The 451,515-nt window shown below is 63.7% G+C and carries 431 protein-coding genes, 2 tRNA genes and 3 riboswitches (1 of these 436 running past the window's edge); of the genes, 193 read left to right on the top strand and 240 right to left on the bottom strand.

Going from position 1 to position 451,515, the window contains the following annotated elements; translation table 11 throughout:
- Both HRQ64_RS20470 and HRQ64_RS07830 read right to left on the bottom strand, forming a co-directional pair.
- Positions 1-330, bottom strand: the 5' end (the start) of a protein-coding gene (locus HRQ64_RS20470; RefSeq protein WP_172122878.1) for an OmpA family protein. 1,107 nt of this gene lie to the left of the window's left edge; only the first 330 of its 1,437 coding nucleotides appear in the window; its start codon is at positions 328-330; its stop codon lies beyond the left edge, outside the window.
- Positions 331-659: 329 nt separating this feature from the next.
- Positions 660-2,123, bottom strand: coding sequence for a hypothetical protein (locus HRQ64_RS07830; protein WP_172122877.1), 1,464 nt, complete (start codon positions 2,121-2,123; stop codon positions 660-662).
- A gap of 409 nt (positions 2,124-2,532) precedes the next feature.
- On the opposite strand from HRQ64_RS07830, the gene HRQ64_RS07825 reads away from it, so the two are divergent.
- Positions 2,533-3,267, top strand: coding sequence for an SDR family oxidoreductase (locus HRQ64_RS07825; RefSeq protein WP_172122876.1), 735 nt, complete (start codon positions 2,533-2,535; stop codon positions 3,265-3,267).
- Here HRQ64_RS07825 and nagA read toward each other — a convergent pair whose 3' ends face one another.
- Entirely contained in the window at positions 3,268-4,428 is a 1,161-nt protein-coding gene (gene nagA, locus HRQ64_RS07820; protein WP_172122875.1) for an N-acetylglucosamine-6-phosphate deacetylase, read from the bottom strand.
- 302 nt (positions 4,429-4,730) lie between these two features.
- On the opposite strand from nagA, the gene HRQ64_RS07815 reads away from it, so the two are divergent.
- The 3 genes from HRQ64_RS07815 to HRQ64_RS07805 all read left to right on the top strand — a co-directional run bounded on the left by HRQ64_RS07815 (position 4,731) and on the right by HRQ64_RS07805 (position 5,908).
- On the top strand, positions 4,731-5,237 hold the full coding sequence (locus HRQ64_RS07815; protein WP_127752497.1) for a ferritin-like domain-containing protein: 507 nt from the start codon (positions 4,731-4,733) through the stop codon (positions 5,235-5,237).
- A gap of 31 nt (positions 5,238-5,268) precedes the next feature.
- Positions 5,269-5,436: a hypothetical protein gene (locus HRQ64_RS07810; protein WP_164854764.1), complete on the top strand. Its 168-nt coding sequence runs from the start codon at positions 5,269-5,271 to the stop codon at positions 5,434-5,436.
- Positions 5,437-5,497: 61 nt separating this feature from the next.
- The gene (locus HRQ64_RS07805; RefSeq protein WP_172122874.1) at positions 5,498-5,908 is read left to right on the top strand and encodes a VOC family protein; all 411 of its coding nucleotides are present in this window, start codon (positions 5,498-5,500) and stop codon (positions 5,906-5,908) included.
- Between the two features lie 24 nt (positions 5,909-5,932).
- On the opposite strand, the gene HRQ64_RS07800 is transcribed toward HRQ64_RS07805, so the two are convergent.
- Together HRQ64_RS07800 and HRQ64_RS07795 are read right to left on the bottom strand one after the other, a co-directional pair.
- Positions 5,933-6,757 (bottom strand): MBL fold metallo-hydrolase, encoded by an 825-nt coding sequence (locus HRQ64_RS07800; RefSeq protein ID WP_172122873.1) that lies wholly within the window; start codon positions 6,755-6,757, stop codon positions 5,933-5,935.
- A 46-nt stretch (positions 6,758-6,803) separates the two neighbouring features.
- On the bottom strand, positions 6,804-6,998 hold the full coding sequence (locus HRQ64_RS07795) for a hypothetical protein (RefSeq protein WP_172122872.1): 195 nt from the start codon (positions 6,996-6,998) through the stop codon (positions 6,804-6,806).
- Positions 6,999-7,112: 114 nt separating this feature from the next.
- Between HRQ64_RS07795 and HRQ64_RS07790 the strand changes: the two genes are divergently transcribed.
- From HRQ64_RS07790 to HRQ64_RS07775, 4 genes are all read left to right on the top strand, one after another.
- Positions 7,113-7,304 carry a hypothetical protein gene (locus tag HRQ64_RS07790; RefSeq protein WP_127752493.1) on the top strand — a complete coding sequence of 64 codons (192 nt, stop codon included), beginning with the start codon at positions 7,113-7,115 and terminating at the stop codon, positions 7,302-7,304.
- 110 nt (positions 7,305-7,414) lie between these two features.
- Positions 7,415-7,660, top strand: coding sequence for a DUF378 domain-containing protein (locus HRQ64_RS07785; protein WP_127752492.1), 246 nt, complete (start codon positions 7,415-7,417; stop codon positions 7,658-7,660).
- Between the two features lie 66 nt (positions 7,661-7,726).
- Positions 7,727-8,023: a hypothetical protein gene (locus HRQ64_RS07780; RefSeq protein ID WP_127752491.1), complete on the top strand. Its 297-nt coding sequence runs from the start codon at positions 7,727-7,729 to the stop codon at positions 8,021-8,023.
- Between the two features lie 10 nt (positions 8,024-8,033).
- Positions 8,034-8,414, top strand: coding sequence for a hypothetical protein (locus HRQ64_RS07775; RefSeq protein ID WP_172122871.1), 381 nt, complete (start codon positions 8,034-8,036; stop codon positions 8,412-8,414).
- Positions 8,415-8,417: 3 nt separating this feature from the next.
- Here the strand turns inward: HRQ64_RS07775 and HRQ64_RS07770 are convergent, their stop codons facing one another.
- On the bottom strand, positions 8,418-8,699 hold the full coding sequence (locus HRQ64_RS07770) for a hypothetical protein (protein ID WP_206524699.1): 282 nt from the start codon (positions 8,697-8,699) through the stop codon (positions 8,418-8,420).
- 107 nt (positions 8,700-8,806) lie between these two features.
- Between HRQ64_RS07770 and HRQ64_RS07765 the strand changes: the two genes are divergently transcribed.
- The 5 genes from HRQ64_RS07765 (at position 8,807) to HRQ64_RS07745 (ending at position 13,919) form a co-directional block, all read left to right on the top strand.
- On the top strand, positions 8,807-9,397 hold the full coding sequence (locus HRQ64_RS07765; RefSeq protein ID WP_172122870.1) for a cysteine hydrolase: 591 nt from the start codon (positions 8,807-8,809) through the stop codon (positions 9,395-9,397).
- Between the two features lie 3 nt (positions 9,398-9,400).
- Positions 9,401-10,378 carry a TIGR03885 family FMN-dependent LLM class oxidoreductase gene (locus HRQ64_RS07760; RefSeq protein WP_172122869.1) on the top strand — a complete coding sequence of 326 codons (978 nt, stop codon included), beginning with the start codon at positions 9,401-9,403 and terminating at the stop codon, positions 10,376-10,378.
- Between the two features lie 102 nt (positions 10,379-10,480).
- The gene (locus tag HRQ64_RS07755) at positions 10,481-11,659 is read left to right on the top strand and encodes a zinc-dependent alcohol dehydrogenase (RefSeq protein ID WP_172122868.1); all 1,179 of its coding nucleotides are present in this window, start codon (positions 10,481-10,483) and stop codon (positions 11,657-11,659) included.
- A 131-nt stretch (positions 11,660-11,790) separates the two neighbouring features.
- Entirely contained in the window at positions 11,791-13,608 is a 1,818-nt protein-coding gene (locus HRQ64_RS07750) for a YbhB/YbcL family Raf kinase inhibitor-like protein (RefSeq protein ID WP_172122867.1), read from the top strand.
- Between the two features lie 59 nt (positions 13,609-13,667).
- Positions 13,668-13,919 carry a hypothetical protein gene (locus HRQ64_RS07745; protein WP_127752485.1) on the top strand — a complete coding sequence of 84 codons (252 nt, stop codon included), beginning with the start codon at positions 13,668-13,670 and terminating at the stop codon, positions 13,917-13,919.
- Here the strand turns inward: HRQ64_RS07745 and HRQ64_RS07740 are convergent.
- The gene (locus HRQ64_RS07740; protein WP_349236682.1) at positions 13,916-15,001 is read right to left on the bottom strand and encodes an NAD(P)-binding domain-containing protein; all 1,086 of its coding nucleotides are present in this window, start codon (positions 14,999-15,001) and stop codon (positions 13,916-13,918) included. The genes HRQ64_RS07745 and HRQ64_RS07740 overlap by 4 nt on opposite strands.
- A 227-nt stretch (positions 15,002-15,228) precedes the next feature.
- Between HRQ64_RS07740 and HRQ64_RS07735 the strand changes: the two genes are divergently transcribed.
- The 6 genes from HRQ64_RS07735 (at position 15,229) to HRQ64_RS07710 (ending at position 22,670) form a co-directional block, all read left to right on the top strand.
- A complete protein-coding gene (locus HRQ64_RS07735; RefSeq protein WP_172122866.1) occupies positions 15,229-17,520 on the top strand; it encodes an FdhF/YdeP family oxidoreductase in 2,292 nt (763 codons plus the stop codon).
- Complete coding sequence (fdhD, locus tag HRQ64_RS07730) at positions 17,517-18,308, top strand: formate dehydrogenase accessory sulfurtransferase FdhD (RefSeq protein WP_210258523.1); 792 nt, start codon at positions 17,517-17,519, stop codon at positions 18,306-18,308. The genes HRQ64_RS07735 and fdhD overlap by 4 nt, the downstream gene beginning before the upstream one ends.
- 129 nt (positions 18,309-18,437) lie before the next feature.
- Positions 18,438-19,232 (top strand): galactosyl transferase, encoded by a 795-nt coding sequence (locus tag HRQ64_RS07725; protein ID WP_172122864.1) that lies wholly within the window; start codon positions 18,438-18,440, stop codon positions 19,230-19,232.
- Positions 19,219-20,253 (top strand): glycosyltransferase family 2 protein, encoded by a 1,035-nt coding sequence (locus tag HRQ64_RS07720; RefSeq protein ID WP_172122863.1) that lies wholly within the window; start codon positions 19,219-19,221, stop codon positions 20,251-20,253. Before HRQ64_RS07725 ends, HRQ64_RS07720 begins: the two co-directional genes overlap by 14 nt.
- A gap of 48 nt (positions 20,254-20,301) precedes the next feature.
- Positions 20,302-21,777, top strand: coding sequence for a lipopolysaccharide biosynthesis protein (locus tag HRQ64_RS07715; protein WP_172122862.1), 1,476 nt, complete (start codon positions 20,302-20,304; stop codon positions 21,775-21,777).
- A complete protein-coding gene (locus tag HRQ64_RS07710; protein WP_127752479.1) occupies positions 21,774-22,670 on the top strand; it encodes a polysaccharide pyruvyl transferase family protein in 897 nt (298 codons plus the stop codon). Before HRQ64_RS07715 ends, HRQ64_RS07710 begins: the two co-directional genes overlap by 4 nt.
- Before the next feature lie 54 nt (positions 22,671-22,724).
- On the opposite strand, the gene HRQ64_RS07705 is transcribed toward HRQ64_RS07710, so the two are convergent.
- The gene (locus HRQ64_RS07705; protein ID WP_172122861.1) at positions 22,725-24,995 is read right to left on the bottom strand and encodes an NADP-dependent malic enzyme; all 2,271 of its coding nucleotides are present in this window, start codon (positions 24,993-24,995) and stop codon (positions 22,725-22,727) included.
- A gap of 345 nt (positions 24,996-25,340) precedes the next feature.
- Between HRQ64_RS07705 and HRQ64_RS07700 the strand changes: the two genes are divergently transcribed.
- On the top strand, positions 25,341-26,681 hold the full coding sequence (locus HRQ64_RS07700; RefSeq protein WP_172122860.1) for an FAD/NAD(P)-binding protein: 1,341 nt from the start codon (positions 25,341-25,343) through the stop codon (positions 26,679-26,681).
- A gap of 16 nt (positions 26,682-26,697) precedes the next feature.
- Here HRQ64_RS07700 and HRQ64_RS07695 read toward each other — a convergent pair whose 3' ends face one another.
- Both HRQ64_RS07695 and HRQ64_RS07690 read right to left on the bottom strand, forming a co-directional pair.
- Complete coding sequence (locus tag HRQ64_RS07695) at positions 26,698-27,714, bottom strand: ABC transporter permease (RefSeq protein ID WP_127752476.1); 1,017 nt, start codon at positions 27,712-27,714, stop codon at positions 26,698-26,700.
- Positions 27,715-27,726: 12 nt separating this feature from the next.
- Positions 27,727-28,458 (bottom strand): ATP-binding cassette domain-containing protein, encoded by a 732-nt coding sequence (locus HRQ64_RS07690; RefSeq protein WP_172122859.1) that lies wholly within the window; start codon positions 28,456-28,458, stop codon positions 27,727-27,729.
- A 291-nt stretch (positions 28,459-28,749) separates the two neighbouring features.
- Between HRQ64_RS07690 and HRQ64_RS07685 the strand changes: the two genes are divergently transcribed.
- Both HRQ64_RS07685 and HRQ64_RS07680 read left to right on the top strand, forming a co-directional pair.
- Positions 28,750-29,736, top strand: a complete 987-nt coding sequence (locus HRQ64_RS07685; protein WP_172122858.1) for a substrate-binding domain-containing protein — start codon at positions 28,750-28,752, stop codon at positions 29,734-29,736.
- 135 nt (positions 29,737-29,871) lie between these two features.
- Complete coding sequence (locus HRQ64_RS07680; RefSeq protein WP_172122857.1) at positions 29,872-30,903, top strand: hydroxyacid dehydrogenase; 1,032 nt, start codon at positions 29,872-29,874, stop codon at positions 30,901-30,903.
- Positions 30,904-30,907: 4 nt separating this feature from the next.
- Here the strand turns inward: HRQ64_RS07680 and scpA are convergent, their stop codons facing one another.
- From scpA to HRQ64_RS07595, 17 genes are all read right to left on the bottom strand, one after another.
- On the bottom strand, positions 30,908-33,043 hold the full coding sequence (gene scpA, locus HRQ64_RS07675; RefSeq protein ID WP_172122856.1) for a methylmalonyl-CoA mutase: 2,136 nt from the start codon (positions 33,041-33,043) through the stop codon (positions 30,908-30,910).
- Positions 33,044-33,274: 231 nt separating this feature from the next.
- The gene (locus HRQ64_RS07670) at positions 33,275-35,293 is read right to left on the bottom strand and encodes an acetyl/propionyl/methylcrotonyl-CoA carboxylase subunit alpha (RefSeq protein ID WP_172122855.1); all 2,019 of its coding nucleotides are present in this window, start codon (positions 35,291-35,293) and stop codon (positions 33,275-33,277) included.
- Complete coding sequence (locus HRQ64_RS07665; protein WP_172122854.1) at positions 35,290-35,724, bottom strand: DUF559 domain-containing protein; 435 nt, start codon at positions 35,722-35,724, stop codon at positions 35,290-35,292. Before HRQ64_RS07665 ends, HRQ64_RS07670 begins: the two co-directional genes overlap by 4 nt.
- A gap of 59 nt (positions 35,725-35,783) precedes the next feature.
- A complete protein-coding gene (locus HRQ64_RS07660; RefSeq protein ID WP_172122853.1) occupies positions 35,784-37,316 on the bottom strand; it encodes an acyl-CoA carboxylase subunit beta in 1,533 nt (510 codons plus the stop codon).
- A gap of 3 nt (positions 37,317-37,319) precedes the next feature.
- The gene (gene hisD, locus HRQ64_RS07655) at positions 37,320-38,648 is read right to left on the bottom strand and encodes a histidinol dehydrogenase (RefSeq protein WP_172122852.1); all 1,329 of its coding nucleotides are present in this window, start codon (positions 38,646-38,648) and stop codon (positions 37,320-37,322) included.
- A 45-nt stretch (positions 38,649-38,693) separates the two neighbouring features.
- Positions 38,694-39,647 (bottom strand): NAD(P)-dependent oxidoreductase, encoded by a 954-nt coding sequence (locus HRQ64_RS07650; protein WP_172122851.1) that lies wholly within the window; start codon positions 39,645-39,647, stop codon positions 38,694-38,696.
- Between the two features lie 3 nt (positions 39,648-39,650).
- Positions 39,651-40,640: an oxidoreductase gene (locus HRQ64_RS07645; protein ID WP_172122850.1), complete on the bottom strand. Its 990-nt coding sequence runs from the start codon at positions 40,638-40,640 to the stop codon at positions 39,651-39,653.
- A 42-nt stretch (positions 40,641-40,682) separates the two neighbouring features.
- Positions 40,683-42,554, bottom strand: coding sequence for an ABC transporter ATP-binding protein (locus HRQ64_RS07640; protein ID WP_172122849.1), 1,872 nt, complete (start codon positions 42,552-42,554; stop codon positions 40,683-40,685).
- An 8-nt stretch (positions 42,555-42,562) separates the two neighbouring features.
- A complete protein-coding gene (locus tag HRQ64_RS07635; RefSeq protein WP_172122848.1) occupies positions 42,563-43,447 on the bottom strand; it encodes an ABC transporter permease in 885 nt (294 codons plus the stop codon).
- A gap of 1 nt (position 43,448) precedes the next feature.
- Positions 43,449-44,384: an ABC transporter permease gene (locus tag HRQ64_RS07630; RefSeq protein ID WP_172122847.1), complete on the bottom strand. Its 936-nt coding sequence runs from the start codon at positions 44,382-44,384 to the stop codon at positions 43,449-43,451.
- 57 nt (positions 44,385-44,441) lie between these two features.
- Positions 44,442-46,037: an ABC transporter substrate-binding protein gene (locus HRQ64_RS07625; protein WP_172122846.1), complete on the bottom strand. Its 1,596-nt coding sequence runs from the start codon at positions 46,035-46,037 to the stop codon at positions 44,442-44,444.
- 53 nt (positions 46,038-46,090) lie between these two features.
- On the bottom strand, positions 46,091-47,683 hold the full coding sequence (locus HRQ64_RS07620; RefSeq protein ID WP_172122845.1) for an ABC transporter substrate-binding protein: 1,593 nt from the start codon (positions 47,681-47,683) through the stop codon (positions 46,091-46,093).
- 34 nt (positions 47,684-47,717) lie between these two features.
- Entirely contained in the window at positions 47,718-48,833 is a 1,116-nt protein-coding gene (locus tag HRQ64_RS07615) for a mandelate racemase/muconate lactonizing enzyme family protein (RefSeq protein ID WP_172122844.1), read from the bottom strand.
- 11 nt (positions 48,834-48,844) lie between these two features.
- Complete coding sequence (locus HRQ64_RS07610; RefSeq protein ID WP_127752459.1) at positions 48,845-49,282, bottom strand: thioesterase family protein; 438 nt, start codon at positions 49,280-49,282, stop codon at positions 48,845-48,847.
- A gap of 153 nt (positions 49,283-49,435) precedes the next feature.
- A complete protein-coding gene (locus HRQ64_RS07605; RefSeq protein WP_172122843.1) occupies positions 49,436-49,885 on the bottom strand; it encodes a MaoC/PaaZ C-terminal domain-containing protein in 450 nt (149 codons plus the stop codon).
- A complete protein-coding gene (locus HRQ64_RS07600) occupies positions 49,878-50,690 on the bottom strand; it encodes a MaoC family dehydratase (RefSeq protein WP_172122842.1) in 813 nt (270 codons plus the stop codon). The genes HRQ64_RS07605 and HRQ64_RS07600 overlap by 8 nt, the downstream gene beginning before the upstream one ends.
- Positions 50,691-50,693: 3 nt before the next feature.
- Positions 50,694-53,060 carry a CoA transferase gene (locus tag HRQ64_RS07595; protein ID WP_172122841.1) on the bottom strand — a complete coding sequence of 789 codons (2,367 nt, stop codon included), beginning with the start codon at positions 53,058-53,060 and terminating at the stop codon, positions 50,694-50,696.
- A gap of 234 nt (positions 53,061-53,294) precedes the next feature.
- Between HRQ64_RS07595 and HRQ64_RS07590 the strand changes: the two genes are divergently transcribed.
- Positions 53,295-54,365 (top strand): LacI family DNA-binding transcriptional regulator, encoded by a 1,071-nt coding sequence (locus HRQ64_RS07590; protein WP_172122840.1) that lies wholly within the window; start codon positions 53,295-53,297, stop codon positions 54,363-54,365.
- Positions 54,366-54,551: 186 nt separating this feature from the next.
- Complete coding sequence (locus HRQ64_RS07585; protein ID WP_172122839.1) at positions 54,552-55,109, top strand: hypothetical protein; 558 nt, start codon at positions 54,552-54,554, stop codon at positions 55,107-55,109.
- A gap of 67 nt (positions 55,110-55,176) precedes the next feature.
- Here HRQ64_RS07585 and HRQ64_RS07580 read toward each other — a convergent pair whose 3' ends face one another.
- Positions 55,177-56,280, bottom strand: a complete 1,104-nt coding sequence (locus HRQ64_RS07580; protein ID WP_172122838.1) for a M24 family metallopeptidase — start codon at positions 56,278-56,280, stop codon at positions 55,177-55,179.
- A gap of 298 nt (positions 56,281-56,578) precedes the next feature.
- Here HRQ64_RS07580 and HRQ64_RS07575 point away from each other — a divergent pair, with 298 nt between their 5' ends.
- The 4 genes from HRQ64_RS07575 to HRQ64_RS07560 all read left to right on the top strand — a co-directional run bounded on the left by HRQ64_RS07575 (position 56,579) and on the right by HRQ64_RS07560 (position 59,356).
- Complete coding sequence (locus HRQ64_RS07575; protein ID WP_127752452.1) at positions 56,579-56,770, top strand: hypothetical protein; 192 nt, start codon at positions 56,579-56,581, stop codon at positions 56,768-56,770.
- Positions 56,771-56,843: 73 nt separating this feature from the next.
- Positions 56,844-57,578, top strand: coding sequence for a DUF4336 domain-containing protein (locus tag HRQ64_RS07570; RefSeq protein ID WP_172122837.1), 735 nt, complete (start codon positions 56,844-56,846; stop codon positions 57,576-57,578).
- A 213-nt stretch (positions 57,579-57,791) separates the two neighbouring features.
- On the top strand, positions 57,792-58,538 hold the full coding sequence (locus HRQ64_RS07565; protein WP_172122836.1) for an SDR family NAD(P)-dependent oxidoreductase: 747 nt from the start codon (positions 57,792-57,794) through the stop codon (positions 58,536-58,538).
- A gap of 26 nt (positions 58,539-58,564) precedes the next feature.
- On the top strand, positions 58,565-59,356 hold the full coding sequence (locus tag HRQ64_RS07560; protein WP_172122835.1) for a DUF2243 domain-containing protein: 792 nt from the start codon (positions 58,565-58,567) through the stop codon (positions 59,354-59,356).
- A 691-nt stretch (positions 59,357-60,047) separates the two neighbouring features.
- Here the strand turns inward: HRQ64_RS07560 and HRQ64_RS20465 are convergent.
- Positions 60,048-61,493, bottom strand: coding sequence for an FGGY family carbohydrate kinase (locus HRQ64_RS20465; protein ID WP_172122834.1), 1,446 nt, complete (start codon positions 61,491-61,493; stop codon positions 60,048-60,050).
- 112 nt (positions 61,494-61,605) lie between these two features.
- On the opposite strand from HRQ64_RS20465, the gene HRQ64_RS07550 reads away from it, so the two are divergent.
- The 4 genes from HRQ64_RS07550 (at position 61,606) to HRQ64_RS07535 (ending at position 66,134) form a co-directional block, all read left to right on the top strand.
- Complete coding sequence (locus HRQ64_RS07550) at positions 61,606-62,547, top strand: substrate-binding domain-containing protein (protein WP_172122833.1); 942 nt, start codon at positions 61,606-61,608, stop codon at positions 62,545-62,547.
- A 57-nt stretch (positions 62,548-62,604) separates the two neighbouring features.
- Positions 62,605-64,110: a sugar ABC transporter ATP-binding protein gene (locus HRQ64_RS07545; RefSeq protein WP_172122832.1), complete on the top strand. Its 1,506-nt coding sequence runs from the start codon at positions 62,605-62,607 to the stop codon at positions 64,108-64,110.
- Positions 64,111-64,114: 4 nt separating this feature from the next.
- Positions 64,115-65,080: an ABC transporter permease gene (locus HRQ64_RS07540; protein ID WP_172122831.1), complete on the top strand. Its 966-nt coding sequence runs from the start codon at positions 64,115-64,117 to the stop codon at positions 65,078-65,080.
- Between the two features lie 94 nt (positions 65,081-65,174).
- Positions 65,175-66,134 carry a UDP-glucuronic acid decarboxylase family protein gene (locus HRQ64_RS07535; RefSeq protein WP_127752443.1) on the top strand — a complete coding sequence of 320 codons (960 nt, stop codon included), beginning with the start codon at positions 65,175-65,177 and terminating at the stop codon, positions 66,132-66,134.
- 16 nt (positions 66,135-66,150) lie between these two features.
- Here HRQ64_RS07535 and HRQ64_RS07530 read toward each other — a convergent pair whose 3' ends face one another.
- The 3 genes from HRQ64_RS07530 to HRQ64_RS07520 all read right to left on the bottom strand — a co-directional run bounded on the left by HRQ64_RS07530 (position 66,151) and on the right by HRQ64_RS07520 (position 70,155).
- The gene (locus tag HRQ64_RS07530; protein WP_172122830.1) at positions 66,151-67,455 is read right to left on the bottom strand and encodes a UDP-glucose/GDP-mannose dehydrogenase family protein; all 1,305 of its coding nucleotides are present in this window, start codon (positions 67,453-67,455) and stop codon (positions 66,151-66,153) included.
- A 130-nt stretch (positions 67,456-67,585) separates the two neighbouring features.
- The gene (locus tag HRQ64_RS07525) at positions 67,586-67,726 is read right to left on the bottom strand and encodes a hypothetical protein (RefSeq protein ID WP_164854759.1); all 141 of its coding nucleotides are present in this window, start codon (positions 67,724-67,726) and stop codon (positions 67,586-67,588) included.
- Between the two features lie 281 nt (positions 67,727-68,007).
- Complete coding sequence (locus HRQ64_RS07520; protein ID WP_172122829.1) at positions 68,008-70,155, bottom strand: Wzz/FepE/Etk N-terminal domain-containing protein; 2,148 nt, start codon at positions 70,153-70,155, stop codon at positions 68,008-68,010.
- Positions 70,156-70,400: 245 nt separating this feature from the next.
- On the opposite strand from HRQ64_RS07520, the gene rfbA reads away from it, so the two are divergent.
- From rfbA to cysN, 7 genes are all read left to right on the top strand, one after another.
- Entirely contained in the window at positions 70,401-71,273 is an 873-nt protein-coding gene (rfbA, locus tag HRQ64_RS07515) for a glucose-1-phosphate thymidylyltransferase RfbA (protein ID WP_172122828.1), read from the top strand.
- Between the two features lie 11 nt (positions 71,274-71,284).
- A complete protein-coding gene (rfbC, locus tag HRQ64_RS07510) occupies positions 71,285-71,836 on the top strand; it encodes a dTDP-4-dehydrorhamnose 3,5-epimerase (RefSeq protein WP_172122827.1) in 552 nt (183 codons plus the stop codon).
- Positions 71,837-71,865: 29 nt separating this feature from the next.
- The gene (gene rfbB, locus HRQ64_RS07505) at positions 71,866-72,924 is read left to right on the top strand and encodes a dTDP-glucose 4,6-dehydratase (protein ID WP_172122826.1); all 1,059 of its coding nucleotides are present in this window, start codon (positions 71,866-71,868) and stop codon (positions 72,922-72,924) included.
- 3 nt (positions 72,925-72,927) lie between these two features.
- Positions 72,928-73,809: a dTDP-4-dehydrorhamnose reductase gene (rfbD, locus tag HRQ64_RS07500; protein WP_172122825.1), complete on the top strand. Its 882-nt coding sequence runs from the start codon at positions 72,928-72,930 to the stop codon at positions 73,807-73,809.
- A gap of 325 nt (positions 73,810-74,134) precedes the next feature.
- Positions 74,135-74,959, top strand: a complete 825-nt coding sequence (cysQ, locus tag HRQ64_RS07495) for a 3'(2'),5'-bisphosphate nucleotidase CysQ (protein ID WP_172122824.1) — start codon at positions 74,135-74,137, stop codon at positions 74,957-74,959.
- Between the two features lie 85 nt (positions 74,960-75,044).
- Positions 75,045-75,896, top strand: a complete 852-nt coding sequence (cysD, locus tag HRQ64_RS07490) for a sulfate adenylyltransferase subunit CysD (protein WP_248307003.1) — start codon at positions 75,045-75,047, stop codon at positions 75,894-75,896.
- Positions 75,896-77,794, top strand: a complete 1,899-nt coding sequence (gene cysN / locus HRQ64_RS07485; protein ID WP_172122822.1) for a sulfate adenylyltransferase subunit CysN — start codon at positions 75,896-75,898, stop codon at positions 77,792-77,794. The genes cysD and cysN overlap by 1 nt, the downstream gene beginning before the upstream one ends.
- Before the next feature lie 60 nt (positions 77,795-77,854).
- Here cysN and HRQ64_RS07480 read toward each other — a convergent pair whose 3' ends face one another.
- The 7 genes from HRQ64_RS07480 to HRQ64_RS07450 form a co-directional block, all read right to left on the bottom strand.
- Positions 77,855-78,631 carry an SDR family oxidoreductase gene (locus HRQ64_RS07480; protein WP_172122821.1) on the bottom strand — a complete coding sequence of 259 codons (777 nt, stop codon included), beginning with the start codon at positions 78,629-78,631 and terminating at the stop codon, positions 77,855-77,857.
- Positions 78,632-78,633: 2 nt separating this feature from the next.
- The gene (locus HRQ64_RS07475; protein ID WP_172122820.1) at positions 78,634-79,911 is read right to left on the bottom strand and encodes an L-fuconate dehydratase; all 1,278 of its coding nucleotides are present in this window, start codon (positions 79,909-79,911) and stop codon (positions 78,634-78,636) included.
- Between the two features lie 89 nt (positions 79,912-80,000).
- Positions 80,001-80,945, bottom strand: a complete 945-nt coding sequence (locus tag HRQ64_RS07470) for an ABC transporter substrate-binding protein (RefSeq protein WP_172122819.1) — start codon at positions 80,943-80,945, stop codon at positions 80,001-80,003.
- A 96-nt stretch (positions 80,946-81,041) separates the two neighbouring features.
- Positions 81,042-82,046, bottom strand: a complete 1,005-nt coding sequence (locus HRQ64_RS07465) for an ABC transporter permease (protein ID WP_127752437.1) — start codon at positions 82,044-82,046, stop codon at positions 81,042-81,044.
- A complete protein-coding gene (locus tag HRQ64_RS07460; RefSeq protein ID WP_172124893.1) occupies positions 82,043-83,554 on the bottom strand; it encodes a sugar ABC transporter ATP-binding protein in 1,512 nt (503 codons plus the stop codon). The genes HRQ64_RS07465 and HRQ64_RS07460 overlap by 4 nt, the downstream gene beginning before the upstream one ends.
- A gap of 14 nt (positions 83,555-83,568) precedes the next feature.
- Positions 83,569-84,456, bottom strand: a complete 888-nt coding sequence (locus tag HRQ64_RS07455; RefSeq protein ID WP_172122818.1) for an amidohydrolase family protein — start codon at positions 84,454-84,456, stop codon at positions 83,569-83,571.
- A 12-nt stretch (positions 84,457-84,468) separates the two neighbouring features.
- On the bottom strand, positions 84,469-85,218 hold the full coding sequence (locus tag HRQ64_RS07450; protein ID WP_172122817.1) for an SDR family oxidoreductase: 750 nt from the start codon (positions 85,216-85,218) through the stop codon (positions 84,469-84,471).
- Between the two features lie 109 nt (positions 85,219-85,327).
- On the opposite strand from HRQ64_RS07450, the gene HRQ64_RS07445 reads away from it, so the two are divergent.
- Positions 85,328-86,104, top strand: a complete 777-nt coding sequence (locus HRQ64_RS07445; protein WP_172122816.1) for a helix-turn-helix domain-containing protein — start codon at positions 85,328-85,330, stop codon at positions 86,102-86,104.
- A 5-nt stretch (positions 86,105-86,109) separates the two neighbouring features.
- On the opposite strand, the gene HRQ64_RS07440 is transcribed toward HRQ64_RS07445, so the two are convergent.
- Positions 86,110-86,565: an RbsD/FucU domain-containing protein gene (locus HRQ64_RS07440; protein ID WP_172122815.1), complete on the bottom strand. Its 456-nt coding sequence runs from the start codon at positions 86,563-86,565 to the stop codon at positions 86,110-86,112.
- 232 nt (positions 86,566-86,797) lie between these two features.
- Between HRQ64_RS07440 and HRQ64_RS07435 the strand changes: the two genes are divergently transcribed.
- The 3 genes from HRQ64_RS07435 to cydB all read left to right on the top strand — a co-directional run bounded on the left by HRQ64_RS07435 (position 86,798) and on the right by cydB (position 89,932).
- Positions 86,798-87,235 carry a DUF1236 domain-containing protein gene (locus tag HRQ64_RS07435; protein WP_164854758.1) on the top strand — a complete coding sequence of 146 codons (438 nt, stop codon included), beginning with the start codon at positions 86,798-86,800 and terminating at the stop codon, positions 87,233-87,235.
- Between the two features lie 272 nt (positions 87,236-87,507).
- Positions 87,508-88,932 (top strand): cytochrome ubiquinol oxidase subunit I, encoded by a 1,425-nt coding sequence (locus HRQ64_RS07430; RefSeq protein ID WP_172122814.1) that lies wholly within the window; start codon positions 87,508-87,510, stop codon positions 88,930-88,932.
- Positions 88,928-89,932, top strand: a complete 1,005-nt coding sequence (cydB, locus tag HRQ64_RS07425) for a cytochrome d ubiquinol oxidase subunit II (RefSeq protein WP_172124891.1) — start codon at positions 88,928-88,930, stop codon at positions 89,930-89,932. Before HRQ64_RS07430 ends, cydB begins: the two co-directional genes overlap by 5 nt.
- 109 nt (positions 89,933-90,041) lie before the next feature.
- On the opposite strand, the gene HRQ64_RS07420 is transcribed toward cydB, so the two are convergent.
- The 6 genes from HRQ64_RS07420 to HRQ64_RS07395 form a co-directional block, all read right to left on the bottom strand.
- A complete protein-coding gene (locus tag HRQ64_RS07420) occupies positions 90,042-93,041 on the bottom strand; it encodes a DEAD/DEAH box helicase (protein ID WP_172122813.1) in 3,000 nt (999 codons plus the stop codon).
- A 397-nt stretch (positions 93,042-93,438) separates the two neighbouring features.
- Positions 93,439-94,476, bottom strand: a complete 1,038-nt coding sequence (locus tag HRQ64_RS07415; RefSeq protein WP_172122812.1) for a sulfate/molybdate ABC transporter ATP-binding protein — start codon at positions 94,474-94,476, stop codon at positions 93,439-93,441.
- 17 nt (positions 94,477-94,493) lie between these two features.
- Entirely contained in the window at positions 94,494-95,348 is an 855-nt protein-coding gene (cysW, locus tag HRQ64_RS07410) for a sulfate ABC transporter permease subunit CysW (RefSeq protein WP_172122811.1), read from the bottom strand.
- Entirely contained in the window at positions 95,332-96,195 is an 864-nt protein-coding gene (gene cysT / locus HRQ64_RS07405; RefSeq protein WP_172124889.1) for a sulfate ABC transporter permease subunit CysT, read from the bottom strand. The genes cysW and cysT overlap by 17 nt, the downstream gene beginning before the upstream one ends.
- Before the next feature lie 241 nt (positions 96,196-96,436).
- Positions 96,437-96,904 carry a group III truncated hemoglobin gene (locus HRQ64_RS07400; RefSeq protein ID WP_349236681.1) on the bottom strand — a complete coding sequence of 156 codons (468 nt, stop codon included), beginning with the start codon at positions 96,902-96,904 and terminating at the stop codon, positions 96,437-96,439.
- Positions 96,897-97,505 carry a metalloregulator ArsR/SmtB family transcription factor gene (locus tag HRQ64_RS07395; RefSeq protein WP_248305249.1) on the bottom strand — a complete coding sequence of 203 codons (609 nt, stop codon included), beginning with the start codon at positions 97,503-97,505 and terminating at the stop codon, positions 96,897-96,899. Before HRQ64_RS07395 ends, HRQ64_RS07400 begins: the two co-directional genes overlap by 8 nt.
- A gap of 242 nt (positions 97,506-97,747) precedes the next feature.
- Between HRQ64_RS07395 and HRQ64_RS07390 the strand changes: the two genes are divergently transcribed.
- The 8 genes from HRQ64_RS07390 to HRQ64_RS07355 all read left to right on the top strand — a co-directional run bounded on the left by HRQ64_RS07390 (position 97,748) and on the right by HRQ64_RS07355 (position 107,279).
- Positions 97,748-98,287, top strand: a complete 540-nt coding sequence (locus HRQ64_RS07390) for a flavin reductase family protein (RefSeq protein WP_127752426.1) — start codon at positions 97,748-97,750, stop codon at positions 98,285-98,287.
- Positions 98,288-98,361: 74 nt separating this feature from the next.
- Positions 98,362-98,637, top strand: coding sequence for a hypothetical protein (locus HRQ64_RS07385; protein ID WP_127752425.1), 276 nt, complete (start codon positions 98,362-98,364; stop codon positions 98,635-98,637).
- A gap of 87 nt (positions 98,638-98,724) precedes the next feature.
- On the top strand, positions 98,725-99,684 hold the full coding sequence (locus tag HRQ64_RS07380) for a class 1 fructose-bisphosphatase (RefSeq protein ID WP_172122810.1): 960 nt from the start codon (positions 98,725-98,727) through the stop codon (positions 99,682-99,684).
- 159 nt (positions 99,685-99,843) lie between these two features.
- Positions 99,844-101,034 (top strand): AGE family epimerase/isomerase, encoded by a 1,191-nt coding sequence (locus HRQ64_RS07375; RefSeq protein WP_348983129.1) that lies wholly within the window; start codon positions 99,844-99,846, stop codon positions 101,032-101,034.
- Between the two features lie 66 nt (positions 101,035-101,100).
- Positions 101,101-101,889, top strand: coding sequence for an SDR family NAD(P)-dependent oxidoreductase (locus HRQ64_RS07370; RefSeq protein WP_127752422.1), 789 nt, complete (start codon positions 101,101-101,103; stop codon positions 101,887-101,889).
- Between the two features lie 242 nt (positions 101,890-102,131).
- Positions 102,132-102,680 (top strand): PadR family transcriptional regulator, encoded by a 549-nt coding sequence (locus tag HRQ64_RS07365; protein ID WP_127752421.1) that lies wholly within the window; start codon positions 102,132-102,134, stop codon positions 102,678-102,680.
- Positions 102,681-102,693: 13 nt separating this feature from the next.
- Positions 102,694-103,962, top strand: coding sequence for an efflux RND transporter periplasmic adaptor subunit (locus HRQ64_RS07360; protein WP_127752420.1), 1,269 nt, complete (start codon positions 102,694-102,696; stop codon positions 103,960-103,962).
- An 11-nt stretch (positions 103,963-103,973) separates the two neighbouring features.
- A complete protein-coding gene (locus HRQ64_RS07355; RefSeq protein ID WP_172122808.1) occupies positions 103,974-107,279 on the top strand; it encodes an efflux RND transporter permease subunit in 3,306 nt (1,101 codons plus the stop codon).
- Positions 107,280-107,374: 95 nt separating this feature from the next.
- Here HRQ64_RS07355 and HRQ64_RS07350 read toward each other — a convergent pair whose 3' ends face one another.
- The 8 genes from HRQ64_RS07350 to HRQ64_RS07315 all read right to left on the bottom strand — a co-directional run bounded on the left by HRQ64_RS07350 (position 107,375) and on the right by HRQ64_RS07315 (position 117,140).
- Positions 107,375-109,273 (bottom strand): ABC transporter ATP-binding protein/permease, encoded by a 1,899-nt coding sequence (locus HRQ64_RS07350; RefSeq protein ID WP_172122807.1) that lies wholly within the window; start codon positions 109,271-109,273, stop codon positions 107,375-107,377.
- On the bottom strand, positions 109,273-109,596 hold the full coding sequence (locus tag HRQ64_RS07345) for a metalloregulator ArsR/SmtB family transcription factor (protein WP_127752417.1): 324 nt from the start codon (positions 109,594-109,596) through the stop codon (positions 109,273-109,275). The genes HRQ64_RS07350 and HRQ64_RS07345 overlap by 1 nt, the downstream gene beginning before the upstream one ends.
- A gap of 99 nt (positions 109,597-109,695) precedes the next feature.
- Positions 109,696-111,732, bottom strand: coding sequence for a LysM peptidoglycan-binding domain-containing protein (locus HRQ64_RS20130; RefSeq protein WP_210258521.1), 2,037 nt, complete (start codon positions 111,730-111,732; stop codon positions 109,696-109,698).
- 174 nt (positions 111,733-111,906) lie between these two features.
- Positions 111,907-113,523, bottom strand: coding sequence for a citramalate synthase (cimA, locus tag HRQ64_RS07335; protein WP_172122806.1), 1,617 nt, complete (start codon positions 113,521-113,523; stop codon positions 111,907-111,909).
- Positions 113,524-113,529: 6 nt separating this feature from the next.
- The gene (locus HRQ64_RS07330; protein WP_172122805.1) at positions 113,530-114,012 is read right to left on the bottom strand and encodes a GFA family protein; all 483 of its coding nucleotides are present in this window, start codon (positions 114,010-114,012) and stop codon (positions 113,530-113,532) included.
- Positions 114,005-114,496, bottom strand: coding sequence for a GFA family protein (locus HRQ64_RS07325; protein ID WP_172122804.1), 492 nt, complete (start codon positions 114,494-114,496; stop codon positions 114,005-114,007). The genes HRQ64_RS07330 and HRQ64_RS07325 overlap by 8 nt, the downstream gene beginning before the upstream one ends.
- Complete coding sequence (gene cysS / locus HRQ64_RS07320) at positions 114,493-115,932, bottom strand: cysteine--tRNA ligase (protein WP_172122803.1); 1,440 nt, start codon at positions 115,930-115,932, stop codon at positions 114,493-114,495. The genes HRQ64_RS07325 and cysS overlap by 4 nt, the downstream gene beginning before the upstream one ends.
- 194 nt (positions 115,933-116,126) lie before the next feature.
- A complete protein-coding gene (locus HRQ64_RS07315; RefSeq protein ID WP_172122802.1) occupies positions 116,127-117,140 on the bottom strand; it encodes a fumarylacetoacetate hydrolase family protein in 1,014 nt (337 codons plus the stop codon).
- 147 nt (positions 117,141-117,287) lie between these two features.
- Here HRQ64_RS07315 and HRQ64_RS07310 point away from each other — a divergent pair, with 147 nt between their 5' ends.
- Entirely contained in the window at positions 117,288-118,439 is a 1,152-nt protein-coding gene (locus HRQ64_RS07310; RefSeq protein WP_172122801.1) for a DUF2865 domain-containing protein, read from the top strand.
- On the opposite strand, the gene gltX is transcribed toward HRQ64_RS07310, so the two are convergent.
- The 3 genes from gltX to HRQ64_RS07295 all read right to left on the bottom strand — a co-directional run bounded on the left by gltX (position 118,384) and on the right by HRQ64_RS07295 (position 122,534).
- On the bottom strand, positions 118,384-119,715 hold the full coding sequence (gene gltX / locus HRQ64_RS07305) for a glutamate--tRNA ligase (protein WP_172122800.1): 1,332 nt from the start codon (positions 119,713-119,715) through the stop codon (positions 118,384-118,386). The two genes, HRQ64_RS07310 and gltX, sit on opposite strands and share 56 nt — an antisense overlap.
- Positions 119,712-121,379 (bottom strand): NAD+ synthase, encoded by a 1,668-nt coding sequence (locus HRQ64_RS07300; protein WP_172122799.1) that lies wholly within the window; start codon positions 121,377-121,379, stop codon positions 119,712-119,714. Before HRQ64_RS07300 ends, gltX begins: the two co-directional genes overlap by 4 nt.
- A 117-nt stretch (positions 121,380-121,496) precedes the next feature.
- Positions 121,497-122,534, bottom strand: a complete 1,038-nt coding sequence (locus HRQ64_RS07295) for a hypothetical protein (RefSeq protein WP_172122798.1) — start codon at positions 122,532-122,534, stop codon at positions 121,497-121,499.
- Positions 122,535-122,671: 137 nt separating this feature from the next.
- On the opposite strand from HRQ64_RS07295, the gene HRQ64_RS07290 reads away from it, so the two are divergent.
- Positions 122,672-123,166: a response regulator gene (locus HRQ64_RS07290; RefSeq protein WP_349236735.1), complete on the top strand. Its 495-nt coding sequence runs from the start codon at positions 122,672-122,674 to the stop codon at positions 123,164-123,166.
- A 13-nt stretch (positions 123,167-123,179) separates the two neighbouring features.
- Here the strand turns inward: HRQ64_RS07290 and HRQ64_RS07285 are convergent, their stop codons facing one another.
- The 5 genes from HRQ64_RS07285 to rpiA form a co-directional block, all read right to left on the bottom strand.
- Complete coding sequence (locus tag HRQ64_RS07285; protein WP_172122796.1) at positions 123,180-125,081, bottom strand: PAS domain-containing protein; 1,902 nt, start codon at positions 125,079-125,081, stop codon at positions 123,180-123,182.
- 101 nt (positions 125,082-125,182) lie between these two features.
- Complete coding sequence (locus HRQ64_RS07280; protein WP_172122795.1) at positions 125,183-126,559, bottom strand: 3-deoxy-7-phosphoheptulonate synthase class II; 1,377 nt, start codon at positions 126,557-126,559, stop codon at positions 125,183-125,185.
- 76 nt (positions 126,560-126,635) lie between these two features.
- On the bottom strand, positions 126,636-128,009 hold the full coding sequence (gorA, locus tag HRQ64_RS07275; RefSeq protein ID WP_172122794.1) for a glutathione-disulfide reductase: 1,374 nt from the start codon (positions 128,007-128,009) through the stop codon (positions 126,636-126,638).
- A 90-nt stretch (positions 128,010-128,099) separates the two neighbouring features.
- Positions 128,100-128,603, bottom strand: coding sequence for a DUF2059 domain-containing protein (locus HRQ64_RS07270; protein WP_164854754.1), 504 nt, complete (start codon positions 128,601-128,603; stop codon positions 128,100-128,102).
- A 46-nt stretch (positions 128,604-128,649) separates the two neighbouring features.
- Complete coding sequence (gene rpiA / locus HRQ64_RS07265; RefSeq protein WP_172122793.1) at positions 128,650-129,348, bottom strand: ribose-5-phosphate isomerase RpiA; 699 nt, start codon at positions 129,346-129,348, stop codon at positions 128,650-128,652.
- Between the two features lie 155 nt (positions 129,349-129,503).
- Here rpiA and moaA point away from each other — a divergent pair, with 155 nt between their 5' ends.
- Positions 129,504-130,517, top strand: a complete 1,014-nt coding sequence (moaA, locus tag HRQ64_RS07260) for a GTP 3',8-cyclase MoaA (protein WP_172122792.1) — start codon at positions 129,504-129,506, stop codon at positions 130,515-130,517.
- Here moaA and HRQ64_RS07255 read toward each other — a convergent pair.
- From HRQ64_RS07255 to HRQ64_RS07245, 3 genes are all read right to left on the bottom strand, one after another.
- On the bottom strand, positions 130,504-130,908 hold the full coding sequence (locus HRQ64_RS07255; protein WP_172122791.1) for a VOC family protein: 405 nt from the start codon (positions 130,906-130,908) through the stop codon (positions 130,504-130,506). The genes moaA and HRQ64_RS07255 overlap by 14 nt on opposite strands.
- Before the next feature lie 2 nt (positions 130,909-130,910).
- A complete protein-coding gene (locus HRQ64_RS07250) occupies positions 130,911-131,390 on the bottom strand; it encodes an Lrp/AsnC family transcriptional regulator (RefSeq protein WP_127755172.1) in 480 nt (159 codons plus the stop codon).
- Positions 131,391-131,518: 128 nt separating this feature from the next.
- The gene (locus tag HRQ64_RS07245) at positions 131,519-132,040 is read right to left on the bottom strand and encodes a thermonuclease family protein (protein WP_172122790.1); all 522 of its coding nucleotides are present in this window, start codon (positions 132,038-132,040) and stop codon (positions 131,519-131,521) included.
- A gap of 125 nt (positions 132,041-132,165) precedes the next feature.
- Here HRQ64_RS07245 and HRQ64_RS07240 point away from each other — a divergent pair, with 125 nt between their 5' ends.
- Positions 132,166-133,692 carry a HAMP domain-containing sensor histidine kinase gene (locus HRQ64_RS07240; RefSeq protein ID WP_248306941.1) on the top strand — a complete coding sequence of 509 codons (1,527 nt, stop codon included), beginning with the start codon at positions 132,166-132,168 and terminating at the stop codon, positions 133,690-133,692.
- A 22-nt stretch (positions 133,693-133,714) separates the two neighbouring features.
- Here HRQ64_RS07240 and cobT read toward each other — a convergent pair whose 3' ends face one another.
- Positions 133,715-134,731 (bottom strand): nicotinate-nucleotide--dimethylbenzimidazole phosphoribosyltransferase, encoded by a 1,017-nt coding sequence (cobT, locus tag HRQ64_RS07235; RefSeq protein ID WP_172122789.1) that lies wholly within the window; start codon positions 134,729-134,731, stop codon positions 133,715-133,717.
- Positions 134,732-134,790: 59 nt separating this feature from the next.
- Here cobT and HRQ64_RS07230 point away from each other — a divergent pair, with 59 nt between their 5' ends.
- Positions 134,791-135,597 carry an adenosylcobinamide-GDP ribazoletransferase gene (locus tag HRQ64_RS07230; RefSeq protein WP_172122788.1) on the top strand — a complete coding sequence of 269 codons (807 nt, stop codon included), beginning with the start codon at positions 134,791-134,793 and terminating at the stop codon, positions 135,595-135,597.
- 64 nt (positions 135,598-135,661) lie between these two features.
- Positions 135,662-136,348, top strand: coding sequence for a TIGR02281 family clan AA aspartic protease (locus HRQ64_RS07225; RefSeq protein WP_172122787.1), 687 nt, complete (start codon positions 135,662-135,664; stop codon positions 136,346-136,348).
- Here the strand turns inward: HRQ64_RS07225 and dusA are convergent.
- Positions 136,345-137,382 (bottom strand): tRNA dihydrouridine(20/20a) synthase DusA, encoded by a 1,038-nt coding sequence (dusA, locus tag HRQ64_RS07220; RefSeq protein WP_172122786.1) that lies wholly within the window; start codon positions 137,380-137,382, stop codon positions 136,345-136,347. The two genes, HRQ64_RS07225 and dusA, sit on opposite strands and share 4 nt — an antisense overlap.
- A 139-nt stretch (positions 137,383-137,521) precedes the next feature.
- On the opposite strand from dusA, the gene HRQ64_RS07215 reads away from it, so the two are divergent.
- Positions 137,522-138,913 carry an FGGY-family carbohydrate kinase gene (locus HRQ64_RS07215; protein WP_172122785.1) on the top strand — a complete coding sequence of 464 codons (1,392 nt, stop codon included), beginning with the start codon at positions 137,522-137,524 and terminating at the stop codon, positions 138,911-138,913.
- On the opposite strand, the gene HRQ64_RS07210 is transcribed toward HRQ64_RS07215, so the two are convergent.
- The 3 genes from HRQ64_RS07210 to HRQ64_RS07200 all read right to left on the bottom strand — a co-directional run bounded on the left by HRQ64_RS07210 (position 138,897) and on the right by HRQ64_RS07200 (position 144,501).
- Entirely contained in the window at positions 138,897-139,811 is a 915-nt protein-coding gene (locus HRQ64_RS07210; protein ID WP_164854753.1) for a DMT family transporter, read from the bottom strand. The genes HRQ64_RS07215 and HRQ64_RS07210 overlap by 17 nt on opposite strands.
- Positions 139,812-139,949: 138 nt before the next feature.
- Positions 139,950-142,469 carry a glycoside hydrolase family 2 protein gene (locus tag HRQ64_RS07205; RefSeq protein WP_172122784.1) on the bottom strand — a complete coding sequence of 840 codons (2,520 nt, stop codon included), beginning with the start codon at positions 142,467-142,469 and terminating at the stop codon, positions 139,950-139,952.
- Positions 142,470-142,650: 181 nt separating this feature from the next.
- Positions 142,651-144,501 carry an ABC transporter ATP-binding protein gene (locus HRQ64_RS07200; RefSeq protein WP_172122783.1) on the bottom strand — a complete coding sequence of 617 codons (1,851 nt, stop codon included), beginning with the start codon at positions 144,499-144,501 and terminating at the stop codon, positions 142,651-142,653.
- 269 nt (positions 144,502-144,770) lie between these two features.
- On the opposite strand from HRQ64_RS07200, the gene pepN reads away from it, so the two are divergent.
- Complete coding sequence (gene pepN, locus HRQ64_RS07195; protein WP_172122782.1) at positions 144,771-147,407, top strand: aminopeptidase N; 2,637 nt, start codon at positions 144,771-144,773, stop codon at positions 147,405-147,407.
- A 301-nt stretch (positions 147,408-147,708) separates the two neighbouring features.
- Positions 147,709-149,232, top strand: a complete 1,524-nt coding sequence (locus HRQ64_RS07190) for a PAS domain-containing sensor histidine kinase (protein WP_172122781.1) — start codon at positions 147,709-147,711, stop codon at positions 149,230-149,232.
- 4 nt (positions 149,233-149,236) lie between these two features.
- On the opposite strand, the gene HRQ64_RS07185 is transcribed toward HRQ64_RS07190, so the two are convergent.
- The 8 genes from HRQ64_RS07185 to ccmI all read right to left on the bottom strand — a co-directional run bounded on the left by HRQ64_RS07185 (position 149,237) and on the right by ccmI (position 159,965).
- The gene (locus HRQ64_RS07185; protein WP_172122780.1) at positions 149,237-152,119 is read right to left on the bottom strand and encodes a bifunctional [glutamine synthetase] adenylyltransferase/[glutamine synthetase]-adenylyl-L-tyrosine phosphorylase; all 2,883 of its coding nucleotides are present in this window, start codon (positions 152,117-152,119) and stop codon (positions 149,237-149,239) included.
- A 48-nt stretch (positions 152,120-152,167) separates the two neighbouring features.
- The gene (locus tag HRQ64_RS07180) at positions 152,168-153,574 is read right to left on the bottom strand and encodes an ATP-binding protein (RefSeq protein WP_127752388.1); all 1,407 of its coding nucleotides are present in this window, start codon (positions 153,572-153,574) and stop codon (positions 152,168-152,170) included.
- Between the two features lie 3 nt (positions 153,575-153,577).
- Entirely contained in the window at positions 153,578-154,249 is a 672-nt protein-coding gene (locus HRQ64_RS07175) for a response regulator transcription factor (RefSeq protein ID WP_127752387.1), read from the bottom strand.
- Positions 154,250-154,315: 66 nt separating this feature from the next.
- Positions 154,316-155,851, bottom strand: coding sequence for a Do family serine endopeptidase (locus HRQ64_RS07170; RefSeq protein ID WP_172122779.1), 1,536 nt, complete (start codon positions 155,849-155,851; stop codon positions 154,316-154,318).
- 112 nt (positions 155,852-155,963) lie between these two features.
- Positions 155,964-156,434, bottom strand: coding sequence for a cytochrome c-type biogenesis protein (locus HRQ64_RS07165; RefSeq protein ID WP_210258520.1), 471 nt, complete (start codon positions 156,432-156,434; stop codon positions 155,964-155,966).
- The gene (locus HRQ64_RS07160; protein WP_172122778.1) at positions 156,431-158,404 is read right to left on the bottom strand and encodes a heme lyase CcmF/NrfE family subunit; all 1,974 of its coding nucleotides are present in this window, start codon (positions 158,402-158,404) and stop codon (positions 156,431-156,433) included. Before HRQ64_RS07160 ends, HRQ64_RS07165 begins: the two co-directional genes overlap by 4 nt.
- Positions 158,404-158,883 carry a cytochrome c maturation protein CcmE gene (gene ccmE / locus HRQ64_RS07155; RefSeq protein WP_127752383.1) on the bottom strand — a complete coding sequence of 160 codons (480 nt, stop codon included), beginning with the start codon at positions 158,881-158,883 and terminating at the stop codon, positions 158,404-158,406. The genes HRQ64_RS07160 and ccmE overlap by 1 nt, the downstream gene beginning before the upstream one ends.
- Positions 158,880-159,965, bottom strand: coding sequence for a c-type cytochrome biogenesis protein CcmI (gene ccmI, locus HRQ64_RS07150; protein ID WP_172122777.1), 1,086 nt, complete (start codon positions 159,963-159,965; stop codon positions 158,880-158,882). The genes ccmE and ccmI overlap by 4 nt, the downstream gene beginning before the upstream one ends.
- Before the next feature lie 129 nt (positions 159,966-160,094).
- Here ccmI and HRQ64_RS07145 point away from each other — a divergent pair, with 129 nt between their 5' ends.
- Both HRQ64_RS07145 and HRQ64_RS07140 read left to right on the top strand, forming a co-directional pair.
- The gene (locus HRQ64_RS07145) at positions 160,095-161,177 is read left to right on the top strand and encodes a hypothetical protein (protein WP_172122776.1); all 1,083 of its coding nucleotides are present in this window, start codon (positions 160,095-160,097) and stop codon (positions 161,175-161,177) included.
- A complete protein-coding gene (locus HRQ64_RS07140; RefSeq protein ID WP_172122775.1) occupies positions 161,174-163,231 on the top strand; it encodes an FAD-dependent oxidoreductase in 2,058 nt (685 codons plus the stop codon). Before HRQ64_RS07145 ends, HRQ64_RS07140 begins: the two co-directional genes overlap by 4 nt.
- Here HRQ64_RS07140 and HRQ64_RS07135 read toward each other — a convergent pair.
- The 26 genes from HRQ64_RS07135 to HRQ64_RS07015 all read right to left on the bottom strand — a co-directional run bounded on the left by HRQ64_RS07135 (position 163,193) and on the right by HRQ64_RS07015 (position 182,797).
- The gene (locus HRQ64_RS07135) at positions 163,193-164,404 is read right to left on the bottom strand and encodes a hypothetical protein (protein WP_172122774.1); all 1,212 of its coding nucleotides are present in this window, start codon (positions 164,402-164,404) and stop codon (positions 163,193-163,195) included. The two genes, HRQ64_RS07140 and HRQ64_RS07135, sit on opposite strands and share 39 nt — an antisense overlap.
- Positions 164,405-164,481: 77 nt before the next feature.
- The gene (locus HRQ64_RS07130) at positions 164,482-164,961 is read right to left on the bottom strand and encodes a hypothetical protein (protein WP_172122773.1); all 480 of its coding nucleotides are present in this window, start codon (positions 164,959-164,961) and stop codon (positions 164,482-164,484) included.
- 57 nt (positions 164,962-165,018) lie between these two features.
- Entirely contained in the window at positions 165,019-166,410 is a 1,392-nt protein-coding gene (locus tag HRQ64_RS20460) for a HAMP domain-containing sensor histidine kinase (RefSeq protein WP_172122772.1), read from the bottom strand.
- Positions 166,411-166,413: 3 nt separating this feature from the next.
- Positions 166,414-167,073, bottom strand: a complete 660-nt coding sequence (locus tag HRQ64_RS07120; RefSeq protein ID WP_127752377.1) for a response regulator transcription factor — start codon at positions 167,071-167,073, stop codon at positions 166,414-166,416.
- Between the two features lie 21 nt (positions 167,074-167,094).
- A complete protein-coding gene (locus HRQ64_RS07115; RefSeq protein WP_172122771.1) occupies positions 167,095-167,385 on the bottom strand; it encodes a hypothetical protein in 291 nt (96 codons plus the stop codon).
- Positions 167,386-167,539: 154 nt separating this feature from the next.
- Entirely contained in the window at positions 167,540-168,301 is a 762-nt protein-coding gene (locus tag HRQ64_RS07110; protein WP_172122770.1) for a glycoside hydrolase family 108 protein, read from the bottom strand.
- Positions 168,294-172,031 (bottom strand): glycoside hydrolase/phage tail family protein, encoded by a 3,738-nt coding sequence (locus tag HRQ64_RS07105; protein ID WP_172122769.1) that lies wholly within the window; start codon positions 172,029-172,031, stop codon positions 168,294-168,296. The genes HRQ64_RS07110 and HRQ64_RS07105 overlap by 8 nt, the downstream gene beginning before the upstream one ends.
- A gap of 46 nt (positions 172,032-172,077) precedes the next feature.
- Positions 172,078-172,503, bottom strand: coding sequence for an NlpC/P60 family protein (locus HRQ64_RS07100; RefSeq protein WP_172122768.1), 426 nt, complete (start codon positions 172,501-172,503; stop codon positions 172,078-172,080).
- Complete coding sequence (locus HRQ64_RS07095; protein WP_172122767.1) at positions 172,500-173,390, bottom strand: DUF2163 domain-containing protein; 891 nt, start codon at positions 173,388-173,390, stop codon at positions 172,500-172,502. Before HRQ64_RS07095 ends, HRQ64_RS07100 begins: the two co-directional genes overlap by 4 nt.
- Positions 173,387-174,007 (bottom strand): DUF2460 domain-containing protein, encoded by a 621-nt coding sequence (locus tag HRQ64_RS07090; protein ID WP_172122766.1) that lies wholly within the window; start codon positions 174,005-174,007, stop codon positions 173,387-173,389. Before HRQ64_RS07090 ends, HRQ64_RS07095 begins: the two co-directional genes overlap by 4 nt.
- Before the next feature lie 217 nt (positions 174,008-174,224).
- Positions 174,225-174,779 carry a phage tail tape measure protein gene (locus HRQ64_RS07085; protein WP_172122765.1) on the bottom strand — a complete coding sequence of 185 codons (555 nt, stop codon included), beginning with the start codon at positions 174,777-174,779 and terminating at the stop codon, positions 174,225-174,227.
- Complete coding sequence (locus tag HRQ64_RS07080) at positions 174,769-174,960, bottom strand: rcc01693 family protein (protein WP_172122764.1); 192 nt, start codon at positions 174,958-174,960, stop codon at positions 174,769-174,771. Before HRQ64_RS07080 ends, HRQ64_RS07085 begins: the two co-directional genes overlap by 11 nt.
- Entirely contained in the window at positions 174,957-175,271 is a 315-nt protein-coding gene (locus HRQ64_RS07075; protein ID WP_172122763.1) for a gene transfer agent family protein, read from the bottom strand. The genes HRQ64_RS07080 and HRQ64_RS07075 overlap by 4 nt, the downstream gene beginning before the upstream one ends.
- A gap of 16 nt (positions 175,272-175,287) precedes the next feature.
- Positions 175,288-175,701, bottom strand: a complete 414-nt coding sequence (locus HRQ64_RS07070; protein ID WP_172122762.1) for a phage major tail protein, TP901-1 family — start codon at positions 175,699-175,701, stop codon at positions 175,288-175,290.
- 40 nt (positions 175,702-175,741) lie between these two features.
- Positions 175,742-176,149 (bottom strand): DUF3168 domain-containing protein, encoded by a 408-nt coding sequence (locus HRQ64_RS07065; protein WP_172122761.1) that lies wholly within the window; start codon positions 176,147-176,149, stop codon positions 175,742-175,744.
- A gap of 4 nt (positions 176,150-176,153) precedes the next feature.
- A complete protein-coding gene (locus HRQ64_RS07060) occupies positions 176,154-176,495 on the bottom strand; it encodes a phage head closure protein (protein ID WP_172122760.1) in 342 nt (113 codons plus the stop codon).
- On the bottom strand, positions 176,492-177,061 hold the full coding sequence (locus HRQ64_RS07055) for a head-tail connector protein (RefSeq protein ID WP_172122759.1): 570 nt from the start codon (positions 177,059-177,061) through the stop codon (positions 176,492-176,494). Before HRQ64_RS07055 ends, HRQ64_RS07060 begins: the two co-directional genes overlap by 4 nt.
- A gap of 276 nt (positions 177,062-177,337) precedes the next feature.
- Positions 177,338-178,564, bottom strand: a complete 1,227-nt coding sequence (locus HRQ64_RS07050; protein WP_172122758.1) for a phage major capsid protein — start codon at positions 178,562-178,564, stop codon at positions 177,338-177,340.
- A gap of 12 nt (positions 178,565-178,576) precedes the next feature.
- On the bottom strand, positions 178,577-179,062 hold the full coding sequence (locus HRQ64_RS07045) for an HK97 family phage prohead protease (RefSeq protein ID WP_172122757.1): 486 nt from the start codon (positions 179,060-179,062) through the stop codon (positions 178,577-178,579).
- Positions 179,062-179,208, bottom strand: coding sequence for a hypothetical protein (locus HRQ64_RS07040; protein ID WP_172122756.1), 147 nt, complete (start codon positions 179,206-179,208; stop codon positions 179,062-179,064). The genes HRQ64_RS07045 and HRQ64_RS07040 overlap by 1 nt, the downstream gene beginning before the upstream one ends.
- A 3-nt stretch (positions 179,209-179,211) precedes the next feature.
- The gene (locus HRQ64_RS07035; protein WP_172122755.1) at positions 179,212-179,397 is read right to left on the bottom strand and encodes a hypothetical protein; all 186 of its coding nucleotides are present in this window, start codon (positions 179,395-179,397) and stop codon (positions 179,212-179,214) included.
- 52 nt (positions 179,398-179,449) lie between these two features.
- Positions 179,450-180,607: a phage portal protein gene (locus tag HRQ64_RS07030; RefSeq protein ID WP_172122754.1), complete on the bottom strand. Its 1,158-nt coding sequence runs from the start codon at positions 180,605-180,607 to the stop codon at positions 179,450-179,452.
- 72 nt (positions 180,608-180,679) lie between these two features.
- Positions 180,680-180,802, bottom strand: coding sequence for a hypothetical protein (locus HRQ64_RS20360; RefSeq protein WP_282567733.1), 123 nt, complete (start codon positions 180,800-180,802; stop codon positions 180,680-180,682).
- A complete protein-coding gene (locus HRQ64_RS07025) occupies positions 180,799-181,029 on the bottom strand; it encodes a hypothetical protein (RefSeq protein ID WP_172122753.1) in 231 nt (76 codons plus the stop codon). The genes HRQ64_RS20360 and HRQ64_RS07025 overlap by 4 nt, the downstream gene beginning before the upstream one ends.
- A gap of 99 nt (positions 181,030-181,128) precedes the next feature.
- A complete protein-coding gene (locus tag HRQ64_RS07020; RefSeq protein WP_172122752.1) occupies positions 181,129-182,385 on the bottom strand; it encodes a terminase family protein in 1,257 nt (418 codons plus the stop codon).
- The gene (locus HRQ64_RS07015) at positions 182,366-182,797 is read right to left on the bottom strand and encodes a hypothetical protein (RefSeq protein WP_172122751.1); all 432 of its coding nucleotides are present in this window, start codon (positions 182,795-182,797) and stop codon (positions 182,366-182,368) included. The genes HRQ64_RS07020 and HRQ64_RS07015 overlap by 20 nt, the downstream gene beginning before the upstream one ends.
- Before the next feature lie 99 nt (positions 182,798-182,896).
- Here HRQ64_RS07015 and HRQ64_RS07010 point away from each other — a divergent pair, with 99 nt between their 5' ends.
- Positions 182,897-183,139, top strand: coding sequence for a KTSC domain-containing protein (locus HRQ64_RS07010; protein WP_172122750.1), 243 nt, complete (start codon positions 182,897-182,899; stop codon positions 183,137-183,139).
- A gap of 109 nt (positions 183,140-183,248) precedes the next feature.
- On the opposite strand, the gene HRQ64_RS07005 is transcribed toward HRQ64_RS07010, so the two are convergent.
- The 3 genes from HRQ64_RS07005 to HRQ64_RS06995 form a co-directional block, all read right to left on the bottom strand.
- On the bottom strand, positions 183,249-184,514 hold the full coding sequence (locus HRQ64_RS07005; RefSeq protein ID WP_172122749.1) for an Hsp70 family protein: 1,266 nt from the start codon (positions 184,512-184,514) through the stop codon (positions 183,249-183,251).
- Positions 184,515-184,596: 82 nt separating this feature from the next.
- Entirely contained in the window at positions 184,597-185,229 is a 633-nt protein-coding gene (locus HRQ64_RS07000) for a diguanylate cyclase (protein WP_172122748.1), read from the bottom strand.
- An 84-nt stretch (positions 185,230-185,313) separates the two neighbouring features.
- Positions 185,314-185,769 (bottom strand): YcgN family cysteine cluster protein, encoded by a 456-nt coding sequence (locus tag HRQ64_RS06995; RefSeq protein ID WP_172122747.1) that lies wholly within the window; start codon positions 185,767-185,769, stop codon positions 185,314-185,316.
- Between the two features lie 133 nt (positions 185,770-185,902).
- Between HRQ64_RS06995 and HRQ64_RS06990 the strand changes: the two genes are divergently transcribed.
- From HRQ64_RS06990 to HRQ64_RS06980, 3 genes are all read left to right on the top strand, one after another.
- Positions 185,903-188,062: a PBP1A family penicillin-binding protein gene (locus HRQ64_RS06990; protein ID WP_172122746.1), complete on the top strand. Its 2,160-nt coding sequence runs from the start codon at positions 185,903-185,905 to the stop codon at positions 188,060-188,062.
- A 145-nt stretch (positions 188,063-188,207) separates the two neighbouring features.
- Positions 188,208-188,783 (top strand): DUF1214 domain-containing protein, encoded by a 576-nt coding sequence (locus HRQ64_RS06985; RefSeq protein WP_172122745.1) that lies wholly within the window; start codon positions 188,208-188,210, stop codon positions 188,781-188,783.
- Entirely contained in the window at positions 188,780-189,334 is a 555-nt protein-coding gene (locus HRQ64_RS06980; RefSeq protein WP_172122744.1) for a hypothetical protein, read from the top strand. Before HRQ64_RS06985 ends, HRQ64_RS06980 begins: the two co-directional genes overlap by 4 nt.
- Before the next feature lie 6 nt (positions 189,335-189,340).
- On the opposite strand, the gene HRQ64_RS06975 is transcribed toward HRQ64_RS06980, so the two are convergent.
- Positions 189,341-190,165: a hypothetical protein gene (locus HRQ64_RS06975; protein WP_172122743.1), complete on the bottom strand. Its 825-nt coding sequence runs from the start codon at positions 190,163-190,165 to the stop codon at positions 189,341-189,343.
- Positions 190,158-190,328 (bottom strand): hypothetical protein, encoded by a 171-nt coding sequence (locus HRQ64_RS06970; protein WP_172122742.1) that lies wholly within the window; start codon positions 190,326-190,328, stop codon positions 190,158-190,160. The genes HRQ64_RS06975 and HRQ64_RS06970 overlap by 8 nt, the downstream gene beginning before the upstream one ends.
- 192 nt (positions 190,329-190,520) lie before the next feature.
- Here HRQ64_RS06970 and HRQ64_RS06965 point away from each other — a divergent pair, with 192 nt between their 5' ends.
- Positions 190,521-191,651, top strand: a complete 1,131-nt coding sequence (locus HRQ64_RS06965; RefSeq protein WP_172122741.1) for a DUF2336 domain-containing protein — start codon at positions 190,521-190,523, stop codon at positions 191,649-191,651.
- Here HRQ64_RS06965 and HRQ64_RS06960 read toward each other — a convergent pair.
- The 3 genes from HRQ64_RS06960 to HRQ64_RS06950 are packed head-to-tail and all read right to left on the bottom strand — an operon-like array spanning position 191,648 to position 194,919.
- Positions 191,648-191,983 carry a DUF1491 family protein gene (locus tag HRQ64_RS06960; protein ID WP_127752363.1) on the bottom strand — a complete coding sequence of 112 codons (336 nt, stop codon included), beginning with the start codon at positions 191,981-191,983 and terminating at the stop codon, positions 191,648-191,650. The two genes, HRQ64_RS06965 and HRQ64_RS06960, sit on opposite strands and share 4 nt — an antisense overlap.
- A complete protein-coding gene (locus tag HRQ64_RS06955) occupies positions 191,984-193,147 on the bottom strand; it encodes a peptidoglycan-binding domain-containing protein (RefSeq protein WP_172122740.1) in 1,164 nt (387 codons plus the stop codon). It lies immediately after the preceding gene.
- Positions 193,144-194,919, bottom strand: a complete 1,776-nt coding sequence (locus tag HRQ64_RS06950) for a PAS domain-containing sensor histidine kinase (protein WP_172122739.1) — start codon at positions 194,917-194,919, stop codon at positions 193,144-193,146. The genes HRQ64_RS06955 and HRQ64_RS06950 overlap by 4 nt, the downstream gene beginning before the upstream one ends.
- Positions 194,920-195,250: 331 nt before the next feature.
- Here HRQ64_RS06950 and HRQ64_RS06945 point away from each other — a divergent pair, with 331 nt between their 5' ends.
- Complete coding sequence (locus tag HRQ64_RS06945) at positions 195,251-195,550, top strand: hypothetical protein (protein WP_172122738.1); 300 nt, start codon at positions 195,251-195,253, stop codon at positions 195,548-195,550.
- Between the two features lie 46 nt (positions 195,551-195,596).
- On the top strand, positions 195,597-196,028 hold the full coding sequence (locus HRQ64_RS06940) for a SufE family protein (protein ID WP_172122737.1): 432 nt from the start codon (positions 195,597-195,599) through the stop codon (positions 196,026-196,028).
- Here the strand turns inward: HRQ64_RS06940 and HRQ64_RS06935 are convergent.
- The 10 genes from HRQ64_RS06935 to mbhE all read right to left on the bottom strand — a co-directional run bounded on the left by HRQ64_RS06935 (position 196,025) and on the right by mbhE (position 203,492).
- Positions 196,025-196,555, bottom strand: coding sequence for a DUF6456 domain-containing protein (locus HRQ64_RS06935; RefSeq protein ID WP_172122736.1), 531 nt, complete (start codon positions 196,553-196,555; stop codon positions 196,025-196,027). The genes HRQ64_RS06940 and HRQ64_RS06935 overlap by 4 nt on opposite strands.
- The gene (locus tag HRQ64_RS06930; protein ID WP_172122735.1) at positions 196,545-196,898 is read right to left on the bottom strand and encodes a helix-turn-helix domain-containing protein; all 354 of its coding nucleotides are present in this window, start codon (positions 196,896-196,898) and stop codon (positions 196,545-196,547) included. The genes HRQ64_RS06935 and HRQ64_RS06930 overlap by 11 nt, the downstream gene beginning before the upstream one ends.
- A gap of 199 nt (positions 196,899-197,097) precedes the next feature.
- On the bottom strand, positions 197,098-197,523 hold the full coding sequence (locus tag HRQ64_RS06925; protein ID WP_127752356.1) for a MucR family transcriptional regulator: 426 nt from the start codon (positions 197,521-197,523) through the stop codon (positions 197,098-197,100).
- A 153-nt stretch (positions 197,524-197,676) separates the two neighbouring features.
- On the bottom strand, positions 197,677-198,000 hold the full coding sequence (mnhG, locus tag HRQ64_RS06920; RefSeq protein ID WP_127752355.1) for a monovalent cation/H(+) antiporter subunit G: 324 nt from the start codon (positions 197,998-198,000) through the stop codon (positions 197,677-197,679).
- Positions 197,997-198,311: a cation:proton antiporter gene (locus tag HRQ64_RS06915; protein WP_172122734.1), complete on the bottom strand. Its 315-nt coding sequence runs from the start codon at positions 198,309-198,311 to the stop codon at positions 197,997-197,999. Before HRQ64_RS06915 ends, mnhG begins: the two co-directional genes overlap by 4 nt.
- Positions 198,308-198,787, bottom strand: coding sequence for a Na+/H+ antiporter subunit E (locus HRQ64_RS06910; protein WP_172122733.1), 480 nt, complete (start codon positions 198,785-198,787; stop codon positions 198,308-198,310). The genes HRQ64_RS06915 and HRQ64_RS06910 overlap by 4 nt, the downstream gene beginning before the upstream one ends.
- The gene (locus tag HRQ64_RS06905; protein WP_172122732.1) at positions 198,784-200,370 is read right to left on the bottom strand and encodes a proton-conducting transporter membrane subunit; all 1,587 of its coding nucleotides are present in this window, start codon (positions 200,368-200,370) and stop codon (positions 198,784-198,786) included. Before HRQ64_RS06905 ends, HRQ64_RS06910 begins: the two co-directional genes overlap by 4 nt.
- 1 nt (position 200,371) lies before the next feature.
- The gene (locus HRQ64_RS06900; protein ID WP_172122731.1) at positions 200,372-200,749 is read right to left on the bottom strand and encodes a Na+/H+ antiporter subunit C; all 378 of its coding nucleotides are present in this window, start codon (positions 200,747-200,749) and stop codon (positions 200,372-200,374) included.
- The gene (locus tag HRQ64_RS06895) at positions 200,749-201,174 is read right to left on the bottom strand and encodes a Na+/H+ antiporter subunit B (protein WP_127752350.1); all 426 of its coding nucleotides are present in this window, start codon (positions 201,172-201,174) and stop codon (positions 200,749-200,751) included. The genes HRQ64_RS06900 and HRQ64_RS06895 overlap by 1 nt, the downstream gene beginning before the upstream one ends.
- Positions 201,171-203,492: a hydrogen gas-evolving membrane-bound hydrogenase subunit E gene (gene mbhE / locus HRQ64_RS06890; protein WP_172124881.1), complete on the bottom strand. Its 2,322-nt coding sequence runs from the start codon at positions 203,490-203,492 to the stop codon at positions 201,171-201,173. Before mbhE ends, HRQ64_RS06895 begins: the two co-directional genes overlap by 4 nt.
- A 320-nt stretch (positions 203,493-203,812) precedes the next feature.
- Between mbhE and HRQ64_RS06885 the strand changes: the two genes are divergently transcribed.
- The 3 genes from HRQ64_RS06885 (at position 203,813) to HRQ64_RS06875 (ending at position 207,328) form a co-directional block, all read left to right on the top strand.
- Positions 203,813-205,915: a S9 family peptidase gene (locus HRQ64_RS06885; protein WP_172122730.1), complete on the top strand. Its 2,103-nt coding sequence runs from the start codon at positions 203,813-203,815 to the stop codon at positions 205,913-205,915.
- 72 nt (positions 205,916-205,987) lie between these two features.
- Positions 205,988-206,590: a superoxide dismutase gene (locus HRQ64_RS06880; RefSeq protein ID WP_172122729.1), complete on the top strand. Its 603-nt coding sequence runs from the start codon at positions 205,988-205,990 to the stop codon at positions 206,588-206,590.
- A gap of 183 nt (positions 206,591-206,773) precedes the next feature.
- A complete protein-coding gene (locus HRQ64_RS06875; protein ID WP_172122728.1) occupies positions 206,774-207,328 on the top strand; it encodes a response regulator in 555 nt (184 codons plus the stop codon).
- On the opposite strand, the gene HRQ64_RS06870 is transcribed toward HRQ64_RS06875, so the two are convergent.
- From HRQ64_RS06870 to HRQ64_RS06830, 9 genes are all read right to left on the bottom strand, one after another.
- Positions 207,325-207,888 carry a hypothetical protein gene (locus HRQ64_RS06870; RefSeq protein ID WP_172122727.1) on the bottom strand — a complete coding sequence of 188 codons (564 nt, stop codon included), beginning with the start codon at positions 207,886-207,888 and terminating at the stop codon, positions 207,325-207,327. The genes HRQ64_RS06875 and HRQ64_RS06870 overlap by 4 nt on opposite strands.
- Positions 207,888-209,348: a helicase HerA-like domain-containing protein gene (locus tag HRQ64_RS06865; protein ID WP_172122726.1), complete on the bottom strand. Its 1,461-nt coding sequence runs from the start codon at positions 209,346-209,348 to the stop codon at positions 207,888-207,890. Before HRQ64_RS06865 ends, HRQ64_RS06870 begins: the two co-directional genes overlap by 1 nt.
- 69 nt (positions 209,349-209,417) lie before the next feature.
- The gene (locus HRQ64_RS06860) at positions 209,418-210,425 is read right to left on the bottom strand and encodes an asparaginase (protein WP_172122725.1); all 1,008 of its coding nucleotides are present in this window, start codon (positions 210,423-210,425) and stop codon (positions 209,418-209,420) included.
- Between the two features lie 52 nt (positions 210,426-210,477).
- Positions 210,478-210,684, bottom strand: a complete 207-nt coding sequence (locus HRQ64_RS06855) for a hypothetical protein (RefSeq protein WP_127752343.1) — start codon at positions 210,682-210,684, stop codon at positions 210,478-210,480.
- 116 nt (positions 210,685-210,800) lie between these two features.
- Positions 210,801-211,133, bottom strand: a complete 333-nt coding sequence (locus HRQ64_RS06850; protein ID WP_172122724.1) for a TfoX/Sxy family protein — start codon at positions 211,131-211,133, stop codon at positions 210,801-210,803.
- 3 nt (positions 211,134-211,136) lie between these two features.
- The gene (locus tag HRQ64_RS06845; RefSeq protein ID WP_172122723.1) at positions 211,137-211,892 is read right to left on the bottom strand and encodes an ABC transporter permease; all 756 of its coding nucleotides are present in this window, start codon (positions 211,890-211,892) and stop codon (positions 211,137-211,139) included.
- Positions 211,889-212,824: an ABC transporter ATP-binding protein gene (locus tag HRQ64_RS06840; protein WP_172122722.1), complete on the bottom strand. Its 936-nt coding sequence runs from the start codon at positions 212,822-212,824 to the stop codon at positions 211,889-211,891. The genes HRQ64_RS06845 and HRQ64_RS06840 overlap by 4 nt, the downstream gene beginning before the upstream one ends.
- Positions 212,821-214,011 (bottom strand): ABC transporter permease, encoded by a 1,191-nt coding sequence (locus tag HRQ64_RS06835; protein WP_172122721.1) that lies wholly within the window; start codon positions 214,009-214,011, stop codon positions 212,821-212,823. The genes HRQ64_RS06840 and HRQ64_RS06835 overlap by 4 nt, the downstream gene beginning before the upstream one ends.
- A gap of 66 nt (positions 214,012-214,077) precedes the next feature.
- The gene (locus HRQ64_RS06830) at positions 214,078-214,989 is read right to left on the bottom strand and encodes an ABC transporter substrate-binding protein (protein WP_172122720.1); all 912 of its coding nucleotides are present in this window, start codon (positions 214,987-214,989) and stop codon (positions 214,078-214,080) included.
- 313 nt (positions 214,990-215,302) lie between these two features.
- On the opposite strand from HRQ64_RS06830, the gene HRQ64_RS06825 reads away from it, so the two are divergent.
- Complete coding sequence (locus tag HRQ64_RS06825) at positions 215,303-216,574, top strand: DUF3422 domain-containing protein (protein WP_172122719.1); 1,272 nt, start codon at positions 215,303-215,305, stop codon at positions 216,572-216,574.
- A 10-nt stretch (positions 216,575-216,584) separates the two neighbouring features.
- Here the strand turns inward: HRQ64_RS06825 and rhaM are convergent, their stop codons facing one another.
- The 6 genes from rhaM to HRQ64_RS06795 all read right to left on the bottom strand — a co-directional run bounded on the left by rhaM (position 216,585) and on the right by HRQ64_RS06795 (position 222,538).
- Positions 216,585-216,908 carry an L-rhamnose mutarotase gene (gene rhaM / locus HRQ64_RS06820; protein ID WP_172122718.1) on the bottom strand — a complete coding sequence of 108 codons (324 nt, stop codon included), beginning with the start codon at positions 216,906-216,908 and terminating at the stop codon, positions 216,585-216,587.
- Positions 216,905-217,903, bottom strand: coding sequence for an ABC transporter permease (locus tag HRQ64_RS06815; protein ID WP_172122717.1), 999 nt, complete (start codon positions 217,901-217,903; stop codon positions 216,905-216,907). The genes rhaM and HRQ64_RS06815 overlap by 4 nt, the downstream gene beginning before the upstream one ends.
- 103 nt (positions 217,904-218,006) lie before the next feature.
- Entirely contained in the window at positions 218,007-218,981 is a 975-nt protein-coding gene (locus HRQ64_RS06810) for an ABC transporter permease (RefSeq protein ID WP_172122716.1), read from the bottom strand.
- The gene (locus HRQ64_RS06805) at positions 218,978-220,486 is read right to left on the bottom strand and encodes a sugar ABC transporter ATP-binding protein (protein ID WP_172122715.1); all 1,509 of its coding nucleotides are present in this window, start codon (positions 220,484-220,486) and stop codon (positions 218,978-218,980) included. The genes HRQ64_RS06810 and HRQ64_RS06805 overlap by 4 nt, the downstream gene beginning before the upstream one ends.
- Before the next feature lie 212 nt (positions 220,487-220,698).
- Positions 220,699-221,685 (bottom strand): rhamnose ABC transporter substrate-binding protein, encoded by a 987-nt coding sequence (rhaS, locus tag HRQ64_RS06800; protein ID WP_127752332.1) that lies wholly within the window; start codon positions 221,683-221,685, stop codon positions 220,699-220,701.
- A gap of 46 nt (positions 221,686-221,731) precedes the next feature.
- The gene (locus HRQ64_RS06795; RefSeq protein ID WP_172122714.1) at positions 221,732-222,538 is read right to left on the bottom strand and encodes a DeoR/GlpR family DNA-binding transcription regulator; all 807 of its coding nucleotides are present in this window, start codon (positions 222,536-222,538) and stop codon (positions 221,732-221,734) included.
- Positions 222,539-222,713: 175 nt separating this feature from the next.
- On the opposite strand from HRQ64_RS06795, the gene HRQ64_RS06790 reads away from it, so the two are divergent.
- Positions 222,714-224,813 (top strand): bifunctional rhamnulose-1-phosphate aldolase/short-chain dehydrogenase, encoded by a 2,100-nt coding sequence (locus HRQ64_RS06790; RefSeq protein WP_172122713.1) that lies wholly within the window; start codon positions 222,714-222,716, stop codon positions 224,811-224,813.
- Positions 224,814-224,911: 98 nt separating this feature from the next.
- The gene (rhaI, locus tag HRQ64_RS06785; RefSeq protein ID WP_172122712.1) at positions 224,912-226,201 is read left to right on the top strand and encodes an L-rhamnose catabolism isomerase; all 1,290 of its coding nucleotides are present in this window, start codon (positions 224,912-224,914) and stop codon (positions 226,199-226,201) included.
- Here the strand turns inward: rhaI and HRQ64_RS06780 are convergent.
- Complete coding sequence (locus HRQ64_RS06780) at positions 226,198-227,097, bottom strand: LysR substrate-binding domain-containing protein (RefSeq protein WP_172122711.1); 900 nt, start codon at positions 227,095-227,097, stop codon at positions 226,198-226,200. The two genes, rhaI and HRQ64_RS06780, sit on opposite strands and share 4 nt — an antisense overlap.
- Positions 227,098-227,214: 117 nt before the next feature.
- Between HRQ64_RS06780 and HRQ64_RS06775 the strand changes: the two genes are divergently transcribed.
- On the top strand, positions 227,215-227,400 hold the full coding sequence (locus tag HRQ64_RS06775; protein WP_172122710.1) for a hypothetical protein: 186 nt from the start codon (positions 227,215-227,217) through the stop codon (positions 227,398-227,400).
- Between the two features lie 41 nt (positions 227,401-227,441).
- Complete coding sequence (gene ybaK, locus HRQ64_RS06770) at positions 227,442-227,915, top strand: Cys-tRNA(Pro) deacylase (RefSeq protein ID WP_172122709.1); 474 nt, start codon at positions 227,442-227,444, stop codon at positions 227,913-227,915.
- Positions 227,916-227,978: 63 nt separating this feature from the next.
- Here the strand turns inward: ybaK and HRQ64_RS06765 are convergent, their stop codons facing one another.
- Positions 227,979-228,122, bottom strand: coding sequence for a DUF1127 domain-containing protein (locus tag HRQ64_RS06765; protein ID WP_127752325.1), 144 nt, complete (start codon positions 228,120-228,122; stop codon positions 227,979-227,981).
- 210 nt (positions 228,123-228,332) lie between these two features.
- Between HRQ64_RS06765 and HRQ64_RS06760 the strand changes: the two genes are divergently transcribed.
- The 3 genes from HRQ64_RS06760 to HRQ64_RS06750 are packed head-to-tail and all read left to right on the top strand — an operon-like array spanning position 228,333 to position 231,212.
- Positions 228,333-230,606, top strand: a complete 2,274-nt coding sequence (locus HRQ64_RS06760; protein ID WP_172122708.1) for a heavy metal translocating P-type ATPase — start codon at positions 228,333-228,335, stop codon at positions 230,604-230,606.
- Entirely contained in the window at positions 230,603-231,010 is a 408-nt protein-coding gene (gene cueR, locus HRQ64_RS06755; RefSeq protein WP_127752323.1) for a Cu(I)-responsive transcriptional regulator, read from the top strand. Before HRQ64_RS06760 ends, cueR begins: the two co-directional genes overlap by 4 nt.
- A gap of 1 nt (position 231,011) precedes the next feature.
- Entirely contained in the window at positions 231,012-231,212 is a 201-nt protein-coding gene (locus HRQ64_RS06750; protein ID WP_172122707.1) for a heavy-metal-associated domain-containing protein, read from the top strand.
- Between the two features lie 41 nt (positions 231,213-231,253).
- Here the strand turns inward: HRQ64_RS06750 and HRQ64_RS06745 are convergent, their stop codons facing one another.
- Positions 231,254-231,604 (bottom strand): DUF305 domain-containing protein, encoded by a 351-nt coding sequence (locus HRQ64_RS06745; RefSeq protein WP_172122706.1) that lies wholly within the window; start codon positions 231,602-231,604, stop codon positions 231,254-231,256.
- Positions 231,605-231,748: 144 nt separating this feature from the next.
- On the opposite strand from HRQ64_RS06745, the gene cobF reads away from it, so the two are divergent.
- The 10 genes from cobF (at position 231,749) to treY (ending at position 241,844) form a co-directional block, all read left to right on the top strand.
- Positions 231,749-232,486, top strand: coding sequence for a precorrin-6A synthase (deacetylating) (gene cobF, locus HRQ64_RS06740; RefSeq protein ID WP_172122705.1), 738 nt, complete (start codon positions 231,749-231,751; stop codon positions 232,484-232,486).
- A 63-nt stretch (positions 232,487-232,549) separates the two neighbouring features.
- Positions 232,550-233,869: a precorrin-3B synthase gene (cobG, locus tag HRQ64_RS06735; RefSeq protein WP_172122704.1), complete on the top strand. Its 1,320-nt coding sequence runs from the start codon at positions 232,550-232,552 to the stop codon at positions 233,867-233,869.
- A complete protein-coding gene (locus HRQ64_RS06730; RefSeq protein WP_172122703.1) occupies positions 233,866-234,498 on the top strand; it encodes a precorrin-8X methylmutase in 633 nt (210 codons plus the stop codon). The genes cobG and HRQ64_RS06730 overlap by 4 nt, the downstream gene beginning before the upstream one ends.
- Complete coding sequence (locus HRQ64_RS06725; protein ID WP_172122702.1) at positions 234,495-235,220, top strand: precorrin-2 C(20)-methyltransferase; 726 nt, start codon at positions 234,495-234,497, stop codon at positions 235,218-235,220. Before HRQ64_RS06730 ends, HRQ64_RS06725 begins: the two co-directional genes overlap by 4 nt.
- A complete protein-coding gene (locus HRQ64_RS06720; protein ID WP_172122701.1) occupies positions 235,217-235,978 on the top strand; it encodes a precorrin-3B C(17)-methyltransferase in 762 nt (253 codons plus the stop codon). Before HRQ64_RS06725 ends, HRQ64_RS06720 begins: the two co-directional genes overlap by 4 nt.
- Positions 235,975-237,180: a precorrin-6y C5,15-methyltransferase (decarboxylating) subunit CbiE gene (gene cbiE / locus HRQ64_RS06715; RefSeq protein ID WP_172122700.1), complete on the top strand. Its 1,206-nt coding sequence runs from the start codon at positions 235,975-235,977 to the stop codon at positions 237,178-237,180. The genes HRQ64_RS06720 and cbiE overlap by 4 nt, the downstream gene beginning before the upstream one ends.
- Positions 237,177-237,947: a precorrin-4 C(11)-methyltransferase gene (cobM, locus tag HRQ64_RS06710; RefSeq protein WP_172122699.1), complete on the top strand. Its 771-nt coding sequence runs from the start codon at positions 237,177-237,179 to the stop codon at positions 237,945-237,947. The genes cbiE and cobM overlap by 4 nt, the downstream gene beginning before the upstream one ends.
- A 5-nt stretch (positions 237,948-237,952) precedes the next feature.
- Positions 237,953-238,795: a TIGR02587 family membrane protein gene (locus tag HRQ64_RS06705; RefSeq protein ID WP_172122698.1), complete on the top strand. Its 843-nt coding sequence runs from the start codon at positions 237,953-237,955 to the stop codon at positions 238,793-238,795.
- Between the two features lie 12 nt (positions 238,796-238,807).
- Entirely contained in the window at positions 238,808-239,221 is a 414-nt protein-coding gene (locus HRQ64_RS06700; protein ID WP_172122697.1) for a hypothetical protein, read from the top strand.
- A 103-nt stretch (positions 239,222-239,324) separates the two neighbouring features.
- Entirely contained in the window at positions 239,325-241,844 is a 2,520-nt protein-coding gene (treY, locus tag HRQ64_RS06695) for a malto-oligosyltrehalose synthase (protein WP_172122696.1), read from the top strand.
- Here treY and HRQ64_RS06690 read toward each other — a convergent pair.
- The 5 genes from HRQ64_RS06690 to HRQ64_RS06670 all read right to left on the bottom strand — a co-directional run bounded on the left by HRQ64_RS06690 (position 241,841) and on the right by HRQ64_RS06670 (position 247,967).
- Positions 241,841-244,183, bottom strand: a complete 2,343-nt coding sequence (locus HRQ64_RS06690) for an EAL domain-containing protein (protein ID WP_172122695.1) — start codon at positions 244,181-244,183, stop codon at positions 241,841-241,843. The genes treY and HRQ64_RS06690 overlap by 4 nt on opposite strands.
- A gap of 128 nt (positions 244,184-244,311) precedes the next feature.
- On the bottom strand, positions 244,312-244,788 hold the full coding sequence (locus HRQ64_RS06685) for a glycosyltransferase (protein ID WP_172122694.1): 477 nt from the start codon (positions 244,786-244,788) through the stop codon (positions 244,312-244,314).
- Positions 244,785-245,246, bottom strand: a complete 462-nt coding sequence (locus HRQ64_RS06680; protein WP_172122693.1) for a glucuronosyltransferase — start codon at positions 245,244-245,246, stop codon at positions 244,785-244,787. Before HRQ64_RS06680 ends, HRQ64_RS06685 begins: the two co-directional genes overlap by 4 nt.
- Entirely contained in the window at positions 245,243-246,367 is a 1,125-nt protein-coding gene (locus tag HRQ64_RS06675) for a glycosyltransferase family 4 protein (RefSeq protein ID WP_172122692.1), read from the bottom strand. The genes HRQ64_RS06680 and HRQ64_RS06675 overlap by 4 nt, the downstream gene beginning before the upstream one ends.
- A gap of 235 nt (positions 246,368-246,602) precedes the next feature.
- Positions 246,603-247,967: an O-antigen ligase family protein gene (locus HRQ64_RS06670; protein ID WP_172122691.1), complete on the bottom strand. Its 1,365-nt coding sequence runs from the start codon at positions 247,965-247,967 to the stop codon at positions 246,603-246,605.
- Between the two features lie 87 nt (positions 247,968-248,054).
- Here HRQ64_RS06670 and HRQ64_RS06665 point away from each other — a divergent pair, with 87 nt between their 5' ends.
- The gene (locus tag HRQ64_RS06665) at positions 248,055-249,323 is read left to right on the top strand and encodes a hypothetical protein (protein ID WP_172122690.1); all 1,269 of its coding nucleotides are present in this window, start codon (positions 248,055-248,057) and stop codon (positions 249,321-249,323) included.
- An 86-nt stretch (positions 249,324-249,409) separates the two neighbouring features.
- Positions 249,410-250,339 (top strand): glycosyltransferase family 2 protein, encoded by a 930-nt coding sequence (locus HRQ64_RS06660; RefSeq protein WP_172122689.1) that lies wholly within the window; start codon positions 249,410-249,412, stop codon positions 250,337-250,339.
- 23 nt (positions 250,340-250,362) lie between these two features.
- Here the strand turns inward: HRQ64_RS06660 and HRQ64_RS06655 are convergent, their stop codons facing one another.
- A complete protein-coding gene (locus tag HRQ64_RS06655; protein WP_172122688.1) occupies positions 250,363-252,093 on the bottom strand; it encodes a hypothetical protein in 1,731 nt (576 codons plus the stop codon).
- Positions 252,093-252,356, bottom strand: coding sequence for a hypothetical protein (locus HRQ64_RS06650; RefSeq protein WP_172122687.1), 264 nt, complete (start codon positions 252,354-252,356; stop codon positions 252,093-252,095). The genes HRQ64_RS06655 and HRQ64_RS06650 overlap by 1 nt, the downstream gene beginning before the upstream one ends.
- Positions 252,357-252,475: 119 nt before the next feature.
- Between HRQ64_RS06650 and HRQ64_RS06645 the strand changes: the two genes are divergently transcribed.
- From HRQ64_RS06645 to HRQ64_RS06630, 4 genes are all read left to right on the top strand, one after another.
- Positions 252,476-254,383, top strand: a complete 1,908-nt coding sequence (locus HRQ64_RS06645; protein ID WP_172122686.1) for an acyltransferase family protein — start codon at positions 252,476-252,478, stop codon at positions 254,381-254,383.
- 192 nt (positions 254,384-254,575) lie between these two features.
- The gene (locus HRQ64_RS06640) at positions 254,576-255,928 is read left to right on the top strand and encodes a pitrilysin family protein (protein ID WP_172122685.1); all 1,353 of its coding nucleotides are present in this window, start codon (positions 254,576-254,578) and stop codon (positions 255,926-255,928) included.
- On the top strand, positions 255,925-257,298 hold the full coding sequence (locus tag HRQ64_RS06635; protein WP_172122684.1) for a pitrilysin family protein: 1,374 nt from the start codon (positions 255,925-255,927) through the stop codon (positions 257,296-257,298). The genes HRQ64_RS06640 and HRQ64_RS06635 overlap by 4 nt, the downstream gene beginning before the upstream one ends.
- A 76-nt stretch (positions 257,299-257,374) precedes the next feature.
- Positions 257,375-258,043, top strand: coding sequence for a LysE family translocator (locus tag HRQ64_RS06630; RefSeq protein ID WP_172122683.1), 669 nt, complete (start codon positions 257,375-257,377; stop codon positions 258,041-258,043).
- Positions 258,044-258,104: 61 nt separating this feature from the next.
- Here HRQ64_RS06630 and gdhA read toward each other — a convergent pair whose 3' ends face one another.
- From gdhA to coxB (HRQ64_RS20120), 4 genes are all read right to left on the bottom strand, one after another.
- Entirely contained in the window at positions 258,105-259,460 is a 1,356-nt protein-coding gene (gdhA, locus tag HRQ64_RS06625) for an NADP-specific glutamate dehydrogenase (protein WP_172122682.1), read from the bottom strand.
- Between the two features lie 109 nt (positions 259,461-259,569).
- Positions 259,570-259,878 carry a hypothetical protein gene (locus HRQ64_RS06620; protein ID WP_172122681.1) on the bottom strand — a complete coding sequence of 103 codons (309 nt, stop codon included), beginning with the start codon at positions 259,876-259,878 and terminating at the stop codon, positions 259,570-259,572.
- Positions 259,875-262,391, bottom strand: coding sequence for a cytochrome c oxidase subunit I (ctaD, locus tag HRQ64_RS06615; RefSeq protein ID WP_172122680.1), 2,517 nt, complete (start codon positions 262,389-262,391; stop codon positions 259,875-259,877). Before ctaD (HRQ64_RS06615) ends, HRQ64_RS06620 begins: the two co-directional genes overlap by 4 nt.
- Entirely contained in the window at positions 262,388-263,032 is a 645-nt protein-coding gene (gene coxB, locus HRQ64_RS20120; protein WP_349236680.1) for a cytochrome c oxidase subunit II, read from the bottom strand. Before coxB (HRQ64_RS20120) ends, ctaD (HRQ64_RS06615) begins: the two co-directional genes overlap by 4 nt.
- A gap of 33 nt (positions 263,033-263,065) precedes the next feature.
- Here coxB (HRQ64_RS20120) and HRQ64_RS20115 point away from each other — a divergent pair, with 33 nt between their 5' ends.
- Complete coding sequence (locus tag HRQ64_RS20115; protein ID WP_349236679.1) at positions 263,066-263,617, top strand: DUF2231 domain-containing protein; 552 nt, start codon at positions 263,066-263,068, stop codon at positions 263,615-263,617.
- On the opposite strand, the gene HRQ64_RS06605 is transcribed toward HRQ64_RS20115, so the two are convergent.
- The 3 genes from HRQ64_RS06605 to HRQ64_RS06595 all read right to left on the bottom strand — a co-directional run bounded on the left by HRQ64_RS06605 (position 263,598) and on the right by HRQ64_RS06595 (position 267,435).
- Complete coding sequence (locus tag HRQ64_RS06605) at positions 263,598-264,110, bottom strand: CopD family protein (protein ID WP_127752292.1); 513 nt, start codon at positions 264,108-264,110, stop codon at positions 263,598-263,600. The genes HRQ64_RS20115 and HRQ64_RS06605 overlap by 20 nt on opposite strands.
- The gene (locus HRQ64_RS06600; RefSeq protein WP_248308195.1) at positions 264,107-264,862 is read right to left on the bottom strand and encodes a cytochrome c oxidase assembly protein; all 756 of its coding nucleotides are present in this window, start codon (positions 264,860-264,862) and stop codon (positions 264,107-264,109) included. Before HRQ64_RS06600 ends, HRQ64_RS06605 begins: the two co-directional genes overlap by 4 nt.
- Positions 264,863-264,942: 80 nt before the next feature.
- The gene (locus HRQ64_RS06595) at positions 264,943-267,435 is read right to left on the bottom strand and encodes a membrane-bound PQQ-dependent dehydrogenase, glucose/quinate/shikimate family (protein WP_172122678.1); all 2,493 of its coding nucleotides are present in this window, start codon (positions 267,433-267,435) and stop codon (positions 264,943-264,945) included.
- 280 nt (positions 267,436-267,715) lie between these two features.
- Between HRQ64_RS06595 and HRQ64_RS06590 the strand changes: the two genes are divergently transcribed.
- Both HRQ64_RS06590 and HRQ64_RS06585 read left to right on the top strand, forming a co-directional pair.
- Entirely contained in the window at positions 267,716-267,892 is a 177-nt protein-coding gene (locus HRQ64_RS06590; protein ID WP_164854739.1) for a hypothetical protein, read from the top strand.
- Between the two features lie 60 nt (positions 267,893-267,952).
- Positions 267,953-268,183, top strand: coding sequence for a hypothetical protein (locus tag HRQ64_RS06585; protein ID WP_172122677.1), 231 nt, complete (start codon positions 267,953-267,955; stop codon positions 268,181-268,183).
- Position 268,184: 1 nt separating this feature from the next.
- Here the strand turns inward: HRQ64_RS06585 and HRQ64_RS06580 are convergent, their stop codons facing one another.
- The 6 genes from HRQ64_RS06580 to HRQ64_RS06555 form a co-directional block, all read right to left on the bottom strand.
- Complete coding sequence (locus tag HRQ64_RS06580) at positions 268,185-269,471, bottom strand: LLM class flavin-dependent oxidoreductase (protein ID WP_172122676.1); 1,287 nt, start codon at positions 269,469-269,471, stop codon at positions 268,185-268,187.
- Between the two features lie 14 nt (positions 269,472-269,485).
- Positions 269,486-270,493 (bottom strand): ABC transporter substrate-binding protein, encoded by a 1,008-nt coding sequence (locus HRQ64_RS06575; protein ID WP_172122675.1) that lies wholly within the window; start codon positions 270,491-270,493, stop codon positions 269,486-269,488.
- Positions 270,494-270,495: 2 nt separating this feature from the next.
- Positions 270,496-271,245 (bottom strand): ABC transporter ATP-binding protein, encoded by a 750-nt coding sequence (locus HRQ64_RS06570; RefSeq protein WP_172122674.1) that lies wholly within the window; start codon positions 271,243-271,245, stop codon positions 270,496-270,498.
- Positions 271,242-272,039: an ABC transporter permease gene (locus HRQ64_RS06565; RefSeq protein WP_172122673.1), complete on the bottom strand. Its 798-nt coding sequence runs from the start codon at positions 272,037-272,039 to the stop codon at positions 271,242-271,244. The genes HRQ64_RS06570 and HRQ64_RS06565 overlap by 4 nt, the downstream gene beginning before the upstream one ends.
- Positions 272,040-272,053: 14 nt before the next feature.
- On the bottom strand, positions 272,054-272,662 hold the full coding sequence (locus HRQ64_RS06560) for a YkoF family thiamine/hydroxymethylpyrimidine-binding protein (RefSeq protein ID WP_172122672.1): 609 nt from the start codon (positions 272,660-272,662) through the stop codon (positions 272,054-272,056).
- A riboswitch (TPP riboswitch) is annotated at positions 272,653-272,765 on the bottom strand. Its footprint overlaps the gene before it by 10 nt.
- Positions 272,766-272,830: 65 nt before the next feature.
- Positions 272,831-273,787 carry an AraC family transcriptional regulator gene (locus tag HRQ64_RS06555; RefSeq protein ID WP_172122671.1) on the bottom strand — a complete coding sequence of 319 codons (957 nt, stop codon included), beginning with the start codon at positions 273,785-273,787 and terminating at the stop codon, positions 272,831-272,833.
- A gap of 110 nt (positions 273,788-273,897) precedes the next feature.
- Here HRQ64_RS06555 and HRQ64_RS06550 point away from each other — a divergent pair, with 110 nt between their 5' ends.
- The 3 genes from HRQ64_RS06550 (at position 273,898) to HRQ64_RS20455 (ending at position 277,433) form a co-directional block, all read left to right on the top strand.
- On the top strand, positions 273,898-274,770 hold the full coding sequence (locus HRQ64_RS06550) for an NAD(P)H-binding protein (RefSeq protein WP_172122670.1): 873 nt from the start codon (positions 273,898-273,900) through the stop codon (positions 274,768-274,770).
- A gap of 74 nt (positions 274,771-274,844) precedes the next feature.
- Positions 274,845-275,618, top strand: a complete 774-nt coding sequence (locus tag HRQ64_RS06545; RefSeq protein WP_172122669.1) for a TSUP family transporter — start codon at positions 274,845-274,847, stop codon at positions 275,616-275,618.
- A 201-nt stretch (positions 275,619-275,819) separates the two neighbouring features.
- Entirely contained in the window at positions 275,820-277,433 is a 1,614-nt protein-coding gene (locus HRQ64_RS20455; protein WP_210258517.1) for a DUF6022 family protein, read from the top strand.
- Positions 277,434-277,548: 115 nt separating this feature from the next.
- On the opposite strand, the gene HRQ64_RS06535 is transcribed toward HRQ64_RS20455, so the two are convergent.
- Positions 277,549-278,421, bottom strand: coding sequence for a LysR family transcriptional regulator (locus tag HRQ64_RS06535; protein ID WP_172122668.1), 873 nt, complete (start codon positions 278,419-278,421; stop codon positions 277,549-277,551).
- A 108-nt stretch (positions 278,422-278,529) separates the two neighbouring features.
- On the bottom strand, positions 278,530-278,718 hold the full coding sequence (locus HRQ64_RS20105) for a hypothetical protein (protein WP_248305244.1): 189 nt from the start codon (positions 278,716-278,718) through the stop codon (positions 278,530-278,532).
- Positions 278,719-278,739: 21 nt separating this feature from the next.
- On the opposite strand from HRQ64_RS20105, the gene HRQ64_RS06525 reads away from it, so the two are divergent.
- The 3 genes from HRQ64_RS06525 (at position 278,740) to HRQ64_RS06515 (ending at position 281,731) form a co-directional block, all read left to right on the top strand.
- On the top strand, positions 278,740-279,735 hold the full coding sequence (locus HRQ64_RS06525) for an aldo/keto reductase (RefSeq protein WP_172122667.1): 996 nt from the start codon (positions 278,740-278,742) through the stop codon (positions 279,733-279,735).
- Positions 279,736-279,985: 250 nt separating this feature from the next.
- Positions 279,986-281,128, top strand: coding sequence for an MFS transporter (locus HRQ64_RS06520; protein WP_172122666.1), 1,143 nt, complete (start codon positions 279,986-279,988; stop codon positions 281,126-281,128).
- A gap of 87 nt (positions 281,129-281,215) precedes the next feature.
- The gene (locus HRQ64_RS06515) at positions 281,216-281,731 is read left to right on the top strand and encodes a GNAT family N-acetyltransferase (RefSeq protein ID WP_172122665.1); all 516 of its coding nucleotides are present in this window, start codon (positions 281,216-281,218) and stop codon (positions 281,729-281,731) included.
- Positions 281,732-281,967: 236 nt separating this feature from the next.
- Here the strand turns inward: HRQ64_RS06515 and HRQ64_RS06510 are convergent, their stop codons facing one another.
- Both HRQ64_RS06510 and HRQ64_RS06505 read right to left on the bottom strand, forming a co-directional pair.
- Complete coding sequence (locus HRQ64_RS06510) at positions 281,968-282,678, bottom strand: polysaccharide deacetylase family protein (protein ID WP_172122664.1); 711 nt, start codon at positions 282,676-282,678, stop codon at positions 281,968-281,970.
- A gap of 144 nt (positions 282,679-282,822) precedes the next feature.
- A complete protein-coding gene (locus HRQ64_RS06505) occupies positions 282,823-283,770 on the bottom strand; it encodes an AraC family transcriptional regulator (RefSeq protein WP_172122663.1) in 948 nt (315 codons plus the stop codon).
- Positions 283,771-283,867: 97 nt separating this feature from the next.
- Here HRQ64_RS06505 and HRQ64_RS06500 point away from each other — a divergent pair, with 97 nt between their 5' ends.
- A complete protein-coding gene (locus HRQ64_RS06500) occupies positions 283,868-284,626 on the top strand; it encodes an SDR family NAD(P)-dependent oxidoreductase (protein ID WP_172122662.1) in 759 nt (252 codons plus the stop codon).
- Positions 284,627-284,673: 47 nt separating this feature from the next.
- Here HRQ64_RS06500 and HRQ64_RS06495 read toward each other — a convergent pair whose 3' ends face one another.
- A complete protein-coding gene (locus HRQ64_RS06495; protein WP_172122661.1) occupies positions 284,674-285,783 on the bottom strand; it encodes an aldo/keto reductase in 1,110 nt (369 codons plus the stop codon).
- 104 nt (positions 285,784-285,887) lie between these two features.
- Between HRQ64_RS06495 and HRQ64_RS06490 the strand changes: the two genes are divergently transcribed.
- The gene (locus tag HRQ64_RS06490; RefSeq protein WP_172122660.1) at positions 285,888-286,778 is read left to right on the top strand and encodes a LysR family transcriptional regulator; all 891 of its coding nucleotides are present in this window, start codon (positions 285,888-285,890) and stop codon (positions 286,776-286,778) included.
- A gap of 65 nt (positions 286,779-286,843) precedes the next feature.
- Here the strand turns inward: HRQ64_RS06490 and HRQ64_RS06485 are convergent, their stop codons facing one another.
- Complete coding sequence (locus tag HRQ64_RS06485) at positions 286,844-288,430, bottom strand: ABC transporter substrate-binding protein (RefSeq protein ID WP_172122659.1); 1,587 nt, start codon at positions 288,428-288,430, stop codon at positions 286,844-286,846.
- Positions 288,427-289,095 carry a cupin domain-containing protein gene (locus tag HRQ64_RS06480; RefSeq protein ID WP_172122658.1) on the bottom strand — a complete coding sequence of 223 codons (669 nt, stop codon included), beginning with the start codon at positions 289,093-289,095 and terminating at the stop codon, positions 288,427-288,429. The genes HRQ64_RS06485 and HRQ64_RS06480 overlap by 4 nt, the downstream gene beginning before the upstream one ends.
- A 178-nt stretch (positions 289,096-289,273) precedes the next feature.
- On the opposite strand from HRQ64_RS06480, the gene HRQ64_RS06475 reads away from it, so the two are divergent.
- From HRQ64_RS06475 to HRQ64_RS06420, 12 genes are all read left to right on the top strand, one after another.
- Positions 289,274-290,302 (top strand): ABC transporter permease, encoded by a 1,029-nt coding sequence (locus HRQ64_RS06475; RefSeq protein ID WP_172124877.1) that lies wholly within the window; start codon positions 289,274-289,276, stop codon positions 290,300-290,302.
- 175 nt (positions 290,303-290,477) lie between these two features.
- Positions 290,478-291,380 (top strand): ABC transporter permease, encoded by a 903-nt coding sequence (locus tag HRQ64_RS06470; RefSeq protein WP_172122657.1) that lies wholly within the window; start codon positions 290,478-290,480, stop codon positions 291,378-291,380.
- Between the two features lie 166 nt (positions 291,381-291,546).
- The gene (locus tag HRQ64_RS06465; protein WP_172122656.1) at positions 291,547-292,380 is read left to right on the top strand and encodes an ABC transporter ATP-binding protein; all 834 of its coding nucleotides are present in this window, start codon (positions 291,547-291,549) and stop codon (positions 292,378-292,380) included.
- Positions 292,377-293,108, top strand: a complete 732-nt coding sequence (locus HRQ64_RS06460) for an ABC transporter ATP-binding protein (RefSeq protein ID WP_172122655.1) — start codon at positions 292,377-292,379, stop codon at positions 293,106-293,108. Before HRQ64_RS06465 ends, HRQ64_RS06460 begins: the two co-directional genes overlap by 4 nt.
- A gap of 36 nt (positions 293,109-293,144) precedes the next feature.
- Positions 293,145-293,636, top strand: coding sequence for a GAF domain-containing protein (locus tag HRQ64_RS06455; protein ID WP_172122654.1), 492 nt, complete (start codon positions 293,145-293,147; stop codon positions 293,634-293,636).
- 363 nt (positions 293,637-293,999) lie between these two features.
- Positions 294,000-294,692, top strand: a complete 693-nt coding sequence (locus HRQ64_RS06450; protein WP_172122653.1) for a GntR family transcriptional regulator — start codon at positions 294,000-294,002, stop codon at positions 294,690-294,692.
- A 52-nt stretch (positions 294,693-294,744) separates the two neighbouring features.
- A complete protein-coding gene (locus HRQ64_RS06445; RefSeq protein ID WP_172122652.1) occupies positions 294,745-295,692 on the top strand; it encodes a tripartite tricarboxylate transporter substrate binding protein in 948 nt (315 codons plus the stop codon).
- Between the two features lie 2 nt (positions 295,693-295,694).
- Entirely contained in the window at positions 295,695-296,225 is a 531-nt protein-coding gene (locus tag HRQ64_RS06440; protein WP_172122651.1) for a tripartite tricarboxylate transporter TctB family protein, read from the top strand.
- Positions 296,222-297,721, top strand: coding sequence for a tripartite tricarboxylate transporter permease (locus HRQ64_RS06435; RefSeq protein WP_172122650.1), 1,500 nt, complete (start codon positions 296,222-296,224; stop codon positions 297,719-297,721). Before HRQ64_RS06440 ends, HRQ64_RS06435 begins: the two co-directional genes overlap by 4 nt.
- 20 nt (positions 297,722-297,741) lie before the next feature.
- Positions 297,742-298,620, top strand: coding sequence for a dihydrodipicolinate synthase family protein (locus tag HRQ64_RS06430; protein ID WP_172122649.1), 879 nt, complete (start codon positions 297,742-297,744; stop codon positions 298,618-298,620).
- Positions 298,617-299,366, top strand: coding sequence for an aldolase/citrate lyase family protein (locus HRQ64_RS06425; protein ID WP_172122648.1), 750 nt, complete (start codon positions 298,617-298,619; stop codon positions 299,364-299,366). The genes HRQ64_RS06430 and HRQ64_RS06425 overlap by 4 nt, the downstream gene beginning before the upstream one ends.
- 94 nt (positions 299,367-299,460) lie before the next feature.
- Positions 299,461-300,369, top strand: coding sequence for a PfkB family carbohydrate kinase (locus HRQ64_RS06420; RefSeq protein WP_172122647.1), 909 nt, complete (start codon positions 299,461-299,463; stop codon positions 300,367-300,369).
- Between the two features lie 122 nt (positions 300,370-300,491).
- Here HRQ64_RS06420 and HRQ64_RS06415 read toward each other — a convergent pair whose 3' ends face one another.
- Positions 300,492-301,223, bottom strand: coding sequence for an SDR family oxidoreductase (locus tag HRQ64_RS06415; protein WP_172122646.1), 732 nt, complete (start codon positions 301,221-301,223; stop codon positions 300,492-300,494).
- Positions 301,224-301,341: 118 nt separating this feature from the next.
- Between HRQ64_RS06415 and HRQ64_RS06410 the strand changes: the two genes are divergently transcribed.
- The 7 genes from HRQ64_RS06410 (at position 301,342) to HRQ64_RS06380 (ending at position 309,594) form a co-directional block, all read left to right on the top strand.
- Entirely contained in the window at positions 301,342-301,743 is a 402-nt protein-coding gene (locus tag HRQ64_RS06410) for a helix-turn-helix domain-containing protein (RefSeq protein WP_127752257.1), read from the top strand.
- 161 nt (positions 301,744-301,904) lie between these two features.
- Positions 301,905-302,273 (top strand): hypothetical protein, encoded by a 369-nt coding sequence (locus HRQ64_RS06405; RefSeq protein WP_127752256.1) that lies wholly within the window; start codon positions 301,905-301,907, stop codon positions 302,271-302,273.
- Between the two features lie 370 nt (positions 302,274-302,643).
- Complete coding sequence (locus tag HRQ64_RS06400) at positions 302,644-303,693, top strand: HWE histidine kinase domain-containing protein (protein WP_127752255.1); 1,050 nt, start codon at positions 302,644-302,646, stop codon at positions 303,691-303,693.
- A gap of 147 nt (positions 303,694-303,840) precedes the next feature.
- Entirely contained in the window at positions 303,841-304,512 is a 672-nt protein-coding gene (locus HRQ64_RS06395; protein ID WP_127755167.1) for a response regulator transcription factor, read from the top strand.
- A gap of 2 nt (positions 304,513-304,514) precedes the next feature.
- Positions 304,515-305,978, top strand: a complete 1,464-nt coding sequence (locus HRQ64_RS20450; protein ID WP_172122645.1) for a HAMP domain-containing sensor histidine kinase — start codon at positions 304,515-304,517, stop codon at positions 305,976-305,978.
- A 577-nt stretch (positions 305,979-306,555) separates the two neighbouring features.
- On the top strand, positions 306,556-307,944 hold the full coding sequence (locus tag HRQ64_RS06385) for a putative sulfate exporter family transporter (protein WP_172122644.1): 1,389 nt from the start codon (positions 306,556-306,558) through the stop codon (positions 307,942-307,944).
- Positions 307,945-308,613: 669 nt separating this feature from the next.
- Positions 308,614-309,594 (top strand): LLM class flavin-dependent oxidoreductase, encoded by a 981-nt coding sequence (locus tag HRQ64_RS06380; protein WP_172122643.1) that lies wholly within the window; start codon positions 308,614-308,616, stop codon positions 309,592-309,594.
- A gap of 82 nt (positions 309,595-309,676) precedes the next feature.
- Here the strand turns inward: HRQ64_RS06380 and HRQ64_RS06375 are convergent.
- Positions 309,677-309,751, bottom strand: a tRNA-Gln gene (locus HRQ64_RS06375).
- A gap of 171 nt (positions 309,752-309,922) precedes the next feature.
- Here HRQ64_RS06375 and HRQ64_RS06370 point away from each other — a divergent pair.
- A tRNA-Pro gene (locus tag HRQ64_RS06370) sits at positions 309,923-309,999 on the top strand.
- A 411-nt stretch (positions 310,000-310,410) separates the two neighbouring features.
- Complete coding sequence (locus HRQ64_RS06365; protein WP_172122642.1) at positions 310,411-310,737, top strand: hypothetical protein; 327 nt, start codon at positions 310,411-310,413, stop codon at positions 310,735-310,737.
- A gap of 128 nt (positions 310,738-310,865) precedes the next feature.
- Here HRQ64_RS06365 and HRQ64_RS06360 read toward each other — a convergent pair whose 3' ends face one another.
- The 4 genes from HRQ64_RS06360 to HRQ64_RS06345 form a co-directional block, all read right to left on the bottom strand.
- A complete protein-coding gene (locus HRQ64_RS06360; protein ID WP_172122641.1) occupies positions 310,866-312,065 on the bottom strand; it encodes an amidohydrolase/deacetylase family metallohydrolase in 1,200 nt (399 codons plus the stop codon).
- A gap of 85 nt (positions 312,066-312,150) precedes the next feature.
- Positions 312,151-312,981, bottom strand: coding sequence for a carbohydrate ABC transporter permease (locus HRQ64_RS06355; RefSeq protein WP_127752249.1), 831 nt, complete (start codon positions 312,979-312,981; stop codon positions 312,151-312,153).
- Positions 312,978-313,853: a sugar ABC transporter permease gene (locus HRQ64_RS06350; RefSeq protein WP_172122640.1), complete on the bottom strand. Its 876-nt coding sequence runs from the start codon at positions 313,851-313,853 to the stop codon at positions 312,978-312,980. The genes HRQ64_RS06355 and HRQ64_RS06350 overlap by 4 nt, the downstream gene beginning before the upstream one ends.
- Positions 313,854-313,929: 76 nt before the next feature.
- Positions 313,930-315,171, bottom strand: a complete 1,242-nt coding sequence (locus HRQ64_RS06345) for a sugar ABC transporter substrate-binding protein (protein WP_172122639.1) — start codon at positions 315,169-315,171, stop codon at positions 313,930-313,932.
- Between the two features lie 181 nt (positions 315,172-315,352).
- Between HRQ64_RS06345 and ugpC the strand changes: the two genes are divergently transcribed.
- Both ugpC and HRQ64_RS06335 read left to right on the top strand, forming a co-directional pair.
- Positions 315,353-316,438 (top strand): sn-glycerol-3-phosphate ABC transporter ATP-binding protein UgpC, encoded by a 1,086-nt coding sequence (gene ugpC, locus HRQ64_RS06340; RefSeq protein WP_172122638.1) that lies wholly within the window; start codon positions 315,353-315,355, stop codon positions 316,436-316,438.
- A complete protein-coding gene (locus tag HRQ64_RS06335) occupies positions 316,438-317,358 on the top strand; it encodes a MurR/RpiR family transcriptional regulator (protein WP_172122637.1) in 921 nt (306 codons plus the stop codon). Before ugpC ends, HRQ64_RS06335 begins: the two co-directional genes overlap by 1 nt.
- Positions 317,359-317,419: 61 nt before the next feature.
- Here the strand turns inward: HRQ64_RS06335 and HRQ64_RS06330 are convergent, their stop codons facing one another.
- Positions 317,420-318,034 (bottom strand): biotin transporter BioY, encoded by a 615-nt coding sequence (locus HRQ64_RS06330; RefSeq protein WP_127752244.1) that lies wholly within the window; start codon positions 318,032-318,034, stop codon positions 317,420-317,422.
- Between the two features lie 84 nt (positions 318,035-318,118).
- On the opposite strand from HRQ64_RS06330, the gene HRQ64_RS06325 reads away from it, so the two are divergent.
- Complete coding sequence (locus HRQ64_RS06325; RefSeq protein ID WP_172122636.1) at positions 318,119-319,030, top strand: MBL fold metallo-hydrolase; 912 nt, start codon at positions 318,119-318,121, stop codon at positions 319,028-319,030.
- On the opposite strand, the gene HRQ64_RS06320 is transcribed toward HRQ64_RS06325, so the two are convergent.
- Entirely contained in the window at positions 318,986-319,831 is an 846-nt protein-coding gene (locus HRQ64_RS06320; RefSeq protein WP_172122635.1) for a DUF1499 domain-containing protein, read from the bottom strand. The genes HRQ64_RS06325 and HRQ64_RS06320 overlap by 45 nt on opposite strands.
- A 72-nt stretch (positions 319,832-319,903) precedes the next feature.
- Positions 319,904-320,533, bottom strand: coding sequence for a pyridoxamine 5'-phosphate oxidase (gene pdxH / locus HRQ64_RS06315; RefSeq protein WP_127752241.1), 630 nt, complete (start codon positions 320,531-320,533; stop codon positions 319,904-319,906).
- A gap of 128 nt (positions 320,534-320,661) precedes the next feature.
- Between pdxH and HRQ64_RS06310 the strand changes: the two genes are divergently transcribed.
- Entirely contained in the window at positions 320,662-321,603 is a 942-nt protein-coding gene (locus HRQ64_RS06310; RefSeq protein ID WP_172122634.1) for a J domain-containing protein, read from the top strand.
- A gap of 16 nt (positions 321,604-321,619) precedes the next feature.
- On the opposite strand, the gene HRQ64_RS06305 is transcribed toward HRQ64_RS06310, so the two are convergent.
- Positions 321,620-322,570 carry an L-threonylcarbamoyladenylate synthase gene (locus tag HRQ64_RS06305; protein ID WP_248308194.1) on the bottom strand — a complete coding sequence of 317 codons (951 nt, stop codon included), beginning with the start codon at positions 322,568-322,570 and terminating at the stop codon, positions 321,620-321,622.
- Positions 322,571-322,633: 63 nt separating this feature from the next.
- On the opposite strand from HRQ64_RS06305, the gene HRQ64_RS06300 reads away from it, so the two are divergent.
- The 5 genes from HRQ64_RS06300 to HRQ64_RS06280 are packed head-to-tail and all read left to right on the top strand — an operon-like array spanning position 322,634 to position 325,531.
- Positions 322,634-323,581 carry a histone deacetylase family protein gene (locus tag HRQ64_RS06300; RefSeq protein ID WP_172122633.1) on the top strand — a complete coding sequence of 316 codons (948 nt, stop codon included), beginning with the start codon at positions 322,634-322,636 and terminating at the stop codon, positions 323,579-323,581.
- A gap of 8 nt (positions 323,582-323,589) precedes the next feature.
- On the top strand, positions 323,590-323,838 hold the full coding sequence (locus HRQ64_RS06295; RefSeq protein WP_127752237.1) for an exodeoxyribonuclease VII small subunit: 249 nt from the start codon (positions 323,590-323,592) through the stop codon (positions 323,836-323,838).
- 3 nt (positions 323,839-323,841) lie between these two features.
- Positions 323,842-324,444, top strand: a complete 603-nt coding sequence (locus HRQ64_RS06290; RefSeq protein ID WP_172122632.1) for an SCO family protein — start codon at positions 323,842-323,844, stop codon at positions 324,442-324,444.
- Positions 324,441-325,181, top strand: coding sequence for a TlyA family RNA methyltransferase (locus tag HRQ64_RS06285; RefSeq protein ID WP_172122631.1), 741 nt, complete (start codon positions 324,441-324,443; stop codon positions 325,179-325,181). Before HRQ64_RS06290 ends, HRQ64_RS06285 begins: the two co-directional genes overlap by 4 nt.
- Before the next feature lie 38 nt (positions 325,182-325,219).
- On the top strand, positions 325,220-325,531 hold the full coding sequence (locus tag HRQ64_RS06280; RefSeq protein WP_172122630.1) for an alkylphosphonate utilization protein: 312 nt from the start codon (positions 325,220-325,222) through the stop codon (positions 325,529-325,531).
- On the opposite strand, the gene aroC is transcribed toward HRQ64_RS06280, so the two are convergent.
- From aroC to fabI, 3 genes are read right to left on the bottom strand one after another with little or no spacing between them, the layout of a single operon-like run.
- Positions 325,528-326,643, bottom strand: coding sequence for a chorismate synthase (gene aroC / locus HRQ64_RS06275; RefSeq protein WP_172122629.1), 1,116 nt, complete (start codon positions 326,641-326,643; stop codon positions 325,528-325,530). The genes HRQ64_RS06280 and aroC overlap by 4 nt on opposite strands.
- A 42-nt stretch (positions 326,644-326,685) precedes the next feature.
- On the bottom strand, positions 326,686-327,327 hold the full coding sequence (locus HRQ64_RS06270) for a histidine phosphatase family protein (protein ID WP_172122628.1): 642 nt from the start codon (positions 327,325-327,327) through the stop codon (positions 326,686-326,688).
- A 22-nt stretch (positions 327,328-327,349) separates the two neighbouring features.
- Complete coding sequence (gene fabI / locus HRQ64_RS06265) at positions 327,350-328,159, bottom strand: enoyl-ACP reductase FabI (protein WP_172122627.1); 810 nt, start codon at positions 328,157-328,159, stop codon at positions 327,350-327,352.
- 103 nt (positions 328,160-328,262) lie between these two features.
- Between fabI and HRQ64_RS06260 the strand changes: the two genes are divergently transcribed.
- A complete protein-coding gene (locus HRQ64_RS06260; protein WP_172122626.1) occupies positions 328,263-329,675 on the top strand; it encodes an FAD-binding oxidoreductase in 1,413 nt (470 codons plus the stop codon).
- A gap of 81 nt (positions 329,676-329,756) precedes the next feature.
- A complete protein-coding gene (locus HRQ64_RS06255; RefSeq protein WP_172122625.1) occupies positions 329,757-330,317 on the top strand; it encodes a hemerythrin domain-containing protein in 561 nt (186 codons plus the stop codon).
- Here HRQ64_RS06255 and HRQ64_RS06250 read toward each other — a convergent pair.
- Both HRQ64_RS06250 and HRQ64_RS06245 read right to left on the bottom strand, forming a co-directional pair.
- Entirely contained in the window at positions 330,314-330,718 is a 405-nt protein-coding gene (locus tag HRQ64_RS06250) for a GFA family protein (protein ID WP_172122624.1), read from the bottom strand. The genes HRQ64_RS06255 and HRQ64_RS06250 overlap by 4 nt on opposite strands.
- 14 nt (positions 330,719-330,732) lie before the next feature.
- On the bottom strand, positions 330,733-331,473 hold the full coding sequence (locus HRQ64_RS06245) for an SOS response-associated peptidase (RefSeq protein WP_172122623.1): 741 nt from the start codon (positions 331,471-331,473) through the stop codon (positions 330,733-330,735).
- 66 nt (positions 331,474-331,539) lie between these two features.
- Here HRQ64_RS06245 and HRQ64_RS06240 point away from each other — a divergent pair, with 66 nt between their 5' ends.
- From HRQ64_RS06240 to HRQ64_RS06215, 6 genes are all read left to right on the top strand, one after another.
- A complete protein-coding gene (locus HRQ64_RS06240; RefSeq protein WP_172122622.1) occupies positions 331,540-331,935 on the top strand; it encodes an NUDIX domain-containing protein in 396 nt (131 codons plus the stop codon).
- A 37-nt stretch (positions 331,936-331,972) separates the two neighbouring features.
- A complete protein-coding gene (locus tag HRQ64_RS06235; protein ID WP_172122621.1) occupies positions 331,973-332,341 on the top strand; it encodes a TIGR02301 family protein in 369 nt (122 codons plus the stop codon).
- Between the two features lie 98 nt (positions 332,342-332,439).
- A complete protein-coding gene (locus HRQ64_RS06230) occupies positions 332,440-332,718 on the top strand; it encodes a hypothetical protein (RefSeq protein ID WP_210258515.1) in 279 nt (92 codons plus the stop codon).
- Positions 332,719-332,864: 146 nt separating this feature from the next.
- Complete coding sequence (locus HRQ64_RS06225) at positions 332,865-333,704, top strand: folate-binding protein YgfZ (RefSeq protein WP_172122620.1); 840 nt, start codon at positions 332,865-332,867, stop codon at positions 333,702-333,704.
- A 34-nt stretch (positions 333,705-333,738) separates the two neighbouring features.
- A complete protein-coding gene (locus HRQ64_RS06220) occupies positions 333,739-334,347 on the top strand; it encodes an HD family hydrolase (protein ID WP_127752222.1) in 609 nt (202 codons plus the stop codon).
- Positions 334,348-334,456: 109 nt separating this feature from the next.
- The gene (locus tag HRQ64_RS06215; protein ID WP_127752221.1) at positions 334,457-334,963 is read left to right on the top strand and encodes a hypothetical protein; all 507 of its coding nucleotides are present in this window, start codon (positions 334,457-334,459) and stop codon (positions 334,961-334,963) included.
- Between the two features lie 6 nt (positions 334,964-334,969).
- Here the strand turns inward: HRQ64_RS06215 and HRQ64_RS06210 are convergent, their stop codons facing one another.
- The 3 genes from HRQ64_RS06210 to HRQ64_RS06200 form a co-directional block, all read right to left on the bottom strand.
- Positions 334,970-336,028 carry a cell wall hydrolase gene (locus HRQ64_RS06210; RefSeq protein WP_172122619.1) on the bottom strand — a complete coding sequence of 353 codons (1,059 nt, stop codon included), beginning with the start codon at positions 336,026-336,028 and terminating at the stop codon, positions 334,970-334,972.
- Between the two features lie 178 nt (positions 336,029-336,206).
- Positions 336,207-336,758: a hypothetical protein gene (locus HRQ64_RS06205; protein ID WP_172122618.1), complete on the bottom strand. Its 552-nt coding sequence runs from the start codon at positions 336,756-336,758 to the stop codon at positions 336,207-336,209.
- A gap of 66 nt (positions 336,759-336,824) precedes the next feature.
- A complete protein-coding gene (locus tag HRQ64_RS06200) occupies positions 336,825-339,113 on the bottom strand; it encodes a putative PEP-binding protein (protein ID WP_172122617.1) in 2,289 nt (762 codons plus the stop codon).
- A 100-nt stretch (positions 339,114-339,213) separates the two neighbouring features.
- On the opposite strand from HRQ64_RS06200, the gene ispH reads away from it, so the two are divergent.
- Both ispH and rnhA read left to right on the top strand, forming a co-directional pair.
- Positions 339,214-340,185, top strand: a complete 972-nt coding sequence (gene ispH, locus HRQ64_RS06195) for a 4-hydroxy-3-methylbut-2-enyl diphosphate reductase (protein ID WP_172122616.1) — start codon at positions 339,214-339,216, stop codon at positions 340,183-340,185.
- Positions 340,182-340,649, top strand: a complete 468-nt coding sequence (rnhA, locus tag HRQ64_RS06190) for a ribonuclease HI (protein WP_172122615.1) — start codon at positions 340,182-340,184, stop codon at positions 340,647-340,649. Before ispH ends, rnhA begins: the two co-directional genes overlap by 4 nt.
- On the opposite strand, the gene HRQ64_RS06185 is transcribed toward rnhA, so the two are convergent.
- The 6 genes from HRQ64_RS06185 to HRQ64_RS06160 form a co-directional block, all read right to left on the bottom strand.
- The gene (locus HRQ64_RS06185) at positions 340,633-341,628 is read right to left on the bottom strand and encodes a DUF808 domain-containing protein (RefSeq protein WP_172122614.1); all 996 of its coding nucleotides are present in this window, start codon (positions 341,626-341,628) and stop codon (positions 340,633-340,635) included. The genes rnhA and HRQ64_RS06185 overlap by 17 nt on opposite strands.
- 72 nt (positions 341,629-341,700) lie before the next feature.
- Positions 341,701-343,725, bottom strand: a complete 2,025-nt coding sequence (gene glyS / locus HRQ64_RS06180; RefSeq protein ID WP_172122613.1) for a glycine--tRNA ligase subunit beta — start codon at positions 343,723-343,725, stop codon at positions 341,701-341,703.
- 88 nt (positions 343,726-343,813) lie between these two features.
- Positions 343,814-344,734, bottom strand: coding sequence for a glycine--tRNA ligase subunit alpha (locus HRQ64_RS06175; RefSeq protein ID WP_127752213.1), 921 nt, complete (start codon positions 344,732-344,734; stop codon positions 343,814-343,816).
- A 52-nt stretch (positions 344,735-344,786) separates the two neighbouring features.
- Positions 344,787-345,029 (bottom strand): hypothetical protein, encoded by a 243-nt coding sequence (locus HRQ64_RS06170; RefSeq protein WP_172122612.1) that lies wholly within the window; start codon positions 345,027-345,029, stop codon positions 344,787-344,789.
- Positions 345,030-345,032: 3 nt separating this feature from the next.
- Positions 345,033-345,875, bottom strand: coding sequence for a S49 family peptidase (locus HRQ64_RS06165; protein WP_248306934.1), 843 nt, complete (start codon positions 345,873-345,875; stop codon positions 345,033-345,035).
- Positions 345,876-345,923: 48 nt separating this feature from the next.
- Positions 345,924-346,709 carry a methyltransferase gene (locus HRQ64_RS06160; RefSeq protein ID WP_172122611.1) on the bottom strand — a complete coding sequence of 262 codons (786 nt, stop codon included), beginning with the start codon at positions 346,707-346,709 and terminating at the stop codon, positions 345,924-345,926.
- Between the two features lie 94 nt (positions 346,710-346,803).
- On the opposite strand from HRQ64_RS06160, the gene HRQ64_RS06155 reads away from it, so the two are divergent.
- A complete protein-coding gene (locus HRQ64_RS06155; protein WP_349236678.1) occupies positions 346,804-347,817 on the top strand; it encodes a polyprenyl synthetase family protein in 1,014 nt (337 codons plus the stop codon).
- Here HRQ64_RS06155 and HRQ64_RS06150 read toward each other — a convergent pair.
- The 3 genes from HRQ64_RS06150 to HRQ64_RS06140 form a co-directional block, all read right to left on the bottom strand.
- On the bottom strand, positions 347,814-348,689 hold the full coding sequence (locus HRQ64_RS06150) for a 4-(cytidine 5'-diphospho)-2-C-methyl-D-erythritol kinase (protein ID WP_172122610.1): 876 nt from the start codon (positions 348,687-348,689) through the stop codon (positions 347,814-347,816). The genes HRQ64_RS06155 and HRQ64_RS06150 overlap by 4 nt on opposite strands.
- A gap of 8 nt (positions 348,690-348,697) precedes the next feature.
- Positions 348,698-350,410 (bottom strand): tetratricopeptide repeat protein, encoded by a 1,713-nt coding sequence (locus tag HRQ64_RS06145; RefSeq protein WP_248306982.1) that lies wholly within the window; start codon positions 350,408-350,410, stop codon positions 348,698-348,700.
- A 103-nt stretch (positions 350,411-350,513) separates the two neighbouring features.
- Positions 350,514-352,160, bottom strand: a complete 1,647-nt coding sequence (locus HRQ64_RS06140; protein WP_172122608.1) for an electron transfer flavoprotein-ubiquinone oxidoreductase — start codon at positions 352,158-352,160, stop codon at positions 350,514-350,516.
- 67 nt (positions 352,161-352,227) lie between these two features.
- Between HRQ64_RS06140 and HRQ64_RS06135 the strand changes: the two genes are divergently transcribed.
- The 3 genes from HRQ64_RS06135 to moaB all read left to right on the top strand — a co-directional run bounded on the left by HRQ64_RS06135 (position 352,228) and on the right by moaB (position 354,947).
- The gene (locus HRQ64_RS06135) at positions 352,228-353,037 is read left to right on the top strand and encodes a uracil-DNA glycosylase (protein ID WP_127752207.1); all 810 of its coding nucleotides are present in this window, start codon (positions 352,228-352,230) and stop codon (positions 353,035-353,037) included.
- Positions 353,038-353,134: 97 nt separating this feature from the next.
- Complete coding sequence (locus HRQ64_RS06130) at positions 353,135-354,433, top strand: MFS transporter (protein ID WP_172122607.1); 1,299 nt, start codon at positions 353,135-353,137, stop codon at positions 354,431-354,433.
- Positions 354,411-354,947 carry a molybdenum cofactor biosynthesis protein B gene (gene moaB, locus HRQ64_RS06125; RefSeq protein ID WP_172122606.1) on the top strand — a complete coding sequence of 179 codons (537 nt, stop codon included), beginning with the start codon at positions 354,411-354,413 and terminating at the stop codon, positions 354,945-354,947. The genes HRQ64_RS06130 and moaB overlap by 23 nt, the downstream gene beginning before the upstream one ends.
- A 58-nt stretch (positions 354,948-355,005) precedes the next feature.
- On the opposite strand, the gene HRQ64_RS06120 is transcribed toward moaB, so the two are convergent.
- On the bottom strand, positions 355,006-356,490 hold the full coding sequence (locus HRQ64_RS06120; protein ID WP_172122605.1) for an MDR family MFS transporter: 1,485 nt from the start codon (positions 356,488-356,490) through the stop codon (positions 355,006-355,008).
- Positions 356,491-356,816: 326 nt separating this feature from the next.
- On the opposite strand from HRQ64_RS06120, the gene HRQ64_RS06115 reads away from it, so the two are divergent.
- From HRQ64_RS06115 to HRQ64_RS06105, 3 genes are all read left to right on the top strand, one after another.
- Positions 356,817-357,965 (top strand): PA0069 family radical SAM protein, encoded by a 1,149-nt coding sequence (locus HRQ64_RS06115; protein WP_172122604.1) that lies wholly within the window; start codon positions 356,817-356,819, stop codon positions 357,963-357,965.
- Positions 357,966-358,029: 64 nt separating this feature from the next.
- Complete coding sequence (locus HRQ64_RS06110) at positions 358,030-358,701, top strand: ribonuclease HII (RefSeq protein ID WP_172122603.1); 672 nt, start codon at positions 358,030-358,032, stop codon at positions 358,699-358,701.
- A gap of 82 nt (positions 358,702-358,783) precedes the next feature.
- Complete coding sequence (locus HRQ64_RS06105) at positions 358,784-359,917, top strand: site-specific DNA-methyltransferase (protein ID WP_172122602.1); 1,134 nt, start codon at positions 358,784-358,786, stop codon at positions 359,915-359,917.
- A 305-nt stretch (positions 359,918-360,222) separates the two neighbouring features.
- On the opposite strand, the gene HRQ64_RS06100 is transcribed toward HRQ64_RS06105, so the two are convergent.
- On the bottom strand, positions 360,223-360,642 hold the full coding sequence (locus HRQ64_RS06100) for a helix-turn-helix domain-containing protein (RefSeq protein WP_127752200.1): 420 nt from the start codon (positions 360,640-360,642) through the stop codon (positions 360,223-360,225).
- A 56-nt stretch (positions 360,643-360,698) separates the two neighbouring features.
- On the opposite strand from HRQ64_RS06100, the gene HRQ64_RS06095 reads away from it, so the two are divergent.
- Both HRQ64_RS06095 and HRQ64_RS06090 read left to right on the top strand, forming a co-directional pair.
- The gene (locus HRQ64_RS06095) at positions 360,699-361,307 is read left to right on the top strand and encodes an NAD(P)-dependent oxidoreductase (protein ID WP_172122601.1); all 609 of its coding nucleotides are present in this window, start codon (positions 360,699-360,701) and stop codon (positions 361,305-361,307) included.
- Positions 361,308-361,439: 132 nt separating this feature from the next.
- On the top strand, positions 361,440-362,051 hold the full coding sequence (locus HRQ64_RS06090) for a glutathione S-transferase (protein WP_172122600.1): 612 nt from the start codon (positions 361,440-361,442) through the stop codon (positions 362,049-362,051).
- A 42-nt stretch (positions 362,052-362,093) separates the two neighbouring features.
- Here HRQ64_RS06090 and HRQ64_RS06085 read toward each other — a convergent pair whose 3' ends face one another.
- Positions 362,094-363,152 (bottom strand): A/G-specific adenine glycosylase, encoded by a 1,059-nt coding sequence (locus tag HRQ64_RS06085; RefSeq protein ID WP_172122599.1) that lies wholly within the window; start codon positions 363,150-363,152, stop codon positions 362,094-362,096.
- Between the two features lie 115 nt (positions 363,153-363,267).
- Between HRQ64_RS06085 and HRQ64_RS06080 the strand changes: the two genes are divergently transcribed.
- From HRQ64_RS06080 to HRQ64_RS06035, 10 genes are all read left to right on the top strand, one after another.
- Positions 363,268-363,780, top strand: coding sequence for a DciA family protein (locus HRQ64_RS06080; protein ID WP_172122598.1), 513 nt, complete (start codon positions 363,268-363,270; stop codon positions 363,778-363,780).
- Positions 363,781-363,868: 88 nt separating this feature from the next.
- A complete protein-coding gene (locus HRQ64_RS06075) occupies positions 363,869-364,714 on the top strand; it encodes a DsbA family protein (protein ID WP_172122597.1) in 846 nt (281 codons plus the stop codon).
- A 108-nt stretch (positions 364,715-364,822) separates the two neighbouring features.
- Complete coding sequence (locus tag HRQ64_RS06070) at positions 364,823-368,278, top strand: AAA family ATPase (protein ID WP_172122596.1); 3,456 nt, start codon at positions 364,823-364,825, stop codon at positions 368,276-368,278.
- A gap of 73 nt (positions 368,279-368,351) precedes the next feature.
- On the top strand, positions 368,352-369,329 hold the full coding sequence (locus HRQ64_RS06065; protein WP_172122595.1) for a hypothetical protein: 978 nt from the start codon (positions 368,352-368,354) through the stop codon (positions 369,327-369,329).
- Positions 369,330-369,503: 174 nt separating this feature from the next.
- Positions 369,504-370,196, top strand: a complete 693-nt coding sequence (locus tag HRQ64_RS06060) for a hypothetical protein (RefSeq protein ID WP_349236677.1) — start codon at positions 369,504-369,506, stop codon at positions 370,194-370,196.
- 26 nt (positions 370,197-370,222) lie between these two features.
- Positions 370,223-372,169: an ATP-binding protein gene (locus HRQ64_RS06055; RefSeq protein ID WP_172122594.1), complete on the top strand. Its 1,947-nt coding sequence runs from the start codon at positions 370,223-370,225 to the stop codon at positions 372,167-372,169.
- 8 nt (positions 372,170-372,177) lie between these two features.
- Positions 372,178-374,103, top strand: a complete 1,926-nt coding sequence (locus HRQ64_RS06050; protein ID WP_172122593.1) for a hypothetical protein — start codon at positions 372,178-372,180, stop codon at positions 374,101-374,103.
- A gap of 182 nt (positions 374,104-374,285) precedes the next feature.
- Positions 374,286-374,750, top strand: a complete 465-nt coding sequence (locus tag HRQ64_RS06045; RefSeq protein WP_172122592.1) for a hypothetical protein — start codon at positions 374,286-374,288, stop codon at positions 374,748-374,750.
- The gene (locus tag HRQ64_RS06040; RefSeq protein WP_172122591.1) at positions 374,731-375,483 is read left to right on the top strand and encodes a hypothetical protein; all 753 of its coding nucleotides are present in this window, start codon (positions 374,731-374,733) and stop codon (positions 375,481-375,483) included. The genes HRQ64_RS06045 and HRQ64_RS06040 overlap by 20 nt, the downstream gene beginning before the upstream one ends.
- 231 nt (positions 375,484-375,714) lie before the next feature.
- A complete protein-coding gene (locus HRQ64_RS06035; RefSeq protein ID WP_172122590.1) occupies positions 375,715-375,996 on the top strand; it encodes a hypothetical protein in 282 nt (93 codons plus the stop codon).
- On the opposite strand, the gene HRQ64_RS06030 is transcribed toward HRQ64_RS06035, so the two are convergent.
- A complete protein-coding gene (locus HRQ64_RS06030; protein ID WP_172122589.1) occupies positions 375,993-376,475 on the bottom strand; it encodes a hypothetical protein in 483 nt (160 codons plus the stop codon). The two genes, HRQ64_RS06035 and HRQ64_RS06030, sit on opposite strands and share 4 nt — an antisense overlap.
- Positions 376,476-376,624: 149 nt before the next feature.
- Positions 376,625-376,712, top strand: a riboswitch (glycine riboswitch).
- A gap of 157 nt (positions 376,713-376,869) precedes the next feature.
- Here HRQ64_RS06030 and gcvT point away from each other — a divergent pair.
- Genes gcvT through gcvPB form a run of 4 tightly spaced genes read left to right on the top strand, consistent with a single transcriptional unit; the run spans position 376,870 to position 381,315 of the window.
- Complete coding sequence (gene gcvT, locus HRQ64_RS06025; protein WP_172122588.1) at positions 376,870-378,039, top strand: glycine cleavage system aminomethyltransferase GcvT; 1,170 nt, start codon at positions 376,870-376,872, stop codon at positions 378,037-378,039.
- A 13-nt stretch (positions 378,040-378,052) separates the two neighbouring features.
- Positions 378,053-378,418 carry a glycine cleavage system protein GcvH gene (gene gcvH / locus HRQ64_RS06020; RefSeq protein WP_172122587.1) on the top strand — a complete coding sequence of 122 codons (366 nt, stop codon included), beginning with the start codon at positions 378,053-378,055 and terminating at the stop codon, positions 378,416-378,418.
- 12 nt (positions 378,419-378,430) lie between these two features.
- Entirely contained in the window at positions 378,431-379,774 is a 1,344-nt protein-coding gene (gene gcvPA, locus HRQ64_RS06015) for an aminomethyl-transferring glycine dehydrogenase subunit GcvPA (protein ID WP_172122586.1), read from the top strand.
- Positions 379,771-381,315: an aminomethyl-transferring glycine dehydrogenase subunit GcvPB gene (gene gcvPB, locus HRQ64_RS06010; RefSeq protein ID WP_172122585.1), complete on the top strand. Its 1,545-nt coding sequence runs from the start codon at positions 379,771-379,773 to the stop codon at positions 381,313-381,315. The genes gcvPA and gcvPB overlap by 4 nt, the downstream gene beginning before the upstream one ends.
- Before the next feature lie 1,051 nt (positions 381,316-382,366).
- On the opposite strand, the gene HRQ64_RS06005 is transcribed toward gcvPB, so the two are convergent.
- From HRQ64_RS06005 to HRQ64_RS05995, 3 genes are all read right to left on the bottom strand, one after another.
- Positions 382,367-382,972 (bottom strand): hypothetical protein, encoded by a 606-nt coding sequence (locus HRQ64_RS06005; protein WP_127752187.1) that lies wholly within the window; start codon positions 382,970-382,972, stop codon positions 382,367-382,369.
- A 9-nt stretch (positions 382,973-382,981) separates the two neighbouring features.
- Entirely contained in the window at positions 382,982-383,488 is a 507-nt protein-coding gene (locus HRQ64_RS06000) for a peroxiredoxin (RefSeq protein WP_172122584.1), read from the bottom strand.
- 105 nt (positions 383,489-383,593) lie between these two features.
- Positions 383,594-384,412: a protein-disulfide reductase DsbD domain-containing protein gene (locus tag HRQ64_RS05995; protein ID WP_172122583.1), complete on the bottom strand. Its 819-nt coding sequence runs from the start codon at positions 384,410-384,412 to the stop codon at positions 383,594-383,596.
- Between the two features lie 129 nt (positions 384,413-384,541).
- Between HRQ64_RS05995 and HRQ64_RS05990 the strand changes: the two genes are divergently transcribed.
- Entirely contained in the window at positions 384,542-385,117 is a 576-nt protein-coding gene (locus HRQ64_RS05990) for a YqgE/AlgH family protein (RefSeq protein ID WP_172122582.1), read from the top strand.
- A 9-nt stretch (positions 385,118-385,126) separates the two neighbouring features.
- On the opposite strand, the gene HRQ64_RS05985 is transcribed toward HRQ64_RS05990, so the two are convergent.
- The 11 genes from HRQ64_RS05985 to coxB (HRQ64_RS05935) all read right to left on the bottom strand — a co-directional run bounded on the left by HRQ64_RS05985 (position 385,127) and on the right by coxB (HRQ64_RS05935) (position 397,689).
- Positions 385,127-388,009, bottom strand: a complete 2,883-nt coding sequence (locus HRQ64_RS05985; protein WP_127752183.1) for an EAL domain-containing protein — start codon at positions 388,007-388,009, stop codon at positions 385,127-385,129.
- Between the two features lie 160 nt (positions 388,010-388,169).
- Positions 388,170-388,718 (bottom strand): GNAT family protein, encoded by a 549-nt coding sequence (locus tag HRQ64_RS05980; RefSeq protein WP_248305237.1) that lies wholly within the window; start codon positions 388,716-388,718, stop codon positions 388,170-388,172.
- A gap of 66 nt (positions 388,719-388,784) precedes the next feature.
- A complete protein-coding gene (locus HRQ64_RS05975) occupies positions 388,785-390,047 on the bottom strand; it encodes a pitrilysin family protein (protein ID WP_127752181.1) in 1,263 nt (420 codons plus the stop codon).
- A gap of 37 nt (positions 390,048-390,084) precedes the next feature.
- Entirely contained in the window at positions 390,085-391,491 is a 1,407-nt protein-coding gene (thrC, locus tag HRQ64_RS05970) for a threonine synthase (RefSeq protein ID WP_172122581.1), read from the bottom strand.
- Positions 391,492-391,566: 75 nt separating this feature from the next.
- On the bottom strand, positions 391,567-392,337 hold the full coding sequence (locus HRQ64_RS05965; protein WP_172122580.1) for an SURF1 family protein: 771 nt from the start codon (positions 392,335-392,337) through the stop codon (positions 391,567-391,569).
- Between the two features lie 193 nt (positions 392,338-392,530).
- Positions 392,531-393,367, bottom strand: a complete 837-nt coding sequence (locus tag HRQ64_RS05960) for a cytochrome c oxidase subunit 3 (RefSeq protein WP_172122579.1) — start codon at positions 393,365-393,367, stop codon at positions 392,531-392,533.
- 2 nt (positions 393,368-393,369) lie between these two features.
- Positions 393,370-393,933: a cytochrome c oxidase assembly protein gene (locus tag HRQ64_RS05955; RefSeq protein WP_127752177.1), complete on the bottom strand. Its 564-nt coding sequence runs from the start codon at positions 393,931-393,933 to the stop codon at positions 393,370-393,372.
- Positions 393,933-394,115: a hypothetical protein gene (locus tag HRQ64_RS05950; RefSeq protein ID WP_127752176.1), complete on the bottom strand. Its 183-nt coding sequence runs from the start codon at positions 394,113-394,115 to the stop codon at positions 393,933-393,935. The genes HRQ64_RS05955 and HRQ64_RS05950 overlap by 1 nt, the downstream gene beginning before the upstream one ends.
- The gene (locus tag HRQ64_RS05945; RefSeq protein WP_349236676.1) at positions 394,112-395,047 is read right to left on the bottom strand and encodes a heme o synthase; all 936 of its coding nucleotides are present in this window, start codon (positions 395,045-395,047) and stop codon (positions 394,112-394,114) included. The genes HRQ64_RS05950 and HRQ64_RS05945 overlap by 4 nt, the downstream gene beginning before the upstream one ends.
- Before the next feature lie 56 nt (positions 395,048-395,103).
- On the bottom strand, positions 395,104-396,801 hold the full coding sequence (ctaD, locus tag HRQ64_RS05940) for a cytochrome c oxidase subunit I (protein ID WP_127752175.1): 1,698 nt from the start codon (positions 396,799-396,801) through the stop codon (positions 395,104-395,106).
- Positions 396,802-396,828: 27 nt separating this feature from the next.
- Positions 396,829-397,689: a cytochrome c oxidase subunit II gene (gene coxB, locus HRQ64_RS05935; protein ID WP_127752174.1), complete on the bottom strand. Its 861-nt coding sequence runs from the start codon at positions 397,687-397,689 to the stop codon at positions 396,829-396,831.
- A 398-nt stretch (positions 397,690-398,087) separates the two neighbouring features.
- Here coxB (HRQ64_RS05935) and HRQ64_RS05930 point away from each other — a divergent pair, with 398 nt between their 5' ends.
- The gene (locus HRQ64_RS05930) at positions 398,088-398,597 is read left to right on the top strand and encodes an invasion associated locus B family protein (protein ID WP_127752173.1); all 510 of its coding nucleotides are present in this window, start codon (positions 398,088-398,090) and stop codon (positions 398,595-398,597) included.
- Positions 398,598-398,764: 167 nt separating this feature from the next.
- Here the strand turns inward: HRQ64_RS05930 and HRQ64_RS05925 are convergent, their stop codons facing one another.
- Positions 398,765-399,028 (bottom strand): DUF1127 domain-containing protein, encoded by a 264-nt coding sequence (locus tag HRQ64_RS05925; protein ID WP_172122577.1) that lies wholly within the window; start codon positions 399,026-399,028, stop codon positions 398,765-398,767.
- Positions 399,029-399,166: 138 nt separating this feature from the next.
- On the opposite strand from HRQ64_RS05925, the gene HRQ64_RS05920 reads away from it, so the two are divergent.
- From HRQ64_RS05920 to HRQ64_RS05905, 4 genes are read left to right on the top strand one after another with little or no spacing between them, the layout of a single operon-like run.
- Positions 399,167-400,060, top strand: a complete 894-nt coding sequence (locus HRQ64_RS05920) for a LysR family transcriptional regulator (protein WP_172122576.1) — start codon at positions 399,167-399,169, stop codon at positions 400,058-400,060.
- 44 nt (positions 400,061-400,104) lie between these two features.
- Entirely contained in the window at positions 400,105-401,724 is a 1,620-nt protein-coding gene (gene xseA, locus HRQ64_RS05915; protein ID WP_172122575.1) for an exodeoxyribonuclease VII large subunit, read from the top strand.
- 48 nt (positions 401,725-401,772) lie between these two features.
- Complete coding sequence (locus tag HRQ64_RS05910) at positions 401,773-401,994, top strand: DUF2093 domain-containing protein (protein ID WP_127752169.1); 222 nt, start codon at positions 401,773-401,775, stop codon at positions 401,992-401,994.
- A gap of 2 nt (positions 401,995-401,996) precedes the next feature.
- On the top strand, positions 401,997-403,145 hold the full coding sequence (locus HRQ64_RS05905) for a hypothetical protein (protein WP_172122574.1): 1,149 nt from the start codon (positions 401,997-401,999) through the stop codon (positions 403,143-403,145).
- On the opposite strand, the gene HRQ64_RS05900 is transcribed toward HRQ64_RS05905, so the two are convergent.
- A complete protein-coding gene (locus HRQ64_RS05900) occupies positions 403,142-403,384 on the bottom strand; it encodes a DUF4170 domain-containing protein (protein WP_127752167.1) in 243 nt (80 codons plus the stop codon). The two genes, HRQ64_RS05905 and HRQ64_RS05900, sit on opposite strands and share 4 nt — an antisense overlap.
- Before the next feature lie 13 nt (positions 403,385-403,397).
- On the bottom strand, positions 403,398-404,240 hold the full coding sequence (locus HRQ64_RS05895) for a 3'(2'),5'-bisphosphate nucleotidase CysQ (RefSeq protein WP_172122573.1): 843 nt from the start codon (positions 404,238-404,240) through the stop codon (positions 403,398-403,400).
- A gap of 271 nt (positions 404,241-404,511) precedes the next feature.
- Here HRQ64_RS05895 and HRQ64_RS05890 point away from each other — a divergent pair, with 271 nt between their 5' ends.
- The gene (locus HRQ64_RS05890; RefSeq protein ID WP_127752165.1) at positions 404,512-405,027 is read left to right on the top strand and encodes a DUF6101 family protein; all 516 of its coding nucleotides are present in this window, start codon (positions 404,512-404,514) and stop codon (positions 405,025-405,027) included.
- Positions 405,028-405,102: 75 nt separating this feature from the next.
- On the opposite strand, the gene ubiA is transcribed toward HRQ64_RS05890, so the two are convergent.
- Positions 405,103-406,044, bottom strand: a complete 942-nt coding sequence (ubiA, locus tag HRQ64_RS05885) for a 4-hydroxybenzoate octaprenyltransferase (RefSeq protein ID WP_172122572.1) — start codon at positions 406,042-406,044, stop codon at positions 405,103-405,105.
- A gap of 132 nt (positions 406,045-406,176) precedes the next feature.
- Here ubiA and HRQ64_RS05880 point away from each other — a divergent pair, with 132 nt between their 5' ends.
- The 4 genes from HRQ64_RS05880 (at position 406,177) to HRQ64_RS05865 (ending at position 410,732) form a co-directional block, all read left to right on the top strand.
- Entirely contained in the window at positions 406,177-406,926 is a 750-nt protein-coding gene (locus tag HRQ64_RS05880; RefSeq protein ID WP_172122571.1) for a 16S rRNA (uracil(1498)-N(3))-methyltransferase, read from the top strand.
- A gap of 70 nt (positions 406,927-406,996) precedes the next feature.
- Positions 406,997-408,367 (top strand): glutamate--cysteine ligase, encoded by a 1,371-nt coding sequence (locus HRQ64_RS05875; RefSeq protein ID WP_172122570.1) that lies wholly within the window; start codon positions 406,997-406,999, stop codon positions 408,365-408,367.
- 63 nt (positions 408,368-408,430) lie between these two features.
- Positions 408,431-409,705 carry a phosphoribosylamine--glycine ligase gene (gene purD / locus HRQ64_RS05870; protein WP_172122569.1) on the top strand — a complete coding sequence of 425 codons (1,275 nt, stop codon included), beginning with the start codon at positions 408,431-408,433 and terminating at the stop codon, positions 409,703-409,705.
- A 142-nt stretch (positions 409,706-409,847) separates the two neighbouring features.
- Positions 409,848-410,732 (top strand): patatin-like phospholipase family protein, encoded by an 885-nt coding sequence (locus HRQ64_RS05865; protein WP_164854734.1) that lies wholly within the window; start codon positions 409,848-409,850, stop codon positions 410,730-410,732.
- Here HRQ64_RS05865 and HRQ64_RS05860 read toward each other — a convergent pair.
- Together HRQ64_RS05860 and HRQ64_RS05855 are read right to left on the bottom strand one after the other, a co-directional pair.
- Positions 410,729-411,172 (bottom strand): nucleoside deaminase, encoded by a 444-nt coding sequence (locus HRQ64_RS05860; RefSeq protein ID WP_210258514.1) that lies wholly within the window; start codon positions 411,170-411,172, stop codon positions 410,729-410,731. The genes HRQ64_RS05865 and HRQ64_RS05860 overlap by 4 nt on opposite strands.
- Before the next feature lie 40 nt (positions 411,173-411,212).
- On the bottom strand, positions 411,213-411,440 hold the full coding sequence (locus HRQ64_RS05855; protein WP_172122568.1) for a hypothetical protein: 228 nt from the start codon (positions 411,438-411,440) through the stop codon (positions 411,213-411,215).
- A 132-nt stretch (positions 411,441-411,572) separates the two neighbouring features.
- On the opposite strand from HRQ64_RS05855, the gene mutL reads away from it, so the two are divergent.
- Entirely contained in the window at positions 411,573-413,393 is a 1,821-nt protein-coding gene (mutL, locus tag HRQ64_RS05850) for a DNA mismatch repair endonuclease MutL (RefSeq protein WP_172122567.1), read from the top strand.
- Positions 413,394-413,451: 58 nt separating this feature from the next.
- Positions 413,452-414,777, top strand: a complete 1,326-nt coding sequence (locus HRQ64_RS05845) for an erythromycin esterase family protein (protein ID WP_172122566.1) — start codon at positions 413,452-413,454, stop codon at positions 414,775-414,777.
- 6 nt (positions 414,778-414,783) lie between these two features.
- Here the strand turns inward: HRQ64_RS05845 and edd are convergent, their stop codons facing one another.
- The 4 genes from edd to HRQ64_RS05825 are packed head-to-tail and all read right to left on the bottom strand — an operon-like array spanning position 414,784 to position 419,797.
- Positions 414,784-416,598 (bottom strand): phosphogluconate dehydratase, encoded by a 1,815-nt coding sequence (gene edd / locus HRQ64_RS05840; protein WP_172122565.1) that lies wholly within the window; start codon positions 416,596-416,598, stop codon positions 414,784-414,786.
- Between the two features lie 60 nt (positions 416,599-416,658).
- The gene (pgl, locus tag HRQ64_RS05835) at positions 416,659-417,372 is read right to left on the bottom strand and encodes a 6-phosphogluconolactonase (protein WP_210258513.1); all 714 of its coding nucleotides are present in this window, start codon (positions 417,370-417,372) and stop codon (positions 416,659-416,661) included.
- Positions 417,356-418,837: a glucose-6-phosphate dehydrogenase gene (zwf, locus tag HRQ64_RS05830; protein ID WP_127752155.1), complete on the bottom strand. Its 1,482-nt coding sequence runs from the start codon at positions 418,835-418,837 to the stop codon at positions 417,356-417,358. Before zwf ends, pgl begins: the two co-directional genes overlap by 17 nt.
- Before the next feature lie 3 nt (positions 418,838-418,840).
- Positions 418,841-419,797 carry a BadF/BadG/BcrA/BcrD ATPase family protein gene (locus tag HRQ64_RS05825; RefSeq protein WP_172122564.1) on the bottom strand — a complete coding sequence of 319 codons (957 nt, stop codon included), beginning with the start codon at positions 419,795-419,797 and terminating at the stop codon, positions 418,841-418,843.
- 211 nt (positions 419,798-420,008) lie between these two features.
- Here HRQ64_RS05825 and cobU point away from each other — a divergent pair, with 211 nt between their 5' ends.
- Complete coding sequence (gene cobU, locus HRQ64_RS05820; RefSeq protein WP_172124861.1) at positions 420,009-420,536, top strand: bifunctional adenosylcobinamide kinase/adenosylcobinamide-phosphate guanylyltransferase; 528 nt, start codon at positions 420,009-420,011, stop codon at positions 420,534-420,536.
- 7 nt (positions 420,537-420,543) lie between these two features.
- On the opposite strand, the gene cbiB is transcribed toward cobU, so the two are convergent.
- The 3 genes from cbiB to HRQ64_RS05805 are packed head-to-tail and all read right to left on the bottom strand — an operon-like array spanning position 420,544 to position 424,264.
- Positions 420,544-421,512, bottom strand: coding sequence for an adenosylcobinamide-phosphate synthase CbiB (gene cbiB / locus HRQ64_RS05815; RefSeq protein ID WP_172122563.1), 969 nt, complete (start codon positions 421,510-421,512; stop codon positions 420,544-420,546).
- Positions 421,509-422,975 (bottom strand): cobyric acid synthase, encoded by a 1,467-nt coding sequence (locus HRQ64_RS05810; RefSeq protein ID WP_248306932.1) that lies wholly within the window; start codon positions 422,973-422,975, stop codon positions 421,509-421,511. The genes cbiB and HRQ64_RS05810 overlap by 4 nt, the downstream gene beginning before the upstream one ends.
- On the bottom strand, positions 422,972-424,264 hold the full coding sequence (locus HRQ64_RS05805) for a cobyrinate a,c-diamide synthase (protein WP_349236675.1): 1,293 nt from the start codon (positions 424,262-424,264) through the stop codon (positions 422,972-422,974). Before HRQ64_RS05805 ends, HRQ64_RS05810 begins: the two co-directional genes overlap by 4 nt.
- A gap of 77 nt (positions 424,265-424,341) precedes the next feature.
- Between HRQ64_RS05805 and HRQ64_RS05800 the strand changes: the two genes are divergently transcribed.
- Positions 424,342-425,097, top strand: coding sequence for a cobalt-precorrin-6A reductase (locus tag HRQ64_RS05800; protein WP_248305234.1), 756 nt, complete (start codon positions 424,342-424,344; stop codon positions 425,095-425,097).
- Here HRQ64_RS05800 and HRQ64_RS05795 read toward each other — a convergent pair.
- A complete protein-coding gene (locus HRQ64_RS05795; RefSeq protein ID WP_172122562.1) occupies positions 425,037-425,531 on the bottom strand; it encodes a cobalamin biosynthesis protein in 495 nt (164 codons plus the stop codon). The genes HRQ64_RS05800 and HRQ64_RS05795 overlap by 61 nt on opposite strands.
- A gap of 301 nt (positions 425,532-425,832) precedes the next feature.
- Here HRQ64_RS05795 and HRQ64_RS05790 point away from each other — a divergent pair, with 301 nt between their 5' ends.
- The 3 genes from HRQ64_RS05790 (at position 425,833) to HRQ64_RS05780 (ending at position 428,203) form a co-directional block, all read left to right on the top strand.
- Positions 425,833-426,540, top strand: a complete 708-nt coding sequence (locus HRQ64_RS05790; RefSeq protein WP_172122561.1) for a hypothetical protein — start codon at positions 425,833-425,835, stop codon at positions 426,538-426,540.
- A 311-nt stretch (positions 426,541-426,851) separates the two neighbouring features.
- Positions 426,852-427,739: a cation diffusion facilitator family transporter gene (locus tag HRQ64_RS05785; protein ID WP_172122560.1), complete on the top strand. Its 888-nt coding sequence runs from the start codon at positions 426,852-426,854 to the stop codon at positions 427,737-427,739.
- Complete coding sequence (locus HRQ64_RS05780; RefSeq protein ID WP_172122559.1) at positions 427,739-428,203, top strand: hypothetical protein; 465 nt, start codon at positions 427,739-427,741, stop codon at positions 428,201-428,203. Before HRQ64_RS05785 ends, HRQ64_RS05780 begins: the two co-directional genes overlap by 1 nt.
- Before the next feature lie 10 nt (positions 428,204-428,213).
- Here HRQ64_RS05780 and cobO read toward each other — a convergent pair whose 3' ends face one another.
- The 5 genes from cobO to HRQ64_RS05755 form a co-directional block, all read right to left on the bottom strand.
- On the bottom strand, positions 428,214-428,822 hold the full coding sequence (gene cobO / locus HRQ64_RS05775) for a cob(I)yrinic acid a,c-diamide adenosyltransferase (protein ID WP_172124855.1): 609 nt from the start codon (positions 428,820-428,822) through the stop codon (positions 428,214-428,216).
- A 38-nt stretch (positions 428,823-428,860) separates the two neighbouring features.
- Positions 428,861-433,438 (bottom strand): cobaltochelatase subunit CobN, encoded by a 4,578-nt coding sequence (gene cobN, locus HRQ64_RS05770; RefSeq protein ID WP_172122558.1) that lies wholly within the window; start codon positions 433,436-433,438, stop codon positions 428,861-428,863.
- Between the two features lie 199 nt (positions 433,439-433,637).
- Entirely contained in the window at positions 433,638-434,696 is a 1,059-nt protein-coding gene (gene cobW / locus HRQ64_RS05765) for a cobalamin biosynthesis protein CobW (RefSeq protein ID WP_172122557.1), read from the bottom strand.
- Complete coding sequence (locus tag HRQ64_RS05760) at positions 434,693-435,436, bottom strand: CbtA family protein (protein ID WP_172122556.1); 744 nt, start codon at positions 435,434-435,436, stop codon at positions 434,693-434,695. Before HRQ64_RS05760 ends, cobW begins: the two co-directional genes overlap by 4 nt.
- A 25-nt stretch (positions 435,437-435,461) precedes the next feature.
- The gene (locus HRQ64_RS05755) at positions 435,462-435,644 is read right to left on the bottom strand and encodes a CbtB domain-containing protein (RefSeq protein ID WP_172122555.1); all 183 of its coding nucleotides are present in this window, start codon (positions 435,642-435,644) and stop codon (positions 435,462-435,464) included.
- Between the two features lie 36 nt (positions 435,645-435,680).
- Positions 435,681-435,899, bottom strand: a riboswitch (cobalamin riboswitch).
- A gap of 94 nt (positions 435,900-435,993) precedes the next feature.
- Here HRQ64_RS05755 and HRQ64_RS05750 point away from each other — a divergent pair.
- Complete coding sequence (locus HRQ64_RS05750) at positions 435,994-436,248, top strand: DUF2164 domain-containing protein (RefSeq protein ID WP_172122554.1); 255 nt, start codon at positions 435,994-435,996, stop codon at positions 436,246-436,248.
- A 5-nt stretch (positions 436,249-436,253) separates the two neighbouring features.
- Positions 436,254-436,610, top strand: a complete 357-nt coding sequence (locus HRQ64_RS05745; RefSeq protein ID WP_172122553.1) for a DMT family protein — start codon at positions 436,254-436,256, stop codon at positions 436,608-436,610.
- On the opposite strand, the gene znuA is transcribed toward HRQ64_RS05745, so the two are convergent.
- The gene (gene znuA, locus HRQ64_RS05740; RefSeq protein ID WP_172122552.1) at positions 436,611-437,606 is read right to left on the bottom strand and encodes a zinc ABC transporter substrate-binding protein ZnuA; all 996 of its coding nucleotides are present in this window, start codon (positions 437,604-437,606) and stop codon (positions 436,611-436,613) included.
- An 85-nt stretch (positions 437,607-437,691) separates the two neighbouring features.
- Between znuA and HRQ64_RS05735 the strand changes: the two genes are divergently transcribed.
- The 3 genes from HRQ64_RS05735 to HRQ64_RS05725 all read left to right on the top strand — a co-directional run bounded on the left by HRQ64_RS05735 (position 437,692) and on the right by HRQ64_RS05725 (position 439,854).
- Positions 437,692-438,504, top strand: coding sequence for an ATP-binding cassette domain-containing protein (locus HRQ64_RS05735; RefSeq protein WP_172122551.1), 813 nt, complete (start codon positions 437,692-437,694; stop codon positions 438,502-438,504).
- Between the two features lie 134 nt (positions 438,505-438,638).
- Positions 438,639-439,454, top strand: a complete 816-nt coding sequence (locus tag HRQ64_RS05730) for a metal ABC transporter permease (RefSeq protein WP_172122550.1) — start codon at positions 438,639-438,641, stop codon at positions 439,452-439,454.
- Positions 439,444-439,854, top strand: a complete 411-nt coding sequence (locus tag HRQ64_RS05725; RefSeq protein WP_172122549.1) for a Fur family transcriptional regulator — start codon at positions 439,444-439,446, stop codon at positions 439,852-439,854. Before HRQ64_RS05730 ends, HRQ64_RS05725 begins: the two co-directional genes overlap by 11 nt.
- Positions 439,855-440,475: 621 nt before the next feature.
- Here HRQ64_RS05725 and rsmD read toward each other — a convergent pair.
- The 8 genes from rsmD to HRQ64_RS05685 form a co-directional block, all read right to left on the bottom strand.
- Complete coding sequence (gene rsmD / locus HRQ64_RS05720; RefSeq protein ID WP_172122548.1) at positions 440,476-441,051, bottom strand: 16S rRNA (guanine(966)-N(2))-methyltransferase RsmD; 576 nt, start codon at positions 441,049-441,051, stop codon at positions 440,476-440,478.
- Positions 441,052-441,082: 31 nt separating this feature from the next.
- Positions 441,083-443,065 carry a pseudouridine synthase gene (locus tag HRQ64_RS20345; protein ID WP_282567726.1) on the bottom strand — a complete coding sequence of 661 codons (1,983 nt, stop codon included), beginning with the start codon at positions 443,063-443,065 and terminating at the stop codon, positions 441,083-441,085.
- A 96-nt stretch (positions 443,066-443,161) separates the two neighbouring features.
- Complete coding sequence (locus tag HRQ64_RS05710) at positions 443,162-443,863, bottom strand: hypothetical protein (RefSeq protein ID WP_172122546.1); 702 nt, start codon at positions 443,861-443,863, stop codon at positions 443,162-443,164.
- Between the two features lie 75 nt (positions 443,864-443,938).
- A complete protein-coding gene (lspA, locus tag HRQ64_RS05705) occupies positions 443,939-444,508 on the bottom strand; it encodes a signal peptidase II (protein WP_172122545.1) in 570 nt (189 codons plus the stop codon).
- 135 nt (positions 444,509-444,643) lie between these two features.
- The gene (gene ileS / locus HRQ64_RS05700) at positions 444,644-447,610 is read right to left on the bottom strand and encodes an isoleucine--tRNA ligase (protein ID WP_172122544.1); all 2,967 of its coding nucleotides are present in this window, start codon (positions 447,608-447,610) and stop codon (positions 444,644-444,646) included.
- Positions 447,611-448,235: 625 nt separating this feature from the next.
- Complete coding sequence (locus HRQ64_RS05695; protein ID WP_172122543.1) at positions 448,236-449,207, bottom strand: bifunctional riboflavin kinase/FAD synthetase; 972 nt, start codon at positions 449,205-449,207, stop codon at positions 448,236-448,238.
- Between the two features lie 6 nt (positions 449,208-449,213).
- Positions 449,214-450,080: a TIGR01459 family HAD-type hydrolase gene (locus tag HRQ64_RS05690; protein WP_127752130.1), complete on the bottom strand. Its 867-nt coding sequence runs from the start codon at positions 450,078-450,080 to the stop codon at positions 449,214-449,216.
- Between the two features lie 83 nt (positions 450,081-450,163).
- Positions 450,164-451,396 carry an EAL domain-containing protein gene (locus HRQ64_RS05685; protein ID WP_172122542.1) on the bottom strand — a complete coding sequence of 411 codons (1,233 nt, stop codon included), beginning with the start codon at positions 451,394-451,396 and terminating at the stop codon, positions 450,164-450,166.
- Positions 451,397-451,515 lie beyond the last annotated feature (119 nt).

Below are 451,515 nucleotides of genomic sequence, written 5' to 3'. Positions count from 1 at the left end.
CATGATCAGATCATGATCATAGCCGGAGCGGGCCACGCCGCTCAGCGTCACAATGTTCTGGCGGAGCGCGAAGCGCCCCTCCCCTAGCCGCTCCAGCACCTTGATCCCGAATTGCAGGCCCGCGTCATAAAGCTCGGGCGCACCACTGCCAAGCTTGAGCCAGTTCACATCGGCACCGGGCACCTCAGCCAAGCGATCGCGAGTGGCCTCATCGGGGGCATAGCCATCAAAGACCAGCGCTCCACCGGGTTGCCGCGTCGCCGAGATCCAGTAGTCCTCTACCCGCGGCGCGGGGAGGTCGATAATGGATTGCGAGGTTCGCGGGGCCACTTGCGCCTGAGCCAAAACGGCGGAGCTGGCCGCTATCCCGATTGGCAACGAAACAACGGTCACCAGCAGCAACGCCGATTGAAGGACCTGTTGAAGGGGAACGTATCTGCTCACGGCTGGTGCTCGCTTCCTGATAGCTCAATACTTGCCGGTAATTACGGCCTTTTTCTGCAGCAATGGTGGGATTGGCGACTTTGTCGCGCCTGCCGCTGTCCGAATGCTGGGGGCAGCATCGGCGACACGAGTGAAGCCCCGATTAATGCGGCAGGCAAAAAAGAAAGGCCCGGCAATGCCGGGCCTTCCAAACGACTAGCCGAAGCTAGCTCAGCTTATTCGAAGGTCTTCTGTGCACGAACGGTCAGGCGGTAAGCCTCGTTCGAGTAAACTTCAGCCTGAACGCCCGAGGTGAAGTCGGTGCTCGGGGACCAATCGAGACGAGCAGCGCCGTAGTAGACATTGTCGTCTGCGTCTGCGGTCTGAAGCGGCAGCAGGTCTTCGTTGAAGTAGCCACCGATTTCGCCGGTGAGCTTCAGGGTCTCGGTGACCGCGAAGATCAACTGGGCAGCCACCTGGAGCGCGTCGCTCTGGGCAGTGCCGGCGAAGTTAGCCGGAGGAGCCTCGAAGTCAGCCGAGAAGTAACGAGCGCCGAGGTTGATCGACACACCTTCGGTGACGTTGGCACCAACGGAGCCAGCGACGCCGTAGCCATCGTTGACCTCACCAGCGATTTCCGAACGCTGATACTCACCCGTCAGAGCCAGAGTGAACATGTCGAAGGTTGCAGCACCCGACACCAGGCCGTGGAAGCGGTCGATTTCGAAGATGTCGTTGTTGTAGTAACCAGCAGCGGCCGTGATACGGAACGCGTCGAACTTGCCGGTGACGCCAGCATGAGCGCCCCACTCGTCGATTTCGCCGTCCATCACGCCGATACCGAAACCGGTCAGGTGAGCGGTGATGTTTTCGCCAGCATAGCTGACAACACCAACCAACGAACCGATCCGATCGGTGGCGACATTCTGCACGCCCCAAGCGTCACGGCCATCGATGTTTTCGAGACCAACACCGACCTTGACGCCATTGCCAACATCCGAGGTAACCTGGATTACCGAGCCGCCGAGAACGTCGAGTTCGTCGTCGTTGTCGAACATCACGCCGTTGTCGACGCCGCTGTAGCCGAAGGTGCCGAGGAAGTTGAGCGGCTGGCTGTCACCGAAGAAGGCGATCGAAGACTTGCGACCAGCCATGATGGTGGTGGTGTCGCCGATGGAGACATAAGCCTCATCGATATGCAGCGGCTCGTCATCGCCCCATGGGCTGGGAGCTTCGTTGCGGTAGCGAACGGCGTCAACCTGCTTGAGTGTCAGGACAGCCTTGGCAGGGCCAAAATCGCTCGACGAGGTGCCAACGAACTTGAGCCATGCGGTAACCTTGGTCTGCCAGTCATTCGACTCGCCAGGAACGCCGGGTGCAATACCACCAGGCCCGAGGTTCTCGCCGCCAAAATCGGGACCAATGAAGTCAGGGCTACCAACGTTGCCGGGGAGCCAGTATTCGTTGCCAATTGGCGTCAGGGCATCGTCATCAGCAGCGCGGTAATCGCCGAAGCGGAATTCGTAAGCAACGCCGCCCGAGATCTGCAGGCAGTTGGTGTCGGACGAGATCGTCAGGCCGGACAGGCCAAGCGAGTCACAAACGTCGAGCGAAGTGAGAACGCCCAGGTCGGCGGCGAAGCCAGCGGTCGAGAGACCGGCAGCAGCAACAGAACCGAGGATAAGGCTCTTGAGTTTCATTGTTGTTGACCTCCAAAGTCAATTCTTGGTGCCGGTTGCCCAGCGGTGCCGTAACGCGACCACACTATCGTGGTGCAGTGTGTTGCCGTCGCGTCGCGACCGACAAACGATCCCATGCATGGATTCGCAAGACCCACTCTACGCATACGCCCAGAGTACGCAATCACAGACAGGCCGTTTTGCCGCCGCAGCAATATGGTTGCGAAGTGGATGTTGCAGATTCAGCACAGGAACGTGAACTTCCTGTTAATAGTCGTTAACATCGGGTTAATTTGCTTGCCGCGCGAGCCACTTAGCAGGGGATCGGGATAGATTTAACGAGTTGAAGCCGTGGTTTTGACTGCTTGGTGTGGCATCATGCTTTGGCAAAAGATGGCGGCATTGTGCTGGGAACTGGGCGAGGGTGAGCATGAGCAAGGTTGCGGTAGTAACCGGTGGGAGTTCGGGAATCGGCCTTGCGGCCGCCCGGGGTTTGGCAGAAGCAGGCTATCAGGTAGCGATCTGCGGACGAAACGCGGAAGCGCTGGAGAGCGTAGCCAATTCGATTGATGGCCATTGGGCGCGCTGCGATGTCACCGATGACCGGGCGGTCGCGGCCTTCTTTGCCGGCGTAGTGGAGCGTTACGGGCGAATCGACCTCGTCTTCAACAATGCGGGGCGGTTTGCGCCCACCACCAATTTCGGTGACCTGCCCGTGGAAACCTGGCGGGAAATGATCGACACCAATCTCAACGGCGCGTTCTACGTTGCTCGCGAAGCCTTTCGGCAGATGCGCAGCCAAACGCCGCAGGGTGGGCGCATCATCAATAATGGTTCGATCTCGGCCTATACGCCCCGCCCGGGCGCTGCCTCTTATACTGCATCCAAGCACGCGATTACCGGGTTGACCAAGGCGATCTCGCTGGACGGGAGAGCGTTCAACATTGCCTGTGGCCAGCTCGACATCGGCAACGCCGCCACTGACATGACGAGCGGGATGAACGGCGGAGCGCTGCAGGCTAACGGGACGATCGCGCCCGAGCCCACTTTCGATCTAGGATATGTGGTGGAGGGCTTGCTCTATATGGCGAGTTTACCGCTCGAGGCCAATGTGCAGTTCATGACGGTGATGGCGACCACCATGCCGTATATTGGCCGGGGCTAGTTAAGCTCGATATTGCTCGGTGCCGTTGATCCAGGTGGCCATCACTTCTCGCGACGCGGAGAGATGGACAAAGCTGGCAACGGCGCCGGGGCGGAGATGGCCGTGCTCGGCTTCGGCCCCAATAGCTTCGGCTGGATAAAGCGAGGCCATCCGCAATGCTTCCTCCCAAGCCACGCCAATCTCGGAATGCATGAAGCGGACGGCGTCGATCATATCGAGATCGGCGCCAGCGAGGGTGCCGTCAGCCAGGCGCAGCGCGCCATCGGCGCGATAGATGGTGCGGCCATTAAGTGTCAGCGTGCGCAGGTCGGTACCAGTCTGCGACATCGCGTCGGTCACGAGGAAGATGCGCCCCGGACCGGCCTTGCCGCGCAGCGCAACGGAAATGGCGGCGGGATGGACGTGGATCCCGTCGGCGATGAGACCCGCGAACACTGCGCCATGCATGAGCGTGGCACCGACCACTCCCGGCTCCCGATGGCCCAACTGGCTCATGGCATTAAACAGGTGCGTGGCCATGGTAGCTCCCGCGGCAAAGGCGCGCGAAGCGGTGGCATAGTCGGCATCGGAATGGCCGATGCTGACGGTGACGCCAGCCTCGGCCAGCGCCGCAATTTGCTCTGGAGTGACGGTTTCAGCGGCTACCGTGCAAATCAGATACGGGAGAAGTGTTACAGCGGCTTGCAGTCGCGCGAGATCGGCAGAGGTCATCGGACGGATCAGGCTGGGATCGTGCGTGCCCTTGCGCGCCACGGCGAGGTGCGGGCCTTCCAGATGCAGCCCGAAAAAACCAGGCACCCCAGCAGAGGCGGCCTGCGCCCCGGCGGCAATGGCGCGTTCGTTGACCTCGGGAGTGTCCGTGATCAAGGTCGGCAACAGCGCGGTGGTGCCGAACTGGGCATGGGCGGCGCAGATCGTGCGGATGGCCTCAAGGGAGGGATCATTGTTGAAGAGCACGCCACCGCCGCCATTGACCTGGAGATCAACGAACCCAGGCACGACGCTGCCGCCCTCCAGCACGACGCGCTCGGCATTGCCGGGAATCTGATGTGCAACCACGATCGCGGAGACGTGGCCGAACTCCACCAGCAATGCTGCATTCTCATGCCAGCGCTCGCCATCAAAGATCGGAGCGCCGGAAATGGCCAGAAGATCGCTCATGGGCGGAGGTCCGTGTTGTTGAGCCGAGATCCACGGCTGATTGTTCGGGCAGACCGGGCTGCATCGCGGCTCATATAGCAAACAAATGGGCCGGAGCGAGCCTGCTGTAAGCAAAGCAGCGACTGTGGGAGGAGGTGGCGCCGGAGGCCGCTTTCAGCACGCCACGAGTTGTTGTGCCCAGCCTTGATGCACTTTCGCCGGCGGGTCACGAGCGAGGACGACTAGCCAGGGCGCCGATACGGGAACCCTCACCCCAGGCGAGAGTTGGTGTTTCGACCCTGCCATAACCTGAGGACAACATCATGAATGAAGTATCTTCCATCTTCCTGAGCGGCCTTCGGAATGCGCATGCCATGGAGAACCAGGCCCTTTCCATCATGAAGCCGCAGGTGAGCCGCATCGAGAACTATCCCGAGGTGGCACGCCGGCTGGAGCAGCATATCGCCGAGACTGAAGTGCAACTCTCACGCCTTGACCAGTTGCTCGAGGGCATGGGTGGAGACAATTCGACGCTCAAGGACATGGCATTGTCCTTCACTGGCGCGATGGCGGCCCTTGGCCACACGGTCGCGCCCGACGAGATCGTCAAGAACTCGTTTGCCAACTACGCGTTCGAGCATTTCGAAATCGCCGCCTACAAGTCGCTGCTGGCGCTGGCCAACCATATCGGCGACACGCGCGCCGTTGAGTTGCTGACGCAGAACCTGCGCGAAGAGCAGGACATGGCGGCATGGCTCGACCAGCATATCGAGCCAGTTACCCTGCAATATGCAGCGCTGCGCGAAGTGGGCGAAACGGCCAAGAGGTAATCGCGCCGGAATCGCCGGCAAGGAGAAGCAAATGAGCAAAACTCCCGTAAGCCACAGCAAGACCGATGACGTCCCCGCTAAAGGGGCGGACCACAAGCCCAAAAAAGACAAGCCCAGCGAGGGCAAGACTTCAGACCATCACGTGCCGGGGGCCGATGGCCCGATCGGTGCCGAGGCCGAAGACGATAACAATCCCTAACGGCACCCGGGAGGAGCAGGCACCCTGCCCCTCCCTTTTTTCCGCCCAACAAGAGGTTTTCATGCCCATAGCGCAGCGTATTTCGATCAATTTGCTGACCCGCAATATCGCCGACAACATCGCGTTCTACCAAGCCCTTTGTGGCTTTCAGATCGTGCACCAGGAAGCCTGGTATGTAGTGCTGGCCGCCAGCCCCGAGAGCCAGTTCCAACTGGGGCTGATCGACTGGGTGAGTGAATTTGTGCCCCGCGCCGCCCGAGGCGAGCCGCAGGGCGCCTATCTCGAAGTGGTCGTCGAGGACGTGGCGGGGGCCGTCGAGGCCATTCGCCGCTTCGGCACCGAGATCATCGAAGAGCCCACCACATTCGGGCCCATGACCCGCGCGGTGCTGCGCGATCTTGATGGCCATGTGATCGATGTCGTCTCGCCGGGTGCGCGGTACACGATCCCACCGCGGCGCACCGTCGCCTGACCCCTGCGGTTCTTGCCCGCGCAGCTATTTCTGGCTGCGCGGCACCGCAATCTCCCGGAAGTTCTCGGCAAGCTGATGCAAGGCACCCTGCATTTCCGGCCCGCTCATTGCGCGGCCATGGCCGGTGACCACGAGCTCGGGCTCCAGCGCTGCCAGGAGGCGCACCGATTGTTCCGCCGCGATCCAGTCCGGGGTGAAGTAACGCGGCGGCCCGTGCATTTCGGGCTCCTGCACCATGACCTCATAAGCCGATTCTTGGCCCGTGGTGATAATCGCATCGCCCGCCACCAGCGTCCGGTCGGCTTCTCGCCAGAGCGAGATATGGCCCCGGGTGTGCCCCGGGGTGTGCAGCCAACGCCACCCGGGCAGCACCGGCACTGCGCCACTTGGCGGCAAGAGCTGCAGCCATTGAGTGATATCGACCGGGTCGCGCGGAAATAGCGGTGCCAGCTTGGGCATGATGCCGCCATCGGCTGCCGCATCTGGCGGTGGATAGGCCTCTTGCCCGGAAAGGAACGGTGCTTCGAGGGCATGGGCGTATACGGGCACATTCCAGTGCCGGGCCAGATCTTCCAGCACTCCGACATGATCGAAATGGCCGTGGGTCTGGATGATGGCCGAAGGCGGCACGGCGCCAAAGCGCGACTCTGCGGCGTCCAGGATCTTGTTGCGCGAGCCGGGCAGCCCGCTATCCACCAGCACCCAGGGTCCAGTCGGGGCGCCGATGAACACCACATTGACCATGACGATGCGCAGGTAAGCTAGATCGGGCGCCAGTTCGCGCAAATGCTCGTCCTGCTTGGTTTCGTCGGCTCGAGCGTCCTGGCTCAGGGGGATCTGAACAGCCATGGTGGTTCCTTTGTGCTGCGGATGGTCAAGGCAGAGCAGTGGGCGACTAGGCGCCCCGTGTTTTCTGACCGCCCAAGGCAAAGGGCGTTCCCTCAGTCAGTTTCTGACAAGCGCGTTCCACGTCCTCGTCGCTGACATCGACCGGCAAGGAGGTATCGTCAGGAAGGCCTGCGCCGGTCTGGGCAATGGTTTCGTCCTTGGGACGGTCGTTGGCGCCGGTAGTCACTTTACTGCTGCTCATCGCTGTTCTCCCAGTTAACGCACGTTATCGGGACCCGGTGGGGCTGGTTTCCCAATGGAGAGTGGAACTGCCTAGGCCCACGGCGGTTGCAGTAGCAGCAACATGGGAGTTGAAATGGAACAGGACGGGACCCCCAGCGACCAGCCGCAGTCCGAGACTTCGGCGACCGTGACCGACCGCGGACGTGGCCCGGCGGAACGCGCCGTATTGGGCGAGGACCCACGCGGCAGCATTGTCCGCATCGTGGTGGCGGTAATCGTCTTTATCGTTGTTGCGGGGACGATCTTTTACATGTCGATGGGGTGACAACGCCATCGCGCCCGGTATTTAGGGTAATACTAAAGAGCTGCGCGGTTTTACGGAACCCAAAGGGTCCGGGCGTGCTTGTTTGTTCATAACCTGCCCAGGAGGCACTTATGAAGGCTCTGAATCTGATTACTCTACTGTTAATCATCATCGGCGGCATCAACTGGCTGTTGGTTGGCGCCTTCCAGGTCGATCTGGTGGCACAACTGTTTGGCGGCCAGGACGGGGCAATCGCCCGTATCGTTTACGTGCTTGTCGGCCTGTCGGCCATCTACCAGCTGGTGCCGTTCTTCAAGGCCATGTCCACGGACGAAGTGATCGCCGAGCGCGGCACCACCACGACGACGCGCCTGTAGTTTTATGCGCCGGCGGCCGGAGCCACGCTCTGCCGCCGGTTTTTTGTGTCTAGCATGGAGGGGAAATTGAATACGGCCAATCTACAGCTCGAAGGGCTTTACCTGGCGCTTGCCGCGGTGAACCGCGCCCTGATCGATGCCGGCGTTGTCAGCACCGAGCAGCTCGACCTGGCGTTCCGCAAGACCGAAGCCATGGCCATGGGGGCCGAGCGGATGAACAGCCTGTCTCCAGCCGAGCGCGATGCCGTGTGTTTCCCCATCCGTTTGTTGCAGACTGCCCTCGAGTCTCCCGAAACGGCTGACTTCACCGAGCTGGCTCGTACCGTGGGGATGACCAAGCCACGCTACAACGATCAACAATAGGGTGGGCGAGATGGCGGGCGAACAAGGCTCTTATCGGCGGATCGCTGTTGGGGAAGACGCCGGCAATGCGGTAACGATCGGGATCGAAGCGGGTTCGGATGGGCGTCCATTTGCTGCGGTCTGGTGGCCGGCTAGCGGCGATGTGGACGGCGACGAAGCACAATATGATGATGTCGCGAGCGCCTTTGCTGCTGCCGAGGCAGCCCGGCAGTTGCATGGCTTTGCCGAAGTCGTCGTGGTGCTGCAGGACGATCTGCTTTGGAACCCGGCATGGGGCGAGATCGCGGCCGACCGAAATCGGGAACCGATTGGCGATGTTTCCGACACGGACCTTAATTCGCGCGAGGTTTACAACCTCGCGCGCGGGATTGAAGGCGAACGCGACGCCTAAGGCTCAGCCCATGGTGCCAAGCAGCGTAGCGCCGACCACCACGGCCGCACCGATCGCTACAAAGATCGCATAAAGTGCAGTGCCCGGCATCTTGGGTCCCTGGCGGTATTTCGGCCGGCTGGCGGCGTCCAGCTTGCGCTCCGAGGCGGTTGGGGGACTTCCACCTGCTTCAGCATCGGTCCCGAGTGGGGCCGCGGCGGGATCGGGGAAGCCGATTTTCTCGCCGGTCGCTCCGCTGTCGATTTCTTGGCGCAACTGGTCGGTGGTGGGTGCGTCTTTGGCCATTTACCGTCTCCGTTTGCAACGATAATGCCGAGGGTGGAGGTGTGTTCCGTCCGGGAACAATCGCCATGGGGTGGCGTTGACGCGGCACTTACTTGTGCGGATCAACCATGAATTTCACCAATTGTGTGCATCTCTGCGTGGACATGCAACGCATGTTCGCGGAGGAGACCGACTGGCATGTCGAAACGCTTGCCGGCGTGCTGCCCGCGATCGAGGCACTGACCGAGCCTCACGCCGCGCGGACGGTATTCACCCGTTTTGTGCCGCCGGAACGGGCTGAAGACGCGCAGGGGAGCTGGCAGGAATATTACGAGGCTTGGCCCAATATGCTGCGCGAGCGCATGGCGCCTGAGATGGTGGACCTGGTCCCCTCGCTGCAGCGCTTTGTTCCGCCGGCCGCAGTGATCGACAAACCGGTTTATTCACCCTGGTGGTCAGGCGCGCTGCACCAGCAGTTGCAAGCCAAAGGGGTCGACACGCTGGTGATTACCGGCGGCGAAACCGAGGTGTGCGTGTTGTCCACCCTCATGGGCGCGATCGATCTGGGATACCACGTTGTATTGCCCAAGGATGCGGTGTGCAGCTCGGCGGCCGAAACTCACGCCGCAATGCTTTCCATCTATGACAGCCGCTTTGGCATCCAGCTGACGGCCTGCACGACCCAGGACGTGCTCGATCAATGGCGACGCGAGGGATAATCCATGCAGATCGGCTATCATGCTTCCCACGAACAGTTTGCTCCCTCGAGCCTGCTCAAGCTGGTGCAGCAGGCGCAAGAAGCGGGTTTTTCCTGCGCCAAATCATCGGACCATTTCCATCCTTGGAGCGAGCGGCAGGGTCACTCGGGCTTTGCCTGGTCGTGGCTGGGGGCCGCCATGGCAGTGACCGATTTTCCGATCGGCTCCATTTCGGCCCCGGGATATCGCTATCACCCGGCCATCGTCGCGCAGGCCGCGGCAACGCTGGGGGAAATGTTTCCTAACCGGTTCTGGCTGGCTCTCGGCAGCGGGGAAGCGCTCAATGAATCGATCACCGGCACCTATTGGCCCGACAAGGCCGAGCGCAATGCCGTGCTGGCCGAGTGTGCCGCGGTCATCCGGGCGCTGTTTGCCGGCGAAACCGTCACCCATCGCGGCAGGGTCACAGTGGTGGAGGCCAAGCTTTATTCCCGGCCCACCCAGCCGGTGCCGCTGTTTGGCGCCGCCATTACCCCCAAGACCGCAGCGTTTGTTGCCGAATGGGCTGATGGCTTGTTGATCACCGGCGGCGGTGTGGAGGAGATCCGTCCGACCATTGAGGCCTTCCGCGACAATGGCGGTGCGAACAAGCCCGTTCATATCCAGCACGCGCTGTGCTGGGCGACGACCGAGGACGAGGCGTTCGAGCAGGCGCTGGATCAATGGTCGGCCAATGTCATTGGCGGCGAGGTCAACTGGGATCTGCGCCGTCCCAGCGACTTTGATGCGGCCACGCGCTTTGTGCGACGCGAAGACATGGCCAAAGCAGTGTTCGTGTCGGCCGATCTTGGCCGGCATCGCGCCGCTATCGAGGCTTACGGCGAATTGGGGGCGACCGCAGTGCATCTGCACCAGGTTGGGCGCAACCAGGCGGAGTTTATCGAGGCATTTGGCACCAAGGTGTTGCCGGGACTGGATCGGATCACGGCGAGCGCGCGTTAACCACGCAGCAAAGGCCAGCGGGAACGAGCATCGGCTCGGTTCCGAGGCTTATTCCTGCGGAAGGCGCGACTGGCGCTGGCCGCACCAACCCTGGAGAACCCAATGAAAGCGTTGTGCTGGCACGGCAAAGGCGATGTTCGCTACGATACCGTCGATGACCCCAAGATCGTCCATGGCCAGGACGCCATCATCAAGGTGACCTCCTGCGCGATCTGCGGCTCGGATCTGCATCTTTATGATGGGTTCATGCCCACGATGGAGTCAGGGGACGTGCTCGGCCACGAAACCATGGGCGAAGTGGTGGAGGTCGGCAAGGACAACACCAAGCTCAAGGTCGGCGACCGCGTCGTCGTGCCCTTCAACATTGCCTGCGGGCAGTGCTGGTTCTGCCAGAACCAGATGTTCTCACTATGCGACCGCTCCAATCCCAACGCGGCCATCGCGCGCGCGGCCATGGGCTATTCGCCCTCGGGCCTGTTTGGCTATTCACATATGCTGGGCGGCTATGCTGGCGGGCAGGCCGAATATCTGCGCGTGCCCTTTGCCGATGTCGGCCCGATCAAGGTGCCCGATGAACTGACCGACGAGCAGGTTCTGTTCCTAAGCGACATTTTCCCCACCGGCTATATGGCCGCGGAAAATGCCGAGATCGAGCCCGGCGACACCGTAGCCATCTGGGGTTGCGGTCCCGTCGGGCAATTCGCCATCCAGAGCGCGTGGCTGATGGGTGCTGGCCGCGTCGTCGCCATCGACAACGTGCCCGAGCGCCTGAAGATGGCCGAGGTGCATGGCAAGGCCGAGACCATCAATTTCGACGAAGCCAGCCCCTATGAAGTGCTGTTCCAGATGACCAATGGGCGCGGGCCCGACCGGGTCATCGATTGCGTGGGCACCGAGGCCCATGCGAGCGGCGCACCGGATTCAGTGATCGACAACGTCAAGCAGAAGGTGGGTCTCGGCACCGACCGGGCACATGTGCTGCGCGAGGCAATCATGTGTTGCCGGAAGGGCGGCACCATCTCGATGCCCGGCGTTTATATCGGCATGCTCGACAAGGTGCCCATGGGCGCCTTCATGAACAAGGGGCTGACGCTCAAGACCGGACAAACGCACACCCATCGCTATCTGGCGCCGCTGCTGCAGCTGGTGGTGGACGGCAAAATCGATCCGACCTTCGTGATCACCCACCAGGCCGATCTATCGGAAGGGCCCGAGCTTTATCGCAAGTTCCGGGACAAAGAAGATGGCTGCATCAAGGTGGTGATGAAGCCCGGCGCTTAACCCAGGTTGGCGCCCTATCGGGCGCCCGCCTGCCTTCTTTGATGCCTCCGGTAACAGCAAATTCGTGCTGGCGGGGATCGGGAAACGGGCTTGGGGAGTTGGATTAACCAAACCCACAGGAATGAACCCCCATGCGCAGAGCTTCTTCCTCCCTCGCCACCTCCGCAACCGTGCTGCTTGCCATTGCCAGCCCCGCGGCCGCCCAACCGCAGGGCACGGTCGGGCAATATTCCGATGTGACTATCGAGGGGTCGATCCTCGAACCCAATCCGCTCGAGATTGCTGACGATGCCGAGCTTGCGGGCAAGATCCAGGTGCCCGAGGGGTTCACGGTGGAAGTGGTCGGCCGCGATCTCGGCAATACGCGCATGCTGGCCGTGCATGAGGACGGGCATGTCTATGCCACCCGCCGCCAGGAAAGCGATGTCATCCGGCTGATCGACGCCGATCGCGATGGCAAGTTCGAGGATTTCGCCAAGGTCGCCGGCCGCCCGGGCATGCACGGCATCTTTATCGATGGCGACACCGCTTACCTTGCCACCGCCAAGGAGGTGTTCACTGCACCAATCGAGGACGATGGCAGCTTTGGCGAACTGACGCGGATCATCGACGATCTGCCCGATGCCGGCCAGCACCCCAACCGCACCCTGGCGATCGGCCCGGACGGGATGCTCTACATAACCGTGGGCTCGACCTGCAACGCCTGCGACGAGTCCAACCCGGAAAGCGCCACCATTCTGCGCGCCACCCCCGACGGCAAGACCCGCACCATCTTCGCCAGCGGTCTGCGCAATACGATCGGCTTTGGCTGGGAGCCCGGCACGGGCAAGCTTTACGGCGCCGATCACGGCACCGACTGGCTGGGTGACGAGGAGCAGAAGGAAGAGTTCAACCTCGTCGAACAAGGCAAGCAATATGGCTGGCCCTATATCTACGACTTCTCCAACTTCAATCCGCAGGACAATCCGCCCGAGGGCATTACGCTGGAGGAATGGGCCGAGGCGAGCGAGGAACCGCTGCTCGGCTATACCGCCCATGCCGCCCCCATGCAGATGACCTTCTACCAGGGCGAGGCCTTTCCCGAGGAATATCGCGGCGACGCCTTTATCGCCATGCGCGGCTCCTGGAACCGCCGCCCGCCGAGCGGCTATGAAATCACCCGGGTCGATTTCGAGGACGGCGAGCCCAAGGACTGGACCTCCTTTGCCACTGGTTGGCTGATCGAGAACGATGATCAAAGCTATGACTTCCTCGCCCGGCTTGCCGGATTGACCGAGGATATCGATGGCTCGCTGCTGCTGGCCGACGATTTCAACGGCATCCTCTACCGCATCAGCTATGAGGGCGAGGATGGGGCAGGCAGCGATGCGGCTGCCGCGTCCAGCACGCCCAATCTGGTCGAAACACCCGCGCCTTCCGACACCGCGATCAATCTCGTGGAGGCCGATGGCACGCTTGCTGTCAGCAGCTCGAGCTTTGCGGATAATGGTGCGATCCCCATCGCCCATGCCGCCGAAGGGCATAATGCCTCCCCGGCCCTCTCCTGGGACGAGGCGCCCGAAGGCACAAAGTCCTTCGCCGTGATCATGGATGATCCCGATGCCGACGAGCCCAAGCCCTTCGTGCACTGGGTGCTTTTCGACATCCCCGCTGACGTCACGACCCTGCGCGAGGGCATCAACACCGATCCGGTGCTGCAGGACCCCGAAGGGGCCAAGCAGGGCAGCAATAGCCGCGGCCAGACCGGCTATTACGGCCCCCGCCCGCCGCTCGAGGATCCCGCCCACAACTACCATTTCCAGGTCTTTGCGCTCGATCTGGCCGAGTTGCCGGTGGAACTGGGGGCCAAACGCGAGGACGTGCTGGCGGCGATGGAAGGCCATGTGCTGGCCAAGGGCGAAGTGGTGGGCACCTATCAGCGCCCCACCGAAGAAAAACCCAAGAACTAGCTAGCTCGGATCACGCGGGAGCGCGCCCGGGCGCGTTCCACGCCAGCAAGGATCAAGCCATGACCACGCCCGACACCCTGAGCGATGCGGCCCTCGCAGTATTCGCCTTTGCCATTTATCACCAGCTCGAAAGCGGCGATCCCGTCACCAAAGTGATCGCGGATGACGGCAAGGGCCACCACGCCGATCCAAAGGCCGTTGCCGAACTCGAAGAGCTGGGCCTGGCCACGCGCGAAGACAATTCGGTCAGCTTCACGCCCGAGGGCATGGAGATGATTACCCTCTTGATCGGCCGCCTGCGCGGGCGCTAGCCCATGGCTTTGCCGAGGCCAAGCGTCGCGATCAATTCGGCCGCTGCCGCCGCGCCCGCGCGGTTGGCGCCGATGGTGGACGCCGACGGGCCATAGCCGACCAGATGAACCCGCGGATCCCGCAAGACCTGGGTGGCCAGCCGCCCACCCATGCGGATGCCACCGCCCTCTTCGCGTAAGTCGAGCGGGGCAAGATGATCGAGCGACGAGCGAAAGCCGGTGCACCAGAGGATGACATCGGCCCGCTCTTCCCTTCCATCGCTCCAGCGCACGCCGGATTCGGTAATCTCGCTGAACATCGGATGGCGCTGCAACACGCCACGCGCCCGCATCGCTGATATCGCCGGCGTTTCGGGCAGCCCCGTCACCGACACGACCGAAAGTGGCGGCAGGCCGGCCCGCACGCGTTGCTCCACCATAGCGACGGCGGTCCGGCCGGCTTCGATGTCGAAGGGTCCGGTGCGGAACTGCGGCTCACGCCGGGTTACCCAGAGCGTCGTGGTCACCTGCGAGATTTCGTCGAGCAGCTGGATGGCCGAAATGCCGCCGCCAACCACCACCACATGCTTGCCGCGGAAGTGCTCGGCCCCCTGATAGTCGGCGGTGTGCAATTGCTCGCCGCCGAACGTCTCGGCCCCCGGATAATGCGGCACGAAGGGCGCCGTCCAGGTGCCGGTGGCGTTGATGATGCCCCGGGCCGAGAACACGCCCCGGTCCGTTTCGATCCGCAGCCGCTCGCCACGGCTGACCACGCAGCGCGCGCTGACCGGCCGCAGCACCGGCAGCTCGAACCTGCGTTCATATTCAGCGAAATATTGCGGCACCGCCACCCGGGCCTGCACCTGCGGATCATCCAGCGCGATCGCGTCGCCAAAAGCCAGCCCCGGCAGATCATGGACGCGATTGACCGTGCTCAGGGTCAACGAGGGCCAGCGGAACTGCCAGGCGCCTCCTGGGGCCTCGGCACTGTCGAGCACGACAAAGCCGCGGCCCGCGACAATGCCGCGCTGGCGCAGGTGATAGGCGGCAGACAAACCCGCCTGCCCGGCGCCAATCACGACAATATCGGCCTTCCGAGCCACTCGAACGGAGGCGTCACCCAGTTGTGTTTGCTTGTCGGACAGTGGCCAAGCTCCAGAGTTGAATCAATCAACTGCGCCAAGTGACTGCAGTTGTTGGCTTCTATTCTTGATCGGCGCAAGGGAGAAAGCCGATTTTCCGTTGCGGGCAGTCTTTCCGCTCGCGCCGCAACCGGTTAGCGTCGGGGGTGTTTGAACTTAACCAAGCTGTCGATGAAAGCGAGCGTCTCATGGCCAGAAAAATCACCATCGCGCCCTATAGCGGACCGGCTGGCGGCTGGGGTTCAATCAAGTCCGTCAGCAGATATCTGGACAGCGAAGGCATTCTGGCGACGGGCCCCCTGGCGCTGCGCAAGCAAAACAAGCCCGAGGGCTTTGCCTGTGTCAGCTGCGCCTGGGCCAAGCCGGTGCCATCCCATCCCGCCGAGTTCTGCGAAAATGGCGCCAAGGCGACCGCCTGGGAGCTGACGCGCAAGCGGGTGACGCCGAGCTTTTTTGCCGAACACACGGTTAGCGAGCTCAAGACCTGGTCCGACCACGACCTCGAGGCCATTGGCCGGCTAACGACGCCGCTGCGCTACAACGCCCAAACCGACAAATACGAAGCCGTGGACTGGACCGAAGCCTTTGCCAGCATCGGACGCGAGCTGGCCGCCATTCGCGACATCGATCCCAAGCGCACGGTGTTCTATGCATCTGGCCGGGCGTCGCTTGAAACCTCCTATATGTATCAGCTGCTGGCGCGCCTCTATGGCAACAACAACCTGCCCGACAGCTCCAATATGTGCCACGAGTCCACTTCGGTGGGTCTGGCCGAAAGCATCGGGGTGCCGGTGGGCACGGTGGTGCTGGACGATTTCAAATCCGCCGATGCCCTATTCTTTTTCGGCCAGAATGTGGGCTCCAACAGCCCGCGCATGCTGCACCAGTTGCAGGAAGCCAGCGACCGCGGCGCGACAATTGTCAGCTTCAACCCGCTCAAGGAGCGGGGGCTCGAGCGGTTCGTCAATCCGCAGAACCCGGTGCAGATGCTGACGCAGCACGAAACCCGCATCAGCCGGGAATACTACCAGGTGCGCCCGGGCGGCGATATTTCGGTGGTGATCGGCATGTGCAAATGGCTGTTCGAGGCCGACGCCAAGGCGCAAGCCGAAAACCGCCAGCCGGTGCTGGACCACACCTTCATTGCCGAACACACCCATGGCATGGAGGAGTTCCGCGCCTTTGCCGAAGCGCAGGATTGGGCCGATCTCGAGCGCGAAACGGGGCTCACCCGCGCTCAGATCGAGCGCGCTGCCGCCATCTATGCCGCCGCCCCGGCCGCCATGGTGGTTTATGGCATGGGCATCACCCAGCATAAGCTGGGGGTCGAAGCGGTGCAGATGCTGGTCAATCTGGCGCTGCTGCGCGGTAATATCGGCCGGCCCGGCGCCGGCATCTGCCCGGTGCGTGGCCATTCCAATGTGCAGGGCCAGCGCACGGTTGGGATCGCTGAAAAGCCCGAACTCGTGCCGCTCGACCGGCTCGAGGAACTCTACCAGTTCAAGGCGCCGCGCGAAAAAGGCACGACCACGGTGGAAGCCTGCGAGGGCATCATCAATGGCACGATCGACGCCTTTATCGGGCTTGGCGGCAATTTCCTGCGCGCCGTGCCCGATCATGGGCCGATGGAAGAGCACTGGCCCAAGATGCGCCTGACCGTGCAGATCGCCACCAAGCTCAATCGCGGCCAACTGTTTTGCGGCAAGACGGCGTTCCTGCTGCCCTGCCTTGGACGGATCGAATATGACCGGCAGGCCACCGGCAAGCAGGTGGTGACGGTGGAGGATTCCACCGCCGTGATCCACCAGTCACGCGCCATCAACGAGCCCGCCAGCCCCGATCTGCTGTCGGAGCCGCGCATCGTGGCCGAGATCGCCAAGGCCACCCTGCCCCCCAATCCCAATGTCCCCTGGGACCAGTGGGTGGGCGATTATAGCCTCGTGCGCGACGCCATCGAGCGCACCTGGCCCGAAATGTTCAGGGACTTTAACCAGCGCATCAAAAAGCCCGAAGGCTTCCGCCGCCCGATCGCCGCCAGCCACCGCCAATGGAAGACCAAGACGGGCAAAGCCAATTTCAAGGTGCCCTCGGCTCTGGGCGGCAGCTTTGATGATGGCAAGGATCCCGATGTGCTGCGCCTCATCACCTTGCGCAGCAATGACCAGTTCAACACTACCGTTTATGGCTATCACGACCGCTTCCGCGGCGTGGAAGGCACCCGCGACGTGCTGTTCCTCAATGGCGAGGACATGGCGCGCTTCGGCATTGCCGATGGCAGCACTGTCGCCCTCGAAACGGTGGCCGATGATGGAGTGCCGCGTCGTCTCGGCGGGCTGCGCGCCATCAAATACGACATGCCCAAAGGCAGCTGCGGCGGCTATTATCCAGAATGCAATGTGCTGATCCCGGTCTACCAGCACGCCGAGAAAAGCCATGTGCCGGCCGCCAAGTCGGTGCCGGTGCGGATCGTGCCGGCGTGATCCCGACCCATCAGCCCATCGCGCATCAGCGCTGGGCCGGGCAGTTTGACCCGGCCGGGCGTGACATTGCCACCGAAGCGGCCGTGGCCGTGGTGGTCAATGGCTCGACCTATGCCGTGATGATGGCGACGCCGGCCGATCTTGAAGACTTCGCGATCGGCTTCGCGCTGACCGAGAGGATGATTGCCGAGCTCGGCGAAATCGAGCGCTTCGAAATCGTCGAGCACGCCGCCGGCGTGGAAGCACGCCTCTGGGTCGCCGAGGAACGGGCGCGCGCCCTCGCCGCCCGCCGCCGCGCCATGGCCGGCCCTACCGGTTGCGGGTTATGCGGCATCGAAAGCCTCGAACAGGCCCTCCGCTCCACGCCGCGGGTGGAGGCCGGGCTCACCCTGTCGCCCGACCAGATCATGGCCGCGGTGGCGGCGCTCCGGCCCGCCCAGTCGCTCAACGCCCTCACCCACGCCGTGCATGCCGCCGCGCTCTGGCAGCCCGAGGCGGGGCTGCTCGTTCTGCGCGAAGACGTCGGCCGCCACAACGCCCTCGACAAACTCGCCGGCGCCGCCCGCCGCCAGCACCTCCCCGCTGCGGACGCCGCCCTCCTCATCACCAGCCGCATCTCGGTGGAGCTCGTGCAAAAAGCCGCCGTGCTCGGCACCGGCATCCTCCTCGCCATTTCCGCCCCCACCACCCTCGCCATCCAAACCGCCCAAGCCGCCAACATCACCCTCCTCGGCGTGGCGCGAGACGATGGCTTCGAGGTGTTCACGCATGGCTGGCGGGTGGGATAGTTGGAGGGGCAGCCCTCCCGATACATAAGGTGGGCATTGCGTAAGTAGTTGTGCGCTGAGTTGGTGGCAATGCGCCTGCTAAAACCGGGAAACGGTGCGGGCACCCGGCTTTGTAACCCCGGCCAGCATATGCCAGCTCTGAGCTTCGTCATCCCAATTCGCGACCATGCCGGTGTGGCCGACTGGCCTGCAGCCATGCGCAATCTGCAGGCTACCGCAGCCTCGATCGCGGCACAAACCAGCTCGAGCTGGCGATGCATTGTCGTGGCGAGCCGCCATTCTCCCCTGCCGCACTTGCCCGGCAAGATCGAAGTGCATCGCCTCGATCTGCCCACACCGGCGCCGTTGCCGCCCCTGGCCAATAGGGAGCACCGGTTCGAGGCGATCCGGGCAGACAAGGGCCGCCGGGTGCTTGCGGGCATTCTTTCCGTCGCTCCGGACAATTATGTGATGACCGTCGACTACGATGATCTGGTCAGCAATCGCCTCGCCGCCTTCGCCGAAGCTCACCCTGCCCAGCCAGGCTGGTTTGTCGATAGCGGCTATCTCTATGACGGCTCATCGACCCTGATGCGGCTGGGGTCAGGCTTTGACGAGCTGTGCGGCACGTCCCTGATCATCCATGCCGATCGGCTGGTGCTGCCGCCCACGCTGGAAGCCATGCACGAAACTTATCTGCGCCAGTGGTTTGGCAGCCACAAGTTCGCCAAGCGCCTTCTCGCCCAAGCCGGCACTCCCCTCGCCCCACTACCATTCCCCGGAGCCATCTACCGAGTGGGGCATGCCGATGCCGTCAGCGCTTCAGCTGCGATTTGGCGGCAGTTCCGCCCCCGTCGGCGTCGCGTTCTGGCTCAGCTCCGGCTTCTCGCCCAGCTGCGCCTGCTCACCCCCAAACTACGGAGCGAGTACTTTGCCCGGCCATAGCAGCACAAGCGGCGAACAAATCCTCGTCGCCGTCGTCATCCCCTTTTACCAAAAGGAAGCCGGTATCCTCGCGCGGGCACTACGTTCGGTTGCGGCGCAGGAGCTTGCGGGCGCTATCAAGCTTACGGTGATTGTTGTCGATGATGCGTCCCCGATCCGGGCAAGTGATGAACTCGCCCTCGTGCGGTCGGGTTTCCCGCACGAGCTCATCCTGATCGAACAGTCGAATGGTGGCCCCGGCGCCGCTCGCAACACCGGCATCGATCGGGCGGTCGAGTTGGGCGCGGAGTTTATTGCCTTCCTCGATTCCGACGACGAATGGGCGCCACCTCATCTGCAAGAAGCGCTGGAGTGCCTCGGGTCAGAGGCATCGTTTTATTTTTGCGATCACACCCGGCAGGTTTGGGAGCACAGTCTATTTGGCGAACTCAACACCATGGCAGAATGGCAGCGGGGCGCATCGGGTGTCGTTTGGAGCGGAACGAGGGCGCTCGTGGACCGCGAGACCCTCCTCGCCGCTTACTTGCGTGAATATCTCAGCCAGACCTCGACGGTGGTGTACCGCCTGCGGGCCGCCCCCGATATGCGTTTTGACACGAGCTTGCGTGCGGCAGGGGAAGACTACTTGTTCTGGATCAAGCTGGGGCAGTTGGCAGGCGGCGCGAGCTTCTCCTGCTCGGTCAATGTGGTCTGTGGCACCGGCGTCAATATCTATATGTCTGCTTTCGACTGGTCCAAGAAGGAAACTGTGAGCCGCTACGGTTACCTCAAACTTCTCTGGCATCGCGTCCTAAGCGAGGTGGAATTGGACGATGAACAACGCGACATCGCCGGGCGCACCCTCAAGCTCATTGAGCGGGCCTATACCTTTCTTCTGCTCCGCCAACTCATCCGATTGTCGCTGCCCGATCTCGGCATGCTGCGAAAGCTAGCGGCAGCCGATCCATCCTTTCCGTTCCGGTTCCCCGTGACGCTTTGCACCGCCATCGCGACGGTGCGTCGAGACGCTGCCAATTGGTAGGGTACGCGGCTGTGTGGCTCTGCAAGACCACCCGGGAAGTCGTGTCTGATGGCCTATGATGCGCAGGTAGACCTCCATCTCGCCGGCTCCCGCAGCCGCGCGGCCGTTGTCGGGGTGCTCTGGTCGGTCTTCAGCAGCCTTACGCCGGGGCTGGTTAGCGCCGGAGTGTTTCTGGCAACCTCGCGTGCCCTTGGTCCCGATGATTTCGGCATCGTCGCCCTTGCCAGCACGATCATCGCCCTGCTCGGCGCGGTGGCGCCGACCGGTTTCGGACAAGCGCTCATTCAGCGCGCCAACATCACCGCGGCGCATCTTGACGTCGTGTTCTGGCTGGGTGCCGGGCTGGCTGCATTGCTTTATGCGCTGGTGTGCCTGCTCGCCCGACCGCTGGCGGAGACCATGGGTCAGCCTCTGCTTGCAGTGCTGATGCCCGTGCTAGGGCTCAAGATCGTGCTCGACCTCGTCGCCATCGTGCCGAACGCCCTGCTTGTTCGAACCATGTTGTTCCACAAACTCGCCTTGCGCACCGTGGTGGCCTCGCTTGCGGGCGCTGTGGTTTGCCTGGCTGTGTTGTTTGCCGGCTACGGGCTCTGGGCGCTCGCCTTGGCCCAGCTTGTTTCCTCGGCCGCGGCCACCCTAGCCTGCCTGGTCAGCGCCAAATGGCTGCCACGCGTCTCCTTCCGCCGGTCAGCCCTGCAGGAGCTGTCACGCTTTGGTGGCTTTGCCACGGGCGCTAACTTCATCAACAGCATCAACATCGACCAATTGCTGATCGGGAGCCTGCTGGGTCCCTATGCACTAGGCCTGTTCGGCTTCTCGCGGCGCATTTTCCAGTTGTTGAGCGATGTCATGGCCGGACCGCTCAACGCGGTCTCGTTCTCCCTGTTGTCCTCCATGCAGGACGAGTCGGAGTTGCGGCGCAAGGCCTTTCTCATCGCTACGTTCCTGTCCGCTTCGGTGTCGTTTCCCGTGTTCACCGGCGTGGCGCTTATCGCACCGGATTTGGTACCATTCCTTTTCGGTGCGCATTGGCGTGAGGCGGTGCCGGTGGTGCAGGCATTTTGTGCCATTGGACTATTGGCCTGTATCGGGGTGCTGCAAGGCTCGCTGATCAACAGCAATGGCGATGCGGATCTGTGGCTCTATTATTTGGTGGGTCGCCAGCTGGCGACCGGCATCTGCATCGTCCTGCTTTTCCGCTTTGGCGTTGCCGAACTCAGCATTGGCCTGGCCATCCAGACCTATCTGATGTGGCTGCCATCCGTGCATATGGTGGCGCGCATTCTGAACATGCCGATGCTCTGCTATCTCTGGGGCTTCCGGGTACCCGTTCTCGCTACGCTGGCCATGGCCGTTTCGATTCAATTTACGTCGGCGGCCTGGCCACTCACCGACCCGGCGGCGCGGATAATCGCGGCGGTGGCGGTCGGCGCCTTAGTGTATGGCAGCGTTGCCTGGTTGCTGGCGCACCGGCAGCTGTACGCAATCTGGGACATGATCTCAAAGCGGAGAAGCAGCAAGTGAAGCTGGTTTACTACCGCGGCCACACGCCCAATTTCGGCGATGAACTGAACACCTATCTGTGGCCCCACCTGTTGCCCAGCGGATTTTTGGACGAGGATGATAGCGAACTCTTTCTCGGCATCGGCTCGATCATCTGGGATTTCCTGCCCTCCACCTCGCGCAAATTCATTATCGGCTCGGGTTATGGCGGCTATAGCAAGCTGCCCAATCTGCATGATGGCAGCTGGTCGCCCGTCTTCGTGCGCGGACCGCGCACGGCACAGCTGCTCAGACTTCCCCCCGGGCTCGCCATTTGCGACAGCGCCGTTCTGTTACGCAAGATCTACCCCATCGGACGAGCCAGCCGATCCGGCACTGGCTTCATGCCGCATTTTGAAAGCCTTGCGAGAGGCCACTGGCAAGAGGCTTGTGCCCTTGCTGGCGTGAAGTTCATCGACCCCACGGCACCTGTGCAGCAAACGCTCAGCACTATTGCCGGTCTGGAGCGTCTCGTTACCGAAGCCATGCACGGTGCCATCGTCGCCGATGCGCTGCGAACGCCCTGGATTGCGGCCCAGCCTATTCATCCCTTGCATCACACCAAATGGCTCGATTGGTCTGAGGCACTCAGCACGCAGATCCGATGGAAGGAACTCTTTCCCACCAATGCGAAAGAGCTTTATTTCAAGATCACGGGCGGCAAGAAGTATTACGAAGGCCGTGCCAATCTCTTGATACATCACCCGGCCGCCAGAGCACCCAACAAGCTACTGACGCAGCTTGCAGCCAGAAGACTTTCCGCAATTGCGCGAGCCGAGCCGCAACTCAGTCCAGACCGGGTCATTGCCGAGGTGACCGATCGCGCGGACGCGGCGCTGCTCGGCTTTGTGCAAGCGCGCGCGACGGCTTCCTAGCCCCTCCTGCAATGAAAGGCGCAGCCCATCACCGGACTGCGCCCGGGTGTGGCTTTAGCCCACCCCCACTTCGCTGGCGGCGACGGCGGCCATGTTGACGATGCCGCGGCTGGTGACGGAGGGGGCGAGGATGTGGGCGGGCTGGTTGGTGCCCATGAGGATGGGGCCGATCGGGAGGGCGTTGTTGAGTTCCTTGAGCAGCGTCATGGACAGGTTGGCCGCTTCCAGATTGGGGAAGATCAGCAGATTGGCTTCGCCGCGCAGGAGCGAGTTCGGGACATAGCGCTCGCGCAGGTTTTCGTTGATCGCCAGATCCCCCTGCATTTCGCCATCGACCACAAGGTCGGGTGCGACCTGTTGCAGCTTTTCGAACACTTCGCGCATCTTGAGGCTCGTGGCGCCGTCGCGCGAGCCAAAATTGGAATAGCTCAGCAGCGCCGCCCGCGCCTCGATATTGAAGCGCTTGAGGTGGTCGCGCGCCTGCAGCGTGATGGCCACGATCTCGTCGGCGCTGGGATCGATGTTGACATAGGTGTCGGCGAGGAAAAACACGCCCCGGCTCATCACCAGCATGGAAAGCGCCGACAGCTGGCGCGACTGCGGCGCGAGGCCAATGATCGACTGGATATCACGCGCATGCTTGATGAAGCGGCCCTGTAGGCCGCAGATCAGCGCATCGGCTTCGCCGCGCTTGACGGCCAAGGCCCCAATCACCGTGGTGTTGGTGCGCACAATGGTGCGGGCGGTGTCGGGGGTGACGCCCTTGCGGCCCACCAGCGAGTGGAACAGGTCCACATAGTCGCGATAGCGCGGATCGTCTTCGGGGTTGATGACGTCAAAATCGCGCCCGGCCTCCAGCGTCAGGCCAAAGCGGGCGATGCGCTGCTCGATCACCGAAGGGCGGCCGATCAGGATGGCGCGGCCCATCTTGTCTTCCAGCAGCACCTGGGTGGCGCGCAGCACCCGCTCGTCCTCGCCATCGGCAAAGGCGATACGCTTGAGGCTTTCCTGCGCCCGCTCGATCATGGGCTTCATGACGAGGCCCGAGCGATACACAAACCGGTGCAGCGTGTCGCGATAAGCGGCCCAGTCCTCGATCGGGCGCTGGGCGACGCCGGTTTCCATCGCTGCCTTGGCGACAGCGGGGGCGATGCGCAGGATCAGGCGCTGATCAAAGGGGTTGGGGATGAGATAGTCCGGCCCGAAAATCGCGGGCACCCCATGGCTGCTGGCTTCGAGGCCCGGCTCATGGGCGAGCTGGGCGATCGCTTCGGCAGCCGCCGCTTTCATCGCCTCATTGATGACGGTCGCGCCGCAATCGAGCGCGCCGCGGAACAGGAACGGGAAGCAGAGGACATTGTTGACCTGGTTGGGATAGTCCGAGCGCCCGGTGCAGATCATCGCGTCAGGCCGCGCCTCGCGCGCCAGTTCGGGCATGATCTCGGGGATGGGGTTGGACAGCGCCAGGATCAGCGGATTGGGCGCCATGTCGCGCATCATTTCGGGCTTGAGCGCGCCGGCCTTGGACAGCCCGACATAGATATCGGCCCCGGCCATGACTTCGCTGAGCTCGGTCTTGTCGGTGTCCTGCGCGAAGGCACCGCGCCAGCGATCGACGGAGTTGTCGCGCTTGCGGGTCACGAGGCCCTTGCTATCGGCGATCCAGATGTTTTCGCGCTTGGCACCAACGGCGATCAGCATGTTCATGCAGGCAATAGCGGCAGCGCCCGCGCCAGAGGTGACGATCTTGGCCTTGGCGATGTCCTTGCCCACAAGGCGCATGGCGTTGATCACGGCGGCGGCCACGATGATGGCGGTACCGTGCTGGTCGTCATGGAACACCGGGATGTTCATGCGCTCGCGCAGCGCTTCCTCGATCTCGAAGCACTCGGGGGCCTTGATGTCCTCGAGATTGATGCCGCCAAAGCTGGGTTCGAGCGGGGCCACGATCTCGATGAAACGCTTGGGGTCCTGCTCGTTGACCTCCAGATCGATGGAATCGATGCCGGCGAACTTCTTGAACAGCACCGCCTTGCCTTCCATCACCGGCTTGGAGGCCAGCGCGCCGATATTGCCCAGGCCGAGCACGGCGGTGCCGTTGGAAATCACGGCAACCAGATTGCCCTTGGAGGTGTATTTGTAGGCGGCCTGGGGATCGGCGGCAATTTCCTCGCAGGGAATCGCCACGCCGGGCGAATAGGCTAGCGACAGATCACGGGTATTGGCGAGGGGCTTGGTCGCCACGATCTCGAGCTTGCCGGGCTTGGGATATTCGTGGAAATGCAGCGCGGCGTCGCGCAGGCTCGTGGTGTTGTCGTCAGCCATGGGTGGTTTCCTTTTCGGCAGCAGTTCGGGCGAGCCGTTCCGCCGTTAACATGCACGCGCAGCCAGGGCATGGCAAAACACCTCTGGTGTTGCCGCTGCGCAAGCGCAGCTTCTTGAGACCAGTTGCCGCGCGGCGTGAAAAGCTATGCTTTGGTCGTATGGCCCTGAGGTTTAGAGCTCTTGAGGTTAAGGTCAGAAGGCTTCTCGGGAAAAGTGAGGTGGCAACGTCGATGCTTCACTGGACGTTCCCCTCGGAAGCGCGGCATCCCTGCGTGGCTTGTCTGTGCGCGCTTGGGTCGCTAGAGGCTACGGGTCCATAGCCGGGCATAGTTAGGGAGGCTCTCGATGAGCAACAGAGAGCTGGCAGTGACTATCATCGGCGGGGGTGCCAGCGGCGTGTTGCTGGCCGCCCATTTGCTGCGCGACCCGGCCGCCTATATCCGCGTGACCCTTTTGGAGCGCCGGGGACAGGTTGGGCAAGGCGTCGCTTATTCCGCGACCCAGCGCGACCACAAGGTCAATGTGCCGGCGCGCGGCATGAGCGCCTTTGCCGATGATCCCGATCATTTCTGGCGCTGGCTGCAGGCCCGGGACTATCCGGCGCCCACCGGCTCCTGGGTCTTCGTGCCGCGCCGGCTGTATGGGGCTTATCTCGAGGATGTGCTTGCCGAAGCAGCCCAGGCGCGACCGGGGCGGCTCGTCGTGCTTAACGAAGAAGTTGTGCGCCTCACCGAAGGCCGCGACGAGGTGGAAACGCTGCTCGCCAACGGGTCGAACATCACCAGCCGCTTTGCCGTGCTGGCGGTGGGTCACGAAACCCAGCCGGCCCGGGGACGCGGCATTGCCGTGCGCGTCGGTTCGGAGGCCGATACGCCGCTTGATCCAGATGCGCCGGTGATGATCCTGGGCTCGGGTCTTTCCATGGTAGATGCCTGGCTGTCCCTAGCGAAAGCCGAGCATCGCGGCCCAACGCTCGTCGTGTCGCGCAATGGGCTGCTGCCCAAGGGGCACCGCGATATTCCCCCGCTCAGCATCGCGGAGGCCGATGTGCCCTTTGGCGCGTCCCTGCCCGAATTCATGGGCTGGTTCCGGGGCCTTGTGGCGCAGACCGAGGCGAATGGTGGCGACTGGCGCAGCGTCGTTGATGGCCTTCGCCCTTATAACCAGCGCATCTGGCAGAGCTGGTCCGATCACACGCGTCGCCAGGCGCTGCGCCATTTGCGGCCGTGGTGGAACATTCACCGCCACCGGCTGCCACCCGAGCTGCATCAGCGTCTCGAGGAAGCGGTCACCGAGGGTCAGGTGAGCCTCGTCGCGGCCGAGTTTGTCGGCATCGACCGCGCTCCAGAAGGGGTCCGTGCCACCATCCGCCGCCGGGGCACGCAGGAGCGCGAAACGCTCGATATCGCCCGGGTCTATGATTGCGGCGGGGTGAGCGTCGATGTGCTTTCGAGCTCCAGTCCGGTGATCCGCGACCTCGTGGCCAGCGGCGCCGCCCGCCCCGACCCGCTCCATATCGGGCTCGATGTCAGCCCCGACTGCTTTGTGGTCAATGCCGAAGGGCAGCCCTCGCGGCACCTGCTGGCGCTCGGTCCGCTGACGCGCGGGCGGTTCTTCGAGATCGAGGCCGTGCCCGATATCCGGGTGCAAGCCGCCGCGATCGCGCGCAAGATCCTCGAGAGTTAGGGGCTTCCCTGCCCCGCTACTCGCTGGTGTCCTTGTCGCGCAGCTTGTTGAAGGCGACCGCGAGCACGATGGCCGAGCCCACAAAGGTGCCCTGCCAGAACGTGCTGATCCCCAGGAGGATCAAGCTGTTGCGGATCACCTCGATCAGCGCCGCGCCCATCACCGCCCCAAGCGCCGAGCCGCTGCCGCCAGAGAGATTGGCGCCCCCGATCACGGCCGCGGCGATCACCGTCAGCTCCATGCCGGTGCCCAGCCCGGTGCTGACGCCGCCGAGCCAGCCCACTTCGAGAAAGCCCGTGAGGCCCGCGGTGAAGGCGGCGAACATATAGACCGAAACCTTGACGGCGCGGACCGGAATGCCGGTGAGGACAGCGGCATGTTCATTGCCGCCGATGGCCAGTACATGGCGGCCCCATTTGGTCCAGCGAAAGGCAAAGCCGGTGACCAGCGCCAGGGCAATCATCACCAGCAGCGGATTGGGCACGGGGAGCCCAAAGAACACCACCGAGCCGCCGCCAATGGCAAACAGCAGCCCCTGGTCGGGCCCGAATTCGTAGATCAGCTTGTTGTTGGACAGCACCATGCCCAGCGAGCGGGCGATCGACATCATGCCCAGCGTCACCACGAAAGGGGGCATGCCCAGAACCGCGACAAAGACCCCGTTGACGAGGCCGATCAGCAGCGCTGCCCCCAAAGCTGCCGGCATGGCGATACCCAATGGCAGCCCGCTGGCCATCAGCGTGCTGGTGACAATGGCGGCGACCAGCACGGTCGAGCCAACCGAAAGATCGATCCCTCCCGTCATGATCACCGCCGTCATGCCCAGCGCGATGATGCCGACAAACGCAAAATTGCGGGTGACGTTAAAGAGGTTCTGCGCCGTGCCAAAAGTCGAGGTGTAGAGCGACAGGAAGAGGCAGGCCCCGAGGGTAGCGACCACCACCCAGAACACTTGCCGGCTAAGCAGCCAGGGGAGGAAACCGCGATGGGTTTGCTGGTCGATCGCGCTCGAAAGGGATGAATCGGCGGCCATCTCTGTTGCTCCCTAGACCTGTTCAATGGCGCCGGTGATGAGGCCGGTGACCTCCTGGGGCGAGGAGTCGGCGACGCGCTTGTCGCCAACCTTACGCCCCCGCCGCAGCACGATCAGCCGGTCGCAAACTTCGAAAATATCGGGGATGCGGTGGCTGATCAGCACTACGGCCATGCCCTGGTCCTTGAGGCGCCGGATGAGGTTGAGCACTTCGGCCACCTGGCGCACGCTGATGGCCGCCGTCGGCTCGTCCATCAGCACGATCTTGGGGTTGGATAGCCGCGTTCGCGCAATCGCCACGGCCTGGCGCTGCCCGCCCGACATACGCCGCACCACATCGCGCGGCCGGGTTTCGGACTTCAGCTCGGCAAACAGCTCCCCTGCCCGCCTGTACATGCCGCGATAATCGAGAATGCCAAAGCCATTGGTGAGCTCGCGGCCCATGAAGATATTGGCGGCCGCGGTCAGATTGTCGGCCAGCGCCAGGTCCTGGTAGACGATCTCGATTCCCTTGGTGCGCGCGTCCTTAGGGCTATGCAGATCGGTCTTTTGCCCATCGATCCGGATTTCGCCGCTGCTCGGGTGGAAGTTACCGGCGATGATCTTGACCAGCGTCGACTTGCCCGCGCCATTGTCGCCCACCAGCCCCACGCATTCCCCGGCATTGAGCGTGAGGGAAACATCACTCAGGGCCTGGATCGCACCATAGTGCTTGGACACGTGGTCCAGCTCCAACACGCTCATGCCATCGCTCCTCGCCCCGGCGGTTTGCCCGCCTCCTTTGCCGGCAAGCTTAGGTTGGCCCAGTCGGGCACGTCAATGCTCCTGCTCGGCTGAGCCAAGCACAACCGCTCGAACTAGCCAGTTGACTTCGCGCTTTCGGGTACTAAGCATTGTATTGTGAGGAGGCTGGCGGCTTTTCAGCCAGTTGAAGACCCCGACTTTATTGAAGCCGACTGAGGAGCGGGCGTGTTGCCCGTGTCTGCTTATTGTTGCGGGCCAACGAGCCCGAGCTGAGAATATGGGAGTGAGACAATGAACACCAAACTGTGGCTGCTGCTCGCCGGCAGCGCCCTCGTCATGGCCTGCAACCCGGTCATGGCGCAGGACAAGAAAGAACTCGCCATCGTCGTCAAGGGCCTCGACAATCCCTATTTCGAGGAGATGCACCAGGGCTGCGAGTTGTGGAACGAGGAAAACCCGGATTCCGAGTATATCTGCACCTATACCGGCCCCGCCTTGTCATCGGATGAAGCAGGCGAGGTGCAGATTGTGGACGATCTGCTGACCCGCGGCGTTGCCGCCATGGCGATCTCGCCGTCCAACGCCCCGGCCATGGCGAACTTGCTGAAACAGCGTGCCCCCACGATCCCGATCATGACCATCGATGCCGATCTGCTGGAAGCCGATGCCGATCTGCGCAAGGGCTTCATTGGGCACTCCAACTATCTGCTGGGCGAGGAAATCGCCAAGGAGTTGATGGCGCTCAAGCCCGAGGGCGGCACGGTCTGCTTCCAGCTCGGCAATGTGGCGGCGGCCAACATCAATGAGCGCGTCGCCGGCGCGCGCGACACGCTCGCGGGCGCCGAAAACACCGACCGCCTCACCGGCCAGGGTGGCTGGACCGAAGTGGAAGGCTGCCCCGTTTACACCAATGACGACTCGGCGCTGGCCAATACGCAGCTCACCGACGTGCTGACCGCCAATCCCGATATCGACGCCCTCTTCCTCGTTGGCGGCTGGGCCCAGTTCAGCCCGCAGGCCTATACCCAGGTCACCGACCCGATCATGGACAAGCTCCAATCCAAGGAGATCGTGATCGTATCCTCGGACTTGCTCGACACCCAGGTCCAGGCGTTCAAGCAAGGCCGTTCGCACGCCAATGTGGCCCAGCAGCCCTTCGAGATGGGCCACCAGGCCCCCGACCTGATGATCAAGCTGATCGAAGGCGAGCCGGTGGAAGAATTCACCTATCTCGAATTCAACAAGTGCACCCAGGCCGATCCCGGCGCCTGCCAATAGTTCAGCCCAGCGATCGCCGTGGCGGGGCGCTCCCGGAGCGTTCCGCCGCCTGCCTTTCTCCCAACAACCGGCAGAACGGGTGTGACCGTGGCGGCAAGCGCGCCCCGGCACGCCTTTGCCGCGCCATGGTGCCCTATGCCCTCCGACGCCAAACCTCTCATCATCAGCGCGCCCCATCCCCGCAGCACCGATCTCATCTTCACCCCCGAAGCGCGCGCCGCGCTGTTTGCCCGCTATCGGGTGCTCGAGATCGAGCCAACCGAGCTCGATGCCGTCCCCGGAGAAAGTCTCGCCGTAGCGCGTTATATCCTGGGTCAGCCGCCCATCTCCCCGGCGGTTCTCGACCAGTTCACCAATCTGCGCTGCATCTTCAATGTCGAAAGCAATCTCATCAACAACATGCCCTACGACACGTTGTTCGAGCGGGGCATCCATGTGGTCACCACCGGAGCGGTGTTTGCCGAGCCGGTAGCGGAGCTTGGCCTCGGCCTCGCGCTCGATCTGGCGCGCGGGATCAGCGGCAATGATGCGGCCTTCCGCACCGGCACTGAGCTTTGGGGTGGCGACGGCAACCGGAGCGCCCGGCTGCTAAGCGGCTCGGAGATCGGGATTATCGGCTTTGGCGATCTGGGCCGCACGCTCAACCGGCTCCTCGCCGGCTTTCGCGCCCGGGTTCGCGTGTTCGACCCCTGGCTGCCACCATCGCTGCTCCAAGAGCATGGCGTGGTTCCGGCGACGCTCGACGACGTGCTGACGCAAAGCGACTTCGTGTTCGTCGTCGCTGCCGTAACCTCGGAAAACAAGGCGTTCCTTGGCGCCGAGGCGTTCAACAGCATGCGCCCGGGCGCCGCGTTCATCCTCCTCAGCCGCGCTGACGTGGTGGATTTCGACGCGCTGATGGAGGCGGTGCGCCGCGGTCATATCCGCGCGGCGACCGATGTCTTCCCCGAAGAGCCGCTGCCCCTCAATCATCCCGCCCGCAGTCTTGAGGGACTGTTGCGCTCGGCGCATCGGGCGGGGGCCCTCGATATCGCCTTCAAGCGCATGGGCGACATGGTGCTCGAGGATATGGCGCTGCTCGATCGCGGCCTGCCGCCGCTGCGCGGCAAGCGGGCGGAGCGCGAAACGGTGTCCCGCATGCGCTCGAGGCCCGTCGACAAGAACTGACCGGTTAGCGGTTGCTGAGCCGGCCCTCGATCTGGTCCAGGAGGGCAAAGGCAGCGGACAGCACATTGGTGCCGGGGCCAAAAATGGCCGCCACGCCAGCATCCAGCAAGAAGGCGTAATCCCCTTCCGGGATCACGCCACCCACGATCACGGTGGTGTCGCCAAGTGCCCGCTCGCGCAGGGCCGCAATCAATTCAGGCACCAGCGTCAGGTGCCCGGCCGCCAGCGACGATACGCCAACGGCATCGACATCGAGCCTGGCGGCATCATCGGCCACCTCCTGCGCCGTCTGGAACAATTGCCCCAGATGCACCGCGAAGCCCAGATCGGCGAAAGCCGAAGCGATGATCTTGGCGCCGCGATCGTGCCCGTCCTGCCCCATCTTGGCCACCAGCAGCGAGGGCGCCCGGCCCCGGCTCGCCTTGAACGCAGCAACGCGCCCGGCGACGGTGCTGTATTCGGGGTCGCCCTCGTAGCTGGCGGCATAGATGCCCGATATCACCCGGTTCGTGGCCGAATGACGGCCAAACACGTCCTCCAGCGCGGCGCTGATTTCCCCGAGCGTGGCGCGAGCGCGCGCCGCCGCGATGGCGGCCTCGAGCAAATTGCCTTCATCCATGGCCGCCATCTCCCGCAGGGCCGCGAGCATGGATTGGCAGAGGGCCTCGTCGCGGGTGCGGCGCACCTGCTCGAGGGCCGCGACCTGTTCGTCGCGCACCTTGGCATTGTCGATCTGGCGGGTGGCGAGCGGCTCTTCGGCATCGAGCCGGAAGCGGTTGACCCCCACGATGACGTCCTCGCCCCGATCGATGCGGGCCTGGCGCTGCGCTGCCGCGGTTTCAATGGCGAGCTTGGGGCCACCGCTTTGGACGGCCGCCGTCATGCCGTCCATCGCCTCCACTTCCCCGATCCGCGCCTTGGCGCCGGCAACGAGTTCGGCCGTGAGCGCCTCGATATAAAACGAGCCGCCCAGAGGATCGACCACATCGGTGATGCGGGTTTCGTGCTGGAGGATCAGCTGGGTGTTGCGCGCGATCCGGCTCGAAAATTCGGTGGGCAGCGCAATGGCTTCATCAAAGGAATTGGTGTGGAGCGACTGCGTGCCGCCCAGGGTGGCCGCCAGCGCCTCGATCGTCGTGCGGATGATATTGTTGTGCGGGTCCTGCTCGGTCAGCGACACACCCGAAGTCTGGCAATGGGTGCGCAGCATTTTCGAGCGCGGGTCCTTGGCCCCCAGCCCGGTCATGATCTCGCTCCAGAGCTGGCGCGCCGCGCGCAGCTTCGCGATCTCGAGAAAGAAGTTCATGCCGATGCCGAAGAAAAAGCTCAGCCGCCCGGCAAAGGCGTCGATATCGAGCCCGCGCCCCTGCGCCGCCCGCACATATTCGATCCCGTCGGCCAGCGTATAGGCGAGCTCCTGCACCGCCGTCGCCCCGGCTTCGTGCATGTGGTAGCCCGAAATCGAGATCGAGTTGAACCGCGGCATGTGCCGGGCGGTATAGGCGATGATGTCACCCACGATCCGCATGGAGGGCTCGGGCGGGTAGATATAGGTGTTGCGGACCATGAACTCCTTGAGGATGTCGTTCTGGATGGTCCCTTCGAGCTTTTCCTGCGGCACGCCCTGCTCTTCGGCCGCCACGATGAACATGGCCAAAACCGGGATCACCGCGCCATTCATCGTCATCGACACGCTCATCTGATCGAGCGGAATGCCGTTGAAAAGCGTTTTCATGTCCTCGACGCTGTCGATGGCCACCCCCGCCTTGCCGACATCGCCCACCACGCGGGGATGGTCACTGTCATAGCCGCGATGCGTCGCAAGGTCGAAGGCCACCGAAAGCCCCTTCTGCCCCCGCTCCAGCGCCTGGCGGTAAAACTCATTGGACTCCCGGGCGGTGGAAAAGCCCGCATATTGCCGGATGGTCCAGGGCCGGTTGGCATACATGGTCGCCCGAATGCCACGCGTAAACGGCTCGGCGCCCGGCACCTCGTTCATTTGACGCGCATCCTCGGCGAAATACACCGGCTTGACCCGCGTGCCGCCATAATCCCGATTGAGCGCGGACACCGGAGTATCGCGCAGTTCCTTTTGGGCGAGGGTTGCCCAGTGGGTGAAGTTCGCTTTGGCGTCAGACATGATTACCCCCAACGCCTGCCCATTCCGTCTCAACAACATGAAGACGAGGGAGCCGCAGGCGGAGTGCGCGTGATGGACGGATGATGGAGAGGGCCCCCCTCCCCCTTGAGGGGAGGGTCGGGGTGGGGGTCCTTCGGTTCATCACGGAACGACCCCCTCCCTCATTCCCTCCCCTCAAGGGGGAGGGAGGCGACAGCGGCGGCAGCGGTGCAGTCCAGGGCTGCATGTGCATCACACCGCCTCGAATTCCATGATCACCGCATCCACGGCCAGCACCGCGCCGGGGGCGGCGTGGATTTTGCTCACCCGGGCGCGCTTTTCGGCTCGGAGCACGTTCTCCATCTTCATCGCCTCGACAATGGCCAGAGTTTGGCCGTCCTCCACCACCTCGCCCTCGGCCACATCAATCCGGACGACCTGGCCGGGCATGGGGCAGAGGAGATACCGGCTCATATCGGGCGGCGTCTTGACGGGCATGTATTTGAGCAGGGCCGCGACATGGGGCGGCAGCACCAAAAGCTTGAGGTCGGCCCCCCGATAGCGGATGCGCGCCCCCGATGTGGTGGGCTCGACCTTGAGCACTGCCGTTTCGCCGGTCGACCACTCAATGGTCGCAAGACTGTCGCCGGGCTGCCAGGCAAAGCGTGCGGCGGTCAGCGCCGTATCAAAGAGGTTAAGCTCCCAGCTGCCGGCCGGATCGAGGCGGTGCAGCTTGACGGGCACCTGTTCGCCCTCGATCACCACCACCCATTCGCCATAGACTTCCACCGCCCCGCCAATGGGGGAATGGGACACGAGCCCCTTGCGGTCCTCCTCGGTCAGCCGCAGCATGGCCGCCGCTGCCGCCACCTCAATCAGCCGGCCGCGTGGCAATTGCGCGCCAGTAAAACCGTCGGGAAATTCCTCGGCAATATAGCCGGTGGTCAGCCGCCCCTCGCGGAAGCGCTCCTGGTCCATCACCGTTGACAGAAACGGCAGGTTGTTGCCCACCCCTTCGACCTCGAAACTGTCGAGGGCCACCGCCATGGCTTCTACGGCCTGCAGGCGTGTGGGCGCCCAGGTACACAGCTTGGCGATCATGGGATCGTAAAAGGTCGAGATTACCCCGCCTTCGAACACGCCCGTGTCGTTGCGCACCACCAGATCGGGCGCGTGGCTCTGGGCGGGCGGGCGATAGCGTGTCAGCCGCCCGGTCGAGGGCAGGAAATTGCGATAGGGATCCTCCGCGTAAAGGCGCGATTCGATGGCCCAGCCGTTCCGCTGGACCTCGGCCTGCGTCAGGGGCAGCGCTACGCCATCCGCCACGCGCAGCATCAGTTCCACCAGATCGAGGCCGGTGATCAGCTCGGTGACGGGATGTTCCACCTGCAGGCGGGTGTTCATCTCGAGAAAATAGAAATTGCGCTCGGCATCGACGATGAACTCCACCGTGCCGGCGCTGGTATAGCCCACCGCCTTTGCCAGCGCGACCGACTGCTCGCCCATGGCCCGGCGCGTCGCTTCGTCGAGAAAGGGCGATGGCGCCTCCTCGATCACCTTCTGGTTGCGTCGCTGGATCGAGCATTCCCGCTCGTTGAGATAAAGCACATTGCCGTGGCTGTCGCCGATCAGCTGGATCTCGATGTGGCGCGGTTCGGTGACGAATTTCTCGATGAAGATGCGATCATCGCCAAAGGATGAGGCCGCCTCTGACTTGCTCCGCTCAAAGCCTTCACGCGCTTCGGCATCGGTCCAGGCAATACGCATGCCCTTGCCGCCGCCGCCCGCTGAAGCCTTGATCATCACCGGGTAGCCGATGGACTGGCTGATCGAGACCGCCTCCTCGGCATCCTCGATCAGCCCCATATGCCCGGGCACGGTTGACACCCCTGCCTCGGCTGCGAGCTTCTTGGACGTGATCTTGTCACCCATCGCCTCGATCGCGCGGACCGGCGGGCCGACAAAGATGATCCCTGCCGCTTCCAGCGCCTGGGCAAAACGCGGATTTTCCGACAAGAACCCATAGCCGGGATGCACCGCCTGCGCCCCGGTCTGGCGGCAGGCCCCGATGATCTTGTCGATCTGGAGATAAGAGTCCCGCGCCGGCGACGGCCCGATATGCACGGCCTCATCGGCCATCTGCACATGTAGGGCATCACGGTCCGCATCGGAATAAACCGCAACCGTCGCGATCCCCATCCGCTTTGCCGTCCGGATCACCCGACAAGCAATCTCGCCCCGATTGGCAATGAGGAGTTTGGTGATGGTCATTGCTGGTCCTCATCAGAAGTCATGCGTGGGCCGTCCAGTGCACCGGCGGGGCTCCCTCCCCCACGCGGGGAGGGCTGGGGTGGGGGGCTGGATGGCAAGGTTTCGAGAAAAGAACTCAGGACCTGGAACACACCATCGGGATTGCTGGTCACCTCATCGTTGGTAAACCGCAGAACCGTAAAACCCCGGCCCCGTAGATAGTCATCGCGCACCGCGTCCTTTGCCTGCGCCCGGTCGGATCCATGGGTGTCGCCATCGATCTCCACGACCAAACCGGCTTTGAGGCAGGCGAAGTCAACATAGTAGCTGCCCAGCAATTGCTGGCGTCGAAATGGCCAGCCGGCCTGCCGCAGCGACCAGGTCAGTTGCCAAAAATCCTGCTCGGCATAAGTGGCGTTGCGCCGGAGCTTCCTTGCGAGATGCTTGGCCATCCATCCCCCCACCCCGTCCCTCCCCGCGAGGGGGAGGGAGCCGCGCCGGTGTTCCCCCCTCACAGCGGAATATTCCCGTGCTTTTTCTTGGGCGCATGGCTCTGTTTGTGCCTCAATGTCGAAAACGCCCGGATCACGCGCCGCCTGGTGCCGTGGGGCATGATGACGTCGTCGATGAAGCCGCGTTCGGCGGCGACGAAAGGGTTGGCGAAGCGCGCTTCGTAGTCGGCCGTGCGCTGGGCGATCTTCTCCTTGTCCCCCAGCTCCGAGCGATAAAGGATTTCCGTTGCGCCCTTGGCTCCCATCACCGCGATTTCCGCCGAGGGCCAGGCATAGTTCACATCGGCCTTGATGTGCTTGCTCGCCATCACGTCATAGGCCCCGCCATAGGCTTTGCGGGTGATGACGGTGACGAGCGGCACCGTGGCTTCGGCATAGGCGAACAACAGCTTAGCGCCATGCTTGATGATGCCGCCATATTCCTGCGCCACGCCCGGCAAAAAGCCGGGCACATCGACAAAGGTGAGCACGGGGATTTCAAAGCAGTCGCAGAAGCGAATGAACCGGGCGGCCTTCTTGCTGGCTGAAATATCGAGGCACCCCGCGAGCACCAGCGGCTGGTTGGCCACCACCCCCACCGGATGGCCATCGAGCCGGATAAAGCCGCAGAGGATATTGCCGGCGTGATCCTTGCCGATCTCGAGGAAATCGCCCTCATCGGCAACCTTCTCGATCACTTCGCGCATGTCATAGGGCTGGTTGGCGCTGTCTGGAATGATCGTATCGAGCGAAAGATCGTCGCGGTTGAGCGGATCCATGGTCGGGCGGCGCGGCGGCTTCTGCCCGGCCGCCAGCGGCAGGAAGCCGAAGAGGCGACGCACTTCAAGCAGGGTTTCGATGTCGTTCTCGAAGGCCGCATCGGCCACTGAGGAAATTCTGGTGTGGGTGGAAGCGCCACCCAGCTCTTCCTGGGTCACGCTTTCATTGGTGACGGTCTTGACCACGTCGGGGCCGGTCACGAACATATAGCTGGTGTCCTTGACCATATAGATGAAGTCGGTCATCGCCGGGGAATAGACCGCCCCGCCCGCGCAGGGCCCCATGATCACCGAGATCTGGGGAATGGCGCCCGAAGCCTGCACATTGCGCCAGAACACATCGGCATAACCGCCCAGCGAGGCCACGCCTTCCTGGATGCGGGCGCCGCCGCTGTCGTTGAGCCCGATTAGCGGCGCGCCGTTCTGCATGGCCAGATCCATGATCTTGCAGATCTTTTCGGCATGGGTTTCCGACAGGGAGCCGCCAAAGACGGTGAAATCCTGGGAAAACACATAAACGAGGCGCCCCTCGATCGTGCCCCAGCCCGTCACCACGCCATCGCCCGGGATCACGGTTTCCCCGATGCCGAACTCGGTGGCGCGATGGGTGACGAACATGTCGTATTCTTCGAAACTGCCGGGATCGAGCAGCACATCGAGCCGTTCGCGCGCCGTCAGCTTGCCCTTGCCGTGCTGGGTGTCGATGCGCTTTTGCCCGCCTCCCAGTCTGGCTCCAGCCCGCTTGGCTTCAAGTTCGGCAATAACGGCTTTCATGGCTTACTCGGCTGCTTGAGTGCGCGGCGCTGCGGCAGTGCCGTAGGGCAGATTGCGCCCACCATAACGCCTGACGCGCAAATTGGCTTGCTCGGCGTGACCCACAAAACCCTCCAGCATGGAAAGGCGCGAGCCATATTCCCCGATGGCTGCCGAGGCCTCGTCCGTGGTGACCTGCTGCCAGGTGCAGGTCTTGAGGAACTTGCCCACCCATAGGCCCCCGGTATAGCGCGCCGCCTTCATGGTGGGCAGGGTATGGTTGGTGCCGATCACCTTGTCGCCATAGGCAACATTGGTGCGCGGGCCCAGAAACAGGGCGCCGTAATTGCTGATATGATCGCGGAACCACAGGTCCCGATCGGTCATCACCTGAACATGCTCGGAAGCAATGCGGTCAGCTTGGGCGAGCATTTCCTCGTAGCTCTCGCAAACGATCACCTCGCCGAAATCGGTCCAGGATTGGCGCGCGACTTCCCCGGTTGGGAGAATGGCGAGCAGGCGCTCGATTTCCCGCATCGTGTCGCGGGCGAGCTGTTCGGAATTGGTGAGGAGGATCGCGGGCGAGGTCGGGCCATGCTCGGCCTGGCCCAAGAGATCCGTGGCGCAGATTTCGCCATCCACCGTGTCGTCGGCGATGATCAGGGTTTCGGTCGGCCCGGCAAACAGGTCGATGCCGACCCGGCCATAAAGCTGGCGCTTGGCTTCGGCGACAAAGGCATTGCCCGGCCCCACCAGCATGTCGACGGGATCGATGCTTTGCGTGCCGATAGCCATGGCGCCAATGGCCTGGATGCCCCCCAGAACATAGATCTCGTCGGCGCCGGCCATGTGCTGGGCGGCGACAATGGCGGGTGCGGGCTTGCCGTTGAACGGGGGCGCGCAGGTGATGACGCGCTCGCAACCAGCGACCTTGGCCGTTATCACCGACATATGCGCAGAGGCGAGCAGCGGATATTTGCCGCCCGGCACATAACAGCCCACCGCGTTGATGGGCACATGCCGATGCCCCAGCGTCACGCCCGGCAGGGTTTCCACTTCGAGATCTTGCAAGGTCGCGCGCTGCTTTTGGGCGAAGTTGCGCACCTGGGTCTGGGCAAATTCGATGTCGTGCAGGTCTTGCGGCGTCAACTGGGCGAGGCAGGCGTCGATCTCGGCCGGGGCCAGGCGGAAATCGGGCCGATCCCAGTTGTCGAAGCGCGCTGACAGTTCGCGCACGGCCGCATCGCCGCGCCCTTCGATATCGGCCAGAATGGTTTCAACTGTGGCGCGCACCTGCCGATCGGCGGCGGCGCGCTCCTCAACATTTTTTCCGCGCTTGAGCCATTGGGGCATGGTGCATCCTTGTGGAAGGGAGAAAGGGAATAAGCGGGCTGGCGCTCAGTAGCGCTCGGACGGGTCGACCACACCTTCGAGGTCCTGCCCGCGCATGAACCGCTCCAGATTGGCGATGAAGAACGCCGTGGTGCGGCGATTACTCTCGGGCGAACTGCCCGAAATATGCGGAGACAGCCGCACCCGGGGATGGGTGTAGAGCCAGTGGCCCTCGGGCGGCGGCTCGGGATCGGTGACATCGAGCGTGGCGCAGGCCAGCGGGCCATCCAGTGCGGCGCGCAGTGCGTCGGTGTCGATCACCGCGCCCCGGCCGATGTTGATGAGATGGGCGCCGGGCTTGAGCGCGGCAAAGGCGTCTGCATCGAGCATGCCGCGGGTTTGCGGCGTCAGCGGCGCGCAAAGGGCAATATGGTCAGCGCGGCCAAGGAGATCTGGAAGCGAAACAATCTCGACGCCATCCATGCCGCTGGGCCCAGGCGAGCGGCGGGTCGCGAGCACCGTCATGCCAAAAGGCAGCGCCCGCTCGGCGACCGCCCGGCCGATCTCGCCAAAGCCGATGATCCCCAGCGTGCTGCCATGCAACTCGCCGAGCTTGTGGTGCCGCCAGACACTGCGCGCATCGGTCCAGATCTCGGGAATGCGCTTGGCGACGCTCAGCATGGCAGCCAGCACATATTCCGAGATCGGCACAGCCGAAGTGCCCCGGCTCACCGTCACCTTTGGCACGGCAAACACCCAGGCCGGGTATTTGTCGATGCCGGTGGAGCGCAGATGCACCCAGCGCAAATTGAACGGCCAGCCGGCGGGCTCAGGCATGCCGGGATGGAGGCCTACGGCGGCGCTGTCCTGGCTGACTAGCAGCACGTCAGCCTCAGGCGGCACCTGCCAAGCGGTGTGCGGCGTCGGCTCTAGGGCGTCAAAGCGCACGCCTTGGGGCAGTTCGGCGGCCACCGAAGCGGCCAGCCGCTCGCCGTATTGGTGGGCGATAACCAGGGTCATCGATCAGCGGGTCCGCACCAGAACGCGGCCCTTGACCTGGCCGGCAAGGATCCGCCCGGCCGCGTCGGGCAGCCCGTCGAGCCCGATCTCCTCGACCATGGCGCCATAGGCGGTCAGATCAAGGGTCTCGGCGATGCGGGACCAGGCCGCGATGCGCGCCTCATAGGGCTGCATGACGCTGTCGATGCCCAGCAGCGACACGGCACGCAGGATGAAGGGCAGCACATTGGTGTTGAGCTCGATGCCGGCCGCATTGCCGATCGCGGCAACCGCGCCACCATATTTGACCTGCTTGAGCAGCTTGCCGAGAATGGGGCCGCCGACATTGTCGATGGCCGCTGCCCAACGCGCCGATTCCAGCGGTTTGTCGGGCTGGGCGAGGAATTCGTCGCGCGCCAGGATGCTGGCGGCGCCCAGCGCCTTGAGGCTGTCGCCATGCTCGGGCCGGCCCGACAGCGCCACGGCCGTGTAGCCCAACTTACCCAGCAGCGACAGCGCCACGGTCCCCACGCCGCCGGCCGCGCCGGTGACCAGAACTTCGCCGGCGTCCGGCTTTAGCCCCGCCGCTTCCAGCCGGTTGATGGCGAGCATGGCGGTGAGCCCGGCCGTGCCCACGATCATGGCGTCGCGCGTCGTCAGTCCTTTGGGTAGCGGCACCAGCCAATCGGCATTGACGCGGGCGCGCTGGGCATAGCCGCCCCAATGGGCTTCGCCCACGCGCCAGCCGGTCAGCACCACGGGGTCGCCCGCCTTGTAGCGGCTGTCTTCGCTGTCACGCACGGTACCGGCAAAATCGATACCCGCCACATGGGGATAGTTGCGCACCAGCCCCCCTGCCCCGGTCAGGCACAGCCCGTCCTTGTAGTTGAGCCCGGCCCAATCGACATCCACAGTGACATTGCCTTGGGGCAAGCGATTGTCGGTGAGCGTCTGGAGCGCCGAGGAAACCTTCCCATCAGCGCTGCGGTCAGTGACGAGGGCCTGAAAACTCATGAAAACATCCTTGTTGTTCGGTGCCGGGGGACGAAGAAGGCGCTAGACCTTCCAGTCATCGCCCCAGATCTGCACGATATGGCCGGGTGAGATTTCCCGGTATTCCCGCTTGGGTGGCTCGAAATCCACCGGACGCAGCGGGCTTTTGATCTCGTCATTGTTGACGGGGCGCACCTGCAAGCGGCGGGCAGGATCGGGGACGGGCACGGCCGCCATCAGGCGCTTGGTATAGGGGTGCTGCGGATTGCCGAACACGGCCGCGACCGGACCCTTCTCGACGATCTCGCCGAGATACATCACTGCCACCTGGTGGCTGATGCGCTCCACTACGGCCATGTCGTGGGAGATGAAGAGGTAGGACAGCCCGAACTGCTCCTGCAGGTCCATCATCAGATTGACCACCTGCGCCTTGATCGAGACGTCCAGCGCCGAAACGCTTTCATCGGCCACGATCACCTTGGGCTCGAGCGACAGCGCCCGGGCGATGCAGATGCGCTGGCGCTGCCCCCCCGAAAACTGCGCGGGATAGCGGTTGGCCATTTCCGGGGTGAGCCCGACCCGCTTGAGCAGGTCCATGGTTTTGTCGCGCGCCTGGGCCTTGGTGCCCAGCTTGTGGGTCAGGAAGGGCTCGGCAATGGCATCGCCCACGGTGATGCGCGGATTAAGGCTGGCATAGGGATCCTGGAAGATCATCTGGATATGCCGGCGCATGCCGCGCATCCGCTCCTTGTCGAGCGCGCGGATATCGGTGCCGCCGATGCTGATCTCCCCACTTTGCGGCTCGATGAGGCGCATGATTGCCCGGCCGGTGGTGGACTTGCCGCAACCCGATTCCCCTACCAGCGAGAGCGTTTCCCCGCCGCGCAGATCAAAGCTCACCTTTTCGACGGCATGAACGCGGCCCGTTGGCCCACCAAATAGGCCCCCCGGGATATCGAAGCGCTTGACCAGTTCGCGCACCCGCAACACCGGCTCGGCGTCACGGCGCACCGTATCGGGACGCTGCCGACCCGGCACGATCACACCGGTGGCGCGATCGAGAATGGGAAAATGCTGCGGCCCGTGTTCACTGCCCTCGCCCAGCTTGGGCACCGCGGCGATCAGGGCGCGGGTGTAGGGGTTTTGCGCGCGGGCAAAGATGGCTTCGGTGGTGTCCGACTCCACCGCGCGCCCTTCCAGCATCACCACGGTGCGGTCGGCCACTTCGGCCACCACGCCCATGTCATGGGTGATGAACAGCACGCCCATGCCTTCTTCCTTTTGCAGCTGCTTGATCAGCTGCAGGATCTGAGCCTGGATGGTGACGTCGAGCGCGGTCGTGGGCTCGTCGGCGATCAGCAGCTTGGGCTTGCAGGCCAGCGCCATGGCGATCATCACGCGCTGACGCATGCCGCCCGAAAGCGAATGGGGATAATCCTTGAGGCGAGACGCGGCCCCCGGGATGCGCACCCGCTCGAGCAGCCGCAACGCTTCCTGCATCGCCGCCTGTCCCGAATACTGACCATGGATGGTCAGCACTTCGGCGATCTGGTTGCCCACGGTCTGGAGCGGATTGAGGCTGGTCATGGCCTCCTGGAAGATCATGCCCATCTGCCGTCCGCGCACAGTGCGGATCTCCGCTGGCGGCAGTGTCAGGAGTTCACGACCCTCCAACTGCACCGAGCCTTCGACGCGGCTCGCGGCCGGATCAAGCAGGCGCATGATCGTAAGCGCCGTCACCGACTTGCCCGAACCGGATTCCCCGACCACGGCGACCGTTTCCTCGGCCCCGATGTCAAAGGAGAGGCCTTTAACAATCTCCACCCACCCGTTGGAGGTCAGAAAGGATGTGCGCAGATCCCGCACGGACAGCACCGACTCGGCCGCGGGATCGGGCACGACGCGTTCAACAGCAAGAGCACCCGTATTGGCCATGATTTCTCCTATCGGGCGGTCGAGGGGTCGAGCGCATCGCGGATCGCGTCGCCGACCAGGTTGAAGGACAGAACCACGAGCGTAATGGCGACGCCGGCGCCGATGATCGGCCACGGCGAACCAAAGAGGCTATTGAGGCCATCGCGGATGATGTTGCCCCAGCTCGGATTGGGCGCGCGCGTGCCGATGCCCAGAAAGCTCAGCGAGGCCTCGATGCGGATGGCCGAGGCTACCCACAGCGTCATCAGCGCCACGATCGGAGCCATGATATTGGGGATGATGTGGCGGATGATGATCACCGGGGTGCGCACGCCAACAGCGATGGCCGATTCCACAAAGGGCTCCTGCTTGATCGAGAGCGTCTGGGCGCGCGCGACACGGGCAAAGCCGGGAATGAAGGCCACGGTGATCACCGCGATGATGTTCCAGAACCCGCCCCCGAGCACGGCTGCGATCAGGATCGCCAGCAGCAATTCGGGGAAGGCCAGCAAGAGATCGATCACACGCGAAATCAGCCGGTCGGTGATGCCCCCGAAATAGCCGGCCGTCACGCCCAGCAGGGTGCCGAACAAGGCAGCCAGCACCGGCGAGATGAAGCCGAACAGCAGCGAATTGCGCGAACCATAGATGAGGCGGCTGAGCACATCGCGGCCGAACTGGTCGGTGCCGAGCCAATTCTCGGCGCTGGGCAGCCGGTTGATTTTGAGGATCGACTGCGCCAGCGGATCATAGGGCGCGAGCCACGGCGCGAGCAGCGCCACCAGGATGAAAATGCCGATCATGATGGTGGCGAGCGTCGTTTCGATGCGCCCGAACAGCAGCTTGCCCACTTTCTGGAAGGCATTGGGCTGCGCGGGAGCGAGGCGAACGGGATCGTTGGTTACGACAGTCATATCAGCTCACCCGCACACGAGGATCGACGACGACATAAACAAGGTCCATCAGGAGGTTGATGAGGACCACGAAAACCGCAAAGACCAGCACGCCGCCCTGGATCACCGCGTAATCGCGCTGCGCGATGGCATCGATCAAGAGGCGCCCGATACCCGGGCGGTTGAACACCAGCTCCACCGCGACCGAGCCCGAGAGCGTCGAGAGCAGGCTGAGGCCCAGCCCGGTGGTGATAGGCAGCATGGCGTTGCGCAGCCCGTGATTATAGATCACCCGCTTTTCGCGGGCGCCCTTGGCGCGGGCGGTGCGCACATAGTCCTTGCCCAGCACTTCGAGCAGGCTCGTTCGCGTCAGCCGGCCGAGAAACGCGGCCTTGACGAAGGCGAGGGTCAGCGCCGGCAGGAAGATATGGTGCATGCGGCTGGCAAAATCAGTGCCTGCGCCATTGATCGGGAACCAGCCCAGATTGAGCGCAAAGGTGATCAGCAACAGCGCCCCGAGGAAAAAGTCCGGAATGGCGTAGCCGATCAGTGAAAACAGGCGCACGCCAGTGTCGGGGAGCTTGTTGCGATTGGTGGCGGCCAAAACGCCCATAGGAATGCCGGCGACGATGCCCATGGCCATCGCGGCAAGGGTCAGCTCGATCGTATAGGGCAGGTTCTGCGCAATCAGCGTCAGCACGGGCGTGTTGGACAGGAGCGAGCGGCCGAAATCGAGCGTCAGCACGCCGCCGAGGAAATTGAAATATTGCTGCCAGAGCGGGACATTGAGGCCCATGCGCTCCCGGAACTCAGCCAGTTGTTCGGGCAAGGCCGCGTCACCCAACGCGGCGAGCGCGGGATCACCCGGCAGGATGCGCATGGCGATAAAGACCAGGGTCAACACCAGGAACAGGGTTGGGATGGCATCGCCCAATCGAAGAAGCAGATATCTGGCCATGAGTGCACCGCCTTGGAGTGGCCGGGCTCCCGTCGGGAGCCCGGATAGGGGATTGGGTTAGACCGTCTTGGTCGCGCGGTGGAAGCGCCAGCGCGCATAGCCGCTCTCGACCTCATAGCCGAGGTCGACCTTGGCCGAGCGCACCGCCGTAAAGCCCAGCGTCGAGAGCCCGATCAGGGGCAGGTCACGCAGTACCTGCAGCTCGATCTGCTTGCACAGGTCTAGATAGGTCTCGTAATCCGAAGCGGTCAGCGCCTGGTTCAGGAGGTCGTCGATGCCGGGCATGGCCACGCCATAATGGCTGTAATTGCCCCCGCCTGAGCCGTCCGACTTCACTTCCGAAGCCGAGGCCAGCTGCTGGAAATAGATCTGGGTCGGGATCGGCGGATAGCTGGAGGAGTGCATCGCCAGGGTGTTTTTGTCCGAGCGATTATCGGCGTGATAAGCGGTGTGATCGCCGATGATGAGGTTCATGTTGAACCCGGCCGGGCGGATCAGCTCCTGCACGATCAGCATGGTCGAGGAATAATCCTCCCGCTGCGAGCACAGCGAGTCAAAGCTGATGCCATTGGGGAAACCGGCCTCGGCCAGCAATGCCTTGGATTTTTCGGGGTCGTAGGGATATTGCAGCTCTGCCGGCAAATCCTCGGTCTTGAAGCCGGCGGGGAAGAAATCGGGCTGCAGGCCCGCCATGACCCCACCCATCGGCGCCAGTGCCGCGGCAACCGCCGGGCGGTCGATCGCATGCATCAACGCTTGGCGGACCAGCAGATTGTCGAAGGGCTTGCGCGTCAGGTTGATGTGGAGCGTGTTGAACGAGCCCGGGGTCGTCATATCGATCTTGAGCGTGGGGTCACGCTGCAGGATGGAGTCGATCCAGCCAGGCGCTCGGACCGCTTCGATAATGTCCACGTCGCCAGCCAACAGCGCCAGGGTGCGGGCGGTGGTGTCGGCGATATAAACGCATTCCACATTGGCAATTTTGGCCTTGTCGCCCCAATAGCCTTCATGGCGCTTGAGGCGGGTGCCGAATTCAGGGTCGAACTGCACCAACTCGTATGGCCCGGTGCCCACCGCATCGGTGGCAAAAGCCTCGCCCCCAATTTCCTCATAGGCCTTTTTGGAGACGATGGAGGTGTTGTTGTTGAAGATCGAAGTGCCCAGCAGGTTCACATCGGGCTGCTTGAGGGTAATGGCGATCTCATAGGGCCCGGTCGCGACAACGCTCTCGATATTGGAGAGGATGGTGCGGTTGGTGCCTTCCTTGATAGCCCGCTCGAACGAAAAGACGACGTCCTCCGAAGTCATCTCACCGTAGTTGCGGTGGAACTGCACCCCTTCGCGCAGCTTGAACGTCCAGGATTTGGCATCCTCTGATTGCGTCCATTCCGTTGCAAGCGTAGGCAGGTATTCCTCTGGTTTCAGCGCAAACCGCCCATCGTCTGGGCGCACGAGTTGCTCATACATCTGCTCGGTGGCCCAGTTGTCTGAACCTTGCGTGGTCAGGTTCGGGTCCGAGTGGCGGGGGCCATTGGCGGCAATGCCGATCCGCAGGGTATCGGCGTCCTGCGCGTGGCTGGCCTGCACACCAATGGCTGTCAAAGCCGTGGTGGCTGCCGCTAATTCCAGAAAACTCCGTCTGTTCAAAGCCATGGGTTCCTCCTCCCTGGTTGAACGGCGCCGGATGGGTCCGGCGCCGGCATGGATCACGCCTTGGTGGCGCGATGTAGTCGCCACCGTGCGTAGCCGCTCTCCACCTCGTAGCCGAGGTCGAGGCGCGGATTGCGCACCATGGTGTAGGACAATGTCGACAGACCGATCAGGGGCAGGTCGCGCAGCACCTGCAGCTCGATCTCGCGGCACAATTGCAGATAGGTGTCGTAGTCGGTGGCGCTGAGCGCCTGCTCGAGCAGTGCATCAACACCCGGGATGGCCACGCCATAATGGCTGTAATTGCCGCCGCCCGAGCCATCGGCCTTCACCTCAGCCTTGGAATAGAGCTGCTGGATGTAGATCTGGGTCGGAATCGGCGGATAGCTCGAAGCATGCATCGCCAGGGTGTTTTTGTCCGAGCGGTTGTCGGCGTGGTAGGCGGTGTGATCGCCGATAATGAGGTTCATGTTGAACCCGGCCGGTCGGATCAGCTCCTGCACGATCAGCATGGTCGAGGAATAATCCTCGCGCTGGCTACACAGGGCATCAAAGCTCACCCCGTTGGGGAAGCCCGCTTCAGCCAGGAGGGCCTTGGATTTTTCCGGATCATATTCGTAGCGCAGTTCGGGCGGCAGATCCTCGGTCTTGAGCCCGGGCGGGAAGAAGTCGGGCTGCAAGCCGACCAGTACGCCACCCATAGGTGCCAGCGCATCGGCCACGGTCTTGCGATCGATTGCATGCATCAGCGCCTGGCGCACCAGGAGATTGTCAAAGGGCGCGCGGGTGAGATTGACATGAAGGGTGTTGAACGAACCCGGCACCGTCATGTCGATCTTCATGTTGGGGTCGCGCTGCAGGATCGAGTCAATCCAGCCTGGTGCGCGCACCGCCTCGATCATGTCCACCTGCCCTGACACCAGGGCCAGCGTGCGCGCCGTGGTATCGGCAATATACAGGCACTCGATATTGCTGACCTTGGCCGGCTCGCCCCAATAGTCCTCGAAACGCTTGAGATAGGTGCCGCTTTCGGAATCGTACTTGGCCAATTCATAGGGTCCGGTGCCCACGGCGTCGGTGGTGAACTTCTCCACCCCGATTTCCTCATAAGCCCTCTTGGACACGATATTGGCGTTGAGCGAGAAGACCGTCGTGCCCAGGAAGTTGACATCGGGCTGGTGCAGGCTGATCACCACTTCATAGGGGCCATTGGCCACGGCATCGGCGATGTTGGCGAAGATCACCCGGCCAGTGCCGAAATCCTTGGCCTTGAGGAAGGTGAACGCCACGTCGTCGGCGGTCATCTCGCCATAACCGCGGTGGAACTGCACGCCCTCGCGCAGCTTGAAGGTCCAGGTCTTGGCATCCTCGGACATGGTCCATTCGGTGGCCAGCACCGGCTGGTAGTCCTCCGGCGTCAGCGCGAACTTGCCATCTTCGGGACGCACCAGCTGCTCGTACATCTGCTCCACGGCCCAGTTGTCCGGCCCTTGCGTGGTCTGGTTGGGGTCCGAGTGACGCGGATTGTTGGCGGCAATGCCGATGCGGATGGTATCGTCGCCCTGGGCATGGGCGGCCGAAATGCTCAGCGCGGAAAGCGCGGTGCCGGCTGCGGCCAGTTCCAGGAAGTTGCGGCGGTTCAGTGTCATTGGGGTCTCCTCTTGTTCTTGTGGTCGCGCGGCTCTAGCGGACGCGCCGTTGTTCGAGTTCGGCATCGATCAGTTCGAGCCCGAGGCCGGGAGCCGAGGGGATCTGGAACTTGCCATCCACCGGCTTGGGCGGATTGCGGAAGCCGGGATACATGCGGGTGTCGGGATCGGCGAATTCGGCCGGCTTGGTCAGGTGCATGATGGTCGCGAGCACATGCAGATTGGCCATGTGGCCGATCGTAGGCTGAGTCTGGTGCGGCACCAGTTCCACGCCATGGGCGTAAGCAATGGCGGCGCATTGCATGAGCCCGGTGATGCCGCCCATCTTGACGATATCGGGCTGCACCATGCGCACGCCGGCATTGATCATGTCGACAAGGGCCTGGGTCGTATAGGTCTGCTCGGCCGCCGAAACGGTGATGTCGAGGCGCTGGGCCACTTCGCCCATGGCGCGCACATCGTAGTGCTGCACCGGCTCCTCGAACCAGACATAGCCCAGCTCTTCGAGGGCGCGACCGACCCGGATGGCGCCGCCGACCGAATATTGGTTGTTGGCATCAAAGGCGAGCGGGAAGTCTGGTCCCACGAGTTCACGCACGGCCCTGGCCTTGGCGATGTCGCCGGGAATGTCATAGTCCTGCCGGGTACGGTCGCCATCCCAGCGGATCTTGATCGCCGCCGGCTTTTCGGCCAGCCAGCGCTGTTCGACCACCCGCACCGTCTCATCAACGGTACGATTGGCATTGCCGCCGATCGAGGCATAGAACGGCACTTCGGTGCGCCAGGCGCCGCCCAGCAGCTTGTAGATGGGCTGGTTGAACAGCTTGCCCTTGAGGTCCCAAAGCGCAATGTCGAGCGCCGCCAAGGCGCCGGTGACCGCCCCTTCGGGCCCCAGCTTGATATAGCGGTGCAGCAGGCGGTCATAGATCACGCCATGATCAAGCACGTCGGCCCCCACCAGCGAGTCCGCGGCATCGCGCAACACCCAGAGCGAGTGCTCGCCGCCATACATCGGCGAGGCCTCGCCATAGCCCACCAGCCCCTCGGTGGTGGTGACGCGCACAAAGGCGGTGCGGCGGCCCGGCGGATCACCGGGGTTCCAGGCAACCTGGAAGGCATCGACGGATCTGATGGTTGAAGCTGTAGCCACGGTCGGATCTTTCAGGCGGGATGGTGGATGGATTGCAGATGCTGGCGCAGCGGTTCGGGCAAAGGCGCCGGGCGCTTGGTTTGGGTGTCCACGAACACATGGACGAAGTGGCCCTGGGCCACGGCCGTCTCGTTCTCGTTGGTGAAGGCGGCAAGCCCGTAGCGCACGGAGGAGGAGCCGACATGCTCCACCCGCAGGCCCATCTCGAGCCGATCGGTGAAGACAATTTCGCGCACGAAGCGGCAGCCATTTTCAGCCACGACCAGGCTCGCTCCGCCCGTGCCGATGCCGAAATCTTGCTGGTGCAGGAACTGCAACACGGCCGTGTCGAAGAACTCGTAATAGCGCGCATTGTTGACGTGACCGAAGATGTCGATGTCGTTCCAGCGCAGCGAAACAACACAGAACCAGCGGTAGTCGGCGCGGCGGGCGGGTGGCTGACGCTCCATCGCTCAGCCGCGCGCGCGAGCAGGCATGGCCAGCTCCGCTCTAGTCATGGGGCTTCTCCCTTTGCGGCATGGCGACGGCTTGGCGTGCCGTTCTTATCCATGCGTTGCATTCACCTTACATTATATGCATCCGTATGCAAGCGGCCCGAACAGCTAGTTTGCATCCGGATGCAGCCACTTCATGATGTGCTCGGCCACAGCCACGGTTTGCCCGTCCTGATTGCTCGCTTCGAGCGTTGCCACCGAGCGGCGGCGCTCCGCGTCAACACCGGTTACCGTGTAGGTCACGGTGATGGTATCGCCAAAGAACACTGGCCCTACAAAGCGCATCCGGTCATAGCCGAGCGACACCGGCACGGTAGTGTTGCCCCGCCCTTGCGACGCGCGGATCGCCTTGGTGCCGGCGGCCGACATATAGCCCACCAGCAATGCGCCATGGGCGATGCGCCGCCCGAACTGCGAGCCGGCCATGAAGGCCTCATCGGTATGGGCCTCATAGTCGTCCCCGCTCAGCTCGACAAAGCGCGCCACATCCTCGGCGCTGGGGGAAGCGGTGTAGCTGACCGACAATCCCTCAACCGTTTCGATCCAGTTCTCAGCCATAGATCTGCGTTCTCCGGAAGCGCGCCGCGATCTCCCCGTCAGCCAGGAAATATTCCTCGGCCACGAAGTAGTGCTTGCCCTTGCGTTCATAGGTCTGGGCGATCCAGCCAGCGGTGCGGATGGCCTGGACGGGGTAAACCGGGCGGAAATGCTGGGTTTCGGTTTCCACCAGCACCACGGCTGCCGGAAACTTCCAACCGCTATTGGTGTCGCCCATTGCCAGCCGCATCAGCATGCCCGAATGCACGATGCCGCTTTGTGCATAGAGCGGATGGTTTTCGGCAAAGGCGCTTTTGGAGATGGCAACGTCTTCGGGAGTCAGCACGCGATTTCGACTATGCAGCGGCGCGCCCACCGGCAATTCACCGGGATTGACCGCCGGCGCAACCTGGGGCGGCAGGAGCAAGCTCAACTCTCGGCCGGGGGTCGGCTGTTGCGGCACATGCGCGAGGGCAATGGAGCCGGTGGCGACGGTTTCGCCCTCCCCATTCAGCACGGTCACCGCGCTGCGCAGGAACTCGCCATCATCCTCCAGCGCCTCGCCCTTAACGATCAGATCGTCGTGGTTGTAGACCGGCTTGCGGAAGCGCGCCGACATGGCGCCGCGCTCCGCCCAGGCCATGCCCCAGGCCTCGATCGCGAGCCGGCTGATATGGCCATAGACAAAGGCGCCGGGGATCAGCGCGGCCTTGTAGCCGCGCGCCCGCGCCACCGCATCATCATGGATCGAGCCCTTGTAATGCGGGGCATCGTCGAGCAGCACATGCACGCTTAGCTCGCGGGGAAATTCGGCTTTGTCGAGCATGGCTCAAGCCCCCGCCAAAGGTTCGGTGCCCATGGCGTCGCTCGCTTCGATGCGCGCGATTTCCTCGGGGGGCAGGCGCAGAATGGATTGCAGCACATGCCGGTTGTGCCCGCCGAACGTGGGGGCGGACCGGATCTGGGCGCCGGGCGTGGCGCTGAGGTGAATGGGCAGGCTCGGATGCGGGTGCCGGCCGGCATCGGGATGCTCGAGCTCGGTGAAAAAGCCGCGATAACCGAGATAGGGATCCTCGGCCAGATCCTTGGGGTTCTGCACCGGCGCTGCGGCAATCCCGGCGGCTTGCAACTGCTGGGCAAGGGCATGCTTGTCCTTGTCGGTGGTCCAGCCACTGATGATTGCTCGCAGCGCTTCGTCATTGTCTCGCCGCCGATCGAGGTTGGCGAAGCGCGGATCAGTGGCCAGCTCGGGACTGCCCATCTCCATGCACAGCCGCTGCCACTGCCCTTCGTCCATGGCCGCAATGGCGATCCATTGATCATCGCCGAGCGTGGGGAAGGCATCATGCGGGGCCGCGTAGGGCACGCGGTTGCCGTTGAGCGGCGGGTCATCGCCGGTCTCAGCGGCCTTGAGGATTTCCGCACCGATCAGGTGCATGGCCGCTTCCACCTGCGGGATCTCCACATATTGCCCCTCCCCCGTGCGCTGGCGATGCACCAGGGCCGTGAGGATCGCAGCGGCCGAATTGAAGCCCCCGATGGGGTCCAGATAAGAAGGGCCGGTGACTTCGGGCTGCCCGCCGGGATAGCCGATCATCGCCGACATACCGGCCGCCATTTCCATGGTGGGCCCGAGCGCGGCATGGTTGGACATGGGTCCGGTCACGCCAAAGGCGGGCAGTTCGGCCACGATGATATCGGGCTTGATGGCGGCGAGGCTTTGGTAGTCGAGCCCAAGCTTTTTCAGCGTATTGGGCCGGAAATTGCAGATCAGCACATCGGCGACCTCAACCAGGCGCCGCAGGGTCGCCCTGCCCTCCTCGGTCTTGAGGTTGAGGATGCAGCTGAGCTTGTTGACGTTCTGGGAATTGAACAGGAACGAGCGGTCATACCAGCGGGCGCCCGGCTCCCGATCGGGAAAGTTGACCGGATTGGGTTTGTCCTTGTTGAGCCGCCAGGAATTGACTCGGTTGGGCGCTTCGACATGGATGGATTCAGCGCCGAAATAGGCCAGCACCCGGCCGGCCATCGGCCCAGCCCACGCGGTCGTCAACTCGATCACGCGGATATCTTGCAGGGGCTTATCGTGGCGAGGCGGCGCGCTGGGCGCGGGCCGCGCCGATGGGAGGTTTTCGGTCGGGCCCGCACCCAGTGCCGGTGCCAGCGAGCGCAGTTGGCGTGGCGTCGCTGACAAGCGGAAGGGCGCCCCCAGAACGGTCCGGCCGTCCAGGGTCTGCCAATAATTGCGCTCGCGCAGATGGCGGCTGTTGATCAATTCGGATGGGCGATAAGCCTTGGCGGCAATCACCTGCGCTTGTTGCAGCCGTTCCACCAGCGCCTCGGCCTCGAGATCGGCGACCTTAGCCTGGAAGATGGCAAACAGCGTATCCCAATTGGCACGCCGGTCGGCGGGATCGGCAAAGCGCGGATCATGCTCGAGCTCGGGGAGCTCGAGCGCCCCCAGCAGTGCATGCCAGCGGAAGTTATAGATCCAGATGCACACCCAGCCGTCGCGGCAAAGCACCTGCCCCGCCTGCACGGCCTGTTCCGTGCGCTGCCGCACGGAGCCATTATAGATATGCTGCATCACATAGGGGAAACACATGGCGGCGGCGGTTTCGGCGGCATCGATCTGCACGATCTGGCCGGGACCGGTTTCGCCGCGAGCATAAACCGCGGCAAGCGTACCAATAAAGGCGCCGATGCCGCTGGCCATGGCGGCGCGATTGCCGGTGCCAAACAGCGGCTCGCGTCCGGCCGCACCATTATTGTGCATCATGCCTGACAGGGCCTGCAACACGATTTCCGGGCCTTGCCACTGGGCGCGGGGACCATCAGCCCCAAAGCTCGAGGGCTGCACCACGATGCAGGCGGGGTTCTGCCGGCTGATCCGTTGCGCATCGGCACCGGGGGGCAGCACGGCTATGTCGGCGCCGACCAGCAGCATGGCCAGCCGCTCGGCGGCATCGGGTGCATCGGGATCGAGCACCAGTGAGCTTTTGCCCGAATTGAGATGGAAGAACTGCAGGGAATCGCCGTGGCGCGAAAACGGGGCCATGCGGCGGACGGGCGAGCCGTCCGGTCCTTCCACAAGAATAACGGAAGCGCCGTAATCGGCCAGCAGGCGGGCGCAGTATTGCCCGGCCAGAGTATCTGAATAATCGACCACGCGCAGGTGGTCCAAGGCGCCCGTCATGGCCCCTCCCAATGACAAGTCAAGCAAACAGGATTGCAGCGCACTCACCTCCCTGCCGCACCAATGGCGCGGACGGATCGGCGTTGGCCGGACTTTTCTGCGAAGTCCTTTGCCTGCCACACGCGAACGATAACATGCTTGCATACGGATGCAACCGCTTGTTTGCATCCGTATGCAAAGATATGTCCTAAGCTGGAGCGATGCGCTATGCTGCCCAGACAATCGAGACGCTTGATGACCAAGACCGACCCCGAGGCACTGCAACTGCGCCATAAGCCCCGTACGGCGCGTGAACTGGCGCGCCTGATGGGTGTCAGCCAGTCAGCCGTGTCGCGCGCCTTCACGCCGGGCAGTTCGATCTCACCGGAATTACGGCAGCGCATCCTGCGGGCGGCCGAAGAGCTCGACTACCAGCCCAATGCCATCGCCTCCATGCTCTCCACCCGACGCAGCAATATTGCGGGCATTGTCGTGTCGGAGATGCAGAACCCGTTTTATCCCAGCCTGATCGAAAAGCTCTCGCGCGGCTTGCAGCGGGTGGGTTTGCAGAGCCTCATGTTCAACATCACCCGTGGCTCCAATATCGAAGAGCAACTGCTCGCCCTGCGGAAATACAATGTTGATGCGGTGGTGATTATTTCGGCCACCGTGCTGTCCGGCGCTTCCCTGCGCTGGGCCACCGAAGGACGGGCAGCGGTGCTGGTCAACCGCACCATTCCCGATCTCAGCCTGACTTCCGTCAGCTGCAACAACATCGAGGGGGCCCGCGCTATTGCCGACCACTTCTATGCCATCGGCCGGCAGCGCGTCGCCTATGTGGCCGGCCTGCCCCATACCTCGACCAATCTTGAGCGCCAGAATGCCTTTGTCACCCGGGTGGCGGAACTCGGCATGCGCCTAAGCCACTGCATTGCCGGCGGCGAATATAGCTATGAGGCCGGCTATCGCTCGGCTCTCGAGATCGCGCGCGGCGAAGCCACCGATGCGGTGTTTTTCGCCAATGACATCCTCGCTGCAGGCGGCATGGATGCGCTGACGGAAGCGGCCGGCCTGCGCGTGCCCGAGGACATCGCCGTTGCCGGGTTCGACGATGTCGAACTCACGCGCTGGCCCCACTATTCGCTTACGACTTTCAGCCAGCCAGTGGATGCCATGGTCGACAAGGCCGTGGAGCTGATCCTGGGCCAGCTCGCCAATCCCGAGCTGGCGCCCTCCCACAATCCGCTGAGCGGCGAACTCATCGTGCGCCGGTCCACCATTGGCGGCAACACCGAAGCCTTGCCGCTCAAGGCGCCCTCCGTTTAAGGGTGCCGCTTTCTCTTGTTGCGCTCCCGACACAAGCGGCTCCGCGACGGGCACAATTGCCAATTCGGCCTTGGTTTTGACCGAACCATCTGAGATGCTGGGTGAGCCAGGCTTGCAGTAAGGAGTTTTCGTTTGGGACGCGTGATCAGCTTTGCGGTTTGCAGCTTGCTTGTGGGGGCTTTGGCGATGCCGGCTCTTGCCCAGGAAGTGGAGGTTCCCGCTCTCGACAAGAACGGCAATGTGTTCCTGTTCGGTGGCGTTTATTCCAGCGAATCGGTCGGCGAAACTTTCAACTTCATCGCCACCGACTACCAGGACGCGTATATGCTGGGCGCGGGCTATCAGCACTTCTTCCTCGGCCATGAGAACGGTTTCCGGCTCGGGCTCGAGGGCGGCGCGGCCGTGCGCAAGGGCCCCGATTTTGCCGGCGAAGTGTGGGCAGGCGTCGTGGCGCGCTCGGACGGGTTCATCAACACCGACAAGATCAAGATCTCGGCCAGCATCACCGGCGGGCTGTCCCTGATCACCAATCCGCTCGATGTCGAAGTGGTGCGCGAGCTAAAGCGCGATGGCGACAGCACGTTCCTGTTCTACATGGCCCCGGAGCTCAGCATCTCCACCCACGACAATCCGGATATGGAATTTTTCTGGCGCCTGCAGCACCGCTCGGGCGGCTGGAATACGCTTGGGCATATGGGCGAAGGCGCCAATGCCAATACCTTAGGCGTGCGCTGGTCCTTCTAGGCGCGCCGCCAGTGCCGACCAAATGGGGAGAGCGCCCGGCGCCCTCCCCTTTTCTTTGCCCCTTCGCTCAGGCGCCGCCGGCAATCGCCGTGCGCAGCAGATCCGACAAGATCTCCGCCACGCCATTGCGGATGATGACGATCTCTTCGAGCCGCAGGCCGAACCGGCCCTGCAGGTAAATCCCCGGCTCGATCGAAAACACCATGCCCTCTTCCAGCACCGTGTCGGAGGTTGCGGTGATGTAGGGCGTTTCGTGGATGTCGATCCCCAGCCCATGCCCGGTGCGGTGCAGGAAATTGGGGCCGTAGCCAGCCGCGGTGATCACATCGCGGGCCGCCTTGTCGACCTCCCGCGCCAGGACGCCCGGCTTGGCCGCGGCAATCGCCGCCTCCACGGCCCGGTCGAGCACGCCATGGATCTCGTCAAACCCTTCCGGCGCCGTGCCGAGATAGCCCACCCGCGTCATGTCGGAGGGATAGCCGCCGATGCGCGCGCCGGTATCGATCAGCACCGCATCGCCCGCCTTGAGCTGGGTGTCGCCGGTGTGGTGATGGGGAAAGGCGCCATTGGGGCCAAAGCAGATGCTGGTGAATTCGCGCGCCGCGCCATGATCCTTGTAGAACTGCCCGATCACATCGGCCACTTCGCGCTCGGTGATCCCCGGCCGCAGCGCGGCAAAGCCCGCGAGCATGGCGGCGTCATTGAGCACGGCACTGGCTTTGAGCGCGGCATATTCCGCCTCGTCCTTGCGCGAACGCAGATAGCTCACCGTATCGCCGGTGAAGCGGCGCTGGGCGCCCGGCAGCGCATCGAGCACCAGCAGGGCGAAATCGGCGCGCATGGTTTCATCGAGCACGACCGAAGCGCCGCTGCGCGGCACGCCCGTGGCCTCTAGCAACTGTTCGAGCGCCGCATCGGGGCCTTCGGCATCGGCCCAGGGAAAGAACGGCAGATCGGTGTGCTGGCGGGCGCTGTCGACATTGAGCGCCGGCATCAGGAAACCCGCAAAGCTCTGGCTGACCATCAGCAGCACCGGGCGTTCGTCGCCATGGGGCGACAGATCGGCCAGATAGAGCATGTGGCTGGACGGGCCGATCACCACAAGGTCGGTGGAAGTGGCAGCCATCCGCTCGCGCAGCCTGGCCATACGGGTGGAAAGAACGGGATTCATCGAGGGCGATACTCGTTTGCGGGAGAAACCTGGCTCAAAAAAGGAGCGCGATGGGAATGGCTACTACACCCCTGCACGCGTGGCCACCACCCGTCACGTCCTGGCTAGCGGCCGCGCTGGTCACCTCATCGCCACCCAATGTTGTGATTTTCCAATGGCATAGAAAAAACGAGGCTGGGCGGCGGTTCCCGGGTTGTCAACACTCTCACCCGGCAAACTTTCTCGATTTCCCAAGAAACCGGCCGAAACCACCAGCCACCCTCTGCGTTGTCGGGCGCAATGTTCAAGGGTCGGATTCTTGCTGGTTTACTACAAAAGGCACGTCATCGTGGTTCTGGCAGACAAGATCCTCACAGCAGAAGTGACCGAACAGGCCACCCGCGCCTTGCTGCCCACCAAGGTTTCCGCTTCCTATGAAGAAGGGCTCGACCTCGTGGTCGAGCGTGCCAAGGCGCTGGTTGATCTTTACACCTCGCCCGCCCCGCGCTGAGGTGCTTCAGGTAAAGCGGCGCGACCTTTGCGGCGCGGGGGCGTTATCCAACCTCCCCACTCCGGAGGTCCGCATGACGAGCGTTGCTTATCTGCCCATCAACGAGCCCAAGCCCGTCGCCCCAGATCTCTGGATCGTCGATAGTGGCCCCATGCATCTGGCCGGCATGCCCATTCCCCTGCGCATGACGGTGATCCGGCTTGGCAATGGCGAACTGGTGCTCCATTCACCCACTCAGTTCAGCTTCGAGCTGCGCGCGCGGCTGGAGACGATCGGCCGCATCGGGCATCTGGTGGCACCAAACACCGTGCACTGGTCATTCATGAAGGAATGGCAGGAGCATTATCCCGGCGTCGTTTCGTGGGGTGCCCCGACGCTCAAGGAGCGGCCGGCGGTGCAAAAGGCCGATCTAAAGCTCGATCGGGTGCTGGAAGACGGGGCGCCTGGCGAATGGAATGGTGAGGTCGAAGTGGTGGTGGTGCGCGGCGGCGCCATTGCAGAAGCCGCCCTGTTCCACCGCCCCTCGCACAGCCTGGTGCTCACCGATCTGGTGGTCAATGTGGAGCCCGAAAAGCTGCCCCCGTTGATGAAGATCGGCGCCAAGCTGGTGGGGTCGGCCGCGCCCGACGGCAAAGCGCCGGTTTATGCCCGTGCCGCCTTCAAGGCCGGTGGTGCGGCGGCATCGGCGGCCGCGGCGCGGCTGGTCGCGCTGGATCCGGAACGGGTGATCTTTGCCCATGGCCGCTGGTTCGAGCAGAACGGCAAGCAGCAATTGCAGCAATCGTTGCGCTGGCTGCTGCCCGCCTGACGCCTTATCTCTTATCCTAGGGGAAGAGCAAACGACGTCTCTCAACCATTCCATTCACGCCACCCGACAGACGAACGGTTATCCCCTCTACCCCATCCGTCGCCCCTGTCCCGTCGGGTACGCCAGCAGACAGTGGGCGGCCCGTGCCGGGTGTTGACAGCCCGTGCCGCAAAGGGGGAATTGGGAGGGTCAAACAAGCCGGAGGAGCAAGGCATGAACCAGATCGATTTGCGCGAACGCGTAGCCGTAGTGACGGGTGGCGCGCAGGGGTTGGGCTTTGCCATTGCCCAGCGGCTGGTCGCCTCGGGCGCCCGCGTGTGGTTGTGGGACATCAACGGCGAGCTGCTGGAAGCGGCGCGCACCGCCCTTGGCGGCGCTACCTCGACCATCACCCTCAACATCACCGATTACGATGCCGTCGCCGCAGCCGTCGCCCAGGTTGAGGGGGAAGCCGGCAGCCTTGATATCGTCGTGCATTCGGCTGGGATCGCCGGCAAGAACGCTCCGCTCGACGAATATGAGCTCGATGAATGGCGCCGCGTGATCGACATCGATCTTAACGGCGCCTTTCACGTCAATCGCGCGGTGCTGCCGGGCATGAAGGCGCGCAATTATGGGCGCATTGTCAACATCGCCTCCATCGCCGGCAAGGAAGGCAACCCCAATGCGGCCGCCTATGCCGCCGCCAAGGCTGGTGTCATCGGCATGACCAAGGCCGTGGGCAAGGAAGTGGCCAAATACAACATCGCCGTTAATGCGATCACCCCGGCGACGGCCAAAACCCGCATCCTCGATGAACTCAAGCCCGAGTTCATCGATTACATGCTTAGCCGCATTCCGCGCGGCCGGTTCCTCGAGGTCGAGGAAGCCGCCAATATGGTGGCCTGGCTCGTGTCAGCGGAAAACAGTTTCACCACGGCGGCGGTGTTTGATCTGTCTGGTGGCCGGGCAACCTACTGAGCCACCCCCAAATCCGGAGGCAAGGAATGGCACAGGCGATGGCGGCAACCGAAGGCAGGAACTTGGGTGGGCGCCTCGGCTGGGCCGGCTTTGCCATCGGTTTCGGGCTCGGCGGGTTCTTTGACGGGATTCTGCTGCATCAGGTGCTGCAATGGCACCATCTGCTGAGCGGGCTCGAACAGGCCCGCCAGGACCTGCGCGTGTTGGTGATGACCGACGGGCTGTTCCACCTGCTCATGTATATCGTGACCGCCATTGGCCTATGGCTGCTGTGGCGCTCGCGCCAGGCCTTTGCCGAACCCGGCGCCGACCGGCTGCTGCTTGCCATGGCGCTCCTCGGCTTTGGCACCTGGCATATCATCGATGCCGTCCTCTCCCATTGGCTCTTGGGCATTCACCGCATCCGCATGGATGTGGACAATCCCCTGTTCTGGGACCTGCTTTGGCTCGCAATCTTCGGCATTGTGCCCTTTGTCGCCGGCCTGCTCCTGCGCCGCCGCCCCACCGGCGGGCGCCGCCTGATGAGCTCGCCCCTGGCCCTGGTTCTCGCCGTCGTCGTCGCCGCTCCCCTCGCCGCCCTTCCGGCGCCGGGTTTGGACAGCGTCATGGTAATGTTCCGCCCCGGCGTTACTCCCGGAGAGGCGCTCACCGCCATCCAGCAATCAGGCGCCCGGCTCCTTTGGAGCGATCCTAACAACCAGCTCTGGGCCGTCGACCTCTCCCAGGGCGGCAACACCACCGCCCTCTACCAAAACGGCGCCCTCCTCGTCAGCAACTCCATCCTGCCCCTGGGGTGCCTGGACTGGTTCCGGGTTTAGGCGGGCAATTGCACAGATAGAGGTGCTCATGCCGGGGGTGGGGGCCCATCAGTGATCACCAGAAACACCCCCTCCCCAGCCCTCCCCTCAAGGGGGAGGGAGGCTAGACTGCCGACATTGAGACTGAAGAACAAAATAGTTCAGGGCTGCAAACACACACCGGCCCCTTCACAAACGCGAACCGTCCCCTCCCCCTTGAGGGGAGGGCTAGGGTGGGGGTGCAGGCGTCGGGGCGCGAGTGGAGTTTTGTGTGGAGCGCCCCCGATTTCGAGGGCTTAAGCAACCACCCACCTCGTGGACGGGCCTGAACCCCCACCCCATCCCTCCCCTCAAGGGGGAGGGTGTGCATCGGGGCACTCGGTCTGGGTACCACCCCCGCGCTTTAAGGCTGTTCCACAAGAACAATCCTCCTGGCTCATGCCTCCCCTCCCCCTTGAGGGGAGGGGCCGGGGGTGGGGGTCCATCAGTGACCCACCGCACCACCCCCTCCCCAGCCCTCCCCTCAAGGGGGAGGGAGGCCTGACTGCCTCAACGGAGCTGACAACAAGAGAGCTCAAGGCTGCAAACGCCAGCCCCGCCACAAACGCGAACCGTCCCTCCCCCTTGAGGGGAGGGCTAGGGTGGGGTCCATCAGCGACCCACCGCACCACCCCACCACGTCACTGAGACTACGGAACCGGGAACCGCCCCATCAGAACCCGCTATTGAACCCCCGCAGATCCTCATAAAGCCGCCGATACTGCCCCAGGCGCGCGGCATGGTAATCCGCCATCGCCGGATCGGGCTCGAACACCCGGTCGAACCGCACCAGCCGGCGCACCACTTCGGCGAGCGGCGTGCTCGCGTCCTGCGATTGCCCCGCGAGGATCGCCGCGCCCAGCGCTGCTGATTCCGGCGCCACGCAGCGGCGCAGGGGCCTGCCCAAAACATCAGCGCGGATCTGGCACCAGAGGTCCGATTGGGCACCGCCCCCGCCGATATTGATGACCTCGGGCTCGACAGCGCTCGATTGGCGCAGGGCATCAAAGGCCAGCCGCGCGGCATAGGCCACCCCTTCGAGCACGCCGCGCGCCATTTCGGGGGCGCCTGCGCTCGGATCGAGCCGGGCAAAGACGCCGCGCGTCTGCCCATCCCAAAGCGGCGCCCGCTCCCCCTGCAGATGCGGCAAGAACAGCGGCACCGTTCCCTTGGCACTGCCGGCCAGCGCCGCGGTGTCGGCCGGGCTGCGCCCCAGCACTCCGGCAAACCACCCCAGCGCCGCGCCGCCCATTTGCGTGGGCGCGGCATGCATGACGATCCCTTCATAGGGCGGAAACAGGATCACCCCGGGAGTAGGCACCACGGTTGCGCACACGATCCCGGCAATCTCGCTGGTGCCGCTTTGATACATCGCATCGCCATTGCCCACGACCCCGACGCCGAACATCCCGCCCCAGGCATCCATGGCGCCCACGACCACCGGGGTGCCCGCACAGGGCAGCCCGGCCCGCACCCGTCCGGCTACGGTGGTAAAGCTCGCCAGCGGCGGCAGCTTGGCAGCGGCGCCGGGCACGAGATCGAGCAGATCAGCGACATAGCCCTGCTCATTGACCATGCCCACGGCCGAAACGGGATCGCTCACCACGGCTCCAGTCAGCTGCAGCACGCAGAAATCCTTGGGCAGCAGCACATGCGCTGTCCGGGCATAAAGCGCGGGATCGACGCGCCGGACATAGGCCATGCGTGACAGAGCATGGCTGGCATCGATCGGCACCGGGCCGCCAAACCAGGCGAGCTTCTGCTCAGGCGTCACCTGCGCCTCGAGCGCGGCCGCATCGGGGGCCGTGCGCGTATCCTGCCAGGTGATCGCGGGCAGGAGCGGCTCTCCTGCGCCATCGACGAACACATGGGTGTTGACTTGGCTGCAGATGCCGATCGCCTGCAGCCCGCTCAAGTCATGTTCGGCGGCAAAGCGCTCGAGCGCGGCCAACACGCCGGCCATCCAGTCGCGCGGGTCCTGCTCGGCATGGCCCGGCTGCGGGCGGTGGGTGGGGTGAGCCTGCGAAAAGGCGGCCAGCCGCTCGCCCCCTTCCCCAATCAGCACGGCCTTGGTGGCGGTTGTCCCCACATCCACGCCGATAAGTGTGCTTTTCGCCACGCGCCGGTCCTCAAAACTCTAGCCGATCCCTGGGCTCTCCCATATGGTGCCGGCGAGAAAAAGGAAACACGCGCGGGCCCTTGCGGCCCGCCGCATTGGGGGACACCAGCACATGACCATTACCCGGGCCACGACGCGGCGCCTGCTCGCCGGCACTGTTCTGCTTTCCGCCAGCCTTGGCGCGGGCGCTGCCCTCGCCCAATCCAAGATCGCGGTGATCACCCCCTATCTGGCCCAGCCCGGCACGCAGTTCTATGTGGAAGCCTTCGAGGCGGCCGCAGAAGGCAAGGATTGGGACGTCAATGTGATCGACACCGCCGGCGACGTCGCGGCCGTGATCAGCCGCATGGAAGACATGGTCAACCAGAACGTTGATGCCATCGTGCTCAATGTCGATCCGACCCAGGTGACTGCGGGCCTGCGCGCCGCCGAGGATGCCGGCATTCCCGTGATCGGCATGGATGCGGGCTCCGATCCGCTGCTCGTCACCAATGTCACGAGCAATGGCTATGCCATGGCCGCCGAAACCGCCGCCTATGTCGCCGACCGGATCGATGGCGAGGGCAATATCGTGATGTTCGTCTTCGAGGCCTTCCCGCCCGTCCAGGTGCGCGGCGTCGTGGCCGACGCGGTGTTCGGCAACTTCCCCGATATCACCGTGCTCGATCGCGTGACCCCCGATGTGTCCGATGGCGGCATTGCCGATTCGCGCGCCAAGATGGAAGCGATCCTTGCCGCCAATCCCGAGCCGGGCAGCATCAAGGCGGTCTGGGCCGCCTGGGACCAGCCGGCGCTGGGCGCGCTGCAGGCCATCGAGGCGGCTGGCCGCGAAGGCGAAGGCATTGTCGTGACCGGCATCGACGCCAATCCCCAGGCGCGCGACGCCATCCGCGCCGGGGGCAATTTCGAAGCCACCGTGGCCCAGGATTTTGCCGGCATCGGCACCGCCGCCGCTGATGCCGTCGAGCGAGTGCTGGCGGGCGAGGAGATTGTCCAGGGCGTCATCTATGTGCCCTCCAAGCTCATCACCTCGGCCAATGTGGGCGAGGAATAAACGCTGAGCCATCCCCTGCCCGGCGACCCCGCGCCGCCGGTTCCCTCCTCTTCGCCCTTGCTGCGGCTGCGCGGCGTCGCCAAGGCCTATGGCGGCGTGCCTGCCCTGCGCGGTGTCGATCTCGATATCAGCGCCGGGGAAATCCATGCGCTGATGGGCGAGAACGGGGCGGGCAAATCCACCCTGATCAAGATCCTGGCTGGCGTGGTTGCCCCCGACACCGCCGAGATCACCCTCGACGGCGCCCCGATCCGCATCGGCAGCCCGCGCGAAGCCTATCGGCTCGGCTTTCGTTTCATCCACCAGGAATTCAATGTCGTTCCGGCGCTGTCGGTGGCGGAAAACATCTTTCTGGGGCGCCCCTATCCGCGCCGCGCCGGTGCCTTTGTGGATTGGCGACGCCTGAACCAGGCCGCAAGCGAAACCCTCGCGCTCCTCAGTATCACCCATCTCGATCCCGCCACCCCGCTCGGGCGCCTGTCGCTGGGCGACCAGATGCTGGTGCGCATCTCCGCCGCCTTCATCGGCGAGGCCGACGCCCCCGCGCGCCTTTACGTGCTCGACGAGCCCACCGCCGCCCTCAGCCGCGGCGAATCCGAGCGCCTCTTCACCGTGTTGCGTCAGCTGCGTGCCCGAGGCGCTGCCGTGCTCTATGTCTCGCACCGGCTGGACGAGGTCATGGCCATCTGCGACATGGCCACGGTGATCCGCGACGGGCGCAGCATCGATACTGGCCGCATCGCCGACATCACGCATGACGATCTCGTTTCCCTGATGATCGGCCGCCGCGTCGAGGAGGCCTATCCGCCGCGCACCACCGCCCCGGGGGAAGCCGTGGTGCTCGCCGCCGAGGCGCTCACCCCGCGCGGCGCCAAGCCGCTGAGCTTTGCCGTCCATGCCGGGGAAGTGCTGGGGATCGCCGGCATCGCCAATGCCGGCCAGCGCGAATTGTTGCGCACCCTGTTTGGCGATCTTGCCGCGGGTGGCGGCACCATGCGCCTCGATGGCGCCCCTTATCGCCCCCGCAGCCCGGCCGATGCCTGGCGTGCCGGGGTCAGCTATATTCCGCGCGAGCGCCGCTCCGAAGGCCTCGTCCTCACTCGCCCCATTTTCGAGAACACCACCCTGCCCCATCTGGCGGCGCATAGCCGCTGGGGCACGTTCCTCACGCCCCGCCACGAGATGGCGCTGGCCGCCCAACAGGGCGAGCTCGTGCGCCTCAAAGCCGCCGGCCCCCGGCAGCGCGCCGAGGAGCTCAGCGGCGGCAACCAGCAAAAGGTGATCTTTGCCAAGGCGCTGGTGGGCAATCCGCGCCTCCTGCTGCTCGACGAGCCCACAAGGGGCGTCGATGTCGGCGCCAAGTTCGACATCTATGCCATCATCCGCGCCATGACCGCGCGGGGCATGGGCGTGGTGCTGGTCTCCTCCGATCTGCCTGAGCTTTTGGGCATGGCCGACCGCATCGCCGTTATGCGCGAGGGCGCCATCAGCGACATCCTCCCCGCCTCAGCCCTCGACGAGGAAAAGCTGCTCAATCTCTGCTACGGCCGCGCCACAGGATAATTCGATGCTCACCCTCCTTCGCCGCTATGGCACCCTCCTTGGCTTTGCGCTGATCCTCGTCACCTTCTGGGTGCTGCTGCCGGACACCTTCATGACCGCCCGCAACTGGCTCAATATCAGCCAGCAGATGAGCATGCTGATCGTGGTTGCTGCCGGCATGACCATCGTGATGGTGATGGGCGACTTCGATCTCAGCGTTGGCTCCATGGCGAGCCTAGCCGGCATTGTGGTCGCCATTCTGTTCACCTTTGGCGTGCCGATCTGGGCCGCCGTGGGCATTGGCCTCCTCGTCGGCGTCGTGGGTGGGGCGATCAACGGCGCGCTGATCGCCTATGTCGGCATCCTCCCCTTTGTCGCGACCCTTGCCACCCTCACCATGGTGTCGGGCGTCGCTTTCGTCGTCAGCGGCGGCAAGACCATTTCGGGCCGCGCGATCCCTACCGAGTTCGGCGATTTCGCCCGCGGCGGCCTACCGCTGGGTGAATGGGGCGGCGTTGCCATCGCCATCCCGAACCTTACGCTCCTCGCCATTGCCGTGGCCGCGCTCGCCTGGGCCCTCCTCGAGCAGACCACTTTTGGCCGCCGGCTGTACGCCATGGGCGGCAATATGGAGGCGGCCCATCTCAGCGGCGTGGCCGTGCGCAAGCTCAAGCTCATCGCCTTTGCCCTCACTGGGGGCTCGGCGGCCCTCGCCGGCATCATGTATGCCAGCCGCGTCGCTTCCGCCAACCCGACCCAGGGCAGCGGGCTTATGCTCAACGCCATTGCCGCGGTGTTTCTGGGCTCCACCCTTTCGGAGCACGGCGAGCCGCGCCTGCTCTACACCATCGTCGGCGTGCTGATCCTCGGTATCCTAGACAACGGCCTCACCCAGCTCAGCGTCGATAGCTATGTGCGGCAGATCCTTGTCGGTGGCATTATTCTCCTCGCCGTTTCAGCCAGTTCGCTCAGCCGCCGCGTGCGACGCTGAACTCGCGCGCGGCCCGCGACACGCAAAAGTCCTTGCTGGCACCGCCCGGAGGCTTTACGCGCAAGCTACAAACCTTGAATTTGACGGAGTCTGCATGAGCAAGCGCATTTTGGTCACGGGTGGCGCCGGGTTCATCGGCTCGCATCTTTGCGCAAAACTGCTCGACGAAGGCAATGAAGTGCTGTGCGTCGACAATCTCTTTACCGGCCGGCGCCGCAATATCGAAGCCTTGCTCGACAACAAGCGCTTCGAGTTCATGCGCCACGACGTGACCTTCCCCCTTTATGTGGAAGTGGACCAGATCTACAACCTGGCCTGTCCCGCTTCGCCGGTGCACTACCAGTTCGATCCGGTCCAGACCACCAAGACCAGCGTCATGGGCGCCATCAACATGCTCGGGCTCGCCAAGCGCCTGCGCGTGCCGGTGCTGCAAGCCTCGACCTCGGAAGTCTATGGCGATCCGGAGGTGCATCCCCAGCACGAAGGCTATTGGGGTCATGTGAACCCGATCGGCCCGCGCTCCTGCTATGACGAAGGCAAGCGCTGCGCCGAAACCCTGTTCTTTGATTATCACCGCCAGCATGATGTGCAGATCAAGGTGATCCGCATCTTCAACACCTATGGCCCCAACATGCACCCGGCCGATGGTCGCGTCGTGTCCAACTTCATCGTCCAGGCGCTGCAGGGCAAGCCGATCACCGTTTACGGCACCGGCAACCAGACCCGCTCATTCTGCTATGTCAGCGACCTCGTGGACGCCATGCACCGCATGATGAATACTGGACCGGAAGTCACCGGCCCGATCAATACCGGCAATCCGGTGGAGTTCACCATTGGCCAACTGGCCGAGCTTGTGGTGGAGCTGACCAATTCAGGCTCCAAGGTCGTGTACACCGATCTGCCGGTGGATGACCCCAAGCAGCGCAAGCCCGATATCAGCAAGGCACGCGACGTGCTGGGCTGGGAGCCGAATGTGGCGCTGCGCGAGGGTCTGGAAAAGACCATCGCGTTTTTCCGCGACACCATCGAGCAGCAGCCACTGGCCGCCGAATAGGCCCGTGCGGGCGCCCTTAGGGGCGCCCGACACTCGCATAGCGGAAGCCGGCCGCTTCCACTTCCTTGCCGCGATACACATTGCGCAGGTCCACAAGGGTATGGGCGTTCATCGTCCCCTTGAGCCGCTCGAGATCGAGCGAGCGGAACTCGCTCCACTCCGTCACCAGCACCAGGCACTCGGCGCCGTCTGCCGCGTCATAGGCATCCCGCGCATAATGGATGTCGGGCATCATCGCCTTGGCCGCTTCCATGCCCTCGGGGTCATAGGCGCGGATCTTGGCGCCCGCATCGAGCAGTGACTGCACGATGGAGAGCGATGGCGCGTCGCGCATGTCGTCGGTATTGGGCTTGAAGGTCAGGCCCAGCACCGCCACGGTCTTGCCGCGCACTTCCCCACCCATCGCCGCGATCACCTTGCGCCCCATGGCGCGCTTGCGCCCGTCATTGATGGCGATAGTGGTTTCCACCAGCCGCATCGGCGCCTCGTGGTCCTGGCCGGACTTGGCGAGGGCCGACGTGTCCTTGGGAAAGCACGACCCGCCATAGCCCGGGCCGGCATGGAGGAACTTGGTGCCGATGCGGTTGTCGAGCCCCATGCCGCGCGCGACGTCCTGCACATTGGCGCCGACTTTTTCGCAGAGATCGGCCATCTCGTTGATGAAGGTGATCTTCATCGCCAGAAACGCATTGGCGGCATATTTGATCAACTCGGAGGTGCGCCGACCCGTGAACATCAGCGGCCCCTGGTTGAGGTAAAGCGGGCGATACACCTCGGTCATCGGCTCTCGCGCCCGCTCGTCCTCGATGCCGATGACGATGCGGTCGGGCAGCTTGAAATCATGGATCGCCGCCCCTTCACGCAAGAACTCGGGGTTGGACACCACCACGACGTCCGCATTTGGATTGGTCTCGCGGATGATGCGCTCGACCTCGTCGCCCGTACCCACCGGCACGGTGGATTTGGTGACAACGACGGTAAAGCCCGTCACCGCCTCGGCGATGGAAGCGGCGGCGGCATAGACATAGGAGAGGTCGGCATGACCGTCGCCATTGCGCGCCGGCGTTCCCACCGCAATGAACACCACATCCGCATCCCTGACCGCTTCGGCGAGGTCCGTCGTAAACAGCAGGCGCCCGGCGGCGGCATTATCCACCACCAACTGGTCGAGACCGGGTTCGAAAATCGGGATTTCCCCGCGCTTGAGCGCTTCGATCTTGGTTTCGTTCAGATCAACGCAGGTCACCGTATGGCCAAAATCGGCAAAGCACGCGCCGCTGACCAACCCCACATAACCGGTTCCCACAACAGCAATATGCATCAACAATCCCCACGCAACAGTGAGGGATCACTTAGCAGAGCCAGAGTACCGGTAGAAGTGTCGCTGTTTGCGGGCGGGCTATGCCGTAGTTTCGCCGTTTGGGCGGGAACCGAATGGGATCCCAGTCGGGCTAAAAGAACAGCTGCAGCACGGCCCAAAAGCCAATGATGCAAAGCGCCAGCACGATCCAGCTCAGGGCCACAAAGCCAAGCACGATCCAGCCTCGCGCAATGGGCAACCGCTCTCGTTTGCTCAGGGCTTGCGTCGTCATGCCCGGTTCTCCGGCCGTTTCGGACGGCGGCTTGGCTAGGGCATGAGGATCCGGCTTAATCATTAAACTTGCGTTAACCCCCGCTGCGGCTGACTTGGTGCAGGTGCTGAGAACAAAGTGCCAATTGGGCATGGCCTTGGCGTGCGCGCCACCAAAACCCGGCTGAAACGGTTGGCTAAACAGTGCCGGTGCGCGCGGCTTGTTTCGTTACTTAGGTAATTCTATCAAGATACGCGAAGACCCGCAACATTGCCGCCCCGGGCTGACCGGCACGATTGGGCTCAAGCCGGATCGACATAATAGCCGCCATAATGGGCCTCATAGCGCGAGCGCGGCACCTCCTCTCCGTTGAGCACGACCAGTACGGGCGCACCGGGCCGCACCGCTTCATCGAGCGCGGCGAGCCCCTTCTTGGCATCAGTCTGTGGCGTGCTCGCCCAGCGCACCACAAAGATCGCCGCCGTGGCAAAGCGCGCCAGATAAAGCCCGTCCACCACCGGGGCGAGCGGGGGCGAATCGATCACCACGACCTCGAAGGACTCCGCTGCCGCCTCGATTAACCGCCGGAAGCCGCCCCCCGCTACCAGCTGGTCCGTCGGAATATCGCTGCGCCTGGCGCCCATCAGCACGGTTAATTCAGTGTGCGGGTCTTTGCGGATCAGCGAAGCAATGCTGAGGCTTTCGCTCTTGTCAGCCAGGAAGTCGAGCAATCCCTCGGATGGCTCCAAGTCAAGCGCCTTGTGGATACTGGGCTTTCTCAGATCCCCGTCAATCAAGAGGGTCAAGCGCCCCGCCAGCGCATAGGAGCGCGCCAGCGCTAGGGCGGCAATGGTCTTGCCTTCGTCGGGGAGCGTGGAGGTTACCACCACAATCTCGCTGGTGCCGGGTTTGGTGTTGCCGGCGAACTGGTCGATCGAGCCCTGGATGCGGCGCACCGCTTCCGAGAACGCCGACAAGGGCGCATGGACTAGTGCATCGGCCGGCGCCGTGATGCCCCGGCGCCCCGGCTTGTGCATTGGGAGTGCCGCCGCCACGCGGTGGCGCAGCACCGCCTCGGCTTGCTGCTCGGAGGTGAAGCCGCCAAGAAAATTCTCGTAAAGAAAGGCGCAGCCGACGCCGAGCCCCAGCCCCGCAAATGCCGCAAGAAACAAAGTTGTCCCCGGGTTGGGAAAGCTGGGGCGGGTCGGCTCAAGTGCGGGCGACACGATACGGCTATCGGCGACCTGCAGCGACGCCTGTGCATCCAAATCCTGGACGCGCGCCAGCAGCATTTCATATTGGCGTCGTGCCAGTGCCGCCCCTTGCTGGAGTTCATACATGCCCGTGACCACGTCGGCGGGCAATTGGGTGCCCAGCACATTCTGGCGCATCTGCTGGCGCAGCACCTGTTCGCGGCCCTCGGCCCGGGTCATCTGGGTGCGCAGTGTGCCAAGCGCTGCGGTCGCGGTTTGCTGCAGGCGGCCTTCCACCTCATCGAGTTGCGAGCGCATTTGCGGGAAGGCGGGTGACTCCGGCGCCGTCGTGGCGAGCGAGGCGCTGATCTCCACCCTTTCGCGCTCCAGATCGCGCAACGCATCCGAGCCCAGCAGCTCCGCGCTGCCCTGCCAATCGGCCAAAGCTACCTGCCGGGACAGCTGATCCGCCAGGCCCGCTTGCTGGCTCCGCTCCGCCTGCAATTGGTCGATCTGCGCACGCAACTGTGCAATTGTGCTTCCCGCGCCCTCGGCATCGATCCGGATAAGGTTGTCGTCAATGAACTGGTCGAACGCACCCTCACTGGCAAGGATGGCAGCCCGCCCCTGGTTGATGCGCTCCTGCAGCACGTCGCGCGACACAAGCGTGCTGTCGATCTTGCCGCGCACCTGCTGCTCGATATAGGCCTCGGCCACCGCATTGGCGAGTTGCGCCGCGGCGGCGGGATCGCTCGAGCGCGCCTCGACGGCAATGAGATAGGTCAGGCCCCGCCGCTCCGCACTCACCGCCGCGCGCAGCGTGTTGAGCACCTCGCCTTGCACCTCGCGCCCCTCCGGGACGGGCGGCCCTAGGTGCAGAAAGGCCATGATGCTGTCCCGCAGCCCCAGACCCGGCGCAAATTGCGGATCGGCGAGCAGGTTCTCGTCCTCGATCACCTGCAGCAGCACCCGGTCGGAGCGCACCAGTTCCACTTCGCTTTCCACCCGCGCATTGTCGCTGCCGACCGTGGCCGACTGATTTTGCGGGTTCAGCAGATCCTTGCTCGCCGGATCCACCTGTACCAGCGCGCTCGCCGTATAAACCGGCTGCAGCAAGAGGCTCACCAGCACCGCCCCACCCGCAACGAGGGCTGCGATCAGGAGGATCAGCCGCGTTTGCCGCCGCAGCAGCCCCACAATGGCGCGCAGATCGATGGGGGCATCCTCGGCTGGCACCTCCTGGCTGAACATGGTCATGCGCGCTTCCCCCAGCGGCGCGCCTTGCCCACGCGCCCGTGCCGGACGCACGGCTCCAGCACCACCCCATAGTGTCCTACGGGTTTAGACTTACAAGCCTTTTCTGCGCCTCCGGCGCGGCAATCTAAGCAGATTGTTGTAGGGGGGCGCGCGCCTTCGCTCCTCCTGGTTAGCGCGGCTCAATTGACCCCACTCGGTGGCCCGTACAGCCTTGCTGCAGGCGGGGGCGCTGGGGACCAAAGACCATGAAGGGCATCATTCTGGCGGGGGGCAGTGGCACGCGGCTGTTTCCGGTGACCCAGGCCGTTTCCAAGCAGCTGATGCCAGTCTACGACAAGCCGATGATCTATTATCCGCTGGCCACCCTGATGCTGGCGGGGATCCGCGAGATCCTCCTCATCACCACGCCCGATGACCAGGTCAGCTTCCAGCGCCTCCTCGGCGATGGCGCGCAATGGGGTCTCTCGCTGCATTATGCCGTGCAACCCCAGCCCAATGGCCTGGCCGAAGCCTTCGTGATTGGCGCCCCGTTCCTCCAGGGCGGCCCCTCCGCCCTCGTGCTGGGCGACAACGTGTTCTACGGCCACGGCCTGCCCGAATTGCTGCGCTCCGCCGTGTCGCGGCCCGCTGGCGCCACCGTCTTTGCCTATCATGTGGCCGATCCCGAGCGTTACGGCGTGGTGGAATTCGATGGCGCCATGCAGGCCCTTTCCATCGAGGAAAAGCCGCGCGCGCCCAAATCCAACTGGGCCGTGACCGGGCTCTACTTCTACGACAGCCAGGTGGTCGACATCGCCGCCAATCTCTCTCCCTCCCCCCGGGGCGAGCTCGAGATCACCGATGTCAACCGCGCCTATCTCGAGCGCGGCCAGCTCGCCGTCGAGCTGATGGGCCGCGGCTATGCCTGGCTCGATACCGGCACCCCCGATAGCCTCCTCGATGCCTCCCAATTCGTCGGCACGCTGGAAAAGCGCCAGGGCGTCAAGATTTCCTGCCCCGAGGAAGTGGCCTTTCGCATGGGCTATATCGATCGCTGCGGCCTTGAACGGCGCGCCCAAGCGCTGGGGAAAAGCGACTACGGCCGCTACCTGTTCAAGATCCTGGCCGAAGACAGCTGAGGCCGCACCCCATGCAGATCCAGAGCCTCGCCATCCCAGACGTCAAGATCATCACGCCCGTTCGCCATGCCGACGAGCGCGGCTTTTTCTCGGAAGTCTATAACAGCGCCGCGCTCCTCGCCCACGGCATCGATATCCCGTTTGTGCAGGACAACCAGTCCCTCTCAGTCCCCCAGGGCACGGTGCGGGGCCTGCATTTCCAGACCGCCCCCTTTGCCCAGGCCAAGCTCGTCCGGGTGCTGCGCGGCGCCATCTTCGATGTGGCGGTGGATCTGCGGCAGAACTCCCCGACATTTGGCCAGCATGTGAGCGCTGTTCTCACCGCTGCTGAGGGCAACCAGATCCTTGTGCCCATCGGCTTTGCCCATGGCTTTGCCACGCTCGAGCCGAACACCGAAATCCTCTACAAGGTCAGCGCGTCCTATTCGCGCGAGCATGACAAGGGCTTGTTGTGGAACGATGCGGCGCTGGGCATCCCCTGGCCGGTCGCGGCTGATGCGGCGGTGCTGTCGGCCAAGGATCGGGCGCAACCAACCCTGTCGCAAATCGGCAATCCGTTCTAGGGCGCCGCGGGCGCGAAGGAGGCAAGACCATGCGGGTTCTGGTAACGGGAGGAGCGGGCTTTATCGGCTCGGCCGTGGTGCGCCATCTGGTGCTCGAGCGCGGATATGAGGTGCTCAATGTCGACAAGCTCACCTATGCCGGCAATCTGAGCTCCCTGCGCGCCGTCGAAAACCACCCCGGCTATCGCCTCCTGCGCGCTGATATTGCCGACCGCGCCGCCATGGCCGAGGCCTTCACCAGCTTTGCGCCGCAGCGCGTCATGCACCTGGCCGCCGAAACCCATGTGGACCGCTCCATCACCGGGGCCGCCGATTTCATGCACACCAATGTCATGGGCACCTTTGCGCTGCTCGAGGCGGCGCGGGCATACTGGTCAGGCCTTGAGGGCGAAGACAGAGAAAAATTCCGCTTCCTCCATGTCTCGACCGACGAGGTTTATGGCTCGCTTGGGCCTGAGGGCCTGTTCAGCGAAACCACGCCCTATGATCCCTCCTCCCCCTATTCGGCGTCGAAAGCCGCTTCCGATCACCTCGCCCACGCCTGGCATCGCACCTATGGCCTGCCGGTCGTCGTTTCCAACTGCTCCAATAATTACGGCCCCTTCCACTTTCCCGAAAAACTCATTCCCTTGACCATCCTCAAGGCGCTGCGCGGCGAACCCCTCCCGGTCTATGGCAAGGGCGAGAATGTGCGCGATTGGCTTTATGTGGAGGACCATGCCCGCGCCCTCGACCTCATCGCCGAGCATGGCCGCCCCGGCCAGACCTATAATGTCGGCGGGCGCAATGAGCGGCGCAATATCGATGTCGTCACACGCATCTGCGTGGTGCTCGACACGCTGCGCCCCGAAACCGCACCCCATGGCGAGTTGATCGCGTTCGTCGAGGATCGTCCCGGCCACGACCAGCGCTATGCCATTGATGCCACCAAACTCGAAACCGAACTGGGTTGGCGGGCAGAGGAAACCTTCGACACCGGGATCGAAAAAACCGTGCGCTGGTATCTCGACAACAGCTGGTGGTGGCAGCCCCTCGAAAACCGCTATGCCGGCCAACGCCTGGGCGTCATCGCCGGCGGCAAGGCCTGAGCCATGCGCCTGCTTGTTACCGGCAGCAAAGGCCAGCTGGTCACGGCCCTGCTCGAGCGCGGCGCCGCCGCCGGGGTCGAGATTATCCCCGTCGGGCGTCCTCAGCTCGACCTCGCCGACCCCACCACCATCGCGCCCGCGATCGCCGCGGCAAAACCCGATGCCATCATCTCGGCCGCGGCCTATACCGCGGTTGACAAGGCGCAAAGCGAGCGCGAGCTGGCCTTTGCCGTTAATGCCATCGGGCCAGGTGCTGTTGCCGGAGCCGCTGCGCAGCTGAACCTGCCGGTGATCCATATCTCCACCGACTACGTCTTCAACGGCGCCGCACCCCGGCCCTATCGGGAAACCGACCTTACCGCGCCGCTCGGCATTTATGGTGCTTCCAAGCTGGCCGGCGAACACGCCGTGGCCGCCGCCACCCCCAACCACGCCATCTTGCGCACCGCTTGGGTGTATTCCCCTTTTGGCGCCAATTTCCTCAAGACCATGCTTCGCCTTGCCGCCGAGCGCCCCGAAATCAATGTTGTCGCCGATCAGCTGGGCAACCCTACCGCCGCTCTCGATCTGGCTGATGCCATTCTCCAGGTCGCGGGCAACCTCGTCGCCAGCCCTGATGAGGCGCTGCGCGGGATTTTTCATTGCGCCGGCACGGGCGATGCCAGCTGGGCCGATTTCGCGACCGAAATCATGGCTATCTCGGAAGGCCTGGGCGGCCCCGCCGCCACCATCCACCCCATCCCCACCAGCGCCTATCCGACCCCTGCCCCGCGTCCCGCCAATTCGCGTCTCGATTGCAGCAAGCTGCGCGCGACGCACGGCGTTGTCATGCCCCCCTGGCAGCAGTCCACCCAGCACACCGTTGAGCGGCTCCTTCGTGCCTGAACTATGCCCGCTCATCCCGCCATTGTTGCAGCGCGGCGCCACCGCGATCCCAATCCGCGCTCCGCACCAAATGGGGACAAGTTTCTACAGCTGGCGCCGGGGAGAGGCACAACCGGCCTCGGCCGCGCACCCATGGTTCAGGCCCAGTGCGCCGCTCGCCCGGTCGCCGAAATTCCATGCCGCGCCGAAGTGGCAAACCAGGGCTTGGCGCTGCTCCGTCAACTTGACAGCCCCGCGGGGCAGGTCTTGATGCGGTCACGAACCTGCCTTGCGACCACCAGCTGCCGCCCCACTCCTGCCCCCTTGAGGGATCAACGATTGCGCCATGACTGAACTCAGCCTTGATGCCCTGCTCGATCTTGCCCTGGCCGCCGGGCGCGAGATCATGGCCGTTTATGGCGACGGCCCGATTGCGGTTGCCGGCAAGCCCGATGGCACGCCCGTCACCGAAGCCGACAAGCGCGCCGAAGCCGTGATCCTTGCCGGGCTCAAGCGTCTGGCGCCTTCCATCCCCGTAGTCGCGGAGGAAGAAGCCTCTGCCGGTCGCATCCCACCCACGGGCGAAAAGTTCTTTCTGGTCGATCCGCTGGATGGCACCAGGGAGTTCATCGCCCGCAATGGCGAGTTCACCGTCAATATCGCCCTGATCGAACGGGGCATACCCGTCTTGGGCGTGGTGTTCGCACCCGCGCTCGGGCTCATTTACGGCGGCGCCCATGCCGAGGCGATCGCCGGAACGGTGGTTGATTTCACCATCGCCGAGCGCCACCCCATCCGGGTGCGCCCGGCCAGTGGTCCCGCCATTGCCGTGGCCAGTCGCTCGCATGCGACACCCGAAACCGACCGATGGCTCGCCGGCCATGATGTGGCCTCCTATGTCACCCGCGGCTCCTCGCTCAAGTTCTGCATGCTGGCGGCCGGCGAAGCCGATATCTATCCTCGCTTCGGGCGCACCATGGAATGGGACACTGCAGCGGGTGACGCCGTGCTGCGCGCGGCGGGCGGCATCGTCACCCGCCCCGATGGCAGCCCTTTTTTGTACAACAAGCGCAATCAGGCCGATGACGTCGATTTCGCCAATTGCCCTTTCATCGCCTTTGGCGATCCCAAACTTGTTGCCCGATCGGCCCTGGCCCCTCTGGGCCAGTGATCGGCGCCACCCGCCCCGGAGCTTTAACGTGTCCGACCCCAAAGTGACCCATCTCAAGCGGCTCGAAGACGAGTCCATCCACATCATGCGCGAGGTGGCGGCCGAGTTCGCCAACCCGGTGATGCTGTATTCGATCGGCAAGGACTCCTCAGTCATGCTGCATCTGGCGAAGAAGGCCTTCTTTCCGTCCCCGCCCCCCTTCCCGCTCCTTCATGTCGATACGACCTGGAAGTTCCGCGAGATGATCCGCTTCCGCGACGAAGCGGCCGCCCGGGCCGGCATGAAGCTTATCGTCCACACCAATCAGGATGGCCTCGCCCAGGGGATCACCCCGTTCACTCACGGCTCCTCGCAATATACCGGGGTGATGAAGACTGACGCGCTCAAGCAGGCGCTGACGCTGCACAAATTCGACGCGGCCTTTGGCGGCGCCCGCCGCGACGAAGAGAAAAGCCGCGCCAAGGAGCGCATCTTTTCCTTCCGCACCGAAAACCACGGCTGGGATCCCAAGAACCAGCGCCCCGAGCTTTGGAACCTCTTTAATGCCCGCATCAAGCCGGGTGAATCGATCCGGGTATTTCCGCTCTCGAATTGGACCGAGCTCGACATCTGGCAATACATCCTCAAGGAAGCCATCCCCATCGTGCCGCTCTATTTCGCCGCCGAGCGCCCGGTGGTGGAGCGGGGCGGCCAATGGATCATGGTCGATGACGAGCGCCTGCCGCTCGGCGCCGGCGAACAGCCCCAGCTCAAACGCGTCCGCTTTCGCACCCTTGGCTGCTATCCCTTGACCGCCGCTATGGAATCCGACGCCACCACCCTCCCCGAAATCGTCGAGGAAATGCTGGTCGCGCGCACCTCGGAGCGCTCCGGCCGGCTGATCGACCATGACGAATCCGGCTCGATGGAAAAAAAGAAGCGCGAGGGCTATTTCTGATGAACGAGCTTGCAGCCCCCGGGAGCGATTTCGCGCAATACCTCACCCGCCACGAGGAAAAGGACCTGCTGCGCTTTTTGACCTGCGGCAGCGTCGATGACGGCAAGTCGACCCTGATCGGCCGCCTGCTCTACGATACCAAACTCCTGATGGAGGACCAGCTCGCCACTCTAGAGCGCGACTCGCGCAAGCACGGCACCGTGGGCGAGGACATCGACTTCGCCCTCCTCGTCGATGGGCTCGAAGCCGAGCGCGAACAGGGCATCACCATCGATGTGGCCTACCGGTTCTTCGCCACCGACAAGCGCAAGTTCATTGTCGCCGACACCCCCGGCCACGAGCAATATACCCGCAACATGGCGACCGGCGCCTCCACCGCCGATCTGGCCGTCATCCTGATCGATGCGCGCAAGGGCGTTCTCACCCAAACCCGACGCCATTCCTTCATCACCTCGCTGCTGGGCATCCGCAACATCGTCCTGGCCGTCAACAAAATCGATCTGGTGGATTACTCACAGGACGTCTTCGACCGCATCGTCGCCGACTATCAGAGCTTCGCGGCCGGGCTCAACTTTGCCGCCATAACGCCCATTCCCCTGTCCGCCCGCTTTGGCGACAATGTCATGGCCCGCAGCGCCAATCTGGGCTGGTACACCGGTCCGACCCTGGTGCAGCATCTGGAAAGCGTACCGGTGGGTACGGCTGCGGCAGACGCACCTTTCCGTATGCCGGTGCAGTGGGTCAATCGGCCCAGTCTCAACTTCCGCGGTTTCGCCGGCACGATCTGTTCAGGTACCGTTCATCAAAATGGCGAGATTGTGGTTTGCGGCAGTGGCCGCACCTCGCGCATCCGCTCCATCGTCACTGCCGACGGCGAGCTGGCCAGTGCCTCTGCGGGCGCAGCCGTCACCCTCACCCTTGAAGACGAGGTCGATATCTCCCGCGGCGACGTGCTGGCAGATGCCACACAACGCCCTGAAATCTCTGATCAATTTGCCGCCCACGTCATCTGGATGAGTGACGAGCAACTCAATCCCGGCCGCTCCTACTGGATCAAAATCGGCACCCGCACGGTCAGCGCCAGCTTCACCGAGATCAAGCACAAGACAGACGTCAACAATTTCAGTAAGTTAGCCGCCAAAACCCTCGAGCTCAACGAAGTCGGCCTCGTCAATCTCTCCACCCAGGAACCCGTCGCCTTCGAGCCCTACGCCCTCAACAAAACCATGGGCGGCTTCATCGTCATCGACCGGCTATCCAACCTGACGGTCGGCGCGGGGATGATCGAATTCGGCCTGCGCCGCGCCACCAATATCCATTGGCAAGCCCTTGACGTATCAAAGGAACTCCGCGCTTCCGCCAAGGGCCAAAAGCCGGTGGTACTGTGGTTCACCGGCCTCTCGGGCGCCGGCAAATCCACCATCGCCAACCTCGTCGAGAAGCGCCTCGCCTCCCTGGGCAAGCACACCTACCTGCTCGACGGCGACAATGTCCGCCACGGCCTCAACCGCGATCTCGGCTTCACCGAAGCCGACCGGGTGGAAAACATCCGCCGCGTCGCCGAAACCGCCAAACTCATGGTCGACGCCGGCCTCGTCGTCCTCGCCTCCTTCATCTCCCCCTTCCGCGCCGAGCGCAACATGGCCCGCGAAGCGCTCGAGCCGGGGGAGTTCATCGAAATTTATGTCGACACCCCGCTGGAAGTGGCTGAAAAACGTGATCCCAAAGGCCTTTACGGCCGCGCCCGCGCCGGCCTGATCAAGAACTTCACCGGCATCGACAGCCCCTATGAGGCGCCGGAGAACCCCGAACTGGTGCTCGCCGGCGGCACCCGCGAGCCCAGCGACCTCGCCGAAGAGGTGGTTGCCCATTTGCAGGCGCAGGGTTATCTCGACTAAAAAGAATGATGGGGGCGGACCACTCGGACCCGCCCCCTTCGCATTCCAGCTAAGTCCTTGTTACATCAAGGCGCGGTCGAGATGGGTATAGCCGCCATCGACGAACAGCCACTGCCCCGTCGTGTGGCTTGCCCGCGGCGACAAGAGGAACACCACCGTATCGGCGATCTCCTCGGCGGTGGTCATGCGCTTGCCCAGGGGAATGCGCTCGGTGATTTCCTTCAGCCGCGCCTCAGGATCGGCCGCCGACTGGATCCAGTTGGCATACATGGGCGTCATCACCTCGGCGGGGATCACGGCATTGACCCTGATGCCGTCATTGCGCAGGGACGCCGCCCATTCGCGCGTCAGGGAAAGCTGCGCCCCCTTGGCCGCGGTATAACCGCTATTGTTGCCCTGCCCCGTCAGCGCGGTCTTGGAGGAAATGTTGACGATCGCACCCTTGGTCTGGCGCAGCGCATCAAGGCAATGATGGGCCAGCGTATAGTAGTGCGTAAGGTTCTTTTCGAGCGAAGCCCGGAAGGCGTCGGGCCCTGCTTCAAGCCCCACGCCATCATTGAGCCCGGCATTGTTGACCAAGCCGTCGATGCGGCCATAGCTCTTGAGCGTTTCGGCAACGGCGGCCGCGCAGGCCGCATCGTCGCTCAGCTCGAACTTGATCAGCCGCGATCGGGGCGAGAGCGCGAGCAGATGATCGCGAAAGTCCTCAGCAAGCTCGCTGCGCGCGAAGATCACGGGAATGGCCCCTTCGGCGGCAAGGCCGAGGGTGATGGCCCCCCCAATGCCGGCGCCGCCGCCGGTGACGATGAAGACCTTGTCTTTGAGCTGCAGATCCATGCTCAGTTCCTGAACTGATAGGTTTGAAGGGAAGCGGGCTTCATCTCGATGGAAAAACCCGGCGCCGTGGGCGGCATATAGGCGGCATTCTCGATCACACAGGGGTCGAGGAAATGCTCATGCAGATGATCGACATATTCGATCACCCGCCCCTCCTTGGTGCCCGACACGACGAGATAGTCGATCATGGACAGGTGCTGCACATATTCGCACAGGCCGACGCCCCCGGCATGCGGCCACACCGGGAGATCGTATTTGGCCGCCATCAGCAGGACGGCCAGAACCTCATTGAGCCCGCCAATGCGGCAGGCATCGATCTGGACGATGTCGATGGCGCCGTCCTTGATGAACTGCTTGAACATGATGCGGTTCTGGCACATCTCGCCGGTCGCCACCTTGACCGGGAAGACCCCCTCGCGAATCGCCTTGTGCCCTGAAACATCATCGGGGCTCGTGGGCTCCTCAATGAAATAGGGCTTGAAGCGTGAGAGGGCATTGACCCACTCGATGGCTTCGCCGACTTCCCACACCTGGTTGGCATCGATCATCAGGAAGCGGTCAGGTCCCATTATCGAGCGCACGATTTCGAGGCGGCGGATATCGTCGTCACGATCGCGGCCGACCTTCATCTTGATGTGGTTGAAGCCTTGCTCGACCGCTTCGGTCGCGAGGCGCGTCAGCTTTTCGTTGGAATAACCCAGCCAGCCGGCGCTTGTGGTGTAGCACTGGTAGCCCTCGGCCCGCAGGGTCGCCATGCGCTCGGCCTTACCCGCTTCCGCCTTGCGGAAAATCGCGAGGGCCTCTTCGGGCGTGACGGCATCGGTGAGATAGCGGAAGTCGATGATCGAGACGAGCTCTTCGGGGCTCATCTCCCCCACCAAGTGCCAGACCGGCTTGCCGGCCTCCTTGGCGAGCAGGTCCCACACCGCGTTGACCACCGCGCCGGTCGCCAGATGCATGGCGCCCTTGTCGGGGCCGATCCAGCGCAGTTGGCTGTCGCCGGTCACATGGCGCCAGAACCGACCGGGATTTTCGCGGATCCAATCGAGTTCCAGCCCGACAATACGGGAACGCAGGGCCTCGATGGCAGCGCATACAACTTCATTGCCGCGCCCAATGGTGAAGGTCAGCCCATGGCCGGCCAACTCCTGGGCGTCGGTTTCGAGGATCACATAGGCGGCCGAGTAATCGGGATCGGGGTTCATCGCATCCGAGCCATCCAGCTGCTCGGAGGTTGGAAAGCGCAGGTCCAAAACCTGCAAATTGACTATCTTGCTCACGAAAAACTCCGAAGGAAGGCACTTGGCCGAAATCCATGCCGGAGGCAAAGCGCCCCCGGCAGGTAGGTGCAGGCTCTTGCGGCTGGCTCTTAATTGTAGAGCACCGCAGCGATCTCGGGATCGTTCATGTTGCTGGCGTCATAGAAGAAGAAGCCGGTGTCGATCACCTCGGGCAGTTCGCCGCCGTCGAGCGCCGTCACTGCCGCCTTGACGGTTTCATAGCCGATGCCCACCGGGTTCTGCGTGATGGCGCCGGCCATCAGCCCGCTCTCAACCATCCCCTTCTGGGCCGCGCCTGAGTCAAAGCCGATCACCACGACCTGGCTGCCCAATTCCTGCTTGCCATTGGCAACACCGATGGCCGACCCTTCATTGGTGCCGAAAATGCCCTTGAGGTCCGGATTAGCGAGGAGGATCGACTTGGTGATCTCGGTCGACTGCAGCTGGTCGCCGCCGCCATACTGAACCGACACGATCTCGATATCGGGATAGGCTTCGGCGATGCGGTTGACGAAGCCATCGCGCCGATCAATGCCGGTGCGGCTGGTCTGGTCATGGGCGACAACGGCGATCTTGCCGGAACCACCGATCAGCTCGGCCATCTTGTCGGCTGCAAGCGCTGCGGCAGCGACGTTGTCGGTGGTTGCGGTGGTCAGCGGGATGTCGCTGTCGACGCCCGAGTCAAAGGCGATCACCGGGATGCCGGCATCCTTGGCCTGCTGCAGCAGGGGCGTTGCCGCCTGGCTGTCGAGCGCCGCAAAGCCGATCGCAGCGGGATTGCGCGACAGGGCGGCTGCCAGCATGTCGATCTGACGATCGACCTGGGTTTCATTGTCCGGGCCTTCGAAGGTCACGGTCACGCCCAATTCTGCACCGGCCTTGTCGGCGCCGGCCTTCACGGCCTGCCAAAACTGGTGCTGGAACCCCTTCGAAATGAGCGCGATTTCGCGCGTTTCCTGCGCAAAGCTGGCACCGCCTGCAACCAAGAGAGCAAGGGCGCTGATTGCCCCAAGCAGGGTACGTCTGGTCGTCATGTTTTCCTCCCGAAGGGATCTGGTTATTTGCTGTAGCCAGAGGCGTTGCTCGCCTTCTTGGTGTTGGCGCCGGCGGCGCGATCGCTTGCTCGGCGCCTATAATTTACGGCGCCGCAGGATATCGGCGTAAACGGCGAGAATGATGATGAGCCCGGTAACCACGGTCTGCCATTCCTGCGCGACCGAAAGGATGCGCAGCCCATTGGCCAGAACCGAGATGATCAGCGCGCCGATCAGGGTGCCCAGCACGGTGCCACGCCCCCCGCTGAGCGAAGTGCCGCCAATCACCACCGCCGCAATGGCATCGAGCTCATAGCCCTGCCCCAGTGCTGGCTGGGCCGAGTTGAGGCGCGAAGCGATGAGCAGACCGGCGATTCCCACGACGCTGCCGGCAAGGGCATAAACGCCGATCTTCCAGCGATCGACATTGACGCCGGACAGGCGCACCGCTTCCTCGTTGGAACCCAGCGCAAAGGTGTAGCGCCCGAGCGCGGTCTTGCTGAGAACAAAGCTGATGACAATGGCGACAAGGAACAGGATCAGCACCCCATTGGGCACTGGCAGCGCCGGGATCACCGAGCCGATCAGCGAACCCTGCGCGATCTGGGTGAAGCCGGGCGTGTTGTTGAAATAGATCGGCTTGGTGCCCGAGATCACCAGCGACAAACCCTTGAGGATCAGCATCATGCCGAGCGTCGCGATAAAGGGCGGCACTTTGAGCTTGGCAATGATCGTGCCTGAGATCAGCCCGCTCGCCGTGCCCGCCAGGATGGCACCGACCACCCCGATGGGCAGCGGCAGGCCAAGATTGGTGAGAAGCACACCGGCGATCACCGCGCAAAAAGTCATGAGCGTACCCACGGACAGGTCGATGCCGCCGGTGATGATGACGATGGTGGCGGCAATGGCGAGCACGCCATTGACCGAGGTCGCCTGCAGGATCGCCAGCACATTGGCGGTTTGGAGGAAATTGGGTGAGGCAAGGCTGAACACGACGAGAAGCGCGATCAGACCGGAGAAAGCCAGCAGCTTGTGGTAGGCGCCCGATGAGCGGATGCCCGCAAGCAGGGCTGGCCGGTCGGCAGTGCCAATTGTGCTCATGATGCAGCCTTTCGCTCGAGTTCATCTGCACCTACGGCACTGGGCCGCAGCGTTGCCAAACGCATGATATCCTGCTGCGGGGCACCCGGGGGTAGAAAACCGGTTAGGCGCCCCTCGCACATCACCGCAATGCGGTGGCTGAGGCGCAGCACTTCGGGCAGTTCCGAGGAGATGACGATGATCGCACGCCCTTGCGCCGCGAGAGCATTGAGCAACTTGTAGATCTCGGACTTGGCCCCGATGTCGATGCCGCGCGTTGGCTCGTCAAAGATCAGGATGGGGCAATCGCGCAGCAGCCATTTGGCGATAACCACCTTTTGCTGGTTGCCCCCCGACAAGAGCCGCGCTTCCTGGGTATCGGACGGCGTCTTGATGGCGAGCTGCTTGATATAACCCTGCGCCGTCTGGCGCATCGCGCCGTCCCGAAGCACACCCGCAGCGCCCGTGAAGCGCTTCAAGGTCGCCAGCGCGATGTTGTTGCGCACGTCCATTCCCGTAGCGAGGCCGAAATGCTTGCGGTCTTCCGAAAGGTAACCGATGCCGGCGCGCACCGCATCCTGGGGGGAGCGGATACGGACCGGCTTGCCATCGACAAGAATCTCGCCCGCCTCGATCGGGTCGGCGCCGAAAATGGCGCGGGCCACCTCCGTGCGCCCGGCCCCCATCAGCCCGGCAAAGCCGAGGATCTCGCCCTTGCGCACGGAAAAGCTCACATCGCGGATTTCGCGGCCACGGGTAAGATTGCGCACTTCGAGCGCCACCGGCGCTGCCTGCGTATCGGGCACCACCGCCGTTTCGTTGCTGAGAGTACGGCCGACCATCATCTGGATGATGGTTTCGATCGGCGTTTCGGCCGCCGGGACCGTGCCGACATATTCGCCATCACGCATCACGGTGACGCGGTCGGCAATGCGCTTGAGCTCGTCCATCTTGTGGGAGATGTAGACGATCCCCACCCCTTCAGCCTTCAGCCGCCCGATGATGGTGAAAAGCTCGTTGATCTCGGCGTCGTTCAAGGCGGCGGTCGGCTCGTCCATGATGAGAACGCGCGAGCGATAGGACAGCGCCTTGGCGATTTCGACCATCTGCTGCTTGGCGATGGTGAGGCTTTCCACCGGCACGCGCGGATCGAGCGCCAGGTTCATGGAGCGGAAAATGGCCTCGGCCTGCCGGTTGAGCGCGCTTTCATCGAGCAGCAGCCCGCGGCGCGGTTCGCGGCCAATAAAGATGTTCTGCGCCGCTGTGAGATCCCGCATCAGCGCCAGTTCCTGATGGATGATGCTGATGCCCAGCGCCTGTGCTTCCCGCGGATTGCCAATGCTGGCGGCCTGGCCATCGACGAGGATTGTGCCCGCATCGGCGCTGTAAACACCGGAAAGGATTTTCATCAACGTCGACTTGCCGGCGCCGTTTTCCCCCATCAGCGCATGCACTTCCCCCGAGAGGAGCTCGAACTGGGCCCCCTTGAGCGCCCGTACGCCTGGGAACGACTTGTCGATTTCGGTCATGGCCACAAGGACGCTCACGCCGCAGCTCCTTCTGGCAAGCGATAGAACCGGGCGGCGTTGCCGCCGAGAACGGCCGCTTGTTCCGCTTGGGAAAGGTCGCCAAGCAGGCGATCAGTGACCTCGGTCCAGAACGCGAAAGGCGCCGCCAGCGTCAGCACTGGCCAATCTGAGCCCCAGAGCAGCCGGTCAGGGCCGAACCATTCCAGCAGGCGGTCCAGCACTGGTTGGAGCGTTTGCACCGCCATCTCGACTGTGCTGCGTTGCTCGGGAGCCATCTCGGTGAGGAGGCCCGAGAGCTTGCAGCAGATACGCGGGTCCTGCTCGAGTTCAGCCATGCCACTAAGCCACATCACGTGGCGCGGATCGTCTGCAGGGGCGGCGAGCGCGGGCTTGGCGGCATGGTCGATCACCACCGGCAGATCCGGGTAGCGGGCAGTGAATTGCCGCAGTGATGCGAGATTGCGCGGCATGACCAGGGCATCGAAGCTCAAGCCGTGCTCGAGCAGAGCCTCGATGGCGTCCGGACGCGGACGCGTCGCGATCCAGTCGGCCTCGTCGAGATCCTGCAGCATGGGGCGGACCCCCTTGAACAGGGGGAAGGTGGCCAATTGTGCGATGGTTTCGGCAGCATCTTGCGCTGCCAGGTCTACCCAGCCAACAACCCCGCCGCCTCGTGGATCGGCAGCGGCGACGTCCAGCAGGAAGCGGGTTTCAGCGACCGTGGGAGCCGCCTGAACCAGCATACGCCTTTCGATGCCCGCCTCTCGCGCGAGTGGGTCGAGGTCCTGCGGCCCCCAGTCGCGATAAATGGGAGCAAGGGCGGCGTTGTCTGGCTGCAGCCAGCCATAATCGCCCCGCCCCAGTTGCCAGAAGTGACAGTGGGAATCGATGCGCCCGGACATGATCTGAGCGGCCTAGATCGTTACGCCGCCGTCGACGACGACCGCCTGACCGGTAACGAAGCGCGATTCATCGGACAACAGGAACACCACCATGGGGGTGATGTCATCGACAGTGGCCAGGCGCCCCATGGGCTGGCGGGCGATGAAGTCCTTTTCGGCCTGCACCGGGTCGGCAGCGCTGGCGATGCGGCTGCGCAGGGAGGGCGTGTCCACGGTCGCCGGGCACAGCGCATTGCAGCGCAGGTTCTGCTTAACGAAATCGGCGGCAATGCCCTTGGTCAGGCCGATCACTGCAGCCTTGGTGGTGCCGTAAAGGAAGCGGTTCGGAAAACCCTTCACCGACGAGGCCATAGAGGCCATGTTTAGGATGGCGCCCCCGCCGGTCTGCTTGCCGCGCTCCAGCATTCCGGGCAGGAAGGCCTGGATGGTGTGGAACATGCTCTGCACATTCAGCGAGAAGCTGAATTCCCAGTCCTCCTCGGTGCAATCGAGCACGGTGCCGTTATGCACAAAGCCGGCGCAGTTGAAGAGGCCATCAAGCGGCGGCAGCTGGGCGGCCAGTGATTTGATGGCAGCACCATCGCGCATGTCGAGCACATGGGTGGTGATGGCCGCATTCTCGACTTCGAGGCTCGCGAGCCCTTCGGCATTGATGTCAACGGCGATCACTTCAGCGCCCTGCGCCGCGCAGGCCAGCGCACTGGCGCGCCCCATGCCCTGAGCCGCCGCCGAAATGAAGATCCGCTTGCCTTGCAGCCGCATATTGATTGCCCCCTCCAGTTCAATCTCGGACGCCGACGCGTCTCATATACAAATCATGTGTTCACAAATGAACCAAACCTGCAATAGAAAACAAGGGAGGGGGCACGCCATGACCAAATCTGCTGCTGCGCTTGCGGATGAGCGCGAGGACCGTTATCGCGCCCCGGCGCTGGACAAGGGCCTCGATATTCTGGAGCTGCTCTCGGAGCAGGCGGGCGGCTTGACCCGCGGCGAGATCGTCAAGGCGATGGGCCGCAGCCCGGGCGAAATCTATCGCATGCTCGAGCGGCTCGTCGTGCGCGACTATGTCAGCCGCTCGGCTGAGGGCGATCGCTACGCGCTGACGATGAAGCTCTTTGTGCTTGCCCATCGCCATCCCCCCGTGCGCCGGCTGGTGGCTCGGGCCATGCCACTGATGGACGGCTTTGCCCGGGAGATCGGGCAATCCTGCCACCTCGTGGCGCCGGACGCCGATAGCGGGATTGTCGTGGCGCAGGCCAGTTGTCCGGGCAATTGGGAATTTGGCATCCGGGTAGGCACCCATCTCGACCTGCTGTCCACCGGGTCAGGACTGCTGCTGCTGGCGTTTCAGGACCCGCATACGCGCGAGGAACTGCTGGTGCGCTGGGGAGGCACTGACAAGCCGGCGCGGCTACTCGACAGCGAAAAGGTACTCGCGGCGTACAAGGCGCAGGGCTTCCGCGTCGGACAAAGCCAGCAGCTGGTGGGGGTGGAAGACATCAGCGTGCCTGTGCTGTCGCCGGACGGCTTTGCCATTGCCGCCCTCACCTGCCCGTTCCTGCAGCGGCTGGACGGCACAGCACCCAATGCCAGTGCCGCGCTCGCCAGCCTTAAGGCTTTGGGTGAGAAACTATCCCTCAGCTAAGACTTTCAGCTGTTGGGCAAGACTTCGTCAGGGCCAAGCACACCTTTGCGGATGGCAAAATCGGCATAGGGCCGGCGCTCCTGCGTCCAGATCACAGCGTAAGCCTGCTTGGCCCGCTCGTAAAACGCATAGCGTTCGATACCGATCATGCGGAACTCGGTGCCTTCCAGCAACTGCATGACCTCCGCCTGGACCGGCACGGTCTCGTCGGGCGCGCCGACCACTTCCATCCGGGCGACAGCATCGGTGACATAAGTGTCGATCGGCATCACCGAGAGCACGGCCTGGACAGCACGCACAATGCCGCAATCCATGCGGATCGGCCGCCCGAAGACCGTGCTGCGCGCCACCGAATCGGCCGGGAAGTTGGAATCGGCGATGATCAGGTCGTCGCCATGCCCCATCGCTCGTAGTGCCAGTAGCGCCTCGGGGCTCAGCAGTGGATCAATCCCTTTTAGCATCCTTGATGTCCTTGGTGGTTGCAGCGTCGGAGGATGCAGTCTGGCCCGGATCTGGGCGGACAACAATGCCACCCTTCGGAAGAAGGAAGGCATAACCATCCCACGAGGCATCGCGCGGCAACGGAACCGAGTTCAGGCTAGGCCGTTCTGTCTGCCGCGGGGCAAGAGCGCAGTTTTTACGGCGCGAACCAAGGTGCACGAACGGGGCACCGGAACAATTTGGAGTATAACAATGAAGAAGATTCTCTTGGCTTCGGTGGCTGTTATCGCAATGGGCGTTAGCCCGGCATTTGCCCAGATCCTCAAGAACAACACGGATGCTGGCGCAGCTGTTGGAGCGACCTCAGGCGGTGTTGCTGGCGCCGTTGCCGGTGGGCTGATCTTCGGGCCGATCGGAGCGATCATCGGCGGCTTTACGGGCGCCACAATCGGTGCGGAAGCCGGCGTGGAGGCCAGCGACATTGATTATGTCCGCCTCAACCCAACCGAGCCAGTGGTCATCGATGGCGACGTCGACGTTGGTTATGTGGTTCCAGAAACCGTCGTGATCGCTCCGGTCGAGGGCCGCGACAATCTCGGTTACTTCTACACCGAAGATCGCGTCTACTTCGTGGATCTGGGCAACCGCTCCGTGATCTACTCGCCTGGTACGGTGGTTGCGGGCCAGTAAGCCCGTTTCAAGATCGGGAGCGGACCAGTCCGCTCCCCTTCCCGAAAGCCGCCCCCTCCTCCCGGGCGGCTTTCCTGTCTTTGGACCATATTGGAGGTCCACACGCGAACATGCGGGCCGTTTTGCCGCGGCCCCGGCGGATTGTGCTGCTGCGCACTTGGTGCCTACATACCGATCAGGCACCGCGCTCCGGCACCAGCTTCTTTCCCGAAAACGGGGGCGTTGGAGCTGGGCTGAAATAGAGTAGTTCGGCGTCTTGGCGGAGCGTTGTCATGACCTATGGCCTTACAGCAGAGCTCCTGGCGCGCATCCAATTCGCGTTCACGGTATCATTCCACTTCATCTTTCCCGCATTTTCCATCGGGCTGGCCAGCTTTCTTGCCGTCCTCAATGGTCTCTGGCTGTGGAAACGCGACCACGCCTATCTACGCCTGTTTGAATATTGGAAGACCATCTTTGCCGTAACCTTCGGCATGGGCGTGGTTTCAGGCATCGTGATGAGCTACCAGTTCGGCACAAACTGGTCCGTGTTCTCCGACCGCGCAGGCGCGGTTATTGGCCCCTTGATGGGCTATGAAGTGCTGACGGCGTTCTTCCTTGAAGCCGGTTTCCTCGGCATTGCTCTGTTTGGCCGTCAACGCGTGGGCGATACGCTCCACATGGTTGCAGTGTGTGCCGTGGCGTTGGGCACCCTGATCTCCGCTACCTGGATCACCTCAGCCAATAGCTGGATGCATACTCCGGCAGGCTACTCCGTCGCTGAGAACGGCATCTTCCTGCCCGAGGATTGGTGGGCGATCATCTTCAACCCCTCGTTCCCGTATCGTCTCACTCATACCGTGCTCGCCGCCTATCTCACCACTGCATTCACCGTCGGTGCCGTGGGTGCCTGGCATATGTTGCGGGACAGATCGAACCGTCAGGCACAGATCATGTTCTCCATGGCCATGTGGATGGCGGCCGTGGTCACCCCGTTGCAAATATTTGCTGGCGACCTGCAGGGGCTCAATACGCTCGAATATCAGCCAGCGAAGATCGCCGCCATGGAAGGGCATTATGAGACCCATACCGACGGCGCGCCGCTGATCCTGTTCGGGATTCCGGACGACAAGGCTGAAACGACCCATTTCGCAATCGAGATTCCCAAGCTCGGCTCGCTGATCCTGACCCACAAGCTCGATGGTGAGGTCAAAGGCCTTAAGGAGTGGGCACCTGAAGACCGTCCGCCAGCCTTGATCCCGTTCTTCACCTTCCGGATCATGGTCGGCATCGGCTTTCTGATGCTTGGCATCGGGCTGTGGTCACTATGGGCGCGCTGGCGCAAGACCCTTTTCACCAATTCATGGCTGCATCGCGCAGCGCTGGTGATGGGACCGTCCGGCTATGTTGCCGTGCTCGCGGGCTGGTACACCACGGAAGTTGGCCGCCAGCCCTACACTGTTTACGGCGTTATGCGCACCGCCGACAGCTTGTCACCTGTAGCGGCACCGGCAGTGGGCGCCTCTTTGACCGCGTTCATCATCGTTTACTTCGTCGTTTTCGGCGCGGGCGTCTTCTATCTGTTCCGGTTGATGCGCCGGCCGCCGATCCTAGAGGAAGATCACGAGCTCGACAAAGGCCCGCATCGCGCCTCCGGAATCATGCCCGGCCCCGCGCAGGAAGACCCGATCCGATCAGGAGGCGCCGGTGCCAATTGACCTTGATCTGCCAACAATCTGGGCCGGGATCATCGCCTTTGCGGTGCTGGCCTATGTGGTGCTGGACGGCTTTGATCTCGGGATCGGGATCCTGTTTCCCTTCTTCCCCAAGCGGCACGACCGCGATGTGATGACCAATTCCGTCGCCCCGGTATGGGACGGCAATGAAACTTGGCTGGTGCTGGGCGGCGGCGGGCTGATGGCGGTGTTCCCGGTGGCTTATGCCACCGTGCTACCGGCCCTCTACATGCCGATCATTCTGATGCTGCTCGGCCTGATCTTTCGCGGCGTTGCCTTCGAGTTTCGCTGGCGCACCCATCGCGGCTCTGCCTGGTGGGACAAGGGGTTCTGGATCGGCTCCACCTTGGCCGGGTTTACCCAGGGCATTGCGCTGGGTGCACTGGTGCAAGGTATCCGGGTCGAGGGGCGCTCCTATGCTGGAGGCTGGTGGGACTGGCTGTCGCCCTTTTCCGTGCTGTGCGGCGTCGCTGTTGTGGTTGGCTATGCCTTGCTGGGCGCAACCTGGCTCAACCTTAAGACCTCGGGGGAACTGCAGGCCCATGCGCGCAAAGTGGCGATGTGGTCGGGCGCGGGCCTGCTCGTGCTGATCGGCGTGGTCTCGCTGTGGAGCCCCTTCATCAACCAGGTTTACTTCGAGCGGTGGTTTGGCTGGCCCACGATGTTGTTTTCGGGCGTGGTTCCCCTGCTGCTGGCCGCCTGCGCCTTTGCCCTTTGGCAGGGGCTCGTAACCGACAAGCACTTGCAGCCCTTTCTCGCCGCGTTGGGGCTGTTTGTGTTGAGCTTTGCCGGGGTCGGCATCAGCTTTTACCCCTATATCGTGCCGGGCAGCTTTACTATCGAGGAAGCCGCGGCGCCCGATAGCTCCTTGCTTTTCCTGCTGGTTGGCGCTGTTGTTCTGGTGCCAATTATCCTGGCCTACACCGCCTATGCCTATTGGGTGTTTCGCGGCAAGATCGACCCGGAGGAGGGCTACCATTGACCGGCCCCCGTTCAAGGGCCAGCCAATGGTTGTGGTTCGTTGGCCTGTGGATCGCGGGGGTTGCGGCTGTGACCGCTCTTGGCCTCGTGATCCGATTGTTCCTGGCCACCTAGGCGGCCAGGCTTTCCAGCAGTTCACCAATGATGCGCACCCGCTCGGCGGGTGTTTGCGTTTCCTGGCGCGAGATGAGCCGTCCATCGCTCAACTCCAGTACGCCTCCGCTTTTTTTGGCGAGCCTCTGGGCGCTGCGTTCCGGGGCGGTCAGGGCGATCGCCAGGGGACCGGCTTCGATCTTGCTGATGCCCAAGGCAGGCGCCGCGATGGCGATGCGAGCAGCACCCAGCAGGGTGCGGGTCGCCTCAGGCAGTTCGCCGAAACGATCCGCCAATTCATCGGCAAAGGCATCCAAGGCTTCGGTGGTGCGCAGCCGTTGCAGCCGGGCGTATAGATTGATGCGAACCACGGCTTCCGGAACGTAGTCGGGCGGGATTGAGCCGCCGCCACCCAGATTTAGATGAATGGGGCCGCTTTGTTTGCCGCCCTCCCCCTTGGCGGCGGTGACGGCGCGCTCCAGCAGATCCTGGTAAAGCCCCGCCCCGAGCAACTTCATGTGTCCGGCCTGCTCGTCGCCAAGCAAATCGCCGCCACCGCGCAGGTCAAGATCACGGGCACTGATTTCAAATCCCGAGCCCAGGCGGTCAAAGGCCTCAAGCGTCGAGAGACGGGCCCGTGTAGCTTCGGGGATCTCATCGTTGGGATCGGTGAGGAGATAGGCGATCCCCTGGGCCCGGGCCCGACCCACGCGACCGCGCAACTGGTGCAGCTGCGATAGGCCGAAGCGGTCGGCGTGCCAGACCAGCATGGTGTTGGCGCGCGGCACATCGAGACCACTTTCGATAATGGTGGTGGCCAGCAAGATATCCCCCACCCCATTGGCGAATTCCACCAATACCCGGTCAATCTCGGCCGGGGGCAGATCGCCATGGGCGATCGCCACCGTGAATTCCGGGACGATGCGGACCAGTTCCTCGGCGAATGGAGGAATATCTTCGATGCGCGGCACGACAATGAAGCTTTGCCCGCCGCGTCGCCGCTCGCGCAACAAAGCGGTGCGCAACGAGCCCGCATCAAAGGGCGCCAGGAAAGTGCGGACGGGCCGGCGGCGAGCGGGAGGGGTCGCTATAATGCTCACATCCTGCAGGCCCACCAGGGCTGCCTGGAGGGTGCGCGGGATCGGCGTCGCGCTCATCATCAGCACGTGCAGATCGGGTGCGAGCGCGCGCAACTGGGCCTTGAGCTTGGCACCAAACCGCTGCTCCTCATCGATGATCACGAGGACAAGGTCATTGAACGCCACGTCCTTGCCCACCACGGCTTCGGTTGCCACCAGGACCTGGACCTCTCCGCTCGCAAGCTCTTCCCTAACCGCCTTGCTCTGCGCCGGCGTCAGCAAACGCGAGAGCTGGGCAACCTTGATGTCGGTGCCCGCGAAGCGCCGCTCGAAGCTTTGCAGGTGCTGGCGGACCAGCACCGTCGTGGGAGCGACCAGCACCACTTGCCGGCCAGCCAAGGCCGCTGCCGCGGCTGCTCGCAATGCGACTTCAGTTTTGCCAAACCCTACATCGCCACAGACCAGGCGGTTCATCGGCCGGCCGGAAGCTAGGTCCTCCAGCACTGCATGGATCGCGGCCGACTGGTCGGGTGTTTCTGGGTAGGGGAACCGGGCTGCAAGCCGCGCAAAAGCTGCCGCGGGGGGTTGGATCGGCTCGGCCGTGGCCTGTGCCCGGGCCTTGGCAGCTGCCGCCAATCCCTCGGCGGCGGCATCAATCTGAGCGCTGACTTCCGCCCGCCGATACTTCCAGGCATCGGTGTGCAGCCGGTCCAGTGTGACAGCCTCGGCGTCGGCGCCATAGCGCCACAACCGACCGAAGTCCTCCACCGGCACCAGCACGGACGCACCGCCATGGTATTCCAGGCGCACGGTGTCTTGCTCGCTCCCTTCTACCTCGACACGATCAAGGTCACGCAGAATGCCGACGCCATAGTCCTCATGCACTACCACGTCTCCGACCCGCAGCTCGGTTTGACCCAGCAGCACGGCAGCATCCGTTTGTTCCGCGTCGGCAAGGCGGGTGCCCAAGGCGTCAGGGGCGGCGATGAGAACAAGGTTGTTGGCCCGGTCCACAAAGCCAGCGTCGAGGTCGAAGGGCAGTGCCAAAGGCTGGTCCGTTGGCTCCGCGTCTACATCGTGCCAGGTGGCCAGCAGCTTTGGCGAGGGCCCGCGGGAGCGGCGGAGCATTGTTCGCAGCCGCTCCAGTTCGCCGTCGGTGCCTGTCACCACTACTCGTTGCCCACCCTCCAGCTGCTCGCGCGTGAAGCCCGCAAATGCGCGGGATGGATTCCGCTCCAAGGTAAAACGCGGTGCTGGCTCGAGCCCTTCCAGGTCGAGCTCCTGTAATTGGCGGCTGGCGAGGGCTGTGGTCCACTCCTCCGCGGAGAGGTAAAGCGCCTCCGGAGGCAGCGGCCTTGATTCAGCGCCGAAGTCAGTTGCGGCTTGGTGCGCTTCCCTGATTTGCTCGATCAAGGTGGGCGCGCGCTCCGCCGCAATCTCGCTGACCCACAGGGTGGCGTCCGGAAGGTAATCGAAGACCGTTCGCAACCGCTCGTATTGCTGCGGCAGCCGATGCTCGGCGCCGGCGAGCCGCTCGACATCATCGCCGATCAATTCAGAGGCGGCCCCCAAAAGCAGCTTGTCCTGTTCCTCTTCGGTCCGCTGGCTGCGCGGATCATAGGCAAAAATACTCTCGATCCGATCGGCTTCGTCGAGCATCAGGCGGAATGGGGCCTCGCCGTCGGCTGGAAAAATCTCGATAGCGCCGCCCCTGAGCGCAATCTCGCCGGGCTCATCGACCCGGTCGTCAACTTCGTAACCAGCGCGCCCGGCAAACGCTTCGAACGCTTGCCGGTCCAGCGTTTCACCGCGGCGCAGTTCAAGCACACAGCCGCTGACGGCTTCAGATGGCGGAACCCGCTGCAACGCGGCATCCGCCGACGTTACCAGGACGCGGGCCCCGGCCCGTTCACCCAGGCACTGCCGAAGGGCGGACATCCGTTGGCCCATGCTCTCATGGCTGGGGGAAGACCGGTCATAGGGGAGGCAATCCCAGGGAGACAGCAACAGCACCTGGGCCTCGGGGGCAAAACTGCGCAGTGCTCGAGCGGTTTCCTCAGCTCGACGTTCACTCGAGACAATCAGCAGGACTGAGCTGTTCGCACCAAGCCTGGCCGCCAGGCGGAACGCGGTTGCGGCGGCGGGCGGCTGCCGGGAAGCCGCCGATCGATCTTGCTCAATGGATGCTGGATTGCCCCGAGGGGCGAGCCGGCGCGAGGGAATAGCCTCGGCAGCAGGGGTGGTCATGGGAAGGTCACTCGAAACAACTGGACTCCGGCAACGCGGGTGAGGTGCCCGTGTTCCCCCCATGCCAACTCTTGTTTTGATCGCAGCGTCAGGTGGCGGGGAACAGCTGCCAGCGGCGCGGCCGGAAGGTGAGCTGGCTGCGTTCACCAGCCGGATGATCAAAGGGAAGGTCCAGTTCCACCTTCTGGTTGGCCGGACCGAGATCAACTTCAACCCGTCGTGTTCCCCCGACGCGGCGGCTGGTGTGCACCGTGCCAGCGAGCGTCGCATCGCCTTCCACCAGATCCACGTCGTGCGGCCGGAAGAACATGCGCGCCGGACCGGGCTGCACCCCAGGAGCAGGCACGCCGATCGCGCGACCGGCAACCAGCAGTTCCCCTTTGTCCACCGTCACCGGCAGTTCGCTGGATTCCCCGATAAAGCCGAACACGAAGGGCGAGGCGGGGTGATCATAGACCTCATCGGGGGTGCCCACCTGTTCGATGGCCCCCTGGCTCATGACGCAGAGGCGGTCGGACAGCTCGAGCGCTTCCTCCTGGTCGTGCGTCACAAAGACAGTGGTATGACCGGTGCGGTCATGCATTTCCCGCAGCCACCGACGCAGCTCGCGCCGGACCTGTGCGTCGAGCGCGCCAAAAGGTTCATCGAGCAGCAATACGCCGGGCTCAATGGCCAGGGCGCGGGCGAGAGCCACGCGCTGGCGCTGCCCGCCCGAAAGCTGATTGGGGTAGCGCTTTTCGAGGCCGGAAAGCTGGACGAGATCGAGCAGTTCCATGGCGCGACGTCGAATTTCCCCTGCTGGCGGTCGCGTGGCTCGTGGGCGCACCTTGAGGCCAAAGGAGATGTTTTCGAGAATGGTCATGTGCCGGAACAGCGCATAGTGCTGGAACACAAAGCCGATATTGCGCTCCTGCACCGTCTTTTCCGAGGCGTCCATGTCGCCAAAGAAGATCTTGCCTTGGCTCGGCATTTCCAGCCCAGCGATCAAGCGCAACAGCGTGGTCTTGCCGGAGCCGGAGGGCCCCAGCAAGGCGATCAACTCGCCTGAACGGATATCGAGCGACACGTCCTTGAGCGCGGCAAAGCCATCGAACTCCTTGCGCACATTGCTAACGCGAACTTCCATTGAATCTCGATCTCCGATCAGTGGCCGCTGGCGGCGATTTCATCACCAAAGCGCCATTCCAGGGCGGTCTTGAGCACGAGCGTCACGAGGGCCAGCATGGCCAGGAGGGACGCCAGCGCAAAAGCAGCCGTGGCATTGTACTCGTTGTAGAACATTTCGACTTGCAGCGGGATGGTCGTGGTTTGGCCGCGGATCCGGCCAGACACCACCGCAACGGCCCCGAACTCGCCCATCGCACGGGCGTTGCAGAGCAGCACGCCGTAGAGCAGGCCCCATTTTATATTGGGCAAGGTGACGCGCCAGAAGGTCTGCCACCCATCGGCACCGAGCGACAGCGCCGCTTCCTCATCCCCCGTGCCTTGATCCTGCATTAAGGGGATCAATTCCCGGGCGACAAAGGGGAAGGTGACGAAGATGGTGGCGAGGACAATGCCCGGCACGGCAAACAGCACTTCGATGCCGTGGGACTTTAGCCACGGGCCCAGCAGGCTGCCGCCACCGAACAGCAGCACATAAACGAGGCCCGAGATCACGGGCGACACGGAGAATGGCAGGTCGATCAGCGTGATGAGGAAGGCCTTACCCTTGAACTCAAACTTGGCGATAGCCCAGGAGGCGCAGATGCCAAAGACGACATTGAGCGGCACTGCAATCGCCGCAACCAGCAGGGTCAAGCGGATCGCAGCCTGCGCGTCCGGGCTGCTTAGCCCCGCGAGGTAGGGGCCAAACCCGGCCCGGAACGCTTCCGAAAAGACTGCCACCAGCGGCAACAGCAAAAACAGCGCCATGAACAGGACGCTGATGACGATCAGCGCGAGCCGGACCCCGATGCTTTCTGAAATGGGGGAGTGTCGGCTAATTGCCATAGCCATACCTCGCTCGGCTCCAGGCTTGGATCAGGTTGATGGCAAAGAGGAGGGCAAAGGAGATCAGCAGCATCACGGTCGCGATCACGGCGGCGCCGGTATAGTTGAACTCTTCCAGCCGAATGACGATCAGCAGCGGCGCAATTTCCGAAACAAAGGGAATGTTGCCGGCAATGAAGATCACGGAGCCATATTCCCCTACCGCCCGGGCGAATGCCAACGCAAATCCGGTGAGGATGGCTGGCGTCAAGCTCGGCAGCACGACGCGCGTGATGGTCTGAAAGCGATTAGCCCCCAGGGTGGCACTCACCTCTTCTACTTCGCGGCTGACCTCCTCAAGGATGGGCTGGATGGTGCGCACCACGAAAGGCAAGCCGATGAAGATCATCGCAATGATGATGCCCGTCGGCGTATAGGCGACCCGAATGCCCAGCGGCGTGAGCAAGGCGCCAACAAAGCCGTTCGGCGCGTAGATCGCCGTCAGGGCCACCCCAGCCACCGCCGTTGGGAGGGCAAAGGGCAGGTCAACCATTGCGTCGAGGAGCCGCCGACCCGGGAAGCGATAGCGTACCAGGACCCAGGCAATCAGCGTGCCGAAGATCACATTCACTACCGCGGCAAACAGCGCGGTCAAAAAGCTGACCCGCAGTGCTCCCACCACCCGCGGATCAACCGCTGCGGCCCAGAACACGCCGAGCCCCTGCCCGGTGGAGCGCAAAACGAGAAAGACCAGCGGCACGAGGATTATCAAGGAGAAATAGGTCAGCGTGAAACCGAGGGTCAGGCCAAACCCGGGGATTACGCTGGACTGACGGAAGCGCCAGCGGGCGCGCACCGGTGTCGTTGCCGTCAGCGTACTCAACAAGGAGCCCCGCCACTGGTAGCGGGATCACGCTGGCTAACGCCGCTGGCGTTTATCGGAAAATCGATACTCATCTCGCGCCCCCGTGCCGTTGCGCGGAAAACCTAGCGGGTCGGTCGGGATTAACAAGCCTTTACCTGCCGCATTGCAGGAGCGTCTGGAAAAATAATACTCGCGGGGGCCGCCCCGGCAGCACGCGGCGACCTTGACCTCCTCGGGCAGCACGGCCGCATTAAATTTCTTCGCGCTGCAGCGGACCCATAGTGGTGATGTCCTCACCCCGCCGCATGGCGATGTTCATGCGGAAGCTGTTCCCGACCCGCTCGGAGCGTTCGATGAAGACTGCAGCGATCTCAGCGGGGCAGATCCGCACAACCGTTTGCCGAAACAACCGCAGCCAGCGCTGGAAGTGCACGTCGGAAAGCTCGGGAATGGCGATGTGCTTGGGCAGCGGCCGTCCGCCATAGCGCCCCGTGCCCAACAGCATGGACGACCAGAAATCCGCGATGAGTTCGAGGTGCCGCGGCCAGTGGTCCTCGGGGATGAGGCGGTTGAAGACCGGCCCGATCAACGGGTCGGATCGGGCATCGGCATAAAATGCGTTCACCACGCGTCGGATCAGTGCCTCGTCCAGTCCCACCGGCATGTCCCAGCCGATGCGGGACAGCCTGGCGCTTGCGGGAAACCCTGTATCAGACATCGCGTAACGCCGGGCGAATGGAATAGGAGCAGCGCCGGCCGCCCGAGACGATGTGCTCGGTTCGCTCCACTTGAGCACCCTCCCCTAGCACATGGCGGAACACATCGAGCTCGGCCCGGCAAAAACCCTGGCAGGCCGTGGCGGCGGCGCAAATCGGGCAATGGTTTTCCATCAGCAACAGACCGCCGTCCTCCTCCTGGCGCCACTCCGCCATGTAACCTTCATCCGAACGGAGCCGGGCCAAGGTGGCAACTTTCTCGCTGAGGTTTGCCTTGTCAAGCATAGCCTCGTGGTAGGCTGCGGTTGTCGCCATCTCCCGGCCCGAGATCACGGTGTCGAGTGCCGCCTCACCCAACTGGCTGCGGATCAATTCAAGCAATTGCACCGTCAGCGCCGCATGCGTGTCGGGAAACCGTGCCATGGCTTGGGAAGTGAGGCTCCAGTTTTGGCCAGGCCGACCCACACCCTTGGGCTCGCTGGTGGCGCTGACCAGACCCTGGTTTGCCAGCTTGAGCAATTGTTGGCGAGCCGCTTCTGCACTGGTGCCAAGCAGGGCACCCAAAGCTGCGGTGCTCAGCGAGCCATGCATCTTTATAGCCATGAGCAGCCGCTCCCCTGGGCTGCGAGGGGACCACTGGTGGTCTTGCATGTCGTGGCTTGACATCGAGGGCGAGCGGGTTTTCAAAGGAACTACTTGGAAAATACCCGGAACCAGCGCTTAGATCAAGCTCGCTCCGGAATCGGCAGCCCGCCAAAGCGGCTCACGCCGATCCAACAGATGGAACCGGCGCGTGTGCGCGAGGATTGCAGTAGGACGGACGACGGCAAATGGTGGACGGCTGGATGGCTGACTTTGACTATCCCGACGCCTTGCGTCTCCGCGCCCCCCGTCGCCCCACAGTCGGCGATGCCGAGTTCCGCGCCGCCATGGCCGCGATGGCATCCACGGTCCATGTGGTGACAGCACGGCGCGGCGAGGAACGCGTCGGACGCACAGCAACCTCCATGCTGTCACTGTCGGCGGCGCCGCCTTCGATCCTGGTGTCCATCGACATGGTGAGCCGGCTGGCCGATGTGATCGCCAAGACCGGTGGGTTCTCCCTTGCCATGCTGGCCGATGATCAAAGCGAGATCGGCAATGCTTTTGCGGGCCGGATGGACCCGCTGGATCGCTTCGCCTCTGGACAATGGGGAAGCTGGCCTTCTGGCAACCCTATGCTGCTGGGCGCCGTCACTGCCATCGACTGCGAAGTGATCGGCGCCATTGAGACGGGTACCCATGTACTGTTTGCGGGTGCGATCATTGAGGCGGAAACGACCACCACGCGCTCGCCTTTGCTTTGGCAGCGGCATCACTACCATTCGTTAACAAGACACCAATAAGCGTTGCATGCAGGGTATGGCTCGGCAACTGCCAGGCGCCGCCTGCATTTCCCTTTCACCCAGGGAGGTCCCCCTTGCCCCGCTTCTTTTTTCACTACCGCACCGATGACCGGTTGATCCGTGACCTTGATGGCAGCGAACACCCCGATCTTGATGCTGCCGAATTGCGGGCCGGCGAAATCGGCCGCGCCATTGTCGAGCGGCTGGCCGCCGAGGATGAAGACGCCGAGTTGCGCGGCTCGATCGAGATCACCGATGCCGCCGGCGCGGAGTTGCTTTATGTCGTGTTCTGGGCGGGACCGCCCCTTGCCCCCGGCGGCACGCCGTTCTATCCCACCACACTGCATTAACATCTCCGCCTTAGGCGAAAGTCTGCCTTGCCAGCCTCACGGAGGTTGCGACACTTGCTGCAAGCCCTACCAACCGCGAGTGCGCCAATGACCCAGACGCTTAAGCAGTGGCTTGCCACTGCCACCTCCAGCCCGGAACTCGCATGGGTTGTCGATACCGTGGCTGGAGCTTGTGCCGAGATCGCCGCAGTGCTGCGCCTGGCGCCGCTCGCGGGACAAACGGGCCTTGCGGGGGCCACCAATGTCCAGGGCGAGGCGCAAAAGCAGTTGGACGTAATCTCCAACGACATATTTGTCAGGCACTTGCGGGCAAATGCGGCTGTTTCGATTCTGGTGTCCGAAGAGTTGGATGAAGCGCTTCACCTGAACGATGAGGGCGGGTTTATGGTCGCCTGCGATCCACTGGATGGCTCGTCCAATCTGGATGTGAACGTCACCGTGGGCACCATTTTCTCCATCCTGGCCGTTGACCCCAAGGCTCCTGACCTGCTGCAACCCGGAACGCGTCAGCTTGCAGCGGGCTATGCCGCTTATGGTCCGGCGACGAGCCTCGTCTTGAGCTTTGGAGATAAGGTGGCGACCTTCGCCATTGACGCCAGCGGGCAGTTTGCCCTGGTTGAGGACGGGGTGTCCGTACCCTCAGCGTCAGCAGAATACGCCATCAATACGGCCCGTGCCCGCTTCTGGGACCAGGCCACCAGCGCTTATGTTGCCGAGAACGTCGCGGGCGAAACGGGCGTCGCGGGCAAGCGCTACAACATGCGCTGGATCGGCTCCATGGTCGCCGACATCCACCGCATCCTGATGCGCGGCGGCATTTTCCTCTACCCGCTCGATAGTGAAACCGCGAGCAAGGGCGGTCGCCTGCGCCTGCTCTATGAGGCCAACCCCATGGCGTTTCTTATCGAGGCTGCGGGGGGACGCGCCACCACGGGGCCCCAGCGGATCCTTGAGGTCCAGCCCACCTCCATCCATCAGCGCGTACCAGTGATCCTGGGATCGGCCGAGGAAGTGGCGCGCGTCGAGGCGCATTACCAAAGGCTATAGAACTGGGTTTACGAGCGCGGGTGCGGCTCCTTATACATCCCCCAGAGGAGCCGGCCTCTGTGCGTCGGCTGGGGGAGCCAAATGAGCCAGACGCATCCGATTTTGCCACCGAGCAACAGAAGCCTTTGGAGCAACCGCCCATTCCATCGGCAGTGGTTGATGCGGCAGGCCAATGACCTTTTCGACTTCTTTGAAGGTGCCTCGATCAACGCCGCGGGCGGGTTCTTTGAACTGGATGACAATGGTCACCCGCTCAATGCCGACAACCCGGTGCGGGCAATCCACACCACCGCCCGCATGGTGCACTGCTTTGCGCTTGGGAGCTTGCTGGGCCGGCCGGGGTCGGACGAGATCGTTGACCACGGAATGCGCTATCTTTGGGAGCGGCACCGCGACAGCACGCATGGCGGCTATAGCTGGTCGCTCGACAATGACGGGCTCAAGGACAGCAGCAAGCAGGCCTATGGCCACGCCTTTGTGCTGCTGGCCGCATCGAGCGCCAAGCTCGCCGGCCACCCCCTTGCCGACCTCATGCTGGCTGACGTCACCGAAATCATCAACCGCCAATTCTGGGACGCTGAGGTCGGGGCGGTGCGAGATGAGTTCGGCGCCGACTGGTCCGCGATCAGCACCTATCGCGGCCAGAACTCCAACATGCACATGACCGAAGCGCTGATGGCCGCCTTTGAGGCCACTGGCGACCGCGCTTACCTGAACAAAGCCGAACGGATTGCCGAACTCATCATCGGCAAGCATGCCAGCGCACTCGATTACCGGGTGGCAGAGCACTTCACGCAGGACTGGGTGTTAGACAGGGATTACCTCGGCTCGGAGATGTTCCGGCCCTCCGGCACCACGCCCGGACATTGGATGGAGTGGTCGCGGCTGCTGCTCCAGCTTTGGGTGCTAAGCGACAAGCGCAACTCCTGGATGACCGAAGCGGCGCGCAGTCTCTTCCGCCAAGCCATCGAGCTGGGCTGGGACAAGCAGCATGGCGGTTTCTATTACACGCTGGACTGGAACAACCAGCCAGCGATGCGCGAGAAGCTCTGGTGGCCGGTCAGCGAGGCAATCGGTGCGGCGGCGTTCCTCTCTCATTACGATCGGGACCTCTATTTCCAGCACTGGTATCGCCGGTTCTGGGACTTTGCGGCCAATCACATGATCGACCATGAGCGTGGCGGCTGGCATTCGGAACTGACGGAGGACTTGCAGCCCACATCGCGCCTGTTCGTGGGTAAGCCTGATATCTACCATGCCCTGCAAGCCTGCCTTATTCCGCTTTATCCAGCGATCGGTTCGCTCTCGCATGCGATCATCCAGACCGACGATACCGCCGCCTTGACCTAGGTAATCGGGACCTGCCCTGCCACGTTTTGACCGCTTCAAGCGTTAAGGGCAAAACGGAGAAAGCACATGACGCAGGATCTTTCGGGCAAGGTGGCGCTGGTGACTGGTGCCGGTTCAGGTATTGGCAAGGCCGCAGCGCTGACGCTCGCCCAAGCGGGCGCCAGCGTGGTGGTGATGAGCCGCACGGCCAAGGAGGTTGAAAAAACCGCCGAGGAGATCAAGCAGGCCGGCGGCACAGCCACTGCGATGACCGCCGACACCTCTGACGATGTGGCGATGGCAGAGCTGTTCAGCCAGTTGGTGCAGGAACATGGGCGCCTTGACATCGTCGTAGCCAATGCAGGCGTGAACGGGGTTTGGGCCCCCATTGCCGAGCTGAAGCCCGAGGAATGGGACAAGACCATCGCCATCAATCTGCGCGGCACTTACCTGACCATCCATTATGCGGTGCCGCACCTGATCAAGGCGGGCGGCGGATCGATCGTCGTGATCTCCTCGATCAATGGCACGCGCACCTTCACCAATCCTGGCGCCACCGCTTATTCCGTGACTAAGGCAGGGCAAGTCGCCATGGTGCAGCAACTGGCTGTAGAACTCGGGCAGCATCGCATCCGCATCAACGCGATCTGCCCGGGTGCCATAGAATCCGAAATTTCGGACAACACCGAAAAACGCAACAGCGAAGCGGCCGAAGTACCGGCTGAGTTTCCTGAGGGCGACATCCCCCTGACCGGCGGTGAACCCGGCGAAGCAGAGGACGTGGCTAACGCCATTCTGTTCTTTGCATCCGAGCAGTCGCGCCATATCACCGGCACGCCGCTCTGGATTGACGGGGCGCAAAGTCTGATCCGATAATTCGAGCTAAATCATAGTAATTAAAGGGGCGTGATCTTTGATCTTGCCCCTATTACATTGCCACTGGCGCCATAACGCCCTTGCGCACTATAAAGGTGCTGCTTAGCCGGACGGCTAACAGCCATGCGAGGCCTTCTTAACTGGTTTGCGTCCTTCTGTCGCAATCACACTTGCTTTGCTGCTCCTCCCCCCTATATAGCTCCAGCATATATCGGACCTGAATAGGTCTGCTGGAGCCTTCCATGAACGTCAGAACCTTGTGCCTTTCGATCCTCTATGAGGGCGAAGCGACCGGATACGAGATCCGCCGCCGATGTGTGGAGGGTGAATGTTCCTATTTTATCGAGGCCAGCTTCGGCTCGATCTATCCCGCGCTGGCCAAGCTTGAAGAAGAAGGGCTCGTCACCAGCCGCACCGAGCAGCAAGAAGGCAAGCCGGCCAAGAAGGTCTATGCCATCACAATCGAAGGCCGCCATGCATTTGCCAAGGAGTTGGCAGAACCTCTCGGCGAAGATGTGCTGCGCAGCCCTTTTCTGCTGTTTGCCCGCTACGCCCATCTGATGCCGGCAGACCTTGTGGAGCAGCGCGGCTCTGAGTATCTGCAGCGCACCCTGGACTGCCGAAGCGGCATGGAAACTGCTGCTACCGAGCGCGAGATGAGCGCAGCCGATTGCTGGGTGGTCGGCTTTGGCCGGGCCATCATGGAAGCTTCGGAAAAGTATTTGCGTGCGCATATGCACGAGTTGATCGGCTTGGCGAAGACCGAGCGAAACAAAGACGCGGCTGAGTAAGGGGCTAAGTACGATGCGTGCATTCTTTTCCTTTGGGTTGGCCTTCGCCATTCTGCTGCTGGCCGGTGGCTGGCTGGCGACCGGTACTCTGGTGCAGGGCGGGCAAGGCCCGGGCAATGGCGTGCAGCCAATCGTTGCCGTCATCGAGGGCGAAGACCACGGTCCGATCCACACTGCCTTGGCCGAGGCTGGCGTCTTGGCCGAGCATCACGAGGCCGAGGTCGATCCCAAACTCACCATTGCACAACGTACCGAGGCGGTAACTGGCGCCAACGCGCCGGTTCAATCCGTACGTACGCAGACCTTCACGGCACAACCGATGACCATCCAAGTGCCGGTGCGCGGGCGCACGCAGGCCAAGTCCACGGTTGCTGCCGTCGCGGAAACAACCGGCACAGTGGATGTGGTGCATGTAACCAAGGGCGAGCGCGTCGAAGCTGGCGAGCTGCTGTGCACGCTCGATCAGGGCACGCGCGCCGCGGCCGTCGCTCAGGCCGAAGCCAGCTTGGCGCAAGCCGAGGCAGCACTGGCGCAAGCCGAACTCAATTATGCGACCAATGCCGACCTGCGTAAGCGCGGCCTTGCCGCCACAAACACGGCCAATGAAGCCGAAGTGGCCTTGGCCCAGGCTCGTGCGGGAGTGTCCCAGGCTCAGGCGGGCATTGACAATGCCCGCGAAGAACTGGCCCGGACCGAGATCAAGGCCAAGGTTGCCGGCTTGGTCCAGGACCCCGTCGCTGTTGCCGGTTCCATGCTGAGTGCCGGCACGCCTTGCGCAACCATCGTGCAGCTCAACCCTATCGTGTTCAGCGGCTCGGTGGCAGAAGGCGACATTGCCAGGGCCAAGACCGGTCTCGATGCAACGGTGACGACCGTCACCGGTGACACGGTGGAAGGCAAGGTCAGTTATATTTCTTCGGTGGCTGACGACGCCACCCGCTCGTTCCAAGCCGAGATCGAGATCCCCAACGAAGACTTCGCCATTCGCGACGGCATCACCGCACGCGCAATCGTCAACGTCGGAACGGTTCCGGGGCACCTGCTGCCACAATCTGTCCTGACGCTGGATGATGATGGAGTATTGGGCGTGCGCACAGTGGAGGACGGCAAGGTGGCCTTTTATCCCGTCACTGTGGTCAGCGACACCCGCGACGGTGCCTGGGTGAGCGGCCTGCCGGAAACGGCAGAGGTGATCACTGTAGGCCAGGAAAGCGTAACCACCGGCGACCAGGTGCAGGCGACTCCCGCCGACACTGCAAGCGCTGAAGCGACCGCCAGTTAAGGAGCGCATCCATGCTCGACTTCATCGAACGCATTCTGCGGATGCCCCGCGTCGTCCTTACGATCATGGTGCTCGTGCTCGGCGCGGGTTCGGTGGCCTATGTCTCCATGCCCAAGGAAAGCTTCCCGGCTATCGAGATTCCCTATCTGTATGTGTCGATCACGCAGACTGGTGTGTCGCCGGCTGACGCCGAAAATCTTCTGGCCAAGCCGGCCGAAGAAGAACTGGCGACCCTAACGGGACTGGAGAACATCACCACAACCTCGACAACCGGGCACTCCTCAGTGCTGCTCGAGTTCGACATCAACACGGACAAGGACCAGGCCCTTGCCGATACGCGCGCCCGGATGGATGCCGTGCGGGCCAAGCTGCCAAGCGAAGCCGACGATCCGACCGTCACCGAGATCGATTTCATCGGCCCCATCATGTCGGTGGCTATATATGGCAGCGCCCCCGACAAGGAGATGATCCGCCGCGCCGAGGAACTGCAAGACGCGCTCGAGGCCCTTGGCGACGTGCGCGAAGTGACCCTGTCAGGCGCTCGCGACGAGCAGCTCGAAATCCGCATCGACCAGACCCGGCTTGAAGCCTATGGCCTCACCGCTGGCCAATTGCTGGATTCGCTGGCGCGCAACAACATGGTGGTGCCTGGCGGTACCTATAATTCCGGCCAAGGCGCCTTCAACATCGAAGTGCCTGGGCTGATCACCACGGCACAGGACGTTTATGACCTGCCGCTCAAGACCGACGGCAATACCGTGGTCACCTTCGGCGATGTGGCGACCATCACCCGGTCGCTGGCTGACGCCACCGAATATACCCAGGTGAACGGCTCTCCAGCCCTGATCCTGAGTGTCGCCAAAAAGACCGGCACTAACATCATCGACGTATCCAATCAGGTGCGCGAAACAACCAAGAATGTTGCGGCCAACTGGTCGGGCGGTGTTGGCTATAGCTTCTTCCTCGATCAGGCGGAAACCACCACCAACCTATTCCGCTCCCTGGAAGCGGCCGTGCTCACGGCCGTGGCGCTGGTGCTGATCACCTGTATCGCGACGCTGGGCCTGCGCCCTGCCCTCATGATCGGGTTGTCGATACCGCTCTCGTTCATGATGGCGTTCCTCGTGGCCGAAATGCTGGGCATGACCATCAACATGATGGTGATGTTCGGTCTCGTGATCGCGGTGGGCGTGCTGGTGGACGACCCGGTGGTGGTCGTTGAATATGCCGAGCGAAAACTGATGGAGGGCGTTCCGAAGAAGGAAGCCTTCATCATGGCGATGCGCAAGATGTTCGTGCCGGTGGTGGGCGCTACCGCCACGACCCTGGGCGCCTTTATCCCGCTCCTGTTCTGGCCGGGCATCATCGGCAAGTTCATGAGCTACCTGCCCACGATCGTGATCATCGTGATGGTCGCGTCCTTCATCTCGGCGCTGATCTTCATGCCGGTGATTGGCTCGGTGATCGCCTCGACCCATGTGGACGAGAAGGAAAAGGCCAAGGCCGACCTGGTGATGTATCCCGAGAAGTTCGACGCTAAAAAGGTAAGCGGCGTTACGGGCGTTTATGTGCGTCTGATGGAAAAGCTGATGCACTGGCCGATCCCGACCTTGGCTGTCGGGTTCGGCATCATCGTCGGCATCTTTATCCTGTACAGCAACAACCCCACGGGAACTGAGGCTTTCCCTGCCTCCGAGCCTGAGTATGCCACTGTGGCGGTGGTCGGCCAGGGCAACTACAGCCCTGAAGAAGTACGAGACATGCTGGTCGAGGTGCAGGACGAAATCCTGCATGTTCAAGGCATTCAGGACGTCATCATGCAGTTCGGCGATACCGGCGCCGCAGGCACGATGCCGCCCAATACCCTGGGCAACTTCCAGCTGCAGCTGACCGATTGGAGCGAGCGGGTCCCTGCCGAGCAGATCTTCGGCGATATTCGCCAGCGCGTGAGCTCCATAGCCGGGCTCGACGTGCAGGTGCTGCCGCTCGAGAACGGCCCGCCGGCGGGCAAGGACATCAATATGCGGGTGGAAAGCACCAACTATGATGACCTGCTACCCGTGGTCACTGCCATCAGCAACGAGCTGGCCAGCTGGCCCGAAACCGTTGACCTGGAGGACGGTCGGCCCTCGCGCGGTATCGACTGGCAGATCACCATCGACCGCGTGGAAGCGGGTCGTTACGGGATCGGCGTGCGCGAGCTGTCGCCCTATGTTCAGCTGATCACCTCCGGCGTAAAGCTCGGCACCTATCGTGACGCGGAAACCGGCGACGAGCTCGACATCCGCGTTCGCCTGCCCGAGGACGAGCGCACCTTCGATGCCTTGGAAAGCATGCGTATTGCTACAGCCCAAGGCCTGATCCCGGTGTCGAACTTCATCGACCGTCAGCCGGTGCCTAAGGTCGCCAACATCGAGCGGCGCAACCAGGTCTACGTGATGAACGTGGCCGCAGGTCTTAACAACCTTCCCGAAGGCGTTTTTCCGGCTGACAAGGTGGCTGAGCTGCAAGCCTGGATCGGCGAGCAGAACTTCCCCGAAACCGTCAATGTCGCATTTGGCGGGGCTGAAGAGCAGATGGGCGACGCAAACGCCTTCATCGTGCAGGCGATGGGCATGGCCATGGCCATCATCTTCTTCGTGCTGCTGCTCGAGTATAACAGCTTCTACCAGGTGTTGGTGACCCTCTCGACAGTCGCCATGTCGGTCGCGGGTGTGCTTTTGGGCATGCTGGCGACGGGGATGACCTTCTCTGCAATCATGACCGGCCTGGGGATTGTGGCCCTGGCAGGCATTGTGGTGAAGAACGGCATCGTGTTGATCGACACCTATAATGACTACCACCGGCATCAAGGTGTCGAGGCGGTCAGGGCTATGTTGCTGACTGTGGGCCAGCGCGTTCGCCCGGTGCTTCTCACCGCGTTCCTCACAGCCTTGGGCGTGATCCCGATGTGGGCGAATGTGGAGTTCGACTTCATCCGCCGTGAGATCGTGATCGGGGGCCTAGCCGGCTCGTGGTTCATCCACCTTTCGGCGGCACTGGTGTCGGGCCTGTTCTTCTCGACCCTGCTGACCCTGATCATGGTGCCGGTGATGATCACCGCCCCCAGCGTGATCAAGCAGCAGATGGGCTCTATCTTCTCCCGGTTCGGCCGCCGCAAGACCGCCGTGGCGGTGCCAGCAGGGTTCGACGGCATGGCCGTGGAAGTCCCAGAGGAAGCCGATGGCGCCCGCCGCTACATCGTCTCCAAGGACGCTGGCCTCAAGGAAGATGGCGCCAACGGCCCGCGCGTCGACCGACGGGACGCAGCCGAATAGCCTCGGCTCTGAGAAACACAAAAGGCCCGCAGCGATGCGGGCCTTTTCTTTGTTAGGACGAAAAGCTTGGTGCCGAAGCTGGGACGACCCCTGCCCTATTCCGCCGCCGGCGCCACAGTCTTCACAAAACCATCGGGGTCGTTGGCGGTCTGCCGCAGCTTTTCTTCGGCCTCGGTGGCTTCGCGCTGGCGGTTCCACATCTGCGCGTAAAGGCCACCTTGCGCCAGCAGATCGCGATGATTGCCGCGCTCGGCGACGGTGCCACTGCGCAGCACGAGGATTTCGTCCGCATTGATAACGGTGGAAAGCCGGTGGGCGATCACGACCGTGGTGCGATTGGCCGAAACAATGTCCAGTGCCGACTGGATGTCGCGCTCGGTCTTGGTGTCGAGGGCCGAGGTCGCTTCATCGAGGATCAGGATCGGTGGCGCCTTCAGGATGGTGCGGGCGATCGCCACGCGCTGCTTCTCGCCGCCCGACAGCTTGAGGCCACGCTCGCCAACGGGCGTGTCATAGCCCTTGGGCAGCGTTTCGATGAATGGCCCGACCTGGGCCATTGCGGCGGCCTTGCGGACCTCTTCATGGCTGGCGCCGGGGCGGCCATATTCGATGTTGTAGCCAATGGTGTCGTTGAACAGCACCGTATCCTGCGGCACCATGCCAATGGCCGCTCGGAGACTATCCTGCGTGATGTCGCGTAGGTCCTGCCCATCGATGGTAATGGCGCCGCCCGTCACGTCATAGAAGCGATACAGCAGCCGTGAAATGGTCGACTTGCCGGCGCCGGTCGGCCCAACGATGGCGACGGTCTTGCCGGCCGGAACCTCAAAGCTCACATCCTTGAGGATCGGCCGGTCGGGATCATAATGAAAGCTGACGTGATCGAAGCGAATGACCGGGCCCGTCACCACCAGCGGCTTGGCATTGGGCTTGTCGACGATTTCGGCGGGCTGCTCGAGAAGTTTGAACATCTCCTCGATATCGGTCAGGCCCTGCCGCAACTCTCGATACACAAAGCCGATGAAATTGAGCGGCCGATAGATCTGCATCAGGAAAGTGTTGAGCAGGACAAAGTCACCCAAAGTCAGGGTGCCGTTCATCACCCCGTTCACGGCCATGACGCTGATGATGATGAAGCCGGCATAAAAGATCACCGCCTGGCCGAAGTTGAGCACGCCAAGCGAGGTCCAAATCCGGATCGCTGAGCGCTCGTACCCGGCCATGGCGCGGTCGTAGCGTTCGGCCTCCATCTTCTCATTGCCGAAATACTTCACTGTTTCGAAGTTCAGCATGCTGTCGATGGCCTTGGAATTGGCATCGGTGTCGCTGTTGTTCATGTCCCGGCGAATAGCGATACGCCAGTTGGACGCCTTGATGGTGAAGTAGAGATAGCCCCAGATGGTCACCACGAGGATGCCGAGATAGCTGACGCCGAACATGTAGACAAAGATCACCGCGGTGATCACGAACTCCACCAGAGTCGGCACGATATTGAGCATGGTGAAGCGCACGATGGCTTCGATGCCCTTGGTGCCGCGCTCGATGACTCGGCTCAGGCCGCCCGTGCGGCGCGCCAGGTGGAAACGGAGCGAGAGTTGATGCACGTGATTGAAGGTGCGGTAGGCCAGTTTACGCACGGCATTCTGGCCAACGCTGGCGAACAGCACGTCGCGCAATTGCTGGAAGCCAGCATCGATGATGTTGCCGAGACCATAGGCGATCACCAGCACAATTGGGACAGCTAGGCCCATGACCAAGGTGTTGTTCGGCTGGGAGCCGTCGAGGCTGTCGACGATACCTTTATAGGCGAAGGGAATAAGAGTGGTTGCGACCTTGGACAGCAGCAAAGCTGCAATCGCCAGCACCACCCGCAGCCGCAAATCAGGCCGATCCGCTGGCCACATATAGGTCCACAGATTGCGCACTGTGGCGAACACAGAACCCTCGTCCGCGTTTACGGACGATTTTGCCTTCCGGCTTTGATCAACTGACATCAGACTGGTTCCGTTTCCCGGATAGCTGGGACCACGGGCGCAAGACCCTCCAGCATGCTTGCATAAGCACTTCCAAGCGCCTGCAGGCGATCATGCTGCACCACATAGCAGTTCCGGGTGCCACGTGGCTTGCGTTCGATCAGCCCGGCATCAAGCAACACCTTGATGTGCTGGGAGACGGTGGACTGTGCCAGCGGCAAGGATTCTGTGACATCGGCGCAGCAGCATTCCCGCTGCTGCTCCCGTGCCAGGATACGCAATATGCTGAGGCGGACCGGATGGCCGAGCGCCCGCATGATGGTCGCGAAATCGTCGTCTTGCATGAAGGCCACTTCTTTGATCGTCAACAAGCGATAGAAGATGGTGTGCTACGGCGCAAGGGCAATTGCCTGCGGCTTACCGAGCAGAAGCGGCCCTGACCGCTACTGCTCCCTGGCGGGCAGATCAAACACCTGGCCTGGATAGATTCGGTTGGGATCGCGAATCTGACCATTATTGGCCTGGTAGATCGTCGTGTACTTGATGCCGGCACCGTAGACGCGGCGCGCAATGGTCCAAAGGTTATCACCGCGCCGGATGATGGCCTTGCCAGAGGCAAAACGCTGCTCTTCGGCATTGCCCACCTGGACCCCAACCATAGTTGGCACCTCGTCTGGTGCGGCCGGGCCCGGCGCCACCGTCGAAGGCCGGGGAGAGGCAGCGACGGCCGGAGCGGATGCGGGCGTCTCCACCGCTGGGTACGCAGCAGAAGGCTCCGCAAGGTCAGGCGGCGACACCTGGTCAGCCGTTGGCTTTGTCGCCAGAGTGGTATCGGGGCGTACCGCCGCATCGGCGGGACCTGATTCGGCCGCGCTTCTTGCTGAGGCAACGGAGCCAGCGGCGGCCGGAGCCTCAGCCGCCTTCGGTTGAGGGTTTACAGCGACAGCACTTGATGAAGCGGTTGTGGGGGACCGCTCACTGGCAGGAGGGCTGGTGGCCTGCGGGGCCGAGGAGCCTGCTTCTGCTACCGGCCCAGGCTGCTGAGTATTGACCGGTGCCTGTTGTTCTGTTGCGCCCGCTGAAGGTGTTGGCGCTGCGGCCGGGCGTGCTGACGTTGGACGAGGCGCCTGGGCTACTGCCGTCGGCGCGTCGGCGGTGGGGACCTCGAGAACGAAATTCACTTCTGCTCGGGCCGAAACACTCGCATCGGCGGGGTCGATGAGATCAACGCGAATGCGCTGATTGGGATTGGTCAGAACATTACCGCCCTCCACCAGCCAGCGGCCGTCCGAAACTATGGCGTCGGCAATGAAGACGTCATCAACATAAAGCCGCACCGTGCCACCCTCCGGGCCAGCACCGGCGAAAAATGCCCGCTCCCCTTCGACTTCGATGGCATCAATGGTTGGCTGCGTTGGTGCAGAAAGGGATGACGGTTCCTCACCCGGCTGGACAGATGGAACGGAGGGCGTTGCCGCCACAAGTGTCTCTGGTGCAGCGGCCCCAGATGGTGCCGCCGACTCGGGGACGGCGGCGACTTGTGGGTTAGCTGGCGCCTGCCCAGCGAAGGGTACCGCCGTCGGAACCGTTGCTCCCGGCGAACCGGGAACCGTGCTCCCGCTCGGCAATGGCGGGGCTCCAGCAAGTCGGCCTGAGTTTTGCGCCGGAGCCACCACGGACTTGGGCTGAGCCGGCAGCTGGGCGGTGGGTTCTTGTTGTGGAGCGGCAGCGATCTCGACAGGCGGTGCCGTCGTGCTCGCACCAATGGGCAAGGTGCCGGGCGTGGCAGCCGTCGCGGCTTGAGCTTCCGGCTGAGCATCGGCCGGCGCAGCTGGAGCTTCCGCCCGAGATACGGCGGCAGATGGACTGGGTGATGTCGCCGCGGCAGGCGTTTCCGGAGTGGTGGCCGTCGGCTCTGTCACGGACTGGGTTGTAGTCTCGGCGCCCGCAATGGGGCGTTCAAGGCCCTGCAATACTTCGCTAGCTTGACCTGGTGTACTGGCTACGACCAAGGGCTCAGCCGTGCGGGCCTCGTCAATGACAACCACAAAGGACTGGCCCGACTGCCCCTTCTCGCCAACTTCGGCGAGGGTGAGCTCAGTTCCGCCCGGAGGGAGCGGCGATTCAGGCACCAGCACCCAATCGCCGCTTGCCTCAACGTTGGTCCGGCCAATCGACGCGCCATCGGAAAACACTTCAACTTCGCTGCCAGGCTTGCCGCTGCCAGCGATCACCACCGAACCATCGGGCTCCGCGCGAAGCAAACCAAAGTTCGCGGCAACCACGCTGTCGGCCGGGGCCGGGGGCGTTTGGCGAGACGCATTAGGTTCTGCTAACGTCTCTGTTGCTGGAGTGGACTGAGCCGGAGCGAGCGCGACCGCCTCCGTGGCAGACGCGGGGGCGGAAACATCGGTGGCGGCCACGGCTGGGGCAGGCAGAATGCCGGCATCGCTCATCTTGCCGCGAAGACAATGGCCCATTCCATCGCTGCTGTTGAAACAAGCAACCAGCGAGGGCCCCGAAAGGACACCGACAACAACTACGAGCGTGAGCGCAGCGGCGCCAATGGTGAGCGCGAGTGGCTTGTTCGGAACGGGGTCGGCCAGTTTGTCCTCCAGGACGATTGGAGCTGCGCCGCTCTATGGGCAGCCCGGTTAGGCAGTCTTGACGGCCTTGGCTGCTGTGGCCTCAGTTTTCAAGAGCTTATAGGTAATAGATTCATACAACGCTTCAAAAGAAGCATCAATGATGTTGGGCGACACGCCAATAGTGTGCCACCGTTCGCCCGTGCCATCGCGGCTTTCCACCAGCACACGGGTGACCGCGCCCGTGCCCCCGTCCAGAATACGAACCTTGAAATCAACGAGCACCAAGTCCTCGATCCGGCTAGAGAATTTGCCAAGATCCTTTCGCAGGGCAAGGTCGAGCGCATTGACCGGCCCATTGCCCTCGGCGACCGACATCAACAATTCGCCATCGACCCGGATCTTGACCACCGCTTCGGTGACCGTGACCTCTTCGCCCTGAGCATTATGGCGCCGCTCGACACTGGCGCGATAGTTTTCGACAGCAAAGAAGTTGGGCAAGGTGCCCAATACTTCTCGCGCCAGCACGGCAAAGGATGCATCAGCGCCGTCATAGGAATAACCACGCGCCTCGCGTTCCTTGACGGTGGCCAATAGCCGCTCGAGGCGCGGGTCGTCCTTGGCGATGGCGATGCCGTGACGGGCAAGCGCCGTCAGCAGATTGGAGCGGCCCGCCTGCTGGCTCACCATGATCGAGCGCTCATTGCCCACGCTTTCGGGCGGAATGTGCTCGTAGCTGGAAAAATCCTTTGCCAGGGCCGAGGCATGAATGCCCGCCTTGGTTGCAAAGGCGGAGGCGCCGACATAGGGCGCTTGCCGGGCCGGTGCGCGGTTGAGCCGATCATCGAACGCTCGGGAAAGCTGAGTCAGGCGCTCAAGGCGGCCCGCATCGATGCCCGTTGCGAACCGATCCGCGTAATGGGACTTCAGTAAGAGCGTAGGGATGATGGTGACGAGATTGGCGTTGCCACAGCGCTCCCCGATGCCGTTGAGCGTGCCCTGGATTTGGCGAACGCCCGCTTCCACGGCGGCCAGTGTGTTCGCCACGGCCTGGCCGGTATCGTCATGGGCGTGGATGCCGAGCTTGTCGCCTGGGGCCACCCCAAGAACCGCCGTAACGATCTCGCGGATTTCGGCGGGCATGGTGCCGCCATTGGTGTCGCACAGCACCACCCACCGCGCGCCAGCCTCGAGCGCGGTGCGCACGCAAGACAGCGCATAGTCCGGGTTGGACTTAAAGCCATCAAAGAAGTGCTCGCAGTCAACCAGAGCTTCCTTGCCGGCCGCAACAGTTGCCACCACGGTTTCGCTGAGATTGGCGAGGTTTTCCTCCAACGTGATTTCCAGCGCCGTTTCCACCTGCCGGTCCCAGGCCTTGGCGACAAAGCACGCAGCTTCGGCGCGCGACTGCAGCAAACCCTGTACCCCTGGATCGTTGGCAACGGAGCGCCCGGCCCGCTTGGTCATGCCAAAGGCGGTGAACCGGGCCTTGTTGGTGCGCTGTTCGCCAAAGAACTCTGTGTCCACCGGGTTCGCGCCGGGGTAACCGCCCTCGATGTAATCGACGCCAAGCTCCTCCAGTAGGGCCGCAATGGAAATCTTGTCCTCCAGCGAGAACTCGATGCCCGCGGTCTGGGCGCCATCCCGCAGGGTGGTGTCGTAGAGAAAGAGGTGGTCTTTGGACATGGAACTCTAGTGCTGTTCGGGCCAGGTGGCGGTGTCGTGATCGGGGTGCTGGTGATTGCTGGCGGCAATCCTTGCAGCGCCTTCAGCGTCTTCCGCTTCGCTGGCCGGGCAATCAGGCAGGCCGCCCAGCGCAGGCACCCAGCTGATGCGGCTTTCAGTGCCGTGCTGGTCGACGGGCGGGAAGGCTTCGGGATGGTCCAGCGAGCCGATCGACACGGCGATCCGGTCGCCCTCGGTGTAGCGGAAGGTCAGCGGCGTGCCGCAACGGGCACAAAAGCCACGCTCGGCGTGATCGGACGACATGAAGGTGGCGAGCGTTCCTCGCGTCAGCTCCCAGGCCGAGCGGCGGCCGCCCACGAGTGGCGCATAAAAAGCGCCAAAGGCCTTCTGGCACATGCGGCAATGGCAGATATGGGCGTTGCTCGGACGCTCGGTGAACCGATAGCGCACTGCCCCACATTGGCAGCCGCCGCTCCAGCTTTCACTCATGTGAACTCTCCCGTGGGGGCCAATCCGAAGTGTCGTGGTCCGGATGCTGGTTGGAGTGGATGCCGGCAAGGAAGTCGCGCCACTCGTCGCTGTCCTCCGTCCGCACCGGCAAGCTGGTCAGATCATCAAAGAAGGGCAACTTGTCGTGCAGGTTAACCTGCAACGCCGGGGTAGCAACCGTCGGGTCATCGAAAGCACCGATCGCCAGTTCAAGGCCAAACCGGGTTTCATAAGCGAGCGGAGTGCCGCAATCGCCGCAAAAGGCGCGCCGCGCCGCGTTGGAGCTCTGGTACCATTTCGGCTCACCGCGGCTCCAGACCGCATCATGGGCGGTGACCAGGGGCCCGAAAAAACCACCAAAGGCCTTCTGGCACATGCGGCAGTGACAAATGGACGGTCGCCCCAGCAGCTTGACGCGGAACCGCACCGCGCCACACTGGCAGCCGCCGGCATGCGCCTCGATATTGCCTTCCGAGCTGATCATCGCTTGAGCTCCCATTTGGTGCGACGCTCGCCGCTTTGTGGGTCCTTGTAGTCCATCAGCGCAATGCCCTGCTCGGCCAGTTCGCTGCGGATGCGGTCAGCCTCGGCAAAGTCCTTGCTGTTGAGGGCGGCAAGGCGGGCAGCAACGGCGGCCGCGACATGGGCCGGCTCCTCATCGCTGCTGTTGGCGAGCAGCCCGTCGAGGCTGAAGCCGAGGAAGCGCAGCGTTGCCGCCAGGCAATGCCGGGCGTCGCCCTCTCCCCGGTTCGCACGCTTGGCGATGAAGTCGAGCGCCACCGAGGCGCGATGGAAATTGAGGTCCTGGGCCAACTCCCCAACCACACTTGCGTCGGGCGCCGCCCCATCCTCATCTGCGACACCCCCGGTGGCGCGTTGCCAGTCGCGCAACTTGGTTTCTGCTTCTTCCAGGCGCCGAACACTGAAATCGATCGGCTCGCGATAATGGGTCATCAGCATGGCGAGGCGCAGCACCTCGCCGGGCCAGCGCCGGCCACCGAATGTCTCGGTGGCGAGCAGTTCGTTGATGGTGACGAAATTGCCCAGGCTCTTGGACATTTTCTGCCCTTCCACCTGCAGAAAGCCGTTATGCATCCAGACCCGCGCCATTTCGTGGGTGCCGTGCGCGCAGCGCGATTGAGCGATCTCGTTTTCATGGTGGGGAAAGATCAGGTCCAACCCGCCGCCATGAATATCGAAGACTTCGCCGAGATAAGCGGCGCTCATTGCCGAGCATTCGATATGCCAGCCCGGGCGCCCTCGCCCCCAAGGGCTCTCCCAGCCCGGCTCATCGGCGCTCGATTGCTTCCAGAGCACAAAATCGGCCGGGTTCTTCTTGTGGGTGTCGACGGCGACGCGCGCGCCCGCGAGATTGTCTTCCAGATTGCGCCCGGAGAGACGGCCATAATCGGGCATGGAGGTAGTATCGAACAGCACCTCGCCGGCGGCCTCATAGGCATGGCCCTTGGCAATGAGCTTTTCGATCAGGCTGACCATATCCGGCTTGCCATCGGGGCGCGGCAGCACAAAATCGGTGGCGCGGGGCTGGTAGGTGGGGGCGAGCGTGCCCAGCTCCTCAACGTCAGCCGCAAACTGCGCCGCGGTTTTTTCCGTCACCTGCCGAATGGCCTCGTTGAGCGGCAGGTCGGGATAATCGCGTGCCGCCCTCGAATTGATCTTGTCGTCGACATCCGTGATGTTGCGGACATAGGTGACCTGCTCGGCGCCATAGACGTTGCGCAGCAGGCGGAACAGCAAATCAAAGACGATCACTGGCCGCGCATTGCCGATATGGGCGTAGTCGTAAACGGTGGGTCCGCAGACATAGAGCCGCACACTGCCGCTATCGAGAGGCTCGAAAAGCTCTTCTTGGCGCGTCAGCGTGTTGTAGAGCGAAAGCGGCGGCAGTCCCGAGTTCATGTTGACGTCCTGGCCATGCGGATGGGCACTGGCTGCGGGCGCTTCGAGTATCGGGTTTTTTGGATAAAGAAGACCGCGCTGCCAAATCGTGGTTAGCAGGTAATAACGCAGCCGTTAATCGGATTAACGTCGATCTTCATGGCGCCACCTTCGGCCCAAGCCGCCGGCAAATCAAGCCCATCGTGAAAATTCGTTCAAGCCGGCCGATCGAGCAGGGCCACCTGCTGGTTGATTTCGCCAAATGGCGCCCTGCCCGCCCCATCGATTGCCGCGATCCGCAGGCTGTCGCCCGGCTGCAGAAACGGCGTGCGCGCCCGCCCGAACTTAGTCTTTTCGACGGTGCGCAGTTCGGCAAGACAGGCAAAGCCGATGCCATCGCGCTTGGTAGGCAGGGTTTCGTCATGCCGGTTAGACACGGTGCCCGAGCCGACAATGGTGCCGCCGGCAAGGCTGCGCGTGCGAGCGGCCTCCATGATCAGGTCGGCGAAATCGAACTGCACGTCCCGTCCGGCATTGGGCTGTCCGATCAGATTGCCATTGACCTCCACCCGAAGCGGCAGGTGCAGACGGTTGTCCCGCCAGGCGTCGCCCAGGGCGTCGGGTGTCAAGGCGACGGGGCCGAAGCTGGTTGAGGGCTTCGCGTGGAAAAAGCCGAACCCGCCCTGCAGGTCCTCGGCCACCAGCCTGCGCAAGGATACGTCGTTGCAGATAGTGACCAGCCGAATGGCAGCGGCCGCTTGCTCGCGGGATGGCTGCATCGGCACGGGGCCGATGATCACGGCGATCTCCGCCTCAAAGTCGAGCGCCAGATCGTTTTCCGGCACGACGATCGCCGCGGTCGGCGCCAGCAGCGTATCCGAACCCCCCTGATACAGCAGGGGTCGGGTGGATTGCAGTTCGGCGTCCTTGCTGCCTCGCAGTGTGCGGACGCGTTCGAGATGGCTCATATAGCCCGAGCCATCGATCCACTGATAGGCGCGTGGGAGCGGCGCGAGCGCTTGGCTGGCCTCGAACACCTGACCGGCAATCGCACCCGCGTTCAACTCGGACGCGAGTGCCGCCAGCTGAGGAGCCGCGTTGTCCCAGTCATCGAGCGCCGCCTGCATATGGGGCGCAATGCGGCCTGCGGCAACACAGCGCTGCCCATCTGCGGAAACCACCACCAGCTGGCCATCGGGGCGACCATTTCTAAGGGTAGCAAGCTTCATCGTGGCGCAATCTCCCGCTCGAGTGTTGCGCCAGCGCTATCACGCCATCCAGCCGGGGACTATAGTGTTGCCACCAGATCGGCGCTGGCCTATGCGGCTTTTGCAACGCCGCCGCTTCCAGCCGCAAGCAAGGACCACGCATTGACTTTGAGCAGAACAACCCTGCGCCCGTTTCTCCTTTTGCTCGTGGCAGCTGTCTGCCTGCTGCTCGATGTTGGCACGGCGCATGCGCAGGCCGCCGCTTGCGCCCGGCTGGAAGATTCGCTGCGGCAATTCGATCGGAACGCGGACTTTCAGCAACGGCAGGGCAATTCGCGCTCGGCCCGTCGCCTCGCTGATCAGGTGCAGAGCGCGGAAAGCCGTTACATCCGCGAAGGCTGCAATGACGATGCACGAGCCGGCCGCACTCTGTCACCGCGCTGCCAGAGCATTGGACGCGATGTGCTGGACTTACGCGAACAATATGCCCAGGTCTCACAATCGGTGAACAGCGCCGGTGCGGTCGCCCAGCAGCGCGAAGCCATTTTGCAGGAATTGGCCCGCTTTGGTTGCGGCGCCGGGCGCGGCTCGAGCGCCGATTTCTCGCGCGAGCGGCAGTCGATCTTTGATCGCGTGTTCGGCACCACCACCCAGGGCGATTTCACCGATGGCGACCTGGTCGACGATGGCGCTTATTGGGGCAGCCAGGGCTCCAACACTGTGCGAACGCTCTGCGTGCGGTTGAGCGATGGTTACTTCTGGCCCATCAGCTACGCCACTTTGACCGATTACGTCGGCAATGACGCCCAGCAATGCCAGGCGATGTGTCCCAACACACCGGTGGAACTCTATTTCTACGACAATCCGGGTCAGGAAGTTGAGCAGATGCGCAACGTCAGTGGCCAGCCTTATTCCGCCTTGCCCAACGCGTTTAAATATCGCGAGGCGGTGGATATGCAAAGCAGCTGCCGTGCTACCCCGGCTGGCGGGGGCACGATCCGGAACGCCGTATCAGCTGACGGCCAGAACCGGACCATCGCTGAAGTATCAGGCGTGAGCTTCCCCCTGCCCCCGCGCGATCCGCGCCGGCAGATGCCAGCAGCCGTCGCGCCGGTCGAGGCGTCATTGCAAACGGCCACGCTGATCGATGTTCCTCTGCCGCGGCCGCGTCCTGCCGGCCCCGGCGAGACCCCGGTCACCCGGCCTGCGCCGCAAACCGCCGAAGACAAAAGCCTGCGGCTGGTTCAGTTCGGCGACAAGGTGGTCAGGGTAGTCGGTCCAGACACGCCTTACGCCCAAGCAGCGGCAGCAGGCTCTTAAGCTCGGGCCCATCGTGGCGACCGGTCAGTGCAAGGCGGAGGGGCAGGAACAAGCCCTTGCCCTTGCGGCCGGTCTGGGCCTTTACGGCCCCCGTCCACTCGCCCCAGGTCTCGATTGACCAGGGCTCAGCTGGCAGCAACTCGCGCGCGGCCACGAGGAAGTCGCGGTCTTCCTGCGCGATCACCGGCTGCACCGGGCCGCGGATCAGCTTGGCCCATTCCACCACATCACCGAACTTGGCCAAGTTCTCGCGCAGCACCAGCCAGAGCGGCTCGTCATCAAGACCCAACTGCTCGAGGCGTGGCTGCGCTTCGGAATAAGGCATGGCGTGTAGGATACGCGAATTGAGCGTGTCGAGTTCGGCCGGATCGAACCGGGCTGGTCCATGCGAGATTGCCGCAAAGTCGAGCAATTCCGCCACGGCGTCGAGTGACTCATAGGGCTCGACGGGAATGCTCGTGCCGGTCAGCGTCGCCATGATGGCCACCGCCAGGGGCTCATAGCCTTCCTGCCGGAAGTCCGCGATCGACTGGGAGCCAAGCCGCTTGGAAAAGCCCTGCCCTTCGGCATCGGTCAGCAGATTGTGGTGCCCGAACTGCGGCACGGCCCCGCTCAAGGCTTCGAAGATCTCGATCTGCGTGCCCGTATTGGACACATGGTCCTCACCCCGAATCACATGGGTGATGCCCAGGTCGATGTCATCGACGACTGAGGGCAGCGTATAAAGGTAGGAGCCATCTTCGCGCACCAGCACCGGATCGGACATGGAGGCGGTGTTGACGGTCTGCGGCCCCTTGATCAGGTCATCGAACTGAACCGGCTTGCCATCGAGCTTGAAGCGCCAATGCGGGCGCCGTCCTTCGGCCTCGAGCCGCGCGCGATCTTCGGCCGTGAGTTTTAGCGCCGCCCGATCATAGATGGGAGGCTTGCCCATGGCCCGAGCCCGCTTGCGCCGCCGATCCAACTCGTCCTCGGTTTCGTAGCAGGGATACAACCTACCCGCGGCGATCAACTGCTCGCGCGCCGCCTCGTAAAGCGCAGTCCGCTCCGATTGACGCACCAGCAGATCGGGTTTGACGCCGAACCACGCCAAATCCACCTCGATACCGTCCGCGAACTCACGGGTGGAGCGCGCAGCATCGGTGTCGTCCATGCGCAGCACATAGCGGCCGCCGTGCCGGCGGGCGAAGAACCAGTTCAACAGCGCCGGCCGCGCATTGCCCAGGTGAATGCGCCCCGTGGGTGACGGGGCCCAGCGTACAACAGGTGCGCTCATGCGCCGGTCCGATCGCGATAGCCATTGGTGATGGGATAGCGGCGCCCCATGCCAAAGGCACGCCAGGTCAGTTTGGGTCCGGGCGGCGATTGCCGGCGCTTGTATTCGGCGGTGGTGATGAGCCGGTCGATGCGCTGCACCAGCGCCAGGTCATGTCCCTTCGCTGCGACCTCGGCGATCGACAACTCGTCCTCCACCAGCCCCTCGATGATGGCGTCGAGCACCGGATAGGGCGGCAGGCTATCCTGGTCGGTCTGGTCGGGCCGCAACTCGGCACTCGGCGCCTTGTCGATGATATTTTGCGGGATGACCGGACCGGCCGGTCCAAGACAGTCGCCCGGCAGGTGGCTGTTGCGCCAATCCGCAAGCTTATAGACCTGCATCTTGAGCATATCCTTGAGCGGGTTGAAGCCCCCGTTCATGTCGCCATAGATGGTGGCGTAACCCACGGCCATTTCCGACTTGTTGCCCGTGCTCAGGAGCATCGAGCCCAGCTTGTTGGACACCGCCATCAGGATCACGCCGCGCATGCGCGACTGGATATTTTCTTCGGCAAGATCAGCGGGCCGGCCGGCAAAAATCGGTTCGAGTTCCTTGAGCGCCTGATCCACAGGCCCGCCAATGGCGACGACGTCATAGCGCACGCCGAGCAGCTCGGCGCATTGCTTGGCGTCCACAAGGCTTGCCTCGGAGGTGTAGTGATAAGGCAGCATGATGCAGTGGACATTCTCGGCACCAAGCGCATCCACCGCCATTGCCGCCACCACCGCGCTGTCGATGCCGCCGGACAGCCCCAGCACCACCTGCTTGAAGCCGTTCTTGCGGACATAGTCGCGCAGTGCCAGCACGCAGGCACGCCACGGCGTTTCCTCTGGGGAAAGCTGCGGCTTGATCTGACCCTCCACGCAGGTCCAGCGCCCGTCGCGGCGCTCCCAATCGGAGAGGATGAAATCGGGCGCGAAGGTCTCGCCACGGAACACCAGCTTGTCGCCCGGCTCCATGCCAAAGGAGGCGCCATCATAAACCAGTTCGTCCTGCCCGCCGATCTGGTTGAGATAAAGCATGGGCACATCGTCTTCGGAGGTGCGTGCGCGCACCAGGCGGTCCCTGACTTCGTGCTTCTGCGACCAGTAAGGCGACCCGTTGGGGCAAAGCAGCATTTCGGCGCCAGCCTGGATCAGGTGCTGGCACACCCAGGGGTGCCAGATATCCTCGCAAATCGGCAGGCCGATCGAGACCCCCTTGATGCTGACCGGGAGCGGAAGGGGGCCGGAGGTGAAGTAGCGTTCCTCATAGAACACATCGTTGCGCGGCAGTTCGCGCTTGAAGCGGACGGCGGTGATCTCGCCCTTTTCAGCGACAATGAGCGCGTTGTGGAAGCCGGTTTCCGCCTGCCAAATGGTGGGAATGATCAGCGCCACATCGGTGCCGGCCGTGTCGGCTGCCAGATCCTGCGCCGCCTTGATGGCATCGGCCACGAACTGGGGCTTGAACAGAAGATCGTCGGCAATATAGCCGGTCAGAAACAGCTCCGAGAGCAGCAGGATATCGGCTTTGGCGGCCGCGGCTTGCGCCAGCGCGCCACGCGCCAGCACCAGGTTTCCATCCAGGTCGCCCACTTTGGGATTGAGCTGAGCAAGCGCGATACGCAGGTGGTCGGTCACGATATAGGCCTATAGCTGACGCGGATACGCTCCGGCCAAGGCGAACGAAGCGCGCGCAAGCCTTACCCACTCGCCCCCGGCAGAACAAGCCGGTAACGGCTGATCACGGCCGATGGTTCAGAAGCGGCCGGCCAGCTCAAACAGGGCGCCGTAGCGGAAGAATGTAAAGGGATTGTTGGTCGAGATATAGGACTGCCGCGAAAGATTGGGCGCCGTGTATGCCGGGTCCGCCGGCGTGCCATCGGGTTGGAAGGACGGTTGCGGCGGCGTCACCGTTGCAGTGTCGAAGGTCGCGTCGTACTCACCTTGGAGATAGGAAGCCCGGCCGCCGATCCGAACCGTCAGGTTCTCGGTTGGGTGAAAGCCAACCATTAACTTGCCCGCAGCGCCATAGGCGTAGCCACCGACGCTGGCCGCAGAGGCGAGGAAAGTGTTGCCGCCGAAATCTTCGGGCACCAGGTCCAGAGTCCCGAGAGTACCGTCCACCCATGCATAGGGCAATGCTGCAGCTTCTGCAGTGATGTCGAAAGCATCCGCCACTTCGAAGCGGCTAACTAGGCCGATCTTGGCCGCGTGGATGTCGAAGTTGTTGGGCTCGCTGTCGAACCCTATGGACCAGTCTCCAGTGGAACTGGACCAGGCGATGTCGCTGGCTGAACGAGCCGTAGTGAACGAAGCGCGGCCGGTATCGGGCGATTCATTGAAGTATTGGTAGCCGATCACAGCCCCGACGCCAAAGCTCTCATTGCCGAACGGCATCATGCCGAAGTCAGCACCGACATAGCCCAACCGCGCGCCAGGGAGATCGAAGGTCCCCCCGATGCCATCCGTGGAGTAGTCCCCGCTCGTAGCAAAGGCGTAACCGACATTGGCCTCCAAGAAGGAGCGCGTGCTGTCGTCATCGATGCGGACAAAGGCCTCCCCCGAATGGGAGGTGCTTTTGATGTCCTGCTCGTAGCCCTGCAGGGACAAGGATTGCTGGCCGAGCGAATACCAGTAGCGCACGCCCGCTTCGAAACGGAGCGGATTGTCTTCGCCGATCTGCCAGTTGGTGGGATAGGCGGTCCGCATTCCCCCATAGCCGTAGTCAGCCGCAGTTGCCGGCAAGGCAACGCTTCCGGCAAGCAGGGAGGCAATGGTGAGGGTGCGCTTCATCGGAACCTCTGAGACCCGGGCCGTTCAGCCCAACGCCACATTGATGCCTTATTAGGGTTAACAGTCCGCTAAGTGTAGACAGAGACTTTTCGCTAACTATCTTAAGGTGTAATCGGGTATAGGGCTGGCGGCGACCAATCACGGCGCAACCGAAGCCGGTCGAGCGAGTTGCCCTCCAGTACCCGACGAGAGTTTGCGTGATGAGTTGCAGAATACTGGTAGTTGAAGACGAGATCTTCGTTGCCACCGAAATCGAGCATGTCATCGCGGAAATGGGGCACCAGCCGGTGGGCATTGCTGCCGACCAGCGTACGGCCCTTAGCCTCGCGGCAACGACTGACGTTGCCCTCGTGGACCTCAATCTTGAGGATGGTCCTACCGGGGCGGCCATTGGCCGGGCTCTCAGCCAAACTCATGGCGTCACCGTGCTGTTCATGACGGCCAACCCTTCGCAGCTTGGCACCGGCATTCCCGGCACCCTGGGCGTATTGCCCAAGCCGGTCACGGATAAGGAACTACGGGACGCTGTGGGCTATGCCGTGGCTCGGCGCCAGGCGCAGGAAGCTGCCCCGCCCCGTCGTTTGCAGCTGTTTGATTGGCTCGACCCCACGCACGAGCCCACGGAGTGCTGACCAAGCCGTTGCTCTAGCTCTGCAACCGCCCGGAGCGGCGCAGAGCCGTAGCAGGAAGGTCGACCTCCACCCTCAGCCCGTCCGCTTCCCAGATCCGCTCGACCTTGCCACGCATCTGGCCTTCCACGCTCAGGCTCACGAGGCGTGAGCCGAAACCTTCCGGTCGCCTCGCGCCATCAAGAACCGGACCGCCCCGCTCCTTCCAGGAGAGATGGTAGCCATCCTCGCTTACCCGGCCTTCCAGCACCACCTCCCCATCGGCGACGCTCAGCGCGCCGTATTTCGCGGCATTGGTGCCCAGCTCATGGAACAGGAGTGCAAGTGGAGTAGCCGCGCCATCATCGATCGGAGCGTCCTCACCGCGGAAGCTGACCCGCGCGGTACCCTCCCGGTGGTAGGCTTGCAGGAGGCGCTCGATCAAGGCCCAGAGTGAGCCCTGGTGTTCGGTGTCCTGTAAGCGGGCAGAATGGGGCCGGACAAAATCATGCGCCTCGCTCAGAGCGAAGATGCGCTGGCGCAGCTGATCGGCAAAAGGCTTGATCTCCGGCTGGCTGCGCGCCGACAGGCTTATGATGCCGGTTAATACCGCAAAGATGTTCTTGATTCGATGGCTCAGCTCCTGCGCCACCAGATCCCGCTCGGTGGCCGCAAGCTTGGTCTCATGGATATCGGTGAGGGTGCCGAACCAGCGTATGATACGGTCCTGGCTATCACGGATCGGCAGTGCCAAACCCAAGGTCCACCGGTACTCGCCGGTATGATGCCGCAGCCGGTACTCGATCTGGTATGGCTCGCCCGTTTCCAGGGAGTTGCGCCAGATCGCCCAGGCTCGCTGCTGATCATCGGGGTGAAACAGGTTGTTCCAGCCTTCCCCATCGGTGGAACCCTGCGGCACCCCAGTGAACTGGTACCAGCGGTCATTGTAATAGTCGTGAAAGCCGTCAGGAAGGGTCGACCACACCATCTGTGGCATGGCATTGGTCAGGGTGCGGAAGCGCAGCTCGCTTTCCGCCAGCGCGTCCGACGCACGGCGCTGCTCGGTGACATCCACCACGACCCCGGGGAAGCGGATGGCATTGCCATCGTCGCCCAAACGCGGACGCCCCGAGGCGATAACCCACCTTATCGTGCCATCAGGTCCAAGCAGGCGATATTGCGAGCGGAAGGGTGAGCCGTCTGCCAAGGCGGCCCTGATCTCGACGCCCACCCGTTCCACGTCCTCGGGGTGAATTGCCTGCATGAAGCCTTCAAGCGCGATCCCGGTCTTGGCCGTGGCCGCATCGAGATTATACATGGTGGCGAATTTTTCGTCGGCGGTGACGCTGTTGGCCACAATGTCCCAATCCCAGGTTCCCACCAGGGTTGAGCTGTTCAACGCAAGCGACAGTCGCTCCTCACTGCGGGCCACGGCACGCTCGGCCAGCACTCGGGTGGTCGTTTCCTGAACAATGCAAAGCACCGCCAAAGGGGTGCCGTCTTCCGCCAGCACAGGGCTATAATGAAGGTCCAGCCACACCGCTTCAGGCGTGCCGTTGCGATTGAGGAGCAGTTCCTGCTCCTCGAGATGCAGGGTTTCCCCGCGCAGTCCCAAGTCAATCTTGTGGCGGTTGAACTCGGCAATTTCAGGCCAGGCTTGTTCGGCGGGAAGTCCGAAGATGTGTGGGTGCCGTTCGCCGGCGAACACCGCATAGGCGTTGTTGTAGATCAGGATGCCCTGAGAGCCGATCAGCATGGCCATTGGGGTGGAGGTCGCGAGCATGACCCGGACGGCCCCCTTGAGGCTTTCCGGCCAAGCTGGAATTGGACCCAGCGGGTTGGAAGCCCAATCATAATGATTGATCAGTTTGATCGTCGGGTCCAGTTCGAGGCGGGCGCGCACCTCTGGCGATGCCGCAGGGAACAGGGATCTTGGCATGAACGACTTTCAGCAGGGTCAGCGAAGCGCTGGCATAGGACAGCAAGCCCGCCCGTCGATCAACACCCGGTCAGTGTTGATCGCGGCAGATCACGCGGCTGTTACTCGCCCGCCAGCGCGTGCTGCCGTGGCGGCTTTTGCGCATGCACCTCTTCGGCGACTAGGAAGGCCAGTTCCAGCGCCTGACTGGCGTTGAGCCGAGGGTCGCAATAAGTGTGATAGCGATCTGACAGCGAGGCCTCGGTTACTGCCGAAACGCCACCTACGCATTCGGTGACATCATCGCCCGTCATCTCAATATGGACCCCGCCGGCGTAAGTGCCCATTTCCCGATGCACTTCGAAAAAGGAGCGAACTTCCGACAACACGCGATCAAAGGGCCGCGTCTTGTAGCCCGTGGAGGCCTTGATCGTGTTGCCGTGCATTGGGTCACAGCACCAAACCACGGTACGTCCGGCGCGTTGCACGGTTTCGATCAGCCGCGGCAGGTGCTCATGCACCTTCTCCGCGCCAAACCGGCAGATCAGCGTGATGCGGCCCGCTTCATCGGTCGGGTTCAAGCGATCGAGCAGGCGCAGCAAGTCCTCACTGGCCAAGGACGGGCCGCACTTGATGCCGATCGGGTTGTGGATGCCGGCGAAATATTCCACATGGGCGCCATCGGGCTGCCGGGTGCGATCGCCGATCCAGAGCATGTGACCCGACGTGGCGTACCAGTCATTGGTAATGGAATCGCGGCGGGTCAGCGCTTCTTCATAACCGAGGAGCAGCGCTTCATGGCTGGTGAAGAAACTGGTCTGACGCAAGGCCGGGGTATTGTCCGGGTTAAGGCCGAGCGCGGCCATGAAGGTGATGGCGTCGTCGATCTTGCGCGCTACTTCCTCGTAGCGCGGATACCAGTTCGAGCCCTTCATGAACCCGACGGTCCATTCATGGATGCGGGTCAGTTCGGCATAGCCGCCCGAGGCAAAGGCACGCAGCAGGTTCAGCGTTGCCGCCGATTGCCGATAAGCCTGCAGCATGCGATCGGGGTCGGGTAGGCGGGCCCCTTCGGTGAACTCGATGGCGTTGATGATATCGCCGCGATAGGAGGGCAGTTCCACCCCATCGATAACTTCGGTATCGGCAGACCGGGGCTTGGCGAACTGGCCGGCAACGCGTCCGACCTTGACCACGGGTTTGGAGGCGCCATGGGTGAGCACCACGGCCATCTGGAGAAACACGCGGAAGAAATCGCGAATATGGTCGGCGCCGTGCTCGGCAAAGCTTTCGGCACAGTCCCCGCCTTGAAGCAGGAAGGCTTCGCCGCGCGCGACTGCCGCGAGCTTGGTCTTGAGGTCCCGTGCCTCGCCGGCAAATACCAGCGGCGGAAAGGTCGCTAACTGGCGCTCGGCTTCGGCCAGGGCAACCGGATCGGGATAGGCGGGCACCTGCAGGATGGGCTTGTCGCGCCAGCTGCCGGGGGTCCAAGTGGTCATGGGTTGTCTCGCTTTCCCGCTATCCAGATCAGGGGCGGTCTACCAAGGCCGCGCCGGCCTGCCAAGCCTTATCGGCTCAGACCTTGGCGCCGTCCCGGTAAACATAGGTCGGGCCCTTGAAGGTCACCAGTTCCTCGGCCGCGGTGGGATGAACGGCAATGGCCCGGTCGAAATCGGCCTTGCTGGCGCCCATGCTCATCGGGATGGCGACGAGCTGGATCATCTCCCCTGCCCCCGGCCCGAGGATGTGGCAGCCCAGCACCTTGCCGCCATTGGCCTCGGTGATGAGCTTGAGGATCATGCGCTCGGTGCGCGTCGAGAGGCTGTTCATCATCGGACGGAAGCGCGCGATATAAACATCGATGTCGCCATGCGTCGCGGCCTCAGCCTCGGTCAGGCCAATGGCGCCCAGTTCGGGCTCGCTAAAAACCGCGGTCGGGATCAGGGAATGATCCACGGCCAAGGGATTGTTGTTGAACACCGTTTCGGCGAAGTACCAGCCTTCGCGGATCGCAACGGGCGTCAGCGCAGCCCGCCCGGTCACGTCGCCCACTGCATAGATGGATGGGCAGGACGAGCGCGAATATTCGTCCACCGCAATGGCGCCGCCAGCGGTCAGCTCGACATCGGCCGTTTCGAGACCCAGCCCCTCGACATTGGGCCGCCGCCCCACAGCGAACATCACCGCGCCAAAAGGCGCCGTCACCCCGTCGCTGAAGGTCGCGGCGATATCATCGCCCTGCTGCACCAGCGATTTGATCGTGGTCTGGTAAATCAGCCGGATGCCGCGTTCCTGCAGCCCCGCCTCGAGCCCGCGGCGCAAGTCGTCGTCGAAGCCGCGCATCACGCAGTCGCCGCGATAAACGATGCTGGTGTTGACGCCAAGTCCGGCAAAGATGGTGGCAAATTCAACCGCGATATAGCCGCCGCCTGCGATCAGGATCGAATGGGGCAAGCGCGGCAGGTCGAAGACTTCGTTGGAGGTGATCGCCAACTCGGCGCCCGGAATATCGGGAACAATGGGCTGCCCGCCGGTGGCCACAAGGATATGGCGCGCCTGCAGATCGCGATTGGACCTCAGCAGATGCACGCCATTGGGCCCGGTCACCACCGCGCGATCCTTGATCACCTCGACGCCGGGGTTTTCCAGATTGGTGGTGTAGGCGTGCTCGAGGCGGCTGATTTCCTTTTCCTTGGCAGCCACAAGCGTGGGCCAATCAAAGGAAGCATCCACCTGCCAGCCAAAGCTGGAGGCGATGTCGAACAGCTCGTTGAAGCGGCTGGCATAGACATAGAGCTTTTTGGGTACGCAGCCCCGGATCACGCAGGTCCCGCCAACGCGGAATTCTTCGATGATAGCGGTTCGCGCGCCATAGCTGGCGGCCATCCGTGCGGCGCGGACGCCGCCGGAGCCCCCGCCGATCACGACCAGATCATATGCTTCGCTCATTGCAACGCCCCACAAGTACCGCCCCTAAATATGGAGCGGCGCATTGCATACAAAAAGACCCCGCACAAGGCGGGGTCATATGCGTCTGGATCAGATCTCGACGCCATTGGCGCGAAGCTCGCTTCGCACCTTGGCGAAGAACTCACGCTGCACATTGTTGGTGAACACCATCAAGACCCGTTGCAGGTCGGTATTCAGTTCTGAATTGGCTTGCGCCAGCTTCTGGCCGACTGGCGATTCGTAGAAGGCGACGATCTGCTGCAAGTCTTCGTTGGTGAAGCGCACCGCATAAACGCGGGCAAACTGGTCCATCAGTTCGCCCTTGCGGCCCTTGTACTCCTCCAACACCTTCGAAATGGCCTTGTCGGTGGCGTCGACCAGTTCTGGGTTCTGCTGGATGATCTGGCGCATGGTCTGCACGCCAGTTTCGACCAGGGTCACTTCATAGATAGCGGAGCGGTCCGTCAGTTCCACATATTTGCGCGCCAGCGCCAGTTGCTCGGGCGGCACTTCCTGGGCCATGGCGGGAGCGGCCAGAGCAAACAGCCCGGCGCTGAGTGTCACCGCGAGCAGCGCTTTAGCGCGCCCAGTCAAACCCCGTTTCGTCGAAAATGCCATCCTGATCGAACCTCGCTGTTGGTCAGTCCCCGCGCTGCATGGTTCTTACGCCATCCGGCGTCGCCACATAAGCGGTTTTGCACATGTTAAGAAAAAGCCCATGCTGCACCACCCCTGGTATGTCAAGGAGATCGCGCGACAGCGCTTCTGGCGTCGAAATGCGGCCAAAACAAGCATCAACGATCAGGTGACCGCCATCCGTATGGTAGGCCTGACCGTCGGCAGTATGGCGCAGCTTGGCTTGGCCCTCGGCGCCATGGGCAGTCATTACGGCGTCGAGGGCTCGCATGGTGGCGCCAAAACCAAAGGCGTTGACCTCCACCGGAAGTGCAAACCTGCCCAATTGCTCCACGACCTTGGAGCCATCGGCAATCACGATCATTGCATCCGAGGCCGCCGCTACGATCTTTTCGCGCAGCAACGCCCCGCCGGCGCCCTTGATCAAATTGAGGTGGGGGTCGATCTCGTCGGCACCGTCGACGGTGAGGTCAAGGCGATCGAGATGATCAAGGTCGCTGAGCGCGATGCCGAGGCCCATCGCCTGCTCGGCGGTGCGCTCCGAAGTCGGCACGCAGATGCACTCGAAACCCTGGGCCACTTTCTCGCCGAGCAGATCAACAAAGTGCCAAGCGGTCGAACCGGTGCCCAGGCCGAGCCGCATGCCGGGTTGAACCTGCGACAAGGCCATGCGAGCCGCTTCTCGTTTCAGATCATCGCTCACCGGCACATCCCCTGCTTTTGCGGCGGTGATGCCGGGCAATACTGCCCCGTGTCAACCCAGACCAAAGCAGGTCGCCAGAGGGATCAATGCTGCGGCCCAAGCAATTCCGGGCGAGCACGCTTTGAAATGAAGGCGAAGACGATTAGGTTGGCGCCATGACCAGCCCCGTCTCCGTTGCGCGACCGCTTGTTGATCGCTTCGGCCGCCATATTTCCTATTTGCGCATCTCGGTCACGGACCGGTGCGATTTCCGCTGCGTTTATTGCATGGCGGAAAACATGACCTTCCTGCCCAAGCGGGAAGTGCTGAGCTTTGAGGAAATCGAGACCATTGCCGCCGCTTTCGTGCAACGCGGCGTCACCAAGCTGCGCCTGACGGGCGGCGAACCCCTGGTGCGGCGCGACATTCTTGATCTGGTGCGCAGCCTGGCCCGACATCTCGAGCATGGCCTTGAAGAGCTGACCATGACCACCAATGGCAGTCAGCTCAGCCGTTTTGCCGGCGACCTCTTCAAGGCGGGCATGCGGCGGATCAATGTGTCCCTCGATACCCTTGATCCGGACCGCTTTGCGCAAATCACTCGCCGCGGCCGGATGGCCGATGTGATGGCCGGCATTGACGCCGCGCAAGCGGCGGGCCTGCAGATCAAGATCAACATGGTGGCGATGCGCGGCGTCAACGAAGACGAGATCGAGCCCATGATGGAGTGGGCGCATGGCCGGGGCATGGGCCTGACACTGATCGAAGGCATGCCGTTGGGAGAAGTTGGGCTCGACAGGGTCGACAGCTATCTACCCCTGCGTGAGCTACGCGACCGGCTGGCTCGCCGCTGGACCTTGAGCAAGCTCGACCAGCGTACCGGTGGCCCAGCCCGCTATCTGCATGTCGCTGAAACTGGGGGCGTTTTGGGCTTCATCACCCCGATGAGCCACAATTTCTGCGAAAGCTGCAACCGGGTTCGCCTGACGGCGACTGGCCAGCTGTTCCTCTGCCTCGGGCAGGAAGATCAGGTTAATCTCCGCGACGCGCTGCGCGAGGGCGGTGCTGAAGCACTCGATGCGGCGCTGGACCATGCCATGCTGATCAAGCCCAAGGGCCATGACTTCGTGATCGACCGGGCCCGGCCTGCACCGGCACTGGGGCGGCACATGTCGGTTACGGGCGGCTAGCCGCCCGTTCCGCGAGTTCGACGATGATCCCATCGGGATCACGGCAGAACGCCACCCGCTTGAACACGTCTTGGTTATGCGCGAGCCGTGGACGCTCGATGATTTCGAGCCCCTCTTCCTCGAGCCGTTGCACCACCGGGTCGATGTCGGAGAAGGCAAAGGTCATGTGGCGCATACCCGCCGTTTGCGGCGGCACATCTTGGGCTCGGCTCACCGGCTCGGCGGGCGCGAAGATTTCGAGCATGCCGCCGCCAGCATCGAGGAACGCGACTTCGCCCGAGGATGCCGGCTTGCGCAGATGCAAGCGCAATCCCAGCAGATCGCAATAGAACCAGATGGTGCGATCAAGATCGCCCGAAGTCATGCCGATATGTTCGAACCCCTGCAGCATGGCTATTTATCGTCATCGACAACGAGGGCGAAGTCCAGCGGCAAGGCGGTCGTGTACTTGATCTGCTCCATGGCGAAGCTCGAGCTCACATCGGTGAGGGCGATCTTGGTGATGAGCTTTTTGTAGAAGGTGTCGTAGGCGGCGATATCGGGCACCACGATGCGCAGGAGATAATCGATGTCTCCGCTCATGCGATAGAACTCGACCACCTCGGCGAAATCTTCGACAACCGCCGCGAATTTGCGCAGCCAGCCTTCGCTGTGCTCATTGGTCTTGACCGACACGAACACCGTGACCCCGGCATTGACCTTGACGGGATCCAGAACGGCAACGCGCCGCTTGATCACGCCTTCTTCTTCCATTTTCTGAATGCGGCGCCAGCATGGGGTCGTCGACAGCCCCACTTTGCGGCCGATTTCAGCGACCGGCATGGTCGCGTCTTTCTGCAGCAAGGTCAGTATTTTACGATCGATCTTGTCCAGCGCCATCTCGCCCCCGCGAAAACCTATTCCGTCTCCGGCCGGTTTGCCGGCCCAATTTAGGTTATTAACTGCCACATTCCAGCGAGCGCCGCAATAATCTTGCGCAAGCAGCCAGCTAACCTCAACGCCTAGAAGAACGGCAACCAGTCCCAGACCGCCTCGGCACGATCCTGCTGGTCCCGCCATTCGCGTGGCGGCACGAAGGAGCCGCTCCAGATACCCAGCCCGGCGGCCTGGGCGGCCCTTTGCTCGCGATCATAGTCACCCGACGAAAGCGCCCAACCTTCGGCGACCATCCGGCCGCCAAGATCCTGGGATCCGATGCTGCAGCGCGCGAGCAAGCGATCATATTTGTCCCGGCCTTCGGGGCGGCAGTCGAGATCACCCGAGCGCAGCAATTGCGCCATGCGGTCGCGGGCCGCTTGTCCGCAGGGCCAGTTCGCTCCGTCGCGGCGACAGGTCTGGTTGAGTTCGGGAGCGTCGAGGCCGAGCAAACGGACACGTTGCTCGCCCAAGCGCAAACTGTCCCCATCGCTGGCGCGCCCGGCGCCGCCCACCGGCGGGAGATCGGGCTCGAGCCATGCGGCCAACACCGCCACGAGGGCGAGAATCACCATTGCCGCGAGCGAGCCGCGTCGTCCGGCGAACACTCGCCTTTGCCTTAGATATCGATTCAGGACTTCACCGCCCGTTAACTACGCCATCGCTAGTGTTCAGCTGTGAGCGTAGCGAATGCGTTTCTGGTTCGCATCACTTAGTACCGAGTAAGAGTTCAATGCCGTCCTGGGCCACGATCGACGCTGACGTCCGCTCGCTTATGGGGCGTGACACCAAGCGCAACGCACAAAAGACCGTGCTGGATGCGCGCCAACGCCTGACGTCCAGTTCGGGCACTCGCGCGGCATTCGACTTCGAGCTGCTGCATGACTATGCCAGCGCCCGGCTTGCTGCGGCATTGCCAATGGCCGCCATCGTGGTCATCCTGTCCTTTGTCTCCAGTTTCTGGGTTCCGCCGCTCTTTGCCACCCTCTGGGCAGGGACGGTGCTGATCAGTCTTCTCGTGATCGTGCTGGTCGCGCGGCGCTTCAAGGCGAGCGATCCCGCCAAGTTCAATGCCGGTCAGTGGACGGCAAGCTTTGTCGCCTGCGAAACCGTTTATGGTTTGGCCTGGTCGCTGCTCGCCCTGTTCACCCTGGTTGCCAGCCCCGAGAGCCTGACCCCGGTGATGTTTGCCATGGTGCTGGTGAGCGTCGCGGCCAATGCCGTGGCCACCCACACCCTGCCGCCCGCCACCTTGATGAGCACGCTGCCGGTCACGCTCACCGTTTCGATCAACCTCATTGCCCTCGGCGGCACGCTCAACTTCATGCTCGCGGCCGTTGCGGTGTGTGGCGAGGTTTTCTTTGTTTATCTCGCGCGCCAGCTGCACGCGTCCGAACTCGAGACCGTCACCCACCAGGCGGAAAAAGACACGCTGATCGGCGAACTCGAAGAAGCCCGGCACATGTCCGATGAAGCACGGCGCCATGCCGAGCAGGCCAATATCGCCAAGTCGCAGTTTCTTGCCACGATGAGTCACGAGCTGCGCACACCGCTCAACGCCATTATCGGCTTTTCGGAAGTGCTGCAGTCCGAATTGCTGGGCCCCCATCAGGTGCCGCAATACAAGGAATATGCCGGCGACATTCACGCCAGCGGCCAGCACCTGCTCAATCTCATCAACGAGCTGCTCGATCTCAGCCGCATCGAGGCGGGCAAATATGAGCTCAATGAAGAGATCGTCTCGCTGGTCGATATCGCCGCCGATTGCCGCCGCATGATGGAACTGCGCGCCAAGGCTAAGGGCATCGAGCTGGTGTTCAATGTAGGGAACAACCTGCCGCGGCTGTGGGGCGATGAGCGCGCCATCCGCCAGGTGATCCTGAACCTGCTCAGCAATGCCATCAAGTTTACGCCCCAGAACGGCAAGATCACTCTCGTCGTGACTCGCAGCGGCGATGGCGGGCAGCTGATCTCAGTCAAGGACAACGGCCCCGGCATCCCCGAGGACGAGATTGCCACCGTGCTGTCCTCCTTCGGTCAGGGCTCGCTGGCGCAAAAGACCGCCGAACAAGGCGCGGGGCTTGGGCTGCCGATCGTCCAGAAGATCATGGAACTGCACCAGGGGCGCTTTGATCTCTTTTCCAAGGTGCGCTTTGGCACCGAAGTAATCGCGACTTTCCCCCGCGCCCGGGTCATGGATGCCCTGGCGCCAGTGGTGCAGAAAAAAGACCGGCTGCAGATTTATTCCGAAGCGGGCTGACCCGCTTCGGCGCCCTTGGCCCTCAGGCGCGGTCCGTGACCGCCGCGCTCTCGAACGTTGCCATGTTGTTGTGCAGGTGCAGCGCGGTCTTGGCCAGCACTGCGGCCAGGGCGGCGCCACTGCCCTCCCCCAGCCGCATGCCAAGATCGAGCAGCCCCGTCTGCCCCATGGCTTCAAGTGCCCGGCGGTGCCCCGGCTCGGCCGAAACATGGGCAAAGAGGCAATGATCGATCGCATTGGGATGCACGGCATGCGCGATCGCCGCCGCTGACGTTGCCACAAAGCCGTCCACGATCACCGGCACCTTTTGATGGCGCGCGGCAATGATCGCGCCCAGCATCGCCGCGATCTCGCGGCCGCCAAGCCGAGCGAGGATCGCCAGCGGATGATCCAGGTCACCCTTGTGCAAAGCCAGGGCACGGTCCACGGCATCGGCCTTGCGCGCCAGGCCGGCATCGTCCACCCCGGTGCCGCGCCCCACCCAGTCGCGCCCGCTGCCGCCGTAGAGGGCCGCATAGATCGCGGCCGCCACGGTGGTATTGCCGATGCCCATTTCCCCGATGCAGATCAGGTCGGGCTTGCCGGCGATGGCTTCCATGCCATAGGCAATGGTAGCCGCGCACATCTTGTCGTCAAGCGCCGCGGTCTGCGTGATGTCGCCCGTGGGCAGTTCCAGCGCCAGTTCGAACACGCGCAGATTGATCTCGTGCAGGGCGCAGATCTGGGAGATCGCGGCGCCCCCTTCGGTGAAATTGGCCACCATCTGCGCTGTCACTTCGCGCGGAAACGCCGATACGCCCTGGTCGGTCACCCCATGATTGCCGGCAAAGATTGTGACCATCGGGTTGTCGAGCCGCGGCTTGGCCCGCCCCTGCCAGCGCGCCAGGAACTCCACCAGCTCCTCGAGCTTGCCCATCGAGCCCGCGGGCTTGGTCAGGTGTCGCTCGCGCTCGCGCACCGCGCTGACTGCCTGCTCGTCGCCTTCCGGCAGGATCGTCAGCAGTTCGAGCACATCGGCATAGGCTGGGTGTAGGGGCATGGAGAAACCGGACAACGAGTGGTAGGGAAGGCCGGACTTCTGGCGCAGATGGGAGCGAAATGCAATTGAACGGAGCGCGACCGCGCCGCCGGCACGCCGTGCCGGCCGATCTGCTGATGGCCATCCGCTTCTTTTCGCGCCTGCCCACCGGATCTGCACCCCATGAGCTGCCACAGCTCGATCGCATGGCCCCGGTCCTGCCGCTCGCCAGCATCCTGATCGGGCTTGCACCGGCTTTCACGCTCTTTGTCGCCCCGCATTTGGGCATGCCGCCCTTGCTTGCCGCCGCTCTTGCCGTTGCCGTGCTGGTGGTTGCCGGCGGCGCCATGGCCGAGGATGCGCTGGCTGACAGCGCCGACGGGTTGTTCGGCGGCCATACGGTCGAGCGTCGGCTCGAGATCATGAAGGATAGCCGGCACGGCACCTATGGCGTCGCTGCCCTTTGCCTTTTGCTCCTGATGCGGGTCGCGGCGCTGGCGAGCCTTGCCGCTATCGATCCGCTGGGGGCCGCCATCCTCTGGCTGGGGGCGCAAGTGCTGGCCCGTTCGGGAGCATTGTGGCTCGCCGTGGCCCTGCCACCCGCCCGGCGCGACGGTGCCTCGGCCGCGGCCGGGAGTCTCAGCCGGGCCGCTTTTGCCATTGGGCTAGCCTTCGCCCTCATGCTGTTCAGCCTCAGCACTTGGCCCTTGAGCAACTGGCTCGCTCCCCTCCTTGCCCTGCCGCTTGCTGGCGTTGCAACGCTGGCCTGGGCACGGCTTTGCCGGCGCTTGCTCGGCGGTCAAACCGGCGACGTCGTGGGTGGCCTCGTCGCGCTCCTCGAGATAGTGGTGCTCGCGGTTCTCGTGTGCTTTGCCGCCGGGCCTTGAAATCGCCCCCGAGTTTTCCTTTATGCTGTGAGATGATTTGCACAGCTAGAAACAGGGCGCAGGCATGATCTTTATCGGCATCGCCCTTCTGGTTGCTGTTGGCTTGGCCGCTTTGGTGAGCAGCGACGCCGGCGCCCTGTTGGGGCTGACCCAGGCGCAAACCGCACAGCTCCTCCCCCTGCTCATTCTGCTGGTTGTGTTTGCCGGCGGTGCCTTCGGGCGCCGGCGCCGAGCCTCCGAGCTCTTCGGGGCCATGGCTCTATGGGTCGCAATTTTTGGCGTCGCCGCCCTGTCCTATAGCTATCGCGATGAACTCGTGGGCATTGCCGGGCGGGTCGCGGGTGAATTGCGCCCCGGGGTTGCCGTGGTGGATTCCGACCGAGGCACCGCGACCTTCCGCCGTGGCATGGGGGGGCATTTCGAAATCGCCGCCACGGTCAACGGCCACACCACGCCCATGATCTTCGATACGGGTGCGAGCGCGGTCGTGCTGACCCAGGCCGATGCGGAATCGGCGGGGATCGATACCAGCAAGCTGCGCTTCTCCATTCCCGTTTCCACTGCCAATGGCACCGGCCAGGCCGCGCGGGTGCGACTCGATCAAATCGAGGTCGGGGGGATTGTTCGCCAAGGCGTCGTCGCCTTTGTCGCCGAACAGAACGCGCTGGAAACCAGCCTCCTAGGCATGACCTACCTGGAAACGCTCAATCGCTACAGCGTGTCGCAGAACTCGCTGGAGTTGGTGGACTAACCCGCCATTCGCAGCGCCGAGGCGTCCAGAGCTTCCATCGCGCGCAGGATAACACTCTCGTCCGCCCCTGCCCGACAGGCATCCACGCTCAGGATCTGCCGGAACTGACGCGCTCCGGGCAGTCCATTGGCCAGGCCCAGCATATGCCGGGTCACGGCATTGACCCGCATGCCGGTACGGCGCTCGCGGGCGGCATAGTCGGCCATTGCCTGCATCACCTCGGCAAGCCTAGGCGCCGGCTCGCTGGCGCCAAAGAAGCGTTGGTCCACTTCGGCCAACAGCATGGGCGTATGATAGGCGGCCCTCCCCAGCATCACCCCGTCGGTATGGGCGAGATGAGCCTCGGCTTGTTCCAGGGTCTCGATGCCACCGTTGATCATCACCGGCAACGGCGACAATCGCGCCCGCAGCCGATACACCCGATCATAGTCCAGTGGCGGAATGGTGCGGTTTTCCTTGGGTGACAAGCCCTTCAGCCACGCCTTGCGGGCATGCACGTACAGCGCGTCGACGCCGGCTTCCACCATGGCATCGGCAAAGCGATCCAAGCCGGTTTCCGTATCCTGATCGTCGATACCGATGCGGCACTTGACCGTCACTGGCCGATCGGTGGCATCGCGCATGGCCCGCACGCATTGCGCCACCAGTTCCGGCTCGGCCATCAGGCAGGCGCCGAACCGGCCCGATTGCACCCGGTCAGAGGGGCATCCCACATTGAGATTGATCTCGGCGAAACCTGCCGCATCCGCAAGGCGCGTGGCGGCCGCAAGCTCGTGCGGGTCCGACCCACCAAGTTGCACGGCCACCGGCTGCTCAACCGGATCGAGCCGCAAGTGCCGGCTCGCATCACCATGCACCAGCGCCGCGCTCGTCACCATTTCGGTGAACAGCAACGCGCGCTTCGTCAGCAGCCGGTGAAAATAGCGACACCTGGGGTCAGTCCATTCCATCATCGGTGCCACGGAAAAGCGGCGAGCTTCGCGCAGCGAGAAGGGTTCGGTGGGGACTTGTGCTGGCGAAAGGGCAGTGTTCATGGGCCCTATTTACGCGCTTGCCCGCGTTCTTCAACCGCCAAGGGCACACCGGGCCCTCAAAACTGCGGTGCCAATAGCGCCAGCTAGCGCGCTTCTATCTTCTGCAGTACTGCAGGAGGGTCTGCTTGGAACTGCTGCAATGCCCGATCCTCGACTGGTAGCCGTCATCGATATTGGCAAGACCAACGCCAAATTGGTGCTGATCGACACGGTGAACGCTGCACAAGTGGCGAGCCGCAGCACGCCCAACAGCGTGGTCCGCGACGGGCCCTACCCCCATGCCGATCTGGACCGGCTTTGGTCCTTTATCCTCGCGAGCCTTCAAGCATTGCATGCCGAGCACGGCATCGAGGGCATTTCGATCACCACGCATGGCGCGACGGCGGCCCTGCTGTCCGGGAGCGAGCTGGCCCTCCCCGTACTGGATTATGAATATGCCGGGCCCGATGCCCTCTCCACCCAGTACCGGGCTGTACGCCCCGGCTTTGCCGAGACATTGTCGCCCAGTCTGCCCGGTGGACTGAACCTGGGGGCGCAGCTCTTCTGGCAAGCCCGCAACTTCCCCGATGCGTTTGCCGGCGTGAACCATATCCTGCCCTATCCGCAATACTGGGCCTGGCGGCTCACCGGGGTTCTCGCCAGCGAGGTCACCTCGCTCGGCTGCCACACCGATCTGTGGGCGCCGGCGCAGGGCAAGTTCTCATCGCTGGTGACCAGCCAGGGGTGGGAAAAACTTTTCGCACCCATCCGCCCTGCCGCGAGCATTATCGCTACGATCAAGGCAGAGATCAGCGCCCAGACCGGACTGCCGCCGGACACCCCGGTCACCTCAGGCATTCACGACTCCAACGCTTCGCTGCTGCCGCATCTCGGTCGACAGCAGGCGCCGGTCACGATCCTTTCCACCGGCACCTGGACCATCGCCATGACCATCGGCGGCAAGACCCAAGGGCTCGATGAGCGCCGCGACAGCCTCGCCAATGTGGACGCGTTCGGCCGGCCCGTACCCACCGCCCGCTTCATGGGCGGTCGGGAATTTGACGCTCTTGTCGGCACCTATGTCGAACCCACAAGCGCCGAACTCCATGCGGTGATCGGCGGCGACATCCAGGCCCTGCCCAGTTTTGCTCCCGGCGTTGGCCCCTTCCCGGCGGCTACGGGGCGCTGGACAACCGATCCCGACCGCTTGTCGCCGGGCGGACGATCGGCTGCCACCGCGCTCTATCTCGCGCTGGTGACGCAGACCTGCTTCGAACTCTGCGGGCTGGGCGAAGAGATCATCATCGAGGGGCCCTTTGCGCGCAATGGGCTGTTCGCGGCGGCGCTCGCCCAGCTCACCGGCGTGCCCGTCAGCGCTTCGGCCGACAGCACCGGCACCAGTTTTGGAGCCAGCATGTTGTTTGGCGGCCCCAAGCCGGGCTCAAGCCGTCGAAAGCCCATCGCGCCCTTGGCCCTGCCGCAACTGGACACCTATGCCGCCACCTGGCGTGAGCGAGCCATGGCGGCCCGCCCCGTCAGCGTTGCTCGGTGACGGGACCCACGGGCTTGGACAAGGCGCGCTCGCGCAGCCAGATGTAAAAGCCGCTGCCGACAACGATGGGCGCGCCAAGCAAGAACCAGATATCAGGCGGCTGGTTGAAGACGATCCAGCTCAGCGCGGCGATGAAGATGATCTGCACATAAGAGAACGGTGCGAGGGTGGAGGCCGGCGCAAAGCGATGCGCCACCGTCACGAACTGATGGCCGAGAAAACCGATCACCCCGACAGCGGCAAAAACCACCCAGTCGAGCGTTGTCGTTGGCCAGATCCAATCGGCAAAGGCGAAGGGCAACAGCAAGACCACTGCCACGGCGCCGGTATAGAACTGCTGGGTCGCGGCCGAGTCCACCCCCGCCAGGCGCCGGGTCAGCAGCACATAGGCCCCGTAGAACCCCGCCCCGGCGAGCGACAGCAGCGTGGCCGGCTGGAAGGCTTCACTGCCCGGATGGACAATGATCAGGATGCCGATGAACCCCACGCCAATGGCGGTCCAGCGCCGCCAGCCCACCTGCTCGTGCAGGAACACCACCGAGAGCAGGCAGATGATCAGCGGTGTCGTAAAGCCGATGGCACCGGTGACCGTCAGTGGCAGATAGCGCACCGCCGTGAAGTTACACAGGCTCGATCCGAGCAGCGCCAGCGCCCGCACGATCTGGATCCGGAGATTGGCGGTGCGCACCAGATCGCGACCACCCTTGGGCAGGTTGACCGCTGAAACAATTACGAGGTGCACGAAATAGCGGGCAAAGATGATCTGCATCGCCGGCAAGCCAACCAGGCCGAGCCATTTGGCTGAGCCATCCAGGCAGGTAAACAGCAGATTGGCGCACAGCACGAGGCCGATGCCAAACAGGCGGCGCTCCTCGAGGGGAGCAATAGTCGTCGACATGGAGCGGATCCGGAGCGCCGCAGGAGAACGCGGCATCGGCAGGTTGGCCGCACCCACCGCGCCCTGTCAACCATTGATCCGGGCGCGAACAGGGCTGAAGAGTCAGCCCCTTGCCACGAGACAAGGGGCTGGCCGGAGCTAGAAGGTATCTGCCAGCGTGCGGATGCTGAGCGTGGCCGCAAGCTCCTTGGCGCTGAACTTGCCGCCATGGCGCGGCGTAAAGCCCAGCACTGTGGGCCGACCCGGCAGCAGGGTGATGGCGTTGTCGGAGAAATAGCCGGGCTGATCGACCGTCACGGTGGTGAACAGGCCGGGCTTATCGGCCTCAAGGGTCAGCACGGGGCCGGCGGGGCCCTCGGCCCAGCTGGCCGACACCGCTACGGGCGGCAGCTCATAGGCCTTGTAGGGCTTGGGAAAGTAATCATTCTCGCCCAGCACCTTGCCGGCCGCATCGCGCCAGGTGAACAACAGGAACTCGTCGGCGGCGAGTTCGGCAACATCGAGCGTCGCCACGGCCATTGCAGCATCCGGGCCAACGGCGCTGCTACCGGAGAACACCACACGATCGCCCCCGCCGACCTTGACCGCCCGGACCTCGAGGCTGATCGTCACCTCGGCGCCAGTATCATTGACGGCCTTGAGCACAATCTGGGTTGGCGCCGCACCCTCGACCGGCAATCCGCGCGAATTGGTCTTGAGTTCCGCATGCCGGGGTACCGCGACGACGTTCACCGGCAAGAAGAAGCGCTGGGCCATATACTGCAGCAGCTTCCACTGCCCGCCGTAATCAAGGCTCGCCCAGCTCGCGACCGGCCAGATATCGTTGATCTGCCAATAAAGCGTGCCCATGCAGCGCGGCTTGGTGGAGCGCCAGTATTCGATGGCGGTCTTCATCGCGAGGCCCTGCTGGATCTGGGACAGGAACACCATCTGGTCGAAATCGCGCGGGAAGCGGAAGTAGCGCGTCATGGTCTCGAGGATACGCGCATTGCCCCCGTCATTGCGCTGATGGTTCTCCATCACGGGCGAAGAGGGATTCCTGTCTTTCTGTTCAGAGAACGTTTCAATGACGTTCATCGAGGTGAACGACTGGAAGCCGAACTCGGAAGCAAACCGCGGATTGACCGTCCGATAGGCCTCGAAGGCCTTGGCCGAATGCCAGACATCCCAGTAATGCGTGTCGCCCCGCGTATCGGCATGCCAGCCATCAGAGAAATCGAGATAACCCATTGAGGGCGACGAGGGCCAGAACCGCCGCGCCGGATCCTCGTCCTCGACAATGGTGCCGAGCATGTGGTTGAGCCGGTCATAGTTCGCCACGTAACGCTCTGGCGCGGCACGCGTTTCCGGGTACCAGCCCAGCGAGCCGATCACCTCATTGTCCCCGCACCACAAGGCAATACAGGCGTGATGGGACAGCCGGCGCACCTGCTGGGTCACCTCCTCGCGCACGCTGGCAAGGAACGCCCGATCGGACGGATAGCTCATGCAGGCAAACATGAAGTCGTGCCAGATGAGGATTCCAAGCTCATCGCAGAGATCATAGAAGTAATCGGGCTCATACTGCCCACCGCCCCAGATCCGCAGCATATTCATATTCGCGGCCTTGGCGCTGCCCAGCAGATCGCGAATAACCTGGGGCGTTATGCGGCTCGGAATGGCATCTGCCGGGATCCAGTTGGCGCCCATCATGGTGATGTCCCGGCCATTGATGCGGCATTTGAAGGTGTGGTCGATCTCGTCGGGCTCGACCACCCATTCGAGCTGCCGCAAGCCAAGCTTGCGGGTGGTGCGCTCGCCATCGAGTCCGGTTTCCAGCTCATAAAGGGGCTGCTCGCCCTGCCCCGCGGGCCACCACAGGCGCGGGTTCTCAATGCGAACACCATGGATGAGCAGGTTTTCGCCGCGCTGGACGGCCACGGTTTCGCCAATGCTCTGCCCATCGATCGCGTGGCTGATCGTCACCTCTCCAGCCGCAAAGGCGAAGATGCGGGTGCGGATGGTCAGCTCGACTGCCCCATCGCGGTGCAGCTGATCGACCTGCACGCTTTCCTGACGCGCGAGGCGCGAGCGGCGCAGCTGCATCGTGCCATAGACGCCGATCGGCATCAGGCAAATGCCCCAGTCCCAGCCGGCATGGCATTGGGCCTTGCGCACGAAATTGAGGTGAATGCCCTCCAGACCATTGGTCTGGTAGTTCTTGGTAAAAGGCAGCGGGAATGGATGCGCTTCGGCGCGCGCCTTGGCCACATCGCGGGTCACGGCGAACTCGATGCGCAGCGTGTTGCCGCCTTCGCGAACCTTCCCGGTCACATCGATGTCGTGGCGAACAAAGGAATTGTCGGTGCGGGCAATCGCTTCACCGTTGAGGAAAATGGTGGCGATGCAGTCCACCTCGGCCACGGTCAGGGTCAAATAGCCATCAACATCAGCCGCACTTGCTTCAAAGCTGCGCTCGACCGACCATTCGGTCCGATTGACCCACATGACCTCCTTCTCGTTCTCGCCAAAATAGGGATCAGGGATCTCCCCATTCGCCAGCAGGGCGCCATGCACGTCGCCAGGCAAGGTGATGGGAGCCGAGGTGTGATAGGTCGGCGAGGAAAGGCGGAATGTCCCTCCAAGTTCAAGCACTGAATAAGCGGCGGCAGTGGACATCCGGTTCCTCCCAGTAGACGTCGTTCAAAGCAGCGAAAGCACCGCTGCAATCGATTTCAGCCTTCTACAGAGTCTGCCGGATAGCTCCAATGGGTGTGGTCTGGCTGAGCAAGACTTTTTGCGTCGAGGCGCAGAATGATCACAGGCGCGCCCGCACGGGCATGCCGGCACAGAGGCCGCTTTACTGAGCGGCCTCTTCGCTTTGGTCCGCTTCGATGAAGCCGCCGGATTGGCGCTGCCAGAGCTGAGCGTAAAGCCCGCCCTGCGCGAGCAGCTCGGCATGGGTGCCCTGCTCGACCACCCGTCCGTGATCGAGCACCACCAGCCGATCCATCGCAGCGATGGTCGAAAGCCGGTGAGCAATGGCAATCACCGTCTTGCCGCGCATCAGCAGTTTCAGCTGGCTCTGGATAGCCGCTTCCACCTCGCTGTCGAGCGCGGAAGTGGCTTCGTCGAGCACCAGGATTGGCGCGTTCTTTAGCAGCACCCGCGCAATGGCGATGCGCTGTCTTTGGCCGCCGGACAATTTCACCCCGCGCTCGCCAACATGGGCGTCGTAGCCTGTGCGGCCCTGCGCATCGCTCAGGGTTTCGATAAAGTCGGCGGCCTCCGCCAGTTCAGCGGCCTGGCGGATTTCGGCGTCGGTCGCGTCAGGACGGCCATAGGCGATGTTGTCGCGCACTGACCGGTGCAGCAAGGATGTGTCCTGGGTCACAACGCCGATATTGGCGCGTAATGAGTCCTGGGTGACGGCGGCGATATCCTTGCCGTCGATTAGGATGCTGCCGCCCTGCCGATCGTAGAACCTGAGCAGCAGGTTGACGATGGTGGACTTGCCGGCGCCCGAGCGGCCGATCAGACCGATCTTCTCGCCGGGCCGGATGTGCAGGTTTAAACCGTCGATGACACCGCTGTCTTTGCCATAGTGGAAGCTCACATTTTCAAAGCGGATGTCGCCGGTCACCTTGCCGATTGGCTTGGCGCCTTCGGCATCCGATACCACCCGCGGCAGCGAGATCGAAGCAATGCCGTCGCGCACCGTGCCGATATTCTCGAATAGTGCCGACATTTCCCACATCACCCACTGGCTCATGCCCTGGAAACGCATCACCAGCCCGAGTGAGACGGCCAGAGCGCCGGGGGACATCGTCCCCTGCAACCACAGCCAGATGCCGGTAGCGCCGACGAAAAACAGCAGCAGCGCATTGGAGAAGTTCACCGCCACGTTGAGCACGGTGAACATGCGCATTTGCCGATAAACCGTGTCGAGGAAGCCATCCATGGCTTCCCGGGCATAGCGTTCCTCCCGATTGGAATGGGAGAAGAGCTTGACAGTAGCGATATTGGTATAGCTGTCGACGATGCGACCGGTCATGGTCGAGCGGGCATCGGCCTGTTGCTCGGAGATCTTGCCGAGCCGCGGAATGAAGTACCACATCAACAGGATGTAGCAGACCACCCAAGCCAGAAATGGCAGTGCCAGCCGCCAGTCGGTCGACGCGGCCAGCACGACCGCGCCAGTGAAATAAACGCTCACATAGACCAGCATATCGAGCAGCTTCATCACCACTTCGCGCACGGCGAGCGATGTCTGCATCAGCTTGGCGCCAATGCGGCCGGCAAACTCGTCCTGGAAGTAACTCATGGACTGGCGGATGAGATAGCGATGGCTCATCCAGCGGATGCGCTGGGGGAAATTGCCGAGGAGAGTCTGGTGCATGGTAAGCGTGGAAAGCAGCACCAGTCCCGGCAGCACGAGAACGACGATCGCGCCCATGATGGCCAGCTTCCAGCCATCCGTGGCCAGGAAAGTCTGGGGGTCGGCGTCGGCCAGCCAGTTCACCACATCGCCGATAAAGCCGAACAGCAAGATTTCGCCCGCTGCGATGAGCGCTGCGGCTACAGCCATCAGGGCAAGCCACTTCTTGGCGCCGCGGCTGTAATACAGGCAAAAAGCGAGCAAGCCACGGGGTGGTTCACTGGGCTCTTCGGCAGGATACGGGTTCAGACGTTGTTCAAACCAGCGCAACATGCGGTCACCCCTTCAACAAGCAACAGACGTTCAAGAGCGCCTTGTCACGACGCTGACTCCCAGAAATAGATGACGCGGGAACGTCAACCGGGGGAAATCTTGCGCGGGACGCCAGCCACGTAACTGGTTTCCCTCCCCATCGACGTCCAATTTGACGTAGAAGGAGGGAGGCGGCCGCGAGCCGCACTGATCGCATATCTAACCGAAGTCTGCTGTTGCGGCACGGCCACAATCGATTGAAGACTAAGGTTCACACCTGGACCGAAATCATGCGTACTGAAACCGAGCACACCATCTATCTCAAAGATTACGCGCCCAGTCCTTATCGCATCACGGCGGTAGACCTGGATTTTCGCATCCTCGAAGAGGGGACGCGCGTTCGCTCGCTGCTGACGGTCGAGCCACGCCCGAACACGGCTGCAGGCACGCCGCTGGTGCTGGATGGCGACGGTTTGCGGCTGCAATCGGTGGCCCTCGACGGCTTGCCGCTGGTGGAGGCTGCCTATGCAGCCGATGCCAACGGGATGACTCTCGTTGAGCCGCCACTGCGTCGGTTCGTGCTGGAAACCGAGGTCACCCTGCAGCCGGAAAACAACACCAAGTTGATGGGGCTTTATCGCTCTAACGGGACCTGGTGCACGCAGTGTGAGCCCGAGGGCTTTCGGCGCATCACCTATTACCTCGATCGCCCCGACAACCTCGCCACATTCAAGGTGCGCATAACGGCGCCGGAGGCCGTGGCACCGGTGCTGCTCTCCAACGGCAATCTGATGGAGCGCGGTGACGCTGGCGACGGCCTGCATTATGCGGTTTGGGAGGACCCCTTCCCCAAGCCGGCCTACCTCTTTGCTCTCGTTGCCGGCAAGCTCGGCTCGATCAGCGACAGCTTCAACACCATGTCCGGCCGCAAGGTGGAACTGGCGATCTATTGCGAGCCAGGCAAGGAAGACCAGTGCGGCTGGGCCATGGACAGCCTCAAGCGCTCGATGGCCTGGGACGAGAAGCGGTTTGGGCGCGAATACGACCTCGACATCTTCAACATCGTCGCGGTGTCGGATTTCAACTTCGGCGCCATGGAAAATAAAGGCCTCAACATCTTCAACGATCGGCTGGTGTTTGCCCGGCCGGACACGGCCAGCGACGCCAATTACGCTTCGATCGAGCGCGTCATCGCTCACGAATACTTCCACAACTGGACGGGCAATCGCATCACCTGCCGCGACTGGTTCCAGCTTTGCCTCAAGGAAGGGCTGACGGTTTACCGGGACCAGGAGTTTTCCTCGGACGAGCGCAGCCGTCCAGTGCAGCGGATCCATGACGTGCAGAATCTGCGCGTGTCGCAGTTTCCCGAGGATGGTGGACCACTGGCCCATCCGCCGCGGCCTGACCAATATCGCGAGATCAACAACTTCTACACGACCACCGTCTACGAGAAGGGCGCCGAAATCGTGCGGATGCTGGCGACCCTCTTAGGCGAAGCCGGTTTCCGCAAGGGCATGGACCTTTATTTCCAGCGGCACGATGGTGAAGCCACGACCATCGAGGCTTTCCTCGCGGTCTTCTCGGAAGCCAACGATATCGATCTGGAGCAATTCAAGATCTGGTATCTGCAGGCTGGCACGCCTCAGGTCACGGTTTCGGACAGCTATGATCCCATCAGTCGCACCTATCGCCTGACGCTCAAGCAGCACACCGCACCAACTCCGGGGCAACCGGAGAAGTCGCCGCTGGTCATCCCGGTCAAGTTCGGCCTGCTCGGACCCAACGGCAGCGAACTAAGCTGGACGGGCGTATCTGGCGGAACGGTAAGCGACGACCTCATCATCCTCGACACCGAAACAGCCGTGATCGAGTTCAGGGGGGTCGCCAACCAGCCCATTCCTTCCTTGTTCCGTGGTTTTTCCGCGCCGGTGCAGGTCCATGCCGACCGGTCCGCGGCGGACAATCTGTTCTTGGCCCGGCATGACAGCGATCCGTTTAACCGCTGGGAAGCGCTGCAATCGGTCAGCACCGAGCTGATGGTGGCAGCTGCCCAAGGCAAGACTTGGCGCGATGAAGCGATCGCCGCACTGCGCGAAGCCATGATGGAGACGCTGGGTGACCCCGGGCTCGACCACGCCTTCAAGGCGCAGGCACTTGGTCTGCCCGACGAGTCGCTTGTTGCCCGAGCCATCGGCCGGGATGTAGATCCGGATCGCGTCCATCAGGTGCGCCAGGCTTTGATCGGCGCAGTCTTCGGACCGGTTGCTGCAATGCTGCAGGCCGCCTACGAGGGCCTCGCCATCACGGAGACTTATGCCCCCACCACGGCGCAGTCCGGCCAACGCTCCTTGCGCAATCGCCTGCTGTCCATCCTGGTCCAGGCGAGCCCCGATGGGGCCGCGCTCGCAGCCCGGCAGTACCATGAAGCCACCAACATGACCGATCGCCTGGCGGCGCTCGCGGTTAGCGGTTCGCTGTGGACAGCCGATGCCCCTGCCCTTCTCGCTGACTTCCGCCTGCGCTTTGCCGGGGACCCATTGGTCTTCGACAAGTGGCTCAGTGTTTCGGCGAGTGCCACCGATGATGGCGTGATCGAACGCATGCGCGCCATCCTTGCCGATCCCAGCTTCCCCAAGACCAATCCGAATCGCTTGCGCTCGCTTGTGGGGACATTTGCGATGGGCAACCCGACTCAGTTTGCCCGTGCCGACGGCGCGGGTTTCCGCTTCGTGACGGACTTCGTGGCGGAGGTGGATTCGGTCAACCCGCAGGTGGCTGCGCGGGTGCTGACAGGCTTCAGAATCTGGCAGAATCTGGAGCCAAACCGGCGCGAGGCAGCGCACGCGGCGCTCCGGCAGTTGCAGGCCTCGACCGAGCTGAGCCGCAACACGGCTGACATACTTTCCCGCATGTTGGGAAGCTAAATGCACGTTCCTGTGGAAGAATATTTCTCCGCCGCTAAGTGATTCAAGAGACTCGCCTTTTGGCGGGTCTCGCTTTAGCGCTGGCCGGAGAGGTATGGACAAGCTGCCACCGCCTGATTCATTGTTCGTTAAGGGTATCGGTCGGGGCAATTAGCCTCACATTACGGAGTTATTCATGCGGTCGGCGGAGCAATCCGGCGTCGGCGCTGATGGATTCAGCGTGGGCAAAGGTCAGAATTCAGCTCATCGGCCAGAAGGCGAGAACACCCATACAGGGTCCCTTTTCCGCAAGGTTTCGCCCGTGACGAGGACCGTCGCACTCACCGCCATCCTGGCCGCGACGCTTTTCATTATCTATGACACGGCAAGGACCCTTGATGAGGCCCGTCGCGACCTGACCGCCATCGGCGCATTGATGGCAGACGAGATTGCCGCAACCACCGCTCCGTTGCCGCAGCTGCAACAAGCGGTAAGGCTGTCGGGCGGTGTCGTTCATGCGCGGCTACACGCCGATCCTTCCACTGCTCCCCAGAGAACGCTCGTCAGCGAGCAGTTCCCCGTTGGTCAGCACGGTATCTTGTTGCTTGAAGCCAATGAGGACCTGATATGGCCCGGCCTGCTGGTCCGGGCCCTGGCCGCCCTTGCCGTGGCTGCGCTGATGACAGGCCTCTCCTGGCGCCGCAGCCACTTCAACGAAATGCCCGATCGCATGCAGCGTTTTGTCTACCAGACCCTTGCTTCGGCTGTGCCGATGGGGATGGCGTGCTGGACCAAATCGGGCCAGCTGGTGGTCTGCAATCAACAGTACCGCGAGCGCCTGGACCTGGAGGGTACAAGCGTGACCTACCCCCAAATGGTCAAGCGACTGATTGCCGGCGGATACATGAAGCTGGTCAATGACGCGGACAACACCCGCTTGATGGAGCTGCATCGCGAAGACGGCAGCTGCATGCTGATCGAGGAACGTCCCTTGGGCGACGGCAATTTCCTTACGCTCGTGACCGATGTCACCGAGCGCAAAAAAGCCGATTCACTGCTGAACTCCATCCGGGAGGAGCAGCGGCTGCTCGCCCGCCGCTATCATGAGGAAAAGCTCAAGGCCGAGGCCGCCAGCCGCTCCAAGACCAATTTCCTGGCTCATCTCAGCCATGACGTACGCACGCCGCTCAACCACATCATCGGCTTTGCCGAACTGATGCGGCATGAGGCTTATGGCCCGCTCGGCGATCGCCGCTACAAGGATTACGTGCAGTCGATCAAGTCCTCTGGCGAACACCTGCTGGATTCCTTTGCGACCATTCTTGATCTCGCGGAGCTTGAAGGCGGGCAGAAGATGCTGCGCTCCGATCCACTCAGCGTGGACGAGCTCCTCGACGAGGTCGGGCAGCGCTTCCGTGGACAAACTGCGCGAGCCGGGCTGAGCTTTGTGCGCGGCGAAGGTTGCGGCGCGGTTGTGCATGGCGACCGCCTAGGGCTGTTGCGCATGATCGGCAATATCGTCGAGAACGCGATCCGCTTCACGCCGAGCGGGGGCCGAGTCACGCTGGCAGCCTTTGCTGCCCATGATGGCGTTGTTATTGAAATCACCGATACCGGGCTCGGCATGAACGAGGAGCGGCTGGCCAGTCTTTCCCAGCCTTTCGCCCTTGGTGACGCGACCTTCACTCGCGAAGGGGTTGGTCACGGCCTTGGCATTTCGATTTCGCGCGCCATTGCCGAGCTCAGCGGCGGGCACATGGCCATTGACTCCAGCCCTTCCCTGGGCACGACGGTGGCCATCTGCCTGCCGTTGCGCAGCGAAGAAGGCATTCGGGCGGCCGAATAGGCCTCTATAGGGCTGCGGCTCGCTCGTACCAGGCCTGCGCTGCGGCCGAGACCTCGGCGCGCATTTCAGCAAGATCCAGCTCAAGCCGGCTGAAATCGGGGTAGTGGGTCAGTTGCGCTAGCAATTCCCGGAAGGCCCCATTCCAGCCTTCCTCCTTGAACGGGTCGAGCAAGGCAGAGCTCATCACCTGGATCACTTCCGAATAAAGCCCATGGATCTGGGCGAGCCGTGTGCCGCTGGGCAGCAAGCCAAGCTCGTCGAGCCGGGTCAGCACCTCCGCCGTGAGCGCCTGCGGCAAGCCCAGTTGGGAGCCGACCGACAGGAACCCTGACTGGGCGATGAACTCCAGGTCCACCAGTCCGCCCGCCGCGAGCTTAAGGTCAAATGGGTGGCGGGGTGGCCGTTCCTTGGCCAGCAACGCCCGCATCGAACGAACATCCTCAATGACCTTGGCGGTGTCACGCCGCGTTGCCAGCACCCGGGCCACGGCGTCGTTCATCTGTTCGCCGAAGGTGCCGTCGGCAAAGACTATGCGCGCGCGGCTGAGCGCGAGATGCTCCCAAGTCCAGGCATGTTCGAGCTGGTAATCCACAAAGCCGTGCAAGCTGGTGGCGAGCGGGCCGGCATTGCCGGAAGGGCGCAGGCGCATATCGGCCTGGTACAGCACGCCCTCTGCTGTCGGAGCGCTGATGGCGGCCACCAGCCGCTGGGTCAGCCGGGTGTAGTAATGGCTGGCACTGAGGGGTTTGTCGCCGTCCGATTCCACGTCGGGAGCATCATAAAGCATGATGAAATCGAGGTCGGAGGTGGCTGTCATCTCGCGGCTAGCCATTTTGCCGAAGGCTAGCAGCGCCACCCGGCCGTCCCTGATGCGGCCGTGGCGGCGCTCGAACTCGACCTTAACCGTCGCGAAAAGGCGGTTCAGCAGGGTTTCGGCCAAGGCCGTGAACTGCTCACCTGCACCCTTCGCGCTCACTGTGCCCGAGAGCAAGCCCGCGGCAATCAGGAATCGCTGCTCCTGTCCGATGATCCTGGCGCGATCGATGCTCTCCTCATAGGAGCGAGCTTCAGCCATGAAGGCATCGACCTTGGAAATCAGCACGTCGCGATGTGTGACTTCGCTGGCAAATGCGGGGTCGATCAAGGCATCCATGACATGGGTGCGGTGGATCACCGCTTCGGCCATGCGGGGAGCCGAGGCCATCATTTGCACCAGTAAGGTGCGCAAATCGGCATGAGTGCGCAGCAAGGCAAAGAGCTGCACGCCCGTGGGTAGGCGGGACAGGAAGTTGTCGAACCGCGCCAGCGCCAGATCAGCATTGCCGGCAGCGCCAAGCGTCGACAACAGCGCTGGGAGCAGCTCGGTCAAATGGGCGCGGGCAGCCGCTGCGCGCGTCGCAGGGTAGCTGCCGTAATGCCACTTGCGAACAGTTGCGATCGCGAGATGAGGGTCAGTGAAGCCGAGCTGCGACAGGGTTTCCAGCGTGCCCGGGTCATCATCGCTGCCGGTAAACACTAGGTTGCCTTCAGCACTACCCAGGCTCTCCCCTTCGGTGAATAGCTCGCCATAATAGGAAGATACCAGCTCGAGTGCGGCACGATACTCCGCCTGAAACCGCAGCAGGCTGTCCTCTCCCATGAGCCGGGCAATGCTGGCCAGATCGTCAGCATTGGTCGGCATGGTATGGGTTTGTTCATCCCGCAGCATCTGCAGCCGGTTCTCCACGGCGCGCAAGAACCAATAGGTGTGGCTCAACTCTGAAGCGGCCGTGAGCGTGATCCAATTGGCATCGGCCAGCGCCGCGAGTGCGAGGACCGTAGGTTTGGCGCGCAGGCTCTTGTCGCGCCCGCCGGCAATCAGTTGTTGGGTTTGGGTGAAGAACTCGATCTCGCGGATTCCGCCGCGCCCGAGTTTGACGTTGTGACCTTCCACGCGGATCTCGCCAACGTTCTTGGCAATGTTGATCTGGCGTTTCATGGCTTGGATATCGGCAATGGTCGCGAAATCGAGATGCTTGCGCCAGATATAGGGCGCCAGTTCCTTGAGGAAACTGGCGCCAACTTCCCCATCGCCGGCGCAAGTTCGCGCCTTGATCCAGGCGGCCCGCTCCCAGTTCTGCCCGCGGCTTTCATAATAGGCGAGGGCCGCATCAACCGAGATCGCGACCGGGGTCGAACCCGGATCGGGCCGCAGCCGCAGGTCAGTGCGGAACACATAACCATCGGGCGTGCGATCTTCGATCAGTCCCATCAGCCGCTGCACAACGCGTGAATAGAACCTCGTCGCTTCGGCCGGCTCAGCGAGCACGCCTTTCTCCGGATCAAAAAACGCGACAATGTCGATGTCGGAAGAGTAGTTCAGTTCCTGTCCGCCATGCTTGCCCAGCGCGAAAAGGGCGAGGCCCGAATTGGCCGCCGTCGCTTCCTCGACTGGAATGTCCAGCAAGCCCCGGCCCGCAGCCTGGCGCATCAAGAGGTCCAGTGCGGCTTCAAGGGCAGCATCGGCAAGGTCGGACAGGGCAGCAGTGGTCTGTGCGGTGCTTAGAGCTCGCCCGGTTTCGGTGACCGCCGCCCACAAGGCGGTGCGCGCCTTGGCGCGACGCAGTATGGGCGCCAGCGCCGCTTCGTCGGCCGCGGTTCGCCCGGCCTCAGCGACATCATCGAGGATGGCATGAAACACTGAGTTTGGCACTTGCCCCAGCGCCTGACCCAACCATCCCGCATTGGCTTGGGCTAGGCCCAAGAGATATGGCGCTGTTTCCAGCAAAGGGCCGAGGGCACTGGCAGCTGCTGCCAGCGGAACGCGCTCGGCCTCGGGAAGGCTGCCGAGCCATTCATCGAAGCGCGGCGTTGGCGTCGGGGGCAGTTGTTGGAGGGCAGTAGCCATAAACCTATGTGATATATGGGACGTTTCGCCGCGGCAAGCCGGTCCCCGTCACCCTGCAGGCAGGTCGATGATCGCCCGCGCCCCAGGAGCATTGTCCGCGAGCCGGAAGCTGCCGCCATGCAGGCGCGCCACCGCGTCCACCAGCGAAAGCCCAAGCCCTGATCCCGGTTCAGACCGGCTTTTTTCCAATCGCACAAAGCGCTCGACAACGCGCAGCCTATCTTCCTCTGCAATGCCGGGACCATTATCGGCAACCTCGATCAGGACCCGACCGCGTTCTTCGCGCAAACTGATCGTGATGCGCCCCTGCCCGCCCTGCTCGGGCTTGGCATATTTCAAAGCGTTCTCGAGCAGGTTGACCATGGCTTGCCCAATCAGTTCGCGATTACCCTTCAGGCGAACGGATGGGGCAATCGCGGTTTCAACGGCAATTCCCTCGTCCTCGGCCACGGGGCCATAGAGCTCGGCTAGATCGGTTACAACGGCGCTGACATCGACCTCGGCGAATGCGCCCGATGGGGCACCGGCCTCCGCTCTGGCGATCATCAGAAGAGCGTTGAAGGTGCGGATCAGGCGATCGCTTTCTGCAATGGTGGTTTCAAGTGCCTGCTCGCGAGTCATGTCGCTTGCCCCGGGGCGCAGTGCCGCTTCTGCCTGATTGCGCAGGCGAGTCAGCGGGGTCTTGAGGTCGTGCGCGACGTTGTCGGTGACTTCCTTTAGGCCCTGCAGCAACTGCTCGATGCGGTCGAGCATGGCGTTGAGATTGGTGGCCAGCCCATCGAATTCGTCATTGCGCCGGGTGATCGGCACGCGCTCGGAGAGATTGCCCGACATGATCTTGGTCGAGGTATCGCGGATGGAATCGATACGCCGCAGCACTCTTCTGGCGGTGAGGCCCCCCGCCACCATGGAAAAGAAGATGATTCCGGCGACGCCTACGAGGAAACTTCGCACAATGATGGCCGAATAGCCCCGCCGTTCCAGCACGTCACGGCCAACCACCAGCCGCAGCCCGTTGCTGAGTTCAAGCGAACGCACCACAGCAACGCCCCGGCGGGGACCCGCATCGGACTGGCCGTCGTCCCCCAAGGGGCTGGCCCGTTCATAGTCGAAGCTGTAAACGCCCGGCTCCACTAGCACTCCCGCGGGAATTTGCACGACATTGCCCAAGAGGTACTGGCCGGATGCGTCGCCCAGAAAGTATACGCCCGGGCCCGGCTGGCGCGACAGCCGGTCCACGGCTATGGCGAGGCCACGAAGCCCCTGGTTCGCATCGATCCGCTGGAACAAGCGCACTTCGCGATCAATATCATCAGCCTGCTGGCGCTGGATCTGCACGCTGGACTGCCAGGTAATAAAGCCCAGCAGCAGCACGGCAAACAGGATGAAGATCAGGATAAACGCGGCGGTCAGCCGGACCGTGGAGGTGCGCCAGAGTTGGGCCAGACGGTGCACGCGCTACTCGCGGATCATGTAACCGGCGCCCCGCACCGTGTGGAGCAGTGGATTGGCATAGCCTTTGTCGATCTTGGCCCGCAGGCGCGACATATGCACATCGATGACATTGGTCTGGGGGTCGAAATGATAATCCCAGACATTTTCCAGCAGCATGGTGCGGGTCACCACCTTACCGGCATTTCTCATCAGGTATTCCAGAAGTCTGAATTCCCGCGGCTGGAGCAGGATAGATTCGCCATCCCGTTCCACCTTGCGTGACAGGCGGTCCAGCGTCAGGCCGCTAACCTCATAGGTCGTGGCGGCTTCAGAGGGGCTCGAGCGGCGGGCAAGCACCTCAACCCGGGCCAGCAATTCGGTGAAGGCATAAGGCTTGGTCAGGTAGTCGTCGCCGCCCGCGCGCAGCCCGGTGACACGATCATCAACCTCGCCGAGTGCCGACAAGATCAACACGGGCGTATTGTCACCCTTGGCCCTTAGCGACTCGACAATGGAAAGACCGTCCCGGCGAGGCAGCATGCGATCAACGATCAGCACGTCGTATTCCATATCCGACGCCATGGCGTGGCCGGTTTCCCCATCGGTGGCGTGGTGGGTCACGTGACCGGATTCATCAAGCGCCTGGATCAGGTAACTTGCTGCCTCACGATCGTCTTCAATCAGCAAAATCTTCACCGTGACGCTCCCGGCGCAGCGCTGAGAAAAGGGTCCCGGAGCGGCTGCCCCGGGACCGTAGCGGGTTTATTCGCTTAGTGGCAGACCGATGAAGCGGGCTTCACCATCACGACTGGCCTTGACCAGGGCAGTATTGAGCCCGCGATCCTTGACGCCGGCAATGGCGGCTTGGAAATCCTCAACGGTTTCGACAGGCTTGTTGTCGACTTCAAGGATTGCATCGCCAACTGCAAAACCACGTTCCGCCGCAGGGCTTTCGGGATCAACCTCCTGGATCAGCAGACCGCCCGAGCCGTCACCATTGGGCACCAGGGTCAGGCCCTCGCTCGATTGCGCTGGCTGTTGCTCGGGAGTGGTTGGCGCCTGTTCGGTGTCGTTCTGGGCCGTTTCCTCGGTCAAGGTCTCGAGCTGGACGGAAAGCTTGGTTTCAGCGCCATCGCGCCAAATCGTCAGCTCAACCGTGGAGTCCGGAGCCTTGCCCGCAATCGTGCGGCTCAGGTCCAGTGCGTCGTCGATGGGCTCACCATCCACCTGGATGATGATGTCGCCAGAGCGAACGCCTGCGGGGGCGGCTGGTCCATCGGGAGCGGCATCACGCACGATCGCCCCCGCAGCATTAGGCAGGCCCACGCTGTCGGCGATATCCTTGGTCACGTCCTGAATGGACACGCCCAGATAACCGCGGGTCACCGAACCGTCCTCGATCAGTTGGCCGACAATGGTCTTGACCGTGGCTGCGGGAATGGCAAAGGCGATGCCGACATTGCCGCCATTGGGGGAGTAGATGGCGGTGTTGACGCCCACCACTTCGCCCCTGGTGTTAAAGGCAGGGCCGCCCGAGTTGCCGGTGTTGACGGCCGCGTCGATCTGCAGGAAATCGCCATAGCCGGAGCCGCCGATATTGCGGCCCGAACCGGAGATCACGCCAACGGTCACGGTGCCGCCCAGACCAAAGGGATTGCCGACAGCAACCACCCAGTCGCCAACGCGGCTCGGCTCGCCTTCGAAGTTCACGAAGGGCAGGTCCGTACCCTCGATCTTGAGCACGGCAAGGTCGGTGCGCTCATCGGTGCCGACGATCTCGGCCGTTTGCTCGGTGCCGTCATCGAAAACGACGGTCACCTTGGTGGCATTTTCGACCACGTGATTGTTGGTAACGACATAGCCGTCACCCGAGATCACAAAGCCAGAACCCGCCGCCATATAGGGCCGCGGCCGCGGCATGTTTTCGGAGCCCTGCCCTCGACCATCAGACCCAAAGCGGTCGCTGAACTGGTCGAAGAAGTCACGGAATGGATGCCCTTCTGGCAGGTCCGGCATGTTGAAATTGAACTGACCGCCCCGCTGAGCTGCCTGGCCAGCCGCTTCGGCCTCAACCAGAATCGAAACCACCGCTGGCTTGACCGCTTCCACCAGGTCGGCAAAGCCCTGCTGCGGCTGCTCCACGGGTGGTACGATGATTTGTGCACTGTTTTGAACCTGGGCATTAGCTGCCTGGCCGGTCATCACGAAAGCGGTGGATACGCCGCCGACAGCTACCGTCAGTGCCAGGGCCGAGGCCCCGAGCCAACGCCGCGTCCGAGTAAGAATAGTTGAGCGCATTGGGATTCGTCTCCTTGGAAAGGCCGTTTCATAAGCCTGTGCGATACATATGGAATGCACCGCCTTTCGGCGACGTTGCGCTCGGATTAAACTTTCGTAAGGTGAGAGCTCGCTAACGCTCAGCTTTGGACTGCCGCAGCCGCTCCAGTGCTGCCACTTCATCATCAGTAAGATCGCCGCCCTGCCCGGCGCCCCGGTGTCGGCGAGCAGCAAGCCAGACTCCGGCCGTGCCCACCAGCAGCAGCAGCGGCCCGGCTGCCCACAATAGCAGCGTATGGGCGCCAAAGCGCGGGGCCAGTAGCACATATTCACCATAGCGATCGACAACGAACTGCCGCACCGCCTCGTCGCTGTCCCCCGCCACCAGACGCTCACGCACGAGAAGCCGCAAGTCCCGGGCGAGGTCGGCATCGCTGTCGTCAATGGATTGGTTCTGGCATACGAGGCACCGCAGGCCCGCCGAGATGTCGCGGGCCCGGCTCTCCAGCGCCTGGTCGGGTAGAATCTCATCCGGCCCTACCGCAGCTGCGGGCAGTGCCAGCAGCAATCCACACAGCATCATGAGCACGCGCAACCAACTCATTCGGCTGGCTCCGGCACTGCCTTGGCAGTACGGCGTGGAGCCCCGATGCGCTGGCGGCGATCGGACAAGGACAAGACCCCTGCCCCAGCCATCAGCACGGCCCCCAGCCAGATCAGGGTGATGTAAGGCTTGTGCCAGATCCGAACCACATGCGTGTTGTCCAGCGGCTCACCCAGCTGCAGATAGAGCTGGGAGAACCCATAAGTGCCGATCGCCGCTTCCGTGGTGGTCATGCCACTGGCGCTGTAGATGCGCCGTTCGGCCACCAGCGGACGGGTGCCACCATTGGGTGCCGTGATGGTGAAATGCCCCTGCTCGGCGCGGTAGTTTGGACCCGCTAGCTCGGCGAACTCGTCGAACCCGACCTTGTAGCCGGACAGTTCGGCGGTTTCGCCGGGGTCAAGGGTGGTGACGAGTTCCGTCTGCCAAGCGGATGTCGCCACGATGCCCAGCACGGTTACGCCAACCCCGAAATGCGCGATGGCTGTTGACCAGGCCGAACGCGGCAGTCCCACCAGACGCCGTACACTTTCGCGCAGCGGGATGCGTCCGATCCGCCCGCGGTCGACCAGCTCGGCGACGGCCCCGAAAGCCACCCAGAAGCCAAGCAGCAGCCCAAGCGGGGCTAGCGAGATGGAGCGGCCGCTCAGGGAAGCGACCAGGATGGTGACAAAAATCGCTAGCGCCCCGGCGCCCAGCAAGCGCTGTGCGGCGTTCACCACATCGGCCCGTTTCCAGGCCAGCAGCGGCCCGAAAGGCAGGATCAGCAGGAGCGGCGACATCAATGCACCAAAGGTCAGGTTGAAGAAGGGGGCACCCACGGAAATGGTTGTGCCGCCAAGCGCATCAAGCACCAATGGATAAAGCGTGCCGACGAGAATGGCACCCACCGCCGTCGCAAGGAACAGATTGTTGAGGATCAGCGCGCCTTCGCGGCTGATCGGCGCAAACAGCCCACCTTGGCGCAGCGTCGAAGCGCGCAGCGCAAAGAGCGTGAATGCGGCACCGATCACAACAGCCAGCAGCGTCAGGATCACCAGCCCCCGGGTGGGATCGCTGGCAAAGGTATGCACCGATGTCAGAATGCCCGAGCGCACCAGGAAGGTGCCAAGCAGTGACAGGGAAAAGGTGATGATGGACAAAAAGATCGTCCAGATCTTGAGCGCGTTGCGCTTCTCCATCACCAGCGCAGAATGCAGCAGTGCCGTGCCAGCGAGCCAGGGCATGAAGCTGGCATTTTCCACCGGGTCCCAAAACCACCAGCCACCCCAACCCAGCTCGTAATAGGCCCAGTAGGAGCCCATGGCGATGCCCAAGGTCAAAAAGGTCCAGCTGAGCATGGTCCAGGGCCGCACCCAGCGGGCCCAGGCCTGGTCGATGCGGCCCGAAATCAACGCCGCAACCGCAAAGGAAAAGCAGATCGAGAAGCCCACATAGCCGGCGTAGAGCAGCGGCGGATGAATGGCGAGCCCGATATCCTGCAGCACCGGGTTGAGGTCGCGGCCCTGCAGCGGCGCGGGCACCATCCGCGCGAAGGGGTTGGAGGTAAAGAGCGTAAAGCCCCCGAAGGCGGCGGCCAACAGACTTTGCGTAGCCAGCACCAGCGCCAGTAGGTCGGGCGGCAACCCCCGGCCGAAGGCAGCGACGAGAGCGCCAAACAGCACAAGGATCAGGATCCAGAGGACCATGGAGCCTTCATGATTGCCCCATACCCCTGAAATCTTGAACAAGAGCGGCTTGAGCGAATGGGAGTTGTTGACCGCCAGTGCCAGCGAGAAATCGGAGCTGACGAAGGCCTGGATCAGGGCTGCGAAGGCCACTGCCACCAGCACGAACTGCAGCACTGCCCCCTGGCTCAATACCAGCGCCAGCCGCTCTCCGCCCGGACGCAACGCAAAGCCGCCCACCGCCGAAACGGTGGCGATAGCAAAGGCAAGTATTAGCGCGAAATGTCCGAGTTCAATCGCCATCAGTTTGCGACCGCTGGTTCGGGCCGCCACTCGCCCTGTTTTTTGAGCGCTTCGACCACTTCCTTGGGAACATAATTCTCGTCGTGCTTGGCCAGAACATTGCTGGCCTTGAAGGTGCCATCGGGTCCAAGGCTGCCCTCAGCGACCACGCCCTGCCCTTCCCGAAACAGATCGGGCAAGATGCCAGTATAGTTGGCGGCAATCTCGTTCTGGTTATCGGTTACCACAAAGCTATTGTTCTGCCCGTCCCGCACCCAACTGCCTTCCTTGACTAGACCACCCACGCGGATCGCCTGGCCGGGCTGCACCTGCCGGGCAACAATATCGGACGGCGCATAGAAAAACACGATCTGGTCGCGCAATGCGACCAGCACCAAGGTGGTTGCGAGCGCGACCACAACAGCCAGCCCCCCAATCACCGCGAGGCGCTTCTGCTTGCGACTCCAGCCTTTTTTGCGCAGGGTTGCGGACACTGTCATCGCGTGGCTCCCGGTGTTGTCAGCCCGGCATCCAGGGCAATGGTGTCGAGTTCGCCACGATCAAAGGCTTGCGGATAAGCCGCTACGGCCGCGTCATAGGCGCTCTGAGCCGCCTCGCGGTCCTCCAGCACCAGATAGGCGCGCACCAACTGCGTCCACTCTTCGGGCGAACCGCCATCGGCGTTCAGTCGCGCGGCCAGGCCGGAAACCATTTGCCCGATCATCTCCGATTGAGCGGCCTCGGCCGGAGCTTGTCCGCCGTTCAACGCTACTGCCAGCCCCTGCTGGGCCGCCGGCAGCCACCCTTCGCCGCCTTGGGACAATGCAAGCGCTTCGCGCCAAGCCGCGACAGCTTCCTCGTACTTGGCCGTGCGGGTGAGTTCGGCCGCAAGATAAAGGCGCGAAAGCACATGGTTGGGATCGCTCGCCGCGGCCGCTTGCAGCAGTTGCATCGATTCTGCCGACCCCGCGCCGTCAGCCTGCAGGATCAGCACCTCGGCTAGCTTGGTTTGCACATCGGGCGTTGCTCCGCCTAACTCAAGAACGCGCCGATAGGCCCGCTCCGCATCTTCCAACCGGCCAAGATCAACATAGGCGGGCGCAATCACGGTCCAGCCCCGCAGATCGTCGGGCCGCTGGGCGAGTTGTGCTTCAATGCGCGCGACTGCAGCGTTGATATCGACTGGCTCCGCTACCGGCGCAGCGCGCCCAGCCAGTGGCTGGCTCGGCAGGTTGGGGCTCCCTAGAAATCCATAGGTCCCCAGCGAAATTGCAGCGATTGCCCCGAGCCCGAGCAACAAGGGAGTGCGGGTCAGCTCGCCCCTGCCAGCTGCAGGGCGGCGGGCCTCGTTCTCTGCACGCAGCACTTCTCGCGCCAGTTCCGCCCTGGCGCCTGCCGCTTCGGCAGCGCCGAGCAGACCGGAAGCCTCATCGGCCTCGATGCGCGCCAGAACTGTAGCAAAGTGTGAATCGGCTGCGGCGAATTGGGGCCGCGTCGCGTTGACCCTGTGACCTGCCCCTGCGTAAAACAGCGCAGCGCAGGCAATGGCAGTAACGGCAGTGGCGATGAACCAGAAAAGCATGGGCCCTGGATGCTTGGCGCCGGCACGCGGCACGGGAGAGTCATCTATAAGCGCACTGTGGCGAAAAACCACCAAAACACGCAGGCTTGAGGGGGACGGTTTGCCACAGGCCCTGGCTGGTGACCGCCAATGATCGCGACACAATTCGACATTGCCGTCGTGGGCTCGACCCCTTTGGCCATGCTGTTGGCCGGCCTGCTGGCGGGTCAACATCGGCGCCGCGTGATCCAGGTCGGCGAGCGACAGTCCGGCCTGCGCCTGCCGCGGGGCTTTGACCTTTCGGCGGGTGCCCTGACCCGGCCAGAAACATGGGCGCTGCTCGACCAAACCGTGCCCGAAACCCTTCGGACGATCAGCAAGGCAGCCGGGCGCGAAAGCTGGTCGCGCGCCAATCCGCTGTTCATCAGCGAGGAGCCCGAAGGAGTGGCGGCGCTCGACCATATCCGGCACATAGCGCAGGGTTTTGGCCACGAGGTCGAGCCGGTGCCCCTTTCGAGCTTGCGTGGCAGCCAGCAAGGCTGGATCTTGCGCGACGTCGCCCTGCTGCACCGGCCGGCGTTGCAGCCAGGCCTTGCGAGTTGGGGGGCAGCGCAAGGGGTGACTTATCTCGAGGCATCGTTGGCGCATATCTCCGTTGACGGGGATGGTGGAGGCACCCTGTGGAGCGAGGAGTGGCAGGCGCGGGCGAATCATCTTGTCCTTGCCGATGATGAAGCCATTTTGGGCAATGTGCCGCCTGCCGAGCTTGCGACCTTCGCGGCTTTGCGTCCGCGCGCTACCCTGCTGCTCCGGGCGCTGCCGCAACTTGCGGCGCCGCTGGTGCTTCAACTGGATCGAGACATGGTTGTGGTGCAAACAGCCGGTGGGGGCGTTTCGGGAGTAGGCGACGGCGGGGTTGATGAGCTTGCCCCGTCCCTGCGCCAGGTCACCGGCCCACAATCGGGCTGGGTGCAGGTTGGCCAGGCCCGCTACCATGCTGTCGCTGGCCCAGATAGCGCTCCGCTGGTCGGTCGCATCAGCCAAACCGGACCCACCATCCTGGCAGGGCTTGGCACCGCGGGCGCGTTCCTCGCTCCGGCGTTCGCGCGCTGGCTAGCTGGCGTGGCGAGGCCCCAGGAAGCAAGCTGGATCGAGGCCCGCACCCCGGCGCGCTCGACGCAAAGCTCGGTGGTGACGGAGTTTGGTGTTGCTGCATTGGAGGCGACGTCTTGAGCCAACATCCCAACAGGCTCGACCCTGCAGGCGGCCACAGTTTTGCCGGCACCCAGATCGATCGAAGCCGCCCTCTGCAGTTCCAGCTCAACGGATATGAGGTGGAGGGCTTTGAAGGCGACACCGTGCTCAGCGCGGCCCTCGCGAGTGGCATTGAGGGGCTAGGCCGCTTTGGCGGAAGCCCTTTGGGGCTTGGCCCGCGCTTTGCTCCTGCCGTTTCGGTTATCAGTTCCACGGGCTCGCGCGGACCGGCCGTGCCGATGCAGCAGGCGCCGGCGGTCAATGGCGCCGAGATGGTCACCGATCCCGCAGGGCCCTCAGGCACGTCACCGCTCGGCAGGGTGCGTCGCCTGCTCGGCCCTTCCCGCTCGCTGGACCTGCAGCTGGATCGCCTCGACGCCTTGCCCGAAGCCTGGCGCAATCAGGGTCCCACGCCTGCTGCCCCCTCTGATCTCCTTGTGGTGGGCGGTGGGGTCGCGGGGATGACGGCGGCACTGACGGGCCTGGTTCTGGGCCTTGGCGTCACCTTGTTGGAATCATCGCGTTATCTTGGCGGTTCGGCGCGCCTGTTTGGCACGCAAGAGGGCGAGGAAACTCCCGACGAGAGCATTTCCCGGCTTGTCGCGGCCATTCAGCAAACCGGCAAAATCCGCATTGTCACCCGCGCCCAAGCCTTTGCCGCAGCACCGGGCCTTGTACGGGCGCATGTGGTGGAGGAGGATGGGGGGAGTTGGACCAGCCAGGTGCTGGATTTTGCGGCTCCGAACATCGTGCTGGCCACCGGAACGATTGAACGCCTGCCGATCTTTTCGGGCAACCGGCTGCCTGGCGTCATGACGACGCTTGACGCATTTGAACTTGCGTACCGCTACGGGGTTTGGCCGGGCCAGTCGGCCCTGGTGGCGACCGTCAGCAATGCAGCTTATCGCTTGGCCATGCTGGCCAGCGATGCGGGCATAACAGTGCGCCGCACGCTTGACGCGCGCCCGCAGCCGCAATCGCGCTTCATTGAATTCTGCAAGGCCTATGGCATCACCATGGCACCGGGCACCCTGCTCGGGAGCATTGAGCCGGGCGAACGCGAGCGCGGTTTGCGCGCCGTTCCCCAACTCGCACTTGGCAACTTGGGCCGGCAAGAGGCTCCTTTTGCCGTTGACCGCGTCCTGGTCTGTGGCGGCTTCCAGCCAGACCTGGGCCTTTGGCACATGGCGGGCGGGGCCAGCACCTGGGATGGAACCACCGCGCGCCTCGTGCCCAAGGGCACCTTGCCCGGCATCGCGCTTGCAGGTGCGGCAGGCGCATATCTCAGCCGGCAGGCTTGCATGATGAGTGGCGCCGATGCTGTTTATGCGCTGACCGGGCAGCAGCGCCCCAAGGTGGAGGAGCGCCTGATCGACCCCTTGTATGAAACCCCCGATGCGCCAACGCCTATCTCGCTGCAAGCCGCAGCCCTGCCGGACAAGGCTTTTTTGAGCGAAAGTGGGCTGCATGTGGTTGCGCCTGCCGCTGACTCCGCCACTGACAATTTGCGAGGCTGGCTCCTGCATCGTCCCCGCCCTAAGGGGAGCTTGGCCGATGCCCAGTCTCTTGGCGTGGCGGAAGTCGCGGCCGCGGTTCAGCTCGGAACAATTCCAGCCGAAAGCGCCGGCCACGTCGCCCAAGAGCGCGCGGCGGTGATTCCTTTGGGGGACGCCACACCAGCAGTGCCACCTGGTCGGCAGAGCCAGGCTGGACTGGTGCCACCATTCCTTGCCGGGCGCTTTGGCAACGACCCCAAGCTCTGGCTAGTGGCGCCGGGCGAAGCTCGGGCGCTGGATCGGGGCGCCTTGATCCACCTCGCCTCGGACCGGAGCGATCCGCGGAACGCCATCGGCGTTGTCGTGGCTGCACTCGATGGCGGCGCCATCGCCCTGATCGGCAAGCCAGGGGCGCAAGTCGGTGAGTGGGCGAGCCTGCGCGATCACGGCGGGGCCATCCCCATCCGCCTTGTCGCGCCCTATGGCGACGACATGGATCTAGCTGCGGCGCTCGGCCGTGGCACGGGCGCGGCGTAGCGTTTCGGCATAGGCAGGATTGAAACGCACCTGCGCCATGGTGATGGCGCCATCCAGCCGCGCGGCAATGATGGGGTTATGCGGATCTGTCTGCAGCAGTTCAAGATTGTGCTTGCAGTGCAGCTCAAGCGCTTCGCCCGATTGCGCCCAAACCTGATCGAAAAGCGCGTTGACCGCCAGCGACTCCCGACAGGCGCGGATTGCGGCGACGAGATAGATCCCGTTGATCGCCGCCAGCATGCGATCGGCGTCCAGACGATCCGCCCCCGACCGGGCGCGTCGCAGGGCGGAATTCAGGTCCGGCACCACGTCGCGCAGCCGGTCTTCGACCCGCTCGGATGCTAGTTTGATAATGCCGTTCGGCATCCCGCTCCAGCGACTGGCCCGGGCAAATTCGATATTGGCGGTTAAGGCCCGGAGCAAGCGGTGGTAGCGCTCAAGACGCTGACACGCCAGATCCATGTCGGCGAACCCGCTTTGCGGCTGCAGGCCCAGCGCCTGCTGCTGGGCATGGGCGAACGAGGCTTCCACCAGCGGGGCAAACCCCGCCTGGCTGAGACGCGCCTCTCCTGCCCCGCCCGCGGCCTTGATCGCCGCCAACACCATTCGCGCTGGATTGCTGATCCCGGTGAGGATGGCGTGAAACAGCAGCGCCGCAAGCGGCGGATCAGCGAGCGGCAGCGCCCCAAGGGCCCTCCCCATTGCCCCATCATCGCTGATGGCGTTGATCGCCTGACCTAGCGCGTGCGCCTTGCCGAGCAGCGGCCAGCCCCGCAAGCCTGTCAGCACCAGGGGCAGCGCCGCCAAACCAGCCTCGCCGCCCAACTGCGCTCCAAGGCGCCGGGCCGCTTCGGGGTCTCGCGCCGCTGCCCTCATGGCAGCGCGGATGCGGTCAGCTACCACAGCCACTACAGCCTGGAACTCGTCAGCTCCGTAGGGCTGTCCATCACGCGCAGCGAGCGGGATCAGGTCGGGACAAAGGTCGCGAACAACAAAGCGCCATATCGTGCTGGCGTCTTGCCGCGCAATGCAACTTGATGAGGCAAAGGCCAGCCGATGCTCAACCAGTACCGGGTCGAGCAGGCCGCCAAAAACGGGCGCCGGCATGACCGCGTCGCCGCCCAATCGCGATGGCGGGGCCGTGGGGTCGGTGCGCAAAGCAGCTTGGGCCATGAAACGGGCGTGCATTGGAGGAATGACCCTCCAATGCTAACCGCGTTCGGTAAACAATCCCTGCTGCACCGACGCGATCAGGCCGCGCCGCGCTCGACGACCCAGTTACCGTTCTGCTCGCGGCAGGCTGTGCCCTTGCGGGTATAGTCCTGCCCGCCGATCTTGACCGAGTGAGTGAAGTCGCGGCAATCGAGGTTGTTGACCCGCACATAGGGGCCTACGCTCACCGCACCGGTTGCACCCTTGTCGCCCGCCCACTGGCGTGGTGCGCCGGGGCGCCCGAACTGTAGCGCATAGAACTGGGCGCTGTTGGCTTCTGCCGAATCCTTTGAGGACATCAGGGCCAGCGCTGCCGGATCCACAAAGCCATTGGCAATGCTGGTGGTTAGCATCGCCTGCTGGGTAGTCTGCGCCGGGCTTGGCGTCGTTGGCGCGGCGATTACTGGCGCCTGGACAACGGGGGCTGTTTGCACCGCCTGGGTCGTGGTTCCGGTGCTCGAACAAGCGGCAAGGCTCGACAGCAATAACGGCAGTACCAGGAATGCTAAACGGTTCATCTGCGGGCTCTCGCGAAGGGGTAAGTGCTTGTTGGGACGCAATGTGGCGGAAATGCGTCAGCCTTTGGCAGCACTCGAGGAGCGCACCGTCGGCAACCGCAGTTCTGCCAGCAACCCGCCCAGCGCCGAACGCTTGAGCTGCAGGCTGCCGCCATACACATCAACCAGTTCCTTGACGATATCCAGCCCTAGCCCGCTTCCCGGCGTCTTCTCGTCCAATCTGACGCCGCGGCGCAACACTTTCTGAGCATCCTCCTCGGACAGGCCGGGGCCGTTGTCCTCGATGCGGATCAACAGGCTCGTAGCGGTGTCGCCCTGCTCGCTGGCCAGCCGAACCCGCACCTCCCCCTTTGACCACTTGCAGGCATTATCCAGCAGATTGCCCGTGATCTCCTCGAGATCGGCTTCGTCGCCGCGGAACCACGGGACTGCCCCACCGGGCGGATCGTAGCGCACATCGATATTGGGGTGGATCTTGCCCATCACCCGCGTCAACCGCAACAGCACGGCCGCCGGGTCGGCCCGCTTGCCAACCACCGAGGTGCGCGCCGCCAGTCGCGCCCGGTCGAGATAAGTGGCCACGAGGCCGCTCATCTTGTCGGTTTGGGCGAGCACCACATCGGCTAGCGCGCCTTGGCGAGTTTCGGCCTCGTTGCGCAACACGGCAATAGGCGTCTTGAGCCCATGGGCCAGATTGCCGACCTGGTTGCGGGCGCGCTCGATTATCTGCGTATTGGAGCGCAGCAATTCGTTGACCTCTTCGGCCAGCGGCGCGATTTCCACCGGATAGGTGCCGGTCACCGCTCCGCTCTCTCCAGAGCGCACGGCCTCGATCGACTGGCTCAGGCGCGCAATCGGGCGCATGGCAATGCGCGCCACAATGGCGCTCATGATCGCCAGCATTACGCCAACGGCCCCCAGCACCACAAAGGCCTGGCCGCGAAATTCATCCACCAGCTGCAGGATTTCGCTGAGATTGCCGGTCACCACCACCTGGTAAGTGGTCGGGGCAAGCGTAATCGTGCGCTCCACCACCCGCATATTGGTGCCAAAGGCGTCATCCATCACTGCCGTGCGGCGGCCCAGCGCATCGGGCGGGCCCATCATCACGGGCAGATCAATACCCACGACCGAGGTCGAGAGATTGTACAGGGTGCCGTTGGCATCGCGAATTACCCAGTACCAGCCCGAGCGGGGCCGATCAAAGCGGGGATCGGCCAAAGAAATGGCGTTGCTGGTCGGATCACCTGATTCCAGCAAGGCGCCGGCCAAGCTTTCCAGATGGAAATCGAGCGTGTCCGATAGGCTGGTGTCGAGGGCGCGCGAATACAGATCGGACAGCAAAAAGCCCGTCGCGACCAGCGCCACAACCAGCCAGCCGGCCGACAGCCAGAACAAGGACGCCGTTATCGAGCCCTTGCGCTTCAGCGTTGCCGCAGCAGTGCTCACCCACTAGTCCTCGGCGATCTGATAACCCAGTCCTCGCACGGTCTGGATGCAATCCTCCGGCAGCTTCTTGCGCAGCCGCCCCACAAACACTTCGATGGTGTTGCTGTCGCGGTCGAAGTCCTGATCATAGAGGTGCTCGGTCAATTCGGTACGCGAGATAACCTTGCCCTTGTGGTGCATTAGATAGCTTAGCAGCCGCAATTCATGGCTGGTGAGCTTGACCGCCTGCCCATCCACAGTTACCCGCCCTGAACGCACATCGAGCCTCACGGGGCCGGCGGTGATTTCGTTGGAGGCCAGCCCGGCCGCCCGGCGCACCAGCGCTCGCAGCCGTGCCAGCACTTCTTCCATATGGAAGGGCTTTGCCACATAGTCGTCGGCACCCGCATCGATGCCCTGCACCTTGTCGCTCCAGCGATCGCGCGCCGTCAGCAGCAATACCGGCATGGTCTTGCCCCCGCGCCGCCAGCTTTCCAGCACCGAGAGTCCGTCCATCTGTGGCAGGCCGATATCGAGTACCACGGCGTCGTATGGCTCGGTATCGCCGAGATAATGACCTTCCTCACCGTCAAAGGCGACATCCACCGCATAGCCTGCGTCAGTCAGCGCTTCCTTGAGCTGGCGATTGAGACTGGTGTCGTCCTCGACCACTAAAATTCGCATGGATTGCCCCTAATGCTGCCGTTACTGCGCTGATACAACCAGGTTCTGCGCGGCGCCATCGGGACTGAGCACGCCGATGACATAAACCAGCCTGCCGCCCTGGTCGCAAACCTGAACGCTCAGGATTTCGGCATTGCGGTCAACCCCGGCGGAGGCGAGCACGGCATTGAGCGACATGATCTGCCCGCTCGACACCGCCTCCTGGATCTCGCGCTTATCAAGGCACGCCTGGGCGCTGGCCGGACCCACCCAGGCAAGCGCAAGCACAACAGCTAAAGCAAGGGCGGCGGACATGGGTGGTTTGGGACTCATGGTTCTCATAACGCCACCTTAAAAACATATAACTGAATGTCACATGAATAGGTCAGCGGTGCCTTGGTTCAATACCTTGCCGATGTTCTGACCCACCGTCCCAATATTGGCGGCGTGGCTGCCGCTCTCCGGGCCCGCCACGCCGCAACGGGCATTAGGTTGATGCGGCATTGGCCTTGAGGCCGCCGCGACGCAACAACAGCACGGCGATCGCCTCCATCATCAAATGGCCCGCCGAACTGCCTTGCAGCGTCGGAACCTCGAGCCCCAGCGCCTGCGCCAGCCCGGTCAGCAGCATGATTGCCGCCACGATATAGGTCTTGTAGCCACTGAGAAACGTCATACTCGTGCTCCGGTTTTTAGCGGGAATGGGGGCAGCCGGGCTCCAATCGAGCGCCGTCTGCCGGATAGCGGCGACGCGGGCGGTCCAGCCCTTGCCGAACACGGAAAAGGTGGAAAGCTCCGAGAGGAACTGCAGCCGGCGTCCACACAGGGCATCGATCAGTTCGTCCACGCCCTCGCGCGCAACGCGCTGCCCCACCGCCCTTAGGGTGACCGGGCCGACGGCGCCATCCCGCGCCACGCCCAGTTCGGCCTGCAGCGTCTTGACGGCTCGGCTTGGTCCCGAATGAACGGCAAAATCGAACAGCGCCAAGTCTAGCCCCAAGGGCAGCGTGTCAGCGCCGACGGGGGCCCAGTATTGGGCGCGGTAAATCTGCGCCGCTTCGGCCCGGCTCAAATTACGGACAGCCCCGACGGGCAGCGCCGTTGCCGGGCTCACTCCGCGCCAGGCGGCGAGGGTTTGCCGGGTGATGCCCATATTGGTTGCCCCACCGGGATCATCGGGGTGGTCGGCAAAGCCGCCTTCATGGCGCAGCACCTGCGCCAGACACCGCTCGAACTGCTCTTCAGCCACCGAAAACGCCCTCCGCCTTATGGCCTTCGCCCAGCACAGCGCTGAGCTGGCACACCGAAAATTGGAATTGTGCGACCGGACCGCCCCAGTCGCTGAGCTGGTCGGCAAGTGGGTAGCTCCACTGCGCCGCGCCGGTTTCCACGACCCGCCGAACCGCCGTGCCTGCCCGGATCGTGATCCGATAGGCTTCGGGCAGGTGATCAGGCGACGGGGCAAAGCCCTGCCCGCCATTGGCGTCGAGCCGGTGACGCGGCCGCCAGTGCAGCACGATTGCTCCAGTGGCACTATCCCGCTCCGCCGTGAGTTCGGCTGGCGGCAGCGGCAAGGCGGGCGCGCTGGTCACGGCGACATCGAGCTCCGTGCCCGTCAGGTCGCCCGCTCCGGCGTAACAGCGCAGCAGGCGCTCCTGCCCCAGCCATTGCCGCTCAAGCTCCACCCGCCCGACCCGGCCATCCAGCAGCATCGCGGGCGCGCCGGCAGGGGTGTCACCCATCGTGCCAGCGGTGCCCGCCTGTCCGCGCAACAGGCGGTGCAAGCGGAAGTGGCCAGCGCTGAGCAGCTCGGCCTGGGCAAAGCCGATGATCTTCCAGGTTCCTGCCTGGCTTTGCACCGCCAGCTGGTTGGCGCCCGCCAGCACCGCCCCTTCCGCCGCGCTGGCGAGATGGCCGCCATGCAGCCTGAGTTCGACCGTGCTTGTGTCATCCCACAGTCCATCCGCTGCTGCGGGAAGGCTCGCGACCAGTTCGCCCAGAACGGCCGCGCGCGGCAGCTGCGCTACCGGGGCACCGGTGACCTCATCGGCCACAGTGATTACCCCCGGCCAGGGCCGGGCAAAGGCCCCGATCACCAGCCTTGTCGCCAGCGGGTCGGGGCCCAATCCAGGCAGTTGCGCTGCCAGCACCAGTGGCAAGGCGCGGGCCTGCACAGCCTGGCTCGCGGGCGCCCGCTGCTCGCCGACGGTTGTCACCGGCATCGGATGAGGCAGAGTGCGCGCCGTCACCTGCCGCGCCAGCCCATCGCGAATTTCGCTAATCTCGAACGGCCCCTCGGCCAGGCCCGCGATCTGCACGAGATCGCCAGGCTCAAGTGCCAACTGATCGGGCGCGAGGGTGAAGGTTAGGGTTTCGCGCTGGGCAGCCGCTGCTCCCAAGAGGGTTTCGGCAGCCACCCGGGCCCCCGCGCCATCGAGCACCAGCGCCACCGACTGCCCGCTCAGGGGCCCTGCCCCGCTCCGCATCGCCGTCACGGTCCCCGTCAGGTAATCGCGCTCGCGATCCAGATAGGACAGCGCCAGCCGCCCCGGCGCTTCGGCACTATCACCACGCCGGCGCGACAGCACCGGCCCTTCGGCCCGCACCAGCGCATCCGGCTCGATCCTCACCGCCTCCCCGCGCAAGGGGTGGCCGGCATGCAGTCCATCGACGTGGCTGCGCAGGCGCAGGCCGCTCACCTCGAGCACCGGCTCGATCGCCTCACGGCCGGTGCTGGCATCGCCCAGCAGATAGCCCGCCACAAAGGGCAGCGCCGGCTCGGCGGTCAGCGTGACGCCATGCTCGGCCGCGACCGCCGCCAGCAGTTCCTGGCTGCTCGCGCCGCCCAGTCGTCCGGTCAGCCAGTGGCCGGTGCGGTGATTGACGCCGTCGGCCCAAATCTCGTCCAACGCCGGAAAGGCGGGATAAGGCCGGGCATCCCAGGTCCACAGATAAATGCGCCCGACATCCACCATCCCCGCCGGATTGTTGGCCGGGTCGCGCCAGAACCTTTGCTGGGCGCGCAGGAACTGCCGCTGGATCAGCGGATCGGGGGCGCCGCTCGAAAAGAACGGCCGCCCGCTTTCAGCGCTTTTCTCGTCGCCAAAAATATTGGGCTGGTTGGCTCCCTTGTCGACCGCCCCACAGCCCAGTTCGGTGAACCAGATCGGCTTGCTGGCTGGCACCCAGGCCGTGGGCACCCCGTTGCGCACCCCGCCGGGCCGGTCGTGGTGCGGGTTGCTCCACCAAGCCTTGAGGTCCTTGAACCGCCACACCCAGGGCTCGTGATAGGCGCCATCGCTGATGGGCGAGCGGATGCCCGCCTGCCGGTCTGCGTCGCTGGCATAATACCAGTCAAACCCATCCCCACCCGCGATATGACTGGCTAGATAATCGAGATCATACCCACCCGCCGACAGCGCCGCATCGGCATGCCCGGTTCCATCCCGCCAATCGGCGCCCGGCATGTAGTTGTCGATCCCGACCGCATCGATATGGGGCGACGCCCAGAGCGGATCGAGGTGGAAGAACTTCTCGCCCCCGCTGCCGACCCCGCTCCATTCGCTCCAGTCGGCGGCATAGGAGAGCTTGGTTGTGGGCCCCACAATCGCGCGCACCTCGGCCGCCAGCTCAACGAGCTTGGCGACGAAGGGAAAGCTGTTGCCCGGGCCGCGTAGCCCCGTCATCCCCACCAGTTCCGAGCCGATCAGCAGCGCATCGACGCCCCCCACCTCCGCGGCCAGTTCGGCATAGTGGCGCGCCATCTGCGCAAAGCCGGCGTCAAAGAACGCGGCGGCCTGCGCCACAGCTGCGGTGGTGCCAAAGGGCGATCCCGCCTGCCCGGGCGCGGGATCGCAGGTGATCCGGCCGCGCCAGCTATAGGACGGCTGCCCCGTGCCGCCCCAATAAGGATCGGGCAGCGTGTTGCCGACGGGGATGTCCATCATGATGATCGGATAGAGCGTGACCTTGAGGCCCCGCGCTTTGAGGTCGGCAATTGCTGCGAGCACCGCGCTGTCTGCCGGCGTGCCGCCATAAGCGGGCCCGCCATCATGGACCGAGACCACCGGCACATCGTCGCGCTCGAGTCCCATGACGCTCCAGCTCGCCCCCTCGATCACCCGGTCCGCGCTTTCCACCCGCGGACCGACCTTGCAGTGACCCGCCCGCAGATCATCGCCGAACCACGCCACCACCAGCGCCACATGCTCGAGATTGGGGCACAGCGCCGTCAGCTCGTCGAGCGACAGCGTCCAGTTGCTCCGGGTGGTCGACAGATGGGCATTTTCGGCCACTGTCGTGCCCGGCCCCAGCACCCGCACCCGCGGCACCGGGTCATAGCCAAATTCCGTGGCTCCGGGGATCACCGTGATGGCTCGGATATCGCGCTCGAGGTCCCCCACCACCCGGCACAATTCCACTGACAATTGGGGAATGCGGTTGCCGAACCGGCCGAGCGGCAATTGCTCGACCACGAGATAACAAAGCCCCCGATAAGCCGGTGCCGAGCCCTCCCCTTGCGTGGCTTCGATCAGCCCGTCAGGCAGCTGGTCCTCCGTGCCATGGTAAAAGCGCAGCGTCAGCCCTTCGGGGTCCAGCAACTGCCCATCGGCCCAAATCCGCCCGAAATGCTGCACCTCGCCTTCGCAAAAGGCGACGGCAAAACTGGCGGCCACCTCGTCTTCCTCGGCCTGGCGCATGCCCTTGGCGCCCGCCCCTTCACCGGCGAGCAGTTCGAGTTCGCGCGCCCAGATGATGTTGCCCGCGAGCCGTCCCCAGCCATAAAGCCGCGCCACCGCCCCGCCTTCGCTCGAGCCCTGCAGCCGGATATCGGCACCTGCCCCCTTTGGCGCGCGCTCGCCGAACAGCATGCCATCCACCGCGCTGCCGGCGAGCGCGCCTAGCGCCCGGCCCAGCGTCGCGCCAAAGGGCCCGCCCACGAGGCGACCGGCAAATTGGCCAGCCAAAGAAAGCGCCATTGTCGCCATGAGGGCTCCTTGTACTCAAGATCAGATGAAAGCGCGGTCAGTCCGCCGCCGGAAACACGAAGCGTCCGGCCAGGCGCCGCGCCCAGGCTTCGGTCAGATTGGCTTCGACGACGCCCAGGCGTTCCTGAGCATGGATGAAGCGGGTGGGGCTCACCAGAATGCCGCAATGCTTGGCCGGCGCTGCGCCCGCCAATGCGAACAACACAACCTGCCCCGCCTCCAGAGCCGCGGGTGCCGGCAGCAGCCATTGCTCGGCCGCCTGCCGCAACGCCCCCGCATGGCCGGGATCGCGCATGTCGGCCCGATACGGCGGCATCTTGACGGGCTCAGCACCGAGGAGGCTGCGCCACACGCCGCGCAACAGCCCCAGGCAATCGCAGCCCGCGCCCAGGGTCGAGGCCTGGTGCCGATAGGGCGTGCCCAGCCACAGCCGCGCCGCCCCGACCACCAGATCGGGGTTCATCGCACCACCGCCCGGCCATCCAGCGCATCACCCGAGCGGGGATGGCGGAGCACGAAGTCGCTGCCGGGAATATGCGGGAAGCCGCGGAAATTGGCTGAATTGCCGAACTTGTCCCGGCAGCTGGCTAGGCGCCGGTCGCACCCGGCCCAAAGCTCCAGCGCCTCGCCCGGAATTACCCATTCACCGACTGGCGCGGCAAAGCCCAGCACATCCGTGCTGCCCACCCGCGCATGACTAATGACGCGATCGCGCAGGCCAACGCGCCGGCCGCCGCCCCACAGCGCCGTGCCAAAGGCGAACCAGCCCTCGGCAAAGTCTTCGATCCCAGCTACCACCAGCCGGTTGGCATCCTCGATCTTCACCACCGTGGCCTCGGCGCGAAAGGCAGGCGCATCGAGATCGACGCGGCACCTGCCGTCCCCCAGTTCCGCATCGCAGAGCGCGCCATAGATGCGCCCCACCGTCCGGTTGAGCCCGCTTTGGGGTGAGCGCAGTTCGGCGCGAAACACGCCATCCTCGCGCACGATCTCCCCGATCGTGTCGCGCCGCAGCAGCAGTCGCTCCTCGGGTGCGGTCCAGTTCACCCGCCAGGTCTCGACCTCGGCGCCATCAAAGCGCCCGAGCAGAATATCGTCCTCGGTGATGGCATCGGCATGGAGCACACCCAGCACTTCGCTGGTATCCACCCCCGCCCCGAGCCGCGCCGGCGCTTCGCCGCCATCGAGCCCATGGGCGGGCACAAACTGCGTGCCGTCAAACTCGAGGGTCAGATCGTGATCGGTGAAGCCGAGCACCAGCCCATCGCTTCGGGTAATCCGCCAGCAGTGGGCGAGCGTAGTTTCGCCCCCATCAAGATGGGCGGCCAGTCCGGCATCCAGAACTTTCACGGCAAGATCTCCACCAGGGGAATGTCGGGCAGATAGGCGGCATCAAAGCTCGTCAGCTCGACATCGAGCCGATCGGTGTCGAAGCGCACCGGCACATCGAACAGGAACCCCGCCGTGATCGCGGCCCCAGCGGCTGGGGCCACGGCAAATTGCACCACGCCAGTTGCTGCATCGCAGCTCCAGCCGCTGGTGCGCTCCACCCCGCCCACCGACAACCGCACCGTGCCCGCCACCGGCTTGGTGATAGGGCGCAGATAGGGATCGAAATTGGCGCCATAGCGCTTGCACAAGGCGAACTTGGTGCGCACGCCGTCGCCGGTGCCGATGGTCTGGTCGAGCGGCCCTGGCGGGTCGCCGCCCGAGGAATGATCGAGCCCGTCCCGCCACAAGAAGCCATGCAGGCGCCCGCGCCGTTCCTCGAAGAACTGCAGCACGGCCTGCATATCGGCGCGCGATTTGACGCCATAGCCGGCATTGAAGCGCCGCCGTGACTGCGCCCAGCGCCCATTGCGCGCTTCCCCGCCACCGGCGAGCTGCACCACATCGGTCCTGCGCTCCGGCCCACCCCGCGCCCCCAGCGCAATATCGAGCGGAAAGCGAACGGGGTGAATGGCCATGAACGGCTCCTTGCGTTACACCGAGGTCCCCTCTCCGGTCCCTACCAGGACAGGAGCGACGGAGCCTTGCAGACGGAAAAGGACTGGATGACTGAGAGGCCTCCCTCCCCCTTGAGGGGAGGGCCGGGGTGGGGGTCCTGCAGCTTGGTCATCAAAGCCCGAGAGGATCCCTCCCTTAGAAGACCCTTCCAGGCGCCCGGAGACCCAAAACGCCCCCTCAACTCCCCCGGCTGCCCCGCCGCACTGCCCGTAACAGCATGGCGCTCACCTCCGCCTCGCTTTGCACGAAACTGCGTGCATCGCTCGCACTCACATTGAAGGTCACCTGCACCGGCCCACCGCCGGCACCGGCCGCAACCCCCAGCCGCCCGTCGGCGCCCCGCTGCAGGGGCATGATCGCTTCGGGTCCCGCTTCCCCGGCCAGCCCCAGCCCACCGCGCAGGGGGAAAAAGCTAGGGCTCGCGATCACCCCACCCTTGGCAAAAGGGGTGACCCCGCCCAAGGCCGGGTTGGTGGCGGTGAAGAGATTTTCGACAAGGCCCCCCAGCATGTTGCCCAGCGGCTTGATCGCGGCCTTGAGCGCCAAATCGGCAAAGGCGCGGGCGATGTCGCCCAGCACGCTCTTGAACGACTTGCCATCGCTGAGCGCCCCGCGAAACGCCGTGCTGATCGAGCGCGCCACCCCATCGGCCAGCGCGCCGATGCGCTCCAGCTCGAGCGACACACTGCCGAGCTCGTCGCCGAAGCTGTCGGGAAAAAGGTCATCGGCCATCGGGATAGCGCTCCATCAATTGCTCGAGTTCTGGGCGCCCCGGCGCCACCCGCCCCTCGCCAAGCAAGGCGCGGTGAGCAGCTGCCAGTTCGCGCGGCGTCAGAGCCCAGAATTGCGCCGGCGCCAGGCGCAGCACGCCAAAGCCAAACCCCATCGCGGCGTCCCAGGGGAATGGCGTCATGTCGCGTCCCCAAAAGTCGCGCGCAGCAGGCGGGCCGCGATCTCGGCGGCGCCTTTGAGCCCGCCCTCGAATGCCATGCCAGCCAGTTGCTCGTCGCTGACGGCATTGCCGCCACCGCGCAGCCCTGCCCCCAGGATCGCGAGGAGATCGCGTGCCGACACCCGCCCGCCCTCGAAGCGCTCGGCCAAGCCGACGAGGTCCCCGGCCTGCAATCGCGCTTCCAATTCCGCCAACGCCCCCAGCGTCAGGCACAGCACCCGCCGCTCGCCGCCGATCGTGGCGTCGATCTCGCCCCGCTGCTCAATCGCCATTGCTCTCTCCCCCAAGCTAGACCGCGGCAAAACTGAGCTCGCCCGCGCTTTCCAGCGCCAGCTCGAAGGTCACTTCCCCCGCATGATCGCCCGCCCATTCCAGCGCCACGATCTGGAACGGCCCGGTCACGGTGCCGAAGTCGGGGATCAGCAGCTGCCAGTTGCGGATGGTGCCGCCAAAGAACAGCGTTCGGATCTGCGCGTCCGAAGCGCCATCCTTGAAGATGCCCGAGCCCGAAACGGAAGCGCGCTTGATCCCGCCGCCAGCGAGCAATTCGCGCCAGCGTCCGGCGCTTTCGCTGTCAGTGGTGTCCACCGCCGCGGCATTGAGCGCCAACTGGCGGGTGCGTAGTCCCGCCACCGTCAGAAAACTGCCCGATCCGGTTTGGTCGAGCTTCAGCAACATGTTCTTGCCGCTCTGGGCCGCCATGCAAAATCTCCCCGAAAATGGTGAAAGGGCCGCGACCGGCTCAGCCGGTCGGCTCGGTAAAAAAGCGCAGCGTGATCGCTGCCCTTGCCTGGCCGGTCTTGGTGTCGATGGTGCTGTCGGTGCGTTGATGGGCGCGGTGGGTCACCAGCAAGCCGGGGCTCTCCAGCGCTGCCCCCAGCGCCACGGTCACCGTGCGTTCGGCCAGCGCCAGCACCGCACGCCGGCTCGGCTCGCCCCACCAGATATGGAGCCGCAACCGATGCTCGAAGCCGGGCGCGGCATCACCGTCGCGCGCCAACACGTCGTGGCGCAGCACAACGATAAAGGGCGGCGCCCGCCCTTTGGGGGGCGCGTCCACCACCCCGTCAGGTCCCAGTTGCGCCAGCAAAGCGGGATCGGCGAGCCAGGCCGCCACCAGCGCCCCCTGCAAGATCGTGATCGGGTGCATGGTTTCAGCCCGCCCTGGCCAGTTGCGTGCAGGCGCAGCTGAGAAAGGCGCGCTTGCCATTGAGATCACCCGCGCTCACCACTTCGAGCGGCTGGCCACGATAAATGATGCGGTCGCCCGGCCCCAGATCCCGGCGAAAGCGCAATACCACGGTGTGAGAGATGACCACGACGCGGCCATCGGCGCTTTGGCCTTCCCGACCGGCATGGCTGCGCACCCGCGCCCAGGCATTGCCGAGCGGCATGAGGAGGCTCGCATGCCCGCCCCCGCCTTCCTCGACTAGTTCGCGGCGCTTGAGGGTTACCCGGTCCGTCAGCGTGCCGACCGGTGGCACCCGCTCGCTCATAGCAGCACTCGCTTGTATCGCTGCACCAGCCGGTCGAACCCGCTCGGCACCACCGCGCCGGACCCCGCAATGATCACCGCATCGCGGTGCTCGAACCAGTGCGCCACCAGCACCAGCAGCGCCTGGCGGATATCGGCAGGCACATCTTCCGGCTCGGTGCCAAAGCCTGCGACATAGTCGATCTCGAGCCCCTGCTGCTCGCGCAGCCGGGGCATGCCGCTGACGGTGGCAGGCAGGAGCAGCCGGTCGGGCTCGCTCAAAAACTGCGCCAGCGCGATGGGATGCAACCCGCCGGCATCATCGACCGCATTGATGTCGAGCAGGCTGATAAAGGGGGTGACCGGCAGCCGCACGCAGCGGGTTGTCGGCCAGTCGTCGAGCACAATGCGCCAGGTCTGGGCGAGGAGCGCGCGCCCCGTCACCCCTTCCAAATGCACGCGCGCCGCACCGATCAGGGTGGTGATCAGCGCATCTTCGGCGCCATCGTCGACCCGCAGGAAAGCCTTGGCCTCGGCAAGCGAAACCGGCTCCTCCGCGGGCCCCGCGAGAAGATAGGACGTCATCATTGATTGCCTTGTGGTTGGTTTGCCGAATGGCCAGTCGACACCCTCCCCCTTGTGGGGGAGGGATCAAGGGTGGGGTGTGGAGGGCGAGGGTGCTCCGGCAGCGCACCGATCTGCCTCACACTGAATTTGGCTATCCAGGCCCCAACAGTACGGCACCCTAAAGTCCGTCAGCCTGAGTCAGATGGGGTGGAGGCGCGAGCACCGGCGCGCAGCGTACTTGAGTACGTGAGCACCGGAGCGCAGAGCCTCCGCCCTAGCTGGCCAGGCTCACAGACTTTACGCGGTGGCGAATTTCAGGAGCTTGCTCGCGTCAAAATCCGCAATCCCGCCGCCCACGCGTTTGGTGGTGTAAAACAGCACATAGGGCTTGCTCGAGAAGGGATCGCGCAGAACGCTCACCCCCTGGCGATCAACGATCAGATAGCCGCGGCGGAAATCGCCAAAGGCGACCGAGAACGAATTGGCCGCCATGTTGGGCATGTCCTCGGCTTCCACGAGGTCAAAGCCCATGAAGCGCGCCTTGCCTTCGGCCGATGCCGCGGGCTGCCAGAGATAGTTGCCGTCAGCATCCTTGAGCTTGCGCAGCGCGCCCTGCACCTTGCGGTTCATCACCCAGCTGGCGTTCTGGCGGTACCCGGCCTTGAGCGCATAAACCAGGTCAATCAGCACGTCGCTGGCATTGCTGGCCGGCAGCGCCCCGGCGACGCCGGTAGCGAGATAGCCCAGGTTGCCCCAGCTCCAATTGGCTTCCGCCACGGTGGGCGCGGCAAGAAAGCCCTTGGGCTTGTTGACGCCATCGCCGTTGACGAAGGCCGTGGTTTCCTGGGCGGCGAAGGCGGCGTTGACCTCCTCGGCGATCCACTGCCCCACATCCACTGCCGCATCGTCCAGAAACGATGCGGTCGCGGCCGGCATGGCGTAAAGCTCCATCGTGGGGTAGCTCAGCTCCGCCAGCACCGGGCTCGCGGTGGTGGGCCGCGCCCCCGTTTCCCCGACCCAGCCCACAGTCGGCCCGGTCAGCGAAATGGGCCGCTTGTAAACCGCGCTCGATACCTGGCGCACCCCGGCAATGGCGCGAATGGGCGAAACGGCCGTCATCAACCGCCCGATCTCGATCTCGGTCTGGGTCGGCACGATATAGCCGCCATCGGCGCCAACGCCGCTCGAGAGCGCCTTTTCCTCGCCCCGCTTCACATAGGCCGAAAAGGCCTGCTTGTATTCGCCGCCCTCCTCCGTGCCAGCCTGGCCATCAAGGGCCGGCCGCGCCCGCTCGGCCAGGGCCCGGTCCATGGCCTGCTTTTGCCCGTCGAGCACGGCATTGAGCCGGTCGAGCTTGCCCTCGAGCAAGCCATCGGCCGCGCCGCGCTGTTCCAACTCGCCCAGGCGCTGGTCATTGGTGCGCTTGAATTCCTCGAAGGCCGAGGAGAAGTCGGCGAACAGGGCCGCGACATCGCCGCCGGTGCCCGCCTTGGTTTCCATTGCCTGCTGCTCGATACGGTCCATGCCGTGTCCTTTTCAGTTACTGCGAAGGGTTTGCGTCGCCGCCATGATGGCCGCGCCGGTGGTCAGCTCGTGCGAGCGCGCGATCCGCGCCTCCTCGAGCATGGGAAAGGTGACGATCGAGATTTCGAACAGCTCGATCTGCCAGAGCCGGCGGTGTCCGCTCGGTCGGTCGCGGGTGGCTTTGACGGTGCGAAAGCCGATGGACAGGCCATCGAGCGCTCGCGCCTCGATCAGCCGGCGCAGCGCGTCAGCGCGCGGCACCCCGCCCACGAGGCGCCCGGCAACAAACAGGCCGTGGCTGTCCTCGCCAATGGTTTCCCAGATGCCCACCGGCTCGGTGGGGTCGTGCTGGAACAACAGCCGGATGCGCTCGCGCCGCTGCTTGAGGCTGCGCGCAAAGGCCCCGGGCATGACGATGTCGCCCCCGCCATCGAGCCGGCCGAAGAGGCTGGCATAGCCGGAAAAACGCCCATCACCGTCGATCGGAATGGCTGCCATCAGCGCTTGCCGCCGCCCGCATCCTTGCGGGGCGTGGGCTGGGCCGGGCGCTCGCCCGATTTGCCGGTGGCGAGCGTGCCGGCCAGGTTCCAGGCAAATTGCCGGAAGGTGTGCTGTGCTTGCCCGCGGCTTGGTTTGGCGGCCATGGGTCAGTCTCCCTTTTTGAACAGGCGGTTGAGGTTGGCGATTTCGGTGACGAAGTCATTGAACCGGCGATTGGCCGCGGCCAGCTCCTTGAGCGTCCACACCAGCAGCGTGCTGGAACTGGTCGCCCACAGGAACAGCGCTAAATGCGCCAGATCCCCCCGCTCCACGACGGTTTTGGTCAGGTCCATTGCGTTCTCCCGAGGATCGGAAAGGTTGGGTCTGGCGGAGGGCAGTGGCCGCCTAGTCGACGCCCAGCATGGCCCGCTTCTCCGCAGCGCTGAGAAAATCGGCGCCGCCCACCCGCGCCCACAGCGCCGTCCGATCTTCGGAAAGCGCTTCCACCCCGTCGAAATCGGGGGTGATGACCGCTCCGCCAAAGGCCGGCGCCAGCCAATTGCTGAGATCGTCGGCCACCCGCACGACGAGCGGGATCAGCGTTTGCCGCCACAAGGCGCGGTTGGCTTCGGCCATGTTCGCATAGGTGTTGTCGCCCGGAATGCCGAGCAGCATGGGCGGCACACCAAAAGCGAGCGCAATGTCGCGCGCCGCGGCGTGCTTGGCCTCGATGAAGTCCATGTCGCGGGGCGACAGGGCGATGGTTTTCCAGTCGAGCCCGCCTTCGAGCACCATGGGGCGGCCGGCATTGGCGGCCCCCGCGAACCCGGCCTCAAGTTCGGCCTTGAGGCGGTCGAACTGATCGGGGCTCAGATTGCCGGCAGCGCTCGAATACACCAGCGCCCCGGAGGGTCGAGCGGCATTGTCGAGCAGCGCCTTGTTCCACTCCCCCGCGGCATTGTGGATGTCGAGGCTGGTTTGCGCGGCCTCCAGAGGCGCCATCCCATAATGGTCGTCGGCGGGATGAAACAGCGCCATATGCAACACGGCCGGCAGCGGCGCCCCATCCTGGCGCAGCCGCACCGTGCGCCCGCCGGCGGTATAGTCGTAAGCCACCGGCCAGCCATCGCTGCCCGCCACCACTTTCATGCGGTCGGGCCGCAGGCAAAACAGCCCGCGCACCTGCCCCTCCACTACCGCGGCCTGCAGATAGGCATTGCCCGCGGTTTGGAGATACGCATAAACCGCCTCGAGCATCTCCCCGCCCGATTGGCGCCCATTGGGCCGCCCGAGCAATCGCGCCAACGGATGGTCGTCGAGCTTTTGCCCGCCCTCGCTCACCACCAGCGGCACGCGATTGGCCGCTTCGGCGATCAGCCGGATGCAGCGATAGACGACGGGATTGCGGGCAAAACCCTGGTTGACGAGGCTGCCAAAGCCGCGCCCGCTCCAATTGGCGGCCCCAAGCTGGCTGAAACTGAGCATAGTGTGCCCACCGCTTTCCTTGCGTTCAGGAGGCGTGTTTGTGCGCCCGCCGGCGAGGCGGTTGAACCAGTTGGCCATCGGATGTCCTTGAAAACAGAAAACCCCGAAGCGGGGCTCCGGGGTCGGCTTAGATCTGCGGTGGTTGGTGGCTTATTTGGTCGGGCGCGGCTCGTGCATGTCTGCATCGCGGCCATGCAGCCAATAGGCCACGCCGCCCATGCCCGCGACCAGCGCCGGCAAGATCAGGAATGCAAAAACTTCCAGAAATGTCATGGCTTCAACCGTCCCAAAGTTAGCCTCGCCACAATATGTAGTATCGCTGCCGCAGAAAGCCAACTGATCGTGCCCAGAACAAACGCCCAACTGGCCATCGCTGTTCCGGTCGCACCATAAACGATCGCCGCCACCGGCGCAAATACGCCGACCGTCAGGCATGCGGTGGATGCCCGATCCATGGCATTGGCGAGCAGTTTCGTCCGCTCGTTGAAGATCAAACTCAAGGCGATTCCTCCCCTTACCCAGATTGCCCGAACGGGGCGGCGACGCAACACAGCGTCGTGCCTCCCCCGCGGGCTGGCTAATGGTCCGCAACAATCAACCTACAAACCGCGTATCCGCGGCCGCACCCCTTCGGCCAGCAGCAGTTCGGTGAGCGCCCACACCAGCGCATCCACCCGGTCGGGCGAATGGCCGTTGCTGCGCCCATCGGCGCCAAAGGCACACATCTCGTCCTCGAGCGCGTCCAGCCCCTTGGCATGGCTGACCAGCCCCCGGCCATAGAGCGCGGCCACGGGTTCCGCGCGCAGCCACTTGCCCCGGCTCGCGCGCACTTCGCGCACCGGCACCAGCGGGTCGACTTGCGCCAGCACCGAGCGCACGAGATCGCCGCCCTGGTTGACCTCGACCAGGATGGCGTCGGCTCGGCTGGCTTCGTAGGCCGCCACGGCCCGCCGGGCCCAGACCAATGGCGCCGCAGCCTTGACTGTATGGTCAGCCAACACCACCGCCCCCTCGCCCACCTGCCCCGCCACCACAATGCCGCATGCATCGGACCGGGCGGTACCGGTCACCGGCGGATCCACCGCCACGATCAAGCGGCTGGGTGTCCGCCCGTCATAGGGGCGAAACATGCTCCGTTGCCAGAGCGCATCGGGCAGATCCTCGATCATCTCGCCATCCAGTTCCTGGCGCCCCAGCACCGAGCCTTCGTAGCGCCCCACCACCGCGCTCAGGAATTGCGGAGCCAGATGCTTGGCATTTTCGTTCGTGCGCATGCGGGTCACGACACAAAGCGGATCGGCCAGCAGGCGCTTGAGGAGCCGCGTCGGCGCGGGCGTGGTCGTCGCCAATTGGCGCGGCCAGTCGCCCAGGCGTAAGCCGAATTGCAGCATGTCCCAGGCCGCTTCCGCATCGGGCCATTTCGCGATCTCGTCGCACCAGGCCGCCGCCCATTGCGGCCCACGAAACCGATCAGGGTCGGAGGCGGACATCAGATGTGCCTCGCTGCCATTGGGCCAAGTGAGCACCGTGCCCTTGAGGGTTGGCCGCTCGGCCCGGGCATGCACGGCCAAGAGCCCACTTTCCCCCTTCACCATCACCGCCATGGCTTCGGTCATGGTTTCACCCACCAGCGCAATGGGAGACACCCCACTTTGCGCCAGTTGCTTGACCCATTCGGCGCCGGCCCGCGTCTTGCCCGAACCTCGCCCACCCAGCAGCAGCCAGGTCGTCCATTCGCCATCAGGGGGCAATTGCGCCGTCCGCGCCCAGGCCGGCCAGTCCAGCAACAGCTTCCTCGTCGAAACGTCGCCCAGCTTGGCGGCGGCTTTTTGCAGCTCAGCCTTTGGTGAGAGCATCGATGCGCTTGGCCAGCTTGCGTCTGAGGTCCTGCATTTCGCGCGTTTCGGCGTCGTCCACCTTGCCGGCGCGCTCGGCCTTTTGCATGGCGATCAATTCCTTGAGGTTTTTCGCGAGGCCGCCCAGCACATTGACTTCCTTGTCCACGCCGCCACCCATGCTTTGCTCCAGTCCGTCCAGTTGGGCTTCCAGCAGCGCCAGAAGCTTGTTGATCAGGATATTGCGATCGGTCACCTCGCCATCGGGCCGCTCCCAACGCGACTTCCAGGCCCGCTCCAGCAGCTGCGCCATGGGCACGCCATGCTTGCGGCAGATCGCGTTGCGGGTGAGCGCCAGTTCCTCGTAATCGATCCGCACCGCGGGCCAGTCGATCTCGAGGCCCGGCAGGGCTGCCGTGCTTGGTTCATCCATCAATGACTCATTTGTGAATCGATCTTAACTTTTATGCGGAACGGCTTGAATCCTCGCCGGATTCACTCGGGCGGAACACGCAGGCCCCGGGAGGCTCCGATGTCGTCCGCCATTCGCCATATCCATTACAAACCCGAGCTGAGAGAGCTATCGGTGTGGTTCGGCCCCGAGGGACGGCGCTACAAATATGCCGATGTGCCGCTCGAGGTATTCAACGCCTTTGCCGAGGCTCCCTCGCGCGGCAAATTCTTCAACAGCCAGATCCGCGGCCATTACCCCGCCGCCCTCGTGGACCCCAGTGAAAAGCGGATGCGGCGCTGGCAGGCGATCCGCTCGGCCTGAAAGCCTTGCTGCCGCCCCCCGTTTCACCCACTTTTCTGATCATGGCATAACCATACCATCCCAGCGTCACGCGGGGATAAGTTGTTCGGCCGGAGCTATCGAAAAGACTTCAGCAGGCCGGACCGAACCGGCGCGCCGCATCGAGCGCAAGGCCCAGCCCAACGCTGCCCAGTACATTGGTGCGCACGAGTTCGGCCTGCGGAAACAGCGCTTCGAGCCGCCCGGCAATGGCGGGCACCTGGGTGGAGCCGCCGGTCAGGATCAGGCTATCGATGCCCTCGGGCCCCACGCCGGCCTGGCGCAGCACTTCGGCGATCGCCCGCTCCAGCCGCTCGCCCGAGCCGGCGAGAATGTCGAACAGCTCGCCGCTGCCGATATCGGTTTCGATGCTTCCGTCGCGCACGGGAAAGCTGAACCGGGTTTCCGGCTCGCTCGAGAGCGCGATCTTGGCCGCTTCCACCGCCCCCACCAATTGGTGCCCCAGCCGGTCCTCGACCACCCCGATCAGCGCTTCGACCTTTTGGGGCTCGCGCGCTTCGCGGGCGGTGCCGCGCAGGTCGCGCAGGCTTTGGGTGGTGTAAAGCCGGTTGATCCGGTGCCAGGTCGCCAGTTCATGATAGGGCGCCACCGGCAGGAAGCGCTTGCCGTCCTTGGTTTGCGTGCCCAGCCCCAGATGCGGCATCACCTTGGCGACGGCCAGCAAGCGGTCGAAATCGGTGCCGCCGAGATGCACGCCGCCGGTCGCCAGAATATCGTCGCCCCGCTCGGCCCGCCGCGCCCGCTCGGGCCCGACCCGCACCAGCGAAAAGTCCGAGGTACCGCCGCCCAGATCAACGATCAGCGCCAGCTGCTCGCGCACGACGCCCCGCTCGAAATCGAGGGCGGCGGCAATGGGCTCGAACTGGAACGCGATCTCGGCAAAACCCTGCGCCCGCGCGGCCGCTTCCAGCTGGTCCTGCGCTTGGCGGTCCGCCACCGGATCGTCATCGACAAACTGCACCGGCCGGCCTAGCACCACCTGCTCGACCGGTTCGCCCAGCGCCAGTTCGGCACGCCGCTTGAGCTCGGCGATAAAGATCCCAAGGATCTCGTCGAACCCCATGCTGCGCGCCTTGATGCGGGTTTTTTCGGCAAAAAGACTGGTGCCCAGCACGCTCTTGAGCGAACGCATCAGCCGCCCTTCGGCGCCCGAGACATATTGCGCCACTGCCGCCCGCCCGAACTGCACCGGCTCGTCATCGAACGGGAAGAACAGCACGCTGGGGATGGTTTCGTTGGCGCCTTCCAGCGGCAACAGATGCGGCACGCCGTTCGCGTCCACCCGCGCAAAAGTCGAGTTGGACGTGCCAAAATCGAGGCCACAAGCGTGTATCATTGGAAAATAACCGAAGCCGAGCGCGGGGGGAAAAGCGGGGACGGCTTCCTTAAGGGCTTAGCGGGCCGAGGGGAACCCTCCCCTATGCCGCACGCCGGTTGGTCGCACGCAACTCGGCCACCGCAATTCGCGCCAGGCCGCCGCGTTGCGCCTTATGCAAGCCGTTGGCGGCCCTGCGCAGGGCTTCGCCCGCGGGCCGATGCTCGGGCGCCGCGCTGACAACGCCAATGCTGGCGGTCACCACTCCGGCATGGCTGTCCTTGTGGCTATAGCGGCAGCCGCGCACCGTGCCCACCAGGTGGCGCGCCAGCTTGCGGGCCGCGCGCCGCTCGACGCCCGGCAGCAGCACCAGATACTGGCTGGGTCCAAAGCGCAGGAACCCGACTTCCCCCCTTGGCAGCGCCGCGCTGATGGCTTCGCCCACCAGCACCGCGCAATCCTCGGCAACTTTGGGCCCATAGGCGGCGAGATATTCATCCTTGCGATCAAGCGCAATCAGCAGGAGGCTCACCGGCCCGCGCGCCTCCAAGGCCGCGCGCCAGGCCCAGTCGAGCGCCGCCTCCGCCTGCGGATCGACCGCCGGGCGCGACAGCGTTACGAGCTTGCTGCCCTTCTGGGTGGCGAGGCGCGACCATGTGCGCGTCAGGCTCTCGAGCCCCGCGCGCACCCGATCCCAATACAGCCCTGTATCGCCGCCCGAAAGAAGGTCGGTCATGCCCGGCTCCATGCCTTGTTGTCCTGCCGCCTAGTTGCACGAAGCATGGTTAAGGCGGCGTCAGCTTGCATGGTGAACGGAGTGTTAAAGGCTCTCGGGCGGCTCCCATTCGGGCCAATCCACCGCATGTTCTTCCCATTCGTCGGGCGCCACCGAGCGCTCGTCAAAGGTGCGCCCCTTAACCGAGACGCCGACATCCACCACTGTCTGCGGATCGCCCGAGATCAGCGGATGCCACCAGGCCAGTCCCTTGCCCTCGGCCAGCCGCCGATAGGCGCAGGTCGTGGGGATCCACTTGATCTCGGTCACATTGGTCGGGGTCAGCTTAATGCAGTCGGGAACAATGGCCTGCCGGCCGGGATAGTTGGTGCAGGCGCAGCTGTCGCCATCGAGCAGCTGGCAGCGCACATCGGAGGTTATCAACAGCCCGCTGTCTTCATCCTCGAGCTTGATCAAACAGCAACGACCGCACCCGTCGCAGAGCGCTTCCCACTCGGCGTCGTTCATTTCTGCGAGCGTTTTTTCTTCCCAGAAGGCCATGCGATCCTAGTGCTTGGTTGAGCGTGTTGCGGGTTTGCCCTTGCGGGCGCGGCGACGCAATCATATTCCAGCGATTGTGTTGCCTTGCGGTGCAAAGGCGGACAACACTGCGTGAGCCAGTTGGGGTTGCCTCTTGTCCGATCCATTCTACACCAAGCAGAAGCGTCGCACCAAGGGTGGCATGCTCGCCGCCGATGCTTGGCTGGATTCCTCGCTTTATGAATTCTGGCATTGGCTGGGGCGCGGCTATACGCGCTTTCAGGACTTCATGTCCATTTTCCATGTCGCGGGCATCAAGCGCTTCTTTGTCGAGATCCTTTCGGACGCCTTCAGCTTCGGGGCCATCGGCGCCGTCCTGATGACGGCCCTAGCGCTGCCGGCCTTCAATGCCACCGCTTCGGGCGAATACAACAAGGCCGAGGACTACTCGGTGATCTTCCAGGACCGTTTCGGCAACGAAATCGGTCGCCGCGGCATCCGCTCGGACGATTCCGTGGCTCTCGCTGATATGCCGGACTATTTGATCAAGGCGACCCTTGCGACCGAGGACCGGCGCTTCTACGAGCATTTCGGCATCGATATCGTGGGCACGCTGCGCGCCCTGGTCAGCAATGCCGCGGGCGAAAACTCCACCCAGGGCGGCTCGTCCATCACCCAGCAGCTCGCCAAGAACCTGTTCCTGTCCTCCGAGCGCACCCTCGAGCGCAAGATCATCGAGGCCTATCTCGCGCTGTGGCTAGAGTGGCACTACAGCAAGGACGAGATCCTCAAGCTTTATTTCGACCGCGCCTATATGGGCGGCGGCAATTTCGGCGTCACCGCTGCCTCCGAATATTATTTCGGCAAGCGGGTGCAGGATATCACCCTCGCCGAAGCCGCAATGCTTTCGGGCATGTTCAAGGCCCCTACCCGCTATGCCCCGCATGTGGATTTGGCCGCCGCACGCGGTCGCGCCAATCTGGTGCTGACCAATCTCGTGGCCTCCAGCTTCCTGACCGAAGGCCAGGTCACCGCGGCCCGCCGCCATCCGGCTGCGCCGATCGATCGCAGCGAGGACATCAACTCGCCCAATTACTTCCTCGATTGGGCCTTCGAAGAAGCCAAGCGCCTGATCGAAGCGTCCAACCACACCTCCAACAATTTCATCGTCCGCACCACGATCGACACCACCTTGCAGAAATACGCCGAAGAAGCGGTGACCTCGGTGGTGCGCGAAAATGGCGAGCAATATGACGTTGATCAGGCCGCCATGGTCGTTACCGACACCAATGGCGCCATTCGCGCCATGGTGGGCGGCACCGATTACGGCAAGTCACAGTTCAACCGCGCCATTGTCTCCACCCGCCAGCCCGGCTCGGCCTACAAGATCTTTGTTTATGCCGAAGCCTTCGAGCAGTTGGGCCTGACGCCCAAGGACACCATCACCGACCGCCCCGTCTGCATCGGCGACTGGTGCCCGCAAAACTATGGCCGCAACTACAAGGGCAATGTGTCCCTGGAATCGGCCTTTGCCCAGTCGCTCAACACGGTGCCGGTGACGCTTTCGATCAAAACCGGGCGCGAGCCTATTGCCGACCTGTCCCACCGGATGGGCCTGCGTGCCGATTACCCCGTGACCCGTTCGCTGGCCCTGGGCGTGGCCTCGGTTTCCGTGCTCGACATGACCTCCTCTTATGCGGTGCTGGCCAGCGGCGGGCTCAAGACGCCCGCTTATGGCATCACCCGCATGTCGACCCTGACCGGCGAGGTCGTGTTCGAGGCCGATCCCGAAGCGCCGCGCGAACGCATCTTGAGCGAAACCACGGCGGCCAACATGAACCACATGATGCGCACCGTGGTCACTGGCGGCACGGGCCGTCGCGCCGATGTGCCCGGCGTTCCCGCCGTCGGCAAGTCGGGCACTACATCCTCCTATCGCGATGCCTGGTTCTGCGGCTTTACCGGCAATTTCGTTGCCGCTGTCTGGTTCGGCAATGACGACTACCGGCCCACCAATGACCTCACCGGCGGCACGCTGCCCGCCATGGCCTGGCAGAAATTCATGGCCTATGCCCACACCAATATCGAGGTGCTGCCGGTATTTGGCGTCGATTTCACGCCCGAAAACGTGGTGATCGCGGATGCCGACGCCGCGCTCGAAGAGCCGCCCGAGCAGCGCCCCCCAAGCCTCACGCCCGAAGCTGCGCGCAAGCTGATCGACATGGCCGACCGGCTGGGCTCGACCCTGCGGGCCAACCAGCCCGTAACGGACCAGGCAGCCGCGCCAGCGACTGTTCCCACCCAGGCGCTGTAGCGGGCGGATGCCGGCAATCAAATGCCGGGAACGCGACACTATGCGCTTTCGCCGCCCCGGCCTCATTGCTATAGCCATGCAGGTCCTTCGACCCGCACAGGTTCAGCCGTCCATGCCGTCACGTCCCGTTCCGAGCCGCTGACCCGTGCGCTTTGTGTTTCGCTTGCTGCTGTTGTGCGTCATCGCCCTGGGGGTTGGCTTCGGGCTGAGCTATTACGCCTTGACCGATGGACGCATGTTCACCGTCAGCCAGCTCGGTCCCTGGACGGCCTGGCCCGATGTGGGCTCGCCCAACCCCAATCCCTATACCAGAGCCCATTTGACCCGCGAAGCGGCCCTGCAGCTTGGCCAGGCCGAAGGCCTCCACTTCGTCGCCACTGTCGACAGCGCCGGCGAGCCCTTGTGGCGCAACTGCAGCTATCTCATTGAAGGGCGCACGCCGCAGGCGACGTTCTGGACCCTCGTGGCGACCGACCCCGCCGGCATCAATGTTGCCGTGCCCGATGGCCCGCTGGCGCTACGCTCCACCGGTATCGTGCGCGAAAATCATGGCTCGTTCCGCATCCATGTCGGCACCTCCCTGGCGCCTGGCAATTGGCTCGAACTTGCCGGCGAGGGGCCGTTCACCCTGGGGCTGACGCTCTACGACACTGCCGTGTTCACCGGCTTTGGCGCCACCGGCGATACCATGCCCGCGATCCAGCGGGGGGCATGCACATGATCCGCACCCTGATCTGGGCCATTGCCGGCGTGCTACTGGGGGGCATCATCCATATCGTGGTGATCCTGTCGCTGCCACTTGTCGCCGAGGAAACCTTGTGGACGCGGCTCCAGGCGCTGGGCGCCGAAAACCGCATCGTCATCCTGCCCCCGGTCGTTGCCGGCCAGCCCAATCCGCTCGAACTCGATCCCGAGCTGGTTTACGGCATCTGCCGCATCGATCTGGCTGACGGCCCCGCCTATATGAGCGGCCTGCTGCCCGACGCCTTCTGGTCGCTGGCCATTTTCAATTCCGCTGGTGTCGTGACCTATGCCACCACCAATCGCGATGGCATCGGGCAAACGCTCGAATTGGGCGTCTTCAATGCCGCCCAAACACGCCTCCTTGCCCAGCAGCAGCTCGATATCGCCGAAGGGCTGCTGGTGGTGGAAGCCACCTCCGACCAGCTCTTCGTCGTTATTCGCCTCGCCCCACCCCATGGCGTGATGCGGCCGCGCTTTGAAGCCGAGCTCGCCAAGGTGCAGTGCGGCAATCGCGGCACGCCGTCCTAGGCTGGCCTATTTGGGCAGCACCACTTCCCGGTCGATGTGCTGGGTCTGGTAGCGCGAGGGGATCGTGCCTTGGCTGCGACCGACAATCAGCGCTCCGGCGCCCCCGCAGAGATCCCAGCGTTTGGCCCGGCTGACAAAGTCCGCCATCCGGCGCAGCACCGCATCCACTTCCACTGATTGCTCATGGGGTGTTTCCACCAAGAGCTGGTTGAGCGCGAAATTGTAGGATTGGAAGCGGTAATCGAGCGCGCGCACGAACCAGTTGATCCGCGCCGTGTTCTCGGCCTTGCGCGCCGCCACATCGGCCCGCTCCCCCGGTCCGACACTGCTCAAGCTCGCCGCAGCAATGGCGCGCTGGCGATCCACCTCGATCACCGCGCAGATCGCGAGGAATGTGCCGGGCACCGTATCCAGATCGGCCTCGATATGCCGGCCCACCGTGCTGTAACGCACGCGCGATGATTGGTACTCGGTCCGTCGCAGCCAATTGTAGTAGCGATCGATGTCGAACCGGGTATCGAGGTCCACCGCAATGCGCGTGCGCTGCAGCTCGGTGGCATAATCGAAAAACCAGTCCTTGGCGTGGGGCGCCACGAGGAACCGCCAGACGCGGTTATGCATCTCGGTTTCCTGGTCCGTAAGGTTGAAGCTGGAGACCGGCTCGTCGCGTGCATCGGCCAAAACCTTGCCCGCTTCGGGCAGCAGCACGTCATGGGTATAGCTCGGGCGCGCGCGACCGAAATCGCCCGTGGGCCGCGGCGCACAGCCACCCAGCAGCGCGGCAACCAACAGGCAGGACCAACCAAATTTGTCGATGGCGCTGCTAGCCACGACGGCGCTTGGGCCGGGACGGATCGCGCAGGTCCGCCGGCGGACAGGTGGTGCCGCGTTCATAGCGCACGCCGGTAAACAGCAAAATCTGGGCGTTGCCGCAGGGTTTGCCCACCGCCGCCGCTGGTCGTTCGCGCAGTTCGAATTTGACGAGCTTTCCCATGCTAGCCTCCAATGTGTTCGGCTCCCCCGTCCCTAGCGAGGGCAGCATGCACGGCTAAATCTGTGTCGGCGAAACGCCCCTCGCGCCTGGGCCCACTTAGCGAACATCATGGTTAATAGTCCGCTAACGAATTGGGGGCAAAAGTGGAAACACGCCCGATTTGTGCGCAGCAGCAGTTGACGGTCCGCGAACATGCTTGGCTTCCAGCCCTACGAAACCTTTCAGCTCTTGGTCGAAAACGGCGGCATCGAGCGCACCAACACGCTGCTGATTGCCGCCTGCGACGCTTATGCCCGCCGTGGCAAGCCCACCCCGGTGGAACTGGACCAGTTCGAGGCGCTGGCAAGCCGCCTTTTCCCCGCAGCCGGCCCCCAGGCGCGCGCCAAGGGCGCCGCCATCCTGGGCAAGGCCGATCTCCTGTCCCCTGCCCTTGAGCGGCTCGTGACGGCCCATATCGGGGACGACCTGGAGGCCTTTCTCGAAGCGGTGCCGGCGCTGTCCGAAGACACCATTCTCGAGATCATCGCGGACGGGGATGTCGGCGCCGCCGCCATCCTTGCGGGCCGGGACGATCTGTCCAATGCCGCGCTCGCCAAGCTTTTTGGCCTCAATTCGCGCAAGGTCTACCGCGCCCTCGCCGCTAACCCGGCCATCGTGCCGCGTGGCGCTTATCTCAGCGCCCTGGCCCGTTCGGCGCAAATGGACCATGTGGTCGCCCAAACCCTCGCCAAGCGCGAGGATTTCGATGCTGGCCTTTTGGCGCCGGCCTTCTTTGATCTGTCGGACGATGACCGCATCAAGGTCATCCAGTCCTTTGCCAACCGACCCACTCCGCTGGCGCCGATCAAGAAGACCATCGAGCAGATCTCGGTCGCCAACCAGGAACTGACCCGGGCGCTGATGAAGCTGTTTTCCGAAAACCGCCGCCCGGAAGTGACGCGCCTGCTCAGCCAGATCACCGGGCTCGATGAAGTGCGCTGCGGCCAGATTGCCCATGACGTCACGGGCGCCTCGCTGTTCGTGATCCTACGCGCCTTTGGCTGCTCGGCCTATGAGGGTCTCAAAGTGCTCATCCATGCCACCAGCCACGACAGCGATCGCTCGCGCGCCCTGGGTGATTTTGCCACCCTTTTCAGCACCGTGCCGGCCGACGCCATGGCTTATCTGATGAGTGCCTGGCGCGGTGAAGTGAACCTGCTCGAGCTCAACAAGCCACAATACCAGCCGCAATCGCAGCGCCGCTTGCTGTCGACCAGCCAATCGTCAGCAGTCAACGGCGCCGTCGAAAGCGCCGCGCGCCTCGGCATTAAGCGGGCAAGCTAGGGGACGATCTCGATCCCGGGATCATCGCCACGCAGATCAAGGCTCAACACCCACAGATCGGGATCGAACCGAGCTTCCTGGGCGATGCGCTCGCGGATCTTGGCGGGCTCCACGCGGCTGAAGCGGCGCTGAAACACCAGCCCGGCCTCGTCGCCTCTGCTGGCCATGGGCGCGGGGGTAAACAGCGAGCCGGTGCCATCGAGATGATCCACCTCGATGAACACCTGCCCGGCAATTGGGTCGCCCCTGCGCGACACTACGCAGATATGGCCCAGATCATTGTGCCGGCGCACAAAGGCTCCACACCATAGATCGCTGCGCAGCGGTCCCACTTAGATCGAAGCGCCCGCTTCTTGCAGCAGGCCGAGCAGGTCGGGATTGACCTGTCCGGTCACGCGGTAATTGTGGAAATTCTCGAATTCGCGGATGGCCTTGGCCGTTTCGGCGCCAGGGTGCCCGTCGATGGGGGCATGGAAAAACCCAAGGCTCGCGAGCCCGCGCTGGATCTGGCTCACCAGCTGCTTGTTGTTGGCTGGTGGCAGGCTCGTGGCCGCCATCACCTGGTCGGCCGGGTCGCTGCCCGCCAAAGCCGATTGCGCAGGCGGCGCGATCTCTTCGAGCGAAGCGACCTGGATCGGCTCGGGCATGGGCTGGGCGGGCGGGGCCTGCACGGGAGCGGCGGCCGCCACCTGTGCGGGTGCGGCAACAGCGGTGGGCGCAGGCTGGCTGCCGCCATCGGCGGCGGCAACGATGGAATCGATGCTTTGCGCGGCGGCGGTCACCACCGGATCGGCCTTCCGGGTCACCGGCGCAACAGGCGCCAGCGGCGGCAAGCCGGTTTGCGGCTGAGGCTGTGCCGCGGCAACCTGCACGGGGGCCACCGGCGATGGTGCCGGCGCGGGCTGCATCTGCGCCGCCGGCCGCACCTTGGGGGCCACGCCGTTGCTGTCGGATTGGAGAATGGCCTCGATCACCGCGCGGGTCATGGCACCGGTCGGCGTCATGCCGTTGCGTTCTTCAAAGGCGCGAATCGCACGCGCCGTGCGCGGGCCATAGTAGCCGTCGACCATCCCGTCAAAGAGCTTGAGTTCGACCAGCCGCTTTTGCAGCTCGAACACTTCGGCATTGCCCACCGGCTGGTCGGGCACTTGGGGTGCAGCCACCCGCTGGGACACGGTGCCCGTGGTTTGCGGCACCGATTCGGGTATCGCCTGCAGTTGCGGTTCGGGTCGTGCTGCGACTGGTACCGGCACGGGCACCGCCTCGGCCAGCTCGCCGCCCGCTTCGCCAAAGAACGGCGCGGGATGGTGCTTGGTCTGGAAGTAAAGCGCATTGCTGGCCGCCAGCGCCGTCAGGGTGACCAGCGCCAGCAGGCCTGTCGAGGCCAGCGGAGCGCGCATATAGCGAGAAAGTGTCCAGAGCCCCGCGCGACCCAAACTGGTCGCCACGGCGCTGCCCGCCAGGAGAGGCAGGCGCGAGATGGTCGTTGCCGTCATTGCGCTTTTCTTTTTTCGTCTTGCCATGAACTGATTGGGGAAGAGACCGGCTCACGATGGAGGGGCGTTACGGCGGCAGTGTCCTCTACCTTTATTGCCGGACCGTTTACCGGCAGCAAGACCGTAACGGTTGTCCCCGCTCCAATTTCGGAAAGTGCCCGCAGCGTGCCTTCATGCAATTCCACCAAACCCTTGACGATGGAGAGCCCCAGCCCCGTGCCCTCATAGCGTCGGGTCAGCCCTTCATGGGCCTGGAAGAAGGCTTCGCCCAGCCGGCTCAGGGCCTCGGGCGCCATGCCGACCCCGGTGTCGCTGACCGACAAATTGAGGCACTGGCCCTGGCGCTTGAGCGATACGGTAACGGTGCCCCCGTCATGGCTGAACTTGATGGCGTTCGACAGCAGGTTCAGCAGGATCTGCCGGCAGGCGCGCTCATCGCCAACCAGGGCCGGAAGCTTGGGTGCAATATCGGCGACGATCTTGATGCCCCGCTGGCGCGCCGATGCTTCCACCATTTGCATGCAGGGCTCGATGATATCGGCCGCCACGAAGGGCTCGGTCTGCAGCTCGAACTTGCCCGCCTCAAGCTTGCTCATGTCGAGCAGCATGCGCACCACTTCGAGCAGATGCCGCGCGCCCTGGTGGATCAGGCCGGCATATTCGCGATGTGTAGGCGACAATTCGCCGCCGATACCACTGGTCATCATTTCGGAAAAACCAACCACGGCATTGAGCGGCGTGCGCAGCTCATGGCCGATCGTGGCAAGGAAACGCGACTTGGCGGTGGAGGCTTCCTCGGCGATTCGCTGGGCTTCGCGCATGGCCACTTCATTGTCCTTGCGAGCCGTGATGTCGCGGAACAGCGCCACAACTTCATAGCCGCCTTCGCTAGGCAAATCCTCGCGCACCGGCGAAAAGCTGGCTTCCACCCAGATATAGCGGGGCAGCTTGGTGCCACCGACCGGATCGTCCTGGCGCATGCGCACTTCCACGACGCGCGACTTGCCGGCCTTGTTGGCGTCGGAAAATGCCGTGAGGTAGATCGGGCGGTCCAGCACATGAAGCCGTTCGCTCAGCGAAGCGCCGCTCAGTTCATAGCGCCGGCAACCAAACAGCGTTTCCGAGGAGCGCGAAGCGAGCAGCACGTCGCCCTCGCTTGAAAAGCGAATCACCGAATCACGCACATGCTCGATCAGGTGCCGGTAAGCAGTGACCTGGGCCTTGTCGTAAACCTCGAATGCCGCCCCGATGCCGTGGGCGGTATAGGCAACCATCCCGGCGCAAGTGATGAAGGCGAGGCCCGAAACGATCCCCAGCATGGTTTGAGGCACATCGGCGCCACCAAAGCCGGCCACTGAAGCCGCCATCCCGCAAGCCAGCACGCCGGCCAGCAACAGCCAGCTCAGCTTGCGCAGCGAAGTGCGCGCCAGCAGCGAAGCATGGACCGGGGCGATCAAGGCAATGGTGAGCCCCGTATCGACCAGCATCGGGTCGACCAGGGTCAGGATCAGACCAGCGCCCAGAATGCCGAATACCTGGCCGGCAGCGGCCTGCTCATATTGGCGGCTGGCATGGAAGGCCAAGGTTGCCATGCCAATGCCGAGGCCGATCGCGGCCACAACAAAGGGGAGCGCCTGCCCACCGACCAGCCAGAACACGGCGAAGGGCATGGCCAGCACCGAGGCCAGCAGCAGCAGCCGGGCATTGTCGCCAATGGTCTTGCGGCGCAGCATTTCCGGGCGGTGCCCGGATCCGGCAACGGCCAGGCTCATCTCTTTGCTTGCGCCGAAAGAGTAGAGGCTACGCATATACTTACACTCGCACTTAAGGTCCCGGGGAAGGGTACCGGGACACCGCGCCGGGGCAGTTCGCCACTGGCTTGGATACTGACTGCACCCTGCAACCCAAGAGCTAAGAGCGCCTTAAATGACCGGTGTGACGCGGAGCTTTGGCGCCGATCCGGGGCGGCTTTCTCCCGGTAGCGTAAACAAGGTGTGTGCATGGGAAATCTGTTAAGCAGCATTTGCATCAAAGCTTATCGATCACCCCGGCTGTGGTTTAATGACGCGCGGAGGCAGGCCCTTTCGGGCAACCGCGGAAAACATGATGTTCTTGCTGCGCTCAATGTTCTGGCTGTGTCTGGCCTATATGGTGATCAAGCCCGGTGCCGATCTCGCGCGCATGGGCTCGGACCTGTCAGCCACGGCTGTTGCGGCCGGTCGCCAGGCCGCCTCGCACGGCGTCGCACAAATCACCTGCACCAGCCTTGAATGCGCCGGCGGCAAGGCACTGCTGTCGGGAGCCCTCGCGGCTTCTGCACCAGCAACGCCACCCGCGCTGGCCCCTGCCCCGTCGATGGCCGACGCCGTGCCCCTGCCGCGGCCACGTCCGCGCCGCAGCTAGCGCATTGCATCTGGAAAAGGCGCTTGCGGTGCCCTAGTTAAAAGGAATGAGCGAGCCACAAGCCTTCCAGGACATTGCCGAAAACCTTTCCTTCCTTGACGACTGGGAGGATCGGCTGAATTACGTCATCGAGCTTGGCCAAGCCCTGCCCCCCATGCCGGACGCCGACAAGACCCCGGAAAACAAGGTCAAGGGTTGCGCGTCCAATGTGTGGCTGGTGTCGGAGGCCAATCGCGGGGGCGATTCTACCACCATGACCTTCAAGGGCCAGTCCGATGCCATCATCACCAAAGGCTTGGTGGCGATCCTGATCGCGCTTTATTCGGGCCGTCCGGCCGCCGAGGTCGCGCAAACCGATGCGGTCTCCTGGTTCGAAAAGATCGGGCTGAGCGAGCATCTGGGGATGCAGCGCTCCAATGGGCTCGTTGCCATGGTCAACCGCATCCGCTCCGAAGGGCGGGCGCTGAGCGCAAGCTAGCGCCCCGGCGTATCCTCCTCCTCCCCGATCAACGGCAACCTTTCCGCTAGCCATCCCCGCGCCCGACTTTGCTCCGGCCCGCTAGCACTGCCCGACAAGCCCCACAACCGCGCGAGCTGCTCCAGCCCAATCCGCAGCACCAGCTTGGCGCTGCGCCGCGGCCATTGCCGCTCGGTTTCCACCGCTTGCAGCCCCTTGCTGAAGCCGCACACATCGATCACCACGCCCCAGCAATCGCCCGGCATGGCCACGGCGATCTGCCCGAGGCGCTTGCGCGCGTCCGCGGCCGCATCGGACATCTCGAGCGCGGCGTTGCCCCCACCTCTGCCCCCACCCACTCGCGCCGGATCATAGGACATGGTCACGCGCGGGGTGAGCCGCGCCCGGTCCACCAGCCGCATCAGCCGCTCGGCGGCCAGCAGGTGATGAGCCTGGAGAAAGGCTTCGTCATCCTTACCCGCACCCAGCCGCTGCAGGGGATGGTCCGCCGATCGGGGTGCGCTGACCTCGCCTGGCTTAGTGCTCATGAGCGGACGCTCCCACCACCAGGCCGGCGATTCGCTGCTCGAGGTCGCAGACCTCGTCGTCGAAACGCGGATCATCGCGCAGATCTTCGATCAGCGCGCAAGCATACGAGACTGTTGTCCTATCGCGCCCGAACACCGCGCCCACTTGGGTCAAACTGCGCCCCAGGCTTACATGCGCCAGATACATGGCCAGTTGCCGGGCCCGCGACGCAGCGAACCGACAGCGCGAGCGGCTGGTAAGCAGTTCGTCTGGCACGTTTTTCCGCCGCGCCACCAAGGCAATCACCTGCTCGCACGCGGGGTCGGGCCGGCCTTGAGTTCGTTGTGCTGTTTGCCCTGACATCTTGCAACCTCCGCGCATCAAGGAATTTATTCCTAGATACTGCATCGGTAAAGCCCGGGCGGGGATAAGTTGGGGCGCACAAACCCCACAAAGTCAAACGGCCGCTCCAGGAGCGGCCGTTTGAGGGGCAGATCATAGCCGCCGTCCTGAATCGCTCGTGAGCGATGCGAACGCGACCAGTCGTAGCGGTTAGCTGGGCTTAGACAGCCTTGCGGCCGAGCCCGTTATCTTTGGCGAGCTTGGAGCGGGTCGCAGAATAGTTCGGCGCGACCATTGGGTAATCTGCAGGCAAACCCCACTTCTCGCGATATTCTTCGGGAGACATATTGTAGTGGGTACGCAGATGGCGCTTGAGCGACTTGAACTTCTTGCCGTCTTCAAGACAAATAATGTAGTCAGGCGCCACAGACTTGCGGACCGACACAGCAGGCTTAAGTTCTTCGGGCGGGGGCGCGGGTACTTCGTTGCTCTGCAACAAGCGCAGGGCACCATGAACTTCCGAGATCAATTTCGTCAGATCAGTAGGACTCACGGCATTATGACTGACGTAAGCCGATACGATATCTGAACTGAGTTCGATTAGATCCGTCTCGTAGCCGCTCGCCGCCTCAGCGGTATCGTTCATTTGTTAACCTTTCTGTTATTGTTTTTGGGTGAGCCTAACTCACCGCCGTGACTGTTTACTTATGCGTCTTTAGGCGCAGGCGCAATGATACCTACCGCCTAACTGTTGCGACAATTTGGGCGGTCTCAAGGCCTCGGAGCAATTACTACCATACTACTCCGGGGGAGGAGTGACCTGCTGCCCGCTTTCCTCGGCGGGCTGGTAGGTGACGCGCGCCAGCAAATGGGCCGCAACCGGGGTGGTCAGCAACAGGAACAGGATGCCCAGGATGGCCCGCAGCGCCACTGCCGCATCCTGGCTCACCAGCGCCACGGCCAGCAGCAGCAAGCCACCACCAACCGCCCCCGCCTTGGAGGCGGCATGCATGCGGGTCAGCAGATCGGGAAAGCGCAGCACGCCGATCGTGGCGAGGAGGCTGAACACCGCCCCCACCAGCATCAGCAACGCCGCAAGATAAAGCGCCAGCTCAACAATCATGGCTTGCTCTCCACCGCGGCGATGGTGCTGGCCTTGCGGCGGGCCAGCAGATAGCGCGCCAGGGCGATCGTTGCCAGAAAGCCTAGCAGCCCCAGAGCGATAGCGATATCGAGATACAGCATCAGCCCGGTGCGAATGGCGATGATGCTGACAAAGCCCAGCGCCACCACGGTCAAGAGATCAAGCGCCAGCACCCGATCGGCCAGGGTCGGTCCGATGATGATCCGCACCACCGACAACAACAAGGCGGCAGCCTGCAGCACCAGCGCCGCCGTCGTGGCATGGGCCAGGAACTCGGTTGCCGGCATCATTGGAACACCTTGCGGATGCGCGCTTCAAAGCCCGAAGCGATATCGTCGATCACTGCCTGCGGGTCGGATACCGACAGCGCATGCACATAGAGATGGCTGCGGTCGGGCGACAGATCGATGCTCAGCGTGCCCGGCGTCAGGGTGATGAGATTGGCCAGAAGGGTGATCTCGGCATCGCTTTTGACCTTGAGCGGCACCGCAACTACCGCCGGGCGGAGCGCCGACTTCAGGTCAGGCGTCAGCACCAGAATGGCCACGCGGATGGCGCTGAGATTGAGTTCATACACGAACAGGACCGCGAGCGAGACGATCCGCCGCAGGCGCTTGAGCGCGCGGGGCGGCGCCACCGAGTCGCGCAGCAGGAACATGGCGCCCACGGCAATCACGGCGCCAAACACCAGATTGGCGCCACTGAAATTGCCGGTTATGGCCAGCCAGAGCAGCGCCAGGACGATCACCAGCAGTGGCAGCTTCATGGTGCTTCTCCCGCGAGTTCCACCGCCGCGATATAGCGCTGCGGATCAATCATGTCGGCGACCCCGATCCGCGCCGCGTCGAGCAGCGGATTGGGCCAAAGCCCGGCCGCAACCACGAGCACCACCAGGGCGCCAGTGGCTCCAAAGGTCAGCAGGCTCGAGCGACGAGGCACTGTCACAAGCGGCGCATTCTGGTGCTCGGAACCCGCCCCTTCCCAGCCGCCGCGCCAGAACACATGCGCCCAGATCCGGGTGCCCGCAATAAGCGTCAGCACCGCATTGCCCAGCAGGGCAAGCATCAACAGCAGCCGCGCCGGATCAACTCCGCCCTCGAACCCGGCCGTTGCGGCTTGCAGCAGCAGCAATTTGGGCCAGAAACCCAGCAGCGGCGGCACGCCGGCAACCGCCAGCACCAGCAAGAAGAACAGGATCGACATGGGGGTCGAGGCTGCATAAAGCCCACCCATTTGGCGCGTATCGGTTTGCCCGGTACGGCGCTCGATCATGCCCGCCACGAGGTACAGTCCCGTGAGGGTGAAGATGGCGTGGAAGATATAAAGCCCGGCACCGGCAATGCCTTCGGGGGTTGGCATGGCGATGCCGGCCAGCACCGCGCCAATGCCACCAATCAGCATGAAGCCGATGGCGCGGCGCAGATTGGTTTCAGCAATGGCGCCAAGCGGCCCCAGCACCAGGCTCGCGATCGCCGCGGTGGCAAGCAAGGGCTGCAGCAAGCCATAGCTGCCGGGCAGCAGCACGATCATGGTGCGCAACAGGGCAAAAACGCCCACCTTGGTCAACAAGCCGCCCAGCAGCGCCGAAACGGTGGCGGATGGCGCATGATAGGACGCCGGCAGCCAGGCATTGACCGGAAAGGCCGCGCCCTTGATGGCGAAGGCCAGCATCAGCAAGGCCGCCACCGCCGTCATCGCCGCCGGGTTCGCCCCCGGGGCCGAGCCGATGATGTCGGCCATGTTGAGCGTGCCCAAGAGGCCATGCAGCAGGCCGAGCGCGAGCAGGAAAAAGCTCGCCGCCATGATGTTGAGAAAGCCGTATTTCACTGCGGCGTCGAGCTGCAGCGGCTTGCCGCCCAACACCAGCAGCCCGAAGGACGCGATCAGCATCACCTCGAACCACACATAAAGATTGAACAGGTCCCCGGTCAGGAACGAACCGGTCACCCCGCCCAGCAGCAGCAGCACCAGAGCGTGAAAGCCATCGCGAGCGCCTTCGCCGGGATCCCGCTCCGCTTCGGCATAAACCAGCACGATCAGGGCGACGATCGCGGCTGCAAGGGCAAAGCCGGCACCAAGCAGGTCGGCGGTGAAACTGATCCCAAATGGGGGCTGCCAGCCACCCATGGTCATGCTGACCGGCCCTTCGCGCAGGATGCGCGCGATCAAGGTGATCTCGCAAACGATGATGCCGATCACCACCAGCATGGCGGCAATCGCGGGTGCGCCGGGTGCCCGGCGCAGCACAAGCAGGAATGCCGAGCCCATCAGCGCCAGCACCAGGGGCAGCACCACCATCCATTCGCTGGCCGGCGTCATCCCGATCATCAGGGAAAAAGGCTCTGCCATCTCAATAACTCAGTGGCGGCTGGGGCGCCCCGGGCGGTTCGGCCCGGCGCATGGTGTTGGTGTTGTCCGCGTCCAGCGTCTGATAGGCGCGGAAGGCCAGCACGAGAAGAAAGCTGAACATGGCAAAGCTGATGACGATGGCGGTCAGGATCAGCGCCTGGGGCAGCGGATTGGCAATCGGCCCGACCGGCACATCAAGGCCGGGCGGCACGATGGGCGCCACTTCGCGGGTCAGCCGGCCGGCGGTGAAGATCAAGAGGTTAATGCCGTTCCCCAGCACGGTCAGGCCCAGCAGCATGCGGATCACCGATTGGGACAGCAGCAGATAAACGCCGCAACCGATGAAAACGCCAACAAGCACGGCAAGAAAGAAATTCATCAGAGGTCCTCCTCCCGACCGGCTTCCAGCGCCAGGGCGATGGCCGAAACACTGCCAAAAACCACCAGATACACGCCGATATCAAAGAACATCGGGGTGGAAAGAGCCACCGAGGATTCCCCCAGGTTGAGCTCGTACCAGATGCTGGTCATGAAGGGTGAACCGGTAAACAGCGACAGCACGCCCGTGCCCGCGGCAAGCAGAACGCCAGCGCCCGCCAGCGCCAGCGGATCGATCCGCATGGCGCGCCGCACCCGATCCACGCCCGCAGCCATGCCATAAATGGCGATGGCGGACGCCGCGATCAGCCCACCGATAAAGCCGCCACCCGGCTCGTTATGCCCGCGCAGGCAAATAAACACCGAAAACACCAGCATGACGGCAATCACCACCGGGGCGGTGGTGCGAAAGATAACGGTGTTCATGCCTCGCCCTCCAGGCCGTCTTCAACGGGTTTGGCGGCCCGGCGCTTGGCGCCGCTGCCGGCCTTGGCCGTGCCGCGGATCAGCGCCAGAATGGCAATGCCGGTCGCCATCAGCACCGAGATTTCGCCCAGCGTATCAAAGCCGCGATAATCGACCAGGATCACGTTGACGATGTTGTGCCCATGCGCGATCGGCACACTGGTGGCGGTGAAGAAATCGCTGAGCGTGGGGTCGAGCGTGCCGGTCAGCACCAACAGCAGCGTCAGGCTCACGCCAACAGCGCAGGCCAGCGCCACCGCGCCATCGCGCAGCGCCTCCCCGAGCGGGCGGTGATCGCGCTCATCGAGCCGCAGCCGCGTCATCACGAGGGTGAGGATCACGACCGAAAGCACTTCCACCATGAATTGGGTAAAGGCGAGGTCCGGCGCGCCGAACAGCAGATAAAGCAGCGCCACGGCCGTGCCCTGGATGCCCAGCGCCAGGATGGCGACCAGCCGACTGGGGGCGAGCAGCACCGCACCCAGCCCGGTCACCGCCAACGCCAGCACCACCCATTCATGCAGATAGGGCATGGTCGGCCGCAGATTGGCGGGCCAATTCCCCTGCGCCCATGAGCCCAGCACATCGAGCCCACCGAGACCGATCACCGGCACCAGCAATACGAGCGCCAGGGCGGCAAACACGACGAGCAGGTAAACCTCAAGCCGGCCGTGATGCAGGAAGCGGGTGACGTCGGCCGCGAAGCGGATCAGGCCAAACATGGCGTGTTCGAACACATGGTCGGCGGTCCAGCCCATCGCCCGCCCGCCGCGCCGCAGCACGGTGCGGATAGTGGCTGCCTGCCAATACACGGCGACGCCCAGTCCCCAGGTCAGGATGGACAACCACACGATGGGGCTGCGCAGATCGATGGCGAGCCCCAGATGGCTCAGTGCCGGTTCGCCCAGGATAGTGCTCGCCGCGGGTGCGACGATGTCATGGCCCAGCCATTCCACCGCTACTGCGCCCAAAATGGCCACCCCGCCCAGCAGAATGGGGCCAGCCAGCATGGCAATGGGTGCCTCATGGGGCGATTTGGGCGTGGGCAGCAGCGGCCCGAGAAACGGCTTGATCATCACCACCATGGCGACGCCAGCCAGCAGTGCATTGCCCAGGATCAGCACCACCAACACCAGCAGGGAGTCGAGCCGTGGGGCGAACAGGGCCAGATACATTTCTTCCTTGCCGAAAAAGCCCAGCGTCAGCGGCAGGCCGATCATGGAAAGCGCCCCCAGCGCCGCGCCGATAAAGCTCACCGGCATCTGATCGGCAAGGCCACCTAGCGCGGGCAGATTGCGGGTGCCCGTGCCATGGTCCACCGCGCCCGCCACCATGAAGAGGCCCGCCTTGTAGCAGGCATGGGCGAGGAAATAGATCACCATGGCCGAGATCGCCGCCTCGTTGCCGATGCCGATCAACAGCACCAGCAGCCCGAGCGACGCGATGGTGGACTGGGCCAGCATCTGCTTGAGATCGGTTTGCCGCAAGGCGCCAAAAGCGCCCCAAAGCAGGGTCAAGCCGCCAAAAACGATCAGCAGCAAGGTCCAGATCGGGGTGTCGCCCAAGGTCGGGGACAGGCGCGCCAGCAGATAAACGCCGGCCTGGACCATGGTTGCCGAATGCAAAAACGCCGAAACGGGCGTCGGCGCTTCCATGGCATTGGGGAGCCAGAAGTGGAACGGGAACTGCGCGGATTTGGTGAAGGCGGCCAGAAGGATACAGCCCAGGATCGCGCCATAAAGCCCATGCGCGCGAATGTCCGTTCCGGCCAGCGCGCTCAGCTCCCAGCTGCCCGTCGCCTGCCACAGCAGCAGCACGCCGATCAGCAGCGCCAGCCCGCCAATATTGGTGATCACCAGTGCCTGGATGGCCGCCCGCCGCGCCGCCTCGCGCCTATGATCGAACCCGATCAAAAGGAACGAGGTGACCGAGGTCAACTCCCAGAAGGCAAACAGCGCCAGCGTGGAATCCGCCAGCACCACGCCGAGCATCGCCGACATGAAAACAAGGATAAAGGCGAGAAAGCGCCCTTGATGGGGATGCCCGTTCAGATAAGCGCCGGAATACAGCACCACCAGCGTGCCCACCGCCGCAATGGTGAGGCTGAACAACAGGCTCAGCCCATCCAGCGCAAAGGACAGGCGCAGCCCCAGGGTCGGCACCCAGTCAAAGCCTTGGCGCAGTGGCAGACCGGCCGCCACGGCTTCGAGCCCGCCCAACAGCAGCACGAACACGCCGGCAGGCACCAGGGCCAGCAGCCAGCCGGCCGCTCCCCCCATCCAGCGCACGAGCAGCGGCGCCAGGAGTGCGGCCAGGGCGGGCGCCCCAACTGCCAGATACAAGCTTGCCGGTGTCCAGAACTCCAAGTGTCCGCCCCAGTTGAGTGCCGATTCCGGCGGTTTGTTTGGGCGGCGACCTTAGCGGATGGACTTGCTGGGACAAGTTAAAATCACGGGAGCGTGACAATTGGCCCTGCAGAGTTGCTGCAGCTTTGCCGCTGCGCTCTGGAAATCACCGGGCGGGAGCCCTACCTTGCCTTCATCTCCCTGCGAGGGCAGCCGGCACCTTGGCCGATGCTTTCGCCCCATCTGGAATTTTCATGCCCAAGCTTTCCCCACCTGTCGCCGCCCGCAAGCCCTACTTCACCACGCACCACAATGACCGGCGCGAGGACCCCTATCACTGGCTGCGCGCGCCCAATTGGCAGGAGGTGATGCAGCAGCCCGAAACGCTGGATGGGGAAATCCGCGATTATCTCGAAGCCGAAAACAGCTTTTTCGAGGCCGAGTTCGGCGCCCCGACCGCTGATCTGCAGGAAACGATCTATCGCGAGATCCGCGGCCGCATCAAGGAAGACGACAGCGGCATCCCCTCCCCCGATGGCCCCTTCGCCTATAATTCGCGCATGCTCGAGGGCAAGCAATATCCGCAGGTCGTGCGCACCCCGCGCGATGGCGGGCCCGAAACCGTGCTCCTCGACTGCAATATCGAGGCAGGCGACGGCTATTTTGGCTTTGCCGGGGCCGAGCACGACCCCTCCCACCGCTATCTCGCCTGGGCCGCCGACCGCGCCGGCTCGGAATATTACGACATCGTGGTGCGCGATCTCGACACGGGCACGGACAGCCCGGAAGTGATTGCCGAAACCGCGGGTTCCTATGTCTGGAACAACGACAGCACGGCCATCTTTTATACCGAATACGACGACAATCACCGCCCCTTCCGCGTGCGCGAACATCGCATCGGCACGCCCCAGGAGAGCGATCGCATTGTTTTCGAGGAAAGCGATCCCGGCTTTTTCGTCGGGGTCGGGCGCACCTTGTCCGGCAAGTTCATCGTCGTTGATGCCCATGACCACCAGACCTCTGAAGTCTGGCTGCTCGACGCGAACGGCACGGGCGAACTCCGCTGCGTTGCCCCACGCGTGACCGAGCGCGAATATGACGTCGATGAGCGCGAGGGCGTGCTTTACATCCGCACCAATGCCGATGGCGCGGAAGACTTCAAGATCGTCACCGCCCCCGCCGACAATCCGGGGCCGGAGAACTGGACCGATCTCGTGCCCCACCAGCAGGGCGTGCTGATCCTCGACACCACGGTGATCAAGAACCACCTGCTGCGGCTCGAGCGTTTCGAAGGCCTGCGCCGCATCATCGTGCGCGACCTGCGCACCTCCGCCGAGGACAGCGTCGGGTTCGACGAGGAAGCCTATTCGCTGGGCATGTCAGTGGGCTACGAGTTCGATACCTCGACCTTCCGCCTCACCTATTCCTCGCCCACGACCCCCTCGCGCACCTATGACCTCGATCTCGAGACCGGCGAGCGCACGCTGCTCAAGGAGCAGGAAGTGCCCTCCGGCCACAACCCCGCCGATTACGTGACGCGGCGCCTGTTTGCCACCGCCCCCGATGGCGAGCAGGTCCCGGTCACCGTGCTTTATCGCCAGGGCACCCCACTCGATGGCACAGCCCCTGCCCTGCTCTACGGCTATGGCGCCTATGGCATGTCGATGCCCGCGGCCTTCTCCGTATCCGCCCTCTCGCTCGTTGATCGCGGCTTCATCCATGCCACTGCCCATATCCGGGGCGGCATGGAAAAGGGCTATCGCTGGTATGCCCAGGGCCGGCGCGAGCACAAGACCAATACCTTCACCGATTTCATCGCCGCCGCCGAAATGCTGATCGCGCAAGGCTATACCGCCAAGGGCCGGATCGTCGCGCAAGGCGGCTCGGCCGGCGGCATGCTGATGGGTGCCGTCGCCAATATGCGGCCCGATCTGTGGGGCGGGATCCTCGCCCAGGTGCCGTTCGTGGATGTGCTCAACACCATGCTCGACGACACCCTCCCCCTCACCCCGCCCGAATGGCCCGAATGGGGCAATCCCCTCCTTTCGGCCGAGGATTATCGCCGCATCGCTAGCTACGCGCCCTATGAGCAGGTCGCAGCCCAGGATTATCCGCCGATCTTTGCGCTTGCGGGCCTCACCGATCCGCGCGTCACCTATTGGGAGCCCGCCAAATGGGTCGCCAAATTGCGTGCAACCAAAACCGGCGCAGCGCCGCTTTACCTCAAGACCAATATGGGCGCAGGGCATGGCGGCGCTTCGGGACGGTTCGACCGTATCAAGGAGACCGCCATGTGCTATGCCTTTGCGCTCGATTGCGTAGGGCTGGCGCAATCAACTCAATCAGCGCAGGGCTGATTGCAGCAATGCCGGCAAGCTCTTATAGGCTTGGACCCGGCCCGGACTTATCGATTCAACAGGAGGCTACTCATGGCTTTTGAACTGCCCGAACTGCCCTATTCCAAGGACGCGCTTGGCCCCTATATGTCGGCCGAAACGCTTGAGTTTCACCACGACAAGCACCACCAGGCTTATGTGACCAACGGCAACAAGCTGCTGGAAGGCTCGGGGCTGGAAGGCAAGAGCCTCGAAGAAATCGTGCAGGCGAGCTTTGGCACCAATCAGGGCCTCTTCAACAATGCCGGCCAGCACTATAACCACGTGCATTTCTGGCAGTGGATGAAGCCCAATGGCGGCGGCAACAAACTGCCCGGCGCGCTGCAGGCAGCCATCGACTCCGACCTTGGCGGTTTTGACAAGTTCCGTGCCGATTTCATCAATGCCGGCACCACCCAGTTCGGTTCGGGCTGGGCATGGCTGTCGGTCAAGAACGGCAAGCTCGAAGTCACCAAGACCGCCAATGGCGAGTCCCCGCTCGTGCATGGCGGCAAGCCGATCTTGGGCGTCGATGTGTGGGAGCACTCCTATTACATCGACTATCGCAATGCCCGCCCGAAATATCTCGAAGCCTGGTTCGATAACCTCGTGAACTGGGAACATGTCGAGCAGATGTTCACCGAAGCGCGCGGCTGATCGCTTCCGCTTCCAGCCAATGGGCCCGTCGCTTGATTGCGGCGGGCCTCTTGCTTTGGGCCTCGCCCCGCCCCCAAGCCTTCATCTGTGCTTTCCACAAGAAATGCTGTGGGCGCTGCGGCTTTGCTTCGCCCGACTCAATGTCACCTGCTAACCCTTTGTTTACCATTAGGGGTTGTGTGCGTGTCTTCATCAGGCAAACTTGTCGCTGTTTTTGCAGCCAATGACGCGCTGTCATCCCTGCTGGCGATGGTTCTGGCTGGTGACCTGCGGCTGCGCGTGCGCCAGTTCGATTGCGAAGCCGCGCTCTTTGCTTATATGCGCCTTGCCCCCATTGATGTCTTGATCGTCGATTTCGATCGGGAAGGCCGCCCCGCCTATGAAATGGTGGAAGCGATCCGGCTCGACCTCACCATTCTCTGCCGCGAGGTGCCGGTGATCGCGCTCACCCGTGCCATCACCCCGCCCATGCGCCATCAGGCCATCAGCGCCGGAATTGATGAAGTGGTGATCAAGCCAATGTCGCCCCGCCATCTGCTGCAGCGGGTGCAGGCCCGCCTGCGGGCCGCCGCCGGCACCGGTTATAGCCCCGTGCCTGTCTACCGCGGCCCGGAGCGCCGTAAAAACCTGCCCGGCATCTCGCCCCAGCCGCTTTTTAACCGGCGCGCTTCGGACAATGTGGTGCAGCTGTTTCCCAAGCGAGCGCAGCCCAGCGCGCCCCAGCTCTCGCCGAACTAGCGCTCGCCTACCAACCGGCTCGCCCGCGTCCAGACATCCTCGACCGAATCGGAAAACTGCAGCAGGCGATCATGGCCCTGCAGGCTGTGCGACAGCACATCGGCCGCATAACCGCGCACCACATCAAAGGCCTTGTGCCGGTTGAGCATGACCACGGGCCGCACCAGTCCCTTTTCCTTGGCGGCGGACCAGGTGGTGAAAAGGGCCGAAATCGAAGCCAGCGACCCCGGCAGCGCCACGAAGGCATCGGCAAGCGCCCCGACCCGGGCCGCCCGTTCGCTGCGATCGGCAATGATCTCAAGCGGCACGCCGTCAAGCGCTGGCGGCAGCACAATGGTGTCGTCCCCAATGATCTGCACCCGCCCGCCAGCAGCGCGCGCCGCGGTGATCAGCGGCACCGGCAGTACGCCTTGCTCGGCCAGGCACACGATCGCGGCGCCCCTGCGGGCAAACAGGCTTCCCGCCTGGCTCATGATGCTCGAGCGCTCGGGATCGCCCGGCCCCCGGTCAGACGCGAAAACCGCCAATGTCACTGTGGGGGAAACCGAATCCGCCATCATCACCATCCCCGCTTCAGGCTGCCAAGCACGCCGCGCACCAGCGCACTGCCCAGCCGGTTGGCCACGGTGCGGGCCAGTGAATTCATCGCCGCTTCCGCCGGAGTCTGGCGTGAGGAACGCCGGGGGGCCTGCGTCTCCTTGCGCTCTCGCTCGGCGCCCGCCTCATCTTGGCGGCGCTCGGCCTTGCGCGCCAAAACTTCAAACGCTGAATCCCGGTCGATCACCGCATCATAGAGCCCCCCGACTGGCGAATCGGCAATCACGGCCTGCCGCTCGGCCGGGGTCAGCGGACCGATGCGGCCGCTTGGCGGGCGGATCATGGTGCGCCCAACCATTGAAGGAACGCCCTTTTCGCCTAGCGTCGAGACCAGCGCTTCGCCGGTCCCCAGCTGGGTAATGGCTTCCTCGGTGGAAAAAGCCGGGTTGGCCCGGAAAGTTTCGGCTGCTACGCGCACCGCCTTTTGCTCGCGCGGCGTATAGGCGCGTAGCGCGTGCTGCACCCGGTTGCCCAGTTGCGCCAGCACCGCTTCGGGAATATCGGCAGGGTTCTGGGTCACGAAATACACGCCCACGCCCTTGGAGCGAATGAGCTTGACCACCTGCTCGACCTTGTCGATCAGCGCCTTGGGCGCATCGTCGAACAGCAGATGCGCTTCATCGAAAAAGAATACCAGCCGGGGTTTTTCCGGGTCGCCGACCTCGGGCAGTTCCTCGAACAGCTCCGACAACAGCCAGAGCAGGAAGGTTGAATACAGCCGGGGCGAGCGCATCAGCTCGTCGGCGGCCAGCACCGACACAAAACCGCGCCCGTCGCGGTCGGTGCGCATGAGATCGGCGATCTCGAGCGCCCGTTCGCCGAAAAAGCTTTCCGCCCCCTGCTGTTCCAGCACCAGCAGGTCGCGCTGGATCGCGCCAATGCTGGCCGAGCTCACATTGCCATAGCGCAGCGAGATCTCCTTGCTGCGCTGCCCGAGATCAGTCAGCAACGCCCGCAGATCCTTGAGGTCGAGCAGCAACAGGCCTTCATCATCGGCCACCTTGAAGGCAATGTTGAGCACGCCTTCCTGGGTGTCGTTGAGATCGAGCAAGCGGCTCAGCAGCAGCGGCCCGATCTCCGAAATCGTGGTCCGGACGGGATGGCCCTGCTTGCCGAACAGGTCCCAGAAAATCGTGGGCGAGCCCTCGAATGCCAGTCCCCCAGGCAGCCCGATCTTGTCGGCCCGCTCCATCAGCGCCGGCTTGGCCTCGCCCGCAACGGCGAGCCCCGATAGATCGCCCTTGATGTCGGCGCAGAACACCGGCACCCCGGCGCGCGAAAATCCTTCCGCCAGCACCTGCAGGGTCACCGTCTTGCCGGTGCCGGTCGCCCCGGTGATCAGCCCATGCCGATTGGCATAGCGCAGCGCCAGGGTTTCTGGCTGCGTGCTGGCCCCGAGAAAGATTTGATCACTGTCGCGCATCGGCCTCGCCCTGACTAAGGTGGGTCCTTATAGCGGTGTGCCGGCGGCAGGGACAAGCCGCGCCATGGTTTAAGCCAGGGGACCAGCCGGGCGCAGCCACCCCACCTGAGCACCCCGGACGCTGTTGATCGGCCGGTTGGCAATGGATTGCAGCACTGCCAGCTGGTCGGCCTCGGGATCGGAATAGTTCAGCAGCAGGCCTGCCAGCATGGACTGGGAAGCAGCCATGTTGCCGTCATCGCATTTGAGGGCATAGCCCCAGCCCTTGTCGCGGATCGCGCCGCACTGCACCCCTTCGGCGCCGATCTTTTGCATCACCCGCCCACCAAAGACGGCCATGATGCGCGTATCGGCATGCCCCGTTCCCGCCACCAGCAGCGGGTGTTGCGTGGCCGCGTCAAACAGCTGCCGCGCGCCCGCCGCCATGTCGGCCGGCAGACCCCGCCCCGTCGCCATGACGGCAAAGCCGCGGGCAAAGGCGCGCAAGGGCGCCGCAAAAGTGGGGATGGAACAGCCGTCAGTGCCGCAGCGCTCTTCGCTCAGCGGTTCGCCGATCACCATTTCAATGGCGTCGCGCACCGCGCGCTGCACCGCGTGCTCACGCTCCACATAGCCCTTGGTCGGCAGGCCCATGGCCAGCGCCACGCTCAGCATGCCGCCATGCTTGCCCGAGCAATTATTGTGCAGTGCCGTGGGCTTGAGCCCCGCCTGGCGCAGCGCCTCGCGCGCCGCCGGGTTGGTGGGCGGATGGGCGCCGCATTCCAGGTCATCCACCGACAGCCCCAATCGCTCCAGCAGATGGGCGACGCCTTCCACATGCGGCTCCTCGCCATGGTGGGAAGCGCAGGCCAGCGCCAGCTCCTGAGGGGTGTGATGGAACTCGCCAATGGCGTCGCTGCCAAAGATGGCCAGCGCCTGCATGGATTTAATGGCTGAGCGGGGAAAGATGGGAAAGTCGATATCGCCGGCCGAGGCGATCAGCGCGCCATTGGCATCCACCACGGCAAAGGCGCCACGATGGCGGTTCTCGATCCAGTTGCCGCGGGTGGTTTCGGCAAGAACGGGATTGGCATCCATCGCAAAGCACTCCAACTGACCGCTTCTTGCGAATAGCAGCCAGCCGGAAAAGTCAATGCCAGAGGCCGGGAGGCGCCAGCGGCTGCGTCAGGACCTGCAGCGTTGGCGCTCTCGGCAGCGCCACCGGTTCGCCGGCAAAAGAGCTCGCCTGCACCGGCGTGCTGGCCGCATTGGCCGGCTGAATTACAAAGCCTGCCGCTGCGGTCACGACCAAGCCGCACAGCGTCGCGATCAACACCTTTTCCTGTCGCTTGTTCATGGTGGTTCGGCTTTCAACTGGCTGGACATGAGCACTTTAGCGCAGACCATTGAACTCATGATTAAAACCCCGTTCAGCTGGGGTTCATCTTTGTGTCCGCTCGAAGGCAAAAACCCTCAGTTTTTGGAGGGTAGCGCGCCCACGAAAGTGACCGCCGCATCGAGCAGGCGCCGCCGCAATTGCTCGTCGGCACAGGCCCCGATGCCCGCCCGCACCCAGCCCGGCATCGGCTTGCCAGACATCACGACCACAGCAATATCAGGCTCTTGCAGCGCCCAGGCGTCATTGCCCCTGCCCAGCCGCACCATCAGACCTTCGCCGGTGGCCGCACACAACATGTGCCCATCGAGCAGCCAGACCAGCCCGCCAAACATGGCTTTCTCGCTCAACCCCGGCAGCGGTCCGAGATCGTCGAGCACCCGCTGCTCCAATTCGTGATCGCGCGCCATCCTTCACCCCTCCGCCCGGCCCGCCTGCCCCGTCCGCACCATCAGCATCCGCTCGAGCGCCGAAAGCCCATCATAAATCAGCACCGCAAGAACAGCCACGATCAGCCCGCCCTGCAGCACGAAGGCAGTATTACCCGTTAACAGGCCGGCGATGATAACTTCGCCCAGCGTGCGCGCCGCCACGGTCGAGCCGATGGTCGCCGTGGAGAGCGAAATCACCGTCGAGAGCCGAATGCCCGCGAGGATCACCGGCAGCGCCAGCGGCAGCTCGACCTTCATGAGCCGCTGCCATCCCGTCATCCCCATGCCCTTGGCCGCATCGGTCACCGCGGCGGGCAGATTGGTGAGGCCCGTGAGGGTATTTTCGAAGATGGGCAGCAGCGCATACAAAAACAGCGCCAGCAGCGTCGGCGCCGTGCCGAAACTGTTGAGCGCCGGCACCGCCAGCGCCAGCACCGCCACCGGCGGAAAGGTCTGCCCGATATTGGCCAGGGAACGGCAAAGCGGCAGGAACTCGGCCCCGAACGGGCGGGTCACCACGATCGCCAGCCCGGCCGCCGCAATGGTGGCGGCGATGGTGGCCGCCAGCACGATCGCCAAATGGTTGAACGTGATGTCGAGCAGACCGCCCTGGTTGTAGATCGCCGGCTGCCCCGGCTTGGTGAACAGCGCAAAAAACGGGCTGAACAGCTCGGGCTGGATCAAAAACAGCACCAGCACCGCGAGCGCCAGCAGCCGCACCCCATTGCCCACTGTCATTGCGGTCGCGCCGCCAGCCGCGACAGCGCCTCGCGCGTCACCTGCCCCACGATCTGCCCGTCCCGGCGCACCGGCAGCGCCGCCCGCCCCGACCATAGCAATTCGGCCAAAGCATCCCGCAGCGAAGCGCCCGCCTCGATCGGCTCGCCCGTTGCGGTGCCGGGCTCGAGATGATCGCCCACCCGCTCGAGCGACAGCAGGCGGAACGGGCGTTCGCTGGTGCCGATCAGCTCGGCTACAAAGGGGCTCGCGGGACGGGCGATGATCTCGGCGGGCGCGGCGCATTGCAACAGCTGGCCCTTGTCCATCACCGCGATCGTGTCGCCCAGGTGAATGGCTTCTTCCATGTCATGGGTCACGAGCACGATCGTGGTCTTGAACCGCCGCTGGATCGCCAGCAGATCCTCCTGCGCCTTGGCGCGGATCAGGGGATCAAGCGCGCCATAGGGCTCGTCCATCAGCAAGATATTGGGCTCAGCCGCCAGCGCCCGCGCCACCCCGATGCGCTGTTGCTGGCCACCCGACAGTTCATGGGGCAGCCGGTCGCGATATTGGCCGGGATCAAGCTGGAACAGCTCGAGCAGTTCATCGACCCGCGCGTTGCGGCGCGCCTTGTCCCAGCCGAGGAGCTTGGGCACGGTGGCGATGTTCTGCGCCACCGTGCGGTGAGGAAACAGCCCATGCCCCTGGATGGCGTAGCCCATGCGCCGGCGCAGCTGATAGGCCTCGATGCTGCGCGTATCCTCGCCGTCGATGCGGATCGTGCCGGCACTGGGCTCCACCAGCCGGTTGATCATGCGCAGCAGCGTCGTCTTGCCTGAGCCCGACGTGCCCACGATCACGCAGATCGTGCGCGGCGCCACGGTCAGCGTCACCCCATCGACCACCGCGGTGCCATCATAAATCTTGGAAACTTTGTCGATCTCGATCATGCCGGCCGCCCCCGCCCTCCGCTCATCTCGATCAGCGCGTCGAGCACCACTGCCGCGGCAAAGGCCAGCGCCACCGTGGGAATGGCGCCCAGCAGCACCAGGTCCATCGCGGTTTGCCCGATGCCCTGGAACACAAAGACGCCAAAGCCCCCGCCCCCGATCAGCGCGGCGATAGTCGCCAGGCCAATATTTTGCACCAGCACGATGCGAATGCCGGTGAGGATCACCGGAAAGGCCAGCGGAAACTGGATGCCCAACAGTCGTTGCCTTGCCGTCATGCCCATGCCGCGCGCTGCATCCACTGCTGCCGGTGGCACGCCGACCAGCCCCACCACGGTGTTGGAGACAATGGGCAGCAGCGCATAGGCAAAGAGCGCCACCAGCGCCGGCGCCGCACCAATGCCCGAAATCCCCAGCCGCGCCGCCCCCGGCACCGTGGCCGCCACCCAGGCGAGCGGCGCGATCAGGAGGCCAAAAAGGGCAATGGAGGGGACGGTCTGGATGATGTTGAGCACGCCGAGCACACTCGCGCGCAGCGGCTTGACCTTGAAGCACAGGACGCCCAGCGGCACGCCCACGGCAATCGCTGCCGCCACCGACCCAAAGGCCAGCGCCAGATGCGTGCGCCCCTCGTTCCAGAACGCGGCGGCGCGGGTGCTGTATTCCTTGAGCAATGCCAGATCGTTCCAGGCCCCCGACCACAGCCACGCCGCCATCGCCAAGGCCACGCCGGCGAGCACGGCGATGCGCAGCCAGGGCTGGAGCCGCAATCGAGTCAGGCAATCGGCCAGCAGCAGGGCAAAAGCAAACACCAGCAGCCAGAACCCGGCGCCCGGCGACACCCGGGCAAACGTGTTCTCCGGCGGCGTCAGAAACTCCGCCGAGCGCCCGATCATCATCGCCAGTGCCACCAGCGCCAGTGTCGCCGCCCCCAGCTTGATCCGGCGCGGCAGGCGCAGCAATGCCGCGACGATCCCACCCACCAGCACGGCGAGCAGCACCGCGCCCTCGGCGGGCGGCAGGGCCTCGAGAATCCCGCGCGCCTCGCCCGGCACGATGCGATTGGCGCGAAACAGCGCGAACGGCAAAACCGTCCCCGCCGCAGCGATCGCCGCGATGAGAACGCCAAGCTTGTCGAGGCCGAGCCAAATGGGCTGGCGCGCTGGAGCGGCAGTGGCAGTGCTCATGCGGCTCCCTTGCGCCATGGCAGGCCAGAAGTGGGGTGCATGCGCATCCCCACTTCGCGCACGGGCCTAGTTCAGGAACCCGCCCTGCGTCAGGAAGTCGGTGGCTACCGCCGATGCGGCTTCACCGCCCACCTGCACGCGGCCATTGAGCTCCTGCAGCGTTTCGAGCGTCAGCGCTTCAAACACCGGCGTCAGCAGTTCCTCGATCTGCGGATACTCGGTCAGAACTTCCTCGCGGATGATCGGGGCGGGCTGATAAACGGGCTGCACGCCCTTATCGTCTTCCAGCACCACCAGGCCCGAAGGGGCGATCCCCCCATCAGTGCCATAAACCATGGCAGCGTTGACGCCATTGGTCTGCTGGGCTGCCGCCGCGATCGTGGCCGCCGTGTCACCGCCCGAGAGGGTAATCAGCTGGTCAGGCGACAGGGTAAAGCCATAGACTTCCTGGAACTTGGGCAGTGCTGCGGGCGAGTTGACGAATTCGGCCGAAGCGGCGAGCTTGACCTCGCCACTACCAGCCACCCATTCCCCGAACTCGGAGAAGGTCTTGAGGTTATTGGCTTCCGCCAGATCGCCCCGCAGTGCCACCGCCCAGGTATTGTTGGCCGGCGACGGGCTCAGCCAGACGATCTTGTTGGCGTCATAGTCGAGCTTTTTGACCTCGGCATAGGCCTTGGCTGCGTCGTTCCAGAGCGCGGGATCGGTCCCCTCGAAGAAATAGGCGCCATTACCGGTATATTCGGGATAGATGTCGATTTCGCCGGCAATGATGGCTTCGCGCACGATCGGCGTGCCGCCCAGCTGCGTGCGATCTTCCACGGCAATGTCGTTATTCTGCAGCACCTGGAGAATGATGTTCCCCAGCACGCCCCCTTCGGTGTCGATCTTGGAGGACACCACCACCTGCGCCTGGGCGGCGGTGATGGAAACGGCAAGCGCGGCGGCGGCGCTCAGGAGTTTGACGGCAAGACGCATGGCGATTCTCCGTGTGTGCGGGCGCTCGACCCATTCGGGTTAACCTAGCGCGCCTGCGAAAATGAGCTAGGGCGAAATTGGCGGCAAAGGAAACAGCTCGGAAAAACTCGCCCAATATTCCTCGTATCTGGGCAAACCGAGCGCGAGCGAAATCACGGCTCTGCGCCGCGCTTCTAATCCATGATAAGCGCTACCCCCGCCCTCGCGTTCCCGCCTCTTCGACCAAAGTAGCGCGCCCGAACGCCTCATTGCCAAGCGCGGCCGGGTAGCGCCACATGGCCGACCGGCATTCGGGCCGGGCCGGAGCCCTTTTATGGTTCAAACCACCATTGCTGATCACCCCTACCGCGACGCCATCATGGCGGAGGTCCATGCCCGTCCCGTCGAGATCGTGCCCGAGACCTGCCGATTGCGCCGCCTCGTCGTGGTGATGCCGCCCGTGGCCGGCGCCATGCTGGCCGTGTTCGAGCGCTTCGCTGCGTTTTGCGCCGAACAAGACCTCCCGCTGCCCCAGCCCGATACGCGCCAGCACAGCTTTGGCGGCGCCGGACGGCAGGTCACCTGGGAGTTTCACACCGAGTTCGTCACCGTCACCTGGCGCAGCGAGTTGGACGACAACGACAATCGTCCCGATGGGCTTGGCCTTGAGGTTCTGGCCGATGGGCTCCTGATCGGGGCGATGCGGCTCGATGTCATTGCCGAAACCACGATCCCCGACCGCTTGGTGCCCGGGTTCAGTCTGCCCAGCCTGTGCCTCGCCAATGTGGAAGCGGGCAAAGCCCAGATCGCCACCGATTTCGTACCCGATGCGGACCGCTTCACCCGTTTCGAGCTGGCGGCCGGCGGCCTGACGCCGCTGCGCCGCTCCATCATCGTGCGCCGTATTCTCGAGATCGAAACCTATCGAACCATGGCGCTGCTTGGCCTGCCCCTGGCGCGCAGCACCGCGCCCGAATTGCGGCGTATCGAAACCGAACTCACCGCGCTGATGGAAGAGCTTTCCGAGGCGACTACGCCGGCTGCGGTCCAGGCGGCCCTTGATGCCCTCCATGCGCTTTCAGTGCGCTCCAGCCAGATGTCGGAACGCCTCGGCTATCGTTTTGCCGCCGGACACGCCTATGGCGACATTTTGCGCGTGCGGGTGCAGGGCATCCGGGAAACCGGCACCGATCGCGGCTCGACCCTTGGCAGCTATATCGGCAACCGGGTCGATCCGGGTCTCGCCACTTGCGCGGCGATGGAAAAGCGCCTCGCCGTACTGTCGGCCAAGCTCGAACGCGCCATCGGCCTGCTCAATGTGCGCATCGGCGTTGATATGCAGGTGCAAAACGCCGCCGTGCTCGACAACATCGCCCAGACCTCGCGCAGCCAGTTCCTGCTGCAGCGCACCGTGGAAGGGCTCTCGACCATCGCCATCAGCTACTACCTTTTGGGCATCCTGAGCTATCTCCTCGCCGGGCCGCTCGAGGAATTGCACCTGCACAAGACCATGGCGCTCTCGATCGCAGCGCCCTTCGTCGTGCTCGCGGTGTGGCTGATGGCGCGGGCCGTCCGCAAAGCCCACGCGCCCGCGTCCCTCCACTAGGGGCGCGCGGCTACTCCATCCAGAACATGGGCTTGAGGTCGACCGAAACCGGCTCGTTCCGTTCATTGGTGGCCATGACATCGGCCATATGGGCCCACCAGCGCTGCATCACCGGATGGTTGGGCAGCGCGTCCATGGTGTGATCCTTGCGCCGCCACAGCACGCCAAAGAGGATATTGGTTTCCTCATCGAGATGGATGGAATAATCGCGCACCCCCGCTTGCTTGAGCAGTTCAATCAGTTCGGGAAATATCTCGTCATGGCGCTTCTTGTATTCGGCAGCCATGCCGGGATTGAGCTGCATCTTGAAGGCGTGTTTTTCCCAGTCGCTCATTGGCTGCGCGTTCTCCACAGGCGGAACAGGATGGGCAGCGCGATCACCACGATCAGCAGCGTGCCGATAAAGATCGACATGACGATGCCCGGAACATTGAGCAGCCCAAGCCCGAATGTCACCAGCCCCATGATCACGGCGGCCAGTACGACACCAATAATCGAGCCGCCGCCGCCCAGGATATTGACCCCGCCCAGCACCACCATGGTGATGGCCTCGAGCTCGAAGCCTTCGGCAATGGACGGCCGGGTGGAGCCCAGCCGCGCCGTCAGCAGCACGGCGGCAATGCCGCTCATCAGCCCGGTCAGGCAAAACAGCACGAACTTGATGCGATCCACCCGCACGCCGGTAAAGCGCGCCGCCACGGCATTGTTGCCGATGGCATAGATCTGGCGGCCAAACGTGGTGCGGTGCAGCATGAACCAGAAGATCACTGCCGCCACAACAAACAGCACCAGTTCAAACGAGATCACCCACCACACATAGCCCTGCCCGAAAAAGCTGAAGCTGGCCGGGTAACCCTTGAAGCTGCCATCGCCCAGGATGATGAAGGCGATGCCCCGGAACAGGCTCATCGTACCAATGGTAACGACGATCGAGGGCAGCTTGAGCCCGGTCACCAGCGCCCCATTGAAGGCGCCGCACAAAAGCCCCACCCCAACCCCGATCGCGACCAGCCCGGGCGTATCCACGCCCCATTGCAGCGCCAGGCCCATCAGCGTCGAGGCCAGGGCAATGATCGCCGCTACCGACAGATCGATCTCGCCCGAAATGATCAGCAGCGCCATGGCGAGCGCAATCAGCGCCTTTTCGGTGAAGTTGAAGGTCAGGTCCGACAGCGACCATTCATTGAGGAAGTAAGGCGAAGCCAATGAATTGGCGATGAAAATTCCCACCGCCACCAGCACCAGCAGCGATTCCCAGCTCAGCAGTGCCGAGCGCAGGGGATGATCAAGCCGATCCGGCAATTGGCGGGTTGTTACGGTGTCGGTCATCTCATAGCTTCCGATAGTTGCAGATCCAGCGACCCACTGCACCACCCCCCATCCCGACCCTCCCCCAGGGGGGAGGGAGCGCCAGAACCCGGCATGGAAGCCATCACGCCTCCGCCTTTCGCAAGATCACCCGCCCTGCCGAGCGCTCTCCCCGGGCATTGAGCACCACCGCCAACAGGATCGCGGCCCCGGAAATCGCCATCTGCCAGAACGGGGAAATATTGATCACCGGCAGCGCATTGTTGATCACGCCCAAGAACAACGCCCCCAGCAACGTGCCGCCCACGGTGCCGATGCCACCGGCAATCGAGACCCCGCCGATCACGCATGCGGCGATGATGGTCAGCTCATAGCCGCTCGCGACCTCGGTCGAGGCGATCACATAGCGCGACACCCAAAGATAACCGCACAGCCCGGCGATCGCGCCGGCAATGGTGAAGGCGAGGAACTTGGTGCGCCCCACATCGATCCCGGTATAAACCGCCGCGGTCGGATTGACCCCGATGGCATAGATTGCGCGCCCGAGCGGGGTGCGCGTCATCAGCACGTAAAACAGCGCCGCCACCGCAATGGCAATCCAGCTCAGCACCGGCAGTCCCAGCACTACGGCGCGCTGCAGATTGATGAAATCGGGGCTCATCTGGGCAGCATTGACCCAGGCCCCGCCCGAAAGCACGAACACCAGCCCGCGAAAGATCGTCAGCGTCCCCAGGGTCACGACGATGGAGGGGATGTTGAGCTTCCACACCAAAAGCCCGTTCACCCCGCCCAAAACTGCACCCACAAGAAGGCACATCGCCATCACCGCGGGGATCGGCACCCCCGGAAACGCGGCATTGAACATGGCCGCGATCATGCCGGTCAGCGCCAAATTGGCGGCCTGCGACAGGTCGATGGAGCGGGTCAGGATCACCGCCATCTGCCCGAGCGCCAGCATGATCAGGATGGAGGTGTCGTTGAAGATGGTCAGCAGATTGCCCGGCTGGGCAAAGCGAGGAAAGCGCAGCGTCACCAGCACAATCACCAGCACAATCGCTCCGGCCAGCCAGATTTCGCGCTGCTTGGCCAAGGCCTTCATGCCGCCGCCTCCTCTGGCGCGATCCCCGCCGCAAGGCGCACCAGGGTTTCGGGCTGCAGCCCCTTGTTGTCGAGCACGGCCACTACCCGCCCTTCGCGCATCACCACAATGCGGTCGCTCATCCCCAGCACCTCAGGCAGCTCGGACGACACCATGATCACGCTCAGCCCTCCGCTCACCAGCTCGCCCATGAAGCCATGCACCGCCGCCTTGGAGCCGATATCGATGCCTTTGGTGGGCTCGTCGAGAATGATCACCCGCGGCCCGGTCGCGAGCCATTTGGCGATCACCACCTTTTGCTGGTTGCCGCCCGAAAGGGTCGACACATCCTGGCTGAGCGAGGAGGCGCGCAGATCGAGCCGCCCGGTGAACGAGCGCGCCAGCGCAAATTCTTGTGCCAGCTGCAGCACATGGCTCTTGCTCGTGCGGCGCAGCGAGGGCAGTGACACATTCTGGAAAATGGGCAGGTTGGTGATCACCCCCTGCCGCCCGCGTTCCTCGGGCACATAAACAATACCCGCTTCCACCGCATCGGCGGCCGAGCGCGGGTTGATCGGCTTGCCGTCGAGGCTCAGCGTACCGCCCGACAGCGCCGTCATGCCGAACACCGCCTGCATCACCTCGCTGCGCCCCGCCCCCACGAGGCCATAAAAGCCGAGGATTTCGCCGCGGCGCAGGCTGAACGACACATCCTCGAACTCGGTGGGGTGCGACAGCCCCCTCGCCTCGAGCACCACCTCGCCGATCTCGGGCGTGCGGGCGGGAAAGATCTGGTCCACCGCCCGCCCCACCATCATCTGCACGATCTGGTTCTGGCTGGTGTCGCGGATCAGCCCCTTGCCCACCATTTCGCCATCGCGGAACACGGTGAAGCGGTCGGCAATGCGATAGATCTCGTCGAATTTGTGGGAGATGAAGAGGATCGCCTTGCCGTCTTCCTTGAGCAGCTCGATGAGCACATAAAGCTCCTCGATCTCCTTTTGGCTGAGCGCGGCGGTGGGTTCATCCATGATCACCACCTGCGCGTCGATCGACAGCGCGCGTGCCACTGCCACTAGGTGCTTTTTAGCGATCCCCAGTTCCTTGAGCTTGAGATCGGGTTCGATCCCGGCCGCCATGGCATCGAGCGTTGCCTTGGCCTCACTGCGCATGGTGCGCCAGTCGATCAGCCCCAGCCGCGTGCGCGGCGCATGGCCCAGATAAATATTTTCGGCCACGGTCAGCTCGTCGAACAACACCGTTTCCTGGTGGATCGCCGTCACCCCCGCCGCAAAGGCGGCATGGGCCGTCGGCAGCACCACGGGCTTGCCCGCAATGGCAATTTCCCCCGCATCGGGCTGGTAGATCCCGGTCAGGATCTTGACCAAGGTGGATTTGCCGGCCCCGTTCTCGCCGATCAGCGCCGTCACCTCGCCCGGATAAAGCTCCAGCGCCACGCCATTGAGCGCCCGCACGCCGGGGAAGCTCTTGCCGATGCCAGAAAGGGTCAGGATGGGCTGCGTCATCTACGTTCCCGATGGTGGCGCCGGGGGTACCCGCCATGCGCGGAACCACCGGCTTTGTGCTTCCCTCCCCGTTGAGGGGAGGGATCGAGGGAGGGGTTCGGCTGGTGATCACTGAAGAACCCCCACCCCGGCCCTCCCCTCAAGGGGGGACGGAGGGCAGACTGCAGCCACCCTGCCCTTGACGGGGTGCTATCGCCGTGCGCGCACGGAGCTCAATAGATCTTGGAGAACTCTTCGATATTGGTCTTGTCGAACTGGAACGGCACCGCCATCGCCGCCGCGTTGGTGTCGTCGAGCGTGACTTCCCCGACCCGGCCGATGGAGAATGTTTCGCCCGGCGCCGCTTCCTTGCCATCGATCAGCTGGTCGGCCAGCATCACCGCCGAATAGCCCAGATCGATGGGGTTCCACAGCGCCACGGCCTGGGACGCGCCATTGTCGATGAACTGCTTGAATTCGGAGGGCAGCGCGAGGCCCGTCACATTGATCTTGCCGATCAGGTTCTGGTCGGTCACCACCTGGGCCGCCGCGACAACACCCACCGTAGTGGGGGCAATAATGGCCTTGAGGTCGGGATGGGCGGCGATCAGGCCCTTGGCTTCCTCGGTGGATTTGACCGAGTCATCATCGCCGTAAACCGTCGCGACGAGATTGATATTGGGGAATTTCTCGGGCAGTGCCGCCTTGGCCGCCTCGATCCAGGCATTCTGGTTGGTGGCGGTGGATGCGGCCGACAAGATCGCTACATCGCCGCCCTCGGGCAGGTGATCGGCGGCCAGCTTGATGATGGTTTCCCCGATCAGCGCGGTGTCGGACGGGTTGAGGTGGATCTGGCGGCCTTCCTCGGCAACGCCTGAGTCAAAGCTCACCACCTTGATGCCGCGCTGCATGGCGCGCTGCAGTGCCGGCACCAACGCATCTGGGTCATTGGCCGAAATGGCGATGGCATCGACCTGCTGGGCAATCAGCGAATTGACCACTTCGATCTGCGCTTCGGCCGTGGCGGCGGTTGGGCCGGTATAGATCACCTCGACATCGCCCAGTTCGGCGGCCGCTTCCTGCGCGCCCTTGTTGGCGGCATCGAAAAAGCCGTTGCCGAGCGATTTGACCACCAGCGCAATGCGCGTCTGGGCATAGGCTGGTGCGGCGAGCAGCACGGCGACAGCCGTGGATGCGGCCAGGATCTTGATCAGTTTCATGCGGTATTCCCTCCCTGGAATGCTTTGATATCAGCTAATTGTTGGCTCAGGCCCTGCTGGATTGCGCTTGGACCTGAGTAGTTGTTTCGGCCACGATCAACCGCACGCCGGCTGTTTCGAGCATCTGGCGGTCTTCGTCACGGATGCCGCTGTCGGTGATCACCGCGGCGATCTTGTTGAGTTCACACAGGATCAGGCTCGAGCGGCCCGAAAACTTCGATGAATCGGCGAGCACGATCAGCTCCTCGGCCTGCCCGATCAGCGCCAGTTCGGATTGCACGACCATCGGGTCGGCTTCCATCAGCCCGTGCTCGCCAATTCCCTGGCAGCCGATAAACATGCGCTTGGCGTAGAAATGCGAGGCCACCACCCCACCAAAGGGCGACAGGATCACGTTTTGATCGCGATAGATGGTGCCGCCCGGAATTACCACGCTGTTGCGCGAATTGTGGATCAGGTGCTCGGCAATGGCGAAGCTGTTGGTGAACACGGTCAGCCGCTTGCCCGTCAGATGATGCACCATCTGATAGGTCGTGGTGCCTCCATTGATGATGATCGGCTCGCCGTCGCGGCAAAGCTGGGCTGCTGCCCGGGCGATTGCCTGCTTTTGCGCGATATTGAGCGTTTCATTGACAGAGAAGGGTCGCCCTATCAGCGCGCCTTCCTCGGGCGGGTTGACCGCTTCCGCGCCACCCCGCACCCGCCGCAACTGCCCGCTCAGATGGAGCGCCGCAATGTCCCGGCGGATCGTGGCTTCCGAAGCGCCGGTGACGTCGCAGAGTTCAGCCACGCTCACGAAGGAACGCGTCCGCAGCGCAGCCCCGATGACTCTATGGCGCTCTGTTTCATGCACGGCAGCACTCCTCCCGTCAGCATTCCTTGCGCGCTTTTCAATCAGTGTCAATCATTGACCCACCTGAATTACTCATCATTGCGCAGTTCTGCTTGCTGCTGATCGTTTGTGATTGACAGCGCATTTCAATCATGGCCAGTTCGGCAGGAGTTTTGCCCGATCTGAGAGGAACCCCATGTCCGCCCCCGCCCCCAAGCGCCTCCAGAATTTATGGGATGATGCCAAGGCCGCCGCCATGAGCGAGCCCGAGCGGCTGGTTTACCGCTCCAACATTTTGGGCAGCGACAAGCGGGTCACCAATTATGGCGGCGGCAATACCTCCTCCAAGATCATGCAAAAGGATCCCCTCACCGGCGAGGTGGTCGAGGTGCTTTGGGTCAAGGGCTCGGGCGGGGACAGCGCCTCGATCAAGCTCGAAGGCTTTGCCACCCTGTATATGGACAAGCTGCGGGCTCTCAAGAACCTCTACCGCGGGGTCGAGTTCGAGGACGAAATGGTGGGCTATCTCCCCCATGCCACCTTCAACCTCAACCCGCGCGCCGCCTCGATCGACACCCCGCTCCACGCCTATGTGAACCATCCCTTTGTGGATCACATGCACCCCGACGCCATCATCGCCATCGCGGCTTCGAAAAACTCGCGCGAACTCACGCGCCAGATTTTCGGCGACACGATCGGCTGGCTGCCCTGGAAAAAGCCGGGCTTCGAGCTTGGCCTGTGGCTGGGCAAGTTCTGCGAAGAAAACCCCAATGCCAAGGGAGTGATCCTCGAGTCCCACGGCCTCTTCACCTGGGGCGACACCCCTCGGGAATGCTACGAAACCACCATCGCCATCATCAACCAGGCGATCGAGTGGTTCGAAGCGCAAACCGCGGGCAAGACCATCTTTGGTGGCGCGGCCGTCCAGGCTCTGCCGTCCGAACAGCGCCGCGCCATCGCCGCGCGCCTGATGCCGAAAATCCGCGGCTTCATTTCCGAAGACAGCCATAAGCTCGGCCATTTCGACGATTCCCCGGCCGTGCTGGAATTCGTCAACTCCAACAATCTGCGCCCGCTCGCGGCGCTGGGCACCTCCTGCCCCGACCACTTCCTGCGCACCAAAATTCGGCCTCTGGTGATCGATTTCGATCCTACCAACCCCGATATCGACGCCGTTATCGCCGGCCTTGGCGACCAGATCGCCGCCTATCGCGCCGACTACGCCGCTTATTACGAGCGCTGCAAGCACGACAATTCCCCGGCGATGCGCGACCCCAATGCCGTGGTCTATCTGATGCCGGGCGTGGGCATGTTCACCTTCGCCAAGGACAAGGCGACCGCCCGCATTTCGGGCGAGTTTTATGTCAACGCGATCAACGTCATGCGCGGCGCCTCGACCGTCTCTGAATACCAAGGCCTGCCCGAGCAGGAGGCCTTCGACATCGAATATTGGCTCCTCGAAGAAGCCAAGCTTGCGCGCCTGCCCAAGCCCAAGTCCCTGGCTGGCAAGATCGCGCTCGTCACCGGCGGCGCCGGCGGCATCGGCAAGGCCACCGCCGCCCGGCTGCTGCGCGAAGGCGCCTGCGTCGTCCTCGCCGATATCGACCAGGCCGCGCTAGACTCCGCCACCGCCGAACTGTCGGGCGCGTTCGGCACCGACTTTGTACGCCCCGTCAACATCAACGTCACCCGCGAAGACCAGGTGATCGCAGGATTTGCCCATGCCGTGGTGGAATTCGGCGGCCTCGACATCCTCGTCTCCAATGCCGGCCTCGCCTCCTCCGCGCCCATCGAGGACACGACGCTCGAGCTCTGGAACCGCAACATGGACATCCTGTCCACCGGCTATTTCCTCGTCTCGCGCGAGGCCTTCCGCCTGTTCCGCGCCCAAAAGATCGGGGGCAATGTGGTCTTTGTCGCCTCCAAGAACGGCCTAGCCGCTTCCCCCAATGCAGCGGCCTATTGCACCGCGAAAGCCGCCGAAATCCACCTCGCCCGCTGCCTTGCCCTCGAGGGCGCCGAAGCGCAGATCCGCGTCAATGTCGTCAATCCCGACGCCGTGTTGCGCGGCTCGAAAATCTGGGCCGGCGAATGGCTCGAACAGCGCGCCTCAACCTACAAGACCGACAAGGAGGGCCTCGAGGACATGTACCGCCAGCGCTCGCTGCTCAAACGCTCCGTCTTCCCCGAAGACATCGCCGAAGCCATCTATTTCTTTGCCAGCGAAGCCTCGGCTAAATCCACCGGCAACATCCTCAATGTCGACGCCGGCAACGCCCAGTCCTTTACGCGCTGATTCACGCAGAACAAAAACAACAAAACACGCGGCTCCTGCCCTTCCCTCCCCCTTGAGGGGCGGGACCGAGGGAGGGGGTCGCAGGGGAGGCACAACAAATGACCGATCACATCATCGACCCCACCGCGATCGAAGCCGACAACGCCAGACGCGAAGCCGATCTGCGGGCCGACTACGATTCACTCGGCGAGCGGCTCGACCGACGCGGCATCTCGATTGAGGCCGTCAAGCACAAGGTCGCCGCCTTCAACATCGCCGTGCCCTCCTGGGGCGTCGGCACCGGCGGCACCCGCTTTGCCCGCTTCCCCGGCCAGGGCGAGCCGCGCGATATCTTCGACAAGCTCGAAGACTGCGCCGTCATTGCCCAGCTGACCCAGGCCACCCGCACCGTCTCGCTTCACATCCCCTGGGACAAAGCCGATCCCAACCGCCTCAAGCAGGCTGCCAGCCGCTTCGGCCTCGGCTTTGATGCGATGAACTCCAACACCTTCTCGGACGCCCGCGGCCAGCTGCAAAGCTACAAGTTCGGCTCGCTCTCGGCGGCCGACCCGGCCACCCGGCAGCAAGCCATCGAGCACAATCTTGAATGCATCGAGATCGGCCAGACCCTTGGGTCCAAGGCCCTCACCGTCTGGATCGGCGACGGCTCCAACTTCCCCGGCCAGGTCAATTTCGCCACCCAGTTCGAGCATTATCTCGATGCCATGAAGGCGATCTATGCCGCCCTTCCCGCTGACTGGCGCGTCTACACCGAACACAAGATGTATGAGCCAGCTTTTTATTCAACGGTCGTGCAGGATTGGGGCACCAATTACCTCATCGCCACCGAACTGGGCGACAAGGCCTTCTGCCTCGTCGATCTCGGCCACCATGCGCCCAACACCAATATCGAAATGATCGTTTCGCGCCTCGCCCAGTTCGGCAAGCTCGGGGGCTTTCACTTCAACGACAGCAAATATGGCGACGACGACCTCGATGCCGGCTCGATCGATCCCTACCGCCTGTTCCTCGTCTTCAACGAGCTGGTGGATGCCGAAGCGCGCCACCCCGACTTTCGCCCCGCCCACATGCTCGACCAATCCCACAACGTCACCGACCCCATCGAATCGCTGATGCTGTCGGCCGCCGATGTGCAGCGCGCCTATGCCCAGGCACTCCTTGTGGATCGCGCGGCACTCGAACAGGCGCAGCAGGGCAACGACGCGCTGGGCGCCACCCAGGCCCTGCGCCTCGCCTATCGCACCGATGTGGAGCCGATCCTCGCCATGGCCCGCCTCGAAGCGGGCGGCGCCATCGACCTCCTCGGCGCCTACCGGGCCTCTGGCTATCGCGCCAAAGTTGCCGCCATCCGCCCGGCGGTGGAAGGCGGCTCGGGCGGCATCGTCTAGCTCTGCTCGAGCGCCCGCAGCGGCGCGGTTGCCTCGAGGATCCAGTCGCGAAAGGCGCGGATCTTGGGGTTGTTGCGCCGCGCTTCGGGGTAAACGAGATAGTAGTAGTGCCCGTCCCAGCCCACGGTCGAAAAGGGCTGCACCATACGGCCGGCGCGGATTTCCTCGGGGTAGAACTGGGGCGTCAGCATGGCGACGCCCCGCCCGGCCATCACGGCCACCGCTTCCATAGATTGAAAGCCCAGCCGGGCAAAGGGCCGCTCGGGCGCGGGCGGCACCGCCACCCCTGCCCGCTTGAACCAGGCCGCGACCCACGGGTCATCGGGGGTGATCTGGGGCACCCGCAGCAGATCGGCGGGTTCGCGCACCCCATATTCCTCCACCAGCCGCGGATGCAGCATCGGGGCATATTCCACCTTCGTCAGCCCATGCGCCACCAGTCCCGGCGCCATCCGCCCGGTGGCGCGGATCGCCACATCGATCTCGGTGCCGGCAAAATCGATGATCTCGGGCGCGCTTTCGATGCGCACCGCGATATCGGGATGCCCGACCTGGAACAGCCCGAGATTGGCCGCCAGCCACTGGCTGGCAAAAGTGGGCACCGCGCTGATCGCGAGCGTGGCGTCGACCCGTCCGCCCAGTTCGGCAAAAGCCGCCCGCAGCACCGCAAAGCCCTTGGCCACTTCAGGCGCCAGCTGCGCCCCGGTTTGGCTGAGCTCGATCCGGCGTGGCTTGCGCAGGAATAGGGGCGTGCCCACCCGCTCCTCGAGAATGCGGATCTGGTAGCTTACGGCGGCCTGGGTCATGCCCAGTTCCTCGGCTGCGCGGGTAAAGCTCAAATGGCGCGCCACGGCCTCGAAGGCGCGGATCGCCGGCAGGGGTGGCAACGGGGTCATGCATCAAACCTCCTTATGGAAGCCTTGGCAGCTTTAGTTGGAAGCGCGCCCACCCGCCAGCAATAATCGCGGCTATCTCGATCACCCCGGAGGCAGCCGCATAAGGCTGGTTATGCCATGAGTGTTGTTTCAAGCTGCGAAGAAGCGCGCGATCCGGCCCCGCGCCGCCCATGGAATCCGCTGCGCAACTGGTTGATCCGCCGGCGCCGGCGCCGCGTCACCCTCGATCTGCTCAACGCCTCGCCCCATCTGCTGCGCGACATCGGCGCCGAAACCATTCTGAGCGATCATTGTCCGCGCTAGGCCCGCTTGCCAGCCGATATGGGAGCGGTAAACTCGGCTCCATGTCCAAGACCACGCCCGCCACCGCAGCCCTCCTCAAAGCCGGCATCCCTTTCGAGCTCGCGACCTACGCTTACGATCCCGATGCCGAGCGGGTTGGTTTGCAGGCGGCCGAAGCCATGGGCGTCGATCCCGGCAGCGTGTTCAAGACGCTGATGTCGGAGGTGGATGGCAAGCCGGTCTGTGTTGTCGTCCCGTCGGACGAGGAAGTGAACATGAAAAAACTTGCCGCCGCCTTTGGCGGCAAGACCGCGCAGATGATGAAGCCGGCTGTGGCCGAGCGCCTCACCGGCTACAAGGTCGGGGGCATCAGCCCCTTTGGGCAGCGCAAGGCCGTGCCCACTTGCGTTGAGGAACTGGTTGCTCTGCAGGACCGGGTGTATCTCAATGGCGGCCAGCGCGGGCTGCAGATCAATCTGGCGCCGGACGATCTGGTCAGGGCCCTGGGCGGCAAGACCGCCGACCTCATCCGCTAGTTCCTGAAAAGACAAAAGGCGCCCAAGTGGACGCCTTCTTCTTCGACTGCTGCTGGAAAGAGCTTAGAAGCCCTTGCCCTGCGCAATGTTCTTGATGTCGCCCTTGGTAATGCCCAAATCATTGAGCTGGCGAGCGTCAAGCGAGTTCAGCTCGCGCAGGGTGCGCTGGTACTGGACATAGTTGCGGATCGACTGACGGATGTTCATTTTCTTGGGGTCCTCTCTTTTGCTGAGCCTTATGTAGTGGCACCCCCGGCTGATGAGAACCGCGCCTTGCTGCACACCTCTTATGCACTAGGTGCAAACAAAATGAGCACGGGCTTCACAATCCATTCATTCTGATGGCGCGAAAGCGGCAGAAGCCCTTGACCTTCCCACGATGGGAAGCCCTACATGGGGTGGGACGAGGTGAAAATCATGACCGACCAGGCACTCCAAACCCGACCCGTTTCCATCGATATCGAAGGCATGACCTGCGCCTCCTGCGTGGCGCGGGTGGAACGCGCATTGCTCAAGACCCCCGGCGTCAAGGCAGCTTCCGTCAATCTCGCCACCGAGCGCGCCACTGTCGAGCTCACTCCCGATGCGCAACTCGAGCCCGTTCTCGCCGCCATAACCAAGGCCGGCTATTCCGGCCAGCCCGCGCCCGAACAGCGCAGCAGCCATGCCGGCCACCACCATGACGAGGACGCCGCCGTGCTCCGGCGCGACGTGATCCTTGCCGCGGTCCTGACCGCGCCGATGTTCGTGCTCGAAATGGGCAGCCACCTGATCCCCGGCATGCACATGGCGGTGATGCATCTGGTGCCCACCCAGTGGCTCTACATCGCCTATTTTGTCATCACCACCATTGTGCTCTTCGTCCCCGGACGCCGCTTTTTTGCGCATGGCATTCCAGCCCTGTTGCGCGGCGCCCCCGAGATGAATTCACTCGTCGCTCTAGGGGCGGGCGCGGCCTATCTTTATTCCACCGTCGTTACCTTCGCGCCCGGGCTCGTGCCGGCCACCAGCCGCTATGTGTATTTCGAAGCGGCGGCCGTGATCGTGACGCTGATCCTGCTTGGCCGGCTCCTTGAAGCACTAGCCAAGGGCCGCACTGGCGCCGCCATTGCCCGGCTGGTGCAGCAACAGGCCAAGACCGCCCAGGTGCAGCGCAATGGCAGCTTTGTGCAAGTGCCCATCGATCAGGTGGTCGTCGGCGATATCCTTCTGGTACGCCCCGGCGAAAAGATCGCCGTCGATGGCGAGATCGTGGGCGGGCAAAGCCATGTCGATGAATCCATGATCTCGGGCGAGCCCATTCCGGTGAGCAAGGCCGAAGGCGCCAGTGTGGTGGGCGGCACGGTCAATGGCGAAGGCAGCTTCACCTTCCGCGCCACCAAGGTGGGGGCCGATACCATGCTGGCCCAGATCATCCGCATGGTCGAGGACGCCCAGGGCGGCAAGCTCCCCATCCAGGCGCTGGTTGACCGCATCACCTTCTGGTTCGTGCCCGCCGTGATGGCGGCAGCCCTCGCGACCTTTGTGGTCTGGCTGCTTTGGGGTCCCGAGCCCGGCTATCTCTATGGCCTCGTCAATGCCGTGGCCGTTCTCATCATTGCCTGCCCCTGCGCCATGGGTCTGGCCACCCCCACCTCGATCATGGTGGGCACCGGCCGGGCCGCTGAACTGGGTGTCCTGTTCCGCCGCAGCGAAGCGCTGCAAAGCCTGCGCGACGTCGAGATGATCGCCTTTGACAAGACCGGCACCCTGACCGAAGGGCGTCCGGTGCTGACCGATCTCGTGGTCGCCCCGGGCTTTGCCGAGGCCGAAGTGCTGGCCCTGATGGCGGCGGTGGAACATCACTCCGAACACCCCATTGCCCGCGCCATCGTTGCCGCTGCAACCGAGCGCGGCCTGCCCATCGCCGATGCCGAGCAGTTCGCGTCTTCGGCCGGCCATGGCATCAGCGGCGTCGTGGGCGCTCGTAAGGTGCTGGTCGGCAATGCTGGCCAGCTGCCCGATATCGACCAGACGCCCTTTGCCGATCAGCTCGCCGAACTGGCCGGCCAGGGCAAGACGCCCATTCTGGTTGGCGTCGATGGCAAGCTGGCGGCCGTTGCCGCCGTGGCCGATCGGGCCCGCCCCACCAGCAAGGCGGTGATCGCCGAACTGCACCGCATGGGCATCCGCACGGCCATGATCTCGGGCGACAACCAGCGCACGGCCCAGGCCATTGCCGACCAGCTCGGGATCGATGAAGTGCGCGCCCAAATCCTGCCCGCCGGCAAGGTCGATGCCATCAATTCGCTGCGCAGTGGCAATCGCAAGATCGCCTTTGTCGGCGATGGCATCAACGATGCGCCCGCCCTTGCCGCTGCCGATATCGGCATTGCCGTGGGCACCGGCACCGATGTCGCCATCGAAAGCGCCGATGTCGTTTTGCTGGGCGGCGATCTCAAAGGGGTGCTCAATGCCCTCACCATCAGCCGCGCCACCATGCGCAATATCGGCGAAAACCTGTTCTGGGCCTTCGCCTATAACGTGATCCTGATCCCGGTCGCCGCAGGCGTGCTGTATCTGAGCTTTGGTATCCTGCTGTCGCCCATGATCGGGGCTGGTGCCATGGCGCTTTCCAGCGTTTTTGTGGTGGGCAACGCCCAGCGGCTGCGCACCGTGCGCCCCGCGATCCTGCAAGGAGTGAACCCATGAATATCGGGGAAGCCGCCCAGGCCTCAGGCGTTTCGGCCAAGATGATCCGCTACTACGAGTCCATCGGCCTCATCGAGCCGCCCGGGCGCACTGACAGCAATTACCGCGTTTATGACCCCGATCAGGTGCATGTGCTGCGCTTCATCAAGCGGGCCCGCACCCTGGGCTTTTCCGTCGAGGAAACCAGCCGCCTCCTCAGCCTCTGGCAGGACAAGAGCCGCGCCAGTGCCGAGGTCAAGGCGGTCGCCTCGGCCCATATCGCCGACCTCGAAACCAAGATTGCCGAACTGCAGGGCATGGTGGGGACGCTCAAGCATCTCGTTCACTGCTGCGGCGGCGACGACCGGCCCAATTGCCCGATCCTCGATGATCTGGCCGGGCCGCAACCCGTGAAAGGACATTGAAATGAGCCAAACAACCACTCTGCGCGTCGAGGATATGAGCTGCGCCCATTGCGTGGGTACCGTGCGCAAGGCGCTCGAGGAAGCGCTCCCCGGCGCCGAGATCGCCGTTGATCTCGATACCCACCGCGTCAGCTTCACCGGCGACCGCGCCAGGGCGGAAGCCGCCATTCGCGAAGCCGGCTACACCCCCGAGCCCGTATAACCATCAAGGGCCACGCTCCCGGAGCGTGGCCCTTGCTTATGTCAGTGGCCGTGTTTGGCCAGCCATTCCTGCATCTGGGCGATCTCGCCTTCCTGGTCGGCGATGATCTTTTCGGCCAGCGCCTTGATCTCGGGATCGCTGCCATGCTCGAGCACGATCTGCGCCATCTCCACCGCGCTTTGGTGATGTGGGATCATGCCGCGCACGAAATCCACATCGGCGTCGCCGCTATAGTCGAGGTCCATCGCCTCGTGCATGCGCATATTGGCCGCCTTGAAGGCTTCGGTTGCCGGGCTGTCGCCGCCAGCCATGCCATGGCCGGCATGATCCTGCGCCCCCACCGGCAGGCTCAAGGCCGCAGCCACGCACAGGGAAAGAGCCAGACACTTCATTTTCAAACCTCCTGATTGATCGGGGCACGAGCTATGCGGCGTTCCAACATGGGAAGGTCAAGCCCCGTTCCCCAGCCGCGCGGACGCGGTGGCTTGTTCGCCCCGCCCCTTCATGCCATCTCCCCCACAGCCAGGAGAACGCGCGTGAAAACCATTATCCTTGTGGGCATCGGCACCGGCAATCCCGAGCACCTGACCGTGCAGGCGATCAATGCCCTCCAGCGCGCCGGCACCCTCTTCATCCCCGACAAGGGCGAGGACAAGGCCGAACTCGCCCAGGTCAGGCGCGAGATCTGCGAGCGCTATCTCGAGCAGCCCACGCTCGTGCCCTATCGCGTCCCCACCCGCCGCAGCGGCTCCGATTACGGGCAGACCGTCGCGGAATGGCACGCCACGCTCGCCGGCATCTTCGCCGAGCTCATTGCCACCCATGTGCCCGATGGCGGCGCCTGCGCCTTTCTCGTCTGGGGTGATCCGGGGCTTTACGACAGCACCCTGCGCATCATCGCGCAATTGCCCCAGCCCGAAACCTTCCACGTCGAAGTCATCCCCGGCATCACCTCCATCCAGGCGCTGACCTCAGCCCATGCTATTGCCCTTAATCGCATCGGCGAGCCCGTCCAGATCACCACCGGCCGCCGCCTCGCCGAATCGGGCCTTGGGGGCGACAGCGTCGTCATGCTCGACGGGCAAACCGCCTTTATCCATGCCGATCCGGAGCTCGAGATCTTCTGGGGCGCCTATCTCGGCACCCCCGACCAGCTCACCATTGCCGGCCGCCTGGGCGACGTGCGCGACACCATCATCGAGACGCGCCGGGCCGCCCGCGCGCGACATGGCTGGATCATGGATATCTACCTGCTGCGACAACGCGAACCATAGAGCGCTTTGTGCCGCCCGAGGGATCGTATAAGGACAGGGCTTCACGCAACACGAAGCCCGAACTTGCTCCAGCTGCTGCCCATCACTGACCCCCAAGCGCCCGCGCGCCGCGGTGCCTGCCCCAGCCTGCGCCAGCCCATGGCAACCGGCGACGGGCTCCTCGCGCGCCTGCGCCTGCCCGAGCGGCGTGTCAGTCCCGCTCAGCTGGTCCGCATCGCCGAACTCGCCGCCCGGCACGGCAATGGCCAGCTCGAAATCACCGCCCGCGGCAATCTGCAGGTGCGGGGCCTTTCCGAGCATTCCGCGCCCCGCTTTGCCGAGGCCATCGAAGCGTTCCTGCCCATCGAAACCGGCCTCGTCGTGGAAACCCCGCCCCTTGCCGGCCTTGATCCCACCGAACACGCCGATCCGCGCCCCCTCGCAACCGCCATCCGCGTCGCGGCCGCCCCGCTCGCCCCCCGCCTCGGCCCCAAGGTCACCGTCGTGGTGGATGGCGGCGGCGCCATCACTCTGGCGCGCCTCGGCGCCGATCTGCGCCTCACCGCCCTCGATGCCGATCGCTGGCTGCTGGCGCTGGGCAAGACCCCGCTCGGCACCCTCGCGACCACCGCTGCGCTCCCCGCCACCAGCCTGATCCTGCAGCGCCTGGCCGAGCTGGGCCCCGCCGCCCGCGCCCGCGATCTCGATCCCGCCGCGATCCAGGCCGAACTCGCCACCCGGCTCTCCTCACCGGCCCCCCTTCCCGCGCCCCCGCCGCTCGCCGGCCTCATTCCCGTGCGCGATGGCGCGGCCCTCCCCGTCGCCCTGCCCTTTGGCAGCATCGCCGCCCCCGTGCTCGCCGCCCTCGCGCAGCACGCCACATCTGCCGGCATTACCGAACTGCGCCTTGCTCCTGGCCACGCCCTCCTCGCCCTGGGCGCCCCCACCGCGCTCGCCGCCTTCGGGCGCGCCGCCGCAGCGCTGGGCCTCCTCACCAATCCCGCCGATCCGCGCCTTGGTGCCCATGCCTGCATCGGCAATGAGGGTTGCGCCTCGGGCTTTGCCACCAGCCGCGCCTTGGCATCGCAGCTGCTCGACGCGCTCCCGACCCTCTTTGATGGCACCGCGACCCTCCATGTTTCGGGCTGCCCCAAGGGTTGCGCCCATCCGCGGCCAGCCGACATCACGCTCGTCGCCCAGCCCGGCGGCTGGGCGGTGGTGCTATCGGGCCGCGCCAGCGACGCACCCCTGCTCCTCATCCCCCATGCCGATGCCAGCGCGGCTTTTGCCCGCCTTGCCGGCCTTCTCCATGCGCATCGCGCGCCTGGCCAAACCAGCGCCGCGGTTCTGGCCGCGCTTGGCCCGGTGCGCATCGCCGCCGCTCTTGGACCCCACCTGCCATGATCGAATACGACTACATAAAAGCGGGGGACGCCATTTACCGGCAGTCCTTCGCCATCATCCGCGCCGAAGCGGATCTGCGCCGCTTCACCCCCGATGAGGCGGAACTCGCCGTGCGCATGATCCATGCCGCCGGCATGGTGGAAGCCGCCGAGCATTTCGAGTTTGGCCCTGGCTTTGTCGAGGCCGCCCGCGGCGCGCTCGAAGCCGGCGCCCCCATTCTATGCGATGCCGAAATGGTGGTGCGCGGCGTCACTGCGGCCCGCTTGCCCGCCAACAATCCGGTGCTCTGCACCCTGCGCGATCCGCAGACGCCCGTTATCGCCCAGGAGATCGGCAACACCCGCTCGGCCGCCGCGCTCCATCTTTGGGGCGAGCGCCTGGCTGGCGCCGTGGTCGCCATCGGCAATGCCCCGACGGCGCTGTTCCACCTCCTCGAACTGCTGCGCGACGGCGCCCCCCGCCCCGCCGCGATCCTGGGCATGCCCGTCGGCTTTGTGGGCGCCGCCGAATCCAAGGCCGCGCTCGCCGAACACTCCTATGGCGTGCCCTATGCCATCGTGCGCGGCCGCCTCGGGGGCAGCGCCATCACCGCTGCGGCGCTGAACGCGCTGGCAAGGCCCGGTCTATGACCGGCACCCTTTACGGCGTCGGCACCGGCCCCGGCGATCCTGAACTCCTGACCCTCAAGGCCGTGCGCGCCATCCAGGGCGCCGATGTGGTCGCCTATTTCGCCAAGTCGGGCAATCGCAGCAATGCGCGCGCCATCGTGGCCGATCTCCTTGCGCCCACCCAGCACGAGGAAGCCCTGCTTTATCCCGTCACCACCGAGATCGACCGCCACCACGCCGATTATCGCTCCGCCACCGCGCAGTTCTATGCCCAAGCGGCCGAGCGCATCGCCGCCCATCTCGATGCCGGGCGCAAGGTTGCGGTGCTGAGCGAAGGCGATCCGCTGTTTTACGGCTCCTATATGCATCTGCATGTGCGCCTCGCCCATCGCTACCCCACCGAGGTCGTGCCCGGCATCACCGCGATGTCGGGCTGCTGGTCGATGGCCGGCCTGCCGCTGGTGCAGGGCGATGATGTGCTGGCCGTCCTGCCCGGCACGCTCGAGGAAGCCGAACTCGAGCGCCGCCTCGGCGACACGCAGGGCGCCGTCATCATGAAGGTCGGGCGCAACCTGCCCAAGATCCGCCGCGCCATTGCCGCCGCGGGCAAGCTCGAAACCGCGGTTTATGTGGAGCGCGGCACGATGAGCAACGGCCAGTCCATGCGCCTGTGCGACAAGCCGGACGACACCGCCCCCTATTTCGCCCTGGTGCTGGTCCCCGGCTGGAGCGAGCGGCCATGACCGGCAAAATCAGCGTCGTCGGCCTCGGGCCCGGCAATCCCGACCAGATCACTCCCGAAGCGCTCAAGGCCGTGGCCGAAGCCCGGCTGTTCTTTGGCTATGGCCCCTATCTCGATCGTCTGTCGCTACGCCCCGATCAGCAGCGCGTCGCCTCCGATAACCGCGAAGAACTCGACCGCAGTCGTGCCGCCCTTCAGGCCGCCGCCGCGGGAGAAAAGGTCTGCGTCGTTTCAGGTGGCGATCCAGGCGTTTTCGCCATGGCCGCCGCCGTGTGCGAAGCCATCGAGGATGGCCCCGAGCCCTGGCGCCATCTGGAACTCGAAATCGTGCCCGGTGTCACCGCCATGCTCGCCGTCGCCGCTCGCATGGGCGCCCCGCTCGGCCATGATTTCTGCGCCATTTCCCTGTCCGACAATCTCAAGCCCTGGACCCTGATCGAGCAGCGCCTTCGCGCCGTTGCTGGCGCCGGGCTCGTAATCGCGCTTTACAATCCCATCAGCCGCGCCCGCCCCTGGCAGCTGGGCACCGCCTTTGCCATCCTGCGCGAAGTACTGCCCTGGAGCACCCCGGTGATCTTTGGCCGTGCCGCTGGCCGCCCCGACGAGATGCTGCGCCTTGTCACCCTGGCCGATGCCGATGCCAGCACCGCCGATATGGCCACTTGCGTCATCATCGGCTCGCCCGAAACCCGCGTTATCGAACGGCCCGGCCGCACGCCGATCGTTTATTCGCCCCGTTCCGCCGGGGGACCCCGATGAGCTGGCTGACCATTGTCGGCATCGGCGAAGACGGCATCGCGGGCCTCGGCGATGCGGCCAAAGCCGCCATCAGCCAGGCCGAACTGGTGTTTGGCGGCGAACGCCATCTGCGCCTTGCCGCCCCGTTGATCAGGGGCGAACAGCAAGCCTGGCTCAGCCCCTTCTCGCTGTCCGTCGATGCCGTGGTCGCCGCTCGCGGCAAGGCCGTCTGCGTGCTGGCTTCGGGCGACCCGTTTCAGTTCGGCGTCGGGGCCACGCTCGCCCGCCGCATCGACCCCGCCCAAATGCGGGTCCTGCCCCACCCTTCCGCCTTCACCCTAGCCGCGGCTCGCCTCGGCTGGCCCCTGGGCGAGATCACCACCCTGTCGCTGCATGGCCGCTCACAGGATCTGTTGCGCCCGCATCTGCAGCCCGGCGCGCGCATCCTGGCGCTCACGTCCGACGGCGATTCCCCTCTCCAGCTCGCCCAGCTGCTGCACGAGAGCGGCTTTGGCCTGTCCATCCTCACCGTGCTCGAAGCTCTGGGCGGCCCCGAGGAGCGCGTCCGATCCCAGCCCGCCAGCGCCTTCACCCTCGCCGACATCAATCCGCTCAATGTCGTGGCCATCTCGGTCGTCGCCCTGCCCGAAGCGCGCGTCCTGCCGCTGGTGCCCGGGCGCGACGATGCACTGTTCGAGCATGACGGGCAGATCACCAAGCGCGAGATCCGCGCCCTGACCCTCGCGACCCTCGCCCCGCGACAGGGCGAATTGCTTTGGGATATCGGCGCCGGCTCCGGCTCGATCGCCATTGAATGGCTGCTGGCCCATCCCACTCTCCGCGCCATTGCCATCGAAAGCCATCCCGAGCGTTGCGCGCGCATCAAGCACAACGCCGCCCAGTTCGGCGTGCCCGGCTTGCAGCTCGTTGAAGGCGCCGCGCCCGCGGCGCTGGAGGGTCTCGAGCCCCCGCACGCCATCTTCGTCGGCGGCGGCGGCAGCGATCCCGGCGCGCTCGAAACAGCGCGAGCGGCGCTCCGTTCCGGTGGCCGGCTCGTTGCCAACGCTGTCACCCTCGAAATGGAAGCCATTTTGCTCGCCCACCACGCCGCCCATGGCGGCAGCCTCACCCGCATCGAGCTCAGCCGCGCTTCTTCCATCGGCACCATGACCGGCTGGCGCCCGGCCATGCCGCTGCTGCAATGGTGCTGGAGCAAGCCATGACCGTCCACTTTATTGGCGCCGGTCCCGGCGCTGCCGATCTCATCACCGTGCGCGGCCGCGACCTCCTCGCCCGCTGCCCCGTCTGCCTTTATGCCGGCTCCATCGTGCCGCGTGAGATGCTCGATTACTGCACCCCCGGCACCCGGCTGGTCGACACCGCATCCCTTTCCCTCGATGACATCGAGGCCGAATACATCACCGCCCACGCGGCGGGCCTTGATGTGGCGCGGCTCCATTCGGGGGACCTCTCCATCTGGAGCGCCGTGGCCGAGCAGTTGCGTCGGCTCGATCGCCACGCCATCCCCTATATGCTCACCCCCGGCGTGCCCGCCTTTGCCGCGGCAGCCGCGAGCCTTGGGCGTGAGCTGACCATTCCGGCCCAGGCGCAAAGCCTGGTGCTGACCCGCGTTTCCGGCCGCGCCTCCCCCATGCCTGGGGGCGAAACCCTCGCCGCCTTTGGCGCCACGGGCGCGACGTTGGCCATTCACCTTGCCATCCATGCGCTCGAGCGGGTGGTCGCTGAACTCACCCCGCTTTACGGGCCCGACTGCCCCGTCGCCATTGTCGTGCATGCCTCCTGGCCGGGCGAACGCATTCTGCGCGGCACGCTGTCCACCATCGCCGCGCAAGTGGCCGACGATCCCATCGAGCGCACTGCCATCATCTTTGTCGGCCCCTCCCTTGCCAGCAACGATTTTCGCGACAGCGCCCTTTATGATGCCGACTACCAGCGCCGCTTCCGCGGCGGCCTGCCTGACGCGGGGTAAGCAGAATGAGCACAGCAGCGGCCAACAAGGCGGATGAGGGCGGCCAGGAGCTTCGCGATCTCGTCACCGGGCTTGGCCGTGCCTTTGGCGGGGCGCTGGTGTTCTCGCTCCCCATGCTGATGACCATGGAAATGTGGGAGCTCGGCTTTGCCATGGATCGCTGGCGCTTGCTGCTCCTGCTGGCCTCCAGCCTGCCCATGCTGATGTTCCTGTCCCATTATTCCGGCTTTGAGGCCACCTGGGGCTGGAAGGAGGATCTGCGCGATGTCGCCCTTGCCTATGGCATTGGCCTCGTCAGCACCACGATCCTGCTCGCCGTGCTCGGGGTTATCGGGCCGGGCATGAACCCGCCCGAGCTTGTGGGCAAGATCGTCATCCATGCCATTCCCGCCGCTCTCGGCGCCCTGCTCGGCCGCAGCCAGTTCGGGCAAAGCGAGGACGAGGAGGAGGAGCGCGAACAGAGCTATGGCAGCGAATTGGGGATCATGGCCGCCGGCTCGCTCTATCTCGGGCTCAATGTTGCCCCCACCGAGGAAATGATCCTCATCGCCTTTCGCATGACTGATTGGCAGTCGCTGGCGCTGATCGCCCTGTCGCTGCTGCTCATGCACGGCTTTGTTTTTGCATCCGAGTTCAAGGGCAGCGAAGCGACCCCCGACACGCCCTGGTGGAGCGCCTTTTTGCGCTTTACCGCCGTGGGCTATGCCATCGCGCTCGCCATCTCCTGCTATGTGCTCTGGACCTTTGGCCGCTTCGATGGCCTCTCCTTCAGCACCGCACTAGGGGTTCTGGTGGTGCTGGGCTTTCCCGCCGCCATTGGCGCCGCCGCCGCGCGGCTGATTTTGTAAGGGGCTCCCGCCGTGTCCGACCAAGCCAGCAACCAGCCCCCATCCCCCGCCGCCCGCAAAGCGGGCACCATCGAGTGGATCCTGGCCGCCCTGTCGGCCCTCGTTATTCTGGGGCTGGCCAGCTTTCTGCTGGTGGAAGCCCTGACCAAGACCGGCAGCCATCCCGAGCTCACGCTGCGGCTCGATGCCGTTCGGCAAACGTCCGATGGCTTTGTCGCTGATGTCACCGTGCTCAATCTCGGCCACGCCACCGCTGCGGAAGTGGGCATCGAAGGCACTGTGGGTTCGGGGCAAGACGCCGTGAGCGGCAGCGTGACCCTTGATTACGCCCCCGCCCAGTCGCAAAGCCCGGTGGCGCTGGTGTTTGACCGCCCGGTCACCCCCGACAATCTCACGCTCAGAGTGCTAGGTTATCGCGATCCCTGAGCGGGGAACAAAGGTTGGCAAGGGCCGTTGACCGGGGCACTTTCCCCGGCCCCGCGGCCCCTTCACCGACGCGCGCCCTCCGCGCCGCCAGCAGTTGAGCCCCATGAGCGATAGTTCCACCACTCCTCTTTCCACCTATCGGCTGCAGTTGAACAAGGGCTTCACCTTCGCCCACGCCAAGGCTCTCGTGCCCTATCTCGCCGATCTGGGCGTCAGCCACGCTTATCTCTCCCCTATCCTCAAGGCGCAGCCGGGCAGCACCCACGGCTATGACACGGTCGATCACACGCTGATCAATCCCGAGATCGGCACGATCGAGGAGTTCCGCGACCTCGCCCAGACCCTGCGGGCCGCCGGCCTCGGCATCCTCCTTGATTTCGTGCCCAACCATATGGGCGTGGGTGGCGCCGATAACTGGCTTTGGCTCGATGTGCTCCGCCACGGCCCCGGCAGCCAATATGCCGACTGGTTCGACATCAACTGGGCCCCCGCCAACCCGGCGCTCGAGGGCAAGCTGATGGTCCCGTTCCTCGGCACGTCCTACGCCCAGGCGCTTGAAGCGGGCGAGATCGTGCTCAAGGCTGACAGCGATGGCCTCGCCGTCTGGGCGCACGGCACCCACAAGCTCCCCCTCCGCCCCGAGGACGAAGCGCAGCTCCTCGCCCATTACGGCGCCCCCGAAGCTGCCATCGCCGCCCTCAACGGCGAGCCGGGCCATTTCGGCAGCTGGGCCGCCCTCGATAGCCTCATTGCCACCCAGCACTGGCGGCTCGTCCATTATCTCGCCGCCGCCGACGACATCAACTATCGCCGCTTTTTCATCAATTCCGACCTCGGCGCCATCCGCATCGACCGGCCCGACGTGTTCGACCACGCCCACGCCCTGATCTTTGGCCTCGTCGCGGAAGGCCACGTCGACGGCCTGCGGATCGACCATGTCGATGGCCTGCTTGATCCCAAGGGCTATCTCGAAGACCTGCGCGCCGCATCCCCGCGCCCCATCTATCTGCTGATCGAAAAGATCCTCGCCCCGCACGAGGATCTGCGCGCCGATTGGCCCGTCGAGGGCACGACGGGCTACGAGTTCGGTGCCCTCCTTACCCGCGTCCTCACCAATCCCGCCGCCGAAGCACCGCTTTCCGCCACCTACGAGCGCTTCGAGGGCGATGTCGTCGACCCCGTCACCGAAGCCTATGAGTGCAAGCTGCGCGTCATGGACAATGAGCTCGCCGCCGAGCTCTTCAGCCTCGCCCACCGCGTATTCCTTGTCGCCCAGTCCGTGCCGCAAACCCGGGACCTGACGCAGAACGCCATCCGCAAGGGCCTGCGCGAGATCATCGCCTGGCTGCAGGTTTATCGCACATATATCGATGGCCCCCAGGCCGACGAGCGCGATATCCGCGAGATCAACTATGCCGTTGCCAAGGCGCGCCGGTCGCAGCCCTTTTTCGATCCCTCGCTTTTTGACTTTCTCGGCCAGTTCCTCACCGCCGGGCTGCCGCATCAGTATGATCCCTCCGAGACCCTGGGCGCGCTCGGCAAGTTCCAGCAATATACCGGCCCGGTGATAGCCAAGGGCCTCGAAGACACGGCGCTTTATCGCTTCAACCGGCTGGTGTCGCTCAACGAAGTGGGCGCGCATCCGCAAAATTTCTCAGTCGGCATCGATGCCTTCCACGATGCCAATCGGCGCCGGCTCGCCCATCACCCCGCCACCATGCTGACCACCTCGACCCACGACACCAAGCGTGGCGAGGACACCCGTGCCAATATCGGCGCCATCGCCGATCACTCCGAAATCTGGGATGCCGCCGTGTTCGGCTGGCGCGACCAGCTCGCGAACAGCACCGAGCCGGCCATCGACAACAACGACATCTACCTCTTCCTGCAACTGCTGCTGGGCGGCTGGCCCCCCGCCGATAGCAGCGAGTCCCCCTCGCTCGCTACCCTCACCGAGCGCCTGCAGGCCGCCATGCTCAAATCGGTGCGCGAAGCGCGGCTCCACAGCGATTGGAGCGTCAACAACCCAGCCTATGAGCAAGCCATTCAGGACTTTGTCGCGGCAGCGCTGCGCAACGAGGCGTTCCTTGCGAGCTTCCGGCAGGTGCAGCAGCAGCTCGCCGATATCGGCCGGCGCAAAAGCCTGATCCAGGCGGCGCTCAAGCTTTCCGTCCCCGGCGTGCCCGATATCTATCGCGGCGCCGAAGATTGGGAGCAAAGCTTTGTGGACCCCGACAACCGGCGCGATCTCAACTTTGCGGGATTGCGCGAGCGGCTGACGCGGGTTGCCGCTGGCCCGGGCGCCGCGGGCGACGACAAGATCGTGCTGACAAGGGCGCTCCTGCAGTTGCGCAAGGCCCATCCCGAGCTCCTGCTCCGGGGCAACTATGAGCCCCTCGCCACCGGCAGCGAGCAGGTGCTCGGCTTTGCCCGCAGCCATGGGAGCGAGCGCCTTGTCGTGATTGCCGATCTGTCGCCGGGCCATGGCGGCCAGGCTGCAGCAGGGGTGGCCCTGCCGCCCGGTCAATACCGCGACGCCATGACCGGCCAACCCGTAGCTGGCACGGCCGGGGCCGCCGGCTCGCTGGCGAAGCACGGCTTTGCCGTGCTGATCGGCGCCTAGGCGCTGGCGGCCTGCGGCAAAGGCAGGTTTGTTTCCACCAATGCGCGCATGGTCGGCCCGTCAACGGGCCGGCCGAAATAATAGCCCTGCCCGATAGAGCAACCCATTGCCGCAAGCGCGCTGGCCGCGGCTTCGTCCTCGATGCCTTCGGCTACGGTGGTTTTGCCCAGGCTGCGGCCCAGCCCGATAATGCTGGCAACGATCACGTCGCCCGCCGCCCCATCGCCCATGGCGCGCACAAAGCTCTGGTCGATCTTGAGTTTGTCGAAAGGCAGGTCCTTGAGATAGCTCAGCGAACTATAGCCCGTGCCGAAGTCATCCAGCGCCACATCGACCCCGATCCCCTTGAGCGCGGCAAAGGTGCGGATGATCCCGCCGATCCCCGCAACAAGACTGCTTTCCGTGATCTCGATATCAAGCCGTTTCGGCGGCAGGCCCGAAAGGACCAGCGCGCCTGCCACCATCGCCGGCACATCCGACAATTGCAGCTGCACCGGCGAGACATTGACCGACATCCGCCCTTCCCAGGGCCAGGCCATCGCCTGGCTGCACGCTTCCTCGAGGATCCAGCGCCCGAGATCGACGATAAGACCGGTTTCTTCGGCAAGGGGAATGAACTGGGCCGGGGAAATCATCCCCAGTTGCGGATGGCGCCAACGCAGCAGCGCCTCAGCCCCTACAATGGTGCGGGTGCGCAGGCCGATCTGGGGCTGGAACACCACTTCGAGCTGCCCGTCTTCAACGGCATGGCGCAGATCGAGATCGAGCTGGCGCCGCTCCTCGAGCTGCTGCTGGTCGGTCGGGCTATAGCCCACAAAGGGGGCGCGCTCCGCATCGGCTTGCAGCAGCGCCGTTTCGGCTTGGTTCAGCAGGTCGTCCACGCTGAGCGGGCCAGCCGAATAACCGCATCTGACCTCGACATGGATGCGGTGACCGATCGTGTCATAGATCCCGCCGAGCCGGGCCGAAAGGCTGCGGCAGGCCTCGTCCATCACCGCCATGTCTGGGCGCTCCAGCCGGTAGGCCCAGGCAAAACTATCGTCCGCCACATAGCCGACCAGCCCCGGCACTTGGCCGGACAGGCGCTCCCCGATGGCGTGCAGCAGGCTGTCGGTCACTTCGTGCCCAAGCGAAGCGCGCAACAGGTTGAGGCGCTGCACCCGCACCAGGATCACGGCCTTGGGCGCAAAGCCCCATGGCGCGGCCGCCTCGATCAGCCCGGCGCGCGAGAGTGCCCCGGTGGTCTGGTCATGGCGCGCCAGATGGCTCAGCCGGCGCAGGGCGGCGATGCGACCCCGATATTGGATAAAGGCCTCGTCCACGACAGCCAGCACCAGCAACACCACGATGCCGCCATGGAAAAAGCCGGTATCAAAACTCACCGCCATGGTGCGGTAGGTCACGAGCGCCGCCACTTCCCAAACGGCACCGAGCCCGGCCGCAAGGAGCCCGATCTGCCACAACCGCAACCGCGAGCGCAGAAACAGCAGGGCCAGCGCCATCAGGACGAGCGCAATAGCAGAGGGGCCAAGCCGCAAATCGGTGATGATGCGCCCCGATTTGAGTGTCTCGACGGCAACGGCCTGCAACACCGGCCCCGCGACAATGCCGAAACGGGGAATGGAAAACAGGTCGCGCAGTTCAATGGCGCTCGCGCCGATGATCACCTGCTTGCCCTGCAGCAGTGTCGGATCGGCCCGTCCCGCCAGCACATCGGCAAAGGGGATGCGTGGAATGGTGCGCGCATCGATGCTGAAATCGATGTTGACGCTGCGCGGCAGGGCTTGCCCACTCGGAACCAGTTCCACCGGCAGCGCCCGTACCTCACCCTGATCCGTTTCGACGCGCGACAGAAATGACTTGGCCTGCCCCGATGAATCGAGAAATACGTTGACCAGCACTGGGCTTGCTTGCTCCAGCAAGGGCCCCATGGGCATGGACAGGGCGAGTTCCCCCTCTGCCCCACTCAACTGCTGGAACGCCGCAAGATAGGCGTAGCCACCAGCGCGCTCGAGTGCTTGGGCCAGTTGCTGATCCTCGGCCGGCGTGCTGGCGCTGCTGAAATCAATATCGAAGGCCACCTCGGCGGCTCCGACCTCGACCAGCCGATCCAGCGCCTGGGCGTAAAGGCTGCGCGGCCAGGGCCAAACGCCGATCTCGGCCAGGCTTTCGCTGTCGATATCGACCACCACCGTGCTGCCGCTGGCCGGCATGGCGTTGAGCGCCAGCCTTACATCGCGCAAGCCGGCATCGATGGAGCGCAAGCCGCCGCCGGCTGCCAGCGCATAAAGCAGCACCAGGCAGGCCAAAGTGACCCCAAATCGAACCGCTGCGCCCATCAGGGGTCTCCAAGCCGTCCCCAACCATGCCACAGGGTCGCTGATAGCAGGTTAACCGGCGCCGCCCCGGCTTGGCTTAGGGCTAGGCAAAGCGGGGGAGCGGTCCTGCGCCACAAAGGTGCAGCGGGCTAACTCCATCGGCGCAATTGCTGGCGCAGCCCCTCAATCAAGCCTTGCCGGTTGTCTGCGTCGTCCTCGTTGCCCGAGGGCAGCAATGGCTGGCCAAGCAAGTCGGCCAGTTCCGCTGTTTGGCGCGCAACATAGATGCCGGGCCGCCCTTCAAGTTCGGAGCAGGTTGCCAGCTGGTGGTCGTTGCGATGTTCACCCAGCCCGGCGCGCCGGGGCACGAGGATGATCGGCTTGCGCCAGCGCTGTGCCATCAGCACCGTGCCTATCCCGGCATGGGCCACGATCGTGCTCGCGGCAGCAAAGCGGCGGGCGAACTCGTCGGACGCAAGCAAAGGGGCCCATTCCATGTTGCTGGGCAAGTGTGCCGCGCGGCCGACTTGCCCGAACACGGGTACGCCAAGGCTCGGCGCCAGCTCGTCCACGGCCGCGACCAGCCGGTCAAAGGGTAGCTGGGTTCCAACTGTCACGAGGATCACAGCATTCGCCCCAGGAACTTGGTGCGGCCCTCGTCTGCCAGGTGCTCCCATTGGCTGCAATGGAGCTGCACAAAGCGCCGCGCCAGCCAGCCGCTCATGCTCAGACGCTCGGCATTGGCGACACTGTCCACCCACACAGTGGGCACGCCCAGCAGTCGCCCCGCCAGCAGCACCAGGAGGCCTGGCCCCGCTCCGGTGCTGACAATCACCGCTGGCCGCAGCCCCCGCACCAGCAGCAGCGCTTCCCAAAGGGCGGGTAAGGCGAGCCAAGGCTGGGTGCGGTTGACCTCGCGCAGCCTCAGGCTGGTTCCGCCATCGGCCGGCCGGCTCTCGGCCACTGTGCTGGCATAAACCACGTCGAAATCGGCAAACGCCTCTCCAAGCAACAGCAATTGCTGCCAATGGCCTCCGCTCGACGATACGGCCAGCAGCCTTTTGCGGGAGCCGGGCTCGCTCATCTGGTCGCGCCTTCCCAGGCCACGGACGAATGCGCCTGTTGGCCGAGTAAAGGCTGCAACAACTCACGGTAATCCGCCACCATCTGCGCTTCGCTGCGCACCCGTGACGCTAACTGCGCCCGCAGCTGCTGGTGTCGCGCGGGATCGCGCAACAGTTCGGCAATGGCGCGCGCCACATCATCGGCGTCCTGCGGGTCGCAGGTAACACCCGCCAGTTCGCCGATCGGGGTCTTGATCACCTCTCGTTGCACCGCAATGTCACTGACGACAATCGGCGTTCCGGCACGCACCGCATCCAGCAGTGCGAGGCTCTGCCCTTCAAAGAAACTGATCTGCACAAAGGCGTCGCAGGCAAAGGTCAGGTCGACCACGTCGTGATGATCCAGATGCCCCAGCAGATGCACCCGCTCGGCCACACCCAACTGTTGCGCAAGCTGGCGCACCTCCTCGCGCAGGGGGCCATCACCGGCCAGCGCCAGAGCTATGCCCTCAAGTCGCGCCACTGCCTTGACGGCCGTCAGCACATTCTTCTGCCGCGCCAACCGCCCCGCCATGAGCACGACCGACCTATCCGCCGGCAGGCCGAACCGGGCAAAACACTGCGCCCGGCCCATCGCGGGCGGCACCTCTGCCACGCCGTTGGCGATCACCCGCAGCGGCGCGCGACAAGCCTTGGAATGCCCGGCAAAACTATCCGCCACCGCCTGGGACACACAGACGATCTGCCGGTATCCACCCAGCCCCCCGACCATCCGGTCCAGCCAGCGCACGATGCGCCCGTTGTCCCGATACGGGCTGTGGTGGGTCACGATCACCGGCGTGCCGGTGAGCAGGCTTACGAGCCCCGCCGCGACCCCCGCCAGCGGCATCACCGTCACCACCGCAGCGGGGCGCTCGCGCAGCACCAGCCGCAGCAATCGGAACACCGCCCCCGCATAATCCAGCGGCGACATCTGCCGCTTGCACACGAGCACCTGCTCATAAGCTCCCGGCTGCGAGATGAACGCCTGGTAGAGCGCCGCGCTGCGGCAAGTCTGCCCCCCGGCCTCGAGCCCTGCCCGCAACGATCCAATGAAATTTGTGATCCCGCCCTGCGTGTCATGCCCGCTCAGCAGCAACAAGCCTTTTTCAGCACCACCACGACGGACAGCAGTTACGTGGGAGCACGCTCCAGTAGAATTTTTTGAATCCGGCGACCAGCATCTAGATGCTTGTGCAGCGGCACCTGCAATTAACCTGCGATAACTCGAACCAGAACCGCCGGACACACCCAACAACTTATATCCTGCTTGAACTCATCAGCACCGCAGAGTGAGCTTAGCACGAGATTTCAACCAGTGAATAAGAATTACTGGATTAATACTGATGCTGTAGCGGCTGCTCTCGCGGGGCCATCGCACCCGCTGCGACCCCGGCCGGGAAGCCGTTCAGAACCCGTTCATCAACATGGCGGAAACCCGGCAAAGCGGCTGTTTGGCGCTCCCATCGCAGCTGGCACACCAGCGCCACCGCCACAAGGAACAACACCCAGCCGGGATGATCGCGGTTCAGCAAACTCGATTCCGTCAGGTTGTGCCCCAGGGTAAAAACCAGCACCCCCACCACTAACCCCCCGTCCCGCCTCGCAATTCCGCTGGCCCCCAGGATGCGCGAGAGCGGCGCGATGGCAAAGGCCAGCACCGCCAGGGCCAGTCCGGGCCACCCCAGCTGCACCAGAACATCGAGATAACCATTGTGACCCGAGAATATCCCGGCCACCCACCCCTCCACCAACTCCCCCACCGGCCCCCTCGCCCCAACCCCCCAGAACGACCCGAACCCCGCCCCCACCCAAGGATGATCCCCGGCATAGCGCAGCAGCAGCGACCAGACCTGGGTCCGCCCGGTAAGGCCTTCAGGTTGTGCCAAATATCGGTTGAGGGCGGTAAGAATTTCAGCCCAAAACGGTAGAGAAAACACCAGGATAGAACCGGCAGCAGGCAGGATCCAGACCCGTTGCCGGCGTCCCAGGGTCATGTAAACCAGGGCGCTAAGAAGGGCGGCGGGCAGCAGTGCCATTGCGGTTTTGGACTGCGTGCGCCACAAAAAGTATGCTGCGCCCGCGAGGAGCAGCCAGCGCAGGCAGACATTTACCGGGCGCCGATCCAGCAGCAGCACCAGAACCGTCAGTGCACAAACGGGACCGGCAAAATTCTTGTGCATCGTCGCGCCGCGCCAACTGCCGGCCAAGGCAAGATCGCCAGTTTCGCCCGCGTGGTGGACCCCGGCGGGGCTCAGCAGGACGGCCGCGTAGTTGACGGCAAGCACCCCCACCAGCGCCCACCACAGGGCGGCAAAGGAGCGGCGCGCTCCAGCGCAATGCACTGCGGCAAAGACCAGCACGGCAAGCACCGTGGTGATGCCCACCCGCCGCAGGGCAATGCCCGGCTCGATCGCCCACAGCAGGCTGAGCCAGCACCATCCGAACACGAGAAAAAAGCTCCACGGCACAATCGAGAACCAGGTTGAGCGGCGCGTCACCATCATGGTCGCCGCGAAAAGGGCGAGATAGCTACCCTGCCGGATAAGATCGCCTTCCGCGCCCGTCGCATCCCCGCCGCGGGGGAGGGGCTGAAGCCCTATGCAGACCAGCAGCAGCACCGTAAAAAGACACAACGCCGCGTAAAAACTGGTGCGGCCAGCCGGGCACGCAGCGGCAGCGCTAAAGGGTTGAACTGTCAAAGGCCGTAGGTACATGGGCCAAGGCGCTCGGGTTGATCGGGATGGAGTGTGCCATCGCGCGGAGTGTGCAGCAAATTGAATCGTGCCTTGCTTCCACCCCAGACCCGCCAGAATAGCACTCCGTCCCGCGCCCGCTCCTATGGCCTGGCCGCGATGGGCTCGATCGCCTCGGCGGGGGCGCAATTCCTCTTGTCCCTGCAACTGCTTCACGCGGTTGAACCGGCGCAGTTCGGCGGCTTTGCGTTTTTACTGGTGTGCTCACAGCTTAGCCTTGGGATTGCAGTGGCACTGCTTTGTGCGCCCTACCCTGTAGTCTTGCTGCGCCAGGGAGGCGCCACGACCACAGTGGTGGCCTCGATGTTTACCGTTAATCTGGTGCTGGCGATTGCGACTGGGCTGGCGGTGGGCGTCATTGCCGTGTCGCTCGCCTTGGGGACCCTCGAAGCGGCTCTGTTTGCCGCCTTTGGCGCGATCAACGTCCTTCGCTGGTTCGGTCGCGCCCATGCCTATGAGCAGCAGCAAAGTCGGGTGGTGCTTTCGGACATGGCCTATGGGCTGGCCTTGGGCGGCGGGATAGTCCTGATCCAGTTGCTGGATGCAGCAAGCCTGCTTGCCGCCGGTTGGGCCCTCGTGGGCAGCGCCACCATTGGCCTGCTCGCCTTGGCACCCGATTTCCTGCGCAGCCAATTCGCCCAGCTCTCGCTTCGCGCAATGCCTGCTTATCGACAGATCTGGCAGGCCCATTCGCGCTGGTCGCTGCTCGGGGTTGTCACCACTGAGGGCACCGCCAATGCCCACGCCTATATCGTGACGCTTGTGGCAGGGTCGAGCGGCTTTGCACCCCTCGCGGCGAGCGCCCTGCTGATCCGCCCCATGGCCTTGGCGATGAATGCTCTGAGTGATCTGGAGCGACCGCAACTCGCGCGTATCCTGGCTCAAGGCGGCAAGCCTTGGGCGGTGCGCGGCGCCTTGGGTTTCTTCAGGCGGGCATTGCTGCTGATCTGGGTCGTCTGCCTCTGCGCGGGGTTGAGCATTCTTCTTTGGCAGCCTCGCCTCTTGTTTCCACCCGAGTATGGCTTGCCTGTCATCTGGGCGGGAGCCTTGCAATGGCTGGCCATTGCCCTGCTGCGCAGCCTGCGAATGCCCGACAGTGTGTTGCTGCAGGCAGCGGGGCAGTTCCGCCCCCTCGCTGCCGCCAGCGTGGTTTCCTGCGCCATTTCCATTGCAGTGGTCGCCGTCTTTGTGGCTCAGGGTGAACTGGTCTTCAGTCTCGTCGGCATTGCACTGGGGGAAGCGGTGTTCGCCATGGGCATCTGGATGCGGGCACAAGGGCTGCTGCGCCAGCTTCCCGGTTAAGGCTGAAACCACAAGCCTGTTGCCGCGGGGGCAAGCGGCTGGCTAGGCTCAGCGCCAGCGCATCCTTTTGCCAAAATGGAGACAACATGCCGACCGTCAGCGTGGTTGTTCCAACCTTTGGGCGCAGCGAACTGGTGCTGCGGGCCGTTCGGAGCGTCTTGGCTCAAACCATGGCTGATCTGGAACTGCTGGTCCTGATCGACGGGGAGGACGGGGCGACGCTTGCCGCTCTGGAGTCGATAAAGGAGCCGCGGCTGCGCGTTTTCTCCAACCCCGCACAGGTGGGCGCGGCCCGAACCCGGGATCGTGGCGCAGCCCTGAGCACCGGAGACTGGCTGGCCTTTCTCGATGACGACGACGAATGGCTGCCCCAGAAGCTCGAAAAACAACTGGCACTTGCCGCAAATCGTCCGGCAGTGGTGATGACCATGTCCCGGGTCGTCACCCCGCACTCCAGCGTTCTGCTGCCTGAGCGCCCTTATCATGGCGCAGTGCCTTTTGACGAATGGCTGTTTGATCGGCACACCTGGCTGGGACGCGGGGCGGGGTTCCTCCAAACCTCCTCGCTCCTGGTGCCGCGGGCGGTGTTCGAGCATATTGGCTTTGCAGCGCGCCAGCACGAAGAATGGGAACTGGTGCTGCGCGCGACCAAGCAGTTGAACTACCCGTTGCTGACTGTTCCCCAGCCTCTGGTGGTGCATTACCGCGATGAGCCACGCCCTTCGCTCTCGGGCCAATATCGCTGGCAACAGTCCGTGACATGGGCGCAGAGCTTGGGATCGCTGCTGACAAGGCGCGCCCATAGCGGCTTCCTGCTCGGTTACCTTTCCCGCGACGCTCAGGGCAAAGGGGCGTACCGGGCCGCCCTGCCGCTCCTTGCCGCCGCGTTCCGCCATGGCAGTCCGACCCTGCGACAGTTGTTTGCCTACGCTTCGATCTGGAGTGTTCCCCGTGGCTGGCGCCGCCAGATTCGTAGCTGTCTTGACAAAGGGGTGGCAGCTCGGCTGCGGCAATGATCGGCTTGCCGCAGCCTTGTGGTTCAATAAAGGGCGATCGTGCCTCCACCGCTGACGAGCGTTTGGAAGGCTGCGATCGCGCCCATATTGCGCAATCGGAGTCCGGCTCCCTTGTGCGCCTGCAGATCGGCGGTGTTGCCCAGGCTTTGGCAGCCATCCAGCCACATCTGCGCGGTTTCATTGCTGTTCGGCTCCAGCCCGGCGGTAAAGGCCGCGCTCTGCACCCCGCTTTGGCGGCAACTCTCTCCAACACAGCCCAAATTCCAGGAACGGGCATTGTGGATGTCATGGAAGGCGCGGTTCTGCGTGGACAGCGCATGGCTGTTGATGCGCAGGCCGGTGCAGTTGACATGGGCCGAACTGGCATTGCGGGAGGTGTCGAACTGGCTGTTGTTGCCGCACCAGCGGAAGCGGCAATCGAGTTCATGAAAGCGCGCGCCACCCAAACCACCGGTGCCGGTCATGGCTGTGCTTGAAACGCTTTGGCTTTGATCGAGGAGGTAGGTGCCAACGCCACCCGTGCCGCTGCCTTTCCCGATGATCCGGGTACCGGCTGCGACTCCCGCACCCGCGATCACCATGCCGATATCGAGCACCCCTGCGGCTGACCCTGCCATGGCGGAAACTGTTAGGCTGGCGCCGATGATCGCGCCAGTGAATGCCGCGTCGGGGTTGTAGGTGCCGAAGCCGGGCTGATCATAAGCCACCCCATCATTGAGGCAGTAGGCGGCCCGGCAGCGATGCAGGATCACATTGGTGGCGTCATAGGCAAGAAAGCCCATATTGGCGCTGTAAAGTGCGTCGCACTGGTCGAGGACCACACTGGCGCGGCGGTTGCCGCTCCAATCTGGATAGAGATAAAAACCGCCGCCGCCCCAAGCATCGAGACGCGTTGCCCAAAGCGTTGCCAGAGTTCCATGGATGCCCCCGTAATAGATGTTCCAGTCCGCAGGGTTAGCTACGCTGTCATTGGTGCCACGGCCCACGATCATGTTGGCGTCCGGGGCCCGGCCGTCCCGCAGGCGCACATAGAGCTTTTTCCCCGTGGCATCGAGCCAGCAGGCGCCTTCGCCCTCGGCCGCATTCATGGCCTCAAGCCCCGCTACAACCGCCGCTTCATTGGCATAGGCGCCGCTAGGGGGCGGCGCATTGTGGGCGCAAAGCGGATTGCCCCACGCGTCGGCATAAGTCCGATCCCAAACGCAGGAGGTGACGCGTTCGCTGGTGAAAACGGACGCGTAAACGGTGCTGGAGCCGGCAACGGGCAGGAATGGCGGCATCACCTGATCATGGACTGAACGGATCCGGCCCATCATGGATGGCGATCCGAACCCATCGCAGGGTTCAATGATAAGATTGCGCTGGCAGGATTGGCCCGCCCAGATATCGGGAATGCCACTGACGTCCTGTTCGGAAAAGCGATACTCCCCGGCCTGGACCAACAGACGGACGCGCGTCGAAGCGCCGGGACTGCCCAGGCCTGCGGCGCGCACCAGGCCCTGCTTGATGGAGCGAACGCGGCTGGACCAGCTTAGGCCGTCAGCGGTGTTGTCACCGCCCTTGCCGACATAAACGGTATGCGTGGGCGCAGGCTTGCGGGCCTGGGCATCAAAATCGTGAGTATAGGCGCCGAATTGGTCCCGAAAGACCGCGATATCGGGCGTGAAGGACAGGCCCGCTGGTGGCGGAACGGGAACCGGCAACGCAGCACCCGTGCGCTGGTGAATGGCTGCACTGAGGGATATGCCAAGCATCACACGAGCCCCAGGATCTGACTGGCGGTGGTGCCGCTCGCCTTCACCTGAACCACCCGGACGGGCAGCACACTCCCGCCGGACAGATTAACGAAGACGACCTGTGCGCCCGATAACAGCGTCACGCTGAGCGCTCCACCGGCGCCGATATAGATGGCGCGGGTAGCCTCGATCAGCGGCTCGCTGTCGTTGGGAGTGATGGTGAAGGCATGGCTGGCAGGGCTGTCGAGGCCCTTGGCATGGTGTTCGAAGCGGTCGGTCATGTGCATCCTCCAGGAAAGCCGAGAGGAGCGTTATCCACCCGCGTAAACCACCCGGGGATAAGTTCAGCCCGCCTAAGGCGCCGATGATGGACAAGGCCCTGGGCTTATGGACTAGTACAATGGAGCTCAATCCAGCCCATTCCGGTGCGGCCATCCAGTACAAACCCCATATCGACGGACTGCGGGCCCTCGCCATTGTCCCGGTGGTGTTGGGCCATTCCGGCGTGACTGCACTGGGCGGCGGCTTTGTTGGCGTCGACGTATTTTTCGTGATCTCGGGCTATCTGATCACCTCGATTATTGCGGCCGATCTCGAACGCGGCCAGTTTTCTTTTCTGGAGTTTTACCGCCGCCGCTTTCTGCGCATCGGGCCGCTGCTCCTTTTTGTTATCCTGGCGGTGCTGGTCGCCGCGCAACTCGTCTTGTTTCCCTTCGAGTTGCGGGCGCTTGGGGAAACAGCGGTTGCCGCAGCGCTGTTCGTGTCCAACATCTATTTCTATCTCACCACTGACTATTTCGACGCGCCGGCCCGCAGCGTGCCGCTTCTCCACACCTGGTCCCTGGCGGTGGAAGAACAGTTCTACCTCGCCTTTCCGGCGCTGCTATGGGCGCTGCATCGCTGGGCGCGGCGATATCTCGCCGCCATCCTGGTGGCGTTGATGTTTAGCTCCTTTGTGCTGAGCCTGTTTGGTGCCGAACAGGCGCGTTTCTTCACCTTCTACCTGCTGCCTACCCGAGCCTGGGAACTTGGCGCCGGCGCGCTGCTGGCGCTCAAACCCGCGCGATCGATCCCGTCACGTTTCTGGCGTGAAGCGGCTGGCTGGGTTGGGCTCGCTCTTGTGGTCGCGCCCGTGTTGTACCTGAGGGAAACCAGTGTGTTCCCGGGTCTCAACGCCTTGCCCCCGGTGCTCGGCGCTGTCCTCTTGATTGCCTGGAGCGAGGGCACCGCGGTTGGAGCGATGCTCAAGTGGCGGCCACTGGTTTACCTCGGGCTCATCTCCTATGGGCTGTATCTCTGGCATTGGCCGGTGATCGTGTTCGATCGGGCCGTCACCGGGCCCGACATGAACGCCCTCGATCTGGTGCGGGTGGTTGCGATGTCGCTGGCGCTAGCGGCGCTGTCACGTCCCTTGATCGAAATGCCGGCGCGCCGGGGACTGCAGCACATGCCGCCATCTCGCGTGCTGGCGAGCGGGGTTGCGGCACTGCTGGTCATTGCGGGCGCGGGCTTCACCCTGACACGGATGGACTTTGGGGCTCGCGACTATTCCGGCGAAGTCCTGGCACTCGCAGATTATGCCCGCTATCCGCAGACGGCAGAGTATCGAGCGCACTTCCAGGCGGGGCATTGTTTTCTCGACGACCGCGACTTGCCTGGCACGGTGCTGGATAGCGAAGCATGCCTACGGCTTGATCCAACGCGGCCCAATATCCTGCTGCTGGGCGATAGCCATGCCGCCCATCTGTCCGGCGGGCTGCGCGCTGCCTACCCGCACTACAATTTCCTGCAGGCCACCGCGGCAGGCTGCCGACCGCTTGAAGGGGCTTGGCAGGATAAGCGTTGCGCTGATCTGACCGAGTTCGTGCTCAAGCGGTTTCTGCCAAATGCCCGCCTGGACGGCCTCATCATCGCTGGCCGGTGGCGCGAAGGGGACGTCGACGGCATTGTTGCCCTCGCCAACTCTGCCGGCCAGCACAGCCCGGCCGTGATGATCGTCGGGCCCAGCGCCGAATATGGCGGTGCGGTGCCCAATATTCTGGCGCGGGCACAGGTCTGGGGCGGGGCTGCCGGCGTGTTGTCGCGCGCGATGCTGCCGGAGCCCGTGTCAGTCGACCATGCCCTTGCGGCAAGATTGGTGAAGACCGGAATCGCTTACCGCTCACCGCTCAGCATTATTTGCCCGGACGGGAACTGCCGCGAAACTGCTCCGGACGGCATCCCCATGCAGTTCGACTACGCGCACTTGACCCTGGCAGGCGCCAAAGTCGTGGCTGCCGGCCTGCTGGATAACTGGCTCGAGAACTAGGTCACGTCCTCCCGGATTCTTGTTTCCCGTCACCGCCACAGCAGGGAATTTACCGGCAACCAAACCGCCCACCAAGCTGTTGCATCTGTTCGACGCCCCCGGTCCGGCTCCTGCGCTGCAGTGTGAATGTGCGCGGCAGGCAAGCGTACCCCTCACCTCCAAACCCCGCCTTTATCCAAGGGAACCAGCAATATGCATCGATCCGCATTGGGGCTGTTCACAAGCCTAATGCTTGCGGCACCGGCTTTGGCGCAGGAAGAGATTCCGCCGCCGGTGATCAGCGAGTTCACCCTCGACAATGGCATGCAGTTGGTGGTGATGCCTGACACAAGGGCGCCGATCGTGACCCATACCGTCTGGTACCGCGTGGGCGCTGCTGATGAGCCCCCTGGACAATCGGGCGTCGCCCATTTCCTTGAGCACCTGATGTTCCGCGGCACCGAGACTTATCCCGCCGGTGCGCTCGACCGCCTGGTGAGTGAGCTGGGCGGCAACATGAACGCCTTCACCAGTTGGGACGTAACCGCCTATTTCGAGACCATTCCCCCCGATGCACTGGGAGAAATCATGGCGATCGAAGCGGACCGCATGCGCAATGTGGCGCTGCCGCCCGAGATAATCGATGCGGAGCGAGCGGTCGTAATGGAGGAGCGCCGGCAGGTCATCGAGTCCAACCCCGATGGGATCCTCGCGGAAGAACTGGCTGCAACCCAGTTCCAGAACCACCCTTACGGCTCGCCGGTGATCGGCTGGGCCCATGAGATCGAAGAGCTCAGCCGTGACGACGCGCTCAGCTTCTACAACCAGTACTATGCGCCCAACAACGCGCTGGTGGTGGTGGCTGGCGATGTTGAACCGGAAGCCGTGCGCGCCCTCGCCGAGCAGACCTATGGCGCAGTTCCACGCGGCCCCGATCTGCCTGAGCGCGTCCGCCCCCAGGAGCCGCCGCAGGACACGAGCCGCACCGTCACCCTGACCGACCCGCGGGTGGCGCTGCCCAGTTTCACGCGCGGCTGGGTCGTGCCCAGCTATCGCACCGGCGCGGCGGGCGAAGCCGAGGCCCTTGATGTTCTAGCTGGGCTGTTGAGCGACGGCACGAGGAGCATCCTTTACCAAAAGCTTGTGGTGGAGCTGGGCATCGCTGCCCAGGCCAATGCCAGCTATGATGGCGCCGCTTTTGACATGGGCACTTTCACGCTCTCGGGCGCGCCACGGCCGGACGCAACACTTGAAGAATTGATTGCGGCGATCTCCGCCGAGATCGAGGACATCATCACCAATGGCGTCAGTCAGGAGGACGTGGACCGCGTGGCTGACCGTTTTGCGCGCGATACCGTATTCCAGCGCGACGACCCCACACATTTGGCGATGAGCTACGGGCTGTGGCTCGCCAATGGGGGCACGATCGAGGGCCTCAACACCTGGCCAGATCGGATCCGCGCCGTGACCCCGCAAGCCGTGCAGGACGTCGCTGCTCGCTATCTTGGCGCCGACAATGCCGTCACCGGCTATCTGCTGCCCCCTGCCGAGGAACCCGCACCATGATCGTTTCACCTCGACCTCAGCGCCGCGCCTTGACCCTCCTGCTGGCGCCATTGGCGCTGCTTGCCTGGATCCTGCCAGCCAATGCACAGACCGAGTTCGTGCCCATCACCTCGCCGGGTGGCATCTCGGCCTGGATGGTGGAAGACCACACCATTCCGATCATCACCCTTGGCTTTGCCTTCAAAGGTGCCGGTGCCACGCAGGATCCGGACGACCAGCTCGGCCGGGCCAATTTGATGTCGACCCTGCTCGACGAAGGCGCGGGCGATCTCGATAGCGAGGCCTTCCAGACGCAGTTGGACGAGGTGGGCCTCGAAATCCAGTTCTCGGCCGACCAGGATAACTTCTCGGGTGCTGCGCGAATGCTGTCAGAAGCGCGAGAAGACGGAACCGAGCTTCTTGCGCTGGCGGTTAACGAGCCTCGCTTCGACCAACCCGCCGTGGACCGCATGCGCGCCCAGATCATGGCCGGGCTCGTCGCCCAGTCGCAGGACCCTGGCTATGCCGCCAGGCTGATGTGGAATGAAGCCTTGTTTGGCGATCATCCCTATAGCCGCCCGGTGGAGGGGACGGTTGAAACCCTTCCCGTGATCACGATCGAAAACCTGCGAGCCTTCCACAATGCCGTTTTTGCGCGCGAGAACCTCAAGATCGGGATTGTAGGGGCCATCACTCCCCAAGAAGCTGGCGAGATGATCGACGTGGTGTTCGGTGGCTTGCCTCAGGCACCCGAGCTCATACCGATCCCCGACGCGCAACTCAGTTTTGGGCAGGAGTTGGCGGTCAGCTATCCCCTGCCACAAACCACGATCAACATGGCCTTTCCCGGCATTGCCCAGGAGGATCCGGAGTTCTTCCCCGCCTATGTGATGACCGAACTGCTCGCCGGAGGGAACCTGCTGTCGCTCCTTAATGTGGAAGTGCGCGAGAAACGCGGGCTCAGCTATGGCGTTTCGGGGAACATGGTCGATCTTGCCCATGCTCACGCGATTACCATCGGAACCTCGACCAGCTCCGATCAGGCGGATGAAACCATCGAGGTGATCAAGACGACCTTGGCGGCTTTGGCGGAAAATGGCCCGGACCCCGTCGAACTCGAACGTATCCAACGCTATTTGATCGGCGCCTACCCCATCAACCAACTCCGCTCGTCGGTATCTATTGCCCGGGCCATGGTGGGTCAGCAGTTGCGCGACCTGCCGGTCGACTACATCACGGAGCGCGCCGGGCTGATCGAAGCGGTTACAGCGGCGGATGTGCAGGCCATGGCCCAGCAGATCTTTGCCACTGAACCCAGCCTCATGCTGCTGGGTCCAGAAGCTGACGTGGACGACCTTGCCGCGACGACCCCCGAACCCGCCAGCCCCTGAGCCGACCAGCCAAGCGGCGAAGGGTTTGCCGAAGTGGGAATTTGTGCGAGATATCCGTCATCTAGGGCCACGGGCGATGATGAAGACCGCCCTGGCCGATGACTTTTCCTGCTGGCTTTCCCCGGGCGTGATCATGGATCTTTGGACCCTTCTCACCTTTACCCTCGCCTATGGCATCGCGGTGCTGGTGCCTGGACCTGGTGTTGCCGCAGTCGTGGCCCGGGCGCTGGGTGGGGGCTTTAGCGGAGCTTTCCCGATGGTGCTGGGAATTCTCGCCGGCGACATGGTGTATTTCATTTTTGCGGTGTTCGGCCTTGCCGCTATCGCCACCTATCTCGGGCCAGTTTTCACCTTGGTGCGCTGGGCCGGCGCGGCTTATCTGCTTTACATCGCTTTCAAATTTTGGACGGCCGCACCGGGCGCCGAACAAATGAAGCCGCGCAGCGAAACTTCATTTAAGACCTTTCTCGCCGGCTTCTCGCTAACCATGGGCAACCCCAAGACCATTGTGTTCTATCTGGCAATCCTGCCCACCGTTATCCCGCTGGATCAGATGAACCCGCTGGCTTTCGCCGAGTTGACGGCCATCGTTGTCGTGGTGCTGATGATCGTGGGCTGCGGCTATGCGCTGCTGGCCTCGGCGGCGCGCGATCTTTTCAAGAGTGAGCCGGCGCTGCGCCGCCTCAACAAAACAGCCGGGGTGATAATGGCCTCCGCCGCCGGCCTCGTCCTCTGGCAGCACTGATCCGGCAGCGTCAGGCTGGGTGAGGCGCCGGTGGCGCCCCCTTTGCTGAAGGCCCTCAGCCTTAAACCACGCCAAGCGCCCGCATGGCTTCGGCCACGCGCACGAAACCGGCGATATTGGCGCCCAGCACATAATCGCCCGGCGAGCCGAACTCTTCGGCGGTGCTGGCGCAATTGTCGTGAATGGCGCGCATGATCTCGGCCAGCCGAGCCTCGGTCTGCTCAAAACTCCAGCTGTCGCGCGAGGCATTCTGCTGCATTTCGAGCGCCGAGGTGGCGACGCCTCCGGCATTCGCTGCCTTGCCCGGGGCAAACATCACATTGGCCCGCCGGAAGACGCCGATCGCCTCAGGCGTGGTGGGCATGTTTGCCCCCTCACCCACGGCGATCACACCATTGCTTACGAGAGCCCGTGCGTCCTTGCCGGTCAATTCGTTCTGGGTGGCCGAAGGCATGGCAACATCGCAGGGCACATCCCAAATCGAGCCCTTCTCGGCCCCCACGAAATAAGCCCCGCTCTGCGAACCCTTAAGCTGAAGGTAATCGGAGATGCGGCCACGGCGCACTTCCTTGACCTGCTTGAGCAGTTCGAGATCGATCCCCTGCTCGTCAACGACATAGCCGGAGCTGTCCGACATGGCGACGACCTTGCCGCCAAAGGACTGCACCTTTTCGACGCTATAGATGGCGACATTGCCGGAGCCGGAAATCACCACCCGCTTGCCGTCAAAGCTCTGCCCCTTGGTGGCGAGCATGGACTGGATGAAATAGGTGTTGCCGTAGCCAGTCGCTTCCGTGCGGGCGCGAGAGCCGCCGTAGAACAGCGCCTTGCCGGTCAGCACGCCTGCCTCATAGCGGTTGGTCAGCCGCTTGTATTGCCCGAACATATAGCCGATCTCGCGGCCGCCAACGCCGATATCGCCGGCCGGCACGTCGGTATATTCGCCCAGATGCCGATAAAGCTCGGTCATGAACGACTGGCAGAAGCGCATGATCTCGCCATCCGAGCGCCCGCGCGGGTTGAAATCGGAGCCGCCCTTGCCGCCACCGATCGGCATCCCGGTCAGCGCGTTCTTGAAGGTCTGCTCGAAGCCGAGGAACTTGATGATCCCGACATTGACCGAGGGATGAAAGCGCAGCCCGCCCTTATAGGGCCCGAGCGCCGAGTTGAACTGCACCCGGAAGCCGCGATTGATCTGGACCTGCCCCTTGTCGTCCACCCACGGCACGCGGAAGATGATCTGCCGCTCGGGCTCGCAGATGCGCTCGATGAGCGCGTGCTCGAGATAATCGGGATGCTTGGCAATGACGGGCCCGAGGCTTTCCAGCACTTCGCGAACGGCTTGGTGGAACTCGGGCTCTCCTGCATTGCGCAGCAGCACTTGATCAAGCACAGGTTGCAGCTTCTCGACGATCATTGGAGACCCCTCACAGTCAAAACAAAGCTGGGCAATGCTCTAGCCCAGCCCGGCATGCTGTTGAACACAAAACAAGCAGCCTGCCTGTTATTTTTGCGCAGGCTTTAACTCAAATGCAGGTGGAGGCGAAAGTGACGGGCAGGAACACCAATATTGCCGCCCCGAGCGCGGCCCGATTAGCCCAAAGCGCGGCCGTTGCTAGACTAGACGCTTCCGGCCCGGTGCGGCGGGGCCGCCAAGCCAGCCAGGCCAGCGGCACCAGCACGGCAACAAAGGCTGATATCAGCCACAAGCGGTGCTGGCTCCAGCCATAGGCGCAGCCCAGCGCCTGAAGCCCATAGAGCAGCACAAAGCCAAGCGACCAGACGACAAAGCCGGAAACAAGGTGGACCAGGGCGAGGCGGTTGGAAGCGCTCATGCGGCACCTGCAAGCAGGAGGGCAAGCCCGACCCCGGGCACCACGGCAAGGCCCGCATAAAGGTTCCAGAGAAGCGCCAGGTTGGGATCGGTCTGCCGACGCGCGGAGACAAAGCCCTGCACATGCCGCCAGATCGCGTGTCCGGCAATGAGCGCGGCGATGCCACAATGGAGTGCGCAATAGCCCAGCGTGGCAAATACCACGGCCGAACGGGCATGAAGGGTTGCGTCCCCCACCCCAACCATGAGGGCAAGGAGGGCCGCCGCGGCCAGAAGTTGCAGTGCAACGGCGCCGCCCTGCAGTGGGACCGGACTGCGGCCCGCCTGGTTACGGCGTTGCGCGGCAAAGGCCAGTCCTGCCGCCAAAAGGGCGCTCGCACCCGCCAGCCCAAGCAGCAAGGGCGATAGCGCGAGTGGTGGAACCGCCTCCCAATTCTGCGCCACCACCAGAAGAAACAGGCCGCCAAACAGCAAGGAGGCAAACAGGGTCCCATTGGTCACAAGGCCGGTGGCATTGGCGAGCACGGTGACATTGGCTGCCACTTCGCTGTCGAACGGCGCGGCCTCGTTCATGCCGATCTCGACCGGGCCGTGATCGCGCTTCTTCCCCAGGCTCATCGGCCAGACAAGGAACAGCCCGACCACCAGCAGCGCGCTGATCGGCGCCAGCCAATATTGCCCGAACAGAAGCGCGAGGAAAAAGCTACCGGTCGCCAGCGCCGTCCAGAGCGGCAGGAAGGATCGGTGCGGCAGCACCATCACATGCTCGGCCGCGCCAGTGACGATATCGACGCCCAGCGTCTCCATATGGTCATTGCGCACGAAACCGAGATAGCCATGGCCACCGGCCAGCTTTGGCGCGATCGCTGCCGGTTCGAGCAGGTCCGCGCGCCGGTCGATCTGCGGGAGCGAGGCAAAGTTATAGCTTGGCGGTGGCGTCGGCGTCGCCCATTCCAGCGTTTGTGCCGACCACGGGTCACGCCGGAACCGCTTGCCGAAGCGGAACTGCAGCACGAGGTCGGCCAGCACCAGCATGAAGCCACTGGTGAGGATAAAGCCCCCGATCGAGGACAGCAGGTTCAGCCAATCCCAGCCCCAGTTGGAGGGATAGGTCGAGATGCGCCGCGGCATGCCCATCAGTCCCGTCAGGTGCATCAGGAAAAAGGTGAGATTGAAGCCGATCAGGATCAGCCAGAAGGCGGGCACCGAAAGCCCATAGAGGCTCTTCCGCCCGGTCAAATGGGGCAGCCAGTGGTACAGCGCGGCCAGCATGGGGAACACAAAGCCGCCCACGAGCACATAGTGGAGATGCGCCACCACAAAATAGCTGTCATGGGCCTGGGTGTTGAACGGCACCATGGCCAGCATGACCCCCGTCAGCCCGCCGATCACGAAGACGAAGAAGAACCCGCCCACATAAAGCATGGGCACGTCCCAGCGCGGTTTGCCCGAGGCCAGCGTGCCGATCCAGGCAAAAATCTGGATCGCCGTTGGCACCGCGACCAGCGCGCTTGCGGCCGAAAAGAAGGCTAGCGCCAGATGGGGAATGCCCACCGTATACATGTGATGCACCCACAGCCCGAAGCTCAGGAACGCCATGGCCACAATGCCGGCGATGATGGCGCGGTAGCCCAGGATTGGGCGCTGCGCAAAGACCGGGATGATGGTCGAAAGCGCCCCGGCAGCGGGCAGGAAGATGATGTAGACTTCGGGATGGCCGAAGAGCCAGAACAGGTGCTGCCAGAGCAGCGGATCGCCCCCGCGGGTGGGATCAAAGAACGGCAGGTCGAAGGCGCGTTCGAGTTCGAGCAGGATCGAGCCCAGGATCAGCGGGGGAAAGCCGATGATCATCATCCCCGACGTCACCAGCATATACCAGCCAAAGAGCGGCATCCGCGCCAGCGACATGCCGGGCGCGCGCATCTTGAGGATGGAAACGAACATCTCGATGGCAGCGGTGACCGCCGATATTTCGACAAAGGTGATGCCAAGCAGCCAGACATCGGCATTGATCCCGGGCGTATAGGGGCGCGAGGAGAGCGGGGTATACATGAACCAGCCGCTATCGGGCGCCACACCCAGCAACATGGCGATGATCAGGATCGAGCCGCCAAACAGGTAGCACCAGAAGCCATAGGCGGTAAGGCGCGGAAACGCCATGTCCCGCGCCCCCAGCATCTTGGGCAGCATGTAAAGCGCAAAGCCCTCGAACATGGGAATGGCGAACAGGAACATCATCACCGTGCCATGCATGGTGAAAATCTGATTGTAGATTTCCGGGCCCACAAAGGCGCTGTTGGGCGTCGCCAACTGAGCGCGGATCAGCATGGACAAGAGGCCGCCAATGGCGAAGAAGGTCAGCGCCACGACCATGAACCGCTTGCCCAACACAGTGTGGTTGACGCTGGACAGGCGCCCCCAACCAGGTGGCGTGCCCCAGATGCGCTCCAGGGCCTTATGGAGGGCGATGGGCGAGAGCTGATGCCGATGGTTCTGCTGCTGATGATGGTTCATGGCGCGCGCCCTTCCAGCAGGGCGGCAAATGCCTCTGGCTCATGCGCTTCCACCCGGAAGCGCATGCCGTCATGGCCCTCGCCACAATATTCGGCGCATTGTCCCCAATAGACACCGGGCTCATCGGCCTGGAGGCGGATGACATTGACCTTACCGGGAATGGCGTCGATTTTGCCCCCAAGCCGCGGCACCCAGAGCGAATGGATAACATCCAGGGAGGTCACGGCGATGTCGACCGGCTCTCCAGCGGGGATATGCAGGATCTCGCTGGGCGCAAGGGCGCTCTCGGGATGGGTGAAGTACCAGCTCCATTGCTGCGCCCGTCCCTCGACCCGCACCGGGGCCTCGCCCTTGGGCAGCAATTGCTCGCCGAGCACCAGCGCGGTGCCAGTCAGCACGATCAGGATGGGAATTGGCAGCAGGAGGCCGCCGCCCACGATCCATTGCGCCGGCGTGACCCGCGTGATCCAGGTTGGACGCCGATAAGCCAGCGCGAACAGGGCCATGACGAGCCCGAACAGCACCGCCGCGCCGATCAGCATCACCCACCACAGTGTGGCAAGATTGGCAGCGCGCGGCCCCGCCGGATCCAGCGCCGACAAATCGCCGCTGCAACCCGCCAGCAATGCTGGCGTTGCCACCAGTAACAGCCTCTTTAACAAGGGAACTCTGCGGTGAGCCAAGCGAGCGAAGAAGAGCAGGAAGCCCAGCGGGAAGAAACCCCGGCCGAAGCCCGCTCCGATCACCCCAATCCCTATATTCGCTCCATTGCCGACAAGGATATCGGCTCGGCCATTGCCGTGGCTGGCCATCCCATCCACGCGATGATGGTGCACTTTCCCATCGCGTTCATTATCGCGACCTTGGGCATCGATATCTTCTACTGGTGGGGCGCTGATCCGTTCTGGGTGCAGGTCGGCACCTGGTCGGCTTCCGCCGCCTTTGCCTTCGGCGTCCTGGCGGCGCTTGCCGGCACGGCTGAACTGCTGGCGGTTCCCGGCATTCGGGTGCGCGTTGCCAGCTGGAACCATGCGGTTGCCGCCATGGTCCTGGTCGCCATTGCCGGCGCCAATGCGGGCCTGCGCATTTTCTACCCCGAACAGATCCTGCCTAACGGCCTGATGCTGTCGGTGCTCGCGAGCATGGCCACCGCTTTTGCAAGCTGGCATGGCGGCAAGCTGGTGTTCGATCATGGGGTTGGCCTCATCATATCCACCCGGCAATAAAGGGGCCGACCATTTCGGAAAGGGCGCCGGGGGCGAAAAACGCCTGCAGGCCTTGCGGCCATTGCAGGCGTGGCTTGCCCAGCACAAGCGCCAGAATTGCGCAGACAACTGTGAGGGTCAGGGGCACGATCACCATGAAGCGCGCCGTGGGATAGTGGCCGTTGCGCTCGAAAATGCGCAGGATCACCAAACCCGAAAAGATGTGGATGCCTGTCAGCACTGCGACCCCGACCAGCTTGGCCGAAAACCAGTTCTGGTAGGTGCCCTGCATCAGGATCAGCGCAGTTCCCGAAGCAATGGCTACGAAAGCTCCGGGCGACACCAGCTTGACGTACAAAAAGCGCGTAAAGGCGTGCAACCGATGGAGCGCATCGTCTTCCAGCCCCCGCCGCTGCCGGTAAAGGAACGGCAGTGCCAGGAGCCCCGCCGACCAGAGCGCGATCCCCCCGACATGGATGAATTTGAGCCAGGCGACGACAAAACCCCAGGTCATTGCACCGCCGGACGGCGTTCCGGCCGCAGCGCATCAACCAGTCGCCAGATCACAACGCCCAGCAGCGGCAGATTGGCAGGCACCCACATGATGAGCCCACCCAATTGCTGGTCCTCGATCGGCGAAAAGCCAAAGGCGAGGGTCGTGGCCAGATGCGGCAGGTAGAGCGGGCCGGAGGCAAACACCAGCAGCGCACCCAGAAAGCCCATCTGGATGGCGCCGGACAGCGCCGTCAGCCCGGCGGCCATGGCATTGTCGGCCCGCAGCATGCCCAGCCACAGCCAGGTGAAAGCCAACAGCAAACTCACCTGCATGGCCCAATAAATCGCAGGATGGGTGAACGCCGCAGCATAGAAATCGGGCGCATGCCAGAGCCAGAGCGCCACGGTCGAGACCAGCAGCGCCGGGAAAAGCTTCACCCGCCGCCCCCACTCAGGCGGCAGCGCCAGCGCCAACAAGGGCGCCACCACCATGGTGAGGAGGATGTGGTGCCCCACGCGGGCCGAGAACAGCGCCACGGTCAGCGCGCATAAAGGCGACACGAAAAGCGTTGCCACCAGGGCCCAACTCGCGCCCGCTGCCAGTTGGCGCTGCCGGGACGCCGACCGCAAAGCGAGCGCGGCGACGAGGCCCGCCAGCACCAGGGCGATCAAAAGGACGGGGTCCAGATTCCAGCGGCCCCAGAGGGTGGCAAGCGTCGGCGGTGGTCCGCAAAAGCTCATATCGAAGGCAAAGGTTGACGCTGGGATCATCGTTTTCCTGGTTGTGACGCTATACAGCTTGGTCGGGCCGCCGGGACCATGCCAGCAACAGCTAGGCTCCTTTGCCCCGCTTAGATTGCAGCCTGCGGCAAGGCATAGGCGATGAAATAGTCGCCGATCGGGGTTTCCATGAAGTCGTGCCCCCCGGCATTGATCACGATGATCTGCCGGCCCTCCGCCTCATAGGTCATCGGGGTCGCCTGCCCGCCAGCGGGCAGCGCTACCTGCCAAAGCTCCTCGCCCGTTTCAATGTCGATGGCGCGCAGCAGGTCGTCGGTGGTCGCGGCAATGAAGAACAGCCCCGAAGCCGTCACCACGCCACCGCCATTATTGGGCGTGCCGATCTCGAGCGGCAACATGGAGGGGATGCCAAATGGGCCATTCTTGCGCGCCGAGCCGAAGGGGCGGTCCCACAGCACTTCGCGGGTGTTGAGGTCGATGGCCGCGATCCCGCCATAAGGGGGCTGCTTGCACAGCATCCCGGTAAATGGCACGCGCCAGCCGGCATTGACGCGAATGCCATAAGGCGTCTGCGCCTGCGGGCTGAGGCTGCCATGCGAGCCACCACCAGCATCGGGATCGTAGTTGGGATCGGTGATCGGCAACACCCCGGCGGCATTCACCTCTTCGCGCGGCACCAGCTGATTGTAGTTGGGCATGTTGTTGTAGTTGGTGATCATGATGCCATTGACCGGATCAACGGCAACCCCGCCCCAATCCACCCCACCATTATAGCCGGGGAACTGAATCCAGGGCCGATCCACCGTCGGCGGGGTATAGACACCTTCATAGGACGCCTGGCGGAACTGGATGCGGCACCACAATTGGTCAAGGGGCGTCGTTCCCCACATATCGGCTTCGGTCAGGTCTGCCTTGAGCAGATTGGGGAAGTCGGTGACATAGGGCTGGGTGGGCGAGAGCCGCTCGGGCTCGACGCCACCCTGTGGTGCCGGGCGCTCCTCGATATTGACCAGGGGCTCGCCGGTAGCGCGATCGAGGATATAGAACTGCGCCTGCTTGGAGGGCATGATGATAGCCGGGACCGGACCATCGGGCGTGGGGAAGTCCACCAGCGTCCCCTGCCCGCCCAGATCGTAATCCCAGACATCGTAGTGCACGGTCTGGTGGTGCCAGGCGACGTCGCCCGTTTCCACATCCAGCGCTACGATGGCGGTGGAATAGGTGTTCTCCGCGTCCGAGCGGTCGCTGCCCCAGTAATCCACAGCGGAATTGCCCATGGGCATGTAAACCAGCCCCAGCTCGTCATCGCCTGACGCGATGGTCCACATATTGGGCGTGCCCGGTGTGTAGATCTCGCCTTCGGGGGGCAGCCCCTTCTGGTCGGGGCGCCCCATGTCCCAGGCCCATTTGAGTTCCCCCGTCCTAGCGTCGTAGCCACGGATCACGCCGGAGGGCGCTTCGCGGGTTTGCCCGTCACTCACCTGGCTGCCGACCACCAGCACGTCGCGCACCAGGGTCGGGGGCGAAGTCGGGGCGTAAAAGCCGGGCGCAGTGTCACCAATGCCTTCGAGCAGATTGACTATGCCCGCATTGCCGAATTTGTCGCAAGGCTGGCCAGTTTGGGTGTCGAGCGCGATCATGCGCGCATCATGGGTCAGGTTGACCACCCGGCTGGCGCACAGCGCATTGGGGTCGGCGGCGGGATCCTCGAAATAAACCAGGCCCCGACAGGAAGCATTATAGCCGATGGCATCTACCGGGGTCTGCGGATCATAGGTCCAGAACTCGGCGCCGGTCGCGGCATCGAGGGCGCTGATCTTGTTGAGCGCCGAACAGAGGTAAAGCCGATTGCCGACCTTGACCGGCGTGTTCTGGTTGCCGAACGGCTCGTCGTTCTCGGGCAGATCGCCGGTGCGGAACTCCCAGATTTGCTCGAGCTGGCCAACATTGTCGCCGGTGATCTGGTCGAGCGGGGAATAGCGCGCAGCGCGATGCGTGCCGCCATAAGCGGGCCAATCGACCCCGGTTTCCAGCGTCACATAGCGCGGCGCAACCGGCGTCGCCAGCGCCGGTTCGGACGCTTCAGCCGGGGACGCCTCGGGCGTGGGCCCCACCGGGGCCGCTTCAACGGGGGCGGGTGGTGGCGCTGCCGGCTCGGGGCTGCCCGGTGTGGCGGCGTCGGAGGGCGGCACTTCCTGAGCGTGCAGGTCTGGCCCAAGATTGCCCGCCACGCCGATGCATGCCACCAAAGCGGCGATCCCGGCTGCTGTGCCCGCCAGTGTGGAGCGGGAGGCGCCTTCGGGGCGCCGCAGCGACCGAATAGTCGTCAGCACCAGAACCAGAACGACCGTCGGCGCCACCAATCGCGGCACCTGGGCCCATCCATCTAGACCAGCTTCCCACAAGGCCCAAGCGACAGTGCCCAGATAAGTCAACCCGTAAATCCAGACCGCCGTAAACTCACGCCTGAACAGGAAATAGGCGGTCGCCAGCAGGCCAGCACCAGCCAGCAGATAGTACCACGCCCCCCCAAGCGTGATCAGCCATGCGCCGCCCCCCAAGATAGGCAGCCCGAATATCACCAAGGCGGCAGCCACCAACATTGTCCACCAAAACGCAAAGTTCCGGCCGGTGGCGACGGTCGCGCTGCCATTAGTTCCCCTCTAGTTTACCCATGCTAATGGCCAACGCCTCGATCTCGCCACGGTTCCGCAATGGGACAATGCGCGCTATGCAGCAGTTTTCAGTCGCCCTCGGCCATCTGCTCGCATCCATTCTCCACAACCCGGCTTCGGCGCGGCGATAAGGGTCGCCATGCCATTGTCCCGGGAGGATAGGACGGGCTAGACTAGCGGCAATCACCAAGTGCGAAGAAAAGCTGGTATGAGCGACAAGATCAAGGATGTACCCAATGGTGAGCTGGTGCCCGAGCAAAGCGAACTCCAGCTGGCAGATATAAGGATCGCTGACCTGGAGCGGCAGCTTGAAGCTGCCCAGCAGGAGATCGAACGGCTCAAACAGGAAGTTGCTTCCTTGCGCTCGTCAGCAGGTCCTCGGTGACAGTCCCAACAGCAATGGTCAATTCGAAGGGAGCCGCCGATATGCGTCTGAGTGCTGGGTTTGAGTAAGAAATATCGCGTCGTAGATTGCGCCCCGACAGAAGGCGCACCGGAAGAGTTTATTCAGGTCGCCGCGACTCCCGAGGAAGCAGCGCGGCTGGCGCTGGGACTGGTGCTGCAACGCGGCGGGCAATTGCGGGACCTGCGGGCCAAGGTTTACCTTGAAGCCGCCGGAACGTTGTCGATGTACCGGCTCTACACCAAGAGCCTGCACCGGCAGGCCGTGGACTGACCTATGCCGGACCGAGTTGGACGCGCTGCCGCAGCAGCGTTTCCCCGCTTGCGTTAAACAGGCCCGATGCGGTGAGCTCTGGTATCACCAGATCCACAAAGCTCTGCAGATCGGCCGGCATCAACGGTGCCATCACGTTGAACCCGTCCGCGGCCCCTTGGTCGAACCATTCTTGCATGGTCGCCGCGATCTCGGCGCCCGTTCCGACCGCCAGCAGATGCCCTCGACCGCTGGCAAGACGCATCAGCAACTGCCGCAGGCTGAGCCCCTCCCGTTTGGCGATGCCAACCAAAACAGCCACGCGGCTTTGGCTCGACTGGCTGGGAGCCCCTGCCCCGACAAAAGGAGGCAGGGGGTCATCCAGCTGTGCCGCAGACAAGTCGGTGCCCAGGAACTCGGAGAGCTTGGCCAGCGCGTGCTCAGGCACCATGAACCCATTCAACTGCACCAAGCGCTCTTCCGCCTGCGCCCGCGTCGGGGCAGCAATAGGCACGATGCCAGGGTAAATCAGCAGGCTTTCCGGTGGCCGGCCGTGGCGGGAAGCCCTTGCCTTCATGTCGCGATAAAACAGTTGCGCCTCGGCAAGATCGGCCTGAACCGTGAACACCAGATCGGCATAGCGCGCCGCGAAATCACGCCCGGCCTCAGAGGCGCCGGCCTGCGCCAGCAAAGGGCGGCCCTGCGGCGAGCGCGGCACGTTCAGCGGCCCGCGGGTTCGCACGAACTGACCGTGATGATCTACTGTCCGAACCTTTGCGAGATCAAGATAGCGGCCCGCCTGCTTGTCCGCGATCCGGGCATCGGCCTGCCAGGAACTCCAAAGTGCCAGCACAGCCGCGGTGACATCTGCGGCCCGCGCATAGCGCTCGCCATGTTCAGGCATGGCGTCGAGCCCGAAATTGTGGGCCTCAAGCGCATTGGAGGAGGTGACGACATTCCAGCCCGCCCGGCCACCGCTGAGGTGATCGAGCGAAGCAAAGCGGCGGGCGAGATGAAAGGGATGATCAAAGCTGGTCGAGGCCGTACCGATTAGCCCAATCCGCTCCGTCACTGCCGCCAGCGCCGAAAGGATGATGAAGGGGTCCATCGCGTCCGAGAGGTGCCGGTCGGCGCTTTGCTGCAGCGCCAGTACATCGCCCAGAAACAAAGCATCGAACCCACCCGCTTCAGCCCGACGAGCGATGTCGGTCCAATAGCCCAGATCAGTCGAGGCCAGCGCATTGCTTTCAGGCATGCGCCAGCCTGCTTCATGACTCCCCAGCCCATAGATCACCGCGTTGAGCCCCATGCGCCGCCTTGGTGTCACGGCGCGGCTTCCACATAGGCGCTGGTATAGTAGCCGGAGAAGTCAGGCTTGGCGGCCAGAGGATTGCCGTCGCCGTCCTTGAGGATGCCGGCTTCAAACAGGAACGTGCCCATCGCCTCCATCTTGGCGGGATTGATGACGCCCACGGCCCCAATCTCGGCCCGCAGGTAGTGCCCATCGATCAGCGCCTGCAGCGATGCGCGCACAAAGTCCCGGTCCAGCAGCGCGTCGCTATTGGCTGCGACCAGAATATCGGTCGCCTCGTCGGGATGGGCGACGGCATAGGCGTAACCGCGCTGGCTCGCGCCAAGGAACGCCTTGGCAGTGTCCGGGTGCTCAGCCAAAAAGGCGCCGGTGGTGCCGATGAAGTTGGTGTGCTGGTCGGGCACGCCCCAATCGGCATAGCGGAAGGCACGTTGTGGGCGCCCGTCTCGCTCCGCCTTGACGCCTTCCCAGGTATAAACTTCAAGGGTAAAATCCACCGCGCCGTTGGCCAGCGCTTCATAGGCCGAAGTGCCCAGGGTGACCGTCTCGAATTCCCCCCGGCCGCCATCGGCGCGGATGATCGTGCCAATCAGGGCACTCTCCCAGTCGCTGCCAAAGCCGGCATAAGTCTTGCCGTCAAGGTCCTTGGGGCTTTGGATATCCTGCCGGTCGCCGTTGAACACCAGGCGCCCCGTTTCGGTCTGCACCAGTGCATAAGTCGCGACCAGATCGACCCCGGCCGTGCGCTGGGTGAACAGGCCGATGGAGCCAAGAATACCGAAATCTGCCACCCCATTGGCCACGAGCGTGCCAGCGGAAGTGTCGGAATAAGGCAGGATCTCAACTGCGACCCCCGCATCCTCATAAAAGCCCTTGGCTTGGGCAACAAACAGGCCGACATGGTTGGTGTTGGGCGTCCAGTCCAGCGCCATGGTCACCGGCACCGGCTGGGCCAGTGCGGGTGGACTGGCGAGGGCGGCGGCAAGGCCAAGGATCAGCAGCAGGCGCGAAAGCGGCATGATTATTCCTCCGGTTCAAACAAGGTCTGCAGGATATCGGCTTCGATTTGGGCGATGACCGCCGACCCTGCTGGGGGTCGCGGATGCTCAAGCGGCACGTCGATGCGGCGCACGATCTGCGCTGGGCGCGGCGACAACAGGTAGATCCGGTCGGACAACAGCACCGCTTCGCGGACATCGTGGGTGATCAGCAACACGGTCCAGCGATGGCGCGTCCACATCCCAGCCAGCCAGCGCTGCATTCGCGTGCGGGTCAGGGCATCCAGGGCTCCGAAAGGCTCGTCGAGCAGCAGCATGGATTTATGCTGCACCACTGTGCGCAGCAGCGCTGCACGCTGCCGCATGCCGCCGGAAAGCTGCGCGGGGTAATGGTTTTCAAATCCGGCCAAACCAAACTCAGCAAACAGCGGCTGGACCGCCGCCCGCGCCGCCTTGCGCGTCATGCCCGCCACCTCAAGGCCAAGCGTGGCATTGTCGATGATCCGCCGCCACGGCATCAGCGCATCGCGTTGCGGCATGAAGGCAAAGGGGTGGCTCTTTGGGGCGAGTGGCGCCCCATCAAACAGCATTTCCCCACCATCAGTGGACACCGCTCCGGTCAGCAGCTGTAGGATGGTGGATTTACCAGCGCCGGAAGGGCCGAGGATCGAAACGAACTCTCCTGCTCCAACGCTCAAGTTGATGTCGGCCAGAACTTCGGAATCGCCAAAGCTCTTGCCCAAGTTGCGCAGTTCAAGCCTGGGCGTGGTCATGGGCGCCTCTGCGCCAAGCGGGTCCAGGGCATCGTCAGCCGCTGCACCAAGACGGTAGCGCCAAACAGGAGCAGGGTCAGCGTCGCGCTGACGACGACGGCGGCCAGCACCAGGTCGGGGCGAAAATTGTTCTTGGCATTGAGAATATAGATGCCCAAGCCCCGGACCGCCCCGGCATATTCGGCAAAGATCGCCCCGACTACGGCATAGGTGATGGAAATGCGCAGCCCGGCAAAGTAATAAGGCAAGGCCGAAGGCAGCCGCGCCATCCTGAACCGGCGCCACCGCGAGGCTCCCATGGACGCCAACAGCCCCTCGATATCGCGGTCGGTGGAGTCATAGCCCTGCACCAGCGCCACCAGCATGGGGAAAAAGGTCACCAGTGCCACGAGCACGATCTTGGGCGTCAGCCCGAAGCCGAACCAGAGCACGATGAGCGGCGCGATGGCGACCAGCGGCAGGGTCTGGGTGATGATGAACACCGGAAACAACGCCCGCCGTACCGGGCGAAAGAAGTCCACCACGACCGAAAACAGCAATGCGGCGCAGAGCGAGCAGCCGAAACCCAAAATGGTGGCCTGCAAGGTCGCTAATGTGTGCCCGGCCAGCGCGTCCCGGTTCTGGTAGCCTTGGACGATAATGCGGGATGGCGCCGGCAACGCCGTTGGGGAGATGCCCGAAAGCTGCACATAAGCTTCCCAGGCCAGGATCAGGGTCACCACCGAAAACACGGCGGGCCCTGCGTAACTGAGAAACCGGGCGACAAGTCGCCCGAAGGAGAACAACTGCGCCATGCCAGACCTTCCGCTCAGCGCGCGCTAGGGCTGTTGGCCGACACGGTCAGGTCGATAGTGACATGTCCCTCGGGCGGTCCAAACCGGCAAAAGGCCTGCTCGATCGTGGCGAATAGCGCACCGGTGTCGCCATTGAGCTTGGTGGCGAAATGCTTGGACTTTTCGAAGGTGCCCGACTGTTTGAGAAAGTCGATGCAGCCATAGATTTCGTCCATGTGATGGCCCTGTCCCATCACATAGAGAGACAATTGGGCCACCCCGAAGACGCCGATGTCGGGCGCATCTTGCACTGCCGCAAGCGCGCTGGCGCGCCGCTCCTCAAGAGGCGCAACGGGCCCTTCGAACAAATGGGACTGGCAGATGGCATCATCGGGCTCGCCCGGGCAGCCGCGCGAGATCGTCGCCGAAAGCACGCAATGGGTGCCGGCGCGCGCGGCGGCACTGAACAGATCGCGCATGGCGGGAAACAGCACTTCGGGCGGACCGACCAACAAGGTCGAGATGTCATCGGTCTCGATGCGCAAGCGTTCACGATAGGGATCGAGCGCACCCAGCGCGTTCATGATCACGCCGACAAAGTCGCCGGTCATTGGATAAAGGGAAATCTGTGCGCCTGAGAACATGGCCCGCCTCGCTCCGCTGGTATTACCCAGATCAGCTATAGGGTCCGAAGGCTTGCCGCCCTCATCTCAGCCCCGACCATACGGAGCACCCCTGTGGATAAAGCCAGCATAGGGCAGCATTGCCGGCAAATGCAAGCACATGTCTGCATTGGCGGAGTTGATCTTGGATCAGGCGCTTTGCGATGCTTGACGCAGTTCCTGGATTGCTTGTCCATCAGGCAAGCGCGCGCCACTTTGGAGCGTCTGCAGATAAGCTCGGGGCGCGAGGCCGTGATAGTCCTTGAACGCCCGCGTGAAAGCCGCCTCCGAGGCGTAGCCGGCTTCGCTCGCTAGTGACCCTACCGAAGTGGGGCCACTGGCGAGCTTTCTGGCGGCCAGAGTCAGTCTCCAACCTTTGAGATAGGTCAATGGCGGCTCTCCCGCCCGGTCATGGAATCGTCTGGCAAAGGCAGCGCGCGACAGCCCCGCCACCTTCGCCATGCCCTCGACAGTCCATTTGGCGGCGGGATCGGCATGGATCGCCCGGAACACCTTGGCAAGGTTGGGATCCTTCATTGCCGGCAACCATCCGGCGGAATGCCCGGCGCGCTCGGCTGCACGGCGCAGCACGTAAACCAGCAGGCTGTCGGCAAGACTTTCCACCAGGCTTTCATTGCCCAAGCCCTGGTGCTCCAGTTCCTCGGCCAGCAGCAGCACGATCGGCAAAATGCCATTGTCCTTGCGGAGCTCGGCGGCGGGCAGGTGAATGCAGGGCGGTAGCGCCGATTGTCCCAGCCGCCGCGTGCCATCCACCTGGAAGCGCCCGCAAAAGATCACCGCGTCAGGAGACTGGCTGGTGACATCAAATCCTTGTTGCACGAACTGGCTGACGGGGGGCGCCTCGCCCTTGGGGCTGGCCACGAGATCGTGGGCCTTTCCATCACTCAGGACCACCAGATCACCCTCTTCCAGCCGGAGTGGCGCTTCGCCAGCCCGGCGAAGCCAAGCGGTCCCCTGCCAGACGAGGTGAAAGGCGATCATTGCCCCCGGATCGAGCCGGAAGCCCCAAGGCTCAACCACCCGGCTGCGGACGAGGGTCATCCGGCTGCGGGCGTACATGCGGATCCATTGATCAAGCACATTCATGCCGCTCTCCTGCACCTTTTCAAGACGATCTGCAAGAAACGGGAGATCGTCTCACATGGCTTGTCCTCTCAGGGCGCGCCATCTTTCTCCTGGTTAGAAAGGAGAACGTGATGTTCAAGACCATACTTGTTGCGGCCGGAGCCGGCACAGTTGGGCAGCACCTGGCCAATCGGCTGCTGATCGCCGGGCACAGCGTCAAAATCGGCACAAGGCGAGGAGGTGACGCCAACACAGTGCTGCTGGACTATAGTCAGGCCCCGACTTTTGAAGCGGCGCTTGCCGGCACCGATGCGGCTTACCTCGTCGTTCCGACCTCGGCCGAACCACATTTACTGCTTGGCCCCTTCGTCGAGGCCGCAGCGCGGCGCGGCATTAAGTTGGTGTTGCAATCAGCTCTGGGGGTGGATGCCAATGACGCCATTCCGCTGCGGCAACTGGAGCGGCAGATCGAAAGCTCAGGCGCGCCCTACGCGATCCTGCGCCCAAACTGGTTCCTCGACAATTTCCACGGGCGCTGGCACCCCGGCATCATGGAGCTTGGCCGGCTTGCGCTTCCCGCGGGCGATGCCACGACCAGCTTGATTGATGCGCGCGACATCGCCGAAGCTGCCGCTGTCGCTTTGACCCAGGCAGTTGCGGATGGGCGGGCTTTCAACCTGACTGGCCCCGACAGCCTGGGCTATGCCGAAGCCGCAGCGGCGCTTTCCGCGATCAGCGGCCGCACCGTCACCTACGAGGGTGTCGACGAGGCGCAGTTCAAGCGCGAGTCGGGGCGCATGAAACTGGCGCCAGCTCTGGTTGAACAGATGCTGCCGATCTTTACTGCTACTCGCGCGGGTCATTTCAGCCAGGTCACTGACGATTTCAGCCAACTCACCGGGCGACCGGGCCGGCGGCTCGTCGATTATCTGGCTGACAATGCCTGGCGCTTCGCCGTCCCAGTTGCGCAGAACGAAGTCCAGAGAGCAGCGGTCAGTCGTTGATTTGCCGCCTCACGGCGCCACGCCCGGGGAATGCAGCTATTATCCCGGGCGTTGATTCTGTTTGCAGGCTGGTAATGGACCCGTTGAATGTCGCCATGCTCTTGGTCCTTGCCGGCGCTGCCGCTTATGTGCAGACGCTGACGGGCTTTGCCTTTGGCCTGTTGATGATGGGCGGTATCGGCATTCTCGGGCTGCTGCCCCTGCCCGAAGCCGCGGTGATCGTGAGCATCCTCACGGTGGTCAATGCAACTCAGGTGTTGGCCCGAGGCTGGCGTAACGTGGCCTGGAGCGAGTTTCGCCTCGCCATTGGCGCCAGCCTCCTTTTGGTGGTGCTGGGTTATTTCATGCTCGAATGGCTTGCGGACGCCAATCTGGACGGACTACGCCTGCTGCTGGGCGCCGTCATCGTTGGTGCCAGCATCCAGTTGATCCTGCAGCCGCATCCGCTGCCCAACCGATCTTCTTCGGGTTCGTTCGTCCTGGTGGGTGCATTGGGCGGCTTTCTGGGCGGGATGTTCTCCACGGCCGGACCGCCCTTGATCTATCACTTCTATCGCCAACCCCTGCCAGCGGCCGCCATCAGGGACACCTTGGTGCTGATCTTTGGCGTCAACGCCTTGTTCCGGCTGTCCTTGGTGGGGTTGACCGGCAGCTTCCCCTATGAGGCAAGTTGGTGGGCGCTGTTGGCGGCGCCCGTGGTTACCGCCACCACCTATGCCGCAAAACGCTGGCCGCCGCCATTTGCGGTCCTCACGCTGCGCCGCGTGGCGTTCTCGCTGCTGCTGCTATCAGGTGTATCCCTGGCGGCGCCAGCCATTTGGCGACTGGGGTTTGCCGCGGCCGGCTGAACGTCGATCCTCGGCGTGCTAAGTTGGGCCTCGGTACACACATCGGTCTCAACCCCTTGCCCACTTCGATATGTAGATCACAAGCGGCTTGCTTCAAGCCTAGGGACCTGCCGTAAAACCCTTGCCGTATCCAAGCAAAGGGAGTGCATCGATGCGGGTACTTTTGTCGACCTATGGTCGCGGGGTGACGTCGAACCTATTGTGGCGCTTGCAGTCGCGCTCGAGGCGGTCGGTGTGGAAGCGGTGCTGTCCGCTCCGGGCGACCAGGAGTTTGTGGAGCTTGCCGAACGTGCCGGCGTTGAGTTGGTCCCCGCCTTCATGCGCGTGCGAGAGTGGATTGCGCTCGCTCAACGATTTCCCAGCGATATCCCGGGTTACGGGATGAGGATGATCGCCGCCCAGTGCCGGACCATCGACGCGGCAGCCGCCGGCTGCGATGCAATCCTCGCGACCGGTCTTATGCCTTCGGTTGGCGCGGCTCAGTGCGTGGCCGAAAAGCGCGGCCTGCCCTTTATGCACGCATCGTTCTGCCCGATGTACCTGCCATCCGAGCACCACCCGCCACTTTCCTATCCCGGTCATTCCCGCCCAACGGGAGAGACCGACCACCGCGCACTGTGGAACCACAACCTCGAGGTGATGAACGCCCTTTTCGGCGGCACGATCAACCGACAACGGATCGCCATGGGCCTGCCGACAGTGACCGATATTCGCCAGCATGTCTTTACGACGCGCCCGCTCCTGGCTTCGGAGGCGGCGCTCTGCCCCTGGGAGCCAACCGATCTTTGTGCACCGGAGCAGACCGGGGCCTGGATCCTGCCCGACACGCGCCCGCTGCCACCCGAACTGGAGGCCTTTTTGAACGCTGGCACTCCGCCCGTTTATTTTGGCTATGGCAGCATAGCGGCGCCCAATGCCGACCGCTTGGTCCAAACCGCGGTAACCGCTATCCGCGCCCATGGGCGCCGCGCAGTTCTGGCGCGGGGCTGGGCTGGGCTCACGCTGCCCGACCAACAAAGCGACTGTTTTCTCGTCGGTGAGGTCAACCAACAGGCACTTTTCAGGCGTGTTGCCGTCGTGGTCCATCATGGCGGCGCCGGCACCACCACCACCGCTGCACGGGCGGGTGCCCCGCAGGTGATCGTGCCCCAAGGCGCTGACCAACCGTTTTGGGCACGACAGATCGAGCGGCTCGGGATTGGCGTAGCGCATCCTGGTGCCGCACCAACAATGGAGTCCCTTTGCGTCGCCCTCAACACAGGGCTCCAACCCGAAACCGCCACCCGGGCCCGGGCACTGGCCAGCACCATTGACAGCAATGGCGCTGCCCGAGCGGCAAGATTGTTGGTGGAAATCGTTGCGCAGCAAAGCTCAACCCTAGTACCGGCGCGGGTTCCATTGCTGACGGACGAGGCCGGCACTGACATTCACGCCCTCGCCCAGCGCGCCCAGGCGATGGTCGACCTTGAACTTGCCCGCATCTTGCCCGTGCGGCTGCAGGAGTTCCAGCAGCAATTCGAAGAAGTCGGCGATCTTGCCTATGGCACGCTCAATGCCGAGCTGTTCCGCCCTGTGCACGCCGCCCTGCGCGAAGCTGGCCTCAAGGCAATACCCCGATTGCCGGGAAGCTTCCAGCGCAGCCGGGAATGGGGCAATGCGGACGAAACCCATCAGCAACGCTGGATGTGGTCGATCATCAGCGGTGCCGACGGCAAGCCAATCGGCTCCCTCGCCGTCGGCAGTCACCACGATCACTCCTGCTTCCGGCTGCCCCGCAGCCCCGAGATCATCGCGCTGCGCGCCACCGTCCCCTAGCAGGATTGTCGCGGAGATCGCCCAGACCTACCCACAATACGCCGAGCAAGAGGATTTCAAGCACTGGTACGCCGCCTATCTTGGGCGGCAGTCGTCGACTTGACCTTTATGCCATTCAATTGGTCCGGCTCTGCTGGCCACGGAACAAGGCGCCGTGCTCGCGCATCAGCGCCGCAATGCGCTCGCTGACGGTACGCACGGCAAAGCTGTGGCGCTCCTCGTGATGGGCCACGAGCCACTGTTCGGTTTCGAGTTCGGGGATAGCCTCCGCTAGGCGCGCAAGCCGCGGATCGCTGTCACCGACGAAGCAGGGGAACACGGAAATGCCGGCGCCTGCGGCCACGAGTTCGAGCACGCTCAAGGCATCATTGCCGCGCACGGCAATGCGGTCGCCGTGACGGGCATGCAGCCATCGGGCAGAATGGGTCTGGCTGGCTTCCCCGGCCACGCCGACAAAGTAACCGGCCGCAACCCCGCTGACGAGTTCTGGCCTGGCATAAAGCCCATATGCCACCTTGCCGATCAGTCGCCCCACCAACCATTGCTCGGTGGGGCGCTGGTTGCGGATGCCCAGATCGGCATGGCGCCGACCAATATCGACCTTCTGGTTGGCGGTCACCAGTTCAAGCCCGAAGCGATCCGTGGCTGTCCATACCCGGCCGATCTGCCGACCAAGAAAAGCGGAGGTCCATGGTCCCGCCGAAACCTGCACCACCCGTTCCCCGATGGCCCCATCCTTCCAGCGCTTGAGCGCGAGCATGGATGCTTCAACCTCTTCGGCCCGCACCAGGAGCTCTTCCCCAACCGGCGTCAGGCGATAGCCGGTCTGGGAGCGCACGAAAAGCCGCTCGCCGACCTGCCGCTCCAGCGCCGTGATCCGGCGTCCCAGGGTTGCCGCAGATACGCCAGTCTTGCTCGTGGCGGCCGTCAGCCCGCCCAAGCGGGCAACATCGAGGAACAGTCGTAATCCGTCCCAGGACAGGTCCATTTTTCAATCCTGCAAAGCCCTTTGCAGCGTCGATCGTAGCCGATCCCCGGGAAGACGCGCAATAAACACAGCCGTAGCCGGCGCTACAGAGCGCGTCAGGGCTGCGCATCACCGCAAAACTGCAACATCAACCGCTTCGCAACATGATCGGAGGCTTGGATGTTTGGACGACTTCTTTGCAAGATCAAAAACTGGAGAAAGCAACAGATTGCCCGGCGCAAGCTGGCGCTCCTTGACGATTGGCTGCTCGCCGATCTTGGTGCCGAGCGAGGGTCGCTCAACCAATTTGTTGCTCACCACACTCACTAGGGGGTCGGCATGACAACCACACGTATTTTTGGGCGCACGGGCTGGAAGGTCGGCGCGGTCGGCCTCGGCTGCTGGGCTATCGGGGGCGAGTTCACGCTTGATGGCCGTAGCGACGGCTGGGGCGCCGTTGACGACAGCCAGTCCGTTCGCGCCATCCACCTCGCACTCGAGCTTGGCGCCAATCTCTTTGACAGCGCCGATGCCTATGGCACCGGCCATAGCGAGGAAGTGCTGGGCGCCGCACTGCAAGGTCGCCGCGACCAGGCCGTGATCGCGACCAAGTTCGGCTTCACCTATGACGCCGAGCGCCGCGCTTTAGGCGCCGTAGATGTAAGTTCGCGCTATATCCATTGGGCCGTGGCGCAATCGCTCAAGCGACTGAAGACCGATGTGATCGATTTTTACCAGATTCATCCCGGTACACTTGGCGATCAGGAGGCGGAGCAGGCCGGCGAGGCTTTGGAGCGCCTGGTTGAAAAAGGGCAGATCCGAGCCTGGGGCTGGAGCACGGATGATGCCGCGGCGGCCCGCCGCATGCTGAAGTTCCCCAACTTTGCCGGTGTGCAACAGGAACTCAACATCCTGCACGACGGGCCTGCCATGCTGTCGCTCTGCGCGGAAGCCGGACTGGCCAGCTTGAACAGGTCGCCCTTGGCCATGGGCCTGCTGTCGGGCAAGTTCAACTCTGCCAGCCGGATGGATGCTACCGATGTCCGCGGCGCGGGCCATCCCTGGGTGCGGCACTTCGAAAACGGGGTACCGACCCCACAAGTGTTGAGCCGCATCGAAGCGCTGCGGGACCTGCTCACCCAGGGCGGCCGGACCTTGGCCCAGGGCACGTTGGGGTGGAACCTGGCGAGGTCAGCTAACACCTTCCCTATTCCCGGCTTCAAGACGGAAGAGCAGGTGCGCGACAACCTGGGGGCGCTTGAAAAAGGACCGCTGCCGGCAGCCACCATGGCGGAGATCCAGAAGCTGCTGCATGGACAAACTGAAGGCGCCTGACTGCGCGCCGCCAGCAAACTGTCGTCACCTAGGGGCTCCAGAGTGGCGTCGCTCTCTGGCCATCCGGCAACACCCGACGGAGGTAATGCGTTTGCGCGTGCCAACCGCTGGATGCTTCTGGAAATCGCGCGGCGCTCAGCCTAAGGCTAGTGGCGGACTGCCCGGGGGGAGGACGCGCTCCGTTGGGGGACAACAAGGTGTTGCCTCTGGCAAGCGCGTTGACGTGGCAGCGGGGTGGGCAGTTTCGGGCATGGCGTTCAACGCGTATTATTTTGCGCTTTATGCGCAGGTGGCGATCGGCATCACCTTCATGCCGCTTTGGCTGAAATCAGGCGGCCTTTCGGTACAAGAGATCGGGGTCTGCCTCGCGCTTGCCTCGGCGCTGGCCGTCGTGGTCAATCCCGTGGTTGGCGGTGTGGCCGATCGCACCCGGAGCAACAAGGCGATCCTGTTCGGCCTCGTCGTGCTCGCCACGCTAGCCTCCGCCGCTTTGCTGGCCGCCAATGGCCCTCTCATCGTGGCCGGCGTTTACCTCATCCTCCGGTTCGTCAGCGCGCCACTCATTCCCCTCAGCGAGTCGATCCTGATTGCCAACCTTGCCACATACCGGCTGGAATTTGGCCGGGTGCGAGCCTGGGGCTCGGCGTCGGTCGTGGTCACGACCCTGCTTTGCGGCTATCTGGTCGACTGGTCGAGCCCCACCGTCATTGTCCTCGTGCTCATCCTGGTTCTTGCACTGCAGGCCGGGCTTTCAAGCGCCCTCCCCGGCCGCGGGGATGGTGCAGCGATCGGACCGATCTCGACTGCGGCGATTGCCAAGGCCTTGCGCAACCGCAGCTTCCTGCTCCTTATCGGCAGTGCCGCCATTTCCCAGGCCTGCCATGGCCTGTTTTATGCTTACAGCACGTTTCGCTGGCTGGGCGCTGGGTATTCGACCTTCGAGATCGGCATGTTCTGGACCATCGGCGTCGCCGCCGAAATCATTGCCTTCGCATTTGCCAGCCGCATCACGACGCGGCTGACGCCCGGCATGATCATCAGCATCGGGTGTCTTGCCGGCGTGTTGCGCTGGGGTACCTTCGGCTACTCGACCGACATCTTGCCCACCCTGTTGATGCAGTTACTGCAAGGCGCGACCCTGGGCCTTACCCAAGTTGGCGTCGCCGCCTATATGCGCCGACATGTTGCCCCGCACTTTCTTGCCAGCGCTACCGGCTCCTATGCGGCAGCAGGGGGGCTCCTCGGCAGCGTCTTTATCCTTGTGGGCGGGCAGCTCTACGCCTCCGGCAGCGGCAGCGTTTTCCTGTTTGCCAGCGCTCTTTGCGCCTTCGGGCTGATGGCTGCCTTGTGCATGATCCGGCTGGAAAAACGAAATGCAGTCGTGCCGGCTTAGCGTGGCAAGGCTGGGGGATACGCCTTGGGTACGCTTGCTTGCGTTCTACCCCAGCTGAACGGAAATTAAGAACAACAAGAGCGACTGATGGGCAGCAGGAAGGTCGAGATCAGGCCTATCGCAATGAGTGATTTCGACGGCTTCTACGCTGCTCTTGACAGCGTGGCCCGGGAGCGGCGCTTTTTGTCCTCGCATCAGGCACCGCCGATCGAGAGCACAGCGAGCTTTGTTGCCGGCAACATCAAAAACGGCAATCCACAGTTCGTCGCCTTGGCGGGTTCTCAAATCATTGGCTGGTGTGACATTTGCCGGCAGAGCAAACCCGTATTTGAGCATTCCGGCGTGCTGGGGATGGGCCTCGTAACGCAGTTCCGCGGCCAGGGCATTGGCTCCCGGCTGCTCGCTGCCACGCTCGAAACCGCGCAATCAAGGCGCTTTCGCCGGGTGGAACTCGAGGTGTTCGCCAACAATAGCGGGGCCATCGCCCTTTATCGAAAGCACGGCTTTGCCCTGGAGGGCACGCGGCGGTTGGGGGCCATGATCGACAACCAGGAGATCGACATCCACATCATGGCCGTGATCCACCCCGCTGCAGCGTCGTGAATCGTCGGACTACGGGCTAAGTATTCGACGAGACGCGAAATGGTGCTCCGCCCGAGAGCGCTCATCGTGGGATTGGACTGCCGATAATACCAGACGAGGCCCGTGGCCTGCCGGAAGGCCCAAGCGGCGCCACGCTGCCACTCCAGCTCGCTGGCCTTGATGGCGTCGCGAAACACCGCCGGGCTTTCCCGGTCCATGCGGCGACCAGACGCCCATCAATCGGCTGCAGAGCTTTGTTATCTGCCGGCCAGCAATTGGGAAACCGTAACGAATTTGAAACCGCGGGCCTTGAGGCCATCGATGATAGGAGGCAATGCTAGTCTACTTGCTGCTCGGCTCTCATACATGACGTGCATGATAATGATGGAGCCGTTTGTCGCATTGGCAATCGCATGGTCGGCTAGGCCCTGTGGGCTGGCCGCATCAGCCGCATCAGCTTCAGGTTCTACGTCCCACATGATCGTGGTGCGGCCGTGTTGGGCGAGGTACCAAGGCAGGGCGACGAGTTTCTTGCCATAGGGCGGGCGGAAGTGCAGCGGGCCCGCATAGCCGGTCTTTCGAATGGCGACATCGGTGCTTTCGATTTCCTCGGCAATACTTGCGGGCGACATGAAGACCATGCGCTTGTGCGACCAAGAATGATTGCCGATCTCGTGACCGGCCGCGGCTATGGCTTGAACCTGCTGCGGATGCTCAGCGCTTTCCCGGCCAGTGAGAAAGAAGGTCGCCTTGACGTCGCGTTCGTTGAGAATGTCGAGCACCGTTTGGGTATAGGCCGGCGTCGGGCCGTCATCCAAAGTGAGCGCCACGACGGGCGCATCAGTGTCGAGGCGCGCGACGATATCGCCAAAAAGCTGGAAACCTTTGGCATTGCTCAACTCCAGCACGCCCAGGAAGCCCGCGACCAACACCGCCATGGTAGCAAGAAGGATTATCCAGCGGCGCATGAGTGTTCTTTCCGCTTGAGTTCTCCAGCAATGACCTCGGGAAATACCGCCGATAGCTGCTGGTGACATCCTCATACTTTGGCACGAAGGGCACTTCCACAACGCCGCCTTTGAGCGCGGACCAGGTTTCCCTGAGCTTCTCCGTCAGGCGATAGCGCCTTCGAATTCTTCTGCCGCCATGCCGGATGACGCAGCAGCGACCTCGCGCGCATAACGCACCGGCGATACGCCGACTTCGCGCATAAAGGCCACGCTGAAGGCGCTGGCCGAGCGATATCCGACCTGGCGGGCAATCTCGCTTACGCTCGCTTCCCGCTTGCGCAGCAGGTCCTTGGCCAGAGCCAGTCGCCAGGACTTGAGATATTCCATCGGCGCCATGCCCACAGCGCCTTGAAACCGATCGTGGAAACCTGAGCGGGACAAAGCGGCTTCTCGCGCCAGCTCGGCCACGGTCCAGCCGCGCTCCGGTCTTGCATGCATGCCCCTGAGCGCCACCGCGAGCCGCTCGTCCGCCAAGCCGCGCAGCAATCCCGGTGATTCTCCCAGATCGGCAGTGGAGCGGAGCGCTTCGATCAGCAGCACTTCGAGCAGATGCTGCAACACCACTTCTCGTCCCGGCTTGGTGCCCACAGCCTCATCGCCGAGCAACTGCATCAGCATCGCCAGCCGATATTCGCTGCGCACCACAACCACTTCGGGCAGCAGCGAGGACAACAAGCTCGCATCGTCCGACTGGAATATGCAGTAGCCCACCAGTGCCCGCATATCGGTCGGGCCATCAATGCTGCCGAGGCGGTAGCCACCGCCGGGCAGGATAACGGGATCGATCACCAGATTGGTGTCGCTGCTTGGCGCTTCGCTCCACATGCTGAAGTCGTGCGCAAAGGGGATCAGGATGAAGTCCCCCGCATTGACGAGGATCTCCCCGCTTTGGTGATCCCGGTAGCGCAGGCTCCCCTTGAGGACCGCGACATAATAGGGATTGGGCGATTGGGTCCGCCTCACCCGCCATGGTCCTGATCCGGTGACGCATTTGGAAAAAGGTGCGCCCGGTTGCAGCAAGCCGACGATCTGCGCGAGGGGATCAGCCATTCTGGACTCAATCGAAATAATCTTGGACGTTTGAAGATAGAACGTCCACCAGCCGATGACCACCTCCTGTTCGGCCAATCAAGAACAGGATCAAGCCATGACCGAAAATACCCGCATCGCACTCGTTACCGGCGCCAATCAGGGCATAGGCCTCCAGATCGCAACCGATCTCGCCGCCAATGGCGTGACGGTGCTGCTCGCCTCGCGCAATCTCGAACGGGGCAAGGCAGCCGCGCAAACTATTGCCGGCGATGTGCATCCTATCCAGCTCGACGTCACCGACGAGGCTTCGATCCGCGCCGCCGCGGCGCAAGTCGAACAGCAGTTCGGCCGCCTCGATGTTCTCGTCAACAATGCCGCGATTTCCCGGGCCAACGGCCAGGAAACCGAGACCATGCAGGACTATATCAAGCGCTCACGGGCAACGCTGATTTCGGTCGATGAAGTGCGCTCCATCTGGGAAACCAATGTTTTCGGCGTGCTTGCCGTCACCCAGGCATTTGTGCCCCTGCTGCGCAAATCGAAAAATGCCAGCATCGTCAATGTGTCGAGCAGCCTTGGCTCGCTCACCATCAACTCCAAACCCGGTCCCTATAGGGCAACGTTCAACCCCGGCTATGGCGCGTCCAAGACCGCGCTCAATGCCATCACACTAGCCTTTGCCATCGATCTTGAAGCGGAAGGGATCAAGGTCAATGCGGTGACCCCCGGCTATACCAGCACTGCGCTTAACAATTATGAAGGCAACGAAACCGTCGAGCAGGGTGCGGCCGAAGCCGTACGCGTCGCTCTCCTCGGCAGCGACGGCCCAACCGGCACCTTCACCGGATCGGTCAACGAGGCCTATCCCTGGTAAATCGAACCGAGATACGCCGAGGGGAGCCATGGCTCCCCTCGTGCTGTTCAGTGTGCCGAAGCGTTCCAGGGCGCAACCTCATTGCCGCCAAAGAACGCGCCGCGCGGCAACTGGAAGATGAAGTACGGGCTTGGGAGCGGCAGGGCGGTAGCCGCTTCAAGGCGCTGCAACTGATCAGCGGACAGCCTCACCTCAAGCGAGGCGATGTTCTGCACCAACTGATCGGGGCGGCTGGCGCCGATCAGCACGGAGGAAACGCCCGGCCGTGCCGCCACCCAGGCCAGGCTGACCTGGGCCATGGACTTGCCCGCTTCCTGGGCAATTTCGCGCAGGGCGTCCACCACCCCGAAGTTCCGCTCCGTGAACAGCATGCCGCCGAAAGGATTGTCACCGTTAAGCCGACCATCGCTCCCCTGCTCGCCGCCATCTCCGGCGCTGTCGGGCATAGCGGGCGCCTGCTCGGCACGCGAAAGCATGTCGCGACCATATTTGCCGGTTAGCAACCCGCCGCCGAGAGGGCTCCAGGGTACGAGGCCCAACCCGAATTCCGCTCCGGCTGGGGCAAGTTCAAGTTCGACGCCACGATCGATCAGCGAATAGGAATATTGCAGCCCAATCGGCTTGGGCAGCCCATGCGCGGCAGCCAGGGTGGCGATTTTGGCGACATACCAGCCTGGCGTATTGGAGAAGCCATAGTGCAGGATTTTGCCTGCGCGAACGGCGTCGCTCAAGGTGCCCAGAACCTCTTCTGCCGGCGTGGTGCGGTCCCAGACATGCATCCAGTACATGTCGATAACATCTGTTTGCAGGCGCTTGAGCGATCCCTCGATGCCGGCCCGGATGTTCTTCTTGCCATTGCCACCGGCAAGCGCAGTGCCCTGCTGGCGCGAAAAGCCGAACTTGGTGGCGACAACAAGTTTGTCGCGTAAGCCGCTCTGGGCAATGAAACGGCCGAGCATTTCTTCGCTCTGCCCGCCTGAATAGATGTCAGCTGTGTCAACGAAGTTGCCGCCCGCGGCGACATAGGTGTCAAAGATGGCGCGGGAGCTTGTTTCGTCGGTGCCCCAGCGTCCGGTGCCGAAGGTCATGGTACCGAGCGCGAGTGGGCTGACGACAAGGCCGGATGCACCAAGGGTGCGGTATTGAGTGAGACTCATGAGGCTTATCCTTCAAGGCTTGAGGCTGCACCTGACAAGTAGAGCCAAGAGTGGCACCCGATTAGCCCTTGCCCGTGGGATGAGCTTGTGAGCACCCTGCAACAATGGAACGAACGCCGCTCAACGATCTTGCCATGTTTGCTGCCATTGCCCGCGAGGGCAGCTTCACCCGTGCTGCATCTGTGCTGGGCCTCTCGACCTCGGCTTTGAGCCACGCCATGCGCGGGCTCGAAGCCCGGCTTGGCGTCCGGCTCCTGTCGCGCACCACGCGCAGCGTGTCGCCCACTCCCGCAGGCGAGCAGCTCTTGGCGTCCCTTGGCCCTGCCCTTTCGGCCATCGAGAATGGCTTGGCCGGGCTTAGCGAATGGCGCGATCATCCATCGGGGCTGGTGCGGATCACCACTTTCGCCTGGGTGGCACAGACGGTGCTTGAGCCCAAGCTCCCCGCTTTCCTGCTGGCCAATCCCGACATACGGGTCGAGGTCAATATCGAGAACTCGCTGGTCGATATCGTGGCGGGCGGGTTCGATGCCGGCATTCGCTTTGGCGAAACGGTTGAAAAGGACATGGTCGCGGTGCGGGTGGGGCCGGACTTGCGCACCATTGTTGTGGCTACACCAGACTATTTCAGCCGCAATCCACCGCCTGTTTCCCCTTATGATCTCGAGCGTCACGCCTGCATCAATTACCGCCTGAGCACGTCTGGCGGGCTGCTGCCCTGGGAGTTTCGGCATGAGGGTAAAGACATCAAGATCAAGCCCTCCGGGCCCCTGATCGTCAATGAAGGCGCCTTGGTGGCGGCGGCTGTCCGGGCCGGCGCGGGGTTAGGCTACATGATGGAGCAGGATGTTGCCGAAGACCTGGCTTGCGGCCGTCTGGTGCAGGTGCTGGACGAGTGGTGCCCGACCTTTCCGGGCTGCTACCTCTATCACTCCAGCCGGCGGCAAAGCCCTCCGGCCTTGCGGGCGCTGATCGAAGCACTACGCGTGCGCTGAGAGCCGGCAAGCCGATGGGGCGTGGAGCGACGGCCCCGGAAGGGCCGTCGCAGGCATGAGCGGTGTTAGTTCTTGGTCACGAGGCGGTAGTAGACGAAGTCCGAGTTCGAGCCGTTCACATAGCCCTCGACATTGTTGGCCATGGCGATCTGCAGCGCCGCCTGGAACATGATGACGATGGGGCTTTCGGCCTGCACCTGCTTTTGCAGCTCCGTGTACATCTCGTTGCGCTTGGCCTGGTCGGGCTCGGCCAGCGCCGCGTTGACCGCTTCATTCATCTCGGCCGGCACTTCCCAGGCATTCCGCCAGGTGGTCGTGGCCGTGTAGTTGTCGTCCGCATTGTTGGAATTATAGGCGAACGCCTTGGCATTGGAGTGCGGATCCATGAAGTCCGGGCCCCAATACAGCAGCATGGCCTGGTGCGTGCGCTCGCGATACTTGGTGATCACCTGCGCGCCGGTACCCGGCAGGATTTCGAAATTGATCCCCGCTTCCGAGAACCCGGCCTGCAGCGACTGGGCGATATCGGTGAACGGGGCCGAATTGATCACATCGAGCGTCACATTGATCGGCGTCTCGATCCCGGCTTCCTCAAGAATCGCCTTGGCCTTCTCCACGTCATAGGTGAAGGGCGTCTCGTCATAGGAGCCGGGGAAACCCTTGGGCCAGAAGGCCTGGTGCTTTTCCATCTGACCCTTGAGGAAGCTCTGCGTCATCCCGTCATAGTCAACGAGGTACCGCGCCGCTTCCCAGATCGCGGGATCGGTGAGCTCATCGGTCTTCTGGTTGAACGACAGGAAATGCACCGCCGCTTGCGGATAGGCCTCGACCTTGACGTTTTCGCCCAGGCCCCCGATCTGGTCGGGCGTCAAATTCTTAGCGATATCGACATCGCCCGAGGTCAGCAGCAGCTGCTGGGTTGCGGCCTCGGCCACATGCCGGATCAGCACCTGGCTCATCGCCGGCGCGCCGTTCCAGTAGTTTTCGTTGGCCGTGAGGCGCACCAGCTCCGCCGGGCGATAGTCGGTCAGAACGAACGGGCCGGAGCCCGCCGAATGGGTGTTGAGCCAGGCATTGCCCCAGTCCCCATCCACCTCGTTTTCCATCACCAGCACTTCATCAACGATCGCGCCGGGACGCGCCGCCAACACGTTGAGCACGAAGGCCGAAGCGAAATCGCCCGTCCACTTGACGGTGACGGTGTTGCCCTCGACCGTGACCATCTCGTCGATGTTCTCGGGCGTCCAGCCCAGCTGGGTCAGGATAAAGGCGGGGGTGAGGTCGAGCGTCACGACGCGCTTGAACGAGAACTTGACGTCCTCGGGCCGCACCGGATTGCCCGAGGCGAAAGTCGCGCCCTCGCGCATGGTGAAGGTCAGCGATTTCGCCGCTTCATCGGCCACCCATTCGCTCGCCAGCCCCGGCGCGAGCACCGTCGTGTCGGCCGCATCATACTGCACGAGCTTGTCGTAGAGATTGGCGTTGATCTCGCCCGCCGAGAATTCATAGGCCTGTGCGGGGTCGAGCGCGACGATATCGTCGATATTCTGGGCGATCACCAGCGCATTGGCCGGGGTGGCCGCAGTGGCGGCGCCGGCCGCCAGCGGCAAGGCCAGCGCGGATGCCAAAAGGGCAGCGCGGAAGAGCTTCATGGGCGTTTCTCCTTGGGGATTGGTTTTTTCCGGACCGGCTTGTTCGCGCCGGCTTTGGCTTTGGTGATGGCCGGACACGGCCGGGCCGTGGACCGGAACAGCGCGAGCGTCCCCGTCCATAAGAGGCGCGCTGGTAGCCCAGTATGATTGCTCCAGGAATGGGGGCGATTGCCGCGGAAATGGAGGCTGTCCCCCGCTTCCATCACCATCTCCTCGCCATCGAGCCGCTGGGTGATCGAGCCTTCAAGCACATAAAGGATTTCCTCGCCCTCATGCGCCACCGTTTCGGAGCGATAGCCGGGCGGCACGATCATCAAAAAGCTCGACAGCTGGTTGCCCGGAAAATCGGCGCCCAGCCGCTCGTAAAGGATCGAGGAGCCATCGAGCGAAAACCGGTTGCGCTCGCCCGCTCGCGTCAGCGCATTCTGCGCGGCGGGGGCTGCAACGAAATAATCCATCGAAACGCCGAGCGCCCGTGCGATCTGCGCCAGGGTCCCGAGCGAGGGTGTGGCATGGTCACGCTCGACCTGGCTCAGATAACCCACTGAAACTTGGGCCGCTTCCCCTAGCGCCACCAGGGTCAGCTGCTGTTGCCGGCGCCGCGCACGGATCAACGCACCCACTTTGGGGTGCCCCGTTTCCCGTGTTGCCAGCGCCTCGGCCAAACCCGTCTCCACCAAAATTTTTTTGATATAAGCAAACAATTCTATATGGTGGAAGCGAAATATGCAGCTTCTGCAACACGGCGGTGAATGGCTTCATCGGCGCTATTGGTTTGTTCTGAAACAGGAAATCTGCGTGGCGCTCGATCAGCAATTGGCCTCTCCCGCCCTCGCTCCAGGCATGCGCAACAAGCGCCTCGGCCGCAACCTGCTGACCATTGGCGGCTTCCTGCTGGCGCTTTTCCTCACCTTTCTGGGCCTCCTGGCCATCACCTTCTTTATCGGCCGGGTGATCCCGATCGATCCGGTACTTTCAGTGGTGGGCGATCGCGCCACCCAGGCCCAATATGACGCCGCTCGCGCCGCCATGGGGCTCGATCAGCCCCTCTGGCAGCAGTTCATCGCCTATGTCGGCAATGTGCTGCAGGGGGATCTCGGGCGCTCCATTTCCACCGGCCGGCCCGTGGCCGAAGATCTCAGCCGCTTTTTCCCCGCCACCTTCGAAATGGCGACCCTGGGCATCCTGATCGGTGTCGCGCTGGGCGTGCCGCTCGGCGTCATTGCCGCGGCCCGCCAGGGCAGCTGGCTCGATCAGGCCATCCGCGTCGTGGGGCTCTTGGGCTATTCCGTGCCTGCCTTCTGGCTCGGGCTCGTGGGCCTGGCCCTCTTTTACGCCCGGCTGCGCTGGGTGGGCGGTCCGGGCCGGCTCGACATCTTCTATGATGGCCTTGTCCAGCCCGTCACCGGCATGATCCTGATCGATAGCCTTCTGCGCGGGGAAACCGAGATCTTCTGGAACGCCGTCTCCCACATCATCCTGCCCGCTTCCGTGCTCGGTTTTTTCAGCCTCGCCTATATCGCGCGCATGACGCGCTCCTTCATGCTCGACCAGCTGAGCCAGGAATTCGTCACCACCGCCCGCGTCAAGGGCGTGCCCGAACGCGTCGTCGTCTGGCGCCACGCCTTCAAGCCCATCCGCGTGCCGCTCATCACCGTTATCGGCCTCTCCTATGCCGGCCTCCTCGAAGGCTCGGTGATGATCGAAACCGTCTTTTCCTGGCCCGGCCTTGGGAACTATCTCACCACCGCCCTCCTCAACGCCGACATGAACGCCGTCCTCGGCGCCACCCTCGTGATCGGGGCGGTGTTCATCGTCATCAACAAGGTCTCCGACGTCCTTTACCGCGTCCTCGACCCGAGGGCCCGCTGATGACCGACTTGGCAACACGACCCATGTTCCTTCGCCTCTTCTCCAACCGCTTTTCTCAAGGGGAAGCGCCTTTGGACCTGTGGGCTTTCGCAATAATCTCCAACACCACCGCTGCAGCCCCCTCCCCCTTGAGGGGAGGGCTGGGGTGGGGGTTCGGGCCTTTGGACATCGCACAATGACCACCCGCGCCTGGCTCCTTGCCGATAGCCCCACCTCACGCCTGCAGGCCAATGCCGGCCGCGCTTATCGCGTGCTGACCGCGCTGCTGCGCAATCCGCTTTCCGCCCTTGGCGGCATCATCATCCTCGTGCTGATCCTCACCGCCATTTTCGCCCCCTGGATCGCCCCTTATTCCCCCACCGGGCAGAACCTGTCGGCTCGCCTGCTCCCCCCATCCTCCCAATACTGGATGGGCACCGATGAGCTGGGGCGCGACATCTTTTCGCGCGTGATCTGGGGCTCCCAGATCACCCTCACCATTGTCGGGCTCGTCGCGCTGATCTCGGCGCCACTGGGCCTGCTGGTCGGCGCCATCGCGGGCTATTTCGGCGGCTGGGTCGATCGCATCCTCATGGGCTTTACCGATATCTTCCTGTCGCTGCCCAAGCTGATCCTGGCACTGGCTTTCGTCGCGGCGCTTGGCCCCGGCATCAACAATGCCATCATCGCCATCGCCATCACTTCCTGGCCGGCCTATGCCCGCATCGCGCGCGCCGAAACCCTGACCGTGCGGAATGCCGAATATATCTCGGCCGTGCAGCTGGCCGGCGGCGGTCCGATCCGCATCATCGTCCAGCACATCCTGCCGCTCTGCACCTCCTCCATGATCATCCGCGTCACCCTCGACATGGCCGGCGTGATCCTGACCGCAGCGGGTCTGGGCTTTATCGGCCTCGGCGCTCAGCCGCCTTTGCCCGAGTGGGGCGCCATGATCTCGCGCGGCCGCACCTTCATCCTTGATCAATGGTGGGTCGCCACCATGCCCGGTTTTGCCATCATCATCGTCTCCCTCGGCTTCTGCTTCCTCGGCGACGGCCTGCGCGACGTTCTCGACCCCAAAAGCGAGGGCAAGAACTGATGACCAGGCTCAACAGAACCCCCTCCCTTCCCCTCCCCACAAGGGGGAGGTTGGTTGCGACTTCACTGGCACATCCCCTCCTCCGCACGATCCTCACCTCCCCCCTTGTGGGGGAGGCCAGGAGGGGGGTGTCCCTCCACACGCTCCGCGGTTTCGGAGGCACACAATGACCCCCCTGCTCGAAGTCGAAAACCTGCGCGTGTCCTTCCCCACCAATTCGGGCCGCGTGGAAGTCGTTAAAGGCCTCTCCTTTACCCTCGGGCGCGAGCGCCTTGGCATTGTGGGCGAAAGCGGCTCGGGCAAGTCTATGACCGGCCGCTCGATCCTCAAACTCATCCGCAAGCCCGGCGAAGTCACGGCCGACAAGCTGCAGTTTGCCGGCATCGACATCACAGCCCAAAGCGAGCGGCAGATGCTCGACATCCGCGGCGCCCGCATCTCCATGGTGATGCAGGACCCCAAATTCTCGCTCAATCCGGTGATGACCATTGGCGATCAGATCGCCGAAGCCCTTGTCACCCACCAGAAGCTGCCGCGCAGCGCTGTGCAGGCCCGCATCATCGAGATGCTCCATGCCGTGCGCATCAACGAGCCCGAACGCGTGGTCAAACTCTATCCCCACGAAGTGTCGGGCGGCATGGGCCAGCGCATCATGATCGCCATGATGCTGATCCCCGAGCCCGAGCTGCTGGTTGCCGACGAGCCCACTTCCGCGCTCGACGTGTCCGTGCAGGCCCAGGTGCTCGACATCATCGATACCCTTGTGCGCGACAAGGGCATGGGCCTGATCCTGATCAGCCATGACCTCGCGCTCGTCAGCCGCTATTGCGACCGCATCCTCGTCATGAATGCCGGGCGGGTGGTCGAGGAATGCGCCGCGGGACAACTCGAAAACGCCACGCACCCCTATACCCGTGGCCTGCTTGCAGCCATGCCGACAATCGATGAGAACCGCGACGAACTCCCGGTCCTCGACCGCACCCAATGGGCCGGCACATGAACGCCATCGACCTGCAGAACCTCGACATCTCCTATGGCGACACCAAGGTCGTCCATGCCGTCAATCTGTCCATTGCCCAAGGCGAAAGCTTTGCCCTGGTGGGGGAATCTGGCTCGGGCAAGTCAACCATCCTGCGCGCCATCGCCGGGCTCGCTCCCGATTGGACCGGGGCCATTTCCGTCATGGGCAAGCCGCGCAGCCATGGCGTCGATCGCGCCGTCTCGAGCCAGGTGCAGATGGTGTTCCAGGACCCCTATGGCTCCCTTCATCCGCGCAAGACCATCGATGCCGCGCTCAGCGAACCCCTCGCCATCCACGGCCTCGGCAATCGCGGCGAGCGGGTGGAAGCGGTGCTGCGCGATGTCGGGCTCGACCAGCGCTTCCGCTTCCGCTTTCCCCACCAGCTTTCGGGCGGCCAGCGCCAGCGCGTCGCCATCGCCCGCGCCCTGATGCTTAAGCCCAAGGTCATGCTGCTCGATGAGCCGACCTCGGCGCTCGACGTTTCGGTGCAGGCCGAGATCCTCAATCTCTTGAAGCGCCTGCGCCGCGAGCAGGGCCTGACCTATCTCCTCGTCACCCACAACCTGCCCGTCGTGAGTTTCCTTTGCGATCGCCTCGCCGTCATGCAGCGCGGCCGCATCGTGGAAATCGCTGACGTCGCCAATCTCAAGGCCCGCCACCTCAGCGAGCCCTATTCGCGCGAACTGCTGGCCGCCACCGAAGGCTAGCCGCCGCGCCTCTTCCAAGACCCCAAGGACCCAATCATGACTGACCACACCCAGGCCCTGCTCGCCTTTGACGCCGCCATTGCCAAGGCGACCACTGCCGAAGCGGCCTTCACTGCCCTGCAGGACCTCGCCCGCGCTACCGTGGGCGCCAAGCTCTTCACCATCATGCTGGTGGATATGGAAGCCGAGCTGTCGCGCCGCGCCTTTACCAGCGACCCCGTCAGCTACCCGACCTCGGCCACCAAGCCGCTCAACTACGGTCCCTGGTTCGATATCGTTCATGGCAAGCGCGAATATTTTGTGGCCAACACCATCGAGGACATCGCCAAGGTCCTGTTCGACCATGAGCTGATCAACCAGCTGGGCTGCCAGTCCGTCGTCAACGTCCCCATCATCATCAAGGACGAACTGGTGGGCTGCATGAACCTGCTCGACGTCGCGGGCCACTACACCCCCGAGCGCCTCCAGACCATTCGCGAAGTTCTTTCGATCCCTGCCAAGCTGGCCGTCCTCGCGGCGCGCAGCTAAGACCCTCTGCCCGGCCACGCTGCCCCTCCTCCTCAAGGGAGGACAGCGTGGTCGGACCGAACGAAGCCGGCATCGCCCCTCCGACTCAACGTCCTGGGGCTTGAGGTAAGCCCGGGCAATGCTGGACTGGGTGCCCTATCAAAGGTCCCCTGGCAGTTACTTCCAAACAAAAGGCTTGTTGCAGCCCCACCCCCAACTCCCCCTAAGCGGCCGCCCTTTGCCGCCGCACATCATTCGCGTTGCTTAGGGATTCACCGTCAATCGGTCGGGACGTCCTCAGCCGGAGCCCAGAGGCAATAAAGTCTTTGACATGTTTTCCGTTGACGGTTTACCGTTAACAAGCCTGAGGGGGAGATCGGGATAGTGGCCAACGCGCCAGCCTTCGTTATCAATCGTGATGCGCTTGGATCGCAGGTCGCTTCCGCGCTCCGCGAAGCCATTGCGGCTGGGCAATATGCCCGTGGCGAGCGGTTGATCGAGGCCGATCTCGCCGAAGCTTACGGCGTTAGCCGGGGTCCCATTCGCGATGCCTTTCGCATTCTTCAACTCGAAGGCTTGGTTGAAAGCCAGCAGCGCGGTGTAACCGTGATCGGCATCGATCAGGATGCAATCAGCGAACTCTATTCCCTTCGAGGAGCCCTCGAAGGGCTTGCCGTGCGCCTGGCTGTTCGTCGTGGCCCGCAGGAGGGATTTAGCGAATTGCGCAGATATGTGGACGGCATGCAGGCCGCTGCGGACGTCGATGATGCGGCGGCCTTCGCGCATGCCGATATTGCCTTTCACAACGCCATCTGCCTGCTATCGGGACACAAGCGCCTCACGGATGTCTGGCAGCAATACGAGGCAATCATGATGACGCTTCTGCGCCTCACGATATCCCTCGACCAAAATCTTCACGCCAGCACGGACAAGCACCGCAAGCTGCTCAATCTTATTGAAGCCGGTGATCCAGATCCGGCGGAAGCCGAACTCGCCATCCATCTCGACGGCTCACGCGAGCGGATGGTCAAGGTATGGGAGCGCGCCCTGCAAAGGCATCGGGGCACCCAAGCGTAAGCGAGAACCCGTCAGGGCAACAAATCCAAAAATTCTATCTAGGGAGAGAACCATGAATACCCGTCGTTTGATCATCAAGGCCATTGCCGCCACCGCGCTTACGGGCGTCGCCTTTTCGGCTCCGGCTTGGGCGCAGGACAGCTTTCCGTCCAAAGACATCACGTTTGTCGTTCAGGCTGCCGCCGGCGGCGCCTCTGACCGGACCTCGCGCGCTATCGCCGCGGAGCTTGAGAAGGACCTTGGCGTTAGCGTCATCGTCGAGAACCGCCCCGGCGCGACCGGCACAGTGGCCTTCGCCCATGTGGCCGAGCAGCCGGCTGACGGATACACGATTGGCTTCGGTCCGGTGGAATTCGCCATTGCCGAGCACCTCGGTTATGACTTCGACCGCGCCGACTACACCTACCTTGCCCAGGTCATGAACAGCCCGGTAGTTCTCGCGGTGCCCGCTAACAGCCCTTACAACACGCTGAGCGAGTTCATCGAAGCGGCCAAGACCACGGAAATGTCGGTATCCAACTCCGGCGCCGCGTCCTCCTTTGCGGCGACGACCTTCACATTGGCCAAGCTGACCGAAGCCAAGCTGGTAGGCGTACCCTTTGACGGTGGCGCACCAGCCGTGGCCGCCGCTCTTGGCGGCCATGTCAACGCCGTAACCGCCGGTGCCGGCGAAACCGCAAGCGCCTTTGCCGATGGCTCGCTCAAGGTCCTGGCGATCTTTGCCGAGGAAGCCCATCCCGCCTTTCCAGGAGTGCCCACCGCCAAGGAGCAGGGTTACGACCTTACGTTCGGCGCTTGGGGCGGCGTATATGGACCGGCGGGAATTCCTGACGACGTGAAGGCTATCCTTGAGGAGTCAATCAAGAAAGCGGCCTCCTCGCAGACTTTCCTCGATGCGATCACCCCTGCCGGCATCCTGCCTGTTTACAAGACTGGCGATGAGTGGAAGGCGTTCGTTGACGCTGAAGCTGCTCGCTATGCCGAAGTTCTGGCGCCCTGATCGTGGCCGAGCTTGAACAGCTCGCAACTTCGTTCGGCGGCACCCTGCCGCTGGACGAAACAATTGCCGAGCCAGATTACTCTGCCGCTCCTTCCCGGCGCCTTGAGATCGCCATCGCCGTAACGGCGCTGATGTTGTCGCTGCTGGCGCTGTGGTTATCGCGCAATATAATCCTGCGAATGGGCGGCGGCGGGGTCGACCCCAAATGGTGGCCGACACTGTTGTCCGTGCTCGCCGCCGGTCTTGCAGCGATCCTGGTCGGCATGTCCTTTTTGGCTCCCCCGATGAGCCGGGGCGAGGTTGAAGCGACCGAAAAAGACGGCTGGATCCGGATGCTGGTCGCTCTGACCCTGAGCGCCATCTACGTCTTTGCCTGGTCAACCATCGGCTATGTCATTCCGACCCTCGTGTTCACCGCCGCCCTGCTGTTCCTGTTCGGGCTGCGCAGCTGGAAGGGGCTGGTGATCTTTTCCCTGGCAACAACCGCGTTCATTTACGGCCTGTTCCATTATCTGCTGAAAGTTCCCCTATGAGCGCCCTTCTTGACGGCGTGCTTGCCGTCTTTGAGCCAAGCGTCATGCTGTGCCTGAGCATCGGCGTGGTGGTTGGCATGCTGGTGGGTATGTTCCCCGGCATCACGGCCACGATGGCGGTGGCCTTGGCCAGCGGCTTCACCATGACGCTGGAGCCCGTGCAGGGGCTGGCCGTCCTCCTCACCATCTACGTGGCGGCGAATTTCGGGGATCGCATCCCCTCCATCCTCATCAACACGCCCGGCACGCCCGCCTCCATCGCGACCACCTTCGATGGCTATCCCATGGCCAAGAACGGTCAGGCCGGCCTGGCGCTGATCGTTTCAGCGCTGGTTTCCGCCGTCGGCATTGTGGCCAGCATGGTGCTCTTCGCCGGCGCTGCAGTGCCGCTGGCCCAGCTGGCACTCCGGTTCGGTCCGAGCGAGATGTTCGCCGTCGTGGTGCTGGCCATGACCATCATGATCTCGATCTCGTCCAAGTCGATCACCAAGGGCTTGCTCGCGGGCATTATCGGCCTGTTCATCGCCACGATCGGGCGCGACCCGATCACTGGCGACGCCCGCTTCACCTTCGGTATCCGCGAGCTCAATGGTGGGCTCGATTTCATTGCGGTCATCATCGGCCTGTTCGGTATTGCCGAACTGCTCGATCAGTTGCTTACCCATCGCAATCATGAAGTAAAGCCGATCTCGGCGCTGGGTCGGTGGTGGCCAACCAAAGCCGAATACAAGCGCATCGCCAAGCCCACCGCCATATCGGGTCTGGTTGGCCTTGTGGTCGGCATCATTCCGGGAGCAGGCGGTGATATTGCCGGCCTGCTCGGCTGGGATCGGGCCAAGGCTGCCTCCAGCACCAAGGCAACTTTCGGCAAGGGGAATATCGAGGGCGTGGCGGCTGCCGATACCGCCTCCAGCGCCACCTTGGGGGGCTCCCTCACCACCACCATGGCTCTGGGTATTCCAGGAGACTCGGTCATGGCGGTGATGATCGGCTCGATGATCGTCTGGGGCATCCAGCCGGGTCCCAGCCTTTTCGTCAATGAACCGGCCCTGGTCGCAACCATCACGGCCATCATGGTTCTCGCCACCTTCATCACGCTAGCCATCAATCTGGTGCGCATGCCCATGATGGTGAAACTGCTCGACATGCCCAAACCCTATATCTGGGCGACGGTCTTGGTCTTTTGCATCGTCGGCACCTACGCCACGACCAACAACCTGTTCACCGTCTGGGTGATGCTGTGCTTCGGTGTAGTCGGGCTGATCCTCAAGCGCTGTGGTATTCCCGCGGGCCCCATTGTGCTCGGCCTTATCCTCGGCCCCCTCGCAGAATCCAATCTGCGGCGCTCGCTGCTGATCGACGGCCCGACGGGCCTCATCGACAAGCCTATTTCGGCCACGCTGATCGGTCTCGCCATCATTGCCGTTATCGCGGCTCTCGGCTCCCCACTTCTGGCCCGCCGCAAGGCCAAACGGGCCAAAGCCAATCCGTCCTGATTTTACCTGAAAGTATTCCCATGCCTAAAAAGCCCATTATCCTGACGGCGCTACCCGTCGCTTTTGCCGAAGACGGTTCCGTATCGCCTGAAGGCAACGCCGCCATTCTGCGTAAATGCGCAGCCTCTGGCGTGGACGGCGCCTTTGTACTTGGCACCACGGGTGAATTTCCCTCGCTCAGCGAAGACGAGCGCCAGGCGCTCACCCGCCTCAGCCTCGACATTCTGGGCGACAAGCAGGTGGTGGTCCATGTCGGTGCCGCCAGTCTTTACCAGGTCGAGCGGCTGATCCAGCAAGCGCGCGCCGAAGGCGCAAAGTATGTCGCCGCCATCACACCCTATTTCCTGCCGTCTACAGAGGAAGCCCTGCGCCAATTCTATGCGCATATCTCGGACATCTCGGACGGCCTCGGCGTCTTTGTCTACATCTTCAAGGCCCGCACTGGCATCACCGTGTCACCCCAGCTCATGGCCGAGCTTGCGAAGCTTCCCAACATCATCGGTGTCAAAATCAGCGGCGAATCCCTCGAAACGGTCGGCACCTATCGGCAGCTCTTGCCACCCGAGTTTCTGGTGCTGACCGGGTCGGATCGCGAGATCGGCAATCTCGACCAAGTCGGGGCCGATGGCGTGATCTCGGGCATTGCCTCGGTCTATCCCGAACCTTTCGTCGCCATGGCGGGCGCGGTTGCCCGCGGCGAAACGGACCGGGCGGAATTGCAGGCCGATGTTGAGGCAGCGGTGGATGGTTTGCTCGGCGACATCGAACGGCTCAAGACTGGCTTGCGCCTGCAAGGCATTCCGGCCGGCCGGGCGCGCATGGCTGTCGGCCTGCCCGATGCCGAGGCCCTCGCCACCATCGAGGCCCTCCACACCAGGTTCGGGACACCCGCACAATGAGCCTCAAGCAACGCTTCACCAGCGGCGAGATGAGCTATGGGGCCTGGACCGGATTTGCCGACCCGCAGGTCGCGCAGATCATGGGGCGCGCCGGGTTCGACTTCATCTGTGTCGATCTACAACACAGCTTCGTTTCCATGTCCCAGCTCAGCCCTTTGCTCGACGCTTTGCACAAGGCCGGCTCGCCCGCTGTTGTGCGCGTGCCGTGGAACACGCCGGACCTCATCATGCGCTCGCTTGATTTGGGGGCCGAGGCGATCATTGTGCCCTTGGTCAACAATGCCGAGGAGGCTCGTTCAGCCGCGAACGCCTGCCGCTATGCCCCCGCAGGCAACCGCAGCTGGGGACCGATCTGGCGCAATGTGCGCGCCAGCGTGCCACAGGCGCCCGAGGGCGATGCCACCGCCACTTGCCTCGTCATGATCGAGACGGCCGAAGGCCTCGCCAATGTAGATGCGATCCTCGCGGTCGACGGGGTTGATGGCATCTATATCGGCCCCAACGACCTCTCGCTCAGCATCGGTCTCGAGCGCAAAGGCTATCTCGAGTCGGACAAATTGCGCGAAACTATCCTGCATGTGATTGCCCGCGGCCGCGCTGCCGGCAAAATTGTCGGCATCGATTGCGGCGGGCCCGAACAGGCCCACTACTGGCGCGACCAAGGGGTGAGCTTTGTCATTTCAGCTAACGATTCCGACCTCATCGCCCAGGCAGCCAGTGCGATGGCAAAGTCAAACCGTGCCTGAACTGCTCCATGCATGATGACCGGCAATTCGGTCGCCGGCCCTTCGGGGCCGGTGGTCCATCCTGTGTCAAACGTCGGGTCCTGAGTTGCCCTTGATGACCAAGGTTCCCCACATTGTTTTCGCCGGCGCGGCAACCATGGACATGATCTTTGCTGTCGACGCCTTGCCAACCGCGCCGGGCAAGGTGCTGCCCAAGGCGATGATTCAGGCGGCACATGGCATGGCAACCAGCGCCGCAATAGCTGCGGCCCGCCTCGGGGCAAGAACCTCGCTCATTACCCGTATCGGCGATGACAGCATGGGCGACCAGTTCGTTGCCCAGGTCACAGCAGAGGGCGTCGATTGCGAACACATCCGGCGCTTTGAGGGCGTTCCTACGCCCCTCAGCGCGGTCATTGTCGACCGCAGCGGCGAGCGATTGATCCTGCCCTACTATGACAAGGGTCTCGGGGTTGATCCGGATTGGATCCCCGAGACTCTCATTCAATCGGCAGATGCCGTTCAGGTCGACATCCGCTGGCCAGAAGCCGCCACGAAAGTGCTTTCCCTTGCGCGGGGAGCCGGCAAGATCGCCGTGCTTGATGCCGATACCGGGCCGCCCGAGGTGATCCTTGCTCTGGCTGCCTTGGCGAGCCACACGGTTTTCTCGGCTCCAGCGGCAATGCTGGTTTCTGGCACCGACTCCGTTGTAGCGGCCACACGCGCGTTGACCCGCCGCTTTGCCGGCTTTGTCGGGGTTACGGACGGTGCCCAAGGTTGCTTTTGGCTGGAGAACGGCAGCCTGTACAACCTGCTGCCCCCTGCGGTGGATGTTGTCGACACGTTGGCGGCGGGCGACGTTTTTCACGGCGCCTTTACGCTGGCCCTCGCCGAAAGCCGCAGCATTCCAGAGGCTGTTGCCTTCGCCAATGCCGCCGCGGCGCTTAAATGCACAGTCTTCGGCGGCCGCCTCGGCTCGCCCAACCGCGCATCCGTACTGCGCTGCCTCGCGCAAGGGTTATGATGAGGCAGCGAGCAGGAAATCCTGGCTGGGGCGCCAGTTTCGCAGCTGAGAGGTAAACGCCCTTAACCCGTTGATATGCTAAAGACGGGAACTAAACCTAGAACCGCACATCGTGATAAACCTCAAACCTGTGCCATGCCGCCGTCGACTGGCAGCTCGGCTCCCGTGACGAAACTCGCCTCGGCGCTGGCGAGGAAGAGAGCGGCGGCGGCGACCTCGTCCGCACGTCCCATGCGTCCCAGCGGGATCATGCCCGTCAGGATCGCCCGCATCTCGTCGGAGGCGGACGCAAACATCGCCGTGTCGGTGGGACCGGGACTGACGACGTTCACGCGGATGCCTCGCGGTGCGAGCTCGTTGGCCCAGGTTCGGGCGAACGAGCGGACCGCGGCCTTCGTCGCTCCGTAAGCCCCGTAGCCTTTGGTGCCAATGTCGCCGGCGATGGAGCCCACCAGAACGATTGAGCCCCCAGCGCCCATGTGACCTGCAGCGCCCTTGGCGGCGAAGACAAGTGAGCGGACATTGAGCCCGAAGGTGCGGTCGAAGTGTTCCTCGGTGAAGCCGTCGAGGGTGGCGAACTCCGAAAGGCCCGCGTTGACCACAAGGATGTCGATACGCCCGGCGTCCCCGTAGATCCGGGCGATCGCCGCTTCGAGATCGGCCGGCTGGGAGGCGTCGGCCGATACGGAGCGAATCGAGCCTGTCCCCACCGACGTGGTGGTCCCTTCAGTTTTGGCGGATCGGCTGGTGGCATAAACGTTCGCCCCCTCCTGCGCGAAGCGATGGGCGATCGCGCCTCCGATACCTCCCGAGCCACCAATGATGAGGACTGTCTTATCTTGGAGTTTGGTCATATCTCATCCATCTGATGTTGATGGACGCAGCAATATAGATCCTATATCTACGGTCAATTACGCACTGCCTTTAGCGTAGATATCGCGGAGTATACCTTTGTCCAAAGCCACGACGGAGATGCGCACCTCCCAACGATACCCCCGTGCGCCTGCTCGGCAGGCGCCCGACGAAGCTCTGATCGACGCGCGCACGACGCGGCCGATCCTGGAGCAGATCGCCAACAAGTGGTCGGTGCTGATCCTGACAGTCCTATGCACGCGACCGTCGCGCTTCAACGAGATCATGCGACGTCTCGAGGGCATCACCCACAAGGCGCTGGCGGATGCGCTGAAGCGATTGGAGCGAAACGGCCTCGTCAAGCGCACAGTTCTGCCAACGACGCCCGTCGGCGTCGAATACACGATCACCCCGCTTGGTCGTTCACTGCGGGAGCCGTTCCAGGCGCTTTACGCATGGGCGCTCGAGCGTGGTCCCGAGCTCGAGCAGGCCCAGGCCGACTTCGACCAACGAAACGAATAGATCGGTTCCAAACGGGAAGTAAGGCTCACGTCGGTGCAGCGTTGGGGCCGAGACGCCCGCCGGAAAGAATTCCACTGATAATGCGAAAGTGGAAATCACGCAATCTGGACGCAATGCTCGAGCGAGATGATGGGGATGTTCAAAACAGAAAGGAACATCCTATGCACAACAAGTTCATCACTGCCGCTGCAGCAATCTTCCTGGCCACGGCTTCCGCGAATGCAGCAGAATCCCTTCTCTCCGACCGCGAGGTTCATGGAAGGACTGTCCTTGATCTTACTTCGACATTGCACAGCCGTGGGATCGATGCCGAGCACGTCGAAGCCTGGGGCGACTCCATTCGTGTCGACGCGATCAAGGACAATGGCGAGCGCTACGTCGTCATGCTCGAGAAGGACACCCTTCGCCCGGTCAGCAACTCGCCCAAGCGCTCAGCCGTAGAACATACGAGCCCGGTCGCCGGTTTCAAATGGTCCCCACTACCGGCCGCGACCGCTGAATCCTTGGTCGGCCAGGAACAAGAGAATTAATGGGTTCCAGCGCTCAAGTGCCCTGCCCTGCTGCAGCCCACCTGAGCGCCTTCCCACCTCTTGGCAATCGCGTCCCGTGGAAAGGCTCAGGAACGATGTCCCCCGCGATCAGGGGTGCCACTGGCAAGCTGACTGTCCGAATAAAGAGCGTTGATGCAGCAGCCGCCCCATCGGGCGCCAGGCGGTGCCGACAAACGGCATCCCCCCCGGTCCAGGACTAGCTTGTCCAGTGCAGCGCGATAAGGCGCGATGCCTCCGCCACACTTCTTTCAACTGGGGAGTCGTCTCCGGTGATCTGCTGTTCGACACACGATTACAGTGATCCGCAGCTGTCAGATGCCTCCACATTACGGCCCCATATGGAGCGAACATGAACGATAACTACGACTTCGCCAGTCCGAACACTGGCGGCTGGACCGCCGCTGCGGCGGGATCGGTACTCCAGTCCGTCTTGCAAGATGCTGGAGTGGGAGTCTGGGCGCTCGATGTCGCCACCGAAACTCTCATTGCCTCAGAACAATGCAAGCTCATGTTCGGGCACCGGCCGGAAAGCCCGTTCAGTTATGACGACATGCTCTATGCGCTTGATGGTCAACATCGCAGAACCTGGCGCGAAGCCCTCGACAAGGCCATCGAGACCGGCGAGGAATTGGTTGTAGAGGTAAAACTGCAAACCCCTTTGCACCAGGTTCGCTGGATCGAGCTCAGGGGAAAGGTCAGTGGCGCCTTGATCAAGACCGCGCCCATCATCACCGGGGTTTTGCTCGATATCACCACCCGTCGCGAAGCCGACGAGCATCGAAAGCTGCTATCAAACGAAGCCAGACACCGGGCTAAAAACTTTTTCGCGCTTGCACAAGCAGTTGTCGCTCAGTCGATAAGGACAGCCGTTTCCCTGCAGGATGCCCAGGCTCGCTCCATGGGTAGACTGCAAGCCTTGGCCAGCGCTCAGGATCTTATTCCCGACCTCGGTTGGGGTTGCGCGGATCTGGCTGACGTCGTCGAGAAAAGCGTCTTGCCGTTCCAGGCGGACAACATCCATACGGCCGGCCCGCACGTTCTACTCGGCCCCAAAGTTGTTTCAACTCTGTCGCTGGCCCTCCATGAGCTTGCGACCAATTCCACCAAATACGGCGCTCTTTCGGCCTCGGGCGGATCGGTCGAGGTGTTCTGGACTATTGAACAGCAGGAGACTCTGATGCTGCGCTTCCGCTGGATCGAAGCCGGTGGCCCGGAGGTGGTCTTTCCGGTCCGAAGTGGATTTGGCTCACGTATACTCGGAGAGCTTGTCCAGCTAGAGTTACGAGCGACAACGAGGATCGACTTCCGTCCAAGCGGCGTGATCTACGAGATCGTGGCGCCAGTCGCGAGCTTGTGCATGGAGCCAGGGTCCGGGCAGTTGCCGAGAACCGGCGGTTAGGGCCGCTTTGAAGGCGGGCTTGCGTGATCCAGATGCCGGTCCGATCACTTTGCAGGAACCTTACAAAGACAGCGCTCTACCCGCAGAATCCGCAACATTACGGCAATGTCCGCGTCGCAAGCCATACAGGAACACAGGAGGCGGGCCGTGCGGATTTTGCTGGTTGAGGACGAACCCGATATGGCGGCCAATATCGCTCAGGCTCTTGGCCGCCAGGACATGATCATCGATCACGCGCCCACGATCGAGCTCGCAACTGAAGCCATTCTGGCAGGGGTTCACGACGCGGTCCTGCTCGACCGGCGCCTTCCGGACGGAGAAGGTCTCGACCTGCTGCCGGTGATCCGGAAACATCTGAAAGGCGTTCCCGTGATCGTGCTCTCGGCTTTGAAAACGAGCCCTGACCGCGTTGCCGGTCTGGAACTGGGCGCTGACGACTATCTCAGCAAGCCCTTCACCTTCGACGAGATGCTCGCACGGCTAAGGGCGGTGTTGCGGCGCAGCGCTGTTCTGTCGCCCGATGTCATTCGGGTGGGAAACGTCACATTTGACACCCAGTCGCGCCAGGCGGCGGTGAACGACGTTCTCCTGCCCTTGCCCAGGCGGGAGATGTTGATCCTTGAAACACTGATCCGTCGGGCTGGCCGGGCCGTGACCCGGGAAGGGCTGGAGGATGCGGTGTTCAACTTCGACGATGAGATTGCGTCAAATACGCTGGACGCCCACATTTCCCGGCTGCGCAAGCGTCTGACCCAGACGGGGGCTTCTGTTGAGATCCGAACCCTGCGGGGTGTCGGCCACCTTCTGAAAGCGCTTTGACGGTGGCTGCAGGACGCTCTCTGCGCAGGACGCTGACCACCAGGCTGCTGCTCTGGCAACTGGCGGCTCTGCTTACCATAGCTTTGAGCAGCGTGTTCTTTTTCTACTATATCGAGGACTATACCGGAGCCAAGTTCGACCTTGATATCTCCGAGATCCTCGCGGATGGCCTGGTGGCCGAGGGCGGGGCGCTCCGGATCGAGGATACCCAAGACCTTGCGGAAGTGCGCCGGTCATCGCCCGGGCTCTGGTACGTTGTTGTGGACGACTTCGGGCGGCGGGTCGTCGGGGGCGAGGTTCCGCCACAAATGAACTCGCTACTGGATGGGCTCGCTGACATCGAAAGCCTGGAGGTGCTCGGTTCAACCAGCGACTTCGATGGAGCCATGCTGTTTGAGGAGGATTCCCGGGTTGGGGACGTCAAGGTCATGTTCGGCGGCGGAGCGAGGCCGAGCTGGATCGCGGGCATGCTGTCCTTTGCCGGACGCGAAGTCGGCCCCCTGTTCGTGCTTCTCGTTGCGGTGCTCGGTGGTTTGACGATGCTGGTGGTTCCGCAGGTCGTGCGCGCCAGTTTATCGAGTCTGCGGGCCGTCGAACGCGTGGCTTCCCGGATCGACATCGAACAACGTGGCGTGCGGCTGCCGAGCGATGAGGTGCCCTCGGAGGTCGCCGCGCTCGTTGATGCGATCAATGCCGCTCTGAGCCGCCTGGACGATGGCTATGCCGAAAAGCAGCGTTTCCTCTCCGATGCCGCCCATGAGTTGAGGACGCCGATCGCCATTCTGTTGAACCGACTGGAGCTGTCCCGCAAAGGGGAATTCGACCATCGCGTCCTCATGGACGTACACCGGCTGGCCAATTTGGCCGAACAGCTCCTGGATCTGCAAAGGATCGAGCATCAGGAGACGGCGCCTCAGCCGGTGGAAATGGTGGCGTTGAGCCGCAATGTCATGGCCAACCTGGCGCCCCTGGCGATTGCGGCGGGGTATGATCCGGTCTTTGACACGGAGGTGGAAAGTTTGGTGGTGCTGGGCGATGCCAGCTCCCTTGAGCGTGGCCTGATCAACCTCGTCCAGAATGCGATTATCCATGCGGGCGGCGAGGGTGAAATCCTGCTGACGGTCCATGCGGACCGGTCGATCGCCATCAGCGACAGTGGACCCGGTATTCCCGCAGATCGCCGCGATTGGATTTTTGAGCCATTTCATCGCATCAAGCCCATGAACGAAGGGTCCGGTCTTGGCCTGAGCCTGGTCAAGGAGATTATCAGGCGGCACAACGGCAGCATCTCTGTGGGCAGGAGCGATAACGGCGGCGCCAAGTTCCTCGTGCGGTTCAGCAAGGGCAACGAAGCGGCCTCGGCTAGTGGGGCAGCGAGGAAGGTGGGTGGTCCGCGTGAGGGGACCGACCGCTTGGACACCAGTGAGCCCCCGCTCCGATCAACTCGGCGAGAACCGCCGAACTGATCAACCCGTCGCGCCAGCGCCAAGGGCGATCACCACGCAATTGGGCCCGTTCATGGTTTGCGCACAAGCCGATCCTGCGTGACTATCCCGATCTCAAGGTCGAGCTCTTCTCCGTTCAACCCATGCGATCGAGATCCTGAAGGCTGCCCGCGCGGTTTGCGGTCGGGGAACAGCTTTGAACGGGTGGATCGCAGACCGATAACTTCTGGGCAAAGCTCCAAAGGCGAAAACCTTTAGCGACAAGCGCTACCGGGATATCGACAAACTTAGTGTCGACGGCTCCTACCCGGAAGCCGGCAGCCACTTTGGACTTTGTCGATCGGTTCTGAACAGCCCTAGAGAATAGCAGCGGTGTACTTGGCCCCCCAGGTTTCCTCCGCTGCAAGCCGCTTTAGGTATAATTTGCGTGCTTGTGGCTTCGTCCGTCTTAATGCCCAAGACCTAGGCTCGCGCCCGACTTCGGACGGGCAGCGCCTCCAGCAGACCGCAAGCTCGCCACGTGCTGTGGAACCCGCGCCCTGCATTCGCCCTCGGCCGCGCATGCCGCCGCGCTACACCTCTTTGGGGGATCATGATCATGACGGACACCACCGCGCCGGCCAAAGATGCCCCCCCGTCAGGCTGGCGCGAGCTATGGCGCAAGGAAGACTGGTGGGCCATCTGGATTGGCCTGACCGTGGTCGCAATAGGGTGCCTCTTGTTCTGGAGCGGGGGCAGCTTGCGCTGGCTGGCGGTGGTGCCGCCGCAGTGGAGCAACTTCTCCCAGGTCGTCGACGACCTGGCGGCGAACTGGCCGCGCTATGGCGCGCTGTATCTGTTTTGGCTGGCGGCCTTCTCGCTCGCGCTCGCAGCGCTTGGCCAAAGTATTCGCGCCTTCGCACCCGCATTCACCCTGCTCTTCCTGGCGGCCTATGCCATCTCGGTGATCGGCAAGTGGGAGGAAGCGGTGCACTTCAATCTCGAGCCGCCCCTGGTCGCGCTTCTCCTTGGGCTCATTATTGCCAACACCGTAGGGCTGCCGCGCTGGCTGGATGCCGGCTTCAAGGGCGAGTTCTACGTCAAGACCGGGATCGTTCTGCTTGGTGCCACCGTGCCGCTGTCGCTGATCGCCAAGGCCGGGCCCATTGCTATCCTGCAGGCTTCCCTTGTGTCGCTGACGACCTTCGGCGTGATCTATCTGGTGGCCGTGCGGCTTGGCCTTGACCGGCGCTTTGCCGCGACACTCGGCGTGGGGGGTGCTGTCTGCGGCGTGTCGGGCGCGATCGCGGTAGCGGGCGCCGTAGGCGGCAAGAAGGAGGATACTGCCGTTACGATCACCATTGTCGTGCTTTGGGCGATCGTGATGATCTTTGTTCTCCCGCTCGTTGCCCGTGCGCTGGGGCTGCCCACCGGGATCGCCGGCGCCTGGATCGGCACCTCCGAATTTGCCGATGCCGCGGGCATCGCCGCGGCCCAGGCCTATGGGGGCTATGCCGGGCGGGTGGATGGTATTTCTGGCACCCCCGAACAGGCGGTGCAGGCGTTTACCTTGATGAAGGTCGTCGGTCGCGATCCCTGGATCGGCATCTGGGCCGTGGGGCTCGCCATCGTCGCGACCATGCGCTGGGATGCCCGTCCGGGAGGGAGCGCTCCCGATGTCGGCGAAATCTGGCGGCGCTTCCCCAAATTCGTGATCGGCTTCTTTCTGGCCTCGGCCGTGATCACCACGGTGACCACCCAATACAGCCTTGAGGACTATAACCGCATCGTCATTCCCAACCTGATCGGGCCGATCCGGAATCTGTTCACCTGGACCTTCATCTTCTGCTTCTTCAGCATCGGCCTGACCACCCGCTTTCGCGACCTGGCCGCCGCAGGTCCCAAACCGTTTGGCGCCTTCACCGCGGGGGTGGCCGTCAATGTGGTCCTCGGTTTTATCCTCTCGGTTTATGTCTTCGGTTTTTACTGGGAAGCGCTGGGCCAATGAGCCTTCTTGCCCTCGTCCACCATGCGTTGAACGACAGTAAAGGCCCGCAGGAGACCTGTTTTTCATGCGTACACTTCTGCAGTGATCCGGCGCGGCTTGAACGCGAATTGCCCGGGCTGACGGCGCTGTCCTCGGCGGCCGCATCGGTCCGGGCACAGGATGGGCTGTGCTTGAAGCACGACCTCCTCATCAACGGCAGGTGCCGATGTGCGTCATTTGCGACACCTGGAGCCTGATGCCGCCCCGATCTGCCCTGTTGTTCCCTTGGCTGGTATTGTCGACAAACCCGACCCGTTCTACGCAGTTGGAGCGGAGGCCGACTGAGTTTCCGGGGGCGGTCTCAACATTTAAAACCAGTATCGGTAGCTGAGATGGCTTCTGCAAAGCGCACCGTTCCGCTCGTTGAACCCGTCCATTTGCCATCCCAAAATCCTCCGTGCTGGTTCGGCGCCCCGGAACGGCTGCCATGGGGTCGTTAAGCGCCCGTTCCGCTCAAACTGCTTCCTCAGGATCTCGGATAGGCATAGGCCTGCTATGTTGGACTTCGCCGGCCACAAGCGCCTCCGCGATTGAACTGGTGCAGCAGCCCACCTATCTGGGGTGGATACGACGGTCTCCCTCGGCTTCGAGGGGAGCGGACACTGTTTACTTTAGCGAAGGCATTTCAGGGTGATCCCACTTTCTATTCTCGAACTGGGTCGTGTGCGCGAAGGCGCTGACCGGCGCACGGCACTTGATGAGGCGCGGGCGCTTGGCCAGCACGCCGAAAAGCTGGGATATCGCCGGATCTGGGTTGCCGAGCACCACAACATGGCCGGTGTGACCACAGCGGCCACGTCACTGGTGATCGCCCATATCGCAGCTGGAACCAGCACGATCCGCGTCGGTGCCGGCGGCATCATGCTGCCAAATCACGCTCCCTATGTCATCGCTGAACAGTTCGGAACCCTGGAGACGCTGTTTCCGGGGCGCATTGACCTTGGCCTGGGACGCGCTCCAGGCACGGACCAGTTGACTTTGCGCGCCTTGCGGCGCGATCCCGCCAATGCCGACAACTTCCCGCAGGACGTCCTGGAGTTGCAGGCCTTTCTCGCCCCAGCCGGGCCAAACCAGCGGATTGAAGCCGTTCCTGGTTCAGGCAGCAACGTGCCACTCTGGATACTCGGATCGAGCCTTTTCGGTGCGCAATTGGCGGCTGAACTGGGTCTGCCCTATGGTTTCGCTTCGCATTTCGCGCCCCAGGCGCTGGATCAGGCGTTGGCGATCTATCGCGATCGATTCAAGCCATCCGAACAGGCCGCGGCCCCCTATGCGCTGGTCGGCGTCAATGTGATTGCCGCAGAAACGGATGAGGAAGCGCGTTTCCTTGCCACGTCGCAACAGATGTCGTTCGCAGATATCTTCCGCGGACAGCGTCAGCTCATGCAGCCGCCGATCGATGATATCGACACCTATTGGACACCGATGGAAAAGGCCCAGGCCGGGCAGATGCTGGATTTCAGCGTCATCGGCAGCAGGGAAACCGTCCGTCGCGGCCTGCAGCAGATCATCGAGCGCACGCAAGCCGATGAGCTGATGATCGTGTCGGATATGTATGATCCGCAAAAGCGCTTGCGCAGCCTTGACCTCACTATGGATGCCGCAACGTAAGGCATACCGGCGAAATCATGGGTTCTGCTGACCGGCAAGACGGAACGGAGGCCAATGCCGTAAACGGGGGGTGAGAAAATCCTGGCTGGGGCGCTAGGATTCGAACCTAGGAATGCCGGTACCAAAAACCGGTGCCTTACCACTTGGCGACGCCCCAACTGCGGCGGTTCCTACACGCTTTGCCGGCACTGTGCAACACGCTCCGGCGCCACTCAATTTGCTTGATCGAGAGTGCTTGAATGCCTTGCCCGCCGCGGCTATAAAGCCGCCAACGCGAGGGATAACGGCCCAGCCAGGGGCTCGCACCAGCAAACCCCGAACGTTCTGACGGAGTATAGCGCAGCCTGGTAGCGCACCTGCTTCGGGAGCAGGGGGTCGAGTGTTCGAATCACTCTACTCCGACCAACCAAACCGGGCCTCTCAGGAGGTCCGGTTTTTTCTCGCCGTTCCCCGCGAACTTGGCTTCCCTTGGTGCCAGTATTACCGTGTTCGCGTTCGGCGGGATGGAGAAGGTGCATGGGCGCAGCAATAGCGATCGGGCTCGCAATTGGAGCCGCAGTCGGCCTGACAGTGCTGGACAATTTGGCGATCGGCGTTGCCGTCGGCTTAGGCGTTGGCGCAGCTTTAGGAGCGTTGCTCGGGAACAGGTCGTAAGCAGCACGCGCGCAAGATCGACCGCTCCTGTTCCAGCCGCGCCCTTCCCTATCGCCTCGCGGCACCATCCCTGCCGCCCTTACCCCTCGCGAGAATCCTGTTGCTAAGTAGATGCTCGGACCAGTAGGGCTGGGGCGCAGTTCTGCAACATTGAGGGATATCATGAAGAAGTTTTCGGCAGTCATCGCGTTGGCGATGCTGTGTGCCAGCGTTGTGACGGCGTCGGCGCTCGACAGCAAGGTCAAGATCAACAACAAGACGTCCTATGTGATCACCGAATTTTATGCCTCCAATACCGGCACCGAAAACTGGCAAGAGGATATTCTGGGCAGCGATGTGCTGGCTTCAGGCTCCAGCGTGATGATCAATATCGATGACGGCAGCGGTTACTGCAAATACGATTTCCTGGCCGTGTTCGATGATGGCGACCAGCTCGTCTCGGCCAACAACAATGTCTGCGAACTCGCCGAGTTCGATTTCACCGAGTAATCTAGGCAAGGGAAAGCAGCTCGGGGGATCGCGGGCTGCTTTCTTTTTGGTTCGGCCTGTTCAACTTGCCGGCAAGGCAGCGCCCGGGAACCGGCGCCGCAGCCAGGGGCAAGCCCCTGCCCTACCCTCTAATGGGCGTGGTGATGCCCGCGCAAAAAGGCTTCTTCAAACGGCCGGCGGCTGACTTCCATTTCCTTGCCCGCCAGATAAACCGCCTCGGGCTGCAGCAGGGTCGAGCCTTGCCGGCGGGTGCCGACCACATCCTCGAACACATAATTGCTGTCGTACTCGCGCAGCACGGTGATGTCGGCGGGCGCGCCCACCCCCAACTGCCCCAGTTCGGGCCGGCGGATCGCCAGGGCCGAGCGGCTGGTGGACATGCCGATGACTTCAGCCAGGCTCAGCCCACAATTGAGCAGCTTGCTCATGGTGTGGAGCATATCATAGCCCGGCCCCTCGACGGCAATCACATGCACGTCCGAAGAGATGAGGTCCGGCTTGAAGCCGTCGCGCAGCGCCGCTTCCGCGGTGTCGTAGCCAAAGGCGCCCATGCCATGGGCGATGTCGAACAGCACGCCACGCTCCCGGGCGCGCCAGACGGCATCGAGCACCTTGCCATCTTCGCCGATCGCTGAATTGGGATCGGGGCGATAGCAATGGGTGAGGATATCGCCGGGGCGCAGCATGTCGACGACGTCGGAATAGCTGGGCGGCGGGGTGCCGATATGGGTCATCAGCGGCAGGTCGACCGCTTCGGCCGCTTCCAGCGCCAACTCCAGCGCTCCCAGGCCCAGATCGCCGGTGACGATGCCGCCAATGCGCACCTTAACCCCAATGATGCGGTCGCGATTGCCTTCGATCTTTTCCACGCACCGGTGCACCGGCAGCATGGATCTTGCGGTGGCCTCGCCGATCGAGACATCCTTGTCGAAGCCGAAAATGCCCGGGAAGGAAATGTTGAGAAAGGCGAGGATGCGATAGGGCGAGTGGTTCATCACATAATCGCGGAACCCGTCATAATTGCCGGCGCCGGCGCTGCCGGCATCCACCAGCGTGGTGCAGGCGGAGCGGCGGGCGATGAAGCCAGGATCGACGCTGAGCGACGTGGCCTTATGATAAACATGGGTGTGGATGTCGATGAGCCCGGGCGCGACGACGCACCCCGCCACATCGCGCACGGCGGCCGTGCCGGCCTCGATGGCCGGCGCCACGGCGGCAACCTTGCCGGCCTTGATGGCAAGATCGAACTGGCCATCGATGCCATTGCGTTCGTCGATGACGCGCCCGCCCTTGAGCACGAGGTCATAACTGGTTCCGGGCAAAGCCATCGGAAAGCTCCTTGAAGTGTGCCGCTCGCGGGGTGGCCCCAGGCGAGCGGCGATCGGGTGAACAGTGGTTGGTGGGGGTGGCGCCTTATTTCACCGCGCCCAGCGCCAGGCCGCGCACGAGATAGCGCTGCAGCCAGGCAAAAACGATGGCGATGGGAATGGTGGCGACGAAGGCTGCGGCCATCACATGGTGCCATTCCACCGTGTAGCGGCCCGCCACCAGCGAGAACACCTGGATGGGCAGGGTATAGCTCGCCTGGTTGCGCAGCATGGTCAGGGCAATGACGAACTCGTTCCAGGCATTGATGAACGAGAAAATGGCGGTCACGGTGACTGCGGGCAGCGCCAGGGGCAGGAACACCTTGCGCAGCGCCTGCCAGGGGGTGGCGCCCTCCATCCAGGCGGCTTCCTCGAGGTCCTTGGGAATGGTCGAGAAATAGCTCTGCAGCATCCACACCGAAAAGGCGATGTTGAAGGTGGCGTAGACAAAGACTACGGCGTTGAGATTATCGAGGAGCTTCAGGGCCACCAAGAGGCGGAACAGCCCGATCACCAGCACGATGGGCGAGAGCATCTGGCTGATCAGCAGGAACTGCTGCACAAAACCCTTGCCGGTGAAGCGGAAGCGGCTGAGCGCATAGGCAGCCGGGATGGAAACGGCGATCGACAGCACGGTCGAGAGCACCGCGACATAGATGGAGTTCCAGAGGGCCGCCCCAAAATTGGTGGCGTTCCACATGGTCACGAAATTGCTCCATTGCGGATTGCTGGGCCACCAGGTGGGGCGCAGCACTTCGCTTGCCGGCTTGATAGCGGTGATGAACATCACCGCAAAGGGAAACAGCACGGCAATGATCAGCGGCGACAGGATCAGCCAGGAGATGATCGAGCGGCGCAGCAGGCGCGAAGTCTTCATTCCCGCTCTCCCTGCATGGCCAGCCGGACATAGATGATGGTGAAGAACAGCAGCAGCGCAAACATCAGCAGCGACAGCGCTGAGGCCTCCCCGAGCTTGCCGAAATTAAAGCCGAGTTTGTAGAGGTAGGTGACGAGGATATCGGTGGAATTGGCCGGCCCGCCCTGGGTGGTCGCCCAGATGATGGGGAACGAGTTGAACACGGTGATCGTGTTCATCACCACCGCGATATTGATGAAGGGCCGCAGCAGGGGCAGCGTGATGGTGCGGAAAATCTGCCAGCCGCTGGCGCCTTCGAGCCGCGCCGCCTCATAAAGATCATCGGGGATCGCCGAAAGGCCGCCAAGAAAAATGGTGGTGGTGAAGGGGATCGAGACGAGAATGCCGATGGCGATCTGCACGGGAAAGGCGGTACCCGCCTGCGCGAGCCACTGGATGTTCTGGTCGATGAGGCCCAGGCCCATCAGCGCGGAATTGAGCATGCCGCTTTCCCCGCTTAGCGCCCAGCGCCAAACAATGGCGGTCATGGTCAGCGACACCGCCCAGGGCAGCATGATGATGACGCGGGCGAGGCCGCGGCCATAAAAATCCTCATTGAGGATCAGCGCCACCGGGATCGAGATCGCAATTGTGCCGGCAACAATGCCGACGGTCCAGATCACCGTGCGCCAGAGCGAGGCGAGGAACTGCGGATCGGCCAGCACGGCCATGAAGTTTTCGGGGCCGGCAAAACCGCGCAACTGCCCGAAGCGGTTGACATTGCTGATCGAGATTTCCCCGATCTGAAACAGCGGCCACAAGATGATGAAGGCGGCCAGCAGGAATGCGGGAGCGATCAGCACATAAGGATTGGTGAAGATCGACCGGTTCATGCGCTGGCTGGACCTTGTTGTTGGTAGCGAAAAAGACGGGGCGGCCGGTTCGGTCCGCCGCCCCGCACTGCAGATGCTAGTTGTTGGCTTCGATGATGCCGTTGATCTCGGCGGCGGCCTGGTCGAGTTCGGCCTTGATCTCGCCCTCGCCCAGATAGATGCGCTGCAGCGCATTGGAGGTGGCGGCGGCCATTTCTTCCCAGCCGGCGATCACCGGCGCAAACTGGGCGCTGGGCAGCAGGTCGGTGAAGGCCTTCAAGTCAGCGTTGTCAGCAAAGAGCGGCATGGCCGCTTCCTCGGCATTGACCGGCAGGAAGCCTTCATTCTCGTCGAACTCGGCCCGCTTTTCGGTGGTGAAGAGGAAGTCCATGAACTTCCAGGCCGTGTCCTTGTTCTGGCTGTTCTCGAACATGATGATGGAGTCGGTGACGCCATAGGTGCCGCGATCGCCATTGGGGCCGGCGGGAATGGCGGCGACGCCATATTGCAGGTCGGGCGCTTCTTCCTTGATCTGGTTGGCAAGGAAAGGCGCCGTGATCATCATGCCGATGCGGCCCTGCTTGAAGAGGTTCTGCACGTCTTCGCGGTTGAGCGAGGTGACGCCCGGCTCGGTCAGGCCGCCATCGATCAGGTCCTTGTAGATCTGCGCGGCGGCATAGGCGGCTTCGGTGTCGAGCCCCGACGTGCCGTCTTCCTCCATCAGAGTGCCGCCCTGCGACCAGAGCGCATAATAGAAGTAGACGTCGGTCTCGATTTCCTTGCCCTGCAGGCCAAAGCCATAGGCATCGCCGCCGAGGGCCTTGATCTTTTCGGCAGCGGCCTTGAGCTCGTCCCAGGTGGCGGGCGGCTCGGCAATGCCAGCTTCCTCGAACAGCGCCTTGTTATAATACATGGCGCGCGCCGAGGCGGCGATCGGCAGGCCATAGGTCTGGCCGTCCATCACCGAGGGGCTGAGGAAGGTATCGATGAAGCGGGCACGGAAATCGTCGGTGATGTAGTCGTCAAGCGGGGCGGCAATGCCCTGGCTGACATAATCGATCAGCCAGCGGGTGCCGATAATGGCGAGATCGGCATTGGCGCCACCGGAGATATCGGTGGTCAGCTTTTGCTGCAGCACATCCCACGGCACCACTTCGATCTGGATGTCGGTGCCGGGATTGGCGGCTTCGAATTCGGAGGCGGCCTTTTCGAAATAGGGGCCGGTCTTGGAGCTGTACTCGGCGACGGTCACCCGGACCGTCTGGGCATACGAGGCGCTTGCGAGCGCGATGGCAGCGACGCCGGTCGCAGCCGCGACTTTCAACCAGTGCAACGACATGAACATTCCCTTCCCATTGTGGCAGGCCTGGAAGGTTTCCCTCAGCGGACCTCCCCTTTCGCCTCGTGATAGATTTTTTCATATTCGAGGAAGTTTCAAGTGAATTGTGACGGCAATGTTGCTTTATTACGTTGCCGGGGTAACCTGACGGGACGAACCCAAGGGTGAAGGGAGAGGTGAGATGGCTGAACTCAGCTTGCAGAACATTGAAAAGCGCTACGGCCCGACCCGGGTTCTGCATGGGGTCTCGCTCGACATCAATGATGGCGAGTTCATCGTGCTGGTGGGTCCCTCGGGCTGTGGAAAATCGACGCTCTTGCGCATGATCGCCGGGCTCGAGGAGATCAGCGGGGGCGATCTCTTCATCGCGGGTGCGCGCACCAATGACGTGCCGCCGCAAAAGCGCGACATCTCCATGGTGTTCCAGTCCTATGCGCTCTTCCCGCATATGAATGTGCGCGACAACATCACCTTTGGCCCGCGCATGCGCCGCGAACAATCCGAGGCCACCCAGCAGGCGCTGGGCCGCGCCGCCTCCATCCTCAATCTTGGCGATTATCTCGACCGCACCCCCGGCCAGCTCTCGGGCGGGCAGCGCCAGCGCGTTGCCATGGGCCGCTCCATCGTGCGCGACCCCAAGGTGTTCCTGTTCGACGAGCCGCTCTCGAACCTCGATGCCAAGCTGCGCGTGCAGATGCGCACCGAGATCAAGGCGCTGCACCAAAAGCTCGGCACCACCATGGTTTACGTCACCCACGACCAGATCGAGGCCATGACCATGGCCGACCGGATCGTCGTCATGAATGGCGGGCGCATCGAGCAGATCGGCGCGCCGCTCGAGCTCTATGACCGCCCCGTCAACCGCTTTGTCGCCAGCTTCATCGGCTCGCCCGCCATGAGCTTCATCTCGGGCACCTATCGGCGCACCGCCCTCGGCACGGCGATCGAGCTTGCCGATGGCGGCCTGCTGCCGGTGAACCCCGTGGATGCGCCCGATGGCACCGTAGTGGATGTCGGCATCCGCCCGGAAAACTATGTCCTCCTCGACAACGGCCCCCTGCAGTTCCAGACCGAAGTGGTGGAAACCACCGGCCCCGAAACCCATGTGTTCGGGCGCATCGCCGGCGCGGAAGTGCGCTGCGTGTTCCGCCTCCGGCTCGATCCCGCCCCCGGCACAGTGCTGCGCCTGGGGGCCGAGCCCGGCCACATCCACATTTTTGACGCCACGACCGGCCTGCGCCTGCCCTCCACCGCCACGGTGCAGTGATGGCTGGTAAGCCGGGCGCCAAGCCGCTTGCGCCCCAGCCGCGGATCGACATCATTGCCCGCCTCAAGGCGCGGCTCGAGGAGGGCAACCGGGCGGAAGTGCGGCTCGTCGAGGTGATCCTTGGTGACATGCACTTCGCCACCACCGCCCCCATTGCCGAGATTGCCGCCCGTGCCGGGGTCAGCGAGCCCACGGTGACCCGGCTCGCCCGCTCGCTCGGCTTTGCCTCCACCCGCGACATGAAAGTGCATATGGCCCAGGCCTTGGCGCTGGGTGGCGCCTATCTGCGCGCGGCCGAAAGCACCGAGGCCAACCACAATTCCCAGCAGGTGGTCTCGACCATCTGCAGCCGCGCCCATTCCGCGCTCGACCTCATCAGCGTGGCCCTTGCCAATACCGATGTCACCGGCCTTGGCCAGCAAATCGCCGGCGCCAAGCGCATCATCGTTTATGGCACCGGCGGCAATTCCTCCATGGCCGCGGTGGAGCTGCAGAACCGACTCTTCCGCCTCGGGCTCAACAGCACCGCCTATGCCGATCCCCAGCTGCAATCCATGAGCGCTTCGGTGTCGGACAAGCACACCGTGGTGGTGGCGTTCTCCACCTCCGGCCGGGTGCGCTCGATCCTCGATGCGGTAGCCGTCGCGCGCCAATACGATGCCACCTGCATTGCCGTCACCAAGCCCGACACCCCGCTGGCTGGCGCCGTGCAGCATCTCGTCCCCTTCGTCTTTGAGGAAGACCAGACCCAGCTCTACAAGCCCTCGTCCTCGCGCTATGCCATGCTGGCCGTGGTCGACATTCTCGCCATGGCAACGGCTGAATCCATCGGCCCCAAAGTGCTGGAACTGTTGCGGCGGGTACGCCAAAGCCTCACCACCATCGAGGCGGGCGAGCCCATGCAGCCCATCGGCGACTGACCTCAGCCCAACAAAAAAGCCGGCCCCTTGGGACCGGCTTTCGCGTTTCTCTGTGCAGCGCTTAGCGCTTGGACTGCAGCAGCTTCCAGGCGCCGGTCACGGTCAGCGCGGCCAGGGCCATCTTGAGCCCGTCCCAAACGATAAACGGCTCGACAGCGCCCTTCCAGGCCGAAGCCAGCACATTGGACTGGTCGATCCAGCCCGCCTGGCCCGACAGCACCAGCAGCCAGGCAAAGCCCAGCGCCAGCAGCACCGCTTCGCCAGCCAGCATCGCGCCCAGCATTGGCATGACCTTGCGCGACGCACCGCGATCGGCAGCCCAGCCGATGATGGCAGCCATGGGCAAAAAGCCCAGGAGGAACCCGCCGGTCGGCCCAGCCAGATACAGCATGCCGCCGCCGGCAGCGAACACGGGAAGGCCCATCGCGCCCTGCAGCAGGTAAAGCGCCACGGTGGCAACGCCGATGCGCAGGCCAAAGGCACCGGCCAGAGCGGCCACGGCCATGCCCTGCAGGGTCACCGGCACAGGCCAGACCGGCACGTTGATCTTGGCCGCTGCCGTGATCAGCAGCGTGCCCAGCACGACGGTCGCCAGATTGGCGGCCAGCTTGGCCGTGCCTGTCTGTGGCTGGATCGCGCCGAGGAGCGTATTGGGCGTGGTCAAGGTCACGGCCATTTCATACCTTTCTGCAGATGATGCGGCTTCCGCTCGGGGAGCCATATGGTTGTCCAGTCTTAGTCTTTCGCCCTAGTGAGTGCAATGGCAACACCTCCCAAGCTCGTGTTCGAGCGCAGCTTCGATCCCCAGACCGGCAAGGCTGTTGCCGTGGCCCCGGGCCTGATGCGCGTCACCGCGCCCAATGCCAGCCCCTATACCTTCACCGGCACCAATAGTTTCCTCGTCGGGCACGAGCAGCTCGCCCTCATCGATCCGGGTCCCGATGATTCGGCGCACCGTGCCGCACTCGAGCAGGCCATCGCCGGGCGCCCGGTGAGCGCCATCATCCTCACCCATACCCATCGCGACCATAGCGCCGGCGCCGCCCAACTGGCCGCCGAACTCAACGCGCCCCTGTGGTTTGGCGGGGCGCATCGCCTGTCCCGCCCTTTGCGCCCAGGGGAAACAAACGCCCTGCGCCGCTCCTCCGATTGGGAGCTCCAGCCCGACCGCGTATTGCGGGACGGGGAAACCATCCTGGCCGGCGACCTCGAGCTCCTGGTGCATACGACGCCGGGCCATTGCGCCAACCACCTCGCCTTTGGCCTTGCCGGCACCGATACCGTGCTGACGGGCGATCACGTCATGGGCTGGAATTCTACCCTGGTGGCGAGCCCCGACGGTTCGATGGCCCATTATCTCGAATCGCTGGAAAAGCTCATCGCCCTGCCCTATCGCCGCTATGTTCCCGCCCATGGCGGCCCCATCGAAGATGGTCCGAGCTATGCCAGGGCGCTCCTCGCCCACCGGCAGGAGCGCAACCGACAGATCATTGCCGCGGTGGAGCAAGGCGCCCGCTCCATCCCCGCCATTGTGCGCGCGCTTTATCCCGATGTGTCCCTGCCCGTGCGCCGGGCCGCGGCCATGACTGTGGGCGCGCAACTGGAATATCTCGCCGATCTCGGCCGGTTACGGCTCCGATCCGGCCTCCTCGGCCTCCGCGTCAGTCTCTGACTCGCCGGTCTCCTCGGCCTCCGCATCCACCGGCTGGGTGGTGCTGGGATTGTCGCGCAGCAGCACCGTCACTTCGTCGTCTAGCGCGCTGAGAAACGTCTCGATGCGCGTGCCATTGCTGCCAAAATCATGGAAGGCATGCAGCGAGGCCGACCGCATGTCGACGCGCGAGCCTTCGGGCCCGGCCTCGATGCGGAACACCGCTTCCTCGCGCCAGCCCGGCCAGGTCATGATCTGGGCATTGATGCGCCCGGGCTCGCTTCCCAGCGGCGGGCGTTGCAGGCGCAAATCCCAGCCCAGGCTCGTCACCTGGCGCAGCACCACTTCATAGGCCTGCTCGGGCGTAAGCGGATATTCACGCGTTTCCACATTGGGAAACAGCGCTGCGATCTGCTCGCGCGTCAGCGTGCGCGGCGGCGGCATGGCGGCAGTGCCGGGCTCGAACACCAGGGGCATGGCGCCCCGCTCGATCGTCGCGATATCGGTCACGGGCGGATAGGTCAGCGCCAGATTGCCGTACCAGGCAAAGGGCGCCAGACACAGCAAGCCCATCACCAGCCCCCCGAGGGCGCGGTTCCAGCCCTGGTCCCCGCTCTGCCACAAGCGAGCCAGCGCCACGATGGCCGTGCCGACTGCCAGCACGGCGATAATGCAGGCGAGCACCATGGCCACGAGGAACAGATCCCCCGTCAGCCAGCGCAACCGGTGCATCACCACCGGGATCACCAGCACCGGCACGGCGAGCCCCCCAAGCCAGCGCGCCCAGATAGCGGTCTTTGAAGTTCTGATCAGAATGCGCACTTGGCCGCCGGTCTTGAATATGGTGCGAGCTGAGCGCGCATGTCTTGCGAAAGGGTCAACTGGTGGGCAATGCTAGGGGTAAAGGCGCGTGCTGGTCCAGCCAGCATTGCGCTCCGGGCGCATAAACCGCACCCGGTCATGCAGGCGGAACTGCCCGTCCTTCCAGAATTCGATCTCGAGCGGCACGATGCGAAAGCCGGACCAGTGCGCGGGCCGTGGCACCGTGTTCTCACCCACTTTTTCGGTCAACTCCGCCACGCGCTCGACGAGCGTTTCGCGGCTATCGAGCGGGCGCGACTGCAGGGAAGCCGATGACGCCAGTTGCGAGCCCTTGGGTCGCGCGCCGAAATAGGCATTGGCTTCCTCGACCGACACCACTTCCACCGGCCCACGCACGCGCACCTGCCGCCGCAGCGATTTCCAATGCATCAGCATGGCCGCCTTGGGGTTGGCCAGCAGCTGGCGCCCCTTGGCACTTTCGAAATTGGTGAAGAACACAAAGCCCCGTTCATCGCGCCCGTTCAGCAGCACCATGCGCACATCGGGCATGCCATCGGCATCGGCGGTCGCAAGAGCCATCGCATTGGGATCGTTGAGCTCGCCCTCCTTGGCCAGGGCAAACCATTCCTCGAACAAGGCGAAGGGATCGAGCTCGGAGCGGTCGCTGTCATCGAACAGCCGTTCGGTAAGTGTCTGCAACATCGACCTGTCCTTTTGCTTTTCCGCTACCCTTCGGGCCACCCAAACTAGACATTGGGAGGGGCGCTCGCCATATAGAGCTTGAACCAGAGGCTAAGCAACGCCTCGCAACCCTCAACTGATTGGAACCCATGCGCGATCCCTATACCGTACTTGGGGTGCCTCGCACGGCGAGCGAAAAGGACATCAAGTCCGCTTATCGCAAGCTGGCCAAGAAGTACCACCCCGATCAGAACCCAGACGATCCCAGCGCGCACAGCAAGTTTGCTGAGGCGACCAATGCCTATGACCTGCTCAACGACGCCGAAAAACGCGCGCAGTTCGACCGCGGCGAGATCGATGCCGATGGCAATCCGCGTCACCCCGGCTTCAACCCGGGCGCTTATGGCAGCGCCGGTGGAGCCCGTTCGGCGCAGGGCGGCTTTTCGGCCGAGGATATTCTCAAGGAATTCATGAACGGCTTTGGCGGCCAGCCGCGTGGCGCCAGCCGCAGCGCGGGCGGTGGCGGGGCCCAGTGGGATCCCTTTACCGGCACGGCCAGCACCAGTGCGGGCCTGCGCAGCAAGGGCGAGGACATCATCGTCACTGCTGCTGTGTCCCTCGAAGACGCCCACAAGGCGGCTTCCATCCCGGTGCGGATGCCCAGCGGCAAGGTGTTGTCGGTCAAGCTCCCCGAAAAGGTCGAGGAGAACCAGCAGATCCGCCTCAAGGGCCAGGGTCAGCCCAGTCCCTTCGGCGGGGAAAACGGCGATGCGCTGGTCACCGTCAAGTTCGAGAAGTCCAAGGCCTTCCGCCGCGACGACAGCGATCTGCGCACCGATCTGCCCATCACGCTTTACGAGGCCGTGCTTGGGGTCAAGGTGCGCGTCCCCACGCTCGATGGCTCGGTCGAGCTCAACCTGCCGCCGGGCGTCGATACTTCCAAGTCCCTGCGTCTCAAGGGCAAGGGTCTTTATGGCGATGGCGACCTGTACGTGAACCTGCGGGTTGTGCTGCCCCCGGGCGGCGATCCGGACCTTGAAAGCCTGATGCGCTTCTGGCGCGACCAGAAACCCTACAAGGTTCGCGACTAAGCTTTCGGCCCCTGCCCTAGCGCGGGGCCGCCGCGCGCTCCAGCCGGTCATTGATCGCTTCCCCCAGCCCCGTTGTGGGGATGGGCGCGACGGCAATGGTCGGCGCGCCCGTGGCGTCGAGTTCATGCAGCATGGAAAAGAGGTTCCGCGCCGCCTCATGCAAATCCCCGCTCGGGGACAGGTTGCGCATGGGCCCCGCAAAATCGGGGGCGTCGCCAAAGGCGAGATAGGCCTCGCCGTCTCTCGGAGTGGTGTTGAGCCGCATCAGCGCGCCCGGCGCGTAATGACTCTTGAGCATCCCGGGCGCCGCTACCGCCGCGTCGGCGCTGGCCTGCTCGACCTTGACCCCCAGCCGGTCCTCGATCTCGCTACGCGCCATCGCCCCCGCCCGCAGCTGCACCAGCCGCTCGCCATCGACGGCAATGATGGTGGATTCCACGCCAGCCTTGCACGGCCCGCCCTCGAGCACCGGCACCTTGCCCCCAAAACCGCGCCGCACCTGCTCGGCTGTCGTGGGCGACAATTTTCCCGAAGGATTGGCCGATGGCGCCGCCAGGGGGCGCCCCGCGGCCCGGATCACGGCGAGCGCCAGCGGATGGTCGGGAATGCGGATCGCCACGGTGTCGAGCCCGGCCGTCGCCACATCGGCCAGCCCATTGCCAGCCCGCGCCGGCAGCACCAGCGTCAATGGCGCCGGCCACAACGCCGCGAGCTGCCGCGCCAGCGGCGAGAACTGCGCCAGTGCTTCGGCCATGCCAAGGTCAGCGCAATGGATGATCAGCGGATTGAACCGCGGCCGACCCTTGGTCTCATAGATCGCGAGCACCGCATCGGGGTTGGTCGCATCGGCGCCCAACCCATAGACCGTTTCGGTTGGAAAAGCGCAGAGTTTTCCTGCGCGCAGCAAGGCCGCAGCCTCTTGTGGGTCGGTGGGATCGGAAACCGTTAATCCGTCGTTCATCTTCATGGCGCTGGTTTGACAACCAAGCCCCAGCACGTCAAGACGATGCCTTCGCGGAGCCCCTCCCCTGTGACCACTCTTCTTGTCAGCCAGCCCAATTTTGCCGACCACGAGACCCCGCCCAAACATGCCGAGCGGGCCGACCGCATCGCCGCAGTTGAAGAAGCGCTGGCGCGGCCGCGTTTCGATAAGCTCTTGCGGCGGAACGCTGATTTCGCCGATCTGACCCTGGCCGAGCTCGTGCACAGCCCCGATTATCTCGCCGGCCTGCGCCATGCGCGGCCCCTTGAAGGCATCGGGCGCATCGATGCCGACACTTTTATCTCCCCCGGCTCCATGGACGCCGCCGCCACCGGGCTGGGCGGCGCCCTCACCGCCCTGCGCGCCGTTCTCCTCGGCGAAGCCGACAACGCCTTCTGCGCTATCCGCCCGCCGGGCCACCACGCCGAAATCGCCCGACCCATGGGCTTTTGCCTCATCAACACCGCCGCCATCACCGCCCGCGAAGCGCAGCGCAAATACGGCGCCGAGCGCATCGCCATCATCGATTTCGACGTGCATCACGGCAACGGCACCCAGGATATCTTCAAGGACGACCCCACCGTCTTCTACGCCTCAAGCCACCAGATGCCGCTTTACCCCGGCACAGGGGCGGCCAGCGAAACGGGGGTCGGCAATATCGTCAATGTGCCGCTCGATCCGCAAAGCGACGGCGACGCCATGCGCGAAGCCTATCTCGAGCGCATCATCCCCGCCCTGATCGACTTTTCGCCCGATCTGCTGCTGCTGTCAGCCGGCTTCGACGCCGACGCCCGCGACCCTCTCGCCCAGCTCAACTGGCAGTCCTCAGACTTCAGCTGGCTCACCGGCAAGCTCATGGATGTGGCGGAACGCCACTGTGCCAACCGGATTGTTTCGCTGCTGGAAGGTGGGTATGACCTCAAGGGCCTGGCGGGGGGCGTTTCGCACCATGTCGCCATGCTGATGGACGGCGCTGTGGGCCGTCTCGAAGAATAGGATTTCCTATGGCCGAACCAACCCATGAAGACGTCAAGTCCCTCAGCTTCGAGGCCGCGCTGGCCCAGCTGGAGGAAATCGTCGGCAAGCTGGAAAGCGGCAAGGCGCCGCTGGCGGAATCCATAGCGATCTATGAGCGCGGCGAAGCGCTGAAAGCCCATTGCGAAACCCTGCTGCGCACGGCCGAAGCGCGCATCGAAAAGATCACCCTGTCGCGCGATGGTCGCGCCACCGGCACCGAACCGCTGGACGCCTGAGCCATGTCACAATCGCCCAAATCCTTGCGCCGGTTCCGGATCGCTTTGTGGAGCCTTGTGGTCGTGGTCGCGATTGCCGCCACCGTGCTGTACAGGTTCCGCCCGCCGGAGCGCCCGCTGGGTCTTACCGGCCGTGAATTTGCGCTGGAATCCACGCAGGGCGGAGCCTTCACCCAGGACGATCTGCGCGGCAAACCGAGCCTTGTGTTCTTTGGCTACACCTTCTGCCCCGATGTGTGCCCCACCACCCTCGCTGAAACCACCGCTTGGCGCCAGCAGCTGGGCCTTTCTCCCGAAGACCTGCGCATCATCTTTGTGACGGTCGATCCCGAGCGCGACACGCTCGAAACAGTCAAGGGCTATGTGGAGGGTTATGATCCTTCCATTATCGGCCTGGTCGGCAGCCCGGAGGCCACGGAAAATGCGAAGGCCGCCTTCGGCGTATTCTCGGAAAAAAGCGGTGAAGCGAACGATCCCTATTATCTCGTGGACCACACCGCTTCGACTTTCCTGATCAATGCCGATGGCAGCTTTGATGGCACTGTTGCCTATGGCGAAGCCGCCGAAACGGCTGTGGCCAAGGTCAAGCGACTGGTCGAAGGTTGAGCGACCGTATCCGGCTCGACCTGGCGCTCGAGCAGCGCGGCCTCGTGCCGAGCCGCGCCCGGGCGCGGGACGCGATCCTGCGTGGCACCGTCACCATCAATGGTGTCGTCGCGCACAAGCAGAACCAGATGGTGGCTCGGGACGACAAGCTCGCCCTGAGCGACCCCGCCGCCAACTACGTTTCGCGTGCCGCGCTCAAGCTGGTCGCCGGGCTCGATGCCGGCCAGATCGACGTAACCGGGAAAATCTGCATCGATGTGGGCGCCTCCACCGGCGGCTTCACCCAGGTGCTGATGGAGCGCGGTGCCAAGCGCATTTACGCAGTGGATGTCGGACACGGGCAGCTCCATGAGCGGCTCACGGGCAGCGATCGCGTCGTCAGCATGGAGGGCGTCAATGCGCGCGACCTCACGCCCGAGTTGATCCCTGAGCCCATCGACCTGCTGGTTTCCGATGTCAGCTTTGTTTCGGTAATCAAAGTGCTGGCAGCGCCCCTCTCGCTGTGCACGCGAACGGCTGATGCCGTGGTCCTGTTCAAGCCGCAGTTCGAGGTGGGCCGCCAGAATGTGGGCAAGGGCGGCATCGTCACAAGTGAGCCGGCAATCGAGACGGCATTGCAGGACGTCATTGCCTTCATGGCCGAACACGGTTTTGCCCACCGACAGTCCGTCACCTCCCCTATCGCAGGCGGCGATGGCAATGTGGAAACGGTGCTGATCTTTCGCCGCACGCCCTGACTTCATCCGGCCCAGGCCGGCCCAACCCGGAGCCCGGCATGGCCGCAGCTGACGACGACTATATCTATGACGAGCAGACCGGCGAATGGCGCCCGGCATCAGAAGTTGCTGCGGCAGGTGCCACGGCAACGCTAAGCGTCGTGGACAGCGCCGGAACCCCGCTCGCTGATGGTGATGCCGTGGTGCTGATCAAGGACCTCAAGGTCAAGGGCGCCGGCCAAACCCTCAAGCAGGGCACGGTGATCAAGTCGATCCGGCTGACCGACAATCCCGACGAGATCGACTGCCGCTACGATGCCATTAAGGGCCTCGTGCTCCGCACTGAATTCGTGCGCAAGCGTTCGAGCTAATTCCGCTCGAAGCCCAGTGCGCCGTCGCGCCCGGTCTGGCCGCGATGCCGCAGGAAGTGGTCGGCCAGCACGCAGGCCATCATCGCTTCACCTACGGGCACGGCGCGGATCCCGACGCAGGGGTCGTGGCGGCCCTTGGTGATGATGTCCGTATCGGCATTGGCGGTCGTGACGGTTTGGCGCGGTTGCAGGATGGATGAAGTCGGCTTGACCGCAAAGCGGCACACCACCGGATCGCCATTGGATATCCCGCCCAGAATGCCGCCGGCATGGTTGGACAGGAAATAGGGCCGCTCGGCCCCTGCGCGCATCTGGTCGGCATTGTCGACGCCGGTCAGGCTCGCTGCATCAAAGCCGGCGCCGATCTCCACGCCCTTGACCGCATTGATGCTCATCATCGCCGAGGCGAGATCGGCACTGAGCTTCCCATAAATCGGGGCGCCCCAGCCCGCCGGTACGTTCTCGGCGACCACCTCGATCACGGCCCCGACCGAATTGCCGGCCTTGCGGATGCCATCGAGATAATCGGCCCACAGCAGTGCCGCCTCGGCATCGGCGCAAAAGAACGGGTTCTGGTCGACTTGGGACCAATCAAAGCGGGCATAATCGATCTTGTGCGGCCCGACCTGGACGAGGCTGGCGCGAATGGTGATGCCGCCCAGCACCTGCCGCGCTACGGCTCCAGCGGCCACCCGCGCCGCTGTTTCACGGGCCGAAGTGCGCCCGCCACCGCGATAATCGCGGACGCCGTATTTCTGGTCATAGGTATAGTCGGCATGACCCGGCCGGTATTTGTCGCGGATTTCGGCATAGTCCTTGGAGCGCTGATCGGTGTTTTCGATCATCAGCGAAATGGGCGTGCCGGTGGTGCGCGGCCCATCGGTTCGCTCGTCCTCGAACACGCCAGAGAGGATGCGCACCTCGTCCGCCTCTCGCCGCTGCGTCGTATATTTGGATTGGCCGGGCTTGCGCCGGTCCAGGTCGCGCTGGATCATCTCAGGGGTCAGGAGCAGGCCGGGGGGGCAGCCATCCACCACCACGCCCAGGGCGGGCCCATGGCTTTCGCCCCAGGTGGTGAACCGGAACAGCTGGCCGAAGGTGTTGAACGACATGCAATAACTCCTGCTTGCCCCTGTCTGGATAGGAAAGGCCGGTCAGTCGGCCGGCGCGTTCCAGGTATCGAGCGCCGCATGCAGCGTCATGCGTCCGCCGCTGAAATGGGCGATCACCCCTTGCGGCGGTGGCCAGTTCAGCACTTCGGCGCGCTCGGTGCCTTCCACCAGGTGCCGCAACACCCGCAGCACGCCGCCATGGGCCACCACCACCGCGTTCTGCGTCAGGTCGCGGGCAAATTCGAGCAGGCGGACCGCCACATCGTCATAGTTCTCGCCGCGCTCGGGCCGGAAGCTCCAATAGGAAGCATCGCGCATGCCGGGGGCCAGCGCCTGTTCGCGGTTGATCTCCGAGTGGAGCCGCCCTTCAAGCGCCCCAAACGAGATCTCCACCAGCCGTCGGTCGTGGATCACGGGCGGAAGCGGCACGTCGAAGGCCGCGCGCATCCGGTCCATGGTCTCAGAGGCGCGGCTGAGGGGCGAGGCGAACCAGTTGAGCGAAGCGGGGTCTTTGCCGTCTCGTTCGAGCAGCTCGCGCAACAGCACTCCATTGGCGTCGGCCTGCAGCTGGCCAACCCGGTTGAGCGGAATGTCACGCGTGCCCTGGTAGCGCTGTTCGCGGTTCCAGTCGGTTTCACCATGGCGCGCGAAATAGAAGTCAGGCCATTGAACCGCATCACTCATGGGAAACTCGAAACCTTGAAGATTATTCGCTGGACGCTGGCGTGTCGTTGTCGAGCAGCTTCATGCCGACAACATTGAAGCCGGCATCCACATAGTGGATTTCACCGGTGACGCCACCCGCGAGGTCTGACAGGAGATAGGTGGCCGCGCCACCCACATCATCGATCGAGACATTCTTGCGCAGCGCCGAATTGGCTTCCTGCCAGTGCAGCATGTCGCGCAGGCCCGAAATGCCCGAAGCCGCCAGCGTCTTGATCGCCCCGGCCGAGATGGCGTTGACGCGGATGCCGTTCTTGCCCAGGTCAACCGCGAGATAGCGCACCGAGGCCTCGAGCGCGGCCTTGGCTACACCCATGACGTTGTAGTTGGGGACGTATTTGACCGCACCGTAATAGGTCAGCGTCAGCAGCGAGCCGCCCGGGTTCATCAGCGGCTCGGCGCGCTTCGCGACGGCGGTGAAGGAATACACCGAGATATCCATGGTCAGCGCGAAGTTGTCCCGGCTGGTATCGAGATAGCGCCCCTCAAGCTCGTCCTTGTTGGAAAAGCCGATGGCATGCACGACGAAGTCGAGGCTGCCCCACTTTTCCTTGATCTGGCGGAAGGTCTCGTCCATCGCCGCCTCGTCGGAGACGTCGCACTCAACGAGGAAGTCGGAGCCCACTTCGGCCGCCAGCGGCTCGACGCGGCGCTTGAGCGCTTCGCCCTGATAGGAAAACGCCATTTCGGCGCCCTGGGCATGCAGCTGCTTGGCGATGCCCCAGGCAATCGAGCGGTTGTTGGCCAAGCCCATGATTAGGCCACGCTTGCCGGCCATCAATCCAGTGCTCATTATTGTTATCCCTTGCTGGAGTCGTTGGCAGGGTTGTGGCACATCGGGGGGCAAAGGGGCAAGTTCGCTGCCCGCAATTGCGCTGCACCAGCCGGGGTTTTCCATGCCACTCAGCCCAGCCGAGACCATCGCCCAGCTTCAATCCCTACTGGGTGCCGATCAGGTGATCGCTTCCCCCGACCGGATGGGGTCGTTTCTGCATGAGCCGCGCAAGCGCTTCCACACCCCGGCAACAGCGGTAGCCCTGCCCGGCTCGGTTGAACAGGTGCAGGCTCTGGCGCGTTGGGCCAATGAGCATGGCGTGGGCATTATCCCCCAGGGCGGCAATACCGGCCTCGTTGGCGCACAGGTGCCGCTACGGGGGGACGAGGTGATCGTGAGCCTCGCGCGGCTTGATCGGGTGCGTACGATCGATGCCGGAGCCGGCACCATGGTTGCCGAAGCCGGCGTTGTGCTGGAAAACGCCCACCGCGCTGCCGAAGCTGAAGGCGCGATGTTCCCGCTTTGGCTGGCTTCGCAAGGCTCGGCCCGGATCGGGGGCGTCCTCTCCTCCAATGCCGGCGGGGTCAATGTGCTGGCCTATGGCAATGCGCGCGAATTGTGCATGGGGGTCGAGGCGGTGCTGGCCGATGGCCGGCTCTACCAGGGTCTCAATGGGCTCAAAAAGGACAATACCGGCTATGATCTCAAGGATCTGCTGGTGGGCGCCGAAGGCACGCTCGGCATCATCACGGCCGCCACCCTCAAGATCTTCCCCCAGCCCGAGGAATATGAAACCGCCCTCGTCAATATCGCCTCGCCCGACGCGGCCTTTACCCTCTTCCAGCTGATGCGGGATCGCGCGGGCGCGCAGCTCAATGCCTTTGAGCTGATCCCGCTGATTGGCCTCCAAATCCAGCTGCGCCACGGCATGCTCGATCGCGATCCCACCGCCGGCCGCTCCCCTTGGTATGCGCTGATCGAGGTGCTGCGGCCCAAAGGCGGCCGGCCGGGCCTCCTGCAGGAAGCATTGGAAGCGGGGTTCTCCGAAGCGCTGGTGGACAATGCCGTCGTCGCCGAATCTCTTGAGGACCGCACCCGCATGTGGGCCTTTCGCGAACAGATGAGCGAGTGCCAGTCGCGCGAAGGCGCCTCGATCAAGCACGACGTCTCAGTGCCACTTGCCGCCGTGCCCCGGCTGATCGAAGAAGGTTCGGCTGCCGCCGCGCAGGTGGTGCCCGGCATCCGCCCGGTGCCGTTCGGCCATATGGGCGATGGCAATATCCACTTCAATTTCAGCCCCCCGCCCGGCGCCGACAACGGGCAGTTCATGGCCGGAGCCGAGCCGGTCCACGCCGCCATCTATGAAATCGTGCTCAAGCTGGGCGGTTCAGTTTCGGCCGAGCATGGCATCGGCCAGCTCAAGGTCGACCTCCTGCGCCAGGTCAAGGACCCGGTGGCCCTGCAGATGATGCGCGCGATCAAGGATGCGCTCGATCCCAAGGGCATTCTCAATCCCGGCAAGATGCTGGGCTGACCGGGCCCAGTCACCTGCGCGTGCCTACTTGATCGCATCTCCCCCTTGCCCCATTTCGGGGCAACCACAGGGGACTTGCCCATGCTCGATGACATTGCCTTTCTTGACGATGCCACTCGCCCGCCGCTGCAAAAGCTTGAGGGGTTGACGCCAGACCAGCGCCTGAGCGGCCAGCATCTTAAGATGATCCACGATCATCTGCGCCAGAACATGGAAGTGCTCGGACGCCTGATCGAGCGCGCCTCCACAGGCGCCGTCTCGCCCGAAGAGGTGGAGAGCGAAACTTCTGGCCTCCTGATGGTCAGCAATTTCCGCCGCTTCGGCAATTTGTGCGGGCAATACTGCCAGTTCGTCGACACCCATCATTCGATCGAAGACTACGCGATCTTCCCCGCGCTGGCCGAACAGGGCGCCCCGTTCAAGGCGATTGCCGAGCGGCTGCGCGCCGAGCATGTGGTGGTCCATGAACTGCTGCTGCGGCTCGTTGATGCGCTTAACACGCTGGCGACTGACCCCACGCCGGAGCACTTCGAGGACGCCAAGACGGTCTACCGCACGCTTGAGCGCATCCTGCTCTCTCATCTCGGCTACGAGGAAGACGCGATGGGCGATGCGTTGGGCTATTTCGGTATCGGGGTTTAAGCCGGACCATCGTCCTCGAAGCGGCTGGCATGGTTGCGGCCGCGCTCATAATGGTGGCTGAGCGCAAAGGGCGGCAGCCAGGCTTCACGCCGGATCGTCCAGCATTCGTAGCTCGGCACCAGCTGATCGCCCGCATCGAGCGCGCCCAGATGCACCTCGATCTCGTCCTCCGATCGGGCAAAAACCGATGAGCCGCAAGTCGGGCAAAAACACCGCCCCGCGAATTCTCCGACCTCCCCGCTGACCGCTACAGCGTCCTGCGGAAACACTGCCGCCGCATAAAACAGCGCGCCATGATGCTTTCGGCAGTCAAGGCAATGGCAGATCCCGACCCGATAGGGCCGACCGGACGCCACCAGCCGGACCTTCCCGCACAAACAGCCGCCGGTAAACTGCTCCATTCCCTTGCTCCCGCCTAGAACAGATCGAGCTGCGCTCCCGCGCCAGCGGCCTTGCGCCGAACTGGCGCGGTGGGTTCCGCCAGTCCGGGCGTTACTTCCTCGATGAGGCTCGGCTCATCAACTGCAGCCGAGTTCACCCGGGTCGAGACCGGCCGATAGCTCAGCACATTGTCGGGCAGCGGCAGCGCCAATTGGCGGGCCTCCTCGGCCCGCACATCGCGCACATTTAGCCAGCGCTCCATCGCTTCACCATCGAGAATGGCGGGCATGCGATCATGGATCACGGAGAGCTGGTTGTTGGTGGGCACGGTGATGGTCGCGACGCTGTCGATCTCCTCGCCTTCTGGGCCCACCCAGGTGGCGTAAAGCCCGGCCAGCGCCATCGGGCGGCCATCGGCATAGGTGATGTAATAGGGCTGCTTTTTCTTGTCAGGCCCGGTGTGCCATTCATAATAACCGCTGGCCGGAATGATGCAGCGGCCATGCTTGAGCGCATCGCGAAAAGCCGGCTTTTCGGCCATGGTCTCGACCCGGGCATTGACCAGCAGCGGGAACTCGCGCGGATCCTTGACCCAGCGCGGCACGAGGCCCCAGCGGGCGAAATGCGCCTCGCGCCGCCCCGCTTCTTCCCAGATCGCCACGACCGGCTGGGTGGGCGCGATGTTGAAGCGCGGCACCATCTCGATCCGGTTGAGCAGGCGAAACAGTTCCGCCATCTGCTCGGGCGGCAGCGTTGCCGCATAGCGACCACACATATTTGCTTCTCCCTGATGCTCGCCCCAAAATAGGGTGTGCAGTGTTGAATCGCAAATGGAGCCGAGATGACGGACCTTCCAAACGCCGCCAGCGTGGCGTTGGTACGCAACGGCAAGGTGCTGTTGATCAAGCGCGCCTTTCCCCCCTATCAGCATTTGTGGACGTTCCCGGGAGGCCGTCTCGAGCCCGGCGAAACCATCGAGCAATGCGTCATCCGGGAGGTCAAGGAGGAGCTGGGGCTTGCCGTGCGCAATCCGCAACCCGTGCTGGTGCAGCAGCTGGGCGGCGGTGGCACCTACCAGTTGGCCGTGTTTGTTTCCTCGGATTTCAGCGGCACCATCATGCCCTCCAGTGAAATTGCCGATCACAAATGGGTCGATCCGGCAGCACTACCCGCCTTTCGCACCACTACCCGGCTCGACGACGTGATCCGGCAATGCCTCGCCGTTCTGGCCGGGTAATGCTAAGAGCGCCCTGCATCAGGAGAACAGGATCCAAGTGAAGCTGCGTTTCGCCCCCATTGCGGCGGCCCTTTGTTTGACCGTCGTCACGCCGGCGCTGGCGATCGACCCGCCCTATCAGCCCCGCATGGAGCGGCTCGCCGAGATTTTGGGCAGCCTTTATTTCCTCCAGCCGCTTTGCGAGGCGGGCACGGAAGACTGGCGCGCGCAGATGGCCGAATTGATCGAACTTGACGAGCCCGATGATGACCAACGCCAGCGTCTGGCCGGAGCCTTCAACGCGGGCTACACCGCCTATGCCCGTTTTCATCGCGCCTGCACGCCCAGCGCCCGCGAAGCACTCACGCGCTTGCTGACCGAAGCGGAGAAAACCGCGCGCGAAATCCACACCCGCTACGCTGAATAGGCCTCCCGCCCCGCATTAACGAAACTTGCGCAGGTTGCGTTAACCGTTCACTCATTTGTGGTGCGCCAGCCTCGTTCATCCATGTTAACCCGCTCGGCATGGCGACCAGAAAATCTCTCTTCATCACCGCAGCCGAAATCGAGCTCCCCAGCAGCGAGCAGAGCGAGCGTCAGCTTGCGCTTGAATACCTGGCTGAAGCCTGGAACGGCGCGGAGGACGATGGCGTCGAATGCGCGTCCCTGGCCCATGCTTCGCTTTTTGCTGCACTCGCCACTCTGGTGAAACTGCACGGCGATGATGCGGCTGCCGAAATGGTGGCGCTGCTGCCCGACCGCATCCGCGCGGGCGAATACAATCTGGACCGCACGCTGCAATAGCTAGATCTGATTCCGCCTGGTGCCTGCCTGCGAACACGCAAGCGGTTGACCTCCGCCGCGTTCTTGAAAATGCTAGCGCTTCGCGCCATGTCCGAAAGCCCCGCAGCAGTCGCTGCGGGCGGACAGTCTGGGGAAGCAAGACGATCATGACCACCTATTTGCGCGCCGACCGGGCAGTGTTCCGGTTTTCGGGCGTTGACGCCCACAAGCTGCTCAACGACGTCGTTACCGGCCATATCCCCACGCAGGGCGATGGCACGGACGAAGCCGGGGTCGCCTGGGCGCTGCTCTCCCCTCAAGGCAAGATCCTCGCCGAAGGCCTGGCCGGTTACGCAGGCGACGCGATCTGGCTCGATGTGCACCACTCCGTGGCCGACGATTTCTTCAAGCGCATGAAGATGTATCGCCTCCGCGCCCAGGTGGTGATCGATGATCTCCGGGAAACCCACCGCGTCGGCTTTGCCACCGAGCAGGACCCCGCCGCCATCAGTCATCTTGATCGGCTGGGGCCAGTCAAGCTGGGTTGGCGCCAGATCGCCCCGGTGGAAGCGATCAGCGGCTGGGTTGCGGACGACACGGCCTATCACGAGCAGCGGATTGCTGCCGGCATCCTGCACCAGGGCAACGACTTTGCCGCCAATGACGCCTTCGCCCACGATATCGGGCTCGACCTGCTCGAGGGCATTGATTTTGCCAAGGGCTGCTATGTCGGCCAGGAAGTGGTCAGCCGCATGAAGCACCGCGGCACGGCCCGCCGCCGCCCGGTGATCGTGGACGGTGTTGATGCGCCGTCGGGGAGCGCCGTGCTGGCGGGCGACCGCGAAGCGGGGCGCCTGGGCCAGGTCGTCAATGGCCGGGCCCTTGCCATCATCCGGCTCGACCGGATCAGCGATCCCGAGGCGGCAAGCGTCGAAGGTAAGCCCGTTCGCCTGTCGCTGCCGGCCTTCGCCAGCTATGCGTTTGGCGAATCAACGCCCGATGAGTAGCGTTCGGCCACCACTTTTCTAGCTTTGGGGCATCATGGCGCGCGGCAAAGACCGAGCCTGGCAACGGATGTTGTCGGGCCGACGGCTCGATATTCTCGACCCCTCCCCGCTCGATGTCGAGCTGTCCGATATCGCGCATGGCCTCGCCCGCGTCGCCCGCTGGAACGGGCAAACCCTGGGCGACTACGCCTTTTCGGTGGCGCAGCATTCCGTGCTGGTGCTCGAATTGTTTCGCGCCCACAACCCCGAGGCCGACAACACCGCCCAGCTGCAGGCGCTGCTGCATGACGCCCCTGAATATGTGATGGGCGACATCATCTCCCCCTTCAAGGCGGCGATGGGCGGCAATTACAAAACGGTGGAAGACCGGCTGCTGGGCGCGATCTATCTGCGGTTTTCCCTCCCTGCTACAGCCGGTGCAGCCTTGGGAAAACTTATCAAGAAAGCCGATCGCGAGGCCGCTTATTTCGAAGCCGTGCATCTGGCCGGCTTTTCGGCTGTTGAAGCCCAACGTTTTTTCGGCGCACCGAGCTTGCCTACCTTTGACGTTGATCAGTTCGACCGGCTGATCCGGCCCTGGCCGACGCGCGAAGCGCAGGATCGCTTCATCGCTGCGTGCGAGGCGATCCTGCCCTCCGCCTAGAAGTCCGCTCGTTAACCCTAATATTGTTTGAACTTTGCTGCGGCTGCGGCAAAAAGGTTACTGCTTTGTTAACGAGCAGGATCAAACCGCCTCATTTCGGGACGCAGCCATGAACCTACCCACGCGCCATATGCTAGTCGGAATGTGTCTGGGCGCCGTTTGCGCCACCGCCTTGGCGGCGATTGGACCTGGCATAGTCGTTGATGCAATCGCCGGGGAACGCGGCGTTGGCATCGATACGGCCAGCCTCGTGCGCTTTGATGATCGCGAGTATCACGTGCAATATGAGGAAGGGGTGGACACCAACCCGCTCCAGACCGTCCGGGTCAAGAAGATCGAGGCCGGCCGGGTGAGTTGGGTGGATATCGCCGTCACGGCGACCGGCACCTATTCTACTGACGCGCTGGTTTCAGAGCACATCCAGTATCCGGGCATCAGCGTCTCGCCGGTTGAGCAGCCCGGTCCGGGCAACCGCTTCTCGTTCTGGGACGGCCAGAGCTGGACCTCTTTCACTCCGACCGCTGGCATGTCGATGATCTTTGCCAATGCAGCAACCGCGGTGCGGATCGGCAGAGATTTTACCTGCGTATATGGCAAAAGCTATCGCGTCTGCTGATCGGTTCTAGCCAAACAGCCAGCCGCGCTTGAACTTGTAGAACACGTGCAGCCCAACCTGCGTCAACTTTTGCATGCGGGGTGCCCAGGCGGGGCGCACATAGGTGGCGTGATAGTGGGTGGAGTCGGCGACCTCGGTCAGGTACAATTCGCCGTCCACAAAGCGCGCCGCAATGTCTTCCGCCTGCGCCCATGACTTCTTGTCCGAAATCCGCTCAGGGATGCCATCGCAGGCAAAGGAGAACTGGCAGGCATTGCGCTTGTGCTGGTTCTGGAACACGACGCCACAGATCGTGCTGGGATAGCGGTGATCCTTGACGCGGTTGAGCACGACCTGCGCAACAGCGACCTGACCGCGATAGCTTTCGCCGCGCGCCTCGAAATAGACTGCCGTGGCCAGGCACCACAACTCCTTGTCGGAAACCTCAACCGCCTTGCCAGTGTCAAAGGCACCAAGAACCGGCGCATTCGCGCGGGCATAGGCGAGCTGTTCGGAGGCAACCGCCGGCATGGGCTGGCCCAAAGTCCCAGCAGTGCTGGTCGGGGCAATCCCCGCGATGGCGTCAAGGGCGGAGGAGCCGATTTCGGGATTGATGGAAGCCACCGACATGCGCGGACCCGGATCGGTCTCGGCCGGCGCTTCGATGGCTGCATCGGCGATTTGGCTTTGGCCCAAGGCTTCGGGCTGGCCGGGGGCGACGCGCAGCGCCGCAAGGCGGGTGCGCACTTCCTCGAAGCTCCGAGAAATTGCCAGTGCATCCTGCTTCGGACGAAGCCGATCGGTCTTTTCCGCCCGGTTGGGACCGGTAAAGCTAGCGCTCTCGAACAGGTGATCGAACGATTGTGGCGTCTGCACCGTTGTTGTACCGCCAAGACTGCCCTGGACGACAACAGGCGGTGCCGCTAACTCGCCGCTCGCATCTGCGGGACTGAAGGCGACGCTGGTGAGCCCCGCATAACTCAGTACGCCCACGAGTCCGAACGCCATAAGCTTGGCATGGGGACGGTGGCGACGAGCCGACTTGGTCGCGTGCACGGGCACGACGGACCGATTTGATAGGGCCATCTCAGCTACTCAACAAAACGCAACATAACTACTGATCGGCAAAAGTGACGCTAAGAGGCCGACAGTGAAATGATGTCTTATTAGGGTTAGCGTGGAGTAAACGCCCAATCAGGCAGTGACGTGGATGAAGAATGGCGAGAACCGGGCAAGAGGCCTTCGGGCTGATTTGTCGCAGTACTTAGCTGCAACCATCCCTCACAGCCTGCGCCTCGTCTACGAAGCTATCCACCCGAAACCGGACCGAAAGAGAACGCGAGTTCACCGGCGTGACCCGCGCCGTGATATTGGTCGCGCCCGCGAGGCTGTCGACAAAGGCGGCGGCTTCCGCCTGATCCCCGATGATGATGGCGGTATTGGTCGGGTCCACCGGCAAGGTACGACTGCGGTCGGTTTGCAGATCATATTGAAGGGTCAGACCGGCATCATTGCCCAAGGCCGATAGCGTATTGCCCGCAAAGCCAAACCAGATGCTCAACTGCCCCGCCTCACAGCGCACAGTCAGGGTTGCAGGACCGCGGCCACTGGGGCGAGCCGGGATCAGCTGGGTAGATTCCAGCACGGCTTCCAGCGCTGCAGCGGGGGCAGTACCGGGTCTGAACAAGGCATCATAGCAGGCCAGACGCTCAACCCCATTTTGGATGCTGGCGCATTGCGCGCCATCTGACTGCCCGAACGCTGGCGCTGAAACAAAAAGTAGCGGGATGAGCGCCAGCATTGGCAGTTTGTTCACGAGCAATATGTCCCTTCCGCCATCGGTGGCCCTGCGCTCACAACATAGGCACTGCGAGCCCGAATTTTAAGACGCTGCCTGTGCCAAGGTCAGTCGCGCCACCGGCACCCGATAGGGCGAGCAGGAGACATAATCGATCCCGAGCCCCGCAAAGTACCGCAAGGATGCTGGATCGCCCGCATGTTCGCCGCAGATGCCGATCTTGAGGGAGGGATTGGCAGCGCGCCCGCGGGAAATGGCGATGGAAATCATCTCGCCCACCCCCTTTTCGTCGATGGTGACAAAGGGATCACGCTCATAAATGCCTTTGCGCTGGTAGACGGTCAGGAAAGTGGGCGCGTCGTCGCGTGAAATGCCAAAGGTCGTTTGCGTCAGATCATTGGTGCCAAAGGATATGAAGTCCACGAGATGGGCGATATCGCCGGCCCGCAGGCAAGCCCGGGGCAGCTCGATCATGGTGCCAAAGGAAAACCGCACCCGGTCGGAGCGCAAGAGCCCGGAATTGGCCGCAATGGCATTCACCCGGTCCCGCACAAAGGCCACTTCCGTCGCGGTTGAGACAAAGGGCACCATGACCTCGATCACCACCGGCTCGTCCTGTCTTTCGCTAGCCTGACGCGCGCCGGCCATCAGCGCCTGAGTCTGCATCTGCAGCAGTTCGGGATAAGTGATGGCGAGGCGTACGCCGCGATGGCCCAGCATCGGGTTGATCTCGGCGATACGATCCAGCTGCAGCCGCAACGCCCTGACAGCCAGGCCAAGCGAAGCCGCCGTGTCCTCGATTTCTTCCTCCGTCCGCGGCAGGAATTCGTGCAGCGGCGGATCAAACAGGCGCACCGTCACCGGCAGCCCGCGCATGGTGGAAAACAGCGCCTCGTAGTCCCCGGTCTGGTAACCGATCAGCCCGTTCACCGCCCGATTGCGATCGTCGCCGTCCTCGGACAGGATCACGCGGCGCAGCGCCAGCATGCGTTCGGGCGAAAAGAACATGTGCTCGGAACGCGCCAGCCCAATACCCTCGGCACCGAAGCTGAGCGCCGTGCGGGCGGATTCCACCGTTTCCACATTGGTACGCACCGCAATGGTGCGGCTGCGATCGGACCAACCCAGCAGCGTGCCGATCGCGCCCCCGATATGGGGCTGGCTCAGCGGCAACATCCCGGCATAGACCTGCCCATCGGTGCCATCGATGGTCACCCGGTCGCCAGTGCGATAATCGCGCTCGCCGATGCGGCACACCATTTCTGTCGCGTTTACCGACATGGTCCGCACGCCCGCCACACAGGGCTTGCCGGTGATGCGGGCGATCACGCCGGCATGGCTCGACATGCCGCCACGAGCGGTGAGAATGCCGGTCGCGGCCTTCAGGCCTTCGATATCTGCGGGGCCGGTTTCGTTGACCACAAGAATGCAATGCTTGCCCCGAGCGCGCAGGCGCGCTGCGTCTTCGGCGTTAAAGACGATGGGACCGCTGGCCGCTCCCGGTGACACGCCGAGGCCGGTGGCAATGGGAATGGCGGCAGCAGATGCCTTGAGGCGCGGATGCAGCAACTGCGCCAGGCGGGCAGGCTCCACGCGTGACACGGCGTTCTGCGGTGACCAGACGCCGCGGCTCACCCGGTCCACCGCCGCTTCAAGCTCGGCCGCGGGGCTGGCCTGGACTGGCCGTGCGGACAAGAATTGTGCCTCGTTCCCGCTCACCGCGACCGAACAGCACATATGCCGCCCCGCCTTGGCATCGAGCAGCGCCACAAGGGCGGTTATGCTGTCCGGCAACGCTGGCAGCATATTGCCGTCGGTGGGAGCTGGCCCGAGCGCCCCGGTTGCCGCGTTGCGGGTGAGAAAGGACACGATTGCCCCGCCTGCCGAGCTTTGCACCAGAACGATCTGGCGCGCGCGTTCGTCATCCGGGCGCGCTTCACCCCAACCCGGGCGCGCAAAGCCATAGCTGTCAAAGGCATTTTTGATCGCACGTCCGAGGGGCCGGTTAGGATCAACGGCATCGGCCGCGCTCAGGGGGGGCGCGATGCCGGTCTTGGCGGGCAGCAGGCCCGCATTATGGGACGCCGCTGAAGTGCGCACCGCCAGATAGGGCGTTTGCCCATCATCGCCGACCAGCTTGAACAGGCACGCGATCCAGTGGGTGCGCAGTTTGGCGTCCCGGCGCGTGCGCTCGGCCTGCAGAGCTTCCCATGCCGCCCGGGTGATGCAGATCGTGGGAATGGTGGGAAAACCGGCATCGCTGACGCGGAAAATCCAGCGGGCCTTGCCCGAAAGCAATTTGAGCTGCGAGGCCGATAGGTTCGCCTTGCCCACCGCAGGGGCAATCGCAAAAATTTCCTGGGCCAAACTCACCTTGCTATCCCTGCCATGCCGCGCGGCGCATAATGCCTATGAGCTAGCCTGCCTGCAACAAGGCTTGACTTGGCCCGCTCGCGAAAGCATCTGATCTGGGATGGAAAAGCGGCCACAACTAGACATCCTGCTGTGCGCCCCTCGCGGATTTTGCGCGGGGGTCGACCGAGCCATTCAGATCGTCGAACTCGCCCTGCAGAAATATGGCGCGCCGGTTTATGTGCGCCACGCCATCGTCCACAACAAATATGTGGTGGATGGGCTGCGCGAAAAAGGCGCGGTTTTCGTGGAAGAATTGAGCGAGATTCCGCCGGGCGATGCGCCGGTGGTGTTCTCGGCCCATGGTGTGCCCAAGAGTGTTCCGGCCGATGCGCGCAGCCGCAACATGATGTTTCTGGATGCGACTTGCCCGCTGGTGTCCAAGGTGCATGTGGAAGCACAGCGCCATTTCGAGGAAGGCCACGAAATCGTGCTGATCGGGCACCATGGCCATCCTGAGGTCGTGGGCACGATGGGGCAGTTACCCCCCGGCGCCATTACGCTCGTGGAAGATGTGGCCGGCGCCATGGCCATTACACCCCGCGATCCGGCAGCCCTCGCTTATGTGACGCAAACTACGCTTTCCGTGGATGACACCAGCGAGATCGTGGCGGCTCTGCAGTCGCGCTTCCCACTAATCCATGGCCCGCACAAGGAAGACATCTGCTACGCGACCACCAACCGGCAGCAGGCCGTTAAGGCGGTAGCGCCGCTGGTCGACGCCATGGTCGTGGTTGGCTCGCCCAACTCCTCCAACTCGCTTCGCCTCGTCGAGGTGGCCGAACGGGCCGGGTGTCGCGTCGCCATGCTGGTGGACCGCGCCAGCGAAATCGACTGGAGCCGCCTCGAAGGCATTCGCACCCTGGGTGTTTCGGCTGGCGCCTCGGCGCCTGAAAAGCTCGTTGATGAAGTCATCGAAGCCTTTGCGCAGCGTTACGACATCAAGGTCGAGGCGAAGGTCACGGCGGTCGAGAACATTGCCTTCAACGTGCCGCGGCAGCTGCGCCCCGTCGAGGTCACCGTCGCCCCATGAGTGAAGCCGTTGTGATCCATACGGACGGGGCCTGCTCGGGCAATCCCGGTCCGGGCGGCTGGGGCGCCATTCTCCAATATGGCGACAAGCGCAAGGAATTGTGCGGCGGGGAAGCCCTGACCACCAACAACAAGATGGAGCTGACCGCCGCCATCGAGGCGCTTAACGCGCTTACCCGCCCCTGCACGGTCGAACTGCATACCGACAGCCAGTACGTAAAGAACGGCGTGCAAAGCTGGATGAAGGGCTGGAAGCGCAACGGCTGGAAGACCGCCGACAAGAAGCCGGTGAAGAACCTCGAGCTTTGGCAGGCACTGGATGAAGCCACCAAGCGCCACACCATCTCCTGGCATTGGGTCAAGGGCCACGCCGGACACGATCTTAACGAGCGCGCCGACCAGCTCGCCAATGAAGGCATGGCACCCTACAAGAACAAGCGGGCTGCGTTTACGCCACCGGTTTAGCGGCCCTTTTGGGCAACACCCGCTTGATCACACCCCAGAGCGGGGAGACCACATAGCCCGCCACCGGAATCAGCAGCGTGCCCAGCAGCAGGCCGAAGAAAAAGTCCACAAAGGCGGTAGCGAGCCATCCCGCAAGGCTCGCAAACGAGCTGAAGGTGTGCTCGGCCCAGTGAGCGGCCCCTTCAATGATGTGTTCAGGCAGGTCCCAACCGAACTCGTACAGGCCATGCGCGACAATGCTGCCGCCGACCCAGGTCATGGCCGCAGTACCCACAAGGCTCAGCACGCGCATGAAGCCTGGCATGCCGGTCACCAGCCCGCGGCCGAAAGCGCGTCCGGCACCCGTGCGGCCCTTTTTGGCCAGCAGCAACCCGAAATCATCGGCTTTGACGATCAGCGCAACCGCACCGTATACCAAGACCGTTATACCGATGCCGACCAAGGCCAGCACCATCGCTTGAGTGATGACGTTCTCGACCGGAATATTGGCCAGCGCGATGGTCATGATCTCGGCGGAAAGAATGAAATCGGTTTTGATCGCGCCAGCGACCTTCTGGTCCTCAAGGGTCTGGGCGGTGATCGCCGCCGGCACCAGTGCGGCCTCATGCGCCTCGGCCTGATGGGGCAGAAGCGCATGGAAAACCTTCTCGGCTCCCTCGTAGCAGAGATACGCCCCACCGATCATCAGCAAGGGCGTGATCACCCAGGGTGCGAAAAACGAGAGCAGCAATGCCGCGGGCAACAGGAAGATCAGCTTGTTCTTGACCGAACCCAGCGCGATCTTGCCGATAATGGGAACTTCGCGATCGGCGGTAAAGCCGTGCACATAGTTAGGTGTGACAGCGGCATCGTCGATCACCGCCCCGGCGGCTTTGGCGCCCGCCTTGGCCGCTTGCCCCGCGACGTCATCGAGCGACGCCGCGGCAACTTTTACCAGGCCCGCGACGTCGTCGAGCAACGCCAATAGTCCAACGCTCATATCTTCATTCCTGCCGCAGCTTAGATGTGGCAGGGGAAACGAGCGGGGCTACCCCCGGGGTTCCATCCACAGCTAGCCCGAAATCTTGGAGAAATCGGCCACCAGATGCATGGTCTGGCGCAGGCGCCCCAGAAGGTTGAGCCGATTGATGCGCGTGGCGGGATCGGGATCGTTGACCAGAACCGCTTCAAAGAACGCGTCCACGGGTGCGCGCAAGGCGGCAAGATCGCCCATTGCGCCGGTAAAATCATCCTCCGCCACCCGGGCGGCCACTGCCGGCTGCACCGTCGTGACGGCCGCGGCCAGCGCGGTTTCCTCGGGCAACTGCAACAGCTCGGGCTTGACCTCGCCATCATAGGTCAACGAGAACTTCTTTTCCTCGGCGGCAAGGATATTGGCGGCGCGGCGATAGCCGGCCAGCAGATTGGTGCCGTCGGGCGAGGACAGTAGCGACGACAGCGCTTCGGCACGCTGGGTGATCTGCAGCATGTCATTGCTTTCGGGAGAGAGCACCGCATCGATCAAATCGTGACGGGCGCCCGCATCGCGCAGCGACACCTTGAGCCGGTCATGGAAGAAGGCCAGCAGGTCGGGCTCCACCAGCAAGGGGAAGCGCAAGCCGTTCTCGGTGATGATCCGGATCACGCCCAAGGCGGCACGGCGCAGCGCAAAAGGATCACGCGAGCCGGTCGGCTTTTCGTTGATGCGCCAGAACTCGGTCAGCAGATCGAGTTTGTCGGCCAGCGCTACGGCGATCGCGACTGGATCGTTGGGGACCTCGTCGGTAGGACCAAGCGGCTTGTAGTGCTGCTCGATGGCATTGGCGATGTCAGCAGGCTCGCCCTGCGCCAGGGCGTAATAGCGCCCCATCAATCCCTGCAGTTCAGGAAACTCACCGACCATGCCGGTGGTGAGGTCAGCCTTGGCCAGCATGGCGGCGCGCTTGGCGCGTTCGGGATCGGCCCCCACCTGCGGCGCGATCTCGCCTGCCATTTTCACCAGGCGCTCGACGCGGGCAAACTGGGTTCCGAGCTTGGCGTGGAACACGGTGTCTTCGAGCTTGGGCAGACCGTGCTCGAGCGGAGTTGCCAGATCCCCTTCGTAGAAGAACTTGGCGTCGGACAGGCGAGCGCGAATAACGCGCTCATTGCCGGCGATGATCGCGGCGCCGCCGTCGATCGCCACCGTATTGGCGGTGATGATGAAATAGGGGGCCAGGCGCCCTGCCCCGTCGCGCAGGCAGAAGCATTTCTGGTTGGCGCGAATGGTGGCGATGATCACCTCTTCGGGCAGTTCCAGAAAGGCCGGGTCAAACGCGCCCATCATCACCACAGGCCATTCCACCAGCCCTGCCACTTCCTCGAGCAGGCCTTCGTCGCCAATCACGGACAGGCCGCGCGCAAAGGCGAGGTGTTCGGCATCGCTGCGGATGATGTCCTTGCGCCGGTCAAGGTCGAGCACAACCTTGGCGCGCTCCAGCCCCATCAGATAGTCTTCAAAGCGCCGGACCCGGATGGCGCCAGGTGCAAGGAACCGGTGGCCATAAGTGGTCTGACCCGAGCCGACCCCTGCAGCCTCGAAGGGGATGATGATTGGCTCGTCATTTTCGGTACCAAAGGTCGCGGTGATGGCGCGCAGCGGGCGCACCCAGCTGGTGCTGCCCGAGCCCCAGCGCATCGACTTGGCCCAGGGAAAATCGGCGATCACGCGCGGCAGCAGGCCCAACAGAATCGTTGCGGCCTCGGCGCCGGGCTTGTGGATATGGGCCACGTAGAACTCGCCCTTCTTTGGATCGCTTTCGATCTTGGCCTGCTCGATCGCGCTCAACCCGGCCGAGCGCAAAAAGCCATCGATTGCCGGCTGGGGCGCGCCAACCTTTGGGCCCTTCTTGTCTTCATGCGTGTCGGGCGAGCGCGGCGGAATGCCCGAAACCGTCAGCGCCAACCGGCGCGGCGTCACGAACGCCTTGGCGCCCTCGTAAACGAGACCCGCATCCACCAATGCTGTGGTCACCGCCTTGCGCAAGTCTTCGGCAGCGCGGCGCTGAAGACGGGCAGGGATTTCCTCGGAAAACAGTTCGAGCAGCAGATCGGGCATGGTTTAAACCGGGCGTTCGAGCGTGTGGGGTGTGCCTAGCAAGGGGAGGAAGCCTTGTCCATTGCAGCGGCGTGCGGGGTCTGGCGCCTCAGGCGCCACCGCCCGCGGTGTGCAGCCAGGCTTCGCCACAGGCCTTGGCCAGTTCGCGAATGCGTAGAATATAGCTTTGCCGCTCGGTCACCGAGATGACGCCACGAGCGTCGAGCAGGTTGAAGTTGTGCGAAGCCTTGATCACCTGCTCATAGGCCGGCACGGCCATGGTGTGGCGGTCGCCCTCGCGGCCTGCTTCCAGAATGGCCCGGCATTCCTTTTCCGCATCAGCGAAATGGCGGAACAGGATCTCGGTATCGGCCGCCTCGAAATTGTACTTGGACTGCTCCTGCTCGTTCTGCAGGAACACATCGCCATAGGTGACCTTGGAGTTGCCGCCGCCACCATTGAAGTTGAGGTCGTAAACGTTCTCGACCCCCTGCACATACATGGCGAGGCGCTCGAGCCCATAGGTGATTTCACCCGGCACCGGCGAGCACTCAAAGCCCGCCACCTGCTGGAAATAGGTGAACTGGCTGACTTCCATGCCATCGCACCAGCATTCCCAGCCCAGGCCCCAGGCGCCCAACGTCGGGCTTTCCCAGTCATCCTCGACAAAGCGGATGTCGTGCAGGGCGCTATCAAGACCGATCGCCGCCAGCGACTTGAGATAAAGCTCCTGAATGTCGGGTGGCGACGGCTTCAGGATAACCTGGAACTGATAATAATGCTGCAGGCGGTTGGGATTTTCGCCATAGCGCCCGTCCTTGGGCCGGCGCGAAGGCTGCACATAAGCGGCGTTCCAAGGCTTGGGGCCCAGCGCGCGCAAGGTGGTCGCGGTATGGAAGGTGCCGGCGCCCATCTGCATGTCATAGGGCTGCAAAATCACGCAGCCCTGCTCGGCCCAGAAATTTTGGAGCGTCAGGATCATGCCCTGGAACGAGTTCTTGGGGTCCATATGGGCGGGGCGGTCAGTCATGGGCGTGGTCCCTTTGTGCGGGTCCATCCTCTATTGAGGCTGCCGGGAGCGGTCAACGGCGATTGTTCTCGTCGCCGGGTCCGCCCGGCCGGTAGGTGCCGTCCGCGTCGCGCTTGAGATCGATCACACCCGGCTTGGCGCGCTCGGCCTGGTCGCGCTCGCGGCGCAGGCGCCGGGTTTCCTCATCCTGGCTCTTGAACTGGCCCTGCCAGTCGCGCCAGATCTTGCGAACACCCAGATAGATGGCCGCGGCGATGACGAGATAGATGGCGAGGCGAAGCAGAACTGCGGTCATTGGCTATAGTCCCAGCCGGGACCACAAGGCGCGGTCCTCCAGCGTAGCGGTCATGGCGGCGGGCAGTTCAGCGGCAAAGCTGAGGCGTGGCACGCCAAACCAGGACCGCTTGGGCGCAATGAACTTGAGCACGACATCGGCGCCGTACCGGGTGCGCAGCGTTGCATGCAGGTCGCCAATCGCATCCACCAGCCCTAGTTCAACGCCGCGAAGCCCGGGCCACCATTCACCGGTGAACAGCACCTCGTCGGGGGCGCGCAGCCGGTCGCCCCGCCGCGCTTTCACATGCTCGATAAAGACCGAATGGATATCGAGCTCCACCGCCTTGATGCGCTCAACATCGCCCGGATTTTCCGGCAAGAAGGGGTCCAGCGTGGATTTGTTGCGGCCTGCCGTGTGCACCCGCCGCTCGATGCCGAGCTTCTCCAGTGCGCCCACAAACCCGAAGCCGGCCATGATCACGCCGATAGAGCCCACGATCGAAGAGGGATCAACGATGATCTCGTCACCCGCCACGGCAATGAAATAGCCCCCGGACGCCGCCGCATCCTCCACGAAGACGAGAACCGGCTTGCCATGCTCGTCGGCCAGGTCGCGAATGCGCTTGGAGATCAGGCGCGACTGCACGGGCGAGCCGCCGGGAGAATTGACCACAATGGCGATGGCTGGCGCTGACTTGATGGCGAAGGCGCGCTGCAGCAAGGGCTCCACCGAAGCAATGCTCAGCCGCCCTTGGCGCTGTTCAGCGGCGATCACGCCGTGAAGCCGAACCACGGGGATAACCGTCTTGTTGCCGCCCAGGCGACGCCAGATCCGGCCCATCCAGGCGGGGGTTTGAACAGCCATCAGGTTCCTTTCACGCTCGCCGCCCCATTTAGGGTGCATCTAGGGGGATTACCAGACAAGCCGCGCCTCGCCGCGGAAGATTGCTTCAAACTCGGGCCGGAACGCCCGGCCATGTGCCTCATGGAGCGCCCGCGCGCCAAGCAGCGTCAACGGCGTCCGCGATCCCTTGATGCCGCGCAGCAGCACTCGGGTGGCAGGACCATCGGGCCGCGCGCAGAGCGGCAGGATGGTCAGCGCCCCGAACCGTCGGCCAAACGCGGCCAGCAAGGCTTGCAGCCCCTGCGCGGGATAGATGAAAATGGCCTCGCCCCCGCCCGCCGCAGCGCCCGCGGCTGATTTGACCCAGAGTTCGAGTTGTTCATTTTGCATGTGCCGGGCTCCCGCCCGACCCTGTACGCGGGCCAGCGTGCCCCCGGCAGCATCGAAAAACGGCGGATTGGCGATAACCGTCTCGTAAGCATTCTCCTCGATTCCCGCCCCCTGACGCGCACTGCCCGGCCCGGCCACATCGGCATGCGCGTAGCTCACCCGCTCCGCAAAGCCGTTCACCGCCGCATTATCCTGTGCGAGCGCCAGCATGGCCTCATCGCGCTCGGCAAGCGTGGCGCGCAAGGCCGGAGCATGCGCGAGGGCCACGAGGGCCGCGGTCCCCACGCCACTGCCCAGATCCAGCAGTGTTTGCGCGCTAGGGGGTACCGAAGCCCCCAAAAGCACGCTGTCGAGCCCCGCCCGGAAGCCCCGCGCCGGTTGGCGCACAGTGATGCGGCCGCCCAGAAAGGCGTCTGACGTCGTGGTTTGCTGTTGGACAAAGTCGCTGGTCTGGTCTAGGGACATCGCACCCAATTGGCCGGTTTTTACGCGAGCTTAAGTGGCAAGCGCATCAGGCTCAACCAGATTTGCCAGTAGGGGCAAACGAGGACCGTACCGCGTGTCTGTTGTTACGCAATCCAAACCGGCATTCAGTGCCAATGCTGTTGATCGGCTGATCGATGCTACTGCCGCTGACATGGCCAAGGTCAATGCGCTGATCCTGGCGCGGGCAGATTCGCATGTCGAGATGGTGCCCGAGCTGGCCCGCTACCTCATCGAAAGCGGTGGCAAGCGCCTGCGCCCGATGCTGACCGTGGCTGCGGCGTCCCTCTTTGGCAAGGGCACCGGCTCGGCCATCAATTTCGCCGCCGCCGTCGAGTTCATGCACAACGCCACGCTGCTGCATGACGATGTGGTCGATGAAAGCGATATGCGCCGCGGCAAGCCCGCTGCCCGCATGGTGTGGGGCAACAAGGCCTCGATCCTCGTTGGCGATTTCCTCCTCGGCCAAGCCTTCATGATGATGGTGGAAACTGGCGACATTGCAGCATTGGGCGTGCTTTCCGCCGCGTCGGCCGCCATGGCCGAGGGCGAAGTGTTCCAGTTGGCCAAGACTGGCGATCTTTCCACCACGCCCCAAGACTATGCCGAAGTGATCCGCGCCAAAACTGCGGTGCTGTTCCAGGCCGCGTGCGAAGTGGGCGCGATGTCGGGCGGCGCCGATGCGCCGGGCCGCAAGGCTTTGGCCCGCTACGGGCTTGAGCTCGGAACCGCCTTCCAGCTGGTGGACGACGTGCTCGATTACCGGGGAGAAAGCGACACGCTGGGCAAGAACAGCGGCGATGACCTGCGCGAGGGCAAGATGACGCTGCCCGTTATTCTGGCGCTGGCCGATGCCAGCGAGGCCGAGCGCGCAGTGATCACCGGCGCGCTGGGCGATGCCCAGGCGAGCGACGATCAGGTGCGCAGCGTTGTTGCCATTATGGAGCGGCACGATACCCTTGGGCGCACCATAAGGCAGGCCCATGCCCATGCGGGTGCCGCCCGCGACGCGCTCAACGCCGCTCCCGCTGGGGCGATGAACGCGCTCTTGGCCGACGTGGTCGAATTCAGCGTGATGCGCCTGTTCTAGGGCCCGAGGACCGGCGCCGCGGCAATCCAATGGTCTGGCGTCGTCCGACGCATTTCATGGGCCGCCTGATGCGCCTGCGCACCCGAGCCGAACAGCCCGAACACCGTCGCCCCTGATCCCGACATGCGTGCCAGCATGCAGCCTGGCGCCGCTGCAAGCCGAGCAATGATGCGGCCGATCTCGGGCACCAGTTCCACTGCCGGCGCCTGCAGGTCATTGCGGGTTTCGGCCAGCCAGATGCCCAGTTGCGCGGGCCGGGTCATCGGCTCGGGCAAGGCTGGCATTGCCGGATTGTCCTTTTTGAGCAGGCGCCGGAACACTTCGGGCGTCGAGACCGGCACCAGCGGATTGACCAGCACCAGATAGCATTCGGGGAAGGCTGGCAGCGGCGAAAGGATCTCCCCTACCCCGCGCGCCACCAAAGGGGCGGATACGAGGCAGGCGGGGACATCCGCACCCAACCTTGCCCCCAGCTCAGCCAGTTCCGGGACAGGGATCGGCGTGGCCGACAGATCGGCGAGCAGGCGCAGCGCCGCCGCCGCATCGGCGGAGCCCCCGCCAATGCCCGCGGCCACCGGCAAGTTCTTGCGCAGCCGCATGGCGAGGCCCCGCGGCACGGCCTCAGGCCAGCGGGCGCGAAAGGCGGCCACGGCACGCGACACCAGATTGGTATCGCCCCCGCTCAGGCCACGCGCAAAAGGGCCAATGATCGCAAGACTGTCGCTGGCCGCTGGCGCCGCTTCCAGTTCGTCGGCCAAGTCGGCGAACACCACCAGGCTTTGCAGGTCGTGGTAGCCGTCGTCACGCCGACGGGTGACATGCAGCGCCAGATTGACCTTGGCTGGCGCCGACTGCGTCCAATACTGCCCCATGCCCCGAACTACTGGGCGGCCGTTTGTTCGGCCAGACCATTGGCCAGCTTGGGCTGCACACGCTCCTTGACGACACCGATATCGTCCACCGAGGCCGCCACATTCCACTGGAACTTGGCCTCGAGCCGCCGCCCGGCGCGCCAATAAGCGTCGCCCAGATGGTCGTTGATCTCGGGGTCGTTGGGCTGCAACTGCACGGCCTGTTCGAGGGTCTTTACCGCTTCTTCCATGCGGCCAAGCTTGTAGAAGGCCCAGCCCAGCGAATCGACGATATAGCCATCCTGGGGCATGGCAGCGACGGCCTTTTCGATCATGGCCAGTGCCTCTACGAGGTGCATGTCCTTGTCGATCCAGCTATAGCCCAGATAATTGAGCACCTGCGGCTGGTCGGGGCGCAGTTCAAGCGCCTTGAGGAAATCGCGCTCGGCTTCGGGCCACTGCTTGTTGCGCTCATAGGAGATGCCGCGCACATAATAGAAGCGCCAATCCGATGCATTCTCGCCGCCGGTGAGGTCCAGCGCCGTGGAATAGGCCTCGATGGATTTGGCATATTGCTCGTCGGTGCGCAGGATGTCTCCATAAACCGACACCGCATCGAGGTCATCGGGCTGGGTCGCCACGATATTGCCCAGCCGGCGCAGCGCCTCGGGACGATCACCCATATTGTCGAGGTTCTGGGCGACCCGAACCACCGCGGTTGGCTTCATCGCCGAATTGGCCGGAACGCTTTCATAGATGCGGTTGGCCGCGTCATGCTGGTCGGCCGCATCAAGCACCTGGCCGAGGGCCAGCGCCACCACATCAGCCGACGGATCGAGATACAGCGCGAGGCGCAGGAACATGACCGAGACGTCCATGCTGCTGTCGCGCGCCAGCGCCACGCCGATGCCGTGGAACATTTCGGCCGCACCGACCTGCACATTGGCCGCAAAGATCCCCGGGCGCTGCCCGGCATCGACCGCTTCCTTGACGATGGTGACAACGGGATGGCTCAGCCCCGCATCCTGGAACTTGGCGATGGCGGCCTTGGCCTGGTCGAACTCGCCGGCATTGGCGAGCACGCGAGCATAAACCTCGACGATCCGAGCTACGCCGGGCTCGGCATCGAAGGCCTGGCCGGCATAGCGAATGGCGCGCTGGTTGTCCCCGGCCGCTTCCGCCATGAGAGCGCGATGAAACACGAGGAAATCCTCAAGCCCACCCTGCCCCAAGCCATCGAGCAGCTTGTCGGCTTCCTTGACGCGATTGTCGCCAATCATCGCCCAGGCCCGCAAGATACCCGCCGTGATGCCAACAAAGCTATCCTGGCCCACCGAGGCCAGCATGCGGTCGGCAGCCCCGTAGCGGCGCTCCTTGAGCGCTTCGGTCGCCAGCACCAGTTCGGCAAGCTGGTTGCCAGGGTCGAGCTCGAGCAGGTGCCGGGCCGTGGAGGCCGCTTCCCCGATCTGCCCATCGGCCGCAAGGCCAATAAAGGCGCGTTCCACCATGACCGGGTTGTCCCAGTCGGCCTTGGCTGCATCGCTGAAATAGCGAGCGGCTTCCTCGGTACGCAGATCCTTGAGCGCCCCTTGCCCGGCCAGATAGGAGCCGGTCACGCTGGGGCGGAACAGCGACAGCATGTCGAGCGTGGACGTGGGGGCCGTTTGGGCCGCCAGGGGAACCACGAGGCCGGTCAGCATCAGGGCAACAAAGGCGGGTCGCGCCAGACGATTGGATAGCATTGACACGAGGCTTGGATCTCCCTTGGCCGAACCGGCCCAGTTCTGGGCGGCAAGATTGGCGGTTTTGGGACCGCGCCGCAAGTGCGGCCGGTCGGCGGGTCAGTCACATTCCGCTGTAGTTGGGACCACTGCCACCTTCGGGCGGAACCCAGGTGATGTTTTGCGCGGGATCCTTGATGTCGCAGGTCTTGCAGTGCACGCAATTGGCCGGATGGATGCGAAACACCGGTTCGGCTCCTGAGCGATCCAGCTCATAAACCCCCGCCGGGCAATAAAGCGGGGCCGGCTCACCATAGCGCGGCAGGTTTTCGCGGATCGGCACGGTCGGATCGGTCAATCGCAAATGATTGGGCTGGTCCTCGTCATGGGCGAGATTGGCCAGAAAAACCGAAGCGGCGCGATCAAACACCTTTTGCCCGTCCGGGCGCGGATAGGTCTTGGGCGTCACTTCGCTCAGGGTGCGAGTGGCAGCGAAGTCCGCCCCCTTGTGGCGCAGCGTGCCCAGCACGGACCGGCCCAGGATTGCGCTGCTCCACATTTCAGCGCCCGCCGCGGCAACGCCCATAGCCGTGCCAAGGCGCGACCACAGGGGTTTGACATTGCGCACAGCGCGCAACTCGTCCTCGATCCCGGTGGCCATGATGCGGCCGGCAAAATCCTCGATTGCGTCGTGCTGGCGCCCCGCTGCAATGGCGGCGCCCACCGCTTCGGCCGCCCCCATCCCCGACAGAATCGCATTGTGGATGGCCTTGAGGCGCGGCGCGTTCATGAACCCTGCCGCGCAACCAATCAGCCCTCCACCAGGAAAGGCCAGCGTCGGCACCGATTGCCAGCCGCCCGTCGCCAGCGCCCGCGCCCCATAACTGAGGCGCGTCGCCCCTTCGAGCAGCGCCGCGATCTTGGGATGGGTCTTGAACCGCCCGAACTCGTCAAAGGGCGAAAGCGTCGGGTTGGCGTAATCAAGATGCACCACCAGCCCGAGGTAAAGCTTGCGGTCCGCCGCATGATAGGCAAAGCCGCCACCCGAAGTGCTGTTGTCGAGCGGAAAGCCCAGAAAGTGGTCCACCCGCCCTGGCTCGTGCCGGTCGGCGGCAATTTCCCAGACTTCCTTGATCCCGAGCCCATATTTCTGTGGCTCGCTGGCGAGGGCAAAATCGCCGATCACCGCCCTGGCGAGCGAGCCGCGTGCCCCCTCCGCCAGCAGGGTATATTTGGCTTCAAGGGCAATGCCTTCGGCAAAGCCCGGCTTGGGATTGCCCGCATGATCGCGCCCCAGATCGCCGGTGATGATGCCCCGGACCGGCCCTTCGGGGCTGCGCAGCACATCGACGGCTGCGGTCATGGGGAAAATATCGACGCCCAGCGCCTGCGCCTGTTCGCCCAGCCAGCGCACGAGATCCCCAAGGCTGACGATCACTCCTCCTGGCGTCTGCGTTTGCGGCGGCATCAGCCAATGGGGAAAGCTCACCCCGCCGTTGGCGCTGAGGAAATGGTAGGTGTCGCGCGTGACCGCCGGGCCCACCGGCGGGCCCATTTGGCGCCAATCGGGCAAGAGGGCATCGAGGCCCCTGGGGTCCATCACCGCGCCCGAAATGATGTGGCCGCCGATCTCGGCGGATTTTTCCACCACGGTGACCCCCAGATCGGGATGGAGTTGCTTGAGGCGAATAGCCGCTGCCAGCCCCGCAGGACCAGCGCCAACGATCACGACATCGGTGGAAAGGCTTTCGCGCTCGCCCGCTTCTGCCATGAAATCTCCGTCGTCTCTTTCCACGCGCGGCTGGCCGCGGCAAACGCGGTGTGCCATAACAGAGAACATGGCCGAGATGCGACCGCTAAATCACGCCGAGATGGTCTCGGTGCTCGAATGGTATCGGGCTGCCGGTGTGGACCTGGCCCTTGGCGAAGAGCCGGTGGACCGCTTCAACCAGCGCCCGCCTGCCCGTGTTGCCCCCAGCCCCGCCGTCCCCAATCCCGCCGCCTCGGCCGCGCCGAGCGCACCCATGCCTGCACTCGGGGGCGATCCGGCCGAAGCGCGCAGCCTTGCGGCCAAGGCGCAGAACCTGGTTGAACTCGAAGAGATCCTGCGCGCCTATGATGGCTGCGGGCTCAAGCTCCGTGCCACCCAGCTGGTGTTTGCCGATGGCAATCCCCAAGCTCAGATCATGGTGATCGGGGAAGCCCCCGGCGCCGAAGAGGACCGGCAGGGGCGCCCCTTTGTGGGTCGCGCCGGCCAGTTGCTCGACAAGATGCTCGGCGCCATCGGGCTCGATCGCACCAAGGTTTATATCGCCAATACCGTGCCATGGCGTCCGCCCGGCAACCGGGTGCCCACGCCCGAGGAGCTGGCCCTATGCCTGCCCTTCCTTCAACGGCAGGTGGAGCTGGTGGCGCCCCGTCTTGTGCTCACCGTCGGCGGCCCGGCCATGCAGACGGTGTTCTCCACCAGTACGGGCATCATCAAGATGCGCGGCAAATGGAGCCCGGTGAGCATCGGCAACCATCAAACCGAGGCCATCGCCACGCTTCACCCCGCCTATTTGCTGCGCAACCCTGCGGCAAAGCAGCAGGCCTGGCGCGACCTGCTTAGCCTCAAGGCCAAAATGGACCAATTGGGCATCGGCTGACATTGGAGCTTGGGCTGGGGGATTTTGCCCCCTTAATGTCACCGTTGCGTGATCCAACCACACTCAGCCGAATCAACTCCGTTCCCCCGAAAGCGTCATGGCCTCCGTTGTAAAGATTTACGCCCTCTTCCTTGGCTCTGCCCTGCTGATGTTCGGGGGTGGCCTGCAGGGTCTCTTGCTCTCGGTTCGGGGCGCAGAAGAAGGCTTCTCCCTGCTCTCGCTCGGCCTGATCGGTACCGGCTGGTCGGTAGGCTTTGTTTCGGGCTCGCTCGTCGTCCCGCTCATTGTGCGCAATGTCGGTCATATCCGCGCGTTTTCCGTGATGGCCGCGATTGGCACGGTCACGATCCTCCTTAACCTGCTGATGGTCAACGACATCAGCTGGATTGTCTTGCGCGCGCTATCGGGCTTCTGCTTTGCCGGCGCCGCGATGATCGTTGAAAGCTGGCTCAATGAGGTGACCGATAACCGCAGCCGCGGCACGACCTTTTCGATCTATGTCACGGTCAATATGTGCTCGTCGGTGCTTGGCCAGTTCGCCATGTCCATGACCGGCACCGCCGGCTATGTGCCCTTCGTGCTGGGCGCGATCAGCTTTATTTGCGCAGTGCTGCCGACCGCCCTCACCTCGACGCCCCAGCCGCGTCCCCTGTCTTCGGCCCGGCTCGACCTGCGCCTCCTTTACCGCACCTCCCCCATTGCTGGGATTGCCGCATTCTGCTGCGGCATGGCCAATGGCACTTTTGGCACCCTGGCGCCGGTCTACGGCTATGCCCAGGGGCTCGATGCGGGCGGCATCGCTTTTCTTTTTGCCCTTGCCGCCATTCTGGGAGCCTCCGCGCAAATTCCCTTTGGCCGTCTTTCCGACCGGATCGATCGGCGCCTGGTGATGATCGGGCTGTCCACCTTTGCCGCCCTCGTGGCCCTGACCCTGGTGCTGCTCAACCCGGCCGCCGGTTGGCCGATGTATGTGCTGTTCGCCGCTTATGGCTTTGCCGCCAATCCGCTTTATGCGGTGGCGGTGGCCCATGCCAATGACTTCGCCAAGGAAGGCGAGTTCGCCAAGATCGCTGGCGGCATGCTGCTGACCCTGGGTGTTGGCCTCGCCATCGGCCCCGCCGTCGCTTCCATGATCATGGGTGCATTCCAGCCGGTTGGCCTTTTTGTCGTCACGGGTATCTTCCACGCCATCCTGGCCGTCGCGGCCATCCTGCGCATGCGCATCCGCAACGCGCCCGATGCAGCCACGCGCACCCCGTTCCAGCCCATGGCCTCGGACGAGCAGGTGACGCCAGAAACGGTGGCGCTTGATCCTCGGGCCGATATCGAGGAAACCGAACTCGACGAACAGCAGGCTGCAGCGGAGCAAAGCGATGTTTATCACGGCAAGATTTGACGACCGCGAGTTCCGGCCCCTGTCCATCGCCGTGCTCGCCGTATCGGACACCCGCACGCTCGAGACCGACACCTCCGGCGCCCTGCTTGTTTCCATGCTGGAAGCCGATGGTCATCGTTGCGCTGGCCGCAGCGTGGTGCCTGACGATGTGCAGGCGATCCGGGCGGCCGTTCAGGCCTGGGTTGCGGACCCGCAAGTGGACGTGGTGCTGACCACGGGCGGCACCGGCTTTTCCGGCCGCGATGTCACCCCCGAAGCCATCGAGCCGCTGTTCAATAAGCGCATGGACGGCTTTTCGGTCCTGTTCCACCAATACTCGGCCACCAAGATCGGCACGTCCTCGATTCAGTCGCGCGCCACGGCTGGGCTGATCGGGGAAACCTTTGTGTTCTGCCTGCCGGGCTCCCGCGGCGCCTGCCGGGATGCCTGGGAAGGCATTTTGCGCGACCAGCTCGATTATCGGCACAAACCCTGCAACTTCGTGGAAGTGATGCCACGCCTCGCCGAGCGCTGAAACGCAAAACGGCGGCCCAAAGGCCGCCGTTCTGAAGTGTTATCGAACTTGAGATGCCTTAGTGCCCGTGCACCATGCCCGGCGTGCCGCCCTTGGGCTTGCGCACAAAGAATGCGGCCACGATCGCGAACAGCGAGATAATCGCCCCCACGAAGAACGCCGAGCGGATGCCGCCCGCCGCTGCCGCCAATGGCTCGGTACCACCGGCCAGCAGATTGGCCGACTGCAGGGTCATCAGCGCCACAAACAACGCCGTGCCCGCTGCCCCGGCCACCTGCTGCACCGTGCCGATCACGGCGCTGCCATGCGAATACAGCTTGGGCTGGAGCGAACCGAGGCTCGCCGAAAACAGGGGCGTAAACATCAGCGACAAACCGACGCTGAAGGCCAGATGGGCCGCCAGCAGCCAGCCAAAGGGCGTGCTTTCCGTAACCATGGTCAGGCTCCACAAGACGAGGCTCACAATGGTCGCGCCGGGCACGAGCAGCACGGTGGGACCATGTTTGTCATAGAGCCGACCTACCACTGGCGCGCAGAGCCCCATAACGAGGCCGCCCGGCAGCAGCATCAAGCCGGTCTGCAGCGTCGAGAGCCCCAGCACGTTCTGCAGATAGATCGGCAGCAGGATCAACATACCGAACATCGCCATCATCATCACCGCCATCAGCACCACCGAGATGCTGAAGGTCGGCGTTTGCAGGGTGCGCAGATCAAGCAGGGCACGGTCGCGCTTCTGTAGGGAAAGCTGGCGCAGCACGAAGAGCCCGATCACCACGACGCCAAGCACCAGCGGCGCCCAGGCCGGCACGGGACCGGGATGGCTCGCAGCTTCCCCCAGCCCGCTCAGCCCATAAACCAGGCTGCCAAAACCCACCACCGACATACCGACCGAAATCACATCGATCGGCACGGATTTGGGCGTCGAAACATTGCGGATGCGCGCAAATCCCAGCGCGAGGCTCCCCAGCGCAATCGGCAAAACGAGGATAAACATCCAGCGCCAATCCAACTGCGACAGGATCAGGCCCGAAATGGTCGGGCCGATCGCTGGCGCCACCGAGATCACGGTCGAGATATTGCCCATGGTCTTGCCCCGCGTTGCGGGCGGCACGAGGTTCATCACCGTCGTCATCAGCAGCGGCATCATGATCGCCGTGCCGATGGCCTGCACCACCCGACCCGCAATCAGCAGTTCAATGCCAGGAGCGGTGGCGCAGATCAGGGTGCCGAGCGAAAACGTGCTCATGGCGGCGACAAACACCGGCCGCGTATGAAAGCGCTGCAGCAAGAAGCCGGTGATGGGAATCACCACCGCCATGGTCAGCAGAAACGCCGTGGTCAGCCACTGGCCGGCGCTTGCGGTGATCCCCAGATCGGTCATCAGGTGCGGCAGCGCCACGCCCATGATGGTTTCGTTCAGGATCACCACAAAGGCCGAAACCAGCAGCAGGTTGATCACCAGCCGATTGCGCGCGCCCAGGCCCGGCTCGGCTGCGGCGGCGGATGGGGGCACAGCATCTAAAACAGAAGCATCGCTGGACATGGTGTGCCTTTCGCAGAATTGAATTTGTTCGGTCCCGGGCAGCTGGAACACAGCCGTGACGATCGGGCCAACCCGATTTCGACATCGCCGAAGCGAGTGGGGTTCAGCGCCCTTGGCCGGGTCGGGTGGTTTAGTGGGTGCAAGCGCGCCCGTCCACCCGCCAGAACGCAGGGCAGTCTTGCATCCGCCGTTCCCCACGCCCATTTGATGAGTCTAGGCAGCTCAGCTGTTCACCCTTGTTCTTGTTTTGTTCTCGTGCGTGCGCTATGTGAATCCCACGCTGCGTGCCGTCGCGATTCGACCGGCAAGCGCAAGGAGATCGCCTCATGGCCCTTTATCAAGCGCCGTCCTTTGAAGCCCTGGAAAAGCTCAGCCGCAGCCGCGACGCCGATCTGGCGCGGCGCGAACTGGTCGATCCCAGCCGCAATCGCGGCCGGGGCGCGCAATCCAACCGCAGCGGCCGCTTCGAGCGCCAGGCACGGGAAAGCTTTGATGACGGCTGGAACAGCGTCGAAACGCTGCCCCAGTTCGAAACGGTCGAGCATATCGAGCGCGCCAAGACCATCATCACCAGCAATGACAGCCCCGATATCGGCTTTGATCGCTCCATCAATGCTTATCGCGGCTGCGAGCATGGCTGCTCCTATTGCTTTGCCCGTCCCAGCCACGCATTCCTCGGCCATTCCGCCGGCATCGAGTTCGAGCGCGACATCTATGTCAAAACCAATGCGGTGGAAGCGCTGCGCGCCGAACTCGGCGCCAAGAATTATCGCGTCAAGCCGGTCGCAATGGGCACCAATACCGACCCCTACCAGCCGGCCGAGCGCAAGCATAAGCTGACGCGCGGCATCCTCGAAGTGATGCTGGAAACCCGCCACCCCGTTACCATCACCACCAAGTCGGCCCTCCTGATCCGCGACCTCGATCTCCTGACCGAGTTGGCCAAGCTCCGGCTGGTCAAAGTCGGGATCTCTATGACCTCGATGGACCACAAGCTCAGCCGCAAGATGGAGCCGCGTGCCTCCTCCCCGGCCCGGCGCCTCGAAGCCATTCGGCTTCTGTCGGAAGCGGGCGTGCCGGTCTCCGTACTCGCCTCCCCGATGATCCCGGCGATCAACGACATGGAGCTCGAGCGCATTCTGGATGCCGCCGCCGCCCAAGGTGCCAAGGGAGCCGCCATGATCCTGCTGCGCCTGCCCGGCGAAGTGCGCGACATCTTCCGGGAATGGCTGCTGCGTCATTTCCCCGACCGGGTGCGCCATGTGCTCTCGCTCGTGCGCGATACCCGCAATGGCAAGGATTACGACTCGCGCTGGGGCACCCGCATGACCGGTGAAGGCCCTTATGCGACCCTCCTGACCCAGCGCTTTGAAAAAGCGCGCGAGCGCTATGGGCTCGACGCCAAGCTTCCGGGCCTGCGCAGCGACCTTTTCGTCGCCCCCAAGCTCGAAGACCGGCAGATGAGCCTCTTCTGATTTGTGATCCCGGCGCGACCTGGCGCCGGGTTGACGGCACCGGCCCTCGCCGCAATGCTGCGGCATGCTGATCGAATCACCCATCCAGCTTGAGCCCGATTACTCCCACGAGCTTGCCGCGCAGGCCCGTGGGGCGCGCGTGGTCGCGGGCGTCGATGAAGCTGGCCGCGGCCCTCTTGCGGGCCCCGTGGTCGTTGCCGCGGTGATCCTTGATCCCACCTGCATTCCACTTGGCCTCAACGATTCCAAAAAGCTGACCGAAGAGGTGCGCGAGGCGCTGTTCGCCCAGATCGTGGGCACCGCCCGGGTTTCGGTGGTGATCGCGCCCCCCTCCATCATTGCCACCCGCAATATTCGCGGCGCGACGCTCTGGGCCATGACCCAGGCCGTACACGGCCTTTGCGTTACGCCGGACCGTGTCCTTGTGGATGGGCGCGATGTGCCCATGGGGCTGCCCTGCGAAGGCCTGGCGCTGGTGGGCGGCGACGGGCGCAGCGTTTCCATCGCTGCTGCTTCCATTGTTGCGAAAGTCACGCGCGACCGGATGTGCCGGATCATGGATTGCGATGCACCCCATTTCGGCTTTTCCAGCCACAAGGGCTATTCCACGCCCCAGCATATGCGCGCCTTAAAAGACCATGGTCCGTGCCGCCATCACCGCGCGGATTTTGCCCCTGTTGCCGAAGCGCGCGAGCGGCTGGCGCTGGCGGCTGTCCCGGTCCTGCTCGCCTCTTAACTCCACGCTAACCCATTGCACACGCTCCCTTAACCCTGAGGCGCTACAACAGGAGCGTTAGTGTTGCGTTAGGGTTAAGTGTATGTTGCGTACCGCGCGTCGGGCCGAACCGGCCTTTGCGGAGGAGCCAAGGCGTCTCCCCATCGACACCATTCTTGTGGGCGATTGTATCGACCACATGAACAGCCTGCCCGCTGGCTCGGTGGACCTGGTGTTTGCCGATCCACCCTATAATCTGCAGCTGGAATCGGGCCTGACCCGTCCCGATCAAAGCCGCGTCGATGCGGTGGACGATGATTGGGACAAGTTCGACAGCTTTGCCCATTACGACCGTTTCACCCGCGCCTGGCTGGCGGCGGCGCGCCGCGTGCTCAAGCCCGATGGCGCCCTGTGGGTCATCGGCTCCTACCACAACATTTTCCGCGTTGGCGCGGCGCTCCAGGATCTCGACTTCTGGATGCTCAACGACGTGATCTGGCGCAAGGCCAATCCGATGCCCAATTTCCGGGGTACAAGGTTCACCAATGCCCATGAAACGCTGATCTGGGCGGCCAAGAACCAGAAAAGCCGCGTCACCTTCAATTATGAAGCGCTCAAGCTCGCCAACGACGACACGCAGATGCGCTCCGATTGGCTGTTTCCGCTGTGCACCGGCAATGAGCGCCTCAAGGGCGAGGACGACGGCAAGGTGCATCCCACGCAAAAGCCCGAAGCCCTCCTGTTCCGCATTCTCAATGCCACCACCAAGCCCGGCGACATCGTGCTTGACCCATTCTTCGGCACTGGCACGACGGGGGCTGTCGCGCGCAAGCTCGGGCGCCATTTCATCGGCATCGAGCGCGAGCAGATCTATGTGGATGCCGCGCGCAACCGCATCGCGACCATCCGGCCGGGTGTCTTTGAAGCCCTGCAATCGGTCACGCCCAAGCGCAAGGAAACCCGCATTCCCTTTGGCTCGCTGGTCGAGCAGGGAATGATTGAACCGGGCACGCAACTTTTCGACTTAACCAAACGTTACTTCGCCATGGTTCGTGCAGACGGCTCGCTCGTCTCGGGTTCCCATCAGGGCTCCATCCACAAAGTGGGTGCGCTGGTGCAGGGCGCCGAGGCATGCAACGGGTGGACTTTCTGGCATTACGAACAAGGGGGCCATATCGCTCCCATCGACGACCTTCGGGCGGACATCCGCGCGAAACTTGATTTGCTTTCTGCCTGATCCTGACCTCCAATCATTCAGGCTCTACTTCAAGGCCGCTGGTTCCAAACCGGCGGCCTTTTTCTTTGCCCGGGGTTCTCGGAGGGGCCTTTCCCAGTTGTGCTCACCGGAGCGCTCATGGCTGATGCTGGGATAAACCCTGCATAGACCCCTTCCTGGGGATCGCCATAGAGAACAACACACGCAAGGCGACGGTCCGTGCCCTTGATGCAGCTTCGTTCACGCCGTCGTCCGCTGACATGTGTCAGGCGAAGGACCCGGCATCTTTCGGCCACGGCGCTGGCAGCCAGGTCACGCAGACTTTATCAATCCAGCGACTGCGAGGCCCCGTCATGAAGACGCTGCGCCGCCTCAACCTCCGGCAGCCTGGTTTCTGCCCAATCGATCATCATGCGCAATGCGGTCAGCAGTTCACGGCCAAGGGGCGTAATCGCATAGGTGACCGTTACCGGCGTAGTAGGTTCAACCTCGCGGGTGATGAGCCCGTCCCGTCTAAGCGATTGAAGGGTTTGGCTTAGCATCTTCTGCGAAATGCCGCCGATTTGCCGCCTCAGTTCGTTGAACCGGGCTTCTGAATCTCCCAGCACAAGCAGGATCAGGACGCTCCATTTGTCACCGATGCGGTCGAGCAGCTTTCGTGTCGAACAGTCACTGGCAAAGACGGTTCCGCGTGCCGTTCGGGTTTCCTCGGCGTAACCTGATGTGGTGAAAGTGCCGTCTTGCATGTGTCGTTTCTATCTATAACTAGGTTTCCGTTGGTTACTACCACAGGAGACGACAAATGAAAATCGCAGTACTCGGAGCAAGCGGACGCGCCGGTTCGGAAATCACCAAGGAGCTTGCACGCCGGGGGCACGCGGTGCTCGCAGTGGACCAGAACCCGGATGCCGTGCCCCGTGCTCCGGAAGTAACCGCAGTCAGTGCTGACGCATTCGATCCTGCAGCGCTTTCCAAGGTTATTGCCGGAAGTGACGCTGTCATCAGCGCCTTGCGCTTCGACGTGCCTGCCGCAACTCTATTGTCTGCCGTCAAGCAGGCTGGAATAGGCAGGGTACTGTTCACCGGGGGCGCAGGGAGTCTGGAAGTTGCACCAGGTGTACGGCTTATCGATGCGCCCGACTTTCCCGAGGAAGCCAAACCCTTTGTGCAGGGTGGCATCACCTTCCTTGAAGACCTTCGTGCCGAGCAAGATATCGACTGGATCTTCTTTTCGCCGGCCGCTGACTTTTTTGCTGGCCCGCGTCTTGGTCACTACCGCCTGGGCGATGACAAGCTGGTTGTTGATGAGGCTGGTGTCAGCAAAATCAGCTTTGCGGATTATGCAATCGCCATGGTGGACGAACTTGAACAACATCGGCATAGTCGCGTGCGGTTCACTGCCGCCTACTGATTTCGCTGTAGCAATTGCCGCGGGCCGCCTGCTGCTCACTGGTAATCGTGCCACCCATGCTCCCACAATGGAGCGGAACCTGCAGGTCAGCTAAGGTCACCGGCTGAGCAACCGGAACGGGAGGAGGACGGGATGCAGCTTTATGGAGTGCGCGGCTGGGGTTCGGGCATTGCGGAGGCGATGCTTACGCTCGCCGACATGCAGTATCAACTTATCGATGTCACCGGGTTCGATCAGCCCGGTGCGTCGCGCGATGCGCTTACCGCAGCCAATCCCTTGGCGCAGATACCCACCCTGGTCCTCGCAACCGGGCAGGTCATCACCGAAAGCGCAGCTATCGCGCTTATGGTGATTGATCAGGCACCGCAGCTGGCACCGCCCCAAGACACGCCGGAGCGACTTCGCTTTTATCGCCTGCTGATCTGGCTGGTCGCCAATGTCTACCCGACATTCACCTATGGCGATTACCCCGAACGCTGGGCACCTTCCGCCCCGTCCGAGTTGCGCGCCTCCAGTGATGCTCATCGTCAGCACCTGTATCAGTGGCTGGAAGGCGAAGTTGTCGGCCCCTTTGTCATGGGCGAGAACGTCTCGGTTCTCGATGCTTATCTAGCGGCCATGGTCTCGTGGAGACCGGGACAGGACTGGTTCAAGGCGAATTGCCCGAAGATCGCCGCGGCTGCCGAGCGCACCCGGAACCTCGATCTGCTTGCACCGATCATGAAAGCCAATGGATGGCTGTGAAGTGCAGGGCTCCGGCCTGAACGAACTATCCATGGCCGCCGCTTAAGCCCGCTCCACCCCCGCCGCCGCGAGCACCTTGCGGAACAGCGTTGGCAGCGCTTCCCCGTGCAGATCAGCCGGTGAATTCCACCAGCCGCTGTCAAGCCCGTCGGGCTCCACTGTTGCCGACCACACTTCCAGTTCCAGCCGGAAATGGGTGAACACATGCACCACCTGGCCATGGTGGCGCCAGTCGCCGGGGGCGGGATAGCTGGGTTCGGCCAACGCCTCGCCCCAAGGGGAGCACGGCACTTCGGTCATTTTGGCCAGCAGCCCCTTGTCGGGCCGGGTTTGCAGATACACATCCCCGGCCCCGTCTCGCATCACAAAGGCATGGCCGCGCCGTACCGGCCGCTCCGGTTTTTCTGCCTTGACCGGAAAGCTCAGCGGATGGGCGGTGCGCAGCGCCGCGCACCCCTCCTGCAGCGGGCACAGCATGCACAGCACCGCGCGCGGCGCACAAATAGTGGCGCCCAGATCCATCATCGCTTGGGCAAAATCCCCCGCCCGCGCCGGCACCGCTGTGCCAAGCGCCGCCCGCAATTCCTCCTTGGCCTCGCGCACCGGCACCGGCAGCGCGTAGAACCGAGCCAGCACCCGGTCGAGATTGCCATCGAGCACCGGCACCCGCTCGTCAAAACAAATCGCGGCAATGGCGGCACTGGTGTAGGCGCCAATCCCCGGCAGCGCCTGCAGCGCTTCGCCAGTGGCCGGAAACACGCCACCATGGTCGCGCACCACGGCTTGCGCACAGGCATGCAGGTTCCGTGCGCGGGCATAATAGCCCAGGCCCGCCCATTCCTTGAGGATGCTGTCGAGCGGGGCCGCGGCCATCTCGAACACCGTCGGCCAAAGGCTGGTGAAGCGCACGAAAAAACTTTTCACGGCAGCAACCGTAGTTTGCTGCAGCATCACTTCGCTCAGCCACACCCGATAGGGATCGGGCCGAACACCACGCGCCCGATCGCTCGGTGACACCCGCCACGGCAGGTCGCGCGCATTGCGGTCATACCAGGTCAGAACCGCGGCGGCATCGACGGGGCGGGAATGGGAAAGCTGCATGCCTTCCGTTTGCCCTGCCGCGGCGCCTGCGACAAGGCCGCCTTGGTCACATCGGCGCCAGCAATCGCCGGAAGGTGGCCTTGCCGCTGCCTTGTCGGGAAGCTAGTTTGCCGGCATGGTCAAGCCCCCTACCGAACCCAAGCGTCGCAACCGCGCCGTCAGCGTTGCCGATGCGATTGCGGGGGCGCTCGATCCCGTGCTCAAGAAACGCGGCTTTGCCAGCCGCGATATTCTCGAGCATTGGCACGCCATGGCGCCCGCCCCCTACAACACCGTGGCGATCCCCGACAAGCTCAGCTGGCCGCGCGGCGAGCGCAGTGCCGATGGCGCCACGCTGTACCTGCGCTGCCAGCCCGGCCATGCGCTGCTGGTGGCCCATGAAGCCCCCGCCATTGCTGCGGCGGTTAATCGTTATTTCGGCTATGTGCTGGTGGGTCAGGTCAGGCTGTCAGCCGAGCCCTTCAGCTCCGGTTCAGCTGGAAAGGCGCCTCCTCCCCCTCCAGCGGACCCGGTTGTCGAGGCGCGCATTGGCGCCGCGGTGGCGGGGGTTGAAGATGAAGGCGTGCGTGAAGCATTGCGGATGCTGGGCCTGCAGCTGGCCGCGCAAGCGGAGCCGAAACGCAAATAGTGTGTTCACCCCCAGTTGATAGCTATGCCCACTTGCCGACACGTCCCGCCCGTATAGTGTCGCCCAAACAAAAACAGGAGCGTTCGCCGTGAAGTTAAACCGCCGTGACACCATTGTTCTCGCCGCCGCTGCCACCGCGCTCAGCGTATGTGGCATTTCGAGCGCCGGCGCGGCGGAAGGCGAAATGGTCGATACCGCCAAGCTGCTCGCTCCGGCCGGCGGCATCGCTGATAAGGTGCTGGGCAATCCCGACGCGCCGGTCACCGTGATCGAATATGCCTCACCCACCTGCCCGCACTGCGCTACCTTCCACAACACGGTTTATGGCCCGTTCAAGGAAGCCTATATCGACACGGGCAAGGTGCGCTTCATCCTGCGTCCATTCGTGCGCAACGTGCTCGACGCCGCCATTTTCATGCTCGCCGAAGCCTCGGGCGATGAGAATTACCACAATGTCATCGGCACCTATTTCCGTACCCAGCAGGACTGGGGCACTTCGGAAACCCCGCGCGACGCGATCCTCGAAATCGCCACCCAGCTCGGCTTTACCCAGGAAAGCTTTGATGCTGCCTTGACGAATCAAGCCCTGTTCACCGGGATGGAAGCCATTCGTGAGCAGGCGCTCAACGAGTTTGGACTCGAAGGCACACCAACCTTTTATGTTAACGGCAAGACGCTCACCGGCGACAAAACGCTTGAACAGCTGGCCGCTGAAGTCGACGCGCTGGTGCCCGCCGGTTTCACGCCAAGCAATGGCGCAGCTCCTGCCCAGCCCGCTGCAGCACCTGCGGCTCAGCCCGCTCCTGCTGCTACGCCGGCTGCACCGGCCGCAACCCCCGTTGCTCCTCCAGCGGCATCACCTGCGTCACCGGCCGCTACACCTGCGGCTCCAGCTGCCACGCCCGTGGCGCCTGCCGCGCCCGCCGCGCCCTGATTGCTTGCCCACGGCTTCCCCTTCCCTAAGGGGGATCGGGAAGCCTGGGCGCAGTCTCCTGCCAAGCTTCCTCAATGACCGCGGCCGGCGCGTCCTGGTGTGCCTGCCATGAAGTTCTCCCAACTTCGCCTGCATGGCTTTAAAAGCTTTGCCGAGGAAACGGTGCTTGCCATGGAGCCGGGGCTCACCGGCATTGTCGGCCCCAATGGCTGCGGCAAATCCAATCTCGTGGAAGCCATGCGCTGGGCCATGGGCGAAAGCTCCTATCGGGCCATGCGCGCTTCGGGCATGGATGATGTGATCTTTTCGGGCTCGGGGAGCCGGCCCGGCCGCAATTCGGCGGAAGTGACGCTGGTGCTCGACAACTCCGATCGCACCGCCCCTGCCGCCCTCAACACCGCCGACGAGCTCCAGGTCAGCCGCCGAATCGAGCGCGAGGCCGGCTCGGTTTATCGCGTTAATGGCCGCGAAGTGCGCGCGCGCGACGTGCAGCTGCTGTTTGCCGATGCCTCCACGGGCGCGCATTCCCCCGCCATGGTGCGCCAGGGCCAGATTGGCGAGCTGATCTCGGCCAAGCCCACCGCCCGGCGCGCCCTGCTCGAGGAAGCCGCCGGCATTTCGGGGCTCCATTCGCGCCGTCACGAGGCCGAGCTGCGCCTGCGCGCCGCCGAGCAGAACCTTGAGCGGGTCGATGACATCACCGCCCAGGTGGAAACTCAGCTCGACGTGCTCAAGCGCCAGTCGCGTCTTGCCATCCGCTATCGCGGCCTTTCCGGCGATATCCGCCGCGCCGAAGCCACGCTGTTCCATCTGCGCTGGGTCGCAGCGGTGTTTGCCGAAAAGGAATCGGAAGCCAACCAGGCGGTGCTGATCCGCCGCTTGGGTGACGCGACCAGCAAGGAACGGCAGGCCCAGGAATTGCTCGACGAGGCGGAAGCCACGCTCGAGCCCCTGCGTGAGCGCGAATCGGTCGCCGCAGCCGTGCTGCAGCGCTACACCATCCTGGCCGAGCAACTGGCCGAACAGGAACAGCGCAGCCACGAACGACGCTCCGAACTGGAACGGCGTCTGGAACAACTCGCCGCCGACCGCACCCGCGAAGAACAACAACTGCGCGACAGCGAAACAGCGCTGGAAGCGAGCCAGGCTGAAACCGAGCGCCTGGAAAGCGAAGCCGAAGCCGCTGCTGAGGCCCTGGCCGAAGCCCAAGATGCTGCCGAGGCTGTTCGCGCCGAGGTCATCGAAGCGGAAGCACAAGCGCGTGTGGCCGAGCAGGCCCTGGCCGAAGAACAAGCCCGCCGCGCCTCCGCCCAGCGCTATCTCGAAGACGCTGCTCGCCGGGTCGCCAAGCTGAAGGCACAAGCCGCCGATCTGGCCCGCGACGCCGCCGCACTCCATGCGCGTGGAGAGGCCGACCAGACCCTGCTTGAGCAACGCAATGCCCTGCGGGCCGCACAGCAGGCCCTCGGGCACGCTGAACGGACGACCCTTGCCGCCGAACAGGCGACCCTTGCCGCCCAGGCGCGCATCGACGTTGCCCGACCACGCCTCCAATCCATCGAAGCGGCGCTGATTGCGCTCGATGCGGAAGCCTCGACCCTCCTCAAAATGCTCGACCTCACCGATCGCATGTGGCGCGCCGTGGTCGACGACCTGCAGGTGGAGCCCGGCTTTGAGACCGCCCTTGGCGCGGCGCTCGGCGATGATCTGGAAGCCTCCACCGATCCCGATGCGCCCCTCCATTGGGGCGAGGCGCTCGATGGCTCCGATGATCCCGCCCTCCCTCAGGGCGCCGAGCCTCTCTCGCGCTATGTCGCCGGCAGCCCGGCGCTCAAGCGTCGGCTCGACCAGATCGGCGTGGTCCATGCCGCCGATGGCGCCGATCTGCAACAAGCGCTGCGCCCCGGCCAACGCCTCGTCACCCTTGATGGGGCGCTGTGGCGCTGGGACGGCTTTGTGGCCGCCGCTGATGCCCCAAGCCCCGCCGCCCAGCGGCTGGCGCAACGCAATCGGCTCGCCGAGCTCGATGCCGACATCACCCGCGCCAAGGGCGAGCGCAACAGCTGGAAGCGCGAGGTGGAAACCCTCACTTCAGCGCTCGATCTGGCGCGCACCAATGAGCGCGATGGCCGCGAGGGCTGGCGCCGGGCCCAGCGCGCCGTGACGCAGGCGCAGGACGGCGTCAACGCCGCCGAACGCGCGCTGGCCGATCTTGCGTCGCAACGCAGTGCGTTTGAAGCGGCGCGCAATCAGCTCGCCACGGCCATCACCGAGGCCGAGCGAAGTCGCGAGGACGCGGCCGATGCCCTGGCCGAGCTCAACGAAGACACCGAAACAGCGACGCTGGCGCAAAGCCGGCAGCGGCGCCTGCGCGAGTTGCGCGAGGGTGCCGAAACCGCGCGCAACCGCCTTGTCAGCCTCGAAGCCGATGCCCGCCTGCGCGACAGCCGGCTCGCCCAGTTGCAGGGGGAAGCCGCCAACTGGACCCGCCGGCGCGATGCGGCGCTGGCCCAACTGCAAACCCTTGAGGGGCGCCGCGCCGAAGCGCAGGCGCAGCTCAGCGGCAGCGACGAAACCCCCGATGGCTTTGCCGAAAAGCGCAGCAAGCTTGAACGCCAGATCGAGGACGCCCGCCGCGATCACGAGGCGGCGCGCCACGCCGTCGAGCTCGGCCAAACCCGCTGGCGCGAAGCCGATGCGGCCCACAAAAGCGCGGCCGCCGCCCTGGCCGAGGTGCGCATCGAGCTCACCCGCGTCGAAGAACGTCTCAATGGCCACATGGCGAGCCTGCGCGCCGTCGAGCGGCAGGTGCAGGAAACCCTCGGCATCCCCGCCAGCCGCACCCTTGAAGCTTCGGGCATCAAGCCGCACCAGGCGCTGCCCGCCGAAGCCGATACCGAAAGCAAGCTCGAGCGGCTGCGCGCCGAGCGCGACCGCCTAGGCGGGGTCAATCTTTCGGCGGAAGCCGAAGCGGCGGAAACCCAGGCTCGGCTCGACGCCATGGTCAAGGATCGCAATGACCTGATCGAGGCCATCGCCAAGCTGCGCACCGGCATTGGCGTGCTCAACCGCGAAGGTCGCGCCCGGCTCACCGAAGCCTTTGAGCGCGTCAACGGCTATTTCCGCGAGTTATTCACCACCCTGTTTGGCGGTGGCACCGCCGAGTTGCAGTTCGTGGAAAGCGACGACCCGCTCCAGGCGGGCCTTGAGATCATCGCCTGCCCGCCCGGCAAGAAGCCCGCAACCATGACGCTCCTGTCCGGCGGCGAGCAGGCGCTGACCGCGCTGTCCCTGATCTTTGCGGTGTTCCTGTCCAACCCGGCGCCCATCTGCGTGCTCGACGAAGTGGATGCCCCGCTCGACGACGCCAATGTGGAGCGCTTCTGCAACCTGCTCGATTCCATGCGCGAGCGCACCGAAACGCGGTTCTTGTGCATCACGCACAACCCCATCACCATGAGCCGCATGGATCGCCTGTTCGGCGTCACCATGGCCGAACGCGGCGTGAGCCAACTCGTCTCGGTGGACCTGCGCACCGCCGAAAGCTTCCTCGAAGCCGTTTAGCGTGTGTAAAGCCCGAATTACTGCAACTAATCACAAGCCGGTCCTAGATTGGGTCCGCGGAGTAAGGGATGCTGTGGGGCGGGCAGCTTACGGCGATGTCGCGGTGGAGGCGGCACGCGACGTCTGGCTTGCTGATGGTGTCGTGGTTCGCCTGCCGGCGATCAAGGTGAAGGATGCCACGGGCAAGGCAAGCAACTTCGATCTCTGGCTGCAGCGGGGACTGCTCGCCGCCGCGTTCCGCCCGGACGCTTCCTTCCTCCGCGTACACATCAATCTCCTTGCCGAGCTCCCCCCAGGGACACTGGAGCAGACTATCCAGCAAGTAGGGTTTGAAACTCCACGGACCAGGCGCCTGAGCATCCCCTATCTTGAGGGCGTGGAGGATGTTGAGGACGGTTCGGATGGAGGTGCTAAATGGCGCAGCCGCTACTTCGCACTGACGCAGCTCGGCGACTGGTGTTCGAAGGAATGTCGGGCAAAACGTGGCCACCTCTTCCGAAAAGCCGGCCACGAAGACCGTATCCGCATCCTTGCAATTCTTGAGGGGATGGCCGATGCAGGCGCCCGCGAATTGACGAGGGAGCGCTACCTTTCTCGAATCGAACGCCTCTGGGCTGCTCTCGGGGAGGATGCTGGCCTTTATCTTCGTTCCAGCGGCACTGGAGTCGACCTCTCCCTATACGCCGGTCTGTTTGAGCAGCGGGTCGACTACGACCTCGAGCTGGCCGAGGATGAGGAGTTCCGCCAACGCTTCGTCGACGGTGTCGAGATCATTGACGTGCCTCGATTCCGGGTCGATGCGGCGGCGTGGAATTCCTTCGTTGAGAGTTTCGCCCGGCAGCTGCACTTGGAAAATTTAAAGAAAAAGAGCGTCTCGCTGATCTACCAACGTATCGACTCGGCGTTCGATGGGCTGGTTGACTACCCGTTCGAAGATCCGCGCAAACTGGTGAAGGCAATTCGACGGCATTGGAATACTCGCATAGATTACGACTACGGTGAAAAGACCACGGTAGGCGAGTACATCGAGAGCTATCATGAACTTAAGTAGGGCGTTAGAAACTCTCGTAGTCACCAGCGGCGTCTAAAAGGGGACCGAATGACTTCAGGTTCTTGGCCCTTACCAGAGACTTCTGCGTCAGCGCGCAAGTGCTTGCGAAGAAAAACAGGAAATTGTTCCGAAGTCAGGTTACCTTTGTTCGGTTGATATCAAGGGGAAGAACCGGTGAACGATCTGGCTGCCGACGCAGACGAGGACGATTCCCCTAAAGGATCCTCGGCGCCTTCAGTCCCTGGTACGCGGCACCGCGATGCATTGCGCCTTCTTTTCATCCTTGGTGGCGGCAGCCATGAGACCGCCACAACTATCGACCCTGAAGTCACGCACGTCTTTCAGAGCGAGAAACGGCTGATGGCGATCGACTTCCTGGTGCGATATCCCGACTACCTCGCCGATGCCCTTCTGGATCAGTACGAACTGTCGGGAGATGCCGACCTCATCGACGCTGCTGACAGGATCTTCGTTGATGACGAACCTTCAATAAGGACTGTCAGCATGGTTCGATGGCATTTCGGTGCCTACCAGAAAATAGAAACCGCGTTGGCTACGCTCCACGCATATGGCTTCGTTCGTCCGATGAAGCTTGTGAAGGACGGCGAGAACCGGCGTTACGACTACTATCTGTACCCCAAGGCATTCGACTTCCTTCACACCGCGGTGGATCAGGTTCCTGCGCTGTCGTGGTATCGGGATCGCGTCAGTCTGGCCATGCGCGTGGCTGCCGCCAAGAGCGGATCGGAGCTCAAGGGGTGGCAGTACGAGCATGAGGAATACAGCAACACCCCACGCGGCGGCGTTATCCCCAGCATCGCCGTTAAGGTGAAAACCCGTTTGGACCAGCTGAAGGCGGCCCGATAATGAGCGCATCTGCAAGACTGGCTCCGATGACCACGGAAGCCGAGTGGCTGGACAGCATAGCTATCGCAGCGTCCTGCGAACGGCAGGTCGTTGAAGACGTCTTGAGGCAGAACGGCATAAAGGCGCAGCCTGGCGTTCCACGTGCGCGCCAGGTGTCGTTCACCTCCATATCTTTTGAAGGCATGAAGGAAAAGACCTCTCTGGACGGCCCTTTTTCGTTCGAATGGTCTGATCTCGGACCGGGTTTATGGGCGGTCATGTCCGATCTCAACCTCCGCGGCAAATCGTCGGTGATGAATATCCTTCATGCGGCGTTGCGGGGCGATTTCCCCGGTGACATCAAGCCTGACGTCTGGCGGTGGCTGTCTCAGGTGACTGTCGGAATCGTCGTGGACAACGTCCAGTATAGAGTGGGGGTGGAAAAGCTCAGCGGGGGCGAAGATCCGGAGGGGGCGAAGGCAACGCTATCCCGGCTTAACCGGGACGAATGGGTGCCTTTGTATGAAGGGGGTCTCACGGGCTTGAAAGGTCACGTCGAGACCCTGTTCATGGAGGAACTCGGCTTCTCCAAGCTGCAGGCGGTCAATGATTCCGGAACACGTTACGAACACAGCTGGCCAGCGGTCGCAGCCTGCCTGTCGATCGGCGGGAACGCCGAAAGCAAGGCGCTTTTCGGCGAGATAATATTTGATGCTCTCCCCCAGCGACTCCTCCAGCTATTTATCGGCATGCCATGGATTTCCACGCTCACAGCAATCTCGGCAGCCAAGAAGCTGATGGCATCTTCCAGCTCGCCCCGTGGGGCCGCCGATCCGTTGGCACCGCTGAAAGCCAGGATCAAGGCAGCAGATCAGGAATTGGCGGAAGCAAGGAAAGAGTCTCCGGCCGCTGCCGGGCGTACCGACGCGCGCACGCGCATGGCCACGTTGGACGCAGACCTGGTTGTGAAGCAGGGAACCCTCTCGGCGGATAGAACGAAACTGCAAGAGCTGGAGGAGCGCCACGAACGCACCCGGACCGAAAAGTTGGCCCAAGCCAGGCTGGTTCAGGAACTTCTGGACGAGAAGGATGCAGGCTATGTGTTCCGTAACCTGCGGCCCGAGCGCTGCCCTGCGTGTGAAGCTGATTTCCACGATCATCATGCTCATGATGAAGATGGAAGCTGTCCGCTATGCAAGACGACGATCGTGCTCGAGGACGACGCAGCCGACGACCGCCTGACCGAAGCGGAAAACAATCTGAAGGATATAACCACGGCTTTGCAAATCGTCACCGCCGAATGGAAGGCTGCTCGACGGTCGATGAAGGAGGCCGAAAAGGCTCGGGACGCAGTCGTCGCGGAGCTTTCCGCGGTGCAGGTCGAGTTTCGTGACAAGCGGGATGACGTCGAGCTGCGGATCGCGCAATTGGAAGGCGCGATTCGTGAACTGAAGGCGCTCGTCGGCGAAGAGGCGCAGTCGCCGGATGGCGGCAGTGGCCCGGAAAAGTCGATCTTCGACGCTGCTGAAAAGAAGACAAAGGCCATCATCGAGGATTTTCAGGCGGAAGTGCTGGCGGATGTTTCAAAGGCAGTGATGCGTCTTGCGACGCGATTCGGCGTCGGAAACCTCACCGAAGCCAAGCTCAACGGAGCTGGCCATCTGAAACTGATCCAAGGGGGCGCGGAAACCTCTTTTTCGAAGCTGACCAAAGGCGAGCGCCTACGGGTGAAAATTGCGGCGGCACTTGCTGCCGTGGAAGTCGCCCGCGAACGCGGTCTCGGTCGTCACCCAGGCCTTCTTCTCCTGGACTCACCGGGCGCCGAAGAGGTCGTGGACGCCGATTTCCTGGAGATGTTGAAGAGCGTATCCAACGTAGCGACCGAAATGGGCGGTGTTCAGGTCATTATCGGGACAGTGCACCGACCGGACCTGGATGACGTTGTCCCTCGCACACATCGGCGGCATGCTGTCGGCAACGAATGCCTTTTCTAGGCGACATCATGTCCGATGCAGACCTTCTGTTCGCCGCCGTGAGGGCAGCGAACGACTTCGCTTCGATAGGTCTCGACCAGGAGCGACTTCTTTCCGTGGTGCGTCAGGCGAGCGACGGGCCCGAAGCGAGCGCACTCTTCCTGTGGCTATGTGTGCAGGGTAGTCACGCACCGGCGGCAACGGCTGCGGTGGAATTCGTATCCACTACGCGCGATCCAGCGACCGTCGCCGACATCGTCGATCATTTGATACCGACGGCTCTGGGCGAAGATCTTCGCCGCGCCTTATGGACGGTTTTCATAGCTCGCGCCGAGGACAAGCGTTCCGGCTATGGACTTCGTGGTCAGGCGCTCCATGGCGCATTGCTTCTGGCGCAGGACAACAAAGGCCTGCTGTTTCGCCTGAAAGGGTCTTTGGCCGATCTGAGTTTGCAGGACGACCCGCATTTTCTTCGTCATGCCGCCAGAATTCTCGGTGTGGTGCTCGCGCATTCACCGGAAAGCGATTTTCGGGAAAAGCTGGTTAGCCTCGTGGACGTAGACGAGGCCTCCGATGAGGCAGCCATGGAGCTAGGTCTGGACGCGTTGCGCCGTGGCCTGGATTCGACGACATCCGAATCGGCAGGTCTCGCCTTCGAGGAAGGGGCCGTCTGGTTTCGAAAGGCCACCGCCGCCAGCGAAGATCGCGCGGATGCCAGGCTTTACTTCAAGTGCACGGAGATCCTGCTCTCGGTGCACCGGAACGGCTTCGACGGGAACTTAAGTGTCGGAATTCCCGAGTTGGTGGAAGCCGCGTTTCGATATTCCGCGTTACTCGGCGAAGAGGAAAATTCGAAACCGTCCTGGCTCGGGTCGCAAACGAGCGAACGTCTCCACTGGACCTTGCTTGCTTCGAAGCTCGGCACATTGGATGCCACCCTCAACAAGAAGGTCTGGATGAATGTGGCGCGGGTAGTCGAAGACGAACTCCTGGCACTTTACCGATCCAGTCGCTCCATTCTGATGACAGGCAAGGACGGCGGCCTGGATCTCATCGTCAGGCCCGAAATCTCTGCGGCTCTATACACGCACCGGCGCCACCTGGACGGTTTGGACCAATGGATCGAGGAAAATGAGGGAATGCCCGATCTGCCGGACGCGGTAGCCATGAGGGCGGCGGTGGACCGGGCCAAGGAGGCCAGCCTTCTGCATCGCCCTTTTGACGCGGGGAGTGTCGGCCGTGAGCTCACCGCGATCCTAGACGCCGGCCAGGTACCGATGGAGGCTCGTTCAGGAATAGCAGAACGCCTCGAGGCTGCCGTACGCGACCTTTCGGCCGACGAGAATCCCATCGTGGGAAAGGTTGTGGAAGACATACTTTCCGACATGGTTCGCAACCCGCATTATTCCGGGTTCGCCAACGCCAGATCACTCTTTACCGCGGTGCTCATCATCTCGGTATATTTCCTGCTACACCGACATGAAACCGGCCTTTCCAGTGATCCCGACGCGGAATATCTCTTCGTCAGAAGCCCGAAAACGCTGCCCTTGGAGAACGCCATTCAGCGGGATTACTTTCGGTTCCTGAGAAGCTCCAGCATCCGTGACCATGTGAGCATGGAAGTGCGCGATACGGGGGCCGGCCGCGCCGACGTATATTTTTCGGCCCGCGGCTTAAGCACCGTCACGGAAGTAAAGCGCAGTCTGGTAAACCGTGACCTTCCAGGTCTTCTGAACGAATATGGTCTCCAAACTGCTGCCTACCAGACGACTACCGTCTCGTTCGCATTCCTGCTCGTCCTCGATCTCTTCGATCGGTCCAGAGGCCTTCAACCTCACCTCGAAAAGCAGATTTCGTTGGGGTCGAAAACGCCGTCAGGACAGGACACGGCCTACGATGTCGTTGTCATGCGCGTGCAAGGTCAGCGCAAGGTCCCATCCGAGATGGGGAAGTAGGATAGGATGTGCGTGTCTTCTGAAATGACCGGCGAACAGATTCACTGGAATGCTTCCAATCCGGTTATGCAATCTGCCCGTGGGCTGCCTTGATAAACGACAAAGCGCCGGTGCTAACGCGTCTCCCTCGACTCGAGTATCGACGGCTATCAATGCTGTTCGCTAGCTGAAGGAGGATGGCATTGGCCCAGATCGCAAACATCGTTCTTGAGTTGTTATCTCCTTTGTTCCTGTCTCCCATGGGAGAGATGGCTCAGGCAGCGGTATCAAGGGTCAATTCTGAAGCTGACGATGACGGTTCCATTCGTGAGCTGACGCCACGGGAGCAGCTAGAAGTCGTGAATACGGTCATTGCCGGGTCTTTGAAGAGAGAGCTTCTGTTAATCGCTGAAAACCGGGAAATGATTGGTTCTCTTCGCGAAAGATATGATGGCGGCCTGCTATTTCGACAAAGGCGAGGTATCGACGATGACTTCCAGATCGACGGCATCAAGGTGTTGTGGGAGTTGCCTGAGGGGCAATTCCGGGAAGAGGATTTGATTTCAGATCAGCGTCAACAAGCCGTCCTTCAACTTTTGAAAGCGTGGGGCGCCGGCGTTGATGAGGCGCGCCGTCAACTGGAAACCGGTGACGATGATAGTCGCTAATATCCTCGACGAGATCAAATCCGCTGCAGATGCCCTGGGCGTCGTAACTCAAGGTCATGGGATCGGAGACGGTAAATCCTACGAAGCGTGGGTTCTGTTGCGGATGGTTATGGAGCTTAAGCATCATGGATATGACATCGAAGTGCGAGATGCAGCCGACGATGTGGTCACGGAGCTTCGCCTTAGGGGTGCGCCGGGACATATGAAACCTTCAGTCGTAAATCCACCCGCAAACTGGCCGACACATGTCTTCATAGGAAGCATTCTCTACGACTATGAAATCCATCTGGGGCTTGAAGTCTCTGGCGCTAGCGGGGCTTCGCATGAGCTTGATATCAGTGTCCTACCTCATGGGGACGCTGCTCGGTGCCGCGATGACGGCGGTGGCGTATATTCCGGCCATGTCACGCACGCCATTGAGCTGAAAGCGTACGATAGTGACAAGAGTCTGCCCATGGGTTTTCCTCGGGCCTTGCTCGGGACCGCCATGGACCTCGACCCCACCTGGGGGATCTCGAGAATAATATTCGAGACCCACGGGGGGCACAGCCAGCGATATTCGCTGCGGCGAACCACTTATGCGCTTCTTACAACCGCCAAGCTCACGGACAACGCGAAAGCCCTCCTGGCCCACCATGGCATGATAGCAGGCGAACAGGTCGAGCCGGCCGGGTCGCAGAAAGAGATCGGTTACATGGTCGCTGACATTCGCGAGCTGCTCTATGAGCCATAATGCCGGCCTGCGGTCGGGAAACTGGCCGCGACTCGCTAATTGCTTCCGTGCGTAGCACTCATCGGTCTTTATGCTTCCGGACGTTGCGGCATATGATTCCGGAAAGGGCTTGAACCCCTGTGCCACGGGACAGCGGCGACTCAGGTTATGCTTCACTGCACACGCTCGCTGTGAACCCGTGACCGGGCCCAAGGGTTGTCCCTGCGGGCGAAGTGCATGGGATGATGCGAGATGGATAAGCTGCGGCGCGTCGAGGTCAGTGCCGACGATGTCTGGGGGCAATTTGGCTGGGCGGAGCGTCCAGTCTGCTCATGCGGGCAACTGGCCCAGGCCGTGGAAGATCAACTGATCTTTGTCAGCCCCGAGCTCGTGGGCGAAGGCGCGCAGGCGAGCAATCTCTTTTATCTCCTCCCCGTTAGCGGCGACGGGTTCTTCGCGCTCAATGAAGGCGTCGCCATCGCCTGCTGTCCCTGGTGCGGTGATCCAATCCGGGGCCGGCGCGGGCCCGCCTAGGACGCCTTGAGCGCCACCGCCACGGCGCGACACTGCTCCAGATCGCCAGCAATCAGCTCGTCCACCGCCGGCGTTCCCGCCTTGATGTTCTCGACCACGCGATCGGTATAAGCGGCGAGGATGGGCTCGATTTCCCCGGCCACCTGCGCCACCGCCGCCGTAATGCTCGGGATCTGCGCTTGCTGGCTCGCCACCTGAAGGAACAAAGCGCCATCTTCGGGCGCATAGATCGTCGGATCATCCGTGGCGCCCTGCCCCTGCTGCTGCAAGGCATAATGCAGCCGATAAACGGCTATGCAGCGCTTGAGGGCGGGCGAGAGATCATCCAGCCCGGATTGCTCCGCCGCCTCCGATGGGTAAGGCGGCAAACTCTGCGGATTGATCATGCCGACAAGCGGCGCCAGTTCCGCCGCCCTGCTCACCGGCACGAGGCTTGCGATCAACGTCACGGCTAGTGCAACAGGACCAAGGCTTTGCATCGGTGATCTCCCCAAGCTCGCCGCACCCTAGCGCCCGCGCAGCGTGCTGGCAAAACCCGTTGCCTGTAGCGCTGGCTCCATCACCGCTCTGCGATGGCCGGGACCAACACAAGGAGTCGATTGACGGCTTCAAGAATCTCCAGCATGTTGCCGCCACTGCGGGAGAGACTGGGTTTCTCCAGCGCCGAAGGAGCAACCGCCCCGGAAACTCTCAGGCAAAAGGACCGCAGTTTACGCGATAACTCTGGAAAGCGGACCGCACGCTGTGGTCCCACCGAAGGAGCAACCGGCGCTCAGCCGGGAAATCTCTCAGGTGTCGAGGACAGAGGGGGCACGCCATTCGCCGCAGGGCGGATGCAGTCGTGTCGCCTTGTTCATTTTCCGGGATGCGTTTATGGCCCAACTCGCCGCCGAAGCTCTCAAGACCACGCCGCTTTATGAGCGCCACCTCGCTGCCGGTGGGCGCATGGTGCCCTTTGGCGGCTATAATCTCCCCGTCCAGTATCCGCTCGGCATCATGGCCGAACACAAATGGACGCGCGACCATGCCGGGCTCTTCGATGTCAGCCATATGGGCCCGAGCTTTTTGCGCCTTAGCCATCCCAGTGGCAATGCCGAGGCGGATCATGCCTCCATTGCGGCGATCATCGAGCCCCTGATCTGCGGCGACATCCTCGGCCTCACGCCGGGCCAGATTCGCTACACCCTGCTGCTCAACGAGCAAGGCGGCGCGCTCGATGACCTGATGGTCGCCCGCTCGTCCCAGGCGGGCGGCGAGCTTTACATCGTCGTCAATGCCGGCACCAAGGACGCCGATTTCGCCCGCATCGAAGCGGCCGCCGGTGATCGCGCGACCCTCGTGCGCGCCGATGCCGATCATGCGCTGCTGGCGCTGCAGGGACCCGACGCGGTTGCCGTACTCGGCGCGCTCGTCCCGGGCGCCGCGGATCTGGGCTTCATGACCTATGCCGCCTTCCCTTGGGCGCACGGGCAGCTCCTAGTCGCCCGCTCCGGCTATACCGGCGAAGATGGCTTTGAAATCCTCGTGCCCGCCGCTGCTGCGCCCGCTCTTTGGGACCTGCTGGTGGCCGATGAGCGCGTCAATCCGATTGGCCTTGGCGCCCGCGACAGCCTGCGCCTCGAAGCGGGGCTCCCACTTTACGGGCATGACCTCAACTCCACCATTTCTCCCATCGAGGCCGGGCTCGGCTTTGCCGTGAGCAAGCGCCGACGCGAAGCGGGTGATTTCCCCGGCGCCACCCGCATCCTTGCCGAACGTGAGGGCCAGTTGAGCCGCGTGCGTGTGGGCCTCCTGGTTGAAGGCGCCCCGGCCCGTGAAGGCGCCGAAATCCTCGATGCCGCCGGCGTCCCGATTGGCATTGTCACCAGCGGCGGCTTTGCCCCATCGCTGGGCAAGGCCATCGCCCTTGGCTTTGTGCCACCCGCCCAGGCCGAACCGGGCACAAGGCTCCTCGTCGCCGTGCGCGGCCGCAGCCAGCCCGCCGAGGTCGTCGCCACCCCGTTCGTTCCCCACCGCTATTTCCGCAAAGCCAAAGCCAGCTGAGAGGCCTTCTCCCATGACCACCAAGTTCACTCCCGAGCACGAATATATCCGCGTTGAAGGCACCACCGGCATTGTCGGCATCACGCCTTATGCGCAGGAACAGCTGGGCGATATCGTCTTTGTCGAGCTGCCCGAAGTCGGCAAGCAGCTGACCAAGGGCGCCGAAGCCGCCGTCGTTGAATCGGTCAAGGCCGCGTCCGAGATCTATGCTCCGGTGTCGGGCACCGTCACCGAGGTCAATCCGGCCCTTTCCGGCCAGCCCGGCCTCATCAACAGCGATCCTGAAGCCGAAGGCTGGTTGTTCAAAATCGCTATCGCCAACGCCGCCGAGCTCGACACCCTGCTTGACGCCGACGGCTATGCCGAACTGACGCTCTAGGCGGACCCCCTCATGCGCTACCTTCCCCATTCGGCGGCCGAACGGTCCGCCATGCTCAATGTAATCGGCGCCACGAGCGTCGAGGCGCTGTTCAGCGCCGTGCCCGCAAGTGCCCTAAAATCCTTTGATCTCGACCTGCCCGCGCACAGCCCCGAATATCTGGTCGAGGCGCATATGCGCCGCCTCGCGGGCATGAACCATGCCGCGGGGGATGGCCCGTTCTTCCTCGGCGCCGGCGCTTATCGCCATCATGTGCCCGCCACGGTCGATCACCTGATCCAGCGCTCGGAATGGCTCACCGCCTATACGCCCTATCAGCCCGAAATCTCGCAGGGCACCCTGCAGATGCTGTTCGAGTTCCAGACTCAGGTCGCCAAGCTCACCGGCATGGATGTGGCCAATGCCTCGCTTTACGATGGCTCCACCGCCACCGCTGAAGCGGTGCTGATGGCCCGGCGCCTCACCCGCCGGCGCAAGATCGTGCTGTCGGGGGGCCTGCATCCCCAATATCGCGACGTCGTCCGCTCCTATCTCAAGGACGATCCCGATCTCGTCTGCCTCTCCCCCTCCCCCGAGGGCCAGGGCGACCTGCTCGACCATATCGACGGGCAAACCGCTGCCATCGTCGTGCAGACGCCCGATTTCTACGGCCATCTGCGTGATCTGCAGGCGGCCGCCGATGCCGCTCATGCCCAGGGCGCGCTCTTGATCGTCGTCATCACCGAAATCGTGTCGCTGGGGCTCATCGAGGCGCCCGGCGCCCTGGGTGCCGATATCGTCGTCGGCGAAGGCCAGTCGATCGGCAATGCCCTCAACTATGGCGGCCCCTATCTTGGGCTCATGGCAACCAAGAAAGAATTCATTCGCCAGATGCCGGGCCGTCTTTGCGGCGAAACGGTTGACGCCGACGGGAACCGCGGCTTCGTGCTGACGCTGTCTACCCGCGAGCAGCACATCCGCCGCGAGAAAGCCACGTCCAACATCTGCACCAATTCCGGGCTTTGCGCTCTGGCCTTCTCCATCCATATGGCGCTCTTGGGCGAGGCGGGCTTTGTGCGCCTGGCCCGCCTCAACCATGCCAATGCGATGCGGCTGGCCGATGCGCTGGCCGGGGTTGCGGGCATAGAGGTGCTCAATACGACCTTCTTTAATGAGATGACCATCCGTGTCACCCAGCCGGCTGCTGGCCTTGTCGAGCGGCTCGCCGGTCGGGGAATCCTGGCTGGGGTGCCCGCGAGCCGCCTCCTGCCGGGTGATCCCGAGGTGGAGAATCTCATCATTGTGGCCGCGACCGAACTCACCACCGAGTCCGATATCGCCGCCCTCACCGCGGCGCTGACGGAGGAACTGGCATGAGCATGAACAATCAGGGTCGGCCCTCCGGTATCGGCACCGGCGGCAGCACCAGCGCCTCTGGCTCGGCACTCATCCCCGATGAACCGCTGCTGTTCGAGATCGGCGATACCGAGCATTCAGGGGTCGATCTGCCTCAGGTGGAGCTTGCCAGTGATCGCTTGGGCGGTTTTGGCCGCAAGGCCAAGCTTGACTTGGCCGGCCTCACCGAGCCCGAAGCCATGCGCCACTATGTGCGCCTCTCGCGCATGAACCATTCCATCGACAGCGGCATGTATCCCTTGGGCTCGTGCACGATGAAGCACAATCCGCGCCTCAACGAGAAGATGGCGCGGCTGCCCGGCTTTGCTGACATCCACCCGCTCCAGCCGGTTTCCACCGTGCAGGGTGCGCTCGAGCTGATGAACCAGCTCAGCCATTGGCTGATGACCCTCACCAACACCGCGGCCGTGGCCCTCTCCCCCAAGGCTGGCGCCCATGGCGAACTCCTGGGCATGATGGCGATCAAGGCCGCTCAGGAAGCTGCCGGTCAGGCGCACCGCACTGTCGTGCTTGTGCCCGAAAGCGCCCATGGCACCAATCCGGCCACCGCCGCCTTCCTCGGCTATTCGGTCAAGGCCGTGCCCGCCCGCCCCGATGGCACCGTCGATGTGGAAGCGGTCAAGGCGGCATTGTCGCCCGAAGTCGCGGCCATCATGCTGACCAACCCCAACACCTGCGGCCTCTTTGAGCCCGAAGTGATCGAGATTGCCCAGGCTGTGCATGATGCCGGGGCGTTCTTTTACTGCGATGGCGCCAATTTCAACGCCATCATGGGCGTGGTGCGCCCGGGCGATCTTGGTATCGATGCCATGCACATCAACCTGCACAAGACCTTCTCGACGCCTCATGGCGGCGGCGGGCCTGGTGCCGGTCCCGTTGTGCTCTCCGAGGCCCTAGCACCCTTCGCGCCGGTCCCATTCGTGCGCAAGACCGCTGATGGGCTGGAACTGGTGGAACATGTGCAGGATCAGGCCCTGGGCCGCGTCACGGCTTTTCACGGCCAGATGGGCATGTATGTCCGCGCCCTCACCTATATGCTTAGCCACGGCGCCGATGGCCTCGCCCAGGCCGCCGAAGATGCGGTGCTCAACGCCAACTACATCAAGGCGCGCCTGCAGCATCTGTTCTCGGTGCCGTTCCCCGATTATCCCACCATGCACGAGGCGCTGTTTGACGACAGCTTCCTCAAGGATACCGGGGTTTCGACTCTCGATTTCGCCAAGGCGCTGATCGACGAGGGTTTCCACCCCATGACCATGTATTTCCCGCTGGTCGTGCACGGCGCCATGCTGATCGAGCCCACCGAAAGCGAAAGCAAGCAGACGCTCGACCAGTTCTGCGATGTGATGGTGGAACTGGCGACCGAAGCCAAGGCCGGCAATAGCGAGCGCTTCACCGCCGCCCCCACCAAGGCCCCTCGGCGTCGGCTCGACGAAACCCGCGCCGCCCGCAGTCCCATCCTGCGCTGGGAGCCCACCGAGCTGGCGCAAGCGGCGGAATAAGCCGCTGCTGGCTTCGGCGGCGTGAATGCAGCCCCCGGCACCAGCCGGGGGCTTTTTTGTGGGCGTGCGGGACAGACCCTGAGTCGACACCCTCCCCCTTGTGGGGCTTCGCGCCGTCCGCACCGCGGCCGATCGCTCCAGTGGAGCGATGGGAGGCAAGAAGGCCATGAGGGCTATGCCCGAATGGCTGAAAGGGTGGCGGTTCTGCGTGGGTGCAGCACCGGCCCGTCGCTAGACCGCCATTTGATGAACCGCCTTTTCAGTCGACACCCTCCCCCTTGTGGGGCTTCGCGCCGTCCGCTCCGCGGCCGATCGCTCCAGTGGAGCGGTCGGAGGCAAGAAGGCCATGAGGGCGATGCCCGAATGGCTGAAAGGGTGGGGGTTCAAACCTATCCAAGAACTCGATGCCGGGACTCTTAGACCGACTTATCCCGGCCTGACAATCGAGCCTGCGGCACCGTCTTCAAACGCCCTTTGTGGGGCAACTCGCAAGTTGATGATGGCCGCCCCCGTGGTTCGAGGCTACGCTTCGCTGCGCACCTCACCATGAGGGCTCCCGAAAGCTCCCTGCTCTTTCCAACCTTAACTCCCACTCACCAGCCCCTCCCAGCCCTCACCCTGAGGTGCCGCGCAGCGGCCTCGAAGGGCGAGGGCGCCAGCACCAGCCCCGCAACAAAATTATCCCCGCCCCCGAAAACCTCAGGCACAATCGCTCCTGTTCCCGCACAAGCTGCGCGGTCGCGACGAACGGTCGGTGCGGGAATGCCGGGTGAGGTGGAGGTCGCTCCATCTCCTGCGGTGACGGATGATCTGGCCCGACCTCACCCCGGGCACCGGGCACATCGTGCCCTAGTCGGCGCGGGTCCAAGCCGAGGACGGTCTTTCACCACAGAGTCCCTGGGAAACATGGGGCGAGGTGAGTTCCACCTCTATCCTGCAACGCCGGACGACCGGCACCGGGACGAATCTCGCCCCATGACGCAGCGGCAACCGCAGGGTTTAAAAACCCGGGCGGCGCTTTGGCACGCCCGGCTCGATTTCTGAGGTGAACTTAGCCGCGGGTATCGAAGCCCACCCAGATGGTGATCTCCTCGCCCCCGAGATAGGGAATGGCGACGTTTTCGACCACTTTGACGAACTCGGCCGATTGCGCGGGCGGCGTGATCGCCACGGGAATGGAGTATTTCTCCGAGAACACGGCCTGCCCATCGCGTTCCACCGCAAAGCGGATCGGCGCCGTTACCGATTTCTGGTCGCCGGCGGGGCCGAGCAGCACGCGGCCGACCACGCCCATCTGCACGGTGATGAGGCCATTGGAGACCACGCAATTGCGCGAGCTTTCCTCGATCACGCCCTGATACTGCAGCGAGCGCGGGTCCCCGGTGCGGCCATTGCCGTAGTAATACATGGCTTCCCCGCCCGGCCGCACCTTGATGGGCGGGCATTCGGTGGCTATCGCCGGCAGGGCATTGGTTTGCGCCTCGGCCATGGCGGCCGGGCTCGCGGTGGCGTTCTGCAGGTTCTGCTGGGCCGCCGGCGTGCCGTTGCCGCCCATCAACCCGCCCATGGAACAACCCGCCAACAGCGCCGCAACGACGCCCGCGCCACCGGCGCGCATACCGAACTTGCCCGCCGCTCGAAGCGAAATCTTGCGCATACCGGCCTCCTAGAGCGTCGAAGGGGTGTTGGCCGCTTCCAGCGCCATCAGAATGGCTGGCGCGCCGCTGGCCGTGATCCCGGGGCCCTCCTCGGGCGCCACGATCTGCACCACCCCATCGCGGATCACCAGCGCCGAGCGCATGAAGCGCTTGCCCATGCCGGCAACGCTGAGGTCCTTGCTCAGCCCCATGGCGTCGGCAAGCTCGCCATTGCCATCGGCCAGGAAGTCGATCTTGCCCACCGCGCCCGAGGCTTCGGCCCAGGCTTTCATCACATGGTGGTCGTTGACGGCGGCGCAAACAATGCGATCCACGCCTTGGGCGCGCAGCTTGGCCTCATTGGCGATAAAGCCAGGCAGATGATTGACGTGGCAGCCCGGGGTAAACGCACCGGGAACGGTAAACAACACCACAGTGCCCGTGCCCAGCACGGCATCGCTGGTGGTGTCAGTGCTCCCCTCGGCCCCGACAAGTTTTACCGGCACGGACGGAAGCGCATCGCCACTCTTGATCATTGCTGTTTTTGCTCCATTGCGGGCCGTCTGTGCGGCCGATACCGCCACCTTCCTGACCGGGATATGCGGCTTTGGTTAGGCATACAAGGGCGAACCCCGATTTCCTCAATCCTTGGGCGTTTGCGGCCCCTCGACCGTGCGAACCACGACATAGGGCCCGCGGCTGGTCATGAAGGTCAACTCGATCGTTTCGTTGTGCAGATCGGCGGCGCCATCCTCGCCTCGAACCGGCACCAGCACCAGCCCGGGCTCTGCCCCGCTTTGCGGGCTGCCAAACAGCGGCTCGCCCGAAGCGGTCGCGGCAATCAGCGAATCCGGCTCCACCGCCGGATCGGCAATCCGGACATCGAGGCTTTCGCCATCGGCCCCCAGTTGCACTCCGGAAATGGGCTCGCCCGACCCGTCCCAGGGAACGGGGATATCGGCCAAGGCCTGCCGGATGCGCAAACCATTGGCCCGGTCCGGCGCATCGAGCTGGAGCGGCAGCGTAAACCGGGCCTGGGCCGGCATGCAGATATCGGAGCAGATGCCCAACAGCGCCGAGAGCTCCACCACCGGCTCGGCGCCATCGACGCTCACCTCGATGGGCAGCACCGTTGGCCCGAAATAGACGTAGTCGAGATAGTCCGCGGTCTCAGAGCGGGAGGGATAGGGCCAATGGATCTGCCCGCCCGTTATGCCCACCGATCCGGTCCAATCGAGCTTGGTCGGCAAGCCCGTGTCGCCCGGCACCCGCCAATAGGTCTTGGTGGTTGCGGGCATGTCGATCTCGAGGCCCAGCATGGCCGAGCCATCGGCCCGCACTTCGCCGGTGCTGATCAGCCGGAGCTTCACCCCCGGCGCCACTTCCTGCCACGGCGTTTCGCCAGCCCAGGCGGGCGAGACGAGCACAAAAAGAGCGGCGATGAGCGGAGCGCACTGCATGGGCGGGCATTAACGCAGGATGAGGTGAAGAAAAAGCTGACGCCTCATCAGGGCTTCGTGATGCCCCCAACATGCCAACCTGCCGCAGCCCAACTTGGCAGTGCCGCGGGGAATGCCTATTATAGCGCTATGACGACACTTGAAGGACAGATGCTGGTCGCAATGCCTGATATGGCAGATGAACGCTTTGCCAAAAGCGTGATCCTGCTCGTTGGCCATAACGACGACGGCGCCATGGGACTGGTCGTGAACCAGCGCATCACCGAGATGCGGTTCGCCGATATCCTCGACGAGCTCGACCTGGGCGACCCCGACGCCGTGATCCGGCTGCCCGACACCATCCGCGAACGCCCGGTGATGCGCGGCGGCCCGGTGGAAAAGGGCCGCGGCTTCGTGCTGCATTCGGCCGACTACAAGAGCGGCAATACCTATGCCGTTGCCGATGGGGTGTGCCTGACGGCAACGCTCGACATCCTGCGTGCCATGGCCTTTGGTCCTGCGCCCAAGTCAGCGCTATTCGCCCTTGGCTGCTGCGGCTGGGGCGCCGGCCAGCTCGAAAGCGAGATCAGCAATAATGGCTGGCTCACCGTCCCCTTTACCCATGACCTGGTGTTCGAAACGCCGGTGGAACAGCGCTACGAGGCGGCGCTGGCCAGCATGCATGCGAGCCTGGCCAATCTGAGCACCGAAGCCGGCCACGCCTAGCCCTGAGGGCTAGCGCGCCAGCTGGGCGCTCAGATGCTTGGTGAATTCACTGGCGCTCATCGCCGCGCCAAACACGAAACCTTGCGCCAGGCGACAATTATGCTCGCGCAGGCGCTCCAATTCCGGCTGGGTTTCCACGCCTTCCGCGATCACGGCGAGATCGAGATCGTTGGCTAGCGCAATGATGGCGCGCATGATCGGCCCCTGCGTATGTCCAGCACCATTGACGGCACTGATCTGCACGAAGTCGGGCGGAATTTTGATGGTGTCGAACGGGAAGCGGTGCAGGTAACCGAGCGAGGAGTGCCCGGTGCCAAAATCATCGAGCGCGAGCCCGATCCCCAGCTTATGCAAGGCATCGAGCACAAAGGCTGAGTGCTCGGGATTGGTCATCACCTGTGACTCCGTCAGCTCAAGCTTGAGGTGGCTGGCAATGCCGGCATTCTGGCCGAGGATCGTCCGAATGTCGTTGAGCAACGCCTCCGTCGCCAACTGCGTCGGTGACAGATTGACCGAAACGAAGAACTCCTCGGACAGGTTGGGCAATGAACTCACCCAGTCCCGGGTGTGGTAGGCCGCCTGCTCAAAGGCAATGCGGCCCAGCCGCTCGATCTGCCCCGAGCGCTCGGCCAGGGTAATGAACTCCTCGGGTGCCACCACCCCGCGCGTTGGATGGTTCCAGCGCATCAGCGCCTCCGCACCGGCGATCTTGCCGGACTGGATATCCATGATCGGCTGGAACTGCACCTGTAGCTCGCCATTCTTCATGCCGCGCTCGAGGTCCTCCTCGCTGGTGCGGTTGTAGGCGGATATGGAGCGGGCCGAAGCGCGGTAAGCCTCGATCCGGTCGCCACCGAGTCGCTTGGCGTAGTACATCGCCAGCTCGGCATCGCGCAGCACTTCGGTGGCCGTAGCCGGCTCGCTGTCATAGATGGTAATGCCAATGGACGCTGTTAGCGTCAGGTCGCGGTCGCCGAAATTGAACGGCGCCTTGAGCGATTTGCGGATCTGCTCGGCCGTTTCGGCAATGCGCCCGGCGGTTTGCTCCGCGGCCAGCACCACGGCGAACTGGTCGCCGGTAATGCGGGCTACCGTATCGAGTGGACGCATGATGCGGGCGATGCGCCGTGAAATGGCCAGCAGCACTGAATCGGCGGCCGAATGCCCGATGCGTTCTTCGAGCTCCATGAACCGATCGATGTCGATCAGGAACACGGCCGGCTTGACGCCATTGGGGGTCCGGCCCCGTTCAAGGGCGCGGTCCAGCCGGTCAAGGAACAACTGCCGATTAGGCAGCCCAGTCAGGCTATCATGCACGGCGTCATGCAGCAGCCGCTCACGGGCCGCACGATCCTCGGTGACATCCTGGAGCGTGCCGACAATGCGGTTGACCTGCCCGTCGCCACCAAGCACCGGCTTCACCCGCATCCGGAAGGCCCGGTAATTGCCGTCATGGCCGGCAATGCGCATATCGGCCGAAACCTTGCCGCGCCGCAGCTCCACCAGCGTGTCGAACGCCGTGCGGAAGCGATCGCGATCCTCGGGGTGAACGCGGTCGAGCCAGCGCTTGATCGAGCCGCGCAAGGCGCCGCGCTTCTCGCCCAAGCGGGTCGCCAGTTCGTCCGACACCGAAACGCGGTCGCGCTCGATGTTCCAGTCGAAAACGAAGTCGCCCGAGCCCGTCAGTGCCAGCGCCCGGCGCTCGACCTCCGACAATGTGCCAATCGACACCTGCCCTTCCGAGAAAGCGTGCTGCACGGCGGTAAAGCCGAGCAGCATGACGGCGAGCACCAGCCCCCCGCCCACCGCCGGCTGGGCCACGTCATTGGAGACCTGCCCGGAAATCACCAGCCAACTGAAAAACAGCCAGGCAATGATGATGATCCAAGTCGGCACCAGCAGCACCGCCCGGTCATAGCCGCGCAGGGCAAGCAGAAGGATCAGGAAAAAGCCCGACACGCCAAGGAGCACGAGGACGAGACGCGCAATCGTCGCGGCGATCGCTGGCTGGAAAAACGCAAAAGCAAACAGCGCCAGGAACAATGCCGCCAGGCCGAGCGCCAAATGCACGAAGCGCAGATGCCAGCGATGCAGGTTGAGATATATAAAAAGAAAGCCCGCCAGGGTCGTGGCGATCCCAGCCTCCGAAGCTGCCCGGATGGGTTGCATTGCCCCTGCGGGCAGGCCCAGCAATCGGCCCAGCACGCCAAAATCGATCAGCAGGTAAATCAGCACCGCCCAGGCAAAGGCGGCCGTTGCAGGAAACACCCCGCGGCCCTTGACCACAAACATGATGGTCAGGAACACGGCCGCAAGCGAGGCGACGCCCAGCACCACCCCTCGGAACAGCGTGAAGGAGTTCACATAATCGCGGTAGGCGTTGGGCTCCCAGAGATAAAGCTCCGGCAACTCGCCGGTCGCCAATTCAGCCACGAGCGTTACGGTCGCACCTGGATCGAGCGTAATCTCGAAAACATCGGCCTCGCTATCGGCCAGCCGCACCGGGCGAATGCCGGCGCTTGGCGTCAGCGCGGTGATCCGCTCATTACCCAGGTCCGGCTGAAACACGCCCGAGCCTGGCAAACGGAAGAACGGGGCCACGAGGAGCCGCTCGATCTGCTGGTCGCTATCATTGCGCAGCGCAAACAGGGCCCAGTTGGGATTGGTGCCCTGCTGGCTGGCCAAAACCTCGATGCGGCGGATAATCCCGTCCTCGCCGGGCGCGGTAGACAGTTGTACCCGCCCCTCACTGCCTTGCTGGAGCTGAACCACGTCCGAAAGGTTAACGGCGTTGACGTCCTGGGGGACGGTAATAACCTCAAGGGCGGCGACGGGCGCGAGGCCCAACAGCGCGAGTGCAAGGCAGGTCGCGAGAGCAATAAGGTGACGCATCAGGGGCGATTATATCCTGCGCTAGGCTGCATTAAGGCAGTGGTCCGGCGCGTTCAGAAGCGAAGGGCGACGGCTTGGCGTGGCGACATTGCGCTGTGGTAGCCGGGAAAGCTGAATCGAACAAGCTTTGCCCAGTGTTGCTGATGCGCAACGGTGGATATCAGCGCTGTCCGTAGTGCAGCCGCTGGTAGCGTTCCTTGACCAGGCCAAACAGCACGTGGTCTTCCCAACGCCCATCAATCTGCAGGTATTTTTCGGCAAAGCCCTCCTCGACAAAGCCGTTCTTCTCAAGCACCCGCCTCGACGCCATGTTGCCGGGAAGGAATGCGGCATGGATGCGATGGAGGTCCAGCGTGTCGAAGACAAAAGGCAGGGTCACGCCCACCGCCTCGGTCATCAACCCCTGCCCGGCCCATTGCTGGCCCATCCAGTAGCCCAGGGTAACGAACTGCGCCGCGCGGCGGCGAATATTGGAAAGGGTAATTCCCCCTACCAGGACTTGGCGGTCGCCCTGGGGGTGGAAGATGAACAGGGAATAATCACTGCCCTGCTCGGCCTCTTCCCGGGCCCGCTTGACGCGGCTGGCAAATACCCGCCGGGCCAGATCGGCTTCGGTCCAACGGGGCTCGAAGGGTTTCAGGAAATCGCGGCTGGAGCGGCGCAGTTGATGCCAGGCGTCATAATCACCATGCTGGGGCAGGCGCAGCATCACCCTTGGGCCACGCAGTGCCAGGGGCGATGTCGGAGGTGACCAAGGCCAGAGCATGGTGCCGGCTCAACGCTTCAGCAGGTCGCCGATAGCGTCGACTTCCGCCAGCTTGCCGACCGGACCGATGCCGGCAAGGGTTGGTGCCCCTGTGGTGAACAACTGCTCGGCGACCTCCTGCACGCGCTGGGCGGTGATGCGATTGATGCGCTCAACGGTTTCCTGCATCGGAATCGGACGGCCCCACAAAATCTGCTGGCGCGCCAATTGGCCGGCGCGGGCCGAAGGGCTTTCCAGGGACATCAGCAGGCCGGCACGAATCTGGTTGCGGACGCGGATAACCTCATCATCGGTGATGGTCTCGGTCGCGCGACGCAGTTCGTCCAGCACCACGGGCACCAAATCCTCGACCTCGTCTTCCCCCGTGGCGGCGGCAACACCGAACACGCCACTATCGGCAAAGGCCCAATGGAAGGCGTAAACGGAATAGCACAGCCCACGCTTTTCGCGCACCTCCTGGAACAGGCGCGAGCTCATCCCACCACCCAGAATGGAGGCCAGCACCTGGGCGGCGTAGAAGCCGTCGGAATTATAGGCGCGCCCTTCAAAACCCAGAACGATATGCGCCTGTTCGTGGTCGGACAGGAGGCGCTCCTCGCCGCCGTGGTATTCAGCGCGTTGGGGCGCCGGTGCCCCATTGGGCTTGAGATCGCCAAAGCGCTGGCGCGCCACGTCAACCAGGCCCTCGTGATCCACATTGCCCGCGGCGGCGATGACCATGTGGTCGCCAACATAGTTGCGGCTCATGTATTTGCGGATTGTGTCAGGGGTGAATTCGCGAACCGAGTCAACGGTACCCAGAATGGTGCGGCCAATGGGCTGGCTGGGATACGCAGCCTGCTGGAACAGGTCGAACACATGATCGTCCGGATTGTCGCGGGCCGCGCCAATCTCCTGGACGATCACCTGCTTTTCGCGCGTCAGCTCGTCGTCATCGAATTGCGAGTTCTGGAGGATGTCGGCGAGAATGTCGGCTGCCAGTACCACATCATCCTTGAGCACCCGGGCGAAATAGCCGGTATGTTCGATCGAGGTCGCGGCGTTGAGGTCGCCCCCAACATTCTCGATTGCCTCGGCGATCTGCAGCGCCGTCCGACCCTTGGTGCCCTTGAACGCCATATGCTCGAGCAGATGGGAGATCCCGTGCTCGGCCTTGCGCTCGCTGCGTGCCCCCGCCTTCACCCAGACCCCGAGCGAGGCGCTTTCCAGATGCGGCATGTCGTCGGTGAGCACCACCATGCCATTGTCGAGGGTCGTCGATTGTACGCTCAAGCAATCCTCCCGGCCGCCGCGATCTGCGAGCGCCTGTTCAGCGTTCTGTTGTGGCGGCGCGCGTTCGCGCGGCAATAAAGGCTTCCACCTGGTCCTGGTCGTTGGGCAGCACCTCGAGGCGCTCCTCGCGGCTGTGCAGATCAACCAGCCAGGCTGGCAGGGCTGGATCGATACCCGAAGCCGCAGCTACGGCCGCTGGGAACTTGGCCGGATGGGCTGTGGCCAGGGTGATCATCGGTGTGCTGGACGGCAAGAGTTCGCGTGCCACATGGACACCCACGGCGGTATGGGGATCCAGCAAGTAGGCCGCGGACTTCATGGTCTGGGCGATGGTGGCGCTGGTCTGGGCCTCATCACTGGTGCCGGCCGCGAAGTCCCGGCGGATCTTGGCCAAAGCAGTTTCGGGCAAGCTGAAGCCGCCCGACTGCTTGAGCCCATCCATCATCCGCACCACAGCGCTTGGGTCCCGATCCACAGCCTCGAACAGCAGCCGTTCGAAGTTCGACGAAATCTGGATGTCCATAGAGGGGCTGACCGTGGGCACCACACCGTCTGTCTGATAGCGCCCTGTTTCGATCGCCCGGCGCAGGATATCGTTGCTGTTGGTCGCAACGACGAGCTTATCTATGGGAAGGCCCATGGCCCGTGCGCAATAGCCGGCGAAGATGTCGCCAAAATTGCCCGTTGGCACGGTGAAGCTAACTGGGCGATGCGGGCTGCCCAGGGACACGGCCGCGGTGAAGTAATAAACGATCTGCGCGACGATCCGCCCCCAATTGATGGAGTTGACGCCGGAGAGATGCACCGTGTCACGGAAGCGCGCGTGGTTGAACATGGCTTTGACGCTGTTCTGACAGTCGTCAAAAGTGCCCTCGAGCGCAATGTTGTGCACATTGGCATCGAGCACCGTGGTCATCTGCAAGCGCTGCACCGGCGAGGTCCGACCGCGCGGGTGCAAAATGAAGATGTCGGTGGTGTCACGGCCGCGGAAGGCTTCAATCGCAGCAGAGCCGGTGTCGCCCGAGGTCGCGCCAACAATGGTGGCCCTTAGCCCCCGCTGCTGCAGGATGTAATCCATCACGCGGCTGAGGAACTGCATGGCCACGTCCTTGAAGGCGAGCGTGGGGCCATGAAACAGTTCGAGCACGAAATGATTGGGCTCGAGTTCCACCAGCGGCGCCACCGAGGGGTGGCGGAACACCGCATAGGCATCATCGATAATGGTTTTGAGCGTGGCCGCGGGGATATCATCGCCAACAAAACGGCTGATAATGTCGTAAGCGACTTCCGGATAGGGCCTGCCGGCAAAGCCCGCAATTTCAGCGGCAGAAACCTGCGGCCATTCGCGCGGCACATAAAGCCCGCCATCAGACGCTAGGCCAGCCAGCACGGCATCGGCGAAACCCAGCACGGGGGCCTGGCCGCGCGTAGAAACAAACTGCATCGAACGCAAGTGCCTTTCGAGATTTGGTGCAACCTAGTCAAAGCAGGCGCGAACCGCAAGGCAGCATCGGCTTGCTTAGCCCTGAGGCTCCATGCGGCGGCGCTGAGCCCACAGCCAGGCCACCAGCATCACGGGCGCGACAATGGCAAAGCCAAACCAGGTATACGCGTAGCCCAGATGGTTGTTGGGGAACTCCACTATGGTCTCGCCACCCTGTGGCAGGGTTCCGGGTTCGCCGGCCACCATGTCCACATAGAAGGGGGCGAACGGCGCGAGCGCGGGATCGACCATATCGGCCAAGCGCTCGGGATCGCGGACCCATTCAACCCAATTCGAAGTGTCGGGCTCGGGCACCAGCCAACCGGCTTTTTCGCCCGGACGCAATAGGCCCGTAATGGTCATGGGCACCCCCGCCCCCTCCCGGTCGGCCTGGGCGGCTTCGCGATACTGCTCGGGCACAAAGCCGCGGTTCACAAACACGGTGCCGCCGCCATCCAGCACGAAAGGGGTAACTACCCAATACCCCGGTCCCCCAGCGGGCCCGCGAGGATTGGTGAGACTGGTGAAGACGGCAACGGTTTGATCGGGCTGAAACGCCCCGGTCAGCGTAACGGGCTGGAAATTCCACGCCTCGAGGTCAAGCGCCGGCCACTCCCCAGCAGGAGGAGCCGGAACCGGCGGCGAATGAAGCCTGGCGTCGACCGCCGCCACCAACGCTTCCTTTTCTCCCAGCCGCTGAAGTTGCCAATTGCCCAGCCACAAGCAAACAGCGGTCAGCGCCAGCATCAGCAGCACGAAAATGCCGGTCATGACGCGGCCGGGTCTGCGCTCACTTGCCGAAGTCATTGATGGCTCCCATGGGGGTCAAGGCCTTGATGGTTCCAGGGGAAGCCAAGCCGGGCCAGACAAAAGGAATTGCGCCGGGCGCAGGTGGGGCGGCTGCAACGGACAGAACCAGATGGTCGGCTCGACGCTGCATCAGAAAAGCTTGAGGCGCAGCTTTTGGCTGCGCCTCGCTAGAATATTGTCGATGGCGCGATCAGTGATTGATCGCCACGCCCCAGCTGCCCCACACATAAATTGAGGCGAACAGGAACAGCCAGACCACGTCCACGAAGTGCCAGTACCAGGCGGCGAACTCGAAGCCCAGATGGCGCTCTGGGGTGAAATCGCCCCGCATGGCACGGATCAGGCAGACCAGCAGGAAGATCGTACCCACCAAGACGTGGAAGCCATGCAGGCCCGTCGCCATGAAGAAGGTGGCGCCATACATGTTGCCGCTGAACGAGAAGCCAGCTTCGGAATATTCGATGGCCTGCACGACGGTGAATACCGCACCCAGCAGTACCGTCAGGATGAGACCCCACTTCAGTCCCTGGCGATCGTTCTGCAACAGCGCATGGTGCGCCCAGGTGACAGTCGTGCCCGAGGTCAGGAGCAGCAGCGTGTTGAACAGCGGCAGGTGGAAGGGATCGAACAGCTCGATGCCAGCCGGTGGCCAACTGCCTTCTGTCGCGGCCATGCGAGCATACTGCTCCACATCGTCGAGGCGGAAGAAGCCGTCGAAATAGGCCCAGAAGAAGGCTACGAACAGCATCACTTCGGAGGCGATGAACAGGATCATGCCATAGCGATGGTGCATCTGCACAACCGGGGTATGATCAACGCCGTTATTGGCTTCGCGAACGACGTCGGACCACCACGCGTACATGGTGTAAAGCACGCCTACCAGACCGATCACGAAGATCCAGGGCGTCCACTGATGCATCCAGAAAATCAACCCGACCGCGAAAACAAACACGGAAACGGACATAACGAACGGCCAGGGGCTGGGCGGTACGAGATGGTAGTCATGGTTCTTGGCAATCTCGGCCATGTTCAGCTTCCCTCGTTGTCTGAAGCATAGAAAGTGTAGGAAAGGGTGATTTCCTTGATGGTCGCAAGCTCGTGGTTATCATCGAGTTCGGGATCAACAAAGAACACGATCGGCATCTCCACCGTTTCCCCCGGCTGCAAAGTCTGCTCGGTGAAACAGAAACACTCGATCTTGTTGAAGTAGACGCCTGCCCGATCGGGCGAGACGTTGAAAATCGCCATGCCGGTAACCGGCTTGTCGGACCGATTGGTCGCCACATAGTTCACGGTATCGACCCGGCCGATCTGATCGGTGATCGAAGCGGCCGGCGTTACGGTCCAGGGCAAGGAAGATTCGACATTGGAGTCGAAGCGCACCGTCATCTCGCGAGCAATGACGCCCTTGGGGTTGTCGGCCGCAACTTGCGTCGTGCCGCCATAGCCGGTGACCTGGCAAAACAACTGGTAAAGCGGCACCGAAGCGTAAGCCAGGCCGGCCATCGACAGGACGATCGCGCCTAGCGAGATGGCGATGCGCTTGTTACGCCGGCCCGGATCGGCTTTGTGATCATGCTCAATGGTCGCCATCACAGTGCCCGATCCAAAATACCGGGCCCCATCTTGATAACGGTGAGCACGTAAAAGATCACCGCGAACAGGGCCAGGGCGGCGCCAAGTGCGATGGAGCGACGCCGGCGGGTGCGCAGGCGCGCAGCTTCGGCGGCAGGGTCCAAAGGCTGAACTTTGTGTGGCTCCTCGGGAGAACTCATGAGCCGAACACTCCAATACGCCCGACGAAACTATCGAGCAGGACTGCGAAGAAAACGACGAATAGGTAGCTCAGCGAATAGGTGAAAAGCTTGCGCGCCGCCTTGCGCATCGGCACGCCATCGGGGGCGCGGAACAGCTGCCAGGCAAAGTACAAAAAGCAAACGCCGGTCACCACGGCCACCACGGTATAAAGCGGGCCCGCAAAGCCCAGCGCGGTCGGCAGCAGGGCCGCAACGGCGAGCAGAACGGAATAGGCGAGGATTTGCCGCTTGGTGGAGGCTTCACCCACCACATTGGGCATCATCGGAATGCCGGCCGCGCCGTAATCGCCCTGCTTGTAAAGAGCCAGGGCCCAGAAATGCGGCGGCGTCCAAAGGAAAGTAATGAGGAAAAGCGCACAACTTTCGAGCGTGATCGAGCCCGTGACCGCGGCCCAGCCGACCATTGGGGGGAAGGCGCCGGCGGCACCGCCGATGACGATGTTCTGTGGCGTCGAGCGCTTGAGCCACACGGTGTAGATCACCGAATAAAAGAAAATGGTGAAAGCGAGCAGAGCGGCGGCGACCCAGTTGGTCGCGAGGCCAAGCAGCGCTACGGAGAACACCGACAGCACAACGCCGAACACCAGGGTTTCACCACGGCTGATGCGCCCGGCCGGAATGGGGCGATTGGCCGTCCGGCTCATGACTGCATCGATATCGGCATCGTACCACATGTTGAGAGCGCCCGAGGCGCCCGCCCCAATGGCGATGCACAACACAGCGATCAGCCCGATCACCGGGTTGATGCCGCCCGGGGCAACTGCGAGGCCGACAAGGGCGGTGAACACCACCAGCGACATCACACGAGGCTTGAGCAACGCGAAGTAGTCTTCTACCCGCGCCTCGCTCGCCCCCGAGGAGATCATTGTGCTGTTGTCAACTAGTGCCACACGCCTTGCCTTAAGTTTTCCGGACCGCACTTGGGCGGTCCGGCTTGATGCTGCGCTTAGTGCGCCTTGGAGGTGTCCATATTGGGAAGGGTCGAGAACTGGTGGAATGGCGGAGGCGAGCTCAGCGTCCATTCCAGTGTCGTCGCACCCTCACCCCAGGGGTTGTCACCCGCGGGACGCTTCTTCCGGGCGGCTTCCCACATCGCGTAGAAGAAGATCAGCATGCCGACGAACATGATGTAATAGCCGATGGAAGAGATCCGGTTCCAGAAACCATAGGCGTCGGGGTAGTCGATATAGCGCCGCGGCATGCCCGCGAGACCCAGGAAGTGCTGCGGGAAGAAGATCAGGTTCACGCCAACAAACATGACCCAGAAGTGCAGCTTGCCCAGGAACTCGTTGTACATGTGCCCGGTCATCTTGGGGTACCAGTAGTACCAGCCAGCGAAGATCGAGAACACGGCGCCCAGTGACAGCACGTAGTGGAAGTGTGCGACCACATAATAGGTGTCGTGCAGGTAACGGTCGGCACCGGCATTGGCGAGCACCACACCCGTCACACCACCAACGGTGAACAGGAAGATGAATCCGACAGCCCAAAGCATCGGGGTGCGGAAGGTGATCGAGCCACCCCACATCGTGGCGATCCACGAGAAGATCTTCACGCCGGTGGGCACCGCGATGACCATGGTTGCGGCCACGAAGTAGCGCTGAACATCAAGGCTGAGGCCGGTCGTGTACATGTGGTGAGCCCACACGACGAAGCCGACGAAGCCAATGGCCACCATGGCGTAGGCCATGGCCATGTAGCCGAAGATGGGCTTGCGCGAGAAGGTCGAGACGATGTGGCTGACAATGCCGAAGCCCGGCAGGATCATGATGTACACTTCGGGGTGACCGAAGAACCAGAACAGGTGCTGGTAAAGGATCGGATCGCCGCCACCTTCAGGCGAAAAGAAGGTGGTCCCAAAATTGCGGTCGGTCAGCAGCATGGTGATGGCGCCGGCAAGCACTGGCAGGGCCAGAAGCAGCAGGAACCCGGTGACCAGTACTGCCCAGGCAAACAGCGGCATCTTGTGCAACGTCATGCCAGGAGCACGCATGTTGAAGATGGTAGTGATCAGGTTGATCGCACCAAGGATGGAGCTAATACCGGCCACATGCAGCGCGAGGATCGCGAAGTCGAGCGCAGGGCCAGGGTGACCGGCGGTCGAAAGCGGTGGGTAAACGGTCCAGCCGCCACCAAAGCCCAAGCCATAGGTGCCCGTGCCTTCAAAGAACAGCGACATCAGCAGCAGGATGAACGCGGGCGGTAGCAGCCAGAACGCGATGTTGTTGATGCGCGGGAACGCCGTATCGGGCGCACCAATCATGAGGGGCGCGAAATAGTTGGCAAAGCCACCCATGGTCGCCGGCATCACGAGGAAGAACACCATGATCAGCGCGTGGGCGGTGGTGAACACATTGTACATGTGCTTGCCAGCATCGAGCGCTTCACCGCCCTCGATGCCGTAGGCCATCGCTGCCAGACCGTGGAAGATCTGGATGCCGGGTTCTTGCAGTTCCAGGCGCATCACGCCCGAAAGCAGGCCACCGATGATCCCCGCCACAATGGCGAAGATCAGGTACATGATACCAATGTCTTTGTGGTTGGTCGAATATACCCAGCGGCGCCAGCCAGTCGGCTGATGCGGATCATGCGCCACAGGAGCATGACCGGTGGCTTGGGCTTCGAGGTGAGCAATATCGGCCATTTGGAAAGGATCCCCTAACCCGTGTTCTTACTGGACTGCCGCGAGCGTTGCACTGGCGGCAGCATAGTCGCCGCCTTCAAGAGCAGCCATGAAAGTTGCAAATTCCTGCTCGGTCACCACGCGTACAGCGATAGGCATGTAGGCATGGTCCTTGCCGCACAGCTCCGAGCACTGACCGTAGTAGATGCCGGTCTCGCGAGCGTTGAACCAGGTTTCGTTCAGCCGGCCCGGCACGGCATCCATCTTGACGCCAAAGGACGGCAGCGCAAAGGCGTGGATCACGCCGGCAGGATCAGCCGTCACCTGCAGGCGCACAGTGGCATTGACCGGCACGATCAACTCGTTGTCGACAGCCAGAAGACGCGGCTGGTTGGGCTTTACCGTAGGACGATCCGTGCCGTCGGTGCTTTCTTCGGCGAGCAGGAGCTGGGTGAAGCCAACCCCCTGATCGACATATTCATAATCCCAGTACCACTGCTGCCCGGTCGCCTTGATGGTCAGCGAGGGCGCGGGAACTTCCACCTCACCAAATGAGAAGACGTGCGAGCCGAGATATTTGCGCTCCCCGTCGGGGGTGATCAACTGATCAGCCAGAACACCAAAAGAGGGAATGGCAATGATGATCAGCACCACCACCGGCACCACGGTCCAGATCACCTCAACAAGAGTGTTGTGAGTGAAGCGTGCGGGGATGGGATTGGCCTTGGCATTGAACTTAACGATCACAACGATCAGCAACACGAGCACCAGCAGCACGATCAGCGAGATCGTCCACAACAAGATGCCGTCATGGAACGCCGTGATGGAGTCCATGATCGGGGTCACCGAATCCATCAGATGGATCTGGCCCGGGGCAGCATAACCCTGGTTAGCTTGTTCCTGACTCATGGCCGCAGCCGGGAGCAGTGCGAGCGCAGCTGCCGCAGCAGCACTCAATCTTCCAAAGACTTGCCTGGTCACACAAACCCCCTATCGGCATCAACTGGTGCATCCACACCGGGATTGAGGAGGCAATGCGGCATAGCTAACGCCGCCCCGACTCAACCTCGGAGCGCAGAACTCTGGCCTGACCTAAATCACATCAAACCAAGTGAGTCCATCGCACCCGCACTGTCTAACTATGCGTCAAAATGTGCCTGTTGCGGCATTGGTGCCTCACCCTTGCCGCAGTTGAACGCTCATGTCAGGTTACAAGGCACAGCTTTGGTTGATGGCGGGTTCACCGCTGTCCGGAAATACACGGCCATCCTGCGCGCGCGGAAGATCGGCTGGAGACAGGAAAAGTGATGCACAATATCAAGCACCATCTCGCCTTTGCAGGCGTTGTGCTCTTGGCCACGCTTGGCTGGGGCGTAGCCGCCAATGCACAAGGAACGGTGCGCGAACAGTTCGGCGATTGGCAGATGAGCTGCGATACGCCGCCCGGCGCAAGCTTTGAGCAATGCGCCATCATCCAGAATGTGATGGCTGAGGATCAGCCTAATGTCGGGCTGTCCGTGATTGTGCTCAAGACCGCCGATCGTGAAGCGCGGCTGCTGCGGGTGCTGGCGCCGCTTGGCGTGTTGCTGCCCAATGGCCTCGGGCTCAATGTCGATGGCAAGGATATGGGACGCGTCGCCTTTGTGCGCTGCCTGCCCAATGGCTGCGTGGCCGAAGTGATGCTCGATGATGCGTTGATCGAAACGCTCTCGACCGGCACGGACGCGATCTTTGTGGTGTTCAAGACGCCCGAGGAAGGGATCGGCATCCCGGTTTCGCTGAATGGCTTTGCCGACGGTTTTGCCAAGCTCCCCTGATCTGGTACCGAGCCCAGAAAAAAGCCGGACGAGTGCCCGAGGCACTGTCCGGCAAGTCATCAGGAAAAGGGTCGGTGGCAAAACCGGCCCGGGAGATGGCGGGAGCGGCAGCTTAACCGCTCAGGCCAACGGAAAGGCACCGGCCGATCTGCCGGTGCAAACTTTGGTTAGCGGCGGGACCGACGCGCCCGCGCTGCAGAAAGCGCCAGACCGGGGGAACGGCTGGAAGTACGCGCTGCCTCAAGCACGTCATTGCGCGAGATACCGAGATCATTGAGCCGGCAGTCTTCGAGCTCTAGCAAGGCACGTAGTGCGTGGCGACGGGCTCGTGCGACCTGCGCCTGCGCCAGATAGCGTCGCAGGGCGAGCAAAGGGCGAGGAAAAGCGGGAGCGGCCGCAACGAGCCGCTCGCTGAACAGCGAGTGCGCCATGATGATACCTCAGAAGGATGCCGGCACCTGGCCGGCTCGGCAGCATTGCGCGGCCGGTAAGTCTATCAGTATGGGCTGGACATCTATTCGTCTAACAAATAGATTTCATCCTCCCCATCAAAAACAGTGATGCACACTATGGCCGTTCCGCTGGACCTCGATCAGTTGCAGAGCTTTTGCGCCATTGCCGATTGCGGCAGCTTCACCGAGGCCGCACGGCGGGTGAACAAGACGCAGTCGGCGGTTTCCATGCAGATCAAGCGGCTGGAAGAGCGGCTTGGACAACAGCTGCTGACGCGAGATGGCCGCAGCGTTTCGCTGACCAATCATGGCGAGGCGCTGTATTCACGCGCCCGCAAGATGCTGCGCACCAATGCCGAGATCATGGATCACTTCTCAGAAGGGGATCTAGCCGGCTCGATCCGGTTCGGCGTGCCCGATGATTATGCGGTCCGCCTGCTGCCGGTCATTCTCTCCAACTTCCAGCGCACCCATCCCAAGATCGTGGTCGATGTCGCCTGCATGGCATCCGAGCAATTGCTCGAGGGCATGAAAGCGGGGCGCTACGATCTGATCGTCTTCACCCAGGGGACCGGCAATACGTTCGGCGAGCTCTTCCGCACCGAGAAGATGTTCTGGGTCGCGTCCCACGGCGGGCAAGCCCTGGGGAGCGATCCGCTACCGATCGCCTGCGGCCCCCAGTGCTGTATTTGGCGCGCCGATGCCGTTGAGGCGCTCAATCGGGTCAGCAAGGATTATCGCATCGCCTACACCTCCTCGAACGCTCTTGCAATCTCGAGCGCAGTGCTGTCGGACCTGGCCGTCGGGTTCCTGCCCGAGAGCGCGCTGCAGCCGGGCATGCGTGTGGTGAGCGATGACCAGAACCTGCCGCGCCTCGGCGATGCACAGCTGGCGCTGCTGCGCGCGAGCCACGCCTATGGCAGCATCTATGATGCGCTGGCCAACCATATCGTCAGTTCAATGGGCAATCTGCACGTGCAGCCCGCTGCAACGGCGGTTGCCGCCGAATAGGCCGCGCCCTTGACTGAGCTGCCCCTTCGGAGCACCACAATCCCATGCCCCAGCTATTGACCAATGCCGCCGAATTCACTGTGTCCGAGATCGCTCAAGCGGTGAAACGGACGGTGGAAGATGAATTCGGCTCGGTGCGAGTGCGCGGCGAGATTTCGGGCTTTCGCGGCCAGCACGCCTCTGGCCATTGCTACTTCACGCTCAAGGACGAGAACGCGGCGATAGATGCCGTGGTGTGGAAAACGAGCTACCCGCGCCTTAGCTTCAAGCCCGAAGAAGGGATGGAAGTGATTGCGAGCGGCCGGCTCACCACATTCCCGCGTTCCTCCAAATACCAGATTGTCATCGACAACATCGAGCCCGCCGGTGCCGGTGCGCTGATGGCGCTCCTGGAAGAGCGGCGCAAGAAGTTGCTGGCCGAGGGCCTGTTTGCCCGCGAGCGCAAGCGCCCCCTGCCCTACTTGCCCCGGGTGATCGGCGTCATTACCTCACCAACCGGCGCCGTGATCCGCGACATCCTCCATCGTCTCGAGGATCGTTTCCCCAGCCACGTGCTGGTCTGGCCCGTGCGTGTGCAGGGCGACACCTGCGCGCCGGAAGTGGTCGCCGCCCTGGAGGGCTTTAATGGTCTGGCCGTCGGCGGCGCGATACCTCGCCCCGACCTGCTGATCCTGGCCCGCGGCGGTGGCTCCATCGAGGATCTTTGGGGCTTCAACGAGGAAGCGGTGGTGCGCGCCGTCGCCAACAGCGCCATTCCGGTGATCTCGGCGGTGGGACACGAGACCGACACGACGCTCGTCGATTATGCGTCCGACATGCGGGCCCCGACGCCAACTGCTGCTGCCGAAGCGGCAGTGCCGGTGCGCGCCGAATTGATCGGCTATGTCGATGACCTCGGCGCCCGCCAGCGCGGCGCCAGCCGGCGTCTCGCCAACAACGCGCGCGATCGCTATAGAGCGGTAGCCGCCGGCCTGCCGCGCGCTTCCGATCTCGTGGCGACGCAGCGCCAACGGCTCGACCATGCTTCAAGCAACCTGTTCTCGTGCCTGCGCCACTCGGTGCAGGAGCAGCGCATGCGGCTGTCGCGCGTTGAGCCCAAGCTGCGCCCGCAGCTGCTCGAGCAGCGACACCGCGACGGCGCGGAACGTCTGCGCAACCTGAGCCATCGCGCCAACAGCGGGCTCTGCCTCAATGTGGAGCGGGCCCGCTTTACCTATGATCCCCGTGCGGGGCGGCTGGATGCAGTGGCCAGCCGGTTGCTCGAGCGCAAGCGCGCCTTGTTCGAGGCGGTGGCACCAAAGCTCTCCCCGCGCAGCTTGCAGGCCGAACTGCGGCACGGGCGGAGCCAGCTGGCCCCACTGGCAGCACGGCTGCGCTCAAGCGTAGCCCTCGGCCTGGCTGACCGGCGAGCCGCCCTCAATCAGGAGGGGAAACTACTGGTTTCCCTCAGCTACAAGAGCGTTCTGGCGCGCGGGTTTGCGGTGATCAAGGACGAGGCGGGCAATTTGGTGCGCGAACGCGCAGAACTTCAGCCCGGGCAGACCGTGGGCATTGAGTTCACCGATGGGCAGACTTCGGCCACCATCACTGGCGCCCCGGCGACACCCCGCCGCAAGCCGCGTCCAGCCGATCCTGAGCCTCAAGCTCAGGAGAGCCTCTTTTGATCGAGGCTCGGGAGCGCTATATCGGGCCCGACTGTAAGGAGCCGCCGCATGAACATATTTGACAAAGGCTTTTCCGCCAGCGAGGCAGTTGTCCGCTATCTCGACGGCGACTATGTCGTGCTCAAGCCAGGCACCTTTGTGCGTTGCGCCATTACCGGCAAGGCCATTCCGCTCGACGAGTTGAGCTACTGGAATGTTGATCGGCAAGAGGCTTATGTCGATGCCGCCGCTGCGCATGAGGCCTATGAGCGGTACGGCCTGGGATCCTGAGCGTGGTGCCAGCCTCACCCCGCCGGCCCTTGCTGTTCATTTCGAACGGGCATGGGGAAGACGGCATCGCTGCCGCGATTATTGCCCGCTTGCCAGACGGCATGCGCGCCGAGGCCTATCCGATGATCGGGGCGGGCAATGCTTACGCCGGCATTTGCCCGATCGTTGGTCCCCGGGCGACCCTCGCCTCAGAGGGCTGGCGTAACGTCAAGGGCTCGCTGCGGCGCGACGTTGCCAGCGGCGGACTGGCAATCATCCCCCCGGCCCTGCGGTTCATGCGCCAGTGCGTCGGCCAGTATGAGCGGGTTGTGGTTGTAGGTGACATGGTCGGCGTGCTCGCAGGGCTGGTGACCGGCCATCGCGACCTGTTTTACCTCGACGTCTACAAGACCGGTGCTGCACGCCTTTATTCCGTGGCGGAGCGTTGGGCCATCAAGCGCACCTGCCGCATCGTTTTTTCTCGCAGCCCCAAATTGTCAAAAAACCTCCAGGCGCTCGATATCGACGCGCGCTGCGCCGGCAATATCATGATGGATACGGTGCCAGATGGCGCCTATGACGCTGCTGCTCGTCGCACGCGTCCGCTGGCGGTCACCCTGCTGCCCGGCAGCCGCCAACTTACCCCTGAAAGCTTTGCGCTGCAGGTTGCCGCGCTGCGCACCCTGCCTGAGGCGTTGCGCCCCGACGTCTTTCTGGCGGTTGCCGGCAGCGTCAATATCGATGAACTGGCGCGCGCGGCTGATCTGGGCCGGATTGGCCTTCACAGTCACGAAGCCAATGATCTGGGAACGCTGGGCCAAGAGGGCCTTACCATCCACCTGGCACGGGGCGCGGCCTTGGGGAGCTTGCTGGAGAATTCAGACTTGGTGCTGTCCCAAGCAGGCACGGCAACGGTTCAAGCCTTGGGAATGGGCAAGCCCGTTATCACCTTCATCAATGCACGCGATCGCCGCTCGCGCTTCAACGACGAACAAAATCTCTTCGGAGAAGCGCGAACGGTCGTGGCGCCGCAGGCAGCCGCAATTGGCGATGCGTTGCGGGATCTGCTCGAAGATTCCGACAAGCGTGCGCAGCTTGGCGCGCTCGGCCGCGAGCGCATCGGCCCGCCCGGCGCTATCGCAGCGGTGCTCGCTGCCCTCGCCGAGGATTAGCTTGGGCGCGGGTCGAGCAAGCGGTGCAGATGCACAATGAAGTAGCGGGTCTGCGCGCTGTCGACCGTCATCTGCGCCTTTTGCTTCCAGGCGGCATAAGCGGTGGCATAGTTTGGGAACACGCCAACGATGTCGACCTTGTCGAGGTCCGCAAAGGTGACGCCTTCCAGGCTGGACAACTCCCCGCCAATCACGAGGTGAAGCAACTGCTTTTCGGGCTCTGGTTTGGTGCTTGGCATAACGGGGTTTCCATCACGAAGGCTGGGGAGAATCGAGCGCCGGCTCGGCGGCGGATGGGCATCCATAGACCTTGATCAGCGCTGCATGAACAAGCGGTTTTAGGCTCATGTCACTCAGGGCCGCAAGCGCGCCGTGGCGAACATCGCGCTTGTTGAACACTGGTTGCCCCACACAGACATCGGCAAGCGGAATGCCGGCTTCTTCGAGGATCAGGGCGGCGGCTGCGATGTCCCAATCCTGCGCACCCCGACGCGAGACGGCAGCGTCAAGCTTACCCGTAGCCACCTGTACGAGGCGATATGCCAGCGAAGGCAATGAGGGACCCCTGGTGTAATCCAACCCCCCGGCGGCCAGCTCCTGATGAACCGCGGTGGGCGCCGGAATCAAGGGCAAAGCTCCGGCGCGGCGACGACGGCTCAATGGTGCTCCATTGAGGCGAGCACCTGTGCCCCGGCAAGCATCATACATTTCGTTGCGCACCGGCGCATAAACCACGCCGGCAATCGGCACCCCGTCCTCAACGACGGCCAGGGAAACGGTCCAACTATCTTCGCCGCGCAAGAACCCCTTGGTTCCATCGATTGGGTCGACCACAAACACGCGCCGACAGGTCAGGCGCGACGGATTGTCCGCTGTTTCCTCGCTAAGCCAGCCATAATCGGGGCGAGCGGCGAGCAATGACGCCGCAAGGTAGCGGTCAACCAGAATATCGGCTTCACTGACGGGCGAGGCATTGTCTTTGGTCCAGGCCTTAACCGGTGCTCGGAAAAAGCCGCAGGCAATGATGCCTGCCGAGACGGCGCTCGAGCGCAACAGTTCAAGATCTTCTTGGGCGCTGGTGGGGGCTGCATGCATGGGCCCGGTTCTAGGCCGGTGCCCGGCTTTGGACAAGGTGCAAGCTGACCTGGGACATTTCGCCCCCATTCCTTGCGTAATGCGCGCAAACCAGCAGCCGATTGGTTGGGGTTAACCGGCTCCTACACCGGGTCACATCCTGCTAACCCTGCAGGAAAACAAGATAAACTTAACCGAGCGGATTAAGGCGACAGGTAAGGGGACGCGCTAGATTGGCCGCACAAAAGAGAGCACGCAATAAGCTCTCGGGGTTAGCAGGAAGGCAGATCAAATGGGTGAAGGCTTAGCCATAGAAGGCGGTTCAGTGGTGCTGGCATTTGGCCGACCGAACGTAATCGATCGCCGCTTTGTTGCAGCAAACGATAATGGCCCCAAGGAACCGGTAAAGACCGTGACCGTCCGCAAGCAGCTCGAGCAGAGCGGCATTGTGATCAAGATCAAGGTTCCAGTGCATGAATTCATCGGCGTCGCGGTGGCGACGTCCATTTCTATCGAGGGTGCTTTGACGAGCGCGATCGAACTGGTCCATGCGGACGAAAACCTGAACTACCGGGTGTTCGAGGAAGAGGGTAACCAGAACGTCGTCGCCGAATGGCAGAACTGGGGTCGCAAACTTCGCCTGCCGCTGTTTATTAAGGCGGGTGATGGCACCTATCTGCCCTATTCGCAGCAGGTGGACGGGGTAATGCTCGGGCAAGGGGTTGCCCGGCGCCGCCTTGCTGCCGATGCCGCCCGCCGCCCCCGCTTCCTTAATCGCCGCAAGCCCGGCCAGGGCGAAGCGAACTAGATTCCGAGTTGCCTCCAAGCACGTTGAAGGGACCAGTCGGTGGTGCGGCTGGTCCCTTTGGCGTTTTGCGCGCCCTTACCAGACCCACTCGGCAAGGAGAGCCAGGGTCAAGACAACCCCGACATAATGATTGCTCTTGAAGCGCAGCAGCGCATTGCCGGGCGCCCCCGCATCAAGGGTTTGCACCTGCCAGAACAAGAGCCCCAACGCGATCAGCGAAAGCACGGCAAACAGCACCCCGGCGCCCGCCAGCACCGCCGCCGCCAGCCACAACACGAAGGCCGCGACATAAAAGCCGGTCACAATGGCTCTTGCGCGCTTTCCAAACAGCAGAGCGGTGGATTTGACCCCGATCAGGGCATCGTCTTCCACGTCCTGCAAGGCGTAGATCGTGTCGTAGCCGATGGTCCACAGGATACAGCCGAAATAAAGCAGCAGCGGCGCGACCGACAGGCCACCAGTCTGGCTCGACCACCCCATCAGCGCGCCCCAGGAGAAGGCGAGGCCCAGAAAGGCCTGCGGCCACCAGGTCACGCGCTTCATGAAGGGGTAGATGGCGACCAGCACCAGCGAGGCCACGCCGAGAACAATGGTGAAGGGATTAAACTGCAGCAGAATAAGCAGACCCAGCAGCCCCTGCACCACCAGAAATACCAGCGCTTTTTTTGCCGAAACCTGGCCGGAAGGGATAGGCCGCGAGCGGGTGCGTGCGACTTTGGTGTCGATGTCGCGATCCACAAAGTCGTTGAACGTGCAGCCGGCGCCCCGCATCAGCACGGCGCCAACAAACATCAGGACGGCCGCCCGCCAATCAAAGCCGCGAAGCGGCTCGGCTACAGCAGCAAGTCCCAGGCCCCAGGCACAGGGCCAGAACAGGAGCCAAAAGCCGATCGGTCGATCCCAGCGCGCCAATCGCGCATAGGGCTTGAGCCATGCGGGCGCGAAACGGTCAACCCAATTGCCCTGTGCGGCATCAGCCACACCCGTTCCGATCTGAGCGTCCAATGGGCTCGCCATGCTATCCTCATTTGATTGCGCGGGCGCGGATCATTCGCCTCGTGCTGCTGCTCTACTGCGTTTGCGCGAATTAGAGTAGAGCTGACCGCGCCACGCCTGCTGGCTGGCTTTCTGCGCTCATCGGACCTTGTCATGCCCCGCTTCCACGCCACCCTGCCCCGCCTTTATGTCGAGCCCGATCTTGGGCCCGGCTCACCAATTGCGCTGGGCAAGGAGCAGTCCCTTTATCTAGCCGCGGTGCTGCGCAAGAGCGTGGGGGATGAAGTGGTGTTGTTCAACGGCCGCCACGGCGCTTGGCGTTGCCGGATGGTAGTGGATGCAAAAAAGGCCGTGGTGCTTGAGATCCTCGAGCAGATTGCCCCCCAAACGCCGCCATCGCCGCTCTGGTATGGCTTTGCGCCGCTCAAGACCGAGCGGCTGGATTATGTGATCCAGAAGGCCACCGAGATGGGAGCCGGCACGATCCAGCCGGTCCTAACCCAGTTTACCCAGGTCAGCCGGCTCAAGCATGAACGTCTGGTCGCCAACGCCGTGGAAGCGGCCGAACAATGCGAAGTTCTGAGCATCCCGCGAATCGAGCGCGAGATCACCCTTGCGTCATTGCTCGATGGCTGGACGCAAGCCCAGGGCAATCGCCGGTTAATCGTTGCCGACGAAGCTGAGGCGTCCGACTCGCCGCTCGCGACGCTTTCTGGCCTGCGCGACACGCCCGTCGGCCTGCTGATCGGCCCGGAAGGCGGCTTTTCGCCCGAGGAGCGCGCCCGTCTGCATGGCTCTCCGTTTGTGGTGCCGATCAGCCTCGGCCCCCGCATTCTCAGGGCTGATACGGCGGCTGTCGCAGCGCTAGCGGTGATTCAGGCTAGCATCGGTGATTGGCGATAAGCTGATTGCTTTGTCGCGGTGCAACGCTATGTTCGCGCCATACTCGACCTTTCCATTGCAAGAGCATCCCATGGCCGGCGCCGAACACCCCTCGTCTCCCATCGAATCGCGCGCCGACCTGATCGAGGCGATGGCGCGCGGCTGCAAGCCGCAAAGCGCCTGGCGGATCGGCACGGAGCACGAAAAGCACGTGTTCCACACCAATCCACTGCGGCCCGTCACCTATGATGGCCCGCAGGGGATTCGCGCCTTGCTGGAAGGGGTGCAGCAGCTCACCGGGTGGGAGCCTTTTTTCGATGGCGACAATCCCATCGGCCTGCGTAACAACGAGATCGCGGGCGGCATCTCGCTCGAGCCAGGCGGGCAGTTCGAACTCTCGGGCGCCCCGCAGGAGGACCTGCATGGCACCGCGGCCGAGTTGGCCGAGCATATGCGCGTCGCCAAGGCCGCAGCCGCGCCGCTCGACATCCACTTCCTTGGGCTGGGCGTGACGCCGACCTGGTCGGTCGCCGAGATCCCCTCCATGCCCAAGTCGCGCTATGGCATCATGGCGCCCTATATGGAGCAGGTGGGCACACTCGGCACCTCGATGATGTTCCGCTCCTGCACAGTGCAGGCCAATCTCGATTTTTCGAGCGAAGCAGACATGGTGCGCAAACTGCGAGTGGCCCTCGCCCTCCAACCCATCGCCACCGCCCTCTTTGCCAATTCGCCCTTTGTGGATGGCCGCGATTCGGGTTTCCTGAGCTTCCGCTCCCACATCTGGCTCAACACCGATGCAGCCCGCACCGGCATGCTGCCCTTCGCATTCGAAGAGGGCTTCGGCTTTGAGCAATATGCCGATTATGCACTCGACGTGCCGATGTATTTCGTTATCCGCGACGGGCAATACGTCAATGTCGCGGGCGAAAGCTTCCGTGCCTTCCTCAAGGGCGAGCTTCCCCAACTGCCCGGCGAAAAGCCCACCATCAAGGATTGGGAAGACCATCTCTCGACCATCTTCCCCGAAGTGCGGCTTAAGCAGTTCCTCGAAATGCGCGGCGCCGATATGGGCGACGAGAAGTCGGTCACCGCGCTCTCGGCACTCTGGGTTGGTCTGCTCTACGACGATATCTCCCTCGAAGCCGCCTATGAGATGATCCAGCCCTGGACCGAGGGGGATCGCGAGCACCTGCGCCGCGAAGTGCCGCGCCTGGGCCTCGATACGCCGCTGGGGCGCACCAATGTTTATGATTTTGCTGCGCAGGCGGTGGGCATTGCCGAAGCTGGCCTCGTACGGCGTGATCGCCGCAATGCCGCCGGCAAGGACGAAACCATCCATCTGGCGCCGCTGGAAGAAACCATTCGCCTGTCCCAGTCGCCGGCCGAGCGGTGGCTCGCCAAGTTCAACGGCGAGTGGAACGAGGACGTCACCCCGATTTTCCGTGAAGCGGAGATGTAGTTCCGCCTTGCTCCGGGCCCACCCTCTGGTGCATCACCGCGCCAGACAGTGACGGAGGGGCGAATGCGGGTTCTGGTGATTGGTTCAGGCGGACGTGAACATGCGCTCGCCTGGAAACTGGCTCAGTCGCCCCGGCTGACCCAGCTCTTTGTCGCGCCCGGCAATGGTGGCACGAGCGAGATCGCCGAAAACGTCGCCATCGACATGACCGACCATCAGGCCGTGATCGATTTCTGCAAGCTGATGGCCGTCGACTTCGTAGTGGTGGGCCCTGACGCCCAGGTGGTCGCTGGGCTAGGCGACGATCTGCGGGGGGCGGGTGTCGCCTGCTTTTGCCCCTCAAGGGCCGCCGGGCAGCTTGAAGGCTCCAAAAGCTTCACCAAGGCGCTTTGCGACGAGATGGGCATCCCGACGGCCGCCTATCGCCGCTTTGAGAGCCAAGGTCCGGCGCTCGATTATCTGGCCACCCAGACGGTCCCCATCGTCGTCAAAGCCGATGGCCTTGCGGCGGGCAAAGGCGTGACGGTCGCCGAAACGCTGGACGATGCGCGCGCTGCGGTCGTGGATTGCTTCAGCGGCACATTCGGTGCCGCCGGGGCATCGGTGGTGATCGAAGAATTCATGACGGGCGAGGAAGTGAGCCTTTTCGTTCTGTGCGACGGTCAGACCATTCTGCCGCTCACCACTGCGCAGGACCACAAGCGCGCCTTTGACGGCGATACCGGTCCCAATACGGGCGGCATGGGCGCTTACAGCCCCGCCGATATTCTAACACCCGATCTCGAAGCGCGCGTTCTGCGCGAAATCATTGAGCCTACGGTGCGCGGCCTTGCTGCGCGCGGCACGCCTTACCAGGGGGTGCTCTATGCCGGGCTGATGCTCACCGATGAGGGCCCCAAGCTTGTTGAATATAATGCCCGCTTCGGTGACCCGGAAACGCAGGTGCTGATGCTGCGGCTGCAGTCCGATCTACTGGAACTACTTTATGCCACGGCCACTGGCGCTCTCGCCGGGCACGAGGTGCGCTGGAGCCCCGAGACAGCCATGACGGTGATCCTCGCCAGCAAGGGCTACCCCGGCTCCTACACGACAGGGTCGGAGATCAGGGGGTTGGACGGGCTTAACCACGACGGTGTTCAAATCTTCCACGCCGGAACGCGGCGCGAAGGCGGGCGTTTACTGGCAGCAGGGGGACGGGTTCTCAACGTTTCGGCGCTTGGGGCAGATATAGCAGAGGCGCAGCGTCGTGTTTACCGATGCGTGGACCAGATTGATTGGCCAGAGGGCTTTTGCCGCCGAGATATTGGCTGGCGGGCCATCGAGCGTAACCGCGCCTAAGCCCCACACCAACGGCACGGATTTACCATCCCCGCCGCCCACCTTTGACGGCGTTCCACCTAGGCGTAAGCTGACGGCTCTGCAGCTGCGCGGCAAGGCTCTTGGGGATCATTTGCGCGGCTTACGGGCGGAGCGGAGCGGGGTGAGCACATCTGCCGGACCCAAGATCGGGGTAGCACTGGGTGGCGGATCGGCCCGCGGGCTCACCCATATTCCTTACATCGAGGCCATGGATGAGCTTGGCTTGCGGCCTTCGGTTATCGCCGGAACCTCGATCGGTGCCTTGATCGGCGCTGGCTGGGCTGCCGGTATGACGGGCAAGGAGTTGCGCGAGCACTCGACTGAAGTGCTGGGCACGATGCGGATCATAGCCGGCAAGCTTTGGGCGACCCATATCCGGCTTGGGGGCATTCTCAGAAACGGTATTCCGACCCAGCTCGATGCCACCAGCATCGTTGATGCCTTCACCCCCCTCGGGTTCCCGGAAACGTTTAAAGAGCTATCGGTGCCGCTTTATGTGGTGGCAACCGATTACCAGTCCTGGCATCAGGTCGTGTTCAACACCGGCCTGTTGCGGCCAGCCATTGCCGGCTCCATTGCCATTCCAACCTTTTTCAAGCCGGTGAGCTATGCCAATCACGTCCTGGTCGATGGGGGGGTCGTTAACCCGCTGCCGCTCGACCAAGCCGATATCGGCACCGACTTCTTGATCGGGATTGATGTAAATGGCGACCCTTCGCTGGGGCTCAACAAGACCGACCACAAGCCGATCGATATGTGGTTCGGCTCGGCCCAGATCATGATGCACTCGCTGACCGCGCATATGATGGCGGCTTATCCACCCGACATCTATATCCGCCCCCATGTCTCGTCCTTCGGCATGCTTGAGTTCTGGCGGGTGCGCGAAATCTTCGCCCACGTGGATGCAGACAAAGACCGGTTCAAGCGGATGCTGTCGCAGCGCATGGAAGATTATATGCAAGGCCGGATACCGGTGATCGACAGCTCGCCGGACGTGGTGCGCTAGCGCAGCTTGGCGAAAAAGCGCTTGAGCAAGACTTCGGACCGGGCAGCTCCTAAGCCCGCGATGATTTCCGGGCGATGGTGGCAACTCGGTTGGGCGAAGAGGCGAATGCCGTTCTCCACCGCACCCGCCTTGGGGTCCTCAGCACCGAAATAAACTCGACGCAGTCGCGTATGGGCGATGGCACCGGCGCACATGGCGCAGGGCTCGAGCGTGACATAGAGATCGCAGCCATCCAGCCGACCGGTGCCTCGGCGGGCGAGCGCCGCGCGGATGGCCAGCATTTCGGCATGCGCTGTGGGATCGTTGAGCGCACGCATCTGGTTGCGCTCGGCCGCCAGAATCTGCACCCCTTCCACGACAACCGCCCCAACGGGAGCCTCGCCATCGGCGGCGGCTTCTTCGGCCAGCTCCAGGGCCAGGTCCATAGCGGCTTGGGGCATGCATTGGTTCTCCGGGCGCATTCGTCCCGGAGGATTAGACTTAATCGGCAGGGCCGCGCAATCCGCCCACGCTGTTGCCCGAAGGGGCGCCTTCCCCCGAACCATTGAATTCCGCATTAGCTTCGTGGTTGGCTTTGGTCACGTCGTCGTTGGCCTCGGGCAGTTTGGCGCCAGGGGCCGGCTTGTCGCCGTTAAACTGCCTATTGGCCGCTTCATTGGCGGCCTTTGCCTCGTCTGCCGGGCTGCCGGGCTTTTTGATTTCGCTCATGGTGCGCGCTCCTTGCTGCCCCGATACAATGCGGTGCGGGCCGTCATGGTTCGCTAATGTCGCCGCGCAGCACAAAAGCAGGGTCGGCATAACAGCCGGCTTGGCTTATGCTGGCCGCAAGGAGAATCGCCCATGCCGATCCGGCAACTGCCCGAAAATCTCGTCAACCGCATCGCGGCGGGCGAAGTGGTGGAACGGCCCGCGAGCGTGGTCAAGGAGCTGGTGGAGAACGCTATCGATGCCGGAGCGAGCCGCATCACAGTCACCACAGCCGGCGGCGGCAAAAGCCTGATCCGCATCGAGGATGACGGCTGCGGCATGGATGGCGACGATCTCGTGCTGTCCGTGGAACGGCACGCTACTTCCAAGCTTTCGGCTGACGATCTCGACGAGATCCGCACGCTGGGGTTTCGTGGGGAAGCCTTGGCTTCGATCGGCTCGGTCGCCGAACTTTCTATCGCCTCGCGTCCGGCAGGGGCGCAAAGCGGGTTGCGCCTGTCCGTCAGGGATGGCGTGCGACGCGGTCCGATCCCGCACCCGCTCAACCGCGGCACCGTGGTTGAGGTCAAGGACCTCTTCCGCAATGTGCCGGCGCGGCTCAAATTCCTCAAGTCGGACCGGGCAGAAGCCGGGGCGATTACCGAAGTGGTCAAGCGGCTCGCCATGGCCAATCCCGGCGTGCATTTCGTGCTGGGTGGAACAGATCGTTCACCCGCCAATTGGCCCGCGGTGCATGGGTCGGGTGCGCTCGAAGGTCGGCTCGCTCAGATCATGGGTGATGATTTCGCCCGCAACGCCGTGGCCCTTGCCACGCAACGCCATGGCGTCGTGGTTGCGGGGCTCGCCGGCTTGCCGACCTTTACCCGCGCCAATTCGCTGTCCCAGTTCTATTTCGTCAATGGCCGCTCGGTACGCGACAAGGTGCTGATCGGCGCCATCCGGGCCGCCTATGCGGATTACACCTTCCGCGACCGCTTTCCGGTGGTGGCGCTGTATCTGGCGATCGATCCGGGCGAAGTGGATGTCAATGTTCATCCCGCCAAGGCTGAGTTACGGTTCCGCGATGCGGGAGCGGTGCGCAGTGCGGTGATCCGCGCGGTGGGTGAAGCGCTGACGGCAGCGGGCTGGAAGGCTTCGTCCAGCGTTGCCGATGACGTGCTTGGTGCCTTTTCAACCCCAATCCTCGCATCGGCCCCTGAGTTGGCAGAAAGCCCGGGGCTTGGCTATTCCGCCCCGCCCTGTGCAGCCGCACCATCCTTAAATAGCAGGCAGCTTGTGGACACCCCGAGGTCGCTGCCCCGGAGCCTCGCCGGCCTTGCCGAGCCCAGCGCCAGGGTGGAAACCGTGCCAGAGGCCAGGGATCAAGGCGATTATCCGCTGGGTACCGCCCGGGCACAGATGTTTGACAATTTCATCATTGCCCAGAACGGCGATGGCCTGCTGCTGGTAGATCAGCATGCCGCTCATGAGCGGCTGGTCTACGAACGCTTCAAACAGCAAATGGCAGCGGGTCCGATACAAAGCCAGGCCCACCTGATCCCGGTGGTGGTGGAACTGCCCGAGGAGGATTGCACCCGGCTCGAGGAAGCGGCCCCCGAACTGGAGCGGTTCGGACTTTATCTCGAGCGCTTCGGCCCGCGAGCGGTGGCGGTGCGGGAGACCCCTGCCTTGTTAGGCCAAACGGACGTCGCAGGACTGGTACAGGACATTGCCGATGGCTTGGCGGAGTGGGAAACCAGCTCGGCCTTGGCTGATCGGATGGAAGCGATCATCGCGCGCATGGCGTGTCACGGCTCGGTTCGCTCAGGCCGGCGGTTGCGGGTGGAGGAAATGAACGCGCTGCTGCGCGACATGGAACGTACGCCCCATTCCGGCCAGTGCATCCATGGGCGTCCAACCTATGTGGAGCTTAAACAGCGCGACATCGAGCGCCTGTTCGGACGTACCCGCTAACCAGGTTAAGGCTGCAGCGATCACCCGGGCAGGACGTTAACCTCCTGCAGAGGTCGAGATGAGCGTTGTTGATGAGAGGCCGGAAGCAGCCGCCCGGATCGTCCGCAAGCTACAACAGGCGATCCAGCCACTACCCCATCCGGCCGATGCGATCGAGTTCGGTAACTGCTTCGATGCATTCGGCGACGCCAAAGTCGTCCTACTGGGTGAAGCGAGCCATGGCAGCTCGGAATTTTATGCTGCGCGCGCGGCCATCACCCGCCACCTGATCGTCATCCATGGCTTTTCCATCGTGGCGGTGGAGGCGGACTGGCCCGACGCGAACCGGATTGATCACCATGTCCGCCAGCGGCAAGGCCCTGGCTATGATGAAACCTCCTTTGCCCGCTTTCCCACCTGGATGTGGCGCAACGAGGATGTGGCCAACTTTGTTGGCTGGCTGCATACCCATAATTCAGCACTGCCATTGAGCCGGCGCGTCGAGTTCCGCGGGCTTGACGTTTATTCGCTGCGTGGATCGATCAGTGCAGTGCTGGGCTATCTCGACCGTGTGGATCCGGCGGAAGCGCGAAAGGCACGACGGCGGTATGGCTGCCTCACGCCCTGGCAAGCCGAGCCCGAATGGTATGGCCGCTCCGTCATCACCGGCGAGATCGACCCGTGCGAAGAAAAGGTGGTGGAGCAACTTACCGAGCTAATGGGTCACCAATTCAGCTACGCAGGTGAGGACAGCGCCAATTTCTTTGATGCGACCCAAAATGCCCGAGTGGTGCTCGCCGCCGAGCAATATTATCGGGTCATGTATCAGGGCTCCAACGAGTCCTGGAATTTGCGCGACCGGCATATGTTCGAGACGCTCGAGGCAGTGCTGGAGCATCGGGGTCCCGACGCCAAGGCAATTGTTTGGGCGCACAACTCGCATGTGGGCCGGGCGGCGGCTACCGAAATGGGCTGGCAGGGGCAGCTTAATATCGGCGATCACGCCAAATCGGCCTGGGGCGAGCGTGCAGTTGCAATTGGCTTTGGCACCGATCGCGGAACGGTGGCTGCGGCCGATGATTGGGACGAGCCGATGCGGATCAAGACGGTCCGTCCGGCCCGCCCCGATTCACATGAGCGGATATTCCGCGACGCCGGGGTCGAGCGCGGTCTGGTCGATTGGCGCAGCGACGCTCAGCTGCGGTCGGCGTTGTCAGAACCCCGGCTGGAGCGAGCGATCGGGGTGATCTACCGCCCCGAAACGGAGCGGCAGAGCCATTACTTCAATGCCGTGCTGCCAGAGCAATTCGACGCTTTTGTCTGGTTCAATGAGACAAAGGCAGTTACGCCGCTCCCAACCGAGCGGCCCCGTGGGGTCCCCGAAACCTACCCGTTCGGGGTCTAGCGGGGCTCAGCTGAATACGCTGGCACCCCGGTCGGCTACGCCCACAAGGCTGCGCATGCCGGCGAACAGTTCGCGGCCCATACCCCATTGCTGGTTGCTCAAGTCTTCGGTGGCGGCCGGGCGGGCGTGGAGTTCGGCCTCATCGCCCATGAACTGCAAGGTTCCCGCATTGGCATCGAGCCGGATCATGTCGCCGTCCCGCAGCTTGCTGATAGGGCCGCCATCGACCCCCTCCGGGGTCATATGAATGGCCGCCGGGACCTTGCCCGAAGCGCCCGACATTCGCCCGTCTGTCAACAGAGCGACCTTTAAGCCGCGATCCTGCAACACGCCGAGGGCGGGAGTAAGCTTGTGCAGTTCGGGCATGCCGATGGCCCGCGGACCCGAGAAGCGGACAACCGCGATCATGTCGCCGTTCAACTCGCCCGCCTTGAACGCCGCCTGCATTTCTTCCTGGCCGTTGAACACCCGTGCCGGAGCCTCGACGACCCGGTGCTCGGGCTTGACTGCGGAAACCTTGATCACCGAGCGCCCGAGATTGCCGGTCAGGAGCTTGAGGCCGCCAGTCTGCTGGAAGGGTGCGGCCGTGCCCGTTAGTACCTTTGGCAGGTGCGAGTGCTTGGGAGCGGGCTCGAAGCTCAGCTTGTCCTCGATTAATTTGGCTTCAACCGTGTAATTGGAGAGGCCCTCGCCCCAGACGGTCTTCACATCTTCATGCAGATGACCCGATGCCAGCAATTCCTGGATCAGGAAGCCCATGCCCCCAGCTGCGTGGAAGTGGTTCACGTCGGCAACGCCATTGGGATAAACGCGCGCCAGCAGCGGGGTAGCGTCGGAGAGATCGGACATGTCGTCCCAGGTCACCTGCAGCCCCGCGGCGGCCGCAATGGCAATCAGGTGCATGGTATGGTTGGTGGAGCCGCCCGTGGCATGCAGGCCAACGAGCCCGTTGACGATGGCCTTTTCGTCGATCACGTGCCCCACCGGGGTCCAGTTGTTGCCTTGGGCAGTCAAGGACAGTGCTCGCACGGTAGCTTCCCGGGTCAGCGCATCGCGCAAGGGCGTGCCGGGGTTGACGAAGCTGGCCCCGGGCAGATGCAGGCCCATGATCTCCATAAGCATCTGATTGGAGTTCGCGGTGCCGTAAAAGGTGCAGGTTCCCGGCGAGTGGTAGGACTTGGCCTCGGCTTCCAGCAGTTCGGCGCGTCCCACCTTGCCTTCCATATAAAGCTGGCGCACGCGGCTCTTCTCGTCATTGGGCAGGCCCGAGGGCATGGGCCCAGCGGGAATGAACACGGCCGGCAGATGCCCGAAGGTTAGCGCCCCGATCAGCAGGCCCGGAACGATCTTGTCGCAAATACCCAGGTAAACGGCGGCGTCGAACATGTTGTGCGACAGCGCGATAGCCGTCGCCATGGCAATCACATCGCGCGAGAACAGGCTCAAATCCATGCCAGGCTGGCCTTGCGTCACGCCATCGCACATCGCTGGCACCCCGCCGGCCACCTGGGCGGTGGCACCGATCGCAGCAGCCGCTTGCTTGATGATTTCGGGGTAGAACTGGTAGGGCTGGTGCGCCGAGAGCATGTCATTATACGAGGTGACAATGCCCAGATTGAGCGTTTTGGTGCCAGCCAGCGCCGCTTTTTCGGCAGGCGAGCAGGCGGCAAAGCCGTGGGCGAGATTGCCGCACGACAAGCTCGAGCGATAAACCCCGGCTTCCCGCTGGGCGTCGAGACGGCGCAGATATTGGGCGCGACTGTCGCGGCTACGGGCCGCTATGCGGTCGGTGACATCCTGGATGGCTTGCTGAACAGGCATTGGAGCTCCTTGGTGGAGCCGCAAGTGGCCAAAGCGGTCAATTGGGGAGCGCTTCGGGGACTATGGGCACCAATAGACAGTTAAAGGATGGCCGGAGCGCAGCACGGCGCGAATGGGCATGTCCTCAACGGGACCTTCGCCCAACGCCGCGTCCAAAACGGCGGCCTTTTCTTCCCCCTCGATATGGAGGTAGAGCCCATCCGTTTCCAGAAGACGCGGAAGGGTAAACGTGATGCGTGGCTCGCCCGCACCAGGCGCCCGGATGGCGATGGTTGGTCCCGGCGCGCTCAGCGCCTCGGCCAGGGTATCGCCCCCGGGAAAGAAGGACGCGGTATGCCCGTCGCTGCCCATGCCGAGGACCACGGCGGCAAAGGGGCGCGGCAGCGCTTCCAGTTGAGCGTTGGTGCGCTCTACAGCTTCATCGTCGGGTGCATCGCCACCGGAATAAAGGGGCAAGAACCGCGCTACCGCGGCCGGGCCCTGCAGCATGCGCTCGTTGACCAGCAGCGCATTGGAGCGATCGTTGGTTTCATCGACCCACCGCTCATCAACAAGGGTGACCACCACCTTTTCCCAGTCGAGGTCCTTGAACTTGCCCAGGGCCTGGAAAAAGCGCGCGGGCGTCGAGCCGCCGCTCACGGCAATGGCTGCATTGCCCCGCTCGGCGATGGCTGCGCGGATACGGTCCGCAACGGCTTCGGCCAATTCCTTGGCGAGGGTGGGCTTGTCGGCAAAGGTGCGGCGGTCGAGCATGGTCTTAGTGATCTTCCTCATACCAGGTGCGGCCGTCGCGCTCGATCAGCGCAATGGCACCCGATGGGCCCCAGGTTCCGGCGGTGTAAGGCTGGGGCGGCTCACTCGAATTGTCCCAGGCCTCGCGGATCGGATCGACCCATTTCCAGGCCGCTTCCAGCTCGTCGCGGCGCATGAACAAGGTCTGGTTGCCGCGGATCACGTCCAGCAGCAGCCGCTCATAGGCCTCCGGCGTGCGCTCGGTGAAGGTCTGGGCAAAGCTCAGATTGAGCGGGACTTCGCGCAGGCGCATGCCGCCCGGCCCGGGATCCTTGATCATCATCATCAGCTTGACGCCCTCATCGGGCTGCAGGCGGATTATTAGCTTGTTGGCCTTGGGCGCGCCTTCGGCGTGATCGAAGATGGAGTGCGGGATGGCGCGGAACTGAATGCAGATTTCCGAGACGCGCTGGGCCATGCGCTTGCCCGTGCGCAGATAGAACGGCACGCCCGACCAACGCCAATTACCAATTTCGGCCTTGAGCGCCACAAAGGTTTCGGTGCGCGAGCCCTTCTTTTCGCCCGGAAGTTCTTCCTGGTAGCCCTTGACCGAAGTGCCTTCCGAAGACACCGCGCGATATTGCCCGCGCACGGTCATGCGCGCTACATCCCCCGCAGTAATCGGCTTGAGCGAGCGCAGCACTTTAAGCTTTTCATCGCGCAGCGCATTGGCGTCGTCCGAGGCTGGCGGCTCCATCGCCACAAGACAGAGCAGTTGCAGCATGTGGTTCTGAATCATGTCGCGCAGGGCGCCACTCTCGTCGTAATAGCCGCGCGTTCCCGCGCCGACCGATTCCGAAACGGTAAGCTGGACATGGTCGATATGGGCCGAGTTCCAGACCGGCTCAAACAAGGTGTTGGCAAAGCGCAGCGCCAGCAGGTTCTGCACCGTTTCTTTGCCGAGGTAATGGTCGATGCGATAAACCTGATCTTCTTCGAAGATCTTGGCCACGCCATCATTGATTTCCATAGAGGATGCGAGATCGTGGCCAAGCGGCTTTTCGATCACGACGCGGGCGTCGCGCCGGTAATAGCCCTTCTTCGACAAATATTCGGCTATCGGCTCGAACAGGTCGGGTGCCACCGCCAGGTAGAAGGCGCGCACGATCTCGGGATCGTCCCGCAACGCGCCGTCAAGGTCGGCCCAGTTCGCCGGGTCGCTCACATCATTGGCGACGTAGGAGAAGATCGACACAAAGCGGTCGATCGTTGCCTCATCGTGATATTCCTGCTCGACAAACTCCGTGACCGCATTCCGGGCAAGGGTCTGGAACTCGGCATCGGACAAGGGAGAGCGTGAAACGCCGATGATGCGAGACCGCTCGTCGAACTGCCCATCCTTGAACCGATGATAAAGGGCCGGGATCAGCTTGCGCTTGGTCAGGTCACCTGTGGCCCCAAACACCACATAATCGAAGGGTTGGACCGGAATAATGCGGCTGGACACGAGCTATAGTCCCTTGTTGTCGGCAGAAGCGAAGATTTGCCTGGCGAGAATAACGCCGCCATGCAGAGGTTCAAACTGTGGGAGGGCGACGAAATCCCCATAACGTTCCCGCAGGATGGGGAAGATGCGCTGCCCAAAGCCACCTACCACCGCCATCACCTTGGCGTTGCGGTCCTGGAACCAGCGAACATAGGCGTCCACATAGCCCAGTTGTACGGTCATCATCTTTTGGGCAACCGGGTCGCCGGCATCAAAGTATTCCATCAGCAGCGGGATCAGCTTGCCAAATTCTGCCGGAGCTCGCCCGATCAAGGCATCGTCGCACCCTTCTGATCCGTCGCGGCTGATGATCTTGACGTCGAGATCGACCGCAAAGGACCAGCTCATGACCGCCTGGTTGTCGCCGCCCAAGGCGGCAAGCACAGCTTCGGTCAGCGGCGAGGCTTCGACCAGCCCATCACTGGCTTCAACGGCATAGCGCACCAGTTCGCGCCCGAGGATCGCGCCCGACATCTGGTCGCCGATCTGGAAGCCCCAGCCGCCGCATTGGAAGCGCTGCCCCTCGACCACAGCCAGGGCCGCAGACCCCGTGCCGACAATGATCACCCCGCCATCATTGCCGGCCAGGGCGCCGGCATGGGCAATGTCGATATCGTCATAGACCTGCACCCCGGCAAAGGGCCAAGGCCGCGCGGCAAAAGCGGCACGGGCCGTATCCATGCGCCCACCCGCCATGCCAAAGCAGGCATAGGTGTTGGCCGTTTCGGCATAATCGAGCCCGGCGGCCGCAAACACATCGCGGGTGCCGTCGAGGATGGCCTTGTAAGCGGGATCCGCGCCATCGATCTGTAGGTTGGAGCGCCCGTTCTTGACCTCGGCAAGCGTTTGCAGATTTTCGTCAGCCAAGCGGATGCGGCAATTGGTGCCGCCGCCGTCAACGCCAAGATAAAACCGGGGCACGCGGGTCAACTCCGTTGGAAAATCCGGGATGGTAAAGGCTTGTTTCGGCGCGGACCATAGTGCGAAAGACGCTAAGACGAAAGTAGAATAAGCGTCGGATCGTCCAGTGTGGGGCAAGCTCGCTTGCACAGCCAAATCGGCCTAATACTAGGGATCAAAGTGCGGCCGACGTTGAACCGGCCCTCACGGCTAAAAACACAAAGGTGCGATGATGCAGCGGCATGTGCTGGTTCTGGGAGGGGCGCGCTCTGGCAAGACGGCATTTGCCGAGCGGCTGGCGATTCGCTCAGGCGGCAGCCCCGCCTATCTCGCCACGGCGCAAGCGCTGGACAGCGAGATGCGCGAGCGGGTTGCGACCCACCAGCGCGGCCGCGGTGGCCGCTTCACCACCATCGAGGAACCACTGGCGCTCAGCCAGACGCTGCTGCGCGCTGGCAACAGCCATGATGTGGTGCTGGTGGATTGCCTAACCCTCTGGATCACCAATCTGCTCGTCGCCAATGCCGATGTGGCCGCGGCGGTGGAGGAACTCGTCAACGGGCTGGCGAAAATGGAGAAGACCCGCGTCATCCTCGTCAGCAACGAGGTGGGCTTGGGCATTGTGCCGGATAATGCGATGGCCCGGACGTTCCGGGACCTCGCGGGCGCCGCCCATCAGCGCCTCGCCGATATCTGCGAGGATGTGTATTTCGTGGTTGCCGGATTGCCGATAACGCTTAAGGGCGCCACGGACGACTGATCTGCGGCTAGTCGACCAGCCATCCCAGGAGCAGCAGGACAAGGCAGGCCGCCAGCAGCACGTTAAGTGTCGCCCGGTAGAGCGCCAGCGCCTGTGCAATGTCGTTGGCTTCGAGGTCGCGCTTGCCCGACCCGAGTAGCGGCAGATCCACCACTTCGCCGCCATAGGCGCGCGGCCCACCAAGGGCAAAACCCAGCGCACCGGCAAAGGCGGTTTCGGGCCAGCCGGAATTGGGCGAGGCATGTTTGCGGGCATCGCGGCGGGTCGTTGCCGAGGCCTGCGCCGCCGAGGCACCGGGCAAGAACCGGCAGGCGAGGACAATCAGCACGGCGGTGAGGCGGGCGGGGATCCAGTTGACGAGATCGTCCAGCCGGGCAGCGGCCCAGCCATAGTAGCGGTGGCGCTGGTTAAGGTGACCGATCATGGAATCTGCCGTGTTGATCGCCTTGTAGAGCGCGATGCCCGGCAGGCCAGCGATGAGCAGCCAGAACAAGGGCGCGACCACGCCATCCGAGGTGCTTTCGGCGAGGGTCTCCACCGCTGCTCGCGCCACCCCAGCCTCATCGAGTTGTTCGGGGTCGCGGCCCACGATGTGGCTGACGGCTTCGCGGCCCTCGGTCAGCGAGCGGTTAAGGGCGAGAGCAACGGCGTTGACCGCCCGGCCGAGTTCCTTTTGCGCGAGGAAAGGCGTCGCCAACAGGGCTTCCGCCAGCCAGCCAAAAGGCAGCGCGCGCAAAAACAGTTGCAGCGGCAAGGTGATGGCGAGAGTTGCAAGCAGCAACACGACTACGCCCATCACCCCTGCCCGGCGCTGCGCCTCGGGGGAAAGCCGGTCTCGGCCGACGCGATTGTCGAGCCAGGAGATGAGGCGGCCAAACCACATCACGGGGTGGCCGATCTGGCGAAGCAAAAAGTCGGGGTAGCCGAGCCAGCGTTCGAGCAGCAGCGCGATGGGGGCGATGAGGAGGTTGGTCACAGCCGGGCGGTCCGGGACAGGGCGAGGATGGCGTCGAGGTCGAGATGGTGCTCGAGATGGGCGGCGAGATCGTCGAGGGTTTGATCGACCCCGGCTTCGTAGTCGAGATCAGGGGTGGCGACCGCGCCGAGAAAGGCGCGGCGGAAGGGATCGGCGGCGAAAAGGCCGTGCAGATAGGTGCCGATGATTCGGCCATCCGGGCTTATTGCGCCTTCCGGTTGGCCGGCAACTTCGGCGAAAGGTCGAGCTACATCAATACCTTGGGTGACACCCATATGCATGTGGTAGCCGCTGATGGGTTCACCGGTGGCGGGGTGGATGGCTTGCTCGAGGCGCAGTTGCTTGGTGGGGGATAAGATTGTGGTGACCTCGAGCAGGCCCAGGCCTTCGCTGGTGCCGGGGGCGCCCTCGATGCCGGCGGGATCGGCGATTGATTGGCCCAGCATCTGGTAGCCGCCGCAGATGCCGAGGATGCGGCCGCCGGCGCGGTGATGGGCTTTTATGTCGATGTCCCAGCCATTTAGCTTGAGGGCGGCGAGGTCGGAACGGGTGGCTTTGGAGCCGGGGAGGATCACAAGGTCGGCTTGGCGCGGAATGGGTTGGCCGGGCTGGACGAGGATGAGCTCGACGCCGGGCTCGGCGCGCAGGGGATCGAGGTCATCGAAGTTGGCGATGCGCGGCAGGCGGGGGACGGCGATGGTGAATCTGCCTGTACTGGCAATGGGTTGGCTGGCTTCGAGCGCCAGCACGTCTTCAGCGGGGAGGCGGTGGGCGGCGGGGAAATGGGGGATGGGGCCGAGGCAGGGGACGCCGGTTTTCTCGGCGAGAAAGCGCTTGGCGCCGTCGAAGAGGGTTGGATCGCCGTGGAATTTGTTGATCATGGTGGCGGCGATCAGGGCGCGGTCTTCGGGGTCGATTACGGCAAAGGTGCCGACCAGTGCCGCAATTACGCCACCACGATGAACGTCACCTAACAAAATTGTCAGGATGGATGTGGCGCGGGCAAAACCCCAATTGGCGATGTCGTTGGCGCGCAGGTTGACTTCGGAGGCACTGCCCGCCCCTTCCACCAAAACCAGGTCAGTGTCGGCGGCCAATTCGCGGTAGGCGGCGAGCACTTCGGGGAGGAGTTCGGCGCGGCGGGCAAAATATTCGCGCGCGGCCATGGACTGGCGGCGCTGGCCACGCACCACCAGCTGCGCGCCAGTTTCGCCTTCGGGCTTGAGCAGCACCGGGTTCATGGCGGTGAGCGGATCGCGGCGGCAGGCGCGGGCCTGCAGCGCCTGGGCGCGACCGATCTCGCCGCCATCAGCAGTGACCGCGGCGTTGTTGGACATGTTCTGCGGCTTGAACGGCGCTACGCGCAGGCCGCGATTGGTGAAGGCGCGGCAGAGGCCGGCGACGATCAGCGACTTGCCGACATCGGAGCCGGTGCCCATGACCATGAGGGCGCGGGCGCTCATGGGGCGGCATCCACGACATGGGCATAGGAGCCCATCACCGAGCCGATCACCGCACCCATGGGCGGCAAGTTAACCCCGCGCGCGTCAGCTGCGATAAAAAGGGGCGGCAGGCGCGACTGCTTGGCGGAGGAATAGTGAAATTCGTGACCGTGCAGATTGGGAGGAAAGGGCAAGGCGCCGGTGTGGCGCAGGCGCCGATAGCCGAGAATGCGCTTGGGGCGATCGATGCGGGTGGTGATGGGCAAGAGGCCGGCCATGGCGTGTTCAGTGCCCGCTTTGTCCACCAAAGCGTCGCCCAGAACCATGAAGCCCCCGCATTCGCCATAGATCAGCGCATTGCGGTCGCGAGCGGCAAGGAGACCCGCCTTGAAGATGGATGCGGCGGCGAGGGTTGCGCCATGGAGTTCGGGATAACCGCCGGGCAAGAACACGGCGTCAGCCCCCGGCGCGGGCGGCTCGTTGGCCAGCGGGGAAAAGAACAGCAGTTCGGCCCCCTGCTCGCGCCAGCCATCCAGCAGGTGCGGATAAAGAAAGGCGAACGCCGCGTCCCGCGCAATCGCGATGCGCTGACCCAGCGGGGGCAGCGGAGTGCTCCCAGCATCGGCTGCGGCGAGGGGCGCGCCGAGTGCCTGGAGCCGATCGAGATCGAGATAGTCGCCCATGCTGGTGGCGGCGGTTTGGAGGAAATCGGCGATACCCTCGATCTCGCCGGGCAGAACAAGCCCGAGGTGGCGCTCGGGGAGCGCCAATTCGGTGTTGCGCGGAATGGCGCCAAGACAGGGGATGCCGGTGGGCAGCAGCGCTTCAAGCAGCATGCGCTCATGCTTGGCGGAAGCGACGCGATTGAGAATGATGCCCGCGATGCGAACGCCGGATCGCCAATGGGCAAAGCCGGCGACCAGGGGCGCAACGGACTGGCTTTGCTTGTCGGCATCGACCACCAGCACCACGGGCAGGTCCAACATCTGGGCAAGATCGGCAGTGGAGCCCCAGCCATCGGCGCCGGCGTCAAACAAGCCCATGACCCCTTCAACGATCAGGAGGTCGGCGCCGGTGGACTGAACGCCCGCGAGATGGCGCAGGCGAGCCGGCGTCATGGACCAGGGATCGAGATTGACCGCGTCGCGGCCGGCGGCGCGACCAAGAAAAGTGGGGTCGATATAATCGGGGCCAACCTTGGCGGGGGCCACGACCGTGCCACGCGCCCGAAAGGCGGCGAGCAGGCCAAGGGTGATGACCGTCTTGCCAGAACCCGAGCGGGGGGCCGCAACCACAAAGCCCCGGCTCACGCCGCACCACCTTGCCGCAGGGCTGCGGCGGGAAAGCGGCAGGGATTGCCTTGAGGCGCGCGGGCGGAGCCGCCACAATGGCGGGGAGCGAACAAGCAGATGGCGAACAGATGAATATCCTGGTGCTGGGCGGAACGGGGGAGGCACGCAAGCTGGCCGAGCGGCTGGTGGCGCTCGGGCACCAAGTGACGACTTCGTTGGCTGGACGTACGCAGGAGCCGATGGTTCCGGCGGGACAATTGCGGATTGGCTCGTTGGGCGGGGCTGAGGGCCTCGCGGCCTTTCTCCAGGCGAGCGGGTTTGATTGGCTGATCGATGCGACCCATCCCTATGCTGCCGGAATGTCGGCCAATGCGGTTGCCGCGGCAAACGGCGCTGGCGTCCCGCTGTTGCGGCTGGTGCGGCCAGCCTGGCGGGAGCCGCCCGAGGCGCCCTGGACCCATGTGCCCGACCTGGCCGCCGCGGCCGCGGCCATCCCTGCGGGCGCCAAAGTGCTGCTGACCACCGGACATGGTGGGCTCGAGGCCTTTCTCCGCCGCCAGGATTGCCGGTTTGTGGTGCGCTTGATCGAGCCGCCGGCAAAGCCACTGCCGCCGCATGCCGAAATAATTCTGTCGCGCCCACCCTACCGACTTGAAGGGGAACTGGCGCTGCTGGAGCGGGAAGCAATCACACATCTGGTCAGCAAGAACTCCGGCGGCGCACAAACCGCCGACAAGCTCGAGGCGGCGCGCCAGCGCAGGACTAATGTGATCATGGTCGCGCGTCCAGCTTATCCGCCGGCGCGCGAGGTCGCCGATGTGGAGGCCTGCGTGGCGGCATTGGCTGGCTGAGGCGCGGGCTGGCCGAAGCGATCGAGCTGCCAACTGGGACGGCACAAAGCGAGCGCGCAGGTGACGCGAGCGGTTTGCCGCTTGGGCAGCAGCAGCGTGCCGGCGGCAAGGGCACAGGCTTCGGCAATGGAGGGGAGCCCGGTATGGCGCTCAACCACGCTTGATGGAGTGGGGACGGCTGCCCGTAGGGCGTGACCATCAAGCAGGCGGAGGGGAACGCCGAGCCCGTCTGCGGCAGCAAGCAACGCCGGATCCCCGGCCTTGCGGGCATGGCTGGCAAGGGCCACCAATGTGGCCAATGGCATGCCGGCTTCCTCGAGGCATTGCCCGACAAGGGCGATGATCTCCTGTGGATCGGTTAGGCGGCGCGAGCCAATTCCGGCCAATACCCGGGCCGGCTCGGCTGGAATGGTATGCACAGTGCCCTGCCCCATGGCGATGTGGTTGCTCCCGTGTGCAGCATGAGGCTCGATGCCGCTTGCCCTGCGGCTTGTAAGCGCCCGAGCCGATAGGGGCAATCAATGCGGCGGAATGCGGCGCCGGTAGGACCGGGCGAATAGCTCTTAGAGTTGAGATGCCAGGCCGGGGGCGCCCCTTGCGGCGGCTCTGAAGGGGGTTGCTAGGCCATTTGGATTAGGTACTCGGCCGGAGCGGTTATACGCGCCATGACGGGTAGATCGTCCGGCAGCCGGGGTCAATTATGACAGTTCAATGACACTGGGCCGGGGCGAAGCGATGACCGAGATAACAGAGGAGCACGCCCGCAGGCTGGACGCCGCGCGGCCGGTTGTCCGCCCTATCCTGGTGCCGCTGCTGATCTGGGCGGTGCTGATCGGTGCTGCCGTGGTGCAGCATGGGCTGGGACTGGACGGGGAGGATAGGATCTGGCTGCTCGACCTCGATGTGGAGCGCAGCGTTTACACCTGGTTTTCCCAGCTGCTGCTGGCGGGCGCAGGCCTGATGCTGCTCGATACCGGCGCCAGGGTTTATCGCCGGGAGCGGCTGATCGGGGCGCAGTGGACGCTGCTGGGTGTGGTGTTTTTCGGGCTATCGGCCGACGAGGCGCTGAGCGTTCATGAGTTGCTGTCGGCGCCGGTAGGTTCGAGCCTTGGCACATCGGGGTTCCTGACCTTCGCCTGGGTGCTACCGGTGGCGGCGCTGTGCCTACTGGGGTTGGTGGCCTTTATTCCCTTTTTGCGGGCGCTGCCGGGACGTGCGCGCGCGACCATGCTGCTGGCGGCAGCGTTGTTTATCGGCGGCGCCATCGGCATGGAGCTGATCGGGGGCAAGCTTTATTCGGATGCCACGGGGGATGTGACCGCCGCCTCCTATCGCCTCGCGGCGATCATCGAGGAAGCACTGGAGGGCTTGGGGGTGCTGGTGTTTATCCACAGCATCGGGCTTTACCGCGCCGAGCGGCGGATCAGTCCACCAGTGGAATGAGCCTGGGGGCGTGGCGCCCGCAGCCTGACGGCCCATTGCTGTAGCTGCTCCCACTTCAGGATGGATCCCGGCTCAAGGTCGGGACGACACTTGTGGGTAGGGCGGCTCTAGAGGCCGATCCGAGCGTTACGCTGGCGGGCGATGAGCCTGGACGTGCCGGTCTGCAGGCAAAAACAGCCGCTTTCCCACAGGGGCCTTGCAGATGAAAAGCAGTTGCAAAGACAATCATTGTTGCGCTGGCCGGAACGGGCTATCAGGCCGCCCTCCCCGTTTGCCGCAGGCGCAACAAGGAGGCCGGACGGATCGAGGCCATGCAAAGAACCCTTCACATCGCTGCTGCAAGCCTGCTGGTTGGGCTGGTGGTGCTTGGCATCAAGTTCCTCGCCTGGTGGCTCACCGGGTCGGTGGCGCTGTTTTCCGACGCGCTGGAATCGATCGTCAATGTGGTGACGGCCCTGACGGCTCTCATCGCGGTCCGGCTGGCGCAAAGGCCGGCCGATGCCGCCCTGCCCTATGGCTATGGCAAGGCCGAGTATTTTTCGGCGGTGATCGTAGGCGTGATGATCATCGTGGCCGCGATCCTGATCCTGCGCGAGGCATGGGTCGGGTTTTTTCACCCCCGGCTGCCCGATGCGCCCTGGCAGGGATTGCTGCTGGCGGCGGTGGCCACGGTGATCAACCTCGTTTGGGCGGGCGTATTGCTGCGCCATGGCCGCGCGGAAGGCTCGCCGGCGCTTGAAGCCGATGGCAAGCATCTGTTGACCGATGTCGTGTCCACCATCGGGGTGCTGGTGGGCCTGGGCCTGGCGATCATGACCGGCTGGGCGCTGCTCGACCCGATCCTCGCGGCGCTGGTCGCGGTCAACATCCTGTGGTCGGGCTGGGGGGTGGTGCGCGCGAGCGTGGGGGGCCTCATGGACGTCGCTGTGCCGGCCGAAACGCAGAAAACCATTCGCGAGGTGATCGCGACCAATGCCACCGGCGCCATCGAGGCCCATGATATTCGCACCAGGCAGGCCGGGCGCATGGTGTTTATCGATTTTCACCTGGTGGTGCCGGGCGCGCTCAGCGTTGATGAAGCGCACCGGATTTGCGACGGGATCGAAAGCAAGCTGCGCGAAGCGGTCAAGGATGCGCAGATCACGATACACGTGGAGCCGGAAAACAAGGCCAAGCATGCCGGGATTGTGGTGCTGTAATGCGGGTGCTGGCCATGTTGGGCCTGATGCTGCTGGCGGCGCCCGCTTGGGGGCAAGGGGCGCTGCGTTACGAGAACACGCGGTTCGGCTTTGCACTGGAGGTGCCGGCCGGGTTTGTCGCGGGCGAAGGCGATGAGGCGGGGCAGAGTTTCGAGCTGGCGGGGGAAGAGGTGACCTTCCGCGCCTGGGGCGAGCCGATGCGCGGCCCGTTAGCGGGGACGGTGGCGCGGATCGGGCGTGAGCTGGAACGCAGCGGCTGGCGGGCGGGGGAGCAAATGGTGACGCCGGACTGGGCGAGTTTTTCGGCCGTGAAAGGCTCGCGGATGCGGTTTGGCCGCACCATCCTTTTGTGCGACCGGCGAAGCACCGCAAGCTGGCAGATCGAAATCTCGGCGGCGCAATTCGGCGAAATGCGCCCGGTGCTGGACCGGCTCGGGCGCTCGCTGCGGAAGGTGGACTGCTGAGGCGAGCGTCCTAGAACTCGATGCCGGCCTGGGCTTTCACCCCGGCGCGGAAATGGTGCTTGATCTCGGTCATTTCGGTGACGAGATCGGCAATTTCGATCAGCTCATCCTTGGCATTGCGGCCGGTGACGATGACGTGCTTGTCGGCCGGCTTGTTGCGCAGGAACTCGACGACCTCCTCGATGGGGAGATAGTCGTAGCGCAGGCAGATATTGAGCTCGTCGAGGAGGACCAGCTTGTAGCCGGGGTCAAGGATCAGCGCCTTGGCCTGCTCCCAGGCCTTGCGCGCGGCAGCGAGGTCGCGCTGGCGGTCGGCGACATCCCAGGTAAAACCCTCGCCCATGGCATTGATGGTCACCTGATCGGGGAATTTGTCGAGCACGGTGCGCTCCCCGGTGTTCCAGACGCCCTTGACGAACTGCACGACGCCCACGCGCATGCCATTGCCCAGGGCGCGGAACACCATGCCGAAAGCGGCGGTGGATTTGCCCTTGCCCTTGCCGGTGTGGACGATGAGGAGGCCCTTTTCCGCGGTCTTGGTGGCAAGGATCTTGTTGCGGGCCTCCTTTTTCTTGCGCATTTTTTCGGCGTGGTAGGCGTCGCGCTCGGCCTCGCTCATCCCGTCGGTCTTCTTGAGCGGCTTGGCGGGCTGGTCGGTCATGGCGCGGTCTCCAGATAGGCAAAGGCCGAGTTGGAGCGCGGGGTCCAAAAACCGCGCTCGCGGGCCTCGTTGAATTTCTTGAGCAATTCGGCATAGCCGAAGGGATTGGCGGTGGCGAGGAAGTCGCGCGTGGCGTCGTCCTCGATGAAGGCCTCGAAGGCGAGGTCGAAATGGTGGGTCTGCACGGCGCCGGTCGTGGCGGCGAAGGCGAACATGAAATCCACCGTGGCGATGATCTCGAAGGCGCCGCGATAGCCGTGGCGCTTGACCCCGGCAATCCATTTCGGGTTGACGACGCGCGAGCGCATGACGTGGCTGATTTCCTCGCCGAGGGTCCGGATCAGCGGGCGTTCGGGGCGGGAATGATCGTTGTGAAAGGCGGCGGGCTGGTGGCCACTCAGCGTTTCGGCGGCGGCGGCAAGGCCACCCTCGAACTGGTAGTAGTTGTCGGAATCGAGCAGGTCGTGCTCGCGGTTGTCCTGGTTGTGGATCACCGCGTCCACGGCAGCGAGGCGCGCAGCGAAACCGTCGCGCTGCGGGGTGCCGACTGATTTGGCGCCATAGGCATAGTGGCCCCAATCGAGGACCCGGGCGGCGAGCTCGGCCTTGTTTTGCCAGGTGCCGGCATCGATGAGGGCGCCAAGGCCGGCGCCATAGGTGCCGGGGCGCGAGCCGAAGATGCGGTGGCCGGCGGCAAGGAACGCCTCGGCTTCGCTTTGCCCCTGCGCCATCAACCCCAGCGCTTCGGCGCGCATGCGGGCGGCGACCGGGTTGTCCTCGGTGGGTTCATCGAGGGCTCCCACAGCGCGGACCGCCCGATCAAAAAGGGTGATCTGGGCGGGGAAAGCATCGCGGAAAAAGCCCGAGATGCGCAGGGTGACATCGACGCGTGGACGACCGAGCCTGGCGAGCGGGATGATCTCGTAACCCGAAACGCGCAGCGAGCCGGGATCCCAGACCGGTTTGACGCCGATGAGCGCCATGGCTTGGGCGAGGTCGTCGCCGCCGGTGCGCATATTGGCGGTGCCCCAGACGGAGATGGCGGCGGCCTGCAGATAGGTGCCGGTATCCTGGAAATGGCGCAGGATCAGGTTTTCCGCCGATTTGCGGCCCAGCTCCCAGGCGGTGGGGGTCGGCACGGCGCGAGTATCGACGGAAAAGAAATTGCGCCCGGTGGGCAGCACGTCGAGGCGCCCGCGCGAAGGTGCGCCCGAAGGGCCGGGGCGAACAGACTTGCCGTCGAGCCCATCGAGAAGCGCGGCCATTTCGGCGGGGCCCGAAGCGCGCAGGCGCGGGCGGATGACAGCTTCGACGGTTTCGAGCACGGCGGCGGTTTGGGTCCAGCCGGGCTCGGGCGCGGGGCCGGAGACGAGTTCGGCGGCGAGGTGTTCGAGTTGTTCGACGATGTCGCCGACGGTGCGGTGACGGAGCGGAGGGACCCCCTCCCCGGCCCTCCCCTCAAGGGGGAGTGAGGCCAATGCAGATAGATCCGGGCCGACCCAGGGCTCGCCCAGTTTGGCGGTGAGCGGGTCAAAGCCGAGCTTGAGGTCATCGGCGAGGGCGCGGATCAGGGAGCGCTCGGCGGGACCTTCGCCGCGCGGCACGCGGGCCAGGGCCACGATGAGGTCGCGTTCCAGTTCAGCCGCGGGCGACTGGCCAAAGACGTGCAGGCCATCGCGGATCTGGGCTTCCTTGAGGTCGCAAAGGAAATTGTCGATCTTCAGCAGGGCCTCGGTTTCGTCCTCGGGCAGGCCGATATCGCGGTCGAGCCGGCTGTCGCGGGTGAAATCAAGGATGCGGCGGCGCAGGTCGGCGAGGCGGCGCCGGTCCATGCCCGCGGCGGCATAATATTCATCGAGCAGCGCTTCAAGGTCCTTGAGCGGCCCATAGGTTTCCGCGCGCGTGAGCGGGGGAATGAGGTGATCGATGATCACCGCCCCGGTGCGCCGCTTGGCCTGGGTCCCCTCGCCGGGATCGTTGACGATGAAGGGGTAGAGATGGGGCAGCCCGCCCCAAAGCGCATCGGGATAGCTCGCCGCATCGAGCGCGGTGGATTTGCCGGGCAGCCATTCCAGCGTGCCATGCTTGCCGTTGTGCACAAGCGCATGGGCGCACCAGTCGTGGCGCAGCCAGAGATAGGCGGCCAGATAGACATGAGGCGGGGGCAGAAAAGGGTCGTGATAGCTCTGGGTCTCGTCGAGCCCATAGCCGCGGCCGGGCTGGAGCAGGATCGTGACATTGCCAAAGATAAGGGCCGGCAGGTGGAAGGTGTCGTGGCGGACGAAGGGGTCAGTGGCGGGGTCGCCCCAGCGGGTGGTGACTTCGGTTTGGATCGCTTGCGGGAGCGTGGCGAAGAGCTCGCGATAACGGGCGAGCGAGAGCGTGGCGGCGGATGAGCCGCGCTGCGGGTCGGCATTGGTGGGGCCGGATTGGAGGGCGGTGATGAGGTTGGCTGAGGATTTTGGGTAGGTTTGGTGCCGAACACCACGACCCCCTCCCTCGGTCCCTCCCCTCAAGGGGGAGGGAAGGGATGGAGCCGAGAGTCCATCTAGTGTCGAGGAGATGGTCTGCCAAATTCCGTCCTGGTTAGTTGCGACATCGGAATTGGTGAAGCGCAGAACCTGGTAGCCGAGGCCTTCCAGGAAGGCCGTGCGGGCGAGGTCGCGTTCCTGACCCTCGTCCGTGAAGTGGGTTTCGCCGTCCAGCTCGATGACGAGCTTGGGATGGTGGCTGGCGAAATCGGCGATATAGGGGCCCAAAGGAACCTGACGGCGGAACTTGACGCCACGTTCCGCAAAGGTCTTCAGCAGCGGCCAGAGCACGCGTTCAGGCACAGTCTGGTCGGCGCGGAGGGCCCGGGCGCGATTGATGTGTTTGCGTTGCTGCATCCGCCCATTGCCAAAGACAAGGGGTGGAGCCTCCCCTCCCCCTTGAGGGGAGGGGTTGGGGGTGGGGGTCGTGCGGTTCATCACTGATGGACCCCCTCCCTCGCTTGCCAGTCGAGCATAGCTCTCTTGGCCTTTGTCGCTCGATTCGCTCCACTGGAGCGAATCGTCCCTCCGGGCCGCTCCAAAGCCCCTCAAGGGGGAGGGGAATGGGTCCGGTGCTGGGTTGGCCAGCGTGTACCCGGCCCCATCCAGTGCCTTGAGGATTGCCACCGTCGACTCCGGCGCGTCGTAGCCGACGCCGTTGGCGAGGCGGCCGTCGCGGAGGGGGTAGTTAGCGAGGATGAGGGCGAGTTTGCGCTCGGGCCGGGGGGTGGCGCGGAGGCGGGCCCAATTGCGGGCGAGCTGGACGGCGCGCCCGATGCCGGAATGGTCGGGAGCATAGGCGCTGAGCGGGCATTGGGTGCTGGTGTGCCAGACGGCATCGGCTTTGTGGCCGACGAGGAGGCCGCCGATGCGGCCATCGAGTTCGGGCATGACGAGGAACATCGCCATGTCCTTGGAGGACAGGCCCTGGGGGTCGGCCTGCCATTGCGTTTCCGAGCGGCCGGACTGGATCAACTGGATGACGGGGGCATCGGTGCCGCTGAAGGGGTCGGACTTGGTGTCGTCGGGGTCCAGCGCGAGGGCAAAGCCGGTCAGGTTGAAGATGGCGGCGGGCGGGAAGCTCTCGAGCACATTCTGCACGAAGCGCACGCAGGCGGCTTCCTTGAGCGAGGACACGAGGATCGGGACCGGCAGCAGGCCTTGGTTCTCGATCTCGGCAACAAGGGCCTGCAGGGTGGCGGTGCCGGCGCCTTCGAGCGCGGCGCGGTAAAAGAGGATGGGGATGTGGGGGGCCGTTACAGCAGGAGCCGAATGACCCCCACCCTCGGTCCCTCCCCTCAAGGGGGAGGGAGGCGAAAGCTCGAGATGCCGGTGCCTTAGGCCGGTTTCGTCGGTGATGCCGGCGGCGGGGTGCCAGAGGGAGAAGCGAGCGAAGGGTTGGGGCTGGAGGTCGGAGAGGCGGGGCTTGAGTTCGGTCTGAGGGACCCCCTCCCCGGCAGCCACTCGGGCATAGCCCTCGTGGCCTTCTCCCCTCGGATCGCTCCACTGGAGCGATCCGCCCTGCGGGACGGCTCGAAGCCCCTCAAGGGGGAGGGAGGGCTCGGCGGCGAGTTCACCGAACGACCTCAGGATCGCGTCGGCGTTGGCGGGGCCGCCGGCGATGAGGAGGGCGTGGAGGCGGGTCCAGTCTTCGGGGTGGATCGTGGAGCGCGCTTGCAGGATGGGGTCGGGATTGGCGTCGCCGGGCAGCAGGGCAAGGGGGATCTTGCGGTTGGCGCAGAGGGCGGTGATCTCATCGACGCCATACTGGAAATAGGCGGCGCCGCCGATGAGGCGCAGGACCACGAGGCGGGCATGACGGACGGTCTGCTCGAGCCAGAGATCGACGGACAGATTGTTGGACAGGCGCAGCGTGTTGGCGAGGCGCAGCTCGGTTTCGCCCGCGCGGTCGGCGGCGGCGGCGAGCATGGCCAGTTCGCTATCGGCCGAAGAGGCGAAGATGAAGGCGCCAGGGGTTTGGGCGAGATCGATGGCCTCGCCTTCCTGCTGGATGGCACCGGCTTGGGCGGAAAGAAGGTGCATGGTCAGGCTCCCACGAAGACCGGATTGGCGGAAGCGCCTGCACCCCCACCCCAACCCCTCCCCTCAAGGGGGAGGGGCTTTGGGCTGGTGGGTTGGGCTAGATCGTGCCCAAGGCGCAATGCGGCCCCCTCCCCCTTGAGGGGAGGGTTGGGGTGGGGGTGCAAACCTATCCCGGTGTGTGGAGCCATTCTCTTTGAGCTTATGCCGCCACAGGCTCGGCGCGGCGCAGGCTTTGGGTGATGGCGGCGCGGTCCAGCGGGGATTGGCCGATGACGACGAGTGCGGTTTGCCTGGTTTCGCCGGGCGCCCAGGGGCGGTCGAAATAGGCGGTAATGCGGGGGCCGACGGCCTGGATGGCGAGGCGCGCAGCCGCGCCCGGCACGGCGGCAAAGCCCTTGAGGCGCAGCACGTCATGGGTGCGGATCGTGTCCTCGATGATGGCAAGCAGCTCGTCCTTGCCCGCAATGGCGGGGAGCTGGAGAGAAAAGCTGTCGAAATCGTCGTGCTCGTGCCCTTCGCCCTCGTGCTCGAGTTCGTGGTGGCTGGGGCGGTTGGCGATGTCGGCTTCGGAAGCCATGCCAAGGCCCAGAAGCGCCGCGATATCGACATGGCCATTGGCGGCGCGAACAATGCCGACGCCGGGGCGCAGCTCAGCGCGGATATTCTGCTCGACTTTTTCGAGGGTGGCGGGATCCACCAGATCGGTCTTGTTGATGATAACCATGTCGGCGGCGGCCAGCTGATCCTCGAAGAGCTCGCCCAAGGGCGTTTCGTGATCGAGCATTTCGTCGAGGCGGCGCTGCCGGTCGACGGCGGCTTCATCGGCGGCAAAGCGGCCCTCGGCAAGAGCGGCGGCATCGGCGACGGTCACGACGCCATCGACGGTCACCTGCGCCTTGATCTCGGGCCAGTTGAAGGCGCGGATCAGGGGCTGGGGCAGCGCGAGGCCCGAGGTTTCGATGACGATGTGATCGAATTTTTCAGGGCGATTCAGCAGTGCCTGCATGGTGGGAATGAATTCGTCGGCCACGGTGCAGCAGATGCAGCCATTGGACAGCTCGACCATGTCCTCTTCACGGCAGGTCTCGTCGCCGCAGCCGGCGAGGATGTCCTTGTCGACGCCGAGATCGCCGAATTCATTGATGATGAGGGCGATGCGCTTGCCCTTGGGGGCATGGGCGAGGAGGTGGCGCACGAGGGTGGTCTTGCCCGCGCCCAGAAAGCCGGTGATGACGGTGGTCGGGATCTTGGTGGTCATGCGGGAGCTCCGATGGGGTGGGAAGCCTCGCGGCGGGCGAGGCGATCATTGACGAGGCCGAAGACGACACCCAGCACCAGCCAGAACACGGCTGAACTGCCGATGGTGGCGGCGGCAAAGGCGGTGGCGAGATGGGCGGGAACGGCGCTTGGCTCTTCGGGAGCCGCGGGGGCGCCCACGATGTGCGGCGCGAGGACGAGTGCGAGCGCCACGGCAATCGCCCAGCCCGCCCGGGTCTTGGCCAGCAGCAGGCAGGCGGCGCCGGTGGCAAGGGCCGTCGCGACCCACCAGAGCTGGCGGGCGCCCAGACCGGCGGCGGGCATGCCGGGCAGTTCGGGCGGCAGGCCAAAGGCGGGCGCAAGGGTGAAGCTGGCAAAGCCGGCCAGGCTCCACAGCAGCGCATTGCCGGTGGTGATGGGGATATTGGCCAGGAGGCCCACAGCGCCGATCACGAGGGCAAAGCCGGCGGCGGCGAGCAGATTGGCGAGCACGGTATAGAGGGTGCGCTCAAGACCATCCTGGGGCGCCCATTCGTCAGCGCCATGATCATGGGCCGGGGTGCCGGGGGCGTGGGTATGCTCGGCCGGAGTGGCCTCCTCACCATGGGAATGGCCACCCTCCCCTTCGAAGCTTTCGGCATGCAGGATCAGCGGGGTGACGCGGAAATGCTGGATCGTGGATGCCACAAGGCCAGCACAAAGGGCTGCGACCAGCGCAGCAAAAAACAGATTGCGGAACATTTTTGGTCGTCTCTCGTGCTCGCCCTTAGTGGCAGGGAAAGCCCATGGCGTGGCGGGTGTCGTGGGCGCCGTTGTGCAGGCGATAATCGCCGGCAAAGCCGGTGCCGACCAGGAGGGTCAGCCCGAGCAGGAGCGCGAGCGAGCCGGCGACAAGACGCTGGGACAGCGAAAGAGACTGAAGGCCAGTCGAAACAGTGGTGGTATTCATGCGGCACCCTCCGTGCGCGGAACGAAAAAGAGCTTACAAGCTCGTTGCTGTGCCGGCAGGTCTCCTGGCTTGCGGTGAATAGAGCGCCTCTCGCCTTCCCGGCAGCTTGGCTGCCAGTGGCATAAGGAGAGGAGCGCACCGCTTACAGTTGCGGGGGCAGCCACGGTTTTGGCCCCTGATGGGTAATCCGCACCGTGTTCCCTTTTGATCCCCGCGCCACAACGGGCTTGGGGAACCGACACAGGCTGTGTTCTCGCATGGCGGGCCGGAGGGGTCAATCGCGGCGTGGCGCTTGCCGGACGGGCGATCGCGGCATTATCGTGCCGCCGATTCTGGAGCCCTGCCCGCAATGAAGCCGATCAAGTTCAGCCGCGACGAAACCAAGGCCATGGTGGCGGAGATCCAGGATTATTTCCGGCTGGAGCTGGACCAGACCATCGGGCCGATGCCGGCCGAGATGCTGATGACCTTTTTTGCCGAAAAAATGGGCGCCTATTACTATAATCGCGGGCTGCATGACGCCCAGGAGCTGCTGCGCAAGAAGGTCGAGTCGATCAGCGATGCGCTGTATGCGCTCGAACAGCCCACCAAGGGCGCGCGGTAATCGCCATGGGCTGGAACTTTGCCACGCTGGCCCCGATCGGGCTCTTGATCGCGTCCAACCTCTTCATGACCTTTGCCTGGTATGGGCACCTCAAATTCCCCGGCACGGCGCTGTGGGTGGTGGTGCTGGCCAGCTGGGGCATCGCGTTTTTCGAGTATTGGCTGGCGGTGCCGGCCAATCGCATCGGCTACGGGGTTTATAGCGGCGCCGAACTCAAGACCATTCAGGAGGTGATTTCCCTCTCGGTCTTTGTGCTGTTCAGCGCCACGTATCTGGGCGAGCAGTTCACCTGGAACCACGGGATCGGGTTCGGGCTCATTGCGCTCGGGGCATTCTTTATCTTCAAGGGGCCGCTGGGTTAGCTAGCCCAGGCAGTCCAGGAGCCCATTGGCGAGGCCGCGCAGCAGTTCGGGGTAAAGGTTTGGGCCTTCGGTGAGGGCGCCGCCTTCGGGGTCGAGCACACCGGCCCTGGCCGTGCTGCCCTCGGTGATGGCGGCAATGATGGTCGGCTCGAAATTGGGTTCGGCGAAAAGGCAGGTAGCCCCGAGTTCGGCCACGCGGGCGCGCAGGGCGTCGATCCGCTGAGCGCCGGGCATGACGTCCGGAGTGACGGTGACGGAGCCCGCGACGGTGAGGCCAAAGCGGTTCTCGAAATACTGGTAAGCGTCGTGAAAGACGAGGAAGGGCTTGTCGGCGACGGGTGCGAGACTCGCGGTCAGTTCGGCTTGCAGCGCGACGAGATCGGCTTTTTCGCGCTCGGCATTGGCGGTGTAGGCGGTGGCGTTTTCCGGGTCGGCCGTGCTGAGCGCTGCGGCGATGGCATCGACCATGTGCACCGCGTTTTGCGGATCGAGCCAGAAATGCATGTCGCCGCCATGGTCGTGGTCGTGCCCTTCGTGGGCGTGCTCGTCGTGATCGTGCTCTTCGTGGTCATGGCCTTCGTGATCGTGACCCTCGTGGTCGTGCTCATGGTCATGACCCTCGCCCTCGTGGCTGTGCGCCTCGAAAGTGCCGCCTTCGCGGACCGGCAGGAGGGTGATGCCAGGCGCCTGGCTCAGCTCCACCACTTCGGCTTCGCCTGAAAGCGTGGTCAGTGCATCGGCGAGGAACAGCTCCATGCCAGCCCCGGTCCAGAACACGAGATCAGCATCCTGCAGCGCACCGGCGTCGGAGGGGCGCAGGGCATAGGTGTGGGGGGAAGCGGCGCCGCGAACGATGAGGGTCGGCTCCCCTACCCCCTCCATCACGGCTGCAACGAGGGAGTGCACCGGCTTGATCGAGGCTACCACATTGGGCGCGGCCATGGCCGTGCTGCCCAGCAGCAGGCTCGAAACCAAGGCAAGGGGGAGCAGCTTCATCGGCGCAATCCTGTTATGTTATTACGTTCTTGCTGCGTTATGCTATAACGTTTAGAACGCTGTCAAGCGACGTGATGGAGCAGAAATGGACGGGCAGGCAGGACGCGAAACATTGATCAGCATGAGCGGCGCCGGCGTGCGCCGGGGGGCGCGCGTGCTGGTGGAAGGGGTCGACCTGGCCATCCGGCGCGGCGAGATCGTGACGCTGATCGGGCCCAATGGTTCGGGCAAATCCACCACGGCCAAGATGGCGACGGGCGTGCTCAAGCCGACAATGGGCACGGTGACGCGCCTGCCGGGGCTGCGCATCGGCTATGTGCCGCAAAAGCTGACCATCGACTGGACGCTGCCGCTGACGGTGGAGCGGCTGATGACGCTGACCGGCCGCTTCAGCCGCAGCGAAATCGAGGCGGCGCTCGATCTGGTCGGGGCGCGGCGGCTCCTCGGAGCGGCGGTGCAGGAATTGTCGGGCGGGGAATTCCAGCGCGTGTTGTTTGCCCGCGCCACCATCCGCAAGCCGGACCTTCTGGTGCTGGACGAGCCGGTGCAGGGCGTCGATTTTGCCGGCGAAGTGGCGCTCTATGAATTGGTGCGCCAGATCCGCGACAGCTCGCGCGCCGGTATCCTGATGATCAGCCATGATTTGCATGTGGTGATGGCGGAAACCGACACGGTGATCTGCCTCAATGGACATGTGTGCTGCACCGGCACGCCGGCGGCAGTCAAGCGCAGCCCGGAATATCTCGCGCTGTTCGGGCCGCGCGCGGCGGAAACGCTGGCGATTTATGAGCACCACCACGACCATGAGCACCACGACGACGGCTGCGTGGTGGCGGCTGGGGCGGCGCATGAGCATGCTCATTCGCACGGGCATGGGGGGCACGGGCATGGGCACTAGGGGCATGCGCAGGAAGGTCGAGTTTGGTGGAGGGGCCGGCACTCCTACCCCAGCCCTCCCCTCAAGGGGGAAGGGACGGGATCGCGCGTTTGGCGGGATTGGGGCGGTTGCATCGGTCCTCCAGGGAGCCGCACATGTTCGGTGATTTCTTTTCGCGCTCCCTCATCGCCGGGATTGGGCTGGCGCTGGTGGCGGGGCCGCTGGGGTGTTTCGTCGTGTGGCGGCGGATGGCCTATTTCGGCGATACGATGGCCCATTCGGCGCTGCTCGGCGTGGCGCTGTCGATCATCTTGTCACTCAACATGACGCTGGGCGTGTTTGCGGTTGCGGCTCTCGTCGCCGGAGCGCTGCTGCTGTTGCAGCGGCAGGCGACGCTCTCGACCGATGCGCTGTTGGGCATTTTGAGCCATTCGACCCTGGCCGTGGGACTGGTGCTGGTGGGCTTTTTGACCACGGTGCGGATCGACCTGATGGGCTTTTTGTTTGGCGATATTCTTGCCGTTTCGGTCGAGGATATCATGGTGATCTATGGCGGGGGCACGGCGATCCTCGTCGTGCTGGCGCTGGCCTGGCGGCCGCTGCTGGCTTCGACGGTCAGCACCGAGCTGGCGGAAGCCGAAGGGCTGCGCCCGGAAGCGAGCCGGATCATCCTCATGATCCTGATGGCCAGCGTCATCGCTATTGCCATGAAACTGGTGGGCGTGCTGCTGATTACCTCCTTGCTGATCATTCCGGCGGCGACGGCGCGGCGCCTAAGCGCAACACCTGAAGGCATGGCCGCGGTGGCGGCGGGGCTCGGGGTGATTGCCGTGGTGGGAGGGCTGTTCGGCTCGCGCAACTGGGATACGGCCTCCGGACCCTCCATCGTCGTGGCGGCCTTGCTGGTGTTTCTGGTTTCGCTCGCCGTGCCGGTCCACAAATTGTTTGGGAGGAAAATTCATGGCGCATAGCCACGCCGCACCCACTGACCTGACGCGCAACCAGGGGCTGGTGCTGGGCGCGCTGACCGGGTCCTCGGCTCCCCTCAGCGCCTATGACATTCTCGACCGGCTGCGCGAGGACGGTTTGCGGGCGCCGCTGCAGGTTTATCGCGCGCTCGACAAGCTGGTGGAATGGGGCCTCGCCCACCGGCTGGAATCGCTCAATGCGTTCGTTGCTTGTGCGGACGAGCACTGCCATCGCAAGGGGCTGATCGCGTTTGCCATTTGCGAAGGGTGCGGCAAGGTCGATGAATTCGCTGACCCCGTGATCGAAAGCCGGCTGGGGGAATGGGCAGGGAAAACGGGCTTCAAGGTCGAGCGCACGACGATGGAAATTCGCGGGCGGTGCGAGGCTTGTGTGGGGGTGTAGGGGCTAGGCTCGATGCCCTCCCTCCCCCTTGAGGGCAGGGCTGGGGTGGGGGTTCGGGCGGTAGGTCTTCCCCCGTTAAGAGTTTTCCCGACGGCCTGAACCCCCACCCTCGATCCCTCCCCTCAAGGGGGAGGGAGGCGATGGGACCCCGCCGTTGGCGAAAGCGGAAGAATTTCGGGACGGGCCCCGGCTCAGGGTCGGGGTGACAGCTGGGGGCGAGGGAGATTGGACCTCCCACGCTGTTAAGTCCTCCTGACCGTCCAGATGCGCGATGCGCCCCCTCCCCCTTGAGGGGAGGGCTGGGGTGGGGGTTCGAGCGGTGGGTCTTCCCCCGTGACGAGTTTGTCCGACGGCCTGAACCCCCACCCTCGATCCCTCCCCTCAAGGGGGAGGGAGGCGATGGGGCGGATGGATGGGTGCGGTTGTGTGCATTCCCGCTTTACGCGGGCTGCGGTGGCGATTGGTCGACCCCCTCCCCGGCCCTCCCCTCAGGGGGGAGGGAGGGCAGGAGCCGATAGGCCGGGGGCCGGGCTCAGTTCGCGGTATCTCGGGATGGGCCCCGGCTCGAGGCCGGGGTGACAGCTGGTGGGTGGGGGAGATTGGGGACGCTCCGAAGGGCGCCTAGGCCTGAGCCTCTTCGGCCTCGCCAAAAACCAAAAAGTGGATGGCGGCGGCGCCGTATTCGCGGCGGTCGGTGAGGGTGAAGCCGGCGGGGATGTCGAGGGTGGCGTCCCGGCTTTCTTCCCAGACGATGGTGGCCCCGGGGGCGAGCCAGTTGTTGTCGCGCAGGCCCGCAAGCGCCTGTTCGCCCAGGGTCTTGCCATAAGGCGGATCGAGAAAGACGAGGTTGAAGGGCTTCATCGAGCCGGGTACGCCGAGATCGGTGGCGTCGCGGCGCAGGAGCTTGGTAATGCCCCCGGCGCCAAAAGCCTCGATATGGTCGCGGATCAGGCCACGGGCTTCAGCGCCGGTATCGACAAAGGTGACGTGACTGGCGCCGCGCGACAGGGCTTCGAGCCCCAGCGCGCCGGTGCCGGCAAACAAATCAAGCACGCGAACACCATCCAGCACCGGCCCAAGGCGCGAGGCAAGGATGTTGAACATGGATTCGCGAACCCGATCGGCAGTAGGCCGGATCGAGAGATCGGATGGCGAATTGAGCCCCTTGCCGCGAAAGCGGCCGGCAACGATGCGCATCTAGCTCAAACCCCTTTCGGCACGCTTGCGGTCAGGGTTTTGGCCGGCGGGGGCCCGATGGGCGCCCTGCCCCACCCGCGGGGCGTGGGCCACCCGCTGGCCGACCAGCACCAGACGGACGACCGCCGCCACCGGGGCGGGCGCCACCGGATGCCCCGGGGCGGGCGCCACCGGGCTTGCCGAATCCGCCGGGACGAGGACCGCGGGCCGGGGCCGCGCCTTCGCGCTTGGGATGGGGCTTGCCGTCGGGGCGAACCTTGGGCTTGCCATAGGTCTTGGCTTCCGAGCCGAACTCGTCCCGGCCCGGACGCGGACCACCCGGGCGAGCACCAGCGGGGCGTTGCGGCCGATCACCGGCAGGGCGAGGACCGCGCTGTGGGCGATCGCCATCGGGGCGATTGCCGCGCGGTTTGTCCGAGAAATTGCGGCCAGGGCGCGAGGGCGCACGATCGGCGTCGGGGCGCGGGGTGTAAGCGCGGGGCGCGCCCGCGGCCTCGGCGTCGGCGCGCGTGCGCGGCTGGAAATCACGCTGCGGGCGTTCGGCGTCGCTGCGGCGCGGACCACGGGGCGTGCCGGTGAACTCGCGCGATGGGCGCTCGGCCCCACCTTCGGGGCGTGGCGGACGCGGCCGATCGCCAAAGGACTTGTTGCCACCAGGACGCCCACCAAAGGACTTGCCGCCGGGGCGATCACCAAAGGACTTGGTGCCGCCGGGGCGATCACCAAAGGACTTGGTGCCGCCGGGGCGATCACCAAAGGATTTGCCGCCGGAGGGACGGTCACCGAATGAACGCTTGGGCTTGTCGCCAAAAGATTTTGGACCGCTGCGGTCACCATCCTCGCGGCGAGGGCCGCGGGGCTTGTCGAAGGCGGGCTTGGCGGGACGCTCGGGGGCCTTGCCAAAGCTGCGGGCGGGCTGGTCGTCCCTGTCGCGGAAGGCGGGGGCGCGGGTGGAACGCTTGGCCACGAATTCTTCTTCACGGCCATCATCAAAGATCACGCGGCGCGGTGGCGCCTCGTATTCCTCGCGCTCCTCGACACGTCGCGGGCCGGGCTTGCGGTTGTCAAAGCGGCCCGGACGATCCTGACGCGGGCGTTCGGCGCGCAGCTCTTCCTCGGTTTTTTCGGCATGGTCGGTAAAGCGGAAGCGCTGGCGGGCAATCTCGACCGTGTTGGTGCCGCGGCCGGTCAGGCGGTCGCGGGTAGGCTTGCCGATCAGGGCATTGGCTTCAGGCATTTCGCTGTCGAAATCCACATCGGCCGCTTCGGCCAGTTTTTTGCCGAGCTGGTCGCGCAGGGTGGCCGCCCGCACGGTTTCAATGGCGCCGACGGGAATGTCGCCGAGCTGGAACGGGCCATAGGAGACGCGGATCAGGCGATTAACCTCAAGGCCGAGCGCGCCCAGCACGTTCTTGACCTCGCGGTTCTTGCCTTCGCGCAGTGCCATGACGAGCCAGACATTGGAGCCCTGCTCGCGCTCGAGGGTGGCTTCGATGGAGCCGTATTTGACGCCATCGATCTCGGTGCCGTCCTTGAGGCGATCAAGGGCGGCCTGGGTCACGGTGCCATGGGCGCGCACGCGATAGCGGCGCAGCCAGCCGGTAGCGGGAAGTTCGAGCACGCGCTTGAGGCCGCCATCATTGGTGAGGAGCAGCAGGCCTTCGGTGTTGATGTCGAGCCGGCCGACCGACACGACGCGTGGCAGGCCGTGGGTTTCGAGCGCTTCAAAGATGGTGGGGCGGCCTTCAGGGTCTTTCTCGGTGACCACGAGGCCAGCGGGCTTGTGATAAAGCCACACGCGGGTGCCCTGGCGGGCGGCGAGCGGGGCGCCATCGACGGTGACCTTGTCGCGGTCGGTGACGTTGAAGGCGGGGGTGATGACCTTCTTGCCGTTGACGGCGACGCGCCCCTCGGTGATCCACACTTCGGCATCACGGCGCGAGCAAAGCCCGGAGCGGGCGATGACCTTGGCGAGGCGATCGCCGGTATCGGGGGAGGCTGGTTGGTCGGCCATGAGTTCGGTGCCTTTCATGCGGGACCCAAAGGGGCGGCGCGGAAACAAGAAGCCCCGCCGCAATGGGCGGGGCTGAATAACGAGTGCGGCCTGAGCCTATCTGCTGGTCATGCTCTTCATGCTGGCATTGGGGCCGGCGCCCAAAGTACCGGGGCTCGTGACCTGGGGCTGCTGGGCCTCGATGGCGCGGCGCACATCGGCGGGGCAGCGGCGGTCGCGCAGCGAGACCACTTCCCCGCTCGGGGTGCGGCACAGCAAATCGGCATCACCCACGCGGGTAAAATAGTCGTCAGGCGGCAGATAAAGCGGGCGCTTGCCGGTGGTGCTGACTTCCATATTGGCGCCCTGCATGCGGGCGGTCAGCGCCGAGGTTTCCTGCTCGGTCAGGGGGCGACCGGCGATGGTGCGGGTATCGACGACACGGGCATTGCGCAGGCGCTTGATCTCGGCTTCGCTCATGCCGGCGGTGTTGAGCTGGACGCGGTCGCTGTTGACGGGCAACTGGGCGGCGGCCGACTGGGTCGGAGCCGGAAGCGAGGCGGCATCGCGCGGCAGCACCAGCGGGGCGCGGGCCTGGGTCAGATCTTCCTTGGGGTCGGCGCGGTTGAGCAGGCCGACGCCGCGGGCGGTCGAAGTCATCACCTCGCGCTCGAAAGTGCCGACATCGGTCAAGGCATTGGTGCCTTCCACGGTGGTGCAGGCCGCCAAAGTCAGGGTCAGCAGCAGAGCCAAACCGGCTTTGCCCCAAAGGGAAGCTCGCTTTGCAGCAGTCTGTGGCCCGGTGGATCCCATGCGCATGAAACGTCCTTCAGAATGTCGGGAGTGCTTATAAACTAGTTTCGCGCCTAAAACCAGATTGGGGCGCGAGCATGTTCAAGCAGTGGGCGTAGCGGCGCGTGGACGGCCAACGCCCAGCATGTCGAGCAACAGCAAGACGACCCCGGCGGTGATCGCCACATCGGCCAGGTTGAAGATGTAGAACGACATCGTGCCCCAGTGGAAATGAAAGAAATCGGCCACGGCGCCGTAGATCAACCGGTCAACGCCATTGGACAGCGCGCCGCCAATGCACAGGCCCAGCCCGAGACGCAGCAGAGCACTATCGGCGCGCACCCACCAGATGGCGAGGGCGACGACGGCGACCAGCATGACGAGCCCCAGGGTCCAGACCGGCAAGCCGTCGAGCAGGCCATAGGAAATGCCGGTGTTCCAGACGAGGACATAATCAAAGAACGGGGTGACGCGCACCACTTCGCCCCCGCTCCAGCCACTCATGGAAAAGGGGATGAAAGCCTCGAAGTGATCAACGCAGGCACCCGCCAGAAGCGAAATGCAGTTGGCGGACACCTGCATGGTCTTGTGCGCCCGATCGAGGCCGAAAACGAGCACGGCTGCGGCGAGCGAGACGTAAACGGAGGGGTCGGCAAGGGCGCGCAGATTCATCGGGAGGCGTCCAACCAATTGGGGGATGTCGCGGGGTCGTGCGAAGATCGGGAGTCGTTCGCCCCCACCCGGCCTCCCCCACGGAGGGGGAGGTGAAGGGACGTGCGGAGCTGAGATCGAAGCTCGGGCACCAGGCTAGAGACCGGCGGCGGCGCGTTCGCGCAGGGCCTGGGCGTCGCGCAGGGTGACGTCGGGGAAGTCGGGATCACTGCCCACTTCGGGCAGGATCTTCCAGGAGCGGGCGCAGCGCTTGCCCTCGGCCAGACCCGGCACCACCGCAACACCGGCCACGTCATCGAGGCGGAAGGCATCGGCGGGGCCTTCGCCCTCGACCAGTTCAACCGCCGAGGTGATGGCGATATCGGCCAGGTCTTCACCCTCGACTGCCGCAAGCAAAGCAGGGTCGCTGATGAACACTTTGGGGGCCGCTTCGAGCGAGGAGCCGATGCGCTTTTCGCGGCGTTCGATCTCGAGCGCCCCGGTGACGACGCGGCGCACATTGCGGATCAGCTGCCATTTGGCGGCCAGTTCGTCGTTGAGCCAGGCGGCGGGCACTTCGGGGAACAAGCGCAGATGCACGGAGGCATCGGCTTCCTTGTGCCGCTCGAGCCAAACCTCTTCCATGGTGAAAACGAGGATGGGCGCGAGCCAGGCCGTGAGGCAATCAAAAAGCCCATTGAGCACGGTCAGGGCAGAGCGGCGGCGCACCGAGGAGATCGGGTCGCAATAGAGCGCATCCTTGCGGATATCGAAATAGAACGCCGACAGCTCGATATTCATGAAATTGGTGAGCAGCGTCACCACACGGCGATAGTCATATTCCTTGTAGGCGGCGCGCACCTGGCCATCGAGTTGGGCCAGGCGATGCAGGATCAGCTGCTCGAGCTCGGGCATGTCGGCGGGCTCGGTCGCATCGGCGGGCTGGTAATGGGCAAGATTGCCCAGGAGCCAGCGCAGGGTGTTGCGCAGCTTGCGATACGCATCCACCGTGGTCTGGACGATCTCCTTGCCCAGGCGCAGATCCTCGGAATAATCGGAGGACGCCACCCAGAGGCGCAGGATATCGGCGCCGTATTGCTTGATGATGTCCTGCGGGGCAACGGTGTTGCCCAGGGACTTGCTCATCTTGCGCCCTTCCCCATCCATGGTGAAGCCGTGCGTCAGCACGCTTTCATAGGGGGCAAAGCCGTTGGTGGCGCAGCTCTCGAGCAGCGAGGAATGGAACCAGCCGCGATGCTGGTCCGAGCCTTCCAGATACATGGAGGCGGGGAATTTGAGGTAGGGCCATTTCTGCTTGTTGCGCAGCACAAAGGCGTGGGTCGAGCCACTGTCGAACCACACATCGAGCACGTCGCGGACCATTTCGTAGTCCGCCGCGACGTAGCTCTCGCCGAGGAACCGCTGGGCGGCGCCTTCGGCGTACCAGGCATCGGCGCCTTCTGCCTCAAAGGCCTGGGCGATGCGATGGTTGACCGCATCGTCCTTGAGGATTTCGTTGGTCTGGCGATGCACGAAGACGGTGATCGGCACGCCCCAGGCGCGCTGGCGCGACAGGACCCAATCGGGGCGGTCTTCCATCATCGAGCGCAGGCGGTTCTGCCCCGCAGGCGGATAGAATTTGGTGGCGTCGATCGCGTTGAGCGCACGGTGGCGCAAGGTATCGCCGGCAACGCCCTCGATGGCGCGGTCCATGTAAACGAACCACTGGGGCGTATTGCGGAAGATCACCGGCTTCTTGGAACGCCAGGAGTGGGGATAGGAGTGCTTGACGCGACCGCGGGCGACCATCATGCCGCGCTCGGCGAGCGCTGCGATCACGCGGTTATTGGCGTCGCCCTTCTTGCCGTTGTCATCGATGACGCGGGCGCCTTCGAAGCCGGGGGCCTCGGCGGTGTAAAAACCGGCATCGTCCACGGCAAAGGGGATGGAGGTGTCGATGCCGCGCTCGGCGAGGAGCCGGCCCGAGTTCATCCAGATTTCAAAGTCATCGAGGCCGTGGCTGGGTGCGGTATGCACAAAGCCGGTGCCGGCATCATCGGTGACGTGTTCGCCATCGAGCAGGGGCACATCGAAATCGTAGCCGCCGGCAAGGCCGCGCAGCGGATGGTGGCAAGCGGTGATCTGGCCGGGATCGACATCGCCGAGGCGCGTGAAGCTTTCGACCTTGGCCCTGGCAAAGACTTCAGCGGCGAGCTTGTCGGCGATGACGTATTTTTCGCCTGTTTTCGCCCAATTGCCTTCGGGGGCCGCGGTGATCTCGTAGAGGCCGTAAGCGACCTTGGAGGAATAGGAGATCGCCCGGTTGGCGGGGATGGTCCAGGGGGTGGTGGTCCAGATCAGCACAAAGGCCGAACCGAGGTCGCGCACCTGGCGGGCGGTGGCGGCAAAATCAGCGCCGGCTTCGGCTGAAGCGCCATGCACGGGGAATTTCACCCAGATCGTGTCGCTTTCATAATCCTGATATTCGATCTCGGCCTCGGCCAAGGCGGTGCGCTCCACGACCGACCACATCACGGGCTTGGAGCCGCGATAAAGCTGGCCGGAGGCGGCAACCTTCATCAGCTCGCGCGCGATCTGGGCTTCGGCGTCAAAGCTCATGGTCAGATAGGGATTGTCCCATTCACCGAGCACGCCCAGACGCTTGAACTCGTCGCGCTGGATATCGACCCATTGCTCGGCAAAGGCGCGGCATTCCTGGCGGAATTCGATGATCGGCACTTCGTTCTTGTCGCGGCCCTTGGCGCGATACTGCTCCTCGATCTTCCATTCGATAGGCAGGCCATGGCAGTCCCAGCCGGGCACATAGGCCGAGTTGAAACCGAGCATCTGCATGGAGCGCGACACCATGTCCTTGAGCGTCTTGTTGAGCGCGTGGCCGATATGGATGTTGCCATTGGCATAGGGAGGGCCGTCATGGAGCGTAAACAGCGGACGATCGGCCGCTTGTTCGCGCTGGCGGGCATAAAGATCCATCTCTTCCCAGCGCTTGAGCCAGAGCGGCTCGCGATCGGGGAGCCCGGCGCGCATGGGGAACTCGGTCTGCGGCAAAAACAGCGTCGACGAATAATCGGTTTCGGTGGCGCTTGCAGCGGTATCGGTCATGGAGGCGGCAATCTTTGGGGGAGGTTGGCGGCCTTTTAGCAAGGTGAGGCGCGAGGGGCAAAGGTTGATTTGCGGTGGGTGGGGGTGATGGGGGCCGTCAGTTCCGCGTGAATGCCGGCGGACGCGGAGTGCGGCGGGTTCTCCCCCTTGAGGGGAGCGGTTGGGGGCGGGGGTCGATCAGTGGCCCACATAACCACCCCCTCTCCGGCCCTCCCCTCAAGGGGGAGGGAGGCGATGGCTGCGGGATTTGGCTTGCGAGGAGATATTTAAGCGCAGTGGACCGCTTGCTGAACTCCCGCCTAGAGCCCGGTGGAGAGCCTCCCCTCCTCCTTGAGGGGAGGGGTTGGGGGTGGGGGTTCATCAGTGGCCCACCACACCACCCCCTCCCCGGCCCTCCCCTCAAGGGGGAGGGAGGGCAGGAGCCGAGAGCAAGGAGTTGGGCACGATAGGTCCCCTCCCCCTTGAGGGGAGGGCTAGGGTGGGGGTGCAGGCGGCTGAGCTTGAGTGGAGGAGCGAAGGGGAACCGTACCCAGGCTCCACTCGGAGGCAAAGCCGGAACCCCCACCCTCGGTCCCTCCCCTCAAGGGGGGAGGGAGGCGATGGCTCATGGGGCCGAGTTCTTGGGCTAGCCGACGAAACCCAGCTGTTCGTCGAGCGGGCTGAGGGGGGTGGCTTGGGTGAGGAGGGTGCGGGCTTTGCCCGAGTCGCGGTCCATGGCGGCGATCAGTTCATCGAGGCCGCTGAACACTTCCTGGCCGCGGATATGGCCGACCAGGGCGACGGTGATGGTTTGCCCATAGATGTCCTCGTCGAAGTCGAAGAGGTGGGTTTCAAAGGGCGGGCGCTGGTTGTCGAACATGGGCTTGCCATAGGCGGCAACGCCGCCAAAAAGGCGATTGCCGAGGCGGGCGCGCACGGCATAGACGCCCTGGGCAAGCTGGAAGCCGTTGGGGGTCATGGTGTTGGCCGTGGGGTAGCCCAGTTCGCGGCCGCGCTGGTCCCCGCGCACGACGCAACCATCAAAGAACCAGTGGTAGCCCAAAAGCCGATTGGCCGCGGTGACCGCCCCTTCCGAGAGGGCGGCGCGGATGCGCGAGGAGGAGATGGGCTCGTCGCCCTCGTCCATCAGATCAAGGGTCTGGACGGCAAAGCCCGCCGCCTCCCCCGCCGCCTTGAGGAAAGTGGGCGTGCCGCGCCGGCCGCGGCCGAAATGAAAGTCGGAGCCGACAATGACGCCGGCGACGTTCATGGCATCGACGAGAAAGCGGGACACGAAGTCTTCCGCCTCGATCTGGGAAAAGGCGCGATCGAAGGGGAGGATGACGATGCCATCGAGCCCGAGGGCTTCCGCCAGCCGCGCTTTGGCGTCGCCATCGGTGAGGCGGAACATGAAGGGCGAGGGCGCAAACACATCGCGCGGATGCGGCTCGAAGGTCAGCAGCACCGCGGGCGCCTCCGCCCGCGCCGCTTCGGTCTTGAGGGCGGCCAGGATCGACTGGTGGCCGCGATGAAAGCCATCGAAATTGCCGATGGCGACATAGGCGCCCCGCAGGGCGGCGGGGACGTCATCGAGGCTGGATAGTCGAATAAAGGCCACGCGCGCCTACCAGGTGAGGCGCGGCAGGAAGCCGGCAAGGCGGGCGCCACTGGGGGCCACGAGATCGGCGATCAGCTGCGGATCGGGGCTGCCAAAGGCATCGAGTTCGGCCGCGTGGATCGAGCCGGTGATGAACAGCAGGTCGAGCCCGAACTGGGCGGCGCCGGTGGCATCGGTGCGCACGCTGTCGCCAATGGCGAGCACGCGGCTTTTGTCGAGGGGCTTGCCAGCGGCCTGTTCGGCGAGGCGGAAGGCTTCCTCATAGATGGGGCGATAGGGTTTGCCGGCCATGTGCACGATCCCGCCCATGGCTTCGTAGAGGTCGCCCAGCGCGCCGCCGCAATAGATCAGGCGGTCGCCATGTTCCACGACGCGGTCGGGATTGGCGCAGATCATGGGGAGCTTGCGCGCGAGCCAGTGCTCGGCGCGTTCCCGATACATTTCGGGGGTGTGGGTGTCGTCATCGAGATCGGTGACCACAATCACTTCTGCTTCATCGGCCGTGGTGCGGCGCACATCGAGGCCCTCGTAGAGCGCATCGTCTTCGGTGGCGGGGCCGACATGGTGGATCGGGCGGCCCTGGTAGCGGGCGATCATGGCGCGGGTGGCGTCGCCCGAGGAAACGATGGCATCATAGGCAGAGCGCGGCACGCCAAGGCGATCAAGCATGTCGACGATCGGGCCCGAGGGGCGCGGCGCATTGGTGATCAGCACGGCCGTGCCGCCAGCTTCACGATATTTCACGAGGGCGTCGACGGCGCTGGGGAAGGCCGACACGCCATTGTGGATCACACCCCACACATCGCTCAGCACCGCATCATAGCGCCCGGCAAGATCGGACAGGCCGGAAATGGAGGCGGGATGGGACGTCATGGGGAACTCCGAAATAAACTGCTGCGTGCTATGTGGCAGCTTGGGGGCGCCGATCAAGCCCAAACAGCACGGGAGTGGTGGAGTTAGCCCTCGACCCGATGCAAGGCGGGCGCGGGCTGGCGGCCGCCATCGAGCAGCAGATCGCCGCGCAACGGGGCGGCAGCGCCCAGATGAGGCCCTTGCACGAGGGTGATGCGGTGATCGATCAATTCGGGGATCTGCGCTTCCGCTGATACCCCGCTGGCAAGCAGCGTCACGCCAAAGCGGGCGAGGTAATCGGCGATATCGGCGGCGTGGAAATCAGTCAGGGATTGCGGCGCTTCGAGGAAGCGCGCGGCATCGATGCGCAGCGAGCGCACGCCGCGCGCGGCCAGTTCACCCACATCGAGCCGCAGCGATTGCACGGCCAGGATGCTGTAGCCTGAGCCCTTCTTGTGGACGGCGTCGGCCACGGCGCGCTCGGCGGTGGTCAGGGACAGCCACTCTGCTTCTTCGATCGCAAAGATCAGGCTCGGCGCTACGGGGCGATTGGCTTCGAGCGAAGCGATCAACCCTTCGGCGGCCTGGCCGTCGCCCAGGGTCGCCCGCGACAGCGGCACAAAGAGATTAGGCCTTTGCCCGGCAGTGCGGGCGCGGCGGGCCAGGGTAATGGCTTCGAGCAAACCGATGCTTTCGAGCTGACGCAGCACATCGGCGCCGCCCTGTCGGGGCAGGAAATCGGCCGGTTCAGCCAATGCGCCCGCTTCGAGGGCGAGGCGCGGCACCAGATCAAAGCCGGTGGGCCGGCGCTGGGGCAAGGTCACGACGGGCTGGACGTGAAAGAGCAGCCGCCCTTCGCCAAAGGCGCGCCGCACGGTTTCGAGCGGAATCGTGGGTTCGCGTGGTGGCGGCACGATGGTCGCGGCTGGGGCAGGTCGCAGCGCGGCGGGTGCGGCCTGAGGTTGGGCCGCCCTTTCCTCGATATCGGCGACGGCTTCGGCGACCTGGCGGATCACGGTGCCCAGAACGGAGATGTCGGCTTCGACGGCGCCGAGGCGCGGGCCGGCATTGAGGTCGGCCATGGCGTTGATGCGCTGGCCGAGCACGGCGCCAGCCTTGGCATCGGTGGAAAGGAGGCGCGACAATTCCTCGATGGCGCGCTCGAGCCGCTGCTCGGCGCGCTGGCGCAGGACGCGCTCATGGGCGGTAACGGCGATGCAGCCGAAAACCAGCGCGGCGAGAATGGCCTGGGCGGGGGTGAAGGCGAGCCCGAAATAGGCCGCAGCTCCAGCTGCTGCCGCGGAAACCGCTATAAAGGTGTAAACCAGGCCCTGCACAGCGCGATGCGATCCCCAAAACGGCGCCGGGATTCGGCCCCAATGTTCTTAGCATCGCCCCGGCCCTGGCTGGAACGGAATATTTACCCTGTTGGAGAACAATCGGCGGGCGTCGAACT

The sequence above is a fragment of the Devosia sp. 919 genome (assembly GCF_013185965.1).
In the GTDB taxonomy this organism is placed as follows: Bacteria; Pseudomonadota; Alphaproteobacteria; order Rhizobiales; family Devosiaceae; genus Devosia.
This window is presented reverse-complemented; position numbering and strand designations above follow the sequence as displayed.

What these genes read in the sequence shown, in the direction of transcription:
- gdhA (WP_172122682.1), bottom strand. Translation starts at nt 259,460, where the DNA reads ATGATCGTCGAGAAGCTGCAACCTGTGCTTGATCAAGTGCTGCTGCGC.
- HRQ64_RS07735 (WP_172122866.1), top strand. Translation starts at nt 15,229, where the DNA reads ATGGCCAGAAAAATCACCATCGCGCCCTATAGCGGACCGGCTGGCGGC.
- HRQ64_RS07690 (WP_172122859.1), bottom strand. Translation starts at nt 28,458, where the DNA reads ATGAGCGTGTTGGAGCTGGACCACGTGTCCAAGCACTATGGTGCGATC.
- cobW (WP_172122557.1), bottom strand. Translation starts at nt 434,696, where the DNA reads ATGACCACCAAGATCCCGACCACCGTCATCACCGGCTTTCTGGGCGCG.
- HRQ64_RS05710 (WP_172122546.1), bottom strand. Translation starts at nt 443,863, where the DNA reads ATGCGCATGGGATCCACCGGGCCACAGACTGCTGCAAAGCGAGCTTCC.
- HRQ64_RS06270 (WP_172122628.1), bottom strand. Translation starts at nt 327,327, where the DNA reads ATGAGTGATGCGGTTCAATGGCCTGACTTCTATTTCGCGCGCCATGGT.
- HRQ64_RS06805 (WP_172122715.1), bottom strand. Translation starts at nt 220,486, where the DNA reads ATGACGCAGCCCATCCTGACCCTTTCTGGCATCGGCAAGAGCTTCCCC.
- cimA (WP_172122806.1), bottom strand. Translation starts at nt 113,523, where the DNA reads ATGTCCAAAGACCACCTCTTTCTCTACGACACCACCCTGCGGGATGGC.
- HRQ64_RS07560 (WP_172122835.1), top strand. Translation starts at nt 58,565, where the DNA reads ATGGCACAGGCGATGGCGGCAACCGAAGGCAGGAACTTGGGTGGGCGC.
- HRQ64_RS06760 (WP_172122708.1), top strand. Translation starts at nt 228,333, where the DNA reads ATGACCGACCAGGCACTCCAAACCCGACCCGTTTCCATCGATATCGAA.
- HRQ64_RS05880 (WP_172122571.1), top strand. Translation starts at nt 406,177, where the DNA reads ATGCCCCGCTTCCACGCCACCCTGCCCCGCCTTTATGTCGAGCCCGAT.
- HRQ64_RS07695 (WP_127752476.1), bottom strand. Translation starts at nt 27,714, where the DNA reads ATGGCCGCCGATTCATCCCTTTCGAGCGCGATCGACCAGCAAACCCAT.
- HRQ64_RS07010 (WP_172122750.1), top strand. Translation starts at nt 182,897, where the DNA reads ATGTCGTCCGCCATTCGCCATATCCATTACAAACCCGAGCTGAGAGAG.
- HRQ64_RS06900 (WP_172122731.1), bottom strand. Translation starts at nt 200,749, where the DNA reads ATGAATTTCTTTCTTGCCGTGCTTGTTGGCGTTTTCATCGGTTGCGGC.
- HRQ64_RS06680 (WP_172122693.1), bottom strand. Translation starts at nt 245,246, where the DNA reads ATGAGCGAGCCCGGCTCCCGCAAAAGGCTGCTGGCCGTATCGTCGAGC.
- HRQ64_RS06870 (WP_172122727.1), bottom strand. Translation starts at nt 207,888, where the DNA reads ATGATGGCGGATTCGGTTTCCCCCACAGTGACATTGGCGGTTTTCGCG.
- HRQ64_RS06410 (WP_127752257.1), top strand. Translation starts at nt 301,342, where the DNA reads ATGCGCACCTCCCAACGATACCCCCGTGCGCCTGCTCGGCAGGCGCCC.
- HRQ64_RS07085 (WP_172122765.1), bottom strand. Translation starts at nt 174,779, where the DNA reads ATGGCCGATGACCTTTTTCCCGACAGCTTCGGCGACGAGCTCGGCAGT.
- HRQ64_RS06705 (WP_172122698.1), top strand. Translation starts at nt 237,953, where the DNA reads ATGAGCACAGCAGCGGCCAACAAGGCGGATGAGGGCGGCCAGGAGCTT.
- HRQ64_RS06055 (WP_172122594.1), top strand. Translation starts at nt 370,223, where the DNA reads ATGACCACGGAAGCCGAGTGGCTGGACAGCATAGCTATCGCAGCGTCC.
- HRQ64_RS07795 (WP_172122872.1), bottom strand. Translation starts at nt 6,998, where the DNA reads ATGAGCAGCAGTAAAGTGACTACCGGCGCCAACGACCGTCCCAAGGAC.
- HRQ64_RS06245 (WP_172122623.1), bottom strand. Translation starts at nt 331,473, where the DNA reads ATGTGTGGTCGCTATGCGGCAACGCTGCCGCCCGAGCAGATGGCGGAA.
- HRQ64_RS05845 (WP_172122566.1), top strand. Translation starts at nt 413,452, where the DNA reads ATGAGCGTTGTTGATGAGAGGCCGGAAGCAGCCGCCCGGATCGTCCGC.
- HRQ64_RS06500 (WP_172122662.1), top strand. Translation starts at nt 283,868, where the DNA reads ATGACCGAAAATACCCGCATCGCACTCGTTACCGGCGCCAATCAGGGC.
- cysN (WP_172122822.1), top strand. Translation starts at nt 75,896, where the DNA reads ATGAACGAGCTTGCAGCCCCCGGGAGCGATTTCGCGCAATACCTCACC.
- HRQ64_RS06005 (WP_127752187.1), bottom strand. Translation starts at nt 382,972, where the DNA reads ATGCGCAAGATTTCGCTTCGAGCGGCGGGCAAGTTCGGTATGCGCGCC.
- HRQ64_RS06845 (WP_172122723.1), bottom strand. Translation starts at nt 211,892, where the DNA reads ATGACAGTGGGCAATGGGGTGCGGCTGCTGGCGCTCGCGGTGCTGGTG.
- treY (WP_172122696.1), top strand. Translation starts at nt 239,325, where the DNA reads ATGAGCGATAGTTCCACCACTCCTCTTTCCACCTATCGGCTGCAGTTG.
- HRQ64_RS05785 (WP_172122560.1), top strand. Translation starts at nt 426,852, where the DNA reads ATGCAAAGAACCCTTCACATCGCTGCTGCAAGCCTGCTGGTTGGGCTG.
- HRQ64_RS07605 (WP_172122843.1), bottom strand. Translation starts at nt 49,885, where the DNA reads ATGGCTGAGAACTGGATCGAAACGGTTGAGGGATTGTCGGTCAGCTAC.
- HRQ64_RS07680 (WP_172122857.1), top strand. Translation starts at nt 29,872, where the DNA reads ATGCCCTCCGACGCCAAACCTCTCATCATCAGCGCGCCCCATCCCCGC.
- HRQ64_RS06360 (WP_172122641.1), bottom strand. Translation starts at nt 312,065, where the DNA reads ATGGCTTTGCCCGGAACCAGTTATGACCTCGTGCTCAAGGGCGGGCGC.
- HRQ64_RS07705 (WP_172122861.1), bottom strand. Translation starts at nt 24,995, where the DNA reads ATGGCTGACGACAACACCACGAGCCTGCGCGACGCCGCGCTGCATTTC.
- hisD (WP_172122852.1), bottom strand. Translation starts at nt 38,648, where the DNA reads ATGCCCCAATGGCTCAAGCGCGGAAAAAATGTTGAGGAGCGCGCCGCC.
- HRQ64_RS05895 (WP_172122573.1), bottom strand. Translation starts at nt 404,240, where the DNA reads ATGCATGCAGCCCCCACCAGCGCCCAAGAAGATCTTGAACTGTTGCGC.
- ybaK (WP_172122709.1), top strand. Translation starts at nt 227,442, where the DNA reads ATGTCCAAGACCACGCCCGCCACCGCAGCCCTCCTCAAAGCCGGCATC.
- HRQ64_RS07065 (WP_172122761.1), bottom strand. Translation starts at nt 176,149, where the DNA reads ATGCACCCGATCACGATCTTGCAGGGGGCGCTGGTGGCGGCCTGGCTC.
- HRQ64_RS06630 (WP_172122683.1), top strand. Translation starts at nt 257,375, where the DNA reads ATGATGAAGACCGCCCTGGCCGATGACTTTTCCTGCTGGCTTTCCCCG.
- fabI (WP_172122627.1), bottom strand. Translation starts at nt 328,159, where the DNA reads ATGAGCACTGGATTGATGGCCGGCAAGCGTGGCCTAATCATGGGCTTG.
- HRQ64_RS06865 (WP_172122726.1), bottom strand. Translation starts at nt 209,348, where the DNA reads ATGCGCGACAGTGATCAAATCTTTCTCGGGGCCAGCACGCAGCCAGAA.
- ctaD (WP_127752175.1), bottom strand. Translation starts at nt 396,801, where the DNA reads ATGGCCGATATTGCTCACCTCGAAGCCCAAGCCACCGGTCATGCTCCT.
- HRQ64_RS06810 (WP_172122716.1), bottom strand. Translation starts at nt 218,981, where the DNA reads ATGAAGGCCTTGGCCAAGCAGCGCGAAATCTGGCTGGCCGGAGCGATT.
- HRQ64_RS05790 (WP_172122561.1), top strand. Translation starts at nt 425,833, where the DNA reads ATGACCGAGATAACAGAGGAGCACGCCCGCAGGCTGGACGCCGCGCGG.
- HRQ64_RS07415 (WP_172122812.1), bottom strand. Translation starts at nt 94,476, where the DNA reads ATGGAAGTTCGCGTTAGCAATGTGCGCAAGGAGTTCGATGGCTTTGCC.
- HRQ64_RS07145 (WP_172122776.1), top strand. Translation starts at nt 160,095, where the DNA reads ATGATCGCGACACAATTCGACATTGCCGTCGTGGGCTCGACCCCTTTG.
- HRQ64_RS06950 (WP_172122739.1), bottom strand. Translation starts at nt 194,919, where the DNA reads ATGAGCCTGGCCGTTGCCGGATCCGGGCACCGCCCGGAAATGCTGCGC.
- HRQ64_RS06925 (WP_127752356.1), bottom strand. Translation starts at nt 197,523, where the DNA reads ATGAACGATACCGCTGAGGCGGCGAGCGGCTACGAGACGGATCTAATC.
- HRQ64_RS06640 (WP_172122685.1), top strand. Translation starts at nt 254,576, where the DNA reads ATGCATCGATCCGCATTGGGGCTGTTCACAAGCCTAATGCTTGCGGCA.
- HRQ64_RS05960 (WP_172122579.1), bottom strand. Translation starts at nt 393,367, where the DNA reads ATGGCCGAGATTGCCAAGAACCATGACTACCATCTCGTACCGCCCAGC.
- HRQ64_RS07160 (WP_172122778.1), bottom strand. Translation starts at nt 158,404, where the DNA reads ATGGCGATTGAACTCGGACATTTCGCGCTAATACTTGCCTTTGCTATC.
- HRQ64_RS06085 (WP_172122599.1), bottom strand. Translation starts at nt 363,152, where the DNA reads ATGCAGCTTTCCCATTCCCGCCCCGTCGATGCCGCCGCGGTTCTGACC.
- HRQ64_RS06930 (WP_172122735.1), bottom strand. Translation starts at nt 196,898, where the DNA reads ATGTCAGGGCAAACAGCACAACGAACTCAAGGCCGGCCCGACCCCGCG.
- HRQ64_RS07360 (WP_127752420.1), top strand. Translation starts at nt 102,694, where the DNA reads ATGCGTGCATTCTTTTCCTTTGGGTTGGCCTTCGCCATTCTGCTGCTG.
- HRQ64_RS07750 (WP_172122867.1), top strand. Translation starts at nt 11,791, where the DNA reads ATGCGCAGAGCTTCTTCCTCCCTCGCCACCTCCGCAACCGTGCTGCTT.
- xseA (WP_172122575.1), top strand. Translation starts at nt 400,105, where the DNA reads ATGCCCCAGCTATTGACCAATGCCGCCGAATTCACTGTGTCCGAGATC.
- HRQ64_RS07830 (WP_172122877.1), bottom strand. Translation starts at nt 2,123, where the DNA reads ATGAAACTCAAGAGCCTTATCCTCGGTTCTGTTGCTGCTGCCGGTCTC.
- HRQ64_RS06830 (WP_172122720.1), bottom strand. Translation starts at nt 214,989, where the DNA reads ATGCGTCTTGCCGTCAAACTCCTGAGCGCCGCCGCCGCGCTTGCCGTT.
- ugpC (WP_172122638.1), top strand. Translation starts at nt 315,353, where the DNA reads ATGGCTGAACTCAGCTTGCAGAACATTGAAAAGCGCTACGGCCCGACC.
- HRQ64_RS07435 (WP_164854758.1), top strand. Translation starts at nt 86,798, where the DNA reads ATGAAGAAGATTCTCTTGGCTTCGGTGGCTGTTATCGCAATGGGCGTT.
- HRQ64_RS20130 (WP_210258521.1), bottom strand. Translation starts at nt 111,732, where the DNA reads ATGGGCCATTGTCTTCGCGGCAAGATGAGCGATGCCGGCATTCTGCCT.
- HRQ64_RS07635 (WP_172122848.1), bottom strand. Translation starts at nt 43,447, where the DNA reads ATGACTGTCGTAACCAACGATCCCGTTCGCCTCGCTCCCGCGCAGCCC.
- HRQ64_RS05760 (WP_172122556.1), bottom strand. Translation starts at nt 435,436, where the DNA reads ATGTTCCGCAATCTGTTTTTTGCTGCGCTGGTCGCAGCCCTTTGTGCT.
- HRQ64_RS07105 (WP_172122769.1), bottom strand. Translation starts at nt 172,031, where the DNA reads ATGGCGCTTTCTTTGGCTGGCCAATTTGCCGGTCGCCTCGTGGGCGGG.
- HRQ64_RS07135 (WP_172122774.1), bottom strand. Translation starts at nt 164,404, where the DNA reads ATGGCCCAAGCTGCTTTGCGCACCGACCCCACGGCCCCGCCATCGCGA.
- ctaD (WP_172122680.1), bottom strand. Translation starts at nt 262,391, where the DNA reads ATGAACCATCATCAGCAGCAGAACCATCGGCATCAGCTCTCGCCCATC.
- HRQ64_RS05730 (WP_172122550.1), top strand. Translation starts at nt 438,639, where the DNA reads ATGTTCGGTGATTTCTTTTCGCGCTCCCTCATCGCCGGGATTGGGCTG.
- HRQ64_RS07430 (WP_172122814.1), top strand. Translation starts at nt 87,508, where the DNA reads ATGACCTATGGCCTTACAGCAGAGCTCCTGGCGCGCATCCAATTCGCG.
- HRQ64_RS05780 (WP_172122559.1), top strand. Translation starts at nt 427,739, where the DNA reads ATGCGGGTGCTGGCCATGTTGGGCCTGATGCTGCTGGCGGCGCCCGCT.
- HRQ64_RS06750 (WP_172122707.1), top strand. Translation starts at nt 231,012, where the DNA reads ATGAGCCAAACAACCACTCTGCGCGTCGAGGATATGAGCTGCGCCCAT.
- HRQ64_RS07580 (WP_172122838.1), bottom strand. Translation starts at nt 56,280, where the DNA reads ATGAATCCCGTTCTTTCCACCCGTATGGCCAGGCTGCGCGAGCGGATG.
- HRQ64_RS07200 (WP_172122783.1), bottom strand. Translation starts at nt 144,501, where the DNA reads ATGTTGCGCTGGTTTGAACAACGTCTGAACCCGTATCCTGCCGAAGAG.
- gcvT (WP_172122588.1), top strand. Translation starts at nt 376,870, where the DNA reads ATGGCCCAACTCGCCGCCGAAGCTCTCAAGACCACGCCGCTTTATGAG.
- HRQ64_RS07400 (WP_349236681.1), bottom strand. Translation starts at nt 96,904, where the DNA reads ATGTCTGATACAGGGTTTCCCGCAAGCGCCAGGCTGTCCCGCATCGGC.
- HRQ64_RS07470 (WP_172122819.1), bottom strand. Translation starts at nt 80,945, where the DNA reads ATGACGACCAGACGTACCCTGCTTGGGGCAATCAGCGCCCTTGCTCTC.
- gltX (WP_172122800.1), bottom strand. Translation starts at nt 119,715, where the DNA reads ATGAGCGCACCTGTTGTACGCTGGGCCCCGTCACCCACGGGGCGCATT.
- HRQ64_RS07295 (WP_172122798.1), bottom strand. Translation starts at nt 122,534, where the DNA reads ATGAAGCGCACCCTCACCATTGCCTCCCTGCTTGCCGGAAGCGTTGCC.
- HRQ64_RS05750 (WP_172122554.1), top strand. Translation starts at nt 435,994, where the DNA reads ATGAAGCCGATCAAGTTCAGCCGCGACGAAACCAAGGCCATGGTGGCG.
- HRQ64_RS07280 (WP_172122795.1), bottom strand. Translation starts at nt 126,559, where the DNA reads ATGACCACTTGGACCCCCGGCAGCTGGCGCGACAAGCCCATCCTGCAG.
- HRQ64_RS07810 (WP_164854764.1), top strand. Translation starts at nt 5,269, where the DNA reads ATGAGCAAAACTCCCGTAAGCCACAGCAAGACCGATGACGTCCCCGCT.
- HRQ64_RS06175 (WP_127752213.1), bottom strand. Translation starts at nt 344,734, where the DNA reads ATGACTGACCGCCCCGCCCATATGGACCCCAAGAACTCGTTCCAGGGC.
- pgl (WP_210258513.1), bottom strand. Translation starts at nt 417,372, where the DNA reads ATGAGGAAGATCACTAAGACCATGCTCGACCGCCGCACCTTTGCCGAC.
- HRQ64_RS07075 (WP_172122763.1), bottom strand. Translation starts at nt 175,271, where the DNA reads ATGGCGATTGAGCAGCGGGGCGAGATCGACGCCACGATCGGCGGCGAG.
- HRQ64_RS06430 (WP_172122649.1), top strand. Translation starts at nt 297,742, where the DNA reads ATGCCTAAAAAGCCCATTATCCTGACGGCGCTACCCGTCGCTTTTGCC.
- HRQ64_RS06505 (WP_172122663.1), bottom strand. Translation starts at nt 283,770, where the DNA reads ATGGCTGATCCCCTCGCGCAGATCGTCGGCTTGCTGCAACCGGGCGCA.
- HRQ64_RS06145 (WP_248306982.1), bottom strand. Translation starts at nt 350,410, where the DNA reads ATGCTATCCAATCGTCTGGCGCGACCCGCCTTTGTTGCCCTGATGCTG.
- HRQ64_RS07640 (WP_172122849.1), bottom strand. Translation starts at nt 42,554, where the DNA reads ATGGCCAATACGGGTGCTCTTGCTGTTGAACGCGTCGTGCCCGATCCC.
- HRQ64_RS06130 (WP_172122607.1), top strand. Translation starts at nt 353,135, where the DNA reads ATGGCCTCCGTTGTAAAGATTTACGCCCTCTTCCTTGGCTCTGCCCTG.
- rnhA (WP_172122615.1), top strand. Translation starts at nt 340,182, where the DNA reads ATGAGTGAAGCCGTTGTGATCCATACGGACGGGGCCTGCTCGGGCAAT.
- HRQ64_RS05690 (WP_127752130.1), bottom strand. Translation starts at nt 450,080, where the DNA reads ATGACGTCCCATCCCGCCTCCATTTCCGGCCTGTCCGATCTTGCCGGG.
- coxB (WP_127752174.1), bottom strand. Translation starts at nt 397,689, where the DNA reads ATGAGTCAGGAACAAGCTAACCAGGGTTATGCTGCCCCGGGCCAGATC.
- HRQ64_RS06905 (WP_172122732.1), bottom strand. Translation starts at nt 200,370, where the DNA reads ATGGCAGAGCCTTTTTCCCTGATGATCGGGATGACGCCGGCCAGCGAA.
- HRQ64_RS06790 (WP_172122713.1), top strand. Translation starts at nt 222,714, where the DNA reads ATGTCCGCCCCCGCCCCCAAGCGCCTCCAGAATTTATGGGATGATGCC.
- HRQ64_RS05810 (WP_248306932.1), bottom strand. Translation starts at nt 422,975, where the DNA reads ATGAGCGCCCGCGCCCTCATGGTCATGGGCACCGGCTCCGATGTCGGC.
- HRQ64_RS07240 (WP_248306941.1), top strand. Translation starts at nt 132,166, where the DNA reads ATGCCGTCCTGGGCCACGATCGACGCTGACGTCCGCTCGCTTATGGGG.
- HRQ64_RS07620 (WP_172122845.1), bottom strand. Translation starts at nt 47,683, where the DNA reads ATGACACTGAACCGCCGCAACTTCCTGGAACTGGCCGCAGCCGGCACC.
- HRQ64_RS05855 (WP_172122568.1), bottom strand. Translation starts at nt 411,440, where the DNA reads ATGAGCGAAATCAAAAAGCCCGGCAGCCCGGCAGACGAGGCAAAGGCC.
- HRQ64_RS05965 (WP_172122580.1), bottom strand. Translation starts at nt 392,337, where the DNA reads ATGACTTCGGCAAGTGAGCGCAGACCCGGCCGCGTCATGACCGGCATT.
- HRQ64_RS07060 (WP_172122760.1), bottom strand. Translation starts at nt 176,495, where the DNA reads ATGAGCGAGCGGGTGCCACCGGTCGGCACGCTGACGGACCGGGTAACC.
- HRQ64_RS07375 (WP_348983129.1), top strand. Translation starts at nt 99,844, where the DNA reads ATGCGGCAGGCCAATGACCTTTTCGACTTCTTTGAAGGTGCCTCGATC.
- HRQ64_RS05925 (WP_172122577.1), bottom strand. Translation starts at nt 399,028, where the DNA reads ATGGCGCACTCGCTGTTCAGCGAGCGGCTCGTTGCGGCCGCTCCCGCT.
- ccmI (WP_172122777.1), bottom strand. Translation starts at nt 159,965, where the DNA reads ATGCTTTTCTGGTTCATCGCCACTGCCGTTACTGCCATTGCCTGCGCT.
- HRQ64_RS06780 (WP_172122711.1), bottom strand. Translation starts at nt 227,097, where the DNA reads ATGACCCCGTTGCCACCCCTGCCGGCGATCCGCGCCTTCGAGGCCGTG.
- HRQ64_RS06880 (WP_172122729.1), top strand. Translation starts at nt 205,988, where the DNA reads ATGGCTTTTGAACTGCCCGAACTGCCCTATTCCAAGGACGCGCTTGGC.
- HRQ64_RS06120 (WP_172122605.1), bottom strand. Translation starts at nt 356,490, where the DNA reads ATGTCCAGCGATGCTTCTGTTTTAGATGCTGTGCCCCCATCCGCCGCC.
- HRQ64_RS07330 (WP_172122805.1), bottom strand. Translation starts at nt 114,012, where the DNA reads ATGAGTGAAAGCTGGAGCGGCGGCTGCCAATGTGGGGCAGTGCGCTAT.
- rhaI (WP_172122712.1), top strand. Translation starts at nt 224,912, where the DNA reads ATGACCGATCACATCATCGACCCCACCGCGATCGAAGCCGACAACGCC.
- HRQ64_RS06230 (WP_210258515.1), top strand. Translation starts at nt 332,440, where the DNA reads ATGGCGACCAGAAAATCTCTCTTCATCACCGCAGCCGAAATCGAGCTC.
- HRQ64_RS06580 (WP_172122676.1), bottom strand. Translation starts at nt 269,471, where the DNA reads ATGGGGCTCAACGCGGTGATCTATGGGCTGGGGAGTCATGAAGCAGGC.
- HRQ64_RS06475 (WP_172124877.1), top strand. Translation starts at nt 289,274, where the DNA reads ATGCGCAACAAGCGCCTCGGCCGCAACCTGCTGACCATTGGCGGCTTC.
- HRQ64_RS06135 (WP_127752207.1), top strand. Translation starts at nt 352,228, where the DNA reads ATGGCCGAGATGCGACCGCTAAATCACGCCGAGATGGTCTCGGTGCTC.
- HRQ64_RS06345 (WP_172122639.1), bottom strand. Translation starts at nt 315,171, where the DNA reads ATGTCGTTGCACTGGTTGAAAGTCGCGGCTGCGACCGGCGTCGCTGCC.
- HRQ64_RS06100 (WP_127752200.1), bottom strand. Translation starts at nt 360,642, where the DNA reads ATGCAAGACGGCACTTTCACCACATCAGGTTACGCCGAGGAAACCCGA.
- HRQ64_RS06030 (WP_172122589.1), bottom strand. Translation starts at nt 376,475, where the DNA reads ATGCAAAGCCTTGGTCCTGTTGCACTAGCCGTGACGTTGATCGCAAGC.
- HRQ64_RS06490 (WP_172122660.1), top strand. Translation starts at nt 285,888, where the DNA reads ATGGAACGAACGCCGCTCAACGATCTTGCCATGTTTGCTGCCATTGCC.
- HRQ64_RS07215 (WP_172122785.1), top strand. Translation starts at nt 137,522, where the DNA reads ATGCCCGATCCTCGACTGGTAGCCGTCATCGATATTGGCAAGACCAAC.
- rfbC (WP_172122827.1), top strand. Translation starts at nt 71,285, where the DNA reads ATGCAGATCCAGAGCCTCGCCATCCCAGACGTCAAGATCATCACGCCC.
- HRQ64_RS06995 (WP_172122747.1), bottom strand. Translation starts at nt 185,769, where the DNA reads ATGGCCTTCTGGGAAGAAAAAACGCTCGCAGAAATGAACGACGCCGAG.
- cysS (WP_172122803.1), bottom strand. Translation starts at nt 115,932, where the DNA reads ATGAACTCGGGACTGCCGCCGCTTTCGCTCTACAACACGCTGACGCGC.
- HRQ64_RS07565 (WP_172122836.1), top strand. Translation starts at nt 57,792, where the DNA reads ATGAACCAGATCGATTTGCGCGAACGCGTAGCCGTAGTGACGGGTGGC.
- cysQ (WP_172122824.1), top strand. Translation starts at nt 74,135, where the DNA reads ATGACTGAACTCAGCCTTGATGCCCTGCTCGATCTTGCCCTGGCCGCC.
- HRQ64_RS06240 (WP_172122622.1), top strand. Translation starts at nt 331,540, where the DNA reads ATGACGGACCTTCCAAACGCCGCCAGCGTGGCGTTGGTACGCAACGGC.
- HRQ64_RS07630 (WP_172122847.1), bottom strand. Translation starts at nt 44,384, where the DNA reads ATGGCCAGATATCTGCTTCTTCGATTGGGCGATGCCATCCCAACCCTG.
- HRQ64_RS06170 (WP_172122612.1), bottom strand. Translation starts at nt 345,029, where the DNA reads ATGACCGCAGTTCTGCTTCGCCTCGCCATCTATCTCGTCATCGCCGCG.
- thrC (WP_172122581.1), bottom strand. Translation starts at nt 391,491, where the DNA reads ATGCAGTTTGTTTCTACGCGCGGCCAGGCCCCCGTGCTGGGTTTCGCC.
- HRQ64_RS20360 (WP_282567733.1), bottom strand. Translation starts at nt 180,802, where the DNA reads ATGACATTTCTGGAAGTTTTTGCATTCCTGATCTTGCCGGCGCTGGTC.
- HRQ64_RS06915 (WP_172122734.1), bottom strand. Translation starts at nt 198,311, where the DNA reads ATGATGCCGGCAACCGAGTTCCTGGCCCATGCCACGACGGCGGCGCTG.
- HRQ64_RS07255 (WP_172122791.1), bottom strand. Translation starts at nt 130,908, where the DNA reads ATGCTGCAGGGGTTCGAACATATCGGCATGACTTCGGGCGATCTTGAT.
- HRQ64_RS07355 (WP_172122808.1), top strand. Translation starts at nt 103,974, where the DNA reads ATGCTCGACTTCATCGAACGCATTCTGCGGATGCCCCGCGTCGTCCTT.
- HRQ64_RS06460 (WP_172122655.1), top strand. Translation starts at nt 292,377, where the DNA reads ATGAACGCCATCGACCTGCAGAACCTCGACATCTCCTATGGCGACACC.
- rsmD (WP_172122548.1), bottom strand. Translation starts at nt 441,051, where the DNA reads ATGCGCATCGTTGCCGGCCGCTTTCGCGGCAAGGGGCTCAATTCGCCA.
- HRQ64_RS06555 (WP_172122671.1), bottom strand. Translation starts at nt 273,787, where the DNA reads ATGAATGTGCTTGATCAATGGATCCGCATGTACGCCCGCAGCCGGATG.
- HRQ64_RS07380 (WP_172122810.1), top strand. Translation starts at nt 98,725, where the DNA reads ATGACCCAGACGCTTAAGCAGTGGCTTGCCACTGCCACCTCCAGCCCG.
- HRQ64_RS06545 (WP_172122669.1), top strand. Translation starts at nt 274,845, where the DNA reads ATGGACCCGTTGAATGTCGCCATGCTCTTGGTCCTTGCCGGCGCTGCC.
- HRQ64_RS06305 (WP_248308194.1), bottom strand. Translation starts at nt 322,570, where the DNA reads ATGAAGATGAACGACGGATTAACGGTTTCCGATCCCACCGACCCACAA.
- HRQ64_RS06425 (WP_172122648.1), top strand. Translation starts at nt 298,617, where the DNA reads ATGAGCCTCAAGCAACGCTTCACCAGCGGCGAGATGAGCTATGGGGCC.
- HRQ64_RS06435 (WP_172122650.1), top strand. Translation starts at nt 296,222, where the DNA reads ATGAGCGCCCTTCTTGACGGCGTGCTTGCCGTCTTTGAGCCAAGCGTC.
- HRQ64_RS06070 (WP_172122596.1), top strand. Translation starts at nt 364,823, where the DNA reads ATGAAGTTCTCCCAACTTCGCCTGCATGGCTTTAAAAGCTTTGCCGAG.
- HRQ64_RS06210 (WP_172122619.1), bottom strand. Translation starts at nt 336,028, where the DNA reads ATGGCCCTATCAAATCGGTCCGTCGTGCCCGTGCACGCGACCAAGTCG.
- HRQ64_RS06620 (WP_172122681.1), bottom strand. Translation starts at nt 259,878, where the DNA reads ATGAGCGCTTCCAACCGCCTCGCCCTGGTCCACCTTGTTTCCGGCTTT.
- HRQ64_RS05980 (WP_248305237.1), bottom strand. Translation starts at nt 388,718, where the DNA reads ATGCTGCGCCTGCCCCAGCATGGTGATTATGACGCCTGGCATCAACTG.
- HRQ64_RS07765 (WP_172122870.1), top strand. Translation starts at nt 8,807, where the DNA reads ATGAATTTCACCAATTGTGTGCATCTCTGCGTGGACATGCAACGCATG.
- HRQ64_RS07005 (WP_172122749.1), bottom strand. Translation starts at nt 184,514, where the DNA reads ATGATACACGCTTGTGGCCTCGATTTTGGCACGTCCAACTCGACTTTT.
- HRQ64_RS06535 (WP_172122668.1), bottom strand. Translation starts at nt 278,421, where the DNA reads ATGGACCTGTCCTGGGACGGATTACGACTGTTCCTCGATGTTGCCCGC.
- HRQ64_RS06940 (WP_172122737.1), top strand. Translation starts at nt 195,597, where the DNA reads ATGAGCGAGCCACAAGCCTTCCAGGACATTGCCGAAAACCTTTCCTTC.
- HRQ64_RS05735 (WP_172122551.1), top strand. Translation starts at nt 437,692, where the DNA reads ATGGACGGGCAGGCAGGACGCGAAACATTGATCAGCATGAGCGGCGCC.
- HRQ64_RS06115 (WP_172122604.1), top strand. Translation starts at nt 356,817, where the DNA reads ATGGCCCTTTATCAAGCGCCGTCCTTTGAAGCCCTGGAAAAGCTCAGC.
- HRQ64_RS06895 (WP_127752350.1), bottom strand. Translation starts at nt 201,174, where the DNA reads ATGAACACCGTTATCTTTCGCACCACCGCCCCGGTGGTGATTGCCGTC.
- HRQ64_RS07745 (WP_127752485.1), top strand. Translation starts at nt 13,668, where the DNA reads ATGACCACGCCCGACACCCTGAGCGATGCGGCCCTCGCAGTATTCGCC.
- HRQ64_RS07685 (WP_172122858.1), top strand. Translation starts at nt 28,750, where the DNA reads ATGAACACCAAACTGTGGCTGCTGCTCGCCGGCAGCGCCCTCGTCATG.
- HRQ64_RS06815 (WP_172122717.1), bottom strand. Translation starts at nt 217,903, where the DNA reads ATGACCGACACCGTAACAACCCGCCAATTGCCGGATCGGCTTGATCAT.
- HRQ64_RS06160 (WP_172122611.1), bottom strand. Translation starts at nt 346,709, where the DNA reads ATGTCCCTAGACCAGACCAGCGACTTTGTCCAACAGCAAACCACGACG.
- HRQ64_RS07030 (WP_172122754.1), bottom strand. Translation starts at nt 180,607, where the DNA reads ATGGCCAACTGGTTCAACCGCCTCGCCGGCGGGCGCACAAACACGCCT.
- HRQ64_RS07120 (WP_127752377.1), bottom strand. Translation starts at nt 167,073, where the DNA reads ATGCGAATTTTAGTGGTCGAGGACGACACCAGTCTCAATCGCCAGCTC.
- HRQ64_RS06850 (WP_172122724.1), bottom strand. Translation starts at nt 211,133, where the DNA reads ATGGCGCGCGATCACGAATTGGAGCAGCGGGTGCTCGACGATCTCGGA.
- HRQ64_RS07670 (WP_172122855.1), bottom strand. Translation starts at nt 35,293, where the DNA reads ATGACCATCACCAAACTCCTCATTGCCAATCGGGGCGAGATTGCTTGT.
- HRQ64_RS05725 (WP_172122549.1), top strand. Translation starts at nt 439,444, where the DNA reads ATGGCGCATAGCCACGCCGCACCCACTGACCTGACGCGCAACCAGGGG.
- HRQ64_RS06090 (WP_172122600.1), top strand. Translation starts at nt 361,440, where the DNA reads ATGCAGCTTTATGGAGTGCGCGGCTGGGGTTCGGGCATTGCGGAGGCG.
- HRQ64_RS05795 (WP_172122562.1), bottom strand. Translation starts at nt 425,531, where the DNA reads ATGGGGCAGGGCACTGTGCATACCATTCCAGCCGAGCCGGCCCGGGTA.
- HRQ64_RS05930 (WP_127752173.1), top strand. Translation starts at nt 398,088, where the DNA reads ATGCACAATATCAAGCACCATCTCGCCTTTGCAGGCGTTGTGCTCTTG.
- HRQ64_RS07450 (WP_172122817.1), bottom strand. Translation starts at nt 85,218, where the DNA reads ATGCGGCTGCAAGGCAAGCGGATCTTCATTTCGGCGGCGGCTCAGGGC.
- HRQ64_RS07045 (WP_172122757.1), bottom strand. Translation starts at nt 179,062, where the DNA reads ATGGCAGCCATTCCGATCGACGGTGATGGGCGTTTTTCCGGCTATGCC.
- HRQ64_RS06910 (WP_172122733.1), bottom strand. Translation starts at nt 198,787, where the DNA reads ATGAAGCTGCCACTGCTGGTGATCGTCCTGGCGCTGCTCTGGCTGGCC.
- HRQ64_RS06520 (WP_172122666.1), top strand. Translation starts at nt 279,986, where the DNA reads ATGGCGTTCAACGCGTATTATTTTGCGCTTTATGCGCAGGTGGCGATC.
- HRQ64_RS07625 (WP_172122846.1), bottom strand. Translation starts at nt 46,037, where the DNA reads ATGGCTTTGAACAGACGGAGTTTTCTGGAATTAGCGGCAGCCACCACG.
- glyS (WP_172122613.1), bottom strand. Translation starts at nt 343,725, where the DNA reads ATGCCCGATCTGCTGCTCGAACTGTTTTCCGAGGAAATCCCTGCCCGT.
- HRQ64_RS05745 (WP_172122553.1), top strand. Translation starts at nt 436,254, where the DNA reads ATGGGCTGGAACTTTGCCACGCTGGCCCCGATCGGGCTCTTGATCGCG.
- HRQ64_RS07130 (WP_172122773.1), bottom strand. Translation starts at nt 164,961, where the DNA reads ATGAACCGTTTAGCATTCCTGGTACTGCCGTTATTGCTGTCGAGCCTT.
- HRQ64_RS06355 (WP_127752249.1), bottom strand. Translation starts at nt 312,981, where the DNA reads ATGAAGACTTCGCGCCTGCTGCGCCGCTCGATCATCTCCTGGCTGATC.
- HRQ64_RS06660 (WP_172122689.1), top strand. Translation starts at nt 249,410, where the DNA reads ATGCCGACCGTCAGCGTGGTTGTTCCAACCTTTGGGCGCAGCGAACTG.
- HRQ64_RS07585 (WP_172122839.1), top strand. Translation starts at nt 54,552, where the DNA reads ATGCCGGCTCTTGCCCAGGAAGTGGAGGTTCCCGCTCTCGACAAGAAC.
- HRQ64_RS06885 (WP_172122730.1), top strand. Translation starts at nt 203,813, where the DNA reads ATGCCCAAGCTTTCCCCACCTGTCGCCGCCCGCAAGCCCTACTTCACC.
- HRQ64_RS06150 (WP_172122610.1), bottom strand. Translation starts at nt 348,689, where the DNA reads ATGGGGCAGTATTGGACGCAGTCGGCGCCAGCCAAGGTCAATCTGGCG.
- HRQ64_RS06220 (WP_127752222.1), top strand. Translation starts at nt 333,739, where the DNA reads ATGGCGCGCGGCAAAGACCGAGCCTGGCAACGGATGTTGTCGGGCCGA.
- HRQ64_RS07440 (WP_172122815.1), bottom strand. Translation starts at nt 86,565, where the DNA reads ATGCTAAAAGGGATTGATCCACTGCTGAGCCCCGAGGCGCTACTGGCA.
- HRQ64_RS05995 (WP_172122583.1), bottom strand. Translation starts at nt 384,412, where the DNA reads ATGCAGTGCGCTCCGCTCATCGCCGCTCTTTTTGTGCTCGTCTCGCCC.
- HRQ64_RS07445 (WP_172122816.1), top strand. Translation starts at nt 85,328, where the DNA reads ATGACCAAATCTGCTGCTGCGCTTGCGGATGAGCGCGAGGACCGTTAT.
- gorA (WP_172122794.1), bottom strand. Translation starts at nt 128,009, where the DNA reads ATGAGCGAAGCATATGATCTGGTCGTGATCGGCGGGGGCTCCGGCGGC.
- HRQ64_RS06445 (WP_172122652.1), top strand. Translation starts at nt 294,745, where the DNA reads ATGAATACCCGTCGTTTGATCATCAAGGCCATTGCCGCCACCGCGCTT.
- HRQ64_RS05920 (WP_172122576.1), top strand. Translation starts at nt 399,167, where the DNA reads ATGGCCGTTCCGCTGGACCTCGATCAGTTGCAGAGCTTTTGCGCCATT.
- dusA (WP_172122786.1), bottom strand. Translation starts at nt 137,382, where the DNA reads ATGAACACTGCCCTTTCGCCAGCACAAGTCCCCACCGAACCCTTCTCG.
- HRQ64_RS06225 (WP_172122620.1), top strand. Translation starts at nt 332,865, where the DNA reads ATGACCACCTATTTGCGCGCCGACCGGGCAGTGTTCCGGTTTTCGGGC.
- rfbD (WP_172122825.1), top strand. Translation starts at nt 72,928, where the DNA reads ATGCGCCTGCTTGTTACCGGCAGCAAAGGCCAGCTGGTCACGGCCCTG.
- HRQ64_RS06525 (WP_172122667.1), top strand. Translation starts at nt 278,740, where the DNA reads ATGACAACCACACGTATTTTTGGGCGCACGGGCTGGAAGGTCGGCGCG.
- HRQ64_RS06725 (WP_172122702.1), top strand. Translation starts at nt 234,495, where the DNA reads ATGACCGGCACCCTTTACGGCGTCGGCACCGGCCCCGGCGATCCTGAA.
- HRQ64_RS06745 (WP_172122706.1), bottom strand. Translation starts at nt 231,604, where the DNA reads ATGAAGTGTCTGGCTCTTTCCCTGTGCGTGGCTGCGGCCTTGAGCCTG.
- HRQ64_RS06350 (WP_172122640.1), bottom strand. Translation starts at nt 313,853, where the DNA reads ATGAACCGGTCGATCTTCACCAATCCTTATGTGCTGATCGCTCCCGCA.
- edd (WP_172122565.1), bottom strand. Translation starts at nt 416,598, where the DNA reads ATGCCTGTTCAGCAAGCCATCCAGGATGTCACCGACCGCATAGCGGCC.
- cobU (WP_172124861.1), top strand. Translation starts at nt 420,009, where the DNA reads ATGCAGCGGCATGTGCTGGTTCTGGGAGGGGCGCGCTCTGGCAAGACG.
- HRQ64_RS06570 (WP_172122674.1), bottom strand. Translation starts at nt 271,245, where the DNA reads ATGACCACGCCCAGGCTTGAACTGCGCAACTTGGGCAAGAGCTTTGGC.
- HRQ64_RS05985 (WP_127752183.1), bottom strand. Translation starts at nt 388,009, where the DNA reads ATGCGTCACCTTATTGCTCTCGCGACCTGCCTTGCACTCGCGCTGTTG.
- scpA (WP_172122856.1), bottom strand. Translation starts at nt 33,043, where the DNA reads ATGTCTGACGCCAAAGCGAACTTCACCCACTGGGCAACCCTCGCCCAA.
- HRQ64_RS07365 (WP_127752421.1), top strand. Translation starts at nt 102,132, where the DNA reads ATGAACGTCAGAACCTTGTGCCTTTCGATCCTCTATGAGGGCGAAGCG.
- HRQ64_RS06855 (WP_127752343.1), bottom strand. Translation starts at nt 210,684, where the DNA reads ATGAACAAGCGACAGGAAAAGGTGTTGATCGCGACGCTGTGCGGCTTG.
- HRQ64_RS06575 (WP_172122675.1), bottom strand. Translation starts at nt 270,493, where the DNA reads ATGCCGCTTTCGCGCCTGCTGCTGATCCTTGGCCTTGCCGCCGCCCTC.
- HRQ64_RS07020 (WP_172122752.1), bottom strand. Translation starts at nt 182,385, where the DNA reads ATGCTCTCACCAAAGGCTGAGCTGCAAAAAGCCGCCGCCAAGCTGGGC.
- znuA (WP_172122552.1), bottom strand. Translation starts at nt 437,606, where the DNA reads ATGAAGCTGCTCCCCCTTGCCTTGGTTTCGAGCCTGCTGCTGGGCAGC.
- HRQ64_RS06945 (WP_172122738.1), top strand. Translation starts at nt 195,251, where the DNA reads ATGATGTTCTTGCTGCGCTCAATGTTCTGGCTGTGTCTGGCCTATATG.
- HRQ64_RS06455 (WP_172122654.1), top strand. Translation starts at nt 293,145, where the DNA reads ATGACTGACCACACCCAGGCCCTGCTCGCCTTTGACGCCGCCATTGCC.
- HRQ64_RS07205 (WP_172122784.1), bottom strand. Translation starts at nt 142,469, where the DNA reads ATGTCCACTGCCGCCGCTTATTCAGTGCTTGAACTTGGAGGGACATTC.
- HRQ64_RS07570 (WP_172122837.1), top strand. Translation starts at nt 56,844, where the DNA reads ATGACGAGCGTTGCTTATCTGCCCATCAACGAGCCCAAGCCCGTCGCC.
- cobO (WP_172124855.1), bottom strand. Translation starts at nt 428,822, where the DNA reads ATGAGCGAGGCCGAGCGCGACGCCTACCACGCCGAAAAAATGCGCAAG.
- rhaM (WP_172122718.1), bottom strand. Translation starts at nt 216,908, where the DNA reads ATGAGCGACTGGGAAAAACACGCCTTCAAGATGCAGCTCAATCCCGGC.
- HRQ64_RS07590 (WP_172122840.1), top strand. Translation starts at nt 53,295, where the DNA reads ATGACCAAGACCGACCCCGAGGCACTGCAACTGCGCCATAAGCCCCGT.
- cbiE (WP_172122700.1), top strand. Translation starts at nt 235,975, where the DNA reads ATGAGCTGGCTGACCATTGTCGGCATCGGCGAAGACGGCATCGCGGGC.
- HRQ64_RS07650 (WP_172122851.1), bottom strand. Translation starts at nt 39,647, where the DNA reads ATGACCCTGGTTATCGCCCACCAATACGGCGAGCGGCTGGCCGCTTCG.
- HRQ64_RS06495 (WP_172122661.1), bottom strand. Translation starts at nt 285,783, where the DNA reads ATGAGTCTCACTCAATACCGCACCCTTGGTGCATCCGGCCTTGTCGTC.
- HRQ64_RS06860 (WP_172122725.1), bottom strand. Translation starts at nt 210,425, where the DNA reads ATGGATGCCAATCCCGTTCTTGCCGAAACCACCCGCGGCAACTGGATC.
- HRQ64_RS07000 (WP_172122748.1), bottom strand. Translation starts at nt 185,229, where the DNA reads ATGACCGACCTTCTTTCGGGCGGCGATACAGGGCTGTATTGGGATCGG.
- HRQ64_RS20345 (WP_282567726.1), bottom strand. Translation starts at nt 443,065, where the DNA reads ATGGCCGACCAACCAGCCTCCCCCGATACCGGCGATCGCCTCGCCAAG.
- HRQ64_RS07800 (WP_172122873.1), bottom strand. Translation starts at nt 6,757, where the DNA reads ATGGCTGTTCAGATCCCCCTGAGCCAGGACGCTCGAGCCGACGAAACC.
- cobT (WP_172122789.1), bottom strand. Translation starts at nt 134,731, where the DNA reads ATGCCCCTACACCCAGCCTATGCCGATGTGCTCGAACTGCTGACGATC.
- HRQ64_RS06645 (WP_172122686.1), top strand. Translation starts at nt 252,476, where the DNA reads ATGGAGCTCAATCCAGCCCATTCCGGTGCGGCCATCCAGTACAAACCC.
- HRQ64_RS06215 (WP_127752221.1), top strand. Translation starts at nt 334,457, where the DNA reads ATGAACCTACCCACGCGCCATATGCTAGTCGGAATGTGTCTGGGCGCC.
- HRQ64_RS06185 (WP_172122614.1), bottom strand. Translation starts at nt 341,628, where the DNA reads ATGAGCGTTGGACTATTGGCGTTGCTCGACGACGTCGCGGGCCTGGTA.
- HRQ64_RS06775 (WP_172122710.1), top strand. Translation starts at nt 227,215, where the DNA reads ATGAGTGTTGTTTCAAGCTGCGAAGAAGCGCGCGATCCGGCCCCGCGC.
- HRQ64_RS06730 (WP_172122703.1), top strand. Translation starts at nt 233,866, where the DNA reads ATGATCGAATACGACTACATAAAAGCGGGGGACGCCATTTACCGGCAG.
- HRQ64_RS06955 (WP_172122740.1), bottom strand. Translation starts at nt 193,147, where the DNA reads ATGACGGCAACGACCATCTCGCGCCTGCCTCTCCTGGCGGGCAGCGCC.
- HRQ64_RS06690 (WP_172122695.1), bottom strand. Translation starts at nt 244,183, where the DNA reads ATGGGCGCAGCGGTTCGATTTGGGGTCACTTTGGCCTGCCTGGTGCTG.
- HRQ64_RS07345 (WP_127752417.1), bottom strand. Translation starts at nt 109,596, where the DNA reads ATGCAAGACGACGATTTCGCGACCATCATGCGGGCGCTCGGCCATCCG.
- HRQ64_RS06335 (WP_172122637.1), top strand. Translation starts at nt 316,438, where the DNA reads ATGGCTGGTAAGCCGGGCGCCAAGCCGCTTGCGCCCCAGCCGCGGATC.
- HRQ64_RS07550 (WP_172122833.1), top strand. Translation starts at nt 61,606, where the DNA reads ATGACCATTACCCGGGCCACGACGCGGCGCCTGCTCGCCGGCACTGTT.
- HRQ64_RS05950 (WP_127752176.1), bottom strand. Translation starts at nt 394,115, where the DNA reads ATGAGTTCTCCCGAGGAGCCACACAAAGTTCAGCCTTTGGACCCTGCC.
- cysW (WP_172122811.1), bottom strand. Translation starts at nt 95,348, where the DNA reads ATGGCTATGGCAATTAGCCGACACTCCCCCATTTCAGAAAGCATCGGG.
- HRQ64_RS06650 (WP_172122687.1), bottom strand. Translation starts at nt 252,356, where the DNA reads ATGACCGACCGCTTCGAACACCATGCCAAGGGCCTCGACAGCCCTGCC.
- HRQ64_RS07315 (WP_172122802.1), bottom strand. Translation starts at nt 117,140, where the DNA reads ATGAAGCTTGCTACCCTTAGAAATGGTCGCCCCGATGGCCAGCTGGTG.
- HRQ64_RS07520 (WP_172122829.1), bottom strand. Translation starts at nt 70,155, where the DNA reads ATGACCATGTTCAGCCAGGAGGTGCCAGCCGAGGATGCCCCCATCGAT.
- HRQ64_RS07790 (WP_127752493.1), top strand. Translation starts at nt 7,113, where the DNA reads ATGGAACAGGACGGGACCCCCAGCGACCAGCCGCAGTCCGAGACTTCG.
- HRQ64_RS07540 (WP_172122831.1), top strand. Translation starts at nt 64,115, where the DNA reads ATGCTCACCCTCCTTCGCCGCTATGGCACCCTCCTTGGCTTTGCGCTG.
- mutL (WP_172122567.1), top strand. Translation starts at nt 411,573, where the DNA reads ATGCCGATCCGGCAACTGCCCGAAAATCTCGTCAACCGCATCGCGGCG.
- purD (WP_172122569.1), top strand. Translation starts at nt 408,431, where the DNA reads ATGCGGGTTCTGGTGATTGGTTCAGGCGGACGTGAACATGCGCTCGCC.
- HRQ64_RS06970 (WP_172122742.1), bottom strand. Translation starts at nt 190,328, where the DNA reads ATGGGAAAGCTCGTCAAATTCGAACTGCGCGAACGACCAGCGGCGGCG.
- HRQ64_RS06600 (WP_248308195.1), bottom strand. Translation starts at nt 264,862, where the DNA reads ATGATCCCAGCGTCAACCTTTGCCTTCGATATGAGCTTTTGCGGACCA.
- HRQ64_RS06835 (WP_172122721.1), bottom strand. Translation starts at nt 214,011, where the DNA reads ATGAGCACTGCCACTGCCGCTCCAGCGCGCCAGCCCATTTGGCTCGGC.
- HRQ64_RS06050 (WP_172122593.1), top strand. Translation starts at nt 372,178, where the DNA reads ATGTCCGATGCAGACCTTCTGTTCGCCGCCGTGAGGGCAGCGAACGAC.
- rfbB (WP_172122826.1), top strand. Translation starts at nt 71,866, where the DNA reads ATGCGGGTTCTGGTAACGGGAGGAGCGGGCTTTATCGGCTCGGCCGTG.
- HRQ64_RS07285 (WP_172122796.1), bottom strand. Translation starts at nt 125,081, where the DNA reads ATGCCAAGATCCCTGTTCCCTGCGGCATCGCCAGAGGTGCGCGCCCGC.
- HRQ64_RS07055 (WP_172122759.1), bottom strand. Translation starts at nt 177,061, where the DNA reads ATGATGACGTCCTATCTTCTCGCGGGGCCCGCGGAGGAGCCGGTTTCG.
- HRQ64_RS06260 (WP_172122626.1), top strand. Translation starts at nt 328,263, where the DNA reads ATGCCACTCAGCCCAGCCGAGACCATCGCCCAGCTTCAATCCCTACTG.
- HRQ64_RS05755 (WP_172122555.1), bottom strand. Translation starts at nt 435,644, where the DNA reads ATGAATACCACCACTGTTTCGACTGGCCTTCAGTCTCTTTCGCTGTCC.
- nagA (WP_172122875.1), bottom strand. Translation starts at nt 4,428, where the DNA reads ATGAGCGATCTTCTGGCCATTTCCGGCGCTCCGATCTTTGATGGCGAG.
- HRQ64_RS06405 (WP_127752256.1), top strand. Translation starts at nt 301,905, where the DNA reads ATGCACAACAAGTTCATCACTGCCGCTGCAGCAATCTTCCTGGCCACG.
- HRQ64_RS07725 (WP_172122864.1), top strand. Translation starts at nt 18,438, where the DNA reads ATGCCAGCTCTGAGCTTCGTCATCCCAATTCGCGACCATGCCGGTGTG.
- ubiA (WP_172122572.1), bottom strand. Translation starts at nt 406,044, where the DNA reads ATGGCGAGCCCATTGGACGCTCAGATCGGAACGGGTGTGGCTGATGCC.
- ccmE (WP_127752383.1), bottom strand. Translation starts at nt 158,883, where the DNA reads ATGACAGTGTCCGCAACCCTGCGCAAAAAAGGCTGGAGTCGCAAGCAG.
- HRQ64_RS06965 (WP_172122741.1), top strand. Translation starts at nt 190,521, where the DNA reads ATGCTTGGCTTCCAGCCCTACGAAACCTTTCAGCTCTTGGTCGAAAAC.
- gcvPA (WP_172122586.1), top strand. Translation starts at nt 378,431, where the DNA reads ATGCGCTACCTTCCCCATTCGGCGGCCGAACGGTCCGCCATGCTCAAT.
- HRQ64_RS06000 (WP_172122584.1), bottom strand. Translation starts at nt 383,488, where the DNA reads ATGATCAAGAGTGGCGATGCGCTTCCGTCCGTGCCGGTAAAACTTGTC.
- HRQ64_RS07805 (WP_172122874.1), top strand. Translation starts at nt 5,498, where the DNA reads ATGCCCATAGCGCAGCGTATTTCGATCAATTTGCTGACCCGCAATATC.
- HRQ64_RS07395 (WP_248305249.1), bottom strand. Translation starts at nt 97,505, where the DNA reads ATGGCTATAAAGATGCATGGCTCGCTGAGCACCGCAGCTTTGGGTGCC.
- HRQ64_RS07070 (WP_172122762.1), bottom strand. Translation starts at nt 175,701, where the DNA reads ATGGCGGCCCAGAGCGGCAAGAACATGTTGCTGAAGCTCGACCAAACC.
- HRQ64_RS06825 (WP_172122719.1), top strand. Translation starts at nt 215,303, where the DNA reads ATGGTTCAAACCACCATTGCTGATCACCCCTACCGCGACGCCATCATG.
- cobN (WP_172122558.1), bottom strand. Translation starts at nt 433,438, where the DNA reads ATGCACCTTCTTTCCGCCCAAGCCGGTGCCATCCAGCAGGAAGGCGAG.
- gcvPB (WP_172122585.1), top strand. Translation starts at nt 379,771, where the DNA reads ATGAGCATGAACAATCAGGGTCGGCCCTCCGGTATCGGCACCGGCGGC.
- moaB (WP_172122606.1), top strand. Translation starts at nt 354,411, where the DNA reads ATGTTTATCACGGCAAGATTTGACGACCGCGAGTTCCGGCCCCTGTCC.
- HRQ64_RS06365 (WP_172122642.1), top strand. Translation starts at nt 310,411, where the DNA reads ATGAAGAAGTTTTCGGCAGTCATCGCGTTGGCGATGCTGTGTGCCAGC.
- HRQ64_RS06110 (WP_172122603.1), top strand. Translation starts at nt 358,030, where the DNA reads ATGCTGATCGAATCACCCATCCAGCTTGAGCCCGATTACTCCCACGAG.
- HRQ64_RS05990 (WP_172122582.1), top strand. Translation starts at nt 384,542, where the DNA reads ATGACGACACTTGAAGGACAGATGCTGGTCGCAATGCCTGATATGGCA.
- HRQ64_RS07480 (WP_172122821.1), bottom strand. Translation starts at nt 78,631, where the DNA reads ATGGATCTGCAGCTCAAAGACAAGGTCTTCATCGTCACCGGCGGCGGC.
- mbhE (WP_172124881.1), bottom strand. Translation starts at nt 203,492, where the DNA reads ATGGGGGGAGCGGCCGGCTGGCTGCTGGCCCTGGTGCCTGCCGGCGTG.
- HRQ64_RS07665 (WP_172122854.1), bottom strand. Translation starts at nt 35,724, where the DNA reads ATGGCCAAGCATCTCGCAAGGAAGCTCCGGCGCAACGCCACTTATGCC.
- HRQ64_RS06095 (WP_172122601.1), top strand. Translation starts at nt 360,699, where the DNA reads ATGAAAATCGCAGTACTCGGAGCAAGCGGACGCGCCGGTTCGGAAATC.
- HRQ64_RS07760 (WP_172122869.1), top strand. Translation starts at nt 9,401, where the DNA reads ATGCAGATCGGCTATCATGCTTCCCACGAACAGTTTGCTCCCTCGAGC.
- HRQ64_RS06840 (WP_172122722.1), bottom strand. Translation starts at nt 212,824, where the DNA reads ATGATCGAGATCGACAAAGTTTCCAAGATTTATGATGGCACCGCGGTG.
- HRQ64_RS06510 (WP_172122664.1), bottom strand. Translation starts at nt 282,678, where the DNA reads ATGCGCCGCTGGATAATCCTTCTTGCTACCATGGCGGTGTTGGTCGCG.
- HRQ64_RS07785 (WP_127752492.1), top strand. Translation starts at nt 7,415, where the DNA reads ATGAAGGCTCTGAATCTGATTACTCTACTGTTAATCATCATCGGCGGC.
- cysD (WP_248307003.1), top strand. Translation starts at nt 75,045, where the DNA reads ATGCGCGAGGTGGCGGCCGAGTTCGCCAACCCGGTGATGCTGTATTCG.
- HRQ64_RS07325 (WP_172122804.1), bottom strand. Translation starts at nt 114,496, where the DNA reads ATGATCAGCTCGGAAGGCAATATCGAGGCGCATGCCGGCGGCTGCCAG.
- HRQ64_RS06515 (WP_172122665.1), top strand. Translation starts at nt 281,216, where the DNA reads ATGGGCAGCAGGAAGGTCGAGATCAGGCCTATCGCAATGAGTGATTTC.
- HRQ64_RS07600 (WP_172122842.1), bottom strand. Translation starts at nt 50,690, where the DNA reads ATGCTCGACAAAGCCGAATTTCCCCGCGAGCTAAGCGTGCATGTGCTG.
- HRQ64_RS06295 (WP_127752237.1), top strand. Translation starts at nt 323,590, where the DNA reads ATGGCCGAACCAACCCATGAAGACGTCAAGTCCCTCAGCTTCGAGGCC.
- HRQ64_RS06035 (WP_172122590.1), top strand. Translation starts at nt 375,715, where the DNA reads ATGGATAAGCTGCGGCGCGTCGAGGTCAGTGCCGACGATGTCTGGGGG.
- HRQ64_RS05800 (WP_248305234.1), top strand. Translation starts at nt 424,342, where the DNA reads ATGGCGGGGAGCGAACAAGCAGATGGCGAACAGATGAATATCCTGGTG.
- HRQ64_RS07370 (WP_127752422.1), top strand. Translation starts at nt 101,101, where the DNA reads ATGACGCAGGATCTTTCGGGCAAGGTGGCGCTGGTGACTGGTGCCGGT.
- HRQ64_RS05955 (WP_127752177.1), bottom strand. Translation starts at nt 393,933, where the DNA reads ATGGCGACCATTGAGCATGATCACAAAGCCGATCCGGGCCGGCGTAAC.
- HRQ64_RS06765 (WP_127752325.1), bottom strand. Translation starts at nt 228,122, where the DNA reads ATGAACATCCGTCAGTCGATCCGCAACTATGTCCAGTACCAGCGCACC.
- HRQ64_RS07525 (WP_164854759.1), bottom strand. Translation starts at nt 67,726, where the DNA reads ATGACGACGCAAGCCCTGAGCAAACGAGAGCGGTTGCCCATTGCGCGA.
- HRQ64_RS06385 (WP_172122644.1), top strand. Translation starts at nt 306,556, where the DNA reads ATGACGGACACCACCGCGCCGGCCAAAGATGCCCCCCCGTCAGGCTGG.
- HRQ64_RS07660 (WP_172122853.1), bottom strand. Translation starts at nt 37,316, where the DNA reads ATGAAAGCCGTTATTGCCGAACTTGAAGCCAAGCGGGCTGGAGCCAGA.
- HRQ64_RS07715 (WP_172122862.1), top strand. Translation starts at nt 20,302, where the DNA reads ATGGCCTATGATGCGCAGGTAGACCTCCATCTCGCCGGCTCCCGCAGC.
- HRQ64_RS06105 (WP_172122602.1), top strand. Translation starts at nt 358,784, where the DNA reads ATGTTGCGTACCGCGCGTCGGGCCGAACCGGCCTTTGCGGAGGAGCCA.
- HRQ64_RS07700 (WP_172122860.1), top strand. Translation starts at nt 25,341, where the DNA reads ATGAGCAACAGAGAGCTGGCAGTGACTATCATCGGCGGGGGTGCCAGC.
- HRQ64_RS07825 (WP_172122876.1), top strand. Translation starts at nt 2,533, where the DNA reads ATGAGCAAGGTTGCGGTAGTAACCGGTGGGAGTTCGGGAATCGGCCTT.
- HRQ64_RS07455 (WP_172122818.1), bottom strand. Translation starts at nt 84,456, where the DNA reads ATGTCCGGGCGCATCGATTCCCACTGTCACTTCTGGCAACTGGGGCGG.
- HRQ64_RS06400 (WP_127752255.1), top strand. Translation starts at nt 302,644, where the DNA reads ATGAACGATAACTACGACTTCGCCAGTCCGAACACTGGCGGCTGGACC.
- HRQ64_RS06635 (WP_172122684.1), top strand. Translation starts at nt 255,925, where the DNA reads ATGATCGTTTCACCTCGACCTCAGCGCCGCGCCTTGACCCTCCTGCTG.
- HRQ64_RS07465 (WP_127752437.1), bottom strand. Translation starts at nt 82,046, where the DNA reads ATGAGCACAATTGGCACTGCCGACCGGCCAGCCCTGCTTGCGGGCATC.
- HRQ64_RS07050 (WP_172122758.1), bottom strand. Translation starts at nt 178,564, where the DNA reads ATGGACCGTATCGAGCAGCAGGCAATGGAAACCAAGGCGGGCACCGGC.
- HRQ64_RS06415 (WP_172122646.1), bottom strand. Translation starts at nt 301,223, where the DNA reads ATGACCAAACTCCAAGATAAGACAGTCCTCATCATTGGTGGCTCGGGA.
- HRQ64_RS07755 (WP_172122868.1), top strand. Translation starts at nt 10,481, where the DNA reads ATGAAAGCGTTGTGCTGGCACGGCAAAGGCGATGTTCGCTACGATACC.
- HRQ64_RS07210 (WP_164854753.1), bottom strand. Translation starts at nt 139,811, where the DNA reads ATGTCGACGACTATTGCTCCCCTCGAGGAGCGCCGCCTGTTTGGCATC.
- cueR (WP_127752323.1), top strand. Translation starts at nt 230,603, where the DNA reads ATGAATATCGGGGAAGCCGCCCAGGCCTCAGGCGTTTCGGCCAAGATG.
- cobM (WP_172122699.1), top strand. Translation starts at nt 237,177, where the DNA reads ATGACCGTCCACTTTATTGGCGCCGGTCCCGGCGCTGCCGATCTCATC.
- gcvH (WP_172122587.1), top strand. Translation starts at nt 378,053, where the DNA reads ATGACCACCAAGTTCACTCCCGAGCACGAATATATCCGCGTTGAAGGC.
- pdxH (WP_127752241.1), bottom strand. Translation starts at nt 320,533, where the DNA reads ATGTTGCAGACACTTACCGAACGGCTGTTCGATGACAGCGACCGCTCC.
- HRQ64_RS07230 (WP_172122788.1), top strand. Translation starts at nt 134,791, where the DNA reads ATGCAATTGAACGGAGCGCGACCGCGCCGCCGGCACGCCGTGCCGGCC.
- pepN (WP_172122782.1), top strand. Translation starts at nt 144,771, where the DNA reads ATGCGTACTGAAACCGAGCACACCATCTATCTCAAAGATTACGCGCCC.
- HRQ64_RS06330 (WP_127752244.1), bottom strand. Translation starts at nt 318,034, where the DNA reads ATGGCCGTGACCTTGACCACGCCCAATACGCTCCTCGGCGCGATCCAG.
- HRQ64_RS06980 (WP_172122744.1), top strand. Translation starts at nt 188,780, where the DNA reads ATGATCCGCACCCTGATCTGGGCCATTGCCGGCGTGCTACTGGGGGGC.
- HRQ64_RS07040 (WP_172122756.1), bottom strand. Translation starts at nt 179,208, where the DNA reads ATGGCCGCCAAACCAAGCCGCGGGCAAGCACAGCACACCTTCCGGCAA.
- HRQ64_RS07080 (WP_172122764.1), bottom strand. Translation starts at nt 174,960, where the DNA reads ATGACGCCATTCCCCTGGGACGCCGCGATGGGGTTTGGCTTTGGCGTG.
- HRQ64_RS07035 (WP_172122755.1), bottom strand. Translation starts at nt 179,397, where the DNA reads ATGGACCTGACCAAAACCGTCGTGGAGCGGGGGGATCTGGCGCATTTA.
- lspA (WP_172122545.1), bottom strand. Translation starts at nt 444,508, where the DNA reads ATGAATCTGCGCGCCCTTGCCGACCCCTCCGTTTACGTCTCGCTCGCC.
- rhaS (WP_127752332.1), bottom strand. Translation starts at nt 221,685, where the DNA reads ATGAAACTGATCAAGATCCTGGCCGCATCCACGGCTGTCGCCGTGCTG.
- HRQ64_RS06325 (WP_172122636.1), top strand. Translation starts at nt 318,119, where the DNA reads ATGGCAACACCTCCCAAGCTCGTGTTCGAGCGCAGCTTCGATCCCCAG.
- HRQ64_RS07645 (WP_172122850.1), bottom strand. Translation starts at nt 40,640, where the DNA reads ATGAGTTTTCAGGCCCTCGTCACTGACCGCAGCGCTGATGGGAAGGTT.
- HRQ64_RS05875 (WP_172122570.1), top strand. Translation starts at nt 406,997, where the DNA reads ATGGCCGGCGCCGAACACCCCTCGTCTCCCATCGAATCGCGCGCCGAC.
- HRQ64_RS07170 (WP_172122779.1), bottom strand. Translation starts at nt 155,851, where the DNA reads ATGCGCTCAACTATTCTTACTCGGACGCGGCGTTGGCTCGGGGCCTCG.
- HRQ64_RS07115 (WP_172122771.1), bottom strand. Translation starts at nt 167,385, where the DNA reads ATGAGTCCCAAACCACCCATGTCCGCCGCCCTTGCTTTAGCTGTTGTG.
- HRQ64_RS07775 (WP_172122871.1), top strand. Translation starts at nt 8,034, where the DNA reads ATGGCGGGCGAACAAGGCTCTTATCGGCGGATCGCTGTTGGGGAAGAC.
- HRQ64_RS06465 (WP_172122656.1), top strand. Translation starts at nt 291,547, where the DNA reads ATGACCCCCCTGCTCGAAGTCGAAAACCTGCGCGTGTCCTTCCCCACC.
- HRQ64_RS07090 (WP_172122766.1), bottom strand. Translation starts at nt 174,007, where the DNA reads ATGGCCATTCACCCCGTTCGCTTTCCGCTCGATATTGCGCTGGGGGCG.
- HRQ64_RS06550 (WP_172122670.1), top strand. Translation starts at nt 273,898, where the DNA reads ATGTTCAAGACCATACTTGTTGCGGCCGGAGCCGGCACAGTTGGGCAG.
- HRQ64_RS06470 (WP_172122657.1), top strand. Translation starts at nt 290,478, where the DNA reads ATGACCACCCGCGCCTGGCTCCTTGCCGATAGCCCCACCTCACGCCTG.
- HRQ64_RS06605 (WP_127752292.1), bottom strand. Translation starts at nt 264,110, where the DNA reads ATGACCTGGGGTTTTGTCGTCGCCTGGCTCAAATTCATCCATGTCGGG.
- moaA (WP_172122792.1), top strand. Translation starts at nt 129,504, where the DNA reads ATGACCAGCCCCGTCTCCGTTGCGCGACCGCTTGTTGATCGCTTCGGC.
- HRQ64_RS07100 (WP_172122768.1), bottom strand. Translation starts at nt 172,503, where the DNA reads ATGAACCCCGATCTGGTGGTCGGGGCGGCGCGGCTGTGGCTGGGCACG.
- HRQ64_RS06255 (WP_172122625.1), top strand. Translation starts at nt 329,757, where the DNA reads ATGCTCGATGACATTGCCTTTCTTGACGATGCCACTCGCCCGCCGCTG.
- HRQ64_RS07610 (WP_127752459.1), bottom strand. Translation starts at nt 49,282, where the DNA reads ATGGAGCGTCAGCCACCCGCCCGCCGCGCCGACTACCGCTGGTTCTGT.
- HRQ64_RS06720 (WP_172122701.1), top strand. Translation starts at nt 235,217, where the DNA reads ATGACCGGCAAAATCAGCGTCGTCGGCCTCGGGCCCGGCAATCCCGAC.
- HRQ64_RS05890 (WP_127752165.1), top strand. Translation starts at nt 404,512, where the DNA reads ATGGGTGAAGGCTTAGCCATAGAAGGCGGTTCAGTGGTGCTGGCATTT.
- HRQ64_RS07225 (WP_172122787.1), top strand. Translation starts at nt 135,662, where the DNA reads ATGATCTTTATCGGCATCGCCCTTCTGGTTGCTGTTGGCTTGGCCGCT.
- HRQ64_RS07535 (WP_127752443.1), top strand. Translation starts at nt 65,175, where the DNA reads ATGAGCAAGCGCATTTTGGTCACGGGTGGCGCCGGGTTCATCGGCTCG.
- HRQ64_RS07595 (WP_172122841.1), bottom strand. Translation starts at nt 53,060, where the DNA reads ATGACGGGCGCCTTGGACCACCTGCGCGTGGTCGATTATTCAGATACT.
- ileS (WP_172122544.1), bottom strand. Translation starts at nt 447,610, where the DNA reads ATGACCGATACCGCTGCAAGCGCCACCGAAACCGATTATTCGTCGACG.
- HRQ64_RS06140 (WP_172122608.1), bottom strand. Translation starts at nt 352,160, where the DNA reads ATGGCAGAAGCGGGCGAGCGCGAAAGCCTTTCCACCGATGTCGTGATC.
- HRQ64_RS06290 (WP_172122632.1), top strand. Translation starts at nt 323,842, where the DNA reads ATGTCACAATCGCCCAAATCCTTGCGCCGGTTCCGGATCGCTTTGTGG.
- HRQ64_RS07460 (WP_172124893.1), bottom strand. Translation starts at nt 83,554, where the DNA reads ATGACCGAAATCGACAAGTCGTTCCCAGGCGTACGGGCGCTCAAGGGG.
- HRQ64_RS06485 (WP_172122659.1), bottom strand. Translation starts at nt 288,430, where the DNA reads ATGAAGCTCTTCCGCGCTGCCCTTTTGGCATCCGCGCTGGCCTTGCCG.
- HRQ64_RS06655 (WP_172122688.1), bottom strand. Translation starts at nt 252,093, where the DNA reads ATGCTTGGCATATCCCTCAGTGCAGCCATTCACCAGCGCACGGGTGCT.
- HRQ64_RS07770 (WP_206524699.1), bottom strand. Translation starts at nt 8,699, where the DNA reads ATGGCCAAAGACGCACCCACCACCGACCAGTTGCGCCAAGAAATCGAC.
- HRQ64_RS06280 (WP_172122630.1), top strand. Translation starts at nt 325,220, where the DNA reads ATGGCCGCAGCTGACGACGACTATATCTATGACGAGCAGACCGGCGAA.
- HRQ64_RS07530 (WP_172122830.1), bottom strand. Translation starts at nt 67,455, where the DNA reads ATGCATATTGCTGTTGTGGGAACCGGTTATGTGGGGTTGGTCAGCGGC.
- HRQ64_RS06250 (WP_172122624.1), bottom strand. Translation starts at nt 330,718, where the DNA reads ATGGAGCAGTTTACCGGCGGCTGTTTGTGCGGGAAGGTCCGGCTGGTG.
- HRQ64_RS07420 (WP_172122813.1), bottom strand. Translation starts at nt 93,041, where the DNA reads ATGTCCGCCCTTCGGCAGTGCCTGGGTGAACGGGCCGGGGCCCGCGTC.
- HRQ64_RS06080 (WP_172122598.1), top strand. Translation starts at nt 363,268, where the DNA reads ATGGTCAAGCCCCCTACCGAACCCAAGCGTCGCAACCGCGCCGTCAGC.
- mnhG (WP_127752355.1), bottom strand. Translation starts at nt 198,000, where the DNA reads ATGATTGTTGAGCTGGCGCTTTATCTTGCGGCGTTGCTGATGCTGGTG.
- HRQ64_RS06595 (WP_172122678.1), bottom strand. Translation starts at nt 267,435, where the DNA reads ATGTTGGTGGCTGCCGCCTTGGTGATATTCGGGCTGCCTATCTTGGGG.
- ispH (WP_172122616.1), top strand. Translation starts at nt 339,214, where the DNA reads ATGGAAAAGCGGCCACAACTAGACATCCTGCTGTGCGCCCCTCGCGGA.
- HRQ64_RS05860 (WP_210258514.1), bottom strand. Translation starts at nt 411,172, where the DNA reads ATGCCCCAAGCCGCTATGGACCTGGCCCTGGAGCTGGCCGAAGAAGCC.
- aroC (WP_172122629.1), bottom strand. Translation starts at nt 326,643, where the DNA reads ATGTCGTTCAACACCTTCGGCCAGCTGTTCCGGTTCACCACCTGGGGC.
- HRQ64_RS06310 (WP_172122634.1), top strand. Translation starts at nt 320,662, where the DNA reads ATGCGCGATCCCTATACCGTACTTGGGGTGCCTCGCACGGCGAGCGAA.
- HRQ64_RS06590 (WP_164854739.1), top strand. Translation starts at nt 267,716, where the DNA reads ATGAGCGACAAGATCAAGGATGTACCCAATGGTGAGCTGGTGCCCGAG.
- HRQ64_RS05910 (WP_127752169.1), top strand. Translation starts at nt 401,773, where the DNA reads ATGAACATATTTGACAAAGGCTTTTCCGCCAGCGAGGCAGTTGTCCGC.
- HRQ64_RS06565 (WP_172122673.1), bottom strand. Translation starts at nt 272,039, where the DNA reads ATGGCGCAGTTGTTCTCCTTCGGGCGACTTGTCGCCCGGTTTCTCAGT.
- HRQ64_RS06935 (WP_172122736.1), bottom strand. Translation starts at nt 196,555, where the DNA reads ATGAGCACTAAGCCAGGCGAGGTCAGCGCACCCCGATCGGCGGACCAT.
- rfbA (WP_172122828.1), top strand. Translation starts at nt 70,401, where the DNA reads ATGAAGGGCATCATTCTGGCGGGGGGCAGTGGCACGCGGCTGTTTCCG.
- HRQ64_RS07185 (WP_172122780.1), bottom strand. Translation starts at nt 152,119, where the DNA reads ATGGCTACTGCCCTCCAACAACTGCCCCCGACGCCAACGCCGCGCTTC.
- HRQ64_RS07815 (WP_127752497.1), top strand. Translation starts at nt 4,731, where the DNA reads ATGAATGAAGTATCTTCCATCTTCCTGAGCGGCCTTCGGAATGCGCAT.
- HRQ64_RS06420 (WP_172122647.1), top strand. Translation starts at nt 299,461, where the DNA reads ATGACCAAGGTTCCCCACATTGTTTTCGCCGGCGCGGCAACCATGGAC.
- HRQ64_RS07165 (WP_210258520.1), bottom strand. Translation starts at nt 156,434, where the DNA reads ATGAGTTGGTTGCGCGTGCTCATGATGCTGTGTGGATTGCTGCTGGCA.
- HRQ64_RS06165 (WP_248306934.1), bottom strand. Translation starts at nt 345,875, where the DNA reads ATGGCTGTTCAAACCCCCGCCTGGATGGGCCGGATCTGGCGTCGCCTG.
- HRQ64_RS07390 (WP_127752426.1), top strand. Translation starts at nt 97,748, where the DNA reads ATGGCTGACTTTGACTATCCCGACGCCTTGCGTCTCCGCGCCCCCCGT.
- HRQ64_RS07015 (WP_172122751.1), bottom strand. Translation starts at nt 182,797, where the DNA reads ATGGATGAACCAAGCACGGCAGCCCTGCCGGGCCTCGAGATCGACTGG.
- HRQ64_RS07350 (WP_172122807.1), bottom strand. Translation starts at nt 109,273, where the DNA reads ATGTCAGTTGATCAAAGCCGGAAGGCAAAATCGTCCGTAAACGCGGAC.
- HRQ64_RS05900 (WP_127752167.1), bottom strand. Translation starts at nt 403,384, where the DNA reads ATGCCAAGCACCAAACCAGAGCCCGAAAAGCAGTTGCTTCACCTCGTG.
- HRQ64_RS06560 (WP_172122672.1), bottom strand. Translation starts at nt 272,662, where the DNA reads ATGTTCTCAGGCGCACAGATTTCCCTTTATCCAATGACCGGCGACTTT.